General features: G+C 64.5%; 412 protein-coding genes, 4 tRNA genes and 5 pseudogenes (1 of these 421 running past the window's edge). 211 read left to right on the top strand and 210 right to left on the bottom strand.

The window, feature by feature from the left end:
- The 4 genes in view from cyoD to ACVIW0_RS02090 are tightly spaced (at most 28 nt apart) and all read left to right on the top strand, a layout consistent with a single transcriptional unit that may run on beyond the window.
- Positions 1-253 carry the 3' portion of a cytochrome o ubiquinol oxidase subunit IV gene (gene cyoD / locus ACVIW0_RS02105; RefSeq protein ID WP_461350812.1) on the top strand. The gene continues 152 nt to the left of window position 1, outside the view, so 253 of the gene's 405 nt are visible here — the last part of the coding sequence; its start codon lies off the left edge, out of view; the stop codon is at positions 251-253.
- Between the two features lie 2 nt (positions 254-255).
- Positions 256-1,083: an SURF1 family protein gene (locus tag ACVIW0_RS02100; RefSeq protein ID WP_461357223.1), complete on the top strand. Its 828-nt coding sequence runs from the start codon at positions 256-258 to the stop codon at positions 1,081-1,083.
- Positions 1,084-1,111: 28 nt separating this feature from the next.
- Positions 1,112-2,440 (top strand): ATP-binding protein, encoded by a 1,329-nt coding sequence (locus ACVIW0_RS02095; RefSeq protein ID WP_461357222.1) that lies wholly within the window; start codon positions 1,112-1,114, stop codon positions 2,438-2,440.
- Positions 2,430-2,966 carry a response regulator transcription factor gene (locus ACVIW0_RS02090; RefSeq protein ID WP_163160946.1) on the top strand — a complete coding sequence of 179 codons (537 nt, stop codon included), beginning with the start codon at positions 2,430-2,432 and terminating at the stop codon, positions 2,964-2,966. The genes ACVIW0_RS02095 and ACVIW0_RS02090 overlap by 11 nt, the downstream gene beginning before the upstream one ends.
- 63 nt (positions 2,967-3,029) lie before the next feature.
- Here the strand turns inward: ACVIW0_RS02090 and ACVIW0_RS02085 are convergent, their stop codons facing one another.
- The 8 genes from ACVIW0_RS02085 to ACVIW0_RS02050 all read right to left on the bottom strand — a co-directional run bounded on the left by ACVIW0_RS02085 (position 3,030) and on the right by ACVIW0_RS02050 (position 11,722).
- Complete coding sequence (locus ACVIW0_RS02085) at positions 3,030-3,428, bottom strand: nuclear transport factor 2 family protein (RefSeq protein ID WP_461350811.1); 399 nt, start codon at positions 3,426-3,428, stop codon at positions 3,030-3,032.
- Positions 3,429-3,681: 253 nt separating this feature from the next.
- On the bottom strand, positions 3,682-3,897 hold the full coding sequence (locus tag ACVIW0_RS02080) for a hypothetical protein (RefSeq protein WP_461350810.1): 216 nt from the start codon (positions 3,895-3,897) through the stop codon (positions 3,682-3,684).
- A 58-nt stretch (positions 3,898-3,955) separates the two neighbouring features.
- Entirely contained in the window at positions 3,956-4,519 is a 564-nt protein-coding gene (locus ACVIW0_RS02075) for a hypothetical protein (RefSeq protein WP_461350809.1), read from the bottom strand.
- Between the two features lie 212 nt (positions 4,520-4,731).
- On the bottom strand, positions 4,732-5,520 hold the full coding sequence (locus tag ACVIW0_RS02070; RefSeq protein WP_461350808.1) for a CarD family transcriptional regulator: 789 nt from the start codon (positions 5,518-5,520) through the stop codon (positions 4,732-4,734).
- Positions 5,521-5,952: 432 nt separating this feature from the next.
- On the bottom strand, positions 5,953-6,291 hold the full coding sequence (fdxA, locus tag ACVIW0_RS02065) for a ferredoxin FdxA (protein WP_461350807.1): 339 nt from the start codon (positions 6,289-6,291) through the stop codon (positions 5,953-5,955).
- A gap of 196 nt (positions 6,292-6,487) precedes the next feature.
- On the bottom strand, positions 6,488-6,772 hold the full coding sequence (locus tag ACVIW0_RS02060; RefSeq protein ID WP_461350806.1) for an RNA-binding S4 domain-containing protein: 285 nt from the start codon (positions 6,770-6,772) through the stop codon (positions 6,488-6,490).
- 20 nt (positions 6,773-6,792) lie between these two features.
- The gene (locus tag ACVIW0_RS02055; RefSeq protein ID WP_461350805.1) at positions 6,793-10,302 is read right to left on the bottom strand and encodes a helicase-related protein; all 3,510 of its coding nucleotides are present in this window, start codon (positions 10,300-10,302) and stop codon (positions 6,793-6,795) included.
- Between the two features lie 589 nt (positions 10,303-10,891).
- Complete coding sequence (locus tag ACVIW0_RS02050) at positions 10,892-11,722, bottom strand: DUF3108 domain-containing protein (protein WP_461357221.1); 831 nt, start codon at positions 11,720-11,722, stop codon at positions 10,892-10,894.
- A 355-nt stretch (positions 11,723-12,077) separates the two neighbouring features.
- Here ACVIW0_RS02050 and rpmB point away from each other — a divergent pair, with 355 nt between their 5' ends.
- Complete coding sequence (rpmB, locus tag ACVIW0_RS02045) at positions 12,078-12,386, top strand: 50S ribosomal protein L28 (RefSeq protein WP_050423898.1); 309 nt, start codon at positions 12,078-12,080, stop codon at positions 12,384-12,386.
- Positions 12,387-12,478: 92 nt separating this feature from the next.
- On the opposite strand, the gene ACVIW0_RS02040 is transcribed toward rpmB, so the two are convergent.
- Genes ACVIW0_RS02040 through ACVIW0_RS02030 form a run of 3 tightly spaced genes read right to left on the bottom strand, consistent with a single transcriptional unit; the run spans position 12,479 to position 14,880 of the window.
- Positions 12,479-13,267, bottom strand: coding sequence for an SIR2 family NAD-dependent protein deacylase (locus ACVIW0_RS02040; RefSeq protein ID WP_461350804.1), 789 nt, complete (start codon positions 13,265-13,267; stop codon positions 12,479-12,481).
- Positions 13,260-13,817, bottom strand: a complete 558-nt coding sequence (locus tag ACVIW0_RS02035; protein WP_461350803.1) for a non-canonical purine NTP pyrophosphatase — start codon at positions 13,815-13,817, stop codon at positions 13,260-13,262. The genes ACVIW0_RS02040 and ACVIW0_RS02035 overlap by 8 nt, the downstream gene beginning before the upstream one ends.
- A gap of 10 nt (positions 13,818-13,827) precedes the next feature.
- A complete protein-coding gene (locus ACVIW0_RS02030) occupies positions 13,828-14,880 on the bottom strand; it encodes a GMP reductase (protein WP_461350802.1) in 1,053 nt (350 codons plus the stop codon).
- Positions 14,881-15,953: 1,073 nt separating this feature from the next.
- On the opposite strand from ACVIW0_RS02030, the gene ACVIW0_RS02025 reads away from it, so the two are divergent.
- Positions 15,954-16,178, top strand: a complete 225-nt coding sequence (locus ACVIW0_RS02025) for a hypothetical protein (RefSeq protein WP_461350801.1) — start codon at positions 15,954-15,956, stop codon at positions 16,176-16,178.
- A 374-nt stretch (positions 16,179-16,552) separates the two neighbouring features.
- Positions 16,553-17,758, top strand: a complete 1,206-nt coding sequence (locus tag ACVIW0_RS02020) for an ABC transporter substrate-binding protein (RefSeq protein ID WP_461350800.1) — start codon at positions 16,553-16,555, stop codon at positions 17,756-17,758.
- A gap of 308 nt (positions 17,759-18,066) precedes the next feature.
- Here ACVIW0_RS02020 and ACVIW0_RS02015 read toward each other — a convergent pair whose 3' ends face one another.
- The 3 genes from ACVIW0_RS02015 to ACVIW0_RS02005 form a co-directional block, all read right to left on the bottom strand.
- Complete coding sequence (locus ACVIW0_RS02015) at positions 18,067-19,029, bottom strand: alpha/beta hydrolase (RefSeq protein WP_461350799.1); 963 nt, start codon at positions 19,027-19,029, stop codon at positions 18,067-18,069.
- Positions 19,030-19,117: 88 nt separating this feature from the next.
- The gene (locus tag ACVIW0_RS02010) at positions 19,118-22,573 is read right to left on the bottom strand and encodes an acyl-[ACP]--phospholipid O-acyltransferase (RefSeq protein WP_461350798.1); all 3,456 of its coding nucleotides are present in this window, start codon (positions 22,571-22,573) and stop codon (positions 19,118-19,120) included.
- Positions 22,574-22,860: 287 nt separating this feature from the next.
- Complete coding sequence (locus ACVIW0_RS02005) at positions 22,861-23,082, bottom strand: hypothetical protein (RefSeq protein ID WP_461350797.1); 222 nt, start codon at positions 23,080-23,082, stop codon at positions 22,861-22,863.
- Positions 23,083-23,134: 52 nt separating this feature from the next.
- Between ACVIW0_RS02005 and ACVIW0_RS02000 the strand changes: the two genes are divergently transcribed.
- Entirely contained in the window at positions 23,135-23,755 is a 621-nt protein-coding gene (locus ACVIW0_RS02000) for a TetR/AcrR family transcriptional regulator (protein ID WP_461357220.1), read from the top strand.
- A 38-nt stretch (positions 23,756-23,793) separates the two neighbouring features.
- Here the strand turns inward: ACVIW0_RS02000 and ACVIW0_RS01995 are convergent, their stop codons facing one another.
- Positions 23,794-24,792 carry a winged helix-turn-helix domain-containing protein gene (locus ACVIW0_RS01995; RefSeq protein ID WP_461350796.1) on the bottom strand — a complete coding sequence of 333 codons (999 nt, stop codon included), beginning with the start codon at positions 24,790-24,792 and terminating at the stop codon, positions 23,794-23,796.
- A gap of 151 nt (positions 24,793-24,943) precedes the next feature.
- Here ACVIW0_RS01995 and ACVIW0_RS01990 point away from each other — a divergent pair, with 151 nt between their 5' ends.
- Positions 24,944-26,137 (top strand): ABC transporter substrate-binding protein, encoded by a 1,194-nt coding sequence (locus ACVIW0_RS01990; RefSeq protein ID WP_461350795.1) that lies wholly within the window; start codon positions 24,944-24,946, stop codon positions 26,135-26,137.
- A 45-nt stretch (positions 26,138-26,182) separates the two neighbouring features.
- Here ACVIW0_RS01990 and ACVIW0_RS01985 read toward each other — a convergent pair whose 3' ends face one another.
- The 7 genes and pseudogenes from ACVIW0_RS01985 to cobS form a co-directional block, all read right to left on the bottom strand.
- On the bottom strand, positions 26,183-26,602 hold the full coding sequence (locus tag ACVIW0_RS01985; RefSeq protein WP_461350794.1) for a hypothetical protein: 420 nt from the start codon (positions 26,600-26,602) through the stop codon (positions 26,183-26,185).
- A gap of 226 nt (positions 26,603-26,828) precedes the next feature.
- Positions 26,829-27,929 (bottom strand): LLM class flavin-dependent oxidoreductase, encoded by a 1,101-nt coding sequence (locus ACVIW0_RS01980; protein ID WP_461350793.1) that lies wholly within the window; start codon positions 27,927-27,929, stop codon positions 26,829-26,831.
- A gap of 184 nt (positions 27,930-28,113) precedes the next feature.
- Positions 28,114-29,226: an NADH:flavin oxidoreductase/NADH oxidase gene (locus ACVIW0_RS01975; RefSeq protein WP_461350792.1), complete on the bottom strand. Its 1,113-nt coding sequence runs from the start codon at positions 29,224-29,226 to the stop codon at positions 28,114-28,116.
- A gap of 137 nt (positions 29,227-29,363) precedes the next feature.
- A pseudogene (locus ACVIW0_RS01970) lies at positions 29,364-30,471 on the bottom strand (esterase-like activity of phytase family protein).
- Positions 30,472-30,474: 3 nt separating this feature from the next.
- Complete coding sequence (gene cobT, locus ACVIW0_RS01965; protein ID WP_461350791.1) at positions 30,475-32,373, bottom strand: cobaltochelatase subunit CobT; 1,899 nt, start codon at positions 32,371-32,373, stop codon at positions 30,475-30,477.
- Positions 32,370-32,780, bottom strand: a complete 411-nt coding sequence (locus tag ACVIW0_RS01960; RefSeq protein WP_461350790.1) for a GNAT family N-acetyltransferase — start codon at positions 32,778-32,780, stop codon at positions 32,370-32,372. The genes cobT and ACVIW0_RS01960 overlap by 4 nt, the downstream gene beginning before the upstream one ends.
- 3 nt (positions 32,781-32,783) lie before the next feature.
- The gene (gene cobS / locus ACVIW0_RS01955; RefSeq protein ID WP_461350789.1) at positions 32,784-33,782 is read right to left on the bottom strand and encodes a cobaltochelatase subunit CobS; all 999 of its coding nucleotides are present in this window, start codon (positions 33,780-33,782) and stop codon (positions 32,784-32,786) included.
- A 297-nt stretch (positions 33,783-34,079) separates the two neighbouring features.
- Between cobS and ACVIW0_RS01950 the strand changes: the two genes are divergently transcribed.
- Complete coding sequence (locus ACVIW0_RS01950) at positions 34,080-34,742, top strand: DedA family protein (protein WP_461350788.1); 663 nt, start codon at positions 34,080-34,082, stop codon at positions 34,740-34,742.
- 3 nt (positions 34,743-34,745) lie between these two features.
- Here ACVIW0_RS01950 and ACVIW0_RS01945 read toward each other — a convergent pair whose 3' ends face one another.
- Positions 34,746-35,969 (bottom strand): citrate synthase family protein, encoded by a 1,224-nt coding sequence (locus ACVIW0_RS01945; RefSeq protein WP_461350787.1) that lies wholly within the window; start codon positions 35,967-35,969, stop codon positions 34,746-34,748.
- Between the two features lie 75 nt (positions 35,970-36,044).
- Here ACVIW0_RS01945 and ACVIW0_RS01940 point away from each other — a divergent pair, with 75 nt between their 5' ends.
- Positions 36,045-37,139, top strand: a complete 1,095-nt coding sequence (locus ACVIW0_RS01940; protein ID WP_461350786.1) for a citrate synthase/methylcitrate synthase — start codon at positions 36,045-36,047, stop codon at positions 37,137-37,139.
- Between the two features lie 293 nt (positions 37,140-37,432).
- On the opposite strand, the gene ACVIW0_RS01935 is transcribed toward ACVIW0_RS01940, so the two are convergent.
- On the bottom strand, positions 37,433-38,068 hold the full coding sequence (locus ACVIW0_RS01935; RefSeq protein ID WP_461350785.1) for a J domain-containing protein: 636 nt from the start codon (positions 38,066-38,068) through the stop codon (positions 37,433-37,435).
- A 109-nt stretch (positions 38,069-38,177) separates the two neighbouring features.
- Between ACVIW0_RS01935 and ACVIW0_RS01930 the strand changes: the two genes are divergently transcribed.
- Together ACVIW0_RS01930 and ACVIW0_RS01925 are read left to right on the top strand one after the other, a co-directional pair.
- Complete coding sequence (locus ACVIW0_RS01930) at positions 38,178-38,453, top strand: BolA family protein (protein WP_461350784.1); 276 nt, start codon at positions 38,178-38,180, stop codon at positions 38,451-38,453.
- A 122-nt stretch (positions 38,454-38,575) separates the two neighbouring features.
- Positions 38,576-39,025 (top strand): hypothetical protein, encoded by a 450-nt coding sequence (locus tag ACVIW0_RS01925; protein ID WP_461350783.1) that lies wholly within the window; start codon positions 38,576-38,578, stop codon positions 39,023-39,025.
- Between the two features lie 46 nt (positions 39,026-39,071).
- Here the strand turns inward: ACVIW0_RS01925 and ACVIW0_RS01920 are convergent, their stop codons facing one another.
- The 4 genes from ACVIW0_RS01920 to ACVIW0_RS01905 form a co-directional block, all read right to left on the bottom strand.
- Positions 39,072-39,908 (bottom strand): IS5 family transposase, encoded by an 837-nt coding sequence (locus ACVIW0_RS01920; protein WP_461350771.1) that lies wholly within the window; start codon positions 39,906-39,908, stop codon positions 39,072-39,074.
- Between the two features lie 228 nt (positions 39,909-40,136).
- Positions 40,137-41,441 carry an HlyC/CorC family transporter gene (locus tag ACVIW0_RS01915; protein WP_461350782.1) on the bottom strand — a complete coding sequence of 435 codons (1,305 nt, stop codon included), beginning with the start codon at positions 41,439-41,441 and terminating at the stop codon, positions 40,137-40,139.
- Between the two features lie 116 nt (positions 41,442-41,557).
- Positions 41,558-42,700, bottom strand: coding sequence for a 3-dehydroquinate synthase (gene aroB, locus ACVIW0_RS01910; RefSeq protein WP_461350781.1), 1,143 nt, complete (start codon positions 42,698-42,700; stop codon positions 41,558-41,560).
- Positions 42,697-43,329, bottom strand: a complete 633-nt coding sequence (locus tag ACVIW0_RS01905; protein ID WP_461350780.1) for a shikimate kinase — start codon at positions 43,327-43,329, stop codon at positions 42,697-42,699. Before ACVIW0_RS01905 ends, aroB begins: the two co-directional genes overlap by 4 nt.
- A 145-nt stretch (positions 43,330-43,474) precedes the next feature.
- On the opposite strand from ACVIW0_RS01905, the gene ACVIW0_RS01900 reads away from it, so the two are divergent.
- From ACVIW0_RS01900 to ACVIW0_RS01855, 10 genes are all read left to right on the top strand, one after another.
- A complete protein-coding gene (locus tag ACVIW0_RS01900) occupies positions 43,475-43,621 on the top strand; it encodes a hypothetical protein (RefSeq protein WP_021081569.1) in 147 nt (48 codons plus the stop codon).
- Between the two features lie 100 nt (positions 43,622-43,721).
- The gene (gene xerD, locus ACVIW0_RS01895) at positions 43,722-44,663 is read left to right on the top strand and encodes a site-specific tyrosine recombinase XerD (protein ID WP_461357219.1); all 942 of its coding nucleotides are present in this window, start codon (positions 43,722-43,724) and stop codon (positions 44,661-44,663) included.
- A 460-nt stretch (positions 44,664-45,123) separates the two neighbouring features.
- Complete coding sequence (locus tag ACVIW0_RS01890) at positions 45,124-49,302, top strand: autotransporter domain-containing protein (protein ID WP_461350779.1); 4,179 nt, start codon at positions 45,124-45,126, stop codon at positions 49,300-49,302.
- 149 nt (positions 49,303-49,451) lie between these two features.
- A complete protein-coding gene (locus ACVIW0_RS01885) occupies positions 49,452-50,123 on the top strand; it encodes a hypothetical protein (protein ID WP_461350778.1) in 672 nt (223 codons plus the stop codon).
- Between the two features lie 280 nt (positions 50,124-50,403).
- Positions 50,404-51,366: an acetyl-CoA carboxylase carboxyltransferase subunit alpha gene (locus ACVIW0_RS01880; RefSeq protein ID WP_461350777.1), complete on the top strand. Its 963-nt coding sequence runs from the start codon at positions 50,404-50,406 to the stop codon at positions 51,364-51,366.
- 228 nt (positions 51,367-51,594) lie between these two features.
- Positions 51,595-53,061, top strand: a complete 1,467-nt coding sequence (locus ACVIW0_RS01875; protein ID WP_461350776.1) for a L,D-transpeptidase family protein — start codon at positions 51,595-51,597, stop codon at positions 53,059-53,061.
- 406 nt (positions 53,062-53,467) lie between these two features.
- Positions 53,468-54,622, top strand: coding sequence for an iron-containing alcohol dehydrogenase (locus tag ACVIW0_RS01870; RefSeq protein WP_461350775.1), 1,155 nt, complete (start codon positions 53,468-53,470; stop codon positions 54,620-54,622).
- 30 nt (positions 54,623-54,652) lie between these two features.
- Positions 54,653-56,203, top strand: coding sequence for an AMP-binding protein (locus ACVIW0_RS01865; protein WP_461350774.1), 1,551 nt, complete (start codon positions 54,653-54,655; stop codon positions 56,201-56,203).
- 124 nt (positions 56,204-56,327) lie between these two features.
- Positions 56,328-57,026: a DUF2270 domain-containing protein gene (locus ACVIW0_RS01860; RefSeq protein ID WP_461350773.1), complete on the top strand. Its 699-nt coding sequence runs from the start codon at positions 56,328-56,330 to the stop codon at positions 57,024-57,026.
- 79 nt (positions 57,027-57,105) lie between these two features.
- Positions 57,106-57,993 (top strand): TauD/TfdA dioxygenase family protein, encoded by an 888-nt coding sequence (locus ACVIW0_RS01855; protein WP_461350772.1) that lies wholly within the window; start codon positions 57,106-57,108, stop codon positions 57,991-57,993.
- A gap of 224 nt (positions 57,994-58,217) precedes the next feature.
- On the opposite strand, the gene ACVIW0_RS01850 is transcribed toward ACVIW0_RS01855, so the two are convergent.
- Positions 58,218-59,054, bottom strand: a complete 837-nt coding sequence (locus tag ACVIW0_RS01850; protein ID WP_461350771.1) for an IS5 family transposase — start codon at positions 59,052-59,054, stop codon at positions 58,218-58,220.
- A 476-nt stretch (positions 59,055-59,530) separates the two neighbouring features.
- Here ACVIW0_RS01850 and ACVIW0_RS01845 point away from each other — a divergent pair, with 476 nt between their 5' ends.
- The 5 genes from ACVIW0_RS01845 to ACVIW0_RS01825 all read left to right on the top strand — a co-directional run bounded on the left by ACVIW0_RS01845 (position 59,531) and on the right by ACVIW0_RS01825 (position 65,261).
- Positions 59,531-61,126 (top strand): ABC transporter substrate-binding protein, encoded by a 1,596-nt coding sequence (locus ACVIW0_RS01845; RefSeq protein ID WP_461350770.1) that lies wholly within the window; start codon positions 59,531-59,533, stop codon positions 61,124-61,126.
- A 227-nt stretch (positions 61,127-61,353) separates the two neighbouring features.
- Positions 61,354-62,301 (top strand): ABC transporter permease, encoded by a 948-nt coding sequence (locus tag ACVIW0_RS01840; RefSeq protein ID WP_461350769.1) that lies wholly within the window; start codon positions 61,354-61,356, stop codon positions 62,299-62,301.
- Between the two features lie 61 nt (positions 62,302-62,362).
- Entirely contained in the window at positions 62,363-63,256 is an 894-nt protein-coding gene (locus ACVIW0_RS01835; RefSeq protein ID WP_461350768.1) for an ABC transporter permease, read from the top strand.
- Complete coding sequence (locus ACVIW0_RS01830) at positions 63,256-64,269, top strand: ABC transporter ATP-binding protein (protein ID WP_461350767.1); 1,014 nt, start codon at positions 63,256-63,258, stop codon at positions 64,267-64,269. Before ACVIW0_RS01835 ends, ACVIW0_RS01830 begins: the two co-directional genes overlap by 1 nt.
- On the top strand, positions 64,266-65,261 hold the full coding sequence (locus tag ACVIW0_RS01825; RefSeq protein ID WP_461350766.1) for an ABC transporter ATP-binding protein: 996 nt from the start codon (positions 64,266-64,268) through the stop codon (positions 65,259-65,261). Before ACVIW0_RS01830 ends, ACVIW0_RS01825 begins: the two co-directional genes overlap by 4 nt.
- A gap of 133 nt (positions 65,262-65,394) precedes the next feature.
- On the opposite strand, the gene ACVIW0_RS01820 is transcribed toward ACVIW0_RS01825, so the two are convergent.
- The 3 genes from ACVIW0_RS01820 to ACVIW0_RS01810 form a co-directional block, all read right to left on the bottom strand.
- Entirely contained in the window at positions 65,395-67,374 is a 1,980-nt protein-coding gene (locus ACVIW0_RS01820) for an acetyl/propionyl/methylcrotonyl-CoA carboxylase subunit alpha (protein ID WP_461350765.1), read from the bottom strand.
- On the bottom strand, positions 67,371-69,011 hold the full coding sequence (locus ACVIW0_RS01815) for an acyl-CoA carboxylase subunit beta (RefSeq protein ID WP_461350764.1): 1,641 nt from the start codon (positions 69,009-69,011) through the stop codon (positions 67,371-67,373). The genes ACVIW0_RS01820 and ACVIW0_RS01815 overlap by 4 nt, the downstream gene beginning before the upstream one ends.
- 128 nt (positions 69,012-69,139) lie before the next feature.
- Positions 69,140-70,006: a beta-keto acid cleavage family enzyme gene (locus ACVIW0_RS01810; protein ID WP_461350763.1), complete on the bottom strand. Its 867-nt coding sequence runs from the start codon at positions 70,004-70,006 to the stop codon at positions 69,140-69,142.
- A 210-nt stretch (positions 70,007-70,216) separates the two neighbouring features.
- Between ACVIW0_RS01810 and ACVIW0_RS01805 the strand changes: the two genes are divergently transcribed.
- On the top strand, positions 70,217-71,440 hold the full coding sequence (locus ACVIW0_RS01805; RefSeq protein WP_461350762.1) for an ABC transporter substrate-binding protein: 1,224 nt from the start codon (positions 70,217-70,219) through the stop codon (positions 71,438-71,440).
- Between the two features lie 160 nt (positions 71,441-71,600).
- Here the strand turns inward: ACVIW0_RS01805 and ACVIW0_RS01800 are convergent, their stop codons facing one another.
- From ACVIW0_RS01800 to ACVIW0_RS01790, 3 genes are all read right to left on the bottom strand, one after another.
- A complete protein-coding gene (locus tag ACVIW0_RS01800; protein ID WP_461350761.1) occupies positions 71,601-72,434 on the bottom strand; it encodes a helix-turn-helix domain-containing protein in 834 nt (277 codons plus the stop codon).
- Between the two features lie 196 nt (positions 72,435-72,630).
- The gene (locus tag ACVIW0_RS01795; protein WP_461350760.1) at positions 72,631-73,287 is read right to left on the bottom strand and encodes a glutathione S-transferase family protein; all 657 of its coding nucleotides are present in this window, start codon (positions 73,285-73,287) and stop codon (positions 72,631-72,633) included.
- 137 nt (positions 73,288-73,424) lie between these two features.
- Positions 73,425-74,561, bottom strand: a complete 1,137-nt coding sequence (locus ACVIW0_RS01790) for an acyl-CoA dehydrogenase family protein (protein WP_461350759.1) — start codon at positions 74,559-74,561, stop codon at positions 73,425-73,427.
- Between the two features lie 216 nt (positions 74,562-74,777).
- Here ACVIW0_RS01790 and ACVIW0_RS01785 point away from each other — a divergent pair, with 216 nt between their 5' ends.
- Both ACVIW0_RS01785 and ACVIW0_RS01780 read left to right on the top strand, forming a co-directional pair.
- Positions 74,778-76,319: an acyl-CoA synthetase gene (locus ACVIW0_RS01785; RefSeq protein WP_461350758.1), complete on the top strand. Its 1,542-nt coding sequence runs from the start codon at positions 74,778-74,780 to the stop codon at positions 76,317-76,319.
- A gap of 126 nt (positions 76,320-76,445) precedes the next feature.
- Positions 76,446-77,669, top strand: coding sequence for an ABC transporter substrate-binding protein (locus tag ACVIW0_RS01780; RefSeq protein WP_461350757.1), 1,224 nt, complete (start codon positions 76,446-76,448; stop codon positions 77,667-77,669).
- 206 nt (positions 77,670-77,875) lie between these two features.
- Here the strand turns inward: ACVIW0_RS01780 and ACVIW0_RS01775 are convergent, their stop codons facing one another.
- A complete protein-coding gene (locus ACVIW0_RS01775; RefSeq protein ID WP_461350756.1) occupies positions 77,876-78,646 on the bottom strand; it encodes a helix-turn-helix domain-containing protein in 771 nt (256 codons plus the stop codon).
- 200 nt (positions 78,647-78,846) lie between these two features.
- Between ACVIW0_RS01775 and ACVIW0_RS01770 the strand changes: the two genes are divergently transcribed.
- The 3 genes from ACVIW0_RS01770 (at position 78,847) to ACVIW0_RS01760 (ending at position 84,276) form a co-directional block, all read left to right on the top strand.
- A complete protein-coding gene (locus ACVIW0_RS01770; RefSeq protein WP_461350755.1) occupies positions 78,847-81,120 on the top strand; it encodes a marine proteobacterial sortase target protein in 2,274 nt (757 codons plus the stop codon).
- 197 nt (positions 81,121-81,317) lie between these two features.
- Positions 81,318-81,887 (top strand): class GN sortase, encoded by a 570-nt coding sequence (locus ACVIW0_RS01765; protein ID WP_461350754.1) that lies wholly within the window; start codon positions 81,318-81,320, stop codon positions 81,885-81,887.
- Between the two features lie 166 nt (positions 81,888-82,053).
- Positions 82,054-84,276 (top strand): acetate--CoA ligase family protein, encoded by a 2,223-nt coding sequence (locus ACVIW0_RS01760; protein WP_461350753.1) that lies wholly within the window; start codon positions 82,054-82,056, stop codon positions 84,274-84,276.
- 196 nt (positions 84,277-84,472) lie between these two features.
- Here ACVIW0_RS01760 and ACVIW0_RS01755 read toward each other — a convergent pair whose 3' ends face one another.
- A complete protein-coding gene (locus ACVIW0_RS01755; RefSeq protein WP_461350752.1) occupies positions 84,473-85,234 on the bottom strand; it encodes a S1 family peptidase in 762 nt (253 codons plus the stop codon).
- Between the two features lie 124 nt (positions 85,235-85,358).
- Between ACVIW0_RS01755 and ACVIW0_RS01750 the strand changes: the two genes are divergently transcribed.
- The 4 genes from ACVIW0_RS01750 to ACVIW0_RS01735 all read left to right on the top strand — a co-directional run bounded on the left by ACVIW0_RS01750 (position 85,359) and on the right by ACVIW0_RS01735 (position 89,065).
- Entirely contained in the window at positions 85,359-85,991 is a 633-nt protein-coding gene (locus tag ACVIW0_RS01750; RefSeq protein ID WP_461350751.1) for an HAD-IA family hydrolase, read from the top strand.
- 171 nt (positions 85,992-86,162) lie between these two features.
- A complete protein-coding gene (locus ACVIW0_RS01745; RefSeq protein ID WP_461350750.1) occupies positions 86,163-86,486 on the top strand; it encodes a hypothetical protein in 324 nt (107 codons plus the stop codon).
- A gap of 248 nt (positions 86,487-86,734) precedes the next feature.
- The gene (locus ACVIW0_RS01740) at positions 86,735-87,682 is read left to right on the top strand and encodes an AAA family ATPase (RefSeq protein WP_461350749.1); all 948 of its coding nucleotides are present in this window, start codon (positions 86,735-86,737) and stop codon (positions 87,680-87,682) included.
- 6 nt (positions 87,683-87,688) lie between these two features.
- Positions 87,689-89,065, top strand: coding sequence for a vWA domain-containing protein (locus ACVIW0_RS01735; RefSeq protein ID WP_461350748.1), 1,377 nt, complete (start codon positions 87,689-87,691; stop codon positions 89,063-89,065).
- A 111-nt stretch (positions 89,066-89,176) separates the two neighbouring features.
- Here ACVIW0_RS01735 and ACVIW0_RS01730 read toward each other — a convergent pair whose 3' ends face one another.
- Positions 89,177-89,704, bottom strand: a complete 528-nt coding sequence (locus ACVIW0_RS01730; RefSeq protein ID WP_461350747.1) for a hypothetical protein — start codon at positions 89,702-89,704, stop codon at positions 89,177-89,179.
- Here ACVIW0_RS01730 and ACVIW0_RS01725 point away from each other — a divergent pair.
- Both ACVIW0_RS01725 and ACVIW0_RS01720 read left to right on the top strand, forming a co-directional pair.
- The gene (locus ACVIW0_RS01725; RefSeq protein ID WP_461350746.1) at positions 89,696-89,827 is read left to right on the top strand and encodes a hypothetical protein; all 132 of its coding nucleotides are present in this window, start codon (positions 89,696-89,698) and stop codon (positions 89,825-89,827) included. The two genes, ACVIW0_RS01730 and ACVIW0_RS01725, sit on opposite strands and share 9 nt — an antisense overlap.
- A gap of 196 nt (positions 89,828-90,023) precedes the next feature.
- Positions 90,024-91,247, top strand: a complete 1,224-nt coding sequence (locus ACVIW0_RS01720) for a DUF2235 domain-containing protein (protein WP_461350745.1) — start codon at positions 90,024-90,026, stop codon at positions 91,245-91,247.
- A 50-nt stretch (positions 91,248-91,297) separates the two neighbouring features.
- Here ACVIW0_RS01720 and ACVIW0_RS01715 read toward each other — a convergent pair whose 3' ends face one another.
- From ACVIW0_RS01715 to ACVIW0_RS01705, 3 genes are read right to left on the bottom strand one after another with little or no spacing between them, the layout of a single operon-like run.
- Positions 91,298-93,520, bottom strand: a complete 2,223-nt coding sequence (locus ACVIW0_RS01715; RefSeq protein ID WP_461350744.1) for a xanthine dehydrogenase family protein molybdopterin-binding subunit — start codon at positions 93,518-93,520, stop codon at positions 91,298-91,300.
- Entirely contained in the window at positions 93,517-94,008 is a 492-nt protein-coding gene (locus ACVIW0_RS01710; RefSeq protein WP_461350743.1) for a (2Fe-2S)-binding protein, read from the bottom strand. Before ACVIW0_RS01710 ends, ACVIW0_RS01715 begins: the two co-directional genes overlap by 4 nt.
- Entirely contained in the window at positions 94,005-95,348 is a 1,344-nt protein-coding gene (locus tag ACVIW0_RS01705) for a c-type cytochrome (protein ID WP_461350742.1), read from the bottom strand. The genes ACVIW0_RS01710 and ACVIW0_RS01705 overlap by 4 nt, the downstream gene beginning before the upstream one ends.
- Before the next feature lie 135 nt (positions 95,349-95,483).
- Between ACVIW0_RS01705 and recQ the strand changes: the two genes are divergently transcribed.
- On the top strand, positions 95,484-97,352 hold the full coding sequence (gene recQ, locus ACVIW0_RS01700) for a DNA helicase RecQ (RefSeq protein WP_461350741.1): 1,869 nt from the start codon (positions 95,484-95,486) through the stop codon (positions 97,350-97,352).
- On the opposite strand, the gene ACVIW0_RS01695 is transcribed toward recQ, so the two are convergent.
- Positions 97,353-98,300, bottom strand: a complete 948-nt coding sequence (locus ACVIW0_RS01695; protein ID WP_461350740.1) for a DUF1186 domain-containing protein — start codon at positions 98,298-98,300, stop codon at positions 97,353-97,355.
- A 210-nt stretch (positions 98,301-98,510) separates the two neighbouring features.
- On the opposite strand from ACVIW0_RS01695, the gene ACVIW0_RS01690 reads away from it, so the two are divergent.
- Both ACVIW0_RS01690 and ACVIW0_RS01685 read left to right on the top strand, forming a co-directional pair.
- Positions 98,511-100,259, top strand: a complete 1,749-nt coding sequence (locus tag ACVIW0_RS01690) for a flavin-containing monooxygenase (RefSeq protein WP_461350739.1) — start codon at positions 98,511-98,513, stop codon at positions 100,257-100,259.
- Between the two features lie 82 nt (positions 100,260-100,341).
- Complete coding sequence (locus ACVIW0_RS01685; RefSeq protein WP_461350738.1) at positions 100,342-101,283, top strand: metallophosphoesterase; 942 nt, start codon at positions 100,342-100,344, stop codon at positions 101,281-101,283.
- A gap of 141 nt (positions 101,284-101,424) precedes the next feature.
- Here the strand turns inward: ACVIW0_RS01685 and ACVIW0_RS01680 are convergent, their stop codons facing one another.
- The 3 genes from ACVIW0_RS01680 to ACVIW0_RS01670 form a co-directional block, all read right to left on the bottom strand.
- Positions 101,425-102,690 carry a S1C family serine protease gene (locus ACVIW0_RS01680; protein ID WP_461350737.1) on the bottom strand — a complete coding sequence of 422 codons (1,266 nt, stop codon included), beginning with the start codon at positions 102,688-102,690 and terminating at the stop codon, positions 101,425-101,427.
- Positions 102,691-102,896: 206 nt separating this feature from the next.
- Entirely contained in the window at positions 102,897-103,142 is a 246-nt protein-coding gene (locus tag ACVIW0_RS01675) for a hypothetical protein (RefSeq protein ID WP_461357218.1), read from the bottom strand.
- Between the two features lie 181 nt (positions 103,143-103,323).
- The gene (locus ACVIW0_RS01670; RefSeq protein WP_461345648.1) at positions 103,324-104,337 is read right to left on the bottom strand and encodes a 1-aminocyclopropane-1-carboxylate deaminase; all 1,014 of its coding nucleotides are present in this window, start codon (positions 104,335-104,337) and stop codon (positions 103,324-103,326) included.
- 161 nt (positions 104,338-104,498) lie between these two features.
- On the opposite strand from ACVIW0_RS01670, the gene ACVIW0_RS01665 reads away from it, so the two are divergent.
- The 6 genes from ACVIW0_RS01665 to ACVIW0_RS01640 all read left to right on the top strand — a co-directional run bounded on the left by ACVIW0_RS01665 (position 104,499) and on the right by ACVIW0_RS01640 (position 109,791).
- The gene (locus ACVIW0_RS01665) at positions 104,499-104,963 is read left to right on the top strand and encodes an Lrp/AsnC family transcriptional regulator (RefSeq protein ID WP_016842299.1); all 465 of its coding nucleotides are present in this window, start codon (positions 104,499-104,501) and stop codon (positions 104,961-104,963) included.
- Positions 104,964-105,108: 145 nt separating this feature from the next.
- On the top strand, positions 105,109-106,083 hold the full coding sequence (locus tag ACVIW0_RS01660) for an amidohydrolase family protein (protein ID WP_461350736.1): 975 nt from the start codon (positions 105,109-105,111) through the stop codon (positions 106,081-106,083).
- Positions 106,052-106,333 (top strand): hypothetical protein, encoded by a 282-nt coding sequence (locus tag ACVIW0_RS01655; protein WP_461350735.1) that lies wholly within the window; start codon positions 106,052-106,054, stop codon positions 106,331-106,333. The genes ACVIW0_RS01660 and ACVIW0_RS01655 overlap by 32 nt, the downstream gene beginning before the upstream one ends.
- A gap of 97 nt (positions 106,334-106,430) precedes the next feature.
- Positions 106,431-107,831 (top strand): selenium-binding protein SBP56-related protein, encoded by a 1,401-nt coding sequence (locus ACVIW0_RS01650; protein ID WP_461350734.1) that lies wholly within the window; start codon positions 106,431-106,433, stop codon positions 107,829-107,831.
- Between the two features lie 2 nt (positions 107,832-107,833).
- Positions 107,834-108,508, top strand: a complete 675-nt coding sequence (locus ACVIW0_RS01645) for a hypothetical protein (RefSeq protein ID WP_461350733.1) — start codon at positions 107,834-107,836, stop codon at positions 108,506-108,508.
- 137 nt (positions 108,509-108,645) lie between these two features.
- A complete protein-coding gene (locus tag ACVIW0_RS01640) occupies positions 108,646-109,791 on the top strand; it encodes a LysM peptidoglycan-binding domain-containing protein (protein ID WP_461350732.1) in 1,146 nt (381 codons plus the stop codon).
- A 20-nt stretch (positions 109,792-109,811) separates the two neighbouring features.
- Here the strand turns inward: ACVIW0_RS01640 and ACVIW0_RS01635 are convergent, their stop codons facing one another.
- Positions 109,812-110,192, bottom strand: coding sequence for a c-type cytochrome (locus ACVIW0_RS01635; protein ID WP_461350731.1), 381 nt, complete (start codon positions 110,190-110,192; stop codon positions 109,812-109,814).
- Between the two features lie 73 nt (positions 110,193-110,265).
- On the opposite strand from ACVIW0_RS01635, the gene ACVIW0_RS01630 reads away from it, so the two are divergent.
- The gene (locus ACVIW0_RS01630; protein ID WP_461357217.1) at positions 110,266-111,108 is read left to right on the top strand and encodes an NAD-dependent protein deacetylase; all 843 of its coding nucleotides are present in this window, start codon (positions 110,266-110,268) and stop codon (positions 111,106-111,108) included.
- A gap of 166 nt (positions 111,109-111,274) precedes the next feature.
- On the opposite strand, the gene ACVIW0_RS01625 is transcribed toward ACVIW0_RS01630, so the two are convergent.
- The 9 genes from ACVIW0_RS01625 to dctA all read right to left on the bottom strand — a co-directional run bounded on the left by ACVIW0_RS01625 (position 111,275) and on the right by dctA (position 117,794).
- Positions 111,275-111,571: a hypothetical protein gene (locus tag ACVIW0_RS01625; RefSeq protein WP_461350730.1), complete on the bottom strand. Its 297-nt coding sequence runs from the start codon at positions 111,569-111,571 to the stop codon at positions 111,275-111,277.
- On the bottom strand, positions 111,568-111,846 hold the full coding sequence (gene minE / locus ACVIW0_RS01620; RefSeq protein WP_461357216.1) for a cell division topological specificity factor MinE: 279 nt from the start codon (positions 111,844-111,846) through the stop codon (positions 111,568-111,570). The genes ACVIW0_RS01625 and minE overlap by 4 nt, the downstream gene beginning before the upstream one ends.
- A complete protein-coding gene (minD, locus tag ACVIW0_RS01615) occupies positions 111,846-112,661 on the bottom strand; it encodes a septum site-determining protein MinD (protein ID WP_461350729.1) in 816 nt (271 codons plus the stop codon). The genes minE and minD overlap by 1 nt, the downstream gene beginning before the upstream one ends.
- Before the next feature lie 21 nt (positions 112,662-112,682).
- A complete protein-coding gene (minC, locus tag ACVIW0_RS01610) occupies positions 112,683-113,405 on the bottom strand; it encodes a septum site-determining protein MinC (RefSeq protein WP_461350728.1) in 723 nt (240 codons plus the stop codon).
- Positions 113,406-113,573: 168 nt separating this feature from the next.
- Positions 113,574-113,837 (bottom strand): hypothetical protein, encoded by a 264-nt coding sequence (locus tag ACVIW0_RS01605; protein WP_461350727.1) that lies wholly within the window; start codon positions 113,835-113,837, stop codon positions 113,574-113,576.
- Positions 113,838-113,884: 47 nt separating this feature from the next.
- Positions 113,885-114,556: a TetR/AcrR family transcriptional regulator gene (locus tag ACVIW0_RS01600; RefSeq protein ID WP_461350726.1), complete on the bottom strand. Its 672-nt coding sequence runs from the start codon at positions 114,554-114,556 to the stop codon at positions 113,885-113,887.
- Between the two features lie 173 nt (positions 114,557-114,729).
- Positions 114,730-115,383: a tripartite tricarboxylate transporter substrate-binding protein gene (locus ACVIW0_RS01595; RefSeq protein ID WP_461350725.1), complete on the bottom strand. Its 654-nt coding sequence runs from the start codon at positions 115,381-115,383 to the stop codon at positions 114,730-114,732.
- A 140-nt stretch (positions 115,384-115,523) separates the two neighbouring features.
- Positions 115,524-116,453 carry a LysR substrate-binding domain-containing protein gene (locus ACVIW0_RS01590; protein WP_461350724.1) on the bottom strand — a complete coding sequence of 310 codons (930 nt, stop codon included), beginning with the start codon at positions 116,451-116,453 and terminating at the stop codon, positions 115,524-115,526.
- A 24-nt stretch (positions 116,454-116,477) separates the two neighbouring features.
- On the bottom strand, positions 116,478-117,794 hold the full coding sequence (gene dctA / locus ACVIW0_RS01585; RefSeq protein ID WP_461350723.1) for a C4-dicarboxylate transporter DctA: 1,317 nt from the start codon (positions 117,792-117,794) through the stop codon (positions 116,478-116,480).
- Positions 117,795-118,056: 262 nt separating this feature from the next.
- Here dctA and ACVIW0_RS01580 point away from each other — a divergent pair, with 262 nt between their 5' ends.
- Genes ACVIW0_RS01580 through ACVIW0_RS01570 form a run of 3 tightly spaced genes read left to right on the top strand, consistent with a single transcriptional unit; the run spans position 118,057 to position 120,463 of the window.
- Positions 118,057-119,199 carry an FAD-dependent monooxygenase gene (locus ACVIW0_RS01580; protein ID WP_461350722.1) on the top strand — a complete coding sequence of 381 codons (1,143 nt, stop codon included), beginning with the start codon at positions 118,057-118,059 and terminating at the stop codon, positions 119,197-119,199.
- Between the two features lie 24 nt (positions 119,200-119,223).
- Positions 119,224-119,622: a carboxymuconolactone decarboxylase family protein gene (locus ACVIW0_RS01575; RefSeq protein WP_461350721.1), complete on the top strand. Its 399-nt coding sequence runs from the start codon at positions 119,224-119,226 to the stop codon at positions 119,620-119,622.
- Positions 119,612-120,463: an alpha/beta fold hydrolase gene (locus ACVIW0_RS01570; RefSeq protein WP_461350720.1), complete on the top strand. Its 852-nt coding sequence runs from the start codon at positions 119,612-119,614 to the stop codon at positions 120,461-120,463. The genes ACVIW0_RS01575 and ACVIW0_RS01570 overlap by 11 nt, the downstream gene beginning before the upstream one ends.
- 106 nt (positions 120,464-120,569) lie before the next feature.
- Here the strand turns inward: ACVIW0_RS01570 and ACVIW0_RS01565 are convergent, their stop codons facing one another.
- The 16 genes from ACVIW0_RS01565 to ACVIW0_RS01490 form a co-directional block, all read right to left on the bottom strand.
- Entirely contained in the window at positions 120,570-120,713 is a 144-nt protein-coding gene (locus tag ACVIW0_RS01565) for a hypothetical protein (RefSeq protein ID WP_461350719.1), read from the bottom strand.
- A gap of 2 nt (positions 120,714-120,715) precedes the next feature.
- Positions 120,716-121,459, bottom strand: a complete 744-nt coding sequence (locus ACVIW0_RS01560) for a hypothetical protein (protein WP_461350718.1) — start codon at positions 121,457-121,459, stop codon at positions 120,716-120,718.
- 115 nt (positions 121,460-121,574) lie between these two features.
- Positions 121,575-122,327, bottom strand: coding sequence for an urease accessory protein UreD (locus ACVIW0_RS01555; protein WP_461357215.1), 753 nt, complete (start codon positions 122,325-122,327; stop codon positions 121,575-121,577).
- A 65-nt stretch (positions 122,328-122,392) separates the two neighbouring features.
- Positions 122,393-123,040 carry an urease accessory protein UreG gene (ureG, locus tag ACVIW0_RS01550; protein ID WP_461350717.1) on the bottom strand — a complete coding sequence of 216 codons (648 nt, stop codon included), beginning with the start codon at positions 123,038-123,040 and terminating at the stop codon, positions 122,393-122,395.
- Positions 123,037-124,743 (bottom strand): urease subunit alpha, encoded by a 1,707-nt coding sequence (gene ureC / locus ACVIW0_RS01545; RefSeq protein WP_461350716.1) that lies wholly within the window; start codon positions 124,741-124,743, stop codon positions 123,037-123,039. Before ureC ends, ureG begins: the two co-directional genes overlap by 4 nt.
- Before the next feature lie 2 nt (positions 124,744-124,745).
- Positions 124,746-125,444, bottom strand: coding sequence for an urease subunit beta (gene ureB / locus ACVIW0_RS01540; protein ID WP_461350715.1), 699 nt, complete (start codon positions 125,442-125,444; stop codon positions 124,746-124,748).
- 16 nt (positions 125,445-125,460) lie between these two features.
- A complete protein-coding gene (locus ACVIW0_RS01535; RefSeq protein ID WP_461350714.1) occupies positions 125,461-126,141 on the bottom strand; it encodes an urease accessory protein UreF in 681 nt (226 codons plus the stop codon).
- The gene (ureE, locus tag ACVIW0_RS01530) at positions 126,128-126,583 is read right to left on the bottom strand and encodes an urease accessory protein UreE (protein ID WP_461350713.1); all 456 of its coding nucleotides are present in this window, start codon (positions 126,581-126,583) and stop codon (positions 126,128-126,130) included. Before ureE ends, ACVIW0_RS01535 begins: the two co-directional genes overlap by 14 nt.
- A 158-nt stretch (positions 126,584-126,741) precedes the next feature.
- A complete protein-coding gene (locus tag ACVIW0_RS01525) occupies positions 126,742-127,044 on the bottom strand; it encodes a putative quinol monooxygenase (protein ID WP_461350712.1) in 303 nt (100 codons plus the stop codon).
- On the bottom strand, positions 127,044-128,558 hold the full coding sequence (locus tag ACVIW0_RS01520; protein WP_461350711.1) for an amidase: 1,515 nt from the start codon (positions 128,556-128,558) through the stop codon (positions 127,044-127,046). Before ACVIW0_RS01520 ends, ACVIW0_RS01525 begins: the two co-directional genes overlap by 1 nt.
- Before the next feature lie 87 nt (positions 128,559-128,645).
- Positions 128,646-129,347, bottom strand: coding sequence for an ABC transporter ATP-binding protein (locus tag ACVIW0_RS01515; RefSeq protein ID WP_461350710.1), 702 nt, complete (start codon positions 129,345-129,347; stop codon positions 128,646-128,648).
- Complete coding sequence (locus ACVIW0_RS01510) at positions 129,344-130,072, bottom strand: ATP-binding cassette domain-containing protein (RefSeq protein WP_461350709.1); 729 nt, start codon at positions 130,070-130,072, stop codon at positions 129,344-129,346. Before ACVIW0_RS01510 ends, ACVIW0_RS01515 begins: the two co-directional genes overlap by 4 nt.
- A 2-nt stretch (positions 130,073-130,074) precedes the next feature.
- A complete protein-coding gene (locus ACVIW0_RS01505; RefSeq protein ID WP_461350708.1) occupies positions 130,075-131,139 on the bottom strand; it encodes a branched-chain amino acid ABC transporter permease in 1,065 nt (354 codons plus the stop codon).
- Positions 131,139-132,005 (bottom strand): branched-chain amino acid ABC transporter permease, encoded by an 867-nt coding sequence (locus ACVIW0_RS01500; protein ID WP_461350707.1) that lies wholly within the window; start codon positions 132,003-132,005, stop codon positions 131,139-131,141. The genes ACVIW0_RS01505 and ACVIW0_RS01500 overlap by 1 nt, the downstream gene beginning before the upstream one ends.
- A 61-nt stretch (positions 132,006-132,066) precedes the next feature.
- Positions 132,067-133,305, bottom strand: coding sequence for an urea ABC transporter substrate-binding protein (locus ACVIW0_RS01495; RefSeq protein WP_461350706.1), 1,239 nt, complete (start codon positions 133,303-133,305; stop codon positions 132,067-132,069).
- A gap of 70 nt (positions 133,306-133,375) precedes the next feature.
- Complete coding sequence (locus tag ACVIW0_RS01490; protein WP_461357214.1) at positions 133,376-134,425, bottom strand: substrate-binding domain-containing protein; 1,050 nt, start codon at positions 134,423-134,425, stop codon at positions 133,376-133,378.
- A gap of 249 nt (positions 134,426-134,674) precedes the next feature.
- Here ACVIW0_RS01490 and ACVIW0_RS01485 point away from each other — a divergent pair, with 249 nt between their 5' ends.
- Both ACVIW0_RS01485 and ACVIW0_RS01480 read left to right on the top strand, forming a co-directional pair.
- On the top strand, positions 134,675-135,130 hold the full coding sequence (locus ACVIW0_RS01485) for a MarR family winged helix-turn-helix transcriptional regulator (RefSeq protein WP_461350705.1): 456 nt from the start codon (positions 134,675-134,677) through the stop codon (positions 135,128-135,130).
- Between the two features lie 316 nt (positions 135,131-135,446).
- A complete protein-coding gene (locus ACVIW0_RS01480; RefSeq protein WP_461350704.1) occupies positions 135,447-135,950 on the top strand; it encodes a nucleoside deaminase in 504 nt (167 codons plus the stop codon).
- Positions 135,951-136,045: 95 nt separating this feature from the next.
- Here ACVIW0_RS01480 and ACVIW0_RS01475 read toward each other — a convergent pair whose 3' ends face one another.
- Positions 136,046-137,140, bottom strand: a complete 1,095-nt coding sequence (locus ACVIW0_RS01475; RefSeq protein ID WP_461350703.1) for a hypothetical protein — start codon at positions 137,138-137,140, stop codon at positions 136,046-136,048.
- A gap of 553 nt (positions 137,141-137,693) precedes the next feature.
- Between ACVIW0_RS01475 and ACVIW0_RS01470 the strand changes: the two genes are divergently transcribed.
- From ACVIW0_RS01470 to ACVIW0_RS01455, 4 genes are all read left to right on the top strand, one after another.
- On the top strand, positions 137,694-139,265 hold the full coding sequence (locus tag ACVIW0_RS01470) for an ABC transporter ATP-binding protein (protein WP_461350702.1): 1,572 nt from the start codon (positions 137,694-137,696) through the stop codon (positions 139,263-139,265).
- Positions 139,249-140,340, top strand: coding sequence for an ABC transporter permease (locus ACVIW0_RS01465; RefSeq protein ID WP_461350701.1), 1,092 nt, complete (start codon positions 139,249-139,251; stop codon positions 140,338-140,340). The genes ACVIW0_RS01470 and ACVIW0_RS01465 overlap by 17 nt, the downstream gene beginning before the upstream one ends.
- On the top strand, positions 140,327-141,244 hold the full coding sequence (locus ACVIW0_RS01460) for an ABC transporter permease (protein ID WP_461350700.1): 918 nt from the start codon (positions 140,327-140,329) through the stop codon (positions 141,242-141,244). Before ACVIW0_RS01465 ends, ACVIW0_RS01460 begins: the two co-directional genes overlap by 14 nt.
- Before the next feature lie 77 nt (positions 141,245-141,321).
- Positions 141,322-142,401 (top strand): BMP family ABC transporter substrate-binding protein, encoded by a 1,080-nt coding sequence (locus tag ACVIW0_RS01455; protein ID WP_461350699.1) that lies wholly within the window; start codon positions 141,322-141,324, stop codon positions 142,399-142,401.
- Positions 142,402-142,564: 163 nt separating this feature from the next.
- Here ACVIW0_RS01455 and ACVIW0_RS01450 read toward each other — a convergent pair whose 3' ends face one another.
- Positions 142,565-143,914: an 8-oxoguanine deaminase gene (locus ACVIW0_RS01450; RefSeq protein ID WP_461350698.1), complete on the bottom strand. Its 1,350-nt coding sequence runs from the start codon at positions 143,912-143,914 to the stop codon at positions 142,565-142,567.
- Between the two features lie 136 nt (positions 143,915-144,050).
- Here ACVIW0_RS01450 and ACVIW0_RS01445 point away from each other — a divergent pair, with 136 nt between their 5' ends.
- Complete coding sequence (locus tag ACVIW0_RS01445) at positions 144,051-144,872, top strand: FAD binding domain-containing protein (RefSeq protein WP_461350697.1); 822 nt, start codon at positions 144,051-144,053, stop codon at positions 144,870-144,872.
- Between the two features lie 13 nt (positions 144,873-144,885).
- The gene (locus tag ACVIW0_RS01440; RefSeq protein WP_461350696.1) at positions 144,886-147,642 is read left to right on the top strand and encodes a molybdopterin-dependent oxidoreductase; all 2,757 of its coding nucleotides are present in this window, start codon (positions 144,886-144,888) and stop codon (positions 147,640-147,642) included.
- Between the two features lie 17 nt (positions 147,643-147,659).
- Here the strand turns inward: ACVIW0_RS01440 and pucL are convergent, their stop codons facing one another.
- From pucL to ACVIW0_RS01425, 3 genes are all read right to left on the bottom strand, one after another.
- Positions 147,660-148,502, bottom strand: a complete 843-nt coding sequence (gene pucL / locus ACVIW0_RS01435) for a factor-independent urate hydroxylase (protein ID WP_461350695.1) — start codon at positions 148,500-148,502, stop codon at positions 147,660-147,662.
- Between the two features lie 150 nt (positions 148,503-148,652).
- Complete coding sequence (gene uraD / locus ACVIW0_RS01430) at positions 148,653-149,537, bottom strand: 2-oxo-4-hydroxy-4-carboxy-5-ureidoimidazoline decarboxylase (protein WP_461357213.1); 885 nt, start codon at positions 149,535-149,537, stop codon at positions 148,653-148,655.
- 123 nt (positions 149,538-149,660) lie between these two features.
- Positions 149,661-149,942, bottom strand: a complete 282-nt coding sequence (locus tag ACVIW0_RS01425; RefSeq protein WP_461350694.1) for a hypothetical protein — start codon at positions 149,940-149,942, stop codon at positions 149,661-149,663.
- A gap of 661 nt (positions 149,943-150,603) precedes the next feature.
- Between ACVIW0_RS01425 and ACVIW0_RS01420 the strand changes: the two genes are divergently transcribed.
- Positions 150,604-151,092, top strand: a complete 489-nt coding sequence (locus ACVIW0_RS01420) for a deoxycytidylate deaminase (RefSeq protein ID WP_461350693.1) — start codon at positions 150,604-150,606, stop codon at positions 151,090-151,092.
- A gap of 33 nt (positions 151,093-151,125) precedes the next feature.
- Here the strand turns inward: ACVIW0_RS01420 and upp (ACVIW0_RS01415) are convergent, their stop codons facing one another.
- Genes upp (ACVIW0_RS01415) through ACVIW0_RS01405 form a run of 3 tightly spaced genes read right to left on the bottom strand, consistent with a single transcriptional unit; the run spans position 151,126 to position 154,270 of the window.
- Positions 151,126-151,755 (bottom strand): uracil phosphoribosyltransferase, encoded by a 630-nt coding sequence (upp, locus tag ACVIW0_RS01415; RefSeq protein WP_461350692.1) that lies wholly within the window; start codon positions 151,753-151,755, stop codon positions 151,126-151,128.
- Between the two features lie 14 nt (positions 151,756-151,769).
- Positions 151,770-153,014, bottom strand: a complete 1,245-nt coding sequence (locus ACVIW0_RS01410) for a URC4/urg3 family protein (protein ID WP_461350691.1) — start codon at positions 153,012-153,014, stop codon at positions 151,770-151,772.
- Between the two features lie 8 nt (positions 153,015-153,022).
- The gene (locus tag ACVIW0_RS01405; protein ID WP_461350690.1) at positions 153,023-154,270 is read right to left on the bottom strand and encodes a GTP cyclohydrolase II; all 1,248 of its coding nucleotides are present in this window, start codon (positions 154,268-154,270) and stop codon (positions 153,023-153,025) included.
- Between the two features lie 319 nt (positions 154,271-154,589).
- Between ACVIW0_RS01405 and upp (ACVIW0_RS01400) the strand changes: the two genes are divergently transcribed.
- Entirely contained in the window at positions 154,590-155,225 is a 636-nt protein-coding gene (gene upp / locus ACVIW0_RS01400) for a uracil phosphoribosyltransferase (RefSeq protein ID WP_461350689.1), read from the top strand.
- A gap of 28 nt (positions 155,226-155,253) precedes the next feature.
- On the opposite strand, the gene atzD is transcribed toward upp (ACVIW0_RS01400), so the two are convergent.
- Positions 155,254-156,390 carry a cyanuric acid amidohydrolase gene (gene atzD, locus ACVIW0_RS01395; RefSeq protein ID WP_461357212.1) on the bottom strand — a complete coding sequence of 379 codons (1,137 nt, stop codon included), beginning with the start codon at positions 156,388-156,390 and terminating at the stop codon, positions 155,254-155,256.
- A 354-nt stretch (positions 156,391-156,744) separates the two neighbouring features.
- On the opposite strand from atzD, the gene ACVIW0_RS01390 reads away from it, so the two are divergent.
- From ACVIW0_RS01390 to ACVIW0_RS01355, 8 genes are all read left to right on the top strand, one after another.
- Positions 156,745-157,779: an ABC transporter ATP-binding protein gene (locus ACVIW0_RS01390; protein WP_461350688.1), complete on the top strand. Its 1,035-nt coding sequence runs from the start codon at positions 156,745-156,747 to the stop codon at positions 157,777-157,779.
- A gap of 17 nt (positions 157,780-157,796) precedes the next feature.
- Positions 157,797-159,089, top strand: coding sequence for an ABC transporter substrate-binding protein (locus tag ACVIW0_RS01385; RefSeq protein ID WP_461350687.1), 1,293 nt, complete (start codon positions 157,797-157,799; stop codon positions 159,087-159,089).
- 72 nt (positions 159,090-159,161) lie between these two features.
- Positions 159,162-160,043 carry an ABC transporter permease gene (locus ACVIW0_RS01380; RefSeq protein WP_461350686.1) on the top strand — a complete coding sequence of 294 codons (882 nt, stop codon included), beginning with the start codon at positions 159,162-159,164 and terminating at the stop codon, positions 160,041-160,043.
- A gap of 1 nt (position 160,044) precedes the next feature.
- Positions 160,045-160,923 carry an ABC transporter permease gene (locus ACVIW0_RS01375; protein ID WP_461350685.1) on the top strand — a complete coding sequence of 293 codons (879 nt, stop codon included), beginning with the start codon at positions 160,045-160,047 and terminating at the stop codon, positions 160,921-160,923.
- A 291-nt stretch (positions 160,924-161,214) separates the two neighbouring features.
- The gene (locus ACVIW0_RS01370) at positions 161,215-161,664 is read left to right on the top strand and encodes an Hsp20 family protein (RefSeq protein WP_461350684.1); all 450 of its coding nucleotides are present in this window, start codon (positions 161,215-161,217) and stop codon (positions 161,662-161,664) included.
- Between the two features lie 84 nt (positions 161,665-161,748).
- Complete coding sequence (locus ACVIW0_RS01365; protein ID WP_461350683.1) at positions 161,749-162,246, top strand: Hsp20/alpha crystallin family protein; 498 nt, start codon at positions 161,749-161,751, stop codon at positions 162,244-162,246.
- An 82-nt stretch (positions 162,247-162,328) separates the two neighbouring features.
- Positions 162,329-162,862, top strand: coding sequence for a hypothetical protein (locus ACVIW0_RS01360; RefSeq protein ID WP_461350682.1), 534 nt, complete (start codon positions 162,329-162,331; stop codon positions 162,860-162,862).
- Positions 162,863-163,699: 837 nt separating this feature from the next.
- Positions 163,700-164,125, top strand: a complete 426-nt coding sequence (locus ACVIW0_RS01355) for a hypothetical protein (protein ID WP_461350681.1) — start codon at positions 163,700-163,702, stop codon at positions 164,123-164,125.
- Between the two features lie 96 nt (positions 164,126-164,221).
- Here ACVIW0_RS01355 and ACVIW0_RS01350 read toward each other — a convergent pair whose 3' ends face one another.
- Positions 164,222-164,599 carry a hypothetical protein gene (locus tag ACVIW0_RS01350; RefSeq protein ID WP_461350680.1) on the bottom strand — a complete coding sequence of 126 codons (378 nt, stop codon included), beginning with the start codon at positions 164,597-164,599 and terminating at the stop codon, positions 164,222-164,224.
- Between the two features lie 275 nt (positions 164,600-164,874).
- On the opposite strand from ACVIW0_RS01350, the gene ACVIW0_RS01345 reads away from it, so the two are divergent.
- Entirely contained in the window at positions 164,875-165,447 is a 573-nt protein-coding gene (locus ACVIW0_RS01345; protein ID WP_461350679.1) for a hypothetical protein, read from the top strand.
- Between the two features lie 216 nt (positions 165,448-165,663).
- Entirely contained in the window at positions 165,664-165,927 is a 264-nt protein-coding gene (locus tag ACVIW0_RS01340) for a hypothetical protein (RefSeq protein WP_461350678.1), read from the top strand.
- Between the two features lie 98 nt (positions 165,928-166,025).
- On the opposite strand, the gene ACVIW0_RS01335 is transcribed toward ACVIW0_RS01340, so the two are convergent.
- Positions 166,026-169,364: an AAA family ATPase gene (locus tag ACVIW0_RS01335; RefSeq protein ID WP_461350677.1), complete on the bottom strand. Its 3,339-nt coding sequence runs from the start codon at positions 169,362-169,364 to the stop codon at positions 166,026-166,028.
- Between the two features lie 108 nt (positions 169,365-169,472).
- On the opposite strand from ACVIW0_RS01335, the gene ACVIW0_RS01330 reads away from it, so the two are divergent.
- Genes ACVIW0_RS01330 through ACVIW0_RS01320 form a run of 3 tightly spaced genes read left to right on the top strand, consistent with a single transcriptional unit; the run spans position 169,473 to position 171,302 of the window.
- Positions 169,473-170,516: a radical SAM protein gene (locus tag ACVIW0_RS01330; RefSeq protein ID WP_461350676.1), complete on the top strand. Its 1,044-nt coding sequence runs from the start codon at positions 169,473-169,475 to the stop codon at positions 170,514-170,516.
- 4 nt (positions 170,517-170,520) lie between these two features.
- Complete coding sequence (locus tag ACVIW0_RS01325; protein ID WP_461350675.1) at positions 170,521-170,754, top strand: PqqD family protein; 234 nt, start codon at positions 170,521-170,523, stop codon at positions 170,752-170,754.
- A gap of 11 nt (positions 170,755-170,765) precedes the next feature.
- Complete coding sequence (locus ACVIW0_RS01320; RefSeq protein ID WP_461350674.1) at positions 170,766-171,302, top strand: hypothetical protein; 537 nt, start codon at positions 170,766-170,768, stop codon at positions 171,300-171,302.
- 1,975 nt (positions 171,303-173,277) lie between these two features.
- On the opposite strand, the gene ACVIW0_RS01315 is transcribed toward ACVIW0_RS01320, so the two are convergent.
- The gene (locus tag ACVIW0_RS01315) at positions 173,278-173,733 is read right to left on the bottom strand and encodes a TspO/MBR family protein (RefSeq protein WP_461350673.1); all 456 of its coding nucleotides are present in this window, start codon (positions 173,731-173,733) and stop codon (positions 173,278-173,280) included.
- 178 nt (positions 173,734-173,911) lie between these two features.
- Between ACVIW0_RS01315 and ACVIW0_RS01310 the strand changes: the two genes are divergently transcribed.
- Positions 173,912-174,127: a hypothetical protein gene (locus ACVIW0_RS01310; protein WP_461350672.1), complete on the top strand. Its 216-nt coding sequence runs from the start codon at positions 173,912-173,914 to the stop codon at positions 174,125-174,127.
- Positions 174,128-174,326: 199 nt separating this feature from the next.
- Here ACVIW0_RS01310 and ACVIW0_RS01305 read toward each other — a convergent pair whose 3' ends face one another.
- Positions 174,327-174,608 (bottom strand): hypothetical protein, encoded by a 282-nt coding sequence (locus tag ACVIW0_RS01305; RefSeq protein ID WP_461350671.1) that lies wholly within the window; start codon positions 174,606-174,608, stop codon positions 174,327-174,329.
- An 87-nt stretch (positions 174,609-174,695) separates the two neighbouring features.
- On the opposite strand from ACVIW0_RS01305, the gene ACVIW0_RS01300 reads away from it, so the two are divergent.
- The gene (locus tag ACVIW0_RS01300) at positions 174,696-174,899 is read left to right on the top strand and encodes a DUF3606 domain-containing protein (RefSeq protein WP_456668426.1); all 204 of its coding nucleotides are present in this window, start codon (positions 174,696-174,698) and stop codon (positions 174,897-174,899) included.
- A 1,456-nt stretch (positions 174,900-176,355) separates the two neighbouring features.
- Here the strand turns inward: ACVIW0_RS01300 and ACVIW0_RS01295 are convergent.
- The 5 genes from ACVIW0_RS01295 to ACVIW0_RS01275 form a co-directional block, all read right to left on the bottom strand.
- Positions 176,356-176,925: a hypothetical protein gene (locus ACVIW0_RS01295; RefSeq protein WP_461350670.1), complete on the bottom strand. Its 570-nt coding sequence runs from the start codon at positions 176,923-176,925 to the stop codon at positions 176,356-176,358.
- Positions 176,926-177,230: 305 nt separating this feature from the next.
- A tRNA-Ser gene (locus tag ACVIW0_RS01290) sits at positions 177,231-177,320 on the bottom strand.
- Between the two features lie 441 nt (positions 177,321-177,761).
- A complete protein-coding gene (locus tag ACVIW0_RS01285) occupies positions 177,762-179,213 on the bottom strand; it encodes a trehalose-6-phosphate synthase (protein WP_461350669.1) in 1,452 nt (483 codons plus the stop codon).
- Positions 179,214-179,415: 202 nt separating this feature from the next.
- Positions 179,416-180,255, bottom strand: coding sequence for a trehalose-phosphatase (gene otsB / locus ACVIW0_RS01280; RefSeq protein ID WP_461350668.1), 840 nt, complete (start codon positions 180,253-180,255; stop codon positions 179,416-179,418).
- 3 nt (positions 180,256-180,258) lie between these two features.
- Positions 180,259-181,752 carry an MFS transporter gene (locus ACVIW0_RS01275; RefSeq protein ID WP_461350667.1) on the bottom strand — a complete coding sequence of 498 codons (1,494 nt, stop codon included), beginning with the start codon at positions 181,750-181,752 and terminating at the stop codon, positions 180,259-180,261.
- Positions 181,753-181,935: 183 nt separating this feature from the next.
- Here ACVIW0_RS01275 and ACVIW0_RS01270 point away from each other — a divergent pair, with 183 nt between their 5' ends.
- Positions 181,936-182,292 carry a DUF3175 domain-containing protein gene (locus ACVIW0_RS01270; RefSeq protein WP_461350666.1) on the top strand — a complete coding sequence of 119 codons (357 nt, stop codon included), beginning with the start codon at positions 181,936-181,938 and terminating at the stop codon, positions 182,290-182,292.
- A 177-nt stretch (positions 182,293-182,469) separates the two neighbouring features.
- Here ACVIW0_RS01270 and ACVIW0_RS01265 read toward each other — a convergent pair whose 3' ends face one another.
- Positions 182,470-184,503 carry a methyl-accepting chemotaxis protein gene (locus ACVIW0_RS01265; protein WP_461350665.1) on the bottom strand — a complete coding sequence of 678 codons (2,034 nt, stop codon included), beginning with the start codon at positions 184,501-184,503 and terminating at the stop codon, positions 182,470-182,472.
- Positions 184,504-184,947: 444 nt separating this feature from the next.
- Here ACVIW0_RS01265 and ACVIW0_RS01260 point away from each other — a divergent pair, with 444 nt between their 5' ends.
- Entirely contained in the window at positions 184,948-186,120 is a 1,173-nt protein-coding gene (locus ACVIW0_RS01260) for an FIST N-terminal domain-containing protein (RefSeq protein ID WP_461350664.1), read from the top strand.
- Positions 186,117-187,490, top strand: a complete 1,374-nt coding sequence (locus tag ACVIW0_RS01255) for an ATP-binding response regulator (RefSeq protein WP_461350663.1) — start codon at positions 186,117-186,119, stop codon at positions 187,488-187,490. The genes ACVIW0_RS01260 and ACVIW0_RS01255 overlap by 4 nt, the downstream gene beginning before the upstream one ends.
- Here the strand turns inward: ACVIW0_RS01255 and ACVIW0_RS01250 are convergent.
- The 5 genes from ACVIW0_RS01250 to ACVIW0_RS01230 form a co-directional block, all read right to left on the bottom strand.
- Complete coding sequence (locus ACVIW0_RS01250; RefSeq protein ID WP_461350662.1) at positions 187,485-188,228, bottom strand: LuxR C-terminal-related transcriptional regulator; 744 nt, start codon at positions 188,226-188,228, stop codon at positions 187,485-187,487. The two genes, ACVIW0_RS01255 and ACVIW0_RS01250, sit on opposite strands and share 6 nt — an antisense overlap.
- A gap of 118 nt (positions 188,229-188,346) precedes the next feature.
- Entirely contained in the window at positions 188,347-189,027 is a 681-nt protein-coding gene (locus ACVIW0_RS01245) for a response regulator (RefSeq protein WP_461350661.1), read from the bottom strand.
- A 24-nt stretch (positions 189,028-189,051) separates the two neighbouring features.
- A complete protein-coding gene (locus tag ACVIW0_RS01240; RefSeq protein WP_461350660.1) occupies positions 189,052-190,212 on the bottom strand; it encodes a c-type cytochrome in 1,161 nt (386 codons plus the stop codon).
- A 79-nt stretch (positions 190,213-190,291) separates the two neighbouring features.
- Positions 190,292-192,007 (bottom strand): PQQ-dependent dehydrogenase, methanol/ethanol family, encoded by a 1,716-nt coding sequence (locus ACVIW0_RS01235; protein WP_461350659.1) that lies wholly within the window; start codon positions 192,005-192,007, stop codon positions 190,292-190,294.
- Between the two features lie 91 nt (positions 192,008-192,098).
- On the bottom strand, positions 192,099-192,239 hold the full coding sequence (locus ACVIW0_RS01230) for a hypothetical protein (protein WP_461350658.1): 141 nt from the start codon (positions 192,237-192,239) through the stop codon (positions 192,099-192,101).
- 173 nt (positions 192,240-192,412) lie between these two features.
- Between ACVIW0_RS01230 and ACVIW0_RS01225 the strand changes: the two genes are divergently transcribed.
- The 4 genes from ACVIW0_RS01225 (at position 192,413) to ACVIW0_RS01210 (ending at position 197,572) form a co-directional block, all read left to right on the top strand.
- On the top strand, positions 192,413-192,898 hold the full coding sequence (locus tag ACVIW0_RS01225; protein WP_028335209.1) for a (2Fe-2S)-binding protein: 486 nt from the start codon (positions 192,413-192,415) through the stop codon (positions 192,896-192,898).
- A gap of 90 nt (positions 192,899-192,988) precedes the next feature.
- Complete coding sequence (locus tag ACVIW0_RS01220; RefSeq protein ID WP_461350657.1) at positions 192,989-195,328, top strand: xanthine dehydrogenase family protein molybdopterin-binding subunit; 2,340 nt, start codon at positions 192,989-192,991, stop codon at positions 195,326-195,328.
- Positions 195,329-195,341: 13 nt separating this feature from the next.
- A complete protein-coding gene (locus ACVIW0_RS01215) occupies positions 195,342-196,142 on the top strand; it encodes an FAD binding domain-containing protein (RefSeq protein ID WP_461350656.1) in 801 nt (266 codons plus the stop codon).
- Between the two features lie 317 nt (positions 196,143-196,459).
- Complete coding sequence (locus ACVIW0_RS01210; protein ID WP_461350655.1) at positions 196,460-197,572, top strand: CaiB/BaiF CoA transferase family protein; 1,113 nt, start codon at positions 196,460-196,462, stop codon at positions 197,570-197,572.
- A 168-nt stretch (positions 197,573-197,740) separates the two neighbouring features.
- On the opposite strand, the gene hppD is transcribed toward ACVIW0_RS01210, so the two are convergent.
- On the bottom strand, positions 197,741-198,859 hold the full coding sequence (gene hppD, locus ACVIW0_RS01205) for a 4-hydroxyphenylpyruvate dioxygenase (protein ID WP_461350654.1): 1,119 nt from the start codon (positions 198,857-198,859) through the stop codon (positions 197,741-197,743).
- 123 nt (positions 198,860-198,982) lie between these two features.
- Here hppD and ACVIW0_RS01200 point away from each other — a divergent pair, with 123 nt between their 5' ends.
- Together ACVIW0_RS01200 and ACVIW0_RS01195 are read left to right on the top strand one after the other, a co-directional pair.
- Positions 198,983-199,459, top strand: coding sequence for an Lrp/AsnC family transcriptional regulator (locus ACVIW0_RS01200; RefSeq protein WP_461350653.1), 477 nt, complete (start codon positions 198,983-198,985; stop codon positions 199,457-199,459).
- A gap of 87 nt (positions 199,460-199,546) precedes the next feature.
- Entirely contained in the window at positions 199,547-199,858 is a 312-nt protein-coding gene (locus tag ACVIW0_RS01195; RefSeq protein ID WP_461350652.1) for a DUF1272 domain-containing protein, read from the top strand.
- 159 nt (positions 199,859-200,017) lie between these two features.
- On the opposite strand, the gene fahA is transcribed toward ACVIW0_RS01195, so the two are convergent.
- The 5 genes from fahA to ACVIW0_RS01170 form a co-directional block, all read right to left on the bottom strand.
- Positions 200,018-201,289: a fumarylacetoacetase gene (gene fahA / locus ACVIW0_RS01190; protein WP_461350651.1), complete on the bottom strand. Its 1,272-nt coding sequence runs from the start codon at positions 201,287-201,289 to the stop codon at positions 200,018-200,020.
- Positions 201,290-201,458: 169 nt separating this feature from the next.
- On the bottom strand, positions 201,459-202,805 hold the full coding sequence (hmgA, locus tag ACVIW0_RS01185) for a homogentisate 1,2-dioxygenase (RefSeq protein WP_461350650.1): 1,347 nt from the start codon (positions 202,803-202,805) through the stop codon (positions 201,459-201,461).
- Between the two features lie 2 nt (positions 202,806-202,807).
- On the bottom strand, positions 202,808-203,764 hold the full coding sequence (locus ACVIW0_RS01180) for an MBL fold metallo-hydrolase (protein ID WP_461350649.1): 957 nt from the start codon (positions 203,762-203,764) through the stop codon (positions 202,808-202,810).
- 28 nt (positions 203,765-203,792) lie between these two features.
- Complete coding sequence (locus ACVIW0_RS01175) at positions 203,793-204,020, bottom strand: DUF2783 domain-containing protein (RefSeq protein ID WP_038385743.1); 228 nt, start codon at positions 204,018-204,020, stop codon at positions 203,793-203,795.
- 9 nt (positions 204,021-204,029) lie between these two features.
- The gene (locus tag ACVIW0_RS01170; RefSeq protein ID WP_461350648.1) at positions 204,030-205,658 is read right to left on the bottom strand and encodes an FAD-dependent oxidoreductase; all 1,629 of its coding nucleotides are present in this window, start codon (positions 205,656-205,658) and stop codon (positions 204,030-204,032) included.
- A 178-nt stretch (positions 205,659-205,836) separates the two neighbouring features.
- Here ACVIW0_RS01170 and ACVIW0_RS01165 point away from each other — a divergent pair, with 178 nt between their 5' ends.
- A complete protein-coding gene (locus tag ACVIW0_RS01165; protein ID WP_461350647.1) occupies positions 205,837-206,397 on the top strand; it encodes a MarR family winged helix-turn-helix transcriptional regulator in 561 nt (186 codons plus the stop codon).
- 106 nt (positions 206,398-206,503) lie between these two features.
- On the opposite strand, the gene ACVIW0_RS01160 is transcribed toward ACVIW0_RS01165, so the two are convergent.
- The 3 genes from ACVIW0_RS01160 to ACVIW0_RS01150 all read right to left on the bottom strand — a co-directional run bounded on the left by ACVIW0_RS01160 (position 206,504) and on the right by ACVIW0_RS01150 (position 209,467).
- Positions 206,504-207,502, bottom strand: coding sequence for an IS30 family transposase (locus ACVIW0_RS01160; RefSeq protein ID WP_461350646.1), 999 nt, complete (start codon positions 207,500-207,502; stop codon positions 206,504-206,506).
- Between the two features lie 215 nt (positions 207,503-207,717).
- The gene (locus tag ACVIW0_RS01155; RefSeq protein WP_461350645.1) at positions 207,718-208,707 is read right to left on the bottom strand and encodes an NAD(P)-dependent oxidoreductase; all 990 of its coding nucleotides are present in this window, start codon (positions 208,705-208,707) and stop codon (positions 207,718-207,720) included.
- Positions 208,661-209,467, bottom strand: a complete 807-nt coding sequence (locus ACVIW0_RS01150; RefSeq protein WP_461350644.1) for an N-acyl homoserine lactonase family protein — start codon at positions 209,465-209,467, stop codon at positions 208,661-208,663. Before ACVIW0_RS01150 ends, ACVIW0_RS01155 begins: the two co-directional genes overlap by 47 nt.
- 380 nt (positions 209,468-209,847) lie before the next feature.
- Here ACVIW0_RS01150 and ACVIW0_RS01145 point away from each other — a divergent pair, with 380 nt between their 5' ends.
- The 4 genes from ACVIW0_RS01145 to ACVIW0_RS01130 all read left to right on the top strand — a co-directional run bounded on the left by ACVIW0_RS01145 (position 209,848) and on the right by ACVIW0_RS01130 (position 216,591).
- Positions 209,848-211,443: a caspase family protein gene (locus ACVIW0_RS01145; protein ID WP_461350643.1), complete on the top strand. Its 1,596-nt coding sequence runs from the start codon at positions 209,848-209,850 to the stop codon at positions 211,441-211,443.
- 136 nt (positions 211,444-211,579) lie between these two features.
- Positions 211,580-212,233 carry an OmpA family protein gene (locus ACVIW0_RS01140; RefSeq protein ID WP_461350642.1) on the top strand — a complete coding sequence of 218 codons (654 nt, stop codon included), beginning with the start codon at positions 211,580-211,582 and terminating at the stop codon, positions 212,231-212,233.
- Between the two features lie 274 nt (positions 212,234-212,507).
- Positions 212,508-213,425 (top strand): efflux RND transporter periplasmic adaptor subunit, encoded by a 918-nt coding sequence (locus ACVIW0_RS01135; RefSeq protein WP_461350641.1) that lies wholly within the window; start codon positions 212,508-212,510, stop codon positions 213,423-213,425.
- A 13-nt stretch (positions 213,426-213,438) separates the two neighbouring features.
- On the top strand, positions 213,439-216,591 hold the full coding sequence (locus ACVIW0_RS01130) for an efflux RND transporter permease subunit (RefSeq protein WP_461350640.1): 3,153 nt from the start codon (positions 213,439-213,441) through the stop codon (positions 216,589-216,591).
- A 19-nt stretch (positions 216,592-216,610) separates the two neighbouring features.
- On the opposite strand, the gene ACVIW0_RS01125 is transcribed toward ACVIW0_RS01130, so the two are convergent.
- Together ACVIW0_RS01125 and ACVIW0_RS01120 are read right to left on the bottom strand one after the other, a co-directional pair.
- A complete protein-coding gene (locus tag ACVIW0_RS01125; protein WP_461350639.1) occupies positions 216,611-217,246 on the bottom strand; it encodes a pyridoxamine 5'-phosphate oxidase family protein in 636 nt (211 codons plus the stop codon).
- 376 nt (positions 217,247-217,622) lie between these two features.
- On the bottom strand, positions 217,623-218,297 hold the full coding sequence (locus ACVIW0_RS01120; RefSeq protein WP_461350638.1) for a Crp/Fnr family transcriptional regulator: 675 nt from the start codon (positions 218,295-218,297) through the stop codon (positions 217,623-217,625).
- 210 nt (positions 218,298-218,507) lie between these two features.
- Here ACVIW0_RS01120 and ACVIW0_RS01115 point away from each other — a divergent pair, with 210 nt between their 5' ends.
- The 3 genes from ACVIW0_RS01115 (at position 218,508) to ACVIW0_RS01105 (ending at position 224,322) form a co-directional block, all read left to right on the top strand.
- The gene (locus ACVIW0_RS01115) at positions 218,508-220,574 is read left to right on the top strand and encodes an AsmA family protein (RefSeq protein WP_461350637.1); all 2,067 of its coding nucleotides are present in this window, start codon (positions 218,508-218,510) and stop codon (positions 220,572-220,574) included.
- Between the two features lie 135 nt (positions 220,575-220,709).
- Positions 220,710-222,620, top strand: coding sequence for an adenylate/guanylate cyclase domain-containing protein (locus ACVIW0_RS01110; protein WP_461350636.1), 1,911 nt, complete (start codon positions 220,710-220,712; stop codon positions 222,618-222,620).
- An 802-nt stretch (positions 222,621-223,422) separates the two neighbouring features.
- Positions 223,423-224,322, top strand: coding sequence for an efflux RND transporter periplasmic adaptor subunit (locus ACVIW0_RS01105; RefSeq protein WP_461350635.1), 900 nt, complete (start codon positions 223,423-223,425; stop codon positions 224,320-224,322).
- A gap of 286 nt (positions 224,323-224,608) precedes the next feature.
- On the opposite strand, the gene ACVIW0_RS01100 is transcribed toward ACVIW0_RS01105, so the two are convergent.
- A complete protein-coding gene (locus ACVIW0_RS01100) occupies positions 224,609-225,460 on the bottom strand; it encodes a caspase family protein (protein WP_461350634.1) in 852 nt (283 codons plus the stop codon).
- A gap of 360 nt (positions 225,461-225,820) precedes the next feature.
- Here ACVIW0_RS01100 and ACVIW0_RS01095 point away from each other — a divergent pair, with 360 nt between their 5' ends.
- The 8 genes from ACVIW0_RS01095 to ACVIW0_RS01060 all read left to right on the top strand — a co-directional run bounded on the left by ACVIW0_RS01095 (position 225,821) and on the right by ACVIW0_RS01060 (position 236,982).
- Complete coding sequence (locus tag ACVIW0_RS01095; protein ID WP_461350633.1) at positions 225,821-227,551, top strand: hypothetical protein; 1,731 nt, start codon at positions 225,821-225,823, stop codon at positions 227,549-227,551.
- 278 nt (positions 227,552-227,829) lie between these two features.
- On the top strand, positions 227,830-228,555 hold the full coding sequence (locus tag ACVIW0_RS01090; protein ID WP_461350632.1) for a thermonuclease family protein: 726 nt from the start codon (positions 227,830-227,832) through the stop codon (positions 228,553-228,555).
- Between the two features lie 179 nt (positions 228,556-228,734).
- Positions 228,735-229,568 carry an LssY C-terminal domain-containing protein gene (locus ACVIW0_RS01085; protein WP_461350631.1) on the top strand — a complete coding sequence of 278 codons (834 nt, stop codon included), beginning with the start codon at positions 228,735-228,737 and terminating at the stop codon, positions 229,566-229,568.
- Positions 229,569-229,700: 132 nt separating this feature from the next.
- On the top strand, positions 229,701-230,885 hold the full coding sequence (locus ACVIW0_RS01080; RefSeq protein WP_461350630.1) for a pyridoxal-phosphate-dependent aminotransferase family protein: 1,185 nt from the start codon (positions 229,701-229,703) through the stop codon (positions 230,883-230,885).
- Between the two features lie 248 nt (positions 230,886-231,133).
- Positions 231,134-231,442, top strand: a complete 309-nt coding sequence (locus ACVIW0_RS01075) for a GIY-YIG nuclease family protein (protein ID WP_461350629.1) — start codon at positions 231,134-231,136, stop codon at positions 231,440-231,442.
- 287 nt (positions 231,443-231,729) lie between these two features.
- A complete protein-coding gene (locus ACVIW0_RS01070) occupies positions 231,730-232,782 on the top strand; it encodes an ABC transporter ATP-binding protein (RefSeq protein WP_461357211.1) in 1,053 nt (350 codons plus the stop codon).
- 292 nt (positions 232,783-233,074) lie between these two features.
- A complete protein-coding gene (locus ACVIW0_RS01065) occupies positions 233,075-234,796 on the top strand; it encodes an ABC transporter permease (protein ID WP_461350628.1) in 1,722 nt (573 codons plus the stop codon).
- Positions 234,797-234,873: 77 nt separating this feature from the next.
- A complete protein-coding gene (locus ACVIW0_RS01060; RefSeq protein WP_461350627.1) occupies positions 234,874-236,982 on the top strand; it encodes a S9 family peptidase in 2,109 nt (702 codons plus the stop codon).
- Between the two features lie 327 nt (positions 236,983-237,309).
- Here the strand turns inward: ACVIW0_RS01060 and ACVIW0_RS01055 are convergent, their stop codons facing one another.
- The 3 genes from ACVIW0_RS01055 to ACVIW0_RS01045 form a co-directional block, all read right to left on the bottom strand.
- A complete protein-coding gene (locus ACVIW0_RS01055) occupies positions 237,310-238,029 on the bottom strand; it encodes a ribonuclease activity regulator RraA (RefSeq protein WP_461350626.1) in 720 nt (239 codons plus the stop codon).
- A 94-nt stretch (positions 238,030-238,123) separates the two neighbouring features.
- Positions 238,124-239,863, bottom strand: coding sequence for an L-arabinonate dehydratase (gene araD, locus ACVIW0_RS01050; protein ID WP_461350625.1), 1,740 nt, complete (start codon positions 239,861-239,863; stop codon positions 238,124-238,126).
- 165 nt (positions 239,864-240,028) lie between these two features.
- Positions 240,029-240,661 (bottom strand): response regulator transcription factor, encoded by a 633-nt coding sequence (locus tag ACVIW0_RS01045; RefSeq protein WP_461350624.1) that lies wholly within the window; start codon positions 240,659-240,661, stop codon positions 240,029-240,031.
- Between the two features lie 153 nt (positions 240,662-240,814).
- Between ACVIW0_RS01045 and ACVIW0_RS01040 the strand changes: the two genes are divergently transcribed.
- Positions 240,815-241,123, top strand: coding sequence for a hypothetical protein (locus ACVIW0_RS01040; protein ID WP_461350623.1), 309 nt, complete (start codon positions 240,815-240,817; stop codon positions 241,121-241,123).
- An 88-nt stretch (positions 241,124-241,211) separates the two neighbouring features.
- Here the strand turns inward: ACVIW0_RS01040 and ACVIW0_RS01035 are convergent, their stop codons facing one another.
- The 6 genes from ACVIW0_RS01035 to ACVIW0_RS01010 form a co-directional block, all read right to left on the bottom strand.
- Entirely contained in the window at positions 241,212-241,529 is a 318-nt protein-coding gene (locus ACVIW0_RS01035; RefSeq protein ID WP_461350622.1) for a PilZ domain-containing protein, read from the bottom strand.
- A gap of 3 nt (positions 241,530-241,532) precedes the next feature.
- Positions 241,533-242,390 carry a CheR family methyltransferase gene (locus ACVIW0_RS01030; RefSeq protein WP_461350621.1) on the bottom strand — a complete coding sequence of 286 codons (858 nt, stop codon included), beginning with the start codon at positions 242,388-242,390 and terminating at the stop codon, positions 241,533-241,535.
- A 35-nt stretch (positions 242,391-242,425) separates the two neighbouring features.
- Positions 242,426-242,815 carry a response regulator gene (locus tag ACVIW0_RS01025; RefSeq protein ID WP_456751577.1) on the bottom strand — a complete coding sequence of 130 codons (390 nt, stop codon included), beginning with the start codon at positions 242,813-242,815 and terminating at the stop codon, positions 242,426-242,428.
- A 43-nt stretch (positions 242,816-242,858) separates the two neighbouring features.
- Positions 242,859-243,332, bottom strand: a complete 474-nt coding sequence (locus ACVIW0_RS01020; RefSeq protein ID WP_461350620.1) for a chemotaxis protein CheW — start codon at positions 243,330-243,332, stop codon at positions 242,859-242,861.
- A gap of 29 nt (positions 243,333-243,361) precedes the next feature.
- Complete coding sequence (locus ACVIW0_RS01015) at positions 243,362-246,118, bottom strand: hybrid sensor histidine kinase/response regulator (protein WP_461350619.1); 2,757 nt, start codon at positions 246,116-246,118, stop codon at positions 243,362-243,364.
- 384 nt (positions 246,119-246,502) lie between these two features.
- Entirely contained in the window at positions 246,503-247,726 is a 1,224-nt protein-coding gene (locus ACVIW0_RS01010) for a flagellin N-terminal helical domain-containing protein (protein ID WP_461350618.1), read from the bottom strand.
- 578 nt (positions 247,727-248,304) lie between these two features.
- On the opposite strand from ACVIW0_RS01010, the gene ACVIW0_RS01005 reads away from it, so the two are divergent.
- The 3 genes from ACVIW0_RS01005 (at position 248,305) to ACVIW0_RS00995 (ending at position 250,334) form a co-directional block, all read left to right on the top strand.
- A complete protein-coding gene (locus ACVIW0_RS01005; RefSeq protein ID WP_461350617.1) occupies positions 248,305-249,027 on the top strand; it encodes a Crp/Fnr family transcriptional regulator in 723 nt (240 codons plus the stop codon).
- Positions 249,028-249,178: 151 nt separating this feature from the next.
- The gene (locus ACVIW0_RS01000) at positions 249,179-249,898 is read left to right on the top strand and encodes a Crp/Fnr family transcriptional regulator (RefSeq protein ID WP_461350616.1); all 720 of its coding nucleotides are present in this window, start codon (positions 249,179-249,181) and stop codon (positions 249,896-249,898) included.
- Between the two features lie 187 nt (positions 249,899-250,085).
- Positions 250,086-250,334: a hypothetical protein gene (locus tag ACVIW0_RS00995; RefSeq protein WP_461357210.1), complete on the top strand. Its 249-nt coding sequence runs from the start codon at positions 250,086-250,088 to the stop codon at positions 250,332-250,334.
- A gap of 31 nt (positions 250,335-250,365) precedes the next feature.
- Here ACVIW0_RS00995 and ACVIW0_RS00990 read toward each other — a convergent pair whose 3' ends face one another.
- Complete coding sequence (locus ACVIW0_RS00990; RefSeq protein WP_461350615.1) at positions 250,366-250,974, bottom strand: response regulator transcription factor; 609 nt, start codon at positions 250,972-250,974, stop codon at positions 250,366-250,368.
- A gap of 602 nt (positions 250,975-251,576) precedes the next feature.
- Here ACVIW0_RS00990 and ACVIW0_RS00985 point away from each other — a divergent pair.
- Positions 251,577-252,008, top strand: a complete 432-nt coding sequence (locus ACVIW0_RS00985) for a hypothetical protein (RefSeq protein WP_461350614.1) — start codon at positions 251,577-251,579, stop codon at positions 252,006-252,008.
- A 74-nt stretch (positions 252,009-252,082) separates the two neighbouring features.
- Here the strand turns inward: ACVIW0_RS00985 and ACVIW0_RS00980 are convergent, their stop codons facing one another.
- Together ACVIW0_RS00980 and ACVIW0_RS00975 are read right to left on the bottom strand one after the other, a co-directional pair.
- Positions 252,083-252,265: a hypothetical protein gene (locus ACVIW0_RS00980; protein ID WP_461350613.1), complete on the bottom strand. Its 183-nt coding sequence runs from the start codon at positions 252,263-252,265 to the stop codon at positions 252,083-252,085.
- A 95-nt stretch (positions 252,266-252,360) separates the two neighbouring features.
- Complete coding sequence (locus ACVIW0_RS00975; protein ID WP_461350612.1) at positions 252,361-253,362, bottom strand: glycoside hydrolase family 3 N-terminal domain-containing protein; 1,002 nt, start codon at positions 253,360-253,362, stop codon at positions 252,361-252,363.
- Positions 253,363-253,480: 118 nt separating this feature from the next.
- On the opposite strand from ACVIW0_RS00975, the gene ACVIW0_RS00970 reads away from it, so the two are divergent.
- Both ACVIW0_RS00970 and ACVIW0_RS00965 read left to right on the top strand, forming a co-directional pair.
- On the top strand, positions 253,481-255,595 hold the full coding sequence (locus tag ACVIW0_RS00970) for an acetoacetate--CoA ligase (RefSeq protein ID WP_461350611.1): 2,115 nt from the start codon (positions 253,481-253,483) through the stop codon (positions 255,593-255,595).
- A gap of 37 nt (positions 255,596-255,632) precedes the next feature.
- Positions 255,633-256,763, top strand: coding sequence for a threonine synthase (locus ACVIW0_RS00965; protein ID WP_461350610.1), 1,131 nt, complete (start codon positions 255,633-255,635; stop codon positions 256,761-256,763).
- Between the two features lie 114 nt (positions 256,764-256,877).
- Here ACVIW0_RS00965 and ACVIW0_RS00960 read toward each other — a convergent pair whose 3' ends face one another.
- On the bottom strand, positions 256,878-257,288 hold the full coding sequence (locus ACVIW0_RS00960) for a DedA family protein (RefSeq protein WP_461350609.1): 411 nt from the start codon (positions 257,286-257,288) through the stop codon (positions 256,878-256,880).
- Positions 257,289-257,294: 6 nt separating this feature from the next.
- On the opposite strand from ACVIW0_RS00960, the gene ACVIW0_RS00955 reads away from it, so the two are divergent.
- On the top strand, positions 257,295-257,549 hold the full coding sequence (locus tag ACVIW0_RS00955; protein WP_461357209.1) for an ATP-binding protein: 255 nt from the start codon (positions 257,295-257,297) through the stop codon (positions 257,547-257,549).
- A 31-nt stretch (positions 257,550-257,580) separates the two neighbouring features.
- On the opposite strand, the gene acmB is transcribed toward ACVIW0_RS00955, so the two are convergent.
- Positions 257,581-258,774 (bottom strand): methyl acetate hydrolase AcmB, encoded by a 1,194-nt coding sequence (gene acmB / locus ACVIW0_RS00950; RefSeq protein WP_461350608.1) that lies wholly within the window; start codon positions 258,772-258,774, stop codon positions 257,581-257,583.
- 38 nt (positions 258,775-258,812) lie between these two features.
- Positions 258,813-260,453 carry a flavin-containing monooxygenase gene (locus ACVIW0_RS00945; protein ID WP_461350607.1) on the bottom strand — a complete coding sequence of 547 codons (1,641 nt, stop codon included), beginning with the start codon at positions 260,451-260,453 and terminating at the stop codon, positions 258,813-258,815.
- 292 nt (positions 260,454-260,745) lie between these two features.
- On the opposite strand from ACVIW0_RS00945, the gene ACVIW0_RS00940 reads away from it, so the two are divergent.
- Entirely contained in the window at positions 260,746-261,648 is a 903-nt protein-coding gene (locus ACVIW0_RS00940; protein WP_461350606.1) for a helix-turn-helix domain-containing protein, read from the top strand.
- A gap of 36 nt (positions 261,649-261,684) precedes the next feature.
- Here ACVIW0_RS00940 and ACVIW0_RS00935 read toward each other — a convergent pair whose 3' ends face one another.
- The gene (locus tag ACVIW0_RS00935; protein WP_461350605.1) at positions 261,685-262,719 is read right to left on the bottom strand and encodes an aldo/keto reductase; all 1,035 of its coding nucleotides are present in this window, start codon (positions 262,717-262,719) and stop codon (positions 261,685-261,687) included.
- Positions 262,720-262,742: 23 nt separating this feature from the next.
- Complete coding sequence (locus ACVIW0_RS00930) at positions 262,743-263,924, bottom strand: MFS transporter (protein ID WP_461350604.1); 1,182 nt, start codon at positions 263,922-263,924, stop codon at positions 262,743-262,745.
- Positions 263,925-264,025: 101 nt separating this feature from the next.
- On the opposite strand from ACVIW0_RS00930, the gene ACVIW0_RS00925 reads away from it, so the two are divergent.
- The gene (locus ACVIW0_RS00925; RefSeq protein WP_461350603.1) at positions 264,026-264,982 is read left to right on the top strand and encodes a LysR family transcriptional regulator; all 957 of its coding nucleotides are present in this window, start codon (positions 264,026-264,028) and stop codon (positions 264,980-264,982) included.
- A gap of 7 nt (positions 264,983-264,989) precedes the next feature.
- Positions 264,990-265,481 (top strand): SRPBCC domain-containing protein, encoded by a 492-nt coding sequence (locus tag ACVIW0_RS00920; protein WP_461350602.1) that lies wholly within the window; start codon positions 264,990-264,992, stop codon positions 265,479-265,481.
- 12 nt (positions 265,482-265,493) lie between these two features.
- On the opposite strand, the gene ACVIW0_RS00915 is transcribed toward ACVIW0_RS00920, so the two are convergent.
- Positions 265,494-266,243 carry a class I SAM-dependent methyltransferase gene (locus ACVIW0_RS00915; RefSeq protein ID WP_461350601.1) on the bottom strand — a complete coding sequence of 250 codons (750 nt, stop codon included), beginning with the start codon at positions 266,241-266,243 and terminating at the stop codon, positions 265,494-265,496.
- A gap of 337 nt (positions 266,244-266,580) precedes the next feature.
- Here ACVIW0_RS00915 and ACVIW0_RS00910 point away from each other — a divergent pair, with 337 nt between their 5' ends.
- From ACVIW0_RS00910 to ACVIW0_RS00900, 3 genes are all read left to right on the top strand, one after another.
- Entirely contained in the window at positions 266,581-268,956 is a 2,376-nt protein-coding gene (locus ACVIW0_RS00910) for a glucose/quinate/shikimate family membrane-bound PQQ-dependent dehydrogenase (RefSeq protein ID WP_461350600.1), read from the top strand.
- A 152-nt stretch (positions 268,957-269,108) separates the two neighbouring features.
- Positions 269,109-270,428 (top strand): Hsp70 family protein, encoded by a 1,320-nt coding sequence (locus ACVIW0_RS00905; protein WP_461350599.1) that lies wholly within the window; start codon positions 269,109-269,111, stop codon positions 270,426-270,428.
- A gap of 131 nt (positions 270,429-270,559) precedes the next feature.
- Positions 270,560-272,149 (top strand): ABC-F family ATP-binding cassette domain-containing protein, encoded by a 1,590-nt coding sequence (locus tag ACVIW0_RS00900; protein ID WP_461350598.1) that lies wholly within the window; start codon positions 270,560-270,562, stop codon positions 272,147-272,149.
- An 850-nt stretch (positions 272,150-272,999) separates the two neighbouring features.
- Here the strand turns inward: ACVIW0_RS00900 and ACVIW0_RS00895 are convergent.
- Positions 273,000-274,229 carry a hypothetical protein gene (locus ACVIW0_RS00895; RefSeq protein ID WP_461350597.1) on the bottom strand — a complete coding sequence of 410 codons (1,230 nt, stop codon included), beginning with the start codon at positions 274,227-274,229 and terminating at the stop codon, positions 273,000-273,002.
- Between the two features lie 385 nt (positions 274,230-274,614).
- On the opposite strand from ACVIW0_RS00895, the gene ACVIW0_RS00890 reads away from it, so the two are divergent.
- From ACVIW0_RS00890 to ACVIW0_RS00870, 5 genes are all read left to right on the top strand, one after another.
- Entirely contained in the window at positions 274,615-275,328 is a 714-nt protein-coding gene (locus ACVIW0_RS00890; RefSeq protein WP_461350596.1) for a hypothetical protein, read from the top strand.
- A gap of 123 nt (positions 275,329-275,451) precedes the next feature.
- Positions 275,452-275,991 (top strand): SGNH/GDSL hydrolase family protein, encoded by a 540-nt coding sequence (locus tag ACVIW0_RS00885; RefSeq protein WP_461350595.1) that lies wholly within the window; start codon positions 275,452-275,454, stop codon positions 275,989-275,991.
- A gap of 231 nt (positions 275,992-276,222) precedes the next feature.
- Entirely contained in the window at positions 276,223-276,807 is a 585-nt protein-coding gene (locus tag ACVIW0_RS00880) for a protein-S-isoprenylcysteine O-methyltransferase (RefSeq protein ID WP_461350594.1), read from the top strand.
- Between the two features lie 160 nt (positions 276,808-276,967).
- On the top strand, positions 276,968-277,198 hold the full coding sequence (locus ACVIW0_RS00875) for a hypothetical protein (protein ID WP_461350593.1): 231 nt from the start codon (positions 276,968-276,970) through the stop codon (positions 277,196-277,198).
- A gap of 88 nt (positions 277,199-277,286) precedes the next feature.
- Positions 277,287-277,994, top strand: a complete 708-nt coding sequence (locus tag ACVIW0_RS00870) for a hypothetical protein (RefSeq protein ID WP_461350592.1) — start codon at positions 277,287-277,289, stop codon at positions 277,992-277,994.
- Positions 277,995-278,176: 182 nt separating this feature from the next.
- Here ACVIW0_RS00870 and ACVIW0_RS00865 read toward each other — a convergent pair whose 3' ends face one another.
- Positions 278,177-278,425 (bottom strand): GIY-YIG nuclease family protein, encoded by a 249-nt coding sequence (locus ACVIW0_RS00865; RefSeq protein WP_461350591.1) that lies wholly within the window; start codon positions 278,423-278,425, stop codon positions 278,177-278,179.
- 172 nt (positions 278,426-278,597) lie between these two features.
- Positions 278,598-278,687 (bottom strand) — tRNA-Ser (locus tag ACVIW0_RS00860).
- Between the two features lie 210 nt (positions 278,688-278,897).
- Here ACVIW0_RS00860 and ACVIW0_RS00855 point away from each other — a divergent pair.
- Positions 278,898-279,761, top strand: coding sequence for an alpha/beta fold hydrolase (locus ACVIW0_RS00855; protein WP_461350590.1), 864 nt, complete (start codon positions 278,898-278,900; stop codon positions 279,759-279,761).
- A 448-nt stretch (positions 279,762-280,209) separates the two neighbouring features.
- On the opposite strand, the gene ACVIW0_RS00850 is transcribed toward ACVIW0_RS00855, so the two are convergent.
- The gene (locus ACVIW0_RS00850; RefSeq protein WP_461350589.1) at positions 280,210-281,358 is read right to left on the bottom strand and encodes an ROK family protein; all 1,149 of its coding nucleotides are present in this window, start codon (positions 281,356-281,358) and stop codon (positions 280,210-280,212) included.
- A gap of 356 nt (positions 281,359-281,714) precedes the next feature.
- Between ACVIW0_RS00850 and rplU the strand changes: the two genes are divergently transcribed.
- The 3 genes from rplU to ACVIW0_RS00835 all read left to right on the top strand — a co-directional run bounded on the left by rplU (position 281,715) and on the right by ACVIW0_RS00835 (position 283,252).
- Positions 281,715-282,095 (top strand): 50S ribosomal protein L21, encoded by a 381-nt coding sequence (gene rplU, locus ACVIW0_RS00845; RefSeq protein WP_375785906.1) that lies wholly within the window; start codon positions 281,715-281,717, stop codon positions 282,093-282,095.
- Positions 282,096-282,215: 120 nt separating this feature from the next.
- Positions 282,216-282,485, top strand: a complete 270-nt coding sequence (gene rpmA / locus ACVIW0_RS00840; RefSeq protein ID WP_028336337.1) for a 50S ribosomal protein L27 — start codon at positions 282,216-282,218, stop codon at positions 282,483-282,485.
- A gap of 170 nt (positions 282,486-282,655) precedes the next feature.
- Positions 282,656-283,252, top strand: coding sequence for a GNAT family N-acetyltransferase (locus tag ACVIW0_RS00835; protein WP_461350588.1), 597 nt, complete (start codon positions 282,656-282,658; stop codon positions 283,250-283,252).
- Positions 283,253-283,309: 57 nt separating this feature from the next.
- On the opposite strand, the gene ACVIW0_RS00830 is transcribed toward ACVIW0_RS00835, so the two are convergent.
- Positions 283,310-284,224 carry a DMT family transporter gene (locus ACVIW0_RS00830; protein WP_461350587.1) on the bottom strand — a complete coding sequence of 305 codons (915 nt, stop codon included), beginning with the start codon at positions 284,222-284,224 and terminating at the stop codon, positions 283,310-283,312.
- 142 nt (positions 284,225-284,366) lie between these two features.
- On the opposite strand from ACVIW0_RS00830, the gene ACVIW0_RS00825 reads away from it, so the two are divergent.
- From ACVIW0_RS00825 to ACVIW0_RS00770, 12 genes are all read left to right on the top strand, one after another.
- Entirely contained in the window at positions 284,367-284,846 is a 480-nt protein-coding gene (locus tag ACVIW0_RS00825) for a MaoC family dehydratase (RefSeq protein WP_461350586.1), read from the top strand.
- A 101-nt stretch (positions 284,847-284,947) separates the two neighbouring features.
- Complete coding sequence (obgE, locus tag ACVIW0_RS00820) at positions 284,948-286,003, top strand: GTPase ObgE (protein WP_461350585.1); 1,056 nt, start codon at positions 284,948-284,950, stop codon at positions 286,001-286,003.
- Between the two features lie 83 nt (positions 286,004-286,086).
- Entirely contained in the window at positions 286,087-287,229 is a 1,143-nt protein-coding gene (gene proB, locus ACVIW0_RS00815; RefSeq protein WP_461350584.1) for a glutamate 5-kinase, read from the top strand.
- A gap of 184 nt (positions 287,230-287,413) precedes the next feature.
- The gene (locus tag ACVIW0_RS00810) at positions 287,414-288,706 is read left to right on the top strand and encodes a glutamate-5-semialdehyde dehydrogenase (RefSeq protein ID WP_461350583.1); all 1,293 of its coding nucleotides are present in this window, start codon (positions 287,414-287,416) and stop codon (positions 288,704-288,706) included.
- Between the two features lie 45 nt (positions 288,707-288,751).
- Complete coding sequence (locus ACVIW0_RS00805; RefSeq protein WP_461350582.1) at positions 288,752-289,375, top strand: nicotinate-nucleotide adenylyltransferase; 624 nt, start codon at positions 288,752-288,754, stop codon at positions 289,373-289,375.
- A gap of 188 nt (positions 289,376-289,563) precedes the next feature.
- On the top strand, positions 289,564-289,932 hold the full coding sequence (gene rsfS, locus ACVIW0_RS00800) for a ribosome silencing factor (protein WP_074125641.1): 369 nt from the start codon (positions 289,564-289,566) through the stop codon (positions 289,930-289,932).
- 128 nt (positions 289,933-290,060) lie between these two features.
- Positions 290,061-290,543 (top strand): 23S rRNA (pseudouridine(1915)-N(3))-methyltransferase RlmH, encoded by a 483-nt coding sequence (gene rlmH / locus ACVIW0_RS00795; RefSeq protein ID WP_212020059.1) that lies wholly within the window; start codon positions 290,061-290,063, stop codon positions 290,541-290,543.
- A gap of 40 nt (positions 290,544-290,583) precedes the next feature.
- On the top strand, positions 290,584-291,972 hold the full coding sequence (locus ACVIW0_RS00790; protein ID WP_461350581.1) for a murein hydrolase activator EnvC family protein: 1,389 nt from the start codon (positions 290,584-290,586) through the stop codon (positions 291,970-291,972).
- Positions 291,969-293,348, top strand: coding sequence for a S41 family peptidase (locus tag ACVIW0_RS00785; protein WP_461350580.1), 1,380 nt, complete (start codon positions 291,969-291,971; stop codon positions 293,346-293,348). Before ACVIW0_RS00790 ends, ACVIW0_RS00785 begins: the two co-directional genes overlap by 4 nt.
- 151 nt (positions 293,349-293,499) lie before the next feature.
- Positions 293,500-294,717, top strand: coding sequence for a divergent polysaccharide deacetylase family protein (locus ACVIW0_RS00780; protein ID WP_461350579.1), 1,218 nt, complete (start codon positions 293,500-293,502; stop codon positions 294,715-294,717).
- 83 nt (positions 294,718-294,800) lie between these two features.
- Positions 294,801-295,304, top strand: coding sequence for an RNA pyrophosphohydrolase (locus ACVIW0_RS00775; RefSeq protein ID WP_461350578.1), 504 nt, complete (start codon positions 294,801-294,803; stop codon positions 295,302-295,304).
- 38 nt (positions 295,305-295,342) lie between these two features.
- On the top strand, positions 295,343-295,843 hold the full coding sequence (locus ACVIW0_RS00770) for an RNA pyrophosphohydrolase (protein ID WP_461350577.1): 501 nt from the start codon (positions 295,343-295,345) through the stop codon (positions 295,841-295,843).
- Here the strand turns inward: ACVIW0_RS00770 and ACVIW0_RS00765 are convergent.
- From ACVIW0_RS00765 to ACVIW0_RS00735, 7 genes are all read right to left on the bottom strand, one after another.
- Complete coding sequence (locus ACVIW0_RS00765) at positions 295,801-296,796, bottom strand: AraC family transcriptional regulator (RefSeq protein WP_461350576.1); 996 nt, start codon at positions 296,794-296,796, stop codon at positions 295,801-295,803. The genes ACVIW0_RS00770 and ACVIW0_RS00765 overlap by 43 nt on opposite strands.
- Before the next feature lie 122 nt (positions 296,797-296,918).
- Positions 296,919-298,595: an adenylate/guanylate cyclase domain-containing protein gene (locus ACVIW0_RS00760; RefSeq protein ID WP_461350575.1), complete on the bottom strand. Its 1,677-nt coding sequence runs from the start codon at positions 298,593-298,595 to the stop codon at positions 296,919-296,921.
- A 207-nt stretch (positions 298,596-298,802) separates the two neighbouring features.
- Complete coding sequence (locus tag ACVIW0_RS00755) at positions 298,803-299,210, bottom strand: F0F1 ATP synthase subunit epsilon (RefSeq protein ID WP_456751535.1); 408 nt, start codon at positions 299,208-299,210, stop codon at positions 298,803-298,805.
- A gap of 93 nt (positions 299,211-299,303) precedes the next feature.
- Positions 299,304-300,746, bottom strand: coding sequence for a F0F1 ATP synthase subunit beta (gene atpD / locus ACVIW0_RS00750; RefSeq protein ID WP_461350574.1), 1,443 nt, complete (start codon positions 300,744-300,746; stop codon positions 299,304-299,306).
- A gap of 26 nt (positions 300,747-300,772) precedes the next feature.
- Positions 300,773-301,651: a F0F1 ATP synthase subunit gamma gene (locus ACVIW0_RS00745; protein WP_461350573.1), complete on the bottom strand. Its 879-nt coding sequence runs from the start codon at positions 301,649-301,651 to the stop codon at positions 300,773-300,775.
- 91 nt (positions 301,652-301,742) lie between these two features.
- Positions 301,743-303,272, bottom strand: a complete 1,530-nt coding sequence (gene atpA / locus ACVIW0_RS00740; protein WP_461350572.1) for a F0F1 ATP synthase subunit alpha — start codon at positions 303,270-303,272, stop codon at positions 301,743-301,745.
- The gene (locus ACVIW0_RS00735) at positions 303,272-303,832 is read right to left on the bottom strand and encodes a F0F1 ATP synthase subunit delta (RefSeq protein ID WP_461350571.1); all 561 of its coding nucleotides are present in this window, start codon (positions 303,830-303,832) and stop codon (positions 303,272-303,274) included. Before ACVIW0_RS00735 ends, atpA begins: the two co-directional genes overlap by 1 nt.
- A 629-nt stretch (positions 303,833-304,461) precedes the next feature.
- Between ACVIW0_RS00735 and ACVIW0_RS00730 the strand changes: the two genes are divergently transcribed.
- Complete coding sequence (locus ACVIW0_RS00730) at positions 304,462-304,950, top strand: septal ring lytic transglycosylase RlpA family protein (protein ID WP_461350570.1); 489 nt, start codon at positions 304,462-304,464, stop codon at positions 304,948-304,950.
- 198 nt (positions 304,951-305,148) lie between these two features.
- On the opposite strand, the gene ACVIW0_RS00725 is transcribed toward ACVIW0_RS00730, so the two are convergent.
- Entirely contained in the window at positions 305,149-307,359 is a 2,211-nt protein-coding gene (locus ACVIW0_RS00725) for a primosomal protein N' (RefSeq protein ID WP_461350569.1), read from the bottom strand.
- Between the two features lie 122 nt (positions 307,360-307,481).
- Here ACVIW0_RS00725 and ACVIW0_RS00720 point away from each other — a divergent pair, with 122 nt between their 5' ends.
- Positions 307,482-308,453 (top strand): tyrosine recombinase XerC, encoded by a 972-nt coding sequence (locus tag ACVIW0_RS00720; protein ID WP_461350568.1) that lies wholly within the window; start codon positions 307,482-307,484, stop codon positions 308,451-308,453.
- 162 nt (positions 308,454-308,615) lie between these two features.
- On the top strand, positions 308,616-309,206 hold the full coding sequence (locus ACVIW0_RS00715) for a DUF4337 domain-containing protein (RefSeq protein WP_461350567.1): 591 nt from the start codon (positions 308,616-308,618) through the stop codon (positions 309,204-309,206).
- 139 nt (positions 309,207-309,345) lie between these two features.
- Here ACVIW0_RS00715 and ACVIW0_RS00710 read toward each other — a convergent pair whose 3' ends face one another.
- The 12 genes from ACVIW0_RS00710 to ACVIW0_RS00655 all read right to left on the bottom strand — a co-directional run bounded on the left by ACVIW0_RS00710 (position 309,346) and on the right by ACVIW0_RS00655 (position 323,634).
- The gene (locus ACVIW0_RS00710) at positions 309,346-309,885 is read right to left on the bottom strand and encodes a hypothetical protein (protein ID WP_461350566.1); all 540 of its coding nucleotides are present in this window, start codon (positions 309,883-309,885) and stop codon (positions 309,346-309,348) included.
- A gap of 124 nt (positions 309,886-310,009) precedes the next feature.
- On the bottom strand, positions 310,010-311,410 hold the full coding sequence (gene lpdA, locus ACVIW0_RS00705) for a dihydrolipoyl dehydrogenase (protein WP_461350565.1): 1,401 nt from the start codon (positions 311,408-311,410) through the stop codon (positions 310,010-310,012).
- A gap of 82 nt (positions 311,411-311,492) precedes the next feature.
- On the bottom strand, positions 311,493-312,242 hold the full coding sequence (locus ACVIW0_RS00700; protein ID WP_461350564.1) for an SDR family oxidoreductase: 750 nt from the start codon (positions 312,240-312,242) through the stop codon (positions 311,493-311,495).
- A gap of 71 nt (positions 312,243-312,313) precedes the next feature.
- On the bottom strand, positions 312,314-313,558 hold the full coding sequence (gene odhB, locus ACVIW0_RS00695; protein ID WP_461350563.1) for a 2-oxoglutarate dehydrogenase complex dihydrolipoyllysine-residue succinyltransferase: 1,245 nt from the start codon (positions 313,556-313,558) through the stop codon (positions 312,314-312,316).
- Between the two features lie 172 nt (positions 313,559-313,730).
- Positions 313,731-316,691 (bottom strand): 2-oxoglutarate dehydrogenase E1 component, encoded by a 2,961-nt coding sequence (locus ACVIW0_RS00690; protein ID WP_461350562.1) that lies wholly within the window; start codon positions 316,689-316,691, stop codon positions 313,731-313,733.
- A 253-nt stretch (positions 316,692-316,944) separates the two neighbouring features.
- The gene (gene sucD, locus ACVIW0_RS00685; RefSeq protein ID WP_163150788.1) at positions 316,945-317,826 is read right to left on the bottom strand and encodes a succinate--CoA ligase subunit alpha; all 882 of its coding nucleotides are present in this window, start codon (positions 317,824-317,826) and stop codon (positions 316,945-316,947) included.
- A 27-nt stretch (positions 317,827-317,853) separates the two neighbouring features.
- The gene (locus ACVIW0_RS00680; protein ID WP_461350561.1) at positions 317,854-318,330 is read right to left on the bottom strand and encodes a DUF1579 family protein; all 477 of its coding nucleotides are present in this window, start codon (positions 318,328-318,330) and stop codon (positions 317,854-317,856) included.
- Between the two features lie 2 nt (positions 318,331-318,332).
- Positions 318,333-319,529, bottom strand: a complete 1,197-nt coding sequence (gene sucC / locus ACVIW0_RS00675) for an ADP-forming succinate--CoA ligase subunit beta (RefSeq protein WP_461350560.1) — start codon at positions 319,527-319,529, stop codon at positions 318,333-318,335.
- 160 nt (positions 319,530-319,689) lie between these two features.
- Positions 319,690-320,658, bottom strand: a complete 969-nt coding sequence (gene mdh / locus ACVIW0_RS00670; protein WP_461350559.1) for a malate dehydrogenase — start codon at positions 320,656-320,658, stop codon at positions 319,690-319,692.
- A gap of 274 nt (positions 320,659-320,932) precedes the next feature.
- On the bottom strand, positions 320,933-322,120 hold the full coding sequence (gene zapE / locus ACVIW0_RS00665; RefSeq protein WP_461350558.1) for a cell division protein ZapE: 1,188 nt from the start codon (positions 322,118-322,120) through the stop codon (positions 320,933-320,935).
- Positions 322,121-322,258: 138 nt separating this feature from the next.
- Positions 322,259-322,795: an RNA 2',3'-cyclic phosphodiesterase gene (gene thpR, locus ACVIW0_RS00660; protein WP_461350557.1), complete on the bottom strand. Its 537-nt coding sequence runs from the start codon at positions 322,793-322,795 to the stop codon at positions 322,259-322,261.
- Between the two features lie 167 nt (positions 322,796-322,962).
- The gene (locus ACVIW0_RS00655; RefSeq protein ID WP_461357208.1) at positions 322,963-323,634 is read right to left on the bottom strand and encodes an arylesterase; all 672 of its coding nucleotides are present in this window, start codon (positions 323,632-323,634) and stop codon (positions 322,963-322,965) included.
- Between the two features lie 55 nt (positions 323,635-323,689).
- Between ACVIW0_RS00655 and ACVIW0_RS00650 the strand changes: the two genes are divergently transcribed.
- The 3 genes from ACVIW0_RS00650 to ACVIW0_RS00640 all read left to right on the top strand — a co-directional run bounded on the left by ACVIW0_RS00650 (position 323,690) and on the right by ACVIW0_RS00640 (position 328,013).
- On the top strand, positions 323,690-324,409 hold the full coding sequence (locus tag ACVIW0_RS00650) for an ABC transporter ATP-binding protein (RefSeq protein ID WP_461350556.1): 720 nt from the start codon (positions 323,690-323,692) through the stop codon (positions 324,407-324,409).
- Positions 324,406-326,988, top strand: coding sequence for an ABC transporter permease (locus ACVIW0_RS00645; RefSeq protein WP_461350555.1), 2,583 nt, complete (start codon positions 324,406-324,408; stop codon positions 326,986-326,988). The genes ACVIW0_RS00650 and ACVIW0_RS00645 overlap by 4 nt, the downstream gene beginning before the upstream one ends.
- 233 nt (positions 326,989-327,221) lie before the next feature.
- The gene (locus tag ACVIW0_RS00640; protein ID WP_353701425.1) at positions 327,222-328,013 is read left to right on the top strand and encodes a Bax inhibitor-1/YccA family protein; all 792 of its coding nucleotides are present in this window, start codon (positions 327,222-327,224) and stop codon (positions 328,011-328,013) included.
- 345 nt (positions 328,014-328,358) lie between these two features.
- Here ACVIW0_RS00640 and ACVIW0_RS00635 read toward each other — a convergent pair whose 3' ends face one another.
- The 3 genes from ACVIW0_RS00635 to acnA all read right to left on the bottom strand — a co-directional run bounded on the left by ACVIW0_RS00635 (position 328,359) and on the right by acnA (position 332,952).
- Positions 328,359-328,730, bottom strand: a complete 372-nt coding sequence (locus ACVIW0_RS00635; protein WP_461350554.1) for a DUF2794 domain-containing protein — start codon at positions 328,728-328,730, stop codon at positions 328,359-328,361.
- 512 nt (positions 328,731-329,242) lie between these two features.
- Positions 329,243-330,004, bottom strand: coding sequence for a DUF1223 domain-containing protein (locus ACVIW0_RS00630; RefSeq protein WP_461350553.1), 762 nt, complete (start codon positions 330,002-330,004; stop codon positions 329,243-329,245).
- Positions 330,005-330,231: 227 nt separating this feature from the next.
- Positions 330,232-332,952 (bottom strand): aconitate hydratase AcnA, encoded by a 2,721-nt coding sequence (gene acnA, locus ACVIW0_RS00625; RefSeq protein WP_461350552.1) that lies wholly within the window; start codon positions 332,950-332,952, stop codon positions 330,232-330,234.
- A gap of 245 nt (positions 332,953-333,197) precedes the next feature.
- Between acnA and ccmA the strand changes: the two genes are divergently transcribed.
- The 6 genes from ccmA to ACVIW0_RS00595 all read left to right on the top strand — a co-directional run bounded on the left by ccmA (position 333,198) and on the right by ACVIW0_RS00595 (position 336,977).
- The gene (gene ccmA / locus ACVIW0_RS00620) at positions 333,198-333,800 is read left to right on the top strand and encodes a heme ABC exporter ATP-binding protein CcmA (RefSeq protein ID WP_461350551.1); all 603 of its coding nucleotides are present in this window, start codon (positions 333,198-333,200) and stop codon (positions 333,798-333,800) included.
- Between the two features lie 313 nt (positions 333,801-334,113).
- Complete coding sequence (gene ccmB / locus ACVIW0_RS00615; protein ID WP_461350550.1) at positions 334,114-334,782, top strand: heme exporter protein CcmB; 669 nt, start codon at positions 334,114-334,116, stop codon at positions 334,780-334,782.
- Positions 334,783-334,857: 75 nt separating this feature from the next.
- On the top strand, positions 334,858-335,655 hold the full coding sequence (locus ACVIW0_RS00610) for a heme ABC transporter permease (RefSeq protein ID WP_461350549.1): 798 nt from the start codon (positions 334,858-334,860) through the stop codon (positions 335,653-335,655).
- A 4-nt stretch (positions 335,656-335,659) separates the two neighbouring features.
- Positions 335,660-335,839: a heme exporter protein CcmD gene (gene ccmD / locus ACVIW0_RS00605; RefSeq protein WP_461350548.1), complete on the top strand. Its 180-nt coding sequence runs from the start codon at positions 335,660-335,662 to the stop codon at positions 335,837-335,839.
- On the top strand, positions 335,836-336,429 hold the full coding sequence (locus tag ACVIW0_RS00600) for a DsbE family thiol:disulfide interchange protein (protein WP_461350547.1): 594 nt from the start codon (positions 335,836-335,838) through the stop codon (positions 336,427-336,429). The genes ccmD and ACVIW0_RS00600 overlap by 4 nt, the downstream gene beginning before the upstream one ends.
- 170 nt (positions 336,430-336,599) lie before the next feature.
- Positions 336,600-336,977 (top strand): ComEA family DNA-binding protein, encoded by a 378-nt coding sequence (locus ACVIW0_RS00595; RefSeq protein ID WP_461350546.1) that lies wholly within the window; start codon positions 336,600-336,602, stop codon positions 336,975-336,977.
- A gap of 66 nt (positions 336,978-337,043) precedes the next feature.
- Here ACVIW0_RS00595 and ACVIW0_RS00590 read toward each other — a convergent pair whose 3' ends face one another.
- Together ACVIW0_RS00590 and ftsY are read right to left on the bottom strand one after the other, a co-directional pair.
- Positions 337,044-337,643 (bottom strand): septation protein A, encoded by a 600-nt coding sequence (locus ACVIW0_RS00590; protein ID WP_461350545.1) that lies wholly within the window; start codon positions 337,641-337,643, stop codon positions 337,044-337,046.
- 168 nt (positions 337,644-337,811) lie between these two features.
- Positions 337,812-338,756, bottom strand: a complete 945-nt coding sequence (gene ftsY / locus ACVIW0_RS00585; RefSeq protein WP_461350544.1) for a signal recognition particle-docking protein FtsY — start codon at positions 338,754-338,756, stop codon at positions 337,812-337,814.
- 49 nt (positions 338,757-338,805) lie between these two features.
- On the opposite strand from ftsY, the gene ACVIW0_RS00580 reads away from it, so the two are divergent.
- The gene (locus ACVIW0_RS00580; RefSeq protein WP_461350543.1) at positions 338,806-339,507 is read left to right on the top strand and encodes an RluA family pseudouridine synthase; all 702 of its coding nucleotides are present in this window, start codon (positions 338,806-338,808) and stop codon (positions 339,505-339,507) included.
- Positions 339,508-339,614: 107 nt separating this feature from the next.
- Positions 339,615-340,754, top strand: a complete 1,140-nt coding sequence (locus ACVIW0_RS00575; protein WP_461350542.1) for a DUF2336 domain-containing protein — start codon at positions 339,615-339,617, stop codon at positions 340,752-340,754.
- 206 nt (positions 340,755-340,960) lie between these two features.
- Here the strand turns inward: ACVIW0_RS00575 and ACVIW0_RS00570 are convergent, their stop codons facing one another.
- From ACVIW0_RS00570 to ACVIW0_RS00560, 3 genes are read right to left on the bottom strand one after another with little or no spacing between them, the layout of a single operon-like run.
- Positions 340,961-341,629: an NAD(P)-dependent oxidoreductase gene (locus ACVIW0_RS00570; RefSeq protein ID WP_461350541.1), complete on the bottom strand. Its 669-nt coding sequence runs from the start codon at positions 341,627-341,629 to the stop codon at positions 340,961-340,963.
- 24 nt (positions 341,630-341,653) lie between these two features.
- Complete coding sequence (locus ACVIW0_RS00565) at positions 341,654-342,127, bottom strand: SRPBCC family protein (RefSeq protein ID WP_461350540.1); 474 nt, start codon at positions 342,125-342,127, stop codon at positions 341,654-341,656.
- A gap of 40 nt (positions 342,128-342,167) precedes the next feature.
- On the bottom strand, positions 342,168-343,031 hold the full coding sequence (locus tag ACVIW0_RS00560; protein ID WP_461350539.1) for an SDR family oxidoreductase: 864 nt from the start codon (positions 343,029-343,031) through the stop codon (positions 342,168-342,170).
- Positions 343,032-343,134: 103 nt separating this feature from the next.
- Here ACVIW0_RS00560 and ACVIW0_RS00555 point away from each other — a divergent pair, with 103 nt between their 5' ends.
- Positions 343,135-344,025, top strand: coding sequence for a LysR family transcriptional regulator (locus tag ACVIW0_RS00555; protein WP_461350538.1), 891 nt, complete (start codon positions 343,135-343,137; stop codon positions 344,023-344,025).
- A gap of 11 nt (positions 344,026-344,036) precedes the next feature.
- Here the strand turns inward: ACVIW0_RS00555 and mtaB are convergent, their stop codons facing one another.
- A complete protein-coding gene (gene mtaB, locus ACVIW0_RS00550) occupies positions 344,037-345,317 on the bottom strand; it encodes a tRNA (N(6)-L-threonylcarbamoyladenosine(37)-C(2))-methylthiotransferase MtaB (RefSeq protein ID WP_461350537.1) in 1,281 nt (426 codons plus the stop codon).
- A gap of 17 nt (positions 345,318-345,334) precedes the next feature.
- Entirely contained in the window at positions 345,335-346,219 is an 885-nt protein-coding gene (gene dapF, locus ACVIW0_RS00545) for a diaminopimelate epimerase (RefSeq protein ID WP_461350536.1), read from the bottom strand.
- 341 nt (positions 346,220-346,560) lie between these two features.
- On the opposite strand from dapF, the gene ACVIW0_RS00540 reads away from it, so the two are divergent.
- Positions 346,561-347,271: a GyrI-like domain-containing protein gene (locus tag ACVIW0_RS00540; RefSeq protein ID WP_461350535.1), complete on the top strand. Its 711-nt coding sequence runs from the start codon at positions 346,561-346,563 to the stop codon at positions 347,269-347,271.
- Positions 347,272-347,276: 5 nt separating this feature from the next.
- Positions 347,277-348,005 carry an SIMPL domain-containing protein gene (locus tag ACVIW0_RS00535; RefSeq protein WP_461350534.1) on the top strand — a complete coding sequence of 243 codons (729 nt, stop codon included), beginning with the start codon at positions 347,277-347,279 and terminating at the stop codon, positions 348,003-348,005.
- A 101-nt stretch (positions 348,006-348,106) separates the two neighbouring features.
- Here the strand turns inward: ACVIW0_RS00535 and ACVIW0_RS00530 are convergent, their stop codons facing one another.
- A complete protein-coding gene (locus ACVIW0_RS00530) occupies positions 348,107-349,171 on the bottom strand; it encodes an MBL fold metallo-hydrolase (protein ID WP_461350533.1) in 1,065 nt (354 codons plus the stop codon).
- A 439-nt stretch (positions 349,172-349,610) separates the two neighbouring features.
- Here ACVIW0_RS00530 and ffh point away from each other — a divergent pair, with 439 nt between their 5' ends.
- The 3 genes from ffh to rimM all read left to right on the top strand — a co-directional run bounded on the left by ffh (position 349,611) and on the right by rimM (position 352,202).
- A complete protein-coding gene (gene ffh / locus ACVIW0_RS00525; RefSeq protein ID WP_461350532.1) occupies positions 349,611-351,158 on the top strand; it encodes a signal recognition particle protein in 1,548 nt (515 codons plus the stop codon).
- A gap of 172 nt (positions 351,159-351,330) precedes the next feature.
- Positions 351,331-351,663 carry a 30S ribosomal protein S16 gene (gene rpsP, locus ACVIW0_RS00520; protein ID WP_461350531.1) on the top strand — a complete coding sequence of 111 codons (333 nt, stop codon included), beginning with the start codon at positions 351,331-351,333 and terminating at the stop codon, positions 351,661-351,663.
- A gap of 17 nt (positions 351,664-351,680) precedes the next feature.
- Entirely contained in the window at positions 351,681-352,202 is a 522-nt protein-coding gene (gene rimM / locus ACVIW0_RS00515; protein WP_461350530.1) for a ribosome maturation factor RimM, read from the top strand.
- A 10-nt stretch (positions 352,203-352,212) separates the two neighbouring features.
- Here the strand turns inward: rimM and gcvA are convergent, their stop codons facing one another.
- On the bottom strand, positions 352,213-353,124 hold the full coding sequence (gene gcvA, locus ACVIW0_RS00510) for a transcriptional regulator GcvA (protein ID WP_461350529.1): 912 nt from the start codon (positions 353,122-353,124) through the stop codon (positions 352,213-352,215).
- Between the two features lie 172 nt (positions 353,125-353,296).
- Here gcvA and ACVIW0_RS00505 point away from each other — a divergent pair, with 172 nt between their 5' ends.
- From ACVIW0_RS00505 to ACVIW0_RS00480, 6 genes are all read left to right on the top strand, one after another.
- The gene (locus ACVIW0_RS00505) at positions 353,297-354,493 is read left to right on the top strand and encodes an MFS transporter (protein WP_461350528.1); all 1,197 of its coding nucleotides are present in this window, start codon (positions 353,297-353,299) and stop codon (positions 354,491-354,493) included.
- A 230-nt stretch (positions 354,494-354,723) separates the two neighbouring features.
- Positions 354,724-355,806 carry a zinc-binding dehydrogenase gene (locus tag ACVIW0_RS00500; protein WP_461350527.1) on the top strand — a complete coding sequence of 361 codons (1,083 nt, stop codon included), beginning with the start codon at positions 354,724-354,726 and terminating at the stop codon, positions 355,804-355,806.
- A 9-nt stretch (positions 355,807-355,815) separates the two neighbouring features.
- The gene (gene trmD / locus ACVIW0_RS00495) at positions 355,816-356,577 is read left to right on the top strand and encodes a tRNA (guanosine(37)-N1)-methyltransferase TrmD (RefSeq protein ID WP_461350526.1); all 762 of its coding nucleotides are present in this window, start codon (positions 355,816-355,818) and stop codon (positions 356,575-356,577) included.
- Between the two features lie 110 nt (positions 356,578-356,687).
- Complete coding sequence (rplS, locus tag ACVIW0_RS00490; RefSeq protein WP_021078824.1) at positions 356,688-357,068, top strand: 50S ribosomal protein L19; 381 nt, start codon at positions 356,688-356,690, stop codon at positions 357,066-357,068.
- Positions 357,069-357,426: 358 nt separating this feature from the next.
- The gene (gene leuC, locus ACVIW0_RS00485) at positions 357,427-358,833 is read left to right on the top strand and encodes a 3-isopropylmalate dehydratase large subunit (protein WP_461350525.1); all 1,407 of its coding nucleotides are present in this window, start codon (positions 357,427-357,429) and stop codon (positions 358,831-358,833) included.
- A gap of 172 nt (positions 358,834-359,005) precedes the next feature.
- Complete coding sequence (locus tag ACVIW0_RS00480) at positions 359,006-359,215, top strand: hypothetical protein (protein ID WP_461350524.1); 210 nt, start codon at positions 359,006-359,008, stop codon at positions 359,213-359,215.
- A 91-nt stretch (positions 359,216-359,306) separates the two neighbouring features.
- On the opposite strand, the gene ACVIW0_RS00475 is transcribed toward ACVIW0_RS00480, so the two are convergent.
- Both ACVIW0_RS00475 and ACVIW0_RS00470 read right to left on the bottom strand, forming a co-directional pair.
- Positions 359,307-359,645, bottom strand: a complete 339-nt coding sequence (locus tag ACVIW0_RS00475) for a hypothetical protein (protein WP_461350523.1) — start codon at positions 359,643-359,645, stop codon at positions 359,307-359,309.
- Between the two features lie 127 nt (positions 359,646-359,772).
- The gene (locus ACVIW0_RS00470) at positions 359,773-360,012 is read right to left on the bottom strand and encodes a hypothetical protein (RefSeq protein ID WP_461350522.1); all 240 of its coding nucleotides are present in this window, start codon (positions 360,010-360,012) and stop codon (positions 359,773-359,775) included.
- Positions 360,013-360,264: 252 nt separating this feature from the next.
- Between ACVIW0_RS00470 and ACVIW0_RS00465 the strand changes: the two genes are divergently transcribed.
- The gene (locus tag ACVIW0_RS00465; protein ID WP_461350521.1) at positions 360,265-360,492 is read left to right on the top strand and encodes a hypothetical protein; all 228 of its coding nucleotides are present in this window, start codon (positions 360,265-360,267) and stop codon (positions 360,490-360,492) included.
- On the opposite strand, the gene ACVIW0_RS00460 is transcribed toward ACVIW0_RS00465, so the two are convergent.
- Positions 360,489-360,815 carry a hypothetical protein gene (locus tag ACVIW0_RS00460; protein WP_461350520.1) on the bottom strand — a complete coding sequence of 109 codons (327 nt, stop codon included), beginning with the start codon at positions 360,813-360,815 and terminating at the stop codon, positions 360,489-360,491. The two genes, ACVIW0_RS00465 and ACVIW0_RS00460, sit on opposite strands and share 4 nt — an antisense overlap.
- Positions 360,816-360,929: 114 nt before the next feature.
- Here ACVIW0_RS00460 and ACVIW0_RS00455 point away from each other — a divergent pair, with 114 nt between their 5' ends.
- From ACVIW0_RS00455 to ACVIW0_RS00445, 3 genes are all read left to right on the top strand, one after another.
- On the top strand, positions 360,930-361,328 hold the full coding sequence (locus ACVIW0_RS00455) for a metallopeptidase family protein (RefSeq protein ID WP_461350519.1): 399 nt from the start codon (positions 360,930-360,932) through the stop codon (positions 361,326-361,328).
- Between the two features lie 186 nt (positions 361,329-361,514).
- Entirely contained in the window at positions 361,515-362,117 is a 603-nt protein-coding gene (gene leuD, locus ACVIW0_RS00450) for a 3-isopropylmalate dehydratase small subunit (protein WP_461350518.1), read from the top strand.
- Positions 362,118-362,210: 93 nt separating this feature from the next.
- On the top strand, positions 362,211-362,999 hold the full coding sequence (locus ACVIW0_RS00445; protein WP_461350517.1) for a glycosyltransferase family 32 protein: 789 nt from the start codon (positions 362,211-362,213) through the stop codon (positions 362,997-362,999).
- 435 nt (positions 363,000-363,434) lie between these two features.
- Here the strand turns inward: ACVIW0_RS00445 and ACVIW0_RS00440 are convergent, their stop codons facing one another.
- Positions 363,435-364,313 carry an HpcH/HpaI aldolase/citrate lyase family protein gene (locus ACVIW0_RS00440; RefSeq protein WP_461350516.1) on the bottom strand — a complete coding sequence of 293 codons (879 nt, stop codon included), beginning with the start codon at positions 364,311-364,313 and terminating at the stop codon, positions 363,435-363,437.
- A 144-nt stretch (positions 364,314-364,457) separates the two neighbouring features.
- Between ACVIW0_RS00440 and ACVIW0_RS00435 the strand changes: the two genes are divergently transcribed.
- Positions 364,458-365,114 carry a carbonic anhydrase gene (locus ACVIW0_RS00435; protein WP_461350515.1) on the top strand — a complete coding sequence of 219 codons (657 nt, stop codon included), beginning with the start codon at positions 364,458-364,460 and terminating at the stop codon, positions 365,112-365,114.
- 36 nt (positions 365,115-365,150) lie between these two features.
- On the opposite strand, the gene ACVIW0_RS00430 is transcribed toward ACVIW0_RS00435, so the two are convergent.
- Positions 365,151-365,696: a TIGR00645 family protein gene (locus ACVIW0_RS00430; protein ID WP_461350514.1), complete on the bottom strand. Its 546-nt coding sequence runs from the start codon at positions 365,694-365,696 to the stop codon at positions 365,151-365,153.
- 28 nt (positions 365,697-365,724) lie between these two features.
- Complete coding sequence (locus tag ACVIW0_RS00425) at positions 365,725-366,759, bottom strand: aspartate-semialdehyde dehydrogenase (RefSeq protein ID WP_461350513.1); 1,035 nt, start codon at positions 366,757-366,759, stop codon at positions 365,725-365,727.
- Between the two features lie 116 nt (positions 366,760-366,875).
- Here ACVIW0_RS00425 and ACVIW0_RS00420 point away from each other — a divergent pair, with 116 nt between their 5' ends.
- Together ACVIW0_RS00420 and ACVIW0_RS00415 are read left to right on the top strand one after the other, a co-directional pair.
- Positions 366,876-367,670 carry a hypothetical protein gene (locus ACVIW0_RS00420; RefSeq protein WP_461350512.1) on the top strand — a complete coding sequence of 265 codons (795 nt, stop codon included), beginning with the start codon at positions 366,876-366,878 and terminating at the stop codon, positions 367,668-367,670.
- Between the two features lie 178 nt (positions 367,671-367,848).
- Positions 367,849-368,257 (top strand): annotated as a pseudogene (locus ACVIW0_RS00415) (hypothetical protein).
- 154 nt (positions 368,258-368,411) lie between these two features.
- On the opposite strand, the gene leuB reads toward ACVIW0_RS00415, so the two are convergent.
- Entirely contained in the window at positions 368,412-369,524 is a 1,113-nt protein-coding gene (gene leuB / locus ACVIW0_RS00410) for a 3-isopropylmalate dehydrogenase (RefSeq protein WP_461350511.1), read from the bottom strand.
- A 149-nt stretch (positions 369,525-369,673) separates the two neighbouring features.
- On the opposite strand from leuB, the gene ACVIW0_RS00405 reads away from it, so the two are divergent.
- The gene (locus ACVIW0_RS00405) at positions 369,674-370,537 is read left to right on the top strand and encodes an EamA family transporter (protein WP_461350510.1); all 864 of its coding nucleotides are present in this window, start codon (positions 369,674-369,676) and stop codon (positions 370,535-370,537) included.
- Between the two features lie 89 nt (positions 370,538-370,626).
- The gene (locus ACVIW0_RS00400) at positions 370,627-371,805 is read left to right on the top strand and encodes a YbfB/YjiJ family MFS transporter (protein ID WP_461350509.1); all 1,179 of its coding nucleotides are present in this window, start codon (positions 370,627-370,629) and stop codon (positions 371,803-371,805) included.
- A 126-nt stretch (positions 371,806-371,931) separates the two neighbouring features.
- Here ACVIW0_RS00400 and ACVIW0_RS00395 read toward each other — a convergent pair whose 3' ends face one another.
- The 4 genes from ACVIW0_RS00395 to ACVIW0_RS00380 form a co-directional block, all read right to left on the bottom strand.
- Positions 371,932-372,717: a molybdopterin-dependent oxidoreductase gene (locus ACVIW0_RS00395; RefSeq protein WP_461350508.1), complete on the bottom strand. Its 786-nt coding sequence runs from the start codon at positions 372,715-372,717 to the stop codon at positions 371,932-371,934.
- Positions 372,718-372,728: 11 nt separating this feature from the next.
- Complete coding sequence (locus tag ACVIW0_RS00390) at positions 372,729-373,361, bottom strand: cytochrome b/b6 domain-containing protein (RefSeq protein WP_461350507.1); 633 nt, start codon at positions 373,359-373,361, stop codon at positions 372,729-372,731.
- 180 nt (positions 373,362-373,541) lie between these two features.
- Positions 373,542-374,096, bottom strand: a complete 555-nt coding sequence (locus ACVIW0_RS00385; RefSeq protein ID WP_461350506.1) for a fasciclin domain-containing protein — start codon at positions 374,094-374,096, stop codon at positions 373,542-373,544.
- Positions 374,097-374,823: 727 nt separating this feature from the next.
- A complete protein-coding gene (locus tag ACVIW0_RS00380) occupies positions 374,824-375,585 on the bottom strand; it encodes an SDR family oxidoreductase (RefSeq protein WP_461350505.1) in 762 nt (253 codons plus the stop codon).
- Positions 375,586-375,672: 87 nt separating this feature from the next.
- On the opposite strand from ACVIW0_RS00380, the gene ACVIW0_RS00375 reads away from it, so the two are divergent.
- On the top strand, positions 375,673-377,199 hold the full coding sequence (locus ACVIW0_RS00375) for a malonate--CoA ligase (protein WP_461350504.1): 1,527 nt from the start codon (positions 375,673-375,675) through the stop codon (positions 377,197-377,199).
- A 90-nt stretch (positions 377,200-377,289) separates the two neighbouring features.
- On the opposite strand, the gene ACVIW0_RS00370 is transcribed toward ACVIW0_RS00375, so the two are convergent.
- Positions 377,290-378,150, bottom strand: coding sequence for a sulfite exporter TauE/SafE family protein (locus ACVIW0_RS00370; RefSeq protein WP_461350503.1), 861 nt, complete (start codon positions 378,148-378,150; stop codon positions 377,290-377,292).
- Between the two features lie 135 nt (positions 378,151-378,285).
- Here ACVIW0_RS00370 and ACVIW0_RS00365 point away from each other — a divergent pair, with 135 nt between their 5' ends.
- The 5 genes from ACVIW0_RS00365 (at position 378,286) to ACVIW0_RS00345 (ending at position 382,873) form a co-directional block, all read left to right on the top strand.
- Positions 378,286-379,206, top strand: coding sequence for a LysR family transcriptional regulator (locus tag ACVIW0_RS00365; protein WP_461350502.1), 921 nt, complete (start codon positions 378,286-378,288; stop codon positions 379,204-379,206).
- A 218-nt stretch (positions 379,207-379,424) separates the two neighbouring features.
- On the top strand, positions 379,425-379,823 hold the full coding sequence (gene sdhC, locus ACVIW0_RS00360) for a succinate dehydrogenase, cytochrome b556 subunit (protein ID WP_050402512.1): 399 nt from the start codon (positions 379,425-379,427) through the stop codon (positions 379,821-379,823).
- A 14-nt stretch (positions 379,824-379,837) separates the two neighbouring features.
- Positions 379,838-380,212 (top strand): succinate dehydrogenase, hydrophobic membrane anchor protein, encoded by a 375-nt coding sequence (gene sdhD, locus ACVIW0_RS00355; RefSeq protein ID WP_461357207.1) that lies wholly within the window; start codon positions 379,838-379,840, stop codon positions 380,210-380,212.
- 18 nt (positions 380,213-380,230) lie between these two features.
- Positions 380,231-382,069 carry a succinate dehydrogenase flavoprotein subunit gene (sdhA, locus tag ACVIW0_RS00350; RefSeq protein WP_461357206.1) on the top strand — a complete coding sequence of 613 codons (1,839 nt, stop codon included), beginning with the start codon at positions 380,231-380,233 and terminating at the stop codon, positions 382,067-382,069.
- 18 nt (positions 382,070-382,087) lie between these two features.
- Positions 382,088-382,873, top strand: a complete 786-nt coding sequence (locus ACVIW0_RS00345; RefSeq protein WP_021078861.1) for a succinate dehydrogenase iron-sulfur subunit — start codon at positions 382,088-382,090, stop codon at positions 382,871-382,873.
- 34 nt (positions 382,874-382,907) lie between these two features.
- On the opposite strand, the gene ACVIW0_RS00340 is transcribed toward ACVIW0_RS00345, so the two are convergent.
- The 3 genes from ACVIW0_RS00340 to ACVIW0_RS00330 form a co-directional block, all read right to left on the bottom strand.
- Complete coding sequence (locus ACVIW0_RS00340; protein ID WP_461350501.1) at positions 382,908-385,658, bottom strand: bifunctional acetate--CoA ligase family protein/GNAT family N-acetyltransferase; 2,751 nt, start codon at positions 385,656-385,658, stop codon at positions 382,908-382,910.
- A 114-nt stretch (positions 385,659-385,772) separates the two neighbouring features.
- Positions 385,773-387,647 carry a ferrous iron transporter B gene (gene feoB / locus ACVIW0_RS00335; protein WP_461350500.1) on the bottom strand — a complete coding sequence of 625 codons (1,875 nt, stop codon included), beginning with the start codon at positions 387,645-387,647 and terminating at the stop codon, positions 385,773-385,775.
- Positions 387,644-387,931 carry a FeoA family protein gene (locus ACVIW0_RS00330; RefSeq protein ID WP_461350499.1) on the bottom strand — a complete coding sequence of 96 codons (288 nt, stop codon included), beginning with the start codon at positions 387,929-387,931 and terminating at the stop codon, positions 387,644-387,646. Before ACVIW0_RS00330 ends, feoB begins: the two co-directional genes overlap by 4 nt.
- A gap of 332 nt (positions 387,932-388,263) precedes the next feature.
- Here ACVIW0_RS00330 and ACVIW0_RS00325 point away from each other — a divergent pair, with 332 nt between their 5' ends.
- Positions 388,264-390,408: a hybrid sensor histidine kinase/response regulator gene (locus tag ACVIW0_RS00325; protein ID WP_461350498.1), complete on the top strand. Its 2,145-nt coding sequence runs from the start codon at positions 388,264-388,266 to the stop codon at positions 390,406-390,408.
- On the opposite strand, the gene ACVIW0_RS00320 is transcribed toward ACVIW0_RS00325, so the two are convergent.
- Positions 390,390-391,445, bottom strand: a complete 1,056-nt coding sequence (locus ACVIW0_RS00320; RefSeq protein WP_461350497.1) for an IS30 family transposase — start codon at positions 391,443-391,445, stop codon at positions 390,390-390,392. The genes ACVIW0_RS00325 and ACVIW0_RS00320 overlap by 19 nt on opposite strands.
- Positions 391,446-391,729: 284 nt before the next feature.
- Between ACVIW0_RS00320 and ACVIW0_RS00315 the strand changes: the two genes are divergently transcribed.
- The 4 genes from ACVIW0_RS00315 to ACVIW0_RS00300 all read left to right on the top strand — a co-directional run bounded on the left by ACVIW0_RS00315 (position 391,730) and on the right by ACVIW0_RS00300 (position 397,612).
- Positions 391,730-393,796, top strand: coding sequence for an ABC transporter ATP-binding protein/permease (locus tag ACVIW0_RS00315; protein WP_461350496.1), 2,067 nt, complete (start codon positions 391,730-391,732; stop codon positions 393,794-393,796).
- Between the two features lie 61 nt (positions 393,797-393,857).
- Positions 393,858-394,685 (top strand): FkbM family methyltransferase, encoded by an 828-nt coding sequence (locus ACVIW0_RS00310; protein ID WP_461350495.1) that lies wholly within the window; start codon positions 393,858-393,860, stop codon positions 394,683-394,685.
- A 160-nt stretch (positions 394,686-394,845) separates the two neighbouring features.
- Positions 394,846-395,079 (top strand): hypothetical protein, encoded by a 234-nt coding sequence (locus tag ACVIW0_RS00305; protein WP_461357205.1) that lies wholly within the window; start codon positions 394,846-394,848, stop codon positions 395,077-395,079.
- Positions 395,080-395,308: 229 nt separating this feature from the next.
- The gene (locus ACVIW0_RS00300) at positions 395,309-397,612 is read left to right on the top strand and encodes an OmpA family protein (protein WP_461350494.1); all 2,304 of its coding nucleotides are present in this window, start codon (positions 395,309-395,311) and stop codon (positions 397,610-397,612) included.
- A gap of 95 nt (positions 397,613-397,707) precedes the next feature.
- Here ACVIW0_RS00300 and ACVIW0_RS00295 read toward each other — a convergent pair whose 3' ends face one another.
- A complete protein-coding gene (locus ACVIW0_RS00295; RefSeq protein WP_461350493.1) occupies positions 397,708-398,073 on the bottom strand; it encodes a nuclear transport factor 2 family protein in 366 nt (121 codons plus the stop codon).
- Positions 398,074-398,223: 150 nt separating this feature from the next.
- Here ACVIW0_RS00295 and ACVIW0_RS00290 point away from each other — a divergent pair, with 150 nt between their 5' ends.
- A complete protein-coding gene (locus ACVIW0_RS00290; RefSeq protein ID WP_461350492.1) occupies positions 398,224-398,811 on the top strand; it encodes a TetR/AcrR family transcriptional regulator in 588 nt (195 codons plus the stop codon).
- Between the two features lie 179 nt (positions 398,812-398,990).
- On the opposite strand, the gene argG is transcribed toward ACVIW0_RS00290, so the two are convergent.
- The 6 genes from argG to ACVIW0_RS00260 form a co-directional block, all read right to left on the bottom strand.
- A complete protein-coding gene (gene argG, locus ACVIW0_RS00285) occupies positions 398,991-400,328 on the bottom strand; it encodes an argininosuccinate synthase (RefSeq protein WP_461350491.1) in 1,338 nt (445 codons plus the stop codon).
- A gap of 91 nt (positions 400,329-400,419) precedes the next feature.
- The gene (locus ACVIW0_RS00280) at positions 400,420-401,202 is read right to left on the bottom strand and encodes a phosphatase PAP2 family protein (RefSeq protein ID WP_461350490.1); all 783 of its coding nucleotides are present in this window, start codon (positions 401,200-401,202) and stop codon (positions 400,420-400,422) included.
- Between the two features lie 157 nt (positions 401,203-401,359).
- Entirely contained in the window at positions 401,360-401,860 is a 501-nt protein-coding gene (locus tag ACVIW0_RS00275) for a hypothetical protein (RefSeq protein WP_461350489.1), read from the bottom strand.
- A gap of 160 nt (positions 401,861-402,020) precedes the next feature.
- A complete protein-coding gene (gene rlmN / locus ACVIW0_RS00270) occupies positions 402,021-403,232 on the bottom strand; it encodes a dual-specificity RNA methyltransferase RlmN (protein WP_461350488.1) in 1,212 nt (403 codons plus the stop codon).
- A 194-nt stretch (positions 403,233-403,426) separates the two neighbouring features.
- Positions 403,427-404,026 (bottom strand): invasion associated locus B family protein, encoded by a 600-nt coding sequence (locus ACVIW0_RS00265; protein WP_461350487.1) that lies wholly within the window; start codon positions 404,024-404,026, stop codon positions 403,427-403,429.
- A 155-nt stretch (positions 404,027-404,181) separates the two neighbouring features.
- A complete protein-coding gene (locus tag ACVIW0_RS00260) occupies positions 404,182-405,021 on the bottom strand; it encodes an SDR family oxidoreductase (RefSeq protein ID WP_461350486.1) in 840 nt (279 codons plus the stop codon).
- A 90-nt stretch (positions 405,022-405,111) separates the two neighbouring features.
- On the opposite strand from ACVIW0_RS00260, the gene ACVIW0_RS00255 reads away from it, so the two are divergent.
- Positions 405,112-406,092, top strand: a complete 981-nt coding sequence (locus ACVIW0_RS00255) for an NADPH:quinone oxidoreductase family protein (RefSeq protein ID WP_461350485.1) — start codon at positions 405,112-405,114, stop codon at positions 406,090-406,092.
- 247 nt (positions 406,093-406,339) lie between these two features.
- Here ACVIW0_RS00255 and ACVIW0_RS00250 read toward each other — a convergent pair whose 3' ends face one another.
- Together ACVIW0_RS00250 and ACVIW0_RS00245 are read right to left on the bottom strand one after the other, a co-directional pair.
- Complete coding sequence (locus ACVIW0_RS00250; RefSeq protein ID WP_461350484.1) at positions 406,340-406,717, bottom strand: YkvA family protein; 378 nt, start codon at positions 406,715-406,717, stop codon at positions 406,340-406,342.
- A gap of 93 nt (positions 406,718-406,810) precedes the next feature.
- Complete coding sequence (locus ACVIW0_RS00245; RefSeq protein WP_461350483.1) at positions 406,811-407,116, bottom strand: 4a-hydroxytetrahydrobiopterin dehydratase; 306 nt, start codon at positions 407,114-407,116, stop codon at positions 406,811-406,813.
- A 270-nt stretch (positions 407,117-407,386) separates the two neighbouring features.
- Between ACVIW0_RS00245 and ACVIW0_RS00240 the strand changes: the two genes are divergently transcribed.
- The 3 genes from ACVIW0_RS00240 (at position 407,387) to ACVIW0_RS00230 (ending at position 411,825) form a co-directional block, all read left to right on the top strand.
- Positions 407,387-408,730 carry a TAXI family TRAP transporter solute-binding subunit gene (locus tag ACVIW0_RS00240; protein WP_461350482.1) on the top strand — a complete coding sequence of 448 codons (1,344 nt, stop codon included), beginning with the start codon at positions 407,387-407,389 and terminating at the stop codon, positions 408,728-408,730.
- Between the two features lie 361 nt (positions 408,731-409,091).
- Positions 409,092-410,654 carry an alkaline phosphatase D family protein gene (locus ACVIW0_RS00235; protein WP_461350481.1) on the top strand — a complete coding sequence of 521 codons (1,563 nt, stop codon included), beginning with the start codon at positions 409,092-409,094 and terminating at the stop codon, positions 410,652-410,654.
- A gap of 211 nt (positions 410,655-410,865) precedes the next feature.
- Positions 410,866-411,825, top strand: coding sequence for an N-acetylmuramoyl-L-alanine amidase (locus ACVIW0_RS00230; protein ID WP_461350480.1), 960 nt, complete (start codon positions 410,866-410,868; stop codon positions 411,823-411,825).
- 13 nt (positions 411,826-411,838) lie between these two features.
- Here the strand turns inward: ACVIW0_RS00230 and ACVIW0_RS00225 are convergent, their stop codons facing one another.
- Positions 411,839-412,963, bottom strand: coding sequence for a hypothetical protein (locus ACVIW0_RS00225; RefSeq protein WP_461350479.1), 1,125 nt, complete (start codon positions 412,961-412,963; stop codon positions 411,839-411,841).
- A gap of 108 nt (positions 412,964-413,071) precedes the next feature.
- Here ACVIW0_RS00225 and ACVIW0_RS00220 point away from each other — a divergent pair, with 108 nt between their 5' ends.
- Positions 413,072-413,788, top strand: a complete 717-nt coding sequence (locus tag ACVIW0_RS00220; protein ID WP_461350478.1) for a hypothetical protein — start codon at positions 413,072-413,074, stop codon at positions 413,786-413,788.
- Positions 413,789-413,792: 4 nt separating this feature from the next.
- Here the strand turns inward: ACVIW0_RS00220 and ACVIW0_RS00215 are convergent, their stop codons facing one another.
- Complete coding sequence (locus ACVIW0_RS00215) at positions 413,793-414,170, bottom strand: response regulator (protein ID WP_461350477.1); 378 nt, start codon at positions 414,168-414,170, stop codon at positions 413,793-413,795.
- Positions 414,171-414,368: 198 nt separating this feature from the next.
- Between ACVIW0_RS00215 and ACVIW0_RS00210 the strand changes: the two genes are divergently transcribed.
- The 7 genes from ACVIW0_RS00210 (at position 414,369) to ACVIW0_RS00180 (ending at position 421,522) form a co-directional block, all read left to right on the top strand.
- Positions 414,369-415,133, top strand: coding sequence for a Crp/Fnr family transcriptional regulator (locus ACVIW0_RS00210; protein ID WP_461350476.1), 765 nt, complete (start codon positions 414,369-414,371; stop codon positions 415,131-415,133).
- Between the two features lie 198 nt (positions 415,134-415,331).
- Positions 415,332-416,051, top strand: a complete 720-nt coding sequence (locus ACVIW0_RS00205) for a prolipoprotein diacylglyceryl transferase (protein ID WP_461350475.1) — start codon at positions 415,332-415,334, stop codon at positions 416,049-416,051.
- Entirely contained in the window at positions 416,032-417,477 is a 1,446-nt protein-coding gene (locus ACVIW0_RS00200; protein WP_461350474.1) for a radical SAM protein, read from the top strand. Before ACVIW0_RS00205 ends, ACVIW0_RS00200 begins: the two co-directional genes overlap by 20 nt.
- Positions 417,474-417,755: a hypothetical protein gene (locus tag ACVIW0_RS00195; RefSeq protein WP_461350473.1), complete on the top strand. Its 282-nt coding sequence runs from the start codon at positions 417,474-417,476 to the stop codon at positions 417,753-417,755. The genes ACVIW0_RS00200 and ACVIW0_RS00195 overlap by 4 nt, the downstream gene beginning before the upstream one ends.
- The gene (locus tag ACVIW0_RS00190) at positions 417,752-417,991 is read left to right on the top strand and encodes a hypothetical protein (protein WP_461350472.1); all 240 of its coding nucleotides are present in this window, start codon (positions 417,752-417,754) and stop codon (positions 417,989-417,991) included. The genes ACVIW0_RS00195 and ACVIW0_RS00190 overlap by 4 nt, the downstream gene beginning before the upstream one ends.
- A gap of 283 nt (positions 417,992-418,274) precedes the next feature.
- Entirely contained in the window at positions 418,275-420,101 is a 1,827-nt protein-coding gene (gene typA, locus ACVIW0_RS00185; RefSeq protein ID WP_461350471.1) for a translational GTPase TypA, read from the top strand.
- Between the two features lie 173 nt (positions 420,102-420,274).
- Positions 420,275-421,522 (top strand): flavin monoamine oxidase family protein, encoded by a 1,248-nt coding sequence (locus ACVIW0_RS00180; protein WP_461350470.1) that lies wholly within the window; start codon positions 420,275-420,277, stop codon positions 421,520-421,522.
- A 98-nt stretch (positions 421,523-421,620) separates the two neighbouring features.
- Here the strand turns inward: ACVIW0_RS00180 and ACVIW0_RS00175 are convergent, their stop codons facing one another.
- Genes ACVIW0_RS00175 through ACVIW0_RS00165 form a run of 3 tightly spaced genes read right to left on the bottom strand, consistent with a single transcriptional unit; the run spans position 421,621 to position 423,901 of the window.
- A complete protein-coding gene (locus ACVIW0_RS00175; RefSeq protein ID WP_461350469.1) occupies positions 421,621-422,028 on the bottom strand; it encodes a thiol-disulfide oxidoreductase DCC family protein in 408 nt (135 codons plus the stop codon).
- Positions 422,029-422,087: 59 nt separating this feature from the next.
- Positions 422,088-423,416, bottom strand: a complete 1,329-nt coding sequence (locus ACVIW0_RS00170; protein WP_461350468.1) for an SDR family oxidoreductase — start codon at positions 423,414-423,416, stop codon at positions 422,088-422,090.
- 17 nt (positions 423,417-423,433) lie between these two features.
- Positions 423,434-423,901 (bottom strand): DUF2269 family protein, encoded by a 468-nt coding sequence (locus ACVIW0_RS00165; RefSeq protein WP_461357204.1) that lies wholly within the window; start codon positions 423,899-423,901, stop codon positions 423,434-423,436.
- A gap of 374 nt (positions 423,902-424,275) precedes the next feature.
- Here ACVIW0_RS00165 and ACVIW0_RS00160 point away from each other — a divergent pair, with 374 nt between their 5' ends.
- Both ACVIW0_RS00160 and ppa read left to right on the top strand, forming a co-directional pair.
- Complete coding sequence (locus ACVIW0_RS00160) at positions 424,276-424,785, top strand: GNAT family N-acetyltransferase (RefSeq protein WP_106326641.1); 510 nt, start codon at positions 424,276-424,278, stop codon at positions 424,783-424,785.
- A 163-nt stretch (positions 424,786-424,948) separates the two neighbouring features.
- A complete protein-coding gene (gene ppa, locus ACVIW0_RS00155; RefSeq protein WP_461350467.1) occupies positions 424,949-425,479 on the top strand; it encodes an inorganic diphosphatase in 531 nt (176 codons plus the stop codon).
- 100 nt (positions 425,480-425,579) lie between these two features.
- Here the strand turns inward: ppa and folD are convergent, their stop codons facing one another.
- From folD to ACVIW0_RS00140, 3 genes are read right to left on the bottom strand one after another with little or no spacing between them, the layout of a single operon-like run.
- Positions 425,580-426,464: a bifunctional methylenetetrahydrofolate dehydrogenase/methenyltetrahydrofolate cyclohydrolase FolD gene (gene folD / locus ACVIW0_RS00150; RefSeq protein ID WP_461350466.1), complete on the bottom strand. Its 885-nt coding sequence runs from the start codon at positions 426,462-426,464 to the stop codon at positions 425,580-425,582.
- 1 nt (position 426,465) lies between these two features.
- Entirely contained in the window at positions 426,466-426,801 is a 336-nt protein-coding gene (locus tag ACVIW0_RS00145; protein WP_461350465.1) for a DUF167 domain-containing protein, read from the bottom strand.
- Between the two features lie 24 nt (positions 426,802-426,825).
- A complete protein-coding gene (locus ACVIW0_RS00140) occupies positions 426,826-427,116 on the bottom strand; it encodes a YggT family protein (RefSeq protein ID WP_212320146.1) in 291 nt (96 codons plus the stop codon).
- Between the two features lie 300 nt (positions 427,117-427,416).
- Between ACVIW0_RS00140 and ACVIW0_RS00135 the strand changes: the two genes are divergently transcribed.
- A tRNA-Ala gene (locus ACVIW0_RS00135) sits at positions 427,417-427,492 on the top strand.
- Positions 427,493-427,705: 213 nt separating this feature from the next.
- On the opposite strand, the gene ACVIW0_RS00130 is transcribed toward ACVIW0_RS00135, so the two are convergent.
- The 7 genes from ACVIW0_RS00130 to ACVIW0_RS00100 form a co-directional block, all read right to left on the bottom strand.
- The gene (locus ACVIW0_RS00130) at positions 427,706-428,515 is read right to left on the bottom strand and encodes an enoyl-CoA hydratase (RefSeq protein ID WP_461350464.1); all 810 of its coding nucleotides are present in this window, start codon (positions 428,513-428,515) and stop codon (positions 427,706-427,708) included.
- Positions 428,516-428,631: 116 nt separating this feature from the next.
- Entirely contained in the window at positions 428,632-429,435 is an 804-nt protein-coding gene (locus tag ACVIW0_RS00125; RefSeq protein ID WP_461350463.1) for a glutamine amidotransferase, read from the bottom strand.
- Positions 429,436-429,591: 156 nt separating this feature from the next.
- Positions 429,592-430,383, bottom strand: coding sequence for an SDR family NAD(P)-dependent oxidoreductase (locus tag ACVIW0_RS00120; protein WP_461350462.1), 792 nt, complete (start codon positions 430,381-430,383; stop codon positions 429,592-429,594).
- A gap of 236 nt (positions 430,384-430,619) precedes the next feature.
- Entirely contained in the window at positions 430,620-431,123 is a 504-nt protein-coding gene (locus ACVIW0_RS00115; protein ID WP_461350461.1) for a tellurite resistance TerB family protein, read from the bottom strand.
- A 274-nt stretch (positions 431,124-431,397) separates the two neighbouring features.
- Positions 431,398-432,807, bottom strand: a complete 1,410-nt coding sequence (locus ACVIW0_RS00110) for a DUF5939 domain-containing protein (protein ID WP_461350460.1) — start codon at positions 432,805-432,807, stop codon at positions 431,398-431,400.
- Positions 432,808-432,905: 98 nt separating this feature from the next.
- A complete protein-coding gene (locus ACVIW0_RS00105) occupies positions 432,906-434,291 on the bottom strand; it encodes a cytochrome P450 (RefSeq protein ID WP_461350459.1) in 1,386 nt (461 codons plus the stop codon).
- A gap of 83 nt (positions 434,292-434,374) precedes the next feature.
- Positions 434,375-435,748, bottom strand: a complete 1,374-nt coding sequence (locus ACVIW0_RS00100) for a hydrolase (RefSeq protein WP_461350458.1) — start codon at positions 435,746-435,748, stop codon at positions 434,375-434,377.
- A gap of 151 nt (positions 435,749-435,899) precedes the next feature.
- On the opposite strand from ACVIW0_RS00100, the gene ACVIW0_RS00095 reads away from it, so the two are divergent.
- Entirely contained in the window at positions 435,900-437,579 is a 1,680-nt protein-coding gene (locus ACVIW0_RS00095) for an MFS transporter (RefSeq protein WP_461350457.1), read from the top strand.
- Between the two features lie 100 nt (positions 437,580-437,679).
- Here the strand turns inward: ACVIW0_RS00095 and ACVIW0_RS00090 are convergent, their stop codons facing one another.
- A complete protein-coding gene (locus ACVIW0_RS00090) occupies positions 437,680-437,895 on the bottom strand; it encodes a hypothetical protein (protein WP_461350456.1) in 216 nt (71 codons plus the stop codon).
- A gap of 279 nt (positions 437,896-438,174) precedes the next feature.
- Between ACVIW0_RS00090 and ACVIW0_RS00085 the strand changes: the two genes are divergently transcribed.
- From ACVIW0_RS00085 to ACVIW0_RS00075, 3 genes are all read left to right on the top strand, one after another.
- A complete protein-coding gene (locus ACVIW0_RS00085; protein ID WP_461350455.1) occupies positions 438,175-439,233 on the top strand; it encodes a polysaccharide deacetylase family protein in 1,059 nt (352 codons plus the stop codon).
- Positions 439,234-439,743: 510 nt separating this feature from the next.
- Positions 439,744-439,980 (top strand): hypothetical protein, encoded by a 237-nt coding sequence (locus ACVIW0_RS00080; RefSeq protein WP_461350454.1) that lies wholly within the window; start codon positions 439,744-439,746, stop codon positions 439,978-439,980.
- Positions 439,981-441,362: 1,382 nt separating this feature from the next.
- A complete protein-coding gene (locus ACVIW0_RS00075; protein ID WP_461350453.1) occupies positions 441,363-441,962 on the top strand; it encodes a CarD family transcriptional regulator in 600 nt (199 codons plus the stop codon).
- Positions 441,963-442,538: 576 nt separating this feature from the next.
- On the opposite strand, the gene ACVIW0_RS00070 is transcribed toward ACVIW0_RS00075, so the two are convergent.
- The 4 genes from ACVIW0_RS00070 to ACVIW0_RS00055 all read right to left on the bottom strand — a co-directional run bounded on the left by ACVIW0_RS00070 (position 442,539) and on the right by ACVIW0_RS00055 (position 446,665).
- Positions 442,539-442,614 (bottom strand) — tRNA-Thr (locus ACVIW0_RS00070).
- A 109-nt stretch (positions 442,615-442,723) separates the two neighbouring features.
- Positions 442,724-444,517: a heme biosynthesis HemY N-terminal domain-containing protein gene (locus ACVIW0_RS00065; protein ID WP_461350452.1), complete on the bottom strand. Its 1,794-nt coding sequence runs from the start codon at positions 444,515-444,517 to the stop codon at positions 442,724-442,726.
- Positions 444,518-444,537: 20 nt separating this feature from the next.
- On the bottom strand, positions 444,538-445,803 hold the full coding sequence (locus tag ACVIW0_RS00060) for a COG4223 family protein (RefSeq protein WP_461350451.1): 1,266 nt from the start codon (positions 445,801-445,803) through the stop codon (positions 444,538-444,540).
- A 121-nt stretch (positions 445,804-445,924) separates the two neighbouring features.
- Complete coding sequence (locus ACVIW0_RS00055; RefSeq protein WP_461350450.1) at positions 445,925-446,665, bottom strand: uroporphyrinogen-III synthase; 741 nt, start codon at positions 446,663-446,665, stop codon at positions 445,925-445,927.
- Positions 446,666-446,853: 188 nt separating this feature from the next.
- Between ACVIW0_RS00055 and tsaD the strand changes: the two genes are divergently transcribed.
- The 3 genes from tsaD (at position 446,854) to ACVIW0_RS00040 (ending at position 449,520) form a co-directional block, all read left to right on the top strand.
- Positions 446,854-447,927: a tRNA (adenosine(37)-N6)-threonylcarbamoyltransferase complex transferase subunit TsaD gene (gene tsaD, locus ACVIW0_RS00050; protein WP_461350449.1), complete on the top strand. Its 1,074-nt coding sequence runs from the start codon at positions 446,854-446,856 to the stop codon at positions 447,925-447,927.
- A 13-nt stretch (positions 447,928-447,940) separates the two neighbouring features.
- Positions 447,941-448,918 carry an NAD(P)H-dependent glycerol-3-phosphate dehydrogenase gene (locus ACVIW0_RS00045; protein WP_461350448.1) on the top strand — a complete coding sequence of 326 codons (978 nt, stop codon included), beginning with the start codon at positions 447,941-447,943 and terminating at the stop codon, positions 448,916-448,918.
- A 188-nt stretch (positions 448,919-449,106) separates the two neighbouring features.
- On the top strand, positions 449,107-449,520 hold the full coding sequence (locus ACVIW0_RS00040; protein WP_461350447.1) for an EVE domain-containing protein: 414 nt from the start codon (positions 449,107-449,109) through the stop codon (positions 449,518-449,520).
- A gap of 37 nt (positions 449,521-449,557) precedes the next feature.
- Here the strand turns inward: ACVIW0_RS00040 and ACVIW0_RS00035 are convergent, their stop codons facing one another.
- Positions 449,558-450,724, bottom strand: coding sequence for a DNA topoisomerase IB (locus ACVIW0_RS00035; protein ID WP_461350446.1), 1,167 nt, complete (start codon positions 450,722-450,724; stop codon positions 449,558-449,560).
- An 818-nt stretch (positions 450,725-451,542) separates the two neighbouring features.
- Here ACVIW0_RS00035 and acs point away from each other — a divergent pair.
- Together acs and ACVIW0_RS00025 are read left to right on the top strand one after the other, a co-directional pair.
- Entirely contained in the window at positions 451,543-453,483 is a 1,941-nt protein-coding gene (gene acs / locus ACVIW0_RS00030) for an acetate--CoA ligase (RefSeq protein ID WP_461350445.1), read from the top strand.
- A 372-nt stretch (positions 453,484-453,855) separates the two neighbouring features.
- Positions 453,856-454,372, top strand: a pseudogene (locus ACVIW0_RS00025) (L,D-transpeptidase).
- A 188-nt stretch (positions 454,373-454,560) separates the two neighbouring features.
- Here the strand turns inward: ACVIW0_RS00025 and ACVIW0_RS00020 are convergent.
- Entirely contained in the window at positions 454,561-455,169 is a 609-nt protein-coding gene (locus ACVIW0_RS00020; RefSeq protein ID WP_461350444.1) for a thermonuclease family protein, read from the bottom strand.
- 52 nt (positions 455,170-455,221) lie between these two features.
- Positions 455,222-455,449 (bottom strand): DUF1674 domain-containing protein, encoded by a 228-nt coding sequence (locus tag ACVIW0_RS00015; protein WP_461350443.1) that lies wholly within the window; start codon positions 455,447-455,449, stop codon positions 455,222-455,224.
- A gap of 200 nt (positions 455,450-455,649) precedes the next feature.
- On the opposite strand from ACVIW0_RS00015, the pseudogene ACVIW0_RS00010 reads away from it, so the two are divergent.
- Together ACVIW0_RS00010 and ACVIW0_RS00005 are read left to right on the top strand one after the other, a co-directional pair.
- Positions 455,650-456,995 (top strand): annotated as a pseudogene (locus ACVIW0_RS00010) (RsmB/NOP family class I SAM-dependent RNA methyltransferase).
- Positions 456,996-457,144: 149 nt separating this feature from the next.
- Positions 457,145-457,577, top strand: a pseudogene (locus ACVIW0_RS00005) (heparinase); the annotation flags it as partial.

The following is a 457,577-nucleotide window of genomic DNA, read 5'->3' as shown; positions in this document are numbered from 1 at the left end:
GCTGGTGATGACCGGCGCCATCGCCGACAAGCAGGTCACCGCGCTGATCGTGCTGGTGCTGGCCGCGGTGCAGATCGTGGTCCACATGATCTACTTCCTGCACATGAACACGCGGTCCGAAAACGGCTGGACCATGATGGCGATGATCTTCACCGTGGTCATGGTGGTGATCGCGCTGACCGGCTCGCTGTGGGTCATGCATCACCTCAACATCAACATGATGCCGATCCACGATATGAGCCAGATGCCGTGACGATGCGATCTGCCAGGCCACCGCTGGTGCTGCTCACGCTCGGCATGCTGGGCGTGGTGCTGCTGAGCGCGCTCGGCATCTGGCAGGTCGAACGCCGGACCTGGAAGCTGGCGCTGATCGAACGGGTCGAGCAGCGCATGCATGCGGCGCCGCTCGCGCCGCCGCCGCCATCGTCATGGCCGGCGGTCACGGCCGCGAGCGACGAATATCGCCGCGTCACCGTGCGCGGCACGTTCCTCAATGCCGAGGAGACGCTGGTGCGGGCGGTGACGGCCGAAGGCCCCGGCTTCTGGGTGCTGACGCCGCTGCAGGTAGCCGACGGAACCACGGTGCTGGTCAATCGCGGCTTCGTTCCGTCCGACCGCCGCGATCCCGCGACGCGGCGCGACGGCGACGCGCAGGGCCCGGTCAGCGTCACCGGGCTGTTGCGGATGTCGGAGCCGAACGGCGGCTTCCTGCGCAGCAACGATCCCGCGGCGGGCCGCTGGTATTCGCGCGACGTCGCCGCGATCGCCGCCGCGCACCGATTGTCGCACGTCGCTCCCTACTTCATCGATGCCGATGCGACGCCGAATCCCGGCGGCTCTCCCCTCGGCGGACTCACGATCGTGCGGTTTCCGAACAACCACCTGATTTACGCGCTGACATGGTTCGCGTTGGCCTTTATGCTGGCGGGCGCGCTCCTGCGCATCGCCAGCAGGAGCCGCGCCGGCGCCTCCGATCCAGGGTGGAGTTCAAGGCGCGCCGCCGTGCGCCACCTGGTCGGCGCAGCCCGCAACCTGTCTCGCGACCCAGGCCCAGATGCTCGAGCGCACATCGGATCCGCATGAGGAAAATGCCGCGACCGGCACGGCCGTGATGCCGTCTGCCGCGGGCGCGGCTGCCGGCATGCCGTTCGATCTCGCAAGCCCCGCCGACATCGCCACCAACCGCAAGAACATGGCCCTCTTGGTCCAGCTGCGCTGGATCGCCGTGATCGGCCAGATCGCCACCATCGGCTTCGTCCAGTTCTGGATGGGCATCGCGCTGCCGCTGCTGCCGCTCGCCGCCGTGATCTCCGGGCTCGTCGCACTCAATGTCGTCAGCCTGCTGTGGCTGCGCTACCGCGCCGACATCAACAACCGCGAGCTTTTGGTCGCGCTGGCGCTCGACGTCGCGGCGCTGACCGCCCTGCTCTATCTCAGCGGCGGCGCCACCAATCCCTTCACCTCGCTCTATTTGCTGCAGGTGACGCTCGGCGCGGTGCTGCTCGATGCGCCCTCGACCTGGTCGCTGGTGGCGCTGGTCTGCATGAACTTCGCCTGGCTGACCAGCTACTACCGGCCGCTGGAGCTGGCGCAACAGGGCTTCGCCGACGCCTTCAACCTGTACATCGCCGGCACCTTCATCGGCCTCGTGCTCGACGCCGTGCTGCTCGTGGTGTTCATGACCCGGATCAATCGCAATCTGCGCGACCGCGACCTGCGCCTCGCGGCGATGCGCCAGCATGCCACCGAGCAGGACCATATCGTCCGGATCGGCCTGTTGGCTTCCGGCGCCGCGCATGAGCTCGGTACGCCGCTCGCCTCGCTCTCGGTCATCCTGGGCGACTGGCGCCGGATGCCCGCGCTCGCTTCCGACCCCGAACTGTCGCAGGACCTCGCCGAGATGGAGATCTCGGTGCAGCGCTGCAAGTCGATCGTGACCGGCATCCTGCTCTCGGCCGGTGAAGCCCGCGGCGAGGGCTCCTCGCCGACCACCGTCGCGGCATTCCTGAGCGCGCTGGTCGAGGAGTGGCGGGCGACGCGGCCGTCGGCCACGCTGTATTTCCGCAACGCGTTCGGCACCGACCTTGCGATCGTGTCCGACGTTGCGCTCAAGCAGGCGATCTTCAACGTGCTCGACAATGCCGCCGAGGTTTCGCGCGACTGGATCGAGCTGATGGCCGAGCGCAATGCCGACAAGCTGGTGCTGTCGGTGAACGATCGCGGCCCGGGCTTCTCGCGCGAGATGCTTTCACATATCGGCAAGCCGTATCAATCGACCAAGGGCAGCCCCGGCAGCGGCCTCGGTCTGTTCCTGGTCGTCAATGTCGTGCGCAAGCTCGGCGGCGTGGTAACGGCGCGCAACCGGCCGGATATCGGCGCCGCGGTCAGGCTCGAGCTGCCGCTCTCGACGCTTGCGATCGGAGACCATCTTGACCGATGAACGCCAGCTTCTGATCGTCGAGGACGATTCCGGCTTTGCCCGCACCCTGAAGCGCTCGTTCGAGCGTCGCGGCTACGGCGTCGCTGTATCCACCTCGCTCGACGAGGTCCGCGAGCTGCTCGAGCAGCAATCGCCCGGCTATGCCGTCGTCGACCTGAAGCTCGCTGGCGGCGCCTCGGGTCTTGCCTGCGTCGAAGCGCTGCATGCGCATGACCCCGAGATGCTGATCGTCGTGCTGACCGGCTTTGCCAGCATCGCGACCGCGGTCGAGGCGATCAAGCTCGGCGCCTGCCACTACCTCGCGAAACCGTCGAACACCGACGACATCGAGGCCGCATTCCAGAAAGCCGCCGGCAACGCCGCCATCGAGGTCGGTGCGCGGCCGACCTCGATCAAGACGCTGGAATGGGAACGCATCCACCAGACCCTGATCGAGACCGATTTCAACATCTCCGAAGCCGCCCGCCGCCTCGGCATGCATCGCCGCACCCTGGCGCGAAAGCTCGAGAAGCAGCGGGTGAAGTAGCATCCTAGCCATGCTGCGTAGCCCGGATGCAGCGCAGCGCAATCCGGGACGGCTTCGCTCTGTTCACGTCATCGCGGCGACGTCTGCCGCAGTGTCAATGTATTCCTGAAAACGGACCGCCTTTCCGTCGCGGTACTTGAAGACGTGGGCCCATTCGTTCGTCACGGTCTTGCCTGTTTTCTTCGCCCGCGCCGTGAGCGTACCCAGGACCACGACGGTGTCGCCCTGCTCAATCATCTCACGCGGTGCGAACTCGCTGAATTCCAGATTCTCGCCGACCTGGACGAAGAAGTTTGCAATCTGCTGCTTTCCCTTGAAGGTCCCGGCCCAAGGCAATTTGTCCTGGGGACCAGGGGTTATCCACGTGCAGTTGTCATCGATCAAATCCCTCATGAGCGCCGGAATGTCACCACGTTGAAAAGCCTCATATCCCTTCCTGGTTGCCTCAACATTCGATGTCATCGGATTCTCCTCGCTGCAAATTGATGGGTCACCTCAATGTCGATCAAACAGCGGCAGGGCGGCCAGCATAGCACGCCATGCTCCGATTGCCGTCGCCATCCAGGAAACAAAAGCGATCCGGAGCGATTCTGGTCAGGATCGTTTACGTAGCATCGAGCGCCGTTGCCGTTTGCTTCGCTACCGCTGTATGGCGACGCAGCGCTCGTATTGAGTACACACGGCGCCGCAGCAGGAGAGCCGTGTCATCGAGACGCTACGTGCGGGCCAGAAAGACCCCTAGCAGGAATGCGATGGCAAGTGATTGAAGAGGCGCCGCCTTGGTTGCCTCACTCAGGTGATGCAGCCACCGGTCTCGTTGCGGCAATGGTTCAAATACGCTGTGCTCAGCCATCTGACGGATCGCCTCTGACGCCTGCTCGATGCGTTGCTCAGGGCTGGCCGTGAAAGCAATGGAGGTTTCGTCAGCCATCACCATCAACGTTCCTTGATCCCGGACTGTTCCTCGATTCCTTCACCGAGTGATACGCTCAGTCATTCCCGAAGAAATTCACGAACGGGCGACGCGGGCCGTCGTCGTCTTCCGATGCCATGATCGGTACTTCACGGCGGCCTGCCTGTTCCACGAGCACCGGAGCTTCACGGCGTTGTTCGCCCTGCTCGATGCGCCGCTGCTGACGTCTCGCCTGCTCGGATGCGATACGTTTCGCCTTGCGTTCAGCATACCGCTTGCGCCGCTCCCGTTCTTCCGCTGCAGGCTTCCTCGCCTCGACCGCATCCGCCTGCTTCTCGACGGGCGCTTGGACGTCCTTCGCCGGCTCTGGCTGTATCTGCGACGGCGGGGGTGGCGCGGCGGCTTCTGGAGCGGCGGCCTCGCGCTGGCTGGCTGGCTGCGGTGCCGGGGCGGCTTCTGCCGTCGATGGCAGCACCACGCGTGCTGGTTCCGAGGCCGCCGGCGAAGAAACGCGCGTCTGAGGGCCGGCGGGATCCTTGAGCGCCGAATTTGCTATCAGCAACCCACCACCGAACCCGGCACCGAGGATGATGAAGGTTGTTCCGACGCCCGCGAAGAAAATGACTGCTTTTGATGCCATGGTCCGCTCTCCTCCACTGGCGAGCGAACGCGCGAAAGGTAGCGGCGTTCCGTTCGGGGTAGCCCGGCAATGAGGTGCCGCTCATCCGAGCGGCCGGCGCGCGGACAATCAGGAGCCTCAGCCTGCGCAAGCGAGCGTGCGGCGACATTTCGCCCAAAAAAAAAAAGCCCGGTCCTGCGACCGGGCTTTTGTTTTCAATCCGTCGAACCCTTTCAGGCGGCTTCGTCTTCGACGGCGGTATCGTCGCCATCGCTGTCGGCATCCTCGCCGTCGGCATCGCCCTCGCCTTCACCCTCGGCTTCCGCCTTGGCGCCACGGCGCGGGCTCTTGGCGAGCTGGCCTTCGATCTCCTTGATCGCCTCGGTCTCGGTCGAGTGCTGCACGACCGCGATCTCCCGCGACAGGCGATCCAGCGCCGCTTCATAGAGCTGGCGTTCAGAGTAGGACTGCTCGGGCTGCGATTCCGAACGGTAGAGATCGCGGACCACCTCGGCGATCGCGACGATGTCGCCCGAGTTGATCTTCGCTTCGTATTCCTGGGCGCGGCGCGACCACATGGTGCGCTTGACGCGGGCGCGGCCCTTCAGCGTCTCCAGCGCCTTCTTGACCAGCGCCGGCTCCGACAGCTTGCGCATGCCGACATTGGCGACCTTCGCCGTCGGAACGCGCAGCGTCATCTTGTCCTTCATGAAATTGATCACGAACAGCTCGAGCTTGGCGCCCGCGATCTCCTGCTCCTCGATGGCCAGGATCTGGCCGACGCCGTGAGCGGGATAGACGACGAATTCATTGGCCTTGAAGCCCTGACGCTGGGTCACGACCTTCTTCGGCTCCTCGACGCGCGGCGCGGCCGGCTTGGCGGCAACCTTCGGGGCAGCGGCGGGGGCGGCAGCCTTCGGGGCAGCCGGCTTCGGCGCAGCAGCAGTTTTGGGGGCGACCTTCGCAGCAGCGGGCTTCGCAGCTGCCGCTTTCGCGGCAGTCTTGGCAGTCTTTTCTGGCATCACGCTTCTTTTGTTCTTTGAGGACTTTGCAGCCGCGGCCTTCTTGGCGCCCTTCACAGGCGCCTTGGCACGGCCCTTGGTTGCGCTGCGAGCAACGACAGCGGCTTTCTTCGTCGTCTTTGAAGCACTCTTTTTACGCGTTTTCTGTGACACAGCCTGCGCGCGGAAACTGCCACGCCCCTGTTCGAGTGTTGCGGGAACCTCGAAGCCACAAGGTACGCATGGCAGGGGGGTTCTTGGCCTGTAATGTGTCAGATATAGCACATTTTCCGCAAAAATCAATGGTTTACGCCCGATTCCGGGCATAACAGGGTCTTCTCAGGTCATATGTCCGTCATTAGGGTTAAATCCACGGCCCGACGGAGGTCCGCGGCGGGCCAAAGCCCGCCCTTATCGGGGTAGTCCGGAAGATTGCTCGCGAATGTCAGCGAATCAGTCGCCGCTGCCCGGATTCGGAGAAAAATAGTTCTCGAACTTGCCTTCCTTGCCTTCCCACTCCTTGGCGTCCTCGGGCGAATCCTTCTTCTGGGTGATGTTCGGCCAGCTCTTGGCGTAGTCGCGGTTGACCTCGAGCCACTTCTCCAGCCCCGGCTCGGTGTCCGGCTTGATGGCGTCCGCCGGGCATTCCGGCTCGCACACGCCGCAATCGATGCATTCGTCAGGATGGATGACCAGCATGTTCTCGCCCTCGTAGAAGCAATCGACGGGGCAGACCTCGACGCAGTCGGTATATTTGCACTTGATGCAGGCTTCAGTGACGACGTAGGTCATCCAAAACTCCGGAACGATCGATTTTTTCTGGGGTTGCGTAGCGCAGGAATACCGGGGCCGCAAGGGAAGCCGCCCCCGAAAAACGCCAGTATTCTCACGCCCCTGCCACCAGTTTTATTGGGAGTATGATCCTGATCGGAAAACCGGACCCCACTTTTCCGGATCATGCTCAAATGAGATAGCAAGCGCTACATAACTACTCCTTACCGGCTTGCAAATTGCCGGCTTGCAAATCCTCGTAGAGCACCCGCGCTGATGTCGCATCGCCGCGCCGCTCGGCGAAGGCGATCACCTTCAGCACGCGGACGCTGTTGTCGAGCGCGACGGTGACGACATCACCCGCCTTCACCGCATGGCCCGGCGATTTCTCGCGGTTGCCGTTGATGCGGACATGCCCTGATGCGACCAGTTCAGCCGCGCTGGTGCGGGCCTTCACCAGGCGCGCGTGCCACAGCCATTTGTCGAGGCGCTGTCGATCCAAAAGTTAGACCAAGGGTTGGACTATTCCTTCCGGCCGGCAAGCTGCTCTTTCAGCGCAGCGAGCTTGGCGAATGGCGAATTCGGATCGATCGGCCGGTCACGCTCGCGCGGCGCGCTCGAGGCGTAGGGCCGATGCGACGGGCCGTTCTCGCGCTTGTCGCGACCGCCCTTGTCACGGCCGAAATCGCGGCCGCCGCGGTCACGATCGCCGCGCTCGCCCTTGCGATCGCCGCCACCGAACTTGTTGTCGCGGCGCCGCTCATTGTCGCGATCGCGCCCCTTGCCTTCGAAGCGCTCGCGGCGTTGGCCCTTGTCGTCCCTGTTGTCGCGGGCCTGCGCGCCCTCAGTGGGTGCGGCCGACGGATCCGCCGGCGCGCCGGTGCGCGGGGTGCGGAAATCCTGGTGGCGGCGCGGACGGCGACGCTGCTCGCGCTTCGCCTCGCCCTCGCTGCTGCCCTCAGCGACCTGCGCGCCCTCGGCGGGCTTGCCCTGATGGCGGCCGCGGTTGCGATCGTGGCCGCGATGATGCGGACGGCGCTCGTCGGAGCGGCCACCCGGCCGCCAGACTTCGACCAGCTGCGGCTCGGCCGGCGTCTCCGCGGTGGCGGGAGCGGCCTCGGCGGCAGCTTCAGCGGGTGCAGCGTCAACGCTTGCGGTCTCCGCAGGCGCTTCGGCAACAGCTTCAGCAGCTTCCACGGCAGGCGCAGGCTCGGCCGCGGCTTCAGCAGCCGGCGCCTCGGCAGCGGGTTCTTCGGCGGCAGCCGCGGGCTCATCGACCGGCGCGGGGCGCTCGGCCACCGCATCCTGATGGGTCTCGACCACGACCGGCGTCCCCTCGCTGGCGGCGACCTCGGCAAAGCCGACATCGGGCAGCAGCGCAGCCGACGGCGCCGGATCGCCGGACACCGGCTGATGATCGACCGCAGCCTCCGCCGCATCGGCGGTGACTTCGGCGGCGGCATCGGCCGGCGCATCCACAGCGGCGTCAGAGGTCGCCTCGACCGGCTGCGTCTCGGCGGCAACGGTCTCCGTGCCCTCGGCCAGCGCAGCCTCGACCGGCTTCGGCGGCAACGGCGGACGGCGGTCCATGCGGTAGCCGAGCGCGCGCAGGATCGAGGCAAAATCCTCGCCGGCAGATCCCGTCAGCGAGGTCATCGCCTGGGTCACGACAAAGCCGCGGCCGTCGAACGCGCCCGCAGGCTTCTCGCCCGGCGAGGTCTCGCGCCAGGCCAGCGCCGGGCGGATCAGATCGGCGAGCCGCTCCAGGATGTCGACGCGCACCGCGCGCTCGCCGCACTGGCGATAGCCGAGCACGCGATAGCCATCGCGCGGCAAGCTCTTGTCGACCGGGAACGAGGTGCGGCCGCTCGACGCCAGATGCTGCACGTTCGACAGCGCAGCCATGTCGACATTGCTTTGCTTCTCGGCCCACAGCAGCGAGGCCAGCGAGCGCGCCGCGGGCTTCAAGAGCTGCGGGAAATAGATGTGGTAGGCGCCGAACCGCACGCCGTATTTGCGCAACGCCGCGCGCGACGGCTGGTCGAGATCCTTCATCTCGGCCGCGATCTTGCTGCGCTCGAGCACGCCGAGCGCCTCGACCAGCTGGAAGGCGATGCCGCGGGCGATGCCCTGCAGGTCCTCGGCCTTGGCGAGTTCGAACAGCGGCCCGAGCAGCTTCTCGATATGCGTCTTGAGCCAGAGATCCAGCCTGGTCTGCACCGCCTCACGCGAGGCGCCGGTCAGCCGCTCGTCGGAAATGATGCGCAGTCGCGGATGCAGCGCGTCGTCGGCGGCGACGAGCTTCGCCACCGCATCGCCGGTCCAGCGGATGGTGCCGTCGGAGGTCAGCACGAACTGCTCGTCGGGGGCGGCGCCCAGTTTCTCGGCCCGCGCATCGATCTCGCGCGCCAGCACCTGCTGGGCGGCGGCTTGCAGCGCCTTGGCGTCGCTGCCGGCCTCGGCCGCATCGGGTGCGAAGGTGAAACCATCGAGCCGGCCAATCGCATGGCCTTCCACGATCACTTCACCGGTCTTGCCAATTTCCGTATTCAAAACTGAGTTCTCCCGCAGGCGGCGCATCAATACACTGGTCCGCCTGTCAACGAAACGCTCCGTGAGCCGTTCATGCAGCGCATCGGATAATTTATTTTCGAGGTCGCGCGTGATCCCCTGCCAGTGGTCCGGGTCGTAGAGCCAGTCGGGCCGGTTGGCAACAAAGGTCCAGGTCCGGATCTGCGCGATCCGGCCCGATAGCGTGTCGATATCGCCGTCGGTCCGGTTGGCCTGGTCGACCTGGGCGGCAAACCATGCGTCAGGGATACGCCCCTTTTGCATCAGGAAGCCATACAGCGTGGTCACGAGTTCGGCATGGGCGGCCGGCGACAGCTTTCGGTAGTCCGGAACCTGGCAGGCCTCCCACAGCCGCTCCACCGCCTTGGGCCCATGCGCCCATTCGCGCACCTCGGCGTCGCGTGCGACATGTTCGAGCACGCGCAAATCCTCGGCAACCGGGGCCCGCGTCAGTGCCTCATGATTAGGCGTCAGCGCCAAGGACACCTGCAACGCGCCGAGCGAGGAGAAATCCAGCCTGGCGTTGCGCCATTGCAGCATCTTGACGCTGTCGAAGGTGTGGTTCTGCAACGCGTTGACGAGCTCCGGCTCGAACGGCGCGCAGCGTCCCGTCGTACCAAATGTGCCGTTGCGGGTGGCACGGCCGGCGCGGCCGGCGATCTGCGCGAACTCGGCCGGCGTCAGCCGGCGGAATTGATAGCCGTCATATTTGCGGTCGGAGGCGAAGGCGACGTGATCGACGTCGAGATTGAGCCCCATGCCGACCGCGTCGGTCGCGACGAGATAATCGACATCGCCGTTCTGGAACATCGCGACCTGCGCATTGCGCGTGCGTGGGCTAAGCGAGCCCAGCACCACGGCAGCGCCGCCATGCTGGCGGCGGATCAATTCGGCGATCGCGTACACTTCATCCGCCGAGAACGCGACGATCGCCGTGCGGCGCGGCTGCCGCGTGATCTTGCGGTCGCCGGCAAATTCGAGTTGCGACAGCCTGGGCCGCGTGACGATCGAGGCGCCCGGCAGCAGCCGCTCGATCATCGGCCGCATCGTCGCCGCACCCAATAGCAGCGTCTCGTCGCGGCCGCGGCGATTGAGGATGCGATCGGTGAACACATGCCCGCGCTCGAGATCGGCGGCGATCTGGATCTCGTCGACCGCGAGGAAGGACACGTCGAGATCGCGCGGCATCGCCTCCACGGTCGAGACCCAGAAGCGCGGCGCCTTCGGCTTGATCTTCTCCTCGCCGGTGACCAGCGCGACATTGTCGACGCCGGCGCGATCGACGATCTTGTTGTAGACCTCGCGCGCGAGCAGCCGCAGCGGTAGCCCGATCAGCCCTGACGAATGCGCCAGCATGCGCTCGATCGCCAGATGCGTCTTGCCGGTGTTGGTCGGCCCCAGCACCGCAGTGACACCAGCACCGGGCACGCGGTCATTTCCGAACGAAGTTGAGAAAACCATTTTTTGCAGTGTTTCTTGAAGTGTTGGGTGCTCTCTATTCCGTCATCCTGAGGAGCGCGTTAGCGCGTCTCGAAGGATGCACGGCCGAGATCGATCCATTTGCGGCGATCTTGACGAGACAGCGGGGCTGTCGCCCTTCGAGACGCCTGCTGCGCAGGCTCCTCAGGGTGACGGTTTGGCAGTGTGTTTGGCACCCGCAGAGTGTTTCGCAAAATCTGTCTCACAATGCGACGCTAGCTGCGCCCGGCTTAAGCTTCGGAACGAGTTGAGAACAAATCGCGGCCGAATCGCTGACTCCATTCCGGGCCTGAAACGTTCACCGCAACATCTCGGGTAGACCCCACGGCGGCGGCACTAGATCAAGTTCGAGAGGGCTCCACAAGCAGGGGATATGCGGACTGAATTCCTTAAGTTCCAGAGCTGGCCGAGTCGAATCAGAAGCGGGCAAGAGTCAACTGGATTCCGGTGACGTTTATTGCATGGCTTGCGCACCAACTGCCCCGTCATTCCGGGGCACGCGCAGCGTGAACCCGGAATCTCGAGATTCCGGGTTCGATGCTTCCGCATCGCCCCGGAATGACGAAGCAGGCTACTGCGTCTTCGCCACGCGCGGCGGCGCGGCTGTGGTGACGAACGACGTCGCTTCCAGCATGGCCATGCCGAGCGGGGTCGGGATCGTCATGCGGAACGGCACCAAAAGGCGGGTGCCGGCGATCGGCACGAAGGCGACCTCGATGTTGCGCTGGGCGGCGAGATATTTGATCACGGGGCGATCCGGGATGTAGCCCGAGATCGGCACGAAATAGAGCGCGCAGACCAGCGCCGGGCCGTGATAGCCGCGCTCGGCCTTGACCATCTCGACCCGCTTGAAATCGAGCTTGAGGTCGTAGCGCATGCGGCCGTCGAACACGCCGGCGCCGGTGCGGCAGACATCCGGGCTCATCAATTCGGCATTGCCGGGCGCGCGCAGGAACGCGCCGGTCATCGGATCGAATACGTTCTTCTTCTGCGCCTCGGTCACCGGCAGGCGATCGGCATCGACCGGCGGCTCCGGCTCGATCGCGGATTCCTTGATGCCGCCGCCCGCGAGCACCATCCGGATCGTCTCCGACTTCTTCGAGGTGGTGGTGGTCGCGGTGTAGGAGGACGCCGCCAGCGTCCCGTTGACGACCCGGCCCTGCGAGGCGCCCGAGCCGGTGCCGCCGGAAAACGCCTTCAACAGCCCCGCGGTGCCGCCTTGGGCGGTGGCCGAGAAGGTGTCGTCGCCGATTTCGATGGTCCAGCTGCCCTTGCCGACCGGGATACCGGCCAAGGTCGCCTCATACTGCGCGTCGAGCCGACCCTGCGCGCTGGCGCGCTCGGCACAAAACAGCAAAACGGCACCGGCGCACAGGCCGAGGAGCCGGCCGAGCGGGGGCAAAATGGCAATGGCGGTCGTCACTTAACCTACCTGACGGTCCTGCTATCGGCGCTTGGTCTGTTGTCCACTTTCCAAAGCCACATCGGCCGGACAACACGCGCGTCTCTTATGGAACCAAGACTTGCAGCCGAATACGCCCTTTATATGGTTGCCATTTCAGCCGTTAAGTGGCTGGAACGGCTTATGAACCGGCATTCCCCGATACCGCCATGCGGCGATATAATCTTGACGCTTGGGTGATCCGCCTCTATACACCCGCGGTTCCTGGAAAATGGACGCGAATTCAAAACCCCCGCGCGGGCCGTGCGATTGCACGCCTGGCCAAGAGGCGGGGATGCAATAAGGATTTTGTAAGATGTCCCGGCGCTGCGAACTGACGGCCAAGGGCCCCCAGACGGGCCACAAGGTGAGCCACTCCAACATCAAGACCAAGCGGCGCTTCCTGCCGAACCTGGCCAACGTGACCTTCATCTCGGATGCGCTGGGCCGCAACGTGCGCCTGCGCGTCTCGACCAACGCGCTGAAGAGTGTCGACCACAATGGCGGCCTCGACGCCTACCTGCTCAAGGCCAAGGCCGACGTGCTCTCGCCCCGCGCCCTCGAACTGAAGCGCGCGATCGAGAAGAAGGTCGGCAAGCCGGCCCCGGTGAAGAAGGCGAGCTGAGCGAGACTGCGAGAGCGGAATTCGCGGGAAGAGTTTTGAAACGGCCGGGTCGATGACCCGGCCGTTTTTGTTTTGGGCTATCTCCCAGCGCATTAATGCGTCGGCGATATTCCTTTCAAAAAATCTCTCAAGCCTTCCATCGTCTGGCCCGTAGGCTCCACTATTGGCGAAATTCCCCAACGCTGAAAAATTGCCTCCTCAACTGGATTGGGATTCGCCATAAAAATGAAGCTTGGAGGTCGGTCTATTTTTGACCCAGCTGCTCGCCAAATCTTCGCAAGCCTGTGGAAGAGATACCTAACATTGATGTCGGAGAGGCTGTAGCCAATAAAAAGGACTGGATGCCGCAACACATCTGCCCTGAGCATCTGGTCCAGTGGCGACTCGAAGTCGAGCCGTTCAAAATAGCTACTCTCAGTGAGAATTAGTGTTGCATCGTCGTCAAAGTCGCCGTGAAATTTGACGATCTCCAACTCATGGCCCTGCTTGGCCATAAGATCCTGCACCGTTAGTATCTTTCGATACGGCACCTGCCAGTGCTCACACGCCTTTTCGAGCCATCGATCAAAGTTAGTGGTGTATATTTTTCGGAAGCGCGCTTTAACAAGCGCTTCGTGGACTTCTGAGTTCCCGACTTCGATGCCCTTGTCGTGCCAGTTCACATCCATCCAACTTCTTAGTGGACCAATGCTTCCGCGTTCGATCTCGAAATATTCCGCAAGAGACAGGTACCCTCCCAATTGCTTCAGTATGAGTGGATCATACCCAAGCAACTGAGCCACCTTGTCCATCAAATCACCCCAAGACGGAAGACCAAGATTCTGAGAGACTCCAGCACCTACGAACAGAATTGTGTTTCTTGTATCGATCTGCTCACGCATTCGCGTTCTCGTTTAGATATGAAATGAGTTTGTCTACGGCCAACTTGCGCATCGAGATCGAGTTTTTTTGGTCACCCATTTCCGCAAATGTTTTGTTGAACCCATTAGGGATAAAGATTGGATCCCACTGGAAGCCCTCAGGTCCTCGCGGCCTTCGAGCGATCACCCCATCGATGCGTCCTACGAACACTTCGATTTTTTTTCCGTCGCAATAAGCCAGATAAGTGATCGCTGTAACTGCCGGCTCCGCAGATCGACCGACAATTTCTGCAAGTTTCTTATTCTTAAGTTTATTCCAAAAAATCTCCGTTAGTCCTCCGGGGAATCCGCCGAGAAAGGGAAACTGCAAACCGGTGTGATCTACGAAGATCGGACGTTTTGTTTTGGCGAATGCTTTAACAACCTTATCTCGAACTAGGGCCTCCATGTCATCAGTTTGAATTTCGTCGATTGAAACAGACGCCTTCACGAGGTGATACCGTGTACCTTTGAAGAGTTTCCCAAACTCGCCAAACTTGTAGTCGTTCTTGGTAAGAAATCTCAGATCCATCTTTGACCCGTCATCCGAACGCAGTGTTGCGTTGCGCGTTGACCAATATGAACGTTGTTCTCTTCGTGACCTCCTTTAGATTCTCCGCTCCGATATACGTCATGGCCGATCTCACGCCTCCGCTAATTTGAGAAAGAGTCGCCTTGACCTCTCCTTTGTACGGAATGCTTACAGTTTTGCCTTCCGCGGCGCGGTACTCGGCAACGCCACCGTGGTGCTTGGTCATCGCGGTCTCAGACGACATGCCATAGAATGTCATACTCTTGGGAACACGCTTGCCATCAACATCTTCGTATTGGATTTCGCCTGCACACTCTGCATGACCGGCAAGCATGCCACCCAGCATGACAAAGTCGGCTCCGCCGCCAATCGCTTTCACGATGTCTCCAGGCACCACGCAGCCACCGTCCGAGCAAACCTGTCCTTTTAGTCCGTGGGCAGCGTCCGCACACTCTATGACGGCCGAAAGCTGAGGAAAGCCGATTCCGGTCAAGTCTCGTGTTGTACACACCGACCCCGAGCCAATTCCCACTCGGACAATATCCGCACCAGCTAGTATTAGTGCTTCCGTCATCTCAGCCGTGACTACTGTTCCGGCCATGATTATCGCAGCCTGATTATCCGTCCGCAGTTGGGCGACGGCGCTTAGAAACTGCTCCGTGTATCCGTTCGCTACGTCGATATTAATCATAGGAACGGCTACTTGCTCTTTCACTTTGGCGAGCTTTTGCCAATCTTCCTGGGAAGTCCCCATCGTATAGAAGGTTGCACCTGAAGCTTCTGTACGGAAGAAATCTACTAGCTCTGAGACGTCGTAGTACTTGTGCAGCGCGACCAGCGCTTTGAAGGGCGCGAGCGCGCGCGCCATCTCGAAAGTACCAACGGTCTCCATGTTAGAAGCGACTATTGGAAAGCCGGTCCATTCTCGTGCCGAATGACGAAAATGGAATGTCCTCTCAATGTTTGCTTCCGACCTCGACGTGAGGGTCGAGCGTTTCGGTCGGATCAGAACGTCACGAAAATCCAGTTTTAAATCGGTTTCAATGTGCATTTTTTCGGCCAAGCCTCATCAATTGGTAGTTGAATGCGACCTTATAAGCAGGCATTGCCTAGGACAACTACACGTTGTTCCTATGGCGGCGCGTCGGCTTAAGGGAATTCACCAACGACCGTCTTTGCGGAGAACCGCCCTGAAGGTGGCTCTTATGGCCCCAGGCCACGCCAAAACTCGAATCTCCCTAATCCTTTCAGAACGAAAAACCAAATCCAGTCCGCACGCGGAAAATATTCCTCTTCCCCGAGACCCGGGTATAAGCCGCGCGTCCAACTCCTCTGAGAGGGGCGTATCGCGATCGTCACGAACGTTGGGCTCGGGATGCGGCGGACGAGAGTGATGCGCGAGACGAGCGCACCGCGTCGCGGACGGTGAAAGCGGGTCCTAGTGCCAGGTGTCCTCCGTGAGATGCGAAAGCGTCTTGCGAAGGCGGTGACGAGCAAGACAGCCTGGCCGGGTCTCCTGCTGTCTGACAGGTGAGCCAATCCGACCGACGCGCGCGGCGCGATGGTGAGTTGGATTTTCTTTGCGCTATTACGCGTGAAGCAAAATCATCCCTCGCGCCGCATCAGGAGAGATGATTTTGCACCTCCGCTTGCTCCTTCGCTAAAACTTCGGTGCGACAAGCCTCGCAATGCGCCATCATTGCCATCTGCTGCCAATGACAGCGGTGTCATCGCTTTCCACCGCGCGAATCTCTGTTGATGCGTTCTAAGCGAATGAAGAAACGCTTAACGCAAGCGCCTTAACCAACATAGAAACCCTATAAAAAAGGCAAAAGCGGCTTGTCGCCGCCGTAGCTTTAGCGAAGGCGGATCCCATTAATCACAACATCACTCGCATCATCACGAGCGCATGAGGCGCATGCAAAACGCCATGATCTCTTCCAGATGTGAGTGTGCAAACAAGCGCGCCCGACGCGGTTTCGATTCGTTTATGGGCGAACGCCGCTCGCTTCGAAAACCGTGAGGGACATCACGGCCGGTACAACTGATTGTGAGGCCTGTGCGCCGCACTCTTGGGAAGAAGCCTGGCCGTTCTTACATCACGCCCAAAGAAGACCCCGATAAAGGAATCGATCAATGCAAGTTCGCGCAGCCGATCCGCGCGGAAGACTGGTGCCCGCGATCGCAACCGCCGCCGTGGCGGTGCTCGCAACGGCCGCCCTCGTCGTCCTCGAATTTCACCCGCCCAAGAACGTGCGAACGGGTGAGCCCGGGATGATCACCTCCGCCGCCGCCAGCCGCGCCGGCGCCACCGTGCTGCCGACCGATCCGGTGACGACCGGCAGCGTGCGGTATCGCTGAGGCCAGGAGTTCTCCCTCGCCCCGCTTTTGCGGGGAGAGGGCTGGGGTGAGGGGCCGCCACCGCGAGCAGGGAAAGCAGTTAGACCTGTACCCCCTCACCCGGATCGCATTCTGCTTCGCTGCATGCGATCCGACCTCTCCCCGCAAGCGGGGCGAGGTGAGAAGCGACCCGGGCGCGGGGAAAGATTTTGATAGTCATTCCGCATCGCGGCAGGCCACCGCACACTCGCTGATCTGGCGGCCTGATATTACCCCGGCCATTCATCCCGCCGCATTTTCGCATTCCTGCCCCGGCGTCTCGCCGCAAGCCTGCCTGCCCCGGCTCACGTAAGCTTGCCCCCGCGAACAACAAAAAACGCACAGGGAGGCTCACGATGATCTGGAAGGCCATCACGGCAGCGGCAGCGCTTGCGCTGGCGGCGCAGGCGCATGCCGCCGAGAAGAAATACGGCACCGGCGCCAGCGACACCGAGATCAAGCTCGGGCAGACCTCGCCATTCTCGGGCGCGGCGTCGGCCTACAGCGTGATCGCGAAGACGCAAGGAGCCTACTTCAGGATGATCAACGACCAGGGCGGCGTGAACGGGCGCAAGATCAATTTGATTACGCTCGACGACGGCTACTCGCCGCCGAAGACGGTGGAGCAGACCCGCAAGCTGGTCGAGCAGGAGGAGGTCGCCGCGATCCTCAATCCGCTGGGCACGCCGACCGGGCTTGCCGTGCGCAAATATCTCAACGACAAGAAGGTGCCGCAGCTGTTCGTCGGCGCCGGCGCCACGCTGTGGGGCGACTATGCGCATTATCCGTGGTCGATCGGCTTCCAGCCATCGTACCAGGCCGAGACCGCGGTCTACGCCAAATATGTGCTGACCCAGAAGCCCGACGCGAAGATCGCGCTGTTCTACCAGAACGACGACGCCGGCAAGGACTACGGCAACGGCTTCAAGAAGGGGCTGGGGCCGGAGAACACCGCCAAAATGGTGGTGGCGGAGACGACCTATGAATCGACCGATCCGACGGTCGACAGCCAGATCGTGAAGCTGAAGGCCTCCGGCGCCAACGTGCTGTTCATGCACGCAATCCCCAAGCAGGCGGCGCAGGCGATCAAGAAGATCGGCGAGATCGGCTGGAAGCCCGACCTGTTCTTCCTCGCGGCGACCTCGACCTCGGTCTCCTCGGTGCTGAAGCCGGCCGGCTTCGACTATTCCAGGGACATCATCTCGTCCTACTCGCTGAAGGATCCGAACGATCCGCAGTGGAAAGACGATCCGGACGTGATCGCCTGGCAGGACTTCATGAAGAGATATTTTCCGGACGGCAATCTGCAGGACCAGCTGATCGTCTACGGCTATGTGGTGGCGGAGGCAACGGTGCAGGTGCTCAAGCAATGCGGCGACGACCTCACCCATGAGAACATCATGAAGCAGGCCGCCAACCTCGACATCGCGCTGCCGATGTTCTTGCCCGGCATCAAGGTGAAGACCTCGCCGACCGACTACTTCCCGGTGGAAGCGATGCGGCTGCAGAAGTTCAACGGCGAGACCTGGCAGCTGTTCGGCGACACGATCGGGAATGATTGAGGGGGGTTGCTGAGCCGAGTGGTTGAGGGCGGGTGACTAAACGCAACCCCATCCACATCGTCGTCCCGGCCTAATGCGCAATTGCGCACGGGGGCCGGGACGACGGAGGTTAAGACTTGCCGTCAACAACGGCGAAAAGCGCCTCGCCCTTGGGGCGGGCACGCATGCCAAATTTCGGAATATTGGAAATATATCCCTGAGTTGCCCGACGCGTCAAGGCGCGTAATCGAAGGTCCCTGGCTACCGCCAGGCTCCTTTGCATGGGGTTGTTCTCGCTGTTTTGGTAACGTGCCTCCCGCGGGGCGGAGTTACACCCCGTTCTCCAGCAACAGCCTGAAATCCGCCCGCGCCCGCTGTGCCTCGGCGCGGGCGGCGTCCGACGCGTCGCCGAGCCCGAAGTAGCCGTGGATGAGCCCCTCGCCCGTGTGATACGCGACCGGCACGCCCGCCGCCTGCAACGCCTTCGCATAGGCGTGGCCCTCGTCGCGCAGCGGGTCGAACCAGGCGGTCGTGACCACCGCCGGCGCGACACCGGCGAGGCTCTTCGCGCGCAGCGGCGAGACGCGCCAGTCGGCGGCGTCAGCCTTGTCCGCGAGATAATGCCCCGCGAACCATTGCATCGTCGCACGGGTCAGGAAGTAGCCCTCGGCATTCTCCTCGCGCGACGGGAATTTGGCGTTCTCGCCCGCGTCGGCATAATGGCCGACTACGTCGGTGACGGGATAGACCAAGAGCTGCCCGGCAAGCCTGATGCCGGCGTCGCGGCAGGCCAGCGCCGTGGTCGCGGCGAGGTTGCCGCCCGCGGAATCGCCGGCGACGCCGATGCGGGCGAGATCACCGCCGAACTCACTGAGCCGCGCGATCACGTCGCGGATCGCAGCGAACGCGTCCTCGAACGCGCCGGGAAAGCGCGTCTCCGGCGGGCGGCGGTAATCGACCGAGATCACCACCGCGCCGGTCTCGATCACGAGGTTGCGGGCCTGGCGGTCATGGGTCTCGAGATCGCCGGCGACCCAGCCGCCGCCGTGGAAGAAGATCACGGTCGGCGCGGTGCCGCGGCCGTTCCGATAGAGCCGCGCGCCGAGCTTGCCGGCGGCGCCCTGCACCTCGATATCCCTGAAAACATCGACCGGCGGCGGCGGCACCGCCTTGCGCGCCTCGGCCAGCGCGCGCAGCTGCTCGCGGCAGCTCTGCGGCGTCATGGTCGAGGGATCGCGCAGCGGCAGCAGCGGGATGATTTGTTCGATGACGGGGTCGAGGGGAAGAACCATGGCTGTGCTTTCTCGGGAGCAGTTGCCGTCCATCAGACAACATGCTCCCGGAAAGCACAACCATCATGCCGGAACTCAGGCCGAAGACTCAGGCGACGTGCTGCTGACGCGCCTCGGGCTCGGGCTCGGCCGCATCGGTCGTCTCATCCGCCTGCGGCGCGGGGGCCGCGAGTTCCTTGGCCAAAGCGGTGGCGCCGACATAGTCGGTCTTGCCGGTGCCGAGCAGCGGCACCTTGTCGACCACGCGGATATCGGCCGGCACCGCGAGCTCGGAGGCGCCGGTGCTCTTGGCCTGGCGCTGCATCGCGGATCGGTCGGCGTCCTTTTGCGTGGTGAGCAGCACGATGCGCTCGCCCTTGCGCTGATCGGGCAGCGTCACCGCGACCGACATCGCCTGCGGCCACAGCGCAGTCGCCATCGCCTCGACCGCCGACAGCGAGACCATCTCGCCCGCGATCTTGGCGAAGCGCTTGGCGCGGCCCTTGATCGCGATGAAGCCCTGCGCATCGACCGTGACGATGTCGCCGGTGTCGTGCCAGCCATCGGGCAGCGGCTCCAGCACGCCGGGATTCTCGGCGCGGAGATAGCCGATCATCACGTTCGGGCCCTTCACCGAGAGCCGGCCGCCCTCCGCGATGCCGGGCACCGGATCGAGGCGGTACTGCATCAAGGGCGAGATCCGGCCGACGGTGCCCTGGCGGTTGGCCATCGGCGTGTTCATCGCCAGCACCGGCGCGGTCTCGGTGACGCCGTAGCCCTCGAGGATGCGGATGCCGTAGCGCTCCATGTAGATCTGCCGCGTGCGCTCCTTCACCGCCTCCGCGCCGGCGATCACCAGCCGCAGCGTGCGGAAATCATAGGCATGCGCCGAGCGGGCGTAGCCGGTGAGGAAGGTGTCGGTGCCGAACAGGATGGTGGCGCCGGTCTGGTAGATCAGCTCGGGCACGATCCGGTAATGCAGCGGCGACGGATACATGAAGATCGGGATGCCGCCGAGGATCGGCATCATCATGCCGCCGGTGAGACCAAACGAGTGGAACACCGGCAGGACGTTGAACACCTTGTCGTTGGCATTGGCATCGACCCGCGCCAGCGCCTGCGCGGCGTTGGCGAGGATGTTGCGGTGGGACAGCACGACGCCCTTCGGCGTGCCTTCCGAACCCGAGGTGAACAGGATGACCGCGGGATCGTTGGCGTTGCGGACGACGCGCGGCGCGATGCCGGCGCGGAAGCCTGCGATCTTGTCGGCGAGGCCGATGCCGCCGCGCACGTCTTCGAGATAGATCACACGGGCCTGGCCCGCCATCGCCGCGATCAACTTGTCGAGCTTGCCCTTCTCGATGAAGGCCTGCGAGGTCAGCACGGTCTTGACCTGCGCCGCCTTCATCGCCGCCAGCACGTTGACCGGACCGGCCGAGAAGTTGAGCATCGCCGGCACCCGGCCGATGGTCTGCAGCGCCATGAACACGACGGCGACGCCGGCCGAGTTCGGCAGCAGCACGCCGACATTCTCGCCCACCGAAGTGCCCTGCTCGAGCTTGCGGCTCAAGACCTGCGCGCCGAGGATCAGCTTGCGATAGGTCAGCTTGGTGCCGAGCGCGTCCTCGATGATCGGCTTGCCGGTGTCGCGGTCGCGATAGGCGTGGCCGAGGCCCTCGAACAGCGTCTGGTCGAGCATCGCATTCTGCACCATGGCGTCGATCATGACGTCCTGAAGTGCGGCGCCGGCGGCATTGCGGCGCGCCTTGCCGCGCAGCGACTGGTCGACCGGCAGCTTGACCGGCGGCAGGATCGAGATCGTCACCTTGGGGAACCAGGAGCGCTTGATCTCACCGTTCTTGAGATAGCTGAGATGCGAGCGCTGCGCGCCCTCAATGCGGACCGGGACCACCACGGCATCGGCCTTGTCGGCGATCATCGCGGTGCCGTCATAGACCTTCATCAGCGAGCCTGAGACCGTGATGCGGCCTTCCGGGAAGATCACGACCGGCTCGCCGGCAGCGACCAGCTTGATCAGGTCGCGCGCGGCCAGCGGCTTCGACGGATCCATCGTGTAGTGCTTGATCATCTTCAGGAACGGCTTGGCCCACCACGCCTTGGCGATGCCGGTGTCGACCGCGAAGCTCGCATCGATCGGCAAGGTGGCGTGCAGCAGCGGGCCGTCGACCAGGCTGACATGGTTGGGCGCGATCAGCATCCGGGTGCCTGATGGAGGCAGGTTCTCCATGCCTCGCACCTCGAGCCGGAACATGGCGCGGAACAGCAGCGCGCCGAAATCGCGCACGCCCTCCTTGCCCCACTTGTTCAGCACGAACCAGACGCTGCCGAAGCTCGCGATGCCAAGGCCGAAGAAGATCCAGGCGATCGGCAGTCCGACGGCTTGCAGCGCGCCGACGAACACCGCACCGGCGACCATGAAGCCGGCCTGCAGGATGTTGCCGGCGGCGATGATGCGAGCCCGCTCGGACGGCGCGGTCCAGGCCTGCACGGCGGCAAACGCCGGCACCACGAACAGGCCGCCGCCGAAGGCGAACAGGAAGAAGTCGGCCAGCATGCGGAAGCCACTGAGCGAGGTCGCGAACGCGGCCGCGGTGACGTCCTTGCCGAGCGAGGTGGTGGCGATCGCAAGTGCGAGGTCGAGGCCGATCACGCCCATCACGATGGCACCGATCGGCACCAGCGCGATATTCGGGCGGACATGGCTCAGCTGCGCGGCGAACAGCGAGCCGGCGGCAATGCCGATCGCGAACACGGCGAGGCACAGCGTGACCACGCCTTCGGTGCCGCCGACGCCCTCCTTGATCAGCGCAGGCAGCAGCGACAGCACGATGGCGCCGACCATCCAGAACCACGACACGATCACCATGCCGTCCCACAGCCGCGGTTCGGCATAGAGCGACTTCAACAGCCGCACGGTCGAGGTCCAGGGATTCCTGGTGATCGGAAGGTCAGGCGCGGAGGGCTGCGTCAGGGGGATACGCGAGGCAAATCCCCACGACAGCACCGACAGGCCGACCACCGCGGCGCAGATCCAGCCCATGTGGCTGGCACCCGCGACGAACAGGCCGCCGGCGATGGTGCCGATCAGGATCGCCATGAAGGTTGCGCCCTCGACCAGCGCGTTGCCGGTCGCAAGCTCGGACACCGACAGCTGGTCGGGCAGCACGGCATATTTCACCGGGCCGAACAGCGCGGCGACGGTGCCGAACAGCGCCAGCGCGATGAACAGCAGTGGAATCGAATGGCTGAAGAAACCGGCGGCGGCAAACGCCGCGGCGAATATCTCGAAGAACTTCAGGCGGCGCGCGACGATGGATTTGACGTAGCGGTCGGCGAGCTCGCCGCCGAGCGCCGACAGCACGAAAAACGGGAAGATGAAGACCGCGCCCGCGAGCTGAACCAGCGCCGGCCCCTGCTCGCTGGCGACGCCGTACAGCAGCATGATCACCAGCGCGTTTTTCAGCACGTTGTCGTTCAATGCCGAGCAGAACTGCGACCAGAACAGCGGCGCGAAGCGGCGGGACGTCATCAATTCCTTGATCATGACCGGTTCCTTGGGTTAGCGCGCACGGCGCTGGCAGGTCTGCGAATTCGGGTGGCAGAGAATGCTGAGCGTGGTGAAAATGACGGAGATGCCGCAGCCTTTAGTCTTTTCCGCAACGTATCGGTTCGAACCTGCGCAAATCGGTCGCGCCGGAACGCCGGCACAATGCCGGGCAGAAATGTACGAGACCTTATCCAGGGTTGTGGCCGGTCGACGGTGAAACGGACTCGCGAGGGACATGGTGAGTGCTTTGTTGCGGTTTCGGCGACAATTGCGGCCTGGAGCCTTCAGGTCAGTTCACCCAGGCCGCGGAATGGCGACCAGCGGCAGCGGCGCTGCTTGCGCCGATCGGCGCGCCGCTGCTCCAGGACGCCTGCGACGTCGCAGGCACGGGCGATCCGCTCGATCGGCGCCATCGCCAGGGAGAGGATGCCGCGGCCAAGGCCCTTCACGAGCTCGATCGCGTCATCGACAAGGGTGGTGGTCAATTGAAGTGCTAGGGTCTGCATGTGAGTGGCCTCCTATGCCAACTTGAGCAACGCTCAAATTAGTAGCTCGAAAATGAACATTGTTCAAGAAGATTCGCGCCGGGATCGGAAAAAACTTCAGCGGCGCACTTTGCTGATCGAGATCGCGCGCCGGTTCATCTCGACTAAAGGTTTGAGATCATTGAAGGTTCGGGATGTCGCCGAAGCCGCCGGCTGCTCCATCGGGAGCGTCTATAATGAGTTCGGCGACTTCGACGGCCTGATCCTGACCGTGAACCGGGAGACCGTTCAGGCCCTGAGCGCACGGCTCAAGGCAGTCCCAACGGAGGATCCGCTGCGCCAGCTGCACGGGCTCGCCGACGCCTATCTCGGCTTCGCCACCGAGCACGCCAATCTGCTGCGCTCGCTGTTCGAGCACCGGATGGAGGACGACCGGCCGTTTCCGGAAGATATCCTGGCGATGGTGATGGATGCCTTCGCGCTGATGCATACACCGCTGGTGCGGCTGTTGCCCGATCGCGATCCCGACGACGTCGCGCAGCTGTCGCGGATGATGTTCTCCGCGGTCCACGGCATCATCTCGCTGGGCCTCGAGGAGCGCATGGTCGCAGTGCCGCCCGAGCAGCTGCGCGAGCGCCTTGCGCAGTTCATCGACACGCATCTTGCCGGGCTCGGCGTATCGCGCGGCGCGTAGCGGCACGCCGGCGTCGCGAGGGTTACCACGAACGATGATCAAGTCTGATTGCGCGCGACGCGGCCCGGATTGGCGAGCGTCCAGAGCGGTTCGAGCAACACAACGCTGGTGCCTCCCTCGCGGAAGACGAGCTTGAACTCGATCCGTCCGTCCGCGGCGATGGTTGCCGAGTGCAGCCCCGCATTGCCGTCATATCGCAAGACGTCGTCGAGAACGTATCCGGTGAAGCCTCCGGAAAAGCCGGGTCCGGGCACGCGGCTGTGCGGCATCGCCGGCCCGTTCACGAGGTAGCCGGTCGCGACACCGTCCCGATCGACATTGGTGACGATCATCATGAATTGACGGTGCGAGTTGATCCATCCCTCGCCGCTGACCCACACGCCGAGGAAGCGGCGGACGTTGTCCGGCACGTCACCAGCTGGTGCGTGAATCCGATAGGCGGGAAGCGGCAATTGCTTCTCGGCCGCCAGCGCGGTGATCCGCTCGACATCCCGATCCGGCACGATGCCGTGATCTTGCGGCACGAACCAGTTCGCCAATTCCGCCAGAGGATGCCGCATGCCATTGGCAAGCGGCGGCGCGGATGCGAGCGTCGCGAAGGCTATCACGGACAGGCCGGCGATCAGCAACCATCGGGGAAGCGCCGCAAGACGTGCGGCGACGCCGCTTGGGGCGGACATGCTGCCCGCGACATGCCGGGGTCCATGATCATGCGACAGCGGCACCGGCCTGGCATCGAGGCGATAGCCGCGGCGAGACACCGTCTTGATGATGCAATGGTCTTCATCGCGCAGCTTCAGCCGCAGCTCGCGAATGCATTGGACGAGCGAGTCGTCCGAGACCGCGACGTTGCCCCAGACCGCGTGATGCAGATCATGCTTGGATACCAGCCGCCCGGCATTGCTGGCGAGATAGCGGAGGACCGCGAATGATTTCGGCCTGAGATCAAGGTCGACGCCATCCACGCGCGCCACGCCGCGGGCGAGATCGAGCACAAAGGAATCAAATATCAAAACGGAATCAGTCGCCGGGTCCATAGAGGTCACTCCATGCCCACAGACGGCACCAATCGGGAAAATTTAGCAGGAAATTCGGCGTTCTGTCACTTCTTGATCAGGACTTCCACGCGGCTGAGCCGATAGTCGCGAAACGGCCCGGGATCATTTCCGGGCTCGCAGGAGGCTGGTCATGTCGAGGACGCCAATTGCCGTGTTGGTCGGGGCTGCTCTTCTGGCGCTCGCGACGGCGCTCCCCGGACGGGCCCAGGCCCAGAACGTCGAAAAAGGCATGGTAAAAGTGGGGCTGGTGATGCCGCTGACCGGCGTTCTGGGGCCGGTCGGCAAACAGGCGGTCGCCGGGGCGCGGCTCTACATGATACAGCACGGCGACCGGGTGGCCGGCTGCAAGATCGAGTTGATCGTCCGGGACGATGCCAGCGTGCCCGACAATGCCAAGCGCATTGCGCAGGAGCTGATCGTCAACGACAAGGTCGCGATCCTCGGGGGCGGGCTGACGCCGAGCGTGCTGGCGCTGGCGCCGCTGGTCAATGAGAGCAAGACCGCGACCGTCATCATGGTATCGGGCACGTCGATCGTGACCGATCGGTCGCCTTACTTCGTGCGGACCAGCTGGACGCACGCACAGCAGGCCAGCGTGCTGGCGGATTGGGCGGCCAGGAACGGATCGAAGCGCGCCACCATCATCGCGTCCGACTGGGCACCCGGACACGAGGCCGCCGGCGTGTTTTCGGCAAGCTTCACCGCGGCGGGCGGATCGATCGTCGAAGCGCTGAAGGTGCCGCTGGCCAATCCCGACTTCGCGCCGTTCCTGCAGCGGGCACGCGACGGCAATCCCGATACCCTGTTCATTTTCGTTCCGACGAGCCAGGCCGGCATCCTGGCCAAGCAGTTTGTCGAGCGCGGGCTCGACAAGAGCGGGATCAAGCTGATCGGCCCCGGCGACATCGCCGATGACGAGGATTTGCCAGGGATGAGCGATGCCATGATCGGCATGATCACGGCGGGGTTCTACTCAGCGGCGCATCCATCCGACCTGAACCGCGACTACGTCGCAGCATTCCGCAAGGCCAACGCCAATGTTCGTCCGAACTTCATCAGCGTCAGCGCCTATGATGGCATGCATTTGATCTATGAGGCACTGAAGGCGACCGGCGGCAACACCGATGGTGACGCATTGGTCATGGCCATGAAGGGCATGGCTTGGGAAAGCCCGCGCGGCCCGATGTCGATCGACCCGAAGACGCGCGACGTCGTCCACGACATCTACATTCGCAAGGTCGAGAGGATCGGCGGCGAACTCTACAGCGTCGAGCAGGAGACCTACAAGGCCATCAAAGATCCCGCCAAGCTCGCGAACAAGTAAGCAAAGCGGGGCGAAACAAGCGGAGCCTGACGCCGCCTGCGCGCTTCACGCGCGCGCCCGGGCGATCGTGCCGGCGACGATCTGCATCGCGACGCCGAGCACCCAGCCGGCCATGATGGCCGCGGTCCAGCCGATATCCGGCTCGCTGCGCAGCACGACGACGCCGACCGAAAAGAACGCAACCATCGTCGCAAGGAAGGTGCCGATCGCGCTGAGCAGCTCCGCTGCGTCGATCTTGCGCGTCGAGGCTGCGTCCTTCGGATGGAACAGCTTTGGCGGCGTATCGATGCCGAGATAGAAGCCGATCGCGCCGCCCAGCATCATGATCAGCAGGAACGCCTGCGAAGTCAGCGCCGCTACGCTCGAGCCGACATGGATGGCGACGAACAGACCGCTCGCAGCTCCCGCCAGGGCAAGGCCGAAGCGCTCCAGGACATGGGCAAATTTTCTGACGCGGCTGCGCATTGCTCTGCCTCATCAATGAATTGCACCGCTGTCAGGCTAGGCCTTTTCGCAGCATCGCGATAGTCGCTCTTCACTCAAATGACTGCGACCAAGCGGCGCTTCGCGGTGCTGCAGGCCGCAGCAACCGCGATGAACCGTGCGACGTATTCCATCTGTGCTTGATGCCGACCGTCCGCCACAACCTGAAGCACGGGGCAGCGTTGCCGCTGCCTCGTATCGCTCAGATCTACGCCGCGCGGCCGACGGAGGCGTCGAGATGCTTCAGCCGCGGCAGCACTTCCTGCTTCAGCAGCCGCAGCGAGTTGTGCCAGGCCTCCGGCTTGTGCTTGTAGTCGAAGCCGAACACCAGCAGCACGCCGAAACCGCCGACCTCCCGATAGATCTTCTCGATCTTCTCGGTAACCGTCGCAGGCGAGCCGACGATCCAGTTGTTGCGGGCGCAATACTCGACCGTGACGTCGCTGTCCGGCACGTTGGGCGAGGCCTTCAGATAATCCTTGAAACCAAAATGGCCGAGCAGCGGCAGGAAGTACTCGCCCATCATCCGACCCATCATGTCGCCGGTCGAAAGCTTCCACGCCTCTTCGTCGGTGTCGGCGACGAACACCTCGCGCACCATCCGCCAGTCCTTGCGGCTCGGCTTGCGGCCGGTCTTGGCGGCGCCGGCTTCCACTGACTCCCAGTGGCTGCCGACATAGGCGGGATTCAAGTTCAGGCTCATCGGAATGAAGCCGCGCTCGCCGGCGAGCTTCAGCGTGTCGGAGTTCTTCGACAGGCCTGCGACGCCGATCGGCGGATGCGGCGCCTGCTGCGGCTTGATGTGGGGCTTGAGGAAATCGAACATCGTGTCCGGCTTGGTCACCGTCCAGAACTTACCTTTATGGGTCCACGGCGCCGGCTCGGTCCACATCTTCAGGATGATCTCGAGCGCTTCGCGGGTCATGTCGCGATTCTGGCCCGACATGCCGTCGACATTGAACATCGCCCAGTCGCTCGGCAGGCCCGACGCCGCGACGCCGAAATTGAGCCGACCGTTCGAGAGATGATCGAGCATCGCGACGCGGTTGGCGAGCTCGGCCGGATGATGATACGGCAGCAGGAAGCCGCCGGGTCCGATGCGGATGTTCTTGGTTTGCAGCAGCGCCTGCGCCACCAAGAGATCGGGCGATGGATGCGGCTCCCAGGGCGCGGTGTGGTGCTCGCCGATCCAGGCTTCCTGATAGCCGAGCTCATCGAGCCAGCGCAGCACCTGCAGGTCCCAGTCGTGGCCCTCCTTCAATCCGCACTCCGGCGGATGCGACGGCATCGCGAAGTATCCGAGTTCCATGGGTTTCCTCTCTTTGTTCGATGCGTGTCTTGCGCACGCGCGCAGAGAGTAGCCGCCCCGGCTGCGGTAGAACAATGGCTAGATGGACCACATCGTCATTCCGGGGTGATGCGCAGCATCGAACCCGGAATCTCGAGACGGGTCTGGTGCTGACGCACCATCCCGGAATGACGACGTCGCGGCCCTACCGCGTCCCGAACGTGGTCTTGCCGAACAGCGCCTTCTGCGTCGAAGGCTGCGAGCGCCAATATTGCGGCGGCGCGCTCACCTCGCCGCCGAGCTCGGCGGCGGCGTGCCAGCCCCAGCGCGGGTCGTAGAGCATGCCGCGGGCGAGCGCGACCATGTCGGCCTTCCCCGAGGTGACGATCTCTTCCGCCTGCCTGGCTTCCGTGATCAGGCCGACCGCCATCGTGGTGACGCCGGTCGCCTCCTTTACCGCCTGTGCCGCCGGCACCTGGTAACCCGGCCCGAGCGGAATCTTTTGCAGCGGCGAGACGCCGCCGGAGGAGACGTCCATCCAGTCGACGCCGCGCTTTTTCAATTCCTTTGCAAATTCGATGGTCTGCGCGAGGTCCCAAGCCCCCTCGACCCAGTCGGTCGCCGACACCCGCATGCCGATCGGCTTGTGATCCGGGAATACGGCGCGCACCGCGTCGAACACTTCCAGCGGGAAGCGCATGCGGTTCTCGAGCGAGCCGCCATAGCGGTCGGTCCGCTTGTTGGCGATCGGCGACAGGAACTGGTGCAGCAGATAGCCGTGCGCGCCGTGCAATTCGAGCGCGTCGATGCCGAGGCGGTCGGCGCGCTTCGCCGACGCGACAAAGGCCTCGCGGATGCGCTTCAGGCCGGCATCGTCGAGCGCCACCGGCGCCGCCTCGCCCTCCTTGTGCGGGACTGCCGACGGCCCGACCGTCTGCCAGCCACCCTCGGCGATCGGGATCAATTGCCCGCCTTCCCAGGGACGCTGGCTCGAAGCCTTGCGGCCGGCATGGGCGAGCTGCATTGCGACCGCGGCCTTCGAGTGCTTGCGCACCGAGGCCAGGATCGGCTTCAGCGCCGCCTCGTTGGCGTCGCTGTAGAGGCCGAGGCAACCCGGCGTGATCCGCCCGATATCCTCGACATGGGTGGCCTCGATGCAGAACATCGCGGCGCCCGACAGCGCCAGCATGTTGATGTGGGTGAAGTGCCAATCATTGGCGGAGCCATCGTCGGCCGAATACTGACACATCGGCGAGACCATGATGCGATTGGAGAGCTTGAGGCTGCGCAGTTCGATCGGGGAAAACAGGGCGCTCATGCGGGGACATCCGGGATCGGGTAAGGGGCCCGGCTAAGATAGAGGGCGCGGCCGCGATCACCAACTGTCCGGCGCGCCCGATAGGCCCGGGCGCAGATCAGCAATGCGATAGCGCCGCCCCTTGGAGGCGCGGCACCTCACTCAACCAGCGTGAACTGCAGCAACAGGTTGCGCTGGATCAGCGAGAAATTGTCGTCGGAGATCATGGTCAGCACGGTCTCGCCCTCGTCGGTGACGTGGGCGTCGATGCCTTCCATGTTGTCGATCTCGTTGCCGAGATCGGCGTTGAAGATCGCGGGACCATCGACCATAGCGCCGGGCGCGATGTCGGACAGCACGAGGCGCCGGATGCGAATGCCGACACCGCCGAACCAGGAGAATTTCCGCTCCAGGATCAACAGATCGCCTGACGGCAGCAGCACCGCATCGCTGATGTCGAAATTCTCGGTGCGCCGCACGCTGAACTGGCCCGGCGTCTTGCCGCCGACCAGGAAGGCAATGAGATTACCGTTCGCATCAAGCCCGCGCTCCGAGAACGCGATCAGCGTGCCGGCCAGCGGCTGGCTCGCCGGGGTGGCTTTGGGCATGACCCTGGGCACGAAGACCAGCGCCTCCAGCCCCTTGTTGATGGGCAGCTTCTTCGCCGCCGGCGGCAGCGGCACCACCTCGCCGCCCGAGCGGGTAAAGCCCTTGGCAAAATCGTAGCGCAGCACCTGGTTGACCCGCTCGAGCCCGACATAGGCAAATGAGCCATCGAGCGCCAGCGATTCCGAATCGTACCAGCCGCGGGTCGCGGTGATCGGCCTGCCGTCGGCACTTAACAGCGGCGCGGCCTCGACATCGTCGAGCCCGGCCATGTCGCGGGCCGCGATAGACGATGCGGCCGGTGAACCAGGCCCCCTGGTCGCTGACCGCGATGAAGCGCTCGCCCTTGCTATCGAGCCTGAGCGCAGAGAGGCCGCCGAAACCGGAGAATGACGAGGTCAGGATCAGACCGCTGCGATATTCCAGCGCGCCGAACTTGACCCGCGCGCGATCGCGGATATCGAACGACGGCAACGGCCGTGCGTTGACTTCGATCGCGACGGGTTCATCGACGCGATGCCGACCCGGCCTGCCTGATGGTCCCGGCGTCAGTGGCGGCTGGGTCGCGCTCTGTGCCTGCGCGAGGCGCGGCAATGCAGCGGCCGACAGAGCTGCCGCCACACCTTGCAGGATATGGCGGCGGCTAGGGGGTGAGCGCATGTCTCACGAGTGCAGGCGGCGCCGGATGCCCGGTGCGGGCGCCGAGCCGTGGGTCTCGCTGAACAGCTCGGCGAGCTTCTCGGTGATCGCGCCGCCGAGTTCTTCGGCATCGACGATGGTGACGGCACGGCGATAATAGCGCGTGACGTCATGACCGATGCCGATCGCGATCAATTCGACCGGCGAGCGGGTCTCGATCTCCTCGATGATGTGGCGCAGATGCCGCTCGAGATAGTTGCCGGGATTGACCGACAGCGTGGAATCGTCGACCGGCGCGCCGTCGGAGATCATCATCAGGATGCGGCGCTGCTCGGGACGCGCAAGCAGCCGCTTGTGCGCCCAGTCGAGCGCCTCGCCGTCGATGTTCTCCTTCAACAGGCCCTCGCGCATCATCAGGCCGAGATTCTTCCGCGCCCGACGCCATGGCGCGTCGGCCGATTTGTAGATAATGTGCCTCAGATCGTTGAGGCGGCCGGGATTGGCCGGCTTGCCGGCCGCAAGCCACGCCTCGCGCGACTGCCCGCCCTTCCAAGCGCGGGTGGTGAAGCCCAGGATCTCGACCTTGACGCCGCAACGCTCCAGCGTGCGCGCCAGGATGTCGGCGCAGGTTGCGGCAACCGTGATCGGACGGCCGCGCATCGAACCCGAGTTGTCGAGCAGCAGCGTCACCACGGTGTCGCGGAAGGTCGCCTCCTTCTCGTGCATGAAGGACAGCGGGTGATAGGGATCGGTGACGACGCGAGACAGCCGCGCCGGATCGAGGATGCCCTCCTCGAGATCGAAATCCCAGGCGCGGTTCTGCTGCGCCATCAGGCGGCGCTGCAGGCGGTTGGCGAGCCGCGCGACGATGCCCTGCAGATGCGCGAGCTGCTTGTCGAGATAGGAGCGCAGCCGCTCCAGTTCGTCATGGTCGCAGAGATCCTCGGCCGCGATCACCTCGTCGAACTTCGGCGCAAACGCGTGGTATTCCGGACCGCGCGGCTCGTTCTGGCCGCGCGAATTCGGCCGCGTCGCCTCGCCTGGCGTCTCGTCATCGCCGAGTTCGCCGTCGTCGAACGTATCCGACGTCGAGGCCTGCGCGCTCTCCATCGCGCTTTCGCTCATCTCATCCGCAGTGGCCTGCGCCTGGTCGGCGCTCATCTCCTGCGCGGCGTCGGAATCGGGCGAGCCTTCGGCGCCGGACTGATCGTTCTCGCCGTCCTGGTTCTCGTCCTGGTCCTCGTCGTCGTCGGAATCCATGTTGCGGTCGTCGCCGAGATCGAGCGCCGACAAGAGATCGTGGACGAGGTCGCCGAACCTGGCCTGGTCCTCGGCAAAGCGGCTGAGCTTGTCGAGCCGCGAGCCGATCTTGTCCTCGAGCGTCGGACGCCAGAGATCGACCATCTTCTTGGCGGCCGCGGGCGGCGCCAGGCCGGTGAGGCGCTCGCGCACCAGCATCGCCAGCGCGTCCGACAGCGGCGCATCGGCGCGGTCGGTGATCTCGTCATACTTGCCGCGGTGGAAATGATCGTCGAGCATCGCGGTGAGGTTCTTGGCGACGCCCGCCATCCGGCGCGAGCCGAGCGCCTCGACGCGCGCCTGCTCGACCGCCTCGAACACGCCGCGCGCCTGCGGATTGCCCGGCATCAGCTTGCGATGCACCTTGGGATCGTGACAGGCGATCTTGAGCGCGATCGAATCGGCGTGGCCGCGCACGATCGCGGCATCGCGCTTGGTCATCTTGCGGGCCGGCTCCGGCAGCCGCGCCTTGCCGGGCGCGAGCCCCGGCCGCTCGGCGGCGAACGAGACCTCGAGCTCCGGCTTCTTGGCGATCGCCTTCAGGCACGCCGACACCGAGCGCTTGAACGGCTCGGTCGGCGCTTCCTTCGATCCGGGACGGAATTTGATGTTGGAGGTTGTCATAGCGATTTCGTAAACCAGTGGCGCGTGACGCCGCCGGGATACCCCTCAATCGAACCGAACTCTTTATATCCATTGGCGCGGTAGAAGCCCGGCGCCTGGAAGCTCATCGTATCCAGATAGGATCGCGTCGCTCCGAAGCGCCGCGCCTCGTCTTCGATCGCCTTGATCAGCTTCGCGCCAAAACCCTTGTTGCGAAACTTCTGCTCCATCCAGAACAACTGGATGAACAGCACCGCGGTCCAGACCTCGCCGACGATGCCGCCGACGATCTCGTCGCCTTGCCGCAGCGAGATGGCGAAGCGCTTGTACTTCTGCTTCCCCATCTTCTCGCTGTTGTAGCGGAGCAATCCGCCGAGCACCGCCTTCTTCGTCTGTGTGACTGTGCGCTCGACGGAGATTTTCGGCATGGACTAGCTGAGCGCCACGTTGACCGAGGATTCCGGCAGCTCGACGTTGAAGCAGCGCTGATAGAACTCGGCGACCAGCGGCCGCTCCAGCTCGTCACACTTGTTGAGGAAGGTGACGCGGAACGCGAAGCCGATGTCGTTGAAGATGTCCGAGTTCTCGGCCCAGGTGATCACCGTGCGCGGGCTCATCACCGTCGACAAATCGCCATTGGCGAACGCGTTGCGGGTCAGGTCGGCGAGCCGCACCATCTTGTTGACGATGTCGCGGCCTTCCTGCGTGCGGTAGTGGCGCGCCTTGGCGAGCACGATCTCGACCTCCTCGTCATGGGCGAGGTAGTTCAGCGTGGTAACGATCGACCAGCGGTCCATCTGGCCCTGGTTGATCTGCTGGGTGCCGTGATAGAGGCCCGAGGTGTCGCCGAGGCCGACCGTGTTGGCGGTCGAGAACAGGCGGAACGCCGGATGCGGCTTGATCACCTTGTTCTGGTCGAGCAGCGTCAGGCGGCCGGAGACTTCCAGCACGCGCTGGATCACGAACATCACGTCCGGGCGGCCTGCGTCGTATTCGTCGAACACCAGCGCGATGTTGTGCTGCAGCGCCCAGGGCAGGATGCCGTCACGGAATTCGGTGACCTGCTTGCCTTCCTTGACCACGATGGCGTCCTTGCCGACCAGATCGATACGGCTGATGTGGCTGTCGAGGTTGACGCGGACGCAGGGCCAGTTGAGGCGCGCCGCAACCTGCTCGATGTGGGTCGACTTGCCGGTGCCGTGATAGCCGGTGACCATCACGCGGCGGTTCTTGGCGAAGCCGGCGAGGATGGCGAGCGTGGTGGCGCGATCGAAACGATAGTCCGGATCGGTCTCCGGCACATGCGGATCGACTTCCGAATAGGCCGGAACTTCCAGATCGCTATCGATCCCGAACACCTGCCGGACCGACACCTTCATGTCGGGCAAACCGACGGGTTCTTGTTCTTTGGTCTGGACGGCGGTCGTCATTCATCCTCCGAGGTCCCGGGCTTTCCCGAAACCAGATTGTAGGTCATTTGGCTGCGGATGGGGTGCTATGCACAAGCCTAGCAGAGAGCAACGGCTGGCAGAAGCCCGCGGGCAAATCAAAGTTTCATTGGTCTATCATAAAGATAGGAGCGAAACTCGATTTTTGGAAGGCTGCCCTGCAAATCCCGCCGTACTTTCGCCGTAGCGCCATGGCGGCCGGCCCGGCCGGGCACTTTTCAGCCCGGCGGGGAGTTGTTAGCTCTCGAAGCCGTTTTATCACCGCCGCATGGGATTTTTGTGACTTCATTCCTTGACCCCCTGATCGCATTCGTTTCGGCCCATGCCTGGCTTGCCTATCTGACGCTGTTTCTGGCCGCCCTGCTGGAAGCCGTCCCGGTGGTCGGCTCCCTGGTGCCGGGTTCGACCATCATCCTGGCGCTGAGCGCGCTGGTGCCGGGCGGCGAGTTGAAGCTCGTGCCGGTGCTCGCCGCCGCGGCCTGTGGCGCGATGCTCGGTGATGGCACCGCCTATCTGATCGGCTATCGCAGCCAGCGCGAGATCCTGTCCGCTTGGCCGCTCTCCAACTACCCGCGCGTGGTCGCGCAGAGCGAGGCCTTCTTCAACCGCTGGGGGGTGCTCGCGGTGTTCTTCGCCCGCTTCGTGCCGCCGATTCGCGCCTTCGTGCCGATCACCGCCGGTGCCCTCGACATGCCGCCACAGCGCTTCTACGCGGTCAACATCCCCGCGGTCCTGCTCTGGGCGCCGGCGCATGTGCTGCCCGGCGTGCTCGCGGTCACCGCGCTGCATGACTATGCCGGGCTGCCGCACCATCAGCACGTCGGCAAGCATCTCTGGATGTTTGCGGTCGCGGGCGGCGCGGTGATCCTGGCGCTTGCGATCTGGACCATTCGCCGCCGCCACGGCGGCAGCCTGATCGAACCATCCAAGCCGGCAGAATAACAGCTAAATACTATTGGTCGAACCCGCTCGCCCGGGGGCCGGGCCGACGTAACGCGCGCGAGGCCTGATCAGCTTGCCGAGCGCAAGCTGCTCGCTGGCATGCGCGATCCAGCCGACGCTGCGGGCCATCGCAAACAATGCGAGCTCGCTGCCTGCCGGCATCCGCAGCGCATGCACCAGCACCGCCAACGCATAGTCGATGTTGACGAATTCGCCGGTCGCCTCCGCGATCCGCTCCGGCACTTCCCTGGTGAATTTACGCGGCGCGCCGGCCCGCGTCAGCGCCTCGAGCAGCGAGATCGCGCGCGGATCGCCCTTCTTGTAGACGCCGTGCCCGAAGCCGGCGAAACGTTCGCCGAGCGCGACCCGCTCGCGAACGACCGGCGCGACGTCATTGTCGATCATCGTCCTGACCAGGCGCGAGGCGAGCACGCCGGCGCCGCCATGCATCGGCCCCTTCAGCGCAACGAGACCCGCGATCACGGCGTCGTACAGATTGAGCCCGGTCGACGCCGCGCAGCGCGCGGTGAAGGTCGAGGCATTCAATTCGTGATCGGCGAGCAGCACCAGCGCGCGGCGAATCAGATCCGGTGCGTGCTTGTTGTCGGGCGTCCAGACCCGCGCCACCTGCTCGTGCAGCGGCTCGGCCGATGGCGAAGCGTTCAGCATGGTCGCGACCAAGAGCCGCAAGATGCGCCCGCCGACCATCGCGCGGCCGTCGGGCGCGCGGGTGAAGGCGCCGGGATCGGCACTCGCCGCCAGCGCCAGCACCGCGACGGTCCGATCGATCGGCTGGGCGCGCCGCGCGGCCTCGGCGATCGCACGCATCTCGTCCGAGACATGCGGACAATTATCCGAGGCGAACGGATCGACGTCGGTGACATCCCACAGCAGCGTCGCGGTGTGCTCCAGCGTATCCCGTTCGGCAAGATCGACGCAGTTAACGCCACGATAGATCGGGCCCTGCTCGGTGATGGTTGCGATCGCCGAATCCATCACCGGCAAATCGGCATCGAAATTGCGAAGGCCGCGCGGCTCCGGTGACGGCGCGCGACGTTCCTTCAAGCCCCTGATGTCCTCGGCGCGGTAGCGGTGGCTGCGCGAATCCGGCGACGGCTCGGAGCGGATCAGGCCGCGGCTGACATAGGCGTAGAGGGTCGCCGGCGAGATCGCGAGCTCGGCGGCGGCCTCCCGGGCAGAGAGGTAAAGCTCGGCGGATTTTTTCATATTGATTTATATAATCAAGATTGATCAACTTGTCGAGAGGCCCGACCTTCGAGGCGTGAACAAGGAGATCGGGCCATGAATATGATTCTCACCAAGAGCCAGATCGGTCTGGACGGCGTTCCCGCCGCCGAGACCGTGTTGAGCCATGTCGACGGGGAGCGCGGCGAGTTGATCATCGCCGGCGAGCACGTCGCGAGCCTCGCCGGCAAGTCGAGCTTCGAGGCCGTCACGGCGCGGCTGTGGAACGGCGCCACCGGCAAGTCGCTGAGCGAGGCCAATGTCCGCGCTAGCCTCGGGGCCGCCCGCGAACGCGCCTTCGCCCGCCTGCCGGACCTGCTGCCGGCAACCCGCGGCATGTCGATCGTTGACGGCTTCCGCGCCGCGATCGCCGGCCTGCGCGGCGAGAACGGGCTGGAGCACGAGGCGACCATCGTCGGCGCCTTCCCGGTGATCGCGGGTGCGCTGGTGCAGCAGGCCAAGGGACACGCCCCGGTCGCGCCCGACCCGAATGCCAGCCACGCCGCCGATACGCTGCACATGGTGCTGGGCCGCAGGGCCGCGCCACGCGAGGTCACGGCCCTCGACGCCTATCTCGTCACGGTCTGCGATCACGGCATGAATGCGTCGACCTTCACCACGCGGGTGATCGCCTCGACCCAGGCCGATCTGTTCGCGGCCATCACCGGCGGCTATTGCGCGCTGACCGGCCCGCTGCATGGCGGCGCGCCGGAGCCGGTGCTGGAGATGCTGGATGCGATCGGCACACGCGAGCGGATCAAGCCTTGGGTCGACGGCGCGCTGGCGCATGGCGAGCGGCTGATGGGCTTCGGCCACCGCGTCTACCGCGTGCGCGATCCGCGCGCCGACGTGCTGAAGGTCGCGATCGAGCAGCTCGAGGCCGATGGCGCCGACCTGCCGTTTGCCGGCGAGGTCGAGGCCTATATCCGCGAGGCGCTGCGGAAGAAGAATCCGGAGCGGCCGCTGGAGACCAATGTCGAGTTCTTCACCGCGATCCTGCTCGACGGGCTGGAAATCCCGCGGCAGGCGTTCACGCCGATCTTCGCGGTGGCCCGCGCCGCCGGCTGGACCGCGCACGCGCTGGAGCAGCGCCGCACCGGCCGGCTTATCCGGCCGAGCTCATCCTATGTCGGGGCGGTGCCGAAGGGGTGAGGCCAAGCGGAACGCTGTAGCCCGGATGGAGCGAAGCGCAATCCGGGAACGGTACGACCGCGGATGGAAGCGGCCCCGGATTGCGCTTCGCTCCATCCGGGCTACAAGCTGAGAGCTGAACGAAGTTCGACAGCGGAGCCACATACTCTGCTGTCGTCCCTGCGAAAGCAATGCGAAAGCAGGGACCATAGCCCGCGGCCCATCAATCGGACATAGGGGCAGACATCTTTGTGTAAGCAATAACGGCCGGTGGTTATGGGCCCCTGCTTTCGCGGGGCGACGGAGGCAAGCCTTCAGGCCTCGCGCACCACGGTCTTCAGATAATTATACGCCTTGATGATCTCGATCAGGCGATCCTCGGTGGAGCGGTCGCCGCCATTGGCGTCGGGGTGGTGCTGCTTGACCAGCGCCTTGTACTTCGCCTTGACGTCTTCCAGCGTCGCGCCGGCGCCGAGCCCCATCACCAGCAGCGCCTTGCGCTCGGCGTTCATGACCTTGCGGGTCTCGGGCTTGGGCTCCGCGCCGCCGGGTCCGGGCCGCCAGCGGCCGCGGCCGTTGAGTTCGGAGAACACGTGGAACGGATCGGAGGCGGCGTCGAGACCGCTCTCCTTCTTGCCGTTGTTGGCGCCCATCTTCCAGGTCGGCCGGTGACCGGTCAGCGCATCCTTCTGGTAGCGCGCGACGTCGTCAGGATTCATGCCCTGGAAGAAATTGTAGGACTGGTTGTATTCGCGGACGTGGTCGAGACAGAAGTGCCAATACTCGCGCGAATTCTCGCGGCCCTTCGGGGCCCGGTGCGCACCCTTGTTCTGGCAACCCGCCCACTCGCAGGTCACGGCCTGCTCGCCGGCCTGCGCCTGGCGCTTCGCACTCACCTTGGTCGGCTTGATGCGAATGGAGTCGAAGAATTTTGATGAATCGATCGGCATGTTCTCTTTGACTACGCAATGCACAAATCTTCAAGTCTTGACATTGCGCAGACCTCGTTTCCCGCTAGCACCATTGACGAAAAGCCGCTGCGAACCTAACTCCGCCGCCATGAGCACCAAAGACGCTATCATAAACAAGTTGCGTGAAGCTTTCTTGCCCGAAAGCCTCGACGTCGTCGACGAGTCACATCTGCATGAGGGCCACGCCGGCCACAGGCCAGGCGGGGAGACGCATTTCAGGGTATATATTGTGTCTCCGGCCTTCGAAGGGAAGAGCCGGATCGAACGCCATCGCATGATAAATGCGGCGCTGGCGCAGGAACTCGCCGGCTCGGTGCATGCGCTGGCGATCCATGCCCACGGCTCCGGGGAAAAGCCGCGCTAGCCCGCGCTTGCCGCATGACGACGCAGCGGTTTTCCGTTATGAGGAGGATACCTCCGGCGATGGACCTGCGCCGGATGTGAGCAGGGAAACTACGGGTCGCCACGCATGATATGGGGCCATTGATGATCCCTTGCTGGCCACGTCTCCGCTCGATCGTCACCGTTGCCGGCCTGCTCCTGATCTGCGCGATGCGCCCGGCCTCAGCGCTGGACATGCCGAGCCCGTTCGTCCAGGAGGTGCTGATCAAGAGCATCCTGGTTTCGCTCAACGATGCAGTGGCCGCCAACGATTTCACCGTGTTCCACGCCAAGATCTCAAAGCCGTTTCGCGACCAGTTTCCGCCCGACAAACTGAAGACCGTCTTCAAGGACCTGGTCGACAAGCACGCGGTGTTCGACGCCGTGGTCGGCAAGCCGATCGCGCTCGATGAGGACGCCAAGATCGACGACAAGGGCGTGTTGCGGCTGAAGGGCCATTTCGACACCACGCCCAAGCAGGTGAAGTACCAGCTTGGCTTTATCCCCTCCGACGGCGCATGGAAGCTGTCGGGTATCTCGATCGATATCGAGTAGCCTTCGGCAATCGCCAAACTGTCATCCTGAGAGTCTGACTCATAAATCACCCAACCTTAGCTGCAGCCGCGATTCTGCGGGTCAGGAGCCTGATGTGTGCAATCAGCAGCCAGGCAGCTTCGGTTGCCACCGTCGCCTCGAAGTCCTTGGCGAGACGGCGGCATCTGCCGAACCAAGCGAATGTGCGTTCAACCACCCACCGCCTCGGCAGAAGCTGGAAGCCTTTGACGCCGTGAGGCCGCTCGACGATCTCGATAGTCCATGGACCGCAGTCTGAGAGCGCGTCGAGGAGTTGATTTCCGCGGTAGATCCGGTCGGCAAAGACGTGGCGCAGCCGGGGGAAGTTCATCCGCACGTTCTTCAGCAGCGGTACGGCGCCATGGCAGTCCTGAACGTTGGCCGGATGAACATGAACCCCAAGGAGGAGGCCATTGGTATCCGTCACGATATGCCGCTTGCGGCCGTAGATGCGCTTGCCTGCATCGTAGCCGCGCGGTCCGCCAGCTTGCGTGGTTGGCGCACTTTGACTGTCGATCACGGCTGCCGTCGGCTTCGGTGTCCGTCCAAGCTTTTTTCGCGCCCGTCGGACAAGCACGCTGACAATCCTCTGCCACCGGCCTGTATCCCGCCATCTATAAAAATAGCCCTGCACCGTCGAATAGGGCGGGAACTCCTGCGGCAACGCCCGCCACTGGCAGCCGGTCGAAACGATATAGAGGATCGCTTCGATCACACGACGCAGCTCCGTCTTACGCGGCCGGCCGCGCCGGTTCGCTCGCGGCAACAGGCGTCTGATCACCGCCCACTCCGCATCGGTCATATCGCTTGCATAACGCAGATCGTCCCGCCGATATTGCTCCCGAGTGATCTTGGTCCAGGGCATCGTGCTCTCCCTCGAATCTTTGCAAATCCGATGGAATCACACCCCACTGAGATCACTCACCCATTTTTCAGTCAGGCTCTGAGGTGCGAGCGGAGCGAGCGTCGAAGGATGCACGGCCCGGCCGGTAGCCGTCGACCCTTCGAGACGCCGCTTCGCGGCCCCTCCAGCGACAACGGCGAAGCCGTTGCGCCGGGGTGACGGAGATAGGCTTGCGTGTGCTGTACCAGCCTAAAACGCCGTCCCTGCCCGCTTCGGCTTCTCGAGCTCGGCCGCCTCGCGCGGCACGGCTGTGATGCGCAGCGCGGTGATGCGGTTGCGCTCGCGGCGGAGCACGCGGAAACGGAAGCCGTGGAAGGTGAAGCTCTGGCCGCGCTCCGGGATCGAGCGCGCCTCGTGGATCACGAGGCCGGCGACCGTGGTCGCCTCCTCGTCCGGCAGGCGCCAGTCCATCGCGCGGTTGAGGTCGCGGATCGGCACCGAGCCATCGACCACGACCGAGCCGTCCGGCTGGGCACGGACGCCGGCGACGACGACGTCGTGCTCGTCGGAGATGTCGCCGACGATCTCCTCCAGAATGTCCTCCAGCGTCACCATGCCTTCGACCTCGCCATACTCGTCGACCACGAGGGCGAAGTGGGTCTTGCGGCGGCGGAACGCCTTCAGCTGCTCGGAGACCGGGCGCATCTCGGGCACGAACCACGGCGGCAGCGCGATCGCGGACGCATCGATCGCGGACATGTCGCCCTCATTGGCGCGCATCGCGCGCAGCAGATCCTTGGCGTGCAGCACGCCGACGATGTTCTCGGGCTTCTCGCGCCACAGCGGGATGCGGGTGTATTCGCTGGCCAGCACCTCGCGCACCAGCTCCTCGGGCGGCAAGTCGGCGTTGACCATGGTCATCTCGGTGCGGTGGACCATCACGTCGGAGACCTGCAACTCGCTGAGGTCGAGCAAGCCGCCGAGCATGTCGCGGTCCTGTTTCTCGACCTTGCCCTCGTGATGCAGCAGATCGACCGCGCCACGCAGACGCTCGGTCGGCGACAACACCGCCTGATGGGCGCCTACCTTGATGCCGAGCAGCTTCATCAGCGCCAGCACGATGGTCTCGATGATGGTGAGCAGCGGCCCCAGCACGAAGATCGTCAGCCGCATCGGCCGCGCGACCAGCAAGGAAATACGGTCGGGCGCGTTGATCGCGATGGTCTTGGGCAGCACCTCGGCGAACACCACGACCATTACAGTCATCACAGCGGTGGCATAGAGCACGCCGACATCGCCGAACCAGGCGGTGAACACGCCCGTTGCCAACGCCGAGGCGCCGATATTGGCGATGTTGTTGCCGAGCAGCAGCGCGCCGATCATGCGCTCGCGCATGTTGAACAGCTTGGAGACGACACCGGCATCAGTGTTGCCCTGCTTCGACAGCCGCAGCATGCTGGCGCGCGAGGCCCCGGTCAGCGCCGTCTCACTCGCCGCGAAGAACGCGGAGATCAAGAGACAGAGCAGCACGATCGAGAAGGTCAACCATCCCACTGAAATGATCCGTGGCTAGAGCATGATCCGGAAAAGTGTGTAGCAGTTTTCCGAAAAAATCATGCTCAAATCAAAAGATAGAGCGGGATGACGATCCAAAGGAGGGTCATCCCGGTCTAAGCCTTGAGCTTGGCTTGCAGGAAGTCGCGCACCGGCTGCGGCTCGACATTGTTGGCAATCACGGCGCGGCCGACCGCCTCCAGCAGGATGAAGGTGAGCTTGCCGCGCTTGACCTTCTTGTCCTGCGCCATCAGCCCCAGCAATGCGTCGGCATCCGCAAGGCCTTCCTGCTTGAACCCTGCGATATCCTGCAGGCGCGTCGGCAATCCTACCGCGGAAAGATGACGCGCGATGCGGTCCGCATCGTCGGATGAAATCATGCCGAGCTGCGCGGAGAATTCCGCGGCAAGCACCATGCCGACCGAGACGGCCTCGCCATGGAACAGGCGGTCGGAGAAGCCGGTCGCGGCTTCCAGCGCATGGCCGAAGGTGTGACCGAGATTGAGCAGCGCGCGCTCGCCGGTCTCGCGCTCGTCGCGGGAAACGACACCGGCCTTGGCGCGGCAGGAGGTTGCGATCGCGTGCTCGCGCCCGGCGCCGCCCGCGAAGATATCGGCGTGGTTCTTCTCGAGCCAGGCGAAGAACGCCTCGTCACCGAGGATGCCGTATTTCGCGACCTCGGCGTAGCCGGCGCGGAACTGGCGTGGCGACAGCGTGTCGAGCACCGACGTATCGGCGATGACCAGCACCGGCTGGTGGAAGGCACCGATCAAATTCTTGCCCTGCGGCGAGTTGATGCCGGTCTTGCCGCCGACCGAGGAATCGACCTGCGCCAGCAGCGAGGTCGGCACCTGCACGAAATCGACGCCACGGCGCAGGATCGCGGCCGCGAAGCCGGCGAGATCGCCGACCACGCCGCCGCCGAGCGCGATGACGAGATCGTTGCGCTCGATCTTCGCCGCGATCAGCGCCTCGCTGACCTGCGTCAGCGTAGCGTAGCTCTTCGAGCCCTCGCCCTCCTCGACGACGATCCGCGACGTCGGCACGCCTGCAGCCTTAAGCGACGCCTCCGTCGGCCCCAGCCAGTGCTTGGCAACGGTGCGGTCGGTGACAATAGCGGTGCGCACGCCGGGCCGCAGCGCCGCGACGCGTTCGCCGAGCGAGGCCAGCACGTCGCGGCCAATGATGATGTCATAGGCACGGTCGCCGAGCGCGACGTCGACCGTAACGAAGGCGGAGTGTTTCAAGGGCGCAGTCATGAGGTCGCGTTCAATCCATCAGGTGGCGGCTCGCCGGCCGGACGCACGCCGCACAGATGCGCATGCAGGGCCGCGAGGCATTCCTCGACGATGCGATCGTGCGGCACGTCGCGTGAGGCAATCGTCAGGTCGGCGTTCTTGTAGACCGGTTCGCGTTCGCTGAGCAGCCGGTTGACGGTCGCCTCCGGGTCGGCGGTCTGCAGCAGCGGACGGTCGGCGCGACGGCGCACCCGGCGCATGATGATATCAGTGTCGGCCTTGAGCCAGATCGAGATCGCACGGTCGCGGATCCGGTTGCGGGTCTCCTCGCGCATGAAGGCGCCGCCGCCGGTCGCCAGCACGACCGGGCCGCTGTCGAGGATGCGGGCGATGACCCGCGCCTCGCCGTCGCGGAAATACGGCTCGCCATGGGTTTCGAAGATCTCCGGGATCGTCATGCGGGCCGCCGCCTCGATCTCGGTGTCGGCATCGGCGAACGGCACCTTGAGCCGCACCGCCAGCCGCCGGCCGATGGTCGACTTGCCGGCCCCCATCATGCCGACCAGCACGATCGATCGCGGCCCCAGGGCGGCCGTGATATCGGCCTCCAGGGTCGGGTGGGTGGGCGCCGGTACGGCTGCGTCGGACATCAAAAAGCTCGGATATTCGGACGAATTGTCTGGGATTCGAGCCACCTATACTACCCCCGGCGATACCGTTACCAGCGACTCTTGCAACCGCGCGGGGAACATGTTGGATGATTTCATTGGTTAATTCGCCGCCCGAGTCGCCTCCATGCCCAGCCTGTTCCGCTTCCTGACGGTCGTCGCCGTGATTTTCGGGATCGGTTACGGCATCGTCTTCGCGCTGGCGAATTTCGTGCAGCCGAAACCGCGGGAAATGACCGTGACCATCCCTCCGGATAAGTTCCTCAAGAAATAGCCGGTATGATTCCGGCATGCCCGTAGCAGCCAAGACTCCCGCCAAGCCCCAAGCCAGGACATCCGCCAAGTCCTCCGACAAGTCCTCCGACGCCAAACTGATGGCGTTGTTCCTCGACATGCTTGCCGCGGAACAGGGCGCAGGCCGCAACACGCTCGACGCCTACCGGCGCGATCTCACCGATTTCTCCGATTACCTCGCCCATGCCGGCGCCGATTTCACCCGTGCCGACACCCAGACGCTGCGCGGCTACCTCGCCGATCTTGATAGCAGGGGCTTCAAGTCGACCAGCGTGGCGCGGCGGCTGTCGGCCATGCGGCATCTCTACCGCTTCCTGCTCAACGAGCGGGTTCGAACCGACGATCCGGCGGCGATCCTGTCCGGGCCGAAGCGCGGCCGCGGCCTGCCCAAGGTGCTGTCCATCGCCGACGTCGACCGCATGCTGACCCGGGCCAAGGAGCTGACCCAGACCGATGTCTCGCCGGCGCAGCGGCTGCGCGCGCTGCGGCTGTATTGCCTGCTCGAAGTGCTCTACGCCACCGGCCTGCGCGTCTCCGAGCTGGTATCGCTGCCGGTCTCCGCGGCGCGGCGCGATGCGCGGGTGATCGTGGTCCGCGGCAAGGGCAACAAGGAGCGGCTGGTGCCGCTGAATGACGCCTCGCGCCAGGCGATGGCGGATTATCTCGCCGCGATGGAGGTGATGCAGCCGAAGGCGAAGAAGGCGGTGCCGTCGAAATGGCTGTTTCCGTCCTCCGGAGAGAGCGGCCATTTGACCCGGCAGCATTTCGCCCGCGACCTGAAGGAGCTTGCGAGCGCCTCCGGCCTTGCCCCGCGACTGGTCTCCCCGCACGTGCTGCGCCACGCGTTCGCCAGCCATCTGCTGCACAATGGCGCGGACCTGCGCATCGTGCAGACCCTGCTCGGACATACCGATATCTCGACCACCCAGATCTACACTCATGTGGTCGAGGAGCGGCTGAAGAGCCTGGTCCGCGACCTGCATCCGCTGGCGGAGAAATCCGTCGATTCGCGCGAAAAATAGATTCGTCTCGGAATGAACGGGCTGCGTCGCCGCGCCTCGATATCTTCGGCGCGACGCTGACGCGCGCCGCCGATTGCGGCTTCGGCGGGCTGAGTCATAGCGAAAGCTGATCAGGCCTGATCCACAATGACGATTTCCATCTTCACGAAAAAGTCATGATGATCTCTCTGCAACGGAGAGATTTGGCATGGGCAGGCTCGCCTCGAGCAGGCTGATCAAGGCGAAACCGTCCGGCACTGTGTCTGGTTCGGGGCGAAATGCGCGTCCACTGGCCGCACCAGGTGAATGGATCGCGAGCGATCCGCGACGAACGCCGTCGTCGCTTCGCCGGGCGCAAATCGAACTCTGAGAAATCATGGACGAGATGCCATCGGCGCGCCGAGCGCCGACGGCGTTCTGCTGTCGTGGGGGAATACAGCGAGCTTTCACAAGCATGGACTGAAATTGGGGGCGTACGACGATGACAAAGAAATTCACCAAATCGGGGCCAATGCCCGGCAAGAAGAAGCGCCGCAAGCCAAAGCCGGCTTCCGCAAGAGCTGCGATCGCAAGACACCGCTATGTCGCGGCCCTCGCCTTCGCGCCGCTATTGGCGACGCAGGCGGTCGCGCAGACCTATACCAATTACGACGGAACGAAGACCAGCGACATGAACGCCGCTCTTGCGACATGGGTCAACGCTCCAGAATTCAAATACAACAGTTGGCCGATCCAGGGTGACTGGGGACTGGCCGCGATGAATGCCCAATATGCCTATGTGCTCGGCTTCAGCGGCAAGGGCGTCAAGCTCGGCTCGGTCGATTCGGGATTGTTCACGGCCCATGAAGAGTTTGCCGGGCGAAGCAACATCTTCCCGATCACGATCTCCGGAACCTATCTGAACGACGGCGCGCAACTGGACGGCAACGGGCTGACCTGGAAGGCTGGAGACCCTTTCAGAACGCCGGGCACGTGGAATGGCACGGCGGACCTCGCCAACCACATCGGCAAGAACGACAATCACGGCAGTCACGTCTCCGGTACGATCGCCGCGGCCAAGAACGGGCTCGACAAGAACAACAGTGGCATGATGGGGGTCGCCTGGGGCAGCGACTACTACATCACGAACAGCAACGGCACGGATAATTCGCTCTATGGATCGAACGTGGACTACAATTACTTCTACCAGGCCTATGACCAGCTTGCGAAAGCAGGCGTTCGCGTCATCAACAGCAGTTGGGGCAGCCCCGTTGGAGGGGACGACGTCGGCACAATCTCCGGCATGTCGGCTGCTTACGCCCGTCTGGAGAGCTTGGACCAGAATAGCGTTTCCAGGAAAAAGTCGTGGCTCGACGCGGCCGCCGATGTCTCGTTGCAAACGGGTGTGATCCAGGTCTTCGCGGCGGGAAACAAGGGTTACGACAACCCCAATATCCGCGCTTCGGCGCCGTACTTCCGGCCGGAGATCGAGAAGAGCTGGATCGCGGTCGAGGCCTTGAACCACGATCTGTCGAAGGCGGGGTTCAGCAACGCCTGCGGCGTCGCGAAGTACTTTTGTCTCTCGGCGCCCGGCGTCGACATCAACAGCCTTCAGACCATCGCGGATGGTTATGTTCCCGAGCCCGGCACGTCGATGGCGGCGCCGCATGTGACGGGTGCGCTGGGCATCTTGATGGAGCGCTATCCAGGCCTGGATAATGACGCCATCCGCACCATCCTTCTTACCACCGCCACGCATCTCGGGACAGGACCGGCAGAGGTCCCGAATGCCGGCTACGGCTGGGGTATTCCGGACCTTCGCAAGGGCATGGACGGGCCGGGCCAGTTGTTAGGGTCGTTCAACGCCAATATCCTGTCGGGCACAACGGACATTTGGAGCAATCCCATCTCGGAAGCCGCGCTGAAACAGCGTAAGGTGGAGGAGCGGGCGGAAGTCGCCGGCTGGCCGGCGGTCAAGGCAGCGCTGCTGGCACGGTTGCAGCAGGTGCTTCCTGCTAGGACGCCGGGTGCTGACGTGATCTCCGGGATACCGACGGCGAAAGCGCTGCTCCAGGCCGCGATCAATGCGAACATACGAGGGACCCATACCGCAGCGAACCTGCACGCGGCGATTGCCGCGGCGAATGCCAATCCTGTCGGCGCACTGTTGATGGCCTCCTATGATGCGGCTCATCCCGGCTGGACCGCGGGATGGAGCCGCGACACTGATTTCGACACTTTCATCGCAGGGCGCAACGACACCCAATTGGCGACGGATATCTTCAATCCGAACCGGACCGCGGCGATTGTGGCAAATGCACCGATCAACAACCAGATCCTGCTCACCCAGGGGCGCATCGACGCCCTCTCGGCCAAGACGGATGCGGACTATGTCGGCAGCATGGTGAAGCTGGGCGGCGGCACGCTGATCCTCACAGGCAACAACAGCTATAGCGGCGGCACCAGCCTCGTTGAAGGCACGCTCGGGGTCGGCAATTCGACCGCACTCGGTACCGGGCGGCTGACCAGCCATGACGGCACCACGCTTGGCTTCTACGCCGACAGTCTCAACCTGGCCAATGCGATCACGCTGGCAGACGGCAAGACCACGTTCGACAGCCAAGCCTACAAGGCGACGCTCTCCGGCGCGATCGACGGGGCCGGCGGACTGGAGAAGATCGGCACCGGCAGCCTGGTTTTGGCGGGCACCGCCAACTATTCGGGGGCGACCCTGGTGACGCAGGGCACGCTGCAGGGGGGCGCCGTCAACGCGTTCTCGCCCCTCAGCACGCATATGGTGGCCGCCGGCGGCACCCTCGACCTCGGCGGATTCGGCCAGACGATCGGCTCGCTGATCGGCGCTGGCGTCGTCACCAACAGCGGCACGAACACTGCAATTCTGACCACGGGCGGCAGCAACGCCCCCTTGAGCATATTCACCGGCGTCATCAGGGATGACGGCGCGATCGGCCTGACCAAGGTCGGCACCGGTCTGATGATGCTGATGGGCCAGAACGCCTATTCGGGGCCGACCACTGTGGCAGGTGGCACGCTCGAGGTCGACGGATCGATCGCCTCCTCGCCCGTGCACGTGCAGAGCGGGGCGTTCCTGGCCGGCACCGGCACAGTCGGCACGACCTCGGTGAGCCGCGGCGGTAAGCTGGCTCCCGGCAATCTTTCGACGCCGACGGGCACGCTGACGGTGAATGGCAGCCTGGCGCTGGCCTCGGGTGCGACCTACCTGGTGACAGTGTCGGGCTCGACCTTCAGCCGGACCGACGTGAAGGGATCGGCGAGCCTTGGCGGGGCGACAATGGAGGCGCTGTTCCTGCCGGGCAGCTATCTGTCGCGGAAGTATGCCATCGTGACTGCAACCGGCGGGGTCAGCGGCAGTTTCGGCGGTTTGGCCAGCACCAACCTGCCGTCGAACTTCGCGGCCTCCAACAGCTATGACGCCAACCGCGCCTATCTCGACCTCAACCTCGACTTTGGCGGAACCGCGAAGATGACTGCCAACCAGCGCAGCGTCGCTGGCGCGCTTGCCCGTTCGTTCAATACTGCTGGCGGCATCAGCATGGCCTACGGCGCGCTGACGCCGCAGGGCCTGACGCAGGCCTCGGGCGAGGTGGCGGCGGCGGGCCAGCAGAGCACGTTGGATGTCGTGAACGGCTTCACCAGACTCTTGTTGGACCCGATGATCGAGGGCCGCAGCAGTTCCTCGACCCCCGGCCCGGCGCTGCCGCCCGCCGCGGAGAGTGCCTATGCGGCAACGGGCACGAAGCCGCCGAGCGACGCGTTCGCGGCGATGATTCCCAAGGGGTGGCCAGCATTGGCCTACGAGCCGCAATGGAACGTGTGGGCGACCGGCTATGCCGGCGGCCAGAGCACCGACGGTAACGCGACGACCGGATCGTCCACCACCTCGGCGGCGATTTACGGCACCGTGGTCGGAGCCGACTATCGCATCGCCCCTGGCAGCTTGATCGGACTTGCGGTGGCAGGGGCCGGCACCACCTACCGGCTCGCGGGCGGGCCGGACAATGGCCGCGCCGACGTGTTCCAGGCCGGCGTCTACGGCCGGCACGACATCGGGGCGGCGTATGTCTCGGGCGCGCTGGCCTATGGCCGGCAGGACATCACCACCGACCGCAAATTGATGGCCGACGTGCTGCGCGGGCACTTTGGCGCCAATGCGCTGTCGGGCCGGCTGGAGAGCGGCTACCGGTTCGACACGGCGTGGGTCGGATTGACGCCTTATGCGGCTGGCTCGTTCACCACGCTTGATCTGCCGTCCTATGCCGAGAGCGTGGTCGCCGGCCCCGGGCTGTTTGCGCTGCGCTACGTCTCCAAGGAGGTGACGGACTGGCGCAGCGAGTTCGGTCTTCGCACCGACAAGAGCATGCCGATCAACAATGGCAGCGCGCGGCTGACATTGCGTGGTCAGGCGGCCTGGGGGCACAATTTCAACACCGACCGCAGCGTCCAGGCCGCGTTCCTGGGGCTGCCGGCATCGGGCTTCGTGGTCAACGGCGCCGCGCCGGCGGCGAATCTTGCACTGGTATCGGGATCGGCCGAAGTCGCGTGGAAGGGTGGTCTCTCACTCGCCGCCAAGTTCGGGACCGAACAATCTCGTATCAGCCAGAGCTATACAGGCCAGGTCATCGCAAAAATGCAGTGGTGATGTCCTGCCGTCACGTCTTGGAGCGCGGCAAGGCATTGCCGCGCGCCCATTTCCTTTCTCGTTCAAATATGAGCCGCGTCCCTCGCGCACCGAATCGTTCCCATGTTCGGAGCGAACGGCGGTGGCCAGGCCAATGAAGGAAAATGCAGATGGACTCGATGTTGCGCCTACAGCCAGGGGCGTCAATCAATGCTGGTGTCGATAGCGGCGTCGGTATCATGGTCGTCGATGACGTCCTGCCGCCCGCTCGGCAAAGGACACTGCTCCGCTTCCTGCAGAACGGCGCGTGGACCCATGGCTGGCGCTCGCGCGACGAGGACAACAGTCAAAAGTTCTGGCACCGGCATCTCGCGGGGTCGGTCGGTGAAGCCGATGCGCGCCTGCGTGCGCAGAGGGGCATCATCGATTGTGCCCCCGAGTTGGCGGGAACCGCGCCTTTGGTCTTTGCCTTCTGGCGCTACGTGCAAGGCCGGGCCTTTCAGGATCATGTCCTGTCGCGCTGTTACGCCAATGCCTTGCCCTACGGGACCGACGGAGGCGTTCACATCGATTCGCTCACACCCGGCGACTACACCGCGGTCTATTATCCGCACTTGACCTGGCACCCCGATTGGGGAGGCGAAACCATCATCTTCAATCAGGACTGCAGCGACATACTGACGGCTGTCTATCCCAAGCCTAACCGGCTGTTTGTCTTTCCGGGCTTCGTCAATCACGTCGCCCGCGGAATTTCCAAAAATTGCCCGCACATGCGCATCACGCTGATGTTCAAGACGCAGAAGTCAAAATTGCGCCGCGGTCCCCATGATTTGCCGAGATGAACTAATCCCTGGCAAGACCGATCTGCAGCCGAGCGTTAGGAAGCGTATGCATTCGATGCGGGAGCGACCCGTCGCGGATTGCGCGTCGCTCCGTCCGGGCATAACGCAAGCGATCCGCCTTGACTTCGGCGGCATCTCCGCCGAAAGAGCGTCACCCGCTTGCGATCCCGAAGCGTGCACCTCGTCCCGAGCGCGCTTTAACCAATTGAAGTTGCACAACTTCTCTTGTCACCGCCAAAACCGCTTCGCCCCTCGCATTGTTCCTCCCTATATTGAGTTGATGCCCGACCCGATGCGCAGCTATCTCGACTTCGAAAAACCCGTCGCCGAGCTTGAATCCAAGATCGACGAGTTGCGCGCGCTTGCCGCCAGCGGCAGCGACATCGGTGACGAGGTCGCGCGGATCGAGGACAAGGCGGCGCAGGCGCTGACCGACCTCTATGCCAACCTGACACCGTGGCAGAAGACGCTCGTGGCGCGGCATCCGCAGCGGCCGCACTTCACCGATTTCGTCAGTGGCCTGATCACCGAATTCACACCGATGGCCGGCGACCGCAAATTCGCCGACGACGAGGCCCTGATCGGCGGCTTCGGCCGCTTCCGCGGCGAGAGCATCTGCGTGGTCGGCCAGGAGAAGGGCGCCACCACCGACAGCCGCATCAAGCACAATTTCGGCATGGCGCGCCCCGAGGGCTACCGCAAGGCGGTGCGCCTGATGGAGATGGCCGACCGCTTCGGCATCCCGGTGCTGTCGATCGTCGATTCCGCCGGCGCCTATCCCGGCATCGGCGCCGAGGAGCGCGGCCAGGCCGAGGCGATCGCGCGCTCGACCGACGCCTGCCTGTCGCTCGGCGTGCCCAATGTCGCGATCGTCACCGGCGAGGGCATGTCGGGCGGCGCCATCGCGATCACCACGGCCAACCGCGTCCTGATGATGGAGCACGCGATCTACAGCGTGATCTCGCCGGAGGCGGCCTCCTCGATCCTGTGGCGCGACGGCAGCAAGGCGCAGGAAGCCGCCAACAGCATGAAGATCACCGCGCAGGACATGCTGCGCTTCGGCGTGATCGACCAGATCCTCAAGGAGCCCTCGGGCGGCGCTCATCGCGACCCCGCCGCGATGATCACGACCACCGGCGACGCGATCGCCCAGGCGCTCAACGACCTACGAAATCTTGATCCGGACGCGATTCGCAAACAGCGGCGCCAGAAGTTCCTCGATATCGGCCGCAAACTGGGCTGAGACGCTCAAACGCTGGATTTTTCGCCCAAATCGACCAATTTTGCCGCAATTGGGCCCCGAGCCGGGTCTTTAACGTTCCTTGAACCATGCCTGCTACCGTGAAGGCTGTCAGCCCCGGTTCAGGTTGCGAGCAGGGGTGGTCGAAGGCTAATATTTTACACAATGGCTTCAGGGCATATTCGCCGTGTTGGGGTCGCGAAAATCGCCCGGTGGGTGTGGAGCTCGGACTTGACTCATCGCACGCTCGTACGCGCGCTTCTGACTTCGGCAGTTCTCGCCGCGGGCATCATGCTCGCCGGTTGTGACAGCGACCAGATTTCGCTCGCCCAGAACGCCAAGGCCAACCAGCCGGTTCCGCCAAAGCTCGTCGCTGCCATGGCCGAGAAGGACATGGATTTGCAGTCGCCGATCCTGATTCGCCTGTTCAAGCAGGAGGCCGAGCTCGAGGTCTGGAAGCAGACCCGCTCCGGCCAGTTCGCGCTGCTCAAGACCTATCCGATCTGCCGCTGGTCGGGCGATCTCGGCCCCAAGGTCCGCGAAGGCGACCGCCAGGCGCCCGAGGGATTCTATTCGATCAACCCGAGCCAGATGAATCCGCAGTCGGCCTATTACCTGTCGTTCAACACCGGATATCCCAACGCCTTCGACAAGGCGCTCGGCCGCACCGGCTCGGAGCTGATGGTGCATGGCGACTGCTCGTCGCGCGGCTGTTACGCGATGACCGACGAGCAGATTGCCGAGATCTATTCGCTGGGTCGCGAATCCTTCTTCGGCGGCCAGAAGGCGTTCCAGTTCCAGGCCTATCCATTCCGGATGACGCCGGTGAACATGGCCAAGCACCGCAACAATCCGAACATGCCTTTCTGGAAGATGATCAAGGAAGGCAATGATCATTTCGAGGTGACGAAGCAGGAGCCGAAAGTCGACTTCTGCGAGAAGAAATACGTCTTCGATGCGGTGAAGCCGCCGGATGCGACCCGCGATCCGGTGTTCAACGCGTCGGCGAAGTGCCCGGCCTATGTGATCCCCGAGGAGATCACGAGCGCGGTCCGCGAGAAGCAGCAGCGCGACGACGCCGAGATGGCCAAGCTGGTGTCCAAGGGCACGCCGGTGGCGCGCCTCAACACCGGCATCGACGGCGGCATGAACGCGATCTTCGCCTCCAAGATTCCGGAAGGAAACACCGGCCTGTCCGAAGGCGGTGACAGCCAGGCGCTGGCCTCGATGGCGCTGGCGCGCGCCCCCGGCACGATCCCCGGCACGGTCAATCCGCCGCGACCCAATCTCGCGGTCCAGCAGGAAGAGCCGGTGGTGGCGACGACCTCCTCGACCGCGCCTGCTGCCAACACCCGCGTCGCTTCGGCGAATGCGTCCGACAAGTCCGAAGGCTTCTTCTCGAGCTTTGCCCGCAAGGTCGGCATCGGCGGCGCCACCGCCGACGCCAGCAAGGCGACCGCGCCGGCGCCGGCCGCTGCCACACCCGCCAAGCCGAAGGTCGCCGAGGCCAAGCCGCAATCGGTGGTTCGCGTCGCCCCGAAGGCCGAGCCGAAGCAGGCCGCCAAGCCCGCGCCGAAGCCACAGGCGACCGACACCGCAGCCGCCGCACCGGCCGCGACCTCGTCGACCCAGCTCGCCGGCTCGGCGCCGGTCGTTCAGACCAACTCGTTCGACACCCGCTTCTCCGCGGTGAAGTAACGCGGCCCAGCTTCGGCGCGCTCTGTCTCGCGACATGATCTGTCCGAGCTTCCTTCTGCCCACTCCATGAAGACGGCGCAGGGCAACTAAACGCAAGACTCGGACGCAACGGGCCGCGAGATTGCGGATCTATGATCCACAAGGCGCGCCACACACACGGTGTCGTCCTGGCGAAAGCCAGGACCCATTACCCCAGATATCAATTGCTGCGCGACGCTACGGCCGCAGTCCCGTTCATCACCGCATGCGGTGGTTATGGGTCCTGGCTTTCGCCAGGACGACAGCAGTGGATGCGGCGCCGCCGATCGTGCAACCGAGGAGCCCTGATGACGACCTCGATTTCCTCCGCTAACCTCCCCGCACAGAACCGCCAGCAAGGCGGACCGGATTGAGGGAGGAGAGCGGCGTGCACCGAGGCCGTGTCGTATTCGGCGCCATGGACGAGGTCGTGTTCGGGCGGCCCGCTCGTGAAGCCATCGTCGAGCAACTGGACCGGCTCGGCGCCGAGCGCGCCTTCCTGATGGTGTCGGGCACGCTGAACCGCGACACCGACGAGATCGAGAAGATCCGCCGCGCGCTCGGCCCGCGTTGCGTCGGCACCTTCGACAGGATGCCGGCACATACGCCGCGCGCCGCGGTCATCGCGGCCACGGAACAGGCCCGCAATGTGAAGGCCGATCTGATCGTCACCATCGGCGGCGGCTCGATCACCGACGGTGCCAAGGCGGTGCAGCTCTGCCTCGCCAACGACGTCACCACATCCGACGGCATCGACACCATCCGCACCCGCGGCGGCGTCTCGCCCGAGATGAAGCCGCCCGTCGTGCGCCAGATCAGCGTGCCGACCACGATCGCCGGCGGCGAGTTCTCCTCGATCGCAGGCGTCACCAACGAGGCCAAGCGGCAGAAGGAGATGCTGCGCCATCCGCTGGTGATGCCGCGCGCCACCATTCTCGATCCGGAATTGTCGGTGCACACGCCGGAATGGTTGTTCCTGTCGACCGGTATCCGCGCCGTCGATCATTGCGTCGAGGGCATTTGCTCGCGCGAGGCGCATCCCTATGGCGACGCACAGGCGCTGAAAGGGCTGGAGATGCTGGCGACCGGCCTGCCGCGCGTAAAGGCCAATCCGAAGGACATATCGGCGCGGATGGATTGCCAGATCGGCACCTGGCTCTCGACCGGCCCGCTTGCCTCGGGCGTGCCTATGGGGGCAAGCCACGGCATCGGCTACGTGCTCGGCGCCGAGTTCGACGTGCCGCACGGCTATACCTCCTGCGTGATGCTCCCGGCGGTGATGCGCTGGAACAAGCGCGACAATGCCGATCGTCAGGCGCTGGTTGCCGCCGCGATGGGGCATCCGGGGAAGGACGCCGGCGACGTGCTCGACCGCTTCATCCGCGACCTCGGCATGCCGCGCAGCCTGCGCGAGGTGCACGTCGGGCCCGAGCATTTCGACCGCATCGCGGCGGGTGCGATGCGAACGCCATGGGTGCCGCGCAATCCGCGCAAGATCGACGATCCGTCAGAGGTTCGCGAGATTCTGGAGATGGCGGCTTAAAGCAGAGACTGAAGGGGAATCTGGAGTTCGATGTATACCGGCAAGCACGCTTACCTGCGCCCGTTGCAGCCCGCCTTCATCATGGCCGGCACCGGCGAGATCGTCACTTATCGCGAGCTCGAGGCGCGCAGCAACCGCCTCACGCATCTGTTCCGCAACCGCGGCATGAAGCGGCTCGATCATTATTCGATTTTCATGGAGAACAACAACCGCTATCTCGAGGCCTGTGGTGCCGGTGAGCGGTCGGGCCTCTATTTCACCTGCGTCAATTCCTTCCTCACGCCGGGCGAGCTCGCCTACATCCTGACCAACAGCCAGTCGCGGATCCTGATCACCTCGAAGCTGAAGCTCGACATTGCGCGCGAGACGCTGAAGGAGTGCCCGCAGGTCGAGCTCTGCATCGTGGTCGACGGCGAAAGCGAGAGCGAGCGCATCGTCGGACTGCGAGAGGCGACTGCCGGGCTGCCGGCAACGCCGATCGCGGACGAATATGCCGGCACAGCGATGCTCTATTCATCCGGCACCACCGGCCGGCCCAAGGGCATCTTGCGGCCGCTGCCCGAGCAGCCGCCGTCGCAAAACCTGCCGCTGTTCGATTTTCTGACAAAGCTCTGGCACTACCGCGAGGGCATGGTCTATCTGTCGCCGGCGCCGCTCTATCACTCAGCACCACAGGCTGCGGTCAATCTGACGATCCGAATGGGCGGCACCGTCGTCATCATGGAGAGCTTCGATCCCGAACGGTATCTCCAGCTGGTCGAGCAATGGGGTATCACCCACAGCCAGCTGGTGCCGACCATGTTCTCGCGCATGCTGAAGCTGCCCGAGGAGGTCCGTAGCCGCTACGATCTCTCGACGCTCGAGATCGCGATCCATGCCGCCGCGCCCTGCCCGGCGCTGGTCAAGGACGACATGATCAGATGGTGGGGGCCGATCATCCACGAATATTACGGCGCGACCGAGGGCCTCGGCTTCACCGCCTGCAACAGCGAGGAATGGCTCGCGCATCGCGGCACCGTCGGCAAGGTGCTGCTCGGCGACCTGCATATCCTCGACGAGAACATGAAGCCGTGTCCGAAGGGCACGCCGGGCACCGTTTGGTTCAAGACCGCCACGCCGTTCGAGTATTTCAACGACCCGGCCAAGACCAGCGAGGCGCGCTCTGCCGATGGCAGCATGAGCACGGTGGGCGACGTCGGCTATGTCGACGACGACAACTTCCTCTATCTGACCGATCGCGCCACCTTCATGATCATCTCCGGCGGCGTGAACATCTATCCGCAGGAATGCGAGAACCTCCTGATCACCCATCCCAAGGTCGCCGACGCCGCGGTGTTCGGCGTGCCCAATGTCGATCTCGGCGAGGAGGTGAAGGCGGTGGTGCAGCCGGCCGAGGGCATCGCGCCCGGGCCAGAGCTCGCCGAGGAGCTGATCGCGTTCTGCGCCAGCTCACTGTCGCGCCAGAAGGTGCCGCGCTCGGTGGATTTCGAGGCCGAGCTGCCGCGGCTGCCGACCGGGAAACTCTACAAGCGCCTGCTGCGCGATCGCTACTGGGGCAACAAGACCTCGCGAATCGTCTGAGTCCGGCGGTGCGGCGAGCCGGGGCGCGTGCAGCCGGGAATGGTGGGCGGCGCAACGGACTCGCCCGCCGCGCGGATTTCGCGTTATGCTCCGGGATTGCAAGCCAGCTTCGCCGGAGGCCGCCATGCCGTCGCCCCAGCCGCGCGAGCCGCAGCCGGTGCAGGCCGGAAGGCTCGAATTCACTGCCGCAGAGATCGGCGCGCTCGCCCACCTCTATCGCGGCGAAGTCTATCGCAGCACGGTCTGGCGCACCCGCCTCGACAGTTCGACCAATTGGGCGGTGGTTACGACCGGGATCGCGCTGTCGGCGACCTACAGCAACGCGGACGCCTCGCCCTTGCCGATGGTGCTGGTCGGCCTGCTGGTCACCGTCTTCCTGCTGTTCGAAGCAAGGCGCTATCGCTACTTCAACGTATGGCGTGCCCGGGCGCGGCTGCTCGAAACTGATTTCTACGCGCCAATGATCCGCGGCGAAGGCCCGTCGCCAAACGCGGCCTGGACCGAGCTGCTCGCCAACGACTACCGCAAACCGAGCTATCACATCAGCTTTGCGCGTGCGGTCGGCCGGCGTCTGCGCCGGACCTATGGCTGGATCTTCGCGATTCAGGCCATTGCCTATTACGGCAAGCTCGCGATCCATCCGCTACCACTGATCACGATGAGCGAGATCGCGGACCGCGCTTCGATCGGCCCGATACCCGGAGAGATCGTCATCCTGGCTGGCGTTGCGTTCCACGCCAGCTGGGCGCTGTTCGCCTTCGTCACGCAACGCATCGAGGTCGCCGACCGGCGCGCACGGCACAATCTGATCGCGATGGGGTGAGGCGGCGTGGGCCGCGTTGCCGCCGGCGAGCTTTTCCCCTAACCTCAGCCTAACAAGAAAAGTCAGGGAGAATCTGCCGATGGAAGTGATTCCACTCAAGCCGGGCTTCGGCGCCGAACTGCGCGGCGTGACGCTGTCGGATGTTGCGGCCAGCGATGCGGCCTATGCGGCGGTGCGCGCGGCGTTCGAGGAACATTCGGTGCTGGTGTTCCGCGGCCAGGAGGTCAGCGACGACATTCAGCTCGCCTTCTCGCGCCGCTTCGGTCCGCCCGAGACGACCAAGGTCGGCTCGATGGGCACCGGCTCGCATTTCGTGATCCTCTCGACCTTCGGGCCTGACGGCAAGGTGGTGCCATCCGACCACCGGCAACAGCTGCGCGCCCGGGCCAACCAGCTCTGGCACACGGACTCCTCCTTCAAGCGCGTACCGGCGCTGACCTCGATCCTGTCGGCGCGCATCATCCCCGAACATGGCGGCGAGACCGAGTTCGTCTCGACGCGGCTGCCCTTCGAGCGGCTCGACAAGGATGTAGCGAAGCGGCTGGAGAATTCGTTCGCCTGGCACTCCTACGCGCATTCGCGCAGCAAGGTCGCAGCCGGTCTCGCGACATCAGAGGAAGTCGACGCATTGCCGCCGGTGTGCTGGCGCATGGTGTGGCGCAATCCGGTCAACGGCCGCGGCGCGCTGTATCTCGCCTCCCACGCCTATGGCGTCGAAGGCATGGAGGCCGCGGCCGGCAAGGCGCTGATCGAGCAATTGACCGAAGCAGCGACCGCGCCCGGCGTCAGCTATCTGCATCAATGGAAGCAGGGCGATGTCGTGATGTGGGACAACCGCGCCACCATGCATCGCGGCCGCCCCTGGCCGGCGCATGAAGGCCGCCTGATGATACGCACCACGATCTCGGCGACCGAGGCGGATGGCGTCGCCAACATGCACCTGCCCGCACCGCAGGCCGCGGAGTGAGATGAGTGATGATGCTGCCTCACCGTCATCCCGAGAGGATGTGAGGCTTTGTCCTCATCCACTGTTGTCGTCGCCGGGCTCGACCGGGCGACCCAGTACGCCGCGGCCTATCGGCTCAAGCACGGCCGTCTCTGGAATACTGGATCACCCGCACGCGCGGGTGATGACACCGAGCAAGCTGAGTAAACCAATTTTTCCGTCATCCTGAGAGTCTGACTCATAAATCACCCAACCTTAGCTGCAGCCGCGATTCTGCGGGTCAGGAGCCTGATGTGTGCAATCAGCAGCCAGGCAGCTTCGGTTGCCACCGTCGCCTCGAAGTCCTTGGCGAGACGGCGGCATCTGCCGAACCAAGCGAATGTGCGTTCAACCACCCACCGCCTCGGCAGAAGCTGGAAGCCTTTGACGCCGTGAGGCCGCTCGACGATCTCGATAGTCCATGGACCGCAGTCTGAGAGCGCGTCGAGGAGTTGATTTCCGCGGTAGATCCGGTCGGCAAAGACGTGGCGCAGCCGGGGGAAGTTCATCCGCACGTTCTTCAGCAGCGGTACGGCGCCATGGCAGTCCTGAACGTTGGCCGGATGAACATGAACCCCAAGGAGGAGGCCATTGGTATCCGTCACGATATGCCGCTTGCGGCCGTAGATGCGCTTGCCTGCATCGTAGCCGCGCGGTCCGCCAGCTTGCGTGGTTGGCGCACTTTGACTGTCGATCACGGCTGCCGTCGGCTTCGGTGTCCGTCCAAGCTTTTTTCGCGCCCGTCGGACAAGCACGCTGACAATCCTCTGCCACCGGCCTGTATCCCGCCATCTATAAAAATAGCCCTGCACCGTCGAATAGGGCGGGAACTCCTGCGGCAACGCCCGCCACTGGCAGCCGGTCGAAACGATATAGAGGATCGCTTCGATCACACGACGCAGCTCCGTCTTACGCGGCCGGCCGCGCCGGTTCGCTCGCGGCAACAGGCGTCTGATCACCGCCCACTCCGCATCGGTCATATCGCTTGCATAACGCAGATCGTCCCGCCGATATTGCTCCCGAGTGATCTTGGTCCAGGGCATCGTGCTCTCCCTCGAATCTTTGCAAATCCGATGGAATCACACCCACTGAGATCACTCACCCATTTTTCAGTCAGGCTCTGAGGAGCGCGTAGCGCGTCTCGAAGGATCGACGGGGCCGTTCATCCTTCGAGACGCGCGAAGCCTGCCATCGGGCCGCGCTTCGCGCGGCCCGATGGCGCTCCTCAGGATGACGGAGAACGAATCGGCAGCCACACCGCAATCGGCGACAAACTGTCGCTGATCGCGGAGTGCTTCGCACCGTTCGCAACCGAATTCGAACGGAGACTCACCGCCGCATAGCAAAACAACCCGAGTTCCCCGCCATCACAGCCATTATTCCCGATCCGCGGCAATTCTAATGCACTCGCGTCATCCGAATTGCCAATCCCTTCGCAGCCCTCGCCGGTTGCCCGACAGGCTCACCGTGGTATCGTCGATGCCAATCGGCCGTTGAGACCGACATGCGGGAGGGGACCATGCGGAGCGTGCAAGCGCTGGCCGTCGCGGTGTTGTCTGTGTTGACCGTCAGTGATGCATCACGCGCAGCCGAGCCGAAATCCGGCGGCATCTTCAGGATCTATCACCGCGACAGTCCCGGCAGCGCCTCGATCCACGAGGGCGCGACCTATTCGCTGAACGTGCCGTTCATGCCGATCTTCAACAATCTCGTCATCTTCGACCAGCACATCGCCCAGAACAGCACCAGCACGATCCGGCCCGAGCTTGCCGAAAGCTGGGCCTGGAGCGGCGACAACAAGACGCTGACCTTCAAGCTGCGCAAGGACGTAAAGTGGCATGACGGCAAGCCCTTCACCGCGGCCGACGTCAAATGCACCTTCGACATGCTGATGGGCAAATCGCAGCAGAAGTTCCGGCAGAACCCGCGCAAGTCCTGGTACGACCAGGTCGACGAGGTCACCACCAATGGCGACGATGAGGCGTCGTTCAAGCTGAAGCGGCCGCAGCCGGCGCTGTTGTCGCTGCTCGCCTCGGGCTATTCGCCGGTCTATCCCTGCCATGTGTCGCCGGCTGAGATGCGCACCAAGCCAGTCGGCACCGGCCCGTTCAAGTTCGTCGAGTTCAAGGCCAACGAATCGATCAAGCTCACCAAGAACACCGACTACTTCAAGAAGGGCCTGCCCTATCTCGACGGTATCGAGTTCACCATCATCCCGAACCGCTCGACGGCGATCCTCGGCTTCGTCTCGGGCAAGTTCGACATGACGTTTCCGACCGAGGTCTCGATCCCGCTGCTCAAGGACGTCAAGTCGCAGGACGCCACGGCGGTCTGCGTGGTGGAGCCGAACAACGTCTCCACCAACATCATCATCAACTCGACCGCACCGCCGTTCGACAATCTCGACGTCCGCCGCGCGCTGGCGTTGGCGCTCGACCGCAAGGCGTTCATCCAGATCATGTTCGAAGGCCAGGGCGACATCGGCGGCACCATGGAGCCTGCGCCGGACGGGCTGTGGGCGATGCCGAACGATATGCTGGAGCAGATCCCCGGCTACGGTCCCGACGTCGAGAAGAACCGCGAGCAAGCCCGCAAGCTGATGCAGAAGGCAGGCTATGGCCCCGACAAGCACCTGCAGATCAAGGTGTCGACCCGCAACATCGCGGTCTACCGCGATCCCGCGATCATCTTGATCGACCAGATCAAGAGCATCTATATCGACGCCGAGCTCGACGTCGTCGACACCGCGCAATGGTTCCCGAAGATCGCCCGCAAGGACTATTCGCTCGGCCTCAACCTCACCGGCAACGCCGTCGACGAACCCGACCAGTCGTTCTACGAGAACTATGCCTGCGGCTCGGAGCGGAACTACACCAACTATTGCAACAAGGACATCGAGAAACTGTTTGACCAGCAGTCCGAGGAAACCAACCTCGACAAGCGCAAGAAGCTGGTCTGGGAGATCGACAAGAAGCTGCAGGAAGACGTCGCGCGGCCGATCATCTTCCATGCCCGGACCGGCACCTGCTGGAAGCCTTACGTGAAGAATGTCACGATCATGTCCAACAGCTCGTATAACGGCTATCGTTACGAAGACGTCTGGCTGGACAAATAAGAAGATGCAAATCAGATGAGAGCTGGCACGCCCTGGACTTCACCTCTCCCATCGGGAGAGGTCGCGCCAAAGGCGCGGGTGAGGGGCCGCGCCCTATCGTGGGACCTGCGCCCCCTCACCCGGCGCTTCGCGCCGACCTCTCCCCGCTGGGGAGAGGTAAACACCTCGGCTATGCAAATTCTCGCAAGCATCGTTCCGTAGCACGTCGCCAAAGGGAGAGAGCCAGGGTGTTTGCCTATATCGTGCGGCGGCTGTTCCTGATGCTCGTGACCCTGTTCGGGATCTCGGTCATCATCTTCGTGCTGCTGCGCGTCGTTCCTGGCAACATCGTCGACATCCTGTTCGATGCCGCGGGCTTCGTCGATCCCGCCGACAAGGCCAATCTCGAGCGCGAGCTTGGCCTGAGCCAGCCGATCGTGATCCAGTATCTGCACTGGATCGGCGGCCTCTTGCACGGCGACCTCGGCTATTCCTACGTCTCGGAGAAGCCGGCACTGGAGGAAATCCTGCCGCGGATTCCGATCACCGCGCGGCTGGCGGGACTTGCGCTGCTGTTCTCCGCCTCGATCGGCATTCCGCTCGGCGTGATCAGCGCCGTGCATCAGGGCTCCAAGCTCGACTACGCGCTGCGCGTCGTCAGCCTCAGCGGCCTGTCGCTGCCGTCGTTCTGGCTCGGGCTGTTGATCCTGATGGCCTCGGTCTCGCTGTTTAGCACCATGCCGATCTTCAATCCGAACCCGAAGACCTGGCTCGAGGCGTGGACCATCTATGCGGTGCCGGCGATGGCGGTCGGCTTCCGCAGCGCCGCGCTGACCATGCGCATCACCCGCTCCTCGATGCTGGAGATCCTGCGCCAGGACTATATCCGCACCGCGCGCGCTAAGGGCGCTTCGGAGACCTCCGTGAACTATCATCACGCGCTGAAGAACGCGGTGCTGCCGGTCATCACCGTGATCGGCATCGAGGCCGCGTTCCTGATCGGCGGGCTTATCGTGACCGAGACCGTATTCAACATCCCCGGCATCGCCCGCTTCCTGGTCGAGGCGCTGCGCTGGCGCGACTACCCGATCGTGCAGAACCTCGTGATGTTTATCGCGGTCGTCGTGGTGGTGGTGAATTTCATCGTCGACATGCTTTATGCGGCGATCGATCCACGCATCCGGTTCGGAGACTAGCATGATCCGGAAAAGTGGGAACCTGTCTTGCGATAAGATCATGCTCAACTAAAGAGGCCGCGTGGCAACGATCAACTTCGAAAGTGAATTGCGACGCGCCGGGGCCAACGCCACCGACGGCTGGGGACGGCTCGTCTTCCTGGCGCAACGTCATGTGCTCGGCACGATCGGCCTCGTCATCATGCTGCTGTTCGTGTTGACCGCGCTCTTCGCCGACGTCATCAGCCGATACGATCCGCTCACCGTCGATTCCGCGCACCGCCTGGCCGCCCCATCCGCGCTGCACTGGTTCGGCACCGACTCCTTCGGCCGCGACGTCTGGAGCCGCATCATCCACGGCGCGCGGATCTCGCTTGCGGTCGGCATCGGCTCCACGACGCTTGGCGCCACGCTCGGCGTGATCGTCGGTCTCGCCTCCGGCTATCTCTCCGGCTGGGTCGATCTCGTGTTCCAGCGGGTCACCGACATCCTGCAATCGCTGCCGCTGCTGGTACTCGCGCTCGTGATGACCGCAGCGCTCGGCCCGTCGCTGCCGAACGTGATCCTCGCGATCGCCATTCCCCTGATCCCGACGGTTGCCCGTGTGATCCGCGCCAACACATTGGCGCTGCGCGAGCAGCCATTCGTCGAAGCCGCCAAGTCGATCGGTATGAGCGAGATGCGGATAGCGCTGCGCCACGTGCTGCCGAACACCATCGCGCCGCTGATCGTGCTGGCGACCGCGCAGCTCGGCTCGACCATCCTGACCGAGGCGTCGCTGTCGTTCCTCGGCCTCGGTATCCCCGAACCCTATCCGTCATGGGGCCGCATGCTGTCGGAATCCGCCGCCGAATATGTCCGCACCGCGCCATGGCTGGTGATCTTCCCCGGCATCGCGATCAGCCTCGCGGTGTTCGGCACCAACCTGTTCGGTGACGCGCTGCGCGATATCCTCGATCCAAGGCAGCGCGGCTGATGAGCGAGGCTCTTCCGGCAGAGACGGTTCTCGAGGTGAAGAACCTGCAAACGGTGTTCTTCACCAACTCCGGCCTGTTCCGCGCGGTCGATGACGTCTCGTTCTCGGTCCGCCGCGGCGAGACGTTGGCGATCGTCGGCGAGTCCGGCTGCGGCAAGAGCGTCAGCGCGCTCTCGATCATGCGCCTGGTGCCCGATCCGCCCGGCCGCATCGTCGGCGGTTCGGTGACACTCGAAGGCACCGACCTGTTGAAGCTCGACGATGCGGCGATGCGCGACATCAGGGGCAACCGCATCTCGATGATCTTCCAGGAGCCGATGACCTCGCTCAACCCGGTGATGCGGATCGGCGACCAGATTATCGAGGCGGTGCGGCTACATCAGAAGGTAAGCAGCAAGGAGGCCTGGAAACAGGCCGTCGACATGTTGCGGCTGGTGCGCATTCCGGAGCCGGAACGCCGCGCACAGGAATATCCGCATCAGCTCTCCGGCGGCATGCGCCAGCGCGCGATGATCGCGATGGCGCTGGCGTGCCGGCCGGCGCTGTTGATCGCGGACGAACCGACCACCGCGCTCGACGTCACCATCCAGGCGCAGATCCTGGCGCTGATCGTCGATCTGCAGAAGCGACTCGGCACCGGGCTGATCCTGATTACCCACGACCTCGGCGTCGTCGCCCAGACCGCGCAGCGCGTGATCGTGATGTATGCCGGCAAGAAGGTCGAGGAGGCGACGGTTGAAGCGCTGTTCGAGACGCCGCTGCATCCTTACACACGCGGGCTGATGGCCTCGATGCCGGCCGTGATCGCACTCGGCGCCGAGAGCGACGCGCGGCTGAACGAAATCCCCGGCATGGTGCCGTCGCTGACCAACCTGCCGCCCGGCTGCGCCTTCGCGCCGCGCTGCAAGTTCGCGATCGACCGTTGCCGCCAGGAATGCCCGCCGCTCGACGAGGTCAAAAGCGATCACTGGGCGGCGTGCTGGCGCGCCGGCGAGTTGGCGGAGGCGTCATGACCGAACAGCGCCCGCTCCTCGAGGTCACCGATCTCGTCAAGCACTATGCGGTGCGAGGCGGCGTGCTGCGCCGGCAGGTCGGCACCGTACATGCGGTCGATGGCGTTAGCTTTGCGCTCGGCGCCGGCGAGACGCTCGGCCTGGTCGGCGAATCCGGCTGCGGCAAATCGACCGTGGCGCGCACCGTGCTGCGGCTGGTCGAGCCGACCAGCGGCGCCATCAAACTCGACGGCGAGGACATCGCGCCGCTGAGCAAGACCGCGCTGCGGCCTTATCGCCGCTCGATGCAGATCGTATTCCAGGACCCGTTCGCCTCGCTCAACCCGCGCATGACGGCGGGCGACATCGTCGGCGAGCCGCTGACCGTGCACAGCATTGCAGCCGGCGCGAAGAAGCAGGAGCGCGTCGCGGAGCTGTTCCAGCAGGTCGGCCTCCGGCCCGACCAAATGAAGAACTTTCCGCACCAATTCTCCGGCGGCCAGCGCCAGCGCATCTGCATCGCGCGCGCGCTGTCGCTCGGGCCACGGCTGATCGTCTGCGACGAGCCGGTCTCCGCGCTCGACGTCTCGATCCAGGCGCAGGTGATCAATCTGTTGATCGACCTGCAGCGCAAGCAGAACTTCTCCTATTTGTTCATCGCGCACGACCTCGCGGTCGTCGCCCATATCAGTCACCGCGTCGCGGTGATGTATCTCGGCCGCATTGTCGAGATCGCCGACAAGCATGAGCTGTTCGCCAATCCGCGGCATCCCTACACCCAGGCATTGCTCGCCTCGGTGCCGATCGCCGACCCGAAGGCCAGGCGCACCGCGCCCTTGATCGACGGCGACGTGCCGAGCCCGATCAACCCGCCGTCAGGCTGCGCCTTCCACACCCGCTGCCGCTACGCGATCGATCACTGCAAGATGGAACGCCCGACGCTGCAGGCGGCCGGCCCCGCGCATCAGGTGGCGTGCTGGCTCAATGACGGGACGGGGCAAGCGGCAACATAATCGACTGTCGTCCCGGCGAAGGCCGGGACCCACTACCCCGAATGCCCGTTGATTTGCTGAGTTGGGGCCACAGCTCGTTCCAACAGCATGCAGTGGTGGTTATGGGTCCCGGTCTTCGCCGGGACGACGGCGGTTATGCCGCCGCCTCGATCTCCACGACGATCTTTCCCGTCGTCACCTGCTCGCCCTCCGCAACATCGATCGACGAAACGGTGCCGGCAACGCCCGCCGTGTGAACGTGCTCCATCTTCATCGCCTCCAGCGTCATCACCGGTTGGCCGGCCGCGACCTTGTCGCCGGCCTTCACCAGCACCGCGACGACCCGGCCGTTCATGGCGGCACGGACCTTGCCGTCGCCGCCGGCGGTTGACGCGCTCTCGGGCGGCGCGAGCGTCAGATCGCGCACCGCCAGCGTGACGCCGCGATGCAGGACATAGAGCCGGTCGCCGTCGCGCAGGAATTTGGCCTGCTCCATCACGCCATCATGGTGGAAGCGGATGCTATCCTGATCGAGTTCGTCGATCACGAAGCGGAAGCGATCGCCGTTGCGGGCAGCCAGATAACTGCCGTCGCGCTCGCGGACGAGCTCGATCTCCTGCACGCCATGGCCGAGATCGATCCGCAGGCCGAGCGGGAATGTCGCGGCCAGCGACCGGCCACGCTGCCACCTCGGCGCATGCGGATGGGTGACGTAGAGCAGCAGCGCCGCCAGCGCGAGGTCGCTGCCGCGATCCGGCCGCGGCGCCAGCAGCACGTCGCGGTTATTGCCGATGAAGGCGGTGGTTGCCTCGCCTCTGGCGAACACCGGATGACGCAGGCAATCGATCAGAAAACCCTGGTTGGTGGTGACGCCGAAGGCGGTGACCTGCTCCAGGGCACAGATCAGCTTGCCGCGCGCCTCGTCGCGGGTGGCGCCATGGCTAATGACCTTGGCGATCATCGAATCATAGAACGGCGGAATCTCCGAGCCAGACTGCAGCGCGTGCTCGGCGCGGATGCCATCGGGCATCTGCCACCGCGCCATCGTGCCGGATTGCGGCATGAAGTCGTGCCCGGCATCCTCCGAGCACAGCCGGACCTCGATGGCATGGCCGGAAAAGGTGACGTCCTCCTGCTTCACACCGAGCGGCTCGCCTCTCGCGACACGCAACTGCAATTCCACGAGGTCGAGCCCGGTGATCGCCTCGGTGACGGGATGCTCGACCTGAAGCCGCGTGTTCATCTCCATGAAATAGAAATTGCCGCTGCGATCGAGCAGGAATTCCAGCGTGCCGGCACCCTCATAGCCGATCGCTTTCACCGCCTGGACGGCAACCGCGCCCATCCGCGCGCGCAGCTCCGGCGTCACCGCGGGTGACGGCGCCTCCTCGATCAGCTTCTGGTGCCGCCGCTGCACCGAGCAATCGCGCTCGCCGAGGTGGATGGCGTTGCCATGGCGGTCGCCGAACACCTGGATCTCGATATGGCGGGGATCGACGAGGGCGCGCTCCAAAATCACCGTGGGGTCGCCGAACGCGCCCTGCGCCTCCGACCGCGCGCTGCGCAGCGCATCCGGAAACGTGGCGGCATCCGCGACCAGCCGCATGCCGCGGCCGCCGCCGCCGGCGACCGCCTTGATCATGACAGGAAAACCAATTGTCTTCGCTTCCGCCAGCATCACGGCATCACTTTGGTCGGCCCCCTGATAGCCGGGCACGCAGGGCACACCGGCCTTTTGCATGATGTCCTTGGCGCCGGCCTTGTTGCCCATCGCACGGATCGCTTCCGGCGACGGACCGATGAACACCAGCCCGGCATCGCGGCAGGCCAGCGCGAAGTCCTCGTTCTCGGCGAGGAAGCCATAGCCGGGATGCACCGCGCCGGCCCCACTCGCCTTGGCGGCCGCGATGATCGCGTCGATCTTCAGGTAGGATTGCGCCGGCAGCGCCTCGCCGATCCGCACCGCCTGATCGGCTTCGCGCACATGCAATGCGTCGCGGTCCGCATCGGAATAGACCGCGACCACGCCATAGCCGAGCCGCCGGGCCGAGCGCATGATACGCAGCGCGATCTCGCCGCGGTTGGCGATCAGGATCTTGAAGAACGGTGTCCGCTTCACGATGGCTCCGCTCATGGCCGCGCCACTGAGAACTGCATGCGCTGCGGATTGCGTGCCTCGGCCTCGCGGCAGATGGCGAGCACTTCGGCAAGGACTGTCCGCGTATCGCGCGGATCGATCACGCCGTCGTCGAGCACCCGGGCGCTGGTCGAGAACACGTCCATCTGGCCGTCGAACACGCCTGATATCTGCGCCTTCATCGCCTCCAGCTTCTCCTTCTCGATCGGCTTGCCGCGCCGCGCGGCCGCCGCTTCAGTTACGATCGCCATTGTTTCAGCGGCCTGCTCGCCGCCCATCACGGCGGTCTTGGCGTTCGGCCAGGAGAAGCAGAAGCGCGGATGGAAGCCGCGGCCGCACATGCCGTAATTGCCGGCGCCGAACGAGGCGCCGCAATACAGCGTGATCTGCGGCACCGTCGCCGACGTCACCGCCTGAATCATCTTCGAGCCGTGCTTGATCATGCCGGCCTCTTCATAGGTCTTGCCGACCATGTAGCCGGTCGTATTGTTCATGTAGAGGATCGGCGTGCGCGACTGGCAGCAGGCCTGGATGAAATGCGTCGCCTTGTTGGCGCCGGGCACATCGAGCGGACCGTTGTTGGTGATGATGCCGATCGCCTGGCCTTCGATGCGGGCATGGCCGCAGACCGTCGCCGGTCCGTAATTGGCGCCGAACTCGGTGAAGTCGGAATCATCGATGAAGCGCGCGATCGCCTGACGCATGTCGACGGGACGCTTGTGGTCCATCGGCATGATGCCGAGGAGGTCTTCGGCGTCGTAACGCGGCGGCTTGAATGCGGCTGGCGTCGGCGCCGGCCGGTCGCTAGGACGATCCCAAGGACGATCCCATGGCAGCTTGGCCATGATCTCGCGCGCGATGCGCAGCGCATCGCGGTCATCCTCGGCGAGATAGTCGCCAAGGCCCGAGATTTGGGTGTGCATCTCGGCGCCGCCGAGCTCCTCCTCGCTCGCGATCTCGCCGGTGGCGGCCTTGAGTAGAGGCGGCCCGGCGAGGAAGGCTCGGGTGCGCCCGCGCACCATCACGATATAGTCGGACAGGCCGGTCTGGTAGGCGCCGCCCGCGGTCGACGAACCGTGCGTCACGGTGACGACAGGCAGCCCCGCCGCCGACAGCCGCGCCAGATTGCGAAAGATGTTGCCGCCGCGAACGAAATCCTCGACGCGGTAGCGCAGCAGATTGGCGCCGGCGCTCTCGACCAGCTGCACATAGGGCAGCTTGTTCTCCAGCGCGAGTTCCTGCACCCGCAGCGTCTTGTCGAGGCCGTAGGGCTGCAACGCACCGGCGTCGATGCTGGCATCATTGGCGCTGACCATGCAGCGGATGCCGGAGACGAAGCCGATGCCCGCGACCAGCCCGCCGCCGGGAACGCTCCTGTCCGCATCCGGCACGTCGAACATGTAGCCGGCGAGCGTCGACAGTTCGAGAAACGGCGAACCGGGATCGAGCACCAGCGCGACGCGCTCGCGCGGCAACAGCTGGCCGCGCTTGTGGAAGCGCTCCTTGGCCGCGGCGGAGGCCGCGCGCGTCCGCTCCTCCAACTCCCGCATCCGGGCGATCAGCGCCAGCATCCCGTCGCGATTGCCCTGGAACGCGACGCTGCCGGTTGCGATAGTGTTCTCGATGATGGCCATCAACCTTGCTCCTCACTCGCTGTCAATCCGGGGCAGCCCGAACGGCTGAGCCCGGAATCCATGGCGCGACAGGACATGCGGCCTGATGGATTCCGGGCTCGCGCTGCGCGCGCCCCGGAATGACGGCCCTAGTGCCTGACCCCAAAAATCCCCCGCGCCTCCGCGGGGCTTGCAATCTCGCGCCCCGATCGCTTCGCGCAGGCGGCGAGCGCTTCGACAAGTTGCCCGTTCGAGGTCACCTTGGTGCCGTCGCCAAGATAGAACGTGTCTTCCAGCCCGCTGCGAAGATGGCCACCGAGATCGGCCGCGCGCTGGTGCAGCGGCCAGATCTCCGCGCGGCCGATCGCAGTGACCTGCCAATGCGCCTCCGGCACCTTCAGCTTCAGGAGGATCGGCAACAGCTCCGGATCGGCCGGCATGCCCGAAGCCACGCCCATCACGAAATTGTACTCGAGCGGGCCGGAATACATGCCGGTCTGCCGGTACATGCCCACGCAGCGCACGATACCGACGTCGAAACATTCGAATTCGGGAATGGTGCCGGCGGCCTTCATCACGTCGAGATAGTCCTGCACCTTTTCGACGGCGTTATCGAACATCATCGGTGGCCAGGCCCAGGTGTTGTCGGCCTTGACCTTGAGATAATTCAGCGAGCCGGCGTTGCAGGCCGCGATCTCGGGTTTTGTCTCGCGGACGCAGTCGAGCGCGCCTTGGTAGTTCGGGCCCGAGGTGCCGGTGGTGTGATTGATGATCACGCCGGGGCAGGCCTCGCGGATCGCCTGCTGGATCTCCTTGCTGACGGCCACTTCCCATGACGGCAGATGGCCCTTGTTCGGCGCCTGCTGGCGCAGATGGATGTGCATGATGCTGGCACCAGCGTTAAATGCGGCCTTGGCCTCGCGCGCCATCTGTTCCGGCGTCACCGGAACTTTGTGCTGCTTCGGGTCGGTCAGCACGCCGTTCAGCGCGCAGGTGATGACGGCCTTGTCGCTCATGGGTCTGTTGTCCGCTTTGCAGTGCACATGCGCTGCTGATTTTCCCATGATGAGAAATTTGCCTTCGCCATCTTGCGTTGACTGGCTAAGAGGATGCGATCACGGCGGAATGGCTGTCAGCCGGATAACACAAGACGCAACGCTCACGTCACGCGTAGCCTTGCTACAAAGCAAAGCGGCGCAACAAGCCGGCATCACGGGGAGGACGTCATGGTCTCGATCAACCGGCGCAGCTGGCTCGCGAGCGCGGCAGGCGCGGGGCTTGCCGCCGTCGCAGGCCTCAGGCCTTCGCACGCCGAAGACACGCCCGGCGTCACCGCGACCGAGATCAGGATCGGCAGCACCACCTCGCTCAGCGGCCCGGTCTCCGCGCTCGGTGTGCAGGCGCGCTGCCAGGAGGCCTATTTCAAGATGCTGAACGAGCAGGGCGGCATCGCCGGGCGGCAGATCAAGTACATCTATTACGACGACGCGTTCAATCCGGCCAAGACGGTCGAGCAGGTCCGCCGCCTGATCGAGAGCGACAACGTCGCCTTCCTGTTCAACATGCTCGGCACCGCGCCGAATTCGTCGGTCGTCAAATACATCAACGCCGCCAAGGTGCCGCATCTGTTCCTGTCGGTGAACGGCGACAAATGGGGCGACTACAAGACCTATCCCTGGACCATGGGCTTTGCGCCGAGCGCGCGGACCGAGGCGCAGGTGTTCGTCAAATACGCGCTGAGCCAGAACAAGGACGCGAAATTCGCGGTGCTCTACCAGAACGACGATCTCGGCAAGGATTTCGTCGCCGGCGCCAAGGATGTACTCGGCGAGCGATTCGCGACAGCGGCTGTGGTGGCCTCGCACGAGGTCACCGATCCCACGATCGATTCCCAGATCGTCGCGCTGCGCGGCGCCAATCCCGACGTGCTGATCTCGGGTACCACGGCAAAGTTCTGCGCCCAGTCGATCCGCAAGATCTACGAACTCGGCTGGAAGCCGATGCACTTCATCGCCAGCGGCGCCGCCTCGATCTCCTCGACCATTGCGCCTGTCGGCCTCGACAAGGCGCAGGGCACGATCTCATCGGCCTATGTCAAGGACGTCGCCGATCCGGCCTGGGCCAACGATCTCGGCGTGAAGACCTTCCTCGCCTTCATGGAAAAATACTTCCCCGACGGCAATCCGAAGGAAGGCTACAATCTCTACGCCTACACGGTGGCGCAGGTGCTGAAGATCGTGCTCGAGCAGTGCAAGGGCAATTTCAGCCGCGACAACATCATGGCGCAGGCGAACAATTTGAAAGATATCGAAGTCGCGACGCTGCTGCCCGGCATCAAGGTCAACACCAGCCCGACCAATCACCACCCGCTGCAGCAGCTGCAACTGCATCGGATCGAAGGCCCGGGCTGGTTAAGGTTCGGCGAGGTGATCCAGGGCGCGAATTTGTAGCGGGGTGCCCCCCAGCGTCGTCCCGGCCTAGTGCGCAATTGCGCACGGGGGCCGGGACCCACAACCACAACTGGTTATTGTTTCAGAAGGTCTCTGCCATCCCGGATCACGGATAGATCACGCGGTATGGGTCCCGGCCTTCACCCGGACGACCGAGGAGCTAGCTGACTGCGCGCTCGTTTGCCGCCTGCCCCGTCCGGTAGATCGCGAGATCACGCGAGCCAGAGAAGATCGCGCGCGGCTTCAGGCCGTAGAAGCGGCGGATCGAGTGGCTGAAATGGGTCGAGTCGGGATAGCCGATGTCCTGCGCGAGATGCGCGAGGTTGATGTCCTGGTTGGCGAAATGCAGCAGATGCCGCGCACGCTTCCAGGCGCGGAAGGAGCGGAACGAGATCCCGGTCTCCTCCTTGAACAGATGGAGGAAGCGCGACGGCGACAGTCCGGCCTCGGCGGCGCAGCCGGCCGCGGTCACCGGCTCGCCGGAGAATTGCCCGATGCGGCCGATCGCGCGCACGACACGCGGATCGAGGACGCGCTGCGGCAGTGCGTCGCCGAAACACATGGTGTCGAACTCGGCATTCGCGATGGCGTCGCGATGCTGCATCTCGGCGAGCGTCGCATAGGCGTTGCGAATCCGGTTCGCAAACAGATGCGAGTCCGGTCCCTGCAGGCGGCGGGCGACGGCTTCGAGCGTGCCATCGGGCACGCTCTCCGGCTCGATCGCAACGCAGATCGCGGCACGATATTCGCTGGTGATGGTGTGCCGCAGGTTCGGCATCGTCACCGCGAGTTCGCCATGGGATTCGCGGCCCTCGCTGGTCGACAGATGCAATCCGTCGCGGATCGCGACATAGACATGGAAGGCACCCGGACAGCGCTCGCGCGGACGACCGAGCAGCCCGGCATAGAACACCCGCTCCGGCGTGATCAGCATCCGGTAGCCGGACTCCTGCTGGCCGGAATTTTGGCACTTCGCGTCCACGATCGCGTCCATGGCGGTTCCTCCTCGCGCGCCTCTTTGGGCTGCTGCGGCGGCGCTCACCATAGCGCAAATTCGCAGACTGTCACCGACGCGAAATGTCGTCATTCCGGGGCGCATCGAAGATGCGAGCCCCAGTGCGCAATTGCGCATTGTGGGCTCTGGAGATTCCGGGTTCGATGCTGTCGCATCGCCCCAGATGACGGAGAAGCTACGGCCGCGCCCGCGGCGCAACGTTCTGTTCCAGCCCGGCTTTTTGCTCCGCGGCCACCGCGCGCTGATAACCGTAGCGCTGTTGCAGCCGCGCCCAATAGGCCTCGACATTCGGCCCGAAATCCTTGGCAAGGCCGATATTGCTGGCGAGCCGCAGCGCATAGCCATTTGTAATGTCGGCGGCGGTGAAGCGTTCCGCGCAGAGGAATTCCGACTTCGCGGCGGCGGCCTCCACCGCACGCAGCCGGCCCAGGAACCATTTTGCATAATCGCCCGAGACCTGCGGATTGCGCCGCTCCTCCGGCTCGAGCTGGCTGTAACGGAGCACCAACGTCTGCGGAAAGGTCAGCGTCGCGTCGGAAAAATACATCCAGTTCAGGAACGCGCCATAGGCCGGCTCGTCGACGCTGACGATCAGCGGCGTCGGGCCGTATTTGGTGCCGAGGTAATGGCAGATGCCGGAGGACTCCGTCATCCTGGTCTCGCCATCGACCATGAACGGGATGGTGCCGAGCGGATTGATGCCGAGATATTCCTTGGCGAACACCCGCGGCGGAAACGGCAGCATCTTCAGCTCATAGGGCAGCCCGAGCTCCTCCAGCATCCACAGCGGACGGAACGAGCGCGCGGCGTCGCAGTGATAGAGCGTGATCATCTCAGGCGTTTCCTCTTGTGGTCTATCCCTTGTCATTCCGGGGCGACCGCGCGGCGGACGAACCCGGAATCCATTTAGCCTCGAATCCGCGTCCCGATGGATTCCGGGCTCTCGCTTCGCGAGCCCCGGAATGACGGCTACAACCCCATCTGCCTTGACGCGAGATCCTTCATGATCTCCTCGGTGCCGCCGCCGATGGCGTTGACCTTGACCTCGCGGTAAATGCGCTCGACCTTGACGCCGCGCATGAAGCCGGCGCCACCGAAGATCTGTACCGCCTCGGAGGCGCAGTGCGCCATGGTCTGGGTCGCCTGGTTCTTCATCATGCAGATTTCGGCGACCGGGCTTTCGCCCTGGCCGAGCCGCCATGCCAGCATTTCCAGCATCGCCTGCGAGGCCGCGACCTTCTGTGCCATGTCGACGATCTTGTGCCGGATGACCTGATGCTGCGCGATCGGCTTGCCGAAGGTCTTGCGCTCCTTGGCATAGGCAATCGCTTCGTCGAGGCAGACCCGCGCGGAGGCGGTGCAGCCGGCCGCCATGCCCATGCGCTCGCTGTTGAAGTTCTGCATGATGATCTTGAAGCCCTGGCCTTCCTCGCCGATCAGGTTGTCGACCGGCACCCGGCATTCGTCGAAATGCAGCGTCGCGGTGTCCGAGGCCCACCAGCCCATCTTCTTCAGTCTGGTCCGGGCCAGGCCGGGCGTATCGCCTTCGATCAGCAGCAGGCTGACGCCGCCCGGCCCCTCGCCACCGGTGCGCACCGCGACCGTCAGATAGTCGGCGCGCATGCCCGAGGTGATGAAGGTCTTCTCGCCGGAGACGACATAATGGTCGCCGTCGCGGCGCGCCTTGGTGCGGAGGTTGGCGACGTCGGAGCCGCCGCTCGGCTCGGTGATCGCGAGTGCGGAGATCTTCCTGCCCGCGAGCACCTCCGGCAGCACGCGCGCCTTGACCTCAGGCCGCGCGGCGCGGGCGATCGGCGGCGAGCCGATGGTGTGGCTCATCAGGCTCGCCGAGACGCCGCCCGCACCGGCACGCGCCAGCTCCTGCGAGGCCACGATCTTCATGAACTGGTCGGCGACGATCCCGCCATATTCTTCCGGGAAACCGAGGCCGAGCAGCCCGATTTCGGACGCCTTGGCATAGAGTTCGCGCGGAAACTCGCCCTCCTCGTCCCATTGATGGGCGAATGGCTCGATTTCCCTGGCAACAAAGCGCCGCATTACCGCGCGAAATGCCTCATGCTCGCCGGTGTAGAACGGGTTTGCCATCCGCTGCTCCATTGATTCTCGTGCCCGACGATGTCCGGATTCTTCCCTGTCCACTTGCGTCGAGTGGCTGTCGGCCGGGCCAGCCTTCCCCATCCGGGCACGAGCCAGCCACTAAACGCAAGACAGTATCGCAATACGCCCCCTCCACTGCCAATTCATGGCATCAATTGAGCCGGGAACAGGCAGCGCAAGACTGCCGTTCCGGAGGAGGGACATGTGCCGGTTCGTTACTACGACTGGATCGCGCATCATCGCCGGCGCACGCCGGACAAGACGGCGCTTGTCGATCTCGCAAGCGGACGTCGCTTTGGCTATGCGGAGCTCGATGCCCGCGTGTCGCGGCTCGCCGCCTGGCTGCGCGACGGGCTGAAGGTTGCGCGCGGCGACCGCGTCGCGGTGCTGGCGCTGAACACGACCGATACGCTGGAGGTGCAGTTCGCCTGCTTCCGGATCGGCGCGATCTTCTTGCCGCTCAACACCCGCCTCACCGTCCCTGAACTGCGCTACATCACCGGCGACGCTTCACCAAAAGTGATGATCCATGACGACGACCTCGCCGAGACCGCGCTTGCGGTCGCCAAACTCTGCGACGTCGCGTCCACCGTGCGGCTCGGCGCGGGCGGTGCCTATGAAGCCGGTATCGCGGCGGCCAAGCCGCTCGAACGGTTCGAGGAGGTCACGCTCGATGACATCTCGACCATCATGTACACCTCGGGCACCACGGGCCAGCCCAAGGGCGCGATCATCACGCACGGCATGACGTTCTGGAATTGCGTCAATCTCGGCGGTCCCGCCTACATCTCGCCGGCCTCGGTGCTGCTGACGGTGCTGCCGCTGTTCCACACCGGCGGGCTGAATTGCTACACCAACCCGGTGCTGCATGCCGGCGGCACGGTGCTGATCATGCGCGCGTTCGATCCCGGCGAGGCGCTGAAACTGATTGGCGATCCTGCGCAAGGCATCAACGTGTTCTTCGGCGTGCCCGCGATCTATCAGTTCATGGCGCAGCATCCGAGTTTTGCCACCGCGGACTTCAGCCGCCTCGTGATCGGCGGCGTCGGCGGCGCGCCGATGCCGGTGCCGCTGCTGAAGATCTGGGAGGCGCGCGGCGTCGCGCTGCAGCAGGGCTATGGCATGACCGAGACCTCGCCGGCGGTGATGGTGCTCGACCGCGAGGATGCCGCGCGCAAGGCCGGCTCGTCCGGCAAGCCGGTGCTGCACACCGAAGTGCGCATCGTGCGACCCGATGGCAGCGATGCCGCGGTCGGCGAGCTCGGCGAACTCTGGGTCAAGGGCCCGAACATCACGCCGGGCTACTGGAACCGGCCGGACGCCAATGCCTCCTCCTTCACCGACGGCTGGCTGCACACCGGCGATGCCACGCGGATCGACGAGGAGGGCTTCTACTACATCGTCGACCGCTGGAAAGACATGTACATCTCCGGCGGCGAGAACGTCTATCCGGCCGAGGTTGAGAGCGTGCTGCATCAACTGACGGCCGTGGCCGAGGCCGCCGTGATCGGCATTCCGAACGAGCAATGGGGCGAGGTCGGGATGGCCGTGATCGCCGTGAAGCCGGGCCATACGCTGACGCCGGCCGAAATCCACGCGCACTGCCAGGCCAATCTGGCGCGTTTCAAATGCCCGCGCCTGATCGAATTCATCGATGCCCTGCCGCGCAATGCGGCAGGCAAGATTCATAAGCCGACGCTCCGGCAACAATTCAGCCAGCCGAAGCCAACCGATACCGCGGCGTGACCTTAACGCGCGTCTTGCGCATTCCGGGCCTCGCCGCGACGACAGATACCCCGCAACCGGCTGCCGGGACGGCTGCGGGTTCGTTGCGTCAGTCCCCAACCAGAATCAATCAAGGAAATTGCCTGTATGAAAACCACAAAAAAATTGTCGCTGCTGGCCGCCGCCGCGGTGCTCTGCCTGCTCTCCACCCAGGCCGCCTTTGCACAAAAGAAGTACGACACCGGCGCCTCCGACACCGAGATCAAGATCGGCAACGTCGAGGCCTATAGCGGTCCCGCCTCCGCCTACGGCATCATCGGCAAGACCGAGGAAGCCTATTTCAAGATGATCAATGATCAGGGCGGCATCAACGGCCGCAAGATCAACTGGATCTCGTATGACGACGGCTACTCGCCGCCGAAGACCGTGGAGCAGATCCGCAAGCTGATCGAAAGCGACGAGGTCTTCCTGGTGTTCAACGCGCTGGGCACGCCGACCCAGACCGCGGTGCAGAAGTATCACAACGCCAAGAAGGTGCCGCAGCTGTTCCTCGCCACCGGCGCCAGCAAGTGGAACGACCCGAAGGATTTCCCGTGGACGATGGGCTTCCAGCCGAGCTATCGCGTCGAGGCGCGGATCTTCGGCAAGTACATCCTCAAGGCCAAGCCGGATGCCAAGGTCGCGATCTTCTATGCCAACGACGATTTCGGCAAGGACTACCTGGTCGGCCTCAAGGAGGTGCTCGACAAGTCGAGCGTCAAGATCATCGCCGAGGAAAGCTACGAGACTACGGAGCCGTCGATCGATTCCCACATCGTCAAGCTAAAGGACACCGGCGCCGACGTGTTCGTCAACATCTCGACGCCGAAATTCGCGGCGCAAGCGATCAAGAAGATCGCCGAGCTCCAGTGGAAGCCGATGCAGGTGATGACCGACGTCTCGATCTCGATCGGCGCCGTGATGAAGCCCGCCGGGCTCGAGGCCTCGGAAGGCGTGCTGTCGGCCGGCTATCTCAAGGACGCCTCCGATCCGCAGTGGAAGAACGACGAGGGCATGAAGAAGTTCATGGCCTTCGCCGAGAAGTACATGCCGGGCGCCAACCTGTCCGACGCCAATCTGGTCTATGGCTACGCCGCCGCGCAGACCATGGTGCAGGTGCTGAAGCAGGCCGGCGACGACCTGACGCGTGAGAACGTGATGAAGCAGGCCGCCAGCCTGAAGGATTTTGTGCCCGACACGCTGATCCCCGGCATCAAGATCAACACCAGCCCGACCGACTTCGCGCCGGTCGAGCAGCTCAAGATGATGCAGTTCAAGAACGGACAGTGGGAGCTGTTCGGCGACATCATCAGCGCCGAGGCCGGCGGCTAGCGCTGGGCTCTCGACGAGCAAGCACATCGCGAAGCCGCCCATTCGGGCGGCTTCGTTGCTTTGCGGGCGCATGTGACTCTCTCACCGTCACCCTGAGGAGCCGCGATGCGGCGTCTCGAAGGGTCGACGGCCCGGCCGGTGGCCGTGCATCCTTCGAGACGCGCGTGCCGCGCTCCTCAGGATGACGGAACTCGCATCCTATCCTGTCAACGCGATCCCGGCAGAAAGATCGCGAACGGCTCGTCGATGGTGCGACGCAGATGCTCGCGATAGAGGACGAAGTTGGGATCGTCGGCCGACACCCGGCCAAGGCTTGGCTTGGCGACGTTCTTCGCCGGCAGGAATGCGATCGGCGCCGCGACCGGCGTCAATAGCGAACCGCGGCCGGCGAGCAAGGTCGTGATGATGCCGTACATCTCGCCGGAATTGCGCGGGCGCGAGACCGTGATGACGCGATGCTGGCCGTGCCGGTTGGTGACGAGGTAGACGAAGCCGGATTCATTCGGCACCGCGACCTCGCCATACTGCGTATAGTCGGCGTCCTGTCGCTCGCCCTCGCGGAAGCCGAGCGATGATGTCGCATCGTCCCAAATGATCTCGGTGCGGTAGGCGTAGAGCGCGCCCTGTTCGCCGAACGACGGGCGCACCGTGATGTAGGTGCCTTCGATCCGCGCCACCGAACGGCGGGAATAGGATCCGAGGCTGTCGGGCGCGATCCCGCCATTGGCGGGCACGACCACTTTGATCGCTTCCGGCAGCTTGCGCAGCGACACGCCGAGCGCCTGCTCCAGCCGCACGGTGGTCGCCAGCGTGAACGGGCGGCGACCGCCGAGCACCTTCTCCAGGGTCGACAGGCTGAGCTTGGCCTGCTCGGCCAGCGTCTGCCGCGAGATCCGGCGGCGCGCGATTTCCTCGCGGATGGTCTCCGCGACCTGCTGGCTCTGCTCGGCGGACAGTTGCTTGTCAGACGTCGACATCGTGGTCCTGCGGCGGGTTCTCTATGAATTGGCGCAGTCTAGCAGACCGGACAACCCATCACAAAACCGCACAAACCCGCCTCGGCCGGCGGCGGAGCGCGCCGGACGGCGGCCAATCATTGCCGATCATTCTGCTCGCGCCAAAACCGCCGTTCTCCATGATTGCGAGGCAGCGAAAGCCTCGCTCGGGAGTGACGAAAATGACGATTTACGATGCATGTGAGAGGAGTCCGCAGATCCGCATGTCGCGCAGGATGCGGATTGCGCTGTTCTTCCTGGTGGAAGGCGTCGCCGCACTGGCGATCGGCTTCGCGGCACTGTTTGTGAGTTTCGATCCGGTGTGGTCGGCCGAGCTGCCGCAACAGGCGGTGCTGCGGCCATTGGATGCGCGCTCCGGCTCGCTGCTGTTCAAGACTGACTACGGCTACCAGGACGCGCTGAGGCTCGGCATCGATGTCGACCTCACGGTGTCGGGCCCGACCGTGCGCGCCCGCGTCACCCAGATCTTCCGCAACCCGACCAAGGACTGGGTGGAAGCGACCTATGTCTACCCGCTGCCGCCGGGCGGCGCGGTCGATACGCTGAAGATGGTGGTCGGCGATCGCATCGTGATCGGCGACATCAAGGAGCGGCAGCAGGCCCGCGCGATCTACGAGCAGGCCAAGCAGAGCGGCCAGAAGGCCGCGCTCACCGAGCAGGAGCGGCCCAACATCTTTACCAACTCGGTCGCCAATATCGGTCCCGGTGAAACCGTGCTGGTACAGATCGAATATCAGGAGCCGGTGCAGCAGAACGGCAATGAATTTTCGCTGCGGGTGCCGATGGTGGTCGGCCCGCGTTACAATCCGCGGCCCGTCGTGCAGAGCGTCGACCTCCGCGCCGATGGCAGCGGCTGGGGCGCCACCACGACCGATCCGGTGCCGGATCGCGACCGCATCGCATCCGAGGTGCTCGATCCCGCCACGAATGCACCGGTCAATCCGACCAACATCACGGTGCATCTCAACGCCGGCTTTTCACTCGGCGACGTGAAGAGCCATTTCCACCAGGTCAAGATCGAGAGCCCCGACAGCACAACGCGCGTCGTCAGGCTTACCGAAGGCCCGGTGCCGGCCGATCGCGATTTCGAGCTGACCTGGAGGCCGGCTGCCGAGAAGGCGCCGTCGGTCGGGCTGTTCCGCGAGCATGTCGTCAATTCCGACTATCTGCTGGCCTTCGTCACGCCGCCGTCGGTCGAGCAGGCGCAGCAGAAGCAGCTCCCCCGTGAGGTGATCTTCGTGATCGATAATTCCGGCTCGATGGGCGGCACGTCGATCATCCAGGCCAAGGCGAGTCTCAATTACGCGCTCGGTCGCCTGCAACCGACCGATCGCTTCAACGTGATCCGCTTCGACGATACCATGGACACGCTGTTCCCGGCGCCGGTTGCGGCAAACAGCAGCAATATCGGCAGTGCGACCTCGTTCGTCAGTGCGATCCAGGCCCGCGGCGGCACCGAGATGGTGCCGGCGATGCGCGCTGCGCTGTCCGATACCAATCACGACGACGCCGACCATGTGCGCCAAGTCGTGTTCCTGACCGACGGCGCGATCGGCAACGAACAGCAATTGTTCGAAACGATCAGCGCACTTCGCGGGCGCTCGCGGGTGTTCATGGTCGGCATCGGCTCAGCGCCGAATACCTATCTGATGACGCGCGCGGCCGAACTCGGCCGCGGCACCTTCACCCATATCGGCTCGGTCGAGCAGGTTGACGAACGCATGCGCGACCTGTTCGCCAAGCTGGAGAATCCCGCGGTGACCAACCTGTCCGCGAAGTTCTCCGAGGCGACCGCCGACCTGACGCCGTCCGCGCTGCCCGACGTTTATCGCGACGAGCCGCTGGTGCTGGCCGCGAAGCTCGACAAGCTCACCGGCTCGATCGAGATCAAGGGCCGCATCGGCGACCGTCCGTGGAGCGTGACGCTGCCGCTCGCGAACGCCGCCGAAGGCAAGGGCCTGTCGAAACTCTGGGCGCGCCGCAAGATCGCGGATGCCGAGGTCGCGCGCACCACGCGGCAGCGGAGCCCCGAAGATGCCGACAAGACCATCCTCGCGCTGGCGCTGGAGCATCAGCTCGTGACGCGGCTGACCAGCCTCGTTGCGGTCGACAAGACGCCGAGCCGCCCCGACGGCGAGCCGCTGAAGCTCGCAGAGCTGCCGCTCAACCTGCCCGCGGGCTGGGATTTCGCAAAGGTGTTCGGCGAGCGCCCGAGCCTGCCGACTGCTCCCACCGAACGTCGCGCCGAGGCAAGCGACGGCAAGCTTCAGCTCGCCGCGCTGAAGCGGTCACCGGTCGCCACGCAAGGTCCCGGCACGATCCAGCTGCCGAAGACCGCGACCGATGCCGAAATGAAGATGATCGCGGGTGTGATCCTGCTCACGGTCAGCCTCCTGCTTCTGGTGTTCAACCGACGTCAGACGTCGCCCCAATGACGTCGGATGAAAGGAGGAGGTGCCCCCGACCTCCTCCTTCAACAGCGCGCGCGGCCTTCCCACCCGTCCCCCAGGGGCCGCGCGCGCCACTTTTCTCAACCCACAAATGTCATTCCGGGGCGATGCGCAGCATCGAACCCGGAATCTCGAGATTCCGGGTTCGCTTCGCGCCCCGGAATGACGGCAGAAGAAACGACATGCGCCGCTTCATCCTCCCGCTCGCCTTCGCTCTCATCGGCCTGATCCTGTTCGGCCAGGGCGTCTATATCCACGCCAAAGCGCTGCTCGCGCAGGTGCTGCTGGAGCGCGCCTTTACACAGAGCATCGCGACCGGCCAACCCGTGAAACCATGGAGCTGGGCCGATACCTGGCCGGTGGCCCGGATCGAGGTGAAGCGCCTGCACGCGTCAGCGATCGTGCTCGCCGGCAGCAGCGGCCAGGCGCTGGCGTTCGGTCCCGGTCATGTCGAGCAGAGCGTCGATGCCGGGCAGCCGGGCGTCGCGGTTTATTCCGCGCATCGCGACACCCATTTCCGCTTTCTGAAAGATGTCACAATCGGCGACGAGATCGACGTCACGCGAAGCGACGGCAGGATTTTTCGCTACAGGACGGACCGCAGCGCGGTAGTCCGCTTCGATCAATCCGGTATCGATCCCATCACCGATAAATACGAGCTGGTGCTGTCGACCTGCTGGCCGTTCGACGCGCTGACATCGGGGCCCGAGCGTTATCTGTTGCACGCGACTCTGATCGAATCGGGTTCTTGACCCGCGTCAATTTTCGCGTGCCGGGATATTGCGCGCGATGCCCTGACTTGCGCCAGCGTGAGTTGCTACCCCCTTCCATCAGCCATAAAAACAATGAAAAATCATGTCCTGCGGTGATTGACCGTGGGCCAGAGGAACAAGCAGAACAAGGATAAGGGCAGGCTCCATGGAAGCTCTCGCACGCACCGCGTCTCATCCGTCCCGCGAATGGGCGCCGCCCGCCGATGCCAGTGACATCGTCAAAAGCATCCACGCAATGCTCCACCCGCGCAACATCGTGCTGGTCGGCGCCACCGACAAGCCGGGCAACTATGCCGAACGAATCTGGAACAACCTGGTCAGGTACGGCTATGCCGGGGGCCTTTATCCGATCAACGCCAAGCGCGAGGCGATTTGGGGCGTCACCTGCTACAAGGACTTCGCGAGCCTCCCCGAGAAACCCGACCATGTGCTGGTGCTGGTGCCGGCCCGCTTTGCCGTGCAGGTGATCCGCGACGCCGCCGCGGCGGGGGCGCGCTCGGCGACCATCGTCACGTCAGGCTTCAGCGAATTGCAGGATGAAGAGAGCCAGCGGCTCGCGGTCGAGCTGAAGCAGGCGATCAAGGAGACCGGGCTTGCGGTCACCGGCCCGAATTGCCTCGGCAATCTCAGCGCCGGCGAGAACCTGTTCACCAATATCGACGACCGCATCGTCACCATGGAGCAGGGCGCGGTGGCGATCGCCGGCCAGTCCGGCGCCATCGTGATGGCGATCCGCCAGGCGCTGGAGGATCGCGGCGTCGGCGTCGGCTACATGGTCACGACCGGCAACGAATCCGGTCTCGAGACGCCGGATCTGATGAGCTATTTCGCCGCCGATCCGAGCATCCGTGTCATCGTGGTCTATCTCGAAGGCGTCAGGAACACAAAGGTGTTCCGCGATGCCTGCAAGGCCGCGCGCGCTGCCGGCAAGCCGGTCATCGCGCTCAAGCTCGGCGCCTCCGAGGGCGGCCGGGCTGCTGCGATGGCGCATACCGGCGCGCTCGCCGGCTCGATCGAGACGTTCGACGCGATCTCGACCCGCGAAGGCGTGATCCGGGTGCGCGGGCTGGATGAACTGATCGAAACCACCGAGTGCTTCGTGCACGCCGATCCGCCGAAGGGCAATCGGCTGGCGGCGGTGTCGCTGTCCGGCGGCAAGCGCGGGCTGTTGATCGATGCGTTCTACTCCGCCGGCCTGAACTTCGCACCCCTGAGCGAGAGCACATCGGAGCAGCTCGCCAAGATGCTCGGCCCCGGCAGCATCGTTGGCAACCCGCTCGACGCCGGCTTCGCCGCGGTGGTCGATCCTTCCGTCTACATGAAGTCGATCAAGATCATGATCGACGATCCCGATACTGACATCGTCATCATCGATGCCGAACTGCCGAAAGCGCCGCACGAGCTGCGCGAGCGCAATCTGCGCATCGTCAACGACATGGCCGGCCAGGCCAACAAGCCGGTGATCTATATCAGCGCGATGTCGATCGGCTTCACCGACTTCACCAAGGGCCTGCGCAAGTCGCTGCCCAATATCGCGGTCATGCAGGGCCTCGACCGCGCGGTCGGCGCGATCAAGTCGCTGATCGAATACGCCGGGCTGCGCAAGGAAGTACCCGACATCACGTCAAGCTCGACGGCGTCCGCGCGCGTGGTGCTGGAAAAGACGCTGAAGGCCGCCAACGGCGCCGCCGCACTCGACGAGGTCGCCTCGAAGAAGCTGCTCAAGGCCTATGGCATCCCGATCTCGAAGGAAGACGTTGCGCAGACTGCGGCCGAGGCCGTGAAGATCGCCAAGGCGATCGGCTTTCCGGTGGTCGCCAAGGTGGTCAGCCCCGACATCCTGCACAAATCCGACGTCGGCGGCGTGGTGCTGAACCTCGCCAATGCGGCGGAGGTGAAGAAGGCGTTCAACGACATCACGGCGCGGGTGAAGAAGCTGAAAGGCAAGCCGAAGCTCGAGGGCATCCTGATCGCGCAGCAGGTCAAGGCCGACCTCGAGCTCGTGGTCGGCGCCTCGCTCGATGCCGAGATGGGCCCCGTGGTGCTGTTCGGCACCGGCGGCGTCGACATCGAGCTGATGAAGGACGTGGCGCTGGCCGGCGCACCGCTCGATGATGCCGAGGCGAAGCAGCTGATCGCCAGGACCAAGGCCGGCGTCAAGATGAAGGGCTATCGCGGCAAGCCGGCGCTGCACGAGCCGTCGGCGGTGAAGGCGCTGGTCGGGCTCTCCAACCTGATGGCCGACGCCAACGGCCGCATCGCCTCGATCGACGTCAACCCCTTCCTGATCAACCGCAAGCTCGGCGTCGCCGTCGACGGCCTGATCGTGCTGAACAACGCCGCCGCGAACAAGGCTGCGGGGCATTAGGGTCGGGCGCGCCCTGCCCCTCGCGTCATCCTGAGGAGCGCCACCGGGTCCACGCAAAGCGCGGCCCGATGACGGGCTCCGCGCGTCTCGAAGGATGCTCGGCCCGGCTGGTGGCCGTCGATCCTTCGAGACGCCGCTTCGCGGCTCCTCAGGATGACGGAGCTCTGAACGCGTCAGCGGTTCGACCGCCACCGCCTCAGAAGCTCGCCCCCCACTGCCGCGCGGTCTGCATCAGCCAGTCGCGATAGAGCGTCAGCGGCGTCACGCCGGTGATGCCGCCGCAGCCGGCGGTGCCGTTCGGCCCGGTCGACCAACTGACCACGCCGACGATGACGGGCCCGCCTGGCTTGTCCTCGAACACCGGCGCACCGGAATCGCCGGTGCAGGCGCCGAGCCCGTCGCGCACGCCCTGCCCGATCGGATCGACTAGGCGGATCTGCAGCGTGCCGGGCTTGCCGCTCGCGATCAGGCCGGCGACGCGAGTGCTGCCGCCACTCTTGCCGTCGCCACGCACGGTGACGCCGACGCCGGCAATGGTGAAGCGGCCGCCGACCTGGATCGGAATGTTCGGCATGCCGAGCACAGCCGGCGCTTTGCCTGTTGCGGGCATTGCGAGCTGCAGCAACGCGACATCGGCGGTCGCGACATGATTGGTCATCGCCTGCATCCGAAAGGCTGGATGGATCGCGACCATTTTGACGTCCTGCAGCTTCGGTTGGCGATCCGCGCCGTACTCGACGATCTTGTAGTCGGCGCCTGGCTGCACGCAATGCGCTGCAGTCAGCACCACGTTCGGTGCGATCAGCGCGCCGGTGCAGAAATTGCCGCGCGAGCCGACAATGGTGACGACCGCACGCGCAACGCCATCCGTCGACGGCGCGCCGCCACCGACGATGGCTGACGCGGGAGCGGACACGAGCGACGCGATGGCCGCCAGGATCAGTTGGGGCTTGTTCATCGGCGCAGCAATAGCCCGCGCCGCGCAAATCGCCAAGCGCCGCACAAGCGCCGGATCGGGCTGGCCCCGATCCCCGATCCGTGTTAGCCGCTGCCCCAAGCAACGTCTGATTGGGCAGGAAAGAATGATCGAGGCAGTGATCTGGGATTTCGGCGGCGTCTTGACCACCTCGCCGTTCGAGGCATTTGCGCGCTATGAGACCGAGCGCAGTCTGCCGATCGACATCATCCGCCGCACCAATGCCGCCAACCATCTGGAAAACGCCTGGGCCAAGTTCGAGCGGGCCGAGATCGGGATCGATGCGTTCGATGAGCTGTTCGCCAGGGAATCGAAGGCGCTTGGCGCCGAGGTGCGCGGCAAGGACGTGCTGCCGCTGCTCTCCGGCGACCTGCGCCCCGAAATGGTCGAGGCGTTGAAGCGCATCAAGGCAAAATTCAAGACCGGCTGCATCACCAACAATCTGCCGTCGAACGCGATCGGCAGCCATAGCGGGCGCACGCTCTATGTCGCCGAGGTGATGGCGCTGTTCGACCATGTCATCGAGTCCGCCAAGATCGGCTTGCGCAAGCCCGATCCGCGCATCTACCGGATGATGGTGGAGGCGCTGCAGGTGAATCCTACGAACTGCGTCTATCTCGACGATCTCGGCGTCAATCTCAAGCCGGCGCGGGAGATGGGCATGACCACGATCAAGGTCGCGAACGCCGCGCAGGCGATCGGCGAGCTCGAGGCCGCGACCGGCCTCACCCTGAGATGAAACGCGCCCGGCCTGTTCACGACGCATTCAGGTGGCGGCCTCTAATTGTCGGCCTCCCCGTGGATCATGGCGCGACCTCGAGATCGCGCCATGATCCTTTCCTGGTCTGAGCATGATGTTCCGGACAGCCGATATCCGCGTCTCCGGATCATGCCCGCGGAGGCACATCCCATGAAACGTCTTGTCGTCGCCCTTGTTTCGGCTGGTTCGCTGCTGGTTTCGGTCGCAGCATTCGCGCAATCAACTTCAGCCCCCGCACCGGCAGCAGCGCCGGCGGCGGAGCCGCCTGCACAAGCGAGCGTCGCAGCGGCGTCCGTGCCCGGCGCGAAGCGGGCGGCCTGCCAGAGCGCAGCGAAGGCGCTGAAAGGGCAGGACCGGCACGACCAGATGCAGCTCTGCATGGCGCAGGCGCATCTCGACTGCCTGAAGCAGGCGATCGACCAGAAAATCGTCGGCCCGCAGCGCAAGGATTTCGTGAAGAGCTGCGCCAGTTGAGCGCTGCGTAGCCCGGATGGAGCGCAGCGCAATCCGGGGAACTGCAGCCGCGGTGGACTTTCCCGGATTGCGCTGCGCTCCATCCGGGCTACGCGTCCGCGTATTGCGCTCGGCGGAATACCCCGGGAACCATGCGCTAACCCCGGCCTTTAACCTCCCATGCCGTTGCGGGCCGAACGAGCCTTGTGCTTTGCCCGCAACGGGCGCAGAACAGGTCCGAGTTCAAGGCAAATTCGGAGCTGATCCTCGTGGCTGACACCAGGCCCACCGCCTCGATCGAGGCCGTGGAAAGCGGCCTCGCCGCGCAAGGCTACATTGCAAGCCGGCAGATCGCGACCGCGGTCTATCTGTCGCAGCAGATCGAGAAGCCGATCCTGGTCGAAGGGCCTGCCGGCGTCGGCAAGACCGAGCTGGCGAAGGCGATCGCCGCCTGGCGCGGCATGAAGATGATCCGCCTGCAGTGCTATGAGGGCCTCGACGAGGCCAAGGCGCTGTATGAGTGGAAATACGCCAAGCAGCTGCTCTACACCCAGATCCTGAAGGACAAGCTCGGCGAAGTGCTCGGCGGCGCGCAATCGCTGGCCGCGGCGCTCGACCAGCTCCACACCTTCGGCGACGTGTTCTTCTCCAAGGAATTCGTCGAGCCGCGGCCGCTGCTCCAGGCGCTGGAGCAGCCCGCCGGCTGCGTGCTGCTGATCGACGAGATCGACAAATCGGACGCCGAATTCGAGTCGTTGCTCCTGGAAATCCTCTCCGACTTTCAGGTCACGATCCCCGAGCTCGGCACCGTCTCCGCGGTGGCGCCGCCGACCGTGATCCTGACCTCGAACAGCGAGCGCGATCTCGGCGACGCCTTGAAACGGCGCTGCCTGCACCTGCATATCGGCTTCCCCGAGCAGAGGCTGGAAGAGCGGATCGTCGAGAGTCGGGTGCCGGGTATCTCGCAGACATTGCGCAAGCAGATGGTCGGCTTCATCCACGAGATCCGCTCACTCGACCTGAAGAAGCTGCCTTCGGTCAGCGAGGCGATCGACTGGGCACGCGTGCTGGTGCTGCTGCAGGCGAGCGAACTCGATAGCGAGATCGTCAAGGACACGCTCAACGTGCTGCTGAAATACGAGGCCGATATCGAGGCCGCGACGCCGCAGATCTCGTCCTTCATCGCCAAGGCGTCGCGCCAGGGCGTTTTCAGTTAGACCCGCATGCGCGAGAACCTGCATCGCTTCTTTCGTGCGGCGCGGGGAGCCGGGGTCCGGGTCTCGCCGGCCGAAAGCATCGATGCGATGCGGGCGGTCGCCCAGGTCGGCTTTAACGATCGCGACATCCTGCGCGACACGTTCCTGCTGACGCTCGCCAAGACCCAGGACGAGAAGCGCGCGCTCGGCGAATGCTTCGACCTGTTCTTCAGCCAGCCCGAGCCGCAGCAGGAGAACGCCGAGCAGACCAAGACCGACGACAACAGCGAATCCGGCGCCAACCCCTCGGCCGACGAGCACGGCGACATGGCGGGCGGCGCCGCCAATGCGGATGTCGGGCCCTTGGCGCAGATGCTGCTGTCGCAGGACCGCTCCGCGATCTCGACCGCGATCGCCAACGCCTCCGGCGCCGCATCGCTGCCCGACATCCGCTACTTCACCCAGCGCGGCATCTTCCAGACCCGCATTCTCGATGCGATGGGCATCCAGCGCCTGCGCGACGATATCGACAATGCGACCGCGACGAATCCCGCGCTCGCCGAGCGCTTGCAGGAGGCGCTCAACGGCCTGCGCGGCACGGTGCGCGATGCGGTCTCGCAAGCCTTGCTGCTCTACGGCCGCGAAGAGGCCGAAAACCTGCGCAACGAGATCCTGCGCAACGCCCCGCTGGCCCGGATCGAGCCGCGGCAGGTTGAGCAGATGCGGACGCTGATCCGCCAGATCGCGCGCCGGCTGCGCGAACGCTATTCGAAGCCGCGCAAGCGCCAGCGCCGTGGCCATCTCGACGTCCGCCGCACGCTCCGGCGGAACGCGGCCTGGGGCGGCGTGCCGTTCCTCACCGCCTGGAAGCGCAAGCATCGCGACCGGCCGAAGATCGTGGCGCTGTGCGACGTCTCCGGCTCGGTCGCCCGCGTCTCGGACTTCTTCCTGCTCCTGATCCACAGCCTGCACGAGGTGGTCGACGACGTCCGCTCGTTCGCGTTCTCGGGCCATTTGATCGAGGTCAGCGACATCCTGGAATCGAAATCGCCGGAGGAGGCGATGAAGGAGATCATGTCCAAGGTCGGCTTCGGCTCGTCCGACTACGGCAACTCCTTCGCCGATTTCGAGGACAATTGGATGAGCGCGATCTCGCCGCAGACCACGGTGATCGTACTCGGCGATGCCCGCAGCAACAATCTCGATCCGCGCGCCGACATTCTGCGCCGCATCGGCGAGCGCTCCAAACGGCTGGTCTGGCTCAATCCCGAGGGCCGCATGGTCTGGGGCTTTGGCGATTCCGAGATGCCGCGCTACGCAACCTTTTGCACCGTGGTGCGCCAATGCGCGACCGCCCAGCAGCTCGAGCGCGCGGTGTCGGACATCGTGGCGACCTATCAATAGGCCGCGTGGCCTAACGCATGATCCGGAAAAGTGCGAAGCGGTTTTCCAGGAAGATCATGCTCAAACAAGTCGCTAACGCGCGATGACGATTCAACCGAATCTCATCGCGCTTTAGATGGCAAGCGACTCGGTGTGGAACAGCCACCCGACGAATGCAATCAGCGTGAGCGCGATCGAGGCAGTGACACTGACCAGCTTGATCGTCGTGATCGCCTTCAGCACCGAGACGGAGCGCGCCGCCGCGTGCGGGTTGCCGTGCAGCAGCAGCCAGGCCAGCAGACAATCCTCGATCAGGTCACTGAGCAGATACACCGCCGGCACGACCAGGCCGAGCCACGCCGCGGACGGATGGATCTGGTTGAGCCAGTGCGATGACGCCGCGCCCATCGAACCCGCCAGCGCCAGCATGACGATGAGGTCGAGAGGAAACAGGATCGGGAAGACGTACTTGATTCGAAGGTTGGACTGCACCAGCGTGCCGAGCTGGCCGCCGGTGTAGCTCAACGTCTTCTCCGGAAAGCGGGTGGGAAACCGGTTGGCAAAGACCCGATCGGAGTAGCGGCCGACCCACCAGAACAGTACAAACGCAATCACCACCAGACCCGCGAGAATGACCGTCACGAGAGCTTGGTGGCTCATGCCGATCCGTTCCTGCCCTTGTCGAGGAAGCTGCTGACGGCAGCAAGCAAGATGATCGCGCGCACCGGCGAAATCCCTGAACGGGAGAAAAAATCAACGCAATATCGCAATGAGTGCCGGTGAGATTCCCACCTTTTCAGAAATGTTGCAATTGAATTCTGCCGATCGCCGCGAGGCGTGCGCACGCGGCTGAGATCGATACCGACTGTCCGCCCGTCACGCCGCGTACACGGAGCCGCCTTCAATTGGAGATTGAACCTTACCCGTATTCCGCCGTACATTGAGGCCGCGATTTTCACGGCGACCGCAGGGGCAACGGATGCCGAAAGATATTGTCATCATGTGCGACGGCACCGGCAACGAGATCGGCGCCAATATTTCCAACGTGCTGAAGCTGTTTCGCGTCACCGACAAGGATGATCGGCAGCGGATCTACTATCATCCGGGTCTCGGCACGGTCGGCTTGCAAAGCAGCTGGGGCCGTTTCAAGCAGCAAGTGCGCGGCCTGTTCGGGCTGGCCTTCGGCGCCGGTCTCGACGAGGACACGCTCGGCACCTACCAGTTCCTGTGCCGGGTTTGGGAGCCCGGCGACCGGGTCTGGATGTTCGGCTTCAGCCGCGGCGCCTATACCGTGCGCGTGCTGGCGGCCTTCGTCCACGTGATGGGACTGTTGCCGGTCGACCAGCTCGACCTCGCGGACTACGCGTTCTCGACCTACAAGAAGGCGAGCTCCGACGCCCAGAAGCCTGACGGGACGTTCGACGATGCCCCGCTGAAGGAAGCCTGGCATTTCAGCCAGATTGCCGGCGGCCGCAACATCGACATCGAATTCGTCGGCGTCTGGGACACCGTCGCCTCGATCATCGTGCCGCGGCAGGACAACTTCCTGTTCGACTTGCAGACGCTGCTGTTCACCCGGACCAATTCCAGCGTCAGGCGTTTCCGCCAGGCGATTTCGATCGACGAGCGCAGACGCATGTTCCGCCTCAATCGCTGGATCGAGCCGCAGAAATTTCGCTCCGATCCGTTCGATCCGACAACGGCGGTGGAGCAGGACATCCGCCAGGTCTGGTTCGCCGGCGTGCACTCCGACGTCGGCGGCGGCTATCCGGAGGATCAGAGCGGGCCATCGAAGTTTCCGCTGGTCTGGATGCTCGAGCAGGCCAAGGCCGCCGGGCTGCGTATGGACCAGGCGCTGATCGATCATCTCGCCTGGGGAATGCCGTTGCCGCCGCACGCCCACGACTATGTGCCGCCGAGCGCGACCGCGCCGCTGCACAATTCGCTGACCGCCGCCTGGGAAATCCTGGAGTGGATTCCGAAGCGCGACAAATGGAAGGAATGGCCGGAGCGCAAATCCTTTCTCGGCTTCTACCTGCCAATGGGCGAGCCGCGGCCGATACCGGAAGGTGCCATCATCCATGCCTCGGTTGTGGAGCGCATGGAGAAGAACGCGACCTACAAGCCGATCAACCTGCCGACGACCTACATGGTCGAGCCGATGACGCCGCCCCCGGCGCCACCCGCGCCGACGGGCTCCTAGCTCCGACGCATTTCTCCACGCTAACCGGGTCCACTTCGCTCGAAAACGCTCTACGCATCGATCGCATCCTTGATCCGCTTGCGACTGAGCGGCAAATTGCGCAGCCGCTTGCCGGTCGCGTGCGCAATGGCATTGGCCAGCGACGCGGCGGCCGGACCCTGCCCGGTCTCGCCGCTGCCGAGGAACGGCTGGCCGGGGCGATTGATGATGTGGACGACGATACTGTCCGGCACGGCATTGAAGCGCAGGATCGGGTAGGTCTGCCAGTCAATACTGGTGATCCTCGCATCGTCGAAAGTGACGCTTTCGTACAAGGTCCAGCTCGTCGACTGCACGATCGCACCCTCGATCTGGTTGGTGATACCATCCGGATTGACGACTTGGCCGGCATCGACGGCGGCAACCGAGCGCACCAGCCGCGCGCGCCCGGTCTCGCGATCGACCTCCACTTCGGATGCGATGGCGCAATAGGCGGCGAGATTCTTGTAGCGCGCGAACGCAAAGCCATAGCCGCGGTTTTGCGGTGCCTTCTGCCCGCGCGTCCAGCCGAATTCCCGGGCGGCTTTCTCGACCACTGCGCGGCCGCGCTGATCGTCGAGATGTTTCAAGCGAAATTCGACCGGGTCATCCCCGGCAAGATCCGCCAGCTCGTCCATAAAACTCTCGATCGAGAACACATTGTGATAGGCACCGAGCGCGCGCATCGCGGAGATCCGCAGCGGCATCGCTGCAATGAAGTGATGCATCACATGCGTGTTCGGAAAATTGTAGATCGGGATCGCGTTGCGGTCGCCGCCGCCTTCGGGTAGCGGCAACGGCTTTGGCGCAGGCACCGCGAACGATCGCGCCATATGCTGGGCCGCGAGCAGCGAACCGGCGCCGCCCGGCCGCATCGAATGGGTGTTGCTCCACACCGCGAAATTCCAGTCGGCGATCTTGCCGTTGCCATCCAGCGATGCACTCAGCTTCGTCACCATCGCCGGACCAAACGGCTCCCAGCCATGCTCCTGCTCGCGCGTCCACTGCAGGCGAATTGGGCGGCCGGGAAACGCACGGGCAATCAGCGCGGCGTCGGCCACGGCATCGTCGGCGCCGTTGTGGCCGTAGCAGCCGGAGCCCTCGACATGGATCAGGCGGACGCTCGATTGCGGCAGGCCGAGCATCTCGGCGATCGCCTGCCGGTCCGGGTAGACGCCTTGCGTATGCGTCCATACCGTCATCGCGCCGTCGACGAAATGCGCGACCGCGCAGGATGGCCCGATCGAGCCATGCGACTGGTAGGGCCGCGTGTAGGTGGCTTCGAGCGACCGCACGCCGCTCACTGCGGGATCGCTGCGTTCGAAGATCGCAAAATCCTGCGACGGCAGCGCAGTCAGCATAGTTGCCAGATCGTGCTGGTTCGGCAGCCTGGCACTCTCCCGCCATTTCGCCGCCGCCGATAGCGCGTGCATGGCCTTGACCGCGGCAAACTCCTTCTCCGCCACCACGGCGAGGAAATTGCCGTCGCGCACGATCCCGATCACGCCGGGCATTTTCTCGATCGCCGCCGTGTCGCATTCGGCGAGCTGCGCGCCGTAGCCCGGCGGACGCACCACACGGGCATGCACCATCCCGGGCAGCCGCATATCCTGCACATAGGCCGCGCCGCCGGTGACCTTCGCGGGAATATCGACGCGCGGCACCGGCTGTCCCATCACCGTGAGTCGCGCCGGATCCTTCAGGTGCGATGTCGGCTGCGCCTGGACGTGCAGCATGTCAGAGGCCACGAGCTCGCCATAGCCGAGGCGGCGGCCATCAGGAGCGATGACCGCCGCGTTCTCGGTTCGCAGCCCGTCAGGCGGCAGGTCGAAGCGCCTTGCGGCCTCCGCAACCAATAGCGCACGCGCCTGCGCTGCGGCATGCAGGATCGCGGTGCCGCTGTCCTGCATCGAATGGCTGCCCGAGGTGTAGCCCTCGTTCGCCGTGAGCTTTGTGTCAGCGGTGATCACCTTCAGCGCATCGAACGGGATATCGAGCTGCTCGGCGGCGATCTGCTGGAACGCAGTCTTAAATCCCTGCCCGAGTTCGGCCTTGCCCGTGAACGCCGTGATCTGGCCGTCGGCATCGATCCGGATCCAGGAATCCAGATCGGGCGAGGTCGCGAGACTACCCGGCAGCTTCGGCCTCTGCACAGCCTTCTCCTGCGCCACCGCATGGCGCAGCGAGAAGCTGACGATCAGCGCGCCGCCACCGGCCAGCACGCGGCGGCGATCGAGAACCAGCGGCCCGGTCATCGCACGCTCCTGTCGCTTGCGGCGTCGGCCGTATCCATCAGCCTGGCGGCGCGGTGCACCGCGCGCAGGATGCGCATATGGGTACCGCAGCGGCACAGATGCGGCTCCAGCTCGGCGCGGATCTGCGCATCCGATGGTTTCGGGTTGCGCATCAACAGCGCCTGCGCGCGCATCATCATCCCGGCGATGCAGTAACCGCATTGCGCGGCCTGCTCCTCCATGAAGGCGCGCTGGATCGGCGCCGGCGCGGCAACGGTGCCGAGCCCCTCCAGGGTCGTCACCTGCTTGCCCTCGACGAGCAGCAGCGGCGTGACGCAGGACAACACCGCCTTGCCATCGACGATCACGGTGCAGGAGCCGCATTGGCCGAGCCCGCAGCCGAACTTGGCGGCATTGAGCGCAAGATCATCGCGCAGCACATAGAGCAGCGGCGTATCCGGGTCGGCGTCGACCTGATGGTTCCGGCCATTGACCTTCACTGTCATCATGGCTTGCCTCGCTGTTTGGAGTCCGCAGGCGCATCGCGCGCCGCGAGCGACGCGGCCTGCACCGCGCGCGCATCGCGCACGGCCTTGTCGAGATTGCTCCACGCCGGCCGCTTGCCGAACCGGCTCCGCAGGTAGTTCGCAAGCGCGACCATCTGCGCATCATCGATGCTGGGCGCGAAGCCCGGCATGATCGGGCTGCGCTCGCCCGCGACGGCGCCGACGCCTGACAGCACGATGTTGAGCAGGTTGCGCGGATCCGGGCTTGTGAACGCCGTGCTGAGCGCGAGATTGACGCCGCCATAGGGCAGCGCCCGGTTGCCCTCATGGCAGGCCGCGCACGCCGCGGCATAGATCACAGCACCCGCTGGTTGGGCTTGCGCCGCATCATCTGAGGACGATTGCGCGACAGCATCCGCGGGCGGATTGCGATCCTGCGCCGGCGCACCCGAAATGTCGGCCATGTACACCGCAATCGCGCGCACGTCACTGTCGGCCACCGACGCCAGATTGCCGACCACCTCAGCCATCGGCCCGCGCGCGGTGCCGTGATCGCTGTGCCAGCCATGGCGCAGATAGGCGTACAATGCGTCGGCGGTCCACCGCACCGGCGCGTGCGAAGAGTCGTTCAGCGCATAGGCGTGCCAATTGTCGACGTCGCCGCCGGCAAACTGCGCATTCGCCTGCTCGGCCCCGAGCGCGTTGCGCGGCGTATGGCAGGCGCCGCAATGCGCGAGCCCCTCGACCAGATAGGCGCCGCGGTTCCAATCCGCACCCTTCGCCGCGTCGGAAGGCACATCGCCGGCGCGAAGATACAGCAGCTTCCAGGCGGCAATCAGCGGCCGATAGTTGAGCGGAAATGCCAATTGATTGGCCGGCGGCGAGGCGTGGACCGGCTGTCGCGTCATCAGGAACGCGTACAGTGCCCGGTCGTCCGCCTCGGAGACGTTGGTGAAATGGTCATAGGGAAAGGTCGGATAGAGATGCCGGCCGTCGCGGCTGAGGCCAGAGCGCATCGCGCGAATAAACGCCTGCTCCGACCAGTCCCCGATACCGCTCTCGGCATCCGGCGTGATGTTCGATGAGAAGATGGTGCCGAACGGCGTCGGAACCGGAAGCCCGCCGGCGTAGTTCGCGCCGCCCTGCACGGTATGGCAGGAGTTGCAATTGCCGATCGCGGCGAGATCGCGGCCGCGCTTGACGATATCGGGATCAAAGGTATCGGGCCGCGGCGGTGCAATGGCCGCGACCTCGGGCCGCCAGGCGACTGCGAAGGCCGCCGTCACGCCTGCGACCAGCACGATCGCGACAATGCCTGTGATGATCCGCAGCCGACCCGTCATGCCTGAATTGAGTTTGTTGTTGGGACGTGTATTAACACCCTTCGTTCCGCTATCGTTTCGCCCGTAAGACGTCGATCACCGCCTGTTGACCCCACAGACATCCGGGGGAAGTCGCAAGGGATCAAACAAGGGATCATGACCGCCCAGCCCGCCCTCGATCGCGCATCCGCTCCGCCCCGCGACGCGCGGTCCGTGCTCAGTTCCGTTTTCGGCCTGTCGGACTTCCGCGGCGCGCAGGAGAAGATCATCCGCCACGTCACCGATGGCGGCAATTGCCTGGTGCTGATGCCGACCGGCGGCGGCAAGTCGCTGTGCTACCAGCTGCCGGCGCTGCTGCGCGACGGCTGCGGCATCGTGGTATCGCCCCTGATCGCGCTGATGCGCGACCAGGTCGCGGGCCTCACCGAGGCCGGCGTCAACGCCGCGGTGCTGAATTCGACGCTGTCCTATGAGGAAGCCTCCGAGGTCGAGCGGCGGCTGCTGGCCGGCGATCTTGATCTGCTCTATGTCGCGCCGGAACGGCTGCTGACGCCGCGCTGCCTCAATCTGCTCGGCCAGGCGCAGATCGCGCTTTTCGCGATCGACGAGGCGCATTGCGTCTCGCAATGGGGCCATGACTTCCGTCCGGAATATATCGGCCTATCGGCGCTCGCCGAGCGCTTCCCCAAGATACCGCGCATCGCGCTGACCGCGACCGCGGATGCGCTGACGCGGAAGGAGATCGCCGATCGGCTCCAGCTCACCGACGCGCCGGAATTCGTCGCGAGCTTCGACCGGCCCAACATCCGCTATGAGATCGTCGACAAGCAGAACGCGACCACGCAGCTGAAGAACTTCATCAAGGAGCGGCATGCCGGCGACGCCGGCGTGGTCTATTGCCTCTCGCGCGCCAAGGTCGAGGACGTCGCGGCGGCGCTCAACGAGGCCGGCATTCCGGCGCTGCCCTATCATGCCGGGCTCGATGCCGGCCTGCGCGCCCGGCATCAGGATCGCTTCCTCAACGAGGACGGCCTTGTGATCGTCGCAACGGTCGCGTTCGGCATGGGCATCGACAAGCCCGATGTCCGTTTCGTGGCGCATCTCGATTTGCCGAAAAGCATCGAGGCCTATTACCAGGAGACCGGACGCGCCGGCCGTGACGGCAAGCCGTCGGCGGCGTGGATGGCTTACGGCCTCTCCGACATCGTGCAGCAGCGCCGCATGATCGATGAATCGACCGGCTCCGACGCCTTCAAGCGCGTCTCCGTCGGCAAGCTCGACGCCCTGGTCGCGCTGGCCGAGACCGTGCATTGCCGGCGGCAACGCCTACTCGGCTATTTCGGCGAGACGCGAGCCGATGAAAGCTGCGGCAATTGCGACAACTGCCTGGCGCCGCCGCGGGTCCGCGACGGCAAGGTGCTGGCGCAGAAGCTGTTGTCCTGCGTGTATCGTACCGGCCAACGCTTCGGCGCCATGCACCTGATCGACGTACTGGTCGGGCGACTGACCGAGCGGGTCAAGCAGTTCAACCACGACCAATTGTCGGTATTCGGCATCGGCCGCGAGCTCAACGAGAAGCAATGGCGGGCGGTGCTGCGCCAGCTGGTGGCGATGGGCCATCTGCGCGCCGACAGCGACGCCTTCGGCGCACTGAAACTGACCGACAGCGCCCGCGGCGTGCTGAAGGGCGAGACCGCGGTGATGCTGCGCGAGCAGCCGGAAGGCGCGCGCAACCGCGCGATCCGCGACAGGTCGCGCCGCGGCGAGCTTGCGCCCGCCGCCGACAGCCCCGGCGGCGTCGCCAGCCCCGCGCTGCATGCGGCGCTGCGCGCCTGGCGCTCGGAGGTCGCGCGGCAGCGCGGCGTGCCGGCCTATGTGGTGCTGCATGATTCCACGATCGACGGCATCGCCGCGATGCGTCCGGACACGCTGGGCGAGCTGCGCAACATCGCCGGGATCGGCGACAAGAAGCTCGAGCATTACGGCGCCGAGCTGATCCGGATCGTGAAGGCCACCAAGGGCTGATCACCCCTGATTGGCGAGGCAGCACTTCTTGTACTTCTTGCCGCTTCCGCATGGGCATGGGTCGTTGCGTCCGACATGACGGAGGGGATTCCTCACGGGTTCGGTGGGGCTCCACAATGTACCGGGATCGTCCCCAAAGGGGTCATTTAGGCCGTCCAAGGTCTCAAGGTAGTTGTAGTCGGTCCCTTCCATTTCCTGGACCGCATCCTTGATATAGCCGAGGCCAACTTCCTCGAATCGTGCGATTTCCTCGGGTCGTCGCTCGGCATCGACGAGCATCTCGTCGAACTCGCGGCGTTCTATCATCCAATCGGGTATGCGGCCGTCCTCGAAAGCACGATACGCCAACGGCGCAAGCTCGCGCAGCCCCAGGAGGGCGATTGCCTGCTGCCACGCGTACCAGGCCTGGTCCTCGTCGTCCGCCAGCTTTTGCTCGTGGAATGCTTCGAGCAGCTGCTGCATGCGATCCCGCCCGATCATTCCATTCCAAGCGAGAAAGGTGGCGGCACCGAGAACCTGCTCGCGCGCAAATTGATCGACGGACTGATCCACGACCAGACTGAACAAGGCGTCGACATCTCCGTCAAAGACGCCGGCGACAATGCGCGCCATGCTTTCGGTCAGGCAGTCACCCAACAGGTCATCAAGTTCGCTTTCGGGCCTCCGCAGCAATCGCAGCAGGTCGCGGCAAACATCCGTGTCACGAGCTCCACCGAGGATGTAGACACCTCGGAACAGCAGCCTGGCCTCATCGTCGGACAGCTCCTCGCCGTTCCCTGCCCGGGCGACGACGGCGCGCAGCGCGGGGGCTGCCTCTTCCATCCTGATCAGGCACATTCCGACCGCGGCCGCAGGCAATTGTTTCTCGGCCGCGACGGCCTCCAGATAGCCTTCGATCGGCCCCAAGTCGCCCCGCTCGAAGATAGCTTCTACTTCTTCCTTCTTCATCGGACCTCGATCTTCGCGGGCAAATGAACGGTCGCGACGGAACAACTACCGGGTCACCACTCATCCCCTTCATCTACCGGATGACAGCATAGGAGCTATTCGCTGGACAGCAATACGCTTGCTTGCGGGCCGCGTCGCGCTCGCCCTAATCTTTCTTCTGCCCGCACAACGCGGCGCGGTCGAAGACAAAGCACAGGGAAGAGACGGGCCATGGCTCAGGAGAGCGCCGCGCGCACGACTGCGCGCCCTGCCGAAAACGGATCGTTCGATGCCGTGGTGATCGGCGCGGGCTTCGCTGGCATGTACATGTTGCACCGGCTGCGCGGGCTCGGCTTCACCGCGCGGGTCTATGAGGCCGGCGGCGGCGTCGGCGGCACCTGGTACTGGAATCGCTATCCGGGCGCGCGCTGCGACGTCGAGAGCCTGCAATATTCCTTCTCGTTCTCCGAGGAACTCGATCAGGACTGGAGCTGGTCGGAGAAATATTCTCCGCAGCCCGAAATTCTCGCCTACGCCAATCATGTCGCCGATCGCTTCGATCTGCGCAGCCAGATCGTGTTCGACACCCGCGTCACCGCGGCGACCTTCGACGAGCAGGCCGGCACCTGGCAGATCGAGACCGATCGCGGCGACAAGGTCACCGCGAAATTCTGCATCATGGCGGTCGGCTGCCTGTCGGCGCCGAACCGCCCGGCCTTCCCCGGGATGGCGGATTTCCGCGGGCCGATCTATCACACCGGCGAATGGCCGCATGAGGGCGTCGATTTCAGCGGCCTGCGCGTCGGCGTCATCGGCACCGGCTCGTCGGCGATCCAGTCGATCCCGATCATCGCGCAGCAGGCCTCCGCGCTCACGGTCTTTCAGCGCACCGCGACCTGGTCGGTGCCGGCGTGGAACGAACGGCTGTCACCGGAATATTTGAAGGAAGCCAAGGCGCACTATCCGGAGCTGCGCGCCAAGGCGCGTGCGCGGCCGACCGGGTTCTATTTCCCGTTCAATGCCCAACCCGCCCTGCAGGCGAGCGAGCAGGAGCGCGAGCGGCTCTATGAAGAGGCCTGGCAGCGCGGCGGCCTGCCTTTCCTCGGCGCGTTCGGCGACCTCCTGTTCGAGAAGGCGGCCAACGACACCATCGCCGATTTCGCGCGCAAGAAGATCCGCGGCATCGTCAAGGATCCGGCGACCGCCGAGCTGCTGTGCCCGCGGAACGTGTTCGGCTGCAAGCGGCTCTGCGTCGATACCAATTATTTCGAGACCTACAATCTGCCGCATGTGAAGCTGGTCGACGTCTCGAAGACGCCGATCGAGCGCTTCACGACTGACGGCATCGTCGTCGACGGCACCGAATACAAGTTCGATGCGGTCGTCTCCGCCACCGGCTTTGCCGCCATGACCGGCTCGTTCGACAAGATCGCGATCACCGGCCGCTGCGGACGAACGCTGGCAGAGAAATGGCGCGCCGGCCCGCGCGCCTATCTGGGGCTCGCTTCGGAGGGCTTTCCGAACCTGTTCATGATCACCGGGCCAGGGAGCCCGTCGGTGCTCGCGAGCATGATCCAGGCGATCGAGCAGCATGTCGACTGGCTGGCGGATTGCATCAGCCACATGCGCGACATCGGCGCCGGCACGATCGAGGCGGTCCGCGACGAGGAGGACGCCTGGGTCGCCCATGTCAATGACGTCTCCACGGTCTCGCTGCGCTCGACCTGCAGCTCGTGGTATGTCGGCGCCAACATCCCGGGCCGGCCCCGCGTTTTCATGCCCTATATCGGCGGCTTCCCGATCTATGTGCAGAAATGCAATGAGGTGATGAATTCAGGCTATGACGGCTTCGTGCTGCAGGGCGGACGCAACGGCAATGCGCCGCCGCAGGTGCGCTTCACCGAGCGCTGGCAGGTGCCGCTCGACATCGAGGTGATCTCGCCGGCCGCGGTCGCTGCCAAGCGGGTTCCAGTGGTCTGATCGCCGGCGGTATTCCCGACGGGATTGTGCATGATAGTGTCGCGCAGGGCGCCGTTTCGCATCGCGGGCCGCACGGGGGATGATGGCTGACACGGCGTTGCAGGGATTGATCGAGCGGATCGGCGCCGACCATGTCGTGCGCCGGCTTGGGATCGAGGCCGCGCATGAGAAGCAGGTGTTCGGCCAAGGCACCTTGGTGTTCAATGTCGAGAACTGGAAGTTGGCGCCGCGGCTCGTCACGACCGCGTTGAAACTCGCCGGCCTCTATAGTTGTGCGCGGGGCAACGCCGACCGGGTCGAGGTGCGGCGCAATCTGGTGACGTCGGCACGGTTGCCGGCGGCGTTCGACGGCTTCACCATCCTGCAACTCAGCGATCTCCACGCCGACATCAGCCAGGGCGCGATGCGGCATCTGGCCGACATCGTGCGCTATGTCGCCTGCGACATCTGCGTCCTGACCGGCGATTATCGCGGCAAGACGTTGGGCCCGTTCGAGACCAGCCTTGCGCTGATGAGGGATGTCTGCGCGCGGATCAAGCGGCCGCTCTACGGCGTCCTCGGCAACCACGACAGCATCCGCATGACACCGGCGCTGGAGGCGATGGGCATCAGGATGCTGTTCAATGAGCAGGAGCCGATTACGCGCGATGGCGCGACGATCCATCTCGCCGGGATCGATGACGCGCATTTCTACCGCACCGACGACATTGCGAAGGCTGCGGCGGCGATCCCGGCAAACGCCTACTCGATCCTGCTCGCGCATACGCCGGAATCCTATCACGCGGCGGCAGCGGCCGGCTTCGACCTGATGCTGAGCGGCCATACCCATGGCGGCCAGCTCTGCCTGCCCGGCGGCATCGCGATCAAGCTGGAGGCGCGGCTGCCGCGCCGGATGGGCAGGGGTGCGTGGCGTTTCGGAGAACTCGCCGGATACACATCGACTGGTGCCGGCACCAGCCTGGCGCCGGTGCGGCTCAACTGCCCGGCCGAGATCACGGTGCATACGCTGCGCCGGCTAAGCTAGCTCCGATACCCGGAGTGGCGCGCATGTCAAAATGTCGAAAACAACCCCATGCAAAGGAGCCGGCGGCCGCCTGATAGGTATCTAAGTACAGCTTCAGCCCATATGCGATCTCCTCGGCGGAGAAACGGCGTAACGGACGTCTCAATTGCCCTTCTTCGCGCTCGCGCTCTGCTCGGTCACCGTGCAGGTGATCAACAGGGTGTAGCCGCGCGCATCCTTGGCGATGTCGGACGTCTCCTTCTTGGTCCCGTCGCGCCATTCGGCGGTCCGGTACGTCACCGCGCTGTTGTCGAGGAAGTCGCGCAGCGCGCCGGTCTTGATGGCGAAGTTGATGTTTTCCGGGATCGATCCCGTGGCCCGCGCCATCCTGACCGCGTCGAGCTTCGAGGCCACCACGCCGACCACCGCGCCGCCGAGATCGAACAGCGGTCCGCCGCTGTTACCGGGCTGCACCGCGGCGCTGATCTGCAAATGACGCGTGTCGTTGAGGATGCCGCTCAGCGAAGAGACGATGCCCGTGGTGACGGTGAAATCGGATGTCAGCAGGCCATGATAGGGATAACCGATTGCCACGACTCCGTTGCCAACCTGAATCGCGTTCTGCCGGATGCTCGCGACATCCTTGAACGGGCTCGGCGCTTGCAGCAGCGCGAGATCGTTGGTCTCGTCGTCGGACACCAACCGCAATTTAACCGCCGCCGCACCGCTCAGATTGCCCGTGATCTCGCTGCAACCTTCGATGACATGATGGTTGGTGACGACGTGACCGTCATTGCTGACGACGAATCCGGTGCCGGTCCCCGATCTTGCCTGCTTCGCCGGGGGTGCGCTGGGTGCTGCGGCCTGCGGCGGCGCCGCGGCCGCAGGCTTTGTCGCGACCGCGAATTCCCCGGCACCGGCGACGCCGTTCTTCTTCACCGAGACCACGCAGTTGAGCAACGCGGGCAGCAATTGCCCGGTTTGATTGAGGTTGAACTGAAACAACTGTCCCTGCGCGAAGGCCGTCATCTGGCGCGCCTTGCGGAATTGGTTGACCAGGTTGGAATTGACCGGCATCTCGACATTGACGAGCTGGGTGCCGAGCGGCATCCCGTAGACATTGAACGCGGGTTGTCCGTCGAAGGTCAGCGCGAGCGGAAAGGCCTCGCCCGGCGTCAGGCGCCAGCTCTCATGGGCAAAGCCGAGCCGCCAACTGCCATTGTTGGCAATCGCCACCATGAAGAAGATGCCGCTCTGGTAGGTGGTGCCGGCCGAGCAATGCGTGAACGCACCGCTCTTGTCGTCGGTGAAGGCGCCGCCCTTCCAGTTGCCGACCGTGATCGAGCCGTAGGGGCCGCGGGCGTGCGACGGAGTTGCGGACGCAAACAGCCACGCGGCCAGAACCGCCACCCAGATCACAACTCTCATGATGCGCACTCCCCAGCCCACAACCCATTTTAGGAGGCGAGGAAATTCACCCGCAAGTGGTGCGCGGCTCAGTCTTTGGTCCTGCCACCGCGCAATACCGCCGCGGATGAGGCCATCGCCACACCCTCAGGTTACACCTTGGATGTTCCTATTATGTTCCTGAAATGTCAACCCAGACATATTTCATCGGCGATGCAGGCGGACAGCTACTGCGGCTCCCGAACCGAGGACTGCGCCGGCTCGTTTGGATCGCTGAACCAGTACCGGGATGCGAGGGCGTGGACGCCGACGCCGATCAGGAAGATGCCCGCGTACAGTTCGACCGCGTGATTCATCCCCAGCAGGCGGTCGCGCGGCCCAGCGCCGTGGCCCTGGTAGGTCCAGAACCAATGCCCCACTGCGACGATGCCGATGCCGAGCGCGGCGATGGCCCGGCCGGCCGCATTCATCATCCTCACGTGAAGGTCTCCCGACTCGTCCGGCCCGGACAGGATATCGAGAGAAGCTGACGCCGACCTTACTCGCGGAAATGGAACGTAGCCCGGATGCAGCGCAGCGTAATCCGTCACGATCTCCGCGGCGCGAATCCCGGATTTCGCTTCGCTCCATCCGGGCTACAAGGCGTGCGATGCCTTAGCCGTTCCTGAATGCGTAGGCGTAGCCGTTGAGCGCCGGGGCGCCGCCGAGATGGGCGTAGAGCACCTTCGATCCGGCCGGGAAGAAGCCCTTCTGCACCAGATCGATCATGCCCTGCATCGACTTCCCCTCATAGACGGGGTCGGTGATCATGCCCTCGAGCCGCGCGCTGAGGCGGATCGCCGCCTTGGTCTCCTCCGACGGCACGCCGTAGGCGGGATAGGCATAGTCCTCGATCAGCACGACATCATCCTCGACAATGTCGCGGCCGAGCTCGACCAGCCTGGCGGTGTTCTGCGCGATCGACAGCACCTGCGCCTTGGTCTGCGCGGGCGTGAACGAACCGTCGATGCCGATCACGTTGCGCGCGCGGCCATCGGCGGCGAAGCCAACCAGCATGCCGGCATGGGTCGAGCCGGTCACCGTGCAGACCACGATGTAATCGAACTTGACGCCGAGCTGCCGCTCCTGCGCGCGCACCTCTTCGGCGAAGCCGACATAGCCGAGCCCGCCATATTTGTGCACGGAGGCGCCGGCCGGGATGGCATAGGGCTTGCCGCCCGATGCCTTGACCTCCTCGATCGCCTGCTCCCAGCTCTTGCGGATGCCGATGTCGAAACCTTCGTCGACCAGGCGCACATCGGCGCCCATCACGCGCGACAGCAGGATGTTGCCGACGCGGTCATAGACGGCGTCCTCATGCGGCACCCAGCTTTCCTGCACCAGCCGGCACTTCATGCCGATCTTGGCCGCGACCGCGGCAACCATGCGGGTGTGGTTCGACTGCACGCCGCCGATCGAGACCAGCGTGTCGGCGTTGGAGGCGATCGCATCGGGGATGATGTATTCGAGCTTGCGCAGCTTGTTGCCGCCATAGGCGAGCCCGGAGTTGCAATCCTCGCGCTTGGCATAGAGCTCGACCTTGCCGCCGAGATGCTTCGACAGCCGATCGAGCTTCTCGATGGCGGTGGGTCCGAAGGTGAGCGGGTAGCGCGCGAACTTCTCCAGCATGCTGGCATCCTCTTGGGTGGTCTGGAACGGCGGCCAGACCTACCATCACCGGCACGAAAGGTGCTCTCTAACTCAGCCCGCGTATTCGTAGAAGATTGCTGGATTTGCCGTGGATAATATGTTTTCTCTCACAAGACCGACCAATCGTGAGAGATTCTTCCATGGCGGCACGGCTCGACCGCATCGACCTCAAGATGTTGAGATTGCTGCAAAAGAACGGCCGGCTCAGCAATGCCGAATTGGCCGAGCAGGTCGGCGTCAGCCCCGCCACCTGCCATCGCCGGACCCAGGCGCTGTTCGACGAGGGCTATCTCAGCGGCGTCCGCGCCATGGTGGCGCCGCGCAAGCTCGGCAAGGGCACGCTGGTCATGGTCGGCGTCGTGCTCGACCGCTCGACGCCGGAAAGCTTTGCAAGCTTCGAGCAGGCGGTGGCGAAACTCAAATGCGTGCTCGATTGCCACCTCGTCGCCGGCGATTTCGACTACTTCCTCAAGATCCGCGCCGGCGACGTCGACGACTTCAAGCGCATCCATGGCGACCAGCTCATCGCGCTGCCCGGCGTGCGCCAGACCCGCACCTTCTTCGTGATGAAGGAGGTGGTGGACAATGCGGCGCTGGAGTTTTGAGCAGCGCGCAATGCTCCACGCGATCGGCATCGCGCTGTCGTGAAAGCGTCACCCGAAAAATCGCCACCATTGGGATCAAGGCTTCGCCCCATTGTATGACTCCCGATCGGGGGATGACGTCCGGCGGACGCGGAGCATCAAGGCCATGCGCACTATCACGCTTGAAGAGCATTTCGCCACCCCGGGCTTTCTCGATGGCCCGGGACGCGAGCTCAAGGAGCAGGCGCGTCAGGCCGCCGGCGGCCGCGCCGAACGGTTGATGCGCGATCTCTGCGATCTCGGCGACGAGCGGATCGCCCAGATGGACGCCGCGGGCATCGACATGCAGGTGCTCTCGCTGACCGCGCCCGGCGTCGAGCAGCTCGAGGCCGCCGAGGCGACAGCACTCGCGCGCGACACCAATGATGCGCTGGCCGAAGCGATCGCGAAATATCCGGAGAGATTGTCCGGCTTCGCCGCGCTGCCGATCGCGACGCCGGACGCTGCCGCCAAGGAGCTGGAACGCCGCATCAGCAGGCAGGCCTTTGCCGGCGCCGTGATCAACGGCCACCACCGCGGACGATACCTCGACGACAAATTCTTTTGGCCCGTGCTGGAAGCCGCCGAATCGCTCGGCGCGCCGATCTACCTGCATCCGACCAAGCCGCCCAAGCCGGTGATCGACGCCTCGTTCGGCGGCTTTGCGCCGATCGTCACCGAGATGCTGGCGGGCCCCGGCTTCGGCTGGCACATCGAGACCGCAGTGCATGTGCTGCGCATGGTGCTCGGCGGCGTGTTCGATCGTTTCCCGGGACTTCAGGTCGTGATCGGCCACATGGGCGAAGGCCTGCCGTTCTTCATGCAGAGGGTCGACGTGATGCCGGTCGAGCTCACCAAGCTCAAGCGCCCGGTCAGCGCCTATTTGCGCGACAATCTGCACTACACTTTCGCCGGCTTCAATTTCCCGCCGACCTTCCTCGACCTGCTGCTCGAGATCGGGGTCGCGCGCATCATGTTCTCGGCCGATCACCCATACGGATCGATGGCCAAGGCCCGCGCATTTCTGGACCAGGTTCCGGTTTCGGCCGCCGACCGGGCACTGATCGCGCATGGCAACGCCGAGAAGCTTTTCAAGCTGTGAGCATCGCGCCCGGGCCGCGCCGTTTATCCTGACCCGGGGCGGGCTGCGGCGGCAATCGGGCATTCCCGATTGGCGCGACAGCGACGGCAACTGGAAGCGGACGCGGCCGGTGACGATCCAGGCATTCCTGGGCAGCGAGCCAGCGCCCAGTAATTCCAATCGTGAAATTCCAAGTGTGATACGGCTCACGAATTCGTGGCAGAACGCCACAGCCCGACTGGATGCGCGCGTGTTTCCGGAAGGCGCATGATGCCGTAAACTGTGGCAGCCAACCTCGCGTCCAGCGGAGTGCCAACGCTCCGCGCGGCCCGACGTTGGCGACAAGCCGACAAAACCGGGAGGACGTCATGACGATGCGACCCGACCCCACGTTTCACGCCTCGCCAAAGCTTGCGATGGAGGCGCCGCCGGAGCAATTCGCCTATACGCTGCTGCTCAGTCCCGACTTCAAGAAGCCCGACGCGCTCGCTGTGATCGACGTCAGGCCGGGCTCGAATACCTACGGCAAGATCGTCCACACCGTGACGATGCCGAACAAGGGCGACGAGTTCCATCACTTCGGCTGGAACGCCTGCTCCTCCGCATTGTCTCCGCTCACCGGACACGCCTTTATCGAGCGCCGCTATCTCATCATCCCCGGATTGCGGTCGTCGCGCATCTACATCATCGACACCAAGCCCTCGCCGCTCGAAGCGAAGATCCACAAGATCATCGAGCCGGAGGAGGTGTTCAACAAGACCGGCTACTCGCGGCCGCACACCATTCATTGCGGACCGGACGGCATCTATGTCTCCACGCTCGGTGGCGGCGGCAAGGACGGCACGCAGGGTCCGCCCGGCATCTTCATCATGGATTGCGAGACCTTCGACGTACTCGGCCGCTGGGAAATCGACCGCGGGCCGCAGACGCTGCACTATGATTTCTGGTGGAACCTGCCGCGCGACTACATGGTGTCGAGCGAGTGGGCGCTGCCGCCGCAATTCGAGAACGGCATCGTGCCCGAGGACCTGCTGTCGAACAAATACGGTCACCGGCTGCACTTCTGGGATTTGCGCGCGCGACGCAACGTGCAGACCATCGACCTCGGCGCCAATCACCAGATGGCGCTCGAGGTCAGGCCCGCGCATGATCCGATCCGCGAGTATGGGTTTGTGGGCGTCGTCGTCGACACCACCAACCTCGAAGCCTCGATCTGGACGTGGTGGCGCGAGGGCGGAAAATTCCACGCCGAGAAGACCGCGGTCATCCCGCCCGAGCCGGCGCCGAAGGAGAAGCTGCCGCCGCTGCTGCAGGGGTTCGGCGCGGTGCCGCCGCTGGTGACCGACATCGACCTGTCGATGGACGACCGCTTCCTCTACGTGTCCTGCTGGGGCACCGGTGAAATGCGTCAATACGACGTCCGCGATCCACGGAAACCGAAGCTCGCAGGCTCGGTGCATATCGGCGGCATCGCCCGTCGCACGCCGCATCCGAACGGCAAGGCGTTTGCCGGCGGCCCGCAGATGGTCGAGATCAGCCGCGACGGAAAGCGCGTGTACTGGACCAACTCGCTATATTCGACCTGGGACGACCAGTTCTATCCCGACGGCATGCCGGGCGCCGAGGTGATGGCCAATGTCGGCGCCAACGGCGGGCTGGAGCTCGCCAAGGACTATTTCGTCGACTTCCCCGAGGGCTATCGCCCGCATCAAATCCGCCTCGAGGGCGGCGACTGCTCGACGGATTCGTTCTGCTACCCGTCGGTCTGAAATTGAGTGACGTCGCACCGACGGCGATCTGGCTGTGGCTCGCGATCATCGCAAGCGGTCTCTATCACGGAATCAATCCGGGCATGGGCTGGCCGCTAGCGGTGTCCGCGGGCCTGATGGACAAATCGCCGCGTGCCGTCGTCGGCGCGCTGCTGCCGCTGTCGGCGGGCCACCTTGCGGCGATGCTGCTCGTGCTGCTGCCGTTCGCGCTGCTGATCGCGCTGGTGGAATGGCAGCGCCCGATCCAGATCGCGGCCGGCATCATCGTCATCGGCTTCGGCCTGATGCGTCTGGTCGATCGCCGTCATCCGCGCGCCCTCGCGCGGATACCGCCGGCCAGATTGGCGCTCTGGTCGTTCGCGGTGGCGATCGCGCATGGCGCTGGCCTGATGCTGCTGCCGATCTATCTCGGCCTCTGCGCGACATCATCAGCGCATGATGGCCACACCGCCGCGGCGCGCGTCATCGACCAGAACCTCGCAATGGCACTGCTGGTCGCACTCGTCCACACCGCCGCCATGCTCGGCGCCGGCGGCCTGCTGGCCTGGCTGGTCTATCGCTATCTCGGCGTGAGATTCGTTGCGCGGAGCTGGTTCAACCTGGAGACGGTCTGGGCGGTCAGCCTGGTCCTTGTGGGCGCCGCGGCGCTTGCCATCAATGCCGCGGCGTGGCGGTGAGCCACCGGGTCGACCGGGCCGCCCGAGGGGAGTAATCCTTTGATCCCACTTGAAGGGCGGCGCGGATCGGCGCAGTCTCTCGCGGTCTCCCCGAGCGCTGGATCGCGCGTGCGGACGCGCGGGAGATTCATCCGCGGATGACAATCATGAATGTCGCGACGGTGAAACTGGTCGTACCATTGCTGGCACTTGCCGCCGGCGGCGCGGCGGCGTTCGTTTTCGGCATTCACCAAACCCGGCAGATCCTGGGCGTGAACACGCGTTTGATGGCGACAGCGCCGTCCGCGCAAGACCAGGACAAGACGGGGCTGGCGAAGGCACAAACCGAGACAGCGGCCCTGACCGACGCGCTCGCGGGACCGTTGCCGGCAACTGGTGGCGACGCGGTGCCGGAATTCGACGTCGTCAACATCGAGCCGACCGGCGGGACCGTTGTTGCCGGCCGTGCAGCCCCGGGCACGACGGTGGAATTGCTGCGCAACGGCGAGGTGCACGATCGCGCCGTGGCCGACAAATCCGGCCAGTTCGTCATGGTGCCGCGCCCGCTTCCGCCGGGAAACTATGACCTGACCTTGCGCATGACGCGTGACGGCAAGCAGGTGACCTCGAAGCAGAGCGTGGCCGTGGCGCTCGAGGCTGCGGCACGGGAGCGGCCGATGGTGGCGCTGATGGCGCCGGACAAGCCGGTCCGGGTGCTGTCGCAACCTGCCGTGGCGGGTTCGCCGGCCGGCAAGGTGAGCATCGAGGCGGTCGAGACCGAACCAGGCGGCAAGCTCCATGTCAGTGGTCAGGCCGCGCCGGGCGCGACCGTCCGCCTCTATCTCAACGGCAGCTTGATCACGTCGGCGACGGCCGACCAGACCGGACACCTCTCGGTCACGATCAACAAGGGCGTGACCGCCGGCGACTATCGAATCCGGCTCGACGACGTCGATCCCGGCTCAGGCAAGGTCCGCGCACGCGCCGAAGTGCCGTTCAACGCATCGGACGCGACCACCACCGCATCGATCCCAGCGCCGGCAGCGGCGTCCAGCGGAGCGGATGCAGCCACACCGCAACTCGCGGCGGCGACGCCCACCGCCGCATCAAGCTCCCCCTCCGCCGTGATCGTGCCGAAGATCGCAACGACCACCGTGGTCCGCGGCGACAGTCTGTGGCGGATCAGCCAGCGCGCATTCGGCGCCGGGCAGCGCTACGCGGTGATCTATCGGGCCAACGCCCAGCAAATCCGCAATCCGAACCTGATTTATCCCGGCCAGGTCTTCGTCGTGCCGGCAAAATGAGGCCGGCGTTGCTCCGCCAGTCACTTCCCGGGGGATTTCAGGAAGGCCACGATCTTGGCGCGATCCTCGGGTGAACGGACGCCGGTATAGGGCTTCATGCCGTTCCCCGACACCACGGCTTCCGGATCCTCGATGAAGCGCAGCAACGTGCGCTCGTCCCAGACGATGTCGGATGATTTCATCGCCTCCGAATAGGGGAAGTTCGCAACCGATCCGGCCTTGCGGCCGATGATGTCGTGCAGGTTCGGGCCGGCGCGGTTATCGCCGTCCTTGACGGTGTGGCAGGTGCGGCAGGAATTGTTGAATGCCTGCTCGCCGGAAACGCCTGCGTCCTGACCATAGGCCGCCGTCAGCGTCAGGGACGTCAGCCCGCAAACAACGATGATGAATCCTGGACGCATCGATCGCTCCGTCGGAAGTGCCATGCCGTCAACGCAGAGGCGGCGTGAAAGGTCCTCCGCAACAGACCCCCACATCTGGCGCAAGCGCGCGTCCCGCACTAGATGTGCGCGCATGCAGCACCCCGCCCTCGAGGATTTCGTCGCCGGCCACCAGCGCCTGTTTGTCCTGACCGGGGCCGGATGCAGCACCAATTCGGGCATTCCCGATTACCGCGATAGCGACGGCAACTGGAAGCGGACGCGGCCGGTCACCATCCAGGCATTTCTGGGCGAGGCCGCGACGCGGCAGCGCTACTGGGCGCGCAGCATGGTGGGCTGGCGGCGGTTCGGCCGCGCGATGCCGAATGGCGCGCATTGCGCGCTGGCGAAGCTCGAACAGCAAGGCCGCTGCGAGCAGCTCGTGACCCAGAACGTCGATCGCCTGCACCAGGCCGCGGGCAGTCAGCATGTGATCGACCTGCACGGCCGGCTCGATGTGGTGCGCTGCCTCGGCTGCGGCGCGACGATGCCACGCGAACAATTTCAGGGCGAGCTGGCGCGGCAGAATCCGGCCTGGCTCGCGTTCGATGCCGCTGACGCGCCTGACGGCGATGCCGATCTCGAGCAGGATTTTTCGTCATTCGTGGTGCCGGCCTGCGCGGCCTGCGGCGGCGTGCTGAAGCCCGACGTGGTGTTCTTCGGCGAGAACGTGCCGCGCGAGACGGTTGCCTCCGCGCAGGCGCATCTCGAGCAGGCTGACGCCGTGCTGGTGGTCGGCTCCTCGCTGATGGTCTATTCCGGCTTTCGCTTCGTCCGGATGGCGAAGCAGCGCGGCCTGCCGATCGCCGCCGTCAATCTCGGCCGCACCCGCGCCGATGATTTGCTGACGCTCAAGATCGAGGCCCAGTGCGAGACGGCGCTGTCGTTCTTGCTGTAGGGTCGCGGCTGCTTCAGCTCAGCGCTCCCCAATAGGATCGTCATTCCGGGACGACGCGAAGCGTCGAGCCCGGAATCCATTATTCCGCATCGCCCGTGGCTCAATGGATTCCGGGCTCGCGCCAAGAGGCGCGCCCCGGAATGACGACCTTGTGAGAAATCGCCCTCTACGCGCGATGGCGCGGCGCCTTGGCTATCGGCAAGTTGGCGTTCCAGTGCGTCCAGCTGACGCTGGCGAGGCTGCCGAGATCCGTCGCCAGCGGACGACGGGTGCGGCGCTCGTACTCGGCGATGCAACGCCCTGATTCGCCGATCTTGCGCTGCAATTCGTCGATCGTCATCTGCGTCGCGCGGCCGCAATTGGCCTTGCCGAGTTGATCCGCCTCAATCGCCTTCAACGCCGCACGCAGCTTCTTGAGCTGCGCGCGCTGCCAGGCGATGTGACTGTCGCTGTCTGCCGTCATGTGGCCGCCACCATCTTTGATCGTTGCACGCCATTAGGAACCTCGATGTCGACCTCGAGCATCGAGACGAACTTGCCGCGGTCCATCTTGACCACGACCTTGTCGGGATCCACGTCGATGTGCTTGGAGATCACGCTCAGGATTTCCGAGCGGAGCGTCTCCAGCAGGTCGGGTGCGCCGGTCCGGCCGCGCTCATGCGAAAGCAGGATCTGCAACCGCTCCCGCGCGACGGGCGCCGATGCGGCGCGGCCGCCGAACAGCCGCATTACGTTCATCATGCCGCCCTCCGTCGCAGCAGCCTGTCCATCAGCCCCTTGCGTTCGACCGGCACCACCATCTCGACCGCCTCGCCCATCAGGCGGCGCACCGCGTCGGTATAGGCCTTCGCCGGCGCGCTGTTGGCAGCGTTCAGCGTCACCGGGCAGCCGACATTGGAGGCGCGCAGCACGTCCTGGCTCTCCGGGACAATGCCGAGCAGCGGCGTGGCAAGGATTTCAAGGATGTCGTCGATCGACAGCATCTCGCCGCGCGCGGCGCGGCCGGCATCGTAGCGGGTGACCAGAAGATGCTTCTCGATCCGCTCGCCGCGCTCGGCACGGACCGTCTTGGAGTCCAGCATGCCGATGATGCGGTCGGAGTCGCGCACCGACGACACTTCCGGATTGGTGACGATGATGGCCTCGTCGGCGTAGCGCATCGCGAGCGTCGCGCCGCGTTCGATGCCGGCCGGGCTGTCGCACAGGATCCAGTCGAACTTGGTCTTGAGATCGGCGATCACGCGCTTGACGCCCTCTTCGGTCAGCGCATCCTTGTCGCGGGTCTGCGACGCCGGCAGCAACCAGAGGTTCTCCAGCCGCTTGTCGCGGATCAGCGCCTGCGGCAGCTTGGCGACGCCCTGCACCACATTGATGAGGTCGAACACCACGCGCCGTTCAGCGCCCATCACCAAATCGAGGTTGCGCAGGCCGACGTCGAAATCGATGACGACGACGTTCTGGCCCATTTGCGCGAGCGCCGCGCCCAAGGCGGCAGTAGAGGTCGTTTTGCCGACCCCGCCCTTCCCAGATGTCACGACCAAAACCTTGGCCATTCTCTCTCTCCTTGTAGCCGATCAATTCAATGGTGTGATGCGCAGCATTTCGCCCTCGAGCCACGCCTGGGCGGGCCGGTTGCGCAAGCTGTCGGCGATGTCATCTGCGGTCTGGTAGTAGCCGTCGATGGCGAGTAGCTCGGCCTCGATCTTCTGGCAGAAGATCCGCGCCGCCGAATTGCCGTTGATGCCGGCCATCGCGCGGCCGCGCAGCGCGCCATAGACATGGATCGAGCCGCCGGCAACGATCTCGGCGCCGGAGCCGACCGAGCCAAGCACGGTGACGTCGCCTTCGGCAAACACGATCGACTGGCCGGAGCGGACCGGGCTCTCGAGCAGCAGCGACGGCAGCTTGCTCTTGTCCTTATCCTTGTCTTTGCTTTTTTCCTGCGGCGGCGGCGCCTTCGGCTCGACATGGGTGATCGCGCAGGCCCGGCCACCGGTCAACAGCGGCGGCATGTTGGGGCCGAGCTTGGCTTCGTCGACCCCCTCAATGCCGAGGATGCGGATGTTGCGTTCACCGAGGCTGCCGATCAGATGCGCAATCGCGGCCTGGCTGAGATCGACCGACGCGAGGTCCAGCACCACAGGCTTGCCGGTGAAGAAGCCCGGCGATTTCGCCAGCGTCGCGTCGATCTCGGCGAGCCAGGACACGACGGGCACGACCGGCGAGAAAACGAACGCAACATAGGAACGGCCGCGCATGCGGACCTGCTGACGTGCGACCTGTTGAGTTGCGTCCATCGCCCCTGACTCGGCTGTCTTGTCGAATGGTTAACAATCGGACCGCATGGTTAACCGAAGGTTAACGGAAGGGGTGTTTTCACGGATTTGAGACGGTTGCTCGTGCGGCAGCCGTTACTCGCCGCGAACTGTGGCCCGGACGCAAGCTCCTGGAACCGACGGCGCCGATCAACGCCGCGCCGATGGCGACCGCTCGGCCCGCACGGAGGCATCGAACACCGCGCGGCATGACGGGCTGAGCTGCTCGACCTGCGCGGCCATGCAAGCCCTGATCCGTTCGCGGTCCGGAATATAGGCGCCGCAGAGCCGCATGGCGTCGCCCATGCAGGCCTGACGCTGCATCGATTCGTCCGGTCCGGACTGGGCCAAAGCGGGCGTCATGGCGGGCGCAATGGTTGCGGCGAGAAGCACGAGGGCAAGACGACGTTTCATGGATCACTCTCTCACTGGTGGTTGACATGTCGGGCCGAGACGGGATGTCACGACTGCGGCGTGCGGCCGTTGCCGGCTGCGGGTTCGCCGTCGGCTTGCGACGGCGGAAGGTGCAGAAGCGTTGCGATCGTGGTGTCGAGCAGCCGGGACCAGGCGGTTTCCGCGTCGATCTCGGGCGCGATCCGGCCGAGCAGCATCGGAAAGGACGGCGGCTGGTTGAGCGCGGCATTGAGCAGCGCGAAGAACAGCGCCGGATGGCTGCTGCGGATGATGCCGGCATCGATGCCGGCCTGGAAAAGCTCGCGCGCCGACTGATAGGCCGGACGCAGCAGCTTCTCGGTTACCAGCGTGGCGCGCTCCGGGCTCTCGGCGCCGTGCCGAACCACGAAATTCCTGACGTCCGGATGCGCGGCATAGAAGGTCGCGACCTTGATGATGAGCGCGCGAAGCCGGTCGCCGAGCGAGCGGCTGCTGTCGTGGGCGACCGCATGCACCTCGGCCATCGTGGGCACGGCAAGCGTCACGATCCGGTCGAGGCAGGCCTCCCACAGCGCGGCCTTGTTGCCGAAATGCACGCGCACGAGATTCGGCGCGACGCCCGCCGCCGCCGCGACACTGCGCAGATCCGCGCCGTCGAAGCCCTGGACCGCAAAGGCCTCGGTCGCCGCGATCAGCAGCGCCTGACGGCCATCAGGCATGTCCTTGCTGCGGCGTCCCATGGGACGTCCCTTGGGACGGGAATTGGGCCGGGAATCGGGCCGGGCAATTTTCGCCGGCGCCGTTTTGCTCGTATCGGTCATCGTCGCCATTATATGTTCGATTGCACATATAATGGCGCAGACCAACCCGTCAAGGGACAAGCCCCAAATCAGCAATTCGCCGAAAATCCCTTTTAAGTCAGACGATTACGTCTTGGTCCGGCTTGATGTTGGCCGACCTGACGATCGGCCACCATTTCTCGATCTCGGCGGCCTGATGGTCGCGCAGCGCCGCCGGGCTTTGCTTGTCCGGCGGTGGAATCTCCTGCCCGAGCTCGGCAGCGCTGCCGGACGACGGGCTCGAGCGCCGTCATCACCAGAACAGCCACGATCTCGTCGGGCGTGCCCTTCGGAGCCCAGATGCCGTGCCAATAGGCGATGGTGAGCCCCGGCAATCCGGCTTCATCGACGGTTGGAATATCCGGCGCCGACGCCAGCCGGGACGACTGCGTCACCGCAAACGCCTTCACGGTCCCGCTCTTCACCTGCGGCAGCGAGTTGGAGGCCTGATCGAACATGATGTCGATATGCCCGGCCATCAGATCGTTCAGCGCGGGGCCGGCGCCGCGATACGGCACAAAGGAGAAGTTGGTGTTCGTCAGCTGCTGGAAGAACACGCCGGCGACATGCGCGCCCGATCCCGGGCCGGCGGTGCCCGCCGTCGCCTTGTCGCCATTGGCCTTGAGCCAGCCGATCAGCTCCTTCAGATTTTGCGCCGGCAGGTCGGGTCGGCCGATGATCAGCTGCGGCCCGCTGGCGATCAGCGCGACCGGTGCGAATTCGCGCACGTTGTATTGGCAGCGTCGCCGCGCCGAGCGCGACCTGCAGGAAGGGCCGGCGAGAAGGGCTGGGCATCTGGTTTTCCGCTTCGCTGTGAGAGAGCCGGCATCGCCGTGCGGTTCAGCCCAAACACCTCAGGTCTCCGCCGCTAGAAGCTCCAGCCCTTCGACCTGCCCCAGTCCATCATGAATTGCTCGGTCTCACGCCCGGCATCGGCGAGCCACGCAGTGAAATCGGCGATCGCGCCGGCGCTTTCATTGTCGGCGAGATAGAACGAGCGATACTCGCGCTTGCGCAAGCCGAGATCGCCGAACGGCAGGCAGAGCTGGCCGGCCATCAATTCGTCGATCACCAGGAACAGCGGAAACAGCCCGATGCCGATGCGCTCGATGGTCGCCTGCAGCGCGAAGAACATCTGCTCGAACCGCAGCGTCTCCTGGTCCGCACTCATCTCGCCGCCGGCCTGGGCCAGCCAGCGCGGCCAGTCATAGGGCTCGGTCAGATAGGTTATCAGGGTGTGACGCCGCAGATCGTCGGGCGTGGCGAGCCGCCCGCGGCTCAACAGGTCGACATGGCAGACCGGCGCGATGAACTCGGTCATGAAGTGCTGCGACATCCAGCCGACCGGCTCGCCGACATTGCCGCGGATCGCGACGTCGAACGAGCGGTCGTTGACGTTGAGCGGCCCGATCGAGGTCAACAGCCGCAGCTCGACATCGGCGCGCATGCGCTGGAACGAGGCGATGCGGCGGATCAGCCAGCGCATGGCAAAGGTCGGCGGCGCGCTGACGCGCAGCACCGACGGTGAGCCGTACGCCTTCATGTCCATCGACGCGAGCGCCAGCCGATCGAGGATCGCCGTGACCTCGCGATAATAGATCTGCCCGGCGGCGGTCAGCGTCAGTTGCGAAGGCGCGCGGCGAAACAGCTTGACGCCGAACCAGTCCTCGAGAAGCGCGACCTGGCGGCTGACGGCGCCGTGGGTGACGAGCAGCTCTTCAGCGGCCTTGGTGAAGCTGACATGCCGCGCGGCCGCCTCGAATGTCCGCACCGCGTTGAGCGGTGGCAACTTTCTCATGATGCTGTCGCGTCTCCGGAAGGCTCAGGAGGATAGCGTGGCGGCGTCCGGATTGTCGAGGGCGCGGACGAATTGGGCGCGGTCGAGGTCGCCTTCCCAGCGCGCCACCACCACGGTCGCCACCGCCGTGCCGATGAAATTGGTCAGCGCGCGCGCTTCCGACATGAAGCGGTCGATGCCGAGCAGCAGTGCGATGCTTGCCACCGGGACATGACCGATCGAACCCAGTGTTGCCGCCAGCACGATGAAGCCGCTGCCCGGCACCGCGGCCGCGCCCTTCGACGTCAACAGGCAGACCACCACAAGGCCGATCTGCTGCATAAGCGACATCGGCGTGTCGGTGGCCTGGGCGAGGAACACGGCGGCCATGGTCAGATAGATGCAGGTGCCGTCGAGATTAAAGGTGTAGCCGGTCGGGATCACCAGGCCGACGGTCGATTCGGCGCAGCCTGCGGCTTTCATCTTGTCGATGAAGCGCGGCATCACCGATTCCGAGCCCGACAGGCCGAGCACCAGCAGCAATTCTTCCCGCAGATAGCGGATCAGCTTGAAGATGCTGAAGCCGGCGAAGCGCGACACGATGCCGAGCCCGACGATCACGAACAGCAGGCAAGTGAGATAGAACACCAGCATGAAGTGCGACAGCGCAACGATCGAGTTGACGCCGTATTTGCCGATGGTGAAGGCCATGGCCCCGAACGCGCCGATCGGTGCGATCCGCATGATCATGCCGATCAGGATGAACAGGATCTTCGATAGCTTCTCGATCGCCGCCAGCACCGGCTTGCCGCCTTCGCCATAGCGCTGCAGGGCGATCCCAAACAGCACGGCGAAGAACAGCACTTGCAGCGTGTCGCCGCTGGTGAACGCTCCGCCGACGGTCGAAGGAATGACGTTCATCAGGAAGCCGACCACGGACTGGTCGTGCGACTGGGTCACATAGGTGGCAACGAGGCGGGAATCCAGCGAAGCGGCCGAGACGTGCATGCCGTCGCCGGGCCGCGCCAGATTGATGACGATCAGGCCAAGGATCAGCGCCGCGGTGGTCGCAACCTCAAAATAGATGATTGACTTCAGCCCGATGCGTCCGGCCTTGCGCATGTCGCCGAGACTCGCAATGCCGTGGACCACGGTGAGGAAGACGATCGGCGCGATCGCCATCTTGATCATCTTGATCAAAGCGTCGCCGAGCGGCTTCAGCGCCGCGCCGACATCCGGCCAGAGGTAGCCGACCAGCACGCCGAGCGCGATGCCGATCAGCACCTGGACATAGAGACGCGCGTGCCAGGGCGCCGCAGCAGCGTCGAGACGGGCGGCGCCGTCATTGGTGATGGTGGACATGGGCGGCGATCCTCTGGAGTCTTGATGTTGGCCGGGCCGTCGGTGGATGCACCGCTGCAGCAGCGGCGCGACGTTGGCGGGCGATTGCGCCAAGCGCAAACGAGTTAAGCTCAGGCAGCGTGACCTCAGCTCACAGGCAGGTAGCGGCCGCGTGAGCCCACCTCACGCTCCGTCAGCATTACTCGTTTGCGGGCGCCTGCCGCTTTGACCGACAACGGCAAGGAAGCCGGTCGTCCACCGGCGCAAGCTGTGAGGAACGACGATGAGCAGACTTTCGGTGGCGGTGATCGGCGCCGGCATGGGCGGACTGGCCTCGGCCGCGGCGTTGAGCCGCGCAGGCGTCGATGTGACGGTGTACGAGCAGGCCCAGCGCTTCACCCGGCTCGGTGCCGGCATCCAGATCGGCTGCAACGCCATGAAGGTGATGCGGGCGTGGGACCTGGAGCCGGTGCTGCGCCGCGCGGCGTTCTATCCGCGCTCCTGGAACAACAAGGAATACGACACCGGCGAGGTGCGCTTCGACATGGTGTTCGGCCCTGCCGCGGAGGAGCGCTACGGTGCACCCTATCTGCTCGGGCATCGCGGCGACCTGCATGCGGCGCTCGCCAGCGCCGTGCCGGATCATCTCGTCCGGCTCGATCACAAGCTGACTGCCATCGAACAGCGCGCGGACCGTTCGGTGGCGCTGACCTTCGCCAATGGGCACAGCACGACGGTCGACGCGGTGGTGGCGGCCGACGGCGTGCATTCCTTCGTCAAGGAGCGGCTGTTCGGCCGCGATGAGCCGAACTTCACCGGCCGCATCGCTTATCGGACCGTGTTTCCGGCATCACTGCTCAAGGGTTATCCGATCGACGACTGCACCAAATGGTGGGGACCGGATCGCCACATCGTGATCTATTACGTCAAGCCCGACCGTAGCGAGGTCTATTTCGTGACCAGCCAGCCGGAGCCGGGCTTCACCGTGGAATCCTGGTCGGCGACCGGCGACGTCGGCGCGTTGCGCAAGGCGTTCGAAGGCTTCCACCCCCAGGTCCGCAAAGTGCTCGAGGCCTGCCCGTCGGTGCACAAATGGGCGCTGGTCGACCGTGATCCGCTGCCGCGCTGGAGCGAAGGCAACATCACGCTGCTCGGCGACGCCTGCCATCCAATGACACCCTACATGGCGCAGGGCGCGGCGATGGCGATCGAGGATGCCGCGGTGCTGTCGCGCTGCCTTGCGGGCGTCGATCGCGACGGCGTCACCGAGGCCTTCCGCCGCTTCGAGGCGACGCGCAAGCCACGCACCTCGCGCGTGCAGGCGAGCTCGCGGACCAACACCTGGCTCAAGAACCCGACCGATCCGGACTGGGTCTACGGCTACGACGCCTGGAACACCCCGCTCGCCGAGCCGGCGCTGGCGTAACCACAGATTCAACAGGAGACGATGATGACCGACGCCAATGCCCGCGGCGAGAAGTTCGAGCGCGGCCTGCAAACCCGCCGCACCGTGCTCGGCGACGCCTATGTCGAGCGCTCGCTGAAGGCGGCCGATGCGTTCAACTGGCCGATCCAGAAGCTCGCGACCGAATATTGCTGGGACGAGATCTGGAATCGCCCGGATCTCGACAAGCGCAGCCGCAGCCTGCTCAACCTCGGCATGATCGCTGCGCTGAACCGGCCGCACGAGCTGAAGGTGCATATCCGCGGCGCGCTCAACAACGGCCTGAGCAAGACCGAGCTGCGTGAGGTGTTTTTGCAGATCGCGGTGTATTGCGGCATGCCCGCCGGGCTCGACAGCTTCCGCATCGCTAAGGACGTGTTCGCGGAGATGGGCCTTGTCGATTGAACCGGGCCCGATTGTAACCACCGCATGGCAGGGCTTCGTCCGGCACGATGTGCCGGGCAAGGCCGGGCGGCTCAGCGTCCGTGTCGGCGGCCCCCAGCGCGGCGTACCGGTGTTGCTCTGCCACTCGATCCTGACCAGCAGCGCAATCTGGCATCGTCAGGCCCTCACGCTTGCCGCGCGCGGCCATCGCGTGCTCGCCCCCGACACCAGGGGTCACGGACAATCCGAGGCACCGCGCGGTTCCTATACGATGGACGACCTGGTGGCGGATGCGGTCGCGGTGCTCGATCATTTCGAGATCGCGCGCGCGCATGTGATCGGTGTCTCGCAGGGCGGCATGACGGCGTTCGGCCTCGGCGTGGGCCATCCGGACCGCCTGCTCAGCCTGTGTGTGATCGCCGCACGCGCCGATGCGCCGCCGCCCTTCGCCGCCGCATGGGACGACCGGATCGCGCTGGTGCGCGAGCGAGGCATCGCGCCGCTGGCGGCACCGACCGCCGAGCGCTGGTTCGGACGCGGCTTTCTCGAGGCGCAGCCGGCGATCGCGGCCGCACTGGTCGACTGCATCAACCAGACCAATCCCGAAGGCTTTATCGGCTGCGCCCGCGCCATCCAGTCCCTCGCCTATCTTGACGGCGTGAAGAGAATGCAGGTGCCACTGACGATGATCGTCGGCGTAAACGACCAGCTGTTGGTGCAGCCGATGACCGAGCTCGCGGCGATGCTCGATTGCCGCCTGGCGATCATCCCCGACGCCGGGCACCTGCCCCAGGTCGATCACCCGAACGAGGTCGAGGCCGCGATCGAACGGCATTTGCGCGAGATCACACCGGTGGCGTGAAGTTCGCGATACGCCGGCAGAATCCATTTGGCGGCGGCGTGGTGGCGTTGGGCCACGCTCTGCTGAAGCCAAAGGACCCGTGGAGCTGGTCTAGAGATCTGACGGCTCACTTCGCCGTCTTGACGGCGCGCGCCATGACAGCCTTGTCGCTGAGGTCCTGCTGCAGAACCTTGCTAAGCAGCACGAGGAGCCAATTGCCTTGCGCTACGACCTTGGGCAGCACTGGATTGGGAGGGTTTACACGACCCAACACTACGCTCCTGTCGTCCATGCGTTCGACGACCTCGGTGAGCCGGCAATAGTCTGCATCACCTGGGATGTTTCTGAGAACGAGGCCGGCGTCTGATCGCGCGACGGGTCCGGAATTTTGGTTCGCCTCAAACACACGTCGACGGCTAACGGTGCAATTTTCCTTTGCGACCCTCGCGGCGTCACGCGGACCTTGGCACTGTCGCGTTCCCCGGCACAAGCGTCGGAACGCTCAGTGGTCCTGGTTTCCCAGGCCTCATAGAAGTGGGAATCGAGGCCGGCGCGGGTGATCGTGACCACGCGCATTCCCGTCAGGACAGCGACCGTGTCGGCAACTTCGTAGTTTTGCTCTCCACCCGTATCGATATCGTCGAGAACGATGAGGTCGTACTTGACGGCTGGCTCCTTCAGAGGGACATCGCCAGTTGGGCATTTCGCCACCAACTCGCGCGCAAATTTATTAAGCTCAATCACCTCGCCGACGGCGCTGAGGCCACTCATGCCCAACGTCCCGAACGGCGATAGCGCGAGGGCGATTGCCAACGTCGCAACGCCGATAGCTTGGGGAATTCGTTTGAGGATCAGTAGCCCGAAAAACAGCAGACAAATGATACCGATGCTCCAGACCGGCAGAAGCGTCAGGAAAAACCCGGCCGCCGGTAGCATCAGAAATGCAAATGGCAGCCCCAACGCCAACACCGCAGCCAGGACAAACCCATGGAGCATTTTCAAGACATATCGGAGCATCGAACGGCCGCCGGACCTTCGGACCGAGCAATGTCCTATCACTGCGAGATTAAGAACCGGTCATGAGAGGCTGGCCGAGAGAGTGTCAGTCAATCCCCCTTGAAACTTTTCGCCTTCAGGACACCATCGAAGCCAGCATTGCTTGACGATAGATCGCCCGGATCCCGTCAAATGCAGTTCGGATCGGCCTGAGATCCGGCGCCGCGAGGCGGACACCGAGCCCCGCGGCCTCCGGCAGCATGCTGGCCGCGGCGTACAGGCCCGGGATCCGGTCCAGAGCGGCGTTCAGCGATGCCTGAAGGCTCGTCAGGTCATGCGTTGGGGTCAGCACCAGGAACGCCGATCCAAACGCCCGATGACCGCGAAAGATATCGGGATCCGGACGCTGCAGCCGCATCCGGTCGATCAGCACGGGCTCGCCGCCCGATCTGCGCAGGCAGAACGTCGATTCCAGCTCACGGAAGCCGCGAGCTGTCCCGCCGGGATCGTGCATCGTGAATGCATCGACGATCAAGCTGCACGCCTCGTCTGCGCAATCGAGCTCCACGGACTGGCGCAGCGCCGCATCCGGAAACAGGATGCGCGGCTCCGGCAGATATTCCAGGCTGGCGCCGTTCGCGAGGTAAAGCCTGACGGTCTCGGCGGAGTGAGCATCCGGGTCCGCACGATGCACCGACGTCGCGCCTTGATTGGTGAGGCAGACGGCCGTGCTCGGCTCGAGCACGAGACGCTGCGCCAGGCGATCCTCGCCGTGCACCGCGCCACTTGCGGTCTGCACGATCACGCCGAGGCAATCCGGCCGATCCGGATCGACATGGAAGCTGCGCGTGAGGACGAAGGGCCAACGGAACAGGCGCCGGTCGATCACCGTGCGACGGCCACGGCGGACAAAGCTCAGGTCGAGCCGCAGATCGTCCGCTGTCGCCGCCGGCCTCACGTTCTGAACAAGACCTCGCGTTCGAGCAGATCGACGATCGCATCGATCCCCTCGCCGCGACGGCAATTGGTGAGCAAGACCGGACGATCGCCGCGGACAGCCAAGGCCTCGCGACGCATGCGCTCCAGGTCGACGCCGACATGAGGCGCCAGATCGACCTTGTTGATGACAAGGAGGTCGGCGCGGATGACGCCGGGCCCGCGCTTGCGCGGGATATCGTCGCCCCCGGCCACGTCGATGACGAACATCCAGAAATCGGTCAGATCGCGCGAAAAGGTCGACGCGAGGTTGTCGCCGCCGCTCTCCAGCAGGATCAGCTCGACGCCCGGAAAGCGCCGCTCGAGTTCGTCCGCCGCCTCGATGTTGAGCGTCGGATCCTCGCGAATGACGGTGTGAGGGCACGCGCCTGCCTCGACCGCCGACACGCGCGCCGGATCGATCAGCCCGGATCGCCGGATCCGCTCGGCATCTTCCGCCGTGACCAGGTCGTTGGTGATGACGGCGATATCGATGCCGCGCGCCTTGAGCGCCGGGATCAGCCGCTCGACCAGCGCCGTCTTGCCCGAGCCGACCGGCCCTCCGATCCCGACCCGCGCGGCCGCGATGCGCGCCTCGGTCGATACGCTCAGTGAAATGCGGCTCATCGCAACATATACCGCCTGGCCAGCGGCACCCTGGTGGCTGGAGGACACATCAACAGCTTGCCATCGGCGCGGACCTCGAAGGTCTGCGGATCGACCTCGACATGCGGCTTGGCCGCATTCCGCACCATGTCGGTTTTGCGCAGCTTCCGCACGTTCCTGATCTGGACGAGATCGCGCGTCAGGCCGTGCTTGCGGCCGATATCGGCATCCATGGCAAGCTTCGAGACGAAGTTGACGCCCAGCCGTTGCGGCGCGGCGCCGAGCGCGCCCCACATCCGCTTCTGGATCATCGGCTCCGACAGGCCAAGGCTGCCATTGCCGTCGCCCATCGCGGCCCAGACCACAAAGCCGTTCTTGATCACCATGTAAGGCTTGAGGCCGAATGACGCGCGCGGCCAGAGCACGAGATCCGCCATCTTGCCGACCTCGACCGAGCCGACCAGGTGATCGATGCCGACCGCGATGGCCGGGTTGATGGTGAGCTTGGCGACATAACGCTTGATGCGTTCATTGTCGGCGCGAACGGTTTTCTCCTCGGGCAGGCGGCCGATCCGGTCCTTCATCACGCTGGCGAGCTGCCAGCATTTGGCGACATTCTCGGCAAGCCGTCCCATGCCCTGGGTGTCGGTGCCGAAGATCGAGATCGCGCCCATGTCGTGGAGGAAATCCTCCGCGGCCATCGATTGGGCGCGCACCCGCGCTTCGCCGAACATCACGTCCTCGGGCGCATTGTAGTTGAGCTGATGGCAGATCATCGTCATCGGCACGCCCTCCTCCATGCCGTAGGAGGTGTAGGGGTTGGTCGGGTTGGTGGACGAGGGAATCACGTTGTCCCACGACACGACCTTAAGCAGATCCGGCGCGTGACCGCCGCCGGCGCCCTCGACGTGATACATGTGGATGGTGCGGCCATCGACGGCGGCCATCGTATCCTCGCAGAAGCCGTATTCGTTGATCGAATCGGTGTGCAGATGGACCGCGAAATCGTTGCGGTCGGCCGCCACCAGGCTCTGGTCGATCACGGCCGGAGCCGCCCCGAAATCCTCGTGGATCTTCACCGACATGCCGCCGGCCGCCACCGCCTCCTCGACGGCTTCCGGATTGGAGCCGCCGCGTCCGAACAGCGCGTAGTTGAGCGGCGAGAACTCGATCGCCTGAAGGAAACGCGCAAAGGGTGCGGCGGCGCCGCTGCCGACATCGAAAACCGGGCCCGAGCCGTTGCCGACCAATGTGGTCGTGCCGCCGGCGAGGGCATGGTCGGACTGTTCGGGCGAGATCAAATGCGCATGCGACTCGATCGCGCCGGCGGTGACGATGAAGGGGCCGCCGGCGATCGGCGCCGTGGTATGACCGACCACCATGTCGGGATGCACGTCCGGCATGACGTCGGGATTACCAGCCTTGCCGATGCCGACGATGCGGCCGTCCCGGATGCCGATGTCGGCTTTCACGATGCCGGTCACCGCATCGACGATCGTGGCATTCTTGATCACCGCATCGAGGATCTTGTGCGAGGACGTCCGGTGACCGTTGACCGCCTCGCCATCGCGCAAGTTCTTGCCGGCACCGACCAGCAGCTCGTGCCCGTAGGTGGTGTGGTCGTGCTCGATCTCGGCGAGCAGGCTGGTGTCGGCGAGCCGCACCAGATCGCCCTTGGTCGGGCCGTAGAGCTCGCCATAGGCGCGGCGGGTCAGGATGGCCACGGTCAGGCTCCCTGATAGCCGCGGGCGCGGGCCTGCTTGAGCGCCGCGTCGCGCGCGGACGGCGCATCCAGCGGACCATTGACGAGCCCGGCCTGCCCGAGCACGACCCGGTCGCCCGCGATCGGAACGAGACGCACCGACTTGGTGACGCCCGGCTCAAAACGTACACCGGCGCCGGCCGGCCGATCGATCTTCATGCCCCAGGCCGCCGCGCGATCGAAGCGCAGGGCGCGGTTGACCTCGAAGAAATGCGTGTGGCTGCGGACCTGGACATCGCGGTCGCCGGTGTTGACGACCTCGATGGTGACCGCCGGCAGGCCGGCAAAGCTCTCGATGTCGGCGCCGCCTGCGATGATCTCGCCGGGCACGAGCTCGTCGGTGGCCGGCGTGTCGCTGGATGCGATCGGCTCGAACACCGCCATCACCTTGGTGCCCTCGGCGAACAGGCATTCGATGTAGAGCATCGGGATCATCTGCGCGACGCCGGGCTCGACGTCGTCCGTCGTCAGCAGCCTTCCTGCCATGTCGCGAATGTCCGCATAGGGCAGGTCGCGGCGCGCCGCCGTCATCACCTCGTCGGTGATGTAGGCGACCGCCTCGGGGTGGCTCAATCTGATCCCGAGCGAGCGGTTGCGACGCGCCATCTGCGCGGCATTGAAGATCACAAGACGATCCAACTCGGTCGGCGACAGGTTCATCATGGCGAGGTCGTCTCCTCTATGTCGTGAACATCCGGACTTGGCGCAGCGGCCCGCGCGACACCGCAATATCGATCAACGGCGTGAAGCTCGCCGGCAGCGCATCGGGCCGCGGCGTCTCCGCCAGCAGGTCCGCGAGCAATCCGCGCGCCACCGACTGACTGCGTTGGGCTTCCACATGGCCGATGACGCCGAGCCGCACCGCTGCGCTGACCAGCCCCGTCACCAGCGTCCAGCCCGACATCAACTCCGCCGCGTCCAAGCTGAAATCGGCATCCCGGCAAACCACGGCCTGCGCGACCGGCAGATGACCAAGCCGCGCGTCCGACGACACCACGTTGCGGTACGCGATCGACAGCGGCCCATCGAGCTTGACCCAGACCCCGAGCAGCGCCCGCCCCGCCCGACGCGACCCTTCCCGCATCTCGGCCGATGCCGTTCCGGCTTCGGCGCAGCGATCGACTGCGGCAATCGCGTCGCATCCCGCCGCGTGAAAGGCCTTGCGCAGCAGGATGCGATCCATGGTGGCCCAGCGCCGCACCAATTGATCGGCAATGATGCGGTCCAGCTCGTTGCGATTGGCGAGCATGCCGTCGGCGGCGAGCCCTTCGAGCCCCCAGGAGAACGCGAAGCCGCCGGCCGGATAGGCGCTATCGCCGAGTTGCAGCAGTGCCAGCGCTTGCAGTCTATCGAACAGCATCGGCTTCCATCACCTCGCCTGTCGCGAGCAGCGGCGTGATCCGCGCGCGATATGTCTCGAGCGGACCGTCCAGCAGCACGACGAGCCAGTCGCCGTCGAAACGGACCCGCCAGTGCAGATTCCCGGCATGCCATCCGAGCTTGAGCGCCGCCGCGCGATCCGCCGGCTTCAATCGCCACGTCTGCTGCTCGCCGAAACGAACGATGATGGCGCGATCATGTGCGAGAAACAGCAGCGCGCCGTCGACCAGCTCCTCGTCGCGATCGAGGCTGACCGCGCAGTCGGTTCCGTGGTCGGTCGTCAGGCGAAAGCGCTTGCGGCCGACATCCGCAGGCGGCACGAACAGCAGTTCGATGCCGCCGTGATGCTCGACATGGTGCAGACGCTGCGCATAGGCCGTGTCGTCGGACCTCCCGATGATGCCATGAAGCCGTAACGTCACGATGTTCTCCCGCGATTGCTCCGGCGCCGGCCTAAAGCGCGATGAGATTTGGTTGAATCGTCATCGCACTTTAGCCCTTTGTTTGAGCATGATCTCCGCGCAAACGCCTTTGGCGTTTGTCGCGAGGGAAAACCGCTTCGCACTTTTCCGGATCATGCTTAGCGGACCGTCGCCGAGACCTCCGTCGACGTCACCAGCGTGACCTCACCGTCGAGGATCGGCTTGGCGATGCCGAAGAAGGTCGCCACCGCGGCCGACCCGTTATGGCGATCCATCGCGGCCCTGTCGGCGAACCGCTCATAGGTCGTGAACAGACAGGGATCGTCAGCGCTTTGCGAGATGAAGAACCCGATCGTCTCCGGCTCGTTGGCCGCAACATGGGTCGCGACGTCGCGCAGCGCGTCGCGCATCGTGACCTCGCGGCCGGACTTGGCCCTGATGATTGCGGTGATCGTGATCATCAGAACTTTCTCCAGTCGCCGTCGGCCTCGAAGGCCTTGGCCGCCTGATAGATCGTCGCCTCGTTGTAATCCCTGCCGATCAGCATCAGGCCGACCGGCAGGCCGTCGGAGAGGCCGCAGGGCACGGTCATGGCCGGGTGGCCGGTGACGTCGAACGGGCTGGTGGTGGCGGTCATCTCGAAGGCGCGCTGAACCACCTCGGCCAGTGGCGCCCCCTTCGCCGGAATCGGCGTCGCAACGCAGGGCAAGGTCGGCATCAGCAGCAAATCGTACGAGGCGAACATCTTGTCGTAGGCCGCCTTGGCCGCGATCGCGATGTTGCGGGACTTCGCATAGTAGCGGCCGCGATAGTGGCTGACGCCCCACTGTCCGACCAGCATGCAGAGCTTCAGCGTCTGCGACAGGTCGTCGGCACGATCGCGCCAGGCGGAATGCGCGTCGACCAGGCCCACATCGTAGAGCCCCTTCCAGTTGAAGCCCATGCCGTTACCGATCATCATCTGAACCAGGAAACCCTCCAGCGTGATCGGATTCCAGGCCGCGAGCGCGTGCAGGTGTTCGGGGATCGAAACTTCCGACACGCTGGCGCCGAGCTTGGCGAAGCGCTCCGCCCCGGCTTTGACCTTGGCGACGACGCCTTCCTGCATGTTCGGCGCCGAAAAGCCCTCCTTGAGCACGCCGATCTTCAGGCCTTTTGCGCCCCGGTTGAGCAGCTCGGTATAGCTCGTGACCTTCGGCGCATACTGCCGCGGATCATACCCGTCGGGACCGGCCAGCACCTCCAGCAGCAGCGCGTTGTCGGTGACGTTCGCCGTCATCGGGCCGGTGTGGTCGATCGTCGATTCGATCGGCATCACGCCGGTGTAGGGAACCAGGCCGTGCGTCGCCTTCATGCCATAGATGCCGCAATAGGACGCCGGGATGCGGATCGAGCCGCCCTGGTCGCCGCCGATCGCCATGTCGACCTCGCCGGCGGCAACCAGCGCCGCGCTGCCCGAGGACGAGCCGCCGGCGGAATACCCCATCCTGTGCGGGTTATGGACCGGCGCCGGATCGGAGGTGTGGCTGCCGCCCGAGAGACAGAAATGTTCGCACACCGCCTTGCCGACAATGGTGCCGCCGGCATCGAGAATCCGCGTCACGATGGTCGCGTCGGCCGCGGGAACGAAGCCTTCGAGCGTGGTCGAGCCGTTCATCATGGGAACGCCGGCAAGCGCGACGTTGTCCTTCAGCACGACGGTGCGGCCGGCAAGCTTGCCGCTGGATGCGCCCTTCACCTCGGTCTTGATCGCCCAGGCGCCGTATTTGTTCTCGCCCGGCGCCGGCTTGCCGCCGGGCACGCGCGGATATTTCACCGGCGGCAGCGGATTCGGCAGCTCGTCGATGACGTCATACGCATCGAACATGCCGCCCATCAACGCGAGATAGTCGCCGGCCTCCTCGACCGACATGTTCATGTGCAGGCTCGCAGCGAGTTCGGCGACATCCTCGGCGTTCGGGCGCTTGATAGACATGAGTCATCCTTTCTTGTGCGGACAAGCTGGCAGAGCAGACAGAAATCGGTCATCGCGGCGGCCGGCGCGGCTGCGCCGGAACGGGCCTTAACTCGGGCTCATGGCGGCATCCCGTGCCATCAGGCTGTTGCGGTCGAGCTCTTCCGTGATGCGTCCCTTCTGGATATTGAGCACCCGGTCGGACAGCGAGGTGATGAATTCGAGATTCTGCTCGACGACGATCAGCGACATGCTCCAGCGCTTCTTCAACGCGAGCAGCGTCTCGATGATCTCCTCGATGATTGACGGCTGGATGCCTTCGGTCGGCTCGTCGAGCAGGATCAGCCGCGGCTTGGTGCAGAGGCAGCGCGCCAGCGCGAGCAATTGCTGCTCGCCGCCCGATAGCGCCCCGCCGCGCCGGTCGAGCAGGCGCACCAGGCGCGGAAAATCCTGCAGCACGGCGTCGATGACCGTGCGATCTTCCTTCGGTGCCGCCGCAAGCCCCATCCGCAGGTTCTCGTAGACGCTGAGGTCCGGAAAGATCTCCCTGCCCTGCGGCACGAGACCGATGCCGAGCCGGGATCGCTCATGCGGCTTCAGATGGGTAATTGTCTTGCCGGCGAAGGCGACCGTGCCGCCGGTGGTCGGCAGATGACCCATCAAGGCGCGCAACGTCGTGGTCTTGCCCATGCCGTTATGGCCGAGAATGCCGAGATACTCGCCGTCCTGCACCGTCATGTCGATACCGAACAGGATCGGAATCCGGCCATAGCCGGAGCGCAGGTCCCTGACCTCCAGCAGCGCGCTCATGCCGCCACCTTCTTGCCGAGATAGACGTCGCGCACCCGCTGATCCGCCAGCACCTTGCTCACGGTATCTTCCACGAGCACGCGCCCCTGATGGAACACGGTCACCTTCTTGGCGATCTGCTTGATGAACTCCATGTCGTGCTCGACGACGATGATAGCATGGGTCTGGTTGATCTCGCGGATGATCGCCGCGGTGTGCGCGGTCTCCTCGTCGGTCATGCCGGCGGCCGGCTCGTCGAGCAGGATCAGATCGGGCTCGGCGGCGAGCACCATGCCGATCTCCACCCACTGCCTTTGGCCGTGCGACAATGTCGCGACAATGCGGTCGGCGTGGTCGGTCAGGCGGATCATCTCCAGCACGGCATTGACGGCGGGGGCCTGCGCGCGCGGCGTCGCCTTGCGGCGGACCGCAAGCCAGATGTTCTCGCGCACCGACAGGCCATTGAAGACGTTCGGCACCTGGGTCTTGATGCCGATCCCCATCCGGGCGATCTGATGCGATAGCAGGCCGGCGATGGCCTCGCCGCGGAATGCGATGGTGCCGGAGGTCGGGGTGAGCTGGCCCGTCAGCATCTTGAAGAAGGTGCTCTTGCCCGCGCCGTTCGGGCCGATCAGGCAGCGCAGCTCCATCTCCTCGAGCGTGAAGGTGATGTCGTCATTGGCGACGACGCCGCCGAACCGCATCGTGAGGTGCTCGGCCTTGAGCAGGGGGATGAGCTCCGCCATGGCTATTCTGCTCCAGCCGGGTGCGGCGCGACCGTCGGCGATGACATCGGTTCCTCTTCGAGCGGCGCCTTCGCTTTCGGTTGCGGCACAAGCCTGAGCAGGAGATCGCGCGCCGTCGGCACCAACCCCTTCGGCAGCAGCAGCACGAACACGATCAGGACGGCGCCGAGGACGAGATTGGAGTTCAGCGCCTGCTGCGAGCCGATATAGGCGACGATGTACTCGATCAGCACGCAGCCGACGATCGGGCCGAGCAGGGTGCCGAGGCCGCCGACGGTGATCCAGATGATGATCTCGGCGGAGAGCGACAGGCTGAAGATGGTCGGACCGACGAACGCGCCCCAATTGACATAGAGCGCACCGGCAAGCCCCGCGATCGCACCGCCCAGGCTGAACGTCAGCAGCTTGACGACGCGCGGATCATAGCCGAGCAACGACGCGCGGGTCTCATTCTCGCGCACGGCGACGATGACGCGCCCGGCTGGCAGCGACAGCAGCAGACGCAGCAGCAGGAAGACCGCAAGCAGCGCGCCGGCCGTCGTCCACCAGGATTGCTCGGGCGACAGCATCTCGCCCGGATGGAACGGCACGTTGAAGGTCGGCACCGCCGGAATGCCGTTGAAGCCGCCGAGCAGCGCCTGGCCGATCCGGTAGCTGTCGCCGGACGTCGAGTTGATGCAGTTGAACAGGATCAGGGTCACGGTCAGCGTGATCACGCCGAGATAGACGTCGGAAATGCGGCCGAAGAAAATGAAATAGCCGAGCACCACCGCGAACAGCAACGGAACGATGACGGCCAGCAGAATCGCCGGCGTCGAGTCCTGGAAATTGATCGCGGCGATCGCATAGGCGTAGCCGCCCAGCCCGAAAAACGCGGTCTGTCCGAACGACAGGATGCCGCCAAAGCCCCAGATGAAGGCAAGGCTGAGCGCCAGCACCGACATCGCCGCGAACAGTGTCAGCTGCATCAGCGCGAACAGTTCGATCACCGACGGAACCAGCGCGATCGCGATGATCGCGACGACGATCGCAGCCGCCTGGGCCGCGAGGCGAAAGCGGGGCGGCATCACAGCGTCCCCTTGAAGAAGCGGCCGGAGATGCCCTGCGGCAGCATGCGGATCAGGACGATCGCCGCCGTGAACACCAGCACCTCGCCGTATACGGGCGTCGTGAAGTAGGCTCCGATCTGATTGACGGCACCGAACAGGCTGGCCGCCGACATCGTGCCCGACAGGATCGCCGCACCGCCGCCGACCACCGTCATGAAAGCCTTGGCGACATAGGCGCCGCCCATCCCGGGCGTGATCCCCGAGACCGGCGCCAGCAGGCCGCCGGCAAGGCCGGTGACCGCGGCGCCGACCGCGAAGGTGCTCATATAGACCCGCGCCGGATTGACCCCCAAGGTCGCCGCCATCGCCGGGTTCTGCATAGTCGCGCGCGCGATCAGGCCCCACCTGGTGTAGCGCATGACGCCGTAGACCAGCGCCATCATGACGACAGCCATGCCGGCCAGGAACAGCGTGTAGTAGCTCGACTGATATGAGCCGATCGAGAAGCCGCCAAGCGGCGTCGGCACGCCCTGCTGCGTATTGCCGTAGATCGTCGTGATGATGCCGATGATGGCAAGGCTCAGTCCCCAGGTCGCCAGCATCGAATCGACCAGGCGCCCATAGAGAAACCGGATCAGGCAACGCTCGATGACGAGGCCGACGACGCCGACGAAAAGCGGCGCGACGATCAGCATCGCGATCCAGATGTTCACCCCGGCATTGGCCGAGATGACGGTCGCGTAGGCGCCGAGCATGACGAACTCGCCATGGGCGAGGTTGATGATCTTCATCATGCCGAAGATGATTGCCAGTCCGAGGCAGAGCAGGAACAGCGAGGAGATTCCGTTCAGAACGTCGAGCCCGAGTATGACGTAGATCGCCATTCGTAAGGTCCTTCCGGCAGTCCAGTGCGCTGGCCCCGCCGCGCCGCGGGGCCAGAAGACGTCAGAGACTGATGATGTACTGCTTGGTATCGTTCGGATTCTTGACCAGATCGCAGACGCTCGCGGTGTCGGCCGGCTTGACGTCGGGGAAGCTCTCCAGCACCGACCATTTGCGGTCCTTCACGTCGGCGAGGAAGGCGTTGCGGATGGTGTGATGGGTCGCCTTGTCGAGGGTGACCTTGCCGCTCGGCCCGTCGAACGAGATGGAATCCTCCAGCGCCGCGATCACCTTCATGCGGTCGATGCTGGCGGCCTTGCGCACGCCGGCCGCCCACAGCATGACGCCTTCGTAGGTACAGGCGGCGAGCTCGCTGATATAGGGCGTGTCGGAATGCGCCTTCTTGATCTTCTCGACGAAGCTCTTCGAGGCCGGCGTCGTCAGCTCCTCGAAATAACCGTAGGCGCCGAGGATGGAGTCGCTTTCCGCCGCATCGAGCGTGGTCGGCTCGTTGACGAGGCCGAACGTGGTCGACGCGATCGGGATCTTCCCCTTCATGCCGGCCGAGGTCCACTGCCGGTAGAACGCGGTGTGGTTGCCGCCGACCAGCGCCGAGAGGATGAGGTCGGGCTTGGCAGCCTGGATCTTCGAGATCGTCGGGCCGAAGTTGGTGACGTCGAGCGGGAAGAAGTCGGTCGACAGCACCTCGCCGCCATTGTCCTTGACGTATTTGGTCATCCACTTCGCGGTGATCTGACCGTAATTGTAGTCGGCGGCAATGATGTAGGCCTTCTTGCCGGCCTTCTTCATCGCGGTCGGCACCAGCTTTTCCACGGTCTGCGCCGGCGTCGTTCCGGTGCAGAAGGTGTTGCGATCGCAGACGCCGCCTTCATAGAGCACGTTGTAGAAGTACAGCACCTTGAAGCGGTCGAAGGTCGGACGCACCGCCTCGCGCGAGGCCGAGGTGATGCCGCCGTGAACCACGTCGACCTTGTCCTTCACCGCGAGCTGCTGGGCGAATTGCGAATACATCTGGATGTTCGACTGGGTGTCGTAGTGGATCACCTTCAGCGGCCGGCCGAGCAATCCGCCGCCGGCGTTGATCTCGTCCACGGCGAGCTGCAGGGCGTAGACCATCGGCGTGCCGGAGGCTGCGATCGGTCCGGACTGGTCGTGCAGGCTGCCGACCACGATCGGGTTCTCGGCACCGAGCGCGCCGGAGCGGAAGACCGCGGGCGCCGCAATCAGCGTCGTCGTTGCAATGGCCGAGTGCTGCAGGAAGCGGCGACGCGAGAAACTCATGGAGGCCCCCAAGTTGGCGGTGCTTGATATGGAAACTATTAAAAAGACAATATTTGAAAATGCAAGTGCTTTATCGCCCCGCGATCGGCGAGAAGTCGTAACCGTCGAGCCGGACGAGATGGATCGGATGCCGGACTCCGACCACCGGCCGCGCATCATCGCCGCGTGCCGTGCGCTGCTGGCTAGTCCGCCCGTAAAAGCGGCTGAGTTGCCGCGCATCGAGGCTGCCGGCTTCCTCGATCAGGGCGGCGAGGGAAAAGATCCCCTCGTAGCAGGACTCCCCGTAGCCATTGGCCGGCGGCGGACTGTCGCCGAACGCGGTGTGATAGCGCTCCAGGAAGGCGCCGTTGTTGCGGGAGCGGATCGAGGCGAAATAGCTCGAGGCCGCATAGAGGTTTTCGGTCTCGTCCGGCTCAAGCCCGTAGATGATGGTCTCGTCGACCGCGGAGGAAAACCGCAGCACGTGCGAACTCAGGCCGGCGGCGCAGAATGCCCGGTTGAAGGCGATGCAGTCGAGCCCCAGGAACAGCGACACCACCACGTCCGAACGCGTGGTCTTGATGCGGTCCAGGATCTCGTCGAAATCATGCAGGCCGACGGGCAGATAATGCTCTCCGGTCACGCTGCCTCCGAAGCGGGCGATCAGCGCGCGCGCGATCCTGAGCGACGAGCGCGGCCAGATATAGTCGTTGCCGCAGAGAAAATAGCGGCGCGCGTGCTTTGATTCCGAAAGCCACTGGATCGCCGGCGCAAGCAGCTCATCGGCGGTCTCGCCGGTCGTCATGACGTCGAACGGCGACGACAGCCCTTCGAACTGCGGCGTATAGATGAATGGAACGCGACCATGGGCCGCGTTCACGACGGAGTCCCGCGCAAAACTCGGCAACATCCCGACGATGCCGTCCGCGCCATGAAGGTCGATCGCGTCGCGCGCCGCCTGCCCCGCACTCACGCCGCTCTCGCCGGCGTTCATCACGCAGAGTTCGACCGCCCGGCGCAGAATGCCCGACATCCGGTTGATTTCGTCGACAGCCAGACGTCCGCACGCCTCGGCCGACGGCGCCCACAGTCCCGCCGCGCCGCTTTGTGGGATGAGCAGACATATCCGAACGCTACGCAAAATGGCCTCTCCGCAATTCCGACGGAGATACCACTCACGAATCATGCCAACCGCGATCCCGCCGCAGCCGAGCCGGTTTTGCGACGGAAGCGACCATTCTCGGAAGCCTCGCCGCTTGTCTTGCCGACGTTTGTCGCCGAGCCTGCCCATTCATTGAGCAGCCACCAACCGGATTTGCTTTCCGGGCTCACCAATTTATAGTCAAAATCAAATGTTGAAATATCAAGTAAATTGGCCAAGGACCACCACGTGGATCTACCCGACCTGATCCGGGGCGTGCATCGTCAGCTGGAGCAAGCGCTGGAAGCCCAGCTGAAGCCGCGCGACATGTCACTCCACCAGTATCGCGTGCTCGAGGCGTTGGCAGAGCAGAACGGCCTGTCGATGGGAGATCTGGCAACCCGTCTGCTGGTCGATGGTCCGACTCTGACCAAGGTCATCGACAGAATGGTCGCGTCGGCCGACGTTTATCGCGGTCCCGATCCATTCGACCGGCGCAAGGTGCTGATCTTTCTGTCGCGCAGGGGCGCTGCGCGCTTCGGCGACATCGGTGCACTCGGCGCCTCCGTCCAGCAGGACATCGTCGACCGGCTCGGCGCATCACAAGCCGCAACCTTGACGGCGCTGCTCTCGGAACTGTTGACCTGCGCTCCTCCGTTACAGTCCCGGTCGACGCGCGGACGAGAGACGTTCACGCACGAATGACCTAGCACTGGGTTCGCGACCTTTTCGGTCGTCCGGCGCGCCAGCTGATATCGGCTGTTTCATTTTAGCCATGCTCGTCTGACCGCGCGATAGATGCGAACAGTCATTCGCACAGCTCCAGCGAACTCCTTCCTCGATAGCATTTGTCGCGCGCGCCCGGGCAGAGTCTCAGCCGCTTGATAGGCGCGATCCGTGCCACGAATACTGCTTGACGAGCGTCATTAACTCTCGGACGCTTGGCGGCAGGGCGCGATCGGATCGACAGGCGCAGGCCGAAATCCCGTAAGCGCAGTCCTTTGAAATGGTGGCATCCTCTATGATCGACATTTCAGCCCTGAGCCAGGAGGACGCCGACACGCACTTTCTGCGCCAATCATTCGACGTCGCGCGCCGCGCGCTCGCCCACGGCAACCATCCCTTTGGTGCCGTCCTGGTCGGCCACGACCGTCGCGTCCTGCTGGAGGCCGAAAACGGCTTCATGCCTTCGCGCGACGGCACGGCGCATGCCGAGCGGCTGCTGGCGACGCAGGCCTGTTTGACGCTTCCCGCCGACGTGCGGAAGCGAGCGACGCTTTACTCATCCGCCGAGCCATGCGCCATGTGTGCGGGCGCGATCTATTGGGCAGGCATCGGCCGCGTGGTCTACGGCCTCAGCGAGCATGCTCTGCGCGAACTCACCGGCGACCACGCCGAGAATCCAACGCTCGATCTGCCTTGCCGTGAGGTATTTCGCAGTGGACAGCGTTCGACCGAGGTCGTCGGACCGCAACTCGAGGCGGAGGCCGCAGCCCTGCATCAAGGCGTTTGGCAAGCAGGTTGAGTCTTTGAGGGGCAGTCCGGTCGTCGAACAGGGGAATGGCGCCGCGGGGTCATCGCGGCGCCATCAGGGACACCCGTCGGAACGGCCTGGGTGGATCAGAACTTCACAGAGATACCGGAATAGAGCGATTCCTCGGTGCAGGAATTGTTGCTGACGCCGGGCGACACGTTACAGACGACGCTCTTGGCGTGGTCGAGGCCGAACTTGTTCTGCCAGTAGCGATAGGCCACCCAGACGTCCACGAAGTGCGAATACTTGGGGCCCCAGAACGCTTTGCTCGCGTCGAAGGTCAGACGGATCGGCTCGGAGTTGAGCTCGACGGCCGTGTTGACGTTGGTGACCGGATTGAACGCCATGGGCTCGTTCTCGGTGCCCTTCTTGCCGTACCAGCCGGCGCGGCCACTGATCGAGAAGTACTGCATGCTCTCAGGCAGAAAGCCGAGATCCATGTAGTAATTCACTTCGACGGCCCAGGTCGGCTTGAACTTGGTATTGCCGTCGGTGAGGCAGGTCACGCCGGCTACGCCCGGACCAAACAGACCGCACTGGTCGAACGCGTTGTGATTGGCGAACTCGTAATACATCAACGGCGCCACGTTGATGTAGCCCTTGTAGGGAAGGTTGAACTCGAACTGCAGACCGGCGACGACGTCGCGCTTGGCCGGCGCGAGGAAGTTGTTCTCCGTGTTGGCGTCCATGCCGACTTCGAACGAGATGTTGTTCAGCGGCCCCATGCTGAACGCCTTCGTGTTGAAGATCTGATTCCAGCCGAAGGTCGAACGGAACAGGCCATAAATCTCGGTGGCGCCGGCGCAGGCTGCCGGAGCTCCCGTGATGGTCACGCCGACATTCGAGCATGGCGAGGCGGGGTCGTTGTGATCCGATTTGTACATCGAGATCGTGAAGAAGTTCTGGCCATAGGCCCAGATGTCGAAATGCGTGAACGAGTAAACCTGCTTTGCGGTCTTTCCATTGATGCTGCCGTCCGGACGGACTGAAAAGACGCCGGGATCGGTGCCGGAAAAGATGTAGGAATAGGTCACGCGATCATCGATGACCAGAAAGAACGGCAGGTCGGCCGCCGGCTTGGGCGCCTTGACCGGAAGATCGGCAGCGCTTGCAAGATTGGCGGCCGGCATCAGTCCCAGCGCTAGCGCGGCGGCTGACAATGTGCGGCGGATATTGAACATCGCGAAAGACCCCCAGAGTGAAGCAAACGGAATTCGTGCTTACGCTGGAACGTGACGCTGCTTCCGGCAGAACGGGAAGCCTGAACTTTTTCCACCTTGTGACGCGTGTTTGATCAGCAGGCTCTGCAAGATCGGTCCGGCTTGGCTGGTTTCGCACAGCTCGGCCGCCAAAGAATCTGCGCCGACAGATTTTGGATTTTTCAAATTATGCCCGTCATTGCTCGCGATCTGAGACATTTCGGCGCAGCACGACATTCGCTATTGACGCGCAATTCATTCTCGCGAGCGGGCTTCCGCGGTCGTGCTCAACTTCGCGTCATCGCTGCCTACCGCTATTTCGAATTGGCTCGACAGTTACAATCCTGCAACACTCTTGGCCGCACCCCCCAGGTGACGCGCTGTCCTGCAGCGCAGCTCGGCGACCCCGTGCAACTACGGAAAGCTCAATTTTGCCGAAGGCTTAAGCAACCAGTGGCGTTTTTTGCCACTTACGCATGTTGCAAAACTGGCCCAGTATTGCCGCTCCCTCTCCTGACGCAGGCGATCTCCTGGGATGCGAGACACGACATCCGCCGGGCAGCCCACAAGTGCCACACCGCTGCTGCAAACGGTCGCCCTGACCAAGCGGTACGGTACGTTTCTCGCCAACGACAAGATCGATCTCGATATCTGGCCGCAACAAATCCACGCCTTGCTCGGCGAGAACGGCGCCGGCAAATCCACCCTCGTCAAGACCATCTACGGTTTGGTTCAACCGAGCGAAGGCGAGCTGCGCTGGGAAGGCCGAAGCATGGTCTTGTCCGGACCTGCGCAGGCTCGCGCGCGCGGCATCGGCATGGTGTTCCAGCACTTCTCGCTGTTCGACAACCTCACTGTCGCAGAGAACGTCGCGCTCGGGCTTGATGGCAAGGAATCGTTCAAGGAGATCTCCGCGCGGCTCGAGCGGGTGTCCCACAGTTACGGGCTTCCGCTCGATCCGAAGCGCGAGGTCTGGCAGCTCTCGGTCGGAGAGCGCCAGCGCATCGAGATCGTCCGTGCGCTGATGCAGGATCCGAAATTCCTCATACTGGACGAGCCCACTGCGGTGCTGACGCCGCAGGAGGCGGACCAGCTTTTCGCCGTGCTGGAGCGCCTCAAGAGCGAAGGACGCGCCATTCTCTACATCAGCCACAAGCTGGAAGAGGTGAAGCGGCTGTGCGACACCGCCACCATCCTGCGCAACGGCAAGAAAGTCGCGACCTGCAATCCCAAGGCGGAGACCGCCGCCTCGCTCGCCCGCATGATGGTCGGCGCCGAGATCAAGGAAGTGAAGCCGGCGGCGACCCGCGAGATCACCGTGCCGCGGCTCGCGATCGTCGATCTCAACCTCGAACCCGACGATCCCCACGGCGTGCACCTCAAGGGAATTTCGCTTGAGCTCAGAGGTGGCGAAATCCTGGGAATTGCAGGCGTCGCCGGCAACGGACAGGACGAGTTGTTCGCGGCCCTTTCGGGCGAGCGGCTGGCCAAGGACCCCGGCACCGTCGTCATCGAGGGAATCGCCGCGGGACACCTCTCGATCAGCCGGCGGCGCAAGCTCGGAGCTGCCTTTGTCCCCGAGGAGCGGCTCGGCCACGGAACCGCGCCGCGCATGCGGCTTTCGGAGAATGCGCTGCTCACCGGCCACGTCGCCGGCAACATGGTGCTGCACGGCTTCGTCAACACCGCCGCCACGCTGAACGCCGTCGATCGCACGACCGAGACCTTCGACGTGCGCAAGGCGAAGCGCGATCCGGAGGCCGCGAGCCTTTCCGGTGGCAACCTCCAGAAGTTCATCGTCGGCCGCGAGATCCTGCGCAATCCGGCCGTGCTGGTCGTCAACCAGCCGACCTGGGGCGTCGATGCCGGCGCGGCCGCGGTGATCCGCCAGGCGCTGCTCGATCTTGCCGCCGGCGGCGCCGCCGTGCTGGTGACAAGCCAGGATCTCGACGAGCTCCTCGAAATTTCGGATCGCATCGCGGTGATGTTTCACGGTCGTTTGTCGGAGCCGCTGCCGACCGCGGAAGCAAGCCGCGAGAAGCTCGGCCTGCTGATGGGCGGAAGCAGCCTCGAGGCAACGGAGCAGGCGCATGCAGCTGGTACTTGAGAAACGCGCCGAGCGGTCCAGGACCGTTGCGCTGATCTCGCCCCTTATCGCGATCGGGCTCACCATCGTGACCATGACGATCTTGTTCGCGGTCATGGGCAAGAATCCGATTCTGGCGCTCTATGTCTATTTCATCGCGCCCCTCGCCGACGGCTACTCTCTGCAAGAGATCGCGGTGAAGGCGACACCATTGGTGATGATCGCGATCGGCCTGTCGCTTTGCTATCTCGCCAATGCCTGGAACATCGGCGCCGAGGGACAATTCCTGATGGGGGCGGTCGCCGGAAGCTGGATTGCGGTGAAGACGCAGGGCACCGAGGCCGGCCACTGGGTGCTGCCGGCCATGCTGCTGCTCGGCGCCATCGCTGGCGCGCTGTATGCACTGATCCCTGCGATCTGCAAGGTCAGGTTCGGCGCCAGCGAGATCCTGACCTCGCTGATGCTGGTCTATGTGGCGGACCTGCTGCTCGACTACCTGGTGCGCGGGCCCTGGCGTGATCCGCAAGGCTTCAACTTCCCGACCACGGCCGAGTTCGACCCGGTCGCGACGGTGCCGACGCTGATCGAGGGAGGCCGGCTGCATCTCGGCTCGATCCTCGCGCTGATCGTGGTCGCTGCCGGCGCCGTGCTGCTCGGCAAGACGATCAAGGGCTTCGAGATCCGCGTCGTGGGGGCTGCGCCGCGCGCGGCCCGGTTCGGCGGATTCAATGCCAACCAGCTGATCCTGCTGACATTTGCAATCTCCGGAGCGCTCTCGGGGCTGGCCGGGATCATCGAGGTCGCGGGGCCGGTCGGCCATCTCCAGCCCGGCATCTCGCCAGGTTACGGCTTCACCGCGATCATCGTTGCATTCCTCGGACGATTGAATCCCGTTGGAATACTAATTGCAGGGCTGTTTCTCGCACTCACCTTCATCGGCGGCGAGCAGGCACAGATTGCCATGAAAATCCCGTTGGACGTCACCAAGGTTTTTCAGGGCGTTCTGCTGTTCTACGTGCTCGCCTGCGATTCCCTCATTCTCTATCGCTTCCGCATCATCTTCTCGTCTCCGCAGGCCGCACGTGGAACTCATTGAAGCGATCATCCTGTCGGTGCTGGCGGCATCGACGCCGCTGTTGCTGGCGGCAACAGGCGAGCTGGTGACCGAACGCTCCGGTGTGCTCAATCTCGGCGTCGAGGGAATGATGATCGTCGGCGCGGCCTGCGGCTTTGGCGGCGCATGGTTGACCGGTTCGATCATTGTCGGCGCGCTCTGCGGAATCGTCGCCGGCACGCTGATGTCGCTGCTGTTCGCCGGAATGGCGCTCGGGCTGGCGGTCAACCAGGTCGCGACCGGCTTGGCGCTCACCATCTTCGGCATCGGTCTGTCGGGATTGATCGGCGCCGGCTTCGTCGGCGAGCGGATCACACCGGCGCCGCATCTCTATATCCCCTTTATCACCAACATTCCGCTGATTGGCCGTATCCTGTTCGGCGAAGATGGATTCGTTTATCTCTCACTGGCGCTGATCGCGGCGGTCTGGTGGTTTCTGTACCGGACGCGGGCCGGGCTCATCGTGCGTGCCTGCGGCGACAACCACGTGTCGGCACACGCGCTGGGTTATCCCGTCCTGCGGATCCGGATGTACGCCGTGATGTTCGGCGGCGCCTGCGCGGGGCTTGCCGGCGCCTATTTGCCGCTCGCCTACACGCCATTCTTCATTCCGGGCATGACCGCGGGCCGCGGATGGATCGCGCTCGCGCTGACCGTGTTCGCCTCCTGGCGGCCCGGTCGGCTGGTGATCGGAGCCTATCTGTTCGGCGCGGTGACGATCCTGCAGCTACACGCACAGGGTGCTGGAATCGGCATTCCGTCCCAGTTCATGTCGTCGCTGCCCTACCTCGCAACCGTGATCGTGCTGGTGCTGCTGTCGCGCGCGCGAACCGGGGGTTCAACGGCGCCTGCAGCGCTCGGCACCGTCTTCGTTCCCGATCGCTGAGATTGGATTTCCGGACCGGCGCGATTGGGGGGTGCCGTCCAAAGATTGTGTTCACCCCACTGTTGGAGGACATCACGATGAAGAGAAATTTGCTTGCGGCCGCCGCCGCACTTCTGCTGGCCGGAGGCGTCACGAGCAGCGCGATTGCCGCTGACAAGCTGAAGGTCGGGTTCATCTATCTTGGGCCGGTCGGCGATCTCGGCTGGACCTATCAGCACGAGCTTGCCCGGCAGGCCGTGGTGAAGGAGTTCGGCGACAAGATCGAAACGACCTTTCTCGAAAACGTTCCCGAGGGTCCCGACGCGGAGCGCGCGGTCGAGCAGCTCGTCCGCGCCGGAAACAAGCTGATCTTCACCACGTCATTCGGCTACATGGATCCCACGCTGAAGGTGGCGAAGAAGTATCCGAACGTACATTTCGAGCATTGCTCGGGCTACAAGCGCGACAAGAACATGGCGACCTATTCGGCGCGCTGGTACCAGGGCCGCTACATCCAGGGAGAAATCGCAGCCAAAATGTCAAAGGCCGGCGTGCTCGGCTATATCGGCTCGTTCCCGATTCCCGAAGTCGTCTCGGGCATCAACGCCACGATGATCGGCGCGCAGACCGTCAATCCCAATATCAAGGTGAAGATCATCTGGGTGAACTCGTGGTTTGATCCCGGCAAGGAGGCCGATGCTGCGAAGGCGCTGCTCGATCAGGGCGCCGACATCATCATGCAACACACCGACTCGCCGGCCGCGATGCAGATCGCAGGCGAGCGCGGCAAGCTCGCATTCGGCCAGGACTCCGAGATGATCAAGTTCGGCCCGAAGGCCCAGCTGACCTCGATCCTCGACACCTGGGCACCCTACTATATTGAGAGGGTGAAGGCGGAGCTCGACGGCACCTGGAAATCCGGCGATACCTGGGGCGGCCTGGAGACCAAGATGTTCGAAATGGCGCCCTACACCAACATGCCTGACGACGTGAAGAAAACGGCGGAGGACACCCAGGCAGCCATCGCCGCCGGCAAGCTGCATCCGTTCAAGTGCCCCGTCGTCGCGCAGGACGGCAAGGACGTCGAGTGCAAGGGCGGCGATCATCTGGCGGATGATCAGATCCTCGGCATGAACTTCTACGTCAAGGGCATCGACGACAAGCTTCCGGGCAAGTGAGCGGTCGCCGCTGCGAAATGATCCTCCTCTTGCAGGGGAGGATCATTTCAGCCTGACGATCGAGGACACGCCGCTCTCGCCGAACCTGGAGCATGATCTCCGCGCAAACGCCTTTGGCGTTTGTCGCGAGGGAAAACCGGTTTCCACTTTTCCGGATCATGCTCTAGCCGGCCTGAATGGCGCGGGCAGCGGTGCTGTGCCGGCTTATCAGATCGGCGACGTCGAGCCCGGGAATTGCGCCGTCAATGACGATCCAGCGGCCGCCGACCATGACACGTTCGGCACGGTGCGCCCCGCACAGCACCAGCGCCGCCAGCGGGTCGCCATGCCCCGAGAAGCGCAGCTCGTCGAGCTTGAAGAGCGCAAGATCGGCAGCCTTGCCGACCGCGATCTCACCGAGCTCGGGCCGCCCGACGCAGGCTGCGGAGCCCTTGGTGGCCCATCGCAGCGCGTCGATGTGACTGACGCGATTGACGCCATACCGCGCCCGCTGCACCAGGAAGGCGGCGCGCACCTCCTGCATCAGGTTCGACTCGTCGTTGGAGGCGGAGCCGTCGACACCGAGCCCGATTCCGACACCGGCCTCTTCCATTTCGCAGACCGGGCAGCAACCCGAGGCCAGCACCTGGTTGCTGCAGGCGCAATGGCTGACCGTCATCCCGGCTTTGCCAAGCCGCACCATTTCCGCCGTATCGAAATGGATGCCGTGCGCAAGCCAGGTGCGCGAATTGAGCCAACCGCATTGCTCGAGATAATCCAGCGGGCGACAACGATACGTCTCCTGACAAAATCTGTTCTCGTCCTCCGTCTCCGCAAGATGAGTGTGCAGGCGAACGTCGAGCTTGTCCGCAAGTTCGGCGGTCCGCCGCATCAACGAGGTGGTCACCGAGAATGGCGAACATGGCGCCAGCGCAATCTGCACCATCGCATCCGCGCCGCGCTGGTGGTGCCGGGCGACGACCCGTTCGCTGTCGGCCAGGATGGTGTCTTCATCCTGAACCACGGTATCGGGCGGCAGGCCGCCATCGCGCTGCGAGAGGTTCATCGAGCCGCGCGTCAGCAACACGCGCAAGCCCAGCCGTCTGGCCACCTCGACCTCGATGTCGATGGCATGTTCCAGCCCGGCGGGGAACACATAATGATGGTCGGTGGTGGTGGTGCAGCCCGACAGCAGCAATTCCGACATCGCGACGGTGACGCCGAGCGACAAGGCGTCCGGCGTCAGCCTCGCCCACACCGGATAGAGTGCCTGAAGCCAGGGAAAGAGCTCGCGATCGAGCGCAGCCGGAACGGCGCGCGTCAGAGTCTGGTAGAAATGATGATGGGTGTTGATCAGGCCCGGCAGCACCACATGGGCGCTGGCGTCGAAGATCGTCACGTCGGCGGTCGCGGCCTCGCGACCGCGGCCGACCAGTTCAATGATCTTGCCATCCTGGACCACGACGCCGCGTTCGGCCCCATCGGCCAGGATGGAAAGTGGATCCTTGATCCAGATCGGTTGCGCTTGAGCCATGATTCCAACCATCATCTCCAACTGCCGGGTCTCTGCCGGGCCTTGCCTTCGCTTGCAAGGATCGCCCCACAATTGGCGTCAGTCTTGCAGGAGTTTCTGCTCGTACACATAACACGGAGAAGGCGCTGAAATCGCGATGGATTTGAACACGATCAGAGACGTGGTTCGGCCTCGGACGCGGGCTCAATTGCCCGTTTGGACGGCAGGCGATGCGTGGCTTGCGGGCGGCACCTGGCTGTTTTCCGAGCCGCAGACCGATCTCAATCGCCTGATCGACCTGACCGACCTCAAATGGCCCGCGCTGACCGTCGGCGATGATCGCCTCGGCATCGCAGCGACCTGCACGGTGGCGCAGCTCGACAGCTTCGCCTGCCCGCCGGACTGGATCGCGGCTCCCCTGATCGGCCAGTGCTGCCGCGCCTTCCTCGCTTCCTTCAAGATCTGGAAGACGGCGACGGTCGGCGGCAATATCTGCATGTCGCTTCCGGCCGGGCCGATGATCGCACTGACGTCGGCGCTCGACGGCGTCTGTACGGTGTGGCGCGCGGACGGTAGCGAATACCAGGTTCCGGTCGCCGATTTTGTCACCGGCAATCAGCGGAACGTGCTCGCAAAGGGCGATCTGTTGCGCCAGATCGATATTCCGCTGGCGGCGCTGCGACGGCGATCGGCCTTTCGCCAGATATCCCTGACGCCGGTCGGCCGCTCCGCGGCGCTCCTCATCGGAAGCGTTGACAGCAATGGCGCGCTGCGGCTGACGATAACGGCTTCCACCATACGGCCGGTCCAGCTCTACTTCGCGGACCGACCCGGCCCCGAGGCTCTGCGCGCAACCATCCTGCGGGAAATTACGGATAGCATGTACCACACCGACGTTCATGGCAGGCCGATGTGGCGCAAGCACATGACGTTGCGGCTGGCCGAAGAGATCCGCTGCGAACTCGCGGCCGGCCCATGAGCTGCAGATTGACATGAGCATCGACATCAACGGCAAGACCTTTGCCGAGACGCCCCGCCCCGGCCAATGCTTGCGTACATTCCTGCGCGAGCTCGGGCATTTCGGCGTCAAGAAGGGCTGCGACGCCGGCGATTGCGGTGCGTGCACCGTGCTGCTTGACGGCGAACCGGTGCATAGCTGCATTATCCCGGCATTCCGTGCCGACGGACATGCGGTCACGACCATTGAAGGCCTCGGGTCCGAGACGGGTGCGCATCCGCTGCAGCAAGCCTTTCTGGATGCCCAGGGATTTCAATGCGGCTTCTGCACCGCGGGCATGATCCTGACCGGCGCCTCGTTGAACCAGGCACAGCGTCAGGAGCTCGGCGTCGCCCTGAAAGGCAATATCTGCCGTTGCACAGGCTACCGCTCGATCGAGGATGCGTTCGACGGCAAGACGAATGTCGAGGACGCCGCCGCCGGCAGGGCCTTCGGGCGCAGCCTCCCCGCACCGGCCGGCCCGCTCGTGGTACGCGGGAGGGCACGTTACACCTTCGACATGCAGCTTGACGGATTGCTGCACATCAAGCTGCTGCGCTCGCCGCACCCGCACGCCAGGATCGTTGCGATCGACAAGACGGCGGCACTTGCGGTTCCAGGCGTCCATGCCGTTCTGACCCACGAGGACGCACCGAAAGGGCTGTTCTCGACGGCGCAGCACGAAAGGGCGTGGATGGATCCGGATGATACCCGCGTGCTTGACGACATCGTCCGCTTCGTCGGACAGAAGGTCGCCGCTGTCGTCGCCGAAAATGAGGCGGCCGCCGAAGAAGGCTGTCGTCGCCTCAAGGTCGACTACGACGTCCTGCCGGCGGTAACCGATCCGGCGCTGGCAATCACGCCGGGCGCACCAATCATTCACGGCGGCAAGAGCGCCGGCATCCACCGCGTCAGCGACGCCTCGCGCAATGTCGTCGCTGAAACCCACGGCGAATTCGGCGATGTCGCCGGTGCGCTCGCAAGCTCGGCCGCGACCTATGAGGGCACGTTCACCACCCAGCGGGTGCAGCACGCAGCGCTGGAAACCCATGGCGGGCTTGCCTGGATCGATAGCGGCGGCATCCTCAACGTTCGCTCGAGCACCCAGGTGCCGTACCTGACGCGGCGATCGCTGGCGCAGATCTTCGATCGTCCACTCGACAGCGTGCGCGTGTTTTGCGAACGCGTGGGCGGCGGCTTCGGCGGCAAGCAGGAAATGTTCGTCGAGGATATTCTGGCGCTGGCCGCGATCGCCACGGGCCGGCCGGTCAAGCTCGAATTCACCCGCGAAGAGCAGTTCATCGCGACGTCGACCCGACATCCGATGCGCGTCACGGTCAGGGCCGGTGCCGATAGCCGAGGCATGCTGACTGCGCTGCAGCTCGACGTGCTCTCCAATACTGGAGCCTATGGCAATCACGCGGGGCCCGTGCTGTTCCACGCCGTCAGCGAATGCATCAGCGTCTACAACTGCCCGAACAAGAAGGTCGACGCGATCGCCGCCTATACCAACACGGTACCTTCCGGCGCTTTCCGCGGCTATGGCCTGCCGCAGACGCTGTTTGCCGTCGAGGCCGCCATCGACGAGCTGGCGAAACAACTCGGCATCAATCCCTTCGAAATGCGTCGTCGCAATATTGTCAAGCCCGGCGATCCCATGCTGTCGCCACCACCGTCGGACTACCACGACGTGCAGTACGGCTCCTACGGGCTCGACCAATGCATCGACCTGGTCGAGCGCGCGATGTCGGCGGAGCGCCCCCACTACGCCCTTTCCGAGGACTGGCTGATCGGCGAGGGCATCGCACTGACCATGATCGACACCGTACCGCCGGCGGGGCATCTCTCCGATTCGACGATCACGCTCCGCGACGACGGCGGGTTCGAGCTGACGGTAGGAACCGCCGAGTTTGGCAACGGCACAAGCACCGTACATCGACAGCTTGCGGCGACGGCGCTGGCGACGACCGTCGATCGCATCAGCCTGCGGCAATCCGATACTGCGCTGGGCGGCCACGACACCGGCGCCTATGGCAGTGCGGGCACCTTTGTCGCCGGGCGAGCGACGCAAGCAGCCGCAGAGAACCTCGCTGATGCGATCAAGATATTCGCATCCGAGCTGAGCAGCGCCAGTGCCGCTCCCTGCATTCTCGAAAATGAGACTGCAATCTGCGGAGCGGAACGTCGGTCATTCCTCGAACTCGCTCGGGCGGCGAGAGCCAATGCACGAACGCTTCACGGCAGCGGCAATTCTGCCGGCACGCCGCGTTCGGTTGCATTCAACGTACAGGGCTTTCGCGTTGCCGTGAACAAGGGCACCGGAGAAGTCCGTATCCTCAAGAGCGTGCAGGCCGCGGACGCTGGTCGCATCGCCAATCCCATGCAGTGCCGCGGCCAGGTCGAAGGCGGTGTTGCGCAGTCGCTCGGTGCCGCGCTTTACGAGGAGCTGATCATCGACGACGGCGGCAGGGTGATCAACCCGACGTTTCGCGATTATCATCTTCCGTCGTTTGCCGACCTGCCGCGCTCCGAGGTCTATTTCGCCGAGACTTCGGATACGATTGGTCCAATGGGCGCAAAATCGATGAGCGAGAGCCCCTACAATCCGGTCACGGCAGCGCTGGGCAATGCGATTGCGGATGCGACCGGCATCCGTTTCACGAGCACGCCGTTCAAGCCCGACCGCCTGTTTCCGGCACTGCTCGAGAAGTTCGGCCGGGCTGCGGACGGACCGGACCAGTCAATCGTCTGAAACCTCGAACCGCGCCTCTATTCCCTGGCCACGGTGCACTCGATCTGGCCGTGCGGCTCATCGGTCGGCAAGAATACCTGGTTGTTGTTGTCGAGTCCGAACGGGGAGAGATTCATCAGGATGAAGTGCATGTTCGGACAGGCCATGCTGATCTCGGAAATCTCCGGTACCGCCGCGAGCGCCGCCTCGCCCATCCGGTAGAGACTGTCCTGCACGCTCCAGCTATAGGTCGTGGCAAACACCTCCAGCACCGTATCGAGGATCCGGGCGTTGGTGGTGGAATAGTCTGCCGGCTTTCCCGACCATTTCCACGTCGCGACCATGCTGGTCGCGCAGATCCGGTCGTTGGTCGGGGGAATCGTCGTATAGCGGTCCTTGACGTAGTTCTCCCAGCCGGATTGCGTTGACTTCATGAAGGCGAAATTGTCGATGCCCGAAGACATTGATATCGGCCCGCCCCGCTCCACGGCGACCTCTACGGTCGGCCTGCCATTGCCGTCGAGCACGAAGCTGTGTGGATGCGGCTTGTCGTCGAAGCTCAGCCGCTTCCATCTGGTCTCGTGCGAGCCGACCGATACCGAGGCGACCTGCGGGTACGTATCGAGATATTTCTGCGCCAGAACTTGACAGAAATCCTCCGGGCTAAGCCCGGTGTTTTCCCGCGCCACGACATTGACGATGTTCTTGATCGTGTCGGTCGACACGGTCAGGGAATTGTCCGCGTGTGTGAAGGTACGCGCGAATTCGCCCTCCAGCATGACCTTGATGTCGAGCTGGCTGACGTCATGCCGTTCGCCCTCGCGATGAAGTCGCATCACGCGGACTCGGCCCTTACCGTATCTGTTCGTGATCAGCGGCACGTGTGTCTCCAACCAGGCTAGCGATCGTCGGGAATGTTACCTCGGCTCCGAATGATGGAGCAACGTTCGTGCCAGCGGCGAGGCGGGACGGCGCTGGTCGCGAAGGAAGGACCATGCCCGGCAGAATTCTCGCCACTCGCCCCGCACCTTTCAGCTTCCGCGATAGGTTGCATAGCTCCATGGCGTCACCAGCAGCGGCACGTGCAGATGGCCTTCCGGCTCGCTCACCGCGAAACGCAGCGTGATGCGATCGAGAAAGGGAGGATCCGCCAGCGGCACGCCCTGAGCAGCAAAATATTCGCCGATGCCGAATGTGAGTTCGTACGTACCGATCGGCACGGGGCGTCCGCCGATGAGCGGCGCGTCGGTCCGGCCGTCTGCATTGGTCGTCGCGCGCGCCACCACCTGGCTGACGCCGAGCTCGGCCAGCTCAACCAGCTCGACGGCGACCCCCGCGGCCGGCTTTCCGCTGTTCGTGTCGAGCACGTGGGTCGATAGCCGGCCGGACACCGCAAGGCGATCACTGCCGATCACCGACTGGTCCAGCCGCAACGCAGCGATCCGGCAGATCTCGTCAATCGAGGTCTGCGTTTCGGTCGCGAGATCATTCGGCAGACGCCGCGCGAAGTCGCGCAGGATCGAGTCCTTGGTGTGGCGGCGCACGCAGACGATGTAAGGGAAACCGAATTTCGAACGGTAGGCCGTGTTGACGCGCTCAAACGCCTCATATTCCGCATCGGACAGGCGATCGAGACCGACGCTGTTCTGTTCGGCATTGGACTCCGCGGTCAGCCCCGCGGCACGTTGCGTCTTGCTGGCGAGATCGGGATGCGCATTGATGAGCGCCATCCGCAGCTCCGCAGGAGCTCGATCGACGGCGGCTTTCATGGCAGCGAACAACTCAGCAATGCCGGCGAACGGCCGGTTGCGGGCGGCCTGCTCAGCGATCCAAGGCGAGTGCTCGAAGATGTTGGCAAGCGCGGCGACAAACGTGTCGTGGCTGCAGGCATTCAACTCGGCGAGCGCTTTCGACATCAAACACCCAATTTGAAGGCACTCTTGGCGCACGACGATCGAATTGCCGCGGTCCCTTGCAACCATCTGCGGGACAAGGGAAGCAAGGACTATTCCATCCCTCTCCGGAACGGGAGAGTCCCGCTAGCGGCGATCATAGGACCATCCGAATACGCCGCTCCGGCGTACTTCCGGCTCTTCCGCAGATGGCGGTGCTGCCGGAGCCGCCGCCTGTGGAGCAGCCGGTGCCGGTAAGTTTTCGCACTTCAGCGAGTAGACCAGTTCGCCCTTCGCGGTACGGCCGATCGGGGTGCAATCGTCCGCCGACGACGCGCCCGGCTTCGCGGCCGGCTTGATTGTCGCCGGCTTGGTCTGCGCCCAGGCGGGCGCCGTCAGTAACAGCAGGACGGCCAGGACCTTTTTCATGAGCGGATCTCGAACACGGTTTATTGAAGCTGATCGGGTCGCCAAAGTCCACGGTAACGCACGGCCACTAGTGCCGATTATTTAGTCGTGACCAAGAAATTTGCTCGCTACTTCGTGACTCCCCCCGCCATCGCGACCGGGCACGTGAAGACATAGGTCACAAGTAGATTCGACGGCCAGCGAATTGGCCATCGAACGAAAAAATCGGCAAGGGAGAAACGACATTGCCCAGAATTCTGCTTACCGCACTCAGTTCGGTTCTCATCAGCACGGCGTTGGTTCAGTTCGCGACTGCGGCCGAGCGTCATCGCATCAAACCGCACCGGGCCGTCACGACCCAGGCCCAGGCGCCGGCGCGCAACCTTGACGCCTATGCGGCCTGGCCACGAGCCACACCTGAAGCATACGAGGGCACGTCGAGCTACTATAGTGGCGGCTATTCGGCCCCGGCAGGGCACTGACCGTTGCAACCGATCGGAAAGGCCGACCCTCTCGACGGGTCGGCCTTTGGCCAAGGCAATCCCGCGGCCCGCCGACCGTCGATCGGGATCGGCTGGTATTGCCGGCGAGATCCGGCGACCTCCCAGCAGGAGGCGTCAGGACTATTGACTGGCCCTGGCAGCTGTTTGATGCTGGCCCTACGGTAACGGGGTCGGACGAATTGCGAGACAGCAAATGGGACGAGCGGTTCATGCTTCTGGCGCACCATCTGGCGCACTGGAGCATTGAAAAGGGACGCCGGGTCGGCGCCGTCGTGGTCGGACCCGATCATGAAATACGCTCGACCGGCTACAACGGCTTGCCGCGCGGGGTCAACGATGCGGTGGAAGAGCGACATTCCCGCATCACCGGCGCAAAGTACGTCTGGAGCTGCCATGCCGAGCAGAATGCCATTTTCAATGCGGCACGCATCGGGATAGCGCTCAAGGGTTGCACGATCTACGTTCCCTGGTTTCCCTGCGTGGAATGCACGAAAGCGATTATTCAATCGGGCATATCGGAGGTCGTTGGTTATGAACCGGACCAGCCCAATTCGAATTGGGCTCAGGATTTTGCGATTGCCGGCACGATGCTGAAGGAAGCAAACGTCGTCGTTCGGTTCATACCGAGGCTCGCAGAGCTGCCGGATGTATCCGAAGAAGAGAATTGATCACGCAGCCTTTCGATACGCCGCCAGACGTGACTATCGAGTACCATAGGCACGGTCACCCGCATCGCCAAGGCCCGGCAGGATGAAGGCGTTCTTGTCCAACCCTTCGTCGATCGCCGCAAGCCAGATCGGAACATCCGGGTGAATGCCGCGCATGCGTTCGACCCCTTCGGGCGCGGCGATCAGGCTGACGAGCCGGACGTCATTGGCACCGCGCTCCTTCAGCCGATCCACCGCCGCGACAGACAGATTTGCTGTCGCCAGCACCGGGGAAATCACGATCACGAGTCTCTCGTGCAAATCGCTCGGGGCCTTGAAAAAATACTCCACGGCCACGAACGTCTCGGGTTCACGATAGAGGCCGATGTGGGCGACACGCGCAGTCGGCACGAGGTCAAGCATGCCTTCCGCAAAGGTGACGCCGGCGCGCAGCACCGGCGCGAACACCAGCTTCTTTCCCGATATCTCCGGCGATTTCATCTTCGCCAGCGGCGTCTCGATCTCGACATCGGCCAGCGGCAGGTCGCGGGTCACCTCGTAGCACAGCAGCATCCCGATCTCCTTGAGGAGTTCGCGAAACGACTTGGTCGAGGTTTCCTTGTTGCGCAACAGGGTCAGCTTGTGCTGCACCAGCGGATGGCTAACGATCGTGACGCCTTCCATACCGAGTCTCCGCCTTAAAGCACTGTGCCATCGCTGACAATCTTGAACGGAGGCGACGCGTCGGCGCGGCGTTCGCGCGCCAGTCGTCGGCCTGCAGCCCAGGTTCCGCCTTCGAGGATTTTCGCCAGCGGCAATGCCTTTGCGTCGAGCCCCAGGCGCCGGCGCACATTGTCCGCGACGCGGTCGAGCAACGCGACCGTCAGCCCCCGCCACTCCACCACGAGCGGCGACGCGACATCGTGCTCCCGCAATGCATCGCTGTCGTCGCGGAATGTCAGCACGCCATTGTCGATGAAGAGACCGCCGTTGCGGTACTCGGCAAGGCCGGTCAGCCCGTCGATATCGGTCACGGCAATGCCGGCATTCTGCAGCGGCTCGATCAGCGAATAGGCCAGCCATTGCGAGAGCTTGTGCAATGGCATGAGCTGGCTGGTCGCATCCCCGGTGGTCAGCACCGGATGCTTCCAGCAATCACCGAGTGCGATTCCGCCGAGCGTCAGCCGCGACGGCCAGATCGGCCCGAACTCCATTAGCAGTTCCGACAATATCGCAGAGGCCGGAAGCCTGCGATCGTCGGCAACCGATGCCAGCCGGTCGAACAGCCCGCCGGGCCGCGGCGTATCGAAGCGTCCGAAGACAGCCGGCTTCGAGGCCAGCAGCCGGCCGAGGCTACGCAACAAGTTCACCCGGCCTTCAATGCCGACCAGCGGATTGGTGTCCGAGACCTGCATGCCGCGTGCGAGGTCCGCGACGGACAGATTGGCAAGCACGTCGGCATCAGCTCGCAGCGGCTGCCGCGGGTCCGACGAGAATGCGCCAGCGGCGAACATCTCAAGGCTGGCCAGTCCCAATCCTTCCGAGCGGCCGATGGCCAATCCGGTCACCGGGTCGCGGTAACGCCATGACGGCCCGGCGCCGGCGTCCAGAAAGACGCTGACCATGGCCAGATCGAATTCGGCACGCGCCCGTCTCGCGCGATCCGGCCATGCGACCTGGCCGGCCAGGCCCGCCCAGCGATCGACACCATTCACGGAGAAATGCCGCCAACGCGCATGAAACGGAACGGCGAGTGAAGGATACGCCTCTCGTGTGGTCTGCACAACCAGTTCGGCCGTCGCGTCCATCCGGTCGAGGCGGACCCGGAAGTTCGGGAGCCGGTCCTCAAGGCCGATGGCAAGAAGCCGATGCGCGCGCTCCCGCACCGCCCCGGCATTGAGCAACGATAGGGCCGCTGCCGTCTCGGACTTCACGGAGGACATGGCCGCGCTCAATATTTGTCGAGAGACCGGCCGACGAAGTCGCGCTGGGTAGGCTCTTCCGGCGAGTAGTAGCCGGCAGCCTTCTTGGCAACGATTTCGACCTGGGCATCCGCCGGGACCAGCTCGTCGGGGATCGGTACGCGCTCGACGATGTCGATGCCCTGGCTCACCAGCGCATCATATTTCATGTCGCTCATGGAGACGAAGCGATCGATGCGCTGCAGTCCGAGCCAGTGCACGACGTCCGGCATCAACTGCTGGAAGCGGGCATCCTGCACGCCCGCAACGCATTCGGTGCGCTCGAAATACTGGGCGGCGGCATCGCCGCCCTCCTGCCGCTTGCGCGCATTGTAGACCAGGAATTTGGTTACCTCGCCGAGGGCGCGGCCTTCCTTGCGGTTGTAGATGATGATGCCGAGCCCGCCGGTCTGTCCGGCGCGCACGCATTCCTCGATGCCGTGCAGCAGGTATGGGCGGCAGGTGCAGATGTCCGAGCCGAATACGTCGGAGCCGTTACATTCGTCATGCACGCGGCAGGTGATGCTGGTGCGATGGTCCGGCAGCTTGGCGACATCGCCGAACAGATAGGCCGTGGTGCCGCCGATCGGAGGCAGGAACACATGGAGGTCAGGTCGCGTCACCAGCTCCGGAAACATGCCGGCCGTCTGCTCGAACAACTGCCTGCGCAGATTGCTTTCGGTCGTGGCGAAGCGCGCTGCGATTCCCGGAAGATACCAGACCGGGTCGATCGCGATCTTGACGACGGAGACGCTTCCCTCCTCGTGAACGACGGCGCCGTCGCGCTTCAGCCGCCCGGCGGATATCGCAGCTCGCAATTCGGGCAAGTCGAGGCGGGCGCGGGTGATCGCGATGCTCGGACGGATATCGACGCCCTCCGCGATCTCTTTCGCGAACGCCTCTGCGGCCAGGTGCCCCCACGGATCAAGCGAGACGATCCGGTTCGGATCCGTCCATTGCCGGAATGGCCCGATCGTGGCCGCAGGTTGCGTGTTGGTCAGGTCCGGACGCCGGATCGGGTCGAGCGCGCCCGAGGAGACCGCCAGCGCCCGGTAGATCGAATAGGAGCCGCTATGAGTGCCGATGACATTGCGCTGCTGCGGGCGTGAGACCGTCCCAATCACTGGCCCGCGTTCACGCGCCGTGGCTGCTCCCCAATGAATCGGGAATTCGACCTTCGCGCCCGGCGCCGGATGGGACGTAATCCGGATGTGATCGGTTCGATTGGAATGAGTCATTGTTACGCACCAACACATGGCGCCTGTCCGCCGGGCAAAAGCCCGGTTACCGGCAGCCGAAGGATTCTCCAGTATGTTCCAATCCCGGCTGAACACAACAGGCGCATTAGTGGTAAGGTTTACGACGCTATCACGACCCCGTGGAGCAGGACCTGCCCCTCTCTTCCGCGCCATGAACGAAGGGGCGATCGGCGGCCGGAAACGGCCAGGTCATCCGCCCACCCTGCGCTGAGCCGCCGGGATCGGTGCCTATATCTCGGGCAAAGCGGGCACGCCACTTGCACGCTATTCCGCGCGCGCAACCAGATAGGGTGATCCCATGAGCAAAGAAAGCGTGAACCTCGTCAGCCATCCCCTGGTCCAGCACAAGCTCTCGCTGATGCGCGACAAGGATCGCTCCACCAAGGGGTTTCGCGAGCTTCTGAACGAGATTGGAATGCTGCTTTGCTATGAGGTCACCCGGGACTTGCCTCTGGAGATGGTCGACATCGATACGCCGGTCGCCGCGATGAAGGCCCCCAAAATCGCAGGCAAGAAACTCACGCTCGCTCCAATCTTGCGGGCAGGTGTCGGATTTCTCGACGGGATGCTGGCGCTCGTCCCATCGGCGCGCGTGGCACATATCGGCCTTTACCGGGATCCGCAGACGCTTCGAGCCGTGGAGTACTTCTTCAAGGCGCCGCAGGATGTGTCGGAGCGCATCGTCATCCTGCTGGATCCGATGCTTGCGACGGGAAATTCAGCCTGCGCCGCAGTCAGCCTGCTCAGATCGCGAGGCGCCCGGGATATCAGGTTCGTCTGCCTGCTCGCGGCACCCGAGGGGATCGCCCGATTCCAGAACGAGTGTCCCGACGTGCCGATCTGGACTGCCGCCATCGACGAGAGACTGAATGATCACGGCTACATCGTGCCGGGCCTGGGCGATGCCGGGGACAGAATGTTCGGCACGCGGTAGACGTGAGGTATCACTAAAAGCCCAATCGTCAGTCGGATCGATCGTCCAGCAGCCGGGCGATCACGGCTACGGGCCCGCCACCGGACGGACCCTGATGCTCGGCTCCGCCGGAAACATAGACGGCGCCGGTTCCCGACAGACCACCAATCAATCCGCCGACCGCCGCGCGCGCGTGTCGGGTCGAACTGATGTCCGTATCTTCAAGCATGACGTGACGAAATCCGCGGATGCTGCCGCTTGGCGCGGCTTCCGCCTTGGCGAAGATGTTGACGAGCTGGCGGGTCGCCGTCGACGATTTGGAGTCGTGTTCGGTATGCAGTCCCACGCTTTTCAATGCATCGATCACGGCTGCGGAATCGATCGCGTCGCGCATCACGGCGTGTCCGATCGCGAACGGGGCGGCCGACGACGCCGAATTGCCTAGCACAATGACCACATTATGCATCAGCTCGATGCCTGCCGACGTGGACGCAACCGACGAGAACAGATCGAACCGCCGAAGAACGTCGTCGTCCCCAATCTCGCCCTCGATCTCGCCAAGCGCGACGGCGACCCCCAATGCCGATGCGCCACGCGAGTACGCCATCGAACCGTATGCGCTGTTGGTCGCGGTCTCATGGCCCCGCGCCATCGCCGCCTCAATGCGGTCGCTTGTCAGAAGCGGGCACTTGATCTGTACGAAATGAACGTCCTGTGGATCGACGATCGCAGCTTGGGCCATGGCGGCGGCGACTACCCTTGCCGTCTCCCTGATCTGCGCGCTGCGCCCGATCTCCTCGGGCAGGAAATCCCGCGTGTGTGCCATCCCGATGCTGAGTCGCTTGCCGGAAATGGCCTCAGACCCGCGATCGGCGACATCGTCACGGGTGAAGACGGTGAGATGTGGGCTGAGCACACCTTCCGTACCACCCGACATCACAAACGCGATCCGTTGCTCGACATGCTGCGGCGGCAGATCGACATAGGGAGCCAGGGCGGCGCTGAGCGCCGAAACGGCGTATTCGCGCGTGAAATCGTTGACGCCACCATTGCCCTCGGTCTTGCCCAATATCGCGACAATCGACCTCGGATCGATCTTGCCTAGCTGGATCAGGCTCAGCAGCCCCGAGACATCACCGGGCCCATTGGTGGAGATACGAACGACGTTGACCGATTTTGTGCGCATGCGCTCCCCTTGCAAATCTTCGGCCGACGAAACGGTCAGGCCGACCATAACGAGCGTCGATGCCTCCGTGCGGCGGAAAAACCGTGATCACATCAGATCGTCTTGCCGATAGAGATGTTTTTCGACACGGCCCAGCCGCTTCCGCTCAGGCACAGGCTGAGGAAGCTGGGTAACGGGGACAATTGAGCTCCGATTTTGGTCGCAATGGCGCGGTCGGCTTGCCGACCAGCAGGATTTGCCCAGTTTCTGTCTCATGTGTCGCAATTTTTGGCACATCTGTTGCATTCCAACCCCGGATAGCACCACGGGCGCAAGGTCGCTCTGGGGCTCGGTAGACCATGCGGAATGGTGCGGATGACAACGACGGCGGCGCTCGAACTGGTACAATTGACGAAGATGTATGGCGGCATCACCGCCGTTGACGCCATCAATCTCAAGATTCCTGCCGGCTCCTATTGTTGCCTGCTCGGGCCGTCGGGCTGCGGCAAGACGTCCACACTGCGGATGGTCGCCGGGCACGAGGCCGTCAGTTCAGGCGACATTCTGGTCGGTCCGAAAAATGTGACCAACCTGCCGCCCGCCGATCGAAGCACGGCGATGATGTTTCAGTCTTACGCTCTGTTCCCGCACCTCTCTGTCATCGACAACGTCAGCTTCGCCCTGAAAATGAAAGGCGTTGCCAAGTCGGCACGCCATGCCGAGGCCAGCAAGTTGCTCGAGCTCGTCGATATGCAGCCCTACGCGGCAAGGCTGCCGGGCCAGCTCTCCGGAGGCCAGCAACAGCGCGTGGCCCTCGCGCGCGCGCTGATCACCTCTCCCCAAATTTTGCTGCTGGACGAGCCGCTTTCGGCACTCGATCCGTTCTTGCGGCTGCGGATGCGCGCAGAATTGAAGAAGCTGCAGCGCGAGCTTGGGCTGACCTTCATCCATGTGACACATGGCCAGGACGAAGCGATGGCGCTCGCCGATATCGTGGTTCTCATGAACGGCGGCCGGATCGAACAGCAGGGCTCGCCGCGCGACATCTTCAACCACCCCCGAACCGAATTCACGGCGAAGTTCATCGGCGGCCACAACGTCATTGCTTTGAACCACGAGACCTTCGCCGTTCGGGTCGATCGGCTGATGCTGAAACGGCCGACCGATACCGTCGCCGGCCCATCGGTCACAGGCACGATCAGCGAGGTCGAATACCAGGGGACCTATGTCCGCGTCGTCATTGCCGTCGACGGTGGGCCCGAGATCTCGGCCCAGGTCACGGAGACTGAATTCGACGCAGCCAACTACACCGTCGGCGAGCGCGTTCTTGCCACATGGGACCCGATGCAGGCCAGCCTTCTGAAGTCCACCAGTTCAGCAACTATCCGGTCGCCTGAGAAGGCGGCCTGACACCCAGGGAGATCATCATGAGCAAATCCTCGAAATTCGATCGTCGCATCAGCCGCCGCACCGTGCTGAAGGGCGCGGCCGGCGCGGTTGGGCTCGCGGCGGGCTCCGGCGCTATTACCGGATTTCCTTATGTCCGTTCAGCCGATGCGAAAGTACTGCGTTATCTCGGAACGGCAGTGAACGAAGGTGACGAGATCTCGAAGAAATGTCTGGCAGATACCGGAATCAAGATCGAATACATCACCGCAACCACCGACGACGTGACCAAACGAGTGATCACCCAGCCCAACTCGTTCGATGTGCTGGATACCGAGTATTTCTCGCTGAAGAAGCTTGTGCCGTCGGGCAATATCTTTGCCCTCGACGCCAAGAAGATCAAGGAATTCGACAACATCACGCCGGTGTTCACTAAAGGTCAATTGCCGAACGGCAAGAAGATCGGCGACCAGGGCACCGCTCCCTGGAAGGTGCTCTATCTTGAGGGAGCGAACTCCAAGACCTTCTCCAAGACGCCGACCGAATTCGTGACGCTGATCCCCACGGTCTATAACGCCGACACGCTCGGCATCCGGCCCGATCTGATCAAGCGGCCGATTTCATCGTGGACGGAACTGCTCAATCCCGAGTTCAAGGGCAAGGCCTCGATCCTCAACATTCCCTCGATCGGAATCATGGATGCCGCGATGGTGGTCGAAGCCAGCGGCCAGCACACCTATGCCGACAAGGGCAACATGACGAAGGCCGAGATCGATCTCACCATGAAGATCATGACGGAGGCCAAGAAGGCCGGCCAGTTCCGGGCATTCTGGAAGGACTTCAACGAATCCGTCAACCTGATGGCATCGGGCGAAACCGTCATTCAATCGATGTGGTCGCCTGCGGTCACCAAGGTGCGCTCGATGGGGATCGCCTGCACGTTCCAGCCGCTCAAGGAAGGCTATCGCTCCTGGGCGTCAGGATTCTGTGTGTCGAAGGCGGTCTCGGGACCGAAGCTCGACTGGGCCTATGAATTCGTGAACTGGTATCTATCGGGTTGGGCAGGCGCCTATCTCAATCGCCAGGGCTATTATTCGGCGGTCCTCTCGACCGCCAAGGCCAACATGACGGCGGACGAATGGGGCTACTGGATGGAAGGCAAGGCCGCCGTCGGCGACATCAAGGCGCCCGACGGCACGATTCTCGAGAAGGCCGGCGCCACGCGCGATGGAGGCTCCTACGACGACCGCATGGGCGCCGTCGCCTGCTGGAACGCCGTGATGGACGAGAACGACTACATGGTGCGCAAGTGGAATGAATTCATAGCTGCTTGATCCAATCCAGAAGGACTTGCCGGGCCAACGCGCACGGCAAGTCCTTTCGCCATCACTGCGATTGGCCTCTCAATGATTCAAGACCGCAAGACCTTCGTTGCATGGCTTCAGGCCGCACCGATGATGCTCGTTTTCTCCGTGTTCTTCCTGCTGCCGTTACTCTTCGTGACGATCGTCAGCGCGTGGGACTACAACGAATATGAAATGATCCCCGCGTTCAGCCTGCGTGGCTACAGCGATACGTTCGAGGGATGCATTGCCGATCTGCCCAACCTCTGCACGATCCTGAAGACCTATTTGAAGACCCTGAAATTATGCCTGCTGACCTGGGTCCTGACCCTTCTGATCGGGTTTACCGTCGCCTATTTTCTTGCGTTTCACGTCCGGTCGAAAACCTGGCAGATCGTACTCACCCTGCTTTGCACCATCCCGTTCTGGACGTCGAACGTGATCCGCATGATTGCGTGGATTCCGCTGCTTGGCCGGAACGGTCTGGTCAACAGGGGCCTCGAGGGTGCCGGGTTGATCCACCAACCGCTGGAGTGGCTGCTGTTCTCGGAGTTTTCCGTCGTGCTTGCCCTCGTGCATCTCTTCACGTTCTTCATGGTGGTGCCGATCTTCAACTCGATGATCCGCATCGACAGGCGATTGATCGAAGCCGCCTATGATGCCGGCGCGACCGGTTGGCAGACGCTGGTAAACATCATCATTCCCCTGGCAAAGCCCGGAATCGTCATCGGCTCGATCTTCGTGATCACAATCGTGATGGGTGATTTTGTCACGATAGGGGTGATGGGCGGCCAACAGATTGCATCTGCCGGCAAGATTATCGAGGCGCGTCTGAATGCGCTGCAATTCCCGGCGGCTGCAGCCAATGCGGTGATCCTGCTCGGCATCACGATCCTGATTATTTCGGCGCTGACCCGGATCGTCGATATTCGCAAGGAGCTGTGAGATGGGCGAGAAGCGACCGCGATCCTTCTATCTCCTCGCTGCGTTTTTCGCCGCCTACGTCCTGTTTCTCTATGGTCCGATGTTCGCGATCTATATCTTGTCGTTTCAGGGACCCGACGGCGGCCTGACCTTTCCCATGAACGGCGTGTCCCTTGTGTGGTTCGGCAAGGTGTTCTCCGGTTCGGGCATCGTCGACATCGGGGCGGCTTTCAAGCGATCGCTGCAGCTCGGCCTCGTCGTCATGGTGTGCACGGTCGTTCTCTCCGTGTCGGCCGGCATGGCCTTCCGCAGATCGTTCCGCGGCGCGACCTTCCTGTTCTATGTTGCGATCGCAAGCCTGATCATGCCGTCGATCATTACCTCGCTCGGCATCGCCCTGGAATTCCGCCTGCTTGACGATTTCATCATCAAGAGCGGGGTCGGAGATTGGACAACGGCCATGGGACTGTTCACGTCCGGCCTTGGCGCGCATCTGACCTGGACCCTGCCATTTGGCCTGCTGATCATGTTTGCGATCTTCAACAGATTTGACAGCCGGCTCGAAGAGGCTGCACGCGACCTTGGCGCAACGCCTTGGCAGACATTTCGGCACGTCGTGCTGCCGATCATACTGCCGTCGGTCGTCGGTATCGGTCTGTTTGGATTTACCTTGTCCTGGGATGAGCTCGCACGCTCAAGCCAGACCATCGGCTCCGTCAACACACTGCCCCTTGATCTGCAGGGCCTGACGACCACCGTCACAAAGCCGGACATCTATGCGCTCGGAACGCTGACGAGTGCCGTTTCCTTCCTCGTCATTTTCCTGGCGCTGGTCGTCATTCTCGTGCTTCAGGCCCGGCAACGACGTCACGGATCGGACGCAGGCCAGGGAATGCTGTAGCGCCGAGCTCGCGCATATTGTGGTCAAACCAAACGGTGCCCGACGGCGATTCGGGCAACTGCACGAATCTGGTTCCGGTGCGGATCGGGACGGCCGAACGAAGGCAACGCCGAAAAATTTTTGCCGGAACCCTTGAAACTGGGTGCCGCTCTTCTAACTGGATTTTTGCCGTCTACGGGCGGTGCCGAGCGCCAGGTTGGGCTCGGCAGAGCGAACAGGGCGCCGGACAGGTGTCTTGCACGAATGTCTTGCGCTCCTTCGTATCCATTTTGCTCTTAGGAGGACTTGGCTATGAGGACATACGACTTCACTCCCTTGTGGCGTTCGAGCATTGGATTCGACCGCCTCTTCGATCTTCTCGACGAGACCCAACATCGCTCCGAAGACAATTACCCGCCCTATAATATCGAGCGGCTCGGAGAGGACCGTTACCAGATCTCGGTGGCGCTGGCCGGCTTCGGCCAGGACGAGGTTTCAGTGACGGCCGAGCAGAACGTACTGACCGTGGAGGGTCGCAAGAGCGACAAGAACCAGCGCGAATACCTCTATCAAGGTATCTCGGCGCGTCCGTTCAAGCGACAGTTCAACCTTGCCGACTACGTGCAAGTCAAGTCGGCCACGTTCGACAATGGTCTGCTGCGGATCGAGCTCGTGCGCGAAATCCCCGAGGCCATGAAGCCTCGGCGTATCGCCATCGGAAGTGGCGCTCCTGCCGGACAAATCACGCAGAAGGCGGCCTGAGCCCGCTTCTTATGGGTCAAAAACACGCACGGACGTTAACCGTCCGTGCGCTGACCACCTGCATGTCAAGTCAAGGAGGATATCATGGGTATTCGGGATCTCGTTCCCTGGACCAAAGGGCAAGAACTCTCAACCGGACGAGAGGCGTTCGATCCGTTTCTCACGCTTCACCGCGAGATGAACCGTCTGTTCGATGACGCCTTCCGCGGCTTCGGCTCATTCGGTCGCATCAACGCTCCGTTGATGGAGGGCCAGTTTAGCTGGCCGCGCCTGGAACTGAATGAAACCGATAAGGAGGTTTCGGTTTCCGCCGAGCTTCCAGGCCTCAGCGAAAAGGATGTCCAGGTTGAAATCGCCAATGGTATCCTTTCAATCCGGGGTGAAAGAAAAGCCGAACGCAGCGACGATTCCAAGTTCGTCAGCGAACGATACTACGGCTCCTTCGAGCGCCAGATACCGCTTGATGGCGTCGAGGAAGATAAGGCGAAGGCCCACTTCAAGGACGGCGTCCTCACCGTGACGCTGCCAAGGTCCGAGCAGTCAAAGCCGAACGTCAAGCGTATCGCGATCAACAGCAACTAAGGTCAGAGGCCGGCGGCGCATGACCGTCGCCGACCTTTTTGGCAACGCGTCTCCGGACGAAAGGAGAAACAGGAGGCACGACATGAGCCATGTCAATCGCAATGCCAACATCAATGAATCCCTTTTTCATTCAGTATCCCACTACAATTCACCCGCCGAAGTATTGAATGACGCGCGGCTCTCGACAGACGAGAAGCGCGTCATCCTATCGTCCTGGGCATCGGATATATACGTCGTCGAATCCCAGCCGACTCTTCGGGAGGTCCCCGGCATTCCGCATCGGTTGCTCCTTTCCGACATCCTGGCGGCGCTGAAGCGGCTGAACGACGAGGATGATCCGCCGCCGCGCGGTGGAATGGCAATGCAACCGCCTCGGCTGAACAAAGCGGCGCGCGCTGTTTGCGACTCGGAACGGCATTCGGCGACGCGGCGGCGTCGGCCGTTGAAAGTATCCCGCGCGGATGCTCGGTGGACTCGCGAAGCAAATGTAAGGCGATACCGACGGCTGTTGGACACTCAACTGACTGACGCCGAACGCAACTTCATCAGGCGGCGTCTTGTCGAGGAATTAAGGGGCTTGATCGCATCCAAGAGCGAGCGTCGTCGCACAAACTGAGCCCGGGAATCGCGCAGTGCATGATTGCGAAACTGTCGATGAAGGCAAGAAACGATGGCAGCAGATCCGCTAGCTCAAGCGAAGATGGGTGTGGAGGCTCTTGCGCTGTGTATCGCAGGCGTCTTGTGCGAACGCGATTCATCGCTTTTGCCGATATTCCAAGAAAGTGCGAGGACGCTTCATCGCATTCTCGATGATCGTGGAGATCACGAGGCGGCAGCAATGATTGGCGCATTTGGTCGAGCACTAATGAAACGCCCTCCAATCCCGAACTGACAATAGTGGCTCCCCAGAGGGGTTCAAAGAACGTTCCACCTAATTTAGTTGTCGCCCAGCGGGGTGCCCGCGGAAGGCGGTTGGGCCGCACGTACAACGAGCAATGTGGCCGCTGTCTCCGTCGCAAAATCCATCCTCCCCACCCACAGCGAAAAGTACGGCTTGCGCGAGGAATTGGCGCCACGTCGCGGAATTCCTCGGTGGACAGGCGGGAGATTCGAACAATCGGATACTGGGGAACACTGTAGCGTGAAAATGGCGGAGGGAGAGAATCTAGAAAGAAATTTGCTCTTCTGCTGCGGCTGGGGTGCCCTCGCTAGGGGAGAACATCCGAATCTCCAGGGCTCTCGGTATCACTTAGGCCATGCAAATTAGTCCCGAACCGCCAGCCCGGACAGTTGCTGCCGCTAAAGGAATGCGCTTGCAGTCTCGTAAGAGCGACCACTCATAAATCCGGTGATGTCCGCTTCCGAGGGCAAAGCCGACACGTGCCCTCTCCCCCGGTATGTCGCTTTGTGACCCGAAGCGGACAAGTCGCTGTCAGCCTGCTAAGCTGCAACTATGAAGAGAATCAACCTGCCATTTATCTCGGACCGGTATATCGGTTTTACTATCCCAGAAGGTGGCACCTATTACATCTGCGACCATGACGCGGTCTGGCTGATTACACTAGCGCCGGAGCTGATCGTCCACGAAACCGACATCAACCCTTACAACTTCGTTGAAGGCCGGAGGGACTTCTTGGGCTTGGTTTTCGACGGACTGGAAGCGAATGCACCACTCCTGCGCGTTGGTCAAAACACGATTGCTTACGTCTTCGATCCGGAGGCGGATAAGGTCGTTGTGAAGTATGTCGTTGCGGGGCAAGGTGGTGAGATCGAATTCCCGATCTTCTCGCAGTATTGGTTTTCCGCCTCCTTTTCGGATGATGGCCGCCACTTGATTTTGGCCGAGCCAGATAGCATCGCCATATACGAAACCACGTGAAGTCAGTTGAGAGGCCGTCGTGTGCTTCTGGCCCTTTACGGACATTGCGATCACGCTGGTCGATGTCGCCTTTTGACCCAAGACGGACCTGTGGGTTCAACTATTGAAGTCCAAGTGGTCCGGCTTCATTGCAAGCTCGATCCATTCGCCCAAGGACGAATAGCAGGCGGTTACCGGCCAGCGTGCGTCAATTTCTGGTCCGCCTTTCCACGTGAGATGAACCACCGCCACTTGGCCATCTTGGAGCTGGAACAACACGTCATCTTGGTCCCTGCGCATTGCGAGCGCGACAACGGACAATCCGACAAGCTGATGCCCAGGGGTAAGCTCTCGATGCAGCTCGCTTTCCAGTGCTTGCCGCTGTTCGTTGCTTTCAATCGGCATCCAAGGGTTAAGCCAATCAACGTCCTCGTTCTGCGTATTCATAATGCGCGCACCATCGATTTTTGCATCTAGGAGGAAGTCGGTCGCCATCGCGCCGCATGTCGGAGCCCGCCTCTGGGTTGCTTTTAACTTCTTACCGGCCCGTGCTCAATCGCCGGTGCGGACGGCAGCTTTTGGCCCGTGGCTGACCTCATCCCAGAACGCGGCGATGTCCGCTTCCGAGAGGTGACCTGACCAAGGGTTTGCTGGCTGCCGGAGCTGCCTTTGACCCGAAGCAGGCATTTAACAAAGCAACTCGACGAATTTCTAAGGAATTGCCGTATAGTCCTAACGGCTGAACTTGGGCGGTATTCAGAGGTCAAGGTATGCAAAACGCGACAGTGGCCTCGCTCGTATACGAGCTTCTGTTCGAAGTTTACCGAAAGATTGATCTCGACCGAAAGCAAGGTTGCCTCCAATCGCTTCCTGATGAAAACGGCACGTTGCATGAGGCGTTCTATGTTGAGGGTTCGGGGCACTGGGAATGGCCTGCCGGAGTGCTGAACCAAGTTGGTGCTCTGAAGCCGCTTTACGAGCCAAACCCGCCTCAGTGGACAACTCGCCTTCCCGGCCGATCAAAAATCTTTTTTGAACCCGTTATGACCTTAGACGAATGCGAGGCCGCTAACTTTCTGAAATTCGAGACTTTCGACAACTACTGCGTTGCGATGTTCTCCTTTGAGTACCTGCACAGCCATTTCGCGGACCGTGGAGGGTTGGTAAATCTCGACATTCGCTCGCATCGTTTTCTGAAAGCCGTTGCGTCGCAGGACGATATTTTCGCAATCGAGGGTCCCGACCGCGTCAGATTTGAAGAGGCGCGCTACCAAGAAAAAGTCCTGACCCGGTGGAGGGACGGACTGGATGATCGCAACATACGATCGAAGACGGAAGCTTAGCATGGAGGGGCGATCTAGAGGGAAGGTCCGGTAGTGGCCCGAGGCTGACCTCAGCCCGGAGGGCGGCGATGTCAACGCGTTCGGATTTTCGAGCGTGAACAATGAATGCTCGATTTCCGCCTCTGGCCCTTAGCGAGCATTTGCTTAATCACCTTTGACGTCTGCTCTTGAAGGCAATTCGGCCCTCGCTATTTCCGTAGGCCTCCTGTGATGACAATGACCCACACCGATGGGTCTTCTCCTACAACCGCGACTGCACCAAACATTTCGGCCGAGCTGGCGGCCGTCATGGGGCCGAACCTGGCGTCTGCGGTCGCCGAACAGACCTATGGCACCGACCATCTCGATCTGGTGTTGGCGGTCGGCTACGTCTCAAAACTGCTGCACAACGGCAAGGTCGTTGGCTATCTGGCAAAACACTTCCAGGAGCTACTATTTGAATTCCAACGGATCACGGAATCCGAGGCGACCGCGGCCTGACCACCCCTTTAATTAAATTGGCCGTAACATTAAATTCGCTCAACCGAGATTTCACATCTAGGTTTCTGACGATACGATGCCTGGCGAACAGGCAACAATTACTCTAGCGACGCACCTGCCAGGTCTAGGATCCGAGCCGCCTCGATCAGATCAGTAGTTCCGAAACCCTCAGCGATCTGGCCATGGAGCTGCTTTAACCGTTCCATACCGGTCCGATGGTTGCGACCAGTGGCGACCGAGACAAGGCTGAGCAAGGCTCGTAACTCCAAGGCATGGGCCCCTAGTCCGCGCGCGAGTGCGACAGCGGTAAGGAATTCTTTAGAAGCGCCTTCGCTGTCGCCATTAAGCGCGAGCAAAACCTCGCCCCGGATCCTATGCAGCTCCGGCTCGCAAAAGACGGTTTTGTTCGATGTCGTGATTGCAAGTGCTTCGTCGAGTAGTTTCAGTGCATTGTCCGGATCGCCTTTCGCCGCGAGCGTCTCGGCAAATAGCATCAAACCATACGGCCGGATGAGTTCAGCCCCAGTCGCGCGATAGTCGGCAAGCCCGTGTTCTATCTCGGCAACGCCTTCTGACAAGCGGCCCAGCCTGCCGATGGCCCAGCCGCGTAAAATCCGGCCCCAAGCGCTCCAATACGGGAAGCGAAAAGTTTGCCCGACCTGCATCGTGCGTTCGGCGGCTTCAAGCGTCTCAGCTGGCTCCCCTCGCGCCTGCCTGATCGAGGCGTCGAAGCTCAACGCGAAGCCGAGACTATGAGGGTGGTCGAGTTGAACGGCCCGATCGATCGCCTGCGCGCTGTCCTTGACGGCGCTGTCGGCCAAACCGATAAACCATTCGGTCCATGCGAGATTGCACTGCGCGAGGACGGCTGGGTCCGAGCCGTACTCGAACCGGTGATGGTGATGCTGATCTGGATCGTAGAGTTGAAGAGCTTCCTCCAGAGTTTTCTTCGCGACGTCGAATTTTCCTAGGTAGAAGAGTGTAAGCCCGAGCGGTCGCTTGGCTTGTAGCAAGAGTCCCCGGTCATCCGCCCGCTCTGCGCGTTCTATCAAACGCACCCCGAACTCGTGTGCCTTTTCGAGATGGCCGCGGACGATGCAGAACATCATGAGACCATAGAGGGCCCTGAAGAGTAGCTGATGCTCGCCGAGCCGTTCGCTCAATTCATACGCGCGGGTGAAGACCTCTTCGACTTGAGGTGCTGCGTTGCCCTGGGTGGCGAGAAGTTGAGAACCTCGATCTACCTCAAGCAACAGTTCTCTGCGGGCCCGCTCCGGGGTGTCGGGTAGACCGCGGAGGATGGCGAGAGCGTTCGCGAAATGACTTGCAGCCTCCACGTTTGCCGAACGCTCGGCGGCCTTTTTCCCGGCCGCCTCCCACTGCGATATCGCTGCCTCCGCGAGATTTGCTGCAGCGTAATGCTGCGCCAGCACTTCCGGCGTCGCCGCGACGATTTCTCGAAACTGCGTAGCGAGAACATCAGCGATCTTGCGATGCATTAGCCGGCGTTCGCTCTTGAGCAGGGAATCGTAGGCCGCATCCTGGATAAGCGCATGCCGGAAGGAATATTTGGCGTGTACGGGAACCCCATGCTGCTGGATAAAGCCCTCGTGGAGTAACTCGGCAAGTTGCTCTCGCAGGCTATGCTGGCTCTCGCCGGTTACGGCGCCGAGAACCTCGCTGTCGAAAGTCCGACCGAGGGTAGCGGCAACCTGGGCGAGCGGCTTTGCGACCTTCAGTCGATCAAGTCGTGCCGCTAGCGAGCCCCGCAGCGTGGACGGTATGCTGTCGACGACGGCGGTCAATCGAGCAGGATCTCCGTGCGCGGCCGAGAGATTTCCGGCGAGCACCGTCTTGGTCAACTCCTCGACAAATAGTGGAATACCACCCGTCTTAGCAACGATGTGCTCCACGATGTTTGCTGGTAACGGTGTCGCGCCCGCAACCTGTTCAATCAAGGTCCTGGCCTCGCTCGTGGAGAGATGACGCAGCCCAAGACGCGTGCCCTGCGATTCCAGCAACCATTCCGCCCTAAACTCGGGACGAAAAGTGAGGATGGCCATCGCGCGCCAATCCGGGAGTTGCCGAATAATGCGCTCGAGCAGACTATTGGTCGAAGCGTCTGCCCAATGCAGATCTTCGACAATAAAGACGATAGGATGTTGCTCAGATTGTCTCAGAAGCCATTGTGTAAGAAGATCGAGCAGAAGCTCTCGACGCTGCGATGGAGACAGTTCCCTCAAAGACAGGGGGACCGGCAACTCCAATAACTCGGCGATCAGCGGAACCGCCTCAGGCGTGATCGAATCCAATCCAGCGAAAGCACGCTGAAGGTTCGCAACCTTGTCCTCGACATCAGCGAGGCTATCCAAATTTACCACGCGGCGGATCATCTCGATGATGGGATAGAAGGCGCTCTCTCGATTATAGGCCGAACAGTAGCAGGTGAATGGCAAAAACGCCGATCCGTCTAGCATGTCTCGGAAATTGCGAACCAGCCGCGTCTTGCCCGCGCCGGCCTCGCCCGTGATAAGCACCAGTTGGCCTTCACCGCTTACGGCTTGAGAGAAACGGTCGCGCAAAAGCGCCAATTCCTCGCTACGCCCAACCATCTTCTGTCCGGCGCGAACGGCGTCGAAGGCAGGATCGACACGTTCGCCGACTACCTCAAAGAGGTTTATCGCGCCATGAGTGCCCCGGATCTCCTGCGGACCAAGGTCGCGAAGATCGAAGTTATCACCGATTAATTGCGCGGTCGCACCTGTTATCACCAGACTGTCCGGCGCAGCAAGTTGCTGCAGTCTAGCAGCAATATTTGGCGTCTCGCCGAGGATACCCATCGTTTCGAACGTGTCCGAGGATCTCAGGTCGCCCGCGATGACAATGCCCGTGTGCATGCCCATGCGCATATGGATGGGCGGCTCGCCGGACAATTCTTGCCTGTTGAGTTGCCTCATGCCGTCGAGCAGCGCCAGCGCCGCGCGCACGGCTCTTACGGGATCGTCTTCATGAGCGAGAGGAAAACCGAAGCACACAAGTATCCCGTCGCCGATATAACGAACGATCGTACCGTCAAATTGGCGAACCGCGTTCGCGCACGTGTCGCGATATTTGTAGATAATGTCTTTGAATTCCTCATCGTCAAGACAGACCGACAGATCAGTCGAACCGACCATATCGATGAAGAGCACCGTAACCTGACGTCGTTCAGGCCGCTGACCGCGGTCAGCGCCGCGCGAGGCGACAGGCGTCGGATGCTCAACCAATTGCCGAGTCAGCGAATGCTCCGCGAGCGGAGCACCGCACCCGCCGCAGAAACGGAATTCGGGCGGACTTTCGAATCCACAAACTTCACAACGCAAACTCAGCTTCGCGCCGCAACTTGGGCAAAAACGCGCATTCGTCGGAGCTGAGCAGCCGCAAGCAGAACAATGCATACGGGGTGACTGCTGGTTGCTATTGAAATAGTATTATGTCAGTTTAGCATCCCCGGCTTGTCCTAGATAGGCCTCGGAGTACTATCAGTCGCAGCGAGATGGGACGTCATGGCACCCATACAAAATCCGTTTGCGCTCAAGAAGCCCCTAAAGCTTTCAATTTGTTATACTGAAACGTGCAATCTCTCCTGCCAGCATTGCTACGCCGACTGCGCGCCCGAAAAGGCCGCGTCAGAATTGCGTAGCGAAGACTGGGCTCGCTTTTTGGACGAGATCGCGGAGCTGGGCGTGATCTACCTCTACATCGAAGGCGGGGAGCCATTTCACCGGCCGGATTTCTTGCCTTTCCTGGCCACAGCATCGAGCCGCTTCCTCACCGAGGTCCGCACCAATGGGACGCTTATCTCACCAGATCTTGCTCGCCAACTAAAGGATATCCACGTCGGCATCGTGCTTGTCGATATTCTTCACCCGAGCGCGGAGGTGCACGATGAATTGACGGGAACGCCCGGGAGCCACAAGCGTACCTGCGACGGCGTCAGATATATGCTTGACGCCGGCATCGAGGTACAGACTCTCACAATCCTCAATCGGAAGAATTTCGCCGACCTTCAAGGTTACATCGATCTAGCTCACAGGCTAGGGGTGAAGACGGCCGGCGTGTTGCGGCCTTATCCGCTCGGCCGATTAAAGTATCGCTGGGATGAATTCTCTCTGTCACTCGACGAGATGCATGCTGCACTGGACGCGCTCCGGTTACCATCAGGGATGAAGCTCATGCAATCCTGGCACCCACATAACGGCAATTCATGCTGGCAAATGGCTGCCGTGAACGCGTTTGGGGATTCGATCGGTTGCGCTTATCTGCGCGAGTACGTGAACTACGGCAACATCAAGCAAGTTTCCTTCATGACGACATGGGACCACCCGCTCTATCGCGAGTTGAGATTGGGCCAGGTCAAAGATAGCTGCCCCAGCTGTGCATCAAGTCAGGGATCACATGGCGGATGTCGTGCGACTGCCTATGCGTTTCACGGCGCTTGGGACGCGCCAGACCCATTCGACAAAGTATTGAATAAGGGAGTGGACCTCCGTGTCATACCCGAGTGGCTGCTACAATCGCGCCCCAAACCTCCGGGTGCGCCCCGTTAGCGAGATGAAGAGTTGCGTTGTGTTTAGGCCTAACCCGCCGAAGTTATTCATGCTGAACCTCAACGCATGGTTTATTCTCGAACTTTGCGACGGCCGAACCGCGGACCAGCTCACCGAGCGATATTGCAACCAAGTTGCCTCGCAAATGTCGGACGCAGATGCACGAGAAAACCTCGAGAACGGTCTTCAGAAGTTGCGAGAACAGGGGTTGATTGAATTTTCAGCAGAGAAGCATTGAGGAGCTTTAGTATGAATAGCATGGATCCGTCAGGGCTTGCCTCGAGCCTAATCGCTAGCGAAAAATTGACCCCGCCGACTGTTACGTCGATCGAACCGGAGGTGCGATCGGGCGGGTTTTTTCCATTTTGTGACTTGATCAAGCATGGCGAAGGTCAGCAGGAGATTGAGGACCTCCTCAATGAGAGCGTATTGCTTGGGTCGCTTGTGATTGAATGGGGCTACGATGTTCCATTCAATAAGCACGTTGACTTCAAGAATTGGCTGATTGCCAACGAAAGCAAGCTCGACGACGTGACGCCGGATGGTATTACATATCGCGGGACATATGCTGTTTCCGCGTCAAGCGAGAAAGGCAGTGGACTTTATCGAACGATCTGGGCGTTCAGGACGCTTCGGGCACTTGAAGTCTTCAATGACGAGATGCACTCCGCTTCCGACTTCTCTCGGTTGATTCACGATCTCTGCGACTACCGCGATCGTGATCGTGGCGCTGCCAATAGCCAACAGATCTATCAACCCGTGCGCTGCGCAGACCGATTGGGCTAAAATTGATCGGCGGCGAAGGGGATTGCCTCGCAAGAGGCGCCGCGCTCGCGGGATGCCGCGGCAGCAGTATAGCAGAGCGTTTGCGCGGCTTGATGAGTTCATCGCGCTACACCGCGCTGCGCCGCCAGCGGCAGCGCGGTGGACTCGGTGCTGATCAATGCATAACTCCGACACCAACGCACGTGATCCCCCTTCCGAAGGGCAATATCCATAAATGCTTCATGGATCGAATGCGAATTTCGCGTATCCGATGTTATGGAAGAAGTCGGCCGCTGGCCGACCAAAGTCCGTATCAGTGAAAGGCCACCCAGCTTCCCGCGCAAGAATCCAGGACGCGAGGCTGCGGTGCCGCACTGGTCGGGTAGCGATCGACGAGCTGGATTGTCTGCTGAAACATAGCTCTATGATTTTGGCAGCTTCCTCCACCCTGCACATTCTTGTCGATCTTCATCGGCCTTCGTCAACTCGGTAAGAAACCGAGTTCGAGCAGATAGCCGCGCAGCCGCCCAGGCCATCCGGAGCACCTGAATTTCCGTCGCCGCTCCCGAAGCAGCTTGCATCCCATCTCGAATTCGCTTCCTCACTTCAGGATCTGCCATTCGCTCCTTGGTGAGCCTGCTTATCTCGGCACTACGCGAGCGCATAAGTTCTGCCATGCGAGCCTTGGTTTCAGGCGAGTGTTTCCGCTTGATCATGCATATTCTCCGTCGTCCTAATGGACGCTTAGGTGTGGCTTTTTGTATTTAATTCCAGAACTTTGCGTACGAACCACCCACACCGGTCGGCAGAAACGGGGGCTTTAGAGTTTTTGACCCTCCCCTCCCTCCATCGTGGTACGTTTCACTTCGAGCTTCGTACGATCAGAGCGAGCCATAGTCCTATTATTCCCTCTTGCTTGGTGGTGAAGGTTGGAGCGGAGGACATAGGCGAGAAATCCCGACGCTCGCGCATCGAGACTCGTCCCATGTCCTCTGCGATCTTGCTAGGCGGAGCCAGGCCGTCGCTTTCAGACCCTGCGCATGCGATGGCGCTACGCAGGTCGCGTCTACTTGCAGCGACGTCCATCTCGCCGACAGCCACCCTCGCGCTTTAGGCCGGGCTCGCTTTGGCTGTATCCCGCGGTAGGCAAATCATAACGCGCCGCCGCCGTTAACCGACCAGCGCGCATGAACACGACGCTCTTCAATGCACGCGGCGAGAAGCCGCGCATGAACGCCGTAAGCCATGCGAGGAATTGTGTCAGGGTCTAGAACCCAGAAATGTCAAAGGGTATGGTCCTGCAAGGACCACCGGCTCGAGTGCTGGGACATCATTTTGGAATCTTCAGAGCGCCATTGCGACCGAGCAGTCGTCTGATCTGGATGTAGAGACTTGACTGCCCTTTGCGCGTACCCGGTCGCATAGAGGAAGACCTGGTTCACAATTGGCAAAGGCCGAGAAGATCAACGAATCCTGCCGGGTGCTCCGGCTGACGCTGCTCTCGCCAACGCTCACGGAAGCGGCCAACAACCCATCGGGCTTGATCTGGCAACTTTGCTCATGTCGCTCCCAGTCGAGTGGGACCGGCAAGACGCTCTCTTGCAGCAGATGGCAGCACGTGACTAGCTGAAGGCAAGCCATTCCAAGCCGCACGGAGATTTACAGCGATTGCAGTGCGCCGGCTGCCCGAACGTACTCGTCAATTGCCAGTCTTGGGCCTCATTGCTCCACTGGATCGTTGCGTGACAAACAATGTCATCTGAGCCGCAACGATCGCACACCGGCGTGTATCTTTGGCCCGGATCCGCGCGCTGGCCGGGCGTTTCGGCGAGTAGATTAAAAGGATTGATCAGCAGTGTCCGCCGCATGTCGTCGGTCCCTGTAAGTCTGAAGCTAATTTACATCTATCGGCTTCCTTCGAAAGCCCGAACTGCGTTGTGCGACGCAATCGTGCACCACGACGATCGCTCTGGATGATCGCGATCTTTTCGGCTGATCAGTTTAGGCGGTAGAGTGAAAAGTTTAAGAGCGACGCAAACGCCACCCAGGCCGCGTACGGGATAAATAAGAGCGCCGCCAGCCGATTGGTCCGCCATTGCAGACCTATAAAAAACAGTATCAAACCCAGCAGCAGAACGATGACCGAAAGGCCCATAGCCAAGTTATGCAATCGGAAGACAACGGGAGACCAGAGAAAATTAAGTGTCATCTGTCCGAGCCAAACCTGCAAGGCCAGGCCATTGACCTCCTGTAGGTAGGCGCGCCATCCAGCGATGGCGATCATCACGTACAGAATCGTCCAGGTTGGCGCGAACACCCAGTTCGGCGGATTGAATGGCGGCTTCTGCAGCGCAGCGTACCATGCGCCAGGCAAGTTGGTTGCACCGATCAGCCAGCCGATGCCTACAACGGCAACAAGAAAGACGAGCAGGCTGCGATTTCGTGTTTTCATGACCGATATGGCACGTTGGGACCAAACAAGCTTAGGTGGCGAGGCTGGACTTCGCGCGCCGCACGCCTCGCCTGCGGCCCGGCTGCAACGTAAGCTATAACGGTAGGTGCGGATAGACTGCCGCCGGCCGGGCGTATGTTGAAAAGGAACCATCCAGCTCGAGACCTGTTTTGCTTTTATGAGCGAGCTGCTGCCAATCCTCGTGGAGAAGTCGATTCAGATCGCCTGGGACTTCCTCGAGCGCTCCGGCCAAATCACAGATCCAGCCGACGCGAGCCGCTTCCTTCTCAGAAGTATCGACGACATGGCTCGGGCTGGTGAGCATCGGCCGCTGATGCTCGCGAACAATGCCATTGACGCTTACCGGCGCTACAAGCGTCTGCTCGCGGCATGATCAACCCCAATTGTCCGATCTGCGGCGGTCTGGGCTGGGTTTGCGAAAACCACCCTCACCTGGCCTGGACGAAAGACCCGCGTGGTTGCCAGTGTGGCGCAGGCATGAGATGCGCGTGCAACAGCTCCGACGACATTGACCAAGGCGTGGAGGAGCACGATGTGAGCGGGGTTCTCTCGGAGACCCCGCCCACCAAGAACTAGCGCCGCGCGGTCTTCTTGCGACGATTGTAGGGGGAGCGGTTGATCGGCCGAAGCGAGATGCCCGCGCGCTGCGCTTTGCTCGTGATCGAACCCTTCGGCCTCTCCATCTTGAGGCTAATGACGCCCGTGGGAGTGTTGGCCTTTGCGAGCGATCGAAGCTGGCTGACTTCCTTATCGGTCCAAGGCTGGCGGGAACGGCGTTTGTACTTAGGGTTGGCCTTTCGCGCACCCTTTTTGCCGATGGGTGAACCCGGTCGTTTCCATGCTGCCTTTGCCATGTCGGCACCTCCTGCTCGGACAAACACAGGAATCGGCCCGCCAGTTCCTACTTAGGAACGGAGCCGCCGAGCCCGAGTTATTGGGAAATGGACAGCCTTACCAAGAAAGATCAGTTCGAGCGTTCAAAGATCAATGTGCATGCGCCTGATCAAATGAAATGCTGGGCTCATGCGCTCGGTGTCTCAAAGGAAGAGCTTCGTAAGGCGGTCGATAAAGTAGGGAATTCTGCTGCGGCCGTCCGCAAGGAGCTGGAGGCGAGCCATGACGAGAGAGCAAGAAGTCAGCTCTGAATGTGCGCACGAGGCACGAAGACAGGCCGCTCTTCTTCCGCCCGGCCCGATCAGAGACGCACTGCTGGAGAAGGCTCACCAGTACGAACTGGCCTCAAAAACTGATTTGCATCACGATGCCAAAGAACCGACCTTGGGATCCCGCTGAAGACGGCACTCTACAAAAACTGATCGCTGAAGGCCGTTATGCCGTCGACATTGCCGTTGAGATGAACCGAAGCGAAGCCGCGGTACGGCTCAGGGCCAAAGTTCTTGGCCTAACCTTCGCCACCGCGCCGCGAGGGCCGAGGCCAAGATAGCGCGGGGTCCGATAGCATGGGGTCGTCCCAGCCGGACGCTGAGACGACCCGAACGAGCGCTACCTGGAGCTGGTCGAGCCACCCGATTTCATGCCGGTGCTGGACCCTGTCGTCTGACCAGGAGCATATCCCGATGCGCCGGGGCTGCCAGACTTCGAGCCCCTTGCCTGCATTTCCTGTCCGGGCGCATAGCCGGAAGCGCCAGGGCTCCCCTTCTTGGAACCTCGGTCCTGCATCTCATGACCAGGAGACTTGTTAGAGACGCCCTGCGCGAACACGATCGTGCTCGAAGCCATCAGGCAGGCGGCAGAAAGTCCGATGATTGTGCGCTTCATTTTGTCCTCCAGAGTTCGCCCCGGCAACCAACCGCGCGATCCGAACGACGTTCCATGAATATGGCTCATCAGATTCCGATCGGCACTGGAGGGTTCTAGTACGCGCCGAAGCGCGGCATCGATGAACCCCAGGTGAATGCACCGTTCAGCGAGCATTGGAATGCGCGTCTGATACTCTGCTGAGTTATCGCTCAACAAGGGAGGAGCATCTCAAGATGAAAAAGCTGTTGGCATCCGCAGTTATTAGTTGTGCTTTTTCGCTTATTCCAATGCTCTCGGCATCTGCCATGCCGATCGCACCGCCACAGACCCTGGCAAACACGGACGATGGAATAATCCAAGTCAAAGGCGGCCACGGACACGGGCATGGACACGGCTGGGGCCATCATGGCGGCCGCGGTCATCACTACGGTTGGGGCCGCGGCCATCACTATGGCTGGCACCGAGGCCACCACTACGGTTGGCGCCATCATCACCGCCATTGGTGGTGACGTCCTGATCGAAGAAAGAGAGGCCGCAGCAGTCTGCGGCCTCTCCTTCATTTCTACGATTTCGTTAGGACCACCGGCCACCGAGACCGTATGCAAATTGGTTGCATGGTGGCGCAGGGCTGCATCGGCCCGGATTCGCCCATCGAGCATTATGGAATGCCGATGGGAATCGTGGTTGCGGCAGGCTTCAATGCCTCGAAGAGTGCCTCAAGCGTTGCATCCACCTTCGCTTTCGTGCGACCGCCGAGAGATGGGAGCAAGGGTAGCTGATGTATTTTCGCTTGCCGGCGGTCCTCAGGCGACGCTCGAACGCCGGCAATCAGTCAAAGCTTCAAGGGGCAACTCTTGCAGCACCTGACATCACAACATCAAGCTCGGATCGAAAACCACCGAGATCGCCATCGCGCATCTTCTGAAAGAAAGCGCTGAAGCTTTTCGGCGACAGCATGTTGAATTGATAACGCACAGGACGGTTGTTCTTCTTCAGCCATTCGTTCAGACGATCAAAGTGAGCAATAGCGTACTCATGCTTTTTTGAGTTATCGGGCGAGGGCTCGGATATTTCTTCATCACCCTTGATTTCAATCACGAATACGGAGTCTCCCTGTTTAATGAAGAAGTCGGGACTAAACTCCCCGCGCTTGGGGTGCTCCCCCTTCTTCCAAGCGTATTCGATGCTGTAGTAGCCGGTCTGCGTATTCTTCAGCCATCCCTCAATTCTTTCTGCGTTGTCGTGGGAGACCAGCTCTCTCATAAATCTCTTCTCGGGTGTTGCATCGGCTCTCGCTAGATTTAGAGGGGTTCTGAAGTAATTTGATGAAGCAACCTTCGAACGGCCGCGCACAAACTCACCGTCTTCATCTTCGACCTCTTTGAAGAATTCCCTTTGCTCATCGACCAACGCTTGTCCGCATAGATCTTGAGGTCATTCTTCAGGAAATCTCGCAGCTCTTGAAACGCCTGCTCTGCCTTTGCCCAGTTCGCGAGAGAGATTCAAAACCGGCGCCCTTTGAAGGCTTTGTTTTCCGCGAAATGCCGTACCGTACCAATTTCCGGCGTTCTAGGATTCGGAGAAAAAAGCATTCTCCAGGCCCGTTCACGGCTCATTTTTAGTACGGCCGACATTCTCCAAGGCGTGAAAATGCACGAAAACGGCCGAGTTTTCGGGCCTGTCACCGTTTCGAGGTACGAAATTTTGGGGCAAACTGGCGGAGAGAGTGGGATTCGAACCCACGGTACGGTTTCCCGCACACACGCTTTCCAAGCGTGCGCCTTAAGCCACTCGGCCATCTCTCCGGGAGGCCTCTCTTGAAGGGCTCAGCCGGATTTTGCAAGGGAGCGCGGGCCCCCGGCGCAAAATTTCCCCAATAGATTGAAAATACTGGGTAAATTGGCGGCGACCCGGTCCGCCGGGCGGCCGCGATGGCCATCGCAGGCGATTTCCGCGGCTCGCTGGCCGCAGGCCAACGCAAATCAATGGCGGCAGCTTGGGCGGGCGGAAGCATTGTGAGAATGCGCGAGTATCACTCACCGGCCGCGCAACATAATCCGTGTCGTCCAGGCCTAGCGCGCAATTGCGCACGGGGGGCCCGGCCGATTACCCCGATTGCGCATTGTTGCGCGACGCTGGGACCACGATCTCGTTCGCAATTAAATGCGGTGGTCCCGGCTTTCGCCGGAACCACCGAACAATGGATGCGCGAAACAACGCACCAATCCCGCAGGGATAACGTTCGCTCAGTGATAGCGCGCGGCAAGATCCGCCGTGCGGCGCGGCCACAGGGTTGGAGGCTCCGGCAGCGCCGCGTTTGCCGCACTGTGCGTATCCTGCAGCGCCTCGATGAAGTCGGCGAACCATTGCTGGATGGTGCCGCTGTTGAGCTTCTCCATCATCGCTTCCCAGCGCATCCGCCGCTCGGTCAGCGGCATCGCCAGCGCGATTGCGAGCGTGCGCGCCATGCCGTCGATGTCGTGCGGATTGACCAGCAGCGCGGCATCGAGCTCGTTCGCCGCACCGGCGAATTTCGACAGCACCAGCACGCCGGGATCTGCCGGATTTTGAGCGGCGACGTACTCCTTGGCGACGAGGTTCATGCCGTCCTGCAGCGGCGTCACGACGCCGACCTGCGCGGTGCGATAGAGCCCCGCGAGCACGCCCTGGCCGAACCCCTTGTTGAGGTAGCGGATCGGCGTCCAGTCGACCTCGCCATGTACGCCGTTGACATCGGTGACGAGCTTCGCCACCTCACTGGCGAGATTGCCATAGGCCTCGATCGCACCGCGCGAGGGCGTCGCGATCTGCAACAGCGATACCGAACGCTTCAGGTTCGGATGCAGCGACCACATCCGGTCGAACGCCTTGATGCGGTTGACGAGGCCCTTGGAATAGTCGAGCCGGTCGACGCCGATCGCGAGCTTCTCGCCGTTGAGGCTGCGCCGCAGCCGCGTCACGTCGGGATGCGTCATCGCCTTGGTGGCCTGCTGCGCGAACTTGCCGGGATCGATGCCGATCGGAAACACCGCAGCGCGGGTGCGGCCGAACGACGAATTGATCACGCCATCACGGACCTCCAATTCGAGATCGTTCTGCACGTAGCTCAGGAAGTTCTCGCAGTCCTCATCGGTCTGGAAGCCGATCAGGTCATAGGACAGCATCGCCTCGATCAGCTCGCGATGATTGGGCACGCCAGCGATCACCGCGCGCGCCGGCCACGGCGTGTGCAGGAAGAAGCCGATCGGCTGCGTGACGCCGAGGTCGCGCAGCTCGGCGCCGAGTGCGAGGAAGTGATAATCCTGGATCCAGAATACGGAATCAGGCTTGCGAAAGCGCAGCAGCGCACGCGCCATGAACGCGTTCACTTCGCGATAGCTCGCGTAGTCCTCGTGCGAGGCGCGAATCAGATCGGCGCGCGAATGCATCGCGGGCCATAGCGCCGAATTGGCAAAGCCCTCGTAGTAGCCGCCATAATGCGCGGCCGGCAGATCGAGCATCGCCAGCGCGCCCGCACCGAGTGCTTCGACTTCTGCGAAAGGTTCCTTGTGGTTCCCATCGCGGACCCGTCCGCTGGAACCAACCCATATTGCCCCTGTCTTTTCCACCACCGGCAACAGTGCCGCGGCCAGCCCCCCCGTCATGGGTTCGTTAGGTTTTCCGCGCGAGACGCGGTTCGATACGACGACGAGGTTCACCAGGTCCCCTCCTGTTGGTCAACTCGCGTATTAACAACCATTCATCAAGATGGTTCCTGATCAAGGAATCTCCCAAATGACACCAAAATCGGGCAGAGCGCGCGGGAGCTCGCAGGAACTCGCGAAAAGAAAATTACACGCGAGCGCCACGTCACGACGCAAAAGCACCGCATTCGATTCGGTTGCGATGAATATGGCTCGATTAAGACAGGCTGACGTCCCTGTCATCGTCGAGCAGGCCCGAGAGAAATTGACGCACATCGCTCGGCCCGGCGAAATGTCCGGCGACACCGGTCGCGCGGCGGCCGACGGAGAATGCCAGTCCGTAGAAATCAGGCATGATGCCGAACACGGTCTCGTCGGTGACGTCGTCGCCGATGAAGAACGGTCGGCGTCCCCGGAACGGCTCATGCGTCATCAGCTCGCGCACGCCGGTCGCCTTGGTGAAGCCGGAATGCTTGATCTCGCAAACGCTCTTGCCCGGCAACACCTCGATCGGCGCATTCGGCAGCTCGGCGCGGATCAGCGACACCGCTTCATAGATCGCCTTCTCCGCGGCGGGCGCCAGCCGATAGTGCAGCGCCAGCGAATAGCCCTTGTCCTCGAGCAGAATGCCGGGGCTGAGCTTTGCAATCGCGGCAAGACGGCGCTTCAATTCCTTGTCGAGCGGCGGCGCGTGCGCGGCGACCGCCTCGCTGTCCGGCTGCAATCGCATCTCGGCGCCATGGCCGCCGATCGCGGGAAACACCTCCGGCGCGAAGATCAGGTCGATGTCGTTGAGCGAGCGGCCGCTGACCAGCGCCAGCGCGCCGCCGGTGCGCTCATGCAGCTGCTTCAGCGTGCTCGACAGCTCGGGCGGCACCCAGACCTCGCGCGGCGTTGGCGCGAAGTCGAGCAGCGTGCCGTCGATGTCGAGCAGCACCGCGGTCTGGTCAAGCGGCGGAATCAACGATGCCGGCACGCGGTCAATCCTGCGGTCAATCTTGGCGTCAGGGGCGATGTCGTCATCCAGAGCCATTTCGGCCATGTTATGCTTCGTCATAGTCTACTCCACAAATGCCAACGGTCGCGCGACAGATTCGAGCGATTTTCGCTCGGCCGCGACGGCATAGCGCCATGCGGCGGCTGCGGCGACCAACATGAGTGCCGACCCCAGGAGGTAGCCGGCGAAGACGCTGTTGCGCGATCCGGTGTCGATCAATACGCCGAACAGCGCCGGCCCGATCACGCCGCCGATCCCGGTGCCAACAGCATAGAAGACCGCGATCGCGAGCGCGCGGACCTCGAGCGGAAACGTCTCGCTGACGGTGAGATAGGCGGCGCTCGCCGCCGGCGAGGCGAAGAAGAAGATCACCATCCACGCGATGGTCTGGGTCTGCGCGCTGAGCACACCGATCGAGAACAGATAACCAGACAGCGCCAGCAGCACGCCGGAGGTGCCGTAGGTAAGCACGATCATGGTGCGGCGGCCCAGCGTATCGAACAGGCGGCCGAGCAGCAGCGGCCCGAGGAAGTTGCCGGCGGCGAACGGAAGGATGTACCAGCCGACATTGCTGGCGGCGATGCCGAAGAAATCGGTCAGGATCAGCGCGAAGGTGAAGAAGATGGCGTTGTAGAAGAACGCCTGCGCCGCCATCAGCGTCAGCCCGACCAGCGAGCGTAGCCGGTAGGTCGAGAACAGTGTCACCGCGACCTCGCGCAGCGGCGTGTGATCGCGCATCCGCAGCCTGATCTTGTCGAAATCTTCGCTGGACTGTTCGTGACCGAGCACCGAGGTCTCGATATCGGCAACGATCTTGTGTGCCTCGTCCGGGCGCCCGTGGATCATCAGCCAGCGCGGGCTCTCCGGAATCCACATCCGCATCAACAGCACGACGAGTCCGAGCGCCGCGCCGGTGAAATAGGCAATCCGCCAGCCATGGTCCGGCGCGAGGAACGCAGGATCGAGCAGGATGATGGCGCTCAACGCGCCGATCGCGGCGCCGATCCAGAAGCTGCCATTGATGACGAGATCGGTCCAGCCGCGGTAGCGCGCCGGCACCAGTTCCTGGATGGTCGAATTGATCGCGGTGTATTCGCCGCCGATGCCGGCGCCGGTGAGGAAGCGGAACAGCGCATAGCTCGCGACATTCCACGACAGCGCGGTCGCAGCCGTCGCCGACAGATAAACCGCGAGCGTGATGAAGAACAGCTTCTTGCGTCCGATCCGGTCGGTGAGCCAGCCGAAGCCGAGCGCGCCGAGCACGGCGCCGGCGAGATAGGCGCTGCTGGCAAGACCGACATCGGCGTTGGAGAAGCTCATGGTCGGGCTCTCCTTCAGCGCCCCCGACAATGCGCCGGCGAGCGTCACTTCAAGCCCGTCGAGAATCCAGGTGATGCCGAGCGCCAGCACGACGCGGGTGTGAAAGCCGCTCCAGCGGAGGTTGTCGAGCCGAACCGGGACCGAGGTCTCGATGATGCGGTCGTCGCTCTGCGCAGTTGGCGCGGCCGTCCGGTCGATCGTTGTCGCAGAACTCGATTGTACCGGCTGCAAATTCATCGGATTGAACCAATGAGAAAATCCCCGGAACTGTGCGTTCCAAGGTCTTCCCTCCCAGGATTGCGGCAAACGGTGTGCCCGCCACACCACGTTAACGCCACTTGCCCGGAACGGTTCCCGCATTGCGGCACAGGAACCGCAATCGCGGCGAACTGTTCTCCGCACAAAGCGATGGAGGCATCGATGGCTGCACACAAGAAAGTCTCGCGAAAATCAGCGGCACGGTCCGCGAGCACGGCGCGTCGCAAGCGTGGTGCGAGAAAGACAACGTCGAAGCGCTGGTCGCAGCGGGTAACAAAGGAGAGCGACGCGCTCGACCTCAAGCGCGGCGTGTTCAAGCAGACCAGCGCGAGGAAAATCGCCGCATCGCTGAAGGCGTCCGCCGAGCACAGCGCACGCCGCAAGAGCGGCGCCTATCGTTCCGCGCTGTCGATGCTGACCCTCTATATCAACCGCGCCGGCAAGACGCTGCCGAAGACCGAACGGTCACGGCTGGAGCGCGCCAAGGTCGAGTTGAAGCACCAGTTCGGTCGGGATTAGCTCCATCCAATACTGTCGTCCTGGCGCCCAGCGGCGTCGTCCCGGCGCAGGCCGGGACCCATACGCCGCGGCAATCGGAAAGGGCAACCGGCTAGTTGCCCGCACACCAACGAACGGCGGTGGTTATGGGTCCCGGCCTGCGCCGGGAGGACGATAGTTGATAGGCCCGCGCGCTCGCTACGCCGCGCGGATGTTGGCCATGAAGCGGTCGAGCTCCTCGCGCAGCCGCGAGCTTTCGATCGACAGCGAGCGGGCCGAGTTCAGCACCTCTTCGGAGGCGGCTCCCGTCTCGGTGGCGCCGCGATTGACCTGGGTGACGCTGGAAGCGGCTTCCTGGGTGCCTTGCGCGACGTTCTGCACGCTGCGCGCGATCTCCTGCGTGGCCGCGCTCTGCTGCTCGACCGAGCTTGCGATGTTGGTCGCGATCCCGGAGATCTGCCCGATCGTGCCGCCGATCTCCTTGATCGCGGCAACCGATTCCTGCGTCGCGGCCTGCATGCCGGTGATGTGGGTGGAGATCTCGTCGGTGGCGCGCGCGGTCTGGCTCGCCAGCGACTTCACCTCGGAGGCGACCACCGCGAAGCCGCGGCCCGCATCGCCGGCGCGCGCGGCCTCGATGGTGGCGTTCAGCGCCAAGAGATTGGTCTGCTCGGCGATCGCCGTGATCAGCTTGACCACGTCGCCGATCTCCTGCGCGGCGCGCGAGAGCTTGCCGATCCGCGCATCGGTCTGCTCGGCCTGACGCACGGCGGAATCGGCGATCTGGCTGGACTCCTTGGCGCGGCGTCCGATCTCGTCGACCGACGCCGACAATTCCTCGGTCGCGGATGCCACCGACTGCATGTTGCTGGAGGCCTCCTCGGAGGCGGCGGCGACCTGGCTCGACAGGTTTTGCGTGGTCTCCGCAGTCCGCGTCAGCGTACCGGCCGCGGATTCGAGCTGCACGGCGGACGCCGACACGTTGGAGACGATCGAGCCGACCGCGGATTCGAATTCGTCGGCGAAACGAATCAGCTCGTTGCGCCGCGCGGTCGCGCTCGCCTTGTTCTGCGCTTCCTGGGTCGCGGCATCGCGCTCGGCCTTGGCGACCGCCTGGACCTTGAACTCCTCCACCGCGCCGGCCATCTCGCCGAGCTCGTCGCGACGGCCGAGGCCGGGCAGCACGACGTCGAAATTGCCGGCGGCGAGCTCGCGCATCGCCGCACACATCGCCGCGATCGGCCGCGAAATGCCCTTGCCGAGCAGGAACGCCCAGCCGAGCCCGAGCACGAAGCTGCCGGCCGCGAGCATCAGGATCAGCTGCTCGGTGTCGCCGATCATGGTGTGCGATTCGGTCTCAAGCCGTTTCTGATCGGCGAGCAAATCGGACTTCATCGCCGCCGCGCCCTGGCTGATTGCAGCCGCGGATTCCGTCATCTCGACGGTCAATTCGTCGATCGACTTCGCATTCGCGATCAGCTTGGCGAGCGCCTCGCGGTACTCCTCGAGCAGGCCGGTGATGTCCTTCACGCTCTGGGTGATCCGCTCGTCCCTAGAGGTGATCGCCTTCACCAGATTGTCGGCGAATTTCAACCTCGCGAGCGCGCTGGAGGCGACCGTCTTGTCGCCGTTGGCGACGAAACTGTTGACCGCCCCGGTGATAGACAGCAACTGGTCGGTCACCTTCTTGGCGCCGAACTGGATCGATTGCAGCTCGGAATCGTCGGCGTTGCTCGGCAGATCGTCGAGTTTGTAGCGGATCGAGGTTGCGCTGCGCGTCAGCTTGTTCTGCGCGGTCTGTGCGCTTTCGTCCTTGATGCGGACGATCTCGGCAAAGATCTTGGTGAAGGCGCGGAATTCGCGCTCCAGCTTGGTGACCTGCTCGAGCCGGGCCGGATTGGTGGTGCCCTTCATCGACGCCACGATGGCATCCTTCAGGCTGGCCTCGGCGGCGAGCGCCGCTTTGGCATCGTCCTCCTTGCCGGTGGCGACGTAGTAGCGCGCCAGCGAACGGTAGGAGATCAATTCGCGGTCGATGTTGCGGGCGAGATCGGCTTCCGCGACGCTCTGGCGATAGGAGCCGACCCCGGCGGAGACCCGCTCGAAGCCCATATAGGCAAAGCCCATGGTGGCTGCCGACAGCGCCAGCGTGACGGCAAAGCCGAGCATGATCTTGGCGCGGAATCTGAGGGTTGGGAACCTGATCGACAACGATCGCTTCAGTCCCGGCATTCCAACCCCCGTCTTCATTCTGAAAACCACGCGGGGTCCGGCAGCAACCCGCCCCAGTCCCCGGAGGGCAAAACTAAGGCAGAATCAATAAGGTCCGGTAAATGGGCAGCAATTCGACCCGTATGGCCCCGGTACTACCTTGGTCGCGCCAAACCGAAGATTGACGCGCGGCGGCGGCCCGATAGTTTAGAACCGATCAAACCTGTCCCTGCCCGGGCCGGGAGAACACATCGGGAGGTGTCCCATGTCATCGCGTCGAACGGCGCCGTTCGCGCTTGCTGCCGGCGAAGCCAGCCGTCCCATGACATTCCCCTCACGACCTAGACGATAAAGGCGGGCGTGGCCGCAACCGATCGCGGCTAAGCTCCGGATGCCCTTGAGACCCGCGCGAGCCCAACCGGCCGCGCCAAGAAAAGCAAACAATTATGGTCAGGGAGGATGCGTTTGGCGAAGCAGAACGGCAGGGCCACCGACAGTATCGTCGTGGTGCAGGCAAAGACGGACGGGCCGCAGGAGGCGGCCGACGAGATCGCGAGCCAATTGGCGGGGGCCGAGCTCGCCATGCTCGTGGTGTTCGTGTCGCCGTTCTACGATCCGCAAGCGTTCATCGCCGAACTGTCGAAGCGGATGCCCGACATTCCGATCTTCGGCTGCACCACCGCCGGCGAACTATCGCCGCGCGGCTGGGATGAGGACAGCGTCGTCGCGATGGGATTCGACGCGGCCGATTTCGTCATCGCGGCCCGGCCGTTGTTCGACGTCTCGACATTCCGGGTCGACCACGGCCGCTCGATCTGCACCGAGCTGCAGCACGAATTCGCGCAGCGCACCGAGCATTGCGGCCACACCGACGAGTCCTTCGGACTGCTCTTCATCGACGGCATGTGCCAGCGTGAGGAGACCATCATGTCGGCGATCTACGCCTCGCTCGGCGACATCCCGGTCGTCGGCGGCTCCGCCGGCGACGGGTTGCGGTTCGAGAAATCCTGGGTGTTCCATGACGGCAAGGCCCATAGCGATGCCGCCGTCCTGATCCTGATCCGCACCCGGCTGCCGTTCCGCACCTTCAAGTGCGACCATTTCGAGCCGACCTCGACCAAGATGGTGGTGACCGAGGCCGACACCGAGCACCGCATCGTCAAGGAATTGAACGCCGAGCCGGCGGCGCTGGAGTATTCCCGCGCCGTGGGCCTCAGCGACAGCAAGCTCGAATTGTTCTCCTTTGCCGCGCATCCGGTGCTGGTCCGGGTCGGCGGCGCCTATTACGCGCGCTCGATCCAGCGCACCAATCCCGACGGGTCGCTGCAATTCTTCTGCGCGATCGACGAGGGCATGGTGCTGACGGTGGCGCGGGAGCGCGACCCGATCGACGTGACCAGCCGACTGCTCGAGGAGCTGACCGAGGATCTCGGCGAGGTCTCGATGTTCATCGGCTTCGAATGCGTGCTGCGCCGGCTCGACGTCGAGCAGCGCCAGCTGTCACGGGAGATGTCGGAGCTCTATCGCCGCAACAAGGTGATTGGCTTTCAGACCTATGGCGAGCAGTATCGCTCGATGCATGTCAACCAGACGCTGACCGGCATCGCCATCGGCAAGCGGGCGATCGCGCCGCAATGACCGACAGCAAGACCACGCGCATTGCCGCCCTCGAACGCGAAGCCGAGAAGCTGCGCAAGATCAACGCCGCGCTGATGTCGCGCGTCGAACGGTCGACCGACCAGCAGCTCAACGCCTTTTCGTTGTTCGAGACCGCCATTGCGCTGGACCAGCAGGTGCGCGACCGCACCCAGCAGCTCAAGCAGGCGCTGCAATCGCTGGAGAAAACCAACGGACGCCTGCTGCAGGCCAAGCAGCAGGCCGAGGCGGCAAGCTCGCTGAAATCATCGGTGCTGGTTTCGGTGACGCACGACCTGTTGCAGCCGCTCAATGCGGCGCGGCTGACGCTGTCCGCGCTCACCGAAATGGCGTCCGAGCCGAAGAGCGTCGCGCTGACCGACCAGATCGACCGTTCGCTGGCGACGCTGGAAGACATGCTGCGGACGCTGCTCGACATCTCGAAGCTCGACGCCGGCGTGCTCCGGCCCGAATTCGGTCCGGTCGCGATCGCCGCGGTGTTCGAGGCGCTGGAGCAGGAATTCGTCGCGACCGCCGCCAAGCGCAATCTCGGCTTTCGGATCATGCCGTCATCCGCCGTGGTTCGCTCCGATCCGCTGATGCTGCGCCGGATCCTGCAGAACCTCGTCGCCAACGCGCTGCGCTACACCCAGCGCGGCACCGTGCTGATGGGATGTCGCCTCAAGGGCCGTGACATCTGCATCGAGGTGCACGACACCGGGCCGGGCATCCCGGAGGCCCAGCGCGAGGCGATCTTCGTCGAATTCCAGCGCGGCGACGCCGGCGCCAGCGACAAAGCGGGTATCGGGCTTGGCCTGTCGATCGTGCGCCGGTTTGCCGATCTGCTCGGTCATGACATCAGGTTGAGTTCGCACGCCGGCAAGGGCTCGGTGTTCTCGGTCACCGTGCCGCGCACGTTCGATCCGATTGCAATCCCGGTCCGCGAACAAGCCAGCGTCGACTATCGCTATGGCGGCATGGAGGGCGCCAAGATCCTGCTGATCGAGAACGACCTCTCTAGTGCCGAGGGTCTCGCCCATCTGCTGGAGAAATGGGGCTGCGACGTCGCGGTGACGATCTCCAAGACCGAGGCGCTCGAGCGCATCCATGCGCTCGACGGCATCCCGGACGCCATCATCGCCGATCTGCATCTCGACAATGGCGAGACCGGCATCCAGGCCGTCGATGTGATCCGCGGCGAGATCAACGCCAAGGTCCCGGCGATCATCGTCACCGCCGATTACTCGGCCAAGGCCGCGTCCGACGTCTCGGCGTTCGGCCACGAACTGCTGAAAAAGCCGATCAAGCCGGCCGAGATGCGCTCGCTGCTGTCGTTCCTGCTGGCAGCGGAGCAGTCGTCCACGCGGCTATGATTTGGCGTCGCGCGACAACGCGGCCGTCACCGGCGCGTGGTCGTGTTTGCCGAAATCGAGCTTCGACAGCGCGATGATCGCCTCGGTCCGGCTGCGCACGCCGAGCTTGCGCAGGATCTCCGAGACATGCACCTTCACGGTGGTGACCGAGATATCGAGCTCATAGGCGATGTGCTTGTTCTGCAAGCCCCGGCAGATCATGTCGAGCACACGAAGCTGCTGCGCGGTGAACTGGGCGAGCTGCTGCATCAGCTGCTTGGTCTCGGCCTGCGCCTTGCGTGCGGCGGCGGTATCGCGGAAGCGCGTCGGCAGGCACACCTCGCCTTCGAGGATGCCGCGCAGCAACCGCGCCAGCTCGAACTTCGGCGTCGACTTCGGGATGTAGCCGGAGATGCCGAGCGAGATCGCACCACCGACGATCCGGGACTCGTCATGCGCGGACACGATCACCAGCGCGCTGCGCGGCGCGGCGGCCCGCACCCGGTAGGCGCCGAGCAGACCCGTGGTCCCCGGCATCGACAAGTCGAGCAGGATCAGATCGAGGCCGTCGCGCGCGGCGATCACATCCAGCGCGCCGTCGATCGAGGTGGCCTGCAACACCTCGGCCTCGGGAAACTCGGCGCTTATCACGCCGATCAGGGCGGCACGGAACAGCGGGTGATCCTCGACGATCAGCAGTCGAGGCGCACCCGCTCTATCGAGCGGCGGCTGGTCCGCCAAGGACACGGTGGTGGTCAATGCTGCGCCGTCCTCCCTCGGATGCCCATGACAGCCATTGTGCAACGACGTTATCCCAAAGTTGACCGGCAGCCTATCGGTAGCACCCCGGATGCGTTCGCCTTGCAGCGCAGCAAACCTAGGGCGACTTCTCTGCCTTCGCGCCCGCGTTGGCTTCAAGGACGGGAAGCGGAATCTTGCCGAGCTCGATGATCGCCTTGTTGCGGCTGAACAGCTTCAGCTTGCGCAGGATCTCGGTCACATGCGCCTTCACGGTGGATTCCGCGAGCTTGAGCTCGGCGGCGATCTCGCGGTTCTGCAGGCCGCGGATGATCAGATGCAGCACGCGGATCTGTTGCGGCGTCAGCTTCTGGATCCGCTCGCGCAGCGTCCGCGCGGTCTCCGAGTGATCGAGCGCGCCGACCGCGACGAAATCCCGCGGCGCCGACACCGATCCGCTCAGCACGCGGGCGATCGCCTGCGACAACTCGCCGAGCGAGGTCGATTTCGGTAGATAGCCGACCGCGCCCATCTCCAGCGCCTCGCGAATGGTGTGCTTGTCTTCCTCGCTGGAGACGATGGCGATCGGCAGCCGCGGATAGCGATCCCTGATCTTCTGGAAGCCGGAGAAGCCGACCACGTCGGGCAGCAGCAGGTCGAGCAGCGCGAGGTCGATATTCGGCTCGCTGGCGAGGATGCCGAGCGCACTCTTGATCGAGGTCGCCTCATAGATCCGGGCATCGGGATGCGAGATGCGGATGGCATTGCCAAGCGCCTCGCCGAATAGGGGGTGATCGTCGATGATCAGGAACCCCATCATGAGGACCCTCGCACTGCTCTTTGCCTAGTTCCCGCCGGTATCCTGCACGCTCTGCAGATAGGCATACACGTTTCTCAGCTCGTCGTCGCTGAAGACGTCCTTCCAGGCCGGCATGCCCTTGGCCGGCCGCCCATCATGGACCGTCTTCCAGAAGGTCGCTTCCATCTCGTCAGCATAGCGCTTCTTGAGCAGCCGGAGGTCGATCTTTCGTTCGGCCTGCACCGCGTCCGGGCCGTGGCAATGGGCGCAGGTGCCATTGAACACCTCCCGCCCTGCTTTGGTGTCGCCCTTGGCATCCCCCTTGGCATCGCCGTCGGTCGCGGCGGTCTGAACCGGCTTTTCGGCCGCAGTCGCCTGCCCGACCGTAACAGGCTCGCCTGTCCCGACCGACGACGTCGCCGCCCGGTCGGCCTGGCCGAACTTCACCGGAGCGCCGTTCGGCACACCATACTTGGCAAACAGGGCGGCGATGTCCGGCCCGAGCGACGGCAGCACGCCGTCGACCTCGTCGCGCAGTGCGCCGGATGCCTTGGCGAAACCGATCGCGGTGGCCCAGAGCAGGCCGTCGCCCTCGGTCGACACGATCTGATACTTGTCGCCATAGCTGGTCTTGTTGAGCCAGCCCGCCACCGGCGCCCAGATGAAGGCGATGTCTACCTTGCCCTGTTCGAGGGCGGTCATGCCCTCCTCCGGACTGAGGACGGTGACCTTCTGGATATCGTCACGCTGCGCAAGCAGGTTCTGCGGCGTCGATTGATATTGCACCGCAACCCGCACCCCCCTGAGGTCGTCGATGCCGGCGAGCCTGCGATCCCTGGCGCCGACCAGCGCATAGCCTTCATGGGCGATCGGCTTCGAGAAGATCACCGCCGGCCCCATGAAATCGTCGATCAGCGGTAGGCCGACCATGGCATCGCACTGCTTGCTCAGCAGCGTCTCGCGCACGGTGCGCTTGCCGAAATAGGACTTGTACCAATTGGTGCTCACCGTACGGCCGAGCTTCGCGGCCACCGCCTGGCCGATCTCGAGATAGAGGCCGGGCTTGCCCGGTTCGTCGCTCGAGAACGGCAGGTTGGTGGGATCGGCGCAGAGCCGCAGCGGCGGTCTTACTTCGTCCGCGCCGGCCGACAGGGCCGGCGCGAGCAGCGTCGCGGAGAGCAGCACGGTCCGGATCGCCTTGCCCAACTGTACGCACCGCGTTGAGCTCGGCATTTCATTCGAGTTGATGCGGGACACGGACAATGCTGCCTCCATGACGCGATGGTTACTGCAGGGCGAATACGAACAGCGAGCCGCCTTCGGGCGCCGCGGCAACCATCTGCTTGCCGATGTCACCGAGGAAGGCCGGCAGCGCCGCGGTGCGGCCGACCACGATCGCGACATACTGCTTGCCGTCGACCGAATAGGTCACCGGACCGGCACCGATGCCGCTGCCGAGGTTCTTGCTCCACAGCACCTTGCCGTTCTTGGCGTCGATGGCGCGGAAGTCGCCGTGCAGATTGCCCGAGAACACCAGATTGCCGCCGGTCGTCAGCGTGCCGCCGTTGAAGGGCAGGTCTTCCTTGATGCTCCACACCTTCTTGTTGGCCACGGGATCCCAGGCCACGAGTTCGCCGAGGAAGCCGCCGGGACCGGGCTTGGTCGGGAATTCGGCGCCGAGATAGAACACGCCGCGCTTGTAGTTCACGTCCGAGACCGACCAATCCATGCAGACATTGTTGCTCGGGATGTAGACGAGGCCGGTCAGCGGGTTGAACGACATCGGTTGCCAGTTCTTGCCGCCGATCAGGTTCGGGCAGATGTCCTTGGCGGGATGGCCGGGGCCGGGACGCTTGTCCGGATCCTCTTCCGCCCGCATCGTGTTGATGTCCCACTTCTTGGCCCAGTTGGAGAAGACGTATTTCTCGGCCGAGATCACCTTGCCGGTCTCGCGGTTGGCGACGAAGAAGAAGCCGTTGCGGTCCGCCTTCATCAGGACCGGCGTCTCGGCGCCCTTGATCTTGAGGTCGGCGAGCAAGAGCTCGTTGACGCCGTCATAGTCCCAGGCGTCGGCCGGCGTGCCCTGGATGTGCCATTTGATCTTTCCGGTGTTCGGATCGATCGCCAGCGTCGAGGCGGTGTAGAGGTTGGTCAGCTTGCCGAAATTGCCGTCGCCGGTGGAGCGCACCGCGGTATTCCACGGTCCCGGATTGCTGGTACCCCAGTAGACCGTGTCGGTCTTGGCGTCGTAGGAGCCGACCAGCCAGGCGGCGCCGCCGCCATGCAGCCCGGTGTCGCCCTTCCAGGTCTCGCTGCCGGGCTCGCCCGGCGCCGGCACCGTGAAGGTCTGCCAGAGCAGCTTGCCGTCCTTGAGGTTGAATGCCTGCAACGCGCCACGGACGCCATATTCGCCACCGCCGAAGCCCGTGATCACCCTGTCGCGGACGATCAGCGGCGGCGAGGTGATCACCGAGCCCTGCTTGTAGTCGACCACGGTCGAGGTCCAGAGCTCCTTGCCGGTCTCGGCATCGAGCGCGGTCAGCTTTCCGTCGAGGCGGCCGACCAGGATCTTGCCGTCGGCATAGGACACGCCGCGGCTGTTGACGTCGCAGCAGGCGTATTGAAGCACGTCGTCGGGAATATCGGGCTGCCAGGTCCATTTGCGCGCGCCGGTCGCGGCGTCGATCGCATAGACGTATTTCGGCCCCCACGAGGTTGACACATACAGGTTCTTGCCGATCACGACCGGCGAAGCCTCGTTGGAGCGCAGCGACGCGAGCGACATCGAGTAAACCAGCTGCAGCTTGCCGGCGTTCTCGGAATTGATCTGCTTCAGCGGGCTGAAGCGCGTGTTGCCGTAGTCGTGGCCGGCGATCGCCCATCCGTTCGGATCGGATGCCGCCTTCGCGACGGAGTCATTCGCTTTCGACGGACCAATGCCCGCCATCACCATGGCGACCAGCGACACGCCGGCAAAGAAAATCCCGCTCCTCAGCTTCATTGGCTTCCTCCAATATGGTTTCGTTGCCGCGATGGGTTCATCGCGCGCCGCGTCTCACTACCCAAATGCATGGATCAGCGATCTTCTGTCGCTACATCGGCGATGAAAATGCCAGCAACGCCTTTGCATCGTTATAGGCGGAAGGTAGTAGCGTCAGCGGCGGCGATTTTGGCGTGCCGCAAGCACCAATGATCTGCGGAAAATCGCTTGCGCCGCAGCGCATTTTCGTCACGCCGGAGCACGCCGCAGCTCGCTTGCAAATTGCCCATCGAACGGCTGCCTGCTAGGATTAGAGGCACAACCCGGAGCCTTCGTGACAGGGCCGCAACTACGACTTTGATCGCGGTTACGTCCCATATGAAGCGTGGTCTACTGGGCCCATAACGAAGCTATTGGGAGAAACGCGTGTCTACAGTCAAACTGACGGTAAACGGCAAGGCGGTCTCGGTCGACGTCGAGGACCGAACCCTCCTCGTGCACCTGTTGCGCGAAAATCTGAACCTCACCGGCACCCATGTCGGCTGCGATACCAGCCAGTGCGGCGCCTGCGTCGTCCATGTCGATGGACGGGCGGTGAAATCCTGCACCATGCTGGCCGGCCAGGCGGCGGGCTGCAACGTCACCACGATCGAAGGCCTCGCCAAGGGCGACGAGCTGCACCCGATGCAGGCGGCGTTCCGCGACAATCACGGCCTGCAGTGCGGCTATTGCACCCCCGGCATGATCATGTCCGCGGTCGATATCGTGCACCGCCACGGGGGCAAGCTCGACGAGGAAACCGTCCGCCACGAGCTCGAAGGCAACATCTGCCGCTGCACCGGCTACCACAACATCGTCAAGGCGGTGCTCGACGCTGCCGGCCGCATGAAGGTCGCGCAGGCCGCCGAATAGCAGCTCGCGCGCCGTACACGATCAAGCTCATCACCGCCGGTCTCGATGGAAACGGCGGCAAATCGAATCTCCGGTCGGGAGGACTAGACCATGGGTGTTGAAGGAATTGGCGCACGCGTCGTGCGCAAGGAAGATCGCCGGTTCATCACCGGACAAGGACGTTACGTCGACGACGTTAAAATGGTCGGCATGAGCTACGCTCACTTCATCCGCAGCCCGCATGCACATGCCAAGGTCAAGGGCATCAACTCCGCCGAGGCGATGAAGATGCCCGGCGTGATCGCGGTGCTGACCGGGCAGCAGATCGTCGACGACAAGGTCGGCAACCTGATCTGCGGCTGGGCAATCACCTCGAAGGATGGTTCGCCGATGAAGATGGGCGCGTGGCCGGCGATGGCGCCGGAGACCGTGCGCTTCGTCGGACAGGCGGTTGCGGTCGTGATCGCCGAGACCAAGAACCAGGCCAAGGACGCGGCGGAAGCCGTCGTCGTCGATTACGAAGAGCTTCCCGCGGCGGCCGACATCAAGGCCGCGATCAAGCCGGGCGCGCCGCAGCTGCATCCCGAAGCCCCCGGCAACATCGTCTATGACTGGCATCTCGGCGACGAAGCCGCGGTCAAGGATGCGTTCAGCAAGGCCGCCAATGTGGTGACGCTCGAGCTCACCAACAACCGCCTGGTGCCGAATGCGATGGAGCCGCGTGCGGCGGTCGCGCATTACGACCAGGCCGAGGAGCACTACACGCTCTACACGACCTCGCAGAATCCGCACGTCGCCCGCCTGGTGCTGTCGGCGTTCTACAACATCGCGCCCGAGCACAAGCTGCGCGTGATCGCGCCCGACGTCGGCGGCGGCTTCGGCTCCAAGATCTACATCTATCCGGAAGAGATGGTGGCGCTGTGGGCCTCGAAGAAGGTGGGCCGTCCGGTCAAGTGGACCGGCGACCGTTCGGAAGCCTTCCTCACCGACGCGCACGGCCGCGACCACGTCTCGAAGGCCGAGATGGCGTTCGACAAGGACAACAAGATTCTTGGCCTGCGGGTGAAGACCCACGCCAATTTCGGCGCCTACATGTCGCTGTTCTCGTCGGCCGTGCCGACCTATCTCTACGCGACGCTGCTGTCCGGCCAGTACGTGATCCCGGCGATCTATGCCGAGGTAATCGGCGTCTACACCAACACCACGCCGGTCGACGCCTATCGCGGCGCCGGCCGACCCGAGGCGAGCTATCTGATCGAACGGATGATGGAGACGGCGGCGCGGCAGTTGAAGGTCGATCCGGCCGAGCTGCGCAAGAAGAACTTCATCACCACGTTCCCGTACCAGACGCCGGTCATCATGGCGTACGACATCGGCGACTTCCACGCCTCGATCGATGCCGCGATGAAGGCGATCGACTATGCCGGCTTCCCGGCCCGCAAGGCCAAGGCGAAAGCCAGTGGCAAACTGCGCGGCATCGGCGTCTCCTGCTACATCGAAGCCTGCGGCATCGCGCCGTCGAAGGCGGTCGGCAGTCTCGGCGCCGGCGTCGGTCTGTGGGAATCGGCTGAGATCCGCGTCAACCCGGTCGGCACCATCGAGGTGCTCACCGGCTCACACAGCCACGGCCAGGGCCACGAGACCACGTTCTGCCAGATCATCGCAGAGCGGCTCGGCGTGCCGATCAGCCAGGTCTCGATCGTCCATGGCGACACCGACAAGGTGCAGTTCGGCATGGGCACCTACGGCTCGCGCTCGCTCGCGGTCGGCGGCACCGCGATCGTGAAGGCGATGGAGAAGGTCGAGGCCAAGGCCAAGAAGATCGCGGCGCATGCGCTCGAGGCGTCCGAGAGCGACATCGTGATCGAGAATGGCGAGTTCAAGGTCACCGGCACCGACAAGTCGATCGCGCTGCCGATGGTCGCGCTCGCCGCCTACACCGCGCACAACCTGCCCGACGGCATGGAGCCGGGGTTGAAGGAGACGGCGTTCTACGACCCGACCAACTTCACCTTCCCGGCCGGCGCCTATATCTGCGAGCTCGAGGTCGATCCCGGCACCGGCAAGACCTCCTTCGTCAACTTCGTGGCGGCCGACGATTTCGGCCGGCTGATCAACCCGATGATTGTCGAGGGCCAGGTCCATGGCGGCCTTGCCCAGGGCATCGGCCAGGCCCTGCTCGAAGGCGCGGTCTATGACGGCACCGGTCAGCTGGTGACCGCGTCGTTCATGGATTACACCATGCCGCGCGCCGACGACCTGCCGTCGTTCCAGCTCTCCCACACCACGACGCTGTGTCCGGGCAACCCGCTCGGCGTCAAGGGCTGCGGCGAAGCCGGCGCCATCGGCGCCTCGGCTGCCGTGATCAACGCGATCACGGACGCCATCGGCAACAACAAGCTGGAAATGCCGGCGACGCCCGATCGCGTCTGGCACGCCATTCACGGTTGAGGGAGGAAGAGCCATGTACGAGACCAATTATCATCGCGCTTCCTCGGTCGCCGACGCCACCGCAACCTTCGCCAAGGGCGCGGAATCAAAATTCCTCGCCGGCGGACAAACCCTGCTTCCCGTGATGAAGCAGCGCCTCGCAGCGCCGTCCGACGTGATCGACCTTTCCAAGGTGCAGGAGTTGATCGGCATCGAGGTATCCGGCGACACCGTCACCATCAAGGCCGCGACGCCACATTACGATGTCGCGCAGAGCGAGGCCGTGCAGAAGGCGATCCCGACGCTCGCGCATCTGGCATCGATGATCGGCGATCCCGCCGTGCGCTATCGCGGCACGATCGGCGGCTCGCTCGCCAACAACGATCCGGCGGCGGATTATCCGGCGGCGGTGCTGGCGCTCGGCGCGACGGTCAAGACCAACAAGCGCTCGATTGCGGCGGATGACTTCTTCAAGGGCCTGTTCTCGACGGCGCTCGAAGACGGCGAGATCATCACGCAGGTCGCATTCCCGATCCCGGCCAAGGCGGGCTATGCAAAATTCCCGAACCCGGCCTCGCGATTCGCGCTGACCGGCGTGTTCGTCGCCAAGACCAAGTCGGGCGACGTCCGCGTCGCCGCGACCGGCGCGTCACAGAGCGGCGTGATGCGGGTGGCACCGATCGAGCAGGCGCTGAAGGCGAACTGGGCGGCGTCGGCGCTTGATGCCGTCACGATCCCGGCAAGCGGCCTGCTCGCCGACATCCACGGCTCGGCGGATTACCGCGCGAACCTGGTGAAGGTGATGGGACAGCGGGCTGTGACCGCCGCCGGCTAGCCTCTATCCTTCCGGAACCTATGCAGACGGCGCGCAGCGATGCGCGCCGTTCGCGTTTTGCTGGCATTCCAGCCAAAAGGGCTTGCCACGTCCCGCATTCGGCGAGAGAATTTAGCTAATCAGCTAATTAAAAATACCGTCAGGCGGACGGTGCGGGGAGAGGACTTATGACGTTCAGCAGATCCGACGAACACCCATTGCCATGGCCAGCGACAGCCAGGCCGCGCCTTTGATGGCAGCGCCGGTGCGATCCCCCGCGTCGGACGCGTGAACAAGACCCGTCGATGAACTTCCTATAGCAACAACGGAACAACAACGTGCTCGACAAGCCCGCCTCCCAGACCGCCGCTCGCACTTCGGGGCCGCTCACAGGCTTCCGCATCGTCGAATTCGCCGGCATCGGCCCCGGCCCGTTCGCCTGCATGCTGCTGGCCGACATGGGCGCCGAGGTCATCACGCTGGATCGGGTCGGCGCGGGCAAGAATCTGAAGGCGGTGGCAACCCGCGGCCGCAAGGTCATCGAACTCGATCTCAAGAACAGGGCAGCGATCGCGGAAGTGCTCGAACTGCTCGGCCATGCCGATGCGCTGATCGAGGGCTTCCGGCCCGGCGTGATGGAGCGCCTCGGCCTCGGCCCGGACGTCGTGCTCGCGCGCAATCCAAAACTGGTCTACGGCCGCATGACCGGCTGGGGCCAGGAAGGCCCGCTGGCCAATGCCGCCGGCCACGACATCAACTACATCTCGATCACCGGCGCGCTGGCTGCGATCGGACCTAAGGAGAAGCCGGTGCCGCCGCTCAATCTGGTCGGCGATTTCGGCGGCGGCGCGCTCTATCTCGTGGTCGGGGTGCTCGCGGCTCTGCTGGAAGCGCAGAAATCCGGCAAGGGCCAGGTGGTCGACACCGCGATGTGCGACGGCGCGGCCTCGCTGATGTCGATGTTCTACGACATGGCCGCGCAGGGCCGCTGGAGCGGCGGCCGCGACCAGAATTTCCTCGACGGCGGCGCGCATTTCTACGGCGTCTATGAATGCTCCTGCGGCAACTTCATCTCGATCGGCTCGATCGAGCCGCAGTTCTACGCGCTCCTGCGCAAGCATGCCGACCTGACCGACGCCGACTTCGACGCCCAGATGGACCGCAAGGCCTGGCCGGCGCTGAAGGCGAAGCTGGAAAAGGTGTTCAAGAGCAAGTCGCGCGCCGACTGGTGCGCGATCATGGAGGGCACCGACATCTGCTTCGCGCCGATCCTCACCATGGAGGAAGCACCGAAGCATCCGCACATGGCGGCGCGCCAGGTGTTCGTCGAGCGCCACGGCGTCACCCAGCCCGCCCCTGCGCCGCGCTTCTCGCGCACGCCGTCGGCGATCCGCGAGCCGGAGCTGGCGAGCATTGCGGAGGTGACGGCTGAGTGGAAGGCAGCGAAATAAATCTCGCCGTCGTCCCGGCGAAGGCCGGGACCCATTACCCCGAATGCCGGCTGCTGTATGACGTGGGGCCGCGATCCCTTCTACAACTAAACTCGGTGGTTATGGGTCCCGGCTTTCGCCGGGACGACGACTGTGAGATTTGAGCGAGCGCGCTCGCCTCCAAGGGCCTCACGCCGCGTGATCGACTTTCAACACGCCGCGGCGGATCTGGTCTTCCTCGATCGATTCGAACAGCGCCTTGAAGTTGCCTTCACCGAAGCCATCGTCGCCCTTGCGCTGAATGAATTCGAAGAAGATCGGCCCGATCGCATTCGCCGAGAAGATCTGCAGCAGCACCTTGGTCTGGCCGCCCTCGACCACACCTTCGCCGTCGATCAGGATGCCGTTGTTCCGCAACCGCGCGACGTCCTCGCCATGGTTGGGCAGGCGGGCGTCGATCCGCTCGAAATAGGTATCGGGCGGCGACGGCATGAACGGCAGACCATCCGCACGCAATCTCTCGACCGTCGCATGGATGTCGCGCGCGCCGCAGGCGATGTGCTGGATTCCCTCGCCGCGATAGACGTTGAGATACTCCTCGATCTGCCCGGAATCGCCAGCGTCCTCGTTGATCGGAATCCGGATCTTGCCATCCGGGCTGGTCAGCGCGCGCGAGAACAGGCCGGACGCGCGGCCCTCGATGTCGAAGAAGCGGATCTGGCGGAAGTTGAACAGCTTTGCGTAGAAGCCGGTCCAGACATCCATGCGGCCGCGATGGACGTTGTGGGTGAGGTGATCGATGTAATACAGGCCCGAACCCGCGGGGCGCGGGTTGGCGGCACCCAGCCACTCGAACTCGGCGTCATAGGCCGAGCCCTTGGCGCCGTAGCGATCGACGAAATACAGCAGGCTGCCGCCGATGCCCTTGATCGCGGGCACGTCGAGCGTCTTGCCCGCGGACGACACATCCGCCGGCTCCGCGCCCAACGCGATCGCACGCTGATAGGCCTGCCTGGCATCGACCACGCGGAACGCCATCGACGGCGCGCAGGGGCCGTGCGCGGCGACGAAGTTGAAGCCGTGGCTGCCGGGCTCCTCATTGACGAGATAGTTGATGTCGCCCTGGCGATAGACCGTGATGGCCTTGGTCTTGTGCCGGGCGACCGCGACAAAGCCCATCAGCTTGAACAAAGCGTGCAACTCGCCGGGATTGGGGTGGGCGTATTCGACGAACTCGAAGCCGTCGGTGCCCATCGGGTTCTCGGTGCTGATTTCGGCCGGCGGCGCATCGTGCGGAAACGGTCCCATGACGGTAACTCCCTGATCTGTCTGAAGATCAGTTTCCGTCACTTGCGACGCAACGTGCGTGCAAAATGGCCGCTGCTTTGCTAATATCGCGCACGATCCGTGCATGAATTGGACATTTGGTGCATGCTAGACGTCGACGCCTTCGACCTCAAGATGCTCGCCGCGCTCCAGGAAGACGGCCAGCTGACCAACCAGCAACTGGCCGATCTCGTCGGCCTGTCGGCCTCGCAATGCTCACGGCGGCGGATGCGGCTGGAGGAGGAGAAGGTGATCTCCGGCTACCACGCCGACCTCGCCGGCGAGGCGCTCGGCTTCGGCCTGATCGCCTTCATCCACATTACGCTCGCGACCCACTCGCCCGACAACGCCAAGCGGTTTCGCGAGCTGGTCAACCGCGTCGACGACATCCAGGAAGCCTACGCGCTGACCGGCGACGCCGACTACGTGCTCAAGGTGATGTTGCGCGATCTCAAGAGCCTGTCCGACATCGTCAACAACGTGCTGATGCCGCACCGGAGCGTGGCCCATGTGCGCTCCTCGATCGTGCTCGACCGGTTGAAGGAGAGCACCAAGCTGCCGCTGAAATCGCTGCAAGCGTGATCCGGCGCGAATCGAGGGAAATACGTCATTCGCTTTTCCGGTCCGATTTGCGATCATTCCTTCCGACACCCGGCTAGAGAGACGATCATGGCGCTGCAGCTGCGACCGAACTGCGAATATTGCGACAAGGACCTGCCGCCGAGCGCGCTCGACGCGCGGATCTGTTCGTATGAATGCACCTTCTGTGCGGATTGCGCCGAGAGCAGGCTCGGCAATGTCTGCCCGAACTGCGGCGGCGGCTTTACGCCGCGGCCGATCCGCCCGGCTAAGCCGTGGCGGCCGGGCGTCTGCACCGTGAACCAGCCACCGTCGGACAAGCGGGTGCACCTGAAGTACAGCTTGGAGGATGTCGCAGCGAATACGGCGCGGCTGAAGGATATCCGGCCGGAAGAGCGGTGAGTTTCCCACAGGTGTCAGGCTCCTTCCCCCCGAAAGGGGGAAGGTGGGATGGGGGTCAGCCGCGGGCGCCAGCGCTCGTTGAGAGACCAGATCCCCACCCGGTTTGCTGCGCAAACCGACCCCCCCTTTTCAAGGGGAGGTGAAGTGATGCGTGGAAGGTCACTCCGCCGCGACGATCGTGCCTTCGACCTCGCCGAATCCGACGCGATAGCCATCGCCCTGGCACCAGCCGCGCATGACGAGCGAATCACCGTCCTCGAGGAACGAGCGCGTCACCCCGCTCGCCAACTCAACCGGCTCGGTGCCGTTCCAGCTGATTTCCAGGAGGCTGCCGCGCTGATGTTTTTCGGGACCGGAGATCGTGCCGGACCCTAAGAGATCGCCGACATTCATCGCGCAGCCTGACGATGCGTGATGCACGAGCTGCTGCACCGACGACCAATACATGTACTTGAAATTCGTGCTGCAGATCGTCTTCGCCTCGTTCATCGCGCCGGCGCGCAAGGCGACATCGAGCTGCATGTCGTAATTGTTCGGCTGGGTCTGCTTCAGGTAAGCCAGCGGCTCCGGCTCCTGCTTCGGGCCCTGCATGCGGAACGGCTCCAGCGCCTCGCGCGTCACCACCCACGGCGAAATCGAGGTCGCGAACGCCTTGGCCTGGAACGGGCCAAGCGGAACATACTCCCACTGCTGGATGTCGCGCGCGCTCCAATCGTTGAGGATGACGAAGCCGAAGATCATTTCTTCAGCCTGCTTCTCGGTGAGCATCTCGCCCATTGGCGAGGCTTGTCCAACGACGACCCCCATCTCCAATTCGAAGTCGAGGCGCTTGCAGGGGCCGAAGCTCGGCACATCGGCACTCGGCGGCTTCAGCTGGCCGCGCGGCCGGCGCACCTTGGTGCCACCAACCACGACCGTCGAGGCGCGGCCATTATAGCCGATCGGCATATGCAGCCAGTTCGGTTGCAGCGCATTGTCCTTGCCGCGGAACATGACGCCGACATTGGTGGCGTGCTCCTTCGACGAATAGAAATCGGTGTAGCCCGCAACGGCGAACGGCATGTGCAGCCTGACGTCGGTCATCGGCACCAGCGCCCGCGCGCGCAATTCCCCGTTGTCGCGCAGCTCCGGGTGATCGGAGCGCAGCAGCTCGCTGATCCGCGCCCGCGTCGCCGACCACACCTTCGGCCCCAGCGCCATGAAGGCGTTGAGCGACGGCTGCGAGAACACGCCGAGCGGCCCGACATCGAGCCGCGAGTCCTGCTCAAGCTCCCAGAGGTCGAGCACGTAATCGCCGATCGCAACGCCGACGCGCGGCGCAAGTCCGTCCTTCGACGAGAACACGCCATAGGGCAGGTTCTGGATCGGGAAGTCGGAGGTGGGCGCGACGTCGATGAAGGAGCGGAGCTTGGGGTCGTTGGGGTGGGGCATGGATTCCTGCCGAATTGATTGACGCACTCTTTCTCTCGTCATCCCGGGATGCGCCGTAAGGCGCAGGCCCGGAATCCATCAGGCCACGGGTCGCGCGGAGCAATGGATTCCGGGCTCGCGCTTCGCGCGCCCTCAGATGCGCAATTGCGCATCGGGGAATGACGGCGGGCTACCGCTTGCTCGGGTCGAACTTCTTCTCGAGCCCCTTCCAGCAATCCGAGTAATCGTCCTGCAGCGTCGAGGAGGTCGCGGCGTGCTGCGTCACGCGTTGCGGGAAGCGCGTCTCGAACATGAAAGCCATGGTGCCGGTCAGCTTCACCGGCTTCAGCTCGCCGTTGCTGGCGTGCTCGAAGGCTTCGCGGTCGGGCCCGTGCGGCAGCATGCAATTGTGCAGGCTGATGCCGCCGGGGACAAAACCCTGCGGCTTGGCGTCGTAGACGCCGTAGATCAGGCCCATGAACTCCGACATGATGTTCATGTGGTACCACGGCGGACGGAAGGTGTTGTCGGCCACCAGCCAGCGCTCGGGGAAGATCACGAAGTCGATGTTCGCGGTGCCGGCGGTCTCCGACGGCGAGGTCAGCACCGTAAAGATCGACGGATCGGGATGATCGAAGGCGATCGCGCCGACCGGCGAGAAGGTGCGCAGATCGTATTTGTAGGGCGCGTAATTGCCGTGCCACGCGACCACGTCGATCGGCGAATGCGGCAACGTGGTCTTGAACAGCGAGCCGCCCCACTTCACGTAGAGCTCGGTCGGCGTGTCCTTGTCCTCGTAGCTGGCGACCGGCGTCAGGAAGTCGCGCGAATTGGCCAGGCAATTGGCGCCGATCGGGCCACGCTCCGGCAGCGTGAACGCGCCGCCATAGTTCTCGCAGAGATAGCCGCGCGCTGGTCCCGCCGGAATCTCGACGCGGAATTTGACGCCGCGCGGGATCACCACGATCTCGCCGGGCTCGGCATCGATGCGGCCGAACTCGGTGACGAAGCGCAGCTTGCCCTGCTGCAGCACGAACAGCAGTTCGCCATCGGCATTGTAGAAATGCTGATCGACCATCGATTTGGTGATGAGATAGACATGCGCCGCCATGCCGGCTTGCGTATTGGCATCGCCCGCCGTGGTCATGGTCTGCACGCCCTGGAGGAAGGTCATGTCCTGTTTCGGGATCGGCGCGGGATCCCAGCGCAGTTGCGCGATCGGCATGTCGTATTCGTGGCACGGCGCGGTGCGCCACAGCCCGCTATCTGCCTTGGCGAAGCGGCCGGAATGCCGCACCGACGGGCGGATGCGATACAGCCACGAGCGCTCGTTGGTGCCGCGCGGCGCCGTGAACGGGGAGCCGGACAGCTGCTCGGCATAGAGCCCGTAGGCGCAGCGCTGTGGCGAGTTGCGCCCCATCGGCAGCGCGCCGGGCAAGGCCTCGGTCTCAAAGCTGTTGCCGAAGCCGGACATGTAGCCCGGCGTGACCTGCCCCGAACTGCGCACGATCTGATCAGGCGAGGTATTGATGTTCATGTCTATCCTCCTCCTTGCAGGGCGGCCCACATTTCCTGGTCGCGCTTGTCGGTCCAGATCACGGGATCGTCGATCCCGGACGCCTCGTCATAGGCACGCGACACGTTGAACGGCAGGCAGTGCTCGTAGATCGCAAACTTCGAGAATTTCGGGTCCATCACCTCGCGCGTCGCCGCCATCGATTCCTTCAGGCTATGGCCCTTGGCAACGGAAGACTCCGCCGCACCGTAAAGCGTGGTGACGAAATCGCGGGTCATCGCGATCGCATCGCGCCCGGTGGCGAGGCCCTTCAGCGCATCGCCACGGCCCGGCGCGATCGCCTTCGGATTGAAGGCGCGGATCTCGTTCAGGGTCGTGGGCCATTCGCGCAGATGCGCATCGCCGCAATAGCAGGCCGAGTGGTACTCGATGAGATCGCCCGAGAACATCACCTCGGCATCCGGCACCCAGGCGACGATGTCGCCCGAGGTGTGGCCGGCGCCGAGCTGCATCAGCCGCACCTCGCGCTTGCCGAGATAGATCGACATTTCGCCTTCGAAGGTCAGCGTCGGCCAGGTGAGGCCGGGGATGCTGGCGGCATCCTGAAACAGCCGCGGGAACCGGCCGTACTCGGAGTCCCAGTCCTGCTGGCCGCGCTCCTCGATCAGCCGATAGGTCTCCTGCGAGGCCACAATGCCCTGCGCCTTATAGGCGGACGCGCCGAGCACGCGCACCGCGTGATAGTGCGACAGCACGACATATTTGATCGGCTTGTCGGTGACGGTCTTGACCCGCTCGATCACCTTGTTGGCCATCGCGGGCGTCGCCTGCGCGTCGAACACCAGGCAGCCGTCGTCACCGACGATCACAGCGGTGTTGGGGTCGCCCTCGGCGGTGAAGGCGTAGAGATCGGTGCCGATCTCGGAGAAGGTGACCTTCTTCTCCGCGAGATCCGTGGTCGATGCGAAACCTTTGGCCATCAGTTCAATCCTGTTCGTTTGATCAGTGCTATTGTTGTTGCTGTTGTTGCTGCTGGCTCGCGTCCAGCATCCGCCGCTTCGCCAGCGCGATCGCCTCGCGCAGCACGTCGAGATCGCCGATATGGTTGGCGAGCACCAGAACCAGCGCGGCATCGAGATCGGCGCTCTGCGCGTCGGTGAGGCCGCGATGCGCCTCGACGATGGCGCGGAAGGCATCGTCGGGCTTTGCGAAATTCGAACTGGTCGATAGCGCCATGACAGGTCCTCAGCTCAAGCCGGCAGCGCGCGCCAGCGCCGCATCGAGTGCCGGCCGCGCGGCGTTGCGGAAGCGCGCCGCGACGTAGCCATCGGGCCGCAACAGATAGGCGGTCCCGGGCTCGGCGTCGTAGCGCTTGGCGGCGAGGCCTTGCGCATCGATCAAGCCGCCCTCACCGCCGACCTGGATGGAGCCGACGCCATCGGGCACATCGGCGGCGGCACCATTGCCAAACTCCAGTACGGTGAAACGCGTTCCCTGCTTGATGAAAACGTCGGTCAGATAGGTCGAACCGCCGCCCTGTTCAGTCACCGGCGCATCCAGCATCGAGGCGCCCGGCCGCGGGCCGCCGCGCCACTCGTCGCGATCGCCGCTCGACAGCGGCGTCTCATAGACCGACGGCACCGACAGCCGGCCGCCATTGACCATGCGCTTGCCGAACTCGGTGTCCTTGGCGAGCGACAACACGGCCTGGCGCAGCCGCGCCTCCTGCTTGGTCACCGGCGCCATGAAATCGGTCGAGCGGGTGGACTCGCGGATGTTCTCGTCCGCCGCCGCGCTGCGCTCGATATGGTAGGTCTCCAGCAAGCCTTCCGGCGACAACCGGCGCAGCACGCGATCGAGCTTCCACGCCAAATTCTCGGCGTCCTCCAATCCTGAATTGGCGCCGCGCGCGCCGAACGGCGAGACCTGATGCGCGGAATCGCCGGCGAAGATCACCCGGCCATGGATGAACTTGGCCATCCGGCGGCACTGGAACTTGTAGAGCGAGATCCATTCGAACTCGAACTTGTCATGGCCCAGCATACGTTCTATCCGCGGCCGGACATTCTCGGGCTGCTTCTCGGCCACCGGATCGGCATCGGGATTGAGTTGCAGGTCGATTCGCCAGATGTCGTCCGGCTGCTTGTGCAGCAGCGCCGAGCGTCCGGCATGGAACGGCGGATCGAACCAGAACCAGCGTTCGGTCGGAAATGCCGCGGTCATCTTGACGTCGGCGATCAGGAATTGGTCCTCGAACACCTGGCCCGCGAACTCCGCACCGACCATCTGCCGCAGCGACGAGCGGGCGCCGTCGCAGGCGACGACGAAGGAGGCGCGCACCTGGTAGGAGCCTTCAGGCGTTGCGATGGTCAGCACAACGCCATCGTTGCGGCTCTCCAGCGCGATCACCTTGTTGCGCCAGCGCAGGTCGATCTCAGGCAGCTGTTCGACCCGGTCGACCAGATAGGCCTCGGCATAGAACTGCTGCAGATTGATGAAGGCGGGCCGCTTGTGGCCTTCCTCGGGAAGCAGATTGAACTGGTAGAGCTGCGAGGCGCCGTGAAAGATCTTGCCGACGCTCCACACCACGCCCTTCTCGACCATGCGATCGCCGACGCCGAGGCGATCCCAGAACTCCAGCGAGCGTTTCGAGAAGCAGATCGCGCGCGAGCCTTCGCCGATCCGGTCGGCGTCATCGAGCAGCACCACGCGCTGGCCGCGCTGGGCGAGATCGATCGCAAGCGACAATCCAACCGGCCCGGCGCCGACCACGACGATCGGATGCTCCGCGACGCTGGCGGCCGACCGGTCCTGGTCGGGGTGGCGGCGATAGCCGAACTGGGTTTTGGCCTGTGCCGGTTTGGCTGATGCCATTGCGTGACCCTGGATGTTCCCTGGTGCGCCGGCCCTTGTCTGTGGCATGGGCTACGGCTTGTGTGACCGGCTTGCGACAACACCTTGCGGGCCGGCCGCGAGCTTGCTAAATTAGTCTCACCTGCAACTATCTTAAACTCCCAGTCGGGCCCGCCGTCAACTCAAATTGGAGGAATTTTTGGCCAGGACCTCTGCAAGCCAGCCTCCAGCCCGCGCGCGCAGCGCCGTGGAAGCGGACGCGCACGACGATGCCGCGCCGGCGAAGAAGCGCCTCGACCTCTTCCACTTCATGCCGTTCCGCCTCAACCGGCTGTCGGCCGAGGTGAGTTCGGCGCTGTCGAGCGAATATCAGGCACGCTACGGCCTCGACATTCCGGAGTGGCGCGTGCTCGCGACGCTCGGCTTCCGCAGCGATCCCTGCAGCGCGCAATACATCGCGCACTGCACCCGCACGCACAAATCCACCATCAGCCGCGCCGTCTCGGCGCTGATGGAGCGCGAGATCGTCGAACGCGTCGAGAACGCCGACGACCGCCGCGAATTCCGCCTGCGGCTGACCACAAAGGGCCAGGCGCTGTACGAGGAGCTGATCCCGCGTCTGCTGCGCAAGGAGCAGGAGATATTGTCCTGCCTGTCCGCACAGGAACGCCGCGACCTCGGCCGCCTGCTCGGCAAGGTCGAGAGCAGCCTCGAGCTGGTGCAGACCAGTGAAGAGGCCGACGCCAAGGACGCGTATTAGGACCCCTCCCCCGTCGTCCTGGCGAAGGGCCAGGACCCATACGCCGCGGCCGGAGTTGTGGACGGCACTCGTCGTTGCAGCGGAGCGCAACAAGCAACATTTGTGGTTATGGGTCCGAGGTGGATTCACACTCGAAGTGCAACACTTGAGAGAAGGCCTCGAGAGGGGTTTGGAAGTCAAGGCATTTGCGCGGGGTGTTGTTGTAGGCGTTAATGGACTGGCGGAGGCGGCGCGTCGGGAAGGTCGCGAGATCGGTTTTGCGCGGAATGAAGCGGCGCATCCGACCGATCGCATTCTCGATGCCGCCCTTCTGCCAGGGCGCGTGCGGATCGCAGAAGAAGGTCTCGATCGCGAGGCGGTGCAGCTCCAGGTGACAGGCGAACTCGGTGCCATTGTCGAAGGTAACGGTCTGGCACAGGCCTTCCGGCAAGGCAGCAAACAAGCGGACGAGATGGCGGGCGATACCGCGCGCGAGCTTGCTGGCGATGCGGATGCCGAGCAGCAGGCGCGAGGTGCGCTCATGCACGGTCAGGATCGCCTGACCGTATTTGGAGAACATCATCAGGTCGGCTTCCCAATGACCGGGGGTGCTGCGATCGTCGGCCTCGATGGGCCGTTTATCCAAGGAAACACGGCCTTCGATGAAGCTTGCGGGACTGCCGCCCTTCTTGCCGCGGTAGCCGCGTTTGCTCTTGCCGCGTGGCAGATAACGCCGCCAGCTGAAGTCCGAGGTGCGTCGGATCTGGGCGTAAATGAAGCGGTAGATGGTCTCGTGGGAGATCACCTTGCGGCCGTGTTCGCGGGCCAGCCGGCCCGCGACCTGCTCGGGCGACCAGCCCCGACCAAGGCGCTCCAAGACCGCGCGGCGCAGGCCGGGCTCCCGTTCGAGGCGTACGCCCGTCCAGCGCCGCGCTCGCATCTGTTGCTGGGCATAGTTGGGTTTGTAGCCGACCTGGGCGCCAGAATTGCGGTTCAGCTCCCGAGAGATCGTTGATGGCGAGCGATCCAGAGCTGCCGCGATTTGCCGCACCGAGCTGCCATTGGCTGAAAGTCGGGCAATCTCGCATCGCTCGTCCAGGGATAGCTGCTCGTAACTCCGCCCCATCGCAACACCTCCTCAAGGAAGTGTTGCACTTCGTTTGTGAACTCAGGTCCTGGCCTTCGCCAGGACGACGCTGGGGTTGGGTTCGCACCCCGCCCTGTCCCGTCATTCCGGGGCGACGCGTCAGCGTCGAGCCCGGAATCCATTCATCTACGAACGTCCGGCCTGATGGATTCCGGGCTCGTGCTTCGCACGCCCCGGAATGACGACGGAGAGAGTTATGCCCCCTCGATATGCTTGGCGATCACAGGGAAATAATTGTCCTTCGATCCCTTGTCGATCGCCTCCTGCAGCACCGTGCCGATCAGCTCTGCGCCGCGGATCTTGATGCCGGCATCGGCGGCGAGCTCGAGCGCGTAGGACAGATCCTTCAGCGCATATTCGGTCGAGAAGGCGCGCTCCGGAAATACGCCGGGCACGATCGCCTTCATGCCGTGGTTGCGCAGCGCAAAGCTGTCGGCCGAGCCCTTCGACAGGGTGTCCAGCAGCAGCTTCGGATCGACGCTGTTGTGCTTGGCCACCGCGACAGCCTCGGCCAGCGCGTTCACCGTCTCGAACAGCACCATGTTGTTGAGGATTTTGGTCACCTGCCCGGCGCCGACCTCGCCGCAATGGGTGACGTCGGTGGCAAAGCAGCGGATCAAGGGCTCGATCGCGGCATAGAGCGCGGGCACAGCGCCGACCATCACGCTGAGCGTGCCGTCCTGCGCCGCCTGCCGGGTGCGCGCGATCGGCGCATCGGCCCAGGCTGCGCCCTTGGCCTGCAATTGACCGGCGAAGTCGCGGGTCTGGCTGACTGATGACGTGCCGAGATCGACCACGATCTGGCCGCTTCTCACGTTCTTCAAAATGCCGTCGCCTTCGAACACCGCGCGGACGTGCCTGGCGCTGGGCAGGCAGAGGAACAGCACGTCGCTCTGCTTGATGACATCGGCGACCGAAGCCGCGACCTCCGCGCCATCGGTGAGCAGGCGTTGCAGCGGTTCGGCCGAAAGGTCGAACACCACGACGCGCTTGCCGCTCTTCTTGACCAGGTTGCGGCAAATCGGCTCACCCATCACGCCGAGGCCGACGAATCCGAGAGTCTTGTAGTCAGTCATATCGCTACTTCTTTTTGTCGCTACTTTTTTTGAGTTTCTTGACGTGTTGCAGATGCGCTTGTCACTTCGCGAACGATCGCGACGGCGCCAGATGCAGCGCGAACGCATCGACCTTGTCGCTGGCGCGCGGATAGATCTCGCTGACGATCGGATCGTGGCCGGGGATGAAGCGGTCGGGATGCCCGGCGAGCCGCTCCACGGTCTCCCAGCCCTGCACCATATCGCCGACGTTGTAGACAATCGGGAACGGGCTCTTCCTGTGCAGGTTCGCATAGTAGTGCGCGGCATCGGACGCCAGCACGACCGGACCGCGCGCGGTCTCGACCCGCACCACCTGCAGGCCGTCGGAATGGCCGCCGACGCGATGCACGGTGACGCCCGGCGCGATCTCGCCGTCGCCGGAATGGAAGGCGACGCGCTCGCCGTAGACGTGCCGCACCATCTGGGTGACATGCTCGACCGAGAACGGGTGACGCAGCATGCCGCTGCACATGCAGCGGCCGGTCGCATAGCTCATCTCGCGTTCCTGCAGATGGAATTTGGCGTTGGGGAAGCGATCCAGATTGCCGGCGTGATCATAGTGCAGGTGGGTGACGATGACGTCGCGGACCGCATCGGCGCTGACGCCAAAGCCGGCCAGCGCATCGACCGGATTAAGCGTCAGCTTGCGGGCGCGCGCCTTGGCCTCCTCGGCGTTGAAGCCGGTGTCGACTAGGATGTCGCGGCCATGGCCGCGAATCAGCCAGACGAAATAATCCAGATCCTGCGCCGTGGTATCGTGCGGATCAGGGACCAGGAAGTTGAGGTGGGGGGTGCGCGGCGACATCGTCGCATAGCGCAGGGCGTAGATCTCGTAGGCGTTTCCCATCGGTTTCGCTCTTGTTTGCAGTCATGTTGAATGGCGGGCCGTCCCGGACACAAAGCCATTGCCTCGCGTAAAGGTCAAACCACGCTGACTGCGATGAGCGCATGACAGGGCGGCCAAACCACCGCGGAAGCCACTGTAAGTGCAATCACATTATCGGCTCAAAGGAACCAGCGCCATGCCACGGCGGCGATGGCCGCCATGACCGCATGCTGTTGCAGTGCGGCCTAAGATCGTCATCGCGATAAACGACAGTGCCGCAGGTCGTTGACGGGGGTTTGGCGGTGGTTTGATAATGCGATTTCGCTAGAGTAAGGTCCCCGCGGCGCAGGCTGGAAAAGCGCCGTTTCATTGCAATGCCGCGATCTGGATTTGCCGCGATTATGAAAATCCGCCTTGCCTTGCTCGCCACGCTGATTTTTTCGATCGCGTCGCCCACCCTGTCGTTCGCCGCCGGCGACCGTTTCGCGCTGGTGATCGGCAACGCCAAATATCCCGACGCCGACACGCCGCTGAAGGAGCCGGTCAACGACGCCCGTGACGTCGCCGACGAGCTCAAGCGCGACGGTTTCACCGTCGAGGTCGGCGAGAACCTGACCGGCGACGGCATGAACCGCGCCTTCGAGAGGCTCTATGGCAAGATCAAACCGGGTTCGGTCGCACTGATTTTCTTCTCGGGTTACGGCATCCAGTCGAACCGGCAGAGCTACATGATCCCGATCGATGCCCAGATCTGGGCCGAGGCTGACGTTCGCCGCGACGGCTTCAGCCTGGAGACCGTGCTCGGCGAGATCAACAGCCGCGGCGCCGGCGTCAAGATCGCCCTGATCGACGCTTCGCGGCGCAACCCGTTCGAGCGCCGCTTCCGCAGCTTCTCGGCCGGGCTTGCGCCGGTGATCGCGCCGAACGGGACGCTGGTGATGTACTCGGCTGCACTGTCGTCGGTCGTCTCGGACAATGGCAGCGACCGCAGCCTGTTCGTGCGGGAACTGCTGAAGGAGATCCGCACCCCGGACCTGATGGCGGAGGAAACGCTGAACCGCACCCGTGTCGGCGTCACCCGGGCCTCGCGGCAGGAACAGGTGCCGTGGATCTCGTCGTCACTGGCCGAGGATTTCTCGTTCATTCCGGGCGGTGCAGCCACTTCAAGCGGCGCAGCCACTCCAGGCAGCGCTACGGGGGCGGCAAGCACTGCACCGACACCCGCCGCATCGCCGTCTACTGAGGTGGCAACGGCTCCGCCGGTCACGCCCCCGCCGGCACCGCCCGCTGCAACGCCAGCCCCGCCCGCGGCAACCCCGACACCAGCACCGGCGCCTCCCGCGGCAACGGCACCGGCGCCGCCGAAGTCCCCGGTTGCAACGGCCCCGGCCTCACCGCCACCCGCGCCGAAGGGTCCCGAGATCGCGCTGCCGCCACCCGCGCCTCCACCGCCGGTGGTGATCCAGCCGACGCCGGCGCCGAGCAATTCACCCGTGCTCGCCGACGATCCGACCATCAAGAGCCTGAGCGAGAAGCTGGACAAGAACCCCGACGACGGGGCCGCGCTGTATCGCCGCGGCCAGGTCTATGCCAGCAAGGGCGCCTACGACCTCGCGGTGAAGGACTTCACCAATTCGCTGCGGCTGAATCCGAAGGATGTCGAGGCCTATAACAACCGCTGCTGGGTCCGCACCGTGATCGGCGACTTGCAGGCCGCGCTGAAGGACTGCAACGAGGCGCTGCGGCTGCGCCCGAACTTCGTCGATGCGCTCGACAGCCGCGGCCTGATGAATCTCAAGGGCGGGCAGAACAAGAACGCGATCGCCGATTTCGATGCCGCGCTGAAGATCAATCCGCGGCTGACCTCGTCGCTGTACGGGCGCGGGCTTGCCAAGAAGCGCAACGGCGCGGTCGCGGAAGGCGATCTCGACATCGCCAATGCCAAGGCGATGGACCCCAACATCGTCAAGGAATTCGCCGACTACGGGGTGCAGTGACCAATCGATCGAGGCCACCCTGGCCTCGAACCGCTGCTGGACTAGCGCGACTAATCAGAGGAGGCGTGCTGGGCAACGATGCCGGCAAACCGAAGAGTTGCATGGAACCGCGCAAGCCTGCGCAGGAGGGACCGAAATGCTCAAGCCGTCGGCAAAGGCCGCGATCCTTTCAATCATGACCGCCGGCGCCGTGCTGTCGTTCGGCATGGTCGCCGCCCGCGCCGGTGACGACGTCACCGAGGACCAGATCATCAAGGCGCTGACGCCCGAGAAGAAGCCGCTGACCCGCGGCCTCTCGGTCGGCCCGCAGACCACCTCGCCCGGGCTCAACGCGGACCAGGCCAAATTCGTGCAGAGCGTTCGTGGCCGCGCCACCCGCTCGCTGTCCTCGACCGAGCGCGAGGAGATCGCGACCATCGTCCAGGACAAGCCGAAGATCGATCTCGAGATCAACTTCGACTACAACTCCGCGAATATCAGCGCCAGGTCGCTGCCCTCGGTGCAGGCGCTCGGCCGCGCCCTCACCAATCCAGACCTAAAGGGCTCGACCTTCGTGGTCGCCGGCCACACCGACGCCGCCGGCAGCGAGGACTACAATCAAGGCCTCTCCGAGCGCCGCGCCGACGCCATCAAGCGCTATTTGGTCGACAAATATGGCATCAACGGCACCGATCTGGTCACCGTCGGCTACGGCAAGAGCAAGCTGAAGGACCCCAGCCACCCGATGGCGGACGTCAATCGCCGCGTCCAGGTCGTGAATGTGGAAAACAAGGACACTGCGTCCAAGTGAAACTCGTCCAAATGATACCGATCTGATGGGCGGTGGCGTGGCCGCTTTTTGAGGCTACAATGCGTCCCGCACCCCGGCGGGGCGCATTTGCTTGAGGGCAGAAGCCCGAGCTTCCCACCGGTGAGCCGCCCCGCATAACGTCAGGGCATGATCCGGAACGGTGGACACCAACCTTCCGCATGCTCAGGGAATATGATGGCGAGCGTGATGAGACTTCGACGAGCACCCAAGACTATCCCTGTCGATGCGCGCCAGGCTCTGGATTGATCAGGCGATGAATTTTTCCCGATACCTCAGGCCTGCACTCGGCACGGTGTTTTTCCTCGTGCTGGCCATTGCCTATTACACCTTCGAGCACCGCTCCCACCCGGAGGAGAAGGAGACGCCGGGCCAGGCACTGGTGGTGGTGACGAAGTCGACCAATGCCTGCTTCTCCGACATGGTCCGCGTCACCGGCTTCATCGTGCCGCGCCGCGAGGCGCAGGTGAATGTCGACCAGGACGGCTCCAAGGTCACCGAGGTGCTGGTGCGCGAGGGCGATACCGTGACCGAGAACCAGGAACTGGCGCGGCTGACCCCGCCGCCGCAGCAGGCCGCTCAGGCCAATGCCAAGCCGCTCGTGCTGCGGGCACCGGCAGCCGGCCTGATCACCGAGGTGCGCACCGCGCCCGGCGCCCCGGCCTCGCCGCAGGCTCCGCCGATGTTCAAGATCTCGATCGGCAACGAGATCGAGCTCGACGCCGAGGTGCCGGGCTTCCAGCTCCTCAAGCTAAACCCCGGCGCCAACGTGCGGATCAGCCGCGACGATGCGCCCGACATGGTCGGCAAGGTCCGGCAGATCTCGCCGCAGATCGACCGCGCCACCCAGCTCGGCCATGTCCGCATCACCATCAACAACAATCCGACGCTGAAGGTCGGCATGTTCGCACGCGCCAATATCGACGCCAAGCGTTCCTGCGGGGTGGCGGTGCCACGCACTGCGATCGACCGCCTGACCTTGCAGGTCGTGAAGGACAACACAGTGGAGACCCGCAGGGTGCGCGTCGGGCTGACCTCCGACACCTCGACCGAAATCCTTGAAGGCCTCGACGTCGGCGAAATCGTCGTGGCCGACGCTGGCACCTCGCTGCATGACGGCGACCAGATCAAGACCATGTTCGCCGACGAACTCGATCGCACGCGATCACGGTAATTCGGGCACGCTAATGGCTTTGAACATCTCGGCATGGTCGATCCGGAACCCGCTTCCCTCGATCGTCTTCTCGATCATCCTGCTCGTGCTGGGCTGGGTCTCCTTCACCAAGCTCGCGGTGACGCGACTGCCGAGCGCCGACATTCCGGTGATCTCGGTCGCGGTCTCACAGTTCGGCGCAGCACCCTCGGAACTTGAATCGCAGGTCACCAAGACCATCGAGGACGGCGTCTCCGGCGTCGAGGGCGTGCGCCACATCTCCTCCTCGATCACCGACGGCCTGTCGGTGACCACGATCCAGTTCGCGCTGGAGACCAACACCGACCGCGCGCTCAACGACGTCAAGGACGCCGTGACGCGGGTACGCGCCAACCTGCCGCAGAACGTCACCGAGCCGCTGATCCAGCGCGTCGACGTGATCGGCCTGCCGATCGTGACCTATGCGGCGATCTCGCCCGGCAAGACGCCGGAGCAGCTCTCATATTTCGTCGACGACGTGGTCAAGCGCGCGCTGCAGGGCGTGCGCGGCGTCGCCCAGGTCGAGCGCATCGGCGGTGTCGAGCGCGAGATCCTGGTCTCGCTCGATCCCGACAAATTGCAGGCGGTGGGGCTCACCGCGGTCAATGTCAGCCAGATCCTGCGCGGCACCAATGTCGACGTCGCCGGCGGCCGCGCCGAGATCGGCAAGAACGACCAGGCGATCCGGACGCTGGCCGGCGCCAAGACGCTGAACGAGCTCGCCGGCACCATGATCCCGCTGTTCGGCGGCGGCGAGATCCGGCTCGACGACCTCGGCACCGTCACCGACACCATCGCCGACCGCCGCACCTTCGCCCGCTTCAACGGCGAGCCTGTGGTGGCGCTCGGCATCAAGCGTTCCAAGGGCGCCAGCGACGTCGTGGTCGCGGCTGCGGTGCAGAAGCGCATCGACGCGCTGAAGGTTGCCTATCCCGACGTCGACCTCAAGCTGATCGACACCTCGGTCGAGTTCACCAAGGGCAATTACGAGGCCGCGATCTCGACCTTGTTCGAGGGCGCGATCCTCGCCGTCATCATCGTGCTATTGTTCCTGCGCGACATCAGGGCCACGATCATCGCCGCGGTCTCGCTGCCGCTGTCGATCTTCCCGGCATTCTGGGCGATGGACCTGCTCGGCTTCTCGCTCAACCTGGTCTCGTTCCTCGCCATCACGCTGTCGACCGGCATCCTGGTCGACGACGCCATCGTCGAGATCGAGAACATCGTTCGCCACATGCGGATGGGCAAGACGCCTTATCGTGCTGCCCTTGAAGCGGCCGACGAGATCGGCCTCGCGGTGATCGCGATCTCGCTCACCATCATCGCGATTTTCGCGCCGGCAAGCTTCATGTCCGGCATTGCCGGGCAGTTCTTCAAGCAGTTCGGCATCACCGTGTCGGTGCAGGTGTTCTTCTCGCTGCTCGCGGCGCGCTTCGTGACGCCGATGCTGGCCGCCTATTTCCTCAAGCACCATGACCACGACGATCCGCCGCCCGGCCGCATCCTGCGCAGCTATCACAGCCTGGTCACCTGGTCGGTGAGGCACCATTACATCACGGTGCTGCTCGGCTTTGCGGTATTCGCGGCGTCGATCTGGAGCATCACGCTGCTGCCGCAGGGCTTCCTGCCGGCGCAGGACACCGCGCGCTCGCTGCTCGCGATGGAGCTGCCGCCCGGCTCGCAGCTCGCCTACACCGAGAAGGTCACCGAGGAGATCGTGGCGCGGCTGCGCAAGCGGCCCGAAGTACGCAGCGTGTTCGTCGACGGCGGCCGGGTGCCGCCGGGCATCCAGGAAGTGCGGCGCGCCGCGCTGATCATCAACTACACGCCGAAGGCGGACCGCAGGATCACTCAGCGCGAGCTCGAGCTGTCGATCGGCAAGGAGCTCGATAACGTCCCCGACATCAGGTTCTGGTTCCTCGACGAGAACGGCCTGCGGGCGATCTCGCTGGTCGTCACCGGCACCGACAGCAATATCGTCAACAACGTCGCCAGCGAGCTGGCGACGCAGATGAAGCGGATCTCGATCATCGCCAACGTGATCTCGGAAACCGCGCTCGACCGGCCCGAGCTGCGCATCCGTCCACGCGCCGAGCTCGCGGCCCGGCTCGGCGTCTCGACCGAAAGCCTGTCGCAGACCATCCGCGTCGCCACCATCGGCGATGTCGGCCCGGCGCTGGCCAAGTTCGACGCCGGCGAACGCCAGGTCCCGATCCGCGTCCAGCTCGAGGACAATGCACGCAGCGATTTGCAGATGCTGGAGCAACTGCGGGTGCCGCTCGGCCAGCGTGGCGAACGCGGCGGCGTGCCGCTGTCCGTCGTCGCCGACATCCAGCTCGACCAGGGCCCGACCAGCATCAACCGCTACGACCGCGAGCGGCAGGCGACCGTCGCCGCCGACCTCGTCGGCAATGCCGCGCTCGGCGACGCCACCAAGCTGATCTACGACCTGCCGGTCATGAAGAGCCTGCCGAAGGGCGTCAAGGTCAGCCCGTCCGGCGACGCCGAGAGCCTCGCGGAGCTGTCCGACGGCTTCGCCACCGCGATCACCGCCGGCCTGATGATGGTCTATGCCGTGCTGGTGCTGCTGTTCGGCACCTTCCTGCAGCCGATCACCATCCTGTTCTCGCTGCCGCTTTCGATCGGCGGCGCGATCGGTGCGCTGCTCTTGACCGGCAAGCAGCTCACCACGCCGGTGTGGATCGGCATCCTGATGCTGATGGGTATCGTCACCAAGAACGCCATCATGCTGGTGGAATTCGCGGTCGAGGCGATCCGCGACGGCAAGGCGCGCGAGGACGCGATGATCGACGCCGGCATGAAGCGCGCCCGACCGATCGTGATGACCACGATCGCGATGGCCGCCGGCATGATGCCGTCAGCGCTGGCGTTCGGCGCCGGCGGCGAATTCCGCTCGCCGATGGCGCTCGCGGTGATCGGCGGGCTGATCTTCTCGACCGTGCTGTCGCTGGTGTTCGTGCCGGCGATGTTCATGGTGATGGACGACATCGGCGGCCTGATCTGGCGCTTCGGCAAGCGGCTCGTGGTCTCGCATGCCGATCACGAGCTGACCCCGAGCGAGCCGAAGTCGGACGAGAGCAAGCGGCAGGGCGGCCCGCCAAGCATGATCTCGCCCGCTGCGGAGTGAGCTCGAGTTCGCAGCGCGGCTAATACAGCCGCGTGCGATAGGCCTCTTCCATCGCCTTCTCGGCGACCTCGACCTCGATCGCGGCGGTCTGCTCGGCGATGATCCGGCCGAGCGTCGGGAAACTGCTGCGCTCGACCTGGGCAGCGGGATTCCAGAGCTTTGAGCGCATCAGCGCCTTGCCGCAATGGAAGTAGGTCTCGTCAACATGCACCTTGAGGCCGATAACCGGGGTGACGTTCTGCACCGTCAGCGGCGTCAGGAGGTCCGGTTCCTGCGAAATCTCCGCCCGCCCGTTGACGCGCAGCGTCTCGTTGATGCCGGGCACCATGAAGATTAACCCGATCCCGGGCGAGGCGATGATGTTGCCGAACGTGTCAACCCGGTTGTTGCCGCGGCGGTCCGGGATCAGCAGCGTCTTGTCGTCGAGCACCGAGACGAAGCCCGGCGCATCGCCGCGCGGACTGGCGTCGGCATGGCCGTTGCCGTCGCTGGACGCAATGATGAGGAACGGCGACAGCGCGATGAAGTCGCGGCAGAACTTGCCGAGATGATGGAGCACCTTCTTCTCCGCGAGCGGGCTGACCTGCCCGAAATGCCCACGAAGATCCTCCTGCGACTTGACCGGCGGCTTGCCGCCCGCGTTCTGGCTGCTCATTGCGAACTCCCGTTTGTCGCCCGTCTATACCACGTCGGCGCCGAAAATGCCGGCTGGCAGGGAGCGCGCATTGGCCGCGGCCGCAAGGCTCAGTGCGGAACGCAAAACCCCTGCGGTCAACGGGAAAGACCGCAGGGGTTTGCAGGTGGATGGCGTGAGGCCAGCAAGGCTGGGTGTCACCCCAAGGACCGGCACCGCAATGAAAGCGATAGCGGCCTCGTCATGCAAGCAACTCTTTTAGGCAGGAGTGCGTCAACATTCGCAGGCAACGCGCGCGAGCGAATCGAACTCTCGCGCGCATTGCGTGCGTTCCGCCTGGCTGCTCGTTGTCGCGTTCCTTGCGCGAACCAATTGTTCGCTTCGCTCGAAAACTTTTCTAATCGTTGCGTGCGACCGCCGTCAGCTTGGTCATGTTGTGCAGCATGATCCGGCCGCGCTGCAGGTCGACAATGCCGTCCCTGCGCCAGGTCTGCAGCTGCCGGTTGACGCTTTCGCGCGCGGCGCCGACGAAGATGCCGAGCTGCTCCTGCGAGATGTGCACCTCGGAACCGAAATCCTCGGCCAGCGCGCACAGCCGGCGTGCGAGACGGACCGGCAACGGCTGCAGCACGGATTCTTCCATCCGCTCGCTCTGCCAGCGGATGCGCTGGCATAGCAATTCGATCAGCCTGACCGCGACCTTCGGCTCGCGCTCGAGGAACCCCAGGAAATCCTCCCGCCGCAGCACGAACAATTCGGTCGGCTCGCCCGCGGTCGCGTCCGCAGTGCGATCCTGACCGTCGAGCACCGCGACCTCGCCGAACAGGTCGCCGGATCCCATGAAGTTGAGCGTGAGCCGGCTGCCGTCGGAGGCCCCGGTTTCGATCCGCATCTGGCCGCGGCGGACCCCAAACAGGGCGTCGCCGGGATCGCCTTTCTGGAACAGCACCTCGCCGGTCGCGAGCTGCTGGGTGTGGCAAAGGCCCGAAAGCCGCTGCAACTCGTCCGCACCGAGATCGGCGAACATCGGGTTCATTTTCAGAATGACCGCAAATTCGGCCTGTTTGTTCATTGTACTGCCTTCCAAAATCAATCCGAGCAGTCCCCGCTGCCCGGTTAGCAAAATCACCCTCATAAGAGTGTGTTTGAGGTCACATAAGTTCATGCTGGTAACGGATTATTTTTCCCGGCGTTGGAGCGAAGTCCCGTTTGCGGGATAATCTCGTTCTATTGCCGCGTCGTGGCGCGGCGGAACCCTGTCTGCCCGGCCTGGAATATCGACATGAGAGCACTGAGACTTGCCGGGGCTGCCGTTGCGGCCGTGGTCGTGATCCTCGCGCTGGTCGCCGCGGTCGGGATCCCGGCGTCTTTCGTGACATCTGCGATCACCGAGCGGGTCGAGCGGGAGACCGGCTACCAGCTCACCATCAATGGCGGCGCCAAGGTTGCGCTCTGGCCGACGGTCAATCTGACGCTGAACGACCTCGTGTTGCAGGACCCGCGGGGCCGCGAGGCCAGCAACCGGTTCGCGGCCGCCCGTGTCGACGCCGAGATGACGCTGTCGAGCCTGTGGTCGGGCCGTCCTGAGATCACCGACCTCGCGATCGAGAAGCCGGTGGTCAACCTGCCGCTGCAGCGCGAGCGCACCCGCGACCATCATCCGCCGGCGAAGTCGTCTGCGTCCGACAATGGCGGCATCACGATCCGGCACGTCGGCGTCACCGGCGGCACGGTCGTGTTCTCCAATGTGCGCGACCGCGTCGAGAGCCGGATCGAGGCGCTCAACGCCGATGCGACCATCGGCGACGATCGCAAGATCATCGTTACCGGGAACGCCCGCGCGAGCGACAAGCCGCTGAAGTTCGAGCTCCGCGCGACCGCGCCGCAAGCGCCGCTGGAACGCCAGAGCGTGCCGGCCGAGTTCAACATCGATGCGCCCAGCCTGTTGCCCGCGGCGATCAAGGCCCACGCGGAGCTGCGCCTGAACGGCACGGTTGTGATGTTCAACGGCGTATCCGGCACGCTCGGCGATGGCGGCTTCACCGGCTGGGCCTCGGTCGATTTCGCCAGCAACAAGCCGCTGGTGAAGCTCGATCTCGACTTCCAGCGCCTGACGGTGGCGCTGCCGCCGCGCCAGCCCGACGCGGCGCAGCCATTGGGCACCAACAGCTGGAGCAACGCGTCGATCGACCTCGGCGGGCTCAACTATGTCGACGCGCAGGCGCGTATCTCGACGCCGGAGCTCGTGATCGGCGACGGCCGTTTCACCCAGGCGGCGATCGATGCGTCGGTCGACAGCGGCGTGCTGAAGGGCAGGCTCAGCAATCTCGGCGCCTATGAGGGCACCGCCAATGGCGATGTCGCGATCGACGCGCGGACTGCGACCCCAACCTACGCGCTGCGGCTCGATCTCGCCGGCGTGCGCGCGCTGCCGGTGCTGAAGAGCCTCGCCGAATTCGACAGGCTCGACGGCAAGATGCAGGCGAAGCTCGCGCTGACCTCGCAGGGCACGAGCGAGCGCGCCATCATCGGCAATCTCGGCGGCACCGCCTTCGTCGTGTTCCAGGACGGCAAGATCCTCGGCCTCAACGTCGCGCAGATGATCCGCAACCTCACCACCAGCCCGCTGTCGGGCTGGCAGCAGGGTGAGGAATTGTCGACCGATCTCAGCCAGCTCTCGGCCTCGTTCAAGATCGACAAGGGCCAGGCCGTCACCACCGATCTCAATCTGATCGGCCCGCTGGTGAAGATGACCGGGGTCGGCACCATCGACCTCAACACCCGCCAGATCGGATTCCGCGTCGAGCCACAGCTCGTGATGACCACCGAGGGCCAGGGCCGCGCCGGCAATCCGGTCGGCCTCGGCATCCCTGTGATGCTCGAGGGCCCGTGGGTCTCGCCGCGGATCTATCCGGAGATGCAGGGCATCCTCGACAACCCCGAGGCCGCCTATGCCAAGCTCAAGGAGATGGGCAAGGGCCTGTTCGGCGCCAACGGCCAGGGTCTGAGCCAACAGGGCCTGAGCCAGGGGCTCAACGGGCTCACCAACCTGCTCAACGGCGCGCAGGGCGGCGGTGGCACCGGCACCGGCCAGCCACCAGGCGGCGGCCAGAGCAACCCGCTCGGCGGACAGCTCGGCGACGCCATCGGGAACCTGCTGCAGCAGGGCCTCTCCACCCTCAACCAGGGCAACGCCTCGCGTCCGAGCCGCAGCCTGGCCAGGCCCGAGGCGGAGGCGCCGCCGGCCGCCGATCAGGCCCCGCCGCCGTCCCCGCCGCCCGGCGACACCGCCGAGCAGCACGACAATCCGGCGATGAAGGACGTGCTGCGTCAGCTGTTCAACCGCTGATAGTCCCGGATATCCCCCGCCATCATCCGCGGCTAACCATGCGGCCCAAGGCCCCGCTCCGGCGTTCCGATCCGTGCTAAACAGCGCCGAAGGCGGTGGCGCACCCGACGGATCGGAGGGGACGGGCGAGGCGGGATGAACGGGGCTGCGGACAACGGCAAGAACTGGTTCCTGCGCGGCGGCCTGTTCGCCAAATACGTCCTCGCGCTGGTCGGCCTCGTCGTGTTCGTGCTCGCGGTCAACGGCGCGCTCGAGACCTGGATCAGCTATCGCGGCATCAAGAGCGCGCTGACTGATGCGATGAGCGAGAAGGCGGACGCCGCCGCCAAGCGCATCGAGCAGGCGATCTCCGACCTCGAGCGCCAGATTTCCTGGGTGACCCGCGCCTCCTCCAACACCATCGAGCTGCGCCGCGCCGACTATGCCCAGCTGCTCGGCCAGGTGCCGGCGGTGAGCCAGCTCACCTTGATCAGCAGCCAGGGCCGGGAGCTGCTGCGGCTGTCGCGCCAGACCGTCACGGTGAACTCCAACACCGATCTCTCCCGCGACCTCCGCTTCATCGAGACGGTCAGCCGCGGCACCGCCTATGCGCCGGCGTATTTCCGCGACGGGCGGCCCTTCATGTCGATCGGCGAGCAGCATTCCGGCTTCAATGCCGGCGTCACCGTGGCCGAGATCGACCTGCGCTTCCTCAATGACTATTTCGGCGACTCCCAGGTAGGCCGTCTCGCCTACGCCTATGTCGTCGACGCCAAGGGCCGCGTGCTCGCGAGCTCGTCGAAGGGCCCGGAGGTCGGCAAGGACCTCGCCGCGCTGCCGCAGGTCGCAGCCGTGCTGTCGCGCAATGGCAGGCCGATCGCCTCCGGCAAGGATGTCGACGGCAACGCGGTGCTGACGACCGCGACCGCAGCGCCCGACCTCGGCTGGCACGTGTTCTACGAGCAGCCGACCGCGCAGGCGCTCTCTCCGATCCGCGACCAGCTGGTGCGCATCGCGCTGCTGATCGCGCTCGGCCTCGTGGTCGCAATCATCGCCGGCACGATTTTGGCGCGGCGCATGCTGGTGCCGATCACGGCGCTCCGCACCGGCGCGCGGCGGCTGGGGGCCGGCGATTTCGGTCATCGCATCGAGGTGAACACCGCGGACGAGCTGGAGGAGCTCGCCGGTCAATTCAACAGCATGGCCTCGCAGCTCGCCGAGACCTACTCCAACCTCGAAGGCAAGGTGAAAGAGCGCACCCGCGACCTCGAAGAGGCCAATGCCACCGTGCGCGAGCAGGCCGACAAGCTGCGCGAGCAGACCGAGCAGCTCAAGGACTGGAACAAATCGCTGGAGCAGCGGGTCGAGACCCAGCTCGGCGAGCTCGAGCGCGTCCGCAGGCTCGAGCGCTTCCTGGCGCCGCAGGTGGCGCAGCTGATCGCCTCGTCGGACAATCCCGAGGGCCTGCTCGACAGCCACCGCCGCGAGGTCACCGTCGTGTTCTGCGACCTGCGCGGCTTCACCGCCTTCACCGAGGCGACCGAGCCCGAGGAGGCGATGAACGTGCTGCGCGAATATCACGCAGCGCTCGGCCAATTGATCTTCAAATACGAAGGCACGCTCGACAAATATGCCGGCGACGGCGTGATGATCCTGTTCAACGCGCCGATCCAGCTGGCCGACCACACCGCGCGCGCCGTGAAGATGGCGGTGGAGATGCGCGACACGGTCGGCCCCTTGACCGAGAAGTGGCGCAACCGCGGGCACAGCCTCGGCTTCGGCATCGGCATTGCGCTCGGCTACGCCACGCTCGGCCAGGTCGGCTTCGAGCAGCGGCTGGAATATGCCGCGATCGGCAGCGTCACCAACCTCGCCTCCCGCCTGTGCGGCGAGGCCAAGGCCGGCCAGATCGTGGTCAGCCGCCGCGTCTACGGCATGGTCGAGCCTTACGTCGAAGGCCGCGCCATCGACGACCTCGTGTTGAAGGGATTCAACCACCCGATTTTGGCGGCGGAGATCTTGCGCTGGAAGGGCGAGCCGAGCGCGGAAGCCGCGGCGGCGGAGTAAGCGAAGCTCTTTCCCAACGTCGTCCCGGGCACCCACATAAGTCCCGTCATCCTGAGGAGGCGCGAAGCGCCGTCTCGAAGGATGCACGGCCCCGATGCAGCCGCAGCCGGGCCGTCGACCCTTCGAGACGGCCGCTACGCGGCCTCCTCAGGGTGACGGATTGGAAGCCGTGGTCCTGATTCAACTATCAAACAGCCGAGGAAGGGATACACCCCCGCATCCTCGCGACGCCACCGCGCCCGAGTCATGCGATCAACCACCCTCATCGAAATCGGAGGGCGCAGGGAAGGCCGGGCGCCGATCGCACCCGCGGGTCCCGTGCAACAAAAAGCACGGGAGGAAGGACCACAGGTGTAACCGGAAACATCCGGCCTTCCCTGCGCAATGGTTTACGGCTTATACGTGCTCGCCCCGGTGAGACTTGGCTTGTTTGTCACCGTCTTCGCAACGCGCATTGCGCAATCGGAAAAGACACCTACCGCTAGGGCGTCAGGTCTGCACGACTTCGCCGTCCGCCGACCAGCGCGCGTCGTCGTTCGCGCCGCCAGCGTCCACCGCATCCCGCCGCACGTTCGTGACGATCGCGATACGCCCCTCTTGCCGGGCGGGATGGGGGAAGTTCTACAGCTGAGTTGGGGGAGATGTCAAGGTTTTTTCTGTAAAAGCGAATACCGATCGCACGTGTATATCGCAAGGCATCGCCCCGATTTTCCGTTCGCCGAGGCCGGCCGACGCGGCGCAGTCGGCTGGCTCGGCGCGGCCGCATCTGGTATTCAGGAGGCCCTGATCTTGGGAATGATCGATGACTTTTCGTCTTAGGCAGTTGATGGGTTTCGCTGCGCTCTACCCATCCTGCGCAGCCGCTCTACTGCTTCTGCTCGCGGCTTCTCCCGCGTCTGCCGCTGATGAGCCCGACGCCGTGCCGAAGGGCGCGGCCGTCACCGTGCTGAAGGCGTCGAAATTCTGCTTCGGCAATATCGTCGAGGTGTCCGGCATCGTGCTGCCGCGCGACGAGCAGCAGATCCGGCCGGATCGTTTCGGCTTGAAGGTGGCGGAGGTGAATGCCGATCCCGGCGACACCGTCACCGCGGGCCAGGTGCTGGCGAAGCTGACCGACGGCACCAATACCAGCAACCTCACGGCGCCGGTGGCGGGCACGATCTCGGCGTCATCGGCGATCGTCGGCAGCCCGGCCTCCGGCAAGGACGCGCTGTTCTCGATCATCACTCGAAGCGAATACGACCTGGTCGGCATGGTGCCGACCCGCGACATCGCCAAGCTGAAGGCCGAGCAGACCGCGCAGCTGAAAATCATCGGCGCCGGGAATGTCGATGGCAAGGTGCGGCGGATCGCGCCGACCATCGAGCCGAACAGCCAGCTCGGCCAGGTGTTCGTGGCGATCGGCGGCAACAGGCGGCTGCTGGTGAATTCGAGCGGGCGGGCGCAGATCAAGACCGGGCAGAGCTGCGGCGTCGCGGTGCCGCTGACCGCGATCCTCTATTCCACCGCCGGCACCGTGGTGCAGGTGGTGCGCGGCGGCCGCGTCGAGACGCGGCGGGTCGAGACCGGGTTGATGTCGGCGGGACAGGTCGAGATCCGCGACGGCATTCAGGAAGGCGACATCGTCGTCGCCCGCGCCGGCGCGCTGCTGCGCGAGGGCGATCCGGTGCGGCCGGTGGGGGCGAGCGCGGAGGCGAAATAGCCGGGGTGATCGGGTGCGGTGGAAGCAGCGATAGTTCGCGATGCGTCCAGCAGCGGAGCAAGCGGCACCCCTCTCCCTAACCCTCCCCCGCAAGGGGGGAGGGAACCCATCCGCCGGTGGCTTCCTCACATGAGCGGTGCAAACAACACGCCGTCATGCGGCGTGAGGTGAGCACGCGTGTCAGGCTCCCTCCCCCCTTGCGGGGGAGGGTTGGGGAGAGGGGTTCTCTCCACGCCATGATTGGAAATGAACGCGCCGGCCGAGCCCGCGCACGACAGAGCCCGGCTCAGCCGCCGAGCTTGATATCTTCCAGCAGCGAGGAGGACACGCTCGGCACTTGCTCGCCTTCGCTGGCGCGGGAGATCGCGACGCGGGTCTTGTTGAAGGCGGTCTCGGCGCCGGCCTGGGCGTTGAGGTTTTGGATCAGCTCGGAGACCAGCACGCTGTTGGCGCTCTTGGAGTCATCGGCGACCTTGCCCGGCGTCGCCGAGCTGAGAACGATGGTGTTCTCCGGCGGGCTGATCGGCGCGAGGCCGTGCGAGAAGGCGCGGAAGCGGCGCTCATAGGGATTGCGGCGCGAGGCATCGAGCACCACCAGCTTGGCCTTGGCGCCGCGCTCCTTCATCGCATCGAGCACGGACTCGACGCTGACGCCGGTGCGCTTCACATCGGCTTCCTTCCAGATCGTGGCATCGACCGGGATCATGTAGCTCTCGCGGCCCACCTGCACGCCGTAGCCGCCGAAGAACAGCATCACGACGGTGTCGGGGCGGATCTTGGCCTTCATGCGCTCGACCGCGCGGAACATGTCGTCCTTGGTCGCATCCTCGACCACGTCGACGTCAAAGCCTTCGCGGCGCAGCGCCGACGACAAAGTGCGGGCATCGTTGATCGGCTGGGCCAGCGGCGCGGCGGCGTCCGGGTAATGGCCGTTGCCGATGATCAGCGCGAGGCGGGAGGTGCCGGTCGGAATGCCGCCGGTCAGCTCGCTGGTCGCGGCCTTGTCGCCGTCCCTGGCGACATCGAGGGTGCGCTTGTTGAGCGCGGCATGGGCACCGATCGCCAGCGACACCGTGCCGGCCACCGCCACGCAGACGGCGATGGTGCGACGGGAAATCTGAAGCTGCCTAAGGTTCATAGCGTTCCTAGTCCCAATCCTTGTCCCGAATACGCTCGAACGAAATCGCGCCGGGTCAACGCGTCAGTGGCCGTCAGGTTTAATGGGGTTGAGCCGTGTGTGCCGTCGATTGATCTCAATTTGCGGCGCCGCAACAAACACTCCCTTAACCCGGACGGCCGGCCGGGGCAACCCGGTTTGCTGCATGCTGCCGCCCGGCACAGGGCATTGACGCCGTTAAGATCCCGTTACGTGATCTCGGTCACATTTGTGTTTTGTACCAATTCATGTAGCTTTCCAAAGGCTTGCGAGTTTGGGGGGAGGACCGGGGGAAACACCGTCGGGGCGGCGGCGTTAACCGGTTCCTCGAGAAAGGGATTCATGAGCCTTCACGAGATCGCCGGGGCCGTGTGCCGGTCGCTGACCGCCAAGAAGGACGGCCCGTCGCTGTACGACGTCTGCGACCCCGTCTTGCAGGCCTATCGTGGCGGCGATGCCCATCTCGGAAAGTTCTACCGGACCGCGCTCGGCAATCCGCCGCTGCGCGCGCTGCTCCGCCGCACCGGCCTGCCCGCGCTGAAAGACCCCGACCGCCTTGCCGGCCTGCGCGCCGCATTGACCCAGGCGCGCGATGCCGAGGCGCCGGACTGGGCCGCGATCGGCGCTCCCGTCGCTGAGCTGATGGACGGCATCGGCGTGCGTCACCCCGCCCCGCCGCCCGCCGGCGCGCCGGGCCGCCTGCCGGCGATCGCCGAGATCGACCGCGTGATCCGCAGAACCGGCGCGCATCTACTCGGGTCATTCCGCAGGAACGGCTTCATCCCGACCTATGCCGCCTTCAATTTGATCGGCGATCCCGATCTGGGCGGGCGCGAGATGCTGATGGCGCTGACCGGGCTCAACGCGCGCGGCTACAAGAACTCGACCCTGCTGTTCGGCCTGGCGCGGATCTTCATCGCGCATTCGCCGGCGCGCGCGCTGATCAACCCGCCATGGCGCGGCATCGCCGAGCCGATGTGGGAGCCGGTGCAGATCCGCCACCGCTCGGGCTATTACGACGCGTTCTTCACCGAGGCGCTGCTCGGCTTTGTCGAGACCGGGCTGGCGTCACCGGATGAGGCCGGCGCGGCGCGTCGCGCGATCGCCGACATGGTCGACTTCTGCCTCAAGACCAGCGCCGAGGACGTGCCGTCGCATGACGGCTCCACGGTGAAGGTCATCACCGCGCTGGCGCCGGGGCGGCATCCGCGCTTCTCGCGGTTCTTCGCCCAGATCAAGCAGGACCTCGGTTTCGGCATCTATGTGCCCGACTGCGACACCACGGCGTGCGCGTTCTCGGCCGCCACCCAAGCCGGCTCCGACGATCCGATCCTCAAGCAGCCGCTGCTCGATTTCTACCGCGGCTACCAGGTGCGATCAGGCGCCAACGAGCCTGTTGTCACCGTGCCGCTCAACGACAACATCGATTACGAGGGCGGCGTCGTGACCTGGATCGACAACCTCAAGGGCGAGCGGCCCTATGGCAACGACCTCGATCCGACGCTGAACCTCGACATCCTCGAGGTCTCGTTCCGCAATCTCGCCCGCTGGCAGATCATCGAGACGCCGCAGCGGCTGGAGACGGTGCATCGCATCATCGCTTTCCAGAAGAATCTGGTCGAGAGCGGCGCGTTCAGGAATCCGCGCTCGCATATCTATTATCTGCCGGAGCTCTATTCGGCCTATTTCGGCCGCTGCTATGCCGCCTTCATCGCGCTGCCGCTGGCGGCGCAGCGCATCATCGATCCCGGCAATATCTTCGCGCTGATCCGCGCCCGCGTGCTCGGCTACGTCCAAAGCGAGCTGATCGCCCATGAGATGAACCCGTTCGACGCCGCGCTGGCGTTGATGGCGCTGGCGCATCTTAACGCCGAGGTCTCGAGCTTCACGCCGGCGCTGCACTGCATCGTGCAGGGCCTCGGCGAGGGCGGCCGCAAGGGCCCCTACAGAGCCTATGAATGGAACAAGATGAAGACGCCGACGCGCATCCTGGTCGGCGGGCCCGAAGTGACATCGGCATTCGTGCTGATGGCCCTGGCGCTGGCGAGGAAGCGAATGATGGGCGTTTCGTAGCCCGGATGGAGCCAACGGGTCGCGCGGATGCGCGCCCGATGACAGGCTCCGCGAAATCCGGGGGCTGCTCGTCTCGCGGATGAAGTCTCCCGGATTACGCTTCGCTCCATCCGGGCTACAGGACATCCTCAGATGAACGGCGCGTTCCGGGAGGAATGACGCGAAGTTGACACTGGCGGAAACACGACAGCACTGGCACGGTTGCCCAATTGCCCGCACAATCGCTGGGCACTGAACGCCAAAGCCTCTGAACGACAAGAACCTTTCCGGGAACGCCGATGCTGAAGACGCTGCTCACTGCTGGCCTGCTGCTGTCGCTGCCGACGCTGGCTGTCGCCGCCGACATCACCGGCGTGCCGAAGATCCGCGACGGCGACCAGCTCATGATCGGCAGCGTCAAGATCCGGCTCGGCGGCATCGACGCGCCGTCGACCGACCAGCTCTGCCTCAACACCAAGGGGGAGCGCTGGACCTGCGGCGTCGCCGCGCGCGACGAGCTGATCAAGCATGCCGGCAACAAGAGCTGGAGCTGCCACGCCCGCTCGGTCGATCGCCGCGGCCGCACCGTCGCGCGCTGCGAGGTCGACGGCGAGGACATCCAGAAGTGGATGGTTGCGAACGGCTGGGCGCTGGCCTACACCCGCGTCTCGCATGACTACGAGGCGGACGAGAAAGCGGCGCGCGAGGCCAAGGCCGGGATGTGGCAGGGCGCATTCATCGCGCCGTGGGACTGGCGCGTGCGCAACAAGAAGACCACCGTGCTCGGCGCAGTGAAGCCGCCCGAAGGCGCCAACGCGATCCTGCTCGCCTCCGCCTCCGGGCCGGTAGCGCCCTCGCCCGACTGCACCATCAAGGGCAACGTCAACCGCTCCGGCGAATGCATCTTTCATCAGCCGACCAGCCGCTGGTACGCCAAGATCGAGATGAAGATCTCAAAAGGCACGCGCTGGTTCTGCTCGGTCGAGGAAGCCGAGGCCGCCGGCTGTCGCGAGACGCGGCGTTAGCACTGATCGAATGAGCTTGACGTTCAGCCGCATCGGCGATGCGCTCCCTCTCCCGCTTGCAGGGGAGGGTTGGGGTGGGGGTCTCACCACGTGTCATAATGCGGAGATAGCCCCCACCCGGATTGCATCTCCGACGCAATCCGACCTCCCCCGCAGGCGCCAGAGGTGAGGAGCACGCCGTGACCGATGTTGAGATCGATCCGTCTCCCGCACGCCGGCGCAGCCGCCTCCGGCAAGCGCAGATGCTGCTGCTGTTCGTGCTTGTCACCTATCTGATCGCGGCCTATCTGCTGCTGCCGGCGCTGTGGACGCACTACGAACATCAGAAGGGCCTCGCCCATCTGCCGATGGTGACGCGCACCGCGCAAGGCATTCCCGGCGATCCGATGAATGTCGGATTAATCGGCGACACCAGGGACGTGATCTGCGCCATGCACGAGGCCGGCTGGTTTCCGGCCGATCCGGTGACGCTGAAATCCTCGATCGAGATCGTCGGCAGCGTGCTGCTCGATCGTCCCTACAAGGATGCGCCGGTGAGCAACCTGTTCTATCTCGATCGGCGCGAGGACCTCGCCTTCGAGCGGCCGGTCGGATCGAGCGCCGATCGCCGCAACCATGTCCGGTTCTGGCGCGTGCTCGACCAAGGTCAGGAGAAGCGCCCGGTATGGCTCGGCGCCGCGACGCTCGACCGCAGCGTTGGCGTCAGCCATTACACCGGCGCGGTGACCCATCATATCGCGCCCGATCTGGACGCCGAACGTGCACTGCTCGCCACCGACCTCGAATCCGCCGGCATGGTCACTGCGAAATATCAGGTCACCGGCATCGGTCCGACCTTCAACGGCCGCAATGGCGGCGGCGACCTCTACTACACCGACGGCGAGATCTGGGTGCTGCGGCTGGTCGAGGCCTGCGACAAGAACCATGGCGCCGTCGCGCAAATTCCCAGCCCCGCCGCGACTGAATTCAAGGACCAGATCTGGCGCGCGGTCGTCGAATCGATCGGAAAATAAGGCTGTGTCCCGCGCTTTTGGAAACGCTGGATTGCTCCGCGCCGCTCGCAATCGAAGCCGCAATGGAATATTGTCCCGGCTTGACCTCTCACACGCATGATTTGCGTTGCTTTACCCAAAAGGAACAGGACGATGACCGTTCGCGCGGGCCGGGAATTTCTGGCCATCCCCGGGCCCACCACGATGCCCGATCAGGTGCTGCAGGCGATGCACCGACCGGCGCTCGACATCTATTCCAACGAGATGTTCGAACTGACCGACAGCCTGCTGCGGGACCTCTCGAACCTGTTCGCCACCAAAGGCAAGTCCTACATCTACATCGCCAACGGCCACGGTGCCTGGGAAGCGACGCTCTCCAACGTGCTGTCGCGCGGCGACAAGGTGCTGGTGCTCGAAAGCGGGCGCTTTGCGATCGGCTGGGGCCAGGCCGCGGCCGCGATGGGCGCCGATGTCGAGGTGCTGAAGGGCGACTGGCGCCGCGCGATCCGCCCGGCCGAGGTCGAGGAGCGGCTGCGCCGCGACAAGGAGCACGCGATCAAGGCGATCCTCGCCGTGCAGGTCGACACTGCGTCGGGCGCCTATAACGACATCGAGGCGATCGGCAGGGCGATCAAGGCCGCCGGCCATCCCGCGCTGTTCATGGTCGATACCGTCGCCTCGCTCGGCTGCATGCCGTTCGAGATGGACAAATGGTATGTCGACGTCGCGATGTCTGGCTCGCAGAAGGGCCTGATGACGCCGCCCGGCCTCGGCTTCGTCGCCGCCAGCGATCGCGCTTGGGACGCGCACAAGAAGGCCGATCTGCGCACGCCCTATTGGGACTGGACCGAGCGCGAGGGCGCGGAGCACTACCGCAAATATGCCGGCACCGCGCCGATACATCTGCTGTTCGCGCTGCGCGAGGCGATCAACATGCTGCATGCCGAAGGCCTGGAGAACGCCTTCGAACGGCATCGCCTGCTCGGCGAAGCGGTGCGCCGCGCGGTTGCGGTCTGGGGCGAGGGCCAGGTGCTCGGCTTCAACATCGCCGAGCCCACCGAGCGCTCCAACACGGTGACGACCGTGACCGTGAAGGGCGCCGATCCTGCCGCGATCCAGCGCTATGCCAAGGAGAAATGCGGCGTGGTGCTCGGTACCGGCATCGGCGATCTGCAGGGCCAGGCCTTCCGCATCGCGCATATGGGCCACGTCAACGCACCGATGATCCTCGGCACGCTCGGCGTCATCGAGGTCGCACTGACCGCGCTAAACATCCCGCACGGCAAAGCCGGCGCCGACGCCGCCATCCAGTGGCTCGGCGAGAACGTGACGGCGTAAGCCTGGGGTTGATGACTCGCATCTCAAACCCGTCATCCTGAGGAGGCCGCGTAGCGGCCGTCTCGAAGGATCGATGGGCCACGCTGCCGCCGCGAGCGAATCGGAGCATGCCGGGATATCCGGGCCGTCGATCCTTCGAGACGCGCGCAAGAGCGCGCTCCTCAGGATGACGGAACATCCATCGACGGCTTGTCCATTGACTGCGCCAGCGATTACTTCATGATCGATGTGCGCGTGGGACTGGCGATATGGGCATTTACATTTACATGCTTCGCTGCGCCGACAACTCTTACTATATCGGCAGCGCAACGGGTGATGATCTCTCCCCGCGCATTAATCAGCACAATACGGGTGCCTTCCCCGGTTATACCTACAACCGCCGGCCGGTGGTCCTAGTCTGGTCGGAGTATTTCGATCGCATCACTGATCGCATCGCTGCCGAACGGCAAATCAAGGGCTGGAGCCGGGCGAAGAAGGAAGCGCTGATCAAATCTGATTGGGTCACGATCAGCCAACTGGCTCATCGACGCAGAGTAACTCCTTCCCCGTCATCCTGAGGAGGCCGCGTAGCGGCCGTCTCGAAGGATCGACGGCCACGCTGCCGCCGCGAGCGAATCGGAGCACGCCGGGATATCCGGGCCGCCGATCCTTCGAGACGCGCGCAAGAGCGCGCTCCTCAGGATGACGGACGGGAGAGCGGCCGAGGGAGACGCAACAAAGCTGAGCCGCGACTTATTGAGCAGGCACGTCCACTTTTCGTCGTCATCGATTTCCGCTTTACTGCCGGCAACAGCCGGGCCTGGATCCCTGCGACAATGTGAGATGGAGGGATCGCTTGGCATCGGTGGAATTGCGCGGCCTGGTCAAGCGGTTTGGATCGTTTGTCGCGGTTGATGATGTTTCCCTCAGGATCGATCACGGCCAGCTGGTCTGCCTGCTCGGGCCGTCGGGCTGCGGCAAGACCACGACGCTGCGGCTGATCGCAGGCTTCCTCGAACCATCCGACGGCGAGATCCGGGTCGGCGACCGCGTGGTGTCGTCGAAGGCGCGCACGCTGCCGCCCGAGCAGCGCAACATGTCGATGATCTTCCAGAGCTACGCGCTGTGGCCGCACATGACGGTGGCGGAGAACATCGTCTATGGCCTGCGCCTGCGCAAAATGGACCGCGACAGCATCGCCAGGAAGCTCGCCGCGATCCTGGCGACGACCAAGCTGGAACCACTGGCGCAGCGCTATCCGGGCGAGCTGTCCGGCGGCCAGCAGCAGCGCGTCGCGCTGGCGCGTGCGCTGATCGTCGGCCCGGAGACGCTGCTGCTCGACGAGCCCTTGTCCAACCTCGACGCCAATCTGCGCGAGGAGATGCGGTTCGAGATCCGCCGCCTGCATGACGAGTATCGCTACACCACCGTCTACGTCACCCACGATCAATCCGAGGCGATGACGACCGCCGACCTGATCGCGGTGATGAATGCCGGCAAGATCGATCAGCTCGGCAGCCCCGAAGACATCTATGCACGACCGGAATCCGAATTCGTCGCGCGCTTCATCGGCGCCGCCAATGTGATCAAGAGCACCGCGCGCGATGCGAGCCATGTCGAGTTCGCCGGCACCACCCTCGAGGTGGTCGGCGCAAAGTTAACCGCCGGCCAGAGCGCGCCGGTCGCGATCCGCCAGCATGAGATCCAGCTCTCGGCGCAACCGCCCGCCGCGGCGCAGAATACGCTGAAAGCCGTGGTGACGCGTCAGGTCTATCTCGGCATGAATCGCGACACCATGGTGGAAACGCCTGACGGCACCGCGTTGCGGGTCAGCACGCCGACCGAGACCGCGGTCGAGAAGGGCCGCGAGGTCTGGCTGACATTGCCGCCCGAGCGCTGCCGTGCGCTCAGCCGATAACAACAGAGACGGAGGGACGCGATGCGGAAACCGGTCTCCAGGCGCGCTGTCCTGAAAGCTTCCGGCGGGGGTGGAACGATGACCGAAGAGATCAAGACGCACTATGCGCGGCTGTTTCGGGTGTGAGGGATGCAACGTAACCCTTACCGCCGTCATTCCGGGGCGCGCAAGCGCGAGCCCGGAATCCATCGGGCCACATTGACTGTGGTGCAATGGATTCCGGGCTCATCGCTTCGCGATGCCCCCAGGTGCGCAATTGCGCACCGGGAATGACGGGGAGAGAGTACTCGCAATGACAACGACCGATATCACCTCCCCCGCCCTCAAACCCCGCATCGACTGGACGCGCCCTGTGCTATGGCTGTTCGCGGCAGTGCTCATTCTCCTCATCCTGCTGCCGTTGTCGTGGCTCGCGGTATTCGCCTTCACCGACAAGAACCGGCATCCCACGCTTGCAAACTTCGTTACGCTGTTCAGCAACCCCGATTTCCTCGATCCGCTGCTGACCACCGCGATCATCGCGACCACCTCGGCGCTGATCTGCTGCATCGTGGCCGCGCCGCTGAGCTGGCTGGTGTCGCGCACTGACATGCCGGGCCGGCAGACCATCCGCGCGCTGGTGACGGCTTCGTTCGTGACCCCGCCGTTCCTCGGCGCGGTCGCCTGGGAATTGCTGGCGGCGCCGAATTCGGGACTGCTGAACCAGCTCTACCGGCTGTTCGCAGGCGAGGATGCCGATGCGCTGTTCAACATCTATTCGATGACCGGGATCATCTTCGTGATCTCCTGCTACACGTTTCCGTTCGTGTTCGTGCTGGTGGCCAATGCGCTCGACACCATGCCGGGCGAGCTGGAGGACGCCTCCGCGATTCTCGGCGGCAATGCCTGGACCACCGCGCGGCGGGTGACGATCCCGCTCGCGCTGCCTGCGCTGGTCGCGGGGGCATTGATCGCGTTCCTGCAGGCGATGACGCTGTTCGGCTCGCCCGCGATCCTGGCGCTGCCGGCCGGCTTCCACACCATGACGACCAAGATCTGGAGCCTGTTCCAGTATCCGCCGAAGCTCGAGCTCGCGGCTGCCGCCGCGGTGCCGCTGCTGGTGCTGACCATCCTGCTGCTGCAGGGCCAGAAGGCGTTGCTCGGCCGCCGCTCCTATTCGGTAATCGGCGGCAAATATGGCGCGCCGCGCCGGGTCGAGCTGCGCGGCTGGCGCTGGGCTGCGCTCGGCTTCTGCCTGCTGGTGCTGCTCAATCCCGTCTTCCTGCCCTATCTCGCGCTGCTCAACGCCGCGTTCTCGCCGAACGCCACCACGCTGGTGACGCCGTCGACACTGACCCTGCACAACATCGTCTTCGTGTTCACCGAACTGTCGTCGACCCAGCTTGCGCTGAAGAACACCGTGATCCTGGGCACCGCGACCGCGACGATCGGCACCGTCCTCGCGCTGGTCATCGCCTATGTCACCACGCGCAAGGTGATCGCGGGTCACCGCGTGCTCAGCTTCCTTGCCACTGCGCCGGTTGCGGTGCCCGGCATCGTGCTCGGCGTCGGCCTGTTCCTGAGCTACACGCGGCCGCCATTCGTGCTCTACGGCACGCTGTGGATCCTGCTGCTGGCGTTCCTCACCATCAATCTGCCCTCGGCCTATCAGCAATTGCAGGCGGCGTTCGCGACCATCCATCCCGAGCTCGAGGAGGCGAGCCGCATCCTCGGCGCGACGCGGTTGCAGGCACTGCGCCAGATCACAGCGCCGCTGCTGCGCACCGGCGTGATTGCGACCTGGTGCTTCATCTTCATCGGCGTGATGCGGGAACTGTCGGCCGCGATCGTGCTGTTCACCTCGCAGACCAAGGTGCTGTCGGTGCTGATCTACGATCTCAACGAAGGCGGCGACCTCGCCGCGATCGCGGTGCTCGGCATCGCGATGCTGGTGATCACCTTCGCCGTGGTGCTGGCGGTGAACCGGATCCCGATGTCCGGCGGCAATGCGGACGCGAAGCTGCGGAACGGGTAGCATCGGCCTCTCTGCACCATCTGGCAATCGCCACATTCGTCCCGATATAGTGCGGAACCCCGCACCATGAGGATCGAGTGACCAAATCCGCCATCACGACATCGCCCCCCGTCGCGCCGCGCCGGCCGCATTCGTTCACCACCCACGGCATCACGGTGACGGACGACTATGCCTGGATCAAGGATCCGAAGTGGCAGGAGGTGCTGCGCGATCCCTCGATCCTCGATCCCGATATCCGCAGCTATCTCGAAGCCGAGAACGGCTACACCGACAGCTTGCTTGGCCATACCGACGCGTTGCAGAAGCGGCTCGTCAAGGAGATGCGCGGGCGGATCAAGGAGGATGATTCCAGCGTGCCGTCGCCGGACGGCCCGTTCGCCTATTTCAGAAAATTCCGCGAGGGCGGCCAGCACGAATTGTATTGCCGCACGCCGCGCGGCGGCGGTGAGGCGCATGTCGTGCTCGATGGCGACGCGCTGGCAAAGGACCACAGATATTTCAAGTTCGGCGGCAGCCGGCATTCCAACGACCACCGCCTGCATGCCTGGAGCGCCGACACCAAGGGTTCCGAGTATTTCTCGATCCGGGTGCGCGACTGGGCGACCGGCGGCGATCTCGACGACCTCGTCGAGGAGACCGACGGCGGCGTGGTCTGGGCCGCGGACTCGAACAGCTTCTTCTACGTCAAGCTCGACGACAATCATCGCCCGATGCAGGTGTGGCGCCACAGGCTCGGCACCAAGCAGGCCGACGACACCCTGATCTATGAGGAACAGGATCCCGGCTGGTTTACCCATCTGCACGAGAGCGCCAGCGGCCGATTCTGCGTGATCGCCGGCGGCGACCACGAGACCTCGGAGCAGCGGCTGATCGACCTTTCCAATCCCGACGCGCCGCCGCGCCTGGTCGCAGCGCGCGAGGAAGGCGTGCAATATTCGATCGCCGACCGCGGCGACGAGCTGTTCATCCTGACCAATGCCGACGACGCGATCGACTTCAAGGTCGTTACCGCGCCGCTCGCCGCACCCGAGCGTGCCAACTGGCGCGACCTGATCCCTTATCGTGAAGGTGTTTATGTGCTCGATGTCGAGCTCTATGCCGGCCACATGGTGCGGCTGGAGCGCGCCAACGCGCTGCCGGCGATCATCATCCGCGATCTCAAGACGGGCGAGGAGCACGCGATCGCGTTCGACGAGGCGGCCTATTCGCTCGACACCATGGGCGGCTACGAGTTCGACACCACCAACCTACGCTTTGCCTATTCGTCGATGACGACGCCGTCCGAGGTCTATGACTACGACATGGCGACGCGGACGCGGGTGTTGCGCAAGCGCCAGGAGATTCCCTCCGGCCACAACCCGGCCGACTACGTCACCACGCGCATCATGGCGACCTCGCATGACGGCGCGCAGGTGCCGGTCTCGATCCTGCATCGCAAGGACTTCGTGCGCGACGGCAAGGCCCCGCTGCTGCTCTATGGCTACGGTTCCTACGGCATGGCGATGCCGGCGTCGTTCGCGGCGAACCGGCTGTCGCTGGTCGACCGCGGTTTCGTCTATGCGATCGCCCATATCCGTGGCGGCGCCGACAAGGGCTGGGGCTGGTATCTCGACGGAAAGCGCGAGAAGAAGACCAACACGTTCGACGACTTCGCCGCCGCCGGACGCGCGCTGATCGAGGCGAAATACACCAGCGAAAAGCGCATCGTCGGCCATGGCGGCTCGGCCGGCGGCATGCTGATGGGCGCGGTCGCCAACCGCGCCGGCGAGTTGTTTGCCGGCATCGTTGCCGAGGTGCCATTCGTCGACGTGCTCAACACCATGCTCGACGACACGCTACCGCTGACGCCGCCGGAATGGCCGGAATGGGGCAACCCGATCGAGAGCGAGACGGATTTCCGCACCATCCTGTCCTACTCGCCCTATGACAATGTCGCAGCGAAGGACTATCCGGCGATCCTGGCAATGGGCGGGCTCACCGATCCCCGCGTCACCTATTGGGAGCCGGCGAAATGGATCGCGCGGCTGCGCGCCACGATGCACGGCGGCGGCCCGGTCTTGCTGCGCACCAACATGGGCGCCGGCCACGGCGGAGCCTCCGGCCGCTTCAACCGCCTCGACGAAGTCGCGATCGTCTACGCATTCGCGCTGTGGGCGGTCGGAATGGCTGAGAAGGCGGAGGTGTAGCGAGGTCCCGTAGCCCGGATGAAGCCAACGGGTCGCGCGGATGCGCGCCCGATGACAGGCTCCTCGCAATCCGGGAACGGTCGCGCCGCTTGCGAGAACCCCGGATTACGCTTCGCTTCATCCGGGCTACGGGCCACGCGCTTGGTTAGCTTGGACACGGTCCCTCCCCATCGTCGTCCTGGCGAAAGCCAGGACCCATACCGCGTGATCTATCGAGCGGGGAAGTCGCAGTACCACGCCACGCAACTGCCAGTCTTCGCCAAACTCCGCCCTGTGGTTATGGGTCCCGGCCTTCGCCGGGACGACAGCGGAGGGGTGCGGCGGCGTCTACCGTCCCTTCGCCTTCCGCCACACCGCGAAATCCTTCAGCGTCTGCTCATCCGTCGCGGGATAAAGACCAAAAATGCCGCAGCCGTTCTGGACCTGTTCGGTGACGAAATCCTCGAACGCGGTCATCTCGAAGGTCTCGGCCGCGATCTCGTCGGCGAGATGGGCCGGGATCACGATGACGCCGTCGCTGTCGCCGAGGATCACGTCGCCGGGAAATACCGGCGCGTCGCCGCAGCCGATCGGTACGTTGATCTCGATCGCCTGGTGCAAGGTCAGATTGGTCGGCGCGCTCGGCCGGTGATGAAACGCCGGGAAGCCGAGCCGCGCGATCTCGGCCGAATCCCTGAATCCGCCGTCGGTGACCACGCCGGCGCAGCCGCGCTTCATCAGCCGCGTTACCAGGATCGCGCCGGCTGACGCCGCGCGGGCATCCTTGCGGCTGTCCATGACCAGCACCGCGCCCGGCGGGCAGTCTTCAATCGCCTTGCGCTGCGGGTGCGCGCGATCGCGGAACACCTCGATGGTGTTGAGGTCCTCGCGCGCCGGCATGTAGCGCAGCGTGAAGGCCTCGCCGACCATGGTCGGCTGATCCGGACTGAGGGGGTGAACATCCTGGATCATCTGGATGCGCAGGCCGCGCTTGAACAGCGCGGTGGCGACCGTGGCGGTGGAGACGGATTTCAGTCTGTTGCGGGTGGCGTCGCTGAGTTTTGACATGGTGCTCCTTCGTCATTCCGGGGCGCGCGCAGCGCGAACCCGGAATCTCGAGGTTCCGGGTTCGCTTCGCGCCCCGGAACGACGGTGTGATGAACTAATAAATCGACGGCTCGCCGACCGGCTTGCCGAACCCGGTCTCGAGGAAATCGAAGTCGCAGCCCTCATTGGCCTGCTTGATGTGCCTGGAGAACATCCAGCCATAGCCGCGTTCGAAGCGCCGTTCGGGCTGCTTCCATTCGGCGCGGCGCCTGGCGAGCTCCGCCTCGGGCACATCGAGATTGATGGTGCGCGCGGCGACGTCGAGCGAGATGCGGTCGCCGTTCCTCACCAGCGCCAGCGGTCCGCCGATATAGGATTCCGGCGAGACGTGCAGGATGCAGGCGCCATAGCTGGTGCCGCTCATCCGCGCATCCGACAGCCGCACCATGTCGCGCACGCCCTGCTTCACGAGCCTGGTGGGGATCGGCAGCATGCCCCATTCCGGCATGCCCGGGCCGCCCTGCGGGCCGGCGTTGCGCAGGATCAGGACATGATCGGCCGTGACGTCGAGATCGGGATCGTCGACCGCCTTCTTCATCGACGGATAGTCGTCGAACACCAGCGCCGGCCCGGTATGCTTGAGGAAGCGTGGATCGCAGGCGGACGGCTTGATGACGCAGCCGTCAGGCGCGAGATTGCCCTTCAGCACCGCGAGCGCGCCCTCCTTGTAGATCGGGTTGTCGACGCTGCGGATGACGTCGTCATTGTGGACCTCGGCGCCTGCGATGTTTTCGCCGAGCGTCTTGCCTGTGACGGTGATGCAATCGAGATGCAAATGCGGCTTGATCCGGCTCATCAGGGCGGGCAGCCCGCCGGCATAGAAGAAATCCTCCATCAGATAGAGGTCGCCGCTCGGCCGCACATTGGCGATCACGGGCACCTTGCGGCTCGCGATCTCGAAATCATCGAGCGAGATATCCTGGCCGGCGCGGCGCGCCTGGGCGATCAAATGGATGATGGCGTTGGTCGAGCAGCCCATCGCCATCGCGACCGTGATCGCGTTCTCGAAGGCCTTGCGCGTCTGGATCTTCTGCGGGGTGAGATCCTCCCACACCATCTCGACGATGCGGCGGCCGGCCTCCGAGCTCATGCGGATGTGGTTGGCATCGGCCGCCGGGATCGACGAGGCGCCGGGCAACGTCATGCCGATGGCTTCGGCAATCGCGGTCATGGTCGAGGCCGTGCCCATGGTCATGCAGGTGCCGTAGCTGCGGGCGATGCCGGCTTCCATGTCGACCCAGTCCTTGTCGGAGATCTTCCCCGCACGGCGCTCGTCCCAGTATTTCCAGGCGTCCGAGCCGGAGCCGAGCGTCTTGCCCTTCCAATTGCCGCGCAGCATCGGCCCGGCCGGCAGATAGATCGCCGGCAGGTTCATGCTGGTGGCCCCTAACAGCAGGCCGGGCGTGGTCTTGTCGCAGCCGCCCATCAGCACCACGCCGTCGACAGGATGGCCGCGCAGCAGCTCCTCGGCGTCCATCGCCAGCATGTTGCGATAGAGCATCGTGGTCGGCTTCAACAGCGATTCCGACAGCGACAGCGCCGGCAGCTCCAGCGGAAAGCCGCCGGCCATCAGCACGCCGCGCTTGACGTCGTCGACCCGGCTCTTGAAGTGCATGTGGCAGGGCTGCGCATCCGACCAGGTGTTGATGATCGCGATCACCGGCCGGTCGCGCCATTCCTCCGGCGCGTAGCCCATCTGCATCGCGCGCGATCTGTGGCCGAAGGCCCGCAAATCGTCGGGCGCAAACCAGCGCGCGCTGCGCAATTGATCCGGGGTCTTGTTCTTGTTCGTCATCGCCATGTGTCTCGACTGTGCTCGCGCGCGGTCACGGCGCGCGTAGGCCCTGCGCCACGCATATACAGGATTTCCGGACGTGTCGTCCCGCGCCAGGCGCAGACGTGCCGCTCGCCGAACGTGCGCTGCTCAGCGATGTGAAAATCAGGGCAAACCGGCTTGGGCTTACTTCTGCTGCGCCGTCATCACGATGCGAACCAGATCGGCTGCGTTGCGCGCGCCGAGCTTCTTCATGATGTTGGCGCGGTGGTCCTCGATGGTGCGCGGGCTGATGCCGAGATGGCGCCCGGCCTCCTTGTTGGAGGCGCCGGCGGTGAATTGCTCGAGCACCTCGCGCTCGCGGCGGGTCAGCGGCTCGCGGCCCGGGAAGTGCAGCGCGGCGATGCGCGAGGCCGAGGTCTCGGCCTGCCGCCTGGTGTAGGCGTCGATCGCCTCATTCAAGCGGGTGACGATCTCATTGCCGCGGAAAGGCTTCTCGATGAAATCGAGCGCGCCGTTCTTGATGGCGCTGACCGCCATCTGAATGTCGCCCTGACCCGAGATCATAAAAATCGGCGCCGGGTAGTCCTCGCCGTGCAGCTCCCGCAGGATATCGAGGCCGGATTTGCCGGGAATGTGGACGTCGAGCAGGATGCAGGCCGGGGTCCGGCTGCGCGCGACCGCGAGCAGCGCCGCACCGTCGGCAAAGCAGATCACCTTGTAACCGGCGGTCGACAGGACCACGGAAAGCGTCTCGCGGACCGCGGGATCGTCGTCGACTACAAAGATTTCCCCGCGAGGAGCGCCATTCTCAGCCATATGCATCGTCCATCAGTGGTGAAGCGTGCTGCCCAGTCTGCACAAGACCTAACTCGACCATCTTGATCAATGGACCCGTATTTGTACGGGACGTCCGCTTAACGCACAAGTAGCACCGCGTTCCCTAAAACCGGGGGCAGTGGAGAAACATGCATGGAAAATGCAGCGGTGGACGGCGTTGCAGTGTGCTTGGACGAGGGCCGTGATCCCTACAATCTGATCGTGACCGACCTGATCGCGCTGATTGGCCGTGTCCAGGCGATCCTGCGGCTGATCGAAGCGGCGATTGCGCGCGAGGCCCTGCTGGCCGAGCAGGACACCGCCGCCGATATCGTCGTCCTTGACGACGTCACGCCGCGCTATGTCGCAGCCTCGACCGCCCTGAAAACCAGCGGCACCGGCCTTGGCGCGGCACTCGACCGGCTGCGCAATTCTGGCGCGCCGGAACACCTCCTGAACTGACGCCGCGCCGGCCAGCGCCGGTTCGTGGCTTCGCGCGAGGTCGTTCCCAACCCCGGATCATGTCTTCTTGAGCGTCAGGCCTTGAGCTTCAGGCTCTGGCCCGCTCTTCGTCGGCGACCGAGCGCCGCTTACTCGGCTTGCCCTTGAGGAAGCTGATGTCCATCTCGGTGCCGTTGACGCGGACCAGCTCGCAGCGGCGATAGGCGAGCCCGGTTGAGGACAGCAGCAGGAAGAACTCCTTCAGGTTGAGCCCCTGAATGGAACCCTCGACCGTCAACGACGCGTCGTTGTCGGAGATGGCGTTGAGCTGGCAATCGCGCCGCCAGGTTCCGTCGATGGCCATGATGCAGACATCGACGCCCCGGCTGAAGGTGACCCGCTCAACGGATTTGCCGTCCTCGCTCATCGCTCAATATCCGACCGCCATGGCCGGTCTCGGCATCGCAAGCCCCGGGCGCACGCCGCTCGGGCGGTACAGGCCACGGCGCTCGGGTATCGGCTTGAACGTGTCGGTGAGACCGACCACGGTTTCGGCGGCCCCGAGCACCAGGAAGCCGTCGGCCTCCATCTGCCGCGCAAGGCGGTTGAAGATGTTGATCTTGGTGTCCTGGTCGAAATAGATCAGCACGTTGCGGCAGAAGATCACGTCGAAGGTGCCGAGCTGGGAGAAATCGTGCAGCAGATTGAGCTGACGATGCTGCACCATCGCGCGCAACTCCGCATTGATCTGCCAGGTTTCACCCGACTGCTTGAAGTACTTGACCAGCAGCTGGATCGGCAGCCCGCGCTGCACCTCGAACTGGCTGTAGATGCCGGCCTTCGACTTCTCCAGCACCTCCTGCGACAGATCGGTCGCGATGATCTCGATCCGCCAGCCCGCGAGCGCGGCGCCCATCTCCTTCAGGCACATCGCCAGCGAATAGGGCTCCTGGCCGGTCGAGCCGGCGGCGCACCAGATCCTGACGCTGCGGCGCGCAGCGCGCGCCTTCAGCACCTCAGGCATGATGGTGTTGCGGAAATGGTCGAACGGCACCTTGTCGCGGAAGAAGAAGGTCTCGTTGGTGGTCATGGCCTCGACCACCTGGACGGTGTGGGTGGACGAGCCGGCCCGGATCTTGGCGACCAGGTCGGGGATGCCGGACAGGCCGCTCTTGCGCGCCAGCGGCAACAGGCGGCTTTCGATCAGATACTGCTTGTCCGCAGACAGATCGAGACCGGAATGGTCTTTCAGGAGCTTACGCAAATACTCGTAGTCGGGGGGCGTCACGGGAGCCTCGCAAGGGCAAAGGGTGAAACTGGGTGTCAGGCTTCGGCCGACGCATCAAGCGCCAGCAGACCCACTTCCTGGAATTTCGCGATCACGATGTCCTTGTCGAACGGCTTCATGATGTACTCGTTGGCGCCGGCATGCAGCGCGCGCGAGATATGGTCGATGCCGTTCTCGGTGGTGCAGAACACCACTTTCGGCGCGTCACCGCCGGGCATGCGGCGCAGCTGCACGAGGAATTCGAAGCCATCCATCACGGGCATGTTCCAGTCGAGCAGCACGGCGTCCGGCAGTGCGCGCTTGCACGCCTCGAGCGCGACCGCGCCGTCCTCGGCCTCGATGACGGTGAATTCCATTCCTTCGAGGATGCGGCGCGCGATCTTTCGCACCACTCCGGAATCGTCGACGACAAGACACGTCTTCATGGGTTGGCCTCCTTGTGGAATCCGCCGTCTGTGCGGCGGAGCGTTACGCTGCAGCAGCAGTTTTGGGCACCAGTTCGAGCACGCGATCGACATCGAGGACGACCATCAGCTGGCCGTCGAGGCGGTGGACGCCGCCGGCGAGCTTGGCCATGCGGGGATCGAGGTTGACCGGGTTGTCCTCGCGGCTGTCGTCGGGCAGCCGCAACACCTCGCCGATCTGGTCGATCAACAGGCCATAGGATTCGCCGCGCTGGTCGACCCCGACCGCCATCGGCGGCCGGCCGTCATCGGCCTTCGGCAGCCCGAGCCGGGCGCGCATGTCGACCACGGTGACGATGCGGCCGCGCAGGTTGAGCACGCCGGCGATCTCGCTGGACGACAGCGGCACCCGCGTCAGCCGCTCCGGCATGAACACGTCCTGCACCCGGGAGATCGGCAGCCCGAACAGCTGGCCGCCGATCACGGCGGTGACGTATTCGGCGACAGCGCCTTCACTGGTCTCGGTCTTGCTGGTCATCACTTTGTGTTCCTTCAAGCCAAGCCCGATTACGCGGCCCGCCGCATCTCGGCGGTCTGCTCCTTCAGCGCCGCGATCAGCCCGGGACGGTCGAACTTGGCGACATAGTCGTGGAAGCCGGCCTGCCGGCCGCGCTCGATCGCCGCCGGCGACACCATCGCCGACAGCGCGATGATCGGCAGCTGGTTCAGATTGTGGTCGCTGCGGATGGTTTCGGCGAACTCGAAGCCGTTCATCTCGGGCATCTCGATGTCGGTCAGCACGACGTCGAACGCCTGCCCCGAGCGCAGCGCGGCGAGGCCCTCCTGCGCGTTCGGCGCGGTCCTGACCTTGTAGCCGGCGGCTTTGAGTACCGGCGCCAGCATGTTGCGGAAGAATGCACTGTCATCGACCAAGAGCACCGACTGTGCAGACGCCGACGGCCGCATCTCCTTGCGCGAGAACCAGTCGGCGAACGCCATCGGCAGGAAGTGGCCGACGTCGATCACCTCGGTGGCCTGGCCCTTGATCACGGCCGAGCCGAGGATGCCGTCCTGCGAGCCTGCGACCTCGATGTTGAGCCGTTCCTCGACGATGTCGATGATCTCGTCGACCACGAGCCCCATCGAGCGGCCGTCGTCGGCGAACACCAGGATCGGCTGCGTGCCTTGGCTCTGCACCTCGACCCCGGCCATCTGCACCAGCGGCATCAATTGCTCGCGGTACTGCACCATGTAGCGGCCGTTACTGAGCTCGATCTTGTCGGTTGCGATCTCCTCCAGCCGGGTGACGAGACCGAGCGGCACCGCCTTGGGCTGCGAGGAGCCGGCGCGGAACACCAGCAGCGAGGTCAGCTGCTCGCCGCTTGCGGCATGGGCGCTGGCACTGTCGTCGGCCATGTCATGGGCCGAGGAACCGGAGGCGCCCAAGGCCTTGGCGATGCCGTTGGGGTCGATGATCATGATCACGGCGCCATCGCCCAAAATGGTGTTGCCGGAGAACATGTCGATGTGCCGCAGTTTGGTCGACATCGGCTTGACCACGATCTCCTCGGTGTGGAACACGCCGTCGACCACGATGCCAAAGGTCTGGCTGCCGACTTGCGTCACCACGATGAAGCCGTTCTCGGCATCGCTGGCGCTGGCGCCGTCGTCGATCTTCAAGAGCTTCTTCAGATGGATCAGCGGCAGCAGCTTGTTGCGCAGGCGCAAGACTGCGGTGTCCTTGATCCGCTCGATGCGGTGCTCGGAGTTGGCGCGGGCCCGCACCAGCTCGACCACGGACAATTGGGGGATGGCAAAGCGGTCGCCGCCGGCTTCGACGATCAGGGCGGAGACGATCGCCAGGGTCAGCGGGATCTTGATGGTGACACTGGCGCCCTCGCCGGCCACGCTCTTGATGTCGATGGTGCCGCCGATCTGGTCGATATTGGTGCGCACCACGTCCATGCCGACGCCGCGGCCGGACACCGAGGTGACTTGGGCGGCGGTCGAGAAGCCCGGCGCGAAGATGAACTTGTGGATCTGGGCTTCCGTCATCTTCTCCAGCTCAGCCTCGGTGACGAGACCGTTCTGGAGCGCCTTGGCCTTGATCCGCTCGGTGTTGAGGCCTCGGCCATTGTCGGCGATGCAGATGATGATGTGGCCGCCCTCGTGATAGGCGGAGAGCCGAATGGTGCCCTGCTCCGGCTTGCCGGCGGCGAGGCGCTCGGCGGTGGTCTCCAGGCCATGATCGGCGGAGTTGCGCACCATGTGCGTCAGCGGATCCTTGATCAGGTCGAGCACCTGGCGGTCGAGCTCGGTGTCGGCGCCGTGCATCTCCAGCTCGATCTGCTTGCCGAGTTCGCCGGAGAGGTCGCGGACGATGCGCGGCAGCTTCTGCCAGGCATTGCCGATCGGCTGCATCCGCGTCTTCATGACGCCCTCCTGCAGCTCGGCGGTGACGTTGGAGAGCCGCTGCAGCGGCACCTTGAACTCGGTGTCCTCGTTGCGGCGGGAGATCTCCAGCAGCTGGTTGCGGGTCAAGACCAGCTCGGAGACCATGGTCATCAGATGTTCGAGGGTGTCGACATTGACCCGGATCGACTGGTTGGCGATCTTGTCGCCTTCCTGGACATCGGTCTCGGCGGCGGCCTTGCGGGCCGGCTTCTTGGCGGCGTCAGCCGGCTCGGCCGCGGGCGCAACAGCCACCGGCTTGGCGGCCGGTGCCGGGGCAGGTGCGCCGACTTCGGTCTCGGTCTCGCGGAAGGCGCGCTCGAGCTCGTCGAGCGAGACCTCGCCCGGACGCAACGGACGCTCCAGCGTCTGCACCACCAGCGTGCCCTCGGTCATCGCTTGGGTCATATCAGCCTGCACGGACGGCGCTTCGACCACCGGCACGTCCTCTTCGGCAGCAGCCGGCATCGACTGCGTCGAGCCTGACATTGCGGCCATGCCGCGCTCGACCATGGCTTCCAGCTGATCGATCAGGTCGCGGTCGTTGCCCTCTGGCTCGGCTTCGGTCGCCTCGAGCCCGGCCAAAATCTCCTTGATGCGGTCGATCGAGGACAGGATCAGCGTCACGGCTTCGGCCTTCACCGGCATGCCGTCGCGGAATTTGCCCATCAACGTCTCGCCGGCATGCGCCAGCGCTTCCAGCCGCGGCAGCCCGAGGAAGCCGCAGGTCCCCTTGATGGTGTGCACAAGGCGGAAAATATTATCCAGGATCTTCGCGTTGTTCGGATCCTGCTCGAACTGCACCAGCTGGTTGTCGACCGTATCCAGGCTCTCGCTGCTCTCCGTCAGGAACTCGCGCAACAGATCGTCCATGGATGGGTCCCCTCAAGGTGCTACGGAACGCTCGCCTCGCATCGATAACTCGGACGGCTTCACGGCGACGTTAATTTCGCCGTCCGTGCAAATACGGACGATGAAGCGCTTCAAGCGACGACGCACCGCGACATCACGACCAGTCTCACCGGACAGGCCTTACCACCCGGACGGGAAAGAGCCCGTTCCACCGGTCGTCGCAATTTGAATCAAATGCAATCACGGTCCCGCTAAGCCCAGCGAAACGTTCGCGGCGCCGACATTCGCCGGCATCAAACGCGATCGCCCGCTGGTTGAAGCCGACGGGATGGTTAAGCGCAGTTAAAGCAAAGGCGGCGGAGTTTCCTCCGCCGCCTCGATATCAGTTGTCTGTTGCGGCTACGCTTAGCGGAGCAGCTGCAGAACGCTCTGCTGCGACTGGTTGGCCAGCGCCAGCGCGGAGACTGCGATCGACTGGCGGGTCGACAGCGCCTGGCTGTTGGCCGCTTCCTCGTTGGTGTCGGCCAGCGTCAGGTTGGACGAGCCGGTCTGCAGCACGTTGATCAGGTTCTTCGAGAAGTCCTGGCGGATCTGCACCATCGACAGGTTCGAACCCAGTGACGACGCTTCCGAACGCAGCGTGCTCGACGCGCTGCCCAGCTTGCTGATGATGCTGTTGGCCGAAACGTTGTCGAGGAAGTCGGTGCCGGCCGTCAGCGTGGTGAGGCCGAGGCCGGTAGCGCTGAAGGTGACGCCGGTGATGTTGAGCGTCGACTTGCCGGTCTCGTTGAACACCAGCTTGAGGTTGTCACCGCCCAGCAGGTTGACGCCGTTGAAGGACGAGTCCTGTGCGGTCGTCGTGATCTGCTGGATCACCGCGTTGTACTGGCTGAGCAGGTTGGCGCGGGTGGTTTGCGAGGTCGGATCGGCGACCGCGGCGTTGACGGTGCCGACGGTAGCGGTGGCGGCGGTGATGTCGACGCCCTCGCCGGTCGGCGCGGTGCCGGAGCTGGTGATGGTCTGGCTCGCCGCATCGTTGGTCGAGGTGAAGGTCAGCGTGTCAGCCGTCGAGGACAGCGAGGCCGTGACCGCAACGCCGTTCGATGCCAGCACGCTGTTCAGCTGGTCGAGCGTCTTGACGGTGGCGGTGCCGCTGCCGGTCGAGAACGACGAACCGATCGTCACCGCCAGGCTGCCGCTCGCGGTCTTGAAGGTCAGCACGGCGCCGCCGAGCTTGCCGGCGTTGAGATCGCTCGCGACTGTGGCGCCGGTGCCGGCACCGGTGCCGGTGACGTCGACATTGGCCTTGGTCGAATAGCCGGTCGGGCTCTGCAGCACCTGGTTGGCGATCGACTTCGCGGTATCGACCAGCTTCTGCAGCGAGGTGATGCCGGTGTTGGCCGCCTGCAGCACCTGCACGCCGTTGCCGATGCTGTCGAGCAGATTGTTGATGTCGCTGGCGCGGTTGTCGAGCGACTGCGCGGTGAAGAAGTTGGTCGGGTTGTCGAGGGCCGTGTTGACCTTCTTGCCGGTGGCAAGGCGGTTCTGCGTGGTGGAGAGCAGGTCGGCCGTCGACTGCAGCGAAAGCAGATTTTGACGAACCGATGCCGAGAGGACGATGCCGGACATACTGATACCCTTCTGGATGAACACGATTGACGCGACGCCGCAACTTTCACACGGCGATCCATGCCACACTGGTCCGTCCGCGCTACCCGTTCGTTAAAGGGCTGCTCCGTACAAATACCCAGAATGGCCTTGCCGGTGATTCTACGGCCTGACCATGTAGACGTTGCGCGGAGCGGCGCATATCCGCCGCCGGATCATCCTCGCGACGGCGAATTTGTCCTCGCATTTGCGCAACTTGCGGAGTCCCGGCGCCGCCGATCGGGCGCGTCGAAAGCCGCCATCGCGATGATGTCGACGCGTGATCGGACACGCATAAGAGTTAATGAAAATCAACAAATGCGAGACAATGCCGCAACCCTATCGTCCGCGACGCGTGCCGTTCGAATCGACCGCGACTGCCGCAGAGACCGGTGCGACGCCGATCGTCTGCCCCCTAGCGGGTATAAGGTTCGCGCCACAACCTCCGAGGTTCGCACCACAACCCTTGTGCTATTGGACAGGCAAGCTATGTTCGCTCACCACACGCCAAGAGTAGGTGATGCGAGACCGTAGTGCTCCCGCCCTCGGCAGGAGCTCCAATGTCTGCGGTATCGCCCCCGCCCAATCGTCTGTTGCAAGCACTTCCCGCCACGGAATACGGGCAACTTCACCCCCTTCTCGAGACTGTCGATCTGACCAAGGAAGCGGTGCTCGCCGAAGCCGGGGCACGGGTGCAGCGGGTCTACTTCCCGCACGGCGGCGTGGTCTCGATGATGATCAATCTGTCCGACGGGCAATCCGTTGAAATTGCAACCATCGGTCGCGATGGCATCGTCGGTGGATCCGCCGCCCTGCATGACCGGCCGCTGCTCGCCGACGCGATCGTCGTGGTGCCGGGCACGGCCTCGATGCTGAGGGCGGAGGACTTTCGCGAGGCGGCAGGTCGCAGCGCGGATTTCCGGACCCTGGTCGCGCTCTACGAGCAGGCGCTGATGGCGCAGACGCAGCAATCGGTGGCATGCAACGTCTCGCATCCGGTGGAGGCACGGCTGTCACGCTGGCTGCTGCGCGCGCGCGATCTGTGCGGCAGCGAGGCATTGCCGATGACCCAGGAGATGCTGGCCCAGATGATCGGTGTCCGGCGCAACGCGGTTTCGATCGTCGCGCATGGTTTCCAGCAGGCCGGCATCCTGCGGTACAGCCGCGGTCATATCGAAATCACCGATATCGCTGGTCTGCGGAAGGCAGCGTGTGAGTGCTATGCGACCGTCAAGGCGCACGCCGAACAATTGATCGGACCGGACGATTCCAAGCGCGGATAACGCCGCCTGCGGCGATTGGCACATTTCTTATGGAACCAAGATGTGTTTCCATTGGAACCGAGACGTGCCAGAATAAGTTGCACGGACGTCCAACTGCACGCGTCAGCCCTGGTGACCAGAGACAAGCTTTGCCGGCAGGCAGGAGGTTGCTTTGGATAAGGTTCCGCGATCACCCAACGGGTTCCTGTCGTCGCTCTCCGCGAACGATTTCGAGCTGATCCAGCCACATCTGCGGACCACCGAGCTCGTCGCCGATTCGGTGCTGGTCGAGGCCGACGAGTTGCTCCGGCTGACATATATGCCGCACAAGGGCGTGATCTCCCTGGTGGTCAAGCTCGGCCGGGGCGAACGCGTCCAGGTCGCGATGGTCGGCCGCGACAGCATCTATGGTGCATTCGCTGGCCTTGGTGAGGCCCCGACGCTGAACAGCGCCGTGGCCCTGGTGCCGGGCGTGACCTCCACGATCGAGGCCAAAGCCCTGCGGGCCGCTGCCGCGCAGAGCCCGACGCTGCGCGCGATGCTGATTCGACACGGCCTCGCTGTCTATGCCCAAATCCAGCAGACCGCCGGGTGCAATGCCGTGCATACCGTCGAATCGAGGTTGGCGCGATGCCTGCTGCAGACGCGCGATCTCTCCGGCAGCAACAAGATCGTCCTGACGCAGGAGATGATGGCGCAGATGATCGGAGCACGCCGCAACAGCGTGTCACTGGTCGCGCATACGCTGCAGCAGGCGAATTTCATCCACTACAGCCGCGGACACATCGAGATCACCAATGCGGATGGCCTGAGCCGGACCGCATGCGAATGCTACGCCACGGTGAAGGCGCAGTATGCGGTCCTGCTCAGTTGCCAGGAGGTCGGCGGTTAGAGCAGGATCCGGAAAAGCGCAAACCGGTTTTCCCTCGCGACAAACACCAAAGCCGTTTGCGCGGAGATCATGCTCAAACAAAGAGATGAGGCCCGAACCGACGCCCAAGCCGTACTTCTACGGCGTGCGATTTTCATCGTCGGATAACGCTGAATCCCCACAGTCGCATGGACGCACGGGGGAGCCGATGTTCACTTACGAAACGACCGACCGGAAGGAAGCCCGGCGCTTCCGCATGGCCCAGTTCAACGGCCGAACCGCCACCGTCCGGTCGGCCGGCGCGACCGTCACCGGACGCGTCCGCGCGATCGTCGAAAGCAAGTCGGGCACGACCGCCGCATGGGTGGTCACGATCGTTCCGGAGCAGCCGAAACCAGCTGCCCCATCCGCGCGGCCCGCGCCGCGCCTGTGCTTCGCCACCAAAGACGATTTCTGAAAACGGATTCTGACGAAGCCGGATTCACCGCTCAGGCGGAATGCAACAAAGCCTTGCGGACCAGATCGGCCGTGTTGCGCGCACCGAGCTTGCGCATGGCCTCGGCGCGATGGCTCTCGAACGTGCGCGGGCTGATGTTCATCCGCAATGCGCCCTGCTTGTTGGAATAGCCATCGCTGATCAGGCTGAGCACTTCACGCTCGCGCCTGGTCAATGGCTTGCGGCCGGCTTCCGGCGCGAACATGACGTCCGGCGACCGTGAGCCTGCCGGCTTGTCGTCGCCCTGCGGCTTGAGGTCGGTAACCGGAACGACATTCGGATAGAGATTGGAAATCTGCTTCAGCATCGCAGACACCCGTTCGGTCTGCTCGAGCGCGTTCTCGATCACCTGGCGCAGATAGACGCCGTTGCCGGGCGCGTGCGCGAATTGCTGGCTGTGCTGTTTGAGCTCGTTCATATAGAGCAGCAGCGCCGTCACGGGCCCGTTGAACTGCCGGACGATCGCGGCGCCGGCGTCCGAGATCGCCTGCGGTCGCGGTACAGCGACACCCTGGAGTTCGGCCGGCGGGGTCTCGAGCGTCGCGGTTCCACCCGTCCATGTCGGGAGGCGCGCCTCGGCTCGATTGTCATGGTGCGTCATAAGTATGGTTTACCGAAGGTGAACTTGTGGCCGCGTTAACACGGGACTCCGTAGAACTACGGGTGACGCAACTGTGACCTCGGGCCCCGAACCGGACAAGGAGGCGCAGATTACCGCTGATTTGGCAACGAATCTCGCTTATTTGAGTCAAATTACAGTATTCTTACGGGACGCAGGCGCCCGCCCCGTCTCCCGGCTGCTTCACAAATCGACATTGACCATTATCGTTTTGGCCGCCGTGTTCGGCCCTGACCAGCGCGAGTGACCTGTCCAATCGCCGTGCCGGGGACTGGAGGTCACGGGCGCCGAAGCCGCAGGAACTTCTGCAGGAACCGCCCCGAAAGAACGAACCTGAGCCACCAATACGCCATTCGCCGGGTCGTCATCGATCATCCCTCCGGCCATCGGAATAGGCTCGCCTTACCGCACGCTTGAGCGCGCGTGTATGAGCCGGTTCACATCGGCCCAAGGGCGGCAAAAGAGCCGCGAGTGACCGGCAAAGGGAGCAGCGGACGGCCGTCCACTCAGGTGAATGTCAATTTACAGCCCCGGCACGCGCCGCGATGATCGCGGCCTCTCGACCAACAATAAAGGGCGCGGCCATGAAGCGAGGGCGGAACGGACGACACGGATCCTGGATGACGATTGCGGCGCTCACAGCTGCCTTGATGCTCGGCGCCGGCGCACAGGCCCAGACGACATCGACCGACAGTGCCGCACCGACACCTGACAACGCAATCATGGTCACCATCTTCTTCAAGCATGATCAGTCACGCCCCCTCAGCGAACTCAACGCGCAGCTCGAGCGGCAGGGCTTCTACAAGGCGTTTCCGCCCGAAGGCGTCGAGGTCGTCAGCTGGTATGTGATGATGGGTGTCGGTCAGGTGGTGACGCTGCGGCTGCCGGCCTCGCGGCTGCGCGAGGTCAACCGTGTCATCGAGAGCAGTGCTTGGGGTGCCTATCACACCGAATTCTATCCGACCTACGACTACAAGGCGGTCGGGATCGGCAATCACGAAAAGGCTAAGCAGTAGCCGATCGGATCAGGAGCTGCGACCGAGCGCCGGTTCTGCCGAGAACCGGCTCAGCATTGGATTCGATCCGCCGCCTACGCGTGGGCGCGCGAGCGTTGGCTCAGCCGCTTGGCCAAGGTCCGCAAATCCTCGGCACGCCCGCTGCACAGCAGACGGGTGAATTCGTCGGGATCGATGCCGGCAGGCGGGACATCGGCCGAGCCGCGTGCGTCGCGGCGTAGCCAGGTCAATTGGAAGAGACGCTTGAGCATCTTCATGGTTGTTAGCCCCGATGAGCGTCAGTGTTAAATCGCGGCAATGAAGTTGGTTCCGCTCCTTGTGGTCGGCCGGCGCAAAATTTGGTTCAACGCAATCAGGCGAGCAGTGCCTTGCGCTTTTGCACCCGCGCAATGGAGCGCTGCACCGCGGCCTGATCCAGTGATCCGTCCTGCACTGCACCCGCGACCGCGGTGGCGATGCCGGTCATCTCCCGCTCCTGGTCGAGCAGATTGTTGCCGATGCAGATCATGTCCATGCCGGCGGCGATCGCCTGCAGGCTGGCCGCGCTGGTGCCGAGCGCCTTCTGCAGCCCCTGCATCTGCATGTCGTCGGTGATCAGCAGCGTCTCGGGCAGGCGGCAGCGCAGCCGGTCGATTCCGGCCGGCGACAACGTCATCGGATGCTGCGCGTCCCACTGCCGGACAATGGCGTGGCTGACCAGCACAGCATCGCCATGGATCTCCGGCGCCAGCGCATAGAACAGCTCCTCCTGTTCCGGCCGCAGCGCATCGGAAATATCCATGAACTCCAGATGGGAATCGACGCGCGCACCGCCGATGCCCGGATAATGCTTCACGCAAAGGCCCACGCCCGCCTGCCGCGCCGCGGCGTCGACCAGGCGGGCATTGGCGGCGACCTCGCCGATATCGGACGAATAGGACCGCCTGATCTTGCCGATGTTGGGATTATCCGGGTTGAAGTCGACGTCGATGACCGGCGCGAAATTGTAGCGGATGCCAAGCCGGCGCAGCTCGCCATAGCTTGCGGCCAGGATGGTCTGCTTGTCCGATGTGGCGAGCCGATTGAAGTCCTTTGCGCTCGGCAGCGGCTGAAAGCCGCTGGTCTCCTTGAGCCGGCGCACCAGGCCGCCCTCCTGGTCGATGAAGACCAGCGGCCGTGACGGCAGGCCTGCGATCTCGGCGCAGAGCGATTGCAGCTGCGCGGGCGAGGCGATGTTGTTGTCGTATTGCCGGGTCTGGCAGGAGTAATCAAACAGGATCACGCCACCAAGGCCGAACTGCGCGGCGAATTCGGCCAGCCAGGACGGAATGACCTTGCCGTGGAAGCCGAGGATGAAGAGTTCGCCGACGGACATGGCCGCTCCACTCCGACAGGCATGGAATCAGCCCGTACCGACCGAATAGCACGCCGCGGTGGCGTTAAGAATATGACGCAGGCCGCGGCACCGCCGCGTTCGCCGTGCTCGCATCGCTATGTTAAGAGACGCCGGCACGCCCGATCGCGCATGCCACAACACAAGAAAGTTTCGGAAACCGCCCATGACCGCACCTTACGTCCCGCAAATGGCCCTTTACCGGCAATGGCTGCAGCAGACCCGCGGGCTCGAGTTTGCGGATTTCGAGGCGATGCGGCGCTGGTCGGTCACCGATATCGACGGTTTCTGGCAGAGCGTCTGGGATTATTTCGACCTGCGCTCGCCGACGGCGCATTCCGCGGTGCTGGGCGAGCGCAAGATGCCGGGCGCGGTGTGGTTTCCCGGCGCTTCGGTGAATTATGCCCGCCAGGTCTTCCGCCACGTCGAGCCGGCCCATGCCGCGGGGCTCCCGGCCCTGATCTCGAGCGGCGAGGACGGCAAGCTCACGGAGACCAGCTGGCCCGAGCTCAAGCGCAAATCGGCGGCGCTGGCGCTGCATCTGAAGGCCAACGGGATCCGCGCCGGCGACCGGGTCGCGGCGTACCTGCCGAACATCCCGGAGACGATCATCGCCTTCCTCGCGACCGCGAGTCTGGGTGCGATCTGGAGCGTCTGCGCGCCCGACATGGCGGCGCCCGCGGTGATCGACCGCTTCAAGCAGATCGAGCCGAAGGTACTGATCGCCTGCGACGCCGTGATCTATGCCGGCCGGCGCCATGACCGGCAAAGCGTGATCGAGGAGCTGCGGCGCGCGCTGCCGACCGTGCAGCATGTCATCCTGCACAGCGACGACGCTGCACCGTCGGAGACACGATTGTCGTCCATCCTTGCCGGCCGGGGCGCTGAGATCGATGCCTTCGAGCCGGAATGGCTGCCGTTCGATCATCCGCTCTGGATCGTGTATTCCTCTGGCACGACAGGATTGCCGAAGCCGATCCTGCACAGCCATGGCGGCATCATCGTGGTGGCGCTGCCGCTGTCGACGCTGCACAACGACGTCGGGTGCAGCTACCATCCGAACTCGTTCGGCGAACGCTTCCACTGGTACTCGTCGACCGGCTGGATCATGTGGAATTGCCAGGCCAACGGCCTGCTCAACGGCACTACCTGCTGCATCTTCGACGGCAGCCCCGGGGGCACCAAGGACAAGCCGGACTGGACCACGCTGTGGCGCTTCGTCGCCGACGCCAAGGCGACCTTCTTCGGTGCGGGCGCGGCGTTCTTCGCCAATTGCACCAAGGCGGAGATCGACCTTGCCACTGTCGGCGACCTCTCGAGCCTGCGCGCGCTCGGCTCGACCGGCTCGCCGCTCTCAGCTGACACCCAAGCCTGGTTCAACGAACGCTTCGCCGCGCTGTCGAAGCGCAACGGCAATGCCGCGCAGGCCGAGATGTGGTGGGCCAATATTTCCGGCGGCACCGATTTCGCCGGCGCTTTCATCGGCGGCAATCGCGAATTGCCGCAGATGCCGGGCATCATGCAATGCCGCCTGCTCGGCTGCGCGGTGGAAGCGTTCGACGAGCAGGGCCGCGCCGTGGTCGACGAGGTCGGCGAGCTGGTCTGCACCGAGCCGCTGCCGTCGATGCCGCTGCGGTTCTGGAACGATCCCGGCAATGCGCGCTATCTGTCGAGCTATTTCGAGACCTACCCCGACAATTTCGACGGCTCAGGCCGCGGCCCGGTCTGGCGGCACGGCGACTGGCTGAAAATCAATCCCGACGGCTCCTGCGTGATCTACGGTCGCAGCGATGCCACCATCAACCGCCATGGCTTGCGGATGGGCACCAGCGAGCTCTATTCGGCGATCGAAGCGCTGCCGGAGGTGCTGGATTCGCTGGTCGTCGACCTCGAATATCTCGGCCGCGACAGCTATATGCCGCTGTTCGTGGTGCTGCGCGACGGCGTTGAGCTCGATGCCGCGATGAAGGCGAAGATCAACAAGGCGGTGGAAGCCGGGCTGTCGCGCCGCTTCCTGCCCAACGACATCTTCGCGGTGGCGGAAATTCCGCGCACGCTGTCCGGCAAGAAGCAGGAGCTGCCGATCAAGAAACTCTTGCTCGGGCATCCGGTCGAGAAGGTGATCAACCGCGACGCGATGGCCAACCCCGGATGCCTCGACTGGTATCTCGACTTCGCAAAAACCTATCTCAGCAAGCAGGCCGGCGTGGCGTAATGCCGGCGCAGGCCAAACGTGTTCAGGATCTGACGACATGCCATCACCCAGCTATATCGACCCGCTCAACGGCAAGCTCTACCCGCTGGACGTGCCGCGCTGGTGCTCCGACGAGGGCAAGCCGTTGCTGATAACACCGCTGCCCGGCATCTCCCGCGACGAGATCGAGCGCGGGACGCGGTCGCTGTGGCGCTACCGCGCGGCGCTGCCGGTCGAGATCAGGCAGCCGATCACGATGGGCGAAGGCTGCACCCCGGCAGTCGAGAAGCAATGGGACGATCTGCGGCCGCATTTCAAGCTCGAATGGTTCAACCCGACCGCAAGCTTCAAGGATCGCGGCACCACGGTGATGCTGTCGGTGCTGCGCCAGCTCGGCGTCGATGCCGTGCTGGAGGATAGTTCCGGCAATGGCGGTGCGTCCGTCTCGGCCTATGGCGCGGCAGGCGGCATGCGGGTCCGGATCCTGGCTCCGGCCACGACGTCGCCGATGAAGGTCGCGCAGATGCACGCCTTCGGCGCCGAGGTGCAGCTGGTCGAAGGCCCGCGCGAGGAATCGGAAGCCGAAGCGATCCGGCAATCGAAGCAGATCTTCTACTCCAGCCACAACTGGCAGCCGTTCTTCCTGCAAGGCACCAAGTCGCTGGCCTACGAGATCTGGGAAGATTTTGGCTTCACCGCGCCCGACAATGTCATCATGCCGGTCGGCGCCGGCAGCAGCCTGCTCGGCTGCTATATCGGCTTCAAGGAATTGCTGACGGCCGGGCAGATCAAGAAGCTGCCGCGGCTGTTCGCTTCACAGCCACTGAATTGCTCGCCGGTCGATGCCAGCTTCGCCGCCGGCGTCGACACGCCGGTCGATCGCGCAGTCCACAAGACCATCGCCGAGGGCACCGCGATCAAGCATCCGCTGCGGCTGAAGCAGATGATCGCGGCGCTGCAGGAGAGCGGCGGCGGCACCGTCGCTATCCCCGAAGACGGCATCGTCGCCGCATTGAAGCGGCTGGCCTTGACCGGCCTATTCGTCGAGCCGACCTCGGCCACCGCCGCCGCCGCGCTCGACGTGCTGAAGGCGCGCGGCGCGATCCAGCCGGCGGAGCGCACCGTCGTCATCATCAGCGGCACCGGGATCAAGGCGGCCGGGCTGATCACGGAGCTGCTGGGCAGCTAGCTGCAATCGCCGGCAGCATCATCCTGCTGCAACGACTGCGCGCGCCGGCGTCGCGCGTGCCCGCCCGACATTGTCGAGGAACTGCCGTTGGCTGCAAGCGAAACGGCAGCATCCTCACGCGCCCTCCTCCACCGGCACGCGTGAGAGGAACGCGAGCGGCTTAACGAGGAGCCGCGGCGCGAGCAAGCGCCTGTAGAGGCGGAATCCGAATAGGAGCCCGACCTCCACGGCGATCAGGATGACGACGACCCAGAAGCCGAAGCTGACCGGATCACGGCCGCTGCCGCGCAGCGCATAGCCCAGAGTGAGGAACGGCATGTTCCAGATCACCGTGCCGATCGCCGTCGCCAGCACGAAGGCGCGCGGCTCCAGCCGCAGCACGCCGGCGGGCAGCGCCAGATAGATCCGCACGCTGGGCAAGGTCTGACCGATCAGCGTCACCCAGAAATGATTGCCGCGACAGGCGTCGGTGAGCTGCCGGTAGAGCGACGGCCGCAGCAGCACGAACTTGCCAAAGCGTGTCACTAAGCCATCGATGCGCCGCGGGCCGAGCGCGCGGCCGAGCCCCTACCAGCCGATCGCGCCGACGACGGACCCGGCGCTGGTCGCGAGCGGATCCTGGAGCCGTTCCGCCGGCTGCATCCGGGTGGGCGCGGCGCCGGCCTCGGCCTCGATCTGGTGCAAACCATCATGCGGCTGCACGGCGGCCGCATCGAGGCCGATCAGGCGCCGTCCGGCGGCGCCTGCATGCGCATGGTATTCGCCGAGGTTCAGCAGGGCCGTTGATCGGCCAAAGGCCGATCTGGCGCGGGCGGGACTAACCCGCCTTGCGCAGCTTCAGCGATTCGTAGAACGCCGTCTCCAAACTCATGTAGCCCACGAACGACGTCGGATCACCAAACGGCAGGATCTGCGTCGCCCAGAAGCCGCCGAAACCGTTCTGCCGATCGATCCAGTAGAACAGGTTGGCGAGGCCGGCCCAACCGAGCGCGCCGGCGGGACGGCCGGTGGGAGCCTGCTCGTCATTGATCATGAAGCTCAGCGCCCAGGATTTCGACTGGCCGGGGAAGAATTCGGCATCGTTGGCGAGCGAGGTGATCACGCCCGTGATCGCGGTGACCTTATTGTTGCCGAGATGGTTCTTCTCGGCCATCCGTACCGTCTCGGCCTTGAGGACGCGTCCGTGCTCGCCGGCGCCGTCATTGAGCCACATCCGGATGAATCGCATGTAGTCGCCGATCGTGCCGTACAGCCCATGGCCGCCCATGTGGATTTCCGGATTGGCCGGCAGCTCGAAATCCATCGGCGTGAGCGAGCCGTCGGCATTGCGGGCGTGAATGCCGGCGAGCTTGCGGCGCATCGCGTCGGTGAGCTCGAATGTCGTGTCGTGGATTCCGAGCGGCTCGAAGATCCGCGCCTTGAAGACCTCGCCGAGCCGCCTGCCGGCAATGGCCTCGACGATCTGGCCGCACCAATCCATGTTGGTACCGTATTCCCACCGCTCGCCCGGATCGAACAGCAGCGGGGTCATCAGCGCGGCCTTGGATGCCGTGATGACGCTCGGCTGCCCCCTTTCCTGCGCGAGCCGGTTGTAGGTGCGATTGATGAAGTCATAGCTCAGGCCGGCGCTATGAACCATCAGCATACGGGTCGTGATGTCGCGCTTCGGTGCTCGCAGCCGCGGCTCGCCCTTGTCGTCAAAGCCCTCGATCACCTGAAGCTTGCCGATGTCGGGCGCATAGGTCATGGCTGGCGCATCGAGATCAAGCTTGCCCTCCTCGACGAGCTGCAGAACGGCAGTGCCCGTGATCGCCTTGGTTGTCGAGAAGATCGCGAACACGCTGTCGGTCGTCATGTCCGCCGGCCGGTCGAGGCGGCGCTTGCCGGCGGCGCCTTCATAGATGTTGCGATGGCGGTCGGTCACCATCGCGACGACGCCAGGGACGCGTGGATTGGAAGTCACGACGCCGTCCAGGATTGCATCCGCGGCTGCACTGAAATTCGTGCTCATTGTCATCCTCCTGTGCTCTGTTGTTGACCTGCGTAGCGCTACTGCATCGCGAAGCCGGGATAGCCGCTCGCGGCGACCTCGTCGCATTTCTGGCGATAAGTGCCGACACCACCGCAATAGGACAGCACCCGGCGCGGCTTGCCCTCGACATTCGAACCCAGGTACCAGGAGTTGGTCTTGGCGATTAGTGTCGCGTTGGCGATCTCATCGTGATGCGCCACCCATTGATCCTCGGCATCCCTGGACGGTTCGATCACGCTTAGATCCTTGCCGCGCATGTACTTGATGCAATCGTCGATCCACTCGACCTGCTGCTGCAGGCAGGTGGTCATGTTGCAAAGCGCGGCGGAAGGAGCGAGTGGCACCGCTGTCGTGAACAGGTTCGGATAGCCGTGAACCTGCAAGCCCATGGTGGTGCGGATATCCCGACCCCAATCCTCCTTCAACGAGCGGCCGTCGCGGCCGCGGATATCGATCCGGGTCAATGCGCCGGTGCCAGCGTCGAACCCGGTCGCGAGGATGATGACGTCGAACGCGTGCACCGTGCCGTCGGTGGTCTGGATGCCCTCGGGCGTAATGCGTACGATCGGATTGTTCTTGACGCTGACGATCTCGACATTGGGGCGATGGAACGCCTCAAGGAAATTGCTCTCGAGCGGCACCCGGTGCGTGCCGAAGCCGTAATCGGACGGAATCAGTTGCTCGCACAATTTGGGGTCCTTGATCCGCTCTCGCATCTTCTCGCGCACGAATTCGGTGATCTCGGCGTTGACGGCTTCATCGAAGAACAGTTCGGCAAAGGACGAGACCCACAATTTGAGCGATCCATCGTTCCAACAGTCCTCGACCACTTGGCGGCGCTGCTGCGGCGTCAGATCGGCCCAGGCGTGCTCGAAGTCGAACTCGAAGCCGGTGAACGTCTTCGGCAGCCGTTCGGTGAGGAATTTGAACTTCGACTTGTAGGCCTCGGCATCCGATGCATCCCATTTCGGGTTCTTCATCGGGATGATGTATTGCGGGGTGCGGATGAACACCTTGAGATGACCGACCTCGCCGGCGATCGACTGGATCACCTGGATCCCGGTGGCACCGTTGCCGACCACGCCAACGCGCTTGCCGGCGAGTTCAATCGGGCCCTTCGGCCAGCGCGCAGTATGGAACAGCTTGCCCTTGAATGTCTCTTGTCCCGGGAAGGACACGTGCGGGGCCGACAGCATGCCGCAGCAGGTGACCAGGAACTGGGTGTCGATCACCTCGCCCTTATCCGTCGTGACCAGCCAGCGCTGCGTCGCCTCATTGAAATGCGCGCTCTTCACTGTGGTCTCGAACTGGATGTCCTTCTTGAGGTCGAGGCGGTCGGCGACGTAGTTCAGCCAGCGCTCGATTTCCGGCTGCCCCGGAAAGCGCTCGCTCCAGCTCCAGCCTTTGTAGAGATCCTCGGAGAACAGATATTGATAGGTGTGGCCTTCGGAGTCGAAGCGCGCACCGGGGTAGCGATTCCAATACCAGGTGCCGCCGACGCTTGATCCTGCGTCAATAGACCTGACGTTCAGGCCCTGCTCGCGCAGGCGGAACAATTGATAGAGGCCGGCAACGCCGGCCCCGATCACCACGGCGTCGAATTTGGCTGTCGCATGCGCGCCATTGCGTCCATTGGACCTGGTTGCGGTCGCAGTCATAGTCTCCTCCTGTGTTTGTTTCTCGCGCGCCCTTTGCCATCCGATGTCGCGGATGACGGTGCGTTGCACCAATTTGGGCCCCGACGGCATGGGCTGGGCTGCCGGGATGCGGAGGAGGCTATGGCGCTTGCGATCGCAGGACTTGGATGAAATCGACAATCTATGGAACGCGGTCGTGCAATCGCAGATCGGCCATTGGTCTCCTTGGCAAACGGCGAAAGCGGCCTATTCTGCCATCCGGCCAAGAAGAAGCGGTCCACCGCCGATGGTTTCCAGGGAGGAGGCTCGCGCGATGAGCCAGTTGATCACGGTCGAGGAACTGCCGCGCTACGCTCCCGGTGAGCTGAAGCTCGATAGTTCGCCGGTTGGCCGCAACGATTTCCGGCTGCGGATCTTCCGCTATGCGCCGTCAGACATCTGGGTCCCGCCGTCAGAGAACTTCCTCCTCGTGCTGTATCGCGACGGCGCGACATCGATGAACCGGCGGGTCAGCGGCGCGTGGAAGCAGGATCACGTCGGTCACGGCGTCACATCGCTTTTGACGCGCGCAGAACCATCGAGCTGGCACTGGAAGAACGACATCGAGGTCAGCCATTTCTACATTTCGCCAACGCTGATGGCGAAGACCGCGAGCGATGCGTTCGACCGCGACGCCGAGGCGGTGGAACTTCACGATCTGCTTAAGGTCGAAGACCCGATGCTGACCTGGATCAACGATCAGATGATCCAGGAGGTCGCCGCGGGCGGTCCCGGCGGACGCCTCTGCTATGACGCGCTGGCGCTGCAGGCCAGCGTGCACATCCTGCGCAAATACGCCGCAATCGAATTCAAGATGCCCTGCGCGCAGGGACGGTTCAGGCCGGCGCATGCTCGGCTGATCGAGGACTATGTCGAGCAAAACATCTCTCGCAACATCACGCTCGAAGAGCTCGCGAACATCTGCAATTGCACGCCGGTGCAGTTCGCCCGCAAGTTCCGCGTCCATTACGGCATGCGGCCGCATGCTTACGTCCTGCGCCGCAAGGTCGAGCACGCATGCCAGCATCTGCGCAGGGATCGCGTGGCGCTGAAGGAGATCGCGCTGCTCGCGGGCTTCGCCGATCAGAGCCACCTCAACCGCGTGTTCCGGCAGCACATGAACGTGACACCGGCGGAGTACCGGCGGCAGGTCTGCGAGACGACATTCGAGTCGTGAAATTCGACCGAGTGCTGCCGGCGACCATCGACGGCATTACACCGGCGGCGGATTCAGCCGCGCGAAGCCTTCCTGGATGCGGTAGGGGTAATATGGATAGGCCGGCATCACCGCACTTGCCTTGTCGAGGCGCGCGATCTGGTCCGGCGCGAACGACCATCCGACCGCGCCGAGATTGTCGCGCAGCTGCGCCTCGTCGCGCGCCCCGATGATGACGGATGAAACGCTGGGACGCGTGAGCAGCCAGCGAAGCGCGACTTGCGGCACGCTGCGGCCGGTCTCGGCGGCGACCATGTCCAGCGCATCGACGATCGCGTAGAGCTTCTCGTCATCGACCGCCGGTCCGAATTGTGCCGTCTCATGCAAACGGCTGTTCGCCGGCAATGGCTGGCCGCGCCGGATCCTGCCGGTGAGCCGGCCCCAGCCGAGCGGACTCCAGACCAGCGCCCCGACGCCCTGATCGAGCGCGAGCGGCATCAGCTCGGATTCATAGTCGCGGCCGACCAGCGAATAATAGACCTGGTGCGCGACATAGCGCGGCCAGCCGCGCCGCTCCGCGATGGCGAGCGACTTCATCAAATGCCAGCCGGAGAAATTCGAGGCGCCGACATAGCGCAGCTTGCCGGCGCGCACCAGCATATCGAGCGTCGACAGCACCTCGTCGACCGGCGTGAAGGCATCGAAGGCATGAAGCTGCAGCAGGTCGATATAGTCGGTACCGAGCCGGCTCAGCGCGGCGTCGACCGCCGCGACCAGGCGATATCGCGACGTGCCGGCATCGAGCGGGCCGTCGCCCATCGGCAGGCCGGTCTTGGTCGAGACCAACACTTTGTCGCGGCGGCCCTTGATCGCGGCACCGAGGATTTCTTCCGACGCGCCATTCGAATAGACATCGGCGGTGTCGAACAGATTGACGCCGGCCTCGAGGCAGATGTCGATCAGCCGCCGCGCCTCGCTGGCGTCGCTGCGGCCCCAGGCCGAAAACAAGGGTCCCTGGCCGCCGAAGGTGCCGGTGCCGAAGCTGAGCACCGGCACTTTGAGGCCGGATGCGCCGAGATTGCGGTATTCCATGGTCATACTCCTTGTGATGCCGTTCACTCGGCCGGGCACTGCGTGGCCAGCACGACCGGCCGGTCGAGGCGCAGGCTCCACAGCGCGAGCAGCAGTCCGATCGCTGTGATGATCGCGGCGACCAGCGGCAGCGCGCCGAGGCCAAGCCCGCGATCGATGGCGACGCCGCCGGCCCAGGCGCCGAGCGCGTTGCCGAGATTGAAGGCTGCGATGTTCAGGCTCGAAGCCAGCGTCCGCCCTTCCACGCCGGCGGATTCGAGCACGCGCAGCTGCAACGGCGCGACGGTCGCAAACGACGCGATGCCGAGCACGAACAGCAACGCCACTGCCAATGCCTTGATCGAGACCACCGCCGCCAGCACGACGAGGACGGCGGCGAGACCGCCGAGCGACACCAGCAGTGCCCGCGCGAGTCCCTTGTCGGCCAACCGCCCGCCCGCGACATTGCCGATCGCAAGGCCGGCGCCGAACACCAGGAGGATCGGCGACACCGCGGCGTCGGAAAACCCGGTGAGCCGGGTCAAGATCGGCTGCACATAGGTGAACACCGCGAACAGCCCGCCGAAGCCGAACACTGTCATGGCAAGCCCGAGCAGCACCTGCGGGCGGCCGAGCACGGCGAGCTCCTCGCGCAGCGGCGCCGGCTTGTCGTTGGCGCCGACATGACCGGGGACCAGCACCGCCAGCACGATGAACGCGATCACGCCGATCGCCGCCACCGCCCAGAACGCCGCGCGCCAGCCCAGCATCAGGCCGAACCAGGCGCCGAAGGGAACGCCGAGCAGGGTCGCGACCGTGAGGCCGATGAACATCGTTGAGATTGCCGACGCGCGCTTGTCCTCCGGGACGAGGCTGGTCGCGACCACCGAGCCGACACCGAAGAAGGTGCCGTGCGCCAGCGAGGTGAGAATGCGCGCCGCCATCAACAGTTCGTAGTTCGGCGCCAGCGCGCAGGCGGCATTGCCGAGCGTGAAGATCGCCATCAGCGCCAGCAGCACCGCCTTGCGCGGCATCCGCCGCGTCCCGAGCGTCAGGATCGGCGCGCCGACGAACACGCCGAGCGCATAACCGGAGATCAGCAGGCCGGCCGCGGAGACCGACACATGCATGTCGGCGGCGACCTGCAGCAACAACCCCATGATGAGGAATTCGGTGGTGCCGATGCCAAAGGCACCGGCGGTCAAGGCAAGGACTGCGAGAGGCATGTGTCGCTCCGGAGGGTGAGGATTCCGCGATGCGAGATAGCGGTCCGGGCGAGGAAGGATTAGAATGGCCGCAATCCAATCATTTGTGATTTGAATTCAAGATGTCCCGCACCGACACCAACCGCTCCGGCGAAATGGACGTGTTCGTCCGCGTCGTCGATCTCGGCGGCTTCACCGCGGCCGCGAACAGCCTGCGCCTGACGCCGTCGGGCGTCAGCAAGCTGGTCTCCCGGCTCGAGACCCGGCTCGGCACGCGGCTGGTCAACCGCACCACGCGCAAGCTGCAACTGACAGAGGAAGGCCAAGCCTTCTACCAGCGCGCCCAGCGCATCCTCGCCGACATCGACGAGGCCGAGCGCGAGGCCGCCTCCTGCGTGCCGCGCGGCCATCTCACGGTGAACAGCAACATCCCGTTCGGCATGCTGCACGTGATGCCGCTGCTGCCGCGCTTCATGCGCGAGCATCCCGACATCACCCTCGACCTCGTGCTGACCGATACGCTGGTCGATCTGATGCAGGCGCGCGCCGACGTCGCGATCCGCGCCGGCCCGCTAGGTGCCTCGCGACTGATCGCGCGCAAGCTCGGCACCAGCCGGATGGCGGTGGTCGCCGCGCCCTCCTATCTCGCCCGCTACGGCACGCCGAAGACCCCGGCCGACCTCGCCACCCATCGCCGCATCGGCTGGACCTTTCCGCGCAGCATCCGCGGCTGGCCGTTCCGCCGCGCCGAAAAGATCGAGGAAGCGTTGCCGCCGCCGGTCGCCCGCGCCAGCGACGGCGAGGCCGCGCGCCAGCTCACGCTCGGCGGCATCGGCGTCGCCCGGCTGGCACTGTTCCACATCGGCCCCGACATCGAGGCCGGGCGGTTGGTGCCGGTGCTGCAAAATCTCAATCCCGGTGACCGCGAGGACATCCACGCGGTCTATGTCGGCCACGCCGGCCCGTTGCCGGCACGGGTGCGGGCCTTCATCGACTTTCTCGCCGGCAATATCCGGATCGGCGATCCGGCGATCCGGCGCGGCGCGGATGGCAAATGGAAGATCGTGGGTGACAAGTGAGCATGCGATGACGAACGAAACGCCGGCCTTGCAGACGGTCACCGAGTCGATCCGCATTGCCGCGCGGCCGGAACAGGTGTGGGACGCGATCATGGCTGCCAATGCGGGCGAGACATGGCGCAATGCGCATTTCGAGACCGATTGGCGGATCGGCGCGCCGATCGAGATCGAGGCGGAGATCGGCGCCAAGCGCTATCGCGACAAGGGACGCGTGCTCGATGTCGAGCCGCCGATGCGGCTCGCATACACCTATTGGTCGCGGGTCTCCGCCCTGCCGGATGTTCCGCAATCCCATGCGACGATCACGATGACACTCGCAGCCGACGGCAATGAGACATTGCTGACCGTTACCCAGCAGGTGCCGCCGTCGCCGGTTCGGCGCGGGGACGGATGGGAAATCGGGCCTGAGTCCGGCGCGAAACATGTCGCGTTCTACTGGCGCATGACACTGCCGCGGTTGAAGCAAGCCGTCGAGCAAGGACACCAGGCACAAGCTTAGTCCCGAACGGATCTAGATCCGCTTCAGCAAGAAGAGTTGCGTGACATAGGGAAACACCACCTCGTCGACATCGCCGAGACCCGCCTCGTGCAGGATATTGTCGGTCTTCTTGCGAAGGGCCGCCTTCTCCGCATCGGCAAGGTTGGCGACATAGCTCGTCGATGCAACGCGCTCGAAGACATCCTGGCGCGCCATCCGGTGCGGATGGTCCTGCACGATCTCCCGCTCGAGCACGAAGCGGGGGTCGTTCAGGATCCAGCGCCAGCGTCCCGACCGTTGCCGGGGCGTGTCACCGGCGTAGCCTTCAATCATGACAGACAACGCGTTCACCCACGGCGCGCGGTCATCCCTGTTGTTCCAGACCAGCGCAAGGGTTCCCCCGGGATGCAGCAGCCGCGCGATCTCGGCAACCGACGCCTCATTGTCGAACCAGTGGAACGCCTGGGCGCAGGTGACGAGATCGACGCTGCCGGTGTCGAGATCGATCGCATCGGCACGCGTGTTGATGACTTCGACCCTGGCTTCCCTGGCCAGCTTGGCCGACATCTCCGGCACGGGCTCGACCGCGATCAGGCGCGCAGTGGTGGGCAAGCGCTGCAGCAGCAGGCGGGTGAACTTGCCGGTTCCAGCACCGAGATCGACGACACAGCGCGCGGCCGGAAGCGGCAGCGCAGCAACGATCTCGGCAGGGTAGCTGGGTCGGCCGGCCTCGTAGGCGTCGGCCGCGACGCTATAATTCCTGGCCGTAGGATTCAGTGTCATGTTCGCTTCTCCTGCAAGCCGGCTTGCTGTGGTGAACTTGCCCGGCGTTATAGAGCAGCGCCTGCGCTGGACTGGAAGAGCGCGTCGATGCAAAATTTGCCGAAGCTCGTCACCTTTGCGTCAGCACGCGCCTGCCTTAGCAGCTTTATCGAACAGGGCGCCTTCACTTTGAACGATTTTCCTTTGAACTGCGTGGCAACTTTGCACGCGTGTGTTGCATCAACATCGCAGTTCCCAGTTGCAAGTTGCGATTGACTGAACGACAGTTCTCGAGGCGGACGCGGCCTGTTGCGCTTGTGCGGGATAAGCCCGGTCCCGCTTCCGCACCGGGGCGACCATGCAGCGATCGCGGGCAGTTTTCATCACAGCCATCGTCTACGTTTTGATCGGCGCGGTCATCGCGGGTGGTGGCATCTGGCTCGCCGCGTTGGGCGGATCGATCTTCTACATCATTCTCGGCATCGGCATTGTTGCCACCGCCGCGTTGTTGCTGGCGCAGCGCCTTCAGGCGCTGTGGCTGTTTGCGATCGTACTGGTCGCAACGCTGGCATGGGCCGTCTACGAGGTGCGCTTCGACTGGTGGCCACTCGCGGCGCGTGGCGACGTCATCTTCCCGATGGCACTCTGGTTGCTGACGCCGGTGATCGTTCGCGGGCTCTCGCGACACGAGCCGGTGTCCTATGCGCGCGCGACGGCGCCGCTCTGGATCGGCGTCGTGGCGGCAGCCGCCGTGCTCGTCGTCGGATTGCTGTCGAGCTATCACGACATCAACGGCACGATCACTGAGGCCGGCGCGGCCGTGCAGCAAAGCGAAGCCGACCCGCAACCGGATGGCGACTGGCGCGCCTACGGACGCACGCAATTCGGGCAACGTTATTCGCCGCTGAAGCAGATCACGCCTGACAATGTCGGCAAGCTCGAGGTCGCCTGGACCTTCCGCACCGGCGACGTGGCGACCCCGGAGGATTCCGGCGAGACGACCTTCGAGGTCACCCCGATCAAGGTGCGCGACACGCTCTATCTCTGCTCGCAGCACCAGGTGCTGTTCGCGCTCGATGCCAAGACCGGCGCCGAGCGCTGGCGCTACGACCCCAAGCTCGTGCACAACAAGACATTCCAGCACATGACCTGTCGCGGCGTCGCCTATCACGAAACCGCACAGGGTGCCGTCGACTCCGGCGGCAGCACGGCGCCGGCCGAATGCCCACGGCGGATCTTCCTGCCGGTCAATGACGGCCGCATGATCGCGCTCGATGCCGACAGCGGCAAGCTGTGCGATGGCTTCGCCGATCACGGCATCCTCGACCTCCAGCAGGGCATGGGGATCAAGACCGCGGGCTTCTTCGAGCCGACCTCGCCGCCTGTGGTCAGCGACAAGATCCTGGTCGTAGCCGCCGCGGTGATCGACAATTATGCGGTCGAGGTGCCGTCGGGCGTGATCCGCGGCTTCGATGTCTACACCGGCAAGCTGGTCTGGGCCTGGGACTCCGCCGCGGCCGACGAGAATGCGCTGCCGTCGCCGACGCGGCATTACACCAACGGCTCGCCGAACTCCTGGATCACGGCCTCGTTCGATCCGAAACTGAACCTGGTTTACATCCCGACCGGCAACAACGGACCTGATATCTGGGGCGGCAATCGCGATGCGCTGGTCGAGCGCTATTCGAGCTCGATCGTCGCGCTCGACGTCAACACCGGCAAGCGCGCCTGGTCGTATCAGACTGTGCATCACGACCTCTGGGACATGGACGTCCCTTCGCAACCGAGCCTGGTCGATGTGACGACGGCCAAGGGCGTCATTCCCGCGATCATCCAGCCGACCAAGGTCGGCAACATCTTCGTGCTCGACCGCAGGACCGGCGAATTGATCGTGCCGGCGCCGGAACGTCCGGTGCCGCAGGGCCCGGCGCCCGGCGACCGCAGCGCGCCGACGCAGCCGTTCTCCGAACTGACCTTCCGGCCCGAGGCAAAGCTGACCGGTGCCGACATGTGGGGCGGCACGATCTTCGACCAGCTGCTGTGCCGGATCATGTTCCACCGCTTGCGCTACGAGGGCACGTTCACGCCGCCTTCGTTGCAGGGCACGCTGGTGTTCCCGGGTAATCTCGGCATGTTCGAATGGGGCGGCATCGCCATCGATCCGGTCAGGCAGATCGCCATCGCCAACCCGATGTCGCTGCCGTTTGCATCGAGGCTCATTCCGCGCGGCCCGCAAAATCCTCCGGCGCCGACCGCCGAGAAGCCGGTCGGCAGCGAGGTCGGGACGCAGCCGATGTACGGCACGCCGTTCGGGGTGGATATTTCGAGCTTCCTGTCGCCGCTCTCCGTGCCGTGTTACCGGCCGCCATGGGGCTCGATGGCCGCGATCGATCTGAAGACGATGAAGATCGTCTGGCAGCATCCCAACGGCACGATCCGGGACACTACGCCGCTGCCGCTTCCGTTCAAGATGGGCGTGCCGATGCTGGGCGGGCCGATCACCACGGCCGGCGGGGTCGCGTTCTACACCGGGACCTACGAGTACACGATCCGGGCCTACGACGTGCGCGACGGCAGGGTGCTGTGGGAAGATCGCCTGCCCGCCGGCGCGCAATCGACGCCGATGAGCTACGAGGCCGATGGCAAGCAATATGTCGTCACCGCGGCCGGCGGCCACGGCTCGTTCGGCACCAAGCGCGGCGACTACGTCATCGCCTACGCATTGAGGGATTGAACCGATGCGGATAGCGAGCGTCGCATTCCGGATGACGCGGCGATGACGAGACATCGTGCTCGAAATGGGTTCCGCCCTCTCCGCAAGGGTTGGCAAGTCCGGCCAAAGCCGCTAAAGGTCCGCCCCCTTTCACCGCATATTCCGAGCATGACATGTCGAGCGCCCCGCCCGCTGTCTCGATTGGCGTCGATTTTGGCACCAGCAACACCGTGGTCGCGCTGTCCGATGCCGACGGCCGCGTCGAAGCCATCCGGTTCGAGCATGGCGGGCGCACGCATAGCGTCTATGTGTCGGCGCTGTGCTTCTGGGAAGAGCGGCCCGGCGCCGGCCTGCATCCGCGCGCCGAGGGCGGCCCGTGGGCGATCGAGCAGTTCCTCGAAGGGCGCACGATCCATCGCTTCATCCAGTCGTTCAAGACGTTTGCGGCAAGCTCGGCCTTCAACACCACCCAGATTTTCCGGCAGCGCTACAAGTTCGAGGATTTGCTTGCGGCGTTCCTGCGCACGCTGACGCGCCATGCCGGCGACGGGTTCGATTTGGGCGCCCCGACCATCATGGTCGGCCGCCCGGTGAAGTTCGCCGGCGGCAATCCCAATGACGAGCTCGCCATGCAGCGCTACCGCGCCGCATTCGAGCGGCTCGGTGCCGGTCACGCGCGCTATGTCTATGAGCCGGTCGGCGCGGCATTTTCCTTCGCGCGCAGCCTCGACCACGACGCCACCGTGCTGGTCGCCGATTTCGGCGGCGGCACCAGCGACTTCTCCGTGATGCGGTTCTCGCGCAAGGGCGGCGTGTTGCGCGCCGAACCGCTGGGACATTCCGGCATCGGCATCGCCGGCGACACGTTCGATTACCGCATCGTCGACCACATCGTCTCGCGGCGGCTCGGCAAGGGCACCAGCTATCGCTCGTTCGACAAGGTGCTGCCGATCCCCAACCACTATTATTCGAGCCTCGCGCGCTGGCACCAGCTCGCGATGATGCGCGGCAATGGCGATCTGCGCGAATTGCAGCAGCTTGCGCGCACCGCGCTCGATCCGGCGCCGCTGAACGATTTCATCACCATCGTCGACCACGATCTCGGCTTTGCGCTCTACCGCGCGGTGTCCGACACCAAGGTCGCGCTGTCGAGCCACGACCGGGTCGAGTTCCGCTTTGCCCGCGCCGGCATCGATATCGGCGCCACCGTGACCCGCGACGATTTCGAATCCTGGATCGCCGACGACATCGAGCGGCTCGGCGCAACCGTCGACGAGGCGCTGGCGAAATCCGGCATCACTGCGCGCGACGTCGAGAAGGTGTTCTTGACCGGCGGCACCTCGTTCGTGCCGGCGGTGCAGCGCCTGTTCGCCGAGCGCTTCGGCGCGAGCCGGCTGACCTCGGCGGATCAATTCGAATCGATCGCCTATGGTCTCGCTCTGATCGGCCACACCCCCGATCCGGACCGCTGGACCTTCGCCGAAGCGGCGTGACGACAAGCTCGCGCCTTGATCCCGGCTCAATGCGCGATTACATCAATTCAATCATCAATCCCTGAGGATGCCGACGACCATGGATTTCACCCTGACCGCAATGCCCATCAGCCTTGCCCACGGGGATATCCATGCCAGCATCGATCACGCTCTCCCATCTGACCCTGTCCGCGCCTGACGGCCGGGTTCTCCTTTCCAACATCGATCTCAGTTTCGGTCCCGAGCGGACCGGCCTCGTCGGGCGCAACGGCGTCGGCAAGACGACGCTGCTCGGCCTGATCGCAGGCCAGCGCGCGCCGCACTCCGGCACGGTCTCGGTGCAGGGAAGGGTCGGGATGCTGCACCAGACGGTTCAGGTGCAGCCGGACCAATGCGTCATCGATCTGTTCGGCGCACGCGGCGCGCTCGCCGCACTGCGCCGCGCCGAGCGGGGCCTGGCGAGCACCGAGGAGCTGGCGGAGATCGACTGGACGCTCGATACGCGCATCGCGGCTGCGCTCGCACAGGTCGGACTGAGCGACGTGCTCGACGTGCCGCTGGCGACGCTGTCGGGCGGGCAGGCCACCAGGTCACGCCTCGCCGCGCTGACTTTTGCAGAGCCCGACTTTCTGCTGCTCGACGAGCCCACCAACAATCTCGACCGCGCCGGACGCCGGGCGGTGATCGACCTGCTCGCCGGCTGGCGGCATGGCGCCATCATCGTCAGCCATGATCGCGCGCTGCTCGAGACCATGGATGCGATCGTCGAGCTGACCTCGCTGGAGGCCCGGCGCTACGGCGGCAATTGGAGCCAGTACCGCGCGCGCAAGGCCATCGAGCTGTCAGCAGCGCGCCACAATCTGGCGGATGCCGAGAAGCGCGTCGTCGAGATCGACCGCAAGGCGAGGGAAACCTCCGAACGACAAGCGCGCAAGGATGGCGCCGGCGCGAAGAAGCGCGCCAAGGGCGACATACCGCGGATCGCCGCAGGGCTGCGCAGGGATCGCAGCGAGGACACCGGCGGTGAGAAGGTCCGCCTCGCCGAGCGCCGGCGGACCCAGGCGCTCGAACTGGCCACCGCGGCGCGCCAGCGCATCGAGGTGCTGCAACCGTTCTCGGTGCAACTGCCGTCGACGCAGCTGCCGGCGGGCAGGATGGTGCTGCGGATCGAAGCTGCCGATGCCGGCTATGCCGCGAACGCGCCGATCCTGCGTGACCTCACCTTCTCGATCTCGGGTCCGGAGCGTGTCGCGATCACCGGCCCCAACGGCGCCGGCAAGACGACATTGCTCAAGCTCGTCACCGGCGAGCTGACCGCCCTGCGCGGCAGCGCCGAGGTGATGACCCGCTTTGCGATGTTCGATCAGGCGGTCAGCCTGCTCGATGCACAGGCCTCGATCCTGGATAATTTCCGCCGCATCAATCCGGATACCGGCGAGAACGCCTGTCGCGCCGCACTGGCGCGCTTCATGTTCCGCGCCGATGCCGCATTGCAGATCGTTGCGAGCCTCAGCGGCGGCCAGTTGCTCCGCGCCGGCCTCGCCTGCGTGCTGGGCGGCCCAACGCCGCCGCCGCTCCTGATCCTCGACGAGCCGACCAATCATCTCGACATCGAATCGATGGAAGCGGTCGAGGCCGGGCTGCGCGCCTATGACGGCGCGCTGCTGGTCGTCAGCCACGACGAGACCTTTCTCGAGGCGATCGCGATCACGCGCAGGTTCGAGCTCGGTTCGTGGAGGTGATGCGGCGAGCCGGAGCAATTGCCTTTACGCTCGACGTCTCGACCGACCAAGCCTAGTCAGGAAATGAACAGCCGAGCACGCGTCGCCTTGGGGCAGGTTGTAAGGCGCGGTGCTCGGCTGTCAGGCCGCGCGGCGGTGCGGCCATTCCGCCAGCCCGCTCGTCCCCCCGAGCAAGGCCGTCGGAACTCAATCTCGCCGGTTGCTAAATCCGCGCCGTCGAATGCAGTGCGTTTCGCCAAAGGGCAAATGCGACGAAGCTGGCCAGCAGCAAAACGCCGCCGCCGACCGCGATCAAGACATACGTCATCTTGGAACATCCCAATTGAGAAGCATCATGCGGCGCGATATGCGCCGCAACCTGGCAATCCAATGCATTTCAAAATTGATTTGCCCCGCCGGCCGCCGCCGGACAGCCCGAAAGGTGGCTGGCACTGCGCTCTGCGCACCCTTCGATTTCAGACAGGTTAGATTTCAGAATGGCCGTCAGTCCACTCGGCTGGTGCCTCTCATCGTGCGGTTCGTCACGCCGCTCAATGGTCATGAGGATAATCGATAAAATTTTACCGACAATCGAAATGGAAAATTAAGGTTACCGACGCCGGTGACGATGGATCGGATTGTCAGGTCACCCTCGGCAAGGGTCGATCACGCCGGCAGCACCGCTCCAACCAAAATGGCGAAAACAACCCCATGCAAAGGAGCCCGCGGCCACCGCGGCGGCCTGAATGGCGGTATTATGCTCCGGATCACGGTTCGGAGGCATGTCAGGTTTCGACGCGCTGCCTTGTCTTGGCTTCTGCAATGGCAGCAACCTGGTGCCGGCAACTGCCGGCAGATGCGATTCGCTAAGTTATTTTCGGCATGACGCATCCAGCCGATCATCGACTTCGGTCGTCATCACCGAACCGTCCGCCGCGAACAGCTCAACCGCTCCGCACGGTGACGTCGAAACGTCGAAGTCGAGCGGTCCGCAAGTAATCATGCAATAGTCGTAGGGCGCACGCTGATCGTTTCCCATCAGAAACTGATAATGGATCTGCATGAAGTTGAAGCGATGACGCTTGAAGCGGATCGGACTGACCATCGAATGTATCTGGACGCGCCGAATCCTCGGGTGGCAACCTGAATGGTCTCGGCCGACGCGCTTCAGGGTGACGGGGTCGAAGCGATAGAAGCTGATTGCGTCATCGCGTGCCTGGTATTCGACCCAGTCGATCGCTGGCGTTCCGGCCACGAGTTGCGCCGCTTCCCGTATTTGGCCGCCCATCGGATGCAGCGAGAATTTGGGAATGGTAGCGCCCACCGTGAGGAGGCATAGCTTGGGTCCGCACGTTTCGAGCAGAGGATCCGACTTGAGCGCGCGTGCGATCGCCACAATCGAGAGCGCGGCGCCAAGGGAATGGCCAACAATCAGAACTTCGTCAACTTCCGCGGCCCGAATCGTTCTTGATATCAGGTTCGCGAAAGCGCCGAGCCGCTGATCAAGTTCGCTTTTCTGCCCGTAAAGAAATTGGTGGGAGAAAACGGCATCATCGAGAATGTGATTGATCCTGCGCTTTGGTCCGATCCAGAGCATCGCGCCGACGAAGATGGCAAGCGACAAGGAAAGGCCAAGCAGCAATTCAATCCAGAATGGAGCGTGTATGAGCCTCATCAGCAGATATGACAGCCCAACGCTGCAAAATGCGATCAATAGCAGACAGCAATATGGAAAGATGAAAAAGAGAGCGTACTTCCAGCTTGCGATCGCATATCTGAATATCGTTCCCGTTATGACGAAATCGAACAGCGCCTTCAACGATTGAACGAGACGACGCCCGAGGCCGACTTTCGAATTGCCGCGAATGAGATCGTCCCAGCGCAGCATTTCGAAGGTGACGTGCGTTTTCCAGTTTGGCCCCCATGCTTCCAGGCTGCATGAAGCGCTAATTGCAGATGTGTTCGATATTTCCGACAGCCGTGAAGAAGCGCCCCAGTTTTTTTGCAAGCTCGAGAGCGAACGCCGCAAACGTTCGACCTGCGCTTCGGGGGTGATCGGATCGTAACCACCGATGTGGAAGACGTGCCGTCGCTGGATCATCGAGCAACTCGAACTCTGGAAAGAAATTGATCGGGATTCATTCTGAAACACGGAATTTAATGAGTGCTTTGGTGGTGCCTCTTCGTTGACCGCAGTCCTTGGTGAACCTGACATCGACGACGCGGACCTCGACCTGTAGAATTACCACTTCGTCCGTGGGGTGGCACTCGTTGAGTTTGGGCTCGATCAAATAAAGTGCAGCGTCCTTTGGCGGCATTGACGTGGAGGGCCCTGACGGTCGCGGCGCGATCACTTTCTTCCTGTGGCATATCCGCGACAGTGAGCCAATTGTGCGCCTCAACGCGCTTTTCGAGGCCGTTCATGGATTGTCACGATTCGCGAGTCTGATTTAATGCGGCTCGACCTGAGGGTGAGGATTCTGACAATGGAGCGATTGCGTTACGGCACGGCGCTGATTTGCGCCGGCTTGATGATTGTTTTTGCAAGCAGCTTGCTTTTGAGCAACGGAGCTCAGGCGAAGCCCGGAACGGCGGTTGCGCTGAGATCGACAAATTCGCCCGCTCGACTGCAGTCTTCTACGGCGCACGTTTACTTGTTCCGCGGACTGCTGAACGTCTTTTCGTTGGGCATGGACAGCCTTGCAGCCCAGCTGCAGGCGGCTGGCGTTGCCGCGGTTGTCGCAAATCACACCCAGTGGCGAAGCGTCGCCGACGACATCATCGTGAGATATAGGGCGGGCCAGCGCGGGCCTATCATCCTGGTGGGGCACTCTCTTGGTGCAGATGCCGTGATGTCGATGGCAGAGTACCTTGGCCAAATGGGCGTGCCGGTTGCTCTGGTTGTTCCATTCGACGGAACATCGTCGCATCTGGCATCGGCCAATGTCGGGCGCGTTCTGAATCTGTACAAGGGTGAAAGCGTTCGAATCGGTCGCGGACCCGGCTTCCGGGGTGAGCTGACGAACTTTTACGTTCGTGACGTAAACATCACCCACTTCAACATCGATAAGGACCCGGCGCTGCACAGCATGGTTCTACGAAAGATCCGGTCAATCGGATCGGCTGTCGCGCACCCACGCAGAAATCAGGGTCCTTCGAACCTGGTTTCACCTGCAGCCCAGGCTTCGACCAACTCCTAGCATACTGCCCGAAGGACAGTTTGAAGTTGGAGTTGACGTACGTGTGAGGCTTTAGATTGGGTCCCTGAATGAGCCCGGTGTCGGTGTCGTTTCTTGACCACTTCAAGCCGGGGGAGGGACTCGGTGACGCCATTTGGAAAACTCTCAGTCGCGATCGCCATGTGTTGCGCGGCGGCCGTGTGCGCAGCCTTCACAAAGCCGATTCACATCGTGGCGGTCGGCGCAAGCAACACCCAGGGCTGGTACGTCGGGAAGCAAGGCGCCTACCCCGCCAAGCTGGAAGCGCTGCTGAGAGAGAAGGGCGTCAACGCGACCGTCGCCAATGCCGGGGTGCCCTTTGACACCACCGCCGGGATGCTCAAGCGCATTGACAGCGACGTGCCAAAGGGAACCGACATCGTCATCTTGCAGCCTGGAGGCAACGATCGGCGCTTCCTTGTCTCGAAGGAGCAGCGGGCAGCCAACATCGCGGCGATGGAGCGGCGGCTCCGTGATCGCGCCATCAAAGTCATTTTGTACGACGAAGAGATTCCTCCGCAGTACTACACTTTCGACCTCATTCACCTCACGGCTGCCGGGCATGCTTTCATAGCGTCGCAGTTGCTCCCGCGCGTGTTGGAGATAGGCCGGAGGGCCACCGTGGGTTCATCCCGCGCGAGATAGAAAAGCCTTGCCATGCCGGCCGGCCCAAAAGAACGACCCGGCAATGCATCCGGCCGGGATCCGCCTGTCGGACAGCCAACTAATCGATGGAAACGACCCGCAAGCCCTGTATGATTGGTTCATGTCGGTCTGCAGGCCTGTTTCTGTCAGATCTCAGACGCTCGCCAAGGACGGCACCCTTTCGATGATCGGCAAAGATAGCGCGCCAGCGAATCAAGCGCGTAGTCCACGATGACGCCCGGTATTGCCAAGTTCGTGTTCGTGATGATGGCGGTCGGTTGGTATCTCATCCGCTACCGATACGCCCGTCGTGCTCGCCGTGAAAAGGTCGCGACGAGCGCCCGAGGCTCGCGCGAAAACGCCCTGCTGCTGATATCGCTCACGGGGCTTGGCGTTGTGCCGCTCATCTACATCGCGACGGCCATGCCTCATTTCGCATCATACGCCTTCCGGCCAGCTCAAGCCTGGCTGGGCGTTTTCGTCGCGGTTGCGGCACTGGTCATGTTCCGGCTGACTCACCGAGCTCTTGGTCGGAATTGGTCCGTAAGCCTCGACGTGCGGGAAAATCATCGCCTGATCACAGACGGCGTTTATCGGAGAATTCGCCATCCGATGTATACCGCGTTCTGGCTTTGGGCTGTCGCGCAGGCGTTGCTGCTGCCGAACTGGGTGGCCGGTTTCGCCGGCCTGATCGGATTTGGAACCTTGTTTTTCGGACGGGTTGCCAAAGAAGAGCAGATGATGGTGGACGCCTTCGGCGACGAGTATCGCGCATATATGGCGCGGACCGGACGCCTTTTGCCGCGGCTGTTCTGAACCGGCTTACAAAACGACGCTTGGCAATTCTCGCGTCCGGATACTCACCCAAGCACCGACGTCGTGCCGTTTTTGTCACACTCGGCAAGGAAACGACCGTGCGGGCGCCAGATTGCGTACAGTGTTAATTACGCCATCGCTATTGGAGGGTAAGCTGTTCATGTTCACGCTATCCACCTCGGAGATGACGATGTTGAAGTTCCTGGTTGCTGGAGTTGCGACGTTTGGTTTTGTGGCTGCTGCCAGCGCGGCAGACCTTCCTCATCCGCAGCCGGTTACTGCCACGGCGCCGGTTGGCAAGATGCCGATCGGCAAGTATCCGGTTGGCAAGTACCCGGTCGGCAAGTACCCGGTTGGAAAAGCCCCTGCTCCGCTCGTAACGAAGGGTTAGCTCGAGGATCGCTCAGGCAGCGCACCCTTCAGCTTTGCTGAAGGCGCTGCTTGGGGTTGGGGCTTACTACCTTTGTGAGGGCTTGAACGTGCCAGAATCCAGTCGGAAACGGAGCGGCCTGCAACTGCTCGCCGGAATTGGTGTCGTTGTGGCTTCCGTGACTTTGGGAGCCGGCATCGGTCATGCGCAGCAATTGGCTGCGCAAACGGATCAAGCGCCGCCGCAGCAGGACAAGCCGCGCAAACCCTCGACGAGGTCGGTTGTGGCAGCGGCCGTCGCTGGTCCAACCGGTTCCGCTTCCGAAGTAGCCGCGAAGCCGGCTCGAAGGTCTTCGGCCAAAGGGCCGTACTATGTCGACTTTCGTGCCCGCACGGCGGCTTCTTACGGACATGCGTTTGTCTGGTTCGGCAAGACAAGCGAGAAGCAGGTCGAGGTCGCGGGGCTGCACCCGGCGGGCGATGTCCTGCCTTACGTGCTGGGACATCTTACCTGGGTGCCCTCGGAAACCGGAGCGAGCTACGGTGACCTCGACGAGCAGTATTTGACGGCCAGCTATCGCGTCTACTTGAGTGAGGCCGACGCGAAGAAGGTTTTTGCGTATATCAAGCACCTCCAGGCGACCTCGCCTGTTTGGAATGCGGAAACGACCAATTGCACGGCCTTTATCGGTCGCATCGCCAACTTCATGGGCTTGAAGGCTCCATTCCATTTGTTGAAGCCTGAGGAATACGTCAACCAGTTACGTGATTTGAACGGCGGGCGCCAAACCGCGCAGTTGGCCGCTTCGGATCAATAGTTTTCTCACAAAGGCTGTTCGAAACACAGGCGCGCCAAGGCTGTCGCTGATCGCGGCTGCCGCCGGAGGCCCAGTCGCGCAAGGCAAGCGACTCGATCATCTGAGGACGCAGCGTCAGGCGAGCGGTTCTGAGAGTTGGGATGTCGCTGGTCGTGCTGGGACGTCACGCCCCGTGGCGCCCGCTAGGCTGACTTTCGGAGAAAGCGCTTTTTTGCAAACGCCTTTCCGGAGCCGGATTTGAAATAGCGCTCGAGTTCGCGCGCCGTTCGTTCATCCGATACCGCGACGCAGGAACACAAGACGATCGGCAGGAACTTGCGCGTGGAGACGACATGCCCTTGTTGGTGGGAGGCAACTCTGCGGCGAAGGTCGTCGGTCGAGCCGACGTAAACGTCGTCGTTATTTAGCTCGAGAAAGTAGACGTACCACAAGCGATGGCCCCCCGCGATTGTCGCGGACCTTCGGGAGACGTTCCTCACATGGTCAAGTAGCCCGCCGAGTATGCCGGCAGAGTCTCCCTACGCTTCTACGAAGCTTCGGGAGACACCCTTCGCCCTGGTTTGAAAGGGTGGCCTGCCACTCGAAGCCCGGCAGGGCGAAGGGTGGCGGAGAGGGAGGGATTCGAACCCCCGATAGGCTTGCACCTATGCCGCATTTCGAGTGCGGTGCATTCAACCACTCTGCCACCTCTCCAGTGGCCCGGGTGATTTGCGCCACCCGCGGTCGGGGCGTGTTCTAGGCGAGGTTGGCGGGACAGACAAGGCGCTGCAATAATATTTCCGTCACCGGCGCGCCACTCCACCGAAATGCCGGGGCGGCGCAACAAAGCGCGCGGAAACAACGCGCTAGCGGGACGGCGCTGATTCGATCGCCGCCGCGAACCGGAATGAGCAGGAGCGGGCCATGGAGCATGTGACGATTCGAGCCAATGGTGCGGCGTTCCACGTCGCGCGGACCGGGAGCGGCAGGCCGCTGTTGCTGTTGCACGGCTGGCCGGAATTCTGGCTGACCTGGAAGCCTGTCATGACGCGGCTGGCCGACCGCTACACCCTGATCGCGCCCGACCTGCGCGGCTTCGGCGACAGCGACAAGCCGCAGGGCCCTTACGGTCCCGATCAGCATACCGACGACATGCTGGCGCTGCTGGATGCGCTCGGCATCGACAGGGCCGGCATGGTCGGCCACGATGTCGGCGGCGCCGTGATGCAGCCGCTCGCCCGCAAGGCGCCCGAGCGAATCGCCGGACTGTTCTTGTTCGATTTCGTCTATCCCGGCATTGGCGCGCGGATGGCCGCGCCGGATCGGCTGAACCACATCTGGTACCAGTCGTTCCACCAGATGGAGATGGCGCCCGCGCTGGTCGGCGCTAACAGGGAAAGCTGTCGCACTTACATCGGCCATTTCCTGCACAACTGGAGCCATCGCAAGGCTGCCTTCGCCGACGTGCTCGAGGATTTCGCCGACAATTTCTTCAAGCCCGGCAACCTCGCCGGCGGCTTCGCGCATTACCGCGCGTCGCACGCGGGGCGCGTCAAGATGATGCAGGGCGAGGCGCCGGCGCTGCCGCCGATCGACGTGCCGACCTGCATCCGCTGGGCCGAGCACGACCCGCTGTTTCCCTATGCGTGGACTGACCGGCTGGGCGAGACCTTCTCCAATCTGGATCTGAAGATGTTTCCCGATGTCGGGCATTTCCCGCACCGCGAGGACCCCGACCGCGCGGCCGCCGAGATCGCCGGCTTCTTTGCGCGGATCAATTGGAGGTAGAAAGTGGTGGGACCGCCAGGACGCGACAAAAACTGGCGGTCCCGTGCCGCTTTTTAGTATTGCAGGCCGGGAAGTGCGGCTTCGCCGGTCGGCGGGAGCGACACGATCCACGGTAGCGGCCGGGGCCGAAACGGCAACGCGAAGCCGATCTTAACCTAACCAATCAACCTTACCGGGTGTCATCGGCACGCCGTGGCGCGACCCGTTTGGCCATCCGGGAGCGTCGCCTGCGGCCGAACCCATCCCGACCTTCCCCCTTCAGGGGGAAGGGAAAGAGAACCCGTAGCCCGGATGGAGCCAACGGGCCGGCGAACGCGCCCGATGACAGGCTCAGCGCGATCCGGGGCGGTCTTGACGCGGTGGTTTGCTGTCCCGGATTGCGCTTCGCTCCATCCGGGCTACGGGCTAACCGATCGACCTTACGCGCGATCGCCCGAGCACGCGCGGCTCAAGCGTCGGCTTTCTTGGCCTTTTTGGCCTTTTTCTCATTCTTGTCGCCGGTGTCGTCCTTGCTCTCGGCCTTCTCGCTTTTGCCGTTGTCCTTCCTGCGATTGGTGTAGCGGGCATTGCCGAGCCCGGTCCCGATCGTCAGCACGCCCCAGCGCGCGACATCCTGCATGAACGGGACCTCGGACAGCCCCTGCACCACGCCGTCATTGTGCATGACGATCGCGGTGTCATGATCGCCGATCTGCGGGATCGCCTCGACCAGGCTCGCCGGCAGGTTGAACTTGCTGCTCTCCCAATTGCCGGGCAGGTTCTGCGCGCCCTTCTCGATTGCGCCGTCCTCCTTGATGACGCCCGGACAGGCGATGCCGATGAACGGCGCGAGCTTGAGATTCTCCTTCTCGGCTTCGGCGATCAAATCCTTCAGCATCTTCACCAGCCGCTTCACCGCGCCCTCGCGCGTCGGCTCGTCGTCGGCATGGCGCCACAGGTCCGATTTCCAGACCGCCGCCTTGGAGAGATCAGGCGCCTTCTTCCAGCGCGTCTCGACGACGCCGCAGCGGATATTGGTGCCGCCGATATCGACGGCGAGCACGCCGTCATGGGCCTCGAAGATCCACGAGGGCGCCAGATGCAGCGTGCCGATCAGGCCGGCGTCGTCGGGATGAAAGCGGATCGGCAGCACGTCGACCTTGAAGTCTTCCGATTTCAGGATGATGTCGGTGCGCGCGATCGCGAGCTCGCCGAGCCTGGAGTCGCGGAAGCCGCCGCCGACCACGATGCGCTCGGTCTTGGCCCAGGCCTTGGTGTTGAGGAAGCGCCGCGTCACATAGGCGAGCTCCTGGGCGAACTCCTCGATCGCGCTATGCACGACCGCGGAGGCCTCGGTGTCGTCGCCGACCAGCATCTCGTCGAGCTTCTTCTTGCCGATCTTGTCCGACGGCTCGTCGCCGAACGGATCCTCGCCGGATTTGCGCAGCGGCTTGCGCCAGCGGTCGAAGATCTCGCGGAACGCCCCCTTGGAGGCGCGATCGCCGAGAAAGCCCTCGTCGTCCTTCAGCTCGATGTTGAAACTGTCGATATCGACCGACGGCAGCCGCGCCGCACCGTGGTGCGCGATGCCCGTGGTCAGTCCAGCGTCTTCTGCCATTCGCGCGTGCCTGCCCGTGAGATTTCCTCCACTAACCACCGGGAACTCAAATGGTTGCTGTCCGCGCGGCGGAGCCGCCGGCAGTGCCGAGAGCTCCGGTCAGGTGGCGATTCGGGCAAAATCGCGCCAAACCCTTCATCCTTGGCCGGTTTTTGCCCTGCTTTACCTTGACTCCCCGTCGTTTGCGGCTATAAGTGCGGCCATCCGGCGCGGGAATTTCTCGCGCCGATTGTTTTTGTGCGGGCCATTTGGGAATTGATTCCCCTCGCGCAAAACACGAAACCCATCGCGACTGAACAAGAAGCCGACCCGGGCGAACCGTCCGAGGCCGGGATCGAACACGAAGGAATCAAACGATGTTCGCAGTCATCAAAACCGGCGGCCGGCAATACCGCGTCGTTCCGAATGATGTACTCGAGATTGGCAAGATCGCCGGCGATGTCGGCACGATCGTGCAGCTAGGCGAAGTTCTGGTGCTCGGCGGTGACACGCCGGTGCTGGGAACGCCCACCGTGGCAGGCGCCACCGTTGCGGCCGAAGTGCTGCAGCACAAGCGCGGCGCCAAGGTGATCGCGTTCAAGAAGCGTCGCCGCAAGAATTCACGCCGCAAGCGCGGCTATCGCGACGAGCTCACGGTGCTTCGCATCACCGAGATCCTCGCCGATAACGCCAAGCCGACCATCGGCCCGCGGCCGAAGAAGGAAAAGGTCGCAGCGCCAGCAGAGGCAGCCGAGTAAGGCCACCGCGGCAAGCGAGAAGAAATGATCGTCGCGCCTTCAGATGTGAAGCGTGACAAAACGTGAAATGATTCCGTCAAGGAATTGATCTAGAGATCAAAGCGAAGTCGGAGACGAGCCATGGCTCACAAAAAGGCAGGCGGTTCATCGCGCAACGGACGTGATTCCAAGGGCAAGCGCCTTGGCATCAAGGCGTTCGGTGGCGAGCGCGTGATCCCCGGAAACATCATCGCGCGTCAGCGCGGCACCACCTGGCATCCCGGCCTTAATGTCGGCATGGGCACCGACCATACCCTCTTCGCCAAGATCGAGGGTCATGTCGAGTTCCGTGCCAAAGCCAACGGCCGCACATTCGTATCGGTTATCCCGATGGCGGAAGCGGCCGAGTAGACGGTGGACACATACGAGTCCGCCGGGTCCTGTTGAACCGGCGGAGTCGAAAAGGGCTCCAAGGGGAGGCGGGATGACCGGCCTCCCCTTTTTGTTGCGCGCGATCCGGTTCGACCGCGCGTGACGTTCCAAGCGTTGCGTACCGATTTTTCGCATCACAGGAGCTCGACATGTTGCAGAACATTCCGACGCCGACCTTGCGCGAAGCAAGAACTTGCGTCCTCGAGACCGAACGGCTGACGTTGCGCAAGCCGACGCTCGCGGACGTAAAAGCCATCGCACGCCTCGCCAATGACCGCCGCATCGCGGAGAACACCCGCCGCCTGCCGCATCCCTATACCCAGGACGACGCCATCGACTTCGTGCGCACGCTCGGCGCCCGCGGCCGCGAGACGGTTTTCCTGATCGAGAACAATCACACGCCGATCGGCATGGTCGGCATCGACTGGCGCGAGGAGACATCGGCCGAACTCGGCTACTGGCTCGGCGTCGATTATTGGGGCCAGGGTTTTGGCACCGAGGCCGCGCGCGCCGTGATCGACTACTTCTTCGAGGAGTTCGATCTCGACCAGCTGATCGCGGGCGCCCGCGTCGTCAACCCGTCGTCGCGCAACATCCTGGAGAAGTGCGGCTTCCAGTGGAGCGGCGTCGAGCTGCACCGCTTCGAGGCACTGGGCTCCTCGAGCCCGGTCGACGCCTTCCGCCTGTCACGCGGCGTCTGGACCTCGCTGAAGAGCTGGAACAACTCGACCCGGCGGGAGAGCTGAAGGCTCGATCCACAACAACGATCGTCGTCCCCGCGAGCGCGCGGGGACGACGATCGGTCACGCCGGCGGATTCACCGCGGAGTCCGGACGTCCGAGCTGCTGCTCGCGCACGAAGATGTAAAGGCCGGCCGCGATGATGATGGCGGCGCCGACGATGGTGGCCCAGGACGGCACGTCGCCGAACACCACGAAGCCGAAGATCACCGCCCAGACGATCATCGAATACTGGTACGGCACCACCACGCTGGCCGGCGCGAGCTTCAGCGAGCGGTTCACGCAGAGCAGCGCCGCGACCGAGGTGATGCCGGCGGTGAAGAACAGCACCAGGCTGCCGGCCGACGGCGTCACCCAGCCGAACGGCGAGAGCACCAGGCCCAGGATGAACGTGCCGCCGAATTGCGACGTCGCCAGCACGATATCGGGCGTCGCGCGCAGCGAGCGGGTGATCAGCATCAACACCGCAAACGACAGGCTGCCGCCGAGCGCAATCATCGCCGGCCAGCTGATGGTCTGCGCCGATGGCCTGAGCGCAATCAGCACGCCGCAAAAGCCGACCAGGATCGCGGTCCAGCGCCGCCAGCCGATATGCTCGCCGAGCACAAGGCCCGACATCGCGGTGACGAAGATCGGCCCGGCCAGGTAGTAGGTGATGACGTCGGCGAGCGGCAGATAGACGGTCGCCAGGAAGAACGCCGCGACCTCCAGCGTCGAGAGCGTGACCCGCAGCAATTGCAGCCACGGTCGCTCCAGATGCAGAAAATCCGCGCGCCGCTGCCACACGGTCGGCAGCAGCACGAGCAGCGCCGCGCAGGCGCGCAGCCACAGCAATTGCCCGACCGAATAGGTGGCGACGATGAATTTGCCCATCGCGTCGCCGAACGAGAACATGAAGATCGACAGCAGCATCAAGCCGATGCCGGCGAGCCGCGCCGATCGATCGTCGTAGGAGGACAGTTTTGCGAACAGGCTCATGGAGGGATTCCCGGGCCGTCCGGTTTAAGAGCCGTGGATGCCCGCGACAAGCCCGGGCATGACGAATTGAACGGATTGCCGCACCCGCATCGCTGCGATACCGGTAGCCGATCCCGGCAACAAAAAGCGCAGGAAACGCTGCATGAGCGAGTTCGACCCCACCCGGCATCGCATGGTCCCCGCGCAGCGCTGGTTCGAGGATTTCGTGCTCGGCGAGCGCTTCGTGATTCCGAGCCGGACCCAGACCTCGGCGGTGTTCGCCGCGTTCCAGACCGCGAGCGGCGACACCCATCCGATCCATTACGACGTCGAATATTGCCGCGCCCGCGGCATGCCGGACCTGCTCGCGCACGGCTTCCAGACCCTGGTGCACACCGCGCCGGGCGCGGGGCTGTTTCCCTATGTCGTCGAAGAATCGCTGGTCGGCTTCCTGGAACAGTCGAGCAAGTTCCTGAAGCCGGTCTATGCCGGCGATACCATCTACCCGGCGCTGGAGGTGATCGAGCTCTCGACCGGCAAGACCACCGGCGTCGTGACCTTGCGCTCGACCGTGCATAACCAGCGCCGCGAGCTGGTGCTGGAGGGGATGCAGAAATTCCTGGTCCGGAGGCGGCCCACTTAGCTGCAAGGGCCGTAAAAAGGCCCGAAAATTAAGGCTTTTCGCCGAAGTCGACGCCCTTGCGGGTTGCCGCAGGGACCGGCCTGCCTTAACTAGTACCGATCATGAAATTCCTCGATGAAGCCAAGGTCTATATTCGCTCGGGCGACGGCGGCAATGGCTGCGTCGCGTTCCGGCGCGAGAAGTTCATCGAGTTTGGCGGCCCCTCCGGCGGCAATGGCGGCCGCGGCGGCGACATCATCATCGAGTCGGTCGACGGCCTGAACACGCTGATCGACTACCGCTACCAGCAGCACTTCAAGGCGCCGAAGGGCGGCAATGGCATGGGCAAGGACCGCCATGGCGCCAACGGCAAGTCGATCGTGCTGAAAGTGCCGGTCGGCACCCAGGTGTTTGACGAGGACCGCGAGACGCTGCTGCACGACTTCACCGAGCTCGGCGAGACCTTCGTGCTCGCCAAGGGCGGCAATGGCGGCTTCGGCAATGCGCATTTCAAATCCTCCACCAACCGCGCGCCGCGCAATGCCAATCCCGGCGCCCCCGGCGAAGAGCGCTGGATCTGGCTGCGGCTGAAGCTGATCGCCGATGCCGGCCTGGTCGGGCTGCCCAATGCCGGCAAATCGACCTTCCTGTCGGTGGTCAGCGCGGCGCGGCCGAAGATCGCCGACTATCCCTTCACCACGCTGCATCCGCAGCTCGGCGTCGTGAATTACGGCGGCCGCGAATTCGTGCTCGCCGACATCCCCGGCCTGATCGAAGGCGCGCATGAAGGCGCCGGCCTCGGCGACCGCTTCCTCGGTCATGTCGAACGCTGCCGCGTGCTGCTGCATCTGGTCGATGCGACCTGCGAGCATGCCGGCAAGGCCTACAAGACGGTGCGCACCGAGCTCGAAGCCTATGCAGGCCAGCTCGCCGACAAGATCGAGATCGTCGCGCTCAACAAGATCGATGCTGTGATGCCCGACGAGTTGAAGAAGCAGAAGGACCGCCTCAAGCGGGCCGCGAAGAAGACACCGCTGGTGCTGTCGGGCGCGACCGGCGAAGGCGTGCAGGATGCGCTGCGTGCGCTGGTTGACGTGATCGGCGAGGCGCCGGTGTCCAACAAGGCCAAGGGCGGCCAGGCGGAGCCGTGGGCAGTGCCGCTGCCGCCGCAGGGCTGAACGGCACGCGCCGAACGCCCTTTGGACTTTCCGAGGCCACCTCGTGGCGCCTGTTGCTTCCACCTTCCTGCCAGACCGAACCCATGAAACGCCCCGCGCTCAAGAACTTTCGCCGCATCGTCGTCAAGGTCGGCTCGTCGCTGCTGGTCGATTCGCAGGCCGGCGAGGTGCATGCATCGTGGCTCGCCGCCTTGGTCGAGGACATCGCAAAACTCCACAAGCGCGGCTGCGAGGTCATGGTGGTGTCGTCGGGCTCGATCGCGCTCGGCCGCAGCCGGCTGAAGCTGCCGCGCGGCCCGCTGAAGCTCGAGGAGAGCCAGGCTGCCGCGGCCGTCGGCCAGATCGCGCTGGCGCGGATCTGGTCGGAAGTGCTCGGCCATCACGGCATCGGTGCCGGGCAGATCCTCGTGACGTTGCAGGACACCGAGGAACGCCGCCGCTATCTCAATGCGCGCTCGACCATCGCCAAGCTGCTCGAATGGGGCGCGGTGCCCGTCATCAACGAGAACGACACCGTCGCCACGACAGAGATTCGCTACGGCGACAATGATCGCCTCGCCGCCCGCGTCGCCACCATGGCGAGCGCCGATCTGCTGATCCTGCTGTCCGATATCGACGGCCTCTACACCGCGCCGCCGGCGCTCGATCCCGACGCCAAGCTGATCCCGGTGGTCGAAAGCATCACCGCGGAGATCGAGGGGATGGCGGGCTCGGCCGGTTCCGAGCTGTCGCGCGGCGGGATGACCACCAAGATCGAGGCCGCGAAGATCGCGACCACCGCTGGCACCCACATGCTGATCGCCTCCGGCAAGATCGAGCATCCGTTGCAGGCGATCGCCGACGGCGGCCGCTGCACCTGGTTCCTCACTCCGGCCAATCCCGTCACCGCACGCAAGCGCTGGATCGCGGGCTCGCTCGAGCCGAAGGGCACGCTGACCATCGATGCCGGCGCAGTCGCAGCACTGCGCGCCGGCAAGAGCCTGCTGCCGGCCGGCGTTGTCAGGGTCGACGGCCAGTTCGCCCGCGGCGATGCCGTGGTGGTGCGCGGCCCCGATACCCAAGAGATCGGCCGCGGCCTGGTCGCCTACGACGCCGAGAATGCCGAGAAGATCATGGGCCGCTCGTCGAAGGATGTGATGGTCATTCTGGGCGTCAGCGGCCGATCCGAGATGATCCACCGCGACGACCTCGTGATCGGCCCGGCCGGCGCGATCCCGGCCAAGTAGGGCATTGGGCAGGCCTTTCGTCGGCCGTTGGCCGAGCGGCACGGCCTACCGTCCATCTGCCATGCCGGTTCCGTGCCTCGCCACCCCGCAATTGCCATGCTAGAACATGGTCTTAGAGCATGATCCGGAAAAGTGGGCACCGGTTTTCCGAAGAGATCATGCTCAAACAAGAGCTGGTAACTCCATGAGCGCCCCCCTGAAGGCGATCGACGGCAACGCCGATCTCACCGCCCTGATGACCGACCTCGCCGCCAAGGCGCGCGCCGCCGCGCGCGTGCTGGCGCTGGCGCCGGCGGAGCAGAAGAACCGGGCGCTCACCGCGATCGAACGCGCCATCCGCAGCCACGCGCCGGCGATTCTCGCGGCCAACGCCGAGGACGTTGCCGAGGCCCGCGCGGGCGGCATGACCGCTGCCTTCGTCGACCGCCTGACCTTGACGCAAGCGCGCGTCGACGGCATGGCCGATGGCGTTGCGACGGTGCGCGAGATCGTCGATCCCGTCGGCGCCGTCACCGAAAGCTGGCAGCGTCCGAACGGCATGACCATCGAGCGCGTGCGGGTGCCGCTCGGCGTCATCGGCGTGATCTTTGAGAGCCGCCCCAACGTCGCCGCCGACGCCGGCGTGCTGTGCCTGAAGTCCGGCAACGCGGTGATCCTGCGCGGCGGCTCCGACAGTTTCCGCTCCTGCCGCGCGATCCATGACTGCCTGGTGCAGGGCCTGCGCGAAGCCGGCTTGCCTGAGGCCGCGATCGCCCTGGTGCCGACCCGCGACCGCGCGGCCGTCGGTCTGATGCTCACCGGTTTGAACGGCGGCATCGACGTGATCGTGCCGCGCGGCGGCAAGAGCCTGGTCGCGCGCGTCGAGGCCGAAGCGCGCGTGCCGGTGTTCGCGCATCTCGAGGGCGTCAACCACATCTATGTCGACGCCAGTGCGAAGCTCGACATGGCCAAGTCGGTGGTGCTGAACGCCAAGATGCGCCGTCCGGGCGTCTGCGGCGCCGTCGAGACCCTGCTGATCGATCGCAACGCTGCCGCGACGAAGCTGAAACCGCTGGTCGCGCTGCTGCTCGATGCCGGCTGCGAGGTGCGCGGCGACGACGTCGTGCAAGGCGCTGATCCGAGGGTAAAGCCGGCGTCCGACGACGACTGGAACACCGAATACGAAGACGCGATCATCTCGGCGAAGATCGTCGACGGCCTCGATCAAGCGATTGCGCATATTCAAAATCACGGCTCGCATCACACCGATGCGATCGTGACAGAGGATGCCGCTGCTGCGCAGCGTTTCCTCAACGAGGTCGATTCGGCGATCGTGCTGCATAACGCCTCGACCCAGTTCGCCGACGGCGGCGAGTTCGGCTTCGGCGCCGAGATCGGAATTGCCACCGGCAAATTCCACGCCCGCGGCCCGGTCGGCGCCGAGCAGCTGACCAGCTTCAAATACCGCATCCACGGCACCGGGCAGACACGGCCGTGATCATTGTCGCACGCACACGGTAGATCCTTGCAGCAAGCTTCCACCGTGCCGTTATCCGCAGCCCAGGCGCTTCCGTTCTACACCAACGGCATGCGCATCGGGCTGCTTGGCGGCTCGTTCAATCCGCCGCACACCGCGCATCGCGCCATCAGCCTGTTCGCGCTGAAGCGCTTGCGGCTCGACCGGGTGTGGTGGCTATTGACGCCGGGCAATCCGCTGAAGAACCATGACGGCCTGCACGCGCTTGCCGAACGCGCCGAAGCGGCGCGCCGCGTCGCCGACGATCCGCGCATCGACATCAGCTGTCTCGAAGCTGTCATTGGCACGCGCTACACTGTGGACACGATCATCCACTTGCGCCGTCGTGTCTCCGGCGTGCACTTCGTATGGATCATGGGCGCTGACAATCTCGCGCAATTCCATCGCTGGAAGGATTGGCGGCGCATCGCGTCCGACGTGCCGATTGCCGTGATCGACCGACCGCCCCAGAGCTTTCGCGCCCTTGCCGCACCGGCGGCGCAGGCGCTCTCGCGCTATCGCATGCCCGAAAATCAGGCGACACGGCTGGCCGACCAGCAGGCGCCGGCCTGGGTGTTCCTGACAGGAATGAAATCCAATCTGTCTTCGACCGGACTCCGGAACCCGGACGGGAGCTGGAGAACGGCGTGAAGCGCAAAAGGGTTACTGGAATATTGAAACCATTAACCCCACATGCGTAGTATGGTGTGTGGGTGCCGAGGATTCGGCCCCCGCGATACAGTGAAAGGAAATGGTCCCTGGCCACATCTGTATTGTCAAAGTCTGTTTTACCCAAGGTTCCAAAGACTGCGCGTAAAACATCGACGAAAACCGCGGCCTTGCAGGCGCAACCGGACGCCGACAAACCGGATGCCGACAAGACGCTGAGCCTGATCCTCTCCCGCCTCGAGGACATGAAAGCGGAAGAGACGGTCACCATCGACCTCCGCGGCAAATCCGCATATTCCGACTACATGATCGTCACCACCGGCCGGGTGAACCGGCATGTTGGCGCGATCGCGGAAAATGTGACGAAGAGCCTCAAGGAAAACGGGGTCAAGAACATCCATGTCGAGGGCTTGCCCAATTGCGACTGGGTGCTGATCGATTCCGGCGAGGTGATCGTGCACGTGTTCAGGCCTGAGGTGCGCGAGTTCTACAATCTCGAACGATTGTGGACTCAGAACCCGGCGGTCGCGGCGGTCTAAGGGGTATCGAGGCCGATGCGAATCGGCAGCGGCGCAGCTGGGCTGCACGCGCGCTTCTCGCGCGCGAGCCGTGGATTTGACGCGTTTTCTGCGGCAAACCGGCTTCCACTTTGCCGGAAAACGCTTTCATGCGCCTTGTCGTGATCTGCATCGGCCGCCTGAAACAGGGCCCTGAACGGGAGCTCGCGGAGCGTTACCGCGAGCGCTTCGAGGATATCGGCCGCAAGCTCGGCTTTCGCGGCCTCGAGATTCACGAGATTGCGGAGAGCCGCGCGCGCGACACCGCCGCGCGCATCGCGGAAGAAGCCGCGGCGATCGCGGCGCTGCTGCCGGACAAGCACATGCTGGTCGCGCTCGACGAACGCGGCAAGAGCATCGACAGCGCAAGCTTCGCGCAGCAGCTCGGCCGCTGGCGCGACGAGGGACAGGCGCATACGGCTTTCGTGATCGGCGGCGCGGACGGACTTTCGCCCGAATTGCAGCGCAAGGCTTCGTTGCGTATTGCATTCGGCTCCGCGACCTGGCCGCACCAAATGGTCCGCGTCATGCTTCTGGAACAGATTTATCGGGCCGCAACCATTCTGGCCGGCCACCCCTATCACCGCGCGTAAGTCGAGGTGACGGACAGTCGAAAGCGCTGAACGCACGCGAATGCAGCACAAGCGGCACACAGTTTCGTATTTCGGCACCGCGCGCCGCTGGCTGCCGGAGGCTTTGGCGATCGCGATCTTCGCGGCCGCTCAGCCGTCAGCAGTCCATGCGCAAACGACGCCGCCGGCGCAACAGTCCACGCCGGCGCCCCCACAACAGGCCGCAACCGCAGAGACATCGCCCGACGCCATCAAGCAGCGCGAGCGGGAGCTCGAGGCCGCGCGCCAACAGCAGCGCAAGGCGGCCGAGCAGCAGGAGAAGCTGAAGGCCGACATCGCCGCGATCGGCCAGGACCGCAGCAAGCTCAATCAGCAGCTGATCGACATTGCCGGCCAGGTGCGCAGCGTCGAGACCCGGATCGCAGATGCCGAGGCACGCTTGCAGCCGCTCGACGGCCGCGAGCGCGAGATCCGCAGTTCGCTCGATTCACGCCGCTCCGACGTGATCGAGGTGCTGGCCGCGCTGCAACGCGCCGGACGGCGCACGCCGCCGGCACTGCTGGTGCGGCCAGAGGACGCGCTGCAATCGCTGCGCACCGCGATGCTGCTCGGCGCCGTGGTGCCGGAGCTGCGGGTCCGCGCCGAGAAGCTTGCCGCCGATCTCGGCGAACTGGTCGCGCTGCGCAAGACCATCTCCACCGAGCGCGATGCGCTGGCGTCCGACCGCGACAAGCTGAAAGAGGACCAGACCCGGCTTGCGGCGCTGGTCGACGAACGGCAACGGCAGCAGAGCGCGGCGGAAAAGGACATGGAGGCGGAAGGCGCCCGCGCCGTCGCGCTGGCCAAGCAGGCCGACAGCCTGCAGAGCCTGATTGCCAAGATGGAGCAGGACCTCAAGAGCGCAGCCAAGGCGGCCGCCACGGCGAGCCTCCAGGGGGCGCCAGCGACGGTTAACGGCAAGCCGAATCTGGGGGCCTTGAAGGACCCTGCCCGCATGAGCCCGGCGGTCGCCTTCGCCTCGGCCAAGGGCCTATTCTCGTATCCGGTGAATGGCACCAAGATTCGCGAATTTGGCGGTTCCGATGGCGCAGGAGGCGTACAAAAAGGCATTTCTTTGGCGGCCAAGCCGGGCGCGCAGGTCACAACCCCGTGTGACGGCTGGGTTGTTTACGCTGGTCCTTTCCGCAGCTATGGACAACTCTTGATCCTCAACGCCGGGGGCGGGTATCATGTCCTGATCGCCGGGATGGAGCGTATTTCGGTAAACATCGGCCAGTTTGTACTGACGGGGGAGCCGGTTGCGACCATGGGGTCGACGTCCCAGGTTGCATCCATTCTCGCGACCAATGCGAGCCAGCCAGTGCTGTATGTCGAGTTCCGGAAAGACGGCACTCCAATCGATCCAGGTCCATGGTGGGCCGCAAATGAAGGCGAAAAGGTTCGCGGATGATGCGCAAGACTTCGGTAATTCTCCTGAGCGCCGCCACCGGCGCGGCCCTGACGCTTTTCGTCACGCAGCCCCGCGCTGTGCTGATGGGATCGAGCGCGCGCGCCGCGACGTCGGACACCTACCGCCAGCTCAATCTGTTCGGCGACGTGTTCGAGCGGGTGCGCAGCGACTATGTCGAGAAGCCGGATGATTCGAAGCTGGTCGAGTCCGCGATCTCGGGCATGCTGTCCGGCCTCGATCCGCACTCGAGCTACATGGACGCCAAGAGCTTCCGTGACATGCAGGTGCAGACCCGCGGCGAATTCGGCGGCCTCGGCATCGAGGTCACGATGGAAGACGGCCTGATCAAGGTCGTCTCGCCGATCGACGACACCCCGGCCTCGAAGGCCGGCATCATGGCCAACGACATCATCACCACGCTCGACGACGAGGCCGTGCAGGGCCTGACCCTGAACCAGGCCGTCGAGAAGATGCGCGGTCCGGTCAACACCAAGATCAAGCTCAAGATCATCCGCAAGGGCCAGGACAATCCAATCGACGTCACGCTGGTGCGCGACAACATCCGCGTCCGCTCGGTGCGCGCGCGCGTCGAAGCCGACGACATCGCCTATATCCGCATCACCACCTTCAACGAGCAGACCACCGAAGGCCTGAAGAAGGAGATGGCCAATCTGCAGGGCCAGATCGGCGACAAGCTGAAGGGCTACATCATCGACCTCAGAAACAATCCCGGCGGCCTGCTCGAGGAAGCGGTCACCGTGTCCGACTCCTTCCTGGAGCGTGGCGAGATCGTCTCGACCCGCGGCCGCAATGCCGAGGAAACCCAGCGCCGCGCCGCCCATCCGGGCGACCTGGCCAAGGGCAAGCCGGTCATCGTGCTGATCAACGGCGGCTCGGCCTCGGCCTCCGAGATCGTGGCCGGCGCGCTGCAGGACCACAAACGGGCGACGCTGGTCGGCACCCGCTCGTTCGGCAAGGGCTCGGTGCAGACCATCATCCCGCTCGGCTCGGGCAATGGCGCGCTGCGCCTGACCACCGCGCGCTACTACACGCCGTCGGGCAAGTCGATCCAGGCCAAGGGCATCGTGCCCGATATCGAGGTGCTTCAGGACGTGCCGGACGAGCTGAAGGCGCGCACCGACACCAAGGGCGAGGCCTCGCTGCGCGGCCATCTGAAGACCAACGATGGCGACGAGAAGACCGGCTCGCAGTCCTACGTCCCGCCGGACGCCAAGGACGACAAGGCGCTGAAGATGGCCGACGACCTCTTGCACGGCATCAAGTCGACCTCAAACGTCACGCCGGCACCGGCCGGTGACAAGCCGCCCGGCGACAAGGCCGCCGCCGACAAGCCGGCCACCAAGTCCGCGAACTAATCCAATCCGATCGATTCGGCGAACAGGGCGGCCCTCGGGCCGCCCTTTCTGCTTTCGGATGTCCGCTCGTAACCGTGCTTTGACGGGGCGGCCGGTGCGCGGGAATGCACCGCATCGTGCTATCGTTCGCGCTGTTGATTCGGGGAGGGTCATGGCAGAAGCGGCCGACGAACTGAGCACGCCGCTTGGGCAGAAGACCGTGGGCAGGACGCGCCGTGTCCGTCTGCCATTCACGGCGATGCAGGCGCTCGCCGTGCTGCTGGGCCTCGTGCTGGTCGGCTTCGCCGGCGTCGCATTGTTCAACGACAACCCGCTCGGCGGCGAGCCGATGGCCCGGATCGCGCTCCGCAATGCGCCGGCCACAGCCAGCGACGACAGGCGCGCCCCGGCCGCCCAGCCGGCCGAGCCGGCGACCAAATCCGCCGCCAAGGCGCCGGCTTCATCGGGCGACGCAAAGAACGACGCCCGCACCGTCACCATCATCGACGGCTCCAGCGGCAAGCGCCAGGACGTCGTGATCGGCGATTCGGCGGACAAGGTCGATGGCGAGGCGCCGCCGGTCGCGATGGCCGGCGTCGACCCGCGCCTGTTGGAAAAGTCGCGCTACGGCATGATCCCCGTGGTCGCCGACGGCCTGAAGCCCTTCACGGTCTATGCGGCCGAGGCCGACCGCGCCAAGGCGGCCCGGATGCCGGTGGTCGCCATCGTGGTCGGCGGCCTCGGCGTCGGCGCCGCCAAGACCACCGACGCCATCATGAAGCTGCCGCCGGCCGTGACGTTGGCCTTCACGCCCTACGGCGCCGATCCCGTCAAGCTTGCGGAACGCGCCCGGACGCAGCGCCACGAGATCCTGCTGCAAATCCCGATGGAGCCGTTCGACTATCCCGACAACGATCCGGGCCCGCAGACCCTGCTGACCACATTGGGCAGCGAGCAGAACCTTGACCGGCTCTATTGGCATCTGAGCCGCCTGCAGGGCTATGCCGGGATCGCCAATTTCATGGGTGCCCGATTCGTCGCGACCGATCCCGTGATGCAGCCGATCGTGCGCGAAGCGGCCAAGCGCGGCCTGAGCTGGTTCGACGACGGTTCCACCCCGCGCAGCGTGGCGCAGACGCTGTCCGCGGGCCAGTCGCTGCCGTTCGCCAAGGCCGATTTCGCCATCGACGCGGTGCCGACGTCGGCGGAAATCGACCGCGCGCTGGTCAAGCTGGAAACCATCGCCAAGGAACGCGGCACGGCCATCGGCGTCGCCTCGGCGCTGCCGGTCTCGATCGAGCGGCTCGGCGCCTGGCTCAAGACACTGGACTCCAAGGGCATCATGCTTGTGCCATTGACAACGGCGATGCTGAAATCAAAATCGGGCTAGAAGATCAATCTGTTGGTGCGACTTGAGACCTTGCCGGGGGGCCGGGTCTGGTGGCGCCGGGAACTGGGCGAGGTCGCGGCAGCATGGCACGTTATGAGGACCTGCCCTATCGAACCTGCGTCGGCATCATGCTGCTGAATGCCGCCGGTCTGGTCTTCATCGGACGCCGCGCCGGCGGCATCGAGCATGTCGACGATGCCCATGTCTGGCAGATGCCGCAAGGCGGCGTCGATCCCGGCGAGGATACGTTTCAGGCCGCACGGCGCGAGCTCTATGAAGAGACCAGCATCAAGTCGGTAGAGAAGCTCGGCGAGGTCTCGGACTGGCTGATCTATGATATCCCGCGCACCGTCGCCGGTCGCGCCTGGAAGGGCCGCTACCGCGGTCAGCGGCAGAAGTGGTTCGCCTTGCGCTTCACCGGCAACGAGAACGAGATCAACGTCGCCAACCCCGGCGGCGGCCACAAGGCCGAGTTCATCACCTGGCGCTGGGAGCCGATGAAGAATCTGCCGGAGCTGATTGTGCCGTTCAAGCGGCCGGTCTATGAGCGCGTCGTGAAGGAATTTGCCGCACTGGCAGCCAAATAGGCGGCCTGACGATCGGCCAGCACGACGCACGTATCAGGATGTCATCAGATAAGCCCTATCGGCCCAATGTGGGCATCGCGCTGTTCAACGCGGCCGGACGCGTGCTGATCGGCCACCGGATCAAGGACGACGGCCCGGAGATCGTGCTGCCGGGCCTCCAATGGCAGATGCCGCAAGGCGGCATCGACGAGGGCGAGGATCCGCGCCAGGCCGTGATGCGCGAATTGTGGGAAGAGACCGGTGCGGTCAGCGCCGACTATCTCGGCGAGACCGACTGGATGACCTACGAATTCCCGCCCTATGACGGGCCGGCCTCGCACCGGCTGGCGAAATTCCGCGGCCAGCGGCAGAAATGGTTTGCGCTGCGTTTCACCGGACAAGACGCCGAGATCGACCCGTTGACGCCGCGCAACGGCCAGCCCGCCGAGTTCGATCAATGGCGCTGGGAACGGCTCGACCGCGTCGCCGATCTGGTGGTGCCGTTCCGTCGTGACGTCTATCGCGCGGTCGCGACCCGGTTCGCTGAATTCGCCGGCTGATCCGGCGGCGGAATTCGCCGCGCATCGCCCGGCGTCATGCCGTAGGTCGCGCGGAACACGCGATAGAAGGTCGCGATGCTGTCGAAACCGCAGGAGAACGCGATCTCATCGATGCCGCGCTCCCACGTGGCGTAGAGCAGCCGCCTCGCCTCTTTCAACCTTGCCGCCGTCAGCGTCCGCGCGAACGACAGCCCGGTCGGCTCGAACACCGCATGCAGTTGCCGCAGCGAAATGCCGAGCTCGGTCGCGACCGCGGCCGGCGTGAGCGAGGCGCGGTGCAGATCGCGCAGCAGGATTTCGCGCGCGGCATGGAGGTAGCCGGCGTGCAGCGCGGCCCGGATCTCATCCTGACGCGGCCGCACGCGCCCGCGCGCGAGCAGCGCCAGGCGCACCATATGCGTGAGCTCGGCGGTGAACTGCCCGGCTTGCGCCGGATGCTGCGTCATGGCGCGGAACATGGCGCCGACCAGCCGGGTCAGGCCCGCGTCACGCGCGAGCATGACCGGCGGCGCGTCCTCGATCCGCGCACCAAGCAGGAGGTCGGGGGTGACGGGGATCTTGAGGCTGAAGAAGTGGAAGCCGTCGGTCCGGGCAGGCGTTGACGCAAACGGAAGATTGGAGTGGCCGAACACCAGATCCCCGTTGTCCACCCACTGAACACGATCGCGACCGATATTGAGATGGCCGGGGCCGCGCACCTGCCAGGCGAGTTGCAGGCTGTTGCTCGGGACGCGCGCAATATCGGATGACGTGCGGCTGACGCGATAGGACGACGCCGACATTTCCGCCAGCACCGCATCGCCGATCGGCGTCGCGGAGAAGCGCCCGCGGAAGTCGGGCCGCTTATCGCGCTCGAGCTCGATGGTGACCCCGAACAGGCTCTTGCCGCGCACGTCGCACCAATGCTCGAAGCGGTCTTGCGGGCGGAGCGCGTCGGTGGAGAAAGTCAGCACGAGATCTTATCCGTTACGTGGGAGAAATCGCGATACGGTCGGGCGAATGCGTCATCGCGTTGCAGCTTGTCATTTGTGCACGATCCCTGCTGTAAGCTGCTTCACGTTTTCCGGATCATGCTCTAGTTCGGGCCCACCGTGAACGGGCCGATCGCGATGACATGGCAATCGCTGTCGCGCTTGACGCAGTCAGCGAGCGCGCCGTTGACCGCGCTTTGCTCGTTCTCCGCTGTGAGGCCCAGTCCGGGCCGCCCCTGCGTGCCGACCGCGACGGCATTCCAGCCTGCCGTCGCATCGGCAAGCTTGCGCACAACATCGGCCCGCTCGTTCGGCATAATGACCGAGCTGTCGGCCGGCTTGAAGAAGCCGGTCGCGCGCAACGTGGCCGGGATCGGCACCACGAAGACGTCGTCGACCGCGACGATCGTGCACGGCACGCCCGCGACCGCGCCACAGGCCTGCAGGTTGCGGCGCGCCGATTCCTCCAGCGAATCGATGCCCGAATTGAAGAAGTAGTGACCGCCCGGACCGAGCGCGATGGTTCGCGTCTTGCGTACCGGCACGAACAGGCTTTCGAGCCTTGCCCTGGCCGGCTCGCGCAGCAGCGGAACGTCCCTGGTCGCATACGGCTTCTCAACCAGCGCATCGCGCTTGACCCACGGCAAGGGCGGCACCGGAGGCAGGCCATGGGCATACACGATCGTATTGCCGACGGCGTACAATTCGCATTTGCGCGGCGAGCCCGCATTGTCGACGCGCTTCTGGCACAGGTCGAGCGCGGCCGCCTTCGCCGCGTCCTCGCTCGGCTGCGCCACGCTCCAGCCGACGAAGCCGTTGATGTTGAGGGCAAGCGCCTTGGAATCGCCTGCGGGCAGATATTCGGTCGCGAGCCCGTTGCGGGTGCGGTCGCTGACGAACGGCGTCATGCCGGCGACGAGCCTGTCGCCCGATGCGATCGATGCCAGCGGCTCGGACACCGGCGCGGCCAATGTGGCCGTCGGCGCGGGCTTGGCAGACGGCGCCGCCGATGGCGACGGCGACGGCGACGGTGCGACCAAGGGTGCCGGTGACGCTGATACCAGGGACCCGGGCGTTGGCGTCGAGCTTGTCACGACAGCAGGCTTCGTCGCCGACGTTTCCAGCGTGGTGTAATAGAGGAAGCCGCCGACGCCGATGGCGGCGAGCAGCACCAGGGTGATGGCGGTGGGCCACATCCAGGCTGGTGCGGCGGCAGACGCGGCCTTGACCGGCTTCTTGAGCTGCGGCGTCGCGTAGCTGCCGTCCTCGCGCCGCATCGCCACCATATAGGCGTGCACGGGCGTCGGGATGTTCTTCACTTCCTGCGCGCCGATGTCGGCGAATTGCACCGACAGCTTGTTGACGACCTGCTCATGCACCGCGCGCGACACGCAGATGCCGCCGACCTCGGCGAGTCCCTCGAGCCGTGCTGCGATGTTGACGCCATCACCAAGCAGATCGCCGTCGCGCTCGACCACATCGCCGATGGTGATGCCGATCCTGAACGCCATCTGCCGGCTCGGCGGATAAGCCATGTTGCGCGTGCGCAGGCTTTCCTGGATGTCGATCGCGCAGCGCACGGCTTCGACGGCGCTGGGAAATTCGGCGAGCACCGCATCGCCCGCGGTGTTGAAGATGCGGCCACCGCCTTTGGCAATGAAATCGTCGGTGACCTGCCGGTAGGAAGCGAGCCGCCGCAGCGTCTCTTCCTCGTCCTCGGCAACCAGTCGACTATAGCCTGCAATATCGGCGGCAAAGATCGCTGCGATCTTGCGCTTCATGAGCACCAGCCCCGGAACCCAAATATGCCGGGCAGCATGCCGCCGGACGCTTCCGGGTGCAACAAGCATTCAACGCCCGCCGGGGTGCGGCGAGCGTTGATTCGTTCAAGTCCCGAAGGGCGGTGACTGGAAGAGTGCGAGCGATTTCACAAAGAAGCCGCGCTCGACCTGAGCGCCATGGCGCGATCGCTGGTCAGCAACCGCGCCTTAGTGCATCGCCGTCGCGTTGAGTTCGTGCTGGATGCTCTTGAAGTGATCGAGCCGCTCGATCGCGTGGTCGAGTTCGGTGCCCTCGTGCTCGGCAAGCTTCTCTTCCATCTCCTTGATGGTCTCAGCGAACTTCGCGCGGTCGAGCTCCGCAATGGCGGTCGCGACGTCGGCGAGCACGGTGAGGCCCTTGTCCGACACCTCGGCGAGACCGCCGAGCACGATCACCTTCTCCTTCTTGCCGGCGGTCGTGATGGTCAGGATGCCCGGACGAACCGTGGCGACGACCGGCGCGTGGCCGGCGAGCACACCGAAATCACCCTCCACGCCGGGGACGTCAACCTGATCGACCTCGCCGGAGAAGGCGAGCTTTTCGGGAGAGACGAGATCGAAGTGGAAGGTGGCCATGGGAACCTGCGAATAGTGAGTAGCGAATAACGAGTGGCGATGAAGGGAGTACGCGAACGACTATTCGCTACTCCCTATTCGCCATTCGCTCTCTTAGGCGGCTTCAGCCGCCAGCTTCTTGCCCTTTTCGACGGCCTCTTCGATGGTGCCGACCATGTAGAACGCCGCTTCCGGCAGATGGTCGTACTTGCCCTCGCAGAGATCGCGGAAGCCCTTGATGGTGTCGGCGAGGTCGACGAACTTGCCGGGCGAGCCGGTGAAGACTTCGGCGACGTGGAACGGCTGCGACAGGAAGCGCTCGACCTTGCGGGCGCGGGCGACCGTCAGCTTGTCCTCTTCCGACAGCTCGTCCATGCCGAGAATGGCGATGATGTCCTGCAGCGACTTGTAGCGCTGGAGGATCTGCTGAACCATGCGCGCGGTGGTGTAGTGCTCATCGCCGACCACCAGCGCCGACAGCATGCGCGAGGTCGAGTCGAGCGGGTCCACCGCCGGATAGATGCCCTTTTCCGAGATCGCGCGCGACAGCACCGTGGTGGCGTCCAGATGCGCGAACGAGGTGGCGGGCGCCGGGTCGGTCAAGTCGTCGGCCGGCACGTAGATCGCCTGCACCGAGGTGATCGAGCCTTTCTGGGTGGTGGTGATGCGCTCCTGCAGCGCGCCCATGTCGGTCGCCAGCGTCGGCTGATAACCCACGGCGCTCGGGATACGGCCGAGCAGCGCCGACACTTCCGAACCCGCTTGGGTGAAGCGGAAGATGTTGTCGACGAAGAACAGCACGTCCTGGCCCTGGTCGCGGAAATGCTCGGCGACCGTCAGGCCGGTCAGACCGACGCGGGCACGGGCGCCCGGCGGCTCGTTCATCTGGCCGAACACCAGCGCGCACTTCGACTTCACGCTCGGATCCGGATTGTGCGGATCGGCGTTGACCTTCGATTCGATGAACTCGTGATAGAGGTCGTTGCCCTCGCGGGTGCGCTCGCCGACGCCGGCGAACACGGAGTAACCGCCGTGCGCCTTCGCGACGTTGTTGATCAGCTCCTGAATCAGCACGGTCTTGCCGACGCCGGCGCCGCCGAACAGGCCGATCTTGCCGCCCTTCGCGTACGGAGCAAGCAGGTCGACGACCTTGATGCCGGTGACGAGAATTTCGGCTTCGGTGGACTGATCGGTATAGGTCGGCGCTTCCTGGTGGATGGCGCGCACGCCTTCCGCCTTGATCGGACCGGCTTCGTCGATCGGCTCGCCGATCACGTTGATGATGCGGCCGAGCGTGCCTTCGCCGACCGGCACCCGGATCGGTTCGCCGGTGTCGGTCACTTCCTGGCCGCGCACCAGACCTTCGGTGATGTCCATCGCGATGGTGCGGACGGTCGATTCACCGAGATGCTGGGCGACTTCGAGCACCAGGCGGTTGCCGCCGTTCTTGGTCTCGAGCGCGTTCAGAATCGCCGGAAGGTGGCCTTCGAACTGCACGTCGACCACGGCACCCGTGACCTGGGTAACGCGACCGATCGGATTGGCTGCTGTAGCCATGGACTGTTCTCCTTCGAAAATCTGCCTTAGACCGCCTCAGCGCCGGAGATGATCTCGATCAGCTCCTTCGTGATCTGGGCCTGACGGGTTCGGTTGTAAATCAGGGTTTGCTTGCGAATCATCTCGCCGGCATTGCGCGTCGCGCTGTCCATCGCGCTCATCTGCGCGCCATAGAACGAGGCATTATTTTCCAACAGCGCGCGGAACACCTGCACCGCAAGGTTGCGCGGCAACAGGCTGCCGAGGATCTGATCCTCTTCCGGCTCGTATTCATAGGACGTGGAGGGAGCCGCGCCCGCGGCGGGCGCAGCGACCTCGAGCGGGATGATCTGCTGCGCGGTCGGGATCTGCGCGATCACCGACTGGAAGCGCGAATAGAACAGCGTGCAGACGTCGAACTCGCCGGCGTCGAACCGCGCCAGCACCTTGTTAGCGATGTCCTCGGCGTTGGCGAAGCCGATCTGCCGCACCGAACGCAGGTCGAGATGCTCGACAATCCGCTTCTCGAAGGTCCGCCGCAGCTGCTCGTAGCCCTTGCGGCCGACACAGAAGAATTTGACGTCCTTGCCCTGCGCGAGCAGCGAGTTCGCCCGCTCGCGCGCCAGGCGCACGATGGCCGAGTTGAAGGCGCCGGACAGGCCGCGCTCGCCGGTGCAGACCAGCAGCAGATGAACCTGGTCGTTGCCGGTGCCGGCGAGCAGCGCCGGTGCGCCCGGCGTGCCATTGGCCGCAGCGGCGATGTTGGAAATCACCGCATCCATCTTGGTGGCATAGGGCCGCGCCGCTTCGGCTGCGTTCTGAGCGCGGCGCAGCTTCGAGGCTGCGACCATCTGCATGGCCTTGGTGATCTTCTGCGTCGCCTTGGTCGAGGCGATGCGGACCCGCATGTCTTTTAGTGACGCCATTCTTCGTTCACCCCGGCGATCCGACCACAATGGTCAGATCGCAAGCCTCCGTTCGTCACGCCCGGCGGCGAGCCGGGCGACGCCCCATTCGTTATGCAAACGTCTTGGCGAAGCCGTCGACCGCCGCCTTCAGCTTGGCGGCACTGTCGTCGGACAGATCGCGGCTGTCGCGGATCGCGTTGAGGATGTCGACGTGCTTGCCGCGCAACAGCGACAGCAGCCCGTCCTCGAACGCCTTCACCTTGTTGAGCGGCAGCGCATCAAGGTAGCCGTTGGTGCCGGCCCAGATCACGCAAACCTGCTCTTCCATCTTCAGCGGCGAGAACTGCGGCTGCTTCAAGAGCTCGGTCAGGCGCGAGCCGCGGTTGAGCAGGCGCTGGGTGGAGGCGTCGAGGTCGGAGCCGAACTGCGCGAATGCCGCCATTTCGCGGTACTGCGCGAGCTCGCCCTTGATCTTGCCGGCGACCTTCTTGGTCGCCTTGGTCTGCGCCGATGAACCGACGCGCGACACCGACAGACCGACGTTCACGGCGGGGCGGATGCCCTGGAAGAACAGGTCGGTTTCAAGGAAGATCTGGCCGTCGGTGATCGAAATCACGTTGGTCGGGATGTAGGCCGACACGTCGTTGGCCTGGGTTTCGATGACCGGCAGCGCCGTCAGCGAGCCCAAACCGTGCTCCTTGTTGAGCTTGGCCGCGCGCTCGAGCAGGCGGGAGTGCAGATAGAACACGTCGCCCGGATAGGCTTCGCGGCCCGGCGGGCGGCGCAGCAGCAGCGACATCTGGCGGTAGGCGACGGCCTGCTTGGACAGATCGTCATAGATGATCACGGCGTGCATGCCGTTGTCGCGGAAGTATTCGCCCATCGTGCAGCCGGTGAACGGCGCGATGTACTGCATCGGCGCCGGATCGGACGCGGTCGCCGCGACGACGATCGAGTATTCCAGCGCGCCCTGCTCTTCGAGCACCTTGACGAACTGCGCAACCGTGGAGCGCTTCTGACCGACCGCGACGTAGACGCAGTACAGCTTCTGGCTCTCGTCCGGCTGGGCGTTGAGCGGCTTCTGGTTCAGGATGGTATCGAGCGCGATCGCGGTCTTGCCGGTCTGACGGTCGCCGATGATCAGCTCGCGCTGGCCGCGGCCGATCGGGATCAGCGCATCGATCGCCTTCAGGCCGGTGGCCATCGGCTCGTTGACCGACTTGCGCGGAATGATGCCGGGCGCCTTGACGTCGACGCGCTTGCGTTCGGTGGCCTGGATCGGGCCCTTGCCGTCGATCGGGTTGCCGAGCGCGTCGACGACGCGGCCGAGCAGGCCCTTGCCGATCGGCGCGTCCACGATGGCGCGGGTGCGCTTGACCGTCTGGCCTTCCTTGATCTCGCGGTCCGCGCCGAAGATCACGACGCCGACGTTGTCGGTTTCGAGGTTGAGCGCCATGCCGCGCGTGCCGTTCTCGAACTCGACCATTTCACCGGCCTGGACGTTGTCGAGACCGTAGACGCGGGCGATACCGTCACCGACCGACAGCACCTGGCCAACTTCGGTGACCTCGGCTTCCTGGCCGAAATTCTTGATCTGGTCCTTGAGGATCGCAGAAATTTCTGCGGCGCGGATGTCCATCAGCCTGCCTCTTTCATCGCGTTCTTGATCGAATTGAGTTTGGTGCGAAGCGAACTATCCACCATCCGGCTGCCGAGCTTGACCACCAGGCCACCAATAATGGAGGGATCGACCTTCACGTTGAGCGCGACGTCCTTGCCCGTCACTGATTTCAGTGCGGTCTTCAGGGCGTCGAGATTCTTGTCACTGAGCTGCTCGGCGACGGTGACGTCCGCAGTCGCCTCGCCCTTGAACTTCGCCACCAGCGCGCGATAGGCACGGATCACATCGGCAATTGCGAACAGCCGGCGATTGGCAGTGAGCACCTTGAGGAATTTGGCCGACGTGCCGGCGATACCGGCCCTGTCGAGCACCACGGTCAGCGCCTTCAGCTGGGCATCCGCGGAGAACACCGGGCTGCGGACGAGGCGCTTCAGATCGGCGCTCTCGTTGAGCATGGCCTCGAATTTATCGAGGTCGGCCCGGACTTGATCGACCGATTGCTCGTCGCGCGCCAACTCGAACAGGGCCGTTGCGTAACGACCGGACACTCCCGAAACGGACGGATCTTCAGCAGCCACGAGCTCGCTCTTTTTTGCTGTCAAACTCGCAAGGGAAAAACCGTCGCCACCAAAGCAGCGCCTAGCGATCCAAGCCCTTGGAATTCAAGCGGGACTTCGATTTTCGACCGGCACAGGACGTGCCGGGACCGTTAAAATCGCGGCTTTGCTAACATAGCAATCGCGCAGGTGCAACATGACGGCATCGTGAGAGCCGCCTTGTCGCACGCGGTTTTTGAGGGCTGTGGCTGGCGGTGAATCAGGACGAATTCGGCCCGCGGAAAATCAACGCGGCGCCTCGCGATTCGCCTCTTGGGATTTTGTTCCATCGAAATTTGCATGGGCTTTGGACGATGGCGCAGGGAACCCGAAGCGCTTCATCGTTTCCATTTGGCGATTACTTACCGAAAACTTACCGCTGTCCCACTAATCAGTATTCGTAAGTATATTATAGGTTAATAGTTAGTTAACGAGCAAATTATGGGACCTCGATCTAATACCCCAAGGCGGTAACAAGATATTACAGCCCGAGACATTCGGGATTTACTGCCAAATTCGTGCCTCATTGGGGAACCAAACGGCCTTGGTCAACGAAGGGACGGGGGTTCCACTTGTCGCGTTAGCGGCAATACTGTCTGAGGGTCTTATCAATGCTGAATATCAAGAAGGCGGCGGGCAACGTCACCCGCTCGCGTACGGCGCTTGCTTTTGTAGCCGCAACTGTTCTGGTCGGGGGCAGCGTGACCGAAGCGTCCGCGAAGTCCCGGCACCACCATCATCGCCACCACCATCACCATGCCCGCGCCGAAGGCTCGTCCTGGCGCGACGCCAATGCATCGGTCCAGTCGTCCGGCGGCCACACATTCTCGGGGATGGCCTCTTTCTACGGCAACGAATCGGGCAGCCGCACCGCTTCCGGCCAGCGCTTCAACCAGAACGCCATGACCGCCGCCCACCGCTCGCTGCCGTTCGGCACCAGACTCCGTGTCACCCATGGCGGCCGCAGCGTCGTCGTCACCATCAACGATCGTGGCCCGTTCATCCGCGGCCGCGTGCTCGACCTCTCGACCGGCGCAGCCCGCGCCATCGGCCTGACCGGTGCCGGTGTCGGCCGCGTCACCGCCGAGGTGGTCTCCTAACGCTTTCAATAAGCGTTGCGTACCGGCCGCGAGGCCTGCCTCGCGCCAAAGGGCCTGCCGTCGCGAATGACGGCAGGCTTTTTCTTTTCGTCATTCCGGCGGCGCGAAGCGCGAGCCCGGAATCCATTTATCACCAACGCTGCGGCCTGATGGATTCCGGGCTCGTCGCTTCGCGCCGCCGGAATGACGGTGTGAGAACTACAAAAAGCTCTGCGGATCGACGTCGACCTCGAGCTTCAGATTGCCCTTGGGCCTGGGACCGGCCTCGAGCCATTCGCGCAGATATTGCGACAGGTCGACATTGCGCAGCGACTTCACCAGCAGGCGGAAGCGATAGCGGCCCTTGATGACGGCAAGCGGCGCCTCGGCGGGGCCGAGCACCTGGATCCGTTCGTCGAGCGGCGCAACCGCGGCGAGCTTGCGCGCAAAGCCTTCCGCCGTCGGGCGATCGCCGGCGGAGATGATCAGGCTGGCCAGCCGGCCGAACGGCGGGTAGCCGGTGCGCTCCCGGATCTCGATTTCGCTGGCATAGAACGCCTCGCGGTCATTGGCGATCAGGGCCTTGATGACCGGATGCTCCGGCTGGTGGGTCTGCAGATAGCCGACGCCGCGGCCCTGCTCGCGGCCGGCGCGGCCGACCACCTGGTTCAGGAGCTGAAACGTCCGCTCGGCGGCGCGCGGATCGCCATTGCTCAGGCCGAGATCGGCGTCGATGACGCCGACCAGATTGAGCCGCGGGAAGTTGTGCCCCTTCGCCACCAACTGGGTGCCGATGATGATGTCGACGCGGCCCTCGGCGATCTCGTTGAGCTCGCTGCGCATGGTCTCGATCGAGGTGATCAGGTCGCTCGACAGCACCATGGTGCGGGCCTCGGGGAAGATCTGAGCTGCCTCCTCCTGCAAGCGCTCGACACCGGGGCCGACCGCGACCAGCGATTCCTCGGCCGCGCAATGCGGGCAGATGTTCGGGCGCGGCATCGAGAAACCGCAGTGATGGCAGACCAGCCGCTGGCGAAACCGATGGTCGACCAGCCAGGCGTCGCAGATCGTGCAGGCAAAGCGGTGGCCGCAGGCCCGGCATAGCGTCAGCGGCGCATAGCCGCGGCGGTTGAGGAACAACAGCGCCTGCTCGCGGCGCTCGATCGCATGGCGAATCTGCTCGGCCAGAACCGGCGAGATGAAGCGGCCGCGCGGCGGCGGCGCGCGCCGCATGTCGATCGCCTCGATATGCGGCATGTGCTGGCCGCCGAACCGCGATGGCAGCGCGACGCGCTGATAGCGCCCCTTGCGGGCGTTGACCTCGCTCTCGACCGATGGCGTCGCCGACGCCAGCACGATCGGGATTTTTGCGATATGGGCGCGGACCACCGCCATGTCGCGGGCGTGATAATGCGCGCCGTCATCCTGCTTGTAGGCCTGGTCGTGCTCCTCATCGACGACGATCAGGCCGAGATCGGCATAGGGCAGGAACAGCGCCGAGCGGGCGCCGACCACGACCGGCGCCTTGCCTTCGGAGATCGCGGCCCAGTTGCGCGCGCGGGTGCGCGGCGTCAGCTCCGAATGCCATTCCAGCGGCCGCACGCCGAAGCGCTGGGCGAAGCGGTCAAGGAACTGGCCGGTCAGCGCGATTTCCGGCATCAGGATCAGGGTCTGCTTGCTGCGGCGGATATTCTCGGCGATCGCCTCGAAATAGACCTCGGTCTTGCCCGAGCCGGTAACGCCGTCGAGCAGCGCGACATGAAAGCTCCCGCTCGCCGCCAGCGTCCGCAGCACGTCGACCGCGCTGCGTTGCTCGCGCGAGAAATCCGGCTGCGCATAGGCGGGATCCGGAACCGGCGGCGCGGCCGGTGGCGGCATCGCCTCGACCGTCAGCGTGCCCTCATCGACCAGACCGTCGATCACGCCGGAACTGACACCGGCTTCCCGCGCCGCGTCCGACTTGGCGTGCAGCAAGCGGTCCGACAGCAGCTCGATCAGGCGCCGCCGCGCCGGCGTCAGGCGCCGCGGCGGCTCGCCGACCAGGCGGACGCCGAGACGGGCGCGCTCCGGGCCGAGGTTCTCGCCCATCCGCAGCGTCATCCGCAGCACCATGCCGCGCGCCGACAGCGTGTAGGTGGAGACCCAGTCGACAAGCTGGCGCAGCTCCGCCTTGAGCGGCGGAACATCGAGCTTCTCGCTGACGTCCTTGAGCCGGTTGTGCAGCCGCGGATCGGGCCTGGCGTTCTCGGCCCACACCACGGCTACGACCTCGCGCGGTCCGAGCGGAACTGAGATCACGTCGCCGGGCGCAAGCTCCATGCCGCGCGGCACGCGGTAGGAATAGGTCTGGTTCAGCGCGACAGGCACCAGCACGTCGACGACGCCTGTCGTCGATGCGGCGGCTGGGCTGGGGCGCGTGGCGTGATCCATGAAATCGGGGCTTTTGAATCCGAGCTTTGCTCCGGGCTAGCACCGTCGTGCGGTCTTAGCGATCGGTAAACGAAGGCAGTGCGATATAATCAGGAGATTCGTAGCGCCAATAGCCCCAACAGATGGCCCGGACCGATCAGCCCATCGCACCGCTCGAGCTCGACTGCGCCGATCCATCGGTCACGCAGGAGATGACGCGCTGGCTATCGCATCTGCGCGCCGAGCGGCGGCTGTCGCCGAAGACGCTCGAGGCCTACGCCCGCGACGTGCGGCAATGCCTGGCCTTCCTGGCCGAGCACTGGGGCGCGCGCGTGACGCTAGCGGCATTTTCCGCACTCGAGGCGAGCGACGTCCGCGCCTTCATGGCGATGCGCCGCGCGGACGAGATCGGCGGCCGATCGCTGATGCGGGCGCTGGCCGGCCTGCGCTCGTTCGGGCGCTTCCTGGAGCGCGAGGGCAAGGGCAAGGTCGGCGCGCTCTCGGCGATCCGCGCGCCGAAGGTGGCGAAGAGCCTGCCGAAGCCGATCCACATGGACGCGGCGAAGCGTTTCGCCGACGCCGACGAGCGCGCCGGCGAGGAGCGCGAGACCTGGATCCTGATGCGTGACGCCGCCGTGATGGCGCTGCTCTACGGCTCGGGCCTGCGCATCTCCGAGGCGCTGGGGCTGAAGCGACGCGACGTGCCGAAGCCGGGCGAAGGCGACGTGCTGGTCGTGACCGGCAAGGGCAACAAGACCCGCATGGTGCCGGTGCTGCACACCGTGCTGCAACTGATCGCAGACTACGCGGCGATCTGCCCGCACCAGCTCAGCCCGACCGGGCCGATGTTCGTCGGTGCGCGCGGCGGCCCGTTGAGCCCGCGCATCATCCAGCTCACCATGGAGCGGCTGCGTGGCGCGCTCGGCCTGCCCGACTGCGCCACGCCGCATGCGCTCCGCCACTCCTTCGCCACCCATCTGCTGAGCCGCGGCGGCGATTTGCGCGCGATCCAGGAATTGCTCGGCCACGCGTCGCTGTCGACCACGCAGATCTACACCGGCATCGACAGCGAGCGGTTGCTCGAAGTCTATCGCTCCGCGCACCCGCGGGGCTGATCGCGTCGCTGTCAGCTCAACGTCAGGCGCAGGCCTCGCCTGCCGATCCGCCGTTCATCTTGCGCCGTTCATCTTCATTCATACGGCTGCCACAAACCGCTCGGCACTTGCCTTGTGCGCCGCATTCGGCAATCGTGGCGCGGTCTCATCCGGAGGGGAATCATGAGCGCACATGAAAGTATGGAGCACGCGGAGCATGCCGAGCATGCATCGGGCGAGAACAAGAAGATTGCGCTCCTTATCGCCGTGATCGCGCTCTGCCTGGCACTGTCGGAAACGCTTGGCAAGGGCGCCCAGACCGAATCGATCAGCAAGAATGTCGAGGCGTCCAACCTGTGGGCCTTCTTCCAGGCCAAGAGCATCCGCCGCACCGCGGTGCAGACCGCTGCCGAGCAGGGCAAGCTGAACCTCGCCACCACCACCGACGAGGCGGCCAAGGCCGCGCTGCAGAAGCAGATCGACGACTGGCAGAAGACCGCGGCGCGCTATCGCTCGGAGCCGGAGACCGGCGAGGGCTCGGAGCAACTCTCGGAGCGCGCCAAGCACGCCGAGCATGAGCGCGACGAGGCGACCGCGAAATATCATCACTTCGAGCTTGCTTCCGCCGCCTTCCAGATCGCGATCGTGCTGGCATCCGCAACCATCATCACGGGCATGACCGTGCTGGCCTGGGTGTCGGGCCTGGTGACGCTCGCCGGCGTCCTGATGACCGCGCTCGGCCTGTTCCAGCCGCATCTGCTGCCTTTGCATTGAACTGAAAAGGCTCGGGCCCCGTCATCCTGAGGAGCCGCGTTGCGGCGTCTCGAAGGATGAATCGGCCACAGCGGGGCCGTCGATCCTTCGAGACGCCTGCTTCGCAGGCTCCTCAGGATGACGCGAGCGACAGTGTTGCTCAGAGCACCTTGCTGGTCTGATGCACGCTTTTGCGGAAGCGTGCGATCAGGCGCAGCGTGCGGGCGGTCCAGCCCTCGCCGTCGCCGGTGATCATCTCGCGAATGCGGCGTTTGACCGGCTCGACCAGCGCGTTGGCCTTGGCCCGCAATGACATCACGAAATTATAGAGCGCCTCGAACCAGGGCATCTCCAGCAGTTTCGACCGCGTCACGTCGAACAGGAAGGCCGTGACGCCGACGCCGACGATCTTGGCGAACAGGATCAGCGAGACCGCGCTGAACCAGTATTGATTCGCCAAGAGCCAGAGCCCGACCAGCTTGAGCGGAAACAACGGGATCAGCGGCACGACGAAGACGATCAGCGTCATCGCCGGCGACAGCGAATCGACCCGGTCGGCGAGCCATTGCTTGAGCGCGTGCAGCGGAATCCATGCCACCACCCGCGCCACGATCGGCTCGACGTGGTCCCACAGCCAGGCCTCGATCAGGAAGATGATCGCAAGCAGGACCCAGAACGGCTGAAGCAGGCGGCGCAACATCGCTATGATCATAAAGCGCGATGAATCATCGCGCTTCAGCTCCTCGTTTGAGCATGATCCTCTCGGAAAACCGCTTCACACTTTTCCGGATCATGCTCCAGCCCGGCTCGCGCCGGCCCTTCGATCACATATGGATGGCGCGCTTGCCCACCGCAAGCGCGGCTTCCTTGATCGCCTCGGAGCGGGTCGGATGGGCGTGACAGGTGCGCGCCAGATCCTCGGCCGAACCGCCGAATTCCATCAGAACGCAGGCTTCATGGATCATTTCGCCGGCCTCGATGCCGACAATGTGCACGCCGAGCACCCGGTCGGTCTTCGCATCTGCGAGAACCTTCACGAAGCCGTCGGTGGTCTGGTTGACCTTGGAGCGGCCGTTCGCGGTGAATGGGAATTTGCCGACGGTATAGGCGACACCGGCCTGCTTGAGGTCTTCCTCGGTCTTGCCGACCGACGACACTTCGGGCGTGGTATACACAACACCTGGAATGACGTCGTAGTTCACATGGCCGGCCTGACCCGCGATGATCTCGGCGCAGGCCACGCCCTCGTCCTCCGCCTTGTGCGCGAGCATCGGCCCGGCCACGACGTCGCCGATTGCGTAGATACCCTTCACATTGGTCGAGAAGTGCGCATCGATCGCTACGCGGCCGCGATTGTCGAGCGCAACGCCGGCTTCCTTCAGCCCGAGCCCTTCGGTGTAGGGCACGCGGCCGATGCAGACGAGCACGACGTCCGCTTCGATGGTCTCCGCAGCACCGCCGGCGGCCGGCTCGACCTTGGCCTGCAGCGTCTTGCCCGAGGTGTCGACCGAGGTGACCTTGGCGCCGAGCTTGAAGGCAAAGCCCTGCTTCTCGAGGATGCGCTGGAATTGCTTGGCCACCTCGCCATCCATGCCGGGCAGGATGCGGTCGAGGAATTCCACCACGGTGACCTTGGCACCGAGACGGTGCCAGACCGAGCCGAGTTCGAGCCCGATCACGCCGGCGCCGACGATCAAGAGGCTGCCGGGCACCTTCTCCAGCGACAGCGCGCCGGTCGACGACACGATGCGCTTCTCGTCGATGTCGATGCCCTTCAGGCGCGCGATGTCCGAGCCGGTGGCGATCACGATGTTCTTGGTCTCGACGGTCTCGGTCTTGCCATCGCCGGAGACCTCGACCTTGCCGGCACCGAGGATCTTGCCGGTGCCCTTCAGCACGTCGATCTTGTTCTTCTTCATCAGGAACTCGACGCCCTTGACGTTGCCGTCGATGCCCTGCTGCTTGAAGTTCATCATCGCCGGCAGATCGAGCTTCGGCGCCGGGACGCTGACCCCCATCTTGGCAAACGAGTGGCCGGCTTCCTCGAACATCTCGGAGGCGTGCAGCAGCGCCTTCGAGGGCATGCAGCCGACATTGAGGCAGGTGCCGCCCAGCGTCGCGTTCTTCTCGACGACGGCAACCTTCATGCCGAGCTGCGCCGCGCGGATCGCGCAGACGTAACCGCCGGGGCCAGTGCCGATGACGACGAGATCGTAAGAAGCCATGATGGAAGGTCCTGTAGCTAAACTCTGTGACGGTTACGGGGGCGCGGTCTTTGGTAGACCGGCGCCCACTCTTGAATGTGGCCTAGCGACCGCCCGACACGTCGAGGATCGCGCTGGTGACGTAGGACGCCTCGTCCGAGATCAGCCAGACGATGGCGTTGGCGATCTCGTCGGCGGTGCCGACGCGTTTCATCGGCACCAGATGGGCGAGCCGATGGGCGCGATCGGGCTCGCCGCCCGCGGCGTGGATGTCGGTGTCGATCAGCCCGGGCCGGATGCCGGCGACGCGGATGCCCTCACCCGCGACTTCGTAGCCGAGGCCGACCGTGAAGGAATCGATTGCCCCCTTGGAGGCGGCATAGTCGACATAGGTGTTCGGTGCGCCGAGTTTCGCCGCGACCGAGGACAGGTTGACGATGACGCCGCCTTTGCCGCCGTGCTTGGTCGACATCCGCTTCACCGCCTCGCGCGCGCACAAAATGCTGCCGGTGACGTTGACCGCCATCATCTGCTGGATGCGCTCGGCCGACATCTCGTCGACCCGCACGCCGCTCTTGCCGACGATGCCGGCATTGTTGACCAGTGCGCCGAGCGTGCCGAAGCCATCGGCCGCCTTGAACAGCGCCAGGATGTCCTGCTCGCTGCCGACGTCGCATTTCACCGCGATCGCCTTGCCGTTCTTCGCTTCGATCGCGGCAACGACCTCGTTGGCCGCGGCCTGGTTCGTGGCATAGCCGACCACGACGCGATAGCCGCGCGCGGCAGCAGCAAGCGCGGTAGCGCGGCCGATGCCGCGGCTACCGCCGGTGATGACAACGACCTTATCCGTCACATTGATCCCCAAACATGAGCACCCAACAGATCGCGCGCCCGAACCGGTCGGGCGTCGCGCGCGATACGACCTCAGAGATCCAGCACCAGGCGGGCCGGATCTTCCAGGCTCTCCTTGACGCGCACCAGGAAGGTGACCGCTTCCTTGCCGTCGATCACGCGATGATCGTAGGACAGCGCCAGATACATCATCGGGCGCACCTCGATCTTGCCGCCGACGACCATCGGCCGCTCCTGGATCTTGTGCATGCCGAGGATGCCGGACTGCGGGGCGTTGAGGATCGGCGTCGACATCAGCGAGCCGTAGATGCCGCCATTGGTGATGGTGAAGGTGCCGCCCTGCATTTCGTCGATCTTGAGCTGACCGTCGCGGGCGCGGCGGCCGAAGTCGGCGATCGACTTTTCGATCTCGGCGATCGACTTGTGGTCGCAGTCGCGCACCACCGGCACCACGAGGCCGCGGTCGGTGCCGACCGCTACGCCGATGTGGTAGTAGTTCTTGTAGATCAGGTCGGAGCCGTCGATCTCGGCGTTGACGGCCGGAATGTCCTTCAGCCCCTGCACCACCGCCTTGGTGAAGAAGCCCATGAAGCCGAGCTTCGAGCCGTGCTTCTTCTCGAACGTATCCTTGTAGAGCGCGCGCAGCTTCATCACCTCGGTCATGTCGACCTCGTTGAAGGTGGTCAGCATCGCGGCGGTGTTCTGCACGTCCTTGAGGCGGCGCGCGATGGTCTGGCGCAGCCGGGTCATCTTCACCCGCTCCTCGCGCGCAGCATCGTCGGCCGGCGACGGCGCACGAACCTGCACGGCGGCCGCCGGCTGGTTGACCGGGGTCGGCGCCGAGGCGGCCTTCTCGATCGCAGCGAGCATGTCGCCCTTGGTGACGCGGCCGTCCTTGCCCGAGCCCGGAACGGTGGAGACGTCGACGCCGCTTTCGGCCGACAGCTTGCGCACCGACGGCGCCAGCGGCGCGTCCGCCGGCGGGACCTTGGGCGCGGCAGGCGCCGCTGCGGGCGCCGGCGCGGCAGCCTTGGCCGGAGCGGCGGCAGCAGCAGCAGCCGCAGCCGGCTTGGCGGCAGCAGCGCCGTCATTGATCTGGCCGAGCAGCGCGCCGACGGCGACGGTTTCACCGTCCTTGGCGATGATCTCGCCGAGCGTGCCGGCGACCGGCGCCGGCACCTCGATGGTGACCTTGTCGGTCTCCAGCTCCACCAACGGCTCGTCCACTGCGACGGCTTCACCGGCTTTCTTGAACCAGCGGCCGATGGTGGCCTCGGTCACGGATTCACCGAGCGTTGGAACGCGAATTTCAGTCATGGTCTTTTCCTCGATAACCAAAGCGGTCGAAAAATTTATCCGGCCACCACCCGCCAAAGCGGACGACCCGATATTCCGTGACACAGCACCTGTGCTGGATGACGCGGATACCGGATGCCCCGCTCCGGTGCGCAATTGCGCACAGGGCGGGGCATGGCTGCAGTGAAGATCGTTAGTTCAGTGCGTCGTCGAGCAGCGCCTTGAGCTGCGCCAGGTGTTTCGACATCAGACCGGTTGCGGTCGCTGCCGATGCCGGACGGCCGGCATAGCGCGGACGCTTGTTGGCTGCGTTGACCTGGTTCAGCACCCATTCCAGATAGGGCTCGATGAAGTGCCAGGAGCCCATGTTGCGGGGCTCTTCCTGGCACCAGACCATCTCCGCGTTCTTGAAGCGGCCGAACTCCTGCACCAGTGCCTTCAGCGGCACCGGGTACAGCTGCTCGATGCGCATCAGATAGATGTCGTCGATGCCGCGCTTCTCGCGCTCCTCGTACAGATCGTAATAGACCTTGCCGGAGCACAGCACGACGCGGCGAATCTTGTCGTCCGGCACCAGCTTGATCTTCTCGTCGGGCAGCATCTGCGCGTCATCGTACAGGATGCGGTGGAACGTGGCGTTCTTGCCGAGCTCGTCGAGCCGCGACACCGCGCGCTTGTGGCGCAGCAGCGACTTCGGCGTCATCAGGATCAGCGGCTTGCGGATCTCGCGATGCAGCTGGCGCCGCAGCACGTGGAAGTAGTTCGCCGGCGTGGTCGGATTGACCACCTGCATGTTGTCCTCGGCGCACATCTGCAGATAGCGCTCGAGGCGCGCGGAGGAATGCTCCGGTCCCTGCCCTTCATAGCCGTGCGGCAGCAGGCAGACGAGGCCCGACATGCGCAGCCATTTGCGTTCGCCGGAGGAGATGAACTGGTCGAACACCACCTGGGCGCCGTTGGCGAAATCGCCGAACTGGGCTTCCCAGAGCGCCAGCGCATTCGGCTCGGCCAGCGAGTAGCCGTATTCGAAGCCGAGCACCGCCTCTTCCGACAGCAGCGAGTTGATGACCTCGTAGTGGCCGGTATCTTCGCCGCCGAGATGGTTGAACGGCGTGTAGCGGCTCTCGTCCTCCTGGTCGATCAGCACCGAATGGCGCTGCGAGAAAGTGCCGCGCTCGGAGTCCTGGCCGGACAGCCGGACATGATGGCCTTCCTGCAACAGCGTGCAGAACGCCAGCGCCTCGCCGGTCGCCCAGTCGATCCCGACTCCTGTGTCGATCGCCTTGGCGCGATTATCGAGGAAGCGCTGGATGGTGCGGTGGACGCGGAAGCCGTCCGGCACCTTGGTGATCTTGCGGCCGATATCCTTGAGCACGGCGACGTCGACGCCGGTGACACCGCGGCGGGCGTCCTCTTCCTGGTCGGCGATCTTGAAGCCCGCCCACTTGCCGTCGAGCCAGTCGGCCTTGTTCGGCTTGTAGCCGGCGCCGGCCTCGAATTCGGCATCGAGGCGCGCACGCCAGTCGGCCTTGGCCTTCTCGACCTCACCCTCGGTGAGCACGCCTTCCGCGACCAGCCGCTTGGCGTAGATCTCCAGCGTGGTCGGATGCGAGGCGATCTTCTTGTACATCACCGGCTGGGTGAACGCGGGCTCGTCGCCCTCGTTGTGGCCGTGGCGCCGGTAACAGAACATGTCGATGACGACCGGCTTGTGGAATTTCTGCCGGAACTCGATCGCGACCTTGGCCGCGAACACCACGGCCTCCGGATCATCGCCATTGACGTGGAAGATCGGTGCATCGATCATCTTCGCGACGTCGGACGGATAGGGCGACGAGCGCGAGTAGCGCGGATAGGTGGTGAAGCCGATCTGGTTGTTGACGATGAAGTGCAGCGAGCCGCCGGTGCGGTAGCCCTTCAGGTCGGACAGGCTGAAGCATTCCGCCACCACGCCCTGGCCCGCGAATGCCGCGTCGCCATGCATCAAAAGCGGCAGCACCGAAATGCGCATGTCCGGCGGATCGCCGTGCTGGTCCTGCTTGGCGCGCACCTTGCCCATCACGACCGGATCGACGATCTCGAGATGCGACGGATTTGCGGTCAGCGACAGATGGATGTTGTTGCCGTCGAACTCGCGGTCCGAGGAGGCGCCGAGGTGATACTTGACGTCGCCGGAGCCTTCGACCGAGTCCGGGTTGGCCGAGCCGCCCTTGAATTCGTGGAACAGGGCGCGGTGCGGCTTGCCCATCACCTGGGTCAGCACGTTGAGGCGGCCGCGATGCGGCATGCCGACCACGATCTCCTTCACGCCGAGATTGCCGCCGCGCTTTATGATCTGCTCCAGCGCCGGGATCAGCGATTCGCCGCCGTCGAGGCCGAAGCGCTTGGTGCCGGTGAACTTGGTGTCGCAGAACTTCTCGAAGCCGTCGGCCTCGATCAGCTTGTTGAGGATCGCGCGGCGTCCCTCGGGCGTGAAGCTGATCTCCTTGTCCGGACCCTCGATGCGCTCCTGGATCCACGCCTTCTGCGCGGCATTGGAGATGTGCATGAATTCGACGCCGAGCGTCTGGCAGTAGGTGCGTTCGCAGATCTGGACGATCTCGCGCAGCGTGCCGTATTCGAGGCCGAGCACGTGATCGAGGAAGATCTTGCGGTCGAAGTCGGCTTCGGTGAAGCCGTAGGAGCGCGGGTCGAGCTCCTCGCGATCGCGCGGCGCCTCGATGCCGAGCGGGTCGAGCTTGGCGTGGAAATGGCCGCGCATGCGATAGGCACGGATCAGCATCAGCGCGCGAACCGAATCGCGGGTCGCCTGATGCACGTCGGCGTCGGACAGCTCAGCGCCCTTGGCCTGCGCCTTGGCTGCGAGCTTGGTGCCGACCGCCTTCTCGACCTGGGCCCAATTGCCGTCGAGCGCCGAGGTCAGCTCGTCGCGCGGCGTCACCGGCCAGTTGGCGCGGCCCCACGAGGCGCCCTCGGCGTTCTTCTGCACGTCGGCCGGCGTGTCCTTAAGGCTCTTGAAGAAATCCTGCCATTCGGCATCGACCGAGGATGGGTCCTGCTCGTAACGGGCGTAGAGGTCGTCGATATAGGCGGCGTTGGTGCCCTGCAGGAATGAGGAGAGTGCAAAAGCGGCGTTCGCGTCTTGGCGAGACATGAGGCAGTCCTGGTGATTTTTCGGTTCGCGCGTAGGAGACGGCGCTGATGCCGGTCTGGAAGTGGGCCGGCTGGATAGATACCCTTTACCCTATCTAGGCCAGATATTCCTGCCTAAAAGAACTAAGAAATGAACTTAATTTCATATTTTATTGATCGACGTTCTGACGGCAAAACGCAATAAAAAGGCGGGTTCCCCGAGGAGAACCCGCCGAAAATACGCCAAACCCTCAAAGAGACTTCGCCCGCAACGGTTACTTCAGCATCTCGGCCAGCGTATGCCCGAGCCGCGCCGGCGACGGCGAGACCTTGATGCCGGCGGCTTCCATGGCTGCGGTCTTGGAGCCGGCGTCGCCCTTGCCGCCCGAGATGATCGCGCCGGCATGACCCATGCGGCGGCCGGGAGGTGCGGTGACACCGGCAATGAAGCCAACCATCGGCTTCTTGCGGCCGCGCTTGGCCTCGTCCTTGAGAAACTGGGCAGCGTCCTCCTCGGCGGAACCGCCGATCTCGCCGATCATGACGATCGACTTGGTCTTCTCGTCGGCCAGGAACATTTCCAGCACGTCGATGAATTCGGTGCCCTTGACCGGGTCGCCGCCAATGCCGACCGCGGTGGTCTGGCCGAGGCCTTCCTGGGTGGTCTGGAACACCGCCTCATAGGTCAAGGTGCCGGAGCGGGAGACGATGCCGACCGAGCCGGGCTTGAAGATGTTGGCGGGCATGATGCCGATTTTGCACTCGCCGGCGGTCATCACGCCCGGGCAGTTCGGCCCGATCAGCCGCGACTTCGAGCCGGACAGCGAGCGCTTCACGCGCACCATGTCGAGCACCGGGATGCCCTCGGTGATGCAGACGATCAGCGGGATCTCCGCGTCGATCGCCTCGCAAATTGCGTCCGCCGCGCCGGGCGGCGGCACATAGACCACGCTGGCGTCGGCGCCGGTCTTGGCGCGCGCCTCGGCGACGGTGTCAAACACCGGCAGATTGAGATGGGTCGAGCCGCCTTTGCCCGGCGCCACGCCGCCGACCATCTTGGTGCCGTAAGCGATCGCCGCTTCCGAATGGAACGTGCCGTTCTTGCCGGTGAAGCCCTGGCAGATGACCTTGGTGTTCTTGTCGATCAGAATGGACATGGGATGCTTTCGCGAGACGAGAAGGGTTTAGTGGATACGCCGGTACACGCCGGTGAGCACGTCGGCCCACCCTTCCGCGTCAGGCGAGAACTGGATCTTCATGGTGTAGGTGTTGTCGTCGACGACCTCGTAGACGTGACGGGCATTGCCGCGCAGCGAGCCGCGCACCAGGATCAGCGACTTTCCCGCCCAGCCGCCGGACGCCGGCGACGGCGGGTAGTAGCCGAGCGAATCGTGCCAGAACAATCGGTAGGCGCGATCCTCGCGGTCGTAGGTGAAGACGCCGTGGGTGGCGAAGCTCTGCTTGCCGTCGCGGGTCTGCACGCTGTCCTGGATCAAATAGAAGCCGTTGAGCGCGATGCGCGCCGTGACATGCGAGGTGGCCGGACCGCCCGCGGTCCAGCGCGACGGATAGACCATCTCTTCGCCATTCCACTCGCCCGCGAAGACCGCGAGCTTGCGGTGTTCGTCCAGCGGTGTCGGGGCGTCGAGATGATCGGCCATCGTTAGCCTCCCTTGACGGCTTTCACGATCTTCTGTGCGGCGTCGTCGAGATTGTCGGCTGCCAGGACATTGAGACCGCTGTCGCGGATGATCTGCTTGCCGAGTTCGACATTGGTGCCTTCAAGACGCACCACCAGCGGCACCTTGAGGCCGACCTGCTTTACCGCGGCAACCACGCCCTCGGCGATCACGTCGCACTTCATGATGCCGCCGAAGATGTTGACCAGGATGCCCTTCACGTTCGGATCGGCGGTGATGATCTTGAACGCCGCCGCGACCTTCTCGACACTGGCGCCGCCGCCGACGTCGAGGAAATTCGCCGGCTCCATGCCGTACAGCTTGATGATGTCCATCGTCGCCATGGCAAGGCCGGCGCCGTTGACCATGCAGCCGATCGTGCCGTCGAGCGCGACATAGTTGAGGTCGTATTTCGACGCCTCGATCTCCTTGGCGTCTTCCTCGGTCTCGTCGCGCAGCGCGATGATGTCCGGGTGGCGGTACAGCGCGTTGCTGTCGAACGACACCTTGGCGTCGAGCACGCGCAGCTGGCTCTGCCTGGTGACAACCAGCGGATTGATCTCGAGCATCGCCATGTCCTTGGCGACGAAGGCGTTGTAGAGCTGGGCGGTCAGCTTCTCGGCCTGCTTGGCAAGATCGCCCTTCAGCTTCAGCGCCTCGGCAACGGTGCGGCCGTGATGCGGCATGATGCCGGTGGCGGGATCGACCGAGAAGGAGACGATCTTTTCCGGGGTCGAATGCGCGACGTCCTCGATGTTGACGCCGCCTTCGGTCGACACCACGAAGGAGATTTCCGAGGTCTCGCGATTGACCAGGATCGAGAGGTAGAACTCCTTGTCGATGTCGGAGCCTTCCTCGATGTAGAGGCGGTTGACCTGCTTGCCGTGCGGGCCGGTCTGCACCGTGACCAGTGTCGCGCCGAGCATCTGCTTGGCGAATTCGTCGACCTCGGCGACCGACTTGGCGATGCGGACCCCGCCCTTGTCGCCGGCGGACGCTTCCTTGAACTTGCCCTTGCCGCGGCCGCCGGCGTGGATCTGGCTCTTCACCACCCAGATCGGGCCGGGGAGCTGCTTGGCCGCCGCATCGGCGTCTTCCGGCTTCAGCACCGCGACGCCGCGCGAGATCGGCACGCCGAATTCGTGCAGCAGTGCCTTGGCCTGGTATTCATGGATATTCATGGAAAGAGGCTCCCAAACCCTCGTGCGCCGAACTTCGCGTCAGCCTTGACGCTGGCATACCATATACCAATGCTCGCGCAACTACAAAATCCGCCGGAATTTCATCACCTTGTGCCCGACAGGCGATCGAAATCGCCTATCGGGCCATTGCCGAACGAGATTACTTGCCGAGCAGATCGGGCGCGATCTTCTTGCAGGCGTCGACCAGGCCCTGCACCGCGCCGACCGACTTGTCGAACGCCTCGCGGTCCTTGCCGGCGAGCTCGATCTCGACGACGCGCTCGACACCCTTGGAGCCGATCACCGTGGGCACGCCGACATACATGTCCTTCACGCCGTACTCGCCATTGAGATAGGCGGCGCAGGGCAGCACGCGCTTCTTGTCCTTCAGATAGCTCTCGGCCATCGCGATTGCGGATGCGGCCGGCGCGTAGAAGGCCGAACCGGTCTTGAGCAAATTGACGATCTCGGCGCCGCCGTTGCGGGTGCGGTCGACGATCTCGTCGATGCGCGCCTGCGAGGTCCAGCCCATCTTGACGAGGTCGGGCAGCGGAATGCCGGCAACCGTCGAGTAGCGGGTCAGCGGCACCATGGTGTCGCCGTGACCGCCGAGCACGAAGGCGGTGACGTCTTCGACCGAGACATTGAATTCATCGGCCAGGAAGTAGCGGAAGCGGGCGGAGTCGAGCACGCCGGCCATGCCGACCACCTTCTTGTGCGGCAGGCCCGAGGCCTTCTGCAGCGCCCAGACCATCGCGTCCAGCGGGTTGGTGATGCAGATGACGAAGGCGTCCGGCGCGTACTTCTTGATGCCGGCGCCGACCTGCTCCATGACCTTCAGGTTGATGGAGAGGAGATCGTCGCGGCTCATGCCGGGCTTGCGCGGCACGCCGGCGGTGACGATGCAGACCTTGGCGCCGTCGAGCGCATCATAGGAATTGGCGCCGACCAGGTTGGAGTCGAAGCCGTCGACCGGCGACGACTGCGCGATGTCGAGCGCTTTGCCCTGCGGCACGCCCTCGGCGATATCGAACAGCACGACGTCTCCGAGCTCCTTGAGGCCAACGAGGTGCGCCAGCGTTCCGCCGATCTGTCCGGAGCCAATCAGTGCAATCTTGTCGCGTGCCATGGGAAATCAGTCCTTTGAACTGGTGCAGGAGGGAGGGAAGTCGGTTGCAAGGGTGGTTATCCCTTTCGAATGATCCATTCAAGTCGGCCTGCAAGTCGGCTGCAAGTCGGCCTGCAAGTCGCGGGCCTGCCCGATCGCGGGCCCTGCCTGCAATTCGATCAGGCATGCCAGCGTACCGTCATTCCGGGGCGACGTAGAGCGTCGAACCCGGAATCTGGAGATTGTGGCGCGAGATTCCGGGTTCGCGCTTTCGCGCGCCCCGGAATGACGTCCTCTACGTCTCGACCAGGCCTGTCGTCGCGCCGCTTGCGGAGGAGTCCTTCCGGCCGTGCGGCAGCGCCAAATAGGATTCCGAGCTCATTTCGATCAGGCGCGAGGACGTGCGCTTGAACTCCATCGCCTCGATGCCGTCCTCGGCAAGGTACAGCGACACCGGATCGGCCGCGGCCGAGGCCATCAGCTTCACGGCATTGTCATAGAGCGTGTCGATCAGCGAGATGAAACGCTTGGCGGCGTTGCGCTCGGCGTAATCCATCACCGGAATGTGGTCGATCAGGATGGTGTGGTAATCGTGCGCGAGCCTGAGGTAATCGGACGCGGCAAGCGGCTTCTCGCAGATCTCGGCAAAGCTGAATCGCGCGACGCCGTGCGACGAGCACGGCACATGCAACAGGCGGCCCTTGATCGCGATGTCGCGCGATTTGCACGGTGCGTTGCCGGTCATCTTGCGCCAGGCCGCATCGAGCTCGGCATCGGCCGCTTGATCCGCCGGCACCAGCCACATCTTGACGCCGAACAGTTTTTCCAGCCGGAAGTCGGTGCGCGCATCGAGCCGCAGCACGTCCATATGATCGGAGATCTGCGCGATGAACGGCAGGAATAGCGCGCGATTGAGACCGCCTTTGTAGAGATCCTCAGGCGCGACGTTCGAGGTCGCAACCACGACGGTGCCGAGATCGAACAGCTTTGCGAACAGCCGCCCGAGGATCATCGCGTCCGCGATGTCGGTGACGTGGAATTCGTCGAAGCAGAGCAGCCAGGCCTCGTCGAAGATCGCCTGCGCGGTCAGCGCGATCACGTCGCCGTCTGCGATCTCGCCGCGCGCGATCTGCTGACGATAGCCGTAGATGCGCTCATGCGCCTCGGCCATGAATTCGTGGAAATGGGCGCGGCGCTTGTGCTCGACCGGGCTCTGCTGGAAGAACAGATCCATCAGCATGGTCTTGCCGCGGCCGACCTCGCCATGGACGTAGAGCCCGCGTGGCAGCTTGTCGTCCTTGTCGCCGCCGAACAGTCGTCCGAACAGGCCCTGCTTGCGCTGCGGCTTGTAGCTCGCGAGCCGCTCCTCCAACGCGCCGAACGCATCGGCGGCGCGGGCCTGCGCGGGATCGGCCTCGATCGCGCCGGAGGCGACCAGGGTTTTGTAGTGCTCGAGAAAGGAACTGGGCGAGGTGGACAGCATGGGTCCACCTTACGGCCCTACTGCGCGGCAAATTGCAAGCCGTGAATTGCGCCAATGGGGTATGCAAGCGCGAACCCTTGCATACCACGGCCGGCCACACGGCCTTGCCAGGTGCCGAGCACCGCGATCTGCGAAACCCTACGCGCAGAGTTCGTAGGAATCCTCGACCACGTAAGGGCCGCCGCCTGTCGACGCGCGCGACGAGAACAGCACGAAGCGGTCCGCCATGAAGCTGCGGCTCGGGAAGTAGCCGCGCACGGACAGATAATCCGCAACGTCCTGGCTCGATGCGTCATGCAGACGCGCGAGCGTGACATGTGGCGTGAATTTCCTGCCCTCGGGATCGAGCCCCATCCGCTGCATCATCCGCTCGAGCTCGGCTTGCAGTTCGATCAGCGGCCGGCTCGGCTCGACGGCGGCAACCACCGCACGCGGCTTGCGTCCGCCGAAGCTCTGCAGGCCCTGCAGTTTGACCTCGAACGGTTTGCGGTTCACCCGAAACAACATCGTCGCGATCTCGTTGGCCCAGAGGCCGTCGATATCGCCGATGAAGCGCAGGGTGACGTGATAGTTTTCGGGATCGATCCAGCGAGCGCCGGGAAGGCCACCACGCAAGCTGGAGAGGGATTGGCCGATATCGGCCGGAATTTCCAGACCAGTGAACAGACGCGGCATCGCTTTAATCCTCGATGCTTGGCGCGGGTTTTGGGAGCCCGCACCCTGTAACAAGCCCGGCGACGAATCACCGATGCCTATTTGTACCTGAGATATATGACTCTGCGAAGCACGACCCGTTAACAGGTCGTAAACCTAGGGACACAGCGGGCCATACTGCCTGCGTTTCAACTGCGTTGCCCTGATAATGCACCGAGAAATGCCTCCACCGTGGGCAGGATATTCGTCACAACGATGTCCACACCCTCTGCCGTAGGATGCATGCCGTCGGCCTGATTGATCTTCGGATTACCAGCAACGCCGTCGAGGAAGAACGGATAGAGCGGCACGCCGAGCGATTTCGACAGATCGGGATAGATCGCGTTGAACTTCGCTGCATAGTCGCTGCCATAGTTCGGCGGCGCGAGCATGCCACACAACAGCACGGCGATCTTGCGCGCCTGCAACTTTGTGATGATGTCCGAGAGCGCGGCACGCGTCACCGCGGGATCGATGCCGCGCAAGGCATCGTTGGCGCCGAGCTCGACGATCACGGCATCGGTTCCATCGGCCACCGACCAGTCGAGCCGCTCGCGGCCGCCCGAGGCGGTATCGCCGGACACGCCGGCATTGGTCATATCGACCCTTATCCCCTTGGCTTCCAAGGCTTTTTGCAGCCGGACCGGAAATGCCGCCGGGCCTGGGAGACCGTACCCGGCGCTCAGGGAATCGCCCAGGACCACGATCTTGATCGGCTTCACGACGCCTTGCGCCGGGCCTTTCTCAGCTCCGTCCCCAGATCCCGGCGTCTGCGCACTCGCCGCCGTCATCACGCCCATAAGCAACACGAGTATGTGCACGACAATTCTCAACCGGCCCTCGACCGCAGCCGCGGAAGTGCCATATGACCGAACCATGGACAGTCTCATCGCATCCTCTTCACTGACCGACGTCGAGCCGGACACCATTGCCGTCAGGAACGTCAATCTCTCGCTCGGCACCGGCGCGGCACGGGTTCATATCCTGAAAGATATCAGCCTTCGTGTGGCAGCGGGTGAGGCCATCGGCCTGATCGGCCCGTCGGGCTCGGGCAAGTCGACCTTGCTGATGGTGATGGCGGGGCTTGAACGTCCTGACAGCGGAGAAGTGGTTGTCGACGGCACCTCGTTCAATGCCCTCGATGAAGATGCGCTGGCGCGCTTCCGCGGCCGCCAGGTCGGCATCGTCTTCCAGTCGTTCCATCTGATCCCGACCATGACGGCGCTGGAGAATGTCGCCGTGCCGCTCGAGCTCGCCGGCAGCCCCGATGCGGCTGCGCGCGCCGCGCGAGAGCTGCAGTCGGTCGGCCTCGGCGAACGGCTGCATCACTATCCGACGCAGCTCTCCGGCGGCGAGCAGCAGCGCGTCGCGATCGCGCGCGCGCTGGCGCCCGATCCCGCGATCCTGGTCGCCGACGAGCCGACCGGAAATCTCGACGAGACGACAGGAAAGCAGATCGTCGATTTGCTGTTCACCAAGCACGCCGAGCGCGGCATGACCTTGGTGCTGGTGACGCATGACCTCGCGCTCGCACAGCGCTGCGATCGCGTGGTGCGGCTGCGCTCCGGCCGCATCGACGGACAATCAACCACATGAGCTTTGCGTCCGAAGTCGCGGTACAGGGCCGCGCGTCGTCGCTTGCCTTCCGTTATGCGCTGCGCGAACTGCGCGGCGGCTTGCGCGGATTCTACGTGTTCATCGCCTGCATCGCGCTCGGCGTGATGGCGATTGCCGGCGTCGGCTCGGTTGCGGCGAGCCTCGGCGACGGCCTGTCGCGCGAGGGACGCACGCTGCTCGGCGGCGACGTCGCGTTCTCGCTGATCTCGCGCGAGGCCAAGCCCGACGAGGTCGTCTATCTGCGCACCCGCGGCGAGGTTTCGGTCACGGCCACACTGCGCGCGATGGCGCGCAGCACTGACGGCAAGCTGGCGCTGGTCGAGCTCAAGGCGGTCGACGGCAAATATCCGATGCTCGGCGAGCTGACCCTCGAGCCGAACATGCCGGTTGCCGACCTGCTCACTGAGCGCGACGGCGTTTTTGGCGCGGCAGCCGACTCGACCTTGCTGGCGCGGCTTGATCTCAAGCTCGGCGACCGCGTCACCATCGGCAGCGCGACCTATCAGATCCGCAGCGTGGTGGCGGCCGAGCCCGACAAGCTCGCCGGCGGCGTCGGCCTCGGCCCGCGCTTCCTGATCAGCGAGGCCAGCCTGCGCGCCACCGACCTGTTGCAGCCCGGCAGCCTGGTACGCTGGATCTACCGGGTGAAGCTGCCCGACGGCGCCAACGACGATCGAGCCACCACCGCCCTGATCGACGGCGCCCGGGCTGCGGCGCCGGAGGCTGGCTGGGAGGTCCGCAGCCGCAGCAATGCCTCGCCGCAGCTCGAGCGCACCATCAACCGCTTCACCCAGTTCCTGACCCTGGTCGGGCTCGCCGCACTTTTGGTCGGCGGCGTCGGCGTCGCCAATGCGGTGAAGAGCCACATCGACCGTCGACGCGACGTCATCGCCTCGTTCAAGGCGCTCGGCGCCACCGGCCGCGACGTCTTCACGATCTACTGCACCCAGGTGGTGGTGCTGGCCGGGATCGGCTCGGTGATCGGGCTTGCGCTCGGCGCCGCGCTGCCGTTCGTCATCGTCGGTCTGTTCGGCAAGCTGCTGCCGCTGCCGGTGGTGCCGGCGCTGCATCCCGACGAGCTCGCGCTCTCCTTCATCTATGGCCAGCTCACCGCGCTGGCGTTCGGGCTGTGGCCGCTTGGCCGGGTCCACGACGTGCCGGTCGCCGCGCTATTCCGGGAAACCGTCACCAGCGAGTGGCATCGGCCGCGCTGGAGCTATCTGGCGCTGATGGCCATGGTGATCGCGCTGCTGATCGGGGTTGCGATCGGGCTGGCCTATGACAAGCGGGTCGCCACCGTGTTCGTCGCCGCCTCGATCGCCGTGTTCCTGCTGCTGCGCGGGATCGCCGCGATTCTGATGGCGGTGGCACGGCGCCTGCCGCACAGCCGCATCACCATGCTGCGGCTCGCGATCGCCAACATCCATCGGCCGGGCGCGCTGACGCCGTCGGTCGTGCTGTCGCTCGGCCTTGGCTTAGCGGTGCTGGTCACCATCACCCAGATCGACGGCAATCTGCGCCGGCAATTCCTGGCCGCGCTGCCGGAGCGCGCGCCGTCGTTCTTCTTCATCGACATCCCCTCCACCGAAGCCGACCGGTTTGCCGCCTTCCTGGGTCAGATCGCGGCCGGCTCGACTGTCGAGGACGTGCCGATGCTGCGCGGGCGCATCGTTGCCGCGCGCGGCGTCAAGGCCGACCAGCTCAAGCCGTCGGTCGATTCCGAATGGGTGCTGCAAAGCGACCGCGGCCTCACCTACACCGGCGAGATCCCCAAGGGCTCGAAGATCGTCGAGGGCGAATGGTGGGGCCCGGATTACAGCGGACCGCCGCTGGTCTCGATGGAGAAGAAGATCGCCGACGGCCTGGGCCTGAAGATCGGCGACGAGATCGTGGTCAACGTGCTCGGCCGCGACGTGCCGGCGAAGATCGCCAATCTGCGCAACATCGACTGGCAGGGGCTCGGCATCAACTTCGTGCTGGTGTTCTCGCCGAATGCCTTCAAGGGCGCGCCGCACAGCCACGTCGCGACCCTGACGGAGCCGCATGCGGGCGCGACCCAAGCGGGCGCCAACGACGCGCGCATCATCAAGCAGGTCGCCGACGCCTTCCCGATGGTCACCAGCGTGCGGGTCCGCGAGGCGCTGGAGACCGTCGGCGGCGTCGTCAGCAACCTGGTGCTGGCGATCCGCGGCGCCAGCGCCGTGACGCTGATCTCGGCGATCCTGGTGCTGGGCGGCGCGCTCGCGGCCGGGCACCGTCACCGCGTCTATGATGCCGTGATCCTCAAAACGCTTGGCGCTACGCGGGCGCGATTGCTCGGCGCTTACGCGCTGGAGTATCTGATGATCGGTTTTGCAACCGCGATCTTCGGCGTGATCGCCGGCTCGGTCGCGGCCTGGCTGATCGTGACGCGGCTGATGACGCTGAGCTTCATCTGGCAGGCCGGCAGCGCCGCGCTGGTCGTGCTCGCCGCGCTGGTCGTCACGGTCGGACTTGGACTGGCCGGCACGTTGCTCGCCCTGAACCAGAAACCGGCCTCGGTGCTGCGGAATTTGTGACAATTTGTAGCGGCGGCAGCGCCGTTTTTGCCTACAATGCTAGGCCAGAGCGACATTCGGCCGCGCGTGGAAGCTTGCGTCGGATGTGTTAATTTCCCACATACCAATCGGGTCGGATGGCCGGCTGAATGACACGGAATTAATGTTCCGCAAACCGCGCCATCTGAGATAGATTTACGACCGGCGCCGCAAATCCCTTGCGCTCCACCGGGACCAACCACGGGAATTCGACCATGTCGGACCTAGACCGCAATTACGCTTCTCCTTTCGGCCGGGCCGCCGGGCGCATTGACGCTGCGGCCGTTGACGCCGGTCTGCGCGCCTACATGCTGCGCATCTACAACTACATGAGTATCGGCCTTGCCATCACCGGCCTGGCCGCGCTCGGCGTCTACATGGGGGCGGTGACCACCGACCAGTCGGCCGCCGTCGCCAAGTTCGGCAATGCCTATCTGACGCAGTTCGGCTACGCGATGTTCGTGAGCCCGCTGAAGTGGCTGTTCATCCTCGCCCCGCTGGCGATGGTGTTCGTCATCTCGGCCGGCATCAACCGTCTGCAGCCTGCGACCGCCCAGCTCCTGTTCTGGGTGTTCTCGGCGCTGATGGGCCTGTCGCTGTCGTCGATCTTCCTGGTGTACACGCACACCTCGATCGTGCGCGTGTTCTTCATCACCGCGGCGACGTTCGGTGCGCTGAGCCTCTACGGCTACACCACCAAGCGTGACATGAGCGGCATGGGCTCGTTCCTGTTCATGGGCCTGATCGGCATCATCATCGCGAGCCTGGTCAACCTGTTCCTGGCGAGCTCGGCGCTGCAGTTCATCGTCTCGGTGGTCGGCGTGCTGGTGTTCGCGGGCCTCACCGCCTGGGACACCCAGCGGCTGAAGAACGACTACATCTACGGTTACGCCTCGCAGGGCGGCGCGATGGCAGAGCGTGCGGCAATCACCGGCGCGCTGTCGCTCTACCTGAACTTCATCAACCTGTTCACGCTGCTGCTGCAGCTGCTCGGTCAGCGCGACTAGGCGCCACGGAGCGAGCGGATCGATCCAAGCCCCGGCCCCAAGCGGCCGGGGCTTTTCTTTGCGCGGAGCAATGCAGCGTAGCCCGAATGGAGCGGAGCGCAATCCGGGACTCCTCCATCCGCGGTTACAACAGCCCCGGATTGCGCTGCGCTCCATCCGGGCTACGAAGTTATCTTCTCCTTCCCCCTGAAAGGGGGAAGGTCGGGATGTGGGTCAGCCCCAGACGATGGCGTATGTGGAGCGACAAGATCCCCACCCGCTTTGCTCTGGCAAGCAAAGCAACCTCCCTTTTCGAAGGGGAGGTTGGAATGAGCAGCCGCGGAGGAGCACCGGATCGCGAGCCCGCTACACCAGCGACAGCTTGCGGTCGATCGCGAGCAGCACACGCTCGAGTTCATGGCCGCGGCGCAGGATCAGACCGGTCGCCGAAATCACGCTGTACATGCCCTGCTTGCGCGCCAGCCGGGGGTCCTTCTCGATCCGGTAGATCGGCACTTCCGACGCGCGCCGGAACACCGAGAACACGGCACGGTCCTTCAGGAAGTCGATCGCATAGTCGCGCCACTCGCCGTCGGCGACCATGCGGCCGTAGAGATTGAGGATGCGGTTGAGCTCAAGTCGATTGAATGTCACGCGGTTGGGCTGGGGGGTCGCGGCGACGGGACGCGCCGCGGCGCGGCTCCCGCTCGGATCAGTGTCCTCCGAGATCAAACTCATCGAGCGCCTCCTGTCATCTCGGTGACGACGGAACCCGAAGGCCGTGCCCCCTTCGGGATCGTCACGAGAGTGACATGATTGCGCTAAGCGATGGGCCCTGCAAGGGGCCATTCGCCACGCAACCAGCCCTTAACCACGGTTGGACGCGACGGATTGTCCAAAAACCCGAGAGTCACGGGAACGTTAGCGGAATCATATTGCTGCCCCACTTCCGCCAATCGCCTGCCCCGCTGCCTTGCGAAAAGAAAATCCTGCGTTGGCCCGGTCCTTTCGGTTCCGGATTCCTCAGCCCCCAGCCCCCCGGGGCCGTCGGGATCGGGCCTGTTCGCAGGGGAGTCAAATCCCAACACTGGGCCAACGAAAGTTGGTCCTTTTTGTTTTGGGGACCTAAGCGATAGCGCACGCGGTCAAGGCGCAGGCGCAGGACCTCCCGGCCTTCCTTTCAGCCCATCACTGGATGCAGGTTCGCTGTCGCCTGGCGCGCGACCCAGCGACGAAGCGCGCCGTGACGCTTAGTGAAGCGAGGTGAAGGCGGCACCGAGCATCGGGCCCGGCTTGTCGCGATTGCCGTCCTGGACGTACACCGCCGCGGCATCGACGCCCTCGCGCGTGATGTTCTCGAGCGGCACGGTCCAGCTCCCGGACGACCCGTTCCAGTCACCCACCTTGAGCAGATTGCGCACCACATTGTGGTAGGTGATCTCGTGGCCGCGGTTCTCGCCGCGCGCGATCGAGATCGGCACCGACTTCGAGATCGAGCAGATCCAGACTTCGCCGCGCGACACGGCGGGCGATTTCGACGCCGCGACCGACACGTTGATCTGCTTGCCGGTCAGCGTCATGGTCACCGGCACCGACATCACGGTGCCGCTCTTCTCGGTGTCCTTGATCGCGCTTTCGATGCTGGCGCGGTCGCTGCCGATCACGTGCGCGGAGCCGTTGACCACGGCCTGCGGCGTATAGACGTCGCGATCGCCGCGCATATGCGAATAGGCCTTCTGGCGCGCGCTGAAGCGGGAGTCGGCCAGCGTATCCTTCCAGCCGAGATAGTCCCAATAGTCGATCGGCATACTGAGCGCGATGACGTTGGGGTCCTTCGCGAGATCGCCGATGATCTTGTCCGCGGGCGGACAGGACGAGCATCCCTGCGAGGTGAAGAGTTCGACGACAGCACGCGGATCGGCGTGAGCGGGGCGGATGATTGCGACGATCGCGCAGATACCGAGCGCACTGGACCATCGCGAGATAGAATTATAGGCCATCATCGCTGTCATACTGCGAACCAGTCGTGATGATTTCCATCCGTAATTGTACGGAGCATGAAGCCTGTCCTTGAACTTGCGTGCCCCAAAACGCGAGAAAGCGGCCTTTCATAGGCCGCCTTCTTTTTGGTCGCTACTCACTAAGCGGTGAGCCACCGATCACAAATCCGCGTTGGCCCATGGTCCCTCGCAACAAACGCGAGGGGTTTGCGCGGAGACCATGCTCCAACAAACGGCCCTTAGGCCGCGAGTTTGCGCAGCACATAATGCAGGATGCCGCCGTTGCGATAGTAATCGAGCTCGTCCAGCGTATCGATGCGGCAGAGTAGCGGGACATCCTTCTTGGCCCCGTCGGCGGAGACGATCTCGGCGGTCAGCGTCTGACGCGGCTTGAGATCGCCCTGCAGGCCACGGATCGTGACCTTCTCGTCGCCCTTGAGGCCGAGCGAGGACCACGACGTGCCGTCCTGGAAGGTGAGCGGAAGCACACCCATGCCGACCAGGTTGGAGCGATGGATGCGCTCGAAGCTCTGGCAGATCACCGCACGCACGCCGAGCAGGCGGGTGCCCTTTGCGGCCCAGTCCCGCGACGAGCCGTTGCCGTACTCGGCGCCGGCGAACACCACCAGCGGCACGCCTTCGGCCTGATACTTCATCGCGGCGTCGTAGATCGACATCTGCTCGCCGTCCGGCCAGTGCTTGGTCAGGCCGCCTTCCGGAATATTGCCGTCGGCGCCCTTCAGCATGAAGTTCTTGATACGGATGTTGGCGAAGGTGCCGCGCATCATCACTTCATGGTTGCCGCGCCGCGTGCCGTACTGGTTGAAGTCGGCGGGGCGCACCTGGTGCTCGCTGAGGAACTTGCCGGCGGGCGAGGTCAGCTTGATCGAACCGGCCGGCGAGATGTGGTCGGTGGTGATCTTGTCGCCGAACATCGCGAGGATGCGGGCGTCGACCACGTCGGTGACCGGATCCGGCTGCTTCTTCATGCCTTCGAAATAGGGCGGGTTCTGCACGTAGGTCGAACCCATGTTCCAGCGATAGGTCTCGCTTTCCGTGGTCTTGATCTTGCGCCAGTTGGTATCGCCCTTGAACACGTCGGCGTACTTCTTCTTGAAGATCGTCGCGGTGACGTACTTCTTCATGAAGGCGTTGATCTCCTTGGCGGTCGGCCAGATGTCCTTGAGGAACACCGGCTTGCCGTCCTTGCCGCTGCCGATCGGCTCGACCGCGAGGTCCTTGGTCACGGTGCCGGCGAGCGCATGCGCGACCACCAGCGGCGGCGAGGCGAGGTAGTTCGCCTGCACGTCCGGCGAGACGCGGCCTTCGAAGTTGCGGTTGCCAGAGAGCACGGCGGCGGCGACGATGCCGTTCTCGTTGATCGCCTTCGAGATGTCTTCCGGCAGCGGGCCGGAATTGCCGATGCAGGTGGTGCAGCCGAAGCCGACCAGGTTGAAGCCGACCTTGTCGAGATCGGCCTGCAGGCCGGAATTGGCGAGATATTCCGCCACCACCTGGCTGCCTGGCGCGAGCGAGGTCTTCACCCACGGCTTGGCCTTCAGGCCCTTGGCGGCCGCCTTGCGCGCCAGCAGGCCGGCGCCGATCAGCACGCTCGGGTTCGAGGTGTTGGTGCAGGAGGTGATCGCCGCGATCACGACGTCGCCATGGCCGAGATCGAAGTTGCGGCCCTCGACCGCGAAGCGCTTCGATTCGCCTTCGGGCTTCTTGTACTCGTTGACCAGCGCGGTCGCGAAACCGGTCGACACCGCCGGCAGCGCGATGCGGCCTTCGGGGCGCTTCGGTCCGGCCATCGACGGCACGACGTCGGCGAGGTCGAGCGTCAGCGTGGTGGTGAACACCGGGTCAGCCGACTTGGCGGTGCGGAACAGGCCCTGCGCCTTGGCATAGGCCTGCACCAGCTTGACGCGATCGGCCTTGCGGCCCGAGGTCTTCAGGTAATCGATGGTCGCGGCATCGACCGGGAAGAAGCCGCAGGTCGCGCCATATTCGGGCGCCATGTTGCCGATCGTCGCCTTGTCCGCGACCGAGAGATAGTCGAGGCCGGGGCCGAAGAACTCGACGAACTTGCCGACCACGCCGAGCTTGCGCAGCATCTGGGTGACGGTCAGCACGAGGTCGGTCGCGGTGACGCCTTCCTTGAGCTGGCCCTTGAGCTTGAAGCCGACCACCTCGGGCAGCAGCATCGACAGCGGCTGGCCGAGCATGCAGGCTTCCGCCTCGATGCCGCCGACACCCCAGCCGAGCACGGCGAGGCCGTTGACCATCGTGGTGTGCGAATCGGTGCCGACCAGCGAGTCCGGATAGGCGACCTCGAAGGTGCCGGTCTTCTTGCCGACCGTCATCTTCTCCTTCTTGGTCCACACCGTCTGGGCGAGATATTCGAGATTGACCTGGTGGCAGATGCCGGTGCCGGGCGGCACCACCGAGAAGTTCGAGAATGCCTTCTGGCCCCACTTCAGGAACTCGTAGCGCTCCTGATTCTGCTTGTATTCCTCGGTGACGTTCTTCGCGAACGCCTTGTTGTCACCGAAGAAGTTGACGATGACCGAGTGGTCGATCACGAGATCGACCGGCACCAGCGGGTTGATCTTCTCGGCATCGCCGCCGAGGTTCTGCATCGCGTTGCGCATCGCCGCGAGATCGACCACGGCAGGAACGCCGGTGAAGTCCTGCATCAGGACGCGCGCCGGACGGAACGCGATTTCGTGCTCGAGCTGGCGCTTCTTCAGCCACTTCGACACCGCAACGATGTCGTCCTTCTTGACGGTGCGGCCGTCCTCGTTGCGCAGCAGGTTCTCCAGCAGAACCTTCATCGAATACGGCAGCTTCGAAATCCCCTTCAGTCCGTTCTTCTCTGCCTGGGGCAGGCTGTAATAGACGTAGGACTTGCCGCCGACCTTCATGGTCTTGCGGCATTTGAAGCTGTCGAGCGAGGTCATGCGAGGAATCCCAATTTTCAGTTATACCCGGCAGGGGTAACTACGAGGGTAACTAAACACCAACACGGGCCAAGGGATGGCCTGGATGGCTTGCGGCCGCCGGTTGTGTGTGCTGCATCAAGTTCCCGGGCTTATAGAACCTTTCTAGAAGCGCCGCCACACCGACAAGCGTGCGACAGCGCTGCGTGACCCAAAAATTCTCGCACGGTAGCGAAAGATTTCAGAGGGCTGTGACAAGACGAACCATGCAGCTCTCGGGCCGAAATCTGAAATGCGTGCGCGGCGGGCGCGAGGTGTTTTCCGGCCTCGACCTGTCGGCTGCGGCCGGCGAGGCGCTCGCTATCACCGGCCCCAACGGCGCCGGCAAGACCTCGCTGCTGCGCGTGCTCGCCGGGCTCCTGGTTCCAGCCGAAGGTGTGGTTGCGCTCGAAGGCGGCGACGCCGAGCTCACCCTGCCTGAGCAGGCCCACTATCTCGGCCACCGCGACGCCGTGAAGCCGGCGCTGAGCGTTGCGGAAAATCTGTCCTTCTGGCGGGACTTCCTCGGCGGCGAGACCGAGGACGCCGGCCGCTGCCTTGCCGCCGTCGCGCTCGACCACGCCGCGCATCTGCCGGCGGCCTACCTCTCCGCCGGCCAGCGCCGCCGCCTGTCGATCGCCCGCCTGCTCTCGGTGCGGCGGCCGGTCTGGCTCTTGGACGAGCCGACCTCGGCGCTCGATACCGCCGGACAGGCGCTCTTCGTCGGCCTGATGCGCGACCATCTCGCCAGCGGCGGCCTGATTATCGCCGCGACCCATCTGCCGCTCGGCATCGATGCGAATGAGCTGCGGATCGGAGGCCCGGCATGAGCGCGCTGTTCGATCTCTCGTCGCTGCACGCAGGTCTCTCCGTCCCCTCCCCCCTTGGGGGGGAGGGCATAGGCCGCCTTTGGCGGCCGTTGACTGAAAGGACGCCGAAGCAAAGCTTCGGCTATGGAGAGGGGTGCCGCACGACGGGCTCTCTCGTTATGCGTGTCAACGACGCACGGCCGAGATTGCGAGCGCATCGCACCTATCACGCATCTCGCCCGGGGCCACCCCTCTCCCCAACCCTCCCCCGCCAGGGGGGAGGGAGCTCACCGATTGCGCGGCGCGACATCGGCTCACACGGCGGTGGTGCGGTATGAGCGCGCTCACCGCGTTGATCCGCCGCGACATCCGGATCGCGCTGCGCGTTGGCGGCGGGGCGCTGATCGGGGTGCTGTTCTTTCTCACTGTCACGGTGCTGATGCCGTTCGCGGTCGGGCCGGATCTGGCGCTGCTGTCGCGGCTCGGCCCCGCCATTCTCTGGCTCGGCGCGCTGCTGGCGAGCCTGCTCACGCTCGACCGGCTGTTCACGGCCGACCACGAGGACGGCTCGCTCGACCTGATCGTGATGAGCCGGACACCGCTGGAACTGGCCTGCGCGGCCAAGGCGCTGGCGCATTGGATCGCCGCCGGTCTGCCGCTGATAATCGCAACGCCGGTGCTCGGCCTGCTGCTCAATCTCGACGGCACGGCGACATTGGCGGTCGCGGCGACCTTGCTGGCGGGAACGCCGGCGCTGACCTTCACCGGCATGATCGGTGCAGCCTTGGCCGTGACGCTGCATCGCGGCGGGCTGCTGCTGGCGGTGCTGGTGCTGCCGCTGTCGATCCCGGTGCTGATCTTCGGGGTCGCGGCCTCGCAGGCGGCGATCTCGGGCCCGCTGTCCTTTGGAACACCATTCTCGATCCTGTGCGCGCTGTCGCTGGCGAGCCTCGTGATCGGCCCGTTTGCCGCCGCCGCGAGCCTGCGCCACGGGCTGGACTGAGATGGATCCGATCAAATCTCGCCGAGGGGAATTCGGCCAATTGCCTCGTTCACACCGGACGACTATCAGGGTGCCATGAAGCTGACCGAGACGCTGACCGACCTCGCCAATCCGACCAGGTTTCTGGTGCTGACCGCGCGCATCCTGCCGTGGCTCGCAGGCGTGACCGCGATCCTGCTCGCGATCGGGCTCTACCAGTCGGCGATGGCGCCCGACGACTATCAGCAGGGCGCCACGGTCAAGATCATGTTCATCCACGTCCCGAATGCGTGGCTGTCGATGTTCGTCTGGGGCGTCATGAGCGTCGCCGCGCTTGGCACCTTGGTGTGGCGGCATCCGCTTGCCGACGTCGCCGCGAAAGCCGCCGCCCCGATCGGCGCCGCCTTCACCTTCCTTGCGCTCGTCACCGGCTCGCTATGGGGCCGGCCGATGTGGGGCACCTACTGGGAGTGGGATGCGCGGCTGACCTCGGTCTTGATCCTGTTCCTGATGTATCTCGGCCTGATCGCGCTGTGGCGTGCGGTCGAGGACCCGTCGCGCGCGGCGCGGGCGGCGGCGGTCCTCACTCTTGTGGGCGCGATCAACATCCCGATCATCAAGTTCTCGGTCGACTGGTGGAACACGCTGCATCAGCCGGCCTCGGTGTTTCGCGCCGGCGGGCCGACGCTCGACAAGGCATTCCTGTGGCCGCTGTTGGTGATGGCGATCGCGTTTTCGCTGCTGTTCATCACGTTGCATCTTGCGGCGATGCGCAACGAGATCCTGCGCCGGCGCGTGCGCAGCCTGCAGATGATGCAGGCGAGCCGCGTCTCGTTCGCGAGAGAAGCAGGCGCCGGCTCGCGTGACGGAAGCGCGCCCAAGGGAGCGGGGTGACACGATGTCGCTTGGTCCCTACGCCTCGTTTATCGTGACGTCCTACGCGCTGGTCGCAGCCGTGGTGCTGCTGTTGATCGTCTGGATCGTCGCCGACTATCGCCGGCAGCAGACCCGCCTCAAGGAGATCGAGGCCAGCGGCATCATCCGCCGCTCCGGCCGCAGCGCGGCGGACATCAGATGAGCGACCAGGCGACCGATAGCCCGCCGCAAACCCGCCGCCTGCTGGTGGTGCTGCCGCTGCTGATCTTCCTCGGGCTGGCCGCCCTGTTCCTGCTGCGGCTCTATGGCGGCGATCCCTCAAAAATTCCGTCGGCGCTGATCGGCCGGCCGGCGCCGCAGACCGCGCTGCCCGCGCTCGACGGCCTGGTGAAGGACGGCGCTCCGGTCCCCGGCCTCGATCCCGCCGCGTTCAAAGGCAAGGTCTCGGTCGTCAACGTCTGGGCATCCTGGTGCGTGCCCTGCCATGACGAGGCGCCGCTGCTGACCGAACTTGGCAAAGACAAGCGCTTCCAGATCATCGGCATCAACTACAAGGACTCGCCCGAGAACGCGCGGCGCTTCCTCGGCCGCTACGGCAATCCGTTCGGCATCGTCGGCGTCGACGGCAACGGCCGTGCCTCGATCGAATGGGGCGTCTACGGCGTGCCCGAGACTTTCCTGGTCGGACGCGAGGGCACCATCGTGTACAAGCTGGTCGGCCCGGTGACGCCTGACAACGTCAACAGCGTGCTGAAGACCGAGATCGAGAAAGCGCTGCACGCGGGACAGTAAGCGCATCGTCATTCAGCGGTGCTGTGAACCGCTGGTGAATGACGAGGAGAAATGCCTGCGACAAAATACTTCGTCGCATTTATCTGCGGTTCATTTCGCGGCCACGGCAACGCCACGAACGCAACCCCAACTCAGCAGCGTTGACATCAACGTTCCTCTGGAGGGGACATATGCGCAAGACCACACTCGCTTCACTTCTCGCCACCGCGCTGACGTTCGGCATGCTGACGGCCACGCCGTCGATGGCCCAGAGCGTTCAGCCGGCCACGCCCGCCACCAAATCGGAAGCCAACAAGATGGCTCCCGCGCCGAAGGCTGCGACACCCGACGCGAAGACGACGGGAATGGCGAAGGACGACCTGCTCGACGTCAACAGCGCCACCGCCGACCAGCTCGACGCGTTGCCCGGCGTCGGCAAGGCGTATTCGGCTGCGATCATCAAGGGCCGCCCCTACAAGGGCAAGGATGAGCTGGTGCAGAAGAACATCCTGCCGCAGGCGACCTACGACAAGATCAAGGACAAGATCATCGCCAAGCAGAAGAGCTGAACTCTGAAGAGTTGATCACCGAGACCTCGAACGCAGCGCGGGCAATCGTCCGCGCTGCGTTTCGAGCTACTTCCGCAGGTCGCCGGCGTCCGCCTCGCTGGTTTCCAGCGAGACCGGCTCGAGGTGATAGCGCTTGGTCAGCGGCATCTGCGCGATGGCGAAGATCATGGTCAACGGCGTCACGCCGAACACCTTGAAGTTCACCCAGAAATCCGTGGTCTGCGTGCGCCAGACGATCTCGTTGAGAACAGCCATGGCGGCGAAGAACAGCGCCCAGCGCAGGGTCAGGATGCGCCAGCCCTGCGGCGTCAGATTGAACATCTGGTCGAACATCACGGCGATGAAGGAGCGGCCGAACAATAGCCCGCCGCCGAGCACCGCCGCGAACAGGCCGTAGATGATGGTCGGCTTGACCTTGATGAAGGTCTCGTCGTGCAGCACCAGCGTCAGGGTGCCGAACACCAGCACGATCGCGCCGGTGACCAGCGCCATGATCGGCACGTGCCTGGTCACCACATAGGATGCGATCATCGCCGCGACGATCGCCACCATGAACGCAGCCGTCGCGACGAACAGATGGTACTTGGCGTTCGCGACGAAGAACACGAGCAGCGGCCCGAGTTCGGTCGCGAGCTTGAACAGCGGATGCGGCTGGGTCTTGTCCATCAATTCAGTCCATTGAACTCGTGTCTTGTGAACTCGTGTCTTGGCCGTCCTTCGAGACGGCGCTTCGCGCCTCCTCAGGATGACGACCTTTCGTACCGTCATCCCTGCACAACGGTTTTGCCGTTGATGCTGGAGGAGCGCGCATTTGCGCGCGTCTCGAAGGATGAATTACTCGATCCCGGCAATCGCCTTGGCAAAATCCTTGGCCGTGAAGGGCGCGAGGTCCTCGACGCCTTCGCCGACACCGATGAAATGCACCGGCAGCTTGTGCTTCTCCGACAGCGCGACAAGGATGCCGCCGCGCGCGGTGCCGTCAAGCTTGGTCATCACCAGGCCGGTGACCCCTGCCGTACGATGAAACGCCTCGACCTGCGACAGCGCATTTTGTCCCACCGTGGCATCGAGCACGAGCAGCACCGCATGCGGCGCCGACGCATCGACCTTCCTGATGACGCGCACGACCTTTTCGAGCTCGTTCATCAGCTCCGACTTGTTCTGCAGCCGGCCGGCCGTGTCGATCAGCAGCACGTCGCGCCCCTGCTCCCTGGCCGCGGTCAGCGCGCTGAAGGCGAGGCTCGCCGAATCCGAGCCTTGGGCACCGGCAATGACCGGCGACTTGGTGCGCTCGCCCCAGACCTTGAGCTGCTCGATCGCCGCGGCGCGGAAGGTGTCGCCGGCGGCCAGCATCACCTTGCGGCCCTCGGCGGCGAATTTCGCGGAGAGCTTGCCGATCGTCGTGGTCTTGCCGGAGCCATTGACGCCGACCACCAGGATGACAAACGGCTGCTTTGAGCCATCGATCTCGAGCGGCTTCGCCACCGGCGCCAGCACCTTCTCGACCTCGGTCGCAACCACGTCCTTGACCTCGTCGGCCGAGATCGCCTTGTCGTAGCGGCCCTTGCCGACCGCCTCCGCGATGCGGACCGCGACATCGGTCCCGAGGTCGGCGCGCAGCAGCACATCCTCGATGTCATCGAGCATGGCCGAATCGAGCTTGCGCTTGGTGACAAGGTCGGCGACCGCGGTCCCGATCGAACTCGAGGTCCGCTTCAGGCCGCCTTTCAGCCGCTGCCACCAGCTCTGTTTGGGAGTTCCCGCAGTGGTATCGTTCATGGCGCGGGTGTGTTAGCCGTTTCGGCTCACAAACGAAAGTCTCGACGAATTGATCGATGTTCACCAATTGACCGCGGAAGAAATCCTTGCGCGGGTGCTCCACCGCGACGGGCTGATGCTGGTGATCGACAAGCCGGCCGGGCTGCCGGTGCATCGCGGCCCCAAGGGCGGCCCCAATCTGGAGGCCTCGTTCGACGCGCTGCGGTTCGGGCTGCCGCGGCCGCCGGTGCTGGCGCATCGGCTCGACAAGGACACCTCCGGTTGCCTCGTCCTGGGACGCCACCGCAAGGCGACCGCCTCGCTCGGGCTGTTGTTCAAGCACAGCAAGATTTCGAAGTCCTATTGGACCGTGGTCGAGGGCGGCCCCACCGAGGACGAAGGCACCATTGACATGCCGCTTGGCCGCCTCAACGCCGAGCGCGGCTGGTGGCAGAAGCCGGACCCGGACGGGCAGAAGGCGATCACCAAGTGGAAGGTGCTGGGGCGCGGCGACGGCTTCACCTGGCTCGCGATGGAGCCGGTCACCGGCCGCACCCATCAGCTGCGGGTGCATTCCTCGGCGATGGGCTGGCCGATCGTCGGCGACAATATCTATGGTAACGGCCCACGCTTCGGCGAGCCGACCCTGCATCTGCATTCCCGCGAGATCGGCATCCCGATTTCCCGCAACAAGGACCCGGTGCATGTCGTGGCGCCGGCGCCCGCGCATATGCAGGCGCGGCTCAAGGCCTGCGGCTGGAACGGTGAGTAAACCTCCGTGATTTTACGGAGCATTATCCTTTACGGAACATTCAGCCCGATCCGGTAGTTCTGCAGGCGGCTTAGAAAAAGCGCGCCGCGACGGGCTCAGGACGAGCAATGCTGAATGATGGGCAAGCAATTGTCGACGAGGTCGAGGCTGCGATACGCGCCGGCTCCGCCGAGAAATGCATCACCACGGCCAAGCGCGTCACCAGCCTCTTCCTCGCATCCGCCGGCAGCTTCAACAGCGAGCAGGTCGAGCTGTTCGACAATGTGCTCGAGCGCCTGGTAAAGACCATCGAGTTGCGCGCGCTCGCCGACATCAGCGCCCGGATGGCGCTCACCGACATCAGCGAGCAGCTCGCACCGATCGCCCAGGCCCCGCCCGCGCTCATTCGCCGTCTCGCGAGCAATGACGAGATCAGGATCGCCCGGCCGGTCCTGCAGGAATCCTCGCGGCTCGGCGCGGACGACCTGGTCGAGATCGCGCAGACCAAGAGCGAGCAGCATCTGCTCGCCGTCGCCGGCCGCTGGTGGCTGAAGGAAGTCGTCACCGACGCGCTGTTGGCCCGCAGCTTTGCCAGCGTCAGTCATCGTCTCGTCACCAATCCCGGCGCCAAGCTGTCGCCGGGCGGCTTTGCGGTCATCCTGGCGCAGGCCGAGCACGATCCCGTGCTCGCGGTGCAGACCGGCGTCCGCGCCGACCTGCCCTCGGAGCTCCGCCTTCAACTGCTGCGCGATGCAACCGAAGAGGTTCGCGGCCGCTTGCTGGAACGCGCCCCGCCCTATCTGTTTGAGGAGATCAGGAGCGCGATCGCCGCGGTCGCTGCCGGCGTCGAGCGCGACATGTCGCAGGTCCGCGATTTCACCGCGGCGAAGCGCCAGATCGCAAAGCTCAGGGATGATGGCGATCTCAACGAGGCCGCCCTGCTCGGCTTCGCCAGACAACGAAGATACGAGGAGACCATCGTTGCGCTGGCGGAGCTTGCGCCGTCGAGCATCGAGGTGATCCGCTCCCTGATGCAGAGCCTGCGCAGTGAAGGCTTGCTGGTGCCGTGCCGCGCCGCAGGCCTGAGTTGGGAGACCACCGCCGCGGTGATGGAATGCCGCTACACGACCGGCTCCATGGGACCGGTCGAGCTCGCCCGAGCCAAGAGCCAGTTCATGAAACTGACCCGCGAGAACGCCGATCGCCTGCTGCGGTTCTGGCAAGTCCGCGGCGCGCACCCTCCGAAGCCCGGCGGACGCGCGCATTGAAGGCGTCGCGCGCGAGGGCGCGACTTGATTTCGATTCAACCTGTCAGACAGGGTATTGGGTGTCATTACCCGAAAGCGGGTGATCCAGTATTCCAGAGACAGGGGTACCGAGCGGAGCGGCCGCGGCGCACTCGGCGGGGGCAGCACCCCATCCAGCATTCCGCGCCGTCGTACCGGAACGACGATGCGCGGAAGTGCAGTCGCAATCACGACGTGATCAAAGGCGAGCGATGCAACCAAGTGTTGGTTTGCAACTGGTCGAGGACGAAGCTCGCGACGTCGTCGCGCGATATGGTTCCGCCATGGAAGCCGGAGAGATCCGTCAGAGCGCGAACCGAACCACTGCCGGGCTTGTTGTTCAGGACGGAGGGACGCACCAGAACCCAATCGAGGCCGCTGTCCCTGACAATGGCTTCCTGGCGGTTCTTGTCGGCGTACACCTTCTTCAGCAGCAGCGGGAAGATCGCCTTGTCGAACAGGAAGCCGCCGTGCCCGGCACTGTCACCAGCACCGATGCCCGTAATGAGAACCAGGCGCGAGACCCGCTCGGCTTTCATCGCGTTGACGAGCGCACGCGTCGCGGTCGAGAGCAGTGTCACCTCGCCGAATGGGCTCGCCGGCGTGCCGAGCGCGCTGATCACGGCGTCCTGGTCCTTGAGCGCGGCGCGCAACCCGGCTTCGTCGCGAGCGTCTCCGATGACCAGCCTGGCACCTTCGAGATGACGCGCTTTGTCGGGCGATCGCACCAGTGCGGTGACCTCGTGACCGCGGGCTTGCGCCCGGCCGACAATCAGGCGTCCGGTGCCGCCGGTCGCGCCGAGCACCAGTATTTTCGAGGGGGAAGTCTTTGGGCTGTCGTTGATGGGATTGTTCATGGCTGCCTCCGTGGCTGGCGATGATCAGAGCTTGCCTTCCGCGAGCAGTTCGCGGGTGCGCTTCAGCGTCGAGAGCAGCGCGGCCTTGTAGCCCTTGTCGCTGTCGAACTGCGTCTGCTCGGCCTGCTCTTCCGGACCGAAGGGCTGCTTCCCGCGCAATCCGATGTAGCAATAGAACCGCAGCTGCAACGCGCCGGTCCCGTCCTCGAACAGCTCGTTGACGATCGCGCCTTCGCGCGGACGGGCGGCCTGGAAGAAGGTGACCTTCTTCTCCGGTTCGAAGACGACGATCTCGCGCAGGTCATCGCCGGCGATGGTCGCTTCACGCACGATGTGCGTCGCGCTTTCCTCCACGACTTCGCAGCGGGTGCAGAGCTTGGGCGGCAGAAACAGCCGGGCGTCCATCGCCTTGCGAACCAGCCCGGTCCATATCTGGGCGCGGGTCAGCGGAGTCATGCCCCCCGGATTCACCGGGACGGTGGCAATCGAATAGATCATGGCCTCATCCTTGATTGTCGTGATGGGTGGTGCGCCGCCCTCAGGCGGCGGCCGTGATCTCGGCGACGAAGTCGCGATACGATCGCAGCGGGCGTCCCAGCAGGCTGGTCAGACGCTCGACGTCGCCGGCCTCGGGGATCATCCCGTCGGTAAGGAAGCGCTCGCTCATCAGCCGCATGTCGAACGCCATCCAGCTCGGCATGAACTGCCGGAGGTTCTTCTCGAAAGCGGCGGTATCGTCGCCGGGATAAGCGATCGTTCGACCGAGCACGTCCGACCAGATGGCGGCCGCCTTCGCGCCGGTCAGCGTGTCGGGACCGACGAGGTTGATCCGGTCGAGCGGCGTATGGGAGGCCTCGCGGCGGATGAGCTCGATGGCGGCGATCTCACCGATGTCGCGCGCATCGATCATGGCGAGGCCCTTGCTGCCGATCGGCATCGGGTAGACGCCATATCCGGTCACCACGTCCTTGATCGTGAGCTCGTTGCTCATGAAGTAAGCGGGGCGCAGGATCGTGGCGTTGAAGCCCATCTGCTCGATCATCCGCTCGACGCCGAACTTGCCGGCGAAGTGCGGCACATTCACGTAGACGTCGCTGTGGATCACCGAGAGATAGACGAGCCGCTCGACTCCCGCCTCGCGCGCCACGTTGAGCGCAATCAGCGCCTGGGTGAATTCGTCAGGCACCACGGCGTTGAGCAGAAACAGCGTCGAGATACCCGCGAATGCGCGGCGCAGCGAGTCGACGTCGAGCAGATCGCCCTTCGCGGCGGCGACGCCGGCCGGGAGGTTTGCCTTGGCCGGGTCGCGCACCAGGGCGCGCACGTCGGCGCCGCGCTTGACGAGGTGTGCGACGACGCTGCGGCCGACGGTTCCGGTGGCACCGGTCACGAGGATGGTCATGGGGATCACTCCAGTTGGGGTTGGTCAGCACCCCGGAAATTAGTGATCCACATTCGGACCGATAGATGCTATTTTTGGACAGACCGTCTCACTGGTGGAACATATGGATCTGTTCGCGCTCACCGATTTCAATCTGGTCGCCCGCCACGGCGGATTCGGTAAGGCCGCCCGCGCCTCCGGACGCCCGAAAGCCACCCTGTCCCGCCGGGTCTCCGAGCTGGAGAGCAGCCTCGACTTGCGCCTGTTCGAGCGGGGAACGCGCGCACTGAAGCTCACCGAGGAGGGACGCGCACTTCATGAACGGACCGGCGCCTTGCTCGCGGAGCTCGACGAGACCGCCGCCGCGATCGCCTCCGGCGGCGACAAGCCGCGGGGCAGGTTGCGGATCAGCGCACCTTTGCTGTTTTCGCAGACCGCGATGGGCAAGCTGGCGGCTGCATTCGCGCTCAAATATCCCGCGGTGCGGCTCGAGATCACCACGGAAGACCGCGCCGTCGACATGATCGAGGAAGGCTACGACCTCGTGATCCGGGTCAATCCGGACCCGGACGAAAGCCTCGTCGGACGGATATTCATGCGCGATCGGCTGGTGGTCGTGGCGAGTCCCGCCCTCATCCGTCCGACGGCGGATGTCGCTGTTCCGGCCGTGGTGCGCGGGGCAAGCGACCTGGACGCCAGCTGGGACGCGGTGGCGCAGGGACGCAATCTGCGAATCAAGACCGAACCGGCGCTTCGCCTGTCGTCTCTCATCATGGTCCGCGATGCGGTACGCGCAGGCGTTGGCGCTGCGCGGCTTCCCATCTCGCTCGTCAGCCGTGACCTGGCCGCCGGCAAGCTCGTCCACTGGGGCGACGTCGACGGACCGGACATCGCGCTCTGGACGCTGTATCCCTCACGCCGGCTGTTGAGCGCTCGGGTCTCCGCATTCCTTGAGTTTCTGAAGCAAGCCTTCCCCTCGGGGACCCCCGCGGAGCTAGCGGCTTTCATCGACTGAACAGATGGGCATTACCTTTGGTCAGTCGTGTCGCGGCGCGCCCCGACGAGACGCGCACCGTCATGGCCCGCCACAACGAGCCGCCGCACCGTGCCCGGTACATCGCCCCCGATCGCGACCGGCAGGAAATGTTCGGTGCGGCCCTGCGTCTCGCTCTCGATCAACACCTCGCGGCTCGCACCGATCTCTGCAGCTAGCCTCCGCGCCAGCGCGGCTTCGCCGGCTGCGCGCAGCCGTCTGGCGCGCTCCCTGATCGCGCCGCCCTCGACCTGCGGCATCCGCGCGGCCGGCGTGCCCGGGCGGCGCGAATAAGGGAACACATGCAGGAAGGTGAGATCGCATTCGTCGACCAGCTCGAGCGAGCGCAAAAACATCTCGTCAGTTTCGGTCGGGAAGCCCGCGATGATGTCGGCGCCGAAGGCGATGTCCGGCCGCAGCCGCCGGACCTGCGCGCAGAAATCGATCGCGTCCTTTCGTGAATGCCGGCGCTTCATCCGCTTCAGGATCATGTCGTCGCCGGATTGCAACGACAGATGCAGATGCGGCATCAGCCGTGCGTCGTCGGCGATCACATCGAGCAGGTCGCGATCGGCCTCGATCGAATCGATCGAGGAGATGCGCAGCCGCTTCAGCTCGGGCACGTGACGCAGGATCTGCCGGGTCAACTGGCCGAGCTTCGGCGCGCCGGGCAGGTCGGCCCCATAGCTTGTGAGATCGACCCCGGTCAGCACGATCTCGGCATGGCCGCGCGCGACCAGCGCACGGACCTGATCGATCACCGCGCCCATCGGCACCGAGCGCGAATTGCCGCGGCCATAGGGGATGATGCAGAAGGTGCAGCGATGGTCGCAGCCGTTCTGCACTTGCACGAACACCCGCGGCAGGCCGCGCGCAAAGCCGTCGAGCAGATGCGGCGCCATCTCCGTCACCGCCATGATGTCGGCGACTGCGACCTTCTCGCTTGCGCCGAGATCGAAGGCGGCGCGCGTCGCGCGCCAGGCGTCGCCTCGCATCTTCTCGTCATTGCCGACGACACGATCGACTTCGGCCATCTCGGCGAACATCTGGCTCTGCGTCTGCGCCGCGCAGCCGGTGACCACGATGCGCGCCGTGGGCCGCTCGCGCTTCAATTTGCGGATCGACTGCCGGGCCTGCGCCACCGCCTCGTTCGTGACGGCGCAGCTGTTGATGACGATAGTGTCGGAAAGTCCCGCCTGCTCGGCCTCGCGGCGGATCACCTCGGATTCGAATGCGTTGAGGCGGCAGCCAAAGGTGATGACGTCGACGCCCATATCGATCTCACGCCCGATCAGGCGACGCTGGCGAACAGCGCCGGATCGAAGCGGCCCTCATATTCGAAATCGGCGGTGCCGGTCATCAGCACGTGGTCGTCGCGCTCGCGCCACTCGATGCCGAGCTTGCCGCCGGGCAGCGTGATCTCGACGATGCGATTGGCGCGCTTCAGCCGCGCTGCGGCCACCGCCGTCGCGCAGGCCGCCGAGCCGCAGGCCCTGGTGAGGCCGGCGCCGCGCTCCCAGGTCCGGATCGTGATATGGTCGCGATCGACGATCTGGGCGAGCGTGATGTTGGCGCGTTCCGGAAAAATCGGATGGTTCTCCAGCAGCGGCCCGAAGCGTTCGAGGTCGTAGGCATTGACGTCGTCGACCCAGAAGATCGCGTGCGGATTGCCCATCGAGACCACCGACGGCGAATGCAGCACCGGATTGTCGATCGGCCCGACCTGCAGCTCGATGTAGCGGGTGTCACGAAATTCCTCAGCCAGCGGAATGTCCTGCCAGCCGAACTTCGGCGCGCCCATGTCGACGGTGTAGAGATCGGGCGCCGGGCCCTGCCAGCAATTGAGCAACCCGGCGCGGGTCTGGAATGTCGCTGTGGTCTGGCCGGTCTTCTCGAAGATCCGCCGCACCACGCAGCGCATGCCGTTGCCGCAGGCCCCGGCCTCCGAGCCGTCATTGTTGTAGATCGTGATGTACGCCTCGGTGCCGTCGAGCCGCGGCGGCTGCAGCACCATCAACTGGTCATAGGGCGCTCCGGCCGGCGAAGCCACGGCGCGCGCCTCTTCGGCCGAAACCTGTGTCCGACCTTGTGCCTCTGAATCGCGCAGGTCGACGACGACGATCTCGTTGCCGATGCCGTTCATCTTGGCGAATGCGTGATTGGCGAGCGCGCTCATCGATTTTCCCAAATTCTGCCCGGTTATATGGCGAGTGAAGGCCCGTTGGCTAGTGCGGCGAATTTGAAGCTCCTACGGTGGCTCCGCGGGCTCTGTAGGAGCTTCAAATTCGAAACCGCACTAGGAACAATTGTTTGCTGGTGCTCCTGCAATTCCGAAGTTCGCACAGTTTCTGCCGCACTTGCTTGCGAACTTCGGAATTGGAGCACCAGCCTGTATGGCCCTATGACACATCTGTCATGGGACGAATGCAGAACTAGCGTGTTAGGACTAGCGCACCTCGCGGACCGCGCGCCGGGACAATCGAGCGGCCGTTTGAGGAAGGGGATGGAGAATACCGAATGAACCGCATCAACACGCTCCGCGCGGCCCTGGTCACGCTACTCCCCTTGGCCGCGATCGCACTGGCGAGCCCGGCACCTGCCCAGTCACCGGCCGCCTCGCCCGCCCCGGCGGCAAGCCCGAGCCCGACGCCCACCCCGGCGCCATCGGCAACGCCGGTGCCCCCGCCGGCCGAGACCAAGTCGCCGGCCGACAGCCCGGCCGCGGCGCAGAGCCCGGCGCCGCCGCCGGCCGCTCCGGTGCAGACCGCAGACCCCTTCGGCGAGCCGTTCACGCTGGAGCCGAAGAAAGTTGTCATGCTGAAGGGGACGGCCAACTGGGATTCCGCGTTCGACGCGCTGATCGAGGCGTTCAAGCAGCTCACCGCGCTGCTCGACAAGGATGGCGTCAAGGCGTCAGGCAATCCGATGATCGTCTACACCTCGACCGACGACACCGGCTTCACGTTCATCGCCGAAGTCCCCGTCGACCAGGACCTGAAGAACCTCGGCAAGAACATGAGCATGGGCAACTCGCCGGATGGCAAGGCGCTGAAGTTCGTCCATCGCGGATCCTACGACAACATGGACAACACCTACGAGGCGATCACCAATCACCTCGACGACAAGAAGCTCGAAGCCAAGGACACTTTCATCGAGGAATACATCACCGATCCGCTGAAGACCGCGGAGGACAAGCTGGTGATCAACGTCTACGTTCCCCTGAAGTGAGCCAGATGTCCTATCGCCTTCCCCTCGGCCTTTCTTGCGCCGCCATCCTCGTCGCGACCACGCTGCTGGCCGCGCCCGCCTTCGCCGACACCGATTTTCCGCCGGCGATTTCGGTCACCGGCGAGGCAACCGTATCGGCGGCGCCCGACCAGGCACAGCTTGACGCAGGCGTCACCACCGACGGCAAGACCGCACGCGAGGCCACCGAAGCCAACAATGTGACGATGGGCAAGGTGCTGGCCGCCCTGAAGGGCGCCGGCATCGCAGAGAAGGACTATCAGACCTCTCGGCTGTCGCTGCAGCCGCAATTCGCCAACCGTGCGCCGTCGTCGCCGAATGCGCCGCCCAGCATCGTCGGCTATCACGCCAGCAATCGCGTCACGATCAAGCTGCACGATGTCAGCAAGGTCGCTGGCGTCATCGATGTGCTGGTGGGCGCCGGCGCCAACGATATCGGCGGCCTCAATTTCTCGGTGTCGCAGGCCTCGAAGCTGCTCGACGAGGCCCGCGAAAAGGCTGTCGCCGACGCCCGCCGCAAGGCCGAGATCTACGCCAAGGCCGCCGGCGTCACGCTCGGCGCGCCGTTGAACATCGCGGAGATCGGCTCGGCGCCGGTGCCGGCGTTCCGAGCCAAGATGGCCACCGCCGGATTCGCCGCGCCGACGCCGGTGGCGCAGGGCGAGGAAACGCTGACCGTCAATGTCAGTGTCTCCTGGGCGATCAAGGAGAAGTAGAGCCACAGGCGTAGCCCGGATGGAGCGAAGCGCAATCCGGGGCCGATCTCTCCGCGGATAGTCCCCGGATTTCGCTTCGCTCCATCCGGGCTACTCTTCTGCTAAATCTCGAACACCTGCCCCGGCTTCAACGCCACGAACTTTTCGCGCGGCACGTTTGCCGCGTCGAGCGCCTCAGTGAGCGCTGTCGCGGGCGCATCCATCGCCTCGTCGGTCAACTGGAACGTGCCGTGGTGATGCGCCAGCGCCTGCGCGGCGCCGCAATCGGCCAGCGCCTTCACCGCGTCCTCCGGATTCATGTGCTGGTCCTGCATGAACCAGCGCGGCTCATAGGCGCCGATCGGCAGGATCGCGAGCCGCAACGGGCCGTGCGCTTCGGCCACCCTGCGGAAATGCCCGCCGTCGCCATAGCCGGAATCGCCGACGATGTAGAGCTTGCCGGCCGGCGTCTCCAGCACAAAGCTCGCCCACAGCGCCTTGTTGCGATCGAACAGCCCGCGCGCCGACCAGTGCCGCGTCGGCACCAGCGTCACCGCAAGACCACCTCCGAGCTCGACGCGCTGATGCCAGTCGAACGCCTCGGCCTTGATCGCAGCGTCAGCCGCGCGCATCGTGACGTCGTTGCCGAGCGGCGTGATCACGCGCGGCGCAAACGAAGCAGCGAGCTTCGACAACGTCGCGACGTCGAGATGGTCGTAATGGCCGTGCGACACCAGCACGACGTCGATCTTCGGCAGCTTCTCGAACGCGATGCCGGGATCGTTGTGTCGCTTCGGGCCGGCGAAGCTGAACGGCGAGGCGCGCAGCGACCACACCGGATCGAACAGGATGTTGAGGCCCCCGGTCTGGATCAGCCAGCTGGCATGGCCAACGAAACAGAATCGCACGTTGTCGCCATCGACCCGGGGCGGCGGCGTATCGGCATAGGGGCTCGGCGCCCATGCCGGCCACTCGGCGCGCTTGCGGCCGCCACCGAGCTGCCAGCGCAACACCTCGCCAAGCGATTTCGGCGGCGATCCGTCCGGGTCGAAGAAGTGCAGGCCGTCGAAATGATCGGAGACGGGGCCGTCATAGGTTTTCATCAGGGACATCCAGATCGAGGGCACGCCGAGCGCCGCAGCGGCTCCGGTCAAGCTTGCAAGCAGGCGGCGGCGGGTGATGGACAAGCGGGTTCCCAAACAGGAGGCGGGCTCCGGTTATATGGGTGGCCACCGCGAATTCGGAACCAACGCCGCAAATCGACGTGATTTCAGTATCTTAACGACAAGACCGGGTAGCCGGCGGCGAAACTTTCCTTGACTTTGCCGCCCCGGCAGCGTTTAACGCCGCGACTTTCTCGGAAAGCTCCGTCTTTTCGACCCGCCCACTGGTCCTGGAGGCCAGAGGCCAACGCCCGACAGCGCGATGCGCCCTCGGGCGCGAAAGTGTTTGGACCATCGTCTTGGCACTGTGCCAAGGCGGACTTCCCGCGAAAGCGGGTGATCCAGTATTCCAGAGCAGCTCGGATTGAACCGAGAGGCCGCGGCGTACTGGATACCCCGCTTTCGAGGGGTATGACGAGAAACGGGTGACGCGCGCTCACGGGCGCAACGAAGGACAACGGCATTGTTCGACAATTTGTCGGAACGGCTTGGTGGCATTCTCGATCGTCTGACGGGGCGCGGCGCGCTGACCGAAAAGGACGTCGATGCCGCGATGCGCGAGGTGCGCCGCGCGCTGCTCGAGGCCGACGTCGCGCTCGAGGTGGTCCGCAGCTTCATCGACCGGGTCCGCGAGCAGGCGATCGGCGCCACCGTCGTCAAATCGGTGACCCCCGGCCAGATGGTGGTGAAGATCGTCCATGACGAACTTGTCGCCACGCTCGGTTCCGACGGCCAGACCATCGACATCAACGCCGTGCCGCCGGTGCCGATCATGATGGTCGGCCTGCAAGGCTCCGGTAAGACCACCACCACCGCCAAGCTCGCACGCCGCATGGTCCAGCGCGACAAGCGCAAGGTGCTGATGGCCTCGCTCGACGTCTACCGCCCGGCGGCGATGGAGCAGCTCGCGGTGCTCGGCCGCGATCTCGACATTCCGACCCTGCCGATCGTCGCGGGCCAGATGCCGCCGCAGATCGCGCGGCGCGCGCTGGAAGCCGGCAAGCTCGGCGGCTACGACGTCGTGCTGCTCGACACCGCCGGCCGCACCACGCTCGACGAAGACATGATGAAGGAGGCGGCCGAGATCAAAGCCGCCGCCAACCCGCATGAAGTGCTGCTGGTCGCCGACAGCCTCACCGGCCAGGACGCGGTCAACCTCGCACGCTCGTTCGACGAGCGCGTCGGCCTCACCGGCATCGTGCTGACCCGCGTCGACGGCGACGGCCGCGGCGGCGCCGCGCTGTCGATGCGCGCGGTCACCGGCAAGCCGATCAAGCTGCTTGGCACCGGCGAAAAGACCGACGCCCTGGAGGACTTCCATCCGAACCGGATCGCGGGCCGCATCCTCGGCATGGGCGACGTGGTCTCGCTGGTCGAGAAGGCTGCCGCCAATATCGACGCCGAGAAGGCCGCGCGCACCGCCGAGCGCATGCGCAAGGGCCAGTTCGACCTCAACGACATGCGCGAGCAGCTGCAGCAGATGGCCAATATGGGCGGCATCGGCGGCCTGATGGGCATGATGCCCGGCATCTCCAAGATGAAGAATCAGATCGCGGCCGCCGGGATCGACGACAAGATCATCAAGCGCCAGGTCGCAATCATAGATTCGATGACGCGCCAGGAGCGCAAGAACCCGGACCTGCTGAAAGCCAGCCGCAAGAAGCGCATCGCGGCGGGCGCCGGCCAGAGCGTCGAGCACGTCAACAAGCTGCTGAAGATGCACCGGAACATGGCCGATATGATGAAGGCCATGGGAAGCGGCAAGCGCGGGCCGCTCGCCGGCATCGCGCAGGCGATGGGCTTTGGCGGCGGCATGAAGCCGCCCTCGGCCGAGGAGATGAAGGCGCTGGCCGAGAAGATGCAGGGCGGCGCCGGCGGTGGCCTGCCGAACCTGCCGAAGGATTTGCCCGCAGGGCTGCGCGGCGGCCTGCCGAACGTGCCGGGCCTGACCGGGCTTTCCGGCAAACCGATGCTGCCGGGCCTCGGCGGCTTCCCGGGCAAGAAGAAATGAGGACGCTTGCTCACTCACCCCATTCGTCATTCCGGGATGCGCCGACAGGCGCAGGCCCGGAATCCATATTCACGATGGTCGTTATGGATTCCGGGCTCGTCGCTTCGCGCCGCCCCGGAATGACGATTAGTTGAACACACACACTCGAACGAACAGAACTTAGGAGAACTAAATGTCCGTTGTTATCCGCCTCGCTCGCGCAGGCACCAAGAAGCGTCCGGTCTATCACGTCGTCGTCGCCGACTCGCGCTTCCCGCGCGATGGCCGCTTCATCGAGCGCCTCGGCCACTTCAATCCGCTGCTGCCGAAGGACAATGAGGCCCGCCTCAAGCTCGACATGGACAAGGTGAAGGCCTGGCTCGCCAAGGGCGCGCAGCCGTCGGATCGCGTGACCCGCTTCCTCGATGCCGCCGGCGTCAAGAAGCGCGAGCCGCGCAACAATCCCGAGAAGGCCGTGCCGCGCAAGGAGCGCAAGGCGCAGGCTGAAGCCGCCGCCAAGGCATAAGCTGAACGGCTGCTGCGGTGGCTGCGCCGGTCTGTGTCGCCCGTATCGGCGCTGCGCATGGTGTGCGCGGCGCGGTCCGGCTATGGACCTTCACCGAAGATCCGCTGGCCGTGAAGGATTACGGCCCGCTGATGACCAAGGACGGCGCGCGCCAGTTCGAGGTCACGCATGCGCGCGAGGCCAAGGACCATCTGGTGGTGACGCTGAAGGGCATCGCCACCCGTGACGATGCCGAACGTCTCAACGGTCTCGAACTCTACATTCCGCGCGACCGGCTGCCGGACACCGACGTCGGCGAGTACTACCACACCGACCTGATCGGGCTCGCCGCGGTGACGACATCAGAGCAGCCGCTCGGCAAGGTGATCGCGATCCATAATTTCGGCGCCGGCGACATCATCGAGATCGCCCCGCCGCGGGGCGCGACGATGCTGCTGCCCTTCACCAATGCGGTGGTGCCGACGGTCGATCTCGACGCCGGCCGCGTCGTGATCGAGTTGCCGCAGGAAATCGACGGCGACGATCCGTCGGCCGCCTGATCAATCTTCTTCAAACTGTCATCCGGCCCTGCTGCTCGAGCCAGTCGCAGAACACCGCGCTGTGCGGATCGTTGCTGCGGCCCGCCGGAAAATACGCGAAGTAGCTGCGCGCCGGCAGGCTGATGTCCGGAAACGGCGTCATCAGACGCCCCGCCGCGAGATCGTCCGCAATCAGCGCCGTTGGTCCCATCGCAACGCCGAGACCATCGAGCGCGGCCTGGATCGTCAGATAGAAATGATCGAAGGTCAGCGCGGCAGCCGGCTCCAGCGCGGAGTGCCCGGCCTCGGTGAGCCAGTCGCGCCACAGCCGCGGCATCGAGGTGACATGCAGCAGCGTGTGTCGCGACAGGTCCGCGACCTCATGCAGCGGCAGTTGCGCTGCCAGCCGTGGACTGCACACCGGCAATCGCCGCTCCGACACTAGGAAGCGCGACGAGAAGCCGTGGAAGGTATCGGGCCCACCGCGGATCACGACGTCGAATGATTCGGGCAGCGCATCCACCGGATCATTCGACGTGCTCAAGCGCACCTCGATATCCGGATGCTCGGCGCGAAACCGACTCATCCGCGGCAGCAGCCAGCGCAGGCTGAAAGTCGCGAGCGCATTGACATGCAGTACGGCCACCGTCGCATCGCTGCGCCGCGCGCGATGCTGCTGGACTGCCGCCGAGATCCGGTCGAGCGCCGGCGCGAATTCGGCGAGCAGCGCCGCGCCCGCCGGTGTCAGCACCACGCGCCGCACCGATCGCCGGAACAGCGCCGGTGCGCCCAGCCATTCCTCGAGCAGCCGGATCTGCTGGCTGACGGCGCCATGGGTGACGCTGAGCTCGGCAGCGGCTTCCTTGAAGCTGCCGAGCCGCGCGGCGGCTTCGAAGGCACGCACCGCATTGAGCGGCGGCAGGCTGCGGCGTGGAACGAACATGAATTCCTCCATACCAGATTTTCTAACGCATCGCTGGATTATTACTGGTTTGTGCCAGCGGCCGATCGGGCCCATATTGCGCAGTAAGACACTCACATATCTCGATTTTTCGAAAGACTTGCCGAATGCAACGCTGTCCTATCTTTAGATTTCCTCGACATAGGCGCCCGAGATGAGCGTATCGGTGGAAGCGGGCACGCCCCGTCCCGACCGCGCCCGGGCAACGCGGACGCTGACGGTGACCGGGCTCAACCATGCCCTGCACGACGGCTACACCGACCTGATCTACGTGCTGCTGCCGGTCTGGCAGGCCGAATTCGCGCTGAGCTACGGACTGCTGGCGCTGCTGCGCGGGCTCTATGCCGGCGCCATGGCGGGCTTGCAGATTCCGGTCGGACGCATCGCGGAGCGGATCGACGGCAAGGTCATCCTGATCGCCGGCACGGCGCTGTCGGCGCTCGGCTACGTATTTGCCGGATTCTCCGGCGGCATCATCGGACTTGGCCTGGCGCTCGCGCTGTCCGGCGCCGGCTCGAGCACGCAGCATCCGATCGCATCCGCCGCCGTATCGCGCGCCTATGGCGCCGGCGCACGCGGGCCGCTCGGCATCTATAATTTCTCAGGCGATCTCGGCAAGGCGGCGGTCCCGGCAGCGACCTCGATCCTGCTCGTGATCATGTCATGGCGGCACACGCTGCTTGTGGTCGCCTTTGCCGGCTTGCTGGTGGCGGTCTGCATCGCGCTCTGGATGCCCTCGGTCGGCAAGGGCGCCGAGCACCAGGCGGCCGCCAAATCGCGCCGCGACCGCACTGGCGGCGGTTTTCCCTGGCTGCTCGCGATCGGAATTCTCGACACCGCGGTGAGGATGGGCTTCCTCACCTTCCTGCCGTTCCTGCTGCGCGACAAGGGCGCCGCGTTGCCGACCAACGGCCTCGCGCTGGCGCTGGTGTTCATCGGCGGCGCCGCGGGGAAATTCACCTGCGGCTGGCTCGGCCAACGCGTCGGCACGCTGCGCACTGTGCTGATCACCGAAGGCGGCACCGCGGCGCTGATCGCTCTGGTGCTGCTGTTGCCGCTGGCGCCGGCCATCGTGCTGCTGCCGCTGCTCGGCGTGATGCTCAACGGCACCTCCTCGGTGCTCTACGGCACGGTGCCCGAGTTGACGCCGGCGCATCAGTCCGAGCGCGCTTTCGCGCTGTTCTATACCGGCACCATCGGATCGGGCGCGATCGCGCCTGTGATCTACGGCCTGCTCGGCGACGCACTCGGCCCGACGCTTGCGACCGCTGCGACCGCGCTCACGGCGCTGGCGATCTGCCCGCTTGCGATGGTCCTCGCGCGGCATCTCGCCGACGAAGCGACGGCGTAAGGACAACGGTCCGAAGCCACGGGCGACAGTCTTCTCCTTCCCCCTGAAAGGGGGAAGGTTGTGATGGGGGTCTGCCACGGGCGACGCTGTCTACGGAGAGAGCAGATCTCCACCCGCCTTGCTCTGACGAGCAAAGCGACCTCCCCTTTTCAAGGGGAGGTTAAGACCTAACCCGGATTGCGCTTCGCTCCATCCGGGCTACTTAAGCATTGGTCTCACGGAGCATCCCAATGACAAGCACGCACAAGGCTTGGCGGCTGCACGCCCATAATGATCTTCGCTTCGAGGATGTCGCAACGCCCAAGCCCGCGCCCGATGGCGTCGTGGTGCGGATCGAGGCCGGCATGGTGCTGTCCTATACCAACAAGCTGCTCTCCGGCGCGCTGCCCTACAGCCTGCCGCCGATGCCGTTCGTGCCGGGCACCAACGCGATCGCGCGCGTCGTCGCCGCCGGCGACAACGTCAACCATGTGCAAAGCGGCGACCGCGTGTTCCTCAGCCCGCATCTGCGCGGCGACGTGCCGGATCGCGATCCGCCGCAAATCCTGATCGGCCTCACCGCCACGGTGACGACACCCGAGGCGCTGGCGTTGCAGGCGCGCTGGCGCGACGGCGTATTCGCGGAAATCGCGCACTGGCCGGCCGCCTGCGTCACGCCGCTTGCCAATCTCGACGACAGACCGGCGACCGAGCTGATCGGGCTCGCCAAACTGATCGTGCCGTTCGGCGGCCTGCAGCGCTCTGGCCTGCGCGGCGGCCAGACCGTCATCATCAACGGCGCCACCGGCTATTTCGGCTCGGGCGGTGTGATGCTCGCGGTCGCGATGGGCGCGGGCCGCGTCGTTGCCGTCGGACGTAAGCAGGCTGCGCTCGAACAGTTGCGTGACGCATTCGGCCCACGTGTCATTCCTGCCCTCGTCACCGGCGACGCCGCGGCCGACCTTCAGGTCATCCGCCGCGCCGCCGGCGGCAGCGCCGATGTCGCGCTTGATCTGCTCGGCGCCGCCAGGAGCACGTCGACCACGCTCTCCTCGTTGCGCGCGCTCCGGCGCGGCGGCCGGATGGTGCTGATGGGCAGCGCCGAGGTGCCGCTCGAGCTCTCGTTCCGCGAGATGCTGGCCAATGACTGGGAAGTAGTCGGCCAGTTCATGTACGACCGCACGGCGCCGGGCCAACTCGCCGGCCTCGCCGCCGAAGGCCTGCTCGATCTGCGCAAGATCAACGTCGCGGCCTTTGCGCTCGCCGACTTCCGCCGCGCGGTGGATGCGGCTGCGATGATGCAGAGCCTCGACCTCACGGCCGTGGTGCCGTAACCAGAGGACATGATACCGCAAGAGACCCCGGCCCAAGCGACACCGTGGCGCGCCACCCTGCTGACCTTGTTCCCGGACATGTTTCCGGGGCCGCTTGGCGTGAGCCTGGCCGGCAAGGCGCTGGCCACGGGCCTTTGGGCGCTGGAGGCCCGCGACATCCGGGCATCGGCGACCGACAAGCACCGCAGCGTCGATGACACCCCGGCGGGCGGCGGCCCCGGCATGGTGCTGCGGGCCGATGTGCTGGCTGCGGCGATCGACGCTGCTAACATCGCTCCTGACCGTCCGCGCCTCCTGATGAGCCCGCGGGGTCGGCCATTGAGCCAAATCCGGGTCGCGGAACTTGCGGCGGGACCCGGCCCCCTGATCGTCTGCGGCCGGTTCGAGGGTATCGACCAGCGGGTGATCGAGGCCCGCGGGCTCGAGGAGGTCTCGATCGGCGATTATGTGCTGTCCGGTGGCGAAATCGCCGCGATGGTCCTGATCGACGCCTGCGTCCGCCTGTTGCCGGGGGTGATGGGCAAATTGGCTTCGGGAACCGAGGAGAGCTTCTCCGAAGGCCTACTGGAATACCCCCAATATACCCGTCCGCAGGAGTTCGAGGGCCGCCAGATCCCGGAAATCCTGGTTTCCGGCGATCACGCCAAGGTCGCGGCCTGGCGGCTGGCCCAATCCGAGGCCCTGACGGCGGCCCGCAGGCCCGATCTCTGGGCCCGCAAGGCCGGCCAAAAAGCCGTTCCGCGCCGGACAAAAAACACGACAGACGGGTGACAAACCCTGCGCTTTGCCTTATAGGGGCGGCCTAATCCGCACACGCGCAGGATAGATGGACGTTTGCGCAGCCCCCATACAGGCTGGGCGCGCCGCCGATGGAGATTTCGATGAACCTTATTCAGCAGCTCGAAAAAGAGCAGTTCGACAAGCTCGCCGCCACCAAGACCATTCCGGAATTCGGGCCCGGCGACACCGTCATCGTCAACGTGAAGGTTGTCGAAGGCGAGCGCACCCGCGTGCAGGCCTATGAAGGCGTTTGCATTGGCCGTTCCGGCCAGGGCCTCAACGAGAGCTTCACCGTGCGCAAGATCTCCTATGGCGAAGGCGTCGAGCGCGTCTTCCCGGTGATGTCGCCGATGATCGACTCGATCAAGGTCGTGCGGCGCGGCAAGGTGCGTCGCGCCAAGCTGTATTACCTGCGCAACCTGCGCGGCAAGTCGGCCCGCATCGTCGAGAAGCAGGACCGCCAGACCGCCGTCGGCGAGTAATTCTTCCTGCAAGGGACGAGTTAAAAAGCGCGGGGCTGGCCCCGCGCTTTTTTGTTGCGGCATACCTATCTGACGTGCAGGCCCGCGCATCGATCGATTGTCGCGGGCGCAAGCCCTGTGTTAGAAATTTAGAATGGTTCCGGATCAAGCAAGCCAGCGCTGCCCAGGACAAATCTGCCAGCGCGTCGTGATCGACGATCGCTCGCGGCTGCCCGGCCGCTTCTTCGGGCGCTTTGCGACGTCGGCGACGTCTGAGCTTAGACACGCAGCGTAACGCTGCCTGGACGCTGTCGCCTGCCCGCGCGCTCAAGACGCGCTCACACCATTCACCACTGAATTTCTTCTGGAGCTGAAGCTCATGTCCAAACCGACCACGCTGTACGACAAGATCTGGAACGACCATCTGGTCCACGAGGCCGAGGACGGCACCTGCCTGCTCTACATCGACCGCCATCTGGTGCACGAGGTGACCTCGCCGCAGGCGTTCGAGGGCCTGCGCGCCGCCGGCCGCAAGGTGCACGCGCCGGAGAAGACGCTCGCCGTCGTCGACCACAACATTCCGACCACGGATCGCTCCAAGCCCAATCCCGACCCCGAGAGCATCGAGCAGATGCGGGTGATGGCGGAGAACGCCAAGGAATTCGGCATCGAATATTACAACGAGTTCGACAAGCGCCAGGGCATCGTCCACGTCATCGGCCCGGAGCAGGGCTTTACGCTGCCCGGCACCACCATCGTCTGCGGTGACAGCCACACCTCGACGCATGGCGCGTTCGGTGCGCTCGCGCACGGCATCGGCACGTCAGAGGTCGAGCACGTGCTGGCGACGCAGACGCTAATCCAGAAAAAGGCCAAGAACATGCGCGCGATCGTCGACGGCAAATTGCCCGAAGGCGTGACCGGCAAGGACATCATCCTGGCGATCATCGGCGAGATCGGCACCGCAGGCGGCACCGGCTACGTGCTGGAATATGCCGGCGAGGCGATCCGTGCGCTGTCGATGGAAGGCCGCATGACGGTCTGCAACATGTCGATCGAAGGCGGCGCGCGCGCTGGCCTGGTCGCGCCCGACCAGAAGGCGTTCGATTTCCTGCGCGACCGCCCGAAGGCGCCGAAGGGCGCCGCCTGGGATGCCGCGATGCGTTACTGGGAGACGCTGCGCTCCGACGATGGAGCGCATTTCGACCACGAAATCCGGCTCGACGCCGCCAAGCTGCCGCCGATCGTCACCTGGGGCACAAGCCCCGAGGACGTCATCTCGGTGAACGGCTTCGTGCCCGATCCCGACAAGATCGAGGACGAGGCCAAGCGGCTCTCCAAGCATCGCGCGCTGAAATATATGGGCCTGACCGCGGGCACGAAGATCACCGACATCAAGCTCGACCGCGTCTTCATCGGCTCCTGCACCAACGGCCGCATCGAGGATCTGCGCGCAGCCGCCAAGATCGCCGAGGGCAAGACCGTCAACGCCAACGTCAATGCGATGATCGTGCCGGGCTCGGGCATCGTGAAGGAGCAGGCGGAAGCCGAAGGCCTCGACAAGATCTTCGTCAAGGCCGGCTTCGAATGGCGCGAGCCGGGCTGCTCGATGTGCCTGGCGATGAACCCGGACAAGCTGAAGCCGGAAGAGCGCTGCGCCTCAACCTCGAACCGCAACTTCGAGGGCCGTCAGGGCTTCAAGGGCCGCACCCATCTGGTGTCGCCCGCGATGGCCGCGGCCGCCGCGATCGCCGGCCACTTCGTCGACGTCCGCGACTGGCGGTAAGGCCAAGCGCCAGATTCTTTTTTGACGCGTTTTCTTCACGCGAACCGGAGCCACTTCGCTCGAAAACGCTATTGCTTCGTCTCAAGCTCGAGCCGTTTCGGAAACGGCTCGTTAACGGGCCGCACGCACACTGCCTCCTTGCGAAAACAAGTCTTCGCAAGGAGCGCCTGCCGTGGCTGACAAGCCCGAATTCGTCGACATGATCAGTGAGGCGACGCGGCAGAAGCGCCGCCGCGCTGCGCCACGCATCATCGATCCACTTCCCGAGGTGAAGGAAAGCTCGCGCCTCAGCCACTGGCCGCCGGACCGCTGGACGCAATGGCGGATGGAAAACCTGACGCCGTGGAAGATCAAGCCCTGGAAGCTGAAGGACTGGGACTAAAGCGCGATGAGATTGGGTTGAATCGTCAGCGCGTTTTAGGAGCTGCTCTCTCGTTGCGTCGCTTGTGTCGCGCGCCGCGCGACAGCGTCCGTCACCAGAACGGGCCGAACCCGAAGCCGAAGGTGAACGGCGCAGGCGCCGCATACGGATACGGCCGATAGTAATAGGGCCGCCCGTAATAATAGGAGCCGTACGGACGGTAATAGGAATAGGGCCGGTGGTACGGCCGGTAATAAGGCCGGTAGCCGTGGTGATAGTGGCGGCGATGGGTGTGGTGGTGATGGCGCTGCGCGCTGAAGTCGGTCGCTGCGCCCGCCTGCCGTTGCGCGGCCGCGGCCTGCGGCCTGGTTGAAGCCGCCGCGGTTGCCGATGCCGGCGCCGTCAATGCCAATGCACAGGCGAGCGCCGCGACACCGATCCATCTCATCATGATCAACTCCTGCAGATTGCGATTGGTCTCACCTCGCGTGCGCGAATCTGCCGGTTTGATGACTGACAACGACAACAGGCCCGCTGCTCACGGGCCTGTGTCTCAACTGCGCTGATACGTCGCGCGATCAGCGGCGCCAGTGGCGGTGATGGCCCCAGCCACGGTGATGTCCGCGGTGCCAGCCACGATGCCAGCCACGACTATGTCCGTGGCCCCAGCGCACCTCGGTGGTCTGGCTCACGTTGTCCTGAACCGTTGCGGCGGTGCCCGGCGTCGCGAGCGACATCGCGTTCGCGCGCTCGGCCGGCGCCGCCAAAACCAGCACGGCACCGACGGCCGCAAGTCCCAGAACCTTCATCACCTTCATGAGTCGTCTCCTTGATCCCTTGAGGTCACGTCTTGCAACGACGATTGGCGTTCGAATCGACTGCCGTTGCCGCGACGCAGATCGCGAGCCGGATGCGGATGACGTGAGTGGGAAGTGAATATCTGCGCCACGATCATGAATGCCGGGGGCGCGCACACGTTCCAATTGACCGCGTGATTTTTCGCGCAGACGCGCAAAACCCGGCCTAGACTATGGTCGTATCTCGCGTGCTCTCTGTTGCAGGAGATTGCCGTGACACACACAGGCACACGCAGCCGCGTGCTTCAAACTGGCATTGCGACGCTCACTGGTTCCATCATGTTCGCCAATGCCGCGCTCGCCTCGCAAGGACCGGGCGGCGGCATGGGCACGGCAAGCCATCTCACGCAAATGCTGATGGCGATCGCAGTCTACGGAGCGTCGGGATTGATCGTCGCTGCCGGACTCATCCGCGCTGCACAGCGCAGCTTGCGCGGCTAGCCCGGCCGCCAGAAGCAGTTCATGCGCGGCGTGATCACGGTGCCGCTCGGCCTGTGCTCCTGCACATAGGTCGCGGTGCATTCACGCACGGCATTCGGACCGGGATTGTAGCGCGGGATCACATCCGGTTCCCAATGATCGGGCCGCGACCGGTAGACCGGCACGCGCCTCAGGCGGCGGCGATCGGCGACGCGCTCGCGCGCGACGGGCGCCGGTTCACCGATCCGTGCTTCAGCCGCCGCGCTCTGCGCGCGCGCCTCTCCAACCGGGAGCGAGAGCCCGACTGATGCCGCCAACAGCGCTGCCGCCACGATCCGTTTCATCACGCCACCCAAGCCCCACTCTTGAGCCCCATTGTTGGGCAGCACGGTCTCCTATCGCACTGCCAAGGTCAACTGCGCTGGCGCGCCCGATAGCACTCGCGCTAAAGGAGTGGCATGTGGACCACAGCCAAAGCTCCTTCACTGGCCGAGATGGAGGCCATGGCGCACGAGGTTTTCGAGCGCCTGCCCGCGACGTTCCGGGCCCTCTGCGAGGGCCTGATCATCCGTGTCGACGACTTCCCGACCGACGAGGTGCTCGACGAGATGCAGGCCGAGAGCGAGTTTGACCTGCTCGGTCTGTTTCACGGCATCGGGCTGCCGCAGCAGAGCCATGGCGACGTGGCCCGGCTGCCCAATCTGGTCTGGCTGTACCGCCGGCCGATCCTGGACTACTGGGCTGAGCACGACGAGACCCTCGGGCATATCGTCCGGCACGTGCTGATCCATGAGATCGGGCACCATTTCGGCCTCTCGGACGCCGATATGGAGGCGATTGAGGCTGGCGCGGGGTAAAGCGTTTTCGAGCGAAGTGGACCCCGGTTCGCGTGAAGAAACGCGTCAAAACAAGACTCTGGAGCCCGTTCCGCTTCCATCGGAGCGGAATGGGCTCCAGCTTTGCAGAAATCGCCCTTTTACCGCTGTCATATTCGCGATAGATATCCGGCCCCTATCCCCACTTTTGGCCCGGGAAGAGCACCGATGGACAAGTTCACCACGCTGGAAGGCGTCGCGGCACCGCTGAAGATCATCAATGTCGACACCGACATGATCATTCCGAAGCAGTACCTCAAGACCATCAAGCGCACCGGCCTTGGCAAGGGGCTTTTCTCCGAGCAGCGCTACAAGGATGACGGCAGCGAGAATCCGGATTTCGTCCTCAACCAGCCCGCCTATCGCAACGCGAAGGTGCTGGTCGCCGGCGACAATTTCGGCTGCGGCTCGAGCCGCGAGCACGCGCCCTGGGCGCTGCTCGACTTCGGCATCCGCTGCGTGATCTCGACCTCGTTCGGCGACATCTTCTACAACAACTGCTTCAAGAACGGCATCCTGCCGATCCGCGTGTCGCAGGAAGACCTCGACAAGCTGTTCGACGATGCCGAGCGCGGCGCCAACGCGACGCTGACCATCGACCTCCCCAACCAGGAGATCCGCGGCCCCGACGGCGGCAAGGTCAAGTTCGAGATCGACCCGTTCCGCAAGCACTGCCTGATCAACGGCCTCGACGACATCGGCCTGACGCTGGAAAAGAAGACGTCGATCGACAGCTACGAGGCCAAGCTCAAGGAACGTGCCTGGGCCTGAGGCTCGGCGTATCGTCGCGCCCCGGTGCCCTCAGGCGCCGGGGCTTTTCTTTGCCGCATTGCCTCTCCGCAACCTCAGAGACGACTGACGCGCATGCTGCCTGACATCGTCACTTTCTGGCACGGCTCGATGGACGCGCTGCGCCAGACCTGCCTGCGCTCGCAGCTGGCGGCCGGCCACAAGGTGACCGTGTACAGCTTCGATCCGATTCCCGGCCTGCCCGACGGCGTCGGCAATGCCGAGGCGGAAGCCGTGCTGCCGCATGCGTTCTCGGAGAAGCTGCGTCCGGCCGAGCGCGACGGCTCGTGGCGCGACTGGACCATCCTGCAATTCAGCGACTTCTTTCGGATGCGACTGATGGCGCAGCGCGCCGGGCTCTGGCTCGACGCCGACGTGCTGCTGCTCAAGCCGGTCGCGATCGATCCGGCAAAACCCTATTTCGCCTGGGAACGGCCGCAGCAGCTCGGCAACTCCGTGCTGTATCTGCCGCCGGACGATCCGATCGTGCGCGCCTTCGAAGCGCTAATGAAACAGGACGAGCTGACGCCGGACTGGCTGGCGCTCCGTCACCGCCTGACTTTTGCGGTGCGCAAGCTGCGCGGCAAATCCCACCGCCTCTCCGACATCCGCATCGCGATCTACGGCCCCGCCGCACTCACCGCACTGGCGCGCCGCGAACGCGAATTGCAATACGCGCTGCCGAAGCGCTCGTTCTACGCGGTGCACGCCGAGCCGAAACTGTTCTTCGAGCCGTCGGACTTTTCGCGCTATCTCGATGATCCCGAGATCATCGGCCTGCACATCTCACCGAAAGGCCGCGGCAAGGAGACCCCGATCCCGGGCAGCCTCTATGCGTGGGCGACGGAGAAGTTTGGGGCGTGATGCGCCCACCCGCCTCTGGAGGGGGCGCCCTAGCAAAACATCGAAAACAACCCCATGCAAAGGAGCCGGCGTGCCTGCATTCGACACGGCAGCTTGACATGACGGGCAAATCAGCGGCATTATTCTATTATTCGGAAGTTGCGCGGACGCGCCTCACCCCGCGCGATGGGACGTGGCCGGAGCCATATGCGATCCCCCCCCCTGAAGGGCAGGGCAATCGCATATGACCCTTCGGCGGCCGCGGAGGTAACTTGGCCTCGTGGTTCGAGACGCGCCGCAAGCGGCGCTCCTCACCATGAGGGTCTACTATTGTGCAGCAAAACAAGCCGTCATCCTGAGGAGCCCGCCAGAGGCGGGCGTCTCGAAGGATGGCCGCAGGGACGCTCCTCGCCAGATTATTCCCAAACGCGATAGCCTTACCCTGGAGGGTGCAAATCAATGCCCCATCGCGGCGATCGCGTCGGCGATCGCGATGGTGCGCTTCGCCATCTCGGCGTGCAGCCGCTCGACCATGCGGCCGTCGAGCTGGATCGCGCCGCGCGAGGCGTTCTCCGGCAGTTGGAAGGCGGCGATGATCTTGCGGGCCTCGGTGACCTCCGCCTCCGGCGGCGTGAAGATCGCGTTGCAGGCATCGATGTGGCTTGGATGGATCAGCGTCTTGCCGTCGAAGCCGAGATCGCGGGCCTGCGCGCATTCCTCGGCAAAGCCGTCGACATTGCTGATGTCGCTATAGGGTCCGTCGAGGATCTCGAGCCCGTGGGCGCGGGTCGCCAGGATGCAATGCGTGATCATCGGGATCATCGCCGCACGGCCCGGCTTCATCCGGATCCGGGTTTCGCGCGCAATGTCGTTCGGCCCGAACACGAAGCCGGCGAGCCGGACCCCAGAGTCCTTCGACGCCGCCGCGAGCTTGTCGGCATCGAGCACCGCGCGCGCGGTCTCGATCATGGCCCAGACCCGGATCGAAGCCGGGGCGTTGATGTCGCTCAGGCGATCGGCGACTGCGTTGAGATCGTCGACGGTGGAGATCTTGGGAACCAGGATGCCGTCCGGCTGCGCCTTGCCGGCCATGGCGATGTCGTCGACCCACCAGGGCGAGTCCAGCGCGTTGATGCGGATCAGCACCTCGCGCTTGCCAAAGCCTTTGGCCGCGACTGCCTTGGCGATCTGCTCGCGCGCCACCGCCTTGGCGTCGGGCGCGACTGAATCCTCCAGATCGAGGATGATGCCGTCGGCCGCCAGCGTACGGGCCTTTTCCAGCGCCCGTGCATTCGACCCCGGCATGAACAACAGGCTGCGGCGCGGACGGGTCATCGGCATTCTCCTCGGGGCTTCGGCTCCGCCGCTGTCCAATCTCTGGGCAAAGGGCCGGAACCATCGTTTCAATGCTGCCGTATCATTTCAAGCTGCACCCCGAAAGTCTTGTTCCCATCACCGGCATGTGGTTAGCCAGAGGCCATGAAATTTTTTCCGAAACAGTTGATCGACGGCTACCGGACCTTCGCGACCCAGCGGCTGCCGACCGAGCAGTCGCGCTACCGGGATCTGTCGGAACGCGGCCAGTCTCCCGAAACCATGGTGATCGGCTGCTGCGATTCCCGCGTCTCGCCCGAAGTGATCTTCGATGCCGGCCCGGGCGAATTGTTCGTGGTGCGCAACATCGCCAATCTGGTTCCGGTCTATCAGCCCGACAGCAGCGCCCACGGCGTCTCGGCCGCGCTGGAATATGCCGTGACCGTGCTGAAGGTGAAGAATATCGTGGTGCTGGGCCATGCCCAGTGCGGAGGCATCCGCGCGTTCGTCGACAAGATCAAGCCGCTCACGCCGGGCGACTTCATCGGCAAATGGATGCAGATGTTCATCAAGCCGGGCGAGGTGGTCGAGCAGCGCGCGCATGAGAGCATGCAGGATTTCGTCACCCGCATCGAGAAGGCCGCGGTGTTCCGCTCGCTGGAGAATTTGATGACCTTCCCGTTCGTCCGCGAGCGGGTCGAGAGCGGCGAGATGCAGCTGCACGGCGCCTATTTCGGTGTCGCCGAGGGCTCGCTGTTCGTGCTCGACCGGGTCGCGAAGGAATTCATCAGCGTGCAGGAAGCGATTCAGAAGGGCGAATAGGGAAGCCCTATTTGCCACTCGCTACGCACGCGAGCTTTATTCGTGATCGTTGCCCCAGCGATCGGAGATCGCAAGCAAGAGCGCCGAGATCACGAACACCAGGTGCACGGCGACCAGCCAGGTCATCCGCGTCGCGTCGAACGCGGAATCGATATTCAGGAACGCTTCCAGCACGTGGATCGCGGAGATCGCGACGATCGAGGCCAGCAGTTTCTGCTTCAGCCCGGCAAAATCGATCTTGGTGATCCAGATCGGCCAGTTCGGATTGCCCGACGTGTCGATGCGCGAGACGAAGTTCTCGTAGCCCGAAAACACCACGATCAGGATGAGGTTGGCAACCAGCGTGACGTCGATCAGCGCCAGCGCATCGAGGATGACTTCGGTCGATTTGTAGCCGGACGCATGCAGCACGAACTCCCAGAGCATGCGCGCGAATTTCAGCAGCAGCACGGCCAGCGCCACGACCAGGCCGACATAGAACGGCGCCATCAGCCAGCGGCTGTTGAACAGCACATATTCGAAGCCGCGCATGAAGCGCGGCGTCGCGGGACTGGACGGGACGGGAGCCGATTGTTCCGACATGGTTACGCCCCCCGTTGGTCCGCGCCGCTCAGGCCGCCTTCTGCTTCGCGGTGATCAGCTTGCGGTTGATCAGGACCTCGGCGATCTGCACGGCATTGAGCGCCGCGCCCTTGCGCAGATTGTCCGAGACGCACCAGAACGCCAGGCCGTTCTCCACCGTCGCGTCCTCGCGGATGCGGCTGATATAGGTGGCGTCCTCGCCGGCCGCCTCATAGGGCGTGACGTAGCCGCCCGGCTCATGCTTGTCGATCACGAGGCAGCCCGGCGCATTGCGCAGGATGTTGCGCGCCTCGTCCGCAGTGATCGGATTGGCGAACTCGACATTGACGGCCTCGGAATGGCCGACGAACACCGGCACGCGCACGCAGGTCGCGGTCAGCTTGATCTTGGGATCAAGAATCTTCTTGGTCTCCGCCATCATCTTCCACTCTTCCTTGGTAAAGCCGTCCTCCATGAAGACGTCGATCTGCGGAATGACGTTGAAGGCGATGCGCTTGGGAAACTTCTTATTGATCAGCTCGTCATTGGTGTAGACGGCCTTGGTCTGCGAGAACAATTCGTCCATCGCATCCTTGCCGGCGCCCGACACCGATTGATAGGTCGAGACCACGACGCGCATGATGGTTGCCTTGTCGTGCAGCGGCTTCAGCGCGACGACGAGCTGCGCGGTCGAGCAATTCGGATTCGCGATGATGTTCTTCTTGGTGAAGCCGGCCGCGGCATCCGCATTCACTTCCGGCACGATCAGCGGCACGTCCGGGTCCATGCGCCAGGCCGACGAATTGTCGATCACGACCGCGCCGGCGGCGCCGATCCTGGGCGACCATTCCTTGGAGACCGAGCCGCCGGCCGACATCAGGCAGATGTCGATGTCGGAGAAATCATAGTGCTCGAGCGCCTTCACCTTCAGGGTGCGGTCGCCATAGGAGACCTCGATGCCGACGCTGCGGCGCGAGGCCAGCACGACGACCTCGTCGGCGGGGAATTTGCGCTCGTCGAGAATGTTGAGCATTTCGCGCCCGACATTGCCGGTCGCACCGACCACCGCGACTTTGTAACCCATCGTTCACTCTCCGACGAAAAATGCCCATTCCCCCGCTGTCAGCGGAAAGGGAAGAGGCAGCGCTTCTATGCGAGAAACCCCGTCAAGACAACGTTGCGCAAGCTTTGAGCGTTTTGATGCGTTTATTCCGGGCCGATCCGGCCGCACCCCATCATACGAGAATTCCGTCAGCGCTGACGAACTTCGTCGACGAGGTGTACGCCATGCTCTCCGGGCTGCTCGCCTATGCCGCCGTGCTCGCGCTGTTCGTGGTCCTCGGCGTTTATCTATGGAAGCAGCTGCCTGATACAACGGCGGCCGCACCTCCTGCCGCCGCGGGCTGGAGCACGGCCGGCCGCACGGCCCCCGGCTTTGCCATCAGCAAGCTCGATCCGCGAGAGAAAACAGCGACTTACGAAATCTACCGGCACCCCGAGGGCGGCCGCAAGGACGTCTTCCGCTGGACCGATGCCGACGGCACGCCAGCGGCCGAGCTGGAAATCTATCGCCCTGGCGGCGAGGTCATGGCGTCCCCGGTGACCGAGATTGCCGACCGGCTCGACCCGGGCGGCGGCCGCGAGCTCGAGACTGCTGGCATCGTCGACAGCAAGTTCGGCAGCCTCACCCTGCTGCGCCCGGCGCGGCAGGACGGCAGCCGCCCCTGCCTCGGCTTCCTCAAGCAGGCCGATGCGCCCGACTTGCGAATATCAGGCTGGACCTGCCAGGGCGACAGCCTGCCGGCCCAGCGCGCCGCAATCGTTTGCATGCTGAACCGCCTGACCCTCCTGGCCGCAGGCAATGACCCGAGGCTCGCCGCGCTGTTCGCCCATGCCGAGCTGCGCCGCACCGAGTGCGTTACCTCCGGCCCGCCGGCGCTATCGGCCGATTGGGTGATGGGCCGCGAGAACCCGCTTCTGCGCGGCGCGCTTTGATGGCGAGACCGTGGCAAGGCACTGGTTTTCATGAAACTTTTGCGCTTGGACACGCATTATCTCAGCCGGTGTGGCGCAATTGACCTAGTGACGGCCTCCCCACCATGGCTACAATGTGTTCCGAGTGATTTTGGCGGACGCGCCAGCCCCTGACGGGGGCCGTAATGACGAGGATGCGATGACCTTGAATTTCCCTGCCGCGAACAAGCTCGTGGTGTTGCTTGCCGCGGCTGCCGTCACCGCAACCGCATTCGGCACGACCGCGGCCAGCGCGCAGCAGACCCCGAGCAAGCGCAAGCAGCAAGAACAGTATGACCGCGACGGCCGCCGCTATTACGGCTCGCAGGGTCCGAACCGGGTCTATCAGCAGGGCCCGCGTACCCGCGTTTACGTCACCACGCGCTCCTCGGCTCGACGCCGGCACCGAGGTGCTGCCGGGCGATCGCAAGTTCAACGACTACGCCTATCCGCCGGACGTCGGCTATCCCTCGTTCGCGCGCGAGAACAACAACCGCCCGATCGATCGCCAGCCGCTCAGCCCGCCGGCCGACCTCGGCGGCTATCCGCGGACCTTCCCGCTGTACTGAGAATTCCGGCGAACAGCCGATACGAAAATGCCCGGCTCCGGCCGGGCATCTTTTTTGTTCGCCGTCATTCCGGGGCGATGCATAAGCATCGAACCCGGAATCTCGAGATTCCGGGTCTGGTCCTTCGGACCATCCCGGAATGACGGCAGAGCCGTCACGCGTGCAGCTTCTGCAATTCCTTGAGGATCGCCTCGCCCATCTGCGCGGTGCTGACAGACGTGGTGCCGGCCGACTTGATGTCGGCGGTGCGCAGGCCGCTGGCGAGCACGGCCGCGATCGCGCCGTCGACCTTGTCGGCGAGATCGCCCATGCCGAACGAATAGCGCAGCGCCATGCCGAACGAGGCGATCATCGCGATCGGATTGGCAAGGCCCTTGCCCGCGATGTCGGGCGCCGAGCCGTGCACGGGCTCATACAACGCCTTGCGCTCCTTGGTCTTGGCGTCTTCCTTGCCGAGCGAGGCCGACGGCAGCAAGCCGAGCGAGCCCGTCAGCATCGCCGCGATATCCGACAGCATGTCGCCGAACAGATTGTCGGTGACGATGACATCGAACTGCTTCGGCGTCTTGACCAGGTTCATGCCGCCGGAATCGGCGAGCTGATGCTCGAGCGTGACGTCCTTGTATTCGCGCGCATGGACCTGGGTCATGACCTCGTTCCAGAGCACGCCCGACTTCATGACGTTGCGCTTCTCCATCGAGGTCACCTTGTTCTTGCGCTTGCGCGCCAGCTCGAAGGCGACGCGGCCGATGCGCTCGATCTCGAAGGTGTCGTAGACCTGGGTGTCGATCGCGCGCTTCTGGCCGTTGCCGAGATCGGTGATGGTCTTCGGCTCGCCGAAATAGACGCCGCCGGTGAGCTCGCGCACGATCATGATGTCGAGGCCCTCGACCACCTCGCGCTTGAGGCTCGAGGCATCGGCCAGCGCTGGGTAGCACACCGCCGGACGCAGATTGGCGAACAGGCCGAGATCCTTGCGCAGGCGCAGCAGGCCGGCCTCGGGACGCACCTCATAGGGCACGCTGTCCCACTTCGGACCGCCGACCGCGCCGAAGATCACGGCGTCGGCCGCATTGGCCTTGGCCATGTCGCCTTCGGAGATCGACACCTTGTGCGCGTCATAAGCGGAGCCGCCGACCAGGCCCTGCTCGGTCTCGAACCTGGCGATGCCCTGCGCATTCAGCCAGTCGATCAGGCGCTGCACCTCGGCCATCACTTCGGGGCCGATGCCGTCGCCGGGGAGGAGCAGCAGTTTGTGGGTCGCCATGGTCGTTACCTCATTCAATCGGGCATGCCCGCCATCGTCAGGCGCGAGTGCTAAAACGCCCCGCACCGATTGGCAAGGCACCCGGCACAGGGCCAAAATGGGGTTTGAGCGAGCCAAACCGCGCCTCAAGAAGCCAACAACCGGACCTCATGACCGCTGCCATCGCCTACGCCTTCGCCTCGGCCATTTTCCTCGGTGCCGGGGTGGTGTTGGCGCAGCTTGGGCTGCGCACCGTCGAGCCGCTGTCGGGCGCTGCGATCAGCGTGCCCAGCTTCACCGTGCTGTTCCTGGTGCTGTCGCCGCTGATCCTGCATGGCGAGCCGGTGGTCTGGCAGGCCTTGCCGATCTTCATGGCGATCGGGCTGTTCTTCCCGGCCTCGCTGACGCTTTTGACCTTCGCCTCGAACCGGGCGCTTGGGCCGGTGATCACCTCGACGCTCGGCAATTTGGCGCCGCTGTTTGCGGTGACCGCCGCCGTGGTGCTGCTGCACGAGCCGCTGCTCCCGCAGCAGCTCTCAGGCCTCGTCGTCGCGGTGGCGGGCGCCGCCATCATCACCGTGACCCGGCCGCGCGACCTCGGGCATTGGCGGAGCTGGGCGCTGCTGCTGCCGCTCGCCAGCGCCCTGGTGCGCGGCATCGTGCCGCCGATCGCCAAGCTCGGGCTTGCGATCTGGCCGAGCCCGCTCTGGGCCTGCCTGGTCGGCTATGTGATGTCCTCGCTGGTGGTGCTGACCGTGCAGCGGATCCGCAAGGGCAGCTTCATGGTGCAGGCGGCGCGCGAGGGCCGGTTCTGGTTCATGCTCACCGGGATCAGCAACGGGCTCAGCGCGCTCAGCCTGTTCGCCGCGGTGCGCAACGGCCCGATTACGCTGGTGGCGCCGCTCGCCGCGATCTATCCGCTGGTCACGGTGGCGATGAGCGCCGTCATGCTCAAGCATGTCGAGATCACGCCGCGGATCGTCATCGGAACCCTGCTGACCGTGATCGGCGTCGCGCTGGTCCTGATCGCTTGATTGCCCGATGCGCAAGACAGTGTTGCTGCCTCCGGCGCTGGGCAGGATCGCCGCGGCCTGCCACAATGCCTGCATTGCCGGAGTGAATTGTGAGAGCCCCCGCCCCGTCCTACCCGCATCCCGCGCGGCTGATCCTGATTCTGTCGCTTGCACCGACGGTCGGTCTCGGCATCGGCCGTTTCGCCTATTCGCTGGTGTTGCCCGACATGCGCGAGCAGCTGGCCTGGTCGTATTCGGCTGCCGGCTTCATGAACACGATCAATGCCGCCGGCTATCTGGTCGGCGCACTGTTCGCCTCGCGCCTGATTCAGCGCTTCGGGCTCGCCGCATCGGTGCGCTGGTCGACGCTGGCCTGCGCACTGTCGCTGGCGCTGTGCGCCATCTCGGGCAATTTCGCGGTGCTGAGCTTTGCCCGCCTGCTGGTCGGTTTCGCCGCCGCGATCGGCTTTGTCGGCGGCGGCGCGCTCGCGGCAACGATCGCGCAGTCGCACCCGGAGCGGGCCAACTTCCTGCTCAGCCTGTTCTATGCCGGGCCGGGCGTCGGCATCCTGGCATCCGGCCTGATCGCGCCGTTCGTGTTGCAGGCTTTTGGGGCCGGCTCGTGGTGGATCGTGTGGTGGGCGATGACCTTGCTCTCCGCGATCATGATCGTGCCGTTGTGGCTTGCGCCATTGCAAGCCAATGCAATCGCCGGCGGCATCGTGCGAACCAAATTCGCCGTGATGCCGGTCCTGATCTATCTCGCCGCCTACTTCCTGTTCGGCGCCGGCTACATCGCTTACATGACCTTCATGATCGCCTATGTCCGCGACGGCGGCGGCGGCGCGGTGGCACAGAGCGCGTTCTGGAGCCTGATCGGCGTCAGCGCCTTCGTCACGCCATGGGTGTGGCGGCGGGTGCTGGCGCTCGACCGCGGCGGGCTCGCCACCACGATCATCCTCGGCGTCAACGCGCTCGGCGCGGCTCTGCCGATCTTCGGACATTCGCCGCTGCTGCTGGCGATCTCGGCGCTGGTGTTCGGCGTCGCGTTCTTCGCCGTGGTCGGCTCGACCACCGCCTTCGTGCGCTTCAACTACCCGCCGGAAGCCTGGCCCACCGCGATCGCCGCGATGACCATCGCGTTCGGCATCGGCCAGACGCTCGGCCCGATCGTGGTCGGCGCCATCACCGATGCGGTCGGCAGCCTGTCGTATGCGTTGAACGTCTCGGCCGCGATGCTCGTGCTGGGGGCGGTGCTGTCGGCGTTTCAGAGGAAGGTGGGGCGGTGATCGTCGTCCCGGCCAACGCCGGGACCCATATCCACAAGAGGGTGTGTCGAAAGGAAGCATCTCCCCGCCTGCCTATTTCCTTGGCCGCGGAGTATGGGTCCCGGCCTTCGCCGGGACGACAGCGAGCTAGCTCCCACTAAACGAATTGTACCCCTGGTCTTCCCAGTAGCCGCCCTTGTAGTCGTTGGTGACTTCCATCGACAGCACGTATTTCGGGTTCTTGAAGCCGAGTTTTGTGGGCACCCGGATCTTCATCGGGAAGCCGTAGGCGCGCGGCAGGATCTCGTCAGCGAATTTGAACGTCATCTGAGTCTGCGGATGCAGCGCCGTGCGCATGTCCAACGGTGAATTGTAGCCGTCCTTGTCGGCGCACTGGAACCAGACATATTTGGCGCGGGTGTCGGCGCCGACCAGCTTGAAGAAGTCGCGCAACGGCGTGCCGGTCCAGCTGCCGATCGCGCTCCAGCCCTCGACGCAGATGTGGCGCGTCACCTGCTTGACCTGCGGCAGCTTGTACAATTCGTCGAGTGTCCACGGCTTCTTGTTCTCGACCAGCCCGCGCACCTCGAGCTTCCAGTCGGCGCCCGCGATGTCAGGCGCATCGTCGAGATCGTAGTACGCATTGAACGGAAACGGCTTGGTGATCATGCTCTCGGGATAGGTCGGTGCCAGCGCATCCGGATTGAACATCCAGGCCTGCACCGCGTCGTTGAACTTGGAGACGTGCTTCAGCAATTCCTCGGCCGACGAGGAATCGACCACGTCGCAGCCGGTCAGCAGCGTCAGCGCGCCAAGACTCGATCCTGCCGTGATGAAGCGGCGGCGCGTCAGCTCGGGCATCGTCTTCACCGCGTCGCGCACCAGCAGCTTCTTGTCGACACCGGGGATCAGGAGTTTGCGCAAGCGTCCCATCGTATCCTCCCTCAGCGCCCGATGATCATGGCGCGCAGGCTCTTCGGCACCAGCAGCGCAAGCGCGACATGGACCACCAGGAAGGCGACAATCAGCGCCATGCAGGTGAAGTGGACATAGCGCGCGACATCGTAGCCGCCGAACAGCGACACCAGCCAATGCAATTGCACCGGCTTCCACATCGACAGGCCGGACAGCACGATCACGGCGCCGACGATGATGATGCCGGTGTAGAGCAGCTTCTGCACCGAATTGTACTTGCTGAGATCCTCATGCGACAGCTTGAAGGTCAGCGCCGCCTTGGTGTCGGCAATCACGCCGCCAGGAGTGATCGGCAGCAGCTTCTTGCGGAAGCGGCCGGTGGCGAAGCCGAGCGCCAGATACACCAGGCCGTTGACCATCAAGAGCCACATCGCGGCGAAGTGCCAGAGCAGCGCACCGCCGAGCCAGCCGCCGAGCGTGATGCTGCGCGAGAAGCTGAAGCCGAACAGCGGCGAGGCGTTGTAGATCTGCCAGCCGGACATGATCATCAGGATCATCGCGACGGCATTGATCCAGTGCACCATGCGCACCCAGACCGGCTGGATCACCTTCGCGGGCGTTGCGGTCTCTGCCTGGTGGTCGCTGACGGCGAGGCTCGTCATGGAAGTTCTCTGCTCGTGGTCGTTACCGGCTTATACGCCGGGAACAGGCGTTCCGTTACAGGGGCACGCCTCATCAGTTTGATATACGCCGCCTGATCTGGTCACAAAAATGCGAGCCGGGGCGAGGCGCCGGCTCGCGGTTTCGAAAGACGGCCACGGACTAAATCGGCCTGTCGGGTGTTACGTCGCCGGCATCAGCACGGTGTCGACCACATGGATGACGCCGTTCGACTGGTTGACGTTGGAGATCGTCACCATCGAGGTGCCGCCCTTGGCATCGATGATCCAGACCTTGCCATCCTGCTTCTTCACGGTCAGTTCCTCGCCCTCGGCGGTCTTCAGCTTCTTGCCGTCGGTGAGATCGGAGGCCTCGAGCTTGCCGGGCACCACATGGTAGGTGAGGATCTTGGTCAGCATCGCCTTGCTCTCGGGCTTGACCAGATTGTCGACGGTTCCGGCCGGCAGCTTGCCGAACGCGGCGTTGGTCGGCGCGAACACCGTGAACGGGCCCTTGCCTTCCAGGGTGCTGACCAGGCCGGCGGCCTTCACCGCGGCGACCAGGGTGGTGTGGTCCTTCGAATTGACGGCGTTCTGGACGATGTTCTTCGACGGGAACATCGCCGCGCCGCCGACCATCACGGTCTTCTCCTCGGCGCGGACTGGCGCCACGACGGTGGCGGTGATCGCAAGCGCGCTGAACGCGGCTGCTGCAAGATAGGCAATACGCTTCGACATGGTTCGTCTCCCGATGAGTGATCCAGCCGGCGAAGTCATCGCCGGCGATGAAGGGGCAACGACGGCGCGGATAGGTTGATGAAAGCACCGTCGTTGGCCTGAGCTACGGGAGGTTTTCGGGGCGGTTTCCGGAAATAATTCTTTGTGATTCCTGAAACCGGCTGCGACGCGCTGCGTACACGCGACGCCTTGCGCTCCGTCGCGCATTCCATTCAGCGGAATGGACGGGTGCGACGCCGCGAGCAATTTGGTTACCGCCACCGCTCGATTGGTTCAGCCTGATGCGGCACAGCTTCGCAGAGAGCGGCCGCGGGGAGGCAGCATGAGCAGCATCACGGCGGACGGACACGCCGCGCCCATGGTGAACGGTGCGGATACCGACATCGCCCGCTCGAGCAGAATCACCTGCAATACGCCAACTACCGCGCCGTCGCCGGCAATACCGAACTCACGCAAACACACTGGCATATCGCCACCGCCAACGCGCCCGGCTGGGGCTTTGGCAGCACACCGGCTCGTTCGCGCTGGCGTTCCTCTGCATCCCCGTGCTGATGCTCGGCGTGGTCCTGTTCGTGCCGGAACATACAGGGAAGGAGCTGAACGAGATCAGCGAGTGATCCGTCACGATTTGTAGCCCGGATGGAGCGCAGCGAAATCCGGGACAACCTCTCCGCGGAGACCGCCCGGATTGCGCTTCACTTCATCCGGGCTACGAAGTGACCGCCGCCTAATCCCGGTTCGCCGGCGTCTGGATGAAGCCGCGGTTGTGGGTCGGGCTGATCAGGATCTCGTTCATGCAGACCCGCGCCGGCATGCTGGCGACGAAGGCGATGGTGCGGCCGCAATCCTCGGGCTGCAGCATCCTGGCCTGCTCGGCCTCGCTCGGCACCACCGGCCGCTGTTTCAGGATCGGGGTGGCCACCTCGCCCGGCGACAGGCAGCAGGCGCGCAGGCCGTTGACGCATTCGTCCATGTTGAAGGAATGGGTCAGCGCCAGCACCGCGTGCTTGGTCGTGGTGTAGGCCGGGCCCGGCATCTTCGAGACGTGGCGGCCGGCCCAGGAGGCGACGTTGATGATGCAGCCGTCCTGCTGCTCGCGCATCGTCGGCAGCACCGCGCGCATGCAATACAGCACGCCGTTGAGGTTGACCTCGACCAGCCTGTCCCAGCCTTCCAGTTCCATGTCGGCCCAGCTGCGCTTCGGCACATTGATGCCGGCGCTGTTGACCAAGAGGTCGATGCGGCCGTGCTTGGCGACGATCGCCTCGGCGGCCTTGTTGACGTCAGCTTTGCTGCTGACGTCGAGCGCGATCGCCTCGGCCTTGCCGCCCTTTTTGGTGATGTTGGCCACCACGCGGTCGAGCTCTTCCTTGCGGCGGCCGGAGACCACCACCGTCCAGCCGTCCGCCGCCAGGAATTCCGCCCCGGATTCGCCGATTCCGGTGCCGCCGCCGGTGACCCAGGCCACGCGTTTCCCTTGATTTGTCATGCAAACTGTCTCCGTTGCTTTTCGAAGGGCGTTTTTGCTAATGCAGCCGGACTCTTACCGGCTCTTTCGCCCCTCAGGGGATGTTGCATGAACACGACCGCCAACGCCAATCTGTTTTCCCGCCTGTTCGACGGCCTCGACGACCCCAACCGGCTCGCGATCGAGCAGCTCGACGGCAGCCGCATCAGCTATGGCGATCTGATCGCGCGGGCGGGCCAGATCGCGAATGTGCTGGTCGAGCGGGGCGTCAAGCCCGGCGACCGCGTCGCGGCGCAGACGGAGAAATCAGTCTCGGCGCTGGTGCTCTATCTCGCCACCGTGCGCGCCGGCGGTGTCTATTTGCCGCTCAACACCGCCTATACGCTGAACGAGCTCGAATACTTCATCACGGACGCCGAGCCGGCGCTGGTGGTCTGCGATCCCTCCAAACTGGAGGGCATCAAGGCGATCGCCGCCAAGGTCGGCGCCAGGGTCGAGACGCTCGATCCGACCGGCAAGGGCTCGCTGACCGAGGCCGCCGACAAGGCGTCGAAGCAATTCGCCACCGTGCCGCTCGGCAACAACGATCTCGCCGCAATCCTCTACACGTCCGGCACCACCGGCCGCTCCAAGGGCGCGATGCTGTCGCACGACAATCTGGCGTCGAATTCGTACTCGCTGGTCGATTACTGGCGCTTCACCGACAAGGACGTGCTGATCCACGCGCTGCCGATCTATCACACCCACGGCCTGTTCGTGGCCAGCAACGTGACGCTGTTTGCGCGCGCCTCGATGATCTTCCTGCCGAAGTTCGATCCGGACGTGATCATCAAGCTGATGGCCCGCGCCACCGTGATGATGGGTGTGCCGACCTTCTACACCCGCCTGTTGCAAAACCCCGGCCTGAACAAGGACGCGACCAGGCACATGCGGCTGTTCATCTCGGGCTCCGCGCCGCTGCTCGCCGACACCCATCGCGAATGGTCTGCCCGCACCGGCCACGCCGTGCTGGAGCGCTACGGCATGACCGAGACCAACATGAACACTTCCAACCCCTATGACGGCGAGCGCGTGCCCGGTGCCGTCGGCTTCGCGCTGCCCGGCGTCTCGGTGCGGGTCACCGATCCCGAGACCGGCAAGGAGCTGCCGCCCGAGAGCATCGGCATGATCGAGGTCAAGGGCCCGAACGTGTTCCAGGGCTACTGGCGGATGCCGGAGAAGACCAAGGCCGAATTCCGCGCCGACGGCTTCTTCATCACCGGCGACCTCGGCAAGATCGACGACAGGGGCTACGTCCACATCCTCGGCCGCGGCAAGGACCTCGTGATCTCCGGCGGCTTCAACGTCTACCCGAAGGAGATCGAGAGCGAGATCGACGCCATGCCCGGCGTGGTCGAATCAGCCGTGATCGGCGTGCCGCATGCCGATTTCGGCGAAGGCGTCACGGCAGTCCTCGTCTGCAGCAAGGGCGCCGATGTCAGCGAGGCCTCGGTGCTGAAGGCGCTCGACGGACGGCTCGCCAAGTTCAAGATGCCCAAGCGCGTCTTCGTGGTCGACGAATTGCCGCGCAACGCCATGGGCAAGGTGCAGAAGAATATCTTGCGGGATAAGTATAAGGATATTTATTCGAAGTAGCTCGGCTGCGTAGCCCGGATGGAGCGAAGCGAAATCCGGGACCAGCCTATCCACCGTAAGAACCCCGGATTACGCTTCGCTCCATCCGGGCTACGCACCGCCCAACAAACTGATCACGAACCGTCCGCCAACGATGAAGAGATAGGCCCCGAACGCCACCTCGAGCGCCCGCTTCGACAGCGCGTGCGCGACCTTGACGCCGAGTGGCGCGGTGACCAACGTGGTCGGCATTACCAGCAGCGCGCCGATCAGCGAGACGTAGCCGAGCGCGAACGGCAATTGCAGCGCGGCGACGTCGGGAAAGCGCGCGGCGGCAGGCCAGCCGGCATAGACGTAACCCAGCGCACCGGGGATCGAGATCAGCACCGCGAGCGCGGACGAGGTCGCGACCGCTTGGTGGATCGGCCGGCCGTAGAAGGTCATCAGGAGGTTGGCGAACAGGCCGCCGCCGATGCCCATCAGCGTCGACAGCAGGCCGACAAAGAAGCCATAGACCCGCATCAAAAAGCCCTTCGGTACATCGTCGCCGAATTTCCAGGTTTCGCGCGCCAACAGCAGCCGCGCCGCGGCCGACCACGCCACCATCACGAACACGATCTTGAACAGCCGCTCCGGCGCGAAGCGCGCGGTGACGCTGCCGGCGGCGACGCCGATCACGATCGGCAGCCACCAGCGCTTCAGAATCGCCATGTCGACCGCGCCGCGGCGATAATGGGCGCGAAACGAGCTCAGCGAGGTCGGGATGATGATTGCGAGCGAGGTGCCGATGCAGAGCGGCATCCGGACCTCGAGCGGCACGCCGGCGAGGCGAAAGCATTCGTAGAACACCGGCACCAGGATTGCGCCGCCGCCGATGCCGAACAGGCCGGCAAGAAAGCCGGACAGCGCGCCGACCGCGATCAGCAGCAGCGCAAGCTCGAGCAATTCCCTGGGATCGAGGCCGGTCATCATGTCCTTCGCACTGTGTTCGGCGCACGGCCGCGGCCGCGCCGTGGCGCCGCTTCGAGAGAGCAATAGCCCCTTTTCGGATTCGGGAGTATCTATGCTCTTGCGCAGGCTCTGTTGCGAAATGCGGAAGGATCGGGCTTGGACCAGCTTGCGGCGATGGCAGCTTTTGTCCGGGCGGTCGAGGCCGGCAGCCTGTCGGCGGCGGCGCGCTCGCTGCCGAGCTCACTGACCTCGGTGAGCCGTCAGATCAGCGCGCTTGAAGCGCATTTTGGCACCCGCCTGTTGGTGCGCACCACCCGCCAGCTCGCGCTGACCGATGACGGCCGTATTCTCTACGAGCGCGCGAAATCAATCCTCGGCGAGGTCGGGGAGATCGAGGCCGCGCTGGCGCGCGACCCGCATCAGCCATCGGGCCGGATCCGGCTGAGCTCGCCGAGCCTGATCGGACGCCTAGTGATCGCGCCGTTGCTGGTCGAGTTTCTCCGGCGCTATCCGGCACTCTCGGTCGACCTGCTGCTGATCGATCGCGCCGTCGACATGATCGAGGAGGACATCCATCTGGCCATCCGGATCGGCCGGCTGCGCGACTCGCAGCTCGTCACCCGCAAGCTCACCGATCTGCAGATGATCGTGTGCGCATCACCGGACTATCTGGCCCGGCACGGCGCGCCGCGAACGCCGGGCGATCTTGCAGATCATGACTGCCTGGTGTTTTCCGATTCGCCGGGCAGCGCAAAGTGGCGCTTTGCCGACGGCACGAAGACGGGTCGCAAATTCCGCATATCGGGTCGGCTCTGGATGAATAGCCTCGAGGCGCTGGTTGCTGCAGCGCGGAATGGTGCCGGCATCGTCCGCGTGCCGGCATGGCAGGTGCAGTCAGACCTCGCCAACGGCCGGCTGCAACGCCTGCTGATCGACCATGAGCCGGCGGCGACGCCGCTGCATTTGATGTTTCAGCCGGCACGGCTGGCATCGCCTAAGATCAGGGCATTCGTTGATTATCTGGTGGAACAGTGGGGGAAGATCGACGCCTTTCGCACCCCGCAAGGAGGCAGCTAAACACGCGGAGAATCTATCTTCACTTCTTGGTTCACTCGACCTTGCATGTGGTATACCACGCTGCGGATCAACCAGAATTCGGCAAGTCTAACAATGAACTTCGGTTCGAACGAAGGCTAATTGGCCGTTGCGCGGGGTGAGCCTAGTCCGTAAATAGAACTCCTCCACCGCGTTCCCCGATGGGCCGGGCGCGGTCCCTCACATCATAAAGCCCGCCGATGACCGCCAGGATCGAACGACCGCTTTCACCCCATTTGCAGACCTACCGGTGGACGCTGACGATGGCGCTGTCCATCGTTCACCGTGCCACAGGTGTGGCACTGTATTTCGGCACCCTGCTGCTGGCCTGGTGGCTGATTGCCGCCGCCTCCGGCCCCACCGCCTACGCCAATGTCCAAGCCTTCACCGGCAGCGCGATCGGCAAGCTGATCGTGTTCGGCTACACGTGGGCGCTGATGCACCATCTGTGCAGCGGCATCCGGCATTTCGTCTGGGATCTCGGCTACGGCTTCAAGGCCAATGAGCGCGAGGCCCTGACCTGGGGCGCGCTGGTCGCCGGCATCGCGCTGACCGTGCTGGTCTGGATCATTGCCTACGCGGTGGGAGGTGGACGATGAGCGGTCCCTCCTCGATGCGTACGCCGCTGGAGCGCGTCCGCGGCCTCGGCTCCGCCCACACCGGCACCGGCGATTTCTGGCGCCAGCGCCTCACCGCGGTCGCGATGACGCTGCTGATCATCCCCGTGATCGTCGTGGTGATCATGCTGATCGGCCGCAATCATGCCGGCGCGGCACAGATCCTCGGCTCGATCCCGATCGCCGTCATCCTGTTGCTCTTCATCGTCGCCAGCACCTGGCACATGAAGATCGGCATGCAGGTCGTGATCGAAGACTACATCCACAACGAGAAGCTGAAGATCGCCAGCGTGATGGCGAACAACTTCTTCTGCGTCGCGGTCGCATTGGCCTCGATTTACGCAATCCTCAAATTGTCGTCGGGAGTTTGACCCATGGCCACTCAAGGTTTGGCCGGTGAAGGAAACGGCAAGGCCACCAACGGCGGCCCGGCCACGAACGGCAAGGCCTACCCGATCCAGGACCACACCTACGACGTCGTCGTGGTCGGCGCCGGCGGCGCGGGCCTGCGCGCCGTGGTCGGCTGCTCGGAAGCGGGCCTGCGCACCGCCTGCATCACCAAGGTGTTCCCGACCCGCTCGCACACCGTTGCGGCGCAGGGCGGCATCTCGGCCTCGCTCGGCAACATGCATCCGGACGACTGGCGCTGGCACATGTACGACACCGTGAAGGGATCGGACTGGCTCGGCGACCAGGACGCGATCGAATACATGGTGCGCAACGCGCCCGACGCGGTCTACGAACTCGAGCATTGGGGCGTGCCGTTCTCGCGCACCGAGGACGGCAAGATCTATCAGCGCCCGTTTGGCGGCATGACCATGGACTACGGCAAGGGCCAGGCGCAGCGCACCTGCGCCGCGGCCGACCGCACCGGCCACGCCATGCTGCACACGATGTATGGCCAGTCGCTGCGCCACTCGGCCGAGTTCTTCATCGAATTCTTCGCCATCGACCTGATCATGGACGACCAGGGCGTCTGCCGCGGCGTGATCGCGCTGAAGCTCGATGACGGCACGCTGCATCGCTTCCGCGCCCAGACCACGATTCTGGCCACGGGCGGCTATGGCCGCGCTTACGCCTCCTGCACCTCGGCGCATACCTGCACCGGCGACGGCGGCGGCATGGTGCTGCGCGCCGGCCTGCCGCTGCAGGACATGGAGTTCGTCCAGTTCCACCCGACCGGCATCTACGGCTCGGGCTGCCTCGTCACCGAAGGCGCCCGCGGCGAAGGCGGCTACCTCGTCAACTCCGAGGGCGAGCGCTTCATGGAGCGCTATGCGCCGTCGGCCAAGGACCTCGCCTCGCGCGACGTCGTCTCGCGTGCGATGACGATCGAGATCCGCGAAGGCCGCGGCGTCGGCAAGAAGAAGGATCACATCTTCCTGCACCTCGACCACCTCGATCCGAAGGTGCTGCACGAGCGGCTGCCGGGCATCTCCGAATCGGCGAGGATCTTCGCCAATGTCGACGTCACCCGCGAGCCGATCCCGATCGTGCCGACCGTGCACTACAACATGGGCGGCATCGCCACGAACTATCACGCCGAGGTGCTGACCAAGCGCAATGGCGACGACAACTCAGTGGTGCCGGGCCTGATGGCGATCGGCGAGGCCGCCTGCGTCTCGGTGCACGGCGCCAACCGCCTCGGCTCCAACTCGCTGATCGACCTCGTGGTGTTCGGCCGCGCCGCGGCGCTGCGCCTTGCCGACAAGCTGACGGCGAACGCCAAGCAGCCGGAGTTGCCGAAGGACTCGGCCGACCGCGCGCTAGGCCGGCTCGACCACTTCCGTCACGCCTCCGGCGGCACGCCGACCGCGAAGCTGCGCGACAGCATGCAGCATGTGATGCAGAACAATTGCGCCGTGTTCCGCACCGGCGAGGTGCTGCAGGAAGGCCAGAACCTGATCCACAAGGTCTATGGCGGGGTCGGCGACATCTCGGTCTCGGACCGTTCGCTGGTGTGGAATTCCGACCTGGTCGAGACGCTGGAATTCGACAATCTGATCGTGCAGGCGGTCGTGACGATGGATTCGGCGGCGAACCGCACCGAAAGCCGCGGCGCGCATGCGCGCGAGGATTTCTCGGCGCGCGACGACAAGAACTGGATGAAGCACACGCTGACCTGGATCGATCCGGCCGGCAAGACCACGATCGATTACCGTCCCGTCCACGATTACACGATGACCAACGATGTGCAGTACATCCCGCCGAAGGCGCGGGTCTACTGAGAACGAAGGCGAGCAAGCATGGTTGAATTCGCACTTCCGAAGAATTCGAAGATTTCCGGCGGCAAGACCTGGCCGAAGCCGGCAGGCGCCACCGAGACCCGCGAATTCCGCGTGTATCGCTGGAACCCGGACGACGGCAAGAATCCGAGTGTCGACACCTACTATGTCGACACCAATGATTGCGGTCCGATGGTGCTGGACGGTCTGATCTGGATCAAGAACCATATCGACCCGACGCTGACCTTCCGCCGCTCCTGCCGCGAAGGCGTCTGCGGCTCCTGCGCGATGAACATCGACGGCCAGAACACGCTGGCCTGCACCAAGTCGATGCATGACGTCGGCGCCGGCGGCGCGGTGAAGGTCAACCCGCTGCCGCACCAGCCTGTGGTCAAGGACCTGGTCCCCGACCTCACCAATTTCTACGCCCAATATGCCTCGATCGAGCCGTGGCTGAAGACCACGACGCCGACGCCGCAGAAGGAGTGGAGGCAGAGCCACGAGGACCGCGAGAAGCTCGACGGTCTCTACGAGTGCATCCTGTGCGCCTGCTGCTCGACCTCGTGCCCGAGCTATTGGTGGAACAGCGAACGCTTCCTCGGCCCCGCCGCGCTGCTGCAGGCCACGCGCTGGGTCACCGATTCCCGCGATGAGGCGACCGGCGAGCGGCTCGACAATCTCGAGGATCCGTTCCGCCTCTATCGCTGCCACACCATCATGAACTGCGCCAAGGCGTGCCCCAAGGGCCTCAACCCCTCCGAAGCGATCGCCGAGCTCAAGTTCAAGATGGTCGAACGCCAGATCTGATCCGACACGGCCGCGGCTGGCGCTGCTGCTGTCCTCAGCGCCCAGCCGCCGCCGGCCGGATCAGGATATCTGCACCCACCGCATCGACGCCGGGCCGATCGAGGTCGAGCACGACGTCGACGATGCTGTGATCCTCCGGATCCATCGTGACGGTGAAGCCGAGATCGCGGCACATCCCGATCATCGTGGTGTTCTCCGTCAAGACCTGGCCGGACAGGCGCTTCAACCCCTCCGACCGCGCATAGTGGATCAGGAGCTGCATCAGCGCCCAGCCGAGGCCTTTGCCCTTCAGATCGGACTGCAACAGGATCGCGTATTCGGCGTTCTGGTACAGCGAGTCCGAATGCAGCCGGACCGCGCCCATCATCTCGCCGGTCGCCGGATCGAGCGCCACAAAGGCCATCGCGCGCGCATAATCGAGCTGGGTCAGGCGCGCGATGAAGGCGTGCGAGAATTCCTTCATCGCGTGGAAGAAGCGCAGCCTGAGATCCTCGGCGGTGACGCGCTTGAAGAAATCGGCCACCATCGGCTCGTCCTCGGGGCGCATCGGCCGCACCGTGACATGCGAGCCGTCGCGCAGCGCCAGCTCGCCTTCCCATTGCGACGGATAAGGTCTGACCGCGAGCCTGGTGTGGCCGGCAAACAGCCGGGTCGGCTTGCGGATCGCCACCCGCGCATCGAGCGCCAGCACGCCGCTCTCGTCGGCCAGCATCGGATTGATGTCGAGCTCGGCGACCTCGGGAATGTCGGCGGCCATCTGCGCCAGCTTGACCAAAGTGAGCGGCACCACATCGGCCGGGACGGCCGGCACATCGCCATAGCCGCCGAGCAGCCGCGACACCCGGGTGCGCCCGATCAGCTCGCGGGCGAGATTCATGTCGAGCGGCGGCAGCGCCAGCACCTTGTCGTTGATCACCTCGACCGCCGGACCGCCGCGGCCGAACACGATCACCGGACCGAAGGTCGGATCGTCGGCAATGCCGAGGATCAGCTCGCGCGCCGCGCGCCGCACGATCATCGGCTGGATCGTTACACCTTGCAGCGTCGCATCCGGCCGCGCGCTGCATGCGCGTTCCATGACGGTCCTGACGGCCTCGATGACGCTGTCCCTGGTGCGCAGGTCGCGGATCACCCCGCCGACATCGGAGGCGTGCCTGATGTCACGCGAAAACACCCTGACCACGATCGCGTGCCCCGCGGCGAGGAATGGCGCAGCCTTCTCGGCGGCGTCCTCGGCACTGTCGGCGACGAGCGTGGTCACGATCGGAATGCGATAGGCCTCGAACAGGGCGATGATCTCGGCCGGATCGAGCCAGGCGCGTCCTTCCGACAATGCTTTCACGACGACATGCCGCGCCGCCGCCGTCTCCGGCGTGAACACCGATGCGACACCGGGCGGCGTCGCGGCGAGCGCGGTGGAGGCCTCGCGGTAGCGTACCAGATACATGAAGGCGCGGACCGCATCGTCCTCGGTCGGGAAATGCGGGATCCGTGCCGCCTCGAAGATCGCGCCGGTGCGCTCGTCGGCACCGACCCAGGCCGCAAGCACCAGGGCGGCGACCGCGCTGCGCTTGGTCCTGCGGTCGCGCACGCATTGCGCCACCGCTTCGGCAATGCCTTTCGCCGGCGCCACCGCAGTCTCGACATTGGCGACCAGCACCGCGTCGCTGTTGCCGTCATCGAGCAACGCGTTGAGCGCCACCACGTACCGGGCGGCGTCGGCATCGCCGGCGATGTCGACCGGATTGGCGCAGGACCAGCCCGGCGGCAGCATCTTGTCGAGCCGATCGATGGTCCCCGTCGTCAGCGTCGCAGGCACACCGCCGAGCTCGGCCAGCCGATCGATCGCGAGGATGCCGAGCCCGCCGCCATTGGTCAGGATCGCCAGCCGGTTGCCGCGCGGCACGAAGCCGCGGCCAAGCAGCTCGGCGCAATCGAACAGCTGGCGCAGGTCGTAGACGCGCAGCATGCCGGCACGGCGGAACGCAGCGTCATAGACCGCATCGGAGCCGGCCAACGCGCCGGTGTGGGTCGCGGCCGCCTTTGCGCCCTGCGCCATCCGGCCTGATTTGACGACGATGACCGGCTTCATGCGCGCCGCGGCGCGCGCCGCCGACATGAACTTGCGCGCGTCCTTGACCGCTTCGAGGTAGATCAGGATCGCGCTGGTGTGATCGTCCAGCGCGAAATAATCCAGGAGGTCGGCGACGTCGACGTCGAGCTGATCGCCGATCGACGCGATGCCGGAGAAGCCGAGCCGCCGCTCCGCCGCCCATTCGATCATCGCCGACGCCACCGCGCCGGACTGCGAGATCAGCGCGACATGTCCGTCGGACGGCTGATGCGAGGCGAAGCTGGCATTGAGCTTGGCGCGCGGCACCATGATGCCGAGGCAATTCGGCCCGATCAGCCGCATGCCATGCTGCCGCGCCGTCTGCCCCGCTGTCGCCGCGAGCGAGCCCGCGCCGTGGCCGAGACCGGCCGACAGGATCGCCGCACCGGCAACACCGGCGTGAGCTGCCTCCGCGACGATCTCCGGAACCGCCGCCGCAGCCGCGCTGATGACGACGAGGTCCGGCACGAACGGCAGCGACGTCAGGTCGGGAACGGTCGGCTCCCCGTCGACCTCGGCATAGTGCGGGTTGACGACGCCGAGGTTGCCGGCGAAGCCGCTCGCCCTGATGTTCCGGAGCACCGCCGCGCCCAGCGACGACCGCCGCGGACTGCCGCCGACCACCGCGATGCTTCGCGGCGCAAATACCCGCTCCAGGCCGAACGTCGACATTGCGTGGTCTCGCAGGGAAAGCGCGTGATGCGCTTCGGATGAACTCTACTTCCTCGTTTGACCCATTGTACCCGTTGCGGCCTCAGGCTGGTATGACGGAACGCACTACGGCGCCTAATGGAGCCCGAGCGCCTGCGCCAGATTGAAGGTCAGGAAGCTCGCGGCATAGGCCAGCACGAGCATGTAGAGGAACGTCACCACCATCCATTTCGCGCCGCCGGTCTCGCGGCGGATCACCGCGAGCGTCGAGGCGCATTGCGGGGCGAAGATGTACCAGACCAGCAGCGACAGCGCGGTCGGCAGCGTCCATTTCTGCGCCAGCACCTGGCCGATCGCATCCGCCGCCTCCTTGCCGCCCTCGATCGAATAGACGGTGCCGAGCGCTGCGACCGCGACCTCGCGCGCCGCCATGCCCGGGATCAGCGCCACCGCGATCTGCCAGTTGAAGCCGATCGGCCGCAGCAGCGGCTCCAGCGCATGGCCGATCATCGCCGCGAAGCTGTAGTTGATCGCGGGCCCCTCGGCGCCCGTGGGCGCCTGCGGGAACGAGGCCAGGAACCAGATCAGCACCATCATCGAGAGGATCGTGGTGCCGGCGCGATACAGGAACATCTTGGCGCGGGTGAACACGCCGATCGCGATGCTCTTCAGCCGCGGCACCTTGTAGTCGGGCAATTCCAGCATGAAGGGCGCCGGCGCATGGTCGCGCCACAGGAAGAATTTTGCGACCGCCGAGACCGTCAGCGCGCTGGTGATGCCCGCGGCATAGAGTCCGAACATCACGAGGCCCTGCAGATTGACGAACCCCCACACCGTGGTCGCCGGAACGAAGGCCGAGATGATCAGCGTGTAGACGGGAATGCGCGCCGAGCAGGTCATCAGCGGCGCGATCAGGATCGTGGTCAGGCGGTCGCGCGGGTTGTCGATCACCCGCGTCGCCATGATGCCGGGAATCGCGCAGGCGAAGCTCGACAGCAGCGGAATGAAGGCGCGGCCATGCAGTCCGGCGCCGCCCATGATGCGGTCCATCAGGAACGCGGCGCGCGCCATGTAGCCGAAATCTTCCAGCAGCAGGATGAACAAGAAGATGATGATGATCTGCGGCAGGAACACGATGACGCTGCCGACGCCGGAGATCAGGCCGTTCTGCAGGAAGCTCTGCAACAGGCCCCAGCGTTCCGGCAGCAAATCGTGGATCAATTGCCCGAGCGCCGAGAAACCATCCGACAGCAATTCCATCGCCGGCTGCGCCCAGGTGAACACCGCCTGGAACATCACGAACAGGATCACCGCCAGGACCACGAGACCCCAGACCGGATGCAGCACGACCGAATCGATCCGGTTGGTCAGCGTGTCCGGCTTGGTCGGCAGCGTCACCGCCGCGGCGATGATGCGGTCCGCCTCGCGCTGCGCGGCCTTGAGATCGGCGATCGTCGGCGTCGTCCACTCGCTGGCCGCCGCCTGATGCGACCGCGCCAGGAATTCGTCGGTCCGCTTCAACAGCTCGTCGACGCCGCCCTTGCGCACCGCGACCGAGGTCACGATCGGCAAGCCCAGCTCCTGCGACATCCGATCGAGATCGATCGTGACGCCGCGGCGCTTGGCGATATCGATCATGTTGAGCACCAGCATCATCGGCCGGCCGACGCGCTTCAGCTCGAGCACCAGCCGCAAGGTCAGCCGCAGATTGGTGGCGTCGGCGACGCAGAGCAGCAGATCTGGCACCGCCTCGCCGTCGAAGCGGCCGAGCACGATGTCGCGGGTGATCTCCTCGTCCGGGCTGCGGCCGCGCAGCGAATAGGTGCCGGGCAGATCGAGCACGGTGACGCTGCGCCCTTCCGGCGTGACGAAGCCGCCGGACTTGCGCTCGACCGTGACGCCCGGATAATTGGCGACCTTCTGGCGGCTGCCGGTCAGGCTGTTGAACAGCGACGTCTTGCCGGTGTTCGGGGCACCGACCAGCGCCAGGCGCAGGGATGCAGTGGTCATTCGACGATCACGGCCATGGCTTCGCTCCGGCGCAGCGCGATCGTGATGTTGTCGACGCGCACCGCGATCGGATCCCGCCGGATCGTGCCTTGATGCAGGATTTCCACGCGCGCGCCTTCCACAAATCCCATCTCGACCAGGCGCTGCTCCAGCTCCTGCGGTGAGAGCGATGAGCCCGTCACGAGCGCATCGAGCCTGATGATCTTGCCGACAAAACCGCGATCCGCATGTCCGAGCCGGGTATCCGGGAAATTGCCGTGGGAGCTGTTTGGATCGCCTGTCATGCGGCCTGTTTTTCAGCAGGTAGTCGCAGGGTCAAGCATTTGCCCGTGAGAGGTTTTAGAACTCCTAAAAACAGCGCCCGGGCGCGCCATCCCGCCCGATTTTGCGCTTGACGGCCGGCGAACTGCTAACGAGGTCGTGATGGCGGCGAGCAGCACCCGCCCGGCGCCGCTGCGGAGTGAGCCGGCACGCACTTGATCGATCCCGGTTGGCCTCCGGTAACCTTGACCGGCCGCTGAATGACGAACCAGCCCCCGCGCCCCGCATCGGGACGGGGTTTCGCTTCCTCCGGCGCAACGGTTTGCGTTAATGTTGCTGCGGAGCCGGAGCGCCCGTGCAGACCGCACACCGCAATTCGCTGAGACTGCTGCAATGGATGATGGCCGCCTCGCTGGCCCTTCCGCTGGCGCTGTTCGCGTTTGCCTCTGCGATGTCCTGGATCTCGACCAGCGACGCCGCCGACCAGGAGATCCAGCGCACGCTCGACGTCGCCCATGAGCACGCGCTCAAGGTGTTCGAGACCATCGACCGCAGCCTCGCCGAGGTCACCGAGGTGATCCGCGGGATGAGCGACGCCGACATCGCCACACGCGAGAAGAGCCTGCATCAGCGGCTGCGCGCGGTCGCCGAGGCGCTGCCCCAGGTGAAATCGGTCTGGGTGTTCGATGCCAGCGGCCGAGCCCTGATCAACAGCCTGGTGGTCCCGGCCCCGGACATCGATTTCTCGGACCGGGACTATTTCCGGATCCACGTCCAAGGCGACATCGGTACCTTTATCGGCGAGGTACTGACGCCGCGGCCGCCCTATCTGGGCGCGCGGTTCTTCAGCGTCGGCCGGCGCCGCAACAACGAGGACGGCAGCTTTGGTGGCGTGATCCAGGCTTCCGTGCTTCCGGAATATTTCGAGAGCTTCTACGGCAAGATCGGCCGCGAGCCGGGCAGCTTCCTGGCGCTGATCCGGACCGACGGCGCGGTGCTGGCGCACTATCCCGCCATCGATCACCCGGCCCGGTTCGAGCCGAGCGGACCGCTCGGGCAGCAGCTCGTCGCCCATCCGCAGGCCGGGACCATGACGATCCTGTCCCCGGCCGACGGCATCGAGCGGCGGATGCGCTATGAGCGGCTGGCCGAATACCCGATCTATGTCAGCGCCGGCCTCGAAACCGCGGCGATCCGCTCGCGCTGGGTCTCGACCATGGCCCAGCACCTGGTCTTCGGCATCCCGGCCACCGCCCTGCTGTTCGGCCTGCTCGCGCTCGCCTACCGGCGCACCCAGCGCCTCGAGGAAGAGGCCAACCGGCGCATCGAGGCCGAGGAGGCGCTGCGCCATGGCCAGCGGCTGGAGGCGCTCGGGCAACTCACCGGCGGCGTCGCGCACGACTTCAACAACCTGCTCACCGTGATCCGCGCCTCGGTTGACATGCTGCGGCGGCCGGACCTGCCGGAGCCGCGGCGGCAGCGCTACATCGATGCGATCTCCAACACCGTGAACCGCGCCGCCAAGCTGACCAACCAGCTGCTGGCATTCGCACGCCGGCAAACCCTCAAGCCCGAGGTGTTCGACGCCTGCCAGAACGTCCGCACCCTGAGCGAGATGATCACCACCCTGATCGGCTCGCGGGTCGAGATCATCGCCCAGGTGCCGGACGAGATCTGTCTGGTCAACGCCGATGCCGGCCAGTTCGAGACCGCCATCATCAACATGGCGGTGAATGCGCGCGACGCCATGGACGGCGTCGGCCGGCTCACGATCGCGGTCCGCGTCGTGGACAAGTTGCCCTCCACGACGAGTGCTCCACCAGGCTCGCACGGCCATGTCGCCGTGACGGTGACCGACACCGGCGTCGGCATTCCGCAGGAGCTGTTCGGCCGCATCTTCGAGCCGTTCTACACCACCAAGGAGGTCGGCCACGGCACCGGCCTCGGCCTGTCGCAGGTGTTCGGCTTCGCCAAGCAATCCGGCGGCGAGGTCACCGTGACCAGCGAAGTCGGCAAGGGCTCGACGTTCACGCTGTATCTGCCGCGCGTCGTCAGTGGACACAGCGCGCAATCGCCGCTCACTGAGGATGCGCCTTCGGTCGATCCGACCAGTGCGTCGGTGCTGATCGTCGAGGACAATGCCGAGGTCGGAAAATTCGCCGCCGACACGCTGACCCAGCTCGGCTGCACCTGCGTGCTGGTGGAGAACGCCACCCACGCGCTGGAGGAGCTCGCGGTCGACCCTGATCGCTTCGACCTGGTGTTCACCGATGTCGTGATGCCCGGCATGAGCGGCATCGAGCTTGCGGAGGAGATCCGCCGGCAGGGCCTCGATCTGCCGATCGTGCTCGCCTCCGGCTACAGCCAGGTGCTGTCGCAGCAGGGCAGCGGCGGCTTCGAGCTGCTGCAGAAGCCCTATTCGACCGAGCAGCTCGCCCGCGTGCTGCACAAGGCCGCGCGCTCGCGCCGGCTGAAGCGGGATCAAGCGCCGGCGGGGTGAGGTGGTGGCGCATCCCACAAACGCCGTCGTCCTGGCGAAAGCCAGGAGGTGGATTCACACTCGAAATGCAACACTTGAGCAGCAAAGGTCTCCGCTGGGGTCCTGAAGTCAAGGCATTTGCGCGGGGTGTTGTTGTATGCGGCGATGAACTTGCTGAGGCGTCGGGTTGGGAGCTTGTCGAGATCGGTTTTGCGCGGGATGAAGCGTCGCATGCGACCGATGGCGTTCTCGATGCCACCTTTCTGCCAGGGGGCGTGCGGATCGCAGAAGAAGGTCTTCATCAAGAGGCTTTGCAAGGAAAGGTGAGATGCGAACTCGGTACCGTTGTCGAAGGTGACGGTCTGGCGCATCTGCTCTGGCAGCGCCTTGAACAGACGCACGAGATAGCTTGCGACACCGGAAGCGAGCTTGCTTGGGAGGCGGACGCCGAGCAGCAGGCGGGAGGTGCGCTCGTGCACGGCCAGGATCTGCTGACGGTATTTGGAGAACATCATCAGATCGGCCTCCCAATGGCCGGGAGTGTTGCGATCGGCGACCTCGACGGGCCGTTTATCCAAGGAAACACGGCCTTCGATGAAGCTTGCGGGACTTCCGCCCCGCTTGCCACGGCGGCCGCGCTTGCTCTTGGCGCGTGGCAGATAGTGCCGCCAGCTGCCGTCCGTGGTGCGTCTGATCTGGGCATAGATGAAGCGGTAGATGCTCTCGTAGGAGATCACCTTGCGTCCATGCTCGATGGCCAGCCGGCCGGCGACCTGTTCGGGCGACCAGCCACGGCGAAGGCCATCCAACACCGCGCGGCGCAGGACGGGCTCCCGTTCGAGGCGTCCGCCCGTCCAGCGCCGCGCTCGCATCCGTTGCTGGGCATAGTCGGCCTTGTAGCCGGCCTGAACGCCATGATTACGGTTCATCTCCCGAGAGATCGTTGATGGCGGGCGATCCAAAGCTGCAGCGATTTGCCGGATCGAGGCCCCATTGGCCGAAAGTCTGGCAATCTCGCATCGCTCGTCCAGTGACAGCTGCTTGTAAGTCCGGCCCATCGCAACACCTCCAGTCGGAAGTGTTGCACTTCGTTTGTGAACTCAGGGGACCCATAACCCCCGGACTCGGTGATAGACGGACCGTGGCCCCAGCGTCGTACAACAATTGAGATTTGGGGTAATGGGTCCTGGCTTTTCGCCAGAACGACGATGAGGATGGTTCGCGATTCAAGGCGTCAAACACACAGTGCAGCGTCGCATTCTCGCAACATGCCATCGGATCACTCGGCTGCGCTCCCGGGAACCGCAATGGAACCTTGTGATTTCGCTCGCGTTGTCGCGCGATGGCTAAGGCTAAGGCAAAATCCAGATCCTCGAAGGGGCCCTCGCCGGCCAAGGCCACCTCGCCCCGGAAAGCGAGCGCGACGCCTGCCGGCGCCGCAGACGGCAACGGCGCACCGAGCGGAGCGGACGACAAGGAAGCCGACGACAAATCGGAGCTCGTCGAGGTCGTCGCCGAAAACGGCGACCATGTCGAACCGCCGCCGCCGGAAATTCTCGAGCCCGATTCCGAACTATCGCCCGAAGAAGCCGAACAGGCGCGCAAGGACTATCTGCTGACGCGGTTCTGGATCAGCGCGCGCGGCTATTGGGGCCGCAACGGCGACCGGCTGGCATGGCTGTTCACGATCGGCCTGCTGCTGCTGATCGTCGCCAACGTCGCCGTGCAGTACGGCATCAATGTCTGGAATCGCGCGATCTTCGATGCGATCGAGAAGCGCGACTCGGCCACAGTCTTCCACCTGACGGCCATCTTCTTTCCGCTTGCGATCGGCAGCGTGCTGCTGGGCGTCGCCCAGGTGTTCGGCCGCATGAGCATTCAGCGGCGCTGGCGCGCCTGGCTCACCAATGCCGTCGTGTCGCGCTGGCTGGCGAACGGGCGCTACTACCAGCTCAACCTCGTCGACGGCGATCACAAGAATCCGGAATACCGGATCGCGGAAGATCTGCGGATCGCAACCGACTCGCCGGTCGACTTCGTCGCCGGGGTGACGTCGGCGCTGCTGTCCGCCGTCACCTTCATCGTCGTGCTCTGGACGATCGGCGGCGCGCTGACGGTGACGCTCGGCGGCTCGTCGATCAGCATCCCGGGCTTCCTCGTGATTGCCGCCATCATCTACGCCGCGATCGCGTCGGGCTCGATCATGGCGATCGGCCGCCGCTTCGCGCAAATCTCCGAGGACAAGAACCAGGCGGAGGCCGAATTCCGCTACGTCCTGACCCGCGTGCGCGAGAACGGCGAAAGCATCGCGCTGCTCGGCGGCGAGGCGGAAGAGCGCGACGGCATCGACAGGACATTCTCGAACGTATTGCGGCAATGGGCGCGGCTCGCCGGGCAGCACATGCGGACGACGCTGGTGTCGCAAGGATCGAGCCTGATTGCACCGGTGGTCCCCTTGCTGCTGTGCGCGCCGAAATTCCTCGACGGCAGCATGACGCTCGGCCAGGTGATGCAGGCGGCGTCCGCCTTCACCATCGTGCAGACTGCGTTCGGCTGGCTGGTCGACAATTATCCGCGGCTCGCCGACTGGAACGCATGCGCGCGCCGCATCGCGTCGCTGATGATGTCGCTCGACGGGCTCGAACGCGCCGAGACCGGCGACGGCTTCGGCCGTATCCAGCGCGGCGAGACCGAAGGCGAGGCCATGCTGAGCCTCAACGACCTCTCGGTCACGCTCGACGACGGCACCGCCGTGGTCGGCGAAACAGAGGTCGTGGTCGAGCCGGGCGAGCGGCTATTGGTCGCCGGCGAATCCGGCACCGGCAAGAGCACGCTGGTGCGTGCCATCGCCGGCTTGTGGCCGTGGGGCGGCGGCAGCGTCGGCGTGCACGCGGACCGCCGCCTGTTCATGCTGCCGCAAAAGCCTTACGTGCCGTCGGGCACGCTGCGGCGCGCAGTCGCCTATCCCGGTGCGGCGGAAGACTGGAACGTCGAAGAGATTGGCGAGGCCCTGCACAAGGTCGGCCTCGACCATCTCAAGGACAAGATCGAGGAGGACGCGCCGTGGGACCAGACGCTGTCCGGCGGCGAGAAGCAGCGGCTGGCTTTTGCGCGCCTGCTGCTGCACAACCCCGACATCGTCGTGCTCGACGAGGCGACGTCGGCGCTCGATGAGAAAAGCCAGGACAAGATGATGGAGATGGTGACGACGGAGTTGCCGAAGGCGACCATCGTCAGCGTCGCCCACCGCGTCGAGCTCGAAGCGTTCCATAGCCGCAAGATCGTGCTGGAGCGCCGCAAGGGCGGCGCCAGACTGGTCAGCGACGTCGACCTGATTCCGCGCAAGGGCAAGCGAAAGCTGCTCGGGCGCTTCCTGCGGCAGCGCGGAGCATCGAACAAGGCCGCATAACGGACGTTGGCGCTCCCGCCAAAACCGGCTATGCATGCCGCGCTTTCGACGAGGACCAGGCTTGATCCCCAGCAACGACATTTCGCCGGCGCCGTTCGGCGCCTTTGCGCCCAATGCGGCGCAGGCCGCCATCATCCGGCTGGCGCACGGCTCGGGATTGAAGCGCGGCGCGTTCCGGCCCTGGCTGTCGCGGCTGGTCAATCTGTTCGGCGCGGGACCGCTCGACGTGAGCTATCAGGGCGGATCGTTCCGCTTCTATCACCAGGCCAGCGCAACCGAGCGCGGCGCACTGTTCAATCCCGATTACAATCTTGAAGAGCTCGCCTTCCTGCGTCGGCATGTCGGCGCCGGCGGCACCTTCGTCGATCTCGGCGCCAATGTCGGCACCTATGCGCTGGCGCTGGCGCGCGATGTCGGCCCTAGTGGCAAGGTGATCGCGATCGAACCGCATCCGGTGACGCATGCGCGGCTCAAGTTCAACACGCAGGCCTCGGGCTATCCGCAGGTGCGGCTGGTTGCAGCGGCCGCGGGACCGACCGATGGCGAGCTGATGATCGAGACCGACGGCGACAATCTCGGCGCCAGTCACATCGTCACCGGCACGCCGACCGGCAAGGCATTCAAGGTGCCGTCGTTGCGGCTGCAACGCATCCTCGAGGAGGCTGGCGCTGACAAGGTCGATGCGCTGAAGATCGACGTCGAAGGTTTTGAGGACCGCGTGCTGACCGGCTTCTTCCGCGACGCGCCGGAACAATTGTGGCCCCGCGCGGTGGTGATCGAGCATCTGTCGAAGGACGAATGGACCGACGACTGCATCGCCGACATGCACAGCCGCGGTTATGTCGATCGGGGCCGAACCCGAAGCAACACGCTGCTGGTGCGCGAGTGAGGCTTTCGTGCTCCTGACGGGCACAATATCGAGGCGGTCTGCCACACGCCCGAATAGCGCGCAGGAACGGCGCCGCGCGCGATCCGTTATCGCGTCGAACTTCGATGGAGCGATCAATGCGCGCGACGCGAGCCGGCGTCAGGCACGAGACCTCGATCTGATGCCGATCGAGCCTCCCGAGATTCCGCCGACGACGCCGGGCAATCCGAGCGAACCGCCGCCAGGAATTCCTCCCGGCAATCCGCAGCCGGAGGTTCCAGCACCGGTGCGTGAACCCGGCGAACCGCCGCGACCCGACGAGTTGCCGGGCAATACGCCCGAGGAATCGCCGGTGCGCAGGCCACCCGGACCGATAGGCCCTCCGCCTGCGACAGATCGACCTGCCGGCCGATGAACCACGCGCGCGCGTTAGTTCCGCATCGATGACAATCGTGTCCGGGTGTTTCTTCTGAATGGCCAGTGAACAAAGCCACATGCAACCCGTTATGATGTCGAAATAAACTTCGCCGATGATTCGGCGCCCGCCACAATGCGGCCTAACGGCTGGCAATTCATCGTCCTGCCGAATTGTTCGGCTCTGACTTTCTTTCCTGCCCAGACTTTCCGCCGGGGACTCCAAATACATGACAAAGCTTCGTCTCGTGCTGCTTGCCACGACTGCGCTGACGGTGATGCAGTTCGCCACCTCCGCGTCGCACGCACAAACTTCGCCGCTGGTCGTCGCACAGGCGCAGCCAAAGGAAGAACTCGGACCTGACGGAAAGCCGAAGCCGCGGCCGGCGCCGGGCGCTCCCGCCCATCCGGCTCCGCCCGCCGCCGCGCCACATCCGCAGGCGCCTCCCGCGGCCGCGCCGCCCGCCCATCCCGCTCCGCCGCCCGCCGCCGCGCCCGCGAGACCGACCCCGCCCGCAGCACCTGCGCGGCCCGAACCGCCCGCCGCCGCACCGGCAAAGCCGACACCGCCTCCGGCAGCCGCACCGCATCCCGCGCCGCCCCCGGCTCCCGCCCGGCCGGAACCGCCCGCCGCGCGTCCGGCGCCGCCGCCGGCCGCCGCGCCCGCACGGCCCGAGCCGCCTGCCGCCAAACCTGCGCCGGCTCCTGCGCCTGCACGGCCGGAGCCGCCCGCGGCTGCACCCGCGAAACCCGCAACGCCGCCGCCGGCTGCTGCGCCCGCGCGCCCTGAGCCCCCTGCTGCGAAGCCGGCGACACCGCCGCCTGCGGCTGCGCCCGCTCATCCCGCACCGACCCCGCCGCCGCCCGCTGCAGGGCCGCAGCGGCCAGGCACACCGCCGACGCCCGCGCCGGGAGCCGCGCATTCGCCGCCGACTCCGACGCCGGGTGCCGCAACGCCTGCACCTGCACCGGGTGGCGCCGCTCCGGCCGCACGCCCGAGCACGCCGCCCGCGGCCGCAACACCGACGCCTGCAACGCCCTCGCCGACACCGGCGCCGGCCGAGCGCCGGCCTGGCGATCGCCCGGGTGGTGAACGTCCGGGTGGCGCCAAGCAACCGCCTGGCGCAACGTCGCCGCCAACGCCCGCACCGGGTGCGACACCGGCACCGGGTGCCGCGGCTCCACCTGCACGCCCCGGCACGCCGCCGGCAGCCGCAACGCCGACGCCTGCTGCACCTGCAACGCCGGGAGCCGCAACGCCGGCGCCGGGTCAGCAGGGACGACCCGCGACTCCGCCCGGAACGCCCGCGACTCCTGGAGCGGCAATGGGTGCCCCCGGCGCAGCACCGGCTCCCGCTCAGCAGGCACGTCCGGGCGCAGCCCCCGGCGTCTCGCCCGCCCAGGGAGCGGCCATGGGTGCACCGGCACCGTCGGTCGTGCCCGGATCGGCCGCCGCAACACCGCCGCCCGGCCGCGCGCAATACGCGCCGCCGACGGTCGCGCCCGCCTTCCGGGCCGCACCTGCGGTCACGGCGCCGCTGCCGCCGCCGCCGCGGCATGACAACATCACACCGCTCGCGGTCGGCGCTGCGGTCGGAGCGGGCGTGGTAGCCGGCGCCATCATCGGCGGGAGCATCGCCGACCTGCGCGGCCAGCGGCAGGAGGTGGTCGAAGGCGGCCGGACGATCTACACCGAGCCGGACCGCGTCATCATTCGCGACCCGAGCGGCCAGGCCTATGTGCGCGGCGACGACGTCTATCGTTTCCGCTATGGCGCGCGCGACATCCGCACCGAGACGATCGGCGGCGAGACCCGCACCGTCGTGGTTCGTCCCGACGGCAGCGAGATCATCACCGTGGTCGGCGCCGACGGCCAGATGCTGCGCCGGATCCGCAGGGATCCCGGCGGGCGCGAGCTCGTCATCATCGACAACAGCTACCGCGATCCGCGTGCGGTCGGCGGCTTCTATGTCGACGTACCGCCGCCGGTGGTCAACATTCCCTACGATCGTTACATCGTCGACGCTCAGGAAGCATCGCCCGACGTGATCTACGAGACCATGGAGGCACCGCCGGTGCAGCGGATCGATCGGCGCTACTCGCTCGAAGAGATCCGCTACAGCCCCAATGTCCGCATGCAGATGCCGTCGATCGACCTCAACACGATCAACTTCGACTCAGGATCGTGGACCATTCCGCCGGATCAGGCGGCGCGGCTGCAGGTGATCGCCGACGGCCTCAACCGGGCCATCCAGCGCAATCCGCGCGAGGTGTTCCTGATCGAAGGCCACACCGATGCGACCGGAAACGACACCGACAATCTGTCGCTGTCCGACCGCCGCGCGCAATCCGCAGCCGAGCTGCTGACGCAGCAATTCGGCGTGCCGGCCGAAAACCTGACCTCGCAGGGTTACGGCTCGCAATATCTGAAGGAGCAGACCGACGGACCGAGCCGCATCAACCGGCGCGTCACCATCCGCCGCATCACCCCGCTGCTCAACGGCGGCACCGCTTCCGCCGCGCCGCCACGCTGAGCCGGTGCGACGTCACGACACCAAATGGCCGGGAGCGATCCCGGCCATTTTGCTTTTTCTCTTCCCCCTGAAAGGGGGGAAGGTCGAGCCATCGATCACCGCGCCATCTGTGCCGGATCGTAGAAGAAGCGCTCCTCGATCAGCTCCTCGCCGCGCCAGGTCTGCCAGGCGACCTCCTCCATGCGGCGGACCTTGCCATCCTTACCGGTGAACTCGAACCGCCAGCAGATCGCCGAGTGATCGCCGTCGATGAGCAGCGGCCCGAGCCGCGTGGTCGTCACGCTGCTGACCGCGGCCAGCACCGCCGCCTCGCGCGCCGCGAGAGCTTCACGACCGACGCGCCATTCGCCGTCGTTCTCCTGGGTGCGGGCATCGGCCGAGTAGAATTTCCTGATGGCGCCGACATGGTCGTTGGACTCGACTGTGTCAGCGAAAGCTTGCAGCGTCTTGAGCGAGGGCATGTGCCATCTCCCTTTACCGACTTATGGTCGGTATTTATCGACTGATAGTCGGTAAGTCAATTGGCTTGCGGCTGGAACTGGGTTAGACAGCATGATCCGGAAAAGTGTGGCGCGGTTTTCCGAAAGATCATGCTCAGACAATAACGAACCATGGCAACCCAGGCCGAGCGGCGTGAGAAAACCAGAGCCGCCATCGTCAAGGCAGCGCGCCGCATCTTCGGCGAACGCGGCTTTGCGGCTGCGACGATGGACGACATCGCCAGCGGCGCGCGGGTCGCGAAAGGCGCGGTCTATCATCACTTCGCGACAAAGGAGGCGGTGTTCGAGGCGGTGTTCGAGCAGGTGTCGATTGACCTCGTCGCCGATCTCGACCGCATCTCGCGCGCCGAGAACGATCCGCTCGCCGCGATGGCGGCGGGAACGCAGGGCTATTTCGCGGCCTGCGCGAAGGGCCCGACTGGCCAGATCATCCTGCGCGACGGCCCCGCCGTGCTCGGCTGGGAACGCTGGCGTGCGATCGACGCCAAGCACTTCGGCGGAAAATTTCCGCGCGCGCTGGCGGCGGCGATGGAGACCGGCGTGATTGCGAAGCAGCCGATCGAACCGCTGGCGCGGCTGCTGCTCGGCGCGGTGACGGAAGCCGCGGTCGCGGTGTCAGCGGGCCCCGATATCGGCAAGACCGGCACCGATTACGCGCGGGCGTTTCGTTCGCTGCTCGATGCGCTGAGGGTGAAGTAGCCGAATGCTCTCCTCTTGGTCGTCCCTGCGAAAGCATTGCGAAAGCAGGGACCCATAACAACAGGGAGTTATTGTTGAAGCGAGCTGGGGCCACAGCATGCTCAATAACCACGGCCGGTGGTTATGGGTCCCGGGTCGCGCTTCGCTTGCCCGGGACGACGGTGAGTTTGTAGCGCGCCTCAGTCCTTGTCGCTCTCGAGCCGGAAGATCTGCGCGCCTTCGCCGCTCGAGATCAATCCGGTCTTGTTGTAGAGGCCGAGCTTGGCGCGGGTGTCGGAGATGTCGAGGTTGCGCATCGTCAGCTGGCCGATGCGGTCGGCCGGCGTGAAGGCGGCGTCCTCGACCTTCTCCATGCTGAGCCGCTCCGGCGCATAGGTCAGGTTCGGGCTCTCGGTGTTGAGGATGGAGTAATCGTTGCCGCGGCGCAGCTCGAGCGTCACCTCGCCGGTGACGGCGCGCGCCACCCAGCGCTGCGCGGTCTCGCGCAGCATCAACGCCTGCGAATCGAACCAGCGGCCCTGGTACAGCAGCCGGCCGAGCCGCATGCCGCTGATCCGGTACTGCTCGATCGTGTCCTCGTTGTGGATGCCGGTGACCAGCCGCTCATAGACGATGTGCAGCAGCGCCATGCCGGGCGCCTCGTAGATGCCGCGGCTCTTGGCCTCGATGATGCGGTTCTCGATCTGGTCGCTCATGCCGAGGCCGTGGCGGCCGCCGATCGCATTGGCCTCCAGGAACAGCGCGACCGGATCGGCAAACGTCTTGCCGTTCAGCGCGACCGGCTGGCCTTCCTCGAACCGCACCACGACCGTCTCGGCCTTGACGTCGCAATCGGCGCGCCAGAACGGCACGCCCATGATCGGATTGACGATGGCGATGCCGCTCGCAAGGCGTTCGAGATCCTTCGCCTCATGGGTCGCGCCGAGCAGGTTGCTGTCGGTCGAATAGGCCTTCTCCGCGCTCATCTTGTAGGCGAAGCCCTGCGCGGCCATGAACGCCGACATCTCGGCGCGGCCGCCGAGCTCGTCGATGAACTGCTGGTCCAGCCAGGGCTTGTAGATGCGCAGGCTCGGATTGGTCAGCAGGCCGTAGCGGTAGAAGCGCTCGATGTCGTTGCCCTTGTAGGTCGAGCCGTCGCCCCAGATGTTGACGCCGTCCTCCTGCATCGCCGCAACCAGCATCGTGCCGGTCACCGCGCGGCCAAGCGGGGTGGTGTTGAAATAGGTGATGCCGCCGGTCGAGATGTGGAACGCGCCGGACTGGATCGCGGCGATGCCCTCATGGACAAGCTGGGTGCGGCAATCGACCAGGCGGGCCTTCTCGGCGCCGAAATCCATCGCCTTGCGGGGGATCGCATCGTAATCGGCCTCGTCGGGCTGGCCGAGATTGGCGGTGTAGGCGAAAACCTTGGCACCCTTCAGCTTCATCCAGAGCAGCGCCGCCGAGGTGTCGAGCCCGCCCGAGAACGCGATGCCGACTTTTTCGCCAGTGGGCAGGCTTTTCAGAATCGTACTCATGGAACGGTCCAATCAGGTCGAAATGGATGAGGTTTCAGGGCTGGCGATATCAAATTTCCGAAGGCGGGGCACGCCTTTAATCGGGCGCCAATCAGGCTTCGGGCTGGCTCGGCTCCGCCCGGCCGCCCCGGCGCCAGCGCTGCATCCACCGGTAGCCCGGCATCGCCAGCCGGGTCAGCGCGGCATCGACCGCTTCGTCGGTCAGCCGGGTCGAAGCCCAGCGGTAGATCAGGGCGTAGAACAGCCAGACGGTGAAGAACGACACCAGGCCGGCGATCGCGACGTCAGTGAAGAAATGGCCGCCGAAGGCCATTCGCAGCCCACTGGTGACGATGCCGAACACGGTCGCCCCTGCAAAGGCCAGCGGCCGCCACGCGGGCGGGGTCAGCGCCGCCGGTGCATAGGTCCAGAACGCGGTGGCGCCCTCGCCGGAGAAGAACGAGCAGTTGCGCGGGCAGCCGCCACGCGGGTTCCACCACGGCATGAATTGCAGGTCGCCGCCGAACTGCGTCACGACCACCGGCCGTGGCCGGCCCCAATAACTTTTGAAGGTGAAGTTGGTCAGCACGCCGGCCGAGAGCAGCATCGTAGTGAGCAGGAACACCGCGGCGCGGCCGGACATCAGCATCGGCCGGTCCGGCCGGATGAATTTCCAGATGATGGTCGCGAGAGCCGGCAGCACCAACGCCCAGGCGATCCACATCGCCGCATCGCGCGCGAACTTTGCCACCGCGTCGAGCTTCATGGGGAAGGTGTTCTGCGCGGCGTCGTAGAACAGCGCCGCCAGCTTCAGATCGAGCTCGGGATAGAGCCCGAACAGGATGCCGATGATGAGCGCCAGCGCCAGCGCGATGAAAAGTCCGGTCCGGTTCATGGCGCGCGGTTTAGCCGAGGCGGTGGGGTATGGGAAGTGACGTCATCCCCGCGCAAAGGCTCCGCCTTTGTCGCTGGAGGTGCAAGCTCTTGCGAGCCTCGAAGGATGCGATCTTGCTGCGGCCCATCCTTCGAGACGCCGCGCTACGCACGGCTCCTCAGGATGACGGCGGTGTTTGCGGCCTCGATTGCGACGGCAACGGCGGGGGCGGCGGCAACAAACGCCGTGGCTCGCGCCAGGCGCCTGCGCTGCGGCCGGCAATCAGCCAGTAGACCAGGCCCGCGACGATGCCGGCGCCGGTCATGATCTCCAGGTGCCGGCGCACGATGCCGTGGAACTGGATCGTATCGGGATCGAACGGAACCAGGCCGAGATAGCAGGCCGCGCCGACGATCGCGCCGCCCACCGCATAGGCCAGCACGCTGCGGATATAGAAGGCCTCGGTGATCAGCACCACGATCAGCGCGGGCAGCAGCGCGAAGCCTGAGATGAAGATGAAGCCGAAGCCGAGCACGATATCGATCGCGCTCTGGTCGATCTGGCCGCCGAAATCGCTGATCTCGGGATACAGCACCGCGACGACCACGATGATCCCTGCCACGAAGCAGGCCATCAGGAAGCCGAACGCGACGACGAACAAGCGGCCGATCAGGGCCATGTCAGGAAGCCTCCGTCATTCCGGGACGGCCCGAAGGATCGGACCCCAGATGCGCAATTGCGTATCGGGGAATCTGGAGATTCCGGGTTCGATGCTGCGCATCGCCCCGGAATGACGGCCGAGAAGTTCACCGCTTGTGGCTCGCGATGAAGAGGCACCCTCAATCCGTCATCGCCATCGCGCGCAGCGCCTGGCGCTCGCGGGCCGAGAGTTTTTCGGTCTCCGATTTGAGCTGGCCGCAGGCGGCGAGGATGTCGCGGCCGCGCGGCGTGCGTACCGGTGAGGAATAGCCGGCATTGAAGATGTATTCGGAGAATTTCTCGATCTGCTCCCAGTCCGAGCATTCATAGGCGGTGCCCGGCCACGGATTGAACGGGATCAGGTTGATCTTGGCGGGAATGCCCTTGAGCAGCTTCACCAGGAGTTTTGCGTCATCGAGCGAATCGTTGACGCCCTTCAGCATCACATATTCGAAGGTGATGCGCCGCGCGTTAGAGGCGCCGGGATAGTCACGGCAGGCTTGCAACAGTTCCTTGATCGGATATTTGCGGTTCAGCGGCACCAGCTCGTTGCGCAATTCGTCGCGCACCGCATGCAAGGAGATCGCGAGCATCACGCCGATCTCCTCACCCGTCCGCTGGATGTTCGGCACCACGCCCGAGGTCGACAGCGTGATGCGGCGGCGGGAAATGCCGATGCCTTCATTGTCGGCGACGATCAACAGCGCATCGCGCACCGCGTCGAAATTGTAGAGCGGCTCGCCCATCCCCATCATCACGATGTTGGTGACGCGGCGGGTGCCGTCCTCACGATCGGCCCAATCGTTGAGCCGATCGCGCGCCACCATCACCTGGCCGACGATCTCGCCGGCGGTGAGGTTGCGCACCAGCCGTTGCGTGCCGGTGTGGCAGAACGCGCAGTTCAGCGTGCAGCCGACCTGCGAGGACACACACAGCGTGCCGCGATCGGTCTCGGGGATATAGACGCACTCGACCTCGTGCGGCCGCTCGACCTTATCGCCGCTCGGCAGCCGCAGCAGCCATTTGCGGGTACCGTCATTGGATATCTGCTCGGCCACCACTTCGGGACGGTCGACGGTAAAATGTTTCTCGAGTTCGGCGCGCATGTCCTTCGAGACGTTGGTCATCTCGGCAAAGTTTTGGGCGCCGCGGAAATACATCCAGTTCCAGAGTTGCTGCGTGCGCATCTTGCGCTGACCTGCCTGCACCCCGATCTCGCCCAGGCGATCCGATATCTCGGCGCGCGACAGCCCGATCAGCGACGGCTTGGCCGGCGGCACATAGGTCTCGAGCGGAACCTTTTCGACCAGCGCGGTGGCCGTGGAATGTCGATCGATCGTTTCTGCGGTCATCGCGTGTCTGTTCTCGCGGAGATGTCCAACCCTCATCCTGAGGAGCGGCGCCTGCGCCGCGTCTCGAAGGATGGGGCCACCGGCCGGGCCTCCATGGTTCGAGACGGCGCTGGCGCGCCTCCTCACCATGAGGGGAACCAGTCCTCAAATAGGCCTTCTGCGACCGATAAACAACGCTGATTCGGACCGGCGCGTTAGCGCCGGCAGTCCTGCCCCAGCCGGTCGAGCGCCTGCGCCAGGCCCTTCAGCGAGAACGTATCGATCGTCTCGGTCCCCTTGGCCGAGACGGCTTTTACCGTCAGATCGGCCGATTTGCGCATGGCTTCCACCATCCGCTCCTCCTCGGCCGCATTCTTGATCCAGAGGCCGTCGCCCTGCGTGTACATCGCGTAGGTCCCGCCGCCGACCTGCAGCGTCGATTCCGAGCCCGGCTTCACGGTGTAGCCGATCATGATCGAGACTTCGTTGACCACCTTCTCCGCCGGGCGGGTGGAGATGAAGGCATAGGCCGGATCGCGCGGCCGGTTCGCCGGATTGGTCTTCGACGACGCCGGCTTGGCCAGCGCAAAGCACACCTTCTTGCCGTTGGGCGCGGCGGTGTAGGCGCCCCAGGTGCCGAACTGGCCGATCAGCGTCGGCTCCGCGCCGCCGGCCGCCGCCGCGGCCGCCGAAGGCGCCGGCTTGGCCGCGTCTTTCGCCGTCTCTTTCTTGGGCGCAGCCTGCGTTGCTGGGAGGGTGATGATCCCGCACAGACCACAAGCCGCCAGTGATGTCAGAATCTGCCGCACAGCCAACTGGTTCCCCCATCATTGTGACTGCAAGATGGCCCGGCGATTCCCCCTCCGCCGGCCGGGATGGATAACCGGGAAACGCATTTTTGGGAAGGCAGTCAGGGTTGGACGCGCGACAGCCAAAAGCCGGACGCGCGTTGTCGCACCTCAGTGCTTGTTCATCCCTTGGCACGCGCCGCGCGCTGGCTCTCCCACTGCGCATCGGTCCATTGCAGCAGGTCCTCGGCACCGGAACTGCGCAAATGCGCGCCGCCGTCCTGCACCACCATCTCGCCATTGATGTAGCCGGCCTGATCGGAGATCAGAAAGGTCGCAAGATTGGCGAGTTCGGAATGCTCGCCGGCGCGACCGAGCGGATTGCGATGCGACCAGGTCTCATTGCGCGCTTCGGGACGCAGTTGCCCGGTCGCACCTGGCGTCGGGAACGCACCCGGCGCGATCGCCACGGTGCGGATGCCCTTCGGGCCCCATTCGACCGCAAGACTCTTGGTCATCGCCAGCACCGCGGTCTTGGCCATCGACGACGGCACGGTGAAGGCGCGGCCGGTGATGGTCGAGGTCGAGAGAATCGAGAGCACCACGCCCTTGTGCTTGCTGTCGATCCAGCGCCGGCCGGCGGCAAGCGTGCAGTACATCGTGCCATGCAGGGTGGGTGCGAGGATCGCGTCCGCCGCGCGGAATGACAAATGTTCGCTCTGCGCAATAAAGGTTGCGGCAGCATTGTTGACGAGAACGTCGATCGGCGCGTCCTGCCAGACCTGATCCATCATTGCTTCGACCGCAGCGCCATCGCGGATATCACAGCGCGCGGTGGAGACCTTGGCGCCGAGATCGCTGCGGTATTTCGCGGCGGTTTCCTCCAGCAGCGCCTCGCGCCGGCCGCAGATGATCAATTCGGCGCCGAGTTCGGCAAAGCGTCGACCCATCGCCGCGCCGAGCCCGGAGCCGCCGCCGGTGATCAGGATGCGCTTTTTCGCTAGCAGGCCTTTTTCAAACATAGTTTGATCCCTCCGCACTGTATTGTCGCTCCGCCGCAAATCCGGCATGAAGCCTTCAATCCTTTTTGCGTCCGAAACTCAGGTGTGTCCATGAAAGCCATCCTCTGCTCGCAATACTGTCAACCCGACGATCTCGTGCTGGCTGACGTGCCCGATCCGGTGGCGGGTCCCGGCGAAGCCGTGATCGCGATCAAGGCGGCGGCGCTGAATTTCTTCGACATCCTGATGATTCAGGGCAAGTACCAGATCAAGCCGCCGTTCCCGTTCTCGCCGGCCGCCGAAGTTGCCGGCGTGATCGAGAGCGTCGGCGCCGGTGTCACTGATCTGAAGGTCGGCGACCGCGTCGTCGCATCATGCGGCCACAACGGCGCGCGCGACAAGATCGCACTGCCTGGGAATTCGATCGTGAAGATTCCCGACAGTCTCGATTACGACCGCGCCGCCGGGATCATCATCATCTACGGCACGGCGCTGCATGCGCTGGAAGATCGCGCCAGCCCGAAGCCGGGCGAAACGCTCGCGGTGCTCGGCGCCGCCGGCGGCACCGGCCTTGCCGCGTGCGAGCTCGGCAAGCTGATGGGCCTCAAGGTGATCGCCTGCGCATCGTCGGACGAGAAGCTCGCATTCGCCAAGCAACATGGCGCCGAGCTGACGCTGAACTACGCCAAGGAAGATCTGAAAGAGGGCCTGCGCAAGCTGACCGACGGCAAGGGCGCCGACATCGTGTTCGATCCGGTCGGCGGCGCCTATGCCGAAGCCGCATTGCGTTCGACCGCATGGGAAGGCCGCTTCCTGGTGATCGGCTTTGCCGCCGGCGACATCCCGAAGATTCCGCTCAACCTCGCACTGCTGAAGGGCTGCGATATCCGCGGCGTGTTCTGGGGCGCGTGGGCGCGGCAGAACCCGGAGAAGAACCGCAAGAACCTCGAGAAGCTCGTGCAGTGGACCGCGGAAGGCAAGATCTCATCGCACGTTGACCGCACTTTCCCGCTGTCGCAGACCGCGGAAGCGTTGAAGGTGCTCGCCGGCCGCAAGGCAATGGGCAAGGTGATCCTGCATCCGGGCAGCTGAGGACGGCGGATAACCGCGCGTCGCACCATCACCGTCACCCTGAGGAGGCCGCAACGCGGCCGTCTCGAAGGGTCGACGGCCACCAGCGGGGCCGTGCATCCTTCGAGACGCGCGTTCCGCGCTCCTCAGGATGACGGATCAAGGGTTTCGTAGCCCGGATGGAGCGCAGCGAAATCCGGGGCTGAACCACCCGCAGCTACAGAAATCCCGGATTGCGCTTCGCTTCATCCGGGCTACGCCTGCGGCGCTACTCCTCCGCAGGCACCCCGCGCTTCAACGCGGCGCGGGCGGCTTCGCGGTGCTCGGGCGTGATGTGGCTTGCCACCATGCGGATTGCGGTTGCAAGAACCGCGGCATCGTCGGTGAAGCCAAGCACCGGCAGCATGTCCGGAATGAAATCGAACGGCAGGATGAAATAGGCGATGGCGCCGAGCAGCGCGGCCTGGACATGGCGCGGCGTCTGCCGGTCGAAGGCGCAGTAATAGGCGGCCAGCAGGTCCTCGGCGAAGGGCAGGCGCGCCACCACTTTCTTGAACTTCATCCAGAAGCGGCGGCGCACGCTTTCGGGGTCCTGCGCCAGCCGGTCGGCAGGCCCAAATCCCGCGCCATAGTCGCTCGATGCCATCGCAAGGGTTCCTCGACGCCGCGATAGTTCAGCGGCGAACGATGCGAATCTGGGGATGTCGGCCATCCGGTGCAAGGTTGCCGATCCGCCGGCCTAATTGACCCCAAGCTGCCGTGCGATCGCGTTCATGGCCTTGGCGAGGTCGATATCGCGCTTGGTCACCCCGCCGACGTCGTGGGTCGTCAGAACGACCTCGACGGTCTTGTAGACATTCTTCCATTCGGGGTGATGGTCGCTCTTCTCGGCAACCAGAGCGGCGCGCGCCATGAAGCCGAAGGCCTCGTTGAAGTCCTTGAACACGAAAGTCTTTGCGATCGCCTCGCGTCCGGCCAGCTCGGTCCAGCCGGCTAGTTCCCAGAGCGCGGCCTTCCTTGCTTCCGCTGACAGCCTTTCGACCATGATAACTCTCCCGTTGGGCCCGACCTTAGCCTAACAACCGGCCTCCGCGCGGGATCCACGCCAAAATTAAGGCCGAAATCGCGTCCTATCGCCGCTGGTAACCATGACGCAGATGTAACATCTGTCCGTTCAGTAATTTGCTACAAATAGAGGATGTATGCACGTTGGTAGTTTTATGAGATTGAGCCCCGACGTTTGTTTGCGAGATCGATGACAGACGGCTCCGCCAGCATATCGCCCAAGCCGCCGCGATCGGCCAAGCGGAGGCTGATGTTCGTTTTGATCGCCGGCGCGCTCGCCATCATCGGCGCGACGGCTGCTGGATATTATTTCGCGGTGCGCCCGGTGACGCTGCGGATCGCGGTCGGCCCTGCGAACAGCGACGACGTCAAGGTCGTGCAGGCGCTGGCGCAGGCCTTCAACAACCAGCAGCACACCCAGGTCAAGCTCCGCCCAGTGCAGACCGACGGCGCCGCCGCCAGCGCGCAGACGCTGGCCGACGGCAAGGCCGATCTCGCCATCATCCGCGGCGATCTCGAAGTGCCGAAGAATGCGCAGGCGGTCGCGACCCTGCGCAAGAATGTCGTGGTGATGTGGGTGCCGCCCGCCAAGGGCAAGGTCCGCAAGTCTGCCAAAATCACCAAGATCGGGCAGCTTTCCGGCCGCAAGATCGGAGTCGTCGGGCGCACCCCGGCCAATGTCAATCTGCTGAAGCTGATCCTGACGCAATATGGCGTCGACCCGATGAAGGTCGAGATCGTGCAATTCCCGGCCAATGAGGCCGCCGAGACGATCAAGAACCTGAAGGCCGACGCCTATCTCGCGGTCGGCCCGGCCAACAGCAAGATCACGATCGATGCGATCACGGCGTCGGTCAAGGACGGCGGCGAGCCCACCTTCCTCGCGATCGATGCGTCGGAAGCGATCGCGCAAAACCATCCGGCCTACGAGGCCGCGGAAATTCCCGCCGGCTCGCTCGGCTCGGCCGACCGGCCGGACGACGAGGTGAAGACGATCAGCTTCTCCCATCACATCGTCGCACGAAAGGGCCTGTCGGACTCGACGGTTGCGGCCTTCACCCGGCAATTGTTCGCGATCCGGCAATCGCTCAAGAACGACTTCCCGCTCGCCGCCAAGATCGAAACCCCCGACACCGACAAGGACGCCACCATCCCGGTGCATCCGGGTGCGGCCGCCTTCGTCGACGGCGAGGAGAAGACCTTCCTCGATCGCTACAGCGATTACATCTGGTGGAGCCTGATGGCCTTCTCGGCGATGGGCTCGGCCGGCGCGTGGTTCGCCGGCTATCTCAAGCAGGACGAGCGCAACACCAACACCTCGCAGCGCGAACGGCTGCTGGAGATGCTGAAGGCTGCGCGGCAGAGCGATTCGACCGAAGAACTCGACCAGATGCAGGCCGAAGCCGACGACATCCTGCGCCACACGCTCGACTGCTTCGAGCACGGCGCCATCGAGGAAGGCACGCTGACCGCGTTCAACATCGCGCTCGAGCAGTTCCACAACGCCGTCGCCGACCGCAAGGCGCTGCTGCTGAGCATGCCGCAGAATTTGCAGCGCACGGCGACGCAGTTCAGGGCGGCGGGCACGGCGTAGAAGCGCCGCCACTCTCTATCCGCCAAAACACGTGATGGAGTCACCGGCGGTTGGGTTCCCTCCCCCCTTGCGGGGGAGGGTTAGGGAGAGGGGTGCCGCACGACGCGCTCTCTCAAATGCAGTTCGACGACAGATGATCTAGTTGCGAAGGCGCGGCTCACCACAGATGTCTCGCTCGGGGCTTACCCCTCTCCCCACCCTCCCCCGCAAGGGGGGAGGGAGCCTGACATGCGTGCTCCCCTTACGACTACGCTGTCTCTACGCTCTGCTCGCTTCACCCCCTGTAATCTCTCCGTCATGGAATTTTTCTAGGTCTTGGCACGCCCGCGGCGCAGTGTCACTGTGACATTAAGGAGGCCCCATGACGAGCCGGTTTTCGCGAAATCTCACGCGCCGACGCTTTCTCTCGACGGCGGCTGCGGCCGGCGCCGGCGTGATCGCGATGCCCTATCTGTCGCGCGCGGCCGATCGCCCCGTGATCACCCATGGCGTGCAGTCGGGCGATGTCGGCGTCGACGGCGGCGTGGTGTGGGCGCGTGCGGACCGGCCGTCGCAGATGATGGTCGAGGTCGCGACCACCGAATCGTTCAAGGACGCTCGCGCGCTGCCGCCGATCACGGCGCTGCCGGAGAGCGACTTCACCGCAAAAATGCTGCTGGAGAACCTGCCCTCCGGCCAGGACATCTTCTACCGCGTCCGCTTCCGCGACCTCGCCCATATCGACGTGGTCGGCGAGCCCGTGGTCGGCCGCTTCCGCACCGCGCCGAGCGACCGCCGCGACGTCTCCTTCGTGTGGGGCGGCGACGTTGCCGGCCAGGGCTGGGGCATCAATCCCGACGACGGCGGCATGATCACCTTCGCCGCGATGAAGAAGCACAATCCGGATTTTCTGCTGCATTCCGGCGACACCATCTATGCCGACGGCGTGATCCCGTCCGAGGTGAAGCTTCCCGACGGCAAGATCTGGAAGAACATCACAATCCCGGAGAAGGCCAAGGTCGCCGAGACGCTCGACGAATACCGCGCCGCGCACAAATACAATTTCCTCGACTCCAATTTGCGCGCCTTCAACGCCGAGGTGCCGATCTTCGTGCAGTGGGACGATCACGAGGTGACCAACAACTGGTCGCTGTCGAAGCAGCTGCCGGCGGCCTACAAGGAGCGCGACATCACGGTGCTCGCCGCGCGCGCGGCCAAGGCCTTCCACGAGATGTATCCGATGCGCGAGAGCATCGTCGAGCCGGGCCGTGTCTATCGCACGCTGAGCTACGGCCCGCATCTCGACGTGTTCATGCTCGACGAGCGCAGCTATCGCGGCCCGAACGGTCCGAACCTGCAGGAGCAATACGGTCCCGACGCCTATTTCATCGGGCCGGACCAGATGGCCTGGCTGAAGCGCGCGCTGCTCAACTCGCGCGCCACCTGGAAGGTGATCGCCTCCGACATGCCGCTGTCGCTGATCGTCTACGATGATGCGACCAACAAGAAGGGCTCGGAAGCCTTCGCGCAGGGCGACGGCGCGGCGCGCGGCCGCGAGCTCGAGATCGCCGACATCCTGCGCTTCATCAAGACAGCAGGGATCGTCAACACGGTGTGGCTGACTGCCGACGTGCACTATGCCGCCGCGCACTATTACAACCCGAACAAGGCCCAGTTCCAGGAGTTCGATCCGTTTTGGGAATTCGTCTCCGGTCCGCTGCATGCCGGCACGTTCGGCCCGAACGAGCTCGACAACACGTTTGGTCCCGAGGTGAGGTTCGTCAAGGCGCCGGGCGAAGCCAACCAGAACCTGCCGCCGTCGGCTGGCATGCAGTTTTTCGGTCACGTGAAGATCGACGGCAAGAGCGGCCAGATGACGGTGAGCCTGCGCGACCGCATCGACGCCGAGCTGTGGGCGATCACGCTCGATCCGAAGCCGGTGTAACCGGGTCGCCGCCGCGGCGGAACCGGAGTCCCCCGGTCCTGACGGTCTCGCTCCAGGGCGAGGCAACATGATTGCCGGGGATGGACGTCCTCGGCCTCTTCCGGTACCGATATCGGAGCCGTATGCTGGGGGCCCGGAGGGGCGGAGCATGAGGCGCTGCGACTTCGTTCGCGTGCTCGCTGGCATTGTCGCGAGGCTTCGGCCTCGCCGCTTGATCGTTGTCGCGATCGCAATGTTCGCGCTGCTGCCGATCGAGGCCGGCGATGCCGGCTGGTTGCCTGATCTCTTCAAGACATCATCCAAGCAAGCCAAAGCGCCAAAGCGCGCGAAATCGGTACGGCAGGCGACACGGCCGGGCAAATCGGCAAGAAAATCAGCAAGCCACCGCGCGCCGGCAAAGCCCGGTGCCACACGGCTCGCCGCTCTCGGACCGATCGCCCTGCCGCCTTCGGCGCCCAAGCCGGCCGCCGCCGCATGCGATCCGGCGACATTCCGGATCGTGCTGGATGTCGGACACACCGCCGAATCGGAGGGCGCGATCAGCGCGCGCAATGTCGCCGAGTTCATCTTCAACCGCCGCCTTGCGCGGGTGATCGAGGAGAGGCTGAAGGCCGACGGCTTTGCCGAAACCAGGCTGCTGCTGACCGAAGGCAAGGCGCGACCCAGCCTGTTCAAGCGGGTCGCGAGCGCAAGCAACCTGCACGCCGATCTGCTGCTGTCGATCCACCACGACTCCGTGCCCAACAAGATGCTCGAGGACTGGGAATTCGAAGGCAGGAAAAGCCATTTCAGCGATCGCTTCAGCGGCTACTCGGTGTTCGTCTCCCGGGAGAATCCGGACTTCAGGACCAGCCTGCGGTTTGCCGAGCTGGTCGCAAAGGAAATGAAGGCTGGCGGGCTGCACTATGCAGAGCAATACAGCCTGCCCGTCATGGGCAGCAACCAGCACCCGCTGCTGAACAAGGACACCGGCGTCTACAGCTATGACGAGCTGATCGTGCTGCGAAAGACCGCAATGCCCGCCGTCCTGCTCGAGGCCGGCTCGATCATCAACCGCGACGAAGAACTCGCAATGGACTCGCCCGAGCGCCGCAACATCATCGCCGGCGGCGTCGCTGCTGCGGTGAAGGAGTTCTGCGATCCGCGCTGGGCGCTGCTCGGTCCGCTCTGACGACCTGCTGATCTCATTGCTGCTTGCCGGCCTTGAGCTCGGCGAATTTGGCAAGCGCCTGTTCGAACTTGGCGTTGAACAGCCACATCGCATTGAGGATCTCGCGGAAGGTTGCGGAGGTTCGGGCCCGGTCGGCCCGGCCGAAAGCGAAGACGCTGTTGTTTCGCAGATATCCCATGATCCGGGGATCGGAGATCCTGTAAGCTGTGAGGTTTCCCGATTTCAGCGCAGCCCTGGTCGGCGTCGGAATGATCTGGATCAGCTCGAACAGCTTCATCTGATCGATCGGATCGGGCAGGGCCTTTGCGATTGCCGGCACCTGCGGGAAAATGTCCGCGTGCGCGTTCATCAGCGCGTCCCGCACCGCGGTCCAGTGATTGAACCTGTGATCGAGATTGCCGGCCCGTGCTTCTTCCTTGTCGTCGCGACGGCCCAGCGCCGGATCGAGCGCCGCGATCGATGCCTTGATCGCGGCCCACTTGTTTCGACCGTTGCGATCCTCGGACGGACCGGTCTGCAGGCTTCCTTTGTAGGTATTCGATCGCGCATTTCCCACATTCTGCTTGCCGTTGGTCTCGGCAAAGAACAGCCCGAGGCTGATACGGCCGGCGGTCGCGGCGTCAGCTGCATCCAGTCCCCTGGCGCGCGCGATCGCGGTCGCCAGATCGACCACGTCCCTGAACGGCGTCTCGGAGTTCTGCGCGCCGGCGGGCGGCGCCTCCATGACGTCGAACAGCTTCCTGTACTCATCGAGCAGCGGCTCATTGTCGGCGTCGAAATAGGCCGGAGGGATTCCGAGTTTGTTCGGCCTTCCGATCCGCGACGGCAGCGCATCGGTGAGATCCTTGTAGGTGCTCATCATCTCGACCCGGGCGAGATAGATCGCCTGGCCGGGCAAATTCGGCAGCGGCTCTTTGGCATCGATCTGCGCGCGGCGCTGGCGCAGGATCGCGACGAAGGCCTTCAGGGCATTGTCGTAGGCCTCGCGCGCGGCGGATTGCGCGCTTGTCAATGCGGCCGGCTCGGCGATGGCTTGAGACACCAAGCCACGGACGACGGCCGAGCCGAGCGGCAGCGCGACGAGCAGTCCGAGAAAGAGCGCTGTTACGGGCGCAGCGGCAGACGTCCTGATCGCCATGACAGCCTCCCAATGCCTGTGCGTCGCCGAATGAACCGCGCAAGCGGTTCGGACGACCATATCAGGCCCGGCCGCTTCCGGACCGGGCCTGATTGATGAGTAGCCGATTTGAGACGCCGGACGCCACTGATTGCCGCTCTTCTTCTACTCGCGCCGTCGCTGGCGTCGGCGCAGCCTGCGCAAGATGTACAGGCGACGAAGATCAGGGATGCCTTCAATTCCGCCTATGGCCAGGCGTTGAGCGCCGAACTCGGCAAATCGCTGCGCGATAATGCCGACCCGGCCTGCGTTGCAAGCAAGGGCATCGAGACCGGCCAGCTCGAGGCGCGTGGCCGCGACATCATGATCAAATGGGGTGCGCGGCTAATCGATGGCACCGACGCACTCATCGACCAGAAGGTCTATGCCGATAAATTCCCGGCGGCCGCCGAGCTCGACAGGTTGCAAGCGAATACGGACGTCAAGAAATACCTCGCGCTCGCCGCACCGATGCAGCAGGCGAAAGTCCTCGATACGGTTTTCGAGCAGTTCGATCGCTATGCGAAGGTGGGCCGGATCAAGCTCTCGGCGGTCTCGCCACTCGCGACCGGGAATGATGAATTGCTGCGCAAGAATCCGGCCGAGGCCACAGAAGACGCGCTGGAGGCGTTTTCGAAACGCAACAAGTCGAAGGCACTGAAACGCTTTCTCGATTTGTCCGAGCAGGCCGCCGCGGCGCGGTCGGCCTCGATCGCGAAGGACAGAGTGCCGCCGGGCGCACCGCTCTCCTTCCTGAAGGGACTGGAGGTCGATCTGGCCGAGCTCTGCATTGGTTCGGGGCGCTAGGGGCTTACGCCTCCTTGCGCCGGAGCGCGGCCTCCAGCGTCTCGCTCGAACACGGCTTGGTCAGCCGCGGCTTATCGGCAAGCGACACCGGTAGCCTGGCGTCGGCACCATAGCCCGTGATGAACGTGAACGGCACCTGCAACGCGTCGAGCCGTTCGGCGATCGCGAATGTGTTTTCGCCCCTGACGAGGCCGACGTCGAGCAGCGCAAAATCCGGAGGCCGTTCGGTGATCAGCTCGTGTGCACGGGCGACGTTCGCAGCCGTGCGCACCGTCCGAACACCGAAGCCCAGGATGGTGTCCTCGAAATAGAGCGCGATGATCGGATCGTCCTCGACGACCAGAACGTCGCCGGGCATGCCGGCATTGGGAGCGCAGTCCATGGCTCGGTGTCCATTTTCTTCATGATGGATGAGAGGCCGGATCGATCCGGCCGGATGGCCTGCGACCGGCGCCCGAAGGCGCGCCGGCTGTTCCCAATATGAAACCCATCACATCGCGCGCGGTCGCGTCTGTTCACTAGTGAACATAAATACGGGAACTTTTTCAGTATGGTCCGCGTTGGGTGGCAGGATTTTCCAATGATTACAAAACCGACTGATTTGGCCGGAACGAACGACCGGCCGTTCAATAATCTTTTGCGCCGGCTCAATGCCGTCGACTACGAGCTGATCGCGCCGCATCTTGCGCTGGTCGAGGCTGACGCCGGCGACCTGCTCTACAATCCCGGCGACGACGTCCAGACCGTGCATTTCCCCTGCGGACCGAGCCTTGCGTCCTACATGGTGCCGAACGAAGACGGGCGCGATGTCGAGACCATCCTGGTCGGCCGCGAGGGCGCAGTCGGCGGCATCGTCAGCCAGGGATTCCTGCCGGCCTATACCCGCATCACCGTCAAGTTCGGCGGGCCCTTCGTGCGGCTGCCGATCAGCAAGCTCGACGCGGCCAAGCTGAAATCGAACTCGGTGCGCAACATCTTCGCGCGCTATGCCGACTGCATGCTGGCGCAGATCTTCCAGTCGACCGCCTGCAACGCGATCCACTCGATCGAGCAGCGCGCCGCGAAATGGATCATCTCGGCGATCGAGCGCACCAACGGCGATGGCGTGGTGCCGCTCACCCATGAGCAGCTCTCGACCCTGCTCGGCGTCGGCCGCAGCTACACCAGCCGGGTGATCCAGAACTTCAAGGCGGAGGGCGTGCTCGACACCCGCCGCGGCGCGATCGTGATCCGCGATCCGGACAAGCTCCGGCTGCGCTCCTGCCAGTGCAACGAGGCGGTGAAGAATCACTTCGAGGAAGTGCTGCGCGGGGTCTATCCGAGCGAGGACAACCCGGCGAACTGACTCCGCGCTTTACCTCTCCCGCTCTTTGCGGGGAGAGGTCGGATCGCTCTGGCGATCCGGGTGAGGGGCGAGGCACATTGCTCAACAAGCTGCGAGGTGCTCGCCGGATGGATGCCCCTCACCCCAACCCTCTCCCGTAAGAACGGGGAGAGGGAGCATAGCTATCGCAGGCCGCGAAAATCACGCTACACTCGCCTGATGAGCGGGGCTGAACTTCACGCCGTCTTCGACGTCGCAGCATGGTGCGCGGCGGCAGCCGCGATGTGGTGGCTGTCGCGGGTGCGCGGGCTGCAATTCCCGCGTCAATCCTTCGAGCTGACCTACATCGCCGCGCTGGTGTTCGGTGCCGGGATCGGCGCCTACATGTTCGGCACGCTGAACCTGTGGTTCTCCGGCATGCCAGGCATCGCCCGCTCGGTCGAGGGCGCGCTGGCCGGCGGCATTGTCGCGATCGAGCTCTACAAATGGCTGCACGGCATAACGCTGCGCACCGGGGCGCGCTTCGCGCTGCCGCTTGCGGTCGGCGTCGCGATCGGCCGGCTCGGCTGCTATTGCGCGGGGCTGGAGGATTTCACCTATGGCACGCCGACCACGCTGCCCTGGGGCCAGGATTTCGGCGACGGCATCCTGCGCCACCCGGTGCAGCTCTATGAAAGCCTGGCGATGGCCGCGTTTGCGGCCTTCTATGTCTGGGCCGTGTTGAACCGCAACGCCGCTGTCATCACCAATGGATTCTACCTCGTGCTGTTCTACTACGGCCTGCAGCGCTTCCTGTGGGAGTTCATCAAGCCCTATGGTGCGCTGATCGGCCCGTTCTCGCTGTTTCACCTGCTGTCGCTGTTTGTCATGGTCTATGCCGCCGTCATGCTGGCGACGGCGCCAAATGTGAGTGTGAAGCATGAACGCGCCGCTGCGTAAGTCCCGCCCCTACATCTTCTGGGGCCAGACCCAGTCGCTCTGCGAAACCTGCCTGACCCTCGTGCCGACCAAGATCCAGATATCAGGCAACGAGGTCTGGTATGAGAAGCGCTGCAAGCAGCACGGCGTGCAGTCGACGCTGGTCTCGACCGATTCGGCGTATTGGCGGCTGTGCAAGGATTTCATCAAGCCCGGCGACCGGCCGCTCGCCTTCCAGCGCCACACCGAATTCGGCTGCCCCTATGATTGCGGGCTGTGCCCGGACCACGAGCAGCATTCCTGCCTGGCGCTGATCGAGATCACCGAGCACTGCAACCTGACCTGCCCGGTGTGCTTTGCGGATTCCTCGCCGGCACGCTCAAGCTTCACGTCGCTGGCCAAGATCGAGAGGATGCTGGACGCGCTGGTGGCGAGCGAGGGCGAGCCCGATCTGGTGCAGATATCCGGCGGCGAGCCGACGCTGCATCCGGACTTCTTCGCGATCCTGGATGCGGTGCGCGCCCGTCCGATCCGCCATGTCATGATCAACACCAACGGCCTCAGGATCGCGCGCGAGCCCGATTTCGTGGCCAAGCTCGCTGAGAACAAGCGCGGGCTGGAAGTCTATCTGCAATTCGATTCGCTGCAGCGCGAGGCGCTGCTCAATCTGCGCGGCGCGGACCTGCGCAAGATCCGCCAGCAGGCGCTGGAGAATCTCGAGCGCGAAGGCATCTCGACCACGCTGGTCGCGACCATCAAGCGAGGAGTCAACGACAGCGAGATCGGCGATATCGTCCGCCATGCGTTGACCTGGAAGTGCGTCCGCGGCGTCACCTTGCAGCCCGTGCAGGACGCCGGCCGCAACGAGGATTTCAACAAGGACACCGACCGCATCATGCTGTCGGAGATCCGAAGACGGGTGATCGAGACCGGGGTTTTCGGCGCCGACGACATGATCCCGCTGCCCTGCAATCCCGAGAGCATCTCGATCGGCTACGGCCTGCGCAACGGCGAGAAAGTGCTGCCGCTGACCTCGCTGATCCCGCAGGAGCAGCTCATCGCCGTGATGCCGAACACGATCAGCCCGGAAAAATATCCGGTGCTGCGGGAAAAGTTCGTCGATTTGTTCTCGTTGTCGTCGGGGCCGCTGAACACGAGCGAGCGCGTTTGCGAGCTGCTGTGCTGCCTGCCGAGCTTCGAGGTGCCGGAGGGCCTCACCTACGCGAACGTATTCCGCGTCACCATCGTGCAATTCCTCGATCGCTTCAATTTCTGCGTCGGCAACGTCAAGCGAAGCTGCATCCACTTCGTCACCGAGAGCGGCGCGATCATCCCGTTCGACACCTACAATCTGTTCTACCGTGACGGAAAGATCGACAGCATCCGCGCGAGCCTAGCCGGGCAGACCTATCGCGAGGCGCGGCAAAGCGAGCACGTGCCGCGATGAGCGAGACCAATCCACCGCCGCTCCCGCCTGCGCCGCCGGAGCCGCCCTATCAATACGTCCCGCCGCCGCCGGCGCCACGCAGCGGCTGCGCGACCGCCTTCATGGCGCTGTTCGGGGTGTTCCTGCTGCTGCCAGGGCTCTGCGCGCTGTTGTTCGGGTTTGGCGTCCTCAGCGAGTCGAAAACCGACCCCTCCATTCTGTTCCTGATCCTGCTCGGGCTCGCGGTCTGCTTTGCCGGCGTGATGCTGATCCGCGCCGCGATCAAGGGAAGTTCATGAGCAACTCCGGCGCACCCTCGCCGCCCGAGCCGCCGCGGCAGGGGCCGCGGATGCCGCCCGGCTGCGCGATCTTCATGCTGATCGTGGGGGTGCTGCTGCTGGTCCCGGGCGCCCTCTGCGTGGTCCTCAATGTCACGCTGGGCGGGTCCGGCGACCCGCTCACCGGGGTCTCGGTGCTGGTGACGCTTGTCGGGCTCGGGCTGATCGTGTTCGCGCGGGCGCAGAAACGCGGCTGAATCACCCCCGAAAAGCCCCCCAAAGCCGGCTTCCGGAACCAAAATCAACCATCCAAACCGCCAATAAATCATTGTTTTTTGGCGTTTTCTGACTATATTGCGCCGCAACGCGCAAGGTGCCCGGTCCTTAAGACCGGGCTTCCTTTTTGGGGTGATGCGTCCCCGTCAAATTTCTTGGGTATGAGCGTGATCCGGGCCCCGATTGGGCCACGCGAGCGAGCGGCCGGCCGAATCGGTCCGGCGAGATCGCGCATCTGACCATTGCACGACCAGAAGAAGAGCCATGAACCTTCGCAACGTCGCCATCATCGCCCACGTCGACCACGGCAAGACCACCCTCGTCGACCGCCTGCTGCAGCAATCCGGCACCTTCCGTGAGAACCAGAAGGTCACCGAACGCGCCATGGACTCCAACGACCTGGAGCGCGAGCGCGGCATCACCATCCTGGCGAAGGCGGCCTCGGTGCAGTGGAAGGACATCCGCATCAACATCGTCGACACCCCCGGCCACGCCGATTTCGGCGGCGAGGTCGAGCGCATCCTCAACATGGTGGATGGCGCGCTGGTGCTGGTCGACGCCGCCGAAGGTCCGCTGCCGCAGACCAAGTTCGTGGTGTCGAAGGCGCTCAAGATCGGCCTGAAGCCGATCGTCGTGATCAACAAGGTCGACCGTCCCGACGCGCGCCCGACCGAAGTCATCAACGAGGTGTTCGACCTGTTCGCGGCGCTCGACGCCTCTGAGGAGCAGCTCGACTTCCCGATCCTGTATGGGTCGGCCAAGCAGGGCTGGACGGCGGAGAGCCCGGAGGGTCCGAAGGACCTCGGCATGCAGCCGCTGTTCGACCTGATCGTGCGCCATGTCGAGCCGCCGAAGGTCGAGCAGGGTCCGTTCCGCATGATCGGCACCATCCTCGAGGCCAATCCCTATCTCGGCCGCATCATCACCGGCCGCATCTCCTCCGGCTCGATCAAGCCGAACCAGCAGGTCAAGGTGCTGGGCGCCGACGGCAAGCTGATCGAGAGCGGCCGCCTCACCAAGATCCTCGCCTTCCGCGGCCTCGAGCGCACGCCGCTCGAAGAGGCCGAAGCCGGCGACATCGTCGCGATCGCGGGCCTGACCAAGGGCACCGTCGCCGACACCTTCTGCGATCCCAGCGTCGAGACGCCGCTGCCGGCGCAGCCGATCGATCCGCCGACCGTGTCGATGTCGTTCATCGTCAACAACTCGCCGCTCGCCGGCACCGAAGGCGACAAGGTGACCTCGCGCATGATCCGCGACCGCCTGCTGCGCGAGGCCGAGGGCAATGTCGCGCTGCGCGTGGTCGAGGCCGCCGACAAGGATTCGATGGAAGTCTCCGGCCGCGGCGAATTGCAGCTCGCGATCCTGATCGAGACCATGCGCCGCGAGGGCTTTGAGCTCTCGGTGTCGCGCCCGCGCGTCGTGCTGCAGAAGGACGAGGCGACCGGCGGCTGGCAGGAGCCGATCGAGGAGGTCGTGATCGACGTCGACGAGGAGCATTCCGGCGTCGTCGTGCAGAAGATGAGCGAGCGCAAGGCCGAGATGATCGAGATGCGCCCGTCCGGCGGCAACCGCCTGCGGCTGGTGTTCTACGCGCCGACCCGCGGCCTGATCGGCTACCAGGGCGAACTGCTCACCGACACCCGCGGCACCGCGATCATGAACCGCATCTTCCACGGCTATGCCGCCTACAAGGGCGAGATCCAGGGCCGCCGCAACGGCGTACTGATCTCCAACGACCAGGGCGAAGCGGTGGCCTATGCGATGTTCAAGCTGGAAGACCGCGGCCCGATGATGATCGAGCCCGGCTGGAAGGTCTACAAGGGCATGATCGTCGGCGAGCACACCCGCGACAATGATCTCGAGATCAACGTGCTGAAGGGCAAGCAGCTCACCAACATCCGCACCACCTCAAAGGACGAAGCGGTGCGCCTGACCCCGCCGATCCGCATGACCCTGGAAAAGGCGCTGGCCTATATCGAGGACGACGAGCTCGTCGAGGTGACGCCGAAGTCGATCCGGCTGCGCAAGAAGCACCTCGATCCGAACGACCGCAAGCGCGCGGAAAAGGCCAAGGAAGCGGTGGCCTAAGCTATCGCCCAGAACAATCTGTCATGCCCGGGCTCGACCGGGCATCCAGTACGCCGCGGCTCATCCGTAAATCACAGCTGTCTCTGGAATACTGGATCACCCGCTTTCGCGGGTGATGACAGTCATGCGCGTGGCCGCTTCAGGCCCGGCGGCGAACGTGCTAGAGCCGGGACATGAGTTCTCTTCCCTCCACGGTCGATGTCGCCATCATCGGCGCCGGCGCCGCAGGCCTCGGCGCCGCGCATGCGCTGAAGGGCACCGGCCTGTCCAGCATCGTGCTGGAAGCCCGCGACCGCCTCGGCGGCCGCGCGCATACGATCCAGGCCGCGCCTGACGTGGTGTTCGACGTCGGCTGCGGCTGGCTGCACTCGGCCAACCAGAACAGCTTTGTCGGCATCGCCGAGCAACTCGGCTTCGAGCTCAACAAGGACCTGCCGCCGTGGCGCGAGCGCGCCTATGGCAAGGCATTCCCGCAGGCCGACCGCGATGCGTTCACGCTCGCGCTCGACGAGTTCTACGATCGCCTCCACGAAGCCGCGCGGGGCGGCAAGGACGGTACAGCCGATCGCCATCTCGAGCCCGGCAATCGCTGGAACCCGATGATCGATGCGATCTCGACCTATGTGAACGGCTGCGAGCTCGACCAGCTCTCGATCCTAGACTTCGACGCCTATGAGGACAGCAACGTCAATTGGCGGGTGCGGCGGGGCTATGGCGCGCTGGTCGCGGCCTATGGCAAGCAGGTGCCGGTCGCGCTGAATTGCGAGGTCCGGCTGATCGATCACACAGGCCTGCGCGTTCGCATCGAGACGTCGCGCGGCACGCTTGAGGCGGACAGAGTGATCGTCACCGTGCCGACCAATTTGATCGCCGACGAGGCGATCCGCTTCTCGCCGGCGCTTCCGGACAAGCTCGATGCCGCGCGCGGCCTGCCGCTCGGCCTCGCCGACAAGGTGACCTTGGCGCTCGCCGAGCCCGAGGCGCTACCCAAGGAAGGCAATCTGCGCGGCGCCACCATGCGCACCGAGATGGGCACCTATCACATCCGCCCGTTCGGCCAGCCCTGCATCGAAGGCTTCTTCGGCGGCCGCTTTGCGCAAGCGCTCGAAGATGCCGGCGACGGCGCGATCGCCGCGCACAGCATCGATGAGATCGTCTCCTTCCTCGGCAACGACTTCCGCCGCAAGCTGAAGCCGCTCAGCGAATCCCGCTGGGCCCACGACCGGTTCGCCCGCGGCTCCTATTCGCACGCGCTGCCCGGCCACGCCGACAAGCGCGCCGTGCTCGCCGCCCCAATCGACGGCCGGCTGTTCTTCGCCGGCGAGGCGACGTCACCGCATTTCTTCTCGACCGCCCATGGCGCGCGGGACAGTGGCGAGAGAGCAGCGAAGGAAGTGCTGGCGGCATCGTCGCGCAAATAACCGCATCGTCATTGCGAGCGGAGCGAAGCAATCCATCAGGCGGCATAACGTAAGCATGGATTGCTTCGTCGCTTCGCTCCTCGCAATGACGGCGGATATTACTCCAGCACCCTCGCCCGCATGTCCGCATCGGGCACGAAGCACGTCTCATACTTCCCGAAAATCTTGTACCGATTGCGTGCGATAAGACTGTAGACCGCGTCGCGGAGTGGCTTCGGCACCGCGAACAGCGCGCGCGTCCAGCCCCAGCCGGGGAGATGGCTCAGCACCGTCAGCGCGGCATCCGATTTCATCCGGGCGACGCCGCCGTGGACCACGGCGTTGGTGTCGGGATCGTCGGGGTCGATGCCGAAGGTTTTGGCGAGCCGCGTGCCGTAGGCGGACTGGATCGGGGTGAAGCGGAAGCGCCTCTCGGTATCGCGCGCGACGACGAAGCGGACCCAGCGCGAGCAGAAGATGCAGACACCGTCGTAGAGGATCACGTCGTCGTCGGGCCAGGCGCTCATCTTGATTCCTTTTGACGCGTTTTCGTCGCGCGAACCGGTTCCAACTTCGCTTGAAAACGCTATCGGCTATCCAGCATCAACAGCGCGACCAGCATCAGCACGATCGCCGGACCCGTCTTCACCAACGCGCCGAGCGGCTCGATCCAGAGATCGGGCGTCAGGATCGCCGATCCCGCCATGTAGCCGAGCGAGGCGACGATGCCGGCAACAAGGCCGAACGCCGCGGTGCGGCGGATCGCGATCAGCACGCCGATGCTCATGTCCATCAGGCTGGTCAGTACCGTCACCGGCCCGACCAAAGCGGGTGGGAAATGATGCGCGCTCAAAATGCCGGTGGCGGCGTCATAGGAGATGACCAGCGCGATGAAGCCGGAGGCGACCCAGAACAGCACGAGGCTCGCGAAGATCAGCGCCTTGATCAGGAACAGCCGCGCAAACCATTTGTCCTGGATGGTCGCGGGACGCCCGCCGACCGCTTGCGCGATCGTCTTCGGCACGATGCCGGTCGCTGCCATCCAAGCCGATGGATCGCCGGTGACGCCGCGGCGCAGCTCGGCGATCGCCGTGGTCCGCAACGTCGGCATCCAGCCGAGACGGCTGACGAGATCGCCGAGGCGGGCGCCGCAATCGATCAGGAACGATGGCGAGGCGATGCGGACATGTTTCGCCGTGCCGAACGCCCGGCGGAATTGGGCGATGACGCGGCCGAGCGAGATCGGCTGTGGCTGCATCAGGTCCCAGGTCACCGATCGCACAGTTTCATCGCCGACATCGCGCGCCGCGAGCCAGGCTATGGTGGCCGCGATATCCTCGACCGCGACCGGCTGGAACGGCGTCGCCGCCTCGTCGGCTGGTAACTCGACCGGCAGCGCCGCCAGCGCGCGCAGCATGGCGCTGCCGCCATAGGCCGATGGCGAGATCACAAAGCCCGGGCGCAGGATCGCATGCGCGATCCCTGACGCTGCAATCAGCCGTTCGGCCTCGCGCTTGGTGGTGCTGAAGGCGGTGCGGTCCTGATTGGCGGTGCCGGGAATCGAGATGTGGACGAGACGGATCGCGCGATGACTCTCGCGGATTGCCTCGAGCAGCCGGGCGACGAAATCGCGATGCACCGCGCGCGTGTCGCTGCCCGGACCGTCCTGCAGCACGCCGAGGCAATTCACAACGACGTCCACCTCGTGCGTGCGAAGTAGCTGCGCCAGCGCCGCTACATCCAGCGACATTACGGGAAGCTCGAGGTCTGCCGCGCTCATCTTTTGTGCCGGCGTGAAGTACCGTGCGATTCCGACCACGTGAAAGCCGCGCTCCCTCAGGCCGTCCGTGACATAGCGTCCGATCAGGCCCGACGCGCCGAGCACGAGGATATTGCGTGATGCATCGTCACTCATGAGGGCTGGATCATGCTCTAGAATGGCTTTGCGATCATCAGCCACAGGATGATCATGACCGAGCCGAAGCCGGGAATCCCGAACAGGAACCAGCGGCGAAACAACGCATGGTAGCGCGGCGGCAGCGGCAGACCTTTTTCGGCGGCGGCCTGCGCGAGGTCGCGCATCTGCATCTGCATGAAGATGACGGGAATCCAGAACGCGCCGGCCAACGCATAGAACGCAAGCGACACCAACAGCCAGCGCTCGGTGATCCCTGTTGCCGACAGCAGCATCAGCAGTCCGCCGCTGACCGGCTGCAGCAGCACGGCGCTCAGCGTGAAGATCATGTCCGCGATCACGACGGTCGCCGCCGTGCGCGCGATGAACGCCGCATCATGGGTGCGATGCGCCGCCAGCATGAAGAAGGCGATGCCGGTCCCGGTGCCGAGGATCACGATGGCGCCGAGCACATGCAGATATTTGATCAGGAAGTAGAGCGTCATCGCAGTCCGCTCGCGATTGGAGCCGGTTTCGGCGTGCACAAATGGCGCTGCTGCCTTAGGCCGGGCGCGCGCGAAAATCCACTGCGGCGGCTCAGCCGCTGCGCACCCGGAGTACCCACATCGCGCCTGGACCGGGCGCCAAATCCTGCCGGCGAATCAGCCCCGAAAGAGCATTTTCCAAAGCGACGGCAGTGTCATATTGCGCGCCCGACTCACACTTTGCACAGGGCCGGGCCAGCGGCCGGCCGCTTGAGCCCGGCAAGTGTCCTCTTTCGGAACAAGTTTTCATCACACTGATGCAAAAAATCCACAGCTTAACCGATAATTAACGATGGACCTTGAAGGCGGCCCGCTGACTTGCTTTGATCGGATGCATGAGCACAACGCTGATCGAGGTCCGGCCGGCCAAAGCTGCAGACGCGGCTGCGGTGGCGTCTACCCATGACGAAGCCTGGCGCTCGGCGTATCAGGGAATCATCCCCGGCGCCGAACTCGAAAAGCTGATCAATCGCCGCGGCCCGCAATGGTGGGACAGCGCCATCCGCAAGGGCAGCCGCGTCAGCGTGCTGGTGTTCGGCGACCGGATCGCGGGCTACGCCAATTACGGCCGCAACCGCGCCCGCAGCCTCCACTTCGAAGGCGAGATCTACGAGCTCTATCTACGGCCGGAATTCCAGGGCCTCGGCTTCGGCCGCCGCCTGTTTGCCTCCGCCCGCCGCGACCTCCTGCAGAGCGGCCTGAAGAGCATGGTGATCTGGGCGCTCTCGGACAACGAGCCGGCGACCGAGTTCTACCGTGCGCTGGGCGGCCGGATGGTGGCGCGCTCCTCGGAGCGGTTCGGGCCCAAGTCGCTCGACAAGGTCGCTTTCGCCTGGGCGAACTGAAAATCCTGCTTCTCTCGCAGCTGCAGCAAGGCTAAACAGCCTCAGCGTTTGCGCGCGACGGCCAGTCCGGCTCCCAAGGTCGGGCCTGCTCTTGTTCGCGGCCCGGCGGCGCCAACAAAAATCACATTGTTTCTCAACTTCCAAAGGCCACGCGGAGCAATCCATGCGTATCGACGCCATATCGATCGGAAAAAATCCGCCCCACGACGTCAACGTCATCATCGAGGTTGCCGTCGGCGGCGAGCCCATCAAGTACGAGATGGACAAGGAGGCCGGCACGCTCGTGGTGGACCGCTTCCTGTACACGCCGATGCGCTATCCCGGCAATTACGGCTTCATCCCGCACACCCTGTCGGGCGATGGCGATCCCTGCGACGTGCTGATCGTCAACACCCGCGCCATCGTGCCGGGCGCCGTGATGAGCGTCCGCGTGGTCGGCGTGCTCTTGATGGAAGACGAGGCCGGCGGCGACGAGAAGATCATCGCGGTGCCGTCGGCGAAGCTGACCCAACGCTACGACAAGGTGCATAACTACAGCGACCTGCCCGACATCACGCTGCAGCAAATCCAGCACTTCTTCGAGCACTACAAGGATCTCGAGAAGGGCAAGTGGGTGAAGGTGCTGCGCTGGGGCGACGCCGAGGAAGCCCGCAAGCTGATCATGGAAGGCATCGAGCGCGCGAAGAAGAAGTGACGGCATAAGTTGTCATTCCGGGCGCGTCGAAGACGCGAACCCGGAATCTCGAGATTCCGGGTTCGATGCTGACGCATCGCCCCGGAATGACGGCGTCGAGTTACACCGCCGGCGCCGGCAGGCCGGCAATCGCGCAGGCGGCGCGCAGCGTGTTGACCAAAAGGCACGCCACCGTCATCTGCCCGACCCCGCCGGGCACCGGCGTGATCGCGCCGGCGACATCGAGCGCTTCCTGGAATGCGACGTCGCCGACCAGCTTCGGCTTGCCGCCGGGCACCGGAATCCGGTTGATGCCGACATCGATCACGGTCGCGCCCGGCTTCAGCCAGTCGCCCCGCACCATCTCGGGGCGGCCGACCGCGGCATAGACCAGATCGGCCTTTGCGCAGAGTTTCGGCAGATCGCGCGAGCGCGAATGAGCGATCGTCACGGTCGCGTTCTCGTTCAGCAGCAACTGCACCAGTGGACGGCCGACCAGGTTGGAGCGGCCGATCACGATCGCATTCATGCCCTCGAGCGAGGCGTGCACGCTCCTGGTCAGGATGATGCAGCCGAGCGGCGTGCACGGCGACAGTGCCGCGAGGCCGCCGGCGAGCCGGCCGGCATTGTTCGGATGCAGGCCGTCGACATCCTTGGCCGGGTCGATCGCATTGATGATGGTCTCGGTGTGCAGCGATTTCGGCAACGGCAGCTGCACCAGGATGCCATGCACCAAGGGATCGCGATTGAGCCGGGCGATCAGCGCCAGCAGATCGGCCTGCGACACGTCCTCGGGCAGCTTGTGCTCGAACGAGGCCATGCCGGCGGCCTGGGTCTGGGTGTGCTTGCTGCGCACATAGACTTCGCTCGCGGGATCGTGACCGACCAGCACGACGGCGAGGCCCGGTGTGAGCGCATGGTCGCGCTTGACGCGACTGACCTCGTCGGCGACGCGGGCGCGAAGCTCGGCGGCGATGGCTTTTCCGTCGATGATGCGGGCAGTCATGTCAGTCCTTCGTGTCTCGGTCCGGCCCGGTCGCAGTCAATTTCCTCAAGGTGTCGCCGAGCTGCCGCGGATCGCCGTCGACCGCCACCTGCTTCAGCCGCGAGGTGGCGCCCGACAGCAGCTTCACCCTGGCCTTGGGCACGCCGAGCGCCTTGGCCAATAACTCGGTCACCGCCCGGTTGGCCTCGCCGCCCTCGGCGATGGCGCGGACCCGCACCTTCACCACCGAGCGGCCGTTGGCCAGCGTCTCGATCCCGTCGATGTCGTCCCGGCCGCCGCGCGGCGTCACCCGCAACGCGATGCTGATGCCCTCGGTGGAATAGCGCCAGGGATCCATCAGCAGCGGTCCATCAGCGTTGGATCAGATCACGTTGGGATAGATGTAGTAGGCGATCACCCGCTGGATGAACATGATGATCAGGATCACGATGATCGGCGAGATGTCGAGACCGCCCAGATTCGGCATCACGTTGCGAATCGGCCGCAGCACCGGTTCGGTGATCCGGTAGAGGAACTCGGCCACCGCTGAGACGAACTGGTTGCGCGTATTGACCACGTTGAAGGCGATCAGCCAGGACAGGATGGCGGAGGCGATCAGAAGCCAGACATAGAGGTCGAGGACGATGATGACGATGTCGAGAACAGCGCGCATATGATGGGGGCTCGCGGGTGGGACGACCAGGTAAAGCGCAACGAAACCGGACTTGAACCGCCCGCGCGCGCTTCTTGTTTGAGCAGGATCTTCTCGGAAAACCGCTACGTAGTTTTCGCTCGCGCGGCCGACCGGGTCCGGATCATGCTCTAAATATCGGTTCATCCCCCCGCAAACAAGGGAAGTTCCGGGCGGGAAAGGCCGAAAACCGCCGTTTCACCGTTCTTGACTTGGCCTTGGGCGGGACTGTAAATGGCGCCCGACTGACGGCCGGGATACTCAGCAACACCCGGTCGCGATGGGGCCATAGCTCAGCTGGGAGAGCGCGTCGTTCGCAATGACGAGGTCGGCGGTTCGATCCCGCCTGGCTCCACCACGCTTCGCCCTTCGGGCTACGCGTAGCGCAGCCACGAGTTGCCCGAAGGTTGAAGCGTGGTGTCCGGCGTAGCCCGCAGGGCGAAGACGGACCGGTTCGAAATCCACTTCTCCAACACCTCACCCCACGCGTGGCGCAGCCGCGCGGAGCCTGAAGGGTGAAGCGTGGTGTCCGGCGAAGCCCAACGGGCGAAGACGGACCAGATCAGCACCCTCACGTCCCCGTAAACCTTGGCGGCCGCTTCTCCACAAAACTCGCGACGCCTTCCCGGAAATCATTGCTCTTCAGCGCGATCTGCATCTCGCGGTTGGCGTCGATGGTGGCTTCGGCCAGGGTCTGGAACGGCACGTCGTAGACTTGGCGCTTGATGACAGCGATCGCGCTTGGCGAGACGAAATCGGCGAGGTCGCGGGCATAGGCATAGGTGTCCTCGCGCAGCTTGTCCGGCGCAGAGAGCCTGTTGACGAGGCCGATGCGCCGCGCCTCCGCGGCCGACACCCGACGCGCCGACATCAAGAGATCGAGCGCGTTGGCGTGGCCGACGATGCGCGGCAGCATCCAGCTGATGCCATGCTCGGCGATCAGGCCGCGGCGCGCGAAAGCGGTGGTGAACACGGCGCTGTCGGCCGCGAAGCGCAGATCGCAATAGAGCGCGTGGACCAGGCCGATGCCGGCAGTGGCGCCGTTGAGCATCGCGATCACCGGCTTCTTGATCGCGGGGTAATAGGCGTAGCGCGTCTGCCAGTCGGCGCGGCGGTTCATGTCGAACGGGATGTTGTCGCCGCGCCTGACCTCGTTGGGATCGATGCCCTGCAACGCCTCCATGTCGGCACCGGCGCAGAAGCCGCGGCCCGCACCGGTCAGCACGATGACGCGAATATCGTCGTCGTTCGCCGCGGCCTCCATCGCGTGGCGCACATCGCGCTCCATGATCGCCGTCCACGCATTCATGCGGTCGGGACGATTGAGCGTGATGGTCGCGATCCGGTCGCTGACCTCATAGAGGATGTGCTGGTAGCTCACGGCGATCTCCCTGTGCCTTGTTGTTATTGATACGCGTGGCGCTACGGCCTGCGCGCGGCGGCCGAGCGTAGCACATCCATCGGAATGAAAAGGTGGCGCGAAATTCCGCGCGGCGGCTATTCCGCTGCCTGCAGCATCACCGGCTGCGGCACGCGCGCGATCCAGCCGTCGATGAAATGCTTCAGCCAGGCGCGCTCGGCGGCGTCGTGTACGGCGCGCTCGGCGAAGTGCTGATGACGCGGCTGCGCGCCCGGCGAATCCATCCACACACACCCGCGCGCGGTCCAGCGATGCATCATCGCGTAGGTCACGTCGGGATGGAACTGCAGGCCGAAGGCGTTGCCGAACTGGAACGCCTGCACCGGGAAATCATCGCCCGAAGCGAGCAGGTCCGCGCCGGCCGGCAATTGAAATCCCTCGCCATGCCAGTGGTAGACGCGCGCCGGCCAGTCGGGGCAGAGCGCGCGCCCCGCTGCCGTCGGCCTGACCGGGTAATAGCCGACCTCGACACGGCCGTGCGGATGCGGCGCGACCTTGGCGCCGAGTTGCCGCGCCAGCATCTGCGCGCCGAGGCAGATGCCGAGGAACGGGCGCTGCTCACGCAGCGGGACCGCGATCCAGTCGATCTCGCGCCGGACATAGTCGTCGGGATCGTTGGCGCTCATCGGGCCGCCGAAGATCACGGCGCCGGCATGCGCCTCGAGCGTCCCGGGCAGCGCGTCGCCGAAGCGCGGACGGCGGATGTCGAGGGGATAGCCCAGCGCACGCAGCACGTTGCCGATCCGGCCGGGGGTCGACGTCTCCCGATGCAGCACCATCAGCACCGGCCGCAGCGAGGTCTGACCTGCCGGCGTGACCGCGGCCGGCCTTCGGCTTGCGAAGGGCACCACGACACGGCTTTGGTCAGACCGGAACGACATTACCTCGAACTTGAAGGTTTGGCCTCTGCTTAAAGTTTCGGCACCTAAGGCACGATCATAGCTAAGTCGTCGTTAACATCGTGTGAGTTTGCGCACACCCGGGCGAAGCAAATCGCGGGCCAGAACCGGCGTTAACGGCGATGGAATGGGGTGAAGCTAGCGCTTGCGGAGCTGGAAACCGCCGACCGCGGTCAGGATGAAGGAGCGCGGGAATAGCCGGAGCAGGAACGGCACCATCTTGATGAAGGCGCCGGGCAGCACCGCGCGCTTGTTGGCCATCAGGCCGCGATAGGCCTGACGGGCGACCTCATCAGGCGCGACGTTGAGAATGGCCGAATCGAAGCCGGGGGCAAAGCCGGCGCGATCCTGGAACTCGGAGGGCACCGGACCCGGGCAAACCACGGTGACGCGCACGCCCTTCGGTGCCAGCTCACAGCGCAGCGCCTCGGAGAACGAAAGCACATAGGCCTTGCTGGCGTAGTACACGGCCATGCCAGGCCCCGGCAGGAATCCGGCGATCGAGCCGAGATTGAGGATGCCGCCGCGGTTGCGGATCAATTGATCGGCAAAGCGCAGCGTCAGGTCGGTCAGCGCGCGGATATTGACGTTGACGATGTTGAGCTGTTCGGCGCGATCGCGCTCGATCGCGAGGCCGAACAGGCCGAAACCGGCATTGTTGACGAGATATTCGACCTCGACCCCGGCCTCGGCCAGGGCCGCGGCGATCTTGTCGCCTGCATCGGTCTGTTGGAGGTCGCAGGGAATCACGAGCGGCGCCGCGCCGCCCGCCGCACCTGCCTTGGCTCCAAGCTCATCTGCGAGCGCCTGCAGGCGATCGGCGCGCCGTGCCACCAGCGCCACGCGGTGACCATTCGATGCAAACACGCGCGCCAGTTCGGTGCCTATGCCCGCCGATGCCCCGGTTATCAGCGTCACACGCTCAGCCACGTTCAAACTCTTACTGCAAATTCTAGTGAGGTCCCCAACAGGGGCGACGAGAGCATAGGCATGCCGTGTGACGCAAGACGCGTATGGGCTTGTGGATAGTCGCGGACCGCCGATTTGGCGATGAAACGCCAGATTTTCAGTCGGATCGGCCCAAATCGCTGCGGAAATTAAAGTTTCTTAAAGTTTCGTCATCCGCGAGGCCGGCGATGGTGCTTCCGCTTGCGCCTGCGACCGTGTCAGATCGCCGCGTCCGCGGTGCCCCAGGGGCCCTTCGGCAGCGCCGCCTGCTTCTCGGCGACCCGGTGCTTGAGATCGATGCGGTCGCGCGAGGAGATGCCGAGCAGATCGGCGGCGCGCCAGACCACATTGTCCTCGAACTCGCTGACCTCGCCGTCGGCATAGACCAACTCCCACATCATCTCGACGATGCGCAGCCGTCCCTCCTCGTTCACCGAGCGCATGATCACACTGGTAAAGTGATAGAGATCGACGGCCTCGCCCTCTACGCGCATGGCGGAGGCGATGAGCTTGTCGGCGGTGCCGGGATCGAGCTGGAAACGGCTCTCGATCAGGCTGTGCAGCTTGAGCTTTTCGGCAGGCGTCGGCTCGCCGTCAAGCGAGACGACGTGCACCAGCAGCGCCGTCGCCGCCAGGCGAAAGCCGCCATCGTCCAGGGTGCGATCGGCCGGGGCATCGGGGGAGACGATATCGGCAATGAATTGGCGGAGTCCGTCGAGCATCGTTCTCTCTGTGCAATGAAGAAGTCTCTGATCGGAGCGTGATCTGTCCGGAAAAACCGCTACGCACTTTTCCGGATCATGCTCCAAATCTATATGGCGTGGAAACAGAACCGGTGCAATCCGCGCAGGTTCCGCCGCGGCATTACGTTTCGGCAAGCATGACATGTCGGCAATCTGGGGAATGTCATTCCGGGGCTCGCGAAGCGAGAACCCGGAATCTCGAGATTTTCGGGCTCGATGCTCTCACATCGCCCCGGAATGACGAAGTGCTGGATCAGGGTATCTCGTACACCACCAGCTTGTCGGCAATGCCGCGCAGCGCGGCTTCCTTCTGGATCGGCCTGATCGCGGCGCGATCGAGGATCCCGGCGACTTCAGCCGATTCCATCACCGGCTGGGTCAAATGGATTTCCTGCGACGTCGACAGGCTCTGCACCCGTGCGGCGATATTGACGGTCTGGCCGAAATAATCCTGCCGCTCGTTCAGCGTCACCGCGAGGCACGGCCCCTCATGGATGCCGATCTTGACGATCAGGTCTTCCTTGCCGCGCTCGGTGTTGAGCTGCTTCATCGCCGCCCGCATCCGCAGGCCCGCCGACAAGGCGTGCTCGGGCCGGATGAAGGTCGCCATCACGGCATCGCCGATCGTCTTCACCACAGCACCGCGCTCGGAGGCGATGATCTCGAGCAGCGCGTGGAAATGCGCGCGCACCAGATCGAACGCGGCGAGATCGCCGACCCGCTCGTAGAGCGCGGTCGAGCCCTTCAGATCGGTGAACAGGAAGGTCAGCGCGGTGATCTTCAGCCGCTGGTCGACGGTGAGGTTGTCGGCCTTGAACACGTCACGGAAGGTCTGGTTCGACAGCATCCGCTTCGCGGTGAGGATCGGCTTGCGCTTGCCGAGCAATTTGTGCAGCGGATCGCCGGCGATCCACACCGACGGCAACACGCGAACGTCGGCGTGATTCTCCAGCGAGAGCCGCAGCGGTCCCGGCCGCATCGCCGAGGTACCGGTCGGCGCGTGAGACTTGTTGAACGCGATCGAGAACTGCTGACGCTCGGCGGTCGGCTCGCCCTCGACGGCGAAGAAATGCGCCGAATGCGTCACCGGCTCGAACACGATGATGAACTGATTGGGCAGGTTGAGCGACAGGATCGCCTTTTCGCCGGGCGGCAGCTCGAGTCCCTCCAGCGTCACCTCGTTGATCAGGGTCGACACCGAGCTCTCGTCGAGCTCGATCCCCGAACTCCAGAATATCTGCCGGAAATATTCCCAGATCGGCAGCGTGTTCGGATCGTGCGCGGCGATATGGCGGACCCGCGGGCTGACGGTGAAGGCAACCTCGACCAGCTCGTCGACCGAGGCCTCGTAGCCGGCCGCGCACAGCGCGCAATTGTAGTCGTCATGGCGCAGCGACTTCAGCGTGGTGTGGGCATCGAGCACGCCGCCGCAGCCCGGACACAGCACGTTCCAGCTCATGTCGAACAGGCCGAGCCGAGAGGCATGCAGGAAGCCCGAGATCACCTTCTCCTCGTCGAGGCCGGTGCGCCGCGAAAAATCCAGAACGTTGATGCGATTGAGCTCGCGATCCTGGCCATCGGCGATCAGCTGCTGCATGGCATCGACGACGGCCGGATCGGTCGTCTGCCTGAGAACTGCGAAATGGGCCTGCGTATCGCTCATGGTGAGCCCCTAAAGCATGATCCGGAAAAGTGGAGACCGGTTTTCCGAAAAGATCATGCTGAATCAAGAGATGAGCACTGGGACACCGCCGCGCAAGGTCAGCGCGGCTTGATTGTAAAGGCCGGCGAGCGGTTCGGCTGCGTCGTCACCACGCCGATCGGCAACACCGGTTCCTTGTCTGCCAGCGCGACGCGAAACGCGCCGATGATCTTCGCGAGCGCGAGCGTCGCCTCGACCAGCGCGAAATGCGCGCCGATGCAGACCCGCGCGCCGACGCCGAACGGCAGATAGGCGAAGCGATCCGGCGGCGTCCCCGTCATGAAACGCTGCGGCACGAACGCATTCGGATCGCGCCACAGTCTTTCATGCCGGTGCAGCAGCCACGGCGCGATCAGGATTACGTCATGCTTCCTGACCGGCCGTCCCGCAATGGTATCGGGACCACCGGCCGCGCGCGCGATCAAAAACGCCGGCGGATAAAGTCGCATGGTCTCGTCGACCACCGCGCGGGTGAATTTCAGCCGCTCGATGTCGAGCGCGCCGTTTGTCGCCGCCGTCCTCACTTCTGCTGCCAACTGCTCCTGGGTCTCGGGATCGAGCGCCAGCAGATAGAGCGCCCAGAACAGCGCGGTCGCGGTCGTCTCATGGCCGGCGAGAATCATGGTGGCGACCTGGTCGCCGAGCTGGGCATCGGTGAAGGCCTCACCGGTTTCCGGGTCGCGCGCGGCGCCCATCAGGTCGAACAGGTCGCGGGCCGGTGCATTGTCATTCTTGCCGGCGGCACGGCGCTCGGCCACCAGCTGACCGACAAACGCAGTCCAGCGCTTGCGGAAGCGAGCGCGCCGGAAGTCCTGCGGGGTCGGCCAACCCAGGGGAAGTATCAGGTCCAGCATGTGCGGCCGCGCCAGCGTGTCGCCGTACTCCATCACGAAGTCGCGCAGCGCGGCGCCGTGGCGATCCATGCCGAACGAGAACATGGTGCGGCCGGCGATCTCCAGCGTCATCCGCTGCATCACCTCACGCAGATCGACCGGGCCGCTGCTCGCGGCCTTCAGCTTGGCGATGGTCTCGTCGACCGCCGCGATCATGTAGGGCTCGAGCGTCGTCACCGCGCGCGGCGTGAATGCCGGCGCCAGCGTGCGGCGCTGATGCTTCCAGGCGCGGCCCTCGGCGATCAGCAGTCCCTCGCCCAGCATCGGGCGCAGCACGCGAAGGCCGGCCGGCGTGCGGTGGTAGTTCTCGTAATTGTCGACCAGCACGTGGCGGATCGCATCAGGGGTGTTGAGGATGAAGCTCGAGCGGCCGATGAAGCGGCCTTGCACGATGTCGTCCTGATAGGCGCGCTGGCCCCAGGTCTCGATCGGCGAGTTGCGCATCGCCCGCATGCGCTGAAGCCCGGTCATGTCGTCGGGCGCGCGCGGCGGGGCGGGCGGGACCCGCGGACGCCGCGTGACCGAGATATCGTAGACTTCGGCTGTGCTCATGGTCCTCGCTTCCTGCCTCACGCAACGGCCGATCCGGCCATGCGATCCCGGCGCCATGAAGGCGCGCGGACCCTTTCACAAGCCTAATAAGTCAGCTCGGCAACCGCAATCCGGTTCTCCGAGGCCGGCCAGGCCCGCATCACAATGCGCTCCGTGTTGAAGATTGCGGCGATCGGACGGCCGATCTCGGCCGCGCTGAGCCGCAATGTCGTCACCGCATCGGTCGGCACGCCCGACTTGACATCGGCCGGCTCCTTGCCGTCGAACAGCACGACATCGCGCGGTAATCCGAAATAGCCGCGCGGCCGCGACATCAGCACGATGGCGCCCGCGCCGGCATCCGCTGGCGCGAGCGGCCGCGCCGCGCGCAGATGCACGATCTCGGAGGAGCGCGGAAACGGCGAGCGATAGATATGCGTCGTCACCGCGTCGGCAGAGGTCAGCACGAATTCGAGCGGCCAGGACGGATCGACCTGCGCCGGCCCCCAGCGGCCGTCGGCGCCGGTCTGCGAGCTGTGCAGAGGGCCGCCGATCCGCTCACCGGTCTCCGCCGCCACATGATAGATGTCGACCGTGGCGCCCGGCACCGGCCGGTTGGTCGGCACCCCGCCGGGCGTGCCCGTGACGAGGCCGCTCAACCTCACCGACTGCTCCGGCGCGATCTCGATCCGCGACGGCTCGTGCCCGGCGATGAACTTGTAGATCTCGCGGAAGGCACGCGGATGATAGGCGGTCTCGCGATGATCGACCGCGCCGAGCACCAGATTGGTCGCGCCCTTCAGCGCCGGACCTTCTGATGTGACGTTGGTCGGCGTGCCCGGCTTGCCGATGAAGCGGCCGTCGGCTTGCGCATATTTGTCGAGACCGTCGCTGCGCAAGGTCAGGAATGCGGTGCCGACCGTCACCTCGCTGTCGCCGTCGTTCAGCCCGCGCAGGAACGGTCCGCGGCCGTTGAACTCGTTGCCGAGGCCGTCGTCCGATGCATAGACGCCGTGGTTGGGCGTGCCGCACAGCACCGCGTGGCTGATCTCGCCGCCACCACCGTTCTTGACGAAGTTGCGGATCGCATTGCCGCCGCGGGAATTGCCGACCAGCGCGATGCGCGCGGCGCCGGTGTTCTGCTTCAGCTCCCTGACCGCCTCGGCGAGCGCGCGGCGCTGATCCTCGGTCGAGGAGCGGTTTGCCTGCTCGACCTTGTCATCGGCGCGCGCCAGCGGATCGGTGAAATTGATCGTCGCCATCCGCTCGCGCGGCACGCCGTTGGATTCCATCCGCCACAGCGTCGTGAGCCAGAGCGCGGCGTGATCGCCATTGCCGTGCACGAACAGGATCGGCGGCAGGATCGGCGGAATGTCGGCCGCGGGCGCCGGCTGGGCTAGCGCCGGGGCGCTGAGCCGGCCGACTGACAGGGACAACGCGCCGGCCCCTTGCAAAAATCTCCGCCGCGATAGCGCCATCGGTCCCCTTCCCCAAGCCTTTCAGGGCTTTAGCTGTGTCCTACATCAGCCAAATATACCGTAATCGCTGGACAGGACACGCGTTTGCCGGGCATCAGTTGATGCAGCCGGAATCATTTAACAAGCCATAGCAGGCCAACCGGAATCGGATATGACCGAACCGCGTGATCGATCAGACAGTATCACTGCACCATTACGGTATTCTATCTTCCGGCGCATCTGGCTCGCCAGCCTGCTCTCCAATCTCGGCATCCTGATCCAGGGCGTCGGCGCCGCCTGGGCGATGACCCAGATGACCGCCGAGGCCGACAAGGTGGCGCTGGTGCAGACCGCGCTGATGCTGCCGGTCATGCTGATCTCGATGCCGGCCGGCGCCATCGCCGACATGCATGATCGCCGCGTCGTCGCGCTGGTGTCGCTCATGATCGCGCTCTCCGGCGCCACCACGCTGACGGTGCTGGCCTGGCTCAATCTGGTGACGCCGAACAGCCTGCTCGCACTGTGCTTCGTGGTCGGTAGCGGCATGGCGCTGTTCGGTCCGGCCTGGCAATCTTCGGTCAGCGAGCAGGTGCCGTCGGAGACGTTGCCCGCCGCGGTGGCGCTGAACGGCATCAGCTACAACATCGCGCGCAGCTTCGGTCCGGCGATCGGCGGCATCGTGGTGGCGTCCGCGGGCGCGGTGGCAGCATTCGCGGCCAACGCCGTGCTGTATCTGCCGCTGCTGGTCGTGCTGTTCCTGTGGAGGCGCGTCAGCGAGCCGTCGCGGCTGCCGCGCGAGCGGCTGAACCGCGCCATTGTCTCGGGCGTCCGCTACATCACCAATTCGCCGTCGATCAAGATCGTGCTGACCCGCACCATGGTGACCGGCATCATCGGCGGCTCGGTCTCGGCGCTGATGCCGCTGGTGGCGCGCGACCTGCTGCATGGCGGCGCGCAGACCTACGGCATCATGCTCGGCGCGTTCGGCATGGGCGCGGTGATCGGCGCGCTCAACATCAGCGAGATCCGCAGCCGGCTCAGCGGCGAAGCCGCGATCCGCGTCTGTGCATTGACGATGGGCGCTGCGATCGCGGCCGTGGCCGTGAGCACGCAGCCGGTGATCACGGCTGCAGCCCTGGTGGTTGCCGGCGCGGTGTGGATGCTGGCGATCGCGCTGTTCAATATCGGCGTGCAGCTCTCGGCGCCGCGCTGGGTCGCAGGCCGGTCGCTGGCGGCCTTCCAGGCCTCGATCGCCGGCGGCATTGCGATCGGCAGCTGGTGCTGGGGCCGCATCACCGATCTCGGCGGCGTCGAGATGGCGCTGTTGATCTCGGCCGGCCTGATGCTGCTGTCCCCGGTGCTCGGCATCTGGCTCAGGATGCCGCCGATTGGCGCGCGCAACGAGGACGCCACCGATATGCTGGCCGATCCCGAGGTGCGGCTGCAACTGAGCGGGCGCAGCGGACCGCTGGTGGTCGAGATCGAATACCGGGTGGCGCAGGACAAGGCCCGCGCCTTCCACAATGTGATGCAGGACGTGCAGCTCAGCCGCCAGCGCAACGGCGCCTATGGCTGGTCGATCGCGCGCGACATCGCCGACCCCGAATTGTGGACCGAGCGCTATCACTGCCCGACCTGGCTCGATTTCCTGCGCCAGCGTAACCGCGCCACCCAGATCGAGCGCGAACTGCATCAGAAGGCGGCCGACTTCCACATCGGTGCCGAGCCGATCCGGGTGCGCCGGATGCTGGAGCGCCCGTTCGGCTCGGTGCGCTGGAAGGACGAGACCCCGGACCGCGCCGCCAAGGAGGTGATTCCTGTGGTGGCGACTGCGGCGGGGAGCAGTACGTAGTCTCCTTCGTCATTCCGGGGCGATGCGAAAGCATCGAACCTGGAATCTCGAGATTCCGGGTTCATCGCTCCGCGATGCCCCGGAATGACAATGACTGAAGCTACTGCCCGTTATCGATGAGCGTCTGCTGGCAGGCCTTGCTGAGGCGCCCGCGATGCTCCTTCAGGCAGGCCAGCACGGCCTGATCGCCCTCGCCGAGATGGGCGCGGCAGAACCGCGAGGCATCGCGGGAACAAGCATCGCGCCCCTGCTGCTGTGCCGAGGCAGTCGACGCCAGCAGAACCAATGGTACGACGGCGAGCAGAAATCGGGTCATCGCTCAAAGCCTCTAAGGAATGCACCGCCGGTTCTATAGCGTTTCAGCGCTGCGAAGAAGCTTGAAACGGCGGAGCGTCCTGGCCCGTTCCGCCCCGAACCAGGCATGCGCCTCGCCACCGCAGATATGGCCTGCGCACTGTGACAGCCATCACGCAGGGACAAGCCGCACTTTTTCTTGTCGTTCCGGCGTCCTGTTGGGATCGCGTTAAGACCTTGTTGGCATTAATCGCTCGTTACGGCTGTGGCGTATCCTTAAGTTCCGAGAGAGTGTGTAGCGATGCGTAGTGCGTTGGGCCTGATGCTGGCCAGTGTTGTAGCGGCGATCGTGATCGCCGGCGTGTGGTTCTGGACCTCCTCCCCGCGTGCCGACGCGGCGCCTCCGCAGACCACGGCCGCAAGCCAGGCCGATCCGCTTCCTGCCGCGGCGAAGCAAGCCGCCAGGGACGATGTCGAGACGACCGCCGCGCTGTCGAAGCGCGCCGATGCCACCCAGGCAGCGGCGCCGGCCGCCGTCCCCGCACCGGCGCCGATGCCGGCCCCGGTCGCGGCAATGCCCAAATGCAACAATGCCGACGCGCTCGGCATCAGCCGCACCGTCGTGGTCGACACCACGGGCGGCCCCGGCTTCGGCTTCCTGCAGTACAAGCAGTACGACTTCCTGACCGACCATGAGGTCGTGCTGACCTTCGACGACGGCCCGTGGCCGACCACGCCCGCCGTGCTCAAGGCGCTGGCGGATGAGTGCACCAAGGCGGTGTTCTTCCCGATCGGTCTGCACACCACCTATCACCCGGACATCCTGCGCCAGGTCGCTGCCGCCGGCCACACCATCGGCGCCCATACCTGGTCGCATGCGCATCTGGCCGGCAAGAAGATCACCGAGCAGCAGGCCAAGGACGAGATCGAGAAGGGCTTTAGCGCGGTGAAGCTGGCGCTCGGCGCCAACCCCGCCCCGTTCTTCCGCTTCCCGGCGCTGGCGCATACGCCGGCGACCACGGCCTATCTCGGCACCCGCAACATCGCGATGTTCTCGGTCGACGTCGATTCCAACGACTTCAAGTCGAAGAACTCCGACGAGGTGATCAACAACGTGATGACCAAGCTCGACAAGGAGCACAAGGGCATCATCCTGATGCACGATTTGCAGAAGCACACCGCGCAGGCGCTGCCGACGCTGCTGCGCAAGCTGAAGGCGGGCGGCTACAAGGTGGTCTGGATGAAGGCCAAGACCCAGATCGAGACGCTGCCCGAATACGACGCGATGATGGCGAAGACCGAGAAGCCGGTCGCATCGGGCCGGCCGATCGGCAACGTCGTGCAGACCGTCGCCGAGTAGCGGAGCCAACGCACAGAACACGCTCAACGCAAGGCGCCCCCGGATCCGATCCGGGGGCGCTTTCGTTTTCGGATCGCGCCATCGCGCCCAGTGGGGAGGCTGCCACCAAAACAGCGAAAACAACCCCATGCAAAGGAGCTGAAAGGTGTCTTGCTACCAGTAAATCCCGTGACGATGCAGCTCGCTGATGATGCGGCCCTCGGTCCAACGCCGCGCGTGGCGGCGATGGCTCGACCGGTGCGCGGTTACCCGCTGCGCGCCTGCCGGCCCGGCGTCGGGACGGCTAGACATTGGCGTGCTGGGCCGGCGCCACGCCTCCGATGATGGCCCAGGAATAGATTCGTCGGTCTGGCCTTCTCCTTCACGATGCCTGAACTCCGGAAAACTCAGTGAGTGCATTTGAACAAGGTTGCGTACGGCCCGGCACCAATGGCTTGGCGAATACGGCCGCCGAAAAGCTCCGTTCGCTGATCCCGGCGCCTGGAGCGATGGCTTATCCGTTCCTGCTCGATGCATTTCATCGCGCGGTCCAGATGGCGCGTCGCGCATGGCGTCGCGGCCGCGATCATTCTCGTCTACGTCGCGTTTCATCTCACCAATCATCTGCTGGGTTGGCCCGGACCTGACGTGCATGCGGCCGTGATGAAGCTCGGACGCACGGTCTATCGATCGTCCGTGATCGAACCCATCTTCGTCAGCCTGATGCTATTCCAGGTCGCCATCGGCGTGCGGCTCGCCTGGCGCTGAAGCGCGGTGCGGCGCAAGGAGTGCTCGCGCCGGGCCGGTCATCCGTTCAAGCGCAGCCACTTGGCGGGCATTGAACGCGAACAAAATCTCAACCATGAACCCGCCGTCAACGTGGAGAACGATGACGGGCCTAACGCTCGTCCCGCATATATGGGCTTCGCTGGGAGACGAGTCGTAAGTCTTGGTCCGCGGCAATCGTCTTCGTCCCGTGCATGTGCGGCACGTTCGCCGGATTGCCCCACAAGCTCCAAGCAATAGCGCCACTGGCAAGTATTCCACCGCAGATCGCCAAAAGGTCCTGCCTCATTGCGCGCCTCCATATACGGTCGGCAACCTCGAAGCATAAATCAGGCCACGCCCGACGAGCACGGCAGGCCGAGGGCATATGATGGATCCCTGATTTCGGAACCGCACAATCTGCTCAAATCCGCAGCCGATAGCCTAGCAAATCAGCTTGCTGGGACTGCCCTGACCGAATCCGGCGCGGGAATATTGTATTGTTGTCCACAGTGGGTATCGCGCAACACCGCGCGGGTTGGAATCGCCGTAAAGTATGTGCGGGCTGTTCCCACTTGAACCCGTTAGCGGTTCAATGCCTTTCGTGGCGGTGACGCCGATCGAGCATTTGCCAGACAATTGTAACGCATTGCGACTTCATTTCTAGAACCAATGGCGCGGCTGGCGTGGACCTATTTCGAGCTGAGAAGATCGCCACGGTCCCGGACCGATCACATCATGACTGCCGCTTTTGTGGAGCTACACTCACCCTTGTCAGAACAATCATGGAATCTGAAAGCGGGATTGTCATTCATACGTTTGAATGCCCACGGTGTGGGGACCGTACTTGGACCGACTAAAGGTTAGCAGGAAGCACAAGATCGAGGTCAATCGCTCACCACAACCAGGACAGCACCGATCCTCATAATAACGCCAGCGTCCTGCCTGGTGTTGAAGTTGCGCAAGCGTGTAGCGTTCACCGCTGCGCACAGAGCTTCCCTAAACTGCGCTAGACAGTGCGCCGATCGGTCTATGCGGAACTCGCCAAACCGGCCCGAGCCAACGGTCAAAGCTCAACGTGACGGCGGCCACATCGCGCAAAAGTTCCCTGCGTAACTTCTTCGCACATCATCACCACTCACTTGCCTGCAGGCGTGGCAACTGCTGGATTTATATGCTGCGAACTCGTTGCCAAGAAGTCACGCCATCGAACCGAATGGATAGCTGGCGTCATTATCGTGGCGGCGCTCGCGCTCGCAGCTTATTGGTGAGGGATAGATGGGGCGGCATTTTTCTGAGCCTCGCAGTTTGTTTCTAGTGCGTTCATTGAACAGAGCTCGAGTTGGCAAGAAACCAATTTCAGATGTCATGGAGCATGTCGCGAAATGAATTTTGATTATCAGTCTAGCGCCAATCATTCAGGCCATACGGAATCCGCTATGCCCGCTGCCGCTCAAGCGGATGGAAGCCAGAACAAGACGCGCTTTGGATTCAAGGCGACTGACCTCATCGTCTACCCTGCGCACGGTGTCGGTCAAATCGTTGCGATCGAAGAGCAGACTGTAGCCGGCGCCTGCCTCGAGTTCTTCGTCGTCTATTTCGCGAAGAGCAAGATGACACTACGCGTTCCAACGAGCAGAGCGGCCAAAACCGGAATGCGTCGGTTGTCCGACCCCAGCACCATCCAGCAGGCACGACGAATCCTGGGTCAACCACCTCATAAGGCGCGGGGCAATTGGTCCCGGATTGCTCAAGAGTACGAAAGCAAGATCAATTCGGGTGACATCGTTGCAATTGCCGAAGTGATGCGCGATCTCCACCGGCGTGCTGCAAGCCCTGACCAGAGCTACGCCGAACGGCAGCTCTACACGACGGCCGTTGATCGCTTGTCCGAAGAAGTAGCTCTTGTTAGCGGCATGACCGAACAAGAAGCGGCGAAAGAGTTGGAAAATGCGATAGCCACCGAAGTCAGGCGCAGCGCCTAATTGAGGCTTCTCGAACCAATCGCTGTTCGCCTGAAACGAGCCCAGCGAGAGCGCAAGCCGGGCCTTTAACCTCAGCAAACGGCCTCAGCGTCCGGCAGGAAGCTGAGGCCGAGGAGCGCCCGTGGGGTAAGGGAAAGATTCTGGACACTCCCAAGGTCACCTAAGACTGCCGCTCGCGTGATGGGCATTTGCATATGTAAATGAGCGCTCTGATTTCCCCAGGGACGGGGCCGCGCCAAACGAAAAGGGGCCGTGTGCGAGACGGCCCCTTAACCGGAAACATTCTGAAATGCCGATCTTAATGAAATAACCGGCAGCGAAAATCCTACTTCCATTCGCAATCGCAGCAATTCCGCAGAAATAGCTACTCCGATAGAAGTAGGTCCGGACTTGCAAGCGTCACGCTGAAATCCAGCAGATTGCAGGCCATCGGCCTCAATTTGAAGCGAACTTGGATTGAAGCGAACTTGGAGCAGATGACTTTGAAACCCCGCGACAACCCGATCGGCACGAGGCTGTCACCCATCTCTTAGGTACGTTTCGTTACCCATGTCTCCGGGCCGGACATCTGAGAACTGGTGCCGCAAGAGGGACTCGAACCCCCGACCCCGTCATTACGAATGACGTGCTCTACCAACTGAGCTATTGCGGCGAACCGTTCGGGCTGCTGCCTCACAACGCGTGCCACCTGATATCGGGCATGACCCCGATTGGCAAGATGACGCGGGTATTTAACCGCCCGTCGGTTATCTACCCGCGAATTAGCTTCCCAAACGTGACAGAAATCCGCGCCAGCCGCCCACCTGGGCCTTGGGCGGGCCGATTTGTTCCGCAAATTCGTCGACCGGGCCGTCCTCGTCGACCCCGGGGTCGTCGGGGGCCCGTACGATCGGGATCACGGCCGGGATCGGCGCCGGCGGCGCCTTGGGCAGATCGGTCCGGGAGCGGAACAAGGGCGCCGGCGCTGGGGGCGCCGGTTCGGTAGCTGCCGGAGGCGGCGCCGGCTCAGGCGCGGCCGGCTCGGCCGGGGCGAGCTCGGCCTCGATGGCCGCGGGGACCGGGGCGTTATCCTGGGCCGTCGGCGGGGCCGGCTCCGCAGGCTTGATCTCGGCCGGCTTCACCTCGACCGGCTCAACCGGCTTGACTGCCTCCGGCGGTTTGGCGGCCTCCGGCTCGCTGGCCAGCTCCCTGGGCGGCTCCTTTGGCGGCTCGACACGGCGCGGTGCCAGCATCGCCTCCTCGAACGGCGAGGGCTCGATCGCATGGCCCTTGTCGGACGGCAGCGCCGCCACCGGCGTCTGCCACTGGAAGGCATCGAGGCGGCCGGTGACCGGCGAGACCGGACGCCAGCGGTCGGAGACATAGCCGTCGGCGGTCCACACCGGATCGTGCAGCGCGCGCACCGCGCGCAGGGTCCAGGCCCGCGCCCGGCCGCTGTCGCCATGCTCGGTGCGCTCGATCTCGGCCATCAGCAGCGCGACGCGCTGCGTCGGCGCCGCAATGAACGGCTCCAGCGCCGCACGCGCTTTGGCGAATTCGGCGGCGTCGATCGCGGCGCGCGCGATCGCCAGCGCGCCCTCGATATGGCCCGGCGTCTTCGCCGCCAGCGTCTCGACCCGCACCAGCCGCTGGCGCGCGGAATCGCCGAGCCGGACGTGCGAATAGGCGTCGGCGAGATCGGGATGCGGCTGCTTGAGCCACGCGGTCTCGACGATGCGCATGGCGCGGCGCACCTGATGCGCCTCGCTCTCGAACTTCGCGGCGAGCACGGCGGCCGGGATCAAGGTCGGCGCCAGCTTGACCGCCTCCATCGCGCTCGCGCGCGACAGATCGCGATCGATGGTCTCGAACTCCAGCGCGCGCGCCGTCAGCAGCACGCCGCGCTGCCGCCGATAGGTCGCCTTGTCGATCAGCCCGGCCGACTGGTTGTTGTCGATGATCGACAGCGCGCCCGCCCAATCGCCCTTGGCGCAGCAGAAACCGAGCACCGCATGGGAGGCCCATGACGACGACGGCGACAGCTTCAGCGCCTCCTCGGCAATCATCACGGCCGCCACCGGATCGTCGGCGCGCTGCGCCTCGATGAACAGGCCGCGCAGGCCGAGCAGCCGCGTGTCGGCGCGCTCGGCCATGGCGCGGAAGGCGCGCTGCGCGCCCTCGCGGTCGCCGTCAAGCTGCGCCGATTGCGCGTGCAGCAGCAGCGCCAGCGGATCGCTCCCGGCATGGCGCCGCGCCATCTCGGCATGCGCACGTGCGCCTGCGGAATCGCCATGGCCGATCGCGAGCAGGCCTTGCGTGATGGCGTGACGGCCGCGTGCCTGGCGCCGCTCGCGCCGGCCGCGGCGGATGTGGCCCGGGATCTTCCATAGCCCGCGCAGAACGACACCCGCGACCATCGCAACGACGATGACGAGACCGAGCAGATACATCGGCTGTTTCGAGGTCAGCCGCAAGCCGCCCCAATTCAACACGAGATCGCCGGGCTGATCGGCCAACCAGGCTGCACCCGCTGCAGCGAGCGCGATCAGCAGCAGGAACAGAATGATCCGGATCATCAAGAACCTATGGCAAGAAGCTATTGATTGACGGTGGCGAGCGCCGCCATGGCGTTGTCGGCAAATTTCCGCGACGCGTCGAGCGCGGCGCGGCGTGCGTCCACCTTGGCGAGCCAGGCCTGCGCCGCGGTGCGATCGGCCGGCGGCAGCGACTTCAATTCACGCTCGGTCAATGCGAGATCATTGTGCACGGCGGCCGATGTCACGCGCGCGACGATGCTGCCGCGATCGGTCCCGGTGCCATCGGCCCGCTCGATGCGGATCAGCTTGGAGGCACCGGCCTGCAGACGATCGACCAGGCCCGCATTCGCCGCCGCAGCGTCCGGCGCCGGCGGCGCGAGCTGCGGCACGATCTCGATCAGCTCGCGGCACAGCGCGGCCGGGTTCGGTACACCTGATGCCGCAAACGTCTCGAGCGGCTTCAACACCGCGGCATCATCCGCGAGCGCCTTGGCGGCTTCGAGTGCGGAGCCGTAGGGATCGCCATGACGAACCGCACTATCGAGGAGCGATGCCGCGACCACGCGGCGCAACGGCACGTCGTCCGCCTTCGCCTCGGCCTTGGTGTCGGCGATCTTGCTGTCCTGCCTGGCGATCGCGGCGCCCTGCGCCTTCAATGCGCCCTCGACCTTGTCGATGCGCGCCGTGATCCCGGAGATGTCGGGCGCAACCGCGCCGTCGCGCGGCGCGGCCTTCGCGTCATTGACCGCAGCGGCAAGCTTGTCGGATTGCGCTCGCGTTGCGGCGAGCTCGGCGCGGAGCGCGGCGATCGACTTGTCGAGCGCCTCGAGCCGCGCCGTTGCCGCGGGATCGGCGGCCGCAGCAAGCGGCCGGCTCGCCTTTGACTCAAGCGCGCTGACGCGGGCGCCAAGCTCGTCGAGCGTTGCGGCACCGGGTTGCGCCACGGAGGGCTGCTGCACCGCGGGCCAGCCGAGCAGCCAGCCGACCCCAATCACAAGGGCTGCCGCCACGGCGCCGGACAGCGGCGCCACCACCCAGGGCGATACCGGCCGCGCCGGTTCGGCGTCCGGTACCGCGGAAGCGGTCTCACGCTCGCGCTCCGCTTGAGGCGCAGCGTCGGGCTGGGGCTCCACCCCCAGGGCCGCGGCGTCCACGGACGGCTTGCCGGTATCCTCGCCGGCATCTTTGCCGGGCTCTTCGGTCGCCTCGGCCTTCGGCGGCTCGCTGCTGGAGATTTCGGTCGCCTGAAGATCGATGGTCGGCGGCGCGCGCTTGGGCCGGGAATCCGGCGAAGGTCCTGTGTCGTCGGGCCTTTCTTCAGCCATCGCAGAGGGTCCTCAAAACTATTGGCCGCACATTGTAGCAGAATCGGCGCCAGTTCTTAGAGCACGATCCGAAAAACCGAGCATTGCCTAACATCATGGTCAGACGAAAGAATTAATCCAGTCACGGCCGCATCGTGCGCACCAGCGCCTCCAGCAGGGACGCCTCATCCGGCCGCGCCGCCACCACCACCTTGGTCGCACCGGCGTCATGCAGCACGGAGGCGACCGCCGCCGAGATGCAGCATTGTGGCAGAGCCAGCGCCGAGATCTCGACGCCGTCGGCCCTGACGGCGTCGAGGAACGCCTGCGCGCTGCGGCGGGAATAATGCAGCACCGCCGTGATCCGGTTCGCCATGAAGGCATCGCTGACCTCCCTCGGCAAGGCGGCCACCGGCGCCATCCGGTAGGTGGTGTGGGTGACGACGCTCAAGCCCTGTTCGCTGAGCTCGCCGGCGAGATCGCGCGACAGGTCGGCGCCGGCGAGATAGAGCAGCGTCGACGACGCCGCGAGTTCGCCGGCCTTGACCCGCGCCAGCACGAGATCGCGCAAGCTCACCGCGTCGCGCGCCACCTTCCCCTTGGCCACGATCACCCTGTCAAAGCCCGCGGCGCGCGCGGCATCGGCGGTGTGCGCGCCGACCGCGAACAGCGGCAGACGCAACAGCCGGCTGGCCGCGAGATCGAGCGCGCGCAGCGCATTGGCGCTGGTCAGGACGACGGCATCATAATCCGCATCATCGTCATGGAACGGCAACGGCTCGAAGCGCAGCACCGGCGCCGCGAGGGCGTCGAAACCGCGCTGGCGCAGCGACGCGAGCGTCGCCTCACTGTCCGGATGCGGTCGCGTGACAAGGATGGTCACGGGGTCAGGTCTCCAGCCTGATAAATTGGACCTGCAAATTGGGCCTGGCCGACCGATTGCACTTTCAGACCTCGCAATGCTACCCCGGAGGGGACATTTTGATGAAACATGATCCTGCCGGAAACCGGTTCCGGCCTGTCCGGATCATGCTGGTAGCACAAGGGCCGAATTTGGCACACGAACCACCGATGCTGGTGCTGGGGATCGAGACCACCTGCGATGAAACCGCAGCCGCCGTGGTCGAGCGCCAGGCGGACGGGCAGGCAAGGATCCTCTCCAACGTGGTGCGCTCGCAGACCGACGAGCACGCCCGCTTCGGCGGCGTGGTGCCGGAGATCGCGGCGCGTGCCCATGTCGACCTGCTCGACGGGATCGTCGACAACGCGATGAAGCAGGCCGGCGTCGGCTATGGACAATTGTCGGCGGTCGCGGCCGCCGCCGGCCCCGGCCTGATCGGCGGCGTGATCGTCGGCCTCACCACCGCGAAGGCGATCGCGATGGTGCATGACACGCCGCTGATCGCGGTGAACCATCTCGAGGCGCACGCGCTGACGCCGCGGCTGACCTGCGCGCTGGCATTTCCCTACTGTCTGTTCCTGGCCTCCGGCGGGCACACCCAGATCGTCGCGGTGGTCGGCGTCGGTGACTATGTCCGGCTCGGCACCACGGTCGACGACGCGATGGGCGAGGCGTTCGACAAGGTGGCGAAGATGCTGTCGCTGCCCTATCCCGGCGGACCGGAGGTCGAGCGCGCGGCCGCCGGCGGCGACCCGACGCGATTTGCCTTTCCGCGCCCGATGCTCGGCCGGCCCGATGCAAATTTCTCGCTGTCGGGATTGAAGACCGCGGTACGCAACGCGGCGAGCCGGCTTGAGCCGCTCGAACCGCAGGACATCAGCGATCTCTGCGCGAGCTTTCAGGCCGCGGTGCTGGAAGCGACCGCGGATCGGCTGACCGTCGGACTAAAATTGTTCGAGGAGCGGTTCGGCACGCCGCGCGCGCTGGTCGCGGCCGGCGGCGTTGCCGCCAACCATGCGATCCGCAGCGCGCTACAGGAGGTCGCGGCGAAAGCGCAGACCACGCTGATCATCCCGCCGCCGGCGCTGTGCACCGACAATGGCGCGATGATCGCCTGGGCCGGCGCCGAACGGATGGCGCTCGGCCTCACCGACACGATGGAAGCACCGCCGCGCGCCCGCTGGCTGCTCGATGCCCACGCCAAGGCGCCGGCCGGCCACGCCAACAGCCGCGCCGGATATTGAACCGAGGGTTTCGATGCCCGCGCATAGCTCAGTCAGCGTGATCGGGGCCGGTGCCTGGGGCACGGCATTGGCCGAGGTCGCGGCGCGCGCCGGGCGCAAGGTGACGCTGTATGCGCGCAATGCCGAACATGCCGCTCAGATCGAGGCAACGCGGGTGAATCCAAAGCTGGCCGGTGTCCAGTTTCATCCCGGCATCGTCGTGACGCCGGATATCGCTGCGGCCGCACGCGCCGACATCATCCTTGCCGTCACCCCGGCGCAGCATTTGCGCGCGGCGGTCGGGCACCTTGCGCCGCACCTCAAAGCTGACACGCCTGTCATCGCCTGCGCCAAGGGCATCGAGCACGGCACGCATAAATTCATGACCGAGGTGATCGCGGAGGCCGCACCGCACGCCACACCTGCGATCCTGTCGGGACCGAGCTTTGCCGACGATGTCGCGCGCGGATTGCCGACGGCGGTGACGCTGGCCGCGAACGACGAGGCGTTGGCACGGGCGCTGGTGCAGGCGCTCGGCTCGGCGACCTTCCGGCCGTATCACACGACAGACGTGCGCGGCGTCGAGATCGGCGGCGCGGCCAAGAATGTGCTGGCGATCGCCGCCGGCATCGTCGTCGGCAAAAATCTCGGCGCCTCGGCGCTGGCCGCGCTGACCACCCGCGGCTTCAGCGAGCTCGCACGATTGGGCCGCGCCTGCGGCGCGCGCACCGAAACCCTCGCCGGCCTGTCCGGGCTCGGCGATCTCCTGCTCAGCTGCTCGACCGCGCAATCGCGCAATTTCGCGCTCGGCCTCGCGCTCGGACGCGGCGAGGCCGCGCCGGTCGGCAAGCTCGCCGAAGGCGTGTTCACCGCTCCCGTGCTGTGCGAGATCGCCGCGACGCAGCAGGTCGATATGCCGGTGTCGAACGCGGTCGCGGCGATCCTCAGTGGCCGGCTGACCATCGATGCCGCGATCGAGGGCCTGCTGACGCGGCCATTCAAGGCCGAGTAACGCACGTCGCGGCTGCGCGAGGCGGTGTGGCGCGCACCCATCGCAAAACTGCGCCGCGCCGGCGTGATCGCCGATCTCAACGTCTATGAGGGGCAGTCCCAATGAGTGCTGATGCCCGCGCTTGTCGCGGGCATCAGGCTGCCTGTAGATTGCCGCGCAATCGACGTTGAGGAACGGGGTGAGTCGCGATGAATTACTGGCTGGTGAAATCCGAACCGTCGACCTGGTCGTGGGACCAGCAGGTTGCCAAGGGCGCCAAGGGCGAGGCCTGGACCGGCGTGCGCAACTTCACGGCGCGGCAGAATCTGGTCAACATGAAGAAGGGCGACAAGGCGTTCTTCTATCATTCCAACGAAGGCAAGGAGATCGTCGGCATCGCCGAGGTCGTCAAGGAAGCCTATCCCGATCCGACCGACAAGACCGGCAAGTTCGTCTGCGTCGACATCAAGGCCGACAAGCCGCTGAAGACGCCGGTGACGATGGCCGCGATCAAGGCCGACAAGAAGCTCGCCGACATGGCGCTGGTGAAATATTCACGGCTCTCGGTGCAGCCGGTGACACCAGAGGAATGGAAGTACGTCTGCAAGATGGGCGGGCTGTAGGCCTTCGCCGGGACGACGATAGAGGATGCGGCGGAACCTACGCCCCCGCCGCCATCACCACCTGCGCCAGCAATTGCTCGCGCTTGGACTGGGTGCGGTAACCGCCCATCGTCGCGGCGAAGCGTTCGAGGATGCCGTCCTCGAAGGCGGTGACGATGGTGTCGTGGACGTAGCTCTTGCGGCAGATCGCCGGCGTGTTGGAGAGCTGGTCGGCAGCGGCGCGAATCGCGTCCAGCACCTGGCGCTTGCGGCCGCGCTGGCTGGCAGCCGGCGTGATCCGCGACAGCGATTCCACCACGACGGCCGACGCCATCAGGGTGCGGAAATCCTTCAGCGAGATCTTGATGCCGGCGAGTTCGCGCAGGAACGCGTTCACCGCGGTGGTCGAGGCGGCGCGGACGACGCCGGAGCGGTCGTAATACTGGAACATGCGCTTGCCCGGGACGTCGCGCAGAATGCCGATCGCGCGCACCAGCTTGGCCGCGTCGCATTCCTTGCGCACCGCCTTGCCACCCTTGGCCTTGAAGGTCAGCACCAGGCTGTCGTCTTCCAGCGTGACGTTGGATTTCAGCAGCGTGGTGGCGCCGCGGGTGCCGTTGAGACGGGCATAGGATTCGTTGCCGGGCCGGATCGCGGTGCGCGCGATCAGCTCGATCACCGCCGACAGCGCGAACTCGCGGGTCGGCTCGTCGCCGGACAGGAATGCCGAGACCTTGCGCCGGATCTTCGGCAGCGCCGCCACCAGCTTGCCCAGGCGATGCGCCTTGCGCTGCTCGCGGACCTTCTCCCAATCGGCGTGATAGCGATATTGCAGCCGGCCGGCCGCATCGAGGCCGACCGCCTGCAGATGCGTGTTCGGATCGGTGGAGTAGCGGACCTGGCGATAGGCCGGCGGCATCGCCATCGCGTGCAGCCGGCGGATGGTGCGGGCGTCGCGGACGCGCGAGCCGTTGGCGCGAACGAACGAATAGGTCTTGCCGCGCTTGACGCGGCGGATGGTCAGCTCGTTCTGGTCGCCGAGCCGCAGGCCGAGATCGCGGGCCAGTTCCTCAACCGAGGTCTTGATGGCGGCGGGAGCGTCGAGCTTGATCCTGGACGGCTTTGCCTGCGGCGGCTTCGGCCACTGGCCCAACGCCTTCGCCAGGGCGACAGCGGGATCGGCGGACATGGGCCGCACAGCCGCGATGTTCTGCTGATCCACCATATTTACCAGACGCCTTGTTCCGCTGTTCTCCCGGTAATGCCGTTGCTTTGGGCTTCGTTCCGGTGGGCCGTCCGGCCCGGTTTCGCGATTTAGGGCGTCAGGGCTGACATTGCGAGTCGCGAATCGGTTATTGGAGGTCTCTAAATACCTTTCATGGGTGCCATTCGCCCGCTAACCTTGATTTTGGCCCCTCCAGCATCCGTCAAAATGGCGGGACTGCGGGCCGGAACCCATGCAGATGGGGCCATTACGGACGCTCTTCCGCGTCGAACAGGTCAGAGATCATACCGCTTCTCGCGACGCTGCCGGATGCCGGCAGCATCGACCGGCCGCACGGCTTGCCCGCCGGCAGGGATGACTGCCGTGCGACAAACGACGCCTCGACGCGTTCAGGCCGAGGATGCCGTCACCGACGCAATCAATTGTTGGCGCAGATCATCACGGCGGCCGATCGTTCGCTCCATCGCGCGTTATCAAGATCGGGGGCGGCCGATCGTCGTCGGATCCGGCATCGTTGCGATGGCTGATCCACGGCGCACAGGGCAACGTCACTACGACCAAGAGACCAGTGACCCGGAACGAACGATGTCGCATAGGTTTCCATCGTCAGTGAGGCCGGTAAATCGTCCCATCACATGCAGAAGCCGGCGGGATACCTATAGCGTCGACCAACGGCTTGGACGCGACGAAAGTGACAGTCCTTTTTCCTTGCCGGGCCGGAATGCGCCAACGCATAATCGCGGCAATGATCAAGACGGCTTGAATTTAAAAGGCTTGCCGGCGCGTCGTTTGCGATCGGCAATGAGTGGAGGAAAGCGATGTCCGAGAAGATCTATGACGTGTCGGCCGACTGGGCCAAGCGCGCTTATGTCAACGACGCCAAATATCGCGAGATGTACGCGCAGTCGGTCAAGGACCCCAACGGCTTCTGGGGCGAGCACGGCAAGCGGATCGACTGGATCAAGCCCTTCAGCAAGGTCGAGAACGTCTCCTACGCGCCCGGCAACATCTCGATCAAATGGTTCGAGGACGGCGAGCTGAACGTCGCCTGGAATTGCATCGACCGCCATCTGGACAAGCGCGGCAACCAGACCGCGATCATCTGGGAGGGCGACGATCCCTCCGAATCCAGGCACATCACCTATCGCGAGCTGCACGACGAAGTCTGCAAGATGGCCAACATCCTGCGCACGCGGAACGTCGGGAAGGGCGACCGCGTCACGATTTACCTGCCGATGATTCCGGAAGCGGCCTACGCCATGCTGGCCTGCGCGCGGATCGGCGCCATCCACTCGGTGGTGTTCGGCGGCTTCTCGCCGGACAGCCTCGCCCAGCGCATCAAGGACTGCGACTCCAAGGTGGTGATCACCGCCGATGAAGGCCTGCGCGGCGGCAAGAAGGTGCCGCTGAAGGCCAATGTCGATGCCGCGATCGCCAAAACCGGCGGCGTCGACTGGGTCGTGGTGGTGAAGCGCACCGGCGGCAAGGTCGAGATGAACCCGACGCGCGACCTCTGGTACCACGAGGCCGCCGAGATGGTGACATCGGAATGCCCGTGCGAGCCGATGAACGCGGAAGATCCGCTGTTCATCCTCTACACATCAGGCTCGACCGGCACCCCGAAGGGCGTGCTGCACACCTCGGCCGGCTATCTCGTGTTCGCCTCGATGACGCATCAATACGTGTTCGACTATCACGACGGCGACATCTACTGGTGCACCGCCGACGTCGGCTGGGTCACCGGCCACAGCTACATCCTCTATGGGCCGCTCTGTAACGGCGCGACCACGCTGATGTTCGAGGGCGTGCCGAACTACCCCGACAATTCGCGCTTCTGGAACGTGGTCGACAAGCACAAGGTCAACATCTTCTACACCGCGCCGACCGCGATCCGCGCGCTGATGCAGGGCGGCGACGAGCCGGTGACGAAGACCTCGCGCAAGTCGCTGCGCCTGCTCGGCTCGGTCGGCGAGCCGATCAACCCCGAAGCCTGGGAGTGGTATCACCGCGTGGTCGGCGAGGAGCGCTGCCCGATCGTCGACACCTGGTGGCAGACCGAGACCGGCGGCATCCTGATCACGCCGCTGCCCGGCGCAACCAAGCTGAAGCCGGGATCCGCGACGCGGCCGTTCTTCGGCGTGGTGCCTGAGATCGTCGACGCCGAAGGCAAGACGCTGGACGGCGCGACCGAGGGCAATCTCTGCATTGCCAAGTCGTGGCCGGGCCAGATGCGCACCGTCTATGGCGACCACGCCCGGTTCGAGCAGACCTACTTCTCGACCTACAAGGGCAAGTATTTCACCGGCGACGGCTGCCGGCGCGACGCCGACGGCTATTACTGGATCACCGGCCGCGTCGACGACGTCATCAACGTGTCCGGTCACCGCATGGGCACCGCGGAGGTCGAGAGCTCGCTGGTCGCACATGCGGCGGTGTCGGAAGCCGCCGTGGTCGGCTACCCACATGACATCAAGGGCCAGGGCATCTACGCCTATGTCACGCTGATGAAGGGCACCGAGCCGACCGAGGCCTTGCGCAAGGAGCTGGTCGCCTGGGTCCGCAAGGACATCGGCCCGATCGCCTCGCCGGATCTCATTCAATTCGCGCCCGGCCTGCCGAAGACCCGCTCCGGCAAGATCATGCGCCGGATCCTGCGCAAGATCGCCGAGGACGAGCCGTCAAGCCTCGGCGACACCTCGACCCTGGCCGATCCCGCCGTGGTCGACGACCTCGTGCAGAACCGGCAGAACAAGAAGTAACCCGGCGACGCCAACATCAAGACATGCGGCAAGGGCCGTGCGCGACCACCGCCGCGGCCCTTCGCTTTTTGTCGCGCGATCAGACGTCGGCGGCCTCGAAACGCTATGGGATTGGGCATTTCACGGGATTGTCAGAGGCAAGGCGCCATTGCGGCGCGTTTGTGGCCAAGTGTTGTTTTCAAGTCATTTACTTTGATCCGAAGTTTTCCTTTTCTCCCGCCATCTGGATGTGTCGCGCGGCCGGCGTGAAACCACCCGGTTAAGACACGCGGTTAATATTGCGTGCGTGAGACCGGCGGGCCCGGTTTTTTCAGGGCTCTGCATCTTCGTTTTTGGCTTCCTCGCGGGAGCTGTTGGGAAGTGGAGAGATTGATGTCGATGAAGTTTGCGGTGGCGCTGGCTGCCACCCTCGGTGCTGTTGTCGTGATGTCGCAGACGGCCGAAGCGCGGCCGGAAATGGTCGGAATCCACGCCGACAATTATGAGCCGGGCACCATTGTGGTGAAGACCAATGAACGGCGGCTCTATCTCATTCTCGATTCCGGCCACGCGATGCGTTACCCGGTCGGCGTCGGCAGGTCCGGCAAGCAGTGGGGCCGGCACCACCAAGATCGACGGCAAATATCGCAACCCGGCCTGGTCGCCGCCCGCCGAGGTCAGGCGCGACAAGCCGAGCATGCCGGACGTGATCGCCGGCGGCTCGCCGCGTAACCCGATGGGCGTCGCCGCGATGACGCTGGCCGGCGGCGAATACGCCATCCACGGCACCAACGTGCCGGGCTCGGTCGGCGGCTTCGTCTCCTACGGCTGCATCCGCATGCTGAACACCGACATCACCGACCTCTATTCGCGCGTCTCGGTCGGTACCACGGTTGTCGTCACCCGCTGATCAAGCGCAACGTTACCAGAGAAAGCCGTGCCGACGCGCGGCTTTTTTGTTTGGCTAGCCTGGTTTGACCCAGGCGGCCAGAGCCGATGAGTTTTGCTTGAATCGGCTTGGCTCGCTCTCGCTTCACCTCTCCCAAGGGAGAGGTGCACTTCCGACGCCGCTCCGGATCAGCCTAATCTCATCAGACTCTAGCGCGCAAAATATCCGCACCAGCCGAAGCGATGGCCGCCATTGTAGGCGCGGGCGTGACCGGCCGCGAGCAGCGCGGCCGAGACGTTGTCGGTCTTCTTCGTTGCGACGTCGGCGACGACGCGTCCCTGATATTTGTCGGGACCGACATTGTAGATCGCGACATCGCCCTGACCGAGCAGATCGCGCAGCGCCACCGTCGCGGCTTGCGCCATTTGCAGTTCGCGCGCACAGGACGCCTTCAGCTCCGGCGCATCGATGCCGCGCAGCCGCACCCGCGTGTACAGATCGGGGCCCGGCGCGAGATGCACCCGCGCCTCGAACGTGTCGCCATCGATCGTCCTGATCACATCGACACGATGCCGCGCGTCGGGCGCGCCGGCCCGCTGCCAGACCACATCGCTGTCGCGCGACCGGTTCAACGACCAGTGCGACGGCAGCGGCATCCATTGAGGCGCCCATTGGCGGATCGGCAATGTGCTGCCGACGGCGATGCCGAGCACGAACACCCATGGCAGCGCCGCCGAGACACGGCGGCCCCACGGTGAGCGGCGGAAGGGCGGACGTCCCGTCCCACGATAAGGATTTATTCTCTCGTATGGGGACATATTCCCAGACTGGCCCGAGTCGGACCGTCAGGCAAGACCACGCAAAGACCCCTCAAAAATCCGAGGCGATGCCCTTGGTCTCCCAATCGCCGTAACGCGTCGGTTCCGGTCCCTTCGGGCCCTGGAATTCCTTCGGCCGCGCGGCCGCGTTCTGCGCGGCTAATTCCTCGGCAGCCTTGCGCCGCGCCGCGGCTTCGGCAAGCGCACGCTGAGCGGCCGGCGTCAGCGGCTTGCGCGGCGCGGGTTCCGGCGGCGTCGGCACTGGCGTTTTCTCAGACATAGCGGGCCTTCTTGGCGAACGTTTCTCGGCAAAACTTTCTGCCTGCGAGTTTCGTATCTTCGTGCCGACTCAGTGACGACATCACGATCAAGAAATCCGCAAGCCGATTCTTACATTTGGCATATTCGCATGCCAGAGCTGTTTTCGAGTTGATGGCATGAGCCGAATGTAACTCAGCACCTTCGAGATATCTCCGCTCCATGCCTCCTTCAAGATTTGCAGTTCCTGCCGAAGTCCCCGGTCTCGCGGCGCGCCGCATCGCAGCCGACATCCTCGACGGCGTGCTGCACAAGCACCGCACGCTCGACGATCAGCTCGACGGCGCCGGCGCGCATCCCGGCCTGAAATCGCTCGCCGATCGCGATCGCGCGCTGATGCGCCGGCTGGTCTCGACCATCCTGCGCAAGCTCGGCACGCTCGGCCATCTGCTGTCGCGGCTGCTCGACCGCGGCATCCCGACCGATGCGCCGCGCGCGCAGAGCGCGCTGTTGATCGGCGCCGCGCAGATCCTCTGGATGGACGTGCCCGATCACGCCGCGGTCGATCTGTCGGTGCGGCTGGTGCAGTCGGACCGGCGCGCGGCGAAATATGCCGGGCTCGTCAACGCCGTGCTGCGCCGCTGCGCACGCGAGGGCCAGGGGCTGATCGACGAGATCAGCACGCAGTCGCTGGACCTGCCGCCGTGGATGCTGGCGCGCTGGAACGCACATTACGGCGAGGCCACCGCGCGCGACATGGCGCTGGCGCTCGGCCACGAGCCGTCGCTCGACCTCACCGTGAAGTCGGACGCCGCACAATGGGCGAGCCGCCTGCACGGCGAGACGCTGCCGACCGGAACCGTGCGCACGCTGCTGCAGGGTTCCGTCACCATGCTGCCCGGCTTCGCCGAGGGCCAATGGTGGGTGCAGGACGCCGCCGCGGCACTACGGCGCGGCTGTTCGGCGACATCAAGGACAAGGCGGTCGCCGATCTCTGCGCGGCACCCGGCGGCAAGACCGCCCAGCTCGCGCTGGCCGGCGCGCAGGTCACCGCGATCGATCGTTCGCCGGCGCGCGTCGCGCGGCTGCGCGACAATCTCACCCGGCTGGCGTTGCAGGCCGAGACCGTCGTCGCCGACGCCGCCGAATGGCCCGTGGAAGCAGCGAGGTTCGACGGTATCCTGGTCGACGCGCCCTGCACCTCGACGGGAACCATCCGCCGCCATCCCGACGTCGCCTGGCTGCGCCAGGAGGCGGACATCGCCGCGCTGTCCGCGCTACAGAAGCGGCTGCTGCAAAAGGCGATCCATCTGCTGAAGCCCGGCGGCACGCTGGTCTACTGCACCTGCTCGCTGGAGCCGGAGGAAGGCGAGCACGCGATCGCCGCGCTGTTGGCCGGCGAATCGGGCCTGCGCCGTGCGCCGGTCGACAAGGGCGAGGTCGCCGGCCTCGACGACATCATTACCGCCGACGGCGACCTGCGCACGTTGCCGAGCCATTTGCCCAACGCCGACCCGCGGCTGGGCGGCCTGGACGGCTTTTACGCGGCCCGGCTGGTCAAGGCCTGATTTTAAGCTTCGGTCTTCTAGGCTCCAGATGCTTCGTGAAGTGATTCGTGCGGTATCAAGAGGGGGTCTTGTCGATCAAGATGGTGTCTTGGCCGCGTTTCCGGATTAAATAAGGATTCGTTGAAAATTCCCTCCCCGCAAGGTTAGGCGTGTCCGTCGCTCAAAGCAGACGCATCTCGACGCTGATTGCTGGCCGCTTCGCCCGCAGCATGCTCGCGCGCGCCAGCGGCAGCACGGTGGCGCTGTCGCGGCTGTGGCCCGGCCGCACCGACCGGCTGATCATCGCCCCGCACGATCTGCGAACCGCCGACGCCACCCGCGCCGCCGAGATCTATGCCGGGCGATTCGTGTTCGCCGGCAAGATCGTCACCTGTCACGGCCGCTCGATCTTCGATCTCGAGCCGCCGTCGGAGGATTGGGAAGCCGCGCTGCTCGGCTTCGGCTGGTTGCGCCATCTGCGCGCCGCCGACACCGCGCTGACCCGCGCCAACGCCCGCTCGCTGGTCGACGACTGGATCTCCAACCAGGCCCGCCGACGGCCGCTGGAACGCCGCGCCGACGTGCGCGCGCGGCGGGTGATCT

It is taken from the genome of Bradyrhizobium sp. USDA 4454, assembly GCF_054822705.1.
This window is presented reverse-complemented; position numbering and strand designations above follow the sequence as displayed.

Coding starts and splice junctions, on each gene's coding strand:
- ACVIW0_RS00020 (WP_461350444.1), bottom strand. CDS start 455,169: ATGTCCCCATACGAGAGAATAAATCCTTATCGTGGGACGGGACGTCCG.
- ACVIW0_RS01360 (WP_461350682.1), top strand. CDS start 162,329: ATGAGCCATGTCAATCGCAATGCCAACATCAATGAATCCCTTTTTCAT.
- ACVIW0_RS00095 (WP_461350457.1), top strand. CDS start 435,900: ATGACCGAACCGCGTGATCGATCAGACAGTATCACTGCACCATTACGG.
- ACVIW0_RS00015 (WP_461350443.1), bottom strand. CDS start 455,449: ATGTCTGAGAAAACGCCAGTGCCGACGCCGCCGGAACCCGCGCCGCGC.
- tsaD (WP_461350449.1), top strand. CDS start 446,854: ATGCTGGTGCTGGGGATCGAGACCACCTGCGATGAAACCGCAGCCGCC.
- ACVIW0_RS00090 (WP_461350456.1), bottom strand. CDS start 437,895: ATGACCCGATTTCTGCTCGCCGTCGTACCATTGGTTCTGCTGGCGTCG.
- ACVIW0_RS01635 (WP_461350731.1), bottom strand. CDS start 110,192: ATGCGTCCAGGATTCATCATCGTTGTTTGCGGGCTGACGTCCCTGACG.
- ACVIW0_RS00080 (WP_461350454.1), top strand. CDS start 439,744: ATGCATTTCATCGCGCGGTCCAGATGGCGCGTCGCGCATGGCGTCGCG.
- proB (WP_461350584.1), top strand. CDS start 286,087: ATGAAACGCCCCGCGCTCAAGAACTTTCGCCGCATCGTCGTCAAGGTC.
- ACVIW0_RS00170 (WP_461350468.1), bottom strand. CDS start 423,416: ATGAGTGACGATGCATCACGCAATATCCTCGTGCTCGGCGCGTCGGGC.
- ACVIW0_RS00385 (WP_461350506.1), bottom strand. CDS start 374,096: ATGTCGAAGCGTATTGCCTATCTTGCAGCAGCCGCGTTCAGCGCGCTT.
- ACVIW0_RS00570 (WP_461350541.1), bottom strand. CDS start 341,629: ATGAACAATCCCATCAACGACAGCCCAAAGACTTCCCCCTCGAAAATA.
- ACVIW0_RS01800 (WP_461350761.1), bottom strand. CDS start 72,434: ATGGACGCGATCGTGGACGCGAAGTGCCAAAATTCCGGCCAGCAGGAG.
- obgE (WP_461350585.1), top strand. CDS start 284,948: ATGAAATTCCTCGATGAAGCCAAGGTCTATATTCGCTCGGGCGACGGC.
- ACVIW0_RS00810 (WP_461350583.1), top strand. CDS start 287,414: ATGAGCGCCCCCCTGAAGGCGATCGACGGCAACGCCGATCTCACCGCC.
- ACVIW0_RS02040 (WP_461350804.1), bottom strand. CDS start 13,267: ATGCGTGAGCAGATCGATACAAGAAACACAATTCTGTTCGTAGGTGCT.
- ACVIW0_RS02025 (WP_461350801.1), top strand. CDS start 15,954: ATGCAAGTTCGCGCAGCCGATCCGCGCGGAAGACTGGTGCCCGCGATC.
- ACVIW0_RS01735 (WP_461350748.1), top strand. CDS start 87,689: ATGCGCGAGAACCTGCATCGCTTCTTTCGTGCGGCGCGGGGAGCCGGG.
- ACVIW0_RS01330 (WP_461350676.1), top strand. CDS start 169,473: ATGGCACCCATACAAAATCCGTTTGCGCTCAAGAAGCCCCTAAAGCTT.
- ACVIW0_RS00215 (WP_461350477.1), bottom strand. CDS start 414,170: ATGGACTGCGCTCCCAATGCCGGCATGCCCGGCGACGTTCTGGTCGTC.
- ACVIW0_RS01455 (WP_461350699.1), top strand. CDS start 141,322: ATGAAGAGAAATTTGCTTGCGGCCGCCGCCGCACTTCTGCTGGCCGGA.
- ACVIW0_RS00560 (WP_461350539.1), bottom strand. CDS start 343,031: ATGACCATCCTCGTGACCGGTGCCACCGGAACCGTCGGCCGCAGCGTC.
- ACVIW0_RS00825 (WP_461350586.1), top strand. CDS start 284,367: ATGAGCGAGTTCGACCCCACCCGGCATCGCATGGTCCCCGCGCAGCGC.
- ACVIW0_RS01155 (WP_461350645.1), bottom strand. CDS start 208,707: ATGCGTTCGCGCTGCATCTGGCGCCGTCGCGATCGTTCGCGAAGTGAC.
- ACVIW0_RS00040 (WP_461350447.1), top strand. CDS start 449,107: ATGAATTACTGGCTGGTGAAATCCGAACCGTCGACCTGGTCGTGGGAC.
- ACVIW0_RS00035 (WP_461350446.1), bottom strand. CDS start 450,724: ATGGTGGATCAGCAGAACATCGCGGCTGTGCGGCCCATGTCCGCCGAT.
- otsB (WP_461350668.1), bottom strand. CDS start 180,255: ATGACGAAGCATAACATGGCCGAAATGGCTCTGGATGACGACATCGCC.
- ACVIW0_RS00990 (WP_461350615.1), bottom strand. CDS start 250,974: ATGACGCACCATGACAATCGAGCCGAGGCGCGCCTCCCGACATGGACG.
- sucD (WP_163150788.1), bottom strand. CDS start 317,826: ATGTCCATTCTGATCGACAAGAACACCAAGGTCATCTGCCAGGGCTTC.
- ACVIW0_RS02000 (WP_461357220.1), top strand. CDS start 23,135: ATGAACATTGTTCAAGAAGATTCGCGCCGGGATCGGAAAAAACTTCAG.
- ACVIW0_RS00460 (WP_461350520.1), bottom strand. CDS start 360,815: ATGAAACGGATCGTGGCGGCAGCGCTGTTGGCGGCATCAGTCGGGCTC.
- ACVIW0_RS00180 (WP_461350470.1), top strand. CDS start 420,275: ATGAGTTCTCTTCCCTCCACGGTCGATGTCGCCATCATCGGCGCCGGC.
- ACVIW0_RS01315 (WP_461350673.1), bottom strand. CDS start 173,733: ATGAAAACACGAAATCGCAGCCTGCTCGTCTTTCTTGTTGCCGTTGTA.
- ACVIW0_RS00595 (WP_461350546.1), top strand. CDS start 336,600: ATGCGCAAGACCACACTCGCTTCACTTCTCGCCACCGCGCTGACGTTC.
- ACVIW0_RS00555 (WP_461350538.1), top strand. CDS start 343,135: ATGGATCTGTTCGCGCTCACCGATTTCAATCTGGTCGCCCGCCACGGC.
- rpsP (WP_461350531.1), top strand. CDS start 351,331: ATGTCCGTTGTTATCCGCCTCGCTCGCGCAGGCACCAAGAAGCGTCCG.
- ACVIW0_RS01405 (WP_461350690.1), bottom strand. CDS start 154,270: ATGACTCATTCCAATCGAACCGATCACATCCGGATTACGTCCCATCCG.
- ACVIW0_RS01845 (WP_461350770.1), top strand. CDS start 59,531: ATGCGGAGCGTGCAAGCGCTGGCCGTCGCGGTGTTGTCTGTGTTGACC.
- ACVIW0_RS01010 (WP_461350618.1), bottom strand. CDS start 247,726: ATGTCCGGCATCGTCCTCTCGGCATCGGTTCGTCAAAATCTGCTTTCG.
- ccmB (WP_461350550.1), top strand. CDS start 334,114: ATGAGCGCGCTCACCGCGTTGATCCGCCGCGACATCCGGATCGCGCTG.
- ACVIW0_RS00060 (WP_461350451.1), bottom strand. CDS start 445,803: ATGGCTGAAGAAAGGCCCGACGACACAGGACCTTCGCCGGATTCCCGG.
- ACVIW0_RS01140 (WP_461350642.1), top strand. CDS start 211,580: ATGCTCAAGCCGTCGGCAAAGGCCGCGATCCTTTCAATCATGACCGCC.
- ACVIW0_RS01325 (WP_461350675.1), top strand. CDS start 170,521: ATGAAGAGTTGCGTTGTGTTTAGGCCTAACCCGCCGAAGTTATTCATG.
- ACVIW0_RS01715 (WP_461350744.1), bottom strand. CDS start 93,520: ATGACCGGGCCGCTGGTTCTCGATCGCCGCCGCGTGCTGGCCGGTGGC.
- ACVIW0_RS01605 (WP_461350727.1), bottom strand. CDS start 113,837: ATGAAACGTCGTCTTGCCCTCGTGCTTCTCGCCGCAACCATTGCGCCC.
- ACVIW0_RS01765 (WP_461350754.1), top strand. CDS start 81,318: ATGCGCCGCTTCATCCTCCCGCTCGCCTTCGCTCTCATCGGCCTGATC.
- ACVIW0_RS00075 (WP_461350453.1), top strand. CDS start 441,363: ATGAATTTTGATTATCAGTCTAGCGCCAATCATTCAGGCCATACGGAA.
- ACVIW0_RS02075 (WP_461350809.1), bottom strand. CDS start 4,519: ATGGCATCAAAAGCAGTCATTTTCTTCGCGGGCGTCGGAACAACCTTC.
- ACVIW0_RS00855 (WP_461350590.1), top strand. CDS start 278,898: ATGGAGCATGTGACGATTCGAGCCAATGGTGCGGCGTTCCACGTCGCG.
- ACVIW0_RS01305 (WP_461350671.1), bottom strand. CDS start 174,608: ATGGCAAAGGCAGCATGGAAACGACCGGGTTCACCCATCGGCAAAAAG.
- ACVIW0_RS01775 (WP_461350756.1), bottom strand. CDS start 78,646: ATGTCGACGTCTGACAAGCAACTGTCCGCCGAGCAGAGCCAGCAGGTC.
- ACVIW0_RS02100 (WP_461357223.1), top strand. CDS start 256: ATGCGATCTGCCAGGCCACCGCTGGTGCTGCTCACGCTCGGCATGCTG.
- ACVIW0_RS01025 (WP_456751577.1), bottom strand. CDS start 242,815: ATGAAGACGTGTCTTGTCGTCGACGATTCCGGAGTGGTGCGAAAGATC.
- ACVIW0_RS01265 (WP_461350665.1), bottom strand. CDS start 184,503: ATGCCGGGACTGAAGCGATCGTTGTCGATCAGGTTCCCAACCCTCAGA.
- ACVIW0_RS00930 (WP_461350604.1), bottom strand. CDS start 263,924: ATGCCTCTCGCAGTCCTTGCCTTGACCGCCGGTGCCTTTGGCATCGGC.
- ACVIW0_RS01015 (WP_461350619.1), bottom strand. CDS start 246,118: ATGGACGATCTGTTGCGCGAGTTCCTGACGGAGAGCAGCGAGAGCCTG.
- ACVIW0_RS00925 (WP_461350603.1), top strand. CDS start 264,026: ATGTCCCGCACCGACACCAACCGCTCCGGCGAAATGGACGTGTTCGTC.
- ACVIW0_RS01235 (WP_461350659.1), bottom strand. CDS start 192,007: ATGAAGCTGAGGAGCGGGATTTTCTTTGCCGGCGTGTCGCTGGTCGCC.
- ACVIW0_RS00290 (WP_461350492.1), top strand. CDS start 398,224: ATGGCAACCCAGGCCGAGCGGCGTGAGAAAACCAGAGCCGCCATCGTC.
- ACVIW0_RS01855 (WP_461350772.1), top strand. CDS start 57,106: ATGGAAGTGATTCCACTCAAGCCGGGCTTCGGCGCCGAACTGCGCGGC.
- odhB (WP_461350563.1), bottom strand. CDS start 313,558: ATGACTGAAATTCGCGTTCCAACGCTCGGTGAATCCGTGACCGAGGCC.
- ACVIW0_RS00875 (WP_461350593.1), top strand. CDS start 276,968: ATGTTCACGCTATCCACCTCGGAGATGACGATGTTGAAGTTCCTGGTT.
- aroB (WP_461350781.1), bottom strand. CDS start 42,700: ATGACTGCGCCCTTGAAACACTCCGCCTTCGTTACGGTCGACGTCGCG.
- ACVIW0_RS01600 (WP_461350726.1), bottom strand. CDS start 114,556: ATGGGACGCCGCAGCAAGGACATGCCTGATGGCCGTCAGGCGCTGCTG.
- sucC (WP_461350560.1), bottom strand. CDS start 319,529: ATGAATATCCATGAATACCAGGCCAAGGCACTGCTGCACGAATTCGGC.
- ACVIW0_RS02010 (WP_461350798.1), bottom strand. CDS start 22,573: ATGATCAAGGAATTGATGACGTCCCGCCGCTTCGCGCCGCTGTTCTGG.
- folD (WP_461350466.1), bottom strand. CDS start 426,464: ATGACTGCCCGCATCATCGACGGAAAAGCCATCGCCGCCGAGCTTCGC.
- ACVIW0_RS01905 (WP_461350780.1), bottom strand. CDS start 43,329: ATGTCCGACGCAGCCGTACCGGCGCCCACCCACCCGACCCTGGAGGCC.
- minC (WP_461350728.1), bottom strand. CDS start 113,405: ATGGACGCAACTCAACAGGTCGCACGTCAGCAGGTCCGCATGCGCGGC.
- ACVIW0_RS00830 (WP_461350587.1), bottom strand. CDS start 284,224: ATGAGCCTGTTCGCAAAACTGTCCTCCTACGACGATCGATCGGCGCGG.
- ACVIW0_RS01380 (WP_461350686.1), top strand. CDS start 159,162: ATGATTCAAGACCGCAAGACCTTCGTTGCATGGCTTCAGGCCGCACCG.
- ACVIW0_RS01410 (WP_461350691.1), bottom strand. CDS start 153,014: ATGTCCTCCGTGAAGTCCGAGACGGCAGCGGCCCTATCGTTGCTCAAT.
- ACVIW0_RS00275 (WP_461350489.1), bottom strand. CDS start 401,860: ATGGCCCTGATCGGCCGCTTGTTCGTCGTCGCGTTCGGCTTCCTGATG.
- ACVIW0_RS01580 (WP_461350722.1), top strand. CDS start 118,057: ATGAGCAGACTTTCGGTGGCGGTGATCGGCGCCGGCATGGGCGGACTG.
- ACVIW0_RS01125 (WP_461350639.1), bottom strand. CDS start 217,246: ATGAGCAGCCAGAACGCGGGCGGCAAGCCGCCGGTCAAGTCGCAGGAG.
- ACVIW0_RS01425 (WP_461350694.1), bottom strand. CDS start 149,942: ATGAAAAAGGTCCTGGCCGTCCTGCTGTTACTGACGGCGCCCGCCTGG.
- ACVIW0_RS00920 (WP_461350602.1), top strand. CDS start 264,990: ATGACGAACGAAACGCCGGCCTTGCAGACGGTCACCGAGTCGATCCGC.
- ACVIW0_RS01320 (WP_461350674.1), top strand. CDS start 170,766: ATGAATAGCATGGATCCGTCAGGGCTTGCCTCGAGCCTAATCGCTAGC.
- ACVIW0_RS00755 (WP_456751535.1), bottom strand. CDS start 299,210: ATGGCCACCTTCCACTTCGATCTCGTCTCTCCCGAAAAGCTCGCCTTC.
- ACVIW0_RS00985 (WP_461350614.1), top strand. CDS start 251,577: ATGAAGCGAGGGCGGAACGGACGACACGGATCCTGGATGACGATTGCG.
- ACVIW0_RS01020 (WP_461350620.1), bottom strand. CDS start 243,332: ATGACCAGCAAGACCGAGACCAGTGAAGGCGCTGTCGCCGAATACGTC.
- ccmA (WP_461350551.1), top strand. CDS start 333,198: ATGCAGCTCTCGGGCCGAAATCTGAAATGCGTGCGCGGCGGGCGCGAG.
- ACVIW0_RS01005 (WP_461350617.1), top strand. CDS start 248,305: ATGTCTGCGGTATCGCCCCCGCCCAATCGTCTGTTGCAAGCACTTCCC.
- ACVIW0_RS00730 (WP_461350570.1), top strand. CDS start 304,462: ATGCTGAATATCAAGAAGGCGGCGGGCAACGTCACCCGCTCGCGTACG.
- ACVIW0_RS01080 (WP_461350630.1), top strand. CDS start 229,701: ATGACCGTTCGCGCGGGCCGGGAATTTCTGGCCATCCCCGGGCCCACC.
- ACVIW0_RS00690 (WP_461350562.1), bottom strand. CDS start 316,691: ATGTCTCGCCAAGACGCGAACGCCGCTTTTGCACTCTCCTCATTCCTG.
- ACVIW0_RS00720 (WP_461350568.1), top strand. CDS start 307,482: ATGGCCCGGACCGATCAGCCCATCGCACCGCTCGAGCTCGACTGCGCC.
- ACVIW0_RS01900 (WP_021081569.1), top strand. CDS start 43,475: ATGCCCAGCCTGTTCCGCTTCCTGACGGTCGTCGCCGTGATTTTCGGG.
- ACVIW0_RS00200 (WP_461350474.1), top strand. CDS start 416,032: ATGAACGCGCCGCTGCGTAAGTCCCGCCCCTACATCTTCTGGGGCCAG.
- ACVIW0_RS01880 (WP_461350777.1), top strand. CDS start 50,404: ATGCCCGACCCGATGCGCAGCTATCTCGACTTCGAAAAACCCGTCGCC.
- ACVIW0_RS00565 (WP_461350540.1), bottom strand. CDS start 342,127: ATGATCTATTCGATTGCCACCGTCCCGGTGAATCCGGGGGGCATGACT.
- ACVIW0_RS01960 (WP_461350790.1), bottom strand. CDS start 32,780: ATGCCGAAAATCTCCGTCGAGCGCACAGTCACACAGACGAAGAAGGCG.
- ACVIW0_RS00995 (WP_461357210.1), top strand. CDS start 250,086: ATGTTCACTTACGAAACGACCGACCGGAAGGAAGCCCGGCGCTTCCGC.
- ACVIW0_RS01560 (WP_461350718.1), bottom strand. CDS start 121,459: ATGCTCCGATATGTCTTGAAAATGCTCCATGGGTTTGTCCTGGCTGCG.
- ACVIW0_RS01220 (WP_461350657.1), top strand. CDS start 192,989: ATGGGTGTTGAAGGAATTGGCGCACGCGTCGTGCGCAAGGAAGATCGC.
- ACVIW0_RS01255 (WP_461350663.1), top strand. CDS start 186,117: ATGACCGACAGCAAGACCACGCGCATTGCCGCCCTCGAACGCGAAGCC.
- ACVIW0_RS01820 (WP_461350765.1), bottom strand. CDS start 67,374: ATGAGCGGAGCCATCGTGAAGCGGACACCGTTCTTCAAGATCCTGATC.
- ACVIW0_RS00395 (WP_461350508.1), bottom strand. CDS start 372,717: ATGGGACGCTTGCGCAAACTCCTGATCCCCGGTGTCGACAAGAAGCTG.
- ACVIW0_RS02080 (WP_461350810.1), bottom strand. CDS start 3,897: ATGGCTGACGAAACCTCCATTGCTTTCACGGCCAGCCCTGAGCAACGC.
- ACVIW0_RS01780 (WP_461350757.1), top strand. CDS start 76,446: ATGAAAACCACAAAAAAATTGTCGCTGCTGGCCGCCGCCGCGGTGCTC.
- ACVIW0_RS01145 (WP_461350643.1), top strand. CDS start 209,848: ATGAAAATCCGCCTTGCCTTGCTCGCCACGCTGATTTTTTCGATCGCG.
- ACVIW0_RS01045 (WP_461350624.1), bottom strand. CDS start 240,661: ATGGCTGAGAATGGCGCTCCTCGCGGGGAAATCTTTGTAGTCGACGAC.
- ACVIW0_RS00645 (WP_461350555.1), top strand. CDS start 324,406: ATGAGCTTTGCGTCCGAAGTCGCGGTACAGGGCCGCGCGTCGTCGCTT.
- ACVIW0_RS01770 (WP_461350755.1), top strand. CDS start 78,847: ATGACGATTTACGATGCATGTGAGAGGAGTCCGCAGATCCGCATGTCG.
- ACVIW0_RS01680 (WP_461350737.1), bottom strand. CDS start 102,690: ATGAGAGTTGTGATCTGGGTGGCGGTTCTGGCCGCGTGGCTGTTTGCG.
- ACVIW0_RS01980 (WP_461350793.1), bottom strand. CDS start 27,929: ATGGAACTCGGATACTTCGCGATGCCGTCGCATCCGCCGGAGTGCGGA.
- ACVIW0_RS00125 (WP_461350463.1), bottom strand. CDS start 429,435: ATGTCGTTCCGGTCTGACCAAAGCCGTGTCGTGGTGCCCTTCGCAAGC.
- ACVIW0_RS00085 (WP_461350455.1), top strand. CDS start 438,175: ATGCGTAGTGCGTTGGGCCTGATGCTGGCCAGTGTTGTAGCGGCGATC.
- atzD (WP_461357212.1), bottom strand. CDS start 156,390: ATGCGCACAAAATCGGTCAACGTCGTTCGTATCTCCACCAATGGGCCC.
- ACVIW0_RS00980 (WP_461350613.1), bottom strand. CDS start 252,265: ATGAAGATGCTCAAGCGTCTCTTCCAATTGACCTGGCTACGCCGCGAC.
- ACVIW0_RS00590 (WP_461350545.1), bottom strand. CDS start 337,643: ATGGACAAGACCCAGCCGCATCCGCTGTTCAAGCTCGCGACCGAACTC.
- ACVIW0_RS00610 (WP_461350549.1), top strand. CDS start 334,858: ATGAAGCTGACCGAGACGCTGACCGACCTCGCCAATCCGACCAGGTTT.
- ACVIW0_RS00240 (WP_461350482.1), top strand. CDS start 407,387: ATGTTCGTTTTGATCGCCGGCGCGCTCGCCATCATCGGCGCGACGGCT.
- ACVIW0_RS00915 (WP_461350601.1), bottom strand. CDS start 266,243: ATGACACTGAATCCTACGGCCAGGAATTATAGCGTCGCGGCCGACGCC.
- ACVIW0_RS01670 (WP_461345648.1), bottom strand. CDS start 104,337: ATGCTGGAGAAGTTCGCGCGCTACCCGCTCACCTTCGGACCCACCGCC.
- ACVIW0_RS01790 (WP_461350759.1), bottom strand. CDS start 74,561: ATGGCAAACCCGTTCTACACCGGCGAGCATGAGGCATTTCGCGCGGTA.
- minE (WP_461357216.1), bottom strand. CDS start 111,846: ATGAACGTAATGCGGCTGTTCGGCGGCCGCGCCGCATCGGCGCCCGTC.
- ACVIW0_RS00065 (WP_461350452.1), bottom strand. CDS start 444,517: ATGATCCGGATCATTCTGTTCCTGCTGCTGATCGCGCTCGCTGCAGCG.
- ACVIW0_RS01500 (WP_461350707.1), bottom strand. CDS start 132,005: ATGGCGATCTACGTCATACTCGGGCTCGACGTTCTGAACGGAATCTCC.
- ACVIW0_RS00370 (WP_461350503.1), bottom strand. CDS start 378,150: ATGATGACCGGCCTCGATCCCAGGGAATTGCTCGAGCTTGCGCTGCTG.
- leuB (WP_461350511.1), bottom strand. CDS start 369,524: ATGGCGACCCACAAACTGCTGCTCCTCCCCGGCGACGGCATCGGCCCC.
- ACVIW0_RS01270 (WP_461350666.1), top strand. CDS start 181,936: ATGGCTGCACACAAGAAAGTCTCGCGAAAATCAGCGGCACGGTCCGCG.
- ACVIW0_RS00245 (WP_461350483.1), bottom strand. CDS start 407,116: ATGGTCGAAAGGCTGTCAGCGGAAGCAAGGAAGGCCGCGCTCTGGGAA.
- ACVIW0_RS00440 (WP_461350516.1), bottom strand. CDS start 364,313: ATGACCCGTCCGCGCCGCAGCCTGTTGTTCATGCCGGGGTCGAATGCA.
- trmD (WP_461350526.1), top strand. CDS start 355,816: ATGATACCGCAAGAGACCCCGGCCCAAGCGACACCGTGGCGCGCCACC.
- ACVIW0_RS00680 (WP_461350561.1), bottom strand. CDS start 318,330: ATGGCCGATCATCTCGACGCCCCGACACCGCTGGACGAACACCGCAAG.
- ACVIW0_RS01865 (WP_461350774.1), top strand. CDS start 54,653: ATGTATACCGGCAAGCACGCTTACCTGCGCCCGTTGCAGCCCGCCTTC.
- ACVIW0_RS00235 (WP_461350481.1), top strand. CDS start 409,092: ATGACGAGCCGGTTTTCGCGAAATCTCACGCGCCGACGCTTTCTCTCG.
- ACVIW0_RS00140 (WP_212320146.1), bottom strand. CDS start 427,116: ATGCGCGCTGTTCTCGACATCGTCATCATCGTCCTCGACCTCTATGTC.
- ACVIW0_RS01445 (WP_461350697.1), top strand. CDS start 144,051: ATGGATTTGAACACGATCAGAGACGTGGTTCGGCCTCGGACGCGGGCT.
- ACVIW0_RS01075 (WP_461350629.1), top strand. CDS start 231,134: ATGGGCATTTACATTTACATGCTTCGCTGCGCCGACAACTCTTACTAT.
- ACVIW0_RS00260 (WP_461350486.1), bottom strand. CDS start 405,021: ATGTTTGAAAAAGGCCTGCTAGCGAAAAAGCGCATCCTGATCACCGGC.
- ACVIW0_RS01695 (WP_461350740.1), bottom strand. CDS start 98,300: ATGAAGAAGGAAGAAGTAGAAGCTATCTTCGAGCGGGGCGACTTGGGG.
- ACVIW0_RS01135 (WP_461350641.1), top strand. CDS start 212,508: ATGAATTTTTCCCGATACCTCAGGCCTGCACTCGGCACGGTGTTTTTC.
- ACVIW0_RS01850 (WP_461350771.1), bottom strand. CDS start 59,054: ATGCCCTGGACCAAGATCACTCGGGAGCAATATCGGCGGGACGATCTG.
- ACVIW0_RS00345 (WP_021078861.1), top strand. CDS start 382,088: ATGGTTGAATTCGCACTTCCGAAGAATTCGAAGATTTCCGGCGGCAAG.
- ACVIW0_RS00330 (WP_461350499.1), bottom strand. CDS start 387,931: ATGACAGGCGATCCAAACAGCTCCCACGGCAATTTCCCGGATACCCGG.
- ACVIW0_RS01480 (WP_461350704.1), top strand. CDS start 135,447: ATGATCGACATTTCAGCCCTGAGCCAGGAGGACGCCGACACGCACTTT.
- feoB (WP_461350500.1), bottom strand. CDS start 387,647: ATGACCACTGCATCCCTGCGCCTGGCGCTGGTCGGTGCCCCGAACACC.
- ACVIW0_RS00850 (WP_461350589.1), bottom strand. CDS start 281,358: ATGGCAGAAGACGCTGGACTGACCACGGGCATCGCGCACCACGGTGCG.
- ACVIW0_RS01040 (WP_461350623.1), top strand. CDS start 240,815: ATGGAAAATGCAGCGGTGGACGGCGTTGCAGTGTGCTTGGACGAGGGC.
- ACVIW0_RS01300 (WP_456668426.1), top strand. CDS start 174,696: ATGGACAGCCTTACCAAGAAAGATCAGTTCGAGCGTTCAAAGATCAAT.
- ACVIW0_RS01095 (WP_461350633.1), top strand. CDS start 225,821: ATGAGCCTTCACGAGATCGCCGGGGCCGTGTGCCGGTCGCTGACCGCC.
- ACVIW0_RS00970 (WP_461350611.1), top strand. CDS start 253,481: ATGTTAAGAGACGCCGGCACGCCCGATCGCGCATGCCACAACACAAGA.
- ACVIW0_RS01375 (WP_461350685.1), top strand. CDS start 160,045: ATGGGCGAGAAGCGACCGCGATCCTTCTATCTCCTCGCTGCGTTTTTC.
- ACVIW0_RS01495 (WP_461350706.1), bottom strand. CDS start 133,305: ATGAGTTTCTCGCGTCGCCGCTTCCTGCAGCACTCGGCCATTGCAACG.
- ACVIW0_RS00250 (WP_461350484.1), bottom strand. CDS start 406,717: ATGGCATCGAGCGACTATGGCGCGGGATTTGGGCCTGCCGACCGGCTG.
- lpdA (WP_461350565.1), bottom strand. CDS start 311,410: ATGGCTTCTTACGATCTCGTCGTCATCGGCACTGGCCCCGGCGGTTAC.
- ACVIW0_RS00880 (WP_461350594.1), top strand. CDS start 276,223: ATGACGCCCGGTATTGCCAAGTTCGTGTTCGTGATGATGGCGGTCGGT.
- ACVIW0_RS01440 (WP_461350696.1), top strand. CDS start 144,886: ATGAGCATCGACATCAACGGCAAGACCTTTGCCGAGACGCCCCGCCCC.
- ACVIW0_RS00965 (WP_461350610.1), top strand. CDS start 255,633: ATGCCATCACCCAGCTATATCGACCCGCTCAACGGCAAGCTCTACCCG.
- ACVIW0_RS01365 (WP_461350683.1), top strand. CDS start 161,749: ATGGGTATTCGGGATCTCGTTCCCTGGACCAAAGGGCAAGAACTCTCA.
- ACVIW0_RS00775 (WP_461350578.1), top strand. CDS start 294,801: ATGGCACGTTATGAGGACCTGCCCTATCGAACCTGCGTCGGCATCATG.
- ACVIW0_RS00195 (WP_461350473.1), top strand. CDS start 417,474: ATGAGCGAGACCAATCCACCGCCGCTCCCGCCTGCGCCGCCGGAGCCG.
- ACVIW0_RS01450 (WP_461350698.1), bottom strand. CDS start 143,914: ATGGCTCAAGCGCAACCGATCTGGATCAAGGATCCACTTTCCATCCTG.
- ACVIW0_RS01860 (WP_461350773.1), top strand. CDS start 56,328: ATGCCGTCGCCCCAGCCGCGCGAGCCGCAGCCGGTGCAGGCCGGAAGG.
- ACVIW0_RS02015 (WP_461350799.1), bottom strand. CDS start 19,029: ATGGTTCTTCCCCTCGACCCCGTCATCGAACAAATCATCCCGCTGCTG.
- ACVIW0_RS01215 (WP_461350656.1), top strand. CDS start 195,342: ATGTACGAGACCAATTATCATCGCGCTTCCTCGGTCGCCGACGCCACC.
- acs (WP_461350445.1), top strand. CDS start 451,543: ATGTCCGAGAAGATCTATGACGTGTCGGCCGACTGGGCCAAGCGCGCT.
- ACVIW0_RS01275 (WP_461350667.1), bottom strand. CDS start 181,752: ATGAATTTGCAGCCGGTACAATCGAGTTCTGCGACAACGATCGACCGG.
- ACVIW0_RS00500 (WP_461350527.1), top strand. CDS start 354,724: ATGACAAGCACGCACAAGGCTTGGCGGCTGCACGCCCATAATGATCTT.
- rplS (WP_021078824.1), top strand. CDS start 356,688: ATGAACCTTATTCAGCAGCTCGAAAAAGAGCAGTTCGACAAGCTCGCC.
- acmB (WP_461350608.1), bottom strand. CDS start 258,774: ATGAGCACGAATTTCAGTGCAGCCGCGGATGCAATCCTGGACGGCGTC.
- ureB (WP_461350715.1), bottom strand. CDS start 125,444: ATGATGAACCTGTCGCCGACCGAGTTGGATCGTCTTGTGATCTTCAAT.
- ACVIW0_RS01920 (WP_461350771.1), bottom strand. CDS start 39,908: ATGCCCTGGACCAAGATCACTCGGGAGCAATATCGGCGGGACGATCTG.
- leuC (WP_461350525.1), top strand. CDS start 357,427: ATGTCCAAACCGACCACGCTGTACGACAAGATCTGGAACGACCATCTG.
- dctA (WP_461350723.1), bottom strand. CDS start 117,794: ATGTCCACCATCACCAATGACGGCGCCGCCCGTCTCGACGCTGCTGCG.
- ACVIW0_RS00390 (WP_461350507.1), bottom strand. CDS start 373,361: ATGACGAGCCTCGCCGTCAGCGACCACCAGGCAGAGACCGCAACGCCC.
- ACVIW0_RS00535 (WP_461350534.1), top strand. CDS start 347,277: ATGTCCTATCGCCTTCCCCTCGGCCTTTCTTGCGCCGCCATCCTCGTC.
- ACVIW0_RS01065 (WP_461350628.1), top strand. CDS start 233,075: ATGACAACGACCGATATCACCTCCCCCGCCCTCAAACCCCGCATCGAC.
- ACVIW0_RS00445 (WP_461350517.1), top strand. CDS start 362,211: ATGCTGCCTGACATCGTCACTTTCTGGCACGGCTCGATGGACGCGCTG.
- ACVIW0_RS01310 (WP_461350672.1), top strand. CDS start 173,912: ATGAGCGAGCTGCTGCCAATCCTCGTGGAGAAGTCGATTCAGATCGCC.
- ACVIW0_RS01470 (WP_461350702.1), top strand. CDS start 137,694: ATGCGAGACACGACATCCGCCGGGCAGCCCACAAGTGCCACACCGCTG.
- ACVIW0_RS01640 (WP_461350732.1), top strand. CDS start 108,646: ATGACAATCATGAATGTCGCGACGGTGAAACTGGTCGTACCATTGCTG.
- ACVIW0_RS01390 (WP_461350688.1), top strand. CDS start 156,745: ATGACAACGACGGCGGCGCTCGAACTGGTACAATTGACGAAGATGTAT.
- ACVIW0_RS00780 (WP_461350579.1), top strand. CDS start 293,500: ATGGCAGAAGCGGCCGACGAACTGAGCACGCCGCTTGGGCAGAAGACC.
- ACVIW0_RS01575 (WP_461350721.1), top strand. CDS start 119,224: ATGACCGACGCCAATGCCCGCGGCGAGAAGTTCGAGCGCGGCCTGCAA.
- ACVIW0_RS01475 (WP_461350703.1), bottom strand. CDS start 137,140: ATGTTCAATATCCGCCGCACATTGTCAGCCGCCGCGCTAGCGCTGGGA.
- ACVIW0_RS00300 (WP_461350494.1), top strand. CDS start 395,309: ATGACAAAGCTTCGTCTCGTGCTGCTTGCCACGACTGCGCTGACGGTG.
- ACVIW0_RS00305 (WP_461357205.1), top strand. CDS start 394,846: ATGCCGATCGAGCCTCCCGAGATTCCGCCGACGACGCCGGGCAATCCG.
- ACVIW0_RS01830 (WP_461350767.1), top strand. CDS start 63,256: ATGAGCGAGGCTCTTCCGGCAGAGACGGTTCTCGAGGTGAAGAACCTG.
- ACVIW0_RS01035 (WP_461350622.1), bottom strand. CDS start 241,529: ATGAGCGAGGACGGCAAATCCGTTGAGCGGGTCACCTTCAGCCGGGGC.
- ACVIW0_RS00175 (WP_461350469.1), bottom strand. CDS start 422,028: ATGAGCGCCTGGCCCGACGACGACGTGATCCTCTACGACGGTGTCTGC.
- ftsY (WP_461350544.1), bottom strand. CDS start 338,756: ATGAACGATACCACTGCGGGAACTCCCAAACAGAGCTGGTGGCAGCGG.
- ACVIW0_RS01150 (WP_461350644.1), bottom strand. CDS start 209,467: ATGGGAAACGCCTACGAGATCTACGCCCTGCGCTATGCGACGATGTCG.
- ACVIW0_RS00100 (WP_461350458.1), bottom strand. CDS start 435,748: ATGGCGCTATCGCGGCGGAGATTTTTGCAAGGGGCCGGCGCGTTGTCC.
- ACVIW0_RS00470 (WP_461350522.1), bottom strand. CDS start 360,012: ATGAAGGTGATGAAGGTTCTGGGACTTGCGGCCGTCGGTGCCGTGCTG.
- ACVIW0_RS01805 (WP_461350762.1), top strand. CDS start 70,217: ATGGTCTCGATCAACCGGCGCAGCTGGCTCGCGAGCGCGGCAGGCGCG.
- ACVIW0_RS01750 (WP_461350751.1), top strand. CDS start 85,359: ATGATCGAGGCAGTGATCTGGGATTTCGGCGGCGTCTTGACCACCTCG.
- typA (WP_461350471.1), top strand. CDS start 418,275: ATGAACCTTCGCAACGTCGCCATCATCGCCCACGTCGACCACGGCAAG.
- ACVIW0_RS00225 (WP_461350479.1), bottom strand. CDS start 412,963: ATGGCGATCAGGACGTCTGCCGCTGCGCCCGTAACAGCGCTCTTTCTC.
- atpD (WP_461350574.1), bottom strand. CDS start 300,746: ATGGCTACAGCAGCCAATCCGATCGGTCGCGTTACCCAGGTCACGGGT.
- ACVIW0_RS01160 (WP_461350646.1), bottom strand. CDS start 207,502: ATGGGGCGGAGTTACGAGCAGCTATCCCTGGACGAGCGATGCGAGATT.
- ACVIW0_RS00715 (WP_461350567.1), top strand. CDS start 308,616: ATGAGCGCACATGAAAGTATGGAGCACGCGGAGCATGCCGAGCATGCA.
- ACVIW0_RS01985 (WP_461350794.1), bottom strand. CDS start 26,602: ATGCGCAGCCGCGTCAGAAAATTTGCCCATGTCCTGGAGCGCTTCGGC.
- ACVIW0_RS00745 (WP_461350573.1), bottom strand. CDS start 301,651: ATGGCGTCACTAAAAGACATGCGGGTCCGCATCGCCTCGACCAAGGCG.
- ACVIW0_RS01340 (WP_461350678.1), top strand. CDS start 165,664: ATGACCCACACCGATGGGTCTTCTCCTACAACCGCGACTGCACCAAAC.
- ACVIW0_RS01345 (WP_461350679.1), top strand. CDS start 164,875: ATGCAAAACGCGACAGTGGCCTCGCTCGTATACGAGCTTCTGTTCGAA.
- ACVIW0_RS01505 (WP_461350708.1), bottom strand. CDS start 131,139: ATGCCGCCCCGCTTTCGCCTCGCGGCCCAGGCGGCTGCGATCGTCGTC.
- ACVIW0_RS00315 (WP_461350496.1), top strand. CDS start 391,730: ATGGCTAAGGCTAAGGCAAAATCCAGATCCTCGAAGGGGCCCTCGCCG.
- ACVIW0_RS00945 (WP_461350607.1), bottom strand. CDS start 260,453: ATGACTGCGACCGCAACCAGGTCCAATGGACGCAATGGCGCGCATGCG.
- ACVIW0_RS00790 (WP_461350581.1), top strand. CDS start 290,584: ATGCAGCACAAGCGGCACACAGTTTCGTATTTCGGCACCGCGCGCCGC.
- ACVIW0_RS01925 (WP_461350783.1), top strand. CDS start 38,576: ATGATCCCTTGCTGGCCACGTCTCCGCTCGATCGTCACCGTTGCCGGC.
- ACVIW0_RS01665 (WP_016842299.1), top strand. CDS start 104,499: ATGGCGGCACGGCTCGACCGCATCGACCTCAAGATGTTGAGATTGCTG.
- ACVIW0_RS01110 (WP_461350636.1), top strand. CDS start 220,710: ATGAACGGGGCTGCGGACAACGGCAAGAACTGGTTCCTGCGCGGCGGC.
- ACVIW0_RS01590 (WP_461350724.1), bottom strand. CDS start 116,453: ATGAGAAAGTTGCCACCGCTCAACGCGGTGCGGACATTCGAGGCGGCC.
- ACVIW0_RS01730 (WP_461350747.1), bottom strand. CDS start 89,704: ATGAGCCACCAAGCTCTCGTGACGGTCATTCTCGCGGGTCTGGTGGTG.
- ACVIW0_RS00640 (WP_353701425.1), top strand. CDS start 327,222: ATGTCGGACCTAGACCGCAATTACGCTTCTCCTTTCGGCCGGGCCGCC.
- ACVIW0_RS01625 (WP_461350730.1), bottom strand. CDS start 111,571: ATGACGGCAGACAGCGACAGTCACATCGCCTGGCAGCGCGCGCAGCTC.
- upp (WP_461350689.1), top strand. CDS start 154,590: ATGAGCAAAGAAAGCGTGAACCTCGTCAGCCATCCCCTGGTCCAGCAC.
- ACVIW0_RS01175 (WP_038385743.1), bottom strand. CDS start 204,020: ATGGCGCTATCGACCAGTTCGAATTTCGCAAAGCCCGACGATGCCTTC.
- fahA (WP_461350651.1), bottom strand. CDS start 201,289: ATGCCCCACCCCAACGACCCCAAGCTCCGCTCCTTCATCGACGTCGCG.
- ACVIW0_RS02085 (WP_461350811.1), bottom strand. CDS start 3,428: ATGACATCGAATGTTGAGGCAACCAGGAAGGGATATGAGGCTTTTCAA.
- ACVIW0_RS01890 (WP_461350779.1), top strand. CDS start 45,124: ATGACAAAGAAATTCACCAAATCGGGGCCAATGCCCGGCAAGAAGAAG.
- minD (WP_461350729.1), bottom strand. CDS start 112,661: ATGGCCAAGGTTTTGGTCGTGACATCTGGGAAGGGCGGGGTCGGCAAA.
- uraD (WP_461357213.1), bottom strand. CDS start 149,537: ATGTCGAAAGCGCTCGCCGAGTTGAATGCCTGCAGCCACGACACGTTT.
- acnA (WP_461350552.1), bottom strand. CDS start 332,952: ATGACCTCGCTCGACAGCTTCAAATGCCGCAAGACCATGAAGGTCGGC.
- ACVIW0_RS01370 (WP_461350684.1), top strand. CDS start 161,215: ATGAGGACATACGACTTCACTCCCTTGTGGCGTTCGAGCATTGGATTC.
- ACVIW0_RS01195 (WP_461350652.1), top strand. CDS start 199,547: ATGGCGCTGCAGCTGCGACCGAACTGCGAATATTGCGACAAGGACCTG.
- ACVIW0_RS00575 (WP_461350542.1), top strand. CDS start 339,615: ATGCTGAATGATGGGCAAGCAATTGTCGACGAGGTCGAGGCTGCGATA.
- ACVIW0_RS00540 (WP_461350535.1), top strand. CDS start 346,561: ATGAACCGCATCAACACGCTCCGCGCGGCCCTGGTCACGCTACTCCCC.
- ACVIW0_RS01535 (WP_461350714.1), bottom strand. CDS start 126,141: ATGCTGTTCGATAGACTGCAAGCGCTGGCACTGCTGCAACTCGGCGAT.
- ACVIW0_RS00910 (WP_461350600.1), top strand. CDS start 266,581: ATGCAGCGATCGCGGGCAGTTTTCATCACAGCCATCGTCTACGTTTTG.
- ACVIW0_RS00635 (WP_461350554.1), bottom strand. CDS start 328,730: ATGAGTTTGATCTCGGAGGACACTGATCCGAGCGGGAGCCGCGCCGCG.
- ACVIW0_RS00255 (WP_461350485.1), top strand. CDS start 405,112: ATGAAAGCCATCCTCTGCTCGCAATACTGTCAACCCGACGATCTCGTG.
- ACVIW0_RS01745 (WP_461350750.1), top strand. CDS start 86,163: ATGAAACGTCTTGTCGTCGCCCTTGTTTCGGCTGGTTCGCTGCTGGTT.
- ACVIW0_RS00320 (WP_461350497.1), bottom strand. CDS start 391,445: ATGGGCCGGACTTACAAGCAGCTGTCACTGGACGAGCGATGCGAGATT.
- ACVIW0_RS00935 (WP_461350605.1), bottom strand. CDS start 262,719: ATGGAATACCGCAATCTCGGCGCATCCGGCCTCAAAGTGCCGGTGCTC.
- ACVIW0_RS00940 (WP_461350606.1), top strand. CDS start 260,746: ATGAGCCAGTTGATCACGGTCGAGGAACTGCCGCGCTACGCTCCCGGT.
- ACVIW0_RS01810 (WP_461350763.1), bottom strand. CDS start 70,006: ATGAGCGACAAGGCCGTCATCACCTGCGCGCTGAACGGCGTGCTGACC.
- leuD (WP_461350518.1), top strand. CDS start 361,515: ATGGACAAGTTCACCACGCTGGAAGGCGTCGCGGCACCGCTGAAGATC.
- rpmA (WP_028336337.1), top strand. CDS start 282,216: ATGGCTCACAAAAAGGCAGGCGGTTCATCGCGCAACGGACGTGATTCC.
- argG (WP_461350491.1), bottom strand. CDS start 400,328: ATGAGTACGATTCTGAAAAGCCTGCCCACTGGCGAAAAAGTCGGCATC.
- zapE (WP_461350558.1), bottom strand. CDS start 322,120: ATGCTGTCCACCTCGCCCAGTTCCTTTCTCGAGCACTACAAAACCCTG.
- ACVIW0_RS00340 (WP_461350501.1), bottom strand. CDS start 385,658: ATGTCGACGTTCGGCCTGGAGCGGGTATTTGCGCCGCGAAGCATCGCG.
- ureG (WP_461350717.1), bottom strand. CDS start 123,040: ATGAGCCGCATTTCACTGAGCGTATCGACCGAGGCGCGCATCGCGGCC.
- ACVIW0_RS01760 (WP_461350753.1), top strand. CDS start 82,054: ATGGAAGCTCTCGCACGCACCGCGTCTCATCCGTCCCGCGAATGGGCG.
- ACVIW0_RS01660 (WP_461350736.1), top strand. CDS start 105,109: ATGCGCACTATCACGCTTGAAGAGCATTTCGCCACCCCGGGCTTTCTC.
- ACVIW0_RS01130 (WP_461350640.1), top strand. CDS start 213,439: ATGGCTTTGAACATCTCGGCATGGTCGATCCGGAACCCGCTTCCCTCG.
- ACVIW0_RS01515 (WP_461350710.1), bottom strand. CDS start 129,347: ATGAGCGCGCTGCTGGAGGTCAGGGACCTGCGCTCCGGCTATGGCCGG.
- ACVIW0_RS00725 (WP_461350569.1), bottom strand. CDS start 307,359: ATGGATCACGCCACGCGCCCCAGCCCAGCCGCCGCATCGACGACAGGC.
- ACVIW0_RS02070 (WP_461350808.1), bottom strand. CDS start 5,520: ATGCCAGAAAAGACTGCCAAGACTGCCGCGAAAGCGGCAGCTGCGAAG.
- ACVIW0_RS01990 (WP_461350795.1), top strand. CDS start 24,944: ATGTCGAGGACGCCAATTGCCGTGTTGGTCGGGGCTGCTCTTCTGGCG.
- ccmD (WP_461350548.1), top strand. CDS start 335,660: ATGTCGCTTGGTCCCTACGCCTCGTTTATCGTGACGTCCTACGCGCTG.
- ACVIW0_RS01825 (WP_461350766.1), top strand. CDS start 64,266: ATGACCGAACAGCGCCCGCTCCTCGAGGTCACCGATCTCGTCAAGCAC.
- ACVIW0_RS01710 (WP_461350743.1), bottom strand. CDS start 94,008: ATGATGACAGTGAAGGTCAATGGCCGGAACCATCAGGTCGACGCCGAC.
- recQ (WP_461350741.1), top strand. CDS start 95,484: ATGACCGCCCAGCCCGCCCTCGATCGCGCATCCGCTCCGCCCCGCGAC.
- ACVIW0_RS00105 (WP_461350459.1), bottom strand. CDS start 434,291: ATGAGCACAGCCGAAGTCTACGATATCTCGGTCACGCGGCGTCCGCGG.
- ACVIW0_RS01120 (WP_461350638.1), bottom strand. CDS start 218,297: ATGAACAAACAGGCCGAATTTGCGGTCATTCTGAAAATGAACCCGATG.
- ACVIW0_RS00115 (WP_461350461.1), bottom strand. CDS start 431,123: ATGCTCGACGGACTCCGCCAATTCATTGCCGATATCGTCTCCCCCGAT.
- ACVIW0_RS00210 (WP_461350476.1), top strand. CDS start 414,369: ATGATTACAAAACCGACTGATTTGGCCGGAACGAACGACCGGCCGTTC.
- ACVIW0_RS01335 (WP_461350677.1), bottom strand. CDS start 169,364: ATGCATTGTTCTGCTTGCGGCTGCTCAGCTCCGACGAATGCGCGTTTT.
- ACVIW0_RS01100 (WP_461350634.1), bottom strand. CDS start 225,460: ATGAACCTTAGGCAGCTTCAGATTTCCCGTCGCACCATCGCCGTCTGC.
- ACVIW0_RS00895 (WP_461350597.1), bottom strand. CDS start 274,229: ATGATCCAGCGACGGCACGTCTTCCACATCGGTGGTTACGATCCGATC.
- ACVIW0_RS00165 (WP_461357204.1), bottom strand. CDS start 423,901: ATGACGCTCTACTTCCTGATCAAATATCTGCATGTGCTCGGCGCCATC.
- ACVIW0_RS00835 (WP_461350588.1), top strand. CDS start 282,656: ATGTTGCAGAACATTCCGACGCCGACCTTGCGCGAAGCAAGAACTTGC.
- ACVIW0_RS01705 (WP_461350742.1), bottom strand. CDS start 95,348: ATGACGGGTCGGCTGCGGATCATCACAGGCATTGTCGCGATCGTGCTG.
- rpmB (WP_050423898.1), top strand. CDS start 12,078: ATGTCCCGGCGCTGCGAACTGACGGCCAAGGGCCCCCAGACGGGCCAC.
- ACVIW0_RS00600 (WP_461350547.1), top strand. CDS start 335,836: ATGAGCGACCAGGCGACCGATAGCCCGCCGCAAACCCGCCGCCTGCTG.
- ACVIW0_RS00160 (WP_106326641.1), top strand. CDS start 424,276: ATGAGCACAACGCTGATCGAGGTCCGGCCGGCCAAAGCTGCAGACGCG.
- ACVIW0_RS01355 (WP_461350681.1), top strand. CDS start 163,700: ATGAAGAGAATCAACCTGCCATTTATCTCGGACCGGTATATCGGTTTT.
- ACVIW0_RS01885 (WP_461350778.1), top strand. CDS start 49,452: ATGGACTCGATGTTGCGCCTACAGCCAGGGGCGTCAATCAATGCTGGT.
- ACVIW0_RS01940 (WP_461350786.1), top strand. CDS start 36,045: ATGAATATGATTCTCACCAAGAGCCAGATCGGTCTGGACGGCGTTCCC.
- rlmN (WP_461350488.1), bottom strand. CDS start 403,232: ATGACCGCAGAAACGATCGATCGACATTCCACGGCCACCGCGCTGGTC.
- hppD (WP_461350654.1), bottom strand. CDS start 198,859: ATGGGACCGTTTCCGCACGATGCGCCGCCGGCCGAAATCAGCACCGAG.
- ACVIW0_RS00630 (WP_461350553.1), bottom strand. CDS start 330,004: ATGACAGCGATGATGGCCTATAATTCTATCTCGCGATGGTCCAGTGCG.
- ACVIW0_RS00425 (WP_461350513.1), bottom strand. CDS start 366,759: ATGGGTTACAAAGTCGCGGTGGTCGGTGCGACCGGCAATGTCGGGCGC.
- upp (WP_461350692.1), bottom strand. CDS start 151,755: ATGGAAGGCGTCACGATCGTTAGCCATCCGCTGGTGCAGCACAAGCTG.
- ACVIW0_RS00190 (WP_461350472.1), top strand. CDS start 417,752: ATGAGCAACTCCGGCGCACCCTCGCCGCCCGAGCCGCCGCGGCAGGGG.
- rplU (WP_375785906.1), top strand. CDS start 281,715: ATGTTCGCAGTCATCAAAACCGGCGGCCGGCAATACCGCGTCGTTCCG.
- ACVIW0_RS00045 (WP_461350448.1), top strand. CDS start 447,941: ATGCCCGCGCATAGCTCAGTCAGCGTGATCGGGGCCGGTGCCTGGGGC.
- ACVIW0_RS00430 (WP_461350514.1), bottom strand. CDS start 365,696: ATGTCGGAACAATCGGCTCCCGTCCCGTCCAGTCCCGCGACGCCGCGC.
- mdh (WP_461350559.1), bottom strand. CDS start 320,658: ATGGCACGCGACAAGATTGCACTGATTGGCTCCGGACAGATCGGCGGA.
- ACVIW0_RS02095 (WP_461357222.1), top strand. CDS start 1,112: ATGCCGTCTGCCGCGGGCGCGGCTGCCGGCATGCCGTTCGATCTCGCA.
- fdxA (WP_461350807.1), bottom strand. CDS start 6,291: ATGACCTACGTCGTCACTGAAGCCTGCATCAAGTGCAAATATACCGAC.
- ACVIW0_RS01170 (WP_461350648.1), bottom strand. CDS start 205,658: ATGGCATCAGCCAAACCGGCACAGGCCAAAACCCAGTTCGGCTATCGC.
- ACVIW0_RS01945 (WP_461350787.1), bottom strand. CDS start 35,969: ATGAAAAAATCCGCCGAGCTTTACCTCTCTGCCCGGGAGGCCGCCGCC.
- ACVIW0_RS00455 (WP_461350519.1), top strand. CDS start 360,930: ATGTGGACCACAGCCAAAGCTCCTTCACTGGCCGAGATGGAGGCCATG.
- ACVIW0_RS00505 (WP_461350528.1), top strand. CDS start 353,297: ATGAGCGTATCGGTGGAAGCGGGCACGCCCCGTCCCGACCGCGCCCGG.
- hmgA (WP_461350650.1), bottom strand. CDS start 202,805: ATGAACATCAATACCTCGCCTGATCAGATCGTGCGCAGTTCGGGGCAG.
- ACVIW0_RS00900 (WP_461350598.1), top strand. CDS start 270,560: ATGCCAGCATCGATCACGCTCTCCCATCTGACCCTGTCCGCGCCTGAC.
- ACVIW0_RS01720 (WP_461350745.1), top strand. CDS start 90,024: ATGCCGAAAGATATTGTCATCATGTGCGACGGCACCGGCAACGAGATC.
- ACVIW0_RS01385 (WP_461350687.1), top strand. CDS start 157,797: ATGAGCAAATCCTCGAAATTCGATCGTCGCATCAGCCGCCGCACCGTG.
- rlmH (WP_212020059.1), top strand. CDS start 290,061: ATGCGCCTTGTCGTGATCTGCATCGGCCGCCTGAAACAGGGCCCTGAA.
- ACVIW0_RS02005 (WP_461350797.1), bottom strand. CDS start 23,082: ATGCAGACCCTAGCACTTCAATTGACCACCACCCTTGTCGATGACGCG.
- ACVIW0_RS00280 (WP_461350490.1), bottom strand. CDS start 401,202: ATGAACCGGACCGGACTTTTCATCGCGCTGGCGCTGGCGCTCATCATC.
- ACVIW0_RS01755 (WP_461350752.1), bottom strand. CDS start 85,234: ATGAACAAGCCCCAACTGATCCTGGCGGCCATCGCGTCGCTCGTGTCC.
- ACVIW0_RS01055 (WP_461350626.1), bottom strand. CDS start 238,029: ATGTCAAAACTCAGCGACGCCACCCGCAACAGACTGAAATCCGTCTCC.
- ACVIW0_RS00375 (WP_461350504.1), top strand. CDS start 375,673: ATGAACACGACCGCCAACGCCAATCTGTTTTCCCGCCTGTTCGACGGC.
- ACVIW0_RS01995 (WP_461350796.1), bottom strand. CDS start 24,792: ATGGACCCGGCGACTGATTCCGTTTTGATATTTGATTCCTTTGTGCTC.
- ACVIW0_RS00145 (WP_461350465.1), bottom strand. CDS start 426,801: ATGGATCCCTGGCGCTATTCCACCGAGGGCATCAGCATCGCGTTGCGG.
- ACVIW0_RS00420 (WP_461350512.1), top strand. CDS start 366,876: ATGCGTTTATTCCGGGCCGATCCGGCCGCACCCCATCATACGAGAATT.
- ACVIW0_RS01180 (WP_461350649.1), bottom strand. CDS start 203,764: ATGGCCAAAGGTTTCGCATCGACCACGGATCTCGCGGAGAAGAAGGTC.
- ACVIW0_RS01465 (WP_461350701.1), top strand. CDS start 139,249: ATGCAGCTGGTACTTGAGAAACGCGCCGAGCGGTCCAGGACCGTTGCG.
- ACVIW0_RS01525 (WP_461350712.1), bottom strand. CDS start 127,044: ATGATCACGATCACCGCAATCATCAGGGCCAAGTCCGGCCGCGAGGTC.
- ACVIW0_RS00295 (WP_461350493.1), bottom strand. CDS start 398,073: ATGCCCTCGCTCAAGACGCTGCAAGCTTTCGCTGACACAGTCGAGTCC.
- ACVIW0_RS02055 (WP_461350805.1), bottom strand. CDS start 10,302: ATGGTTTTCTCAACTTCGTTCGGAAATGACCGCGTGCCCGGTGCTGGT.
- ACVIW0_RS00785 (WP_461350580.1), top strand. CDS start 291,969: ATGATGCGCAAGACTTCGGTAATTCTCCTGAGCGCCGCCACCGGCGCG.
- ACVIW0_RS01510 (WP_461350709.1), bottom strand. CDS start 130,072: ATGGCGGAGCTCATCCCCCTGCTCAAGGCCGAGCACCTCACGATGCGG.
- ACVIW0_RS00760 (WP_461350575.1), bottom strand. CDS start 298,595: ATGAAGCGCAAGATCGCAGCGATCTTTGCCGCCGATATTGCAGGCTAT.
- ACVIW0_RS00110 (WP_461350460.1), bottom strand. CDS start 432,807: ATGAGCGATACGCAGGCCCATTTCGCAGTTCTCAGGCAGACGACCGAT.
- ppa (WP_461350467.1), top strand. CDS start 424,949: ATGCGTATCGACGCCATATCGATCGGAAAAAATCCGCCCCACGACGTC.
- ACVIW0_RS01520 (WP_461350711.1), bottom strand. CDS start 128,558: ATGTCTATCAAGCGCCCGAACGCCGAGGATGTCGCCGAACTCGCTGCG.
- ACVIW0_RS00205 (WP_461350475.1), top strand. CDS start 415,332: ATGAGCGGGGCTGAACTTCACGCCGTCTTCGACGTCGCAGCATGGTGC.
- ACVIW0_RS01930 (WP_461350784.1), top strand. CDS start 38,178: ATGAGCACCAAAGACGCTATCATAAACAAGTTGCGTGAAGCTTTCTTG.
- thpR (WP_461350557.1), bottom strand. CDS start 322,795: ATGCCGCGTCTGTTCACTGGTCTGGAAATTCCGGCCGATATCGGCCAA.
- ACVIW0_RS01975 (WP_461350792.1), bottom strand. CDS start 29,226: ATGAGCGCCCTGTTTTCCCCGATCGAACTGCGCAGCCTCAAGCTCTCC.
- atpA (WP_461350572.1), bottom strand. CDS start 303,272: ATGGACATCCGCGCCGCAGAAATTTCTGCGATCCTCAAGGACCAGATC.
- cobT (WP_461350791.1), bottom strand. CDS start 32,373: ATGACAACCTCCAACATCAAATTCCGTCCCGGATCGAAGGAAGCGCCG.
- gcvA (WP_461350529.1), bottom strand. CDS start 353,124: ATGTTCGTTCCACGCCGCAGCCTGCCGCCGCTCAATGCGGTGCGTGCC.
- ACVIW0_RS01795 (WP_461350760.1), bottom strand. CDS start 73,287: ATGATCACGCTCTATCACTGCGACGCCGCGCGCTCGTTCCGTCCGCTG.
- ACVIW0_RS01690 (WP_461350739.1), top strand. CDS start 98,511: ATGGCTCAGGAGAGCGCCGCGCGCACGACTGCGCGCCCTGCCGAAAAC.
- ACVIW0_RS02035 (WP_461350803.1), bottom strand. CDS start 13,817: ATGGATCTGAGATTTCTTACCAAGAACGACTACAAGTTTGGCGAGTTT.
- ACVIW0_RS01815 (WP_461350764.1), bottom strand. CDS start 69,011: ATGGCCATCATCGAGAACACTATCGCAACCGGCAGCGTCGCGTTCCAG.
- ACVIW0_RS01935 (WP_461350785.1), bottom strand. CDS start 38,068: ATGCCGATCGATTCATCAAAATTCTTCGACTCCATTCGCATCAAGCCG.
- ACVIW0_RS01115 (WP_461350637.1), top strand. CDS start 218,508: ATGAGAGCACTGAGACTTGCCGGGGCTGCCGTTGCGGCCGTGGTCGTG.
- sdhC (WP_050402512.1), top strand. CDS start 379,425: ATGACCGCCAGGATCGAACGACCGCTTTCACCCCATTTGCAGACCTAC.
- ACVIW0_RS01245 (WP_461350661.1), bottom strand. CDS start 189,027: ATGATGGGGTTCCTGATCATCGACGATCACCCCCTATTCGGCGAGGCG.
- ACVIW0_RS01650 (WP_461350734.1), top strand. CDS start 106,431: ATGACGATGCGACCCGACCCCACGTTTCACGCCTCGCCAAAGCTTGCG.
- dapF (WP_461350536.1), bottom strand. CDS start 346,219: ATGAGCGCGCTCGCCAATCACGCATTCGCCAAGATGAACGGCATCGGC.
- ACVIW0_RS01200 (WP_461350653.1), top strand. CDS start 198,983: ATGCTAGACGTCGACGCCTTCGACCTCAAGATGCTCGCCGCGCTCCAG.
- ACVIW0_RS00475 (WP_461350523.1), bottom strand. CDS start 359,645: ATGATGAGATGGATCGGTGTCGCGGCGCTCGCCTGTGCATTGGCATTG.
- ACVIW0_RS00710 (WP_461350566.1), bottom strand. CDS start 309,885: ATGTTGCGCCGCCTGCTTCAGCCGTTCTGGGTCCTGCTTGCGATCATC.
- ACVIW0_RS00975 (WP_461350612.1), bottom strand. CDS start 253,362: ATGTCCGTCGGCGAACTCTTCATCCTCGGCTTCCACGGCAAGGTCATT.
- ACVIW0_RS00380 (WP_461350505.1), bottom strand. CDS start 375,585: ATGACAAATCAAGGGAAACGCGTGGCCTGGGTCACCGGCGGCGGCACC.
- ACVIW0_RS01350 (WP_461350680.1), bottom strand. CDS start 164,599: ATGGCGACCGACTTCCTCCTAGATGCAAAAATCGATGGTGCGCGCATT.
- ACVIW0_RS00650 (WP_461350556.1), top strand. CDS start 323,690: ATGGACAGTCTCATCGCATCCTCTTCACTGACCGACGTCGAGCCGGAC.
- ACVIW0_RS01090 (WP_461350632.1), top strand. CDS start 227,830: ATGCTGAAGACGCTGCTCACTGCTGGCCTGCTGCTGTCGCTGCCGACG.
- ACVIW0_RS02020 (WP_461350800.1), top strand. CDS start 16,553: ATGATCTGGAAGGCCATCACGGCAGCGGCAGCGCTTGCGCTGGCGGCG.
- ACVIW0_RS00905 (WP_461350599.1), top strand. CDS start 269,109: ATGTCGAGCGCCCCGCCCGCTGTCTCGATTGGCGTCGATTTTGGCACC.
- ACVIW0_RS00405 (WP_461350510.1), top strand. CDS start 369,674: ATGACCGCTGCCATCGCCTACGCCTTCGCCTCGGCCATTTTCCTCGGT.
- ACVIW0_RS01685 (WP_461350738.1), top strand. CDS start 100,342: ATGGCTGACACGGCGTTGCAGGGATTGATCGAGCGGATCGGCGCCGAC.
- ACVIW0_RS01105 (WP_461350635.1), top strand. CDS start 223,423: ATGACTTTTCGTCTTAGGCAGTTGATGGGTTTCGCTGCGCTCTACCCA.
- mtaB (WP_461350537.1), bottom strand. CDS start 345,317: ATGGGCGTCGACGTCATCACCTTTGGCTGCCGCCTCAACGCATTCGAA.
- ACVIW0_RS01655 (WP_461350735.1), top strand. CDS start 106,052: ATGGCAACGCCGAGAAGCTTTTCAAGCTGTGAGCATCGCGCCCGGGCC.
- araD (WP_461350625.1), bottom strand. CDS start 239,863: ATGACGAACAAGAACAAGACCCCGGATCAATTGCGCAGCGCGCGCTGG.
- sdhD (WP_461357207.1), top strand. CDS start 379,838: ATGCGTACGCCGCTGGAGCGCGTCCGCGGCCTCGGCTCCGCCCACACC.
- xerD (WP_461357219.1), top strand. CDS start 43,722: ATGGCGTTGTTCCTCGACATGCTTGCCGCGGAACAGGGCGCAGGCCGC.
- ACVIW0_RS01675 (WP_461357218.1), bottom strand. CDS start 103,142: ATGATGAATGCGGCCGGCCGGGCCATCGCCGCGCTCGGCATCGGCATC.
- ACVIW0_RS00435 (WP_461350515.1), top strand. CDS start 364,458: ATGAAATTTTTTCCGAAACAGTTGATCGACGGCTACCGGACCTTCGCG.
- ACVIW0_RS00890 (WP_461350596.1), top strand. CDS start 274,615: ATGGAGCGATTGCGTTACGGCACGGCGCTGATTTGCGCCGGCTTGATG.
- ACVIW0_RS00770 (WP_461350577.1), top strand. CDS start 295,343: ATGTCATCAGATAAGCCCTATCGGCCCAATGTGGGCATCGCGCTGTTC.
- cobS (WP_461350789.1), bottom strand. CDS start 33,782: ATGACGACCGCCGTCCAGACCAAAGAACAAGAACCCGTCGGTTTGCCC.